345 protein-coding genes and 1 other RNA gene (2 of these 346 cut by a window edge) are annotated in these 461,373 nt (G+C 42.9%); 163 read left to right on the top strand and 183 right to left on the bottom strand.

Annotated features, from left to right (window positions below; all coding sequences use genetic code 11):
• Positions 1–550 carry the 5' portion of a bifunctional YncE family protein/alkaline phosphatase family protein gene (locus SNE26_RS07110; RefSeq protein ID WP_321558668.1) on the bottom strand. Its footprint begins 2,186 nt before the window's first position, so the window shows 550 of its 2,736 coding nt (coding positions 1–550); the start codon lies at positions 548–550; its stop codon lies off the left edge, out of view.
• 158 nt (positions 551–708) lie between these two features.
• On the opposite strand from SNE26_RS07110, the gene SNE26_RS07105 reads away from it, so the two are divergent.
• Positions 709–4,098, top strand: coding sequence for an SNF2-related protein (locus SNE26_RS07105; RefSeq protein ID WP_321558667.1), 3,390 nt, complete (start codon positions 709–711; stop codon positions 4,096–4,098).
• 33 nt (positions 4,099–4,131) lie between these two features.
• On the opposite strand, the gene SNE26_RS07100 is transcribed toward SNE26_RS07105, so the two are convergent.
• Complete coding sequence (locus SNE26_RS07100) at positions 4,132–4,449, bottom strand: hypothetical protein (protein WP_321558666.1); 318 nt, start codon at positions 4,447–4,449, stop codon at positions 4,132–4,134.
• 96 nt (positions 4,450–4,545) lie between these two features.
• Positions 4,546–5,697, bottom strand: coding sequence for a glycoside hydrolase family 130 protein (locus tag SNE26_RS07095; RefSeq protein ID WP_321558665.1), 1,152 nt, complete (start codon positions 5,695–5,697; stop codon positions 4,546–4,548).
• A 187-nt stretch (positions 5,698–5,884) separates the two neighbouring features.
• Between SNE26_RS07095 and treA the strand changes: the two genes are divergently transcribed.
• Positions 5,885–7,477 carry an alpha,alpha-trehalase TreA gene (gene treA, locus SNE26_RS07090; RefSeq protein ID WP_321558664.1) on the top strand — a complete coding sequence of 531 codons (1,593 nt, stop codon included), beginning with the start codon at positions 5,885–5,887 and terminating at the stop codon, positions 7,475–7,477.
• Positions 7,478–7,656: 179 nt separating this feature from the next.
• Here treA and SNE26_RS07085 read toward each other — a convergent pair whose 3' ends face one another.
• A complete protein-coding gene (locus SNE26_RS07085) occupies positions 7,657–9,699 on the bottom strand; it encodes a glycoside hydrolase family 65 protein (protein ID WP_321558663.1) in 2,043 nt (680 codons plus the stop codon).
• Positions 9,700–9,731: 32 nt separating this feature from the next.
• On the bottom strand, positions 9,732–11,060 hold the full coding sequence (locus SNE26_RS07080; protein WP_321558662.1) for a vanadium-dependent haloperoxidase: 1,329 nt from the start codon (positions 11,058–11,060) through the stop codon (positions 9,732–9,734).
• 245 nt (positions 11,061–11,305) lie between these two features.
• Between SNE26_RS07080 and SNE26_RS07075 the strand changes: the two genes are divergently transcribed.
• Complete coding sequence (locus SNE26_RS07075) at positions 11,306–12,235, top strand: hypothetical protein (protein WP_321558661.1); 930 nt, start codon at positions 11,306–11,308, stop codon at positions 12,233–12,235.
• A 7-nt stretch (positions 12,236–12,242) separates the two neighbouring features.
• Here SNE26_RS07075 and SNE26_RS07070 read toward each other — a convergent pair whose 3' ends face one another.
• From SNE26_RS07070 to SNE26_RS07050, 5 genes are all read right to left on the bottom strand, one after another.
• Entirely contained in the window at positions 12,243–15,590 is a 3,348-nt protein-coding gene (locus SNE26_RS07070; RefSeq protein ID WP_321558660.1) for a VCBS repeat-containing protein, read from the bottom strand.
• Positions 15,577–18,879, bottom strand: a complete 3,303-nt coding sequence (locus SNE26_RS07065; RefSeq protein ID WP_321558659.1) for a VCBS repeat-containing protein — start codon at positions 18,877–18,879, stop codon at positions 15,577–15,579. The genes SNE26_RS07070 and SNE26_RS07065 overlap by 14 nt, the downstream gene beginning before the upstream one ends.
• A gap of 70 nt (positions 18,880–18,949) precedes the next feature.
• Positions 18,950–20,488: a RagB/SusD family nutrient uptake outer membrane protein gene (locus tag SNE26_RS07060; RefSeq protein WP_321558658.1), complete on the bottom strand. Its 1,539-nt coding sequence runs from the start codon at positions 20,486–20,488 to the stop codon at positions 18,950–18,952.
• A gap of 10 nt (positions 20,489–20,498) precedes the next feature.
• Positions 20,499–23,540: a SusC/RagA family TonB-linked outer membrane protein gene (locus SNE26_RS07055; RefSeq protein ID WP_321558657.1), complete on the bottom strand. Its 3,042-nt coding sequence runs from the start codon at positions 23,538–23,540 to the stop codon at positions 20,499–20,501.
• A 510-nt stretch (positions 23,541–24,050) separates the two neighbouring features.
• On the bottom strand, positions 24,051–25,661 hold the full coding sequence (locus SNE26_RS07050) for a DUF6377 domain-containing protein (RefSeq protein WP_321558656.1): 1,611 nt from the start codon (positions 25,659–25,661) through the stop codon (positions 24,051–24,053).
• 481 nt (positions 25,662–26,142) lie between these two features.
• Here SNE26_RS07050 and SNE26_RS07045 point away from each other — a divergent pair, with 481 nt between their 5' ends.
• The gene (locus SNE26_RS07045) at positions 26,143–26,739 is read left to right on the top strand and encodes a hypothetical protein (RefSeq protein ID WP_321558655.1); all 597 of its coding nucleotides are present in this window, start codon (positions 26,143–26,145) and stop codon (positions 26,737–26,739) included.
• A 174-nt stretch (positions 26,740–26,913) separates the two neighbouring features.
• Positions 26,914–27,330 (top strand): RNA-binding protein, encoded by a 417-nt coding sequence (locus SNE26_RS07040; protein ID WP_321558654.1) that lies wholly within the window; start codon positions 26,914–26,916, stop codon positions 27,328–27,330.
• Between the two features lie 79 nt (positions 27,331–27,409).
• Here SNE26_RS07040 and SNE26_RS07035 read toward each other — a convergent pair whose 3' ends face one another.
• Entirely contained in the window at positions 27,410–29,146 is a 1,737-nt protein-coding gene (locus SNE26_RS07035; RefSeq protein WP_321558653.1) for a phospho-sugar mutase, read from the bottom strand.
• Positions 29,147–29,785: 639 nt separating this feature from the next.
• Positions 29,786–30,157, bottom strand: a complete 372-nt coding sequence (locus tag SNE26_RS07030) for a hypothetical protein (protein ID WP_321558652.1) — start codon at positions 30,155–30,157, stop codon at positions 29,786–29,788.
• A 157-nt stretch (positions 30,158–30,314) separates the two neighbouring features.
• On the opposite strand from SNE26_RS07030, the gene SNE26_RS07025 reads away from it, so the two are divergent.
• Positions 30,315–30,488 carry a hypothetical protein gene (locus SNE26_RS07025; protein WP_321558651.1) on the top strand — a complete coding sequence of 58 codons (174 nt, stop codon included), beginning with the start codon at positions 30,315–30,317 and terminating at the stop codon, positions 30,486–30,488.
• A gap of 34 nt (positions 30,489–30,522) precedes the next feature.
• Positions 30,523–31,590, top strand: coding sequence for a hypothetical protein (locus tag SNE26_RS07020; protein ID WP_321558650.1), 1,068 nt, complete (start codon positions 30,523–30,525; stop codon positions 31,588–31,590).
• On the opposite strand, the gene SNE26_RS07015 is transcribed toward SNE26_RS07020, so the two are convergent.
• The 3 genes from SNE26_RS07015 to SNE26_RS07005 all read right to left on the bottom strand — a co-directional run bounded on the left by SNE26_RS07015 (position 31,572) and on the right by SNE26_RS07005 (position 33,063).
• Positions 31,572–31,895, bottom strand: a complete 324-nt coding sequence (locus SNE26_RS07015) for an HTH domain-containing protein (RefSeq protein ID WP_321558649.1) — start codon at positions 31,893–31,895, stop codon at positions 31,572–31,574. The two genes, SNE26_RS07020 and SNE26_RS07015, sit on opposite strands and share 19 nt — an antisense overlap.
• A 105-nt stretch (positions 31,896–32,000) precedes the next feature.
• Positions 32,001–32,576 carry a dihydrofolate reductase family protein gene (locus SNE26_RS07010; protein ID WP_321558648.1) on the bottom strand — a complete coding sequence of 192 codons (576 nt, stop codon included), beginning with the start codon at positions 32,574–32,576 and terminating at the stop codon, positions 32,001–32,003.
• A gap of 64 nt (positions 32,577–32,640) precedes the next feature.
• Positions 32,641–33,063 carry a DoxX family protein gene (locus tag SNE26_RS07005; RefSeq protein WP_321558647.1) on the bottom strand — a complete coding sequence of 141 codons (423 nt, stop codon included), beginning with the start codon at positions 33,061–33,063 and terminating at the stop codon, positions 32,641–32,643.
• A gap of 158 nt (positions 33,064–33,221) precedes the next feature.
• Between SNE26_RS07005 and SNE26_RS07000 the strand changes: the two genes are divergently transcribed.
• Both SNE26_RS07000 and SNE26_RS06995 read left to right on the top strand, forming a co-directional pair.
• The gene (locus SNE26_RS07000) at positions 33,222–34,202 is read left to right on the top strand and encodes a helix-turn-helix domain-containing protein (RefSeq protein WP_321558646.1); all 981 of its coding nucleotides are present in this window, start codon (positions 33,222–33,224) and stop codon (positions 34,200–34,202) included.
• Between the two features lie 231 nt (positions 34,203–34,433).
• Positions 34,434–35,828: an arginine decarboxylase gene (locus tag SNE26_RS06995; protein ID WP_090525492.1), complete on the top strand. Its 1,395-nt coding sequence runs from the start codon at positions 34,434–34,436 to the stop codon at positions 35,826–35,828.
• 54 nt (positions 35,829–35,882) lie between these two features.
• Here SNE26_RS06995 and SNE26_RS06990 read toward each other — a convergent pair whose 3' ends face one another.
• From SNE26_RS06990 to SNE26_RS06960, 7 genes are all read right to left on the bottom strand, one after another.
• Entirely contained in the window at positions 35,883–36,116 is a 234-nt protein-coding gene (locus SNE26_RS06990; RefSeq protein WP_321558645.1) for a hypothetical protein, read from the bottom strand.
• Between the two features lie 17 nt (positions 36,117–36,133).
• Positions 36,134–36,535: a hypothetical protein gene (locus SNE26_RS06985; protein WP_321558644.1), complete on the bottom strand. Its 402-nt coding sequence runs from the start codon at positions 36,533–36,535 to the stop codon at positions 36,134–36,136.
• 262 nt (positions 36,536–36,797) lie between these two features.
• Entirely contained in the window at positions 36,798–37,814 is a 1,017-nt protein-coding gene (locus tag SNE26_RS06980; RefSeq protein ID WP_321558643.1) for a type IX secretion system membrane protein PorP/SprF, read from the bottom strand.
• 2 nt (positions 37,815–37,816) lie between these two features.
• Positions 37,817–41,353, bottom strand: coding sequence for a PKD domain-containing protein (locus SNE26_RS06975; RefSeq protein WP_321558642.1), 3,537 nt, complete (start codon positions 41,351–41,353; stop codon positions 37,817–37,819).
• A gap of 421 nt (positions 41,354–41,774) precedes the next feature.
• Positions 41,775–42,479, bottom strand: a complete 705-nt coding sequence (locus SNE26_RS06970; protein ID WP_321558641.1) for an NUDIX domain-containing protein — start codon at positions 42,477–42,479, stop codon at positions 41,775–41,777.
• A gap of 408 nt (positions 42,480–42,887) precedes the next feature.
• Entirely contained in the window at positions 42,888–44,648 is a 1,761-nt protein-coding gene (locus tag SNE26_RS06965; RefSeq protein ID WP_321558640.1) for an ABC transporter ATP-binding protein, read from the bottom strand.
• A 33-nt stretch (positions 44,649–44,681) separates the two neighbouring features.
• A complete protein-coding gene (locus SNE26_RS06960) occupies positions 44,682–46,436 on the bottom strand; it encodes an ABC transporter ATP-binding protein (RefSeq protein ID WP_321558639.1) in 1,755 nt (584 codons plus the stop codon).
• Positions 46,437–46,684: 248 nt separating this feature from the next.
• On the opposite strand from SNE26_RS06960, the gene SNE26_RS06955 reads away from it, so the two are divergent.
• The 6 genes from SNE26_RS06955 to SNE26_RS06930 all read left to right on the top strand — a co-directional run bounded on the left by SNE26_RS06955 (position 46,685) and on the right by SNE26_RS06930 (position 52,009).
• A complete protein-coding gene (locus SNE26_RS06955; protein ID WP_321558638.1) occupies positions 46,685–47,317 on the top strand; it encodes a MarR family winged helix-turn-helix transcriptional regulator in 633 nt (210 codons plus the stop codon).
• A gap of 28 nt (positions 47,318–47,345) precedes the next feature.
• Positions 47,346–47,570: a hypothetical protein gene (locus SNE26_RS06950; protein WP_321558637.1), complete on the top strand. Its 225-nt coding sequence runs from the start codon at positions 47,346–47,348 to the stop codon at positions 47,568–47,570.
• Positions 47,507–47,944, top strand: a complete 438-nt coding sequence (locus SNE26_RS06945) for a GNAT family protein (protein WP_321558636.1) — start codon at positions 47,507–47,509, stop codon at positions 47,942–47,944. The genes SNE26_RS06950 and SNE26_RS06945 overlap by 64 nt, the downstream gene beginning before the upstream one ends.
• A 105-nt stretch (positions 47,945–48,049) precedes the next feature.
• Positions 48,050–48,739, top strand: a complete 690-nt coding sequence (locus SNE26_RS06940; RefSeq protein WP_321558635.1) for an ABC transporter ATP-binding protein — start codon at positions 48,050–48,052, stop codon at positions 48,737–48,739.
• Positions 48,732–51,302, top strand: coding sequence for an FtsX-like permease family protein (locus SNE26_RS06935; protein WP_321558634.1), 2,571 nt, complete (start codon positions 48,732–48,734; stop codon positions 51,300–51,302). The genes SNE26_RS06940 and SNE26_RS06935 overlap by 8 nt, the downstream gene beginning before the upstream one ends.
• A 20-nt stretch (positions 51,303–51,322) precedes the next feature.
• Positions 51,323–52,009 carry an arylesterase gene (locus SNE26_RS06930; protein ID WP_321558633.1) on the top strand — a complete coding sequence of 229 codons (687 nt, stop codon included), beginning with the start codon at positions 51,323–51,325 and terminating at the stop codon, positions 52,007–52,009.
• Between the two features lie 56 nt (positions 52,010–52,065).
• On the opposite strand, the gene SNE26_RS06925 is transcribed toward SNE26_RS06930, so the two are convergent.
• Together SNE26_RS06925 and SNE26_RS06920 are read right to left on the bottom strand one after the other, a co-directional pair.
• Positions 52,066–53,079, bottom strand: a complete 1,014-nt coding sequence (locus tag SNE26_RS06925) for a substrate-binding domain-containing protein (RefSeq protein WP_321558632.1) — start codon at positions 53,077–53,079, stop codon at positions 52,066–52,068.
• Between the two features lie 191 nt (positions 53,080–53,270).
• Positions 53,271–54,083 (bottom strand): hypothetical protein, encoded by an 813-nt coding sequence (locus SNE26_RS06920; RefSeq protein WP_321558631.1) that lies wholly within the window; start codon positions 54,081–54,083, stop codon positions 53,271–53,273.
• 277 nt (positions 54,084–54,360) lie between these two features.
• Between SNE26_RS06920 and SNE26_RS06915 the strand changes: the two genes are divergently transcribed.
• Together SNE26_RS06915 and SNE26_RS06910 are read left to right on the top strand one after the other, a co-directional pair.
• Complete coding sequence (locus SNE26_RS06915; RefSeq protein ID WP_321558630.1) at positions 54,361–55,668, top strand: PQQ-dependent sugar dehydrogenase; 1,308 nt, start codon at positions 54,361–54,363, stop codon at positions 55,666–55,668.
• 2 nt (positions 55,669–55,670) lie between these two features.
• Entirely contained in the window at positions 55,671–56,123 is a 453-nt protein-coding gene (locus tag SNE26_RS06910) for a cytochrome c (RefSeq protein ID WP_321558629.1), read from the top strand.
• A 56-nt stretch (positions 56,124–56,179) separates the two neighbouring features.
• On the opposite strand, the gene SNE26_RS06905 is transcribed toward SNE26_RS06910, so the two are convergent.
• The 11 genes from SNE26_RS06905 to SNE26_RS06855 all read right to left on the bottom strand — a co-directional run bounded on the left by SNE26_RS06905 (position 56,180) and on the right by SNE26_RS06855 (position 76,329).
• Positions 56,180–56,650, bottom strand: coding sequence for a RidA family protein (locus SNE26_RS06905; protein ID WP_321558628.1), 471 nt, complete (start codon positions 56,648–56,650; stop codon positions 56,180–56,182).
• A gap of 45 nt (positions 56,651–56,695) precedes the next feature.
• Positions 56,696–58,429, bottom strand: a complete 1,734-nt coding sequence (locus tag SNE26_RS06900) for a carboxypeptidase-like regulatory domain-containing protein (RefSeq protein ID WP_321558627.1) — start codon at positions 58,427–58,429, stop codon at positions 56,696–56,698.
• The gene (locus tag SNE26_RS06895; RefSeq protein ID WP_321558626.1) at positions 58,429–59,391 is read right to left on the bottom strand and encodes a FecR domain-containing protein; all 963 of its coding nucleotides are present in this window, start codon (positions 59,389–59,391) and stop codon (positions 58,429–58,431) included. Before SNE26_RS06895 ends, SNE26_RS06900 begins: the two co-directional genes overlap by 1 nt.
• A 1-nt stretch (position 59,392) precedes the next feature.
• A complete protein-coding gene (locus SNE26_RS06890; RefSeq protein WP_321558625.1) occupies positions 59,393–59,998 on the bottom strand; it encodes an RNA polymerase sigma-70 factor in 606 nt (201 codons plus the stop codon).
• 4 nt (positions 59,999–60,002) lie between these two features.
• Positions 60,003–60,137 carry a hypothetical protein gene (locus tag SNE26_RS06885; RefSeq protein WP_321558624.1) on the bottom strand — a complete coding sequence of 45 codons (135 nt, stop codon included), beginning with the start codon at positions 60,135–60,137 and terminating at the stop codon, positions 60,003–60,005.
• 102 nt (positions 60,138–60,239) lie between these two features.
• Entirely contained in the window at positions 60,240–62,609 is a 2,370-nt protein-coding gene (locus tag SNE26_RS06880) for an ATP-binding protein (protein WP_321558623.1), read from the bottom strand.
• 328 nt (positions 62,610–62,937) lie between these two features.
• A complete protein-coding gene (locus SNE26_RS06875; RefSeq protein WP_321558622.1) occupies positions 62,938–65,355 on the bottom strand; it encodes a glycoside hydrolase family 2 TIM barrel-domain containing protein in 2,418 nt (805 codons plus the stop codon).
• Positions 65,356–65,377: 22 nt separating this feature from the next.
• On the bottom strand, positions 65,378–67,534 hold the full coding sequence (locus SNE26_RS06870) for a glycoside hydrolase family 3 C-terminal domain-containing protein (protein ID WP_321558621.1): 2,157 nt from the start codon (positions 67,532–67,534) through the stop codon (positions 65,378–65,380).
• 32 nt (positions 67,535–67,566) lie between these two features.
• On the bottom strand, positions 67,567–70,437 hold the full coding sequence (gene galA, locus SNE26_RS06865; RefSeq protein WP_321558620.1) for a beta-galactosidase GalA: 2,871 nt from the start codon (positions 70,435–70,437) through the stop codon (positions 67,567–67,569).
• A gap of 81 nt (positions 70,438–70,518) precedes the next feature.
• Entirely contained in the window at positions 70,519–71,721 is a 1,203-nt protein-coding gene (locus SNE26_RS06860; protein WP_321558619.1) for a glycoside hydrolase family 5 protein, read from the bottom strand.
• A 456-nt stretch (positions 71,722–72,177) separates the two neighbouring features.
• Complete coding sequence (locus tag SNE26_RS06855; RefSeq protein WP_321558618.1) at positions 72,178–76,329, bottom strand: two-component regulator propeller domain-containing protein; 4,152 nt, start codon at positions 76,327–76,329, stop codon at positions 72,178–72,180.
• Positions 76,330–76,650: 321 nt separating this feature from the next.
• Between SNE26_RS06855 and SNE26_RS06850 the strand changes: the two genes are divergently transcribed.
• From SNE26_RS06850 to SNE26_RS06820, 7 genes are all read left to right on the top strand, one after another.
• Entirely contained in the window at positions 76,651–77,538 is an 888-nt protein-coding gene (locus tag SNE26_RS06850) for an AraC family transcriptional regulator (RefSeq protein WP_321558617.1), read from the top strand.
• Between the two features lie 492 nt (positions 77,539–78,030).
• Entirely contained in the window at positions 78,031–79,677 is a 1,647-nt protein-coding gene (locus SNE26_RS06845; protein WP_321558616.1) for an alpha-L-fucosidase, read from the top strand.
• An 8-nt stretch (positions 79,678–79,685) separates the two neighbouring features.
• Entirely contained in the window at positions 79,686–81,638 is a 1,953-nt protein-coding gene (locus tag SNE26_RS06840) for a glycoside hydrolase family 97 protein (protein WP_321558615.1), read from the top strand.
• 49 nt (positions 81,639–81,687) lie between these two features.
• Positions 81,688–82,956 (top strand): L-fucose:H+ symporter permease, encoded by a 1,269-nt coding sequence (gene fucP / locus SNE26_RS06835; protein ID WP_321558614.1) that lies wholly within the window; start codon positions 81,688–81,690, stop codon positions 82,954–82,956.
• A gap of 18 nt (positions 82,957–82,974) precedes the next feature.
• Positions 82,975–83,991: an aldo/keto reductase gene (locus SNE26_RS06830; RefSeq protein ID WP_321558613.1), complete on the top strand. Its 1,017-nt coding sequence runs from the start codon at positions 82,975–82,977 to the stop codon at positions 83,989–83,991.
• A gap of 13 nt (positions 83,992–84,004) precedes the next feature.
• Entirely contained in the window at positions 84,005–84,340 is a 336-nt protein-coding gene (locus SNE26_RS06825; RefSeq protein WP_321558612.1) for an L-rhamnose mutarotase, read from the top strand.
• A complete protein-coding gene (locus SNE26_RS06820; RefSeq protein WP_321558611.1) occupies positions 84,307–85,365 on the top strand; it encodes a zinc-binding alcohol dehydrogenase family protein in 1,059 nt (352 codons plus the stop codon). The genes SNE26_RS06825 and SNE26_RS06820 overlap by 34 nt, the downstream gene beginning before the upstream one ends.
• Positions 85,366–85,628: 263 nt before the next feature.
• Here the strand turns inward: SNE26_RS06820 and SNE26_RS06815 are convergent, their stop codons facing one another.
• The 5 genes from SNE26_RS06815 to SNE26_RS06795 form a co-directional block, all read right to left on the bottom strand.
• Positions 85,629–88,067 (bottom strand): TonB-dependent receptor domain-containing protein, encoded by a 2,439-nt coding sequence (locus SNE26_RS06815; protein WP_321558610.1) that lies wholly within the window; start codon positions 88,065–88,067, stop codon positions 85,629–85,631.
• 463 nt (positions 88,068–88,530) lie between these two features.
• Positions 88,531–90,897, bottom strand: a complete 2,367-nt coding sequence (locus tag SNE26_RS06810; RefSeq protein WP_321558609.1) for an ABC transporter permease — start codon at positions 90,895–90,897, stop codon at positions 88,531–88,533.
• 232 nt (positions 90,898–91,129) lie between these two features.
• On the bottom strand, positions 91,130–91,567 hold the full coding sequence (locus SNE26_RS06805) for a hypothetical protein (RefSeq protein ID WP_321558608.1): 438 nt from the start codon (positions 91,565–91,567) through the stop codon (positions 91,130–91,132).
• Between the two features lie 84 nt (positions 91,568–91,651).
• Entirely contained in the window at positions 91,652–92,002 is a 351-nt protein-coding gene (locus SNE26_RS06800) for a DUF2200 domain-containing protein (RefSeq protein WP_321558607.1), read from the bottom strand.
• Positions 92,003–92,179: 177 nt separating this feature from the next.
• The gene (locus tag SNE26_RS06795) at positions 92,180–93,712 is read right to left on the bottom strand and encodes a sulfatase (protein WP_321558606.1); all 1,533 of its coding nucleotides are present in this window, start codon (positions 93,710–93,712) and stop codon (positions 92,180–92,182) included.
• Positions 93,713–94,008: 296 nt separating this feature from the next.
• Between SNE26_RS06795 and SNE26_RS06790 the strand changes: the two genes are divergently transcribed.
• Positions 94,009–94,425, top strand: a complete 417-nt coding sequence (locus SNE26_RS06790; protein WP_321558605.1) for a hypothetical protein — start codon at positions 94,009–94,011, stop codon at positions 94,423–94,425.
• A gap of 215 nt (positions 94,426–94,640) precedes the next feature.
• Positions 94,641–94,790: a hypothetical protein gene (locus tag SNE26_RS06785; protein WP_321558604.1), complete on the top strand. Its 150-nt coding sequence runs from the start codon at positions 94,641–94,643 to the stop codon at positions 94,788–94,790.
• Here SNE26_RS06785 and SNE26_RS06780 read toward each other — a convergent pair.
• From SNE26_RS06780 to SNE26_RS06750, 7 genes are all read right to left on the bottom strand, one after another.
• Entirely contained in the window at positions 94,777–95,157 is a 381-nt protein-coding gene (locus SNE26_RS06780; RefSeq protein WP_321558603.1) for a hypothetical protein, read from the bottom strand. The two genes, SNE26_RS06785 and SNE26_RS06780, sit on opposite strands and share 14 nt — an antisense overlap.
• Positions 95,154–95,621, bottom strand: a complete 468-nt coding sequence (locus SNE26_RS06775) for a hypothetical protein (protein WP_321558602.1) — start codon at positions 95,619–95,621, stop codon at positions 95,154–95,156. Before SNE26_RS06775 ends, SNE26_RS06780 begins: the two co-directional genes overlap by 4 nt.
• Before the next feature lie 4 nt (positions 95,622–95,625).
• The gene (locus SNE26_RS06770; RefSeq protein WP_321558601.1) at positions 95,626–96,042 is read right to left on the bottom strand and encodes a DUF4267 domain-containing protein; all 417 of its coding nucleotides are present in this window, start codon (positions 96,040–96,042) and stop codon (positions 95,626–95,628) included.
• Positions 96,043–96,105: 63 nt separating this feature from the next.
• Positions 96,106–96,678, bottom strand: coding sequence for a Crp/Fnr family transcriptional regulator (locus SNE26_RS06765; protein WP_321558600.1), 573 nt, complete (start codon positions 96,676–96,678; stop codon positions 96,106–96,108).
• Between the two features lie 576 nt (positions 96,679–97,254).
• A complete protein-coding gene (locus tag SNE26_RS06760) occupies positions 97,255–98,775 on the bottom strand; it encodes a RagB/SusD family nutrient uptake outer membrane protein (RefSeq protein ID WP_321558599.1) in 1,521 nt (506 codons plus the stop codon).
• Between the two features lie 9 nt (positions 98,776–98,784).
• Positions 98,785–102,207: a TonB-dependent receptor gene (locus tag SNE26_RS06755; RefSeq protein ID WP_321558598.1), complete on the bottom strand. Its 3,423-nt coding sequence runs from the start codon at positions 102,205–102,207 to the stop codon at positions 98,785–98,787.
• 136 nt (positions 102,208–102,343) lie between these two features.
• On the bottom strand, positions 102,344–103,513 hold the full coding sequence (locus SNE26_RS06750; protein ID WP_321558597.1) for a FecR domain-containing protein: 1,170 nt from the start codon (positions 103,511–103,513) through the stop codon (positions 102,344–102,346).
• Positions 103,514–103,652: 139 nt separating this feature from the next.
• On the opposite strand from SNE26_RS06750, the gene SNE26_RS06745 reads away from it, so the two are divergent.
• The 4 genes from SNE26_RS06745 to SNE26_RS06730 all read left to right on the top strand — a co-directional run bounded on the left by SNE26_RS06745 (position 103,653) and on the right by SNE26_RS06730 (position 107,398).
• Complete coding sequence (locus SNE26_RS06745; RefSeq protein WP_321558596.1) at positions 103,653–104,237, top strand: RNA polymerase sigma-70 factor; 585 nt, start codon at positions 103,653–103,655, stop codon at positions 104,235–104,237.
• Positions 104,238–104,599: 362 nt separating this feature from the next.
• Entirely contained in the window at positions 104,600–105,601 is a 1,002-nt protein-coding gene (locus SNE26_RS06740) for a type I glyceraldehyde-3-phosphate dehydrogenase (protein ID WP_321558595.1), read from the top strand.
• A 364-nt stretch (positions 105,602–105,965) separates the two neighbouring features.
• A complete protein-coding gene (locus SNE26_RS06735) occupies positions 105,966–106,376 on the top strand; it encodes a DUF1348 family protein (protein ID WP_321558594.1) in 411 nt (136 codons plus the stop codon).
• Positions 106,377–106,531: 155 nt separating this feature from the next.
• Positions 106,532–107,398, top strand: coding sequence for a helix-turn-helix domain-containing protein (locus SNE26_RS06730; RefSeq protein WP_321558593.1), 867 nt, complete (start codon positions 106,532–106,534; stop codon positions 107,396–107,398).
• A gap of 142 nt (positions 107,399–107,540) precedes the next feature.
• Here the strand turns inward: SNE26_RS06730 and SNE26_RS06725 are convergent, their stop codons facing one another.
• The gene (locus tag SNE26_RS06725; RefSeq protein WP_321558592.1) at positions 107,541–111,227 is read right to left on the bottom strand and encodes an ABC transporter permease; all 3,687 of its coding nucleotides are present in this window, start codon (positions 111,225–111,227) and stop codon (positions 107,541–107,543) included.
• Positions 111,228–112,146: 919 nt separating this feature from the next.
• On the opposite strand from SNE26_RS06725, the gene SNE26_RS06720 reads away from it, so the two are divergent.
• From SNE26_RS06720 to SNE26_RS06705, 4 genes are all read left to right on the top strand, one after another.
• Positions 112,147–113,409 (top strand): hypothetical protein, encoded by a 1,263-nt coding sequence (locus tag SNE26_RS06720; protein ID WP_321558591.1) that lies wholly within the window; start codon positions 112,147–112,149, stop codon positions 113,407–113,409.
• Positions 113,406–116,390: a glycosyltransferase family 2 protein gene (locus tag SNE26_RS06715; protein ID WP_321558590.1), complete on the top strand. Its 2,985-nt coding sequence runs from the start codon at positions 113,406–113,408 to the stop codon at positions 116,388–116,390. Before SNE26_RS06720 ends, SNE26_RS06715 begins: the two co-directional genes overlap by 4 nt.
• A 6-nt stretch (positions 116,391–116,396) precedes the next feature.
• Positions 116,397–118,091: a hypothetical protein gene (locus SNE26_RS06710; protein ID WP_321558589.1), complete on the top strand. Its 1,695-nt coding sequence runs from the start codon at positions 116,397–116,399 to the stop codon at positions 118,089–118,091.
• A 113-nt stretch (positions 118,092–118,204) separates the two neighbouring features.
• Positions 118,205–119,164, top strand: a complete 960-nt coding sequence (locus SNE26_RS06705; protein WP_321558588.1) for a manganese catalase family protein — start codon at positions 118,205–118,207, stop codon at positions 119,162–119,164.
• Between the two features lie 123 nt (positions 119,165–119,287).
• Here the strand turns inward: SNE26_RS06705 and SNE26_RS06700 are convergent, their stop codons facing one another.
• A complete protein-coding gene (locus tag SNE26_RS06700; RefSeq protein ID WP_321558587.1) occupies positions 119,288–119,749 on the bottom strand; it encodes a hypothetical protein in 462 nt (153 codons plus the stop codon).
• A 277-nt stretch (positions 119,750–120,026) separates the two neighbouring features.
• On the opposite strand from SNE26_RS06700, the gene SNE26_RS06695 reads away from it, so the two are divergent.
• From SNE26_RS06695 to SNE26_RS06680, 4 genes are all read left to right on the top strand, one after another.
• Positions 120,027–120,881: an SDR family oxidoreductase gene (locus SNE26_RS06695; RefSeq protein ID WP_321558586.1), complete on the top strand. Its 855-nt coding sequence runs from the start codon at positions 120,027–120,029 to the stop codon at positions 120,879–120,881.
• Between the two features lie 126 nt (positions 120,882–121,007).
• Positions 121,008–121,259: a hypothetical protein gene (locus SNE26_RS06690; RefSeq protein WP_321558585.1), complete on the top strand. Its 252-nt coding sequence runs from the start codon at positions 121,008–121,010 to the stop codon at positions 121,257–121,259.
• 181 nt (positions 121,260–121,440) lie between these two features.
• Complete coding sequence (locus tag SNE26_RS06685; RefSeq protein WP_321558584.1) at positions 121,441–123,336, top strand: PAS domain S-box protein; 1,896 nt, start codon at positions 121,441–121,443, stop codon at positions 123,334–123,336.
• Positions 123,337–123,625: 289 nt separating this feature from the next.
• Positions 123,626–123,964: a hypothetical protein gene (locus SNE26_RS06680; RefSeq protein WP_321558583.1), complete on the top strand. Its 339-nt coding sequence runs from the start codon at positions 123,626–123,628 to the stop codon at positions 123,962–123,964.
• Positions 123,965–124,199: 235 nt separating this feature from the next.
• Here the strand turns inward: SNE26_RS06680 and SNE26_RS06675 are convergent, their stop codons facing one another.
• From SNE26_RS06675 to SNE26_RS06610, 14 genes are all read right to left on the bottom strand, one after another.
• On the bottom strand, positions 124,200–125,807 hold the full coding sequence (locus SNE26_RS06675) for an arylsulfatase (protein WP_321558582.1): 1,608 nt from the start codon (positions 125,805–125,807) through the stop codon (positions 124,200–124,202).
• A gap of 19 nt (positions 125,808–125,826) precedes the next feature.
• A complete protein-coding gene (locus SNE26_RS06670) occupies positions 125,827–128,298 on the bottom strand; it encodes a TIM-barrel domain-containing protein (RefSeq protein ID WP_321558581.1) in 2,472 nt (823 codons plus the stop codon).
• On the bottom strand, positions 128,298–129,443 hold the full coding sequence (locus SNE26_RS06665; RefSeq protein ID WP_321558580.1) for a glycoside hydrolase family 88 protein: 1,146 nt from the start codon (positions 129,441–129,443) through the stop codon (positions 128,298–128,300). The genes SNE26_RS06670 and SNE26_RS06665 overlap by 1 nt, the downstream gene beginning before the upstream one ends.
• A 43-nt stretch (positions 129,444–129,486) precedes the next feature.
• A complete protein-coding gene (locus tag SNE26_RS06660) occupies positions 129,487–131,628 on the bottom strand; it encodes a hypothetical protein (RefSeq protein ID WP_321558579.1) in 2,142 nt (713 codons plus the stop codon).
• 10 nt (positions 131,629–131,638) lie between these two features.
• A complete protein-coding gene (locus SNE26_RS06655) occupies positions 131,639–132,709 on the bottom strand; it encodes a glycoside hydrolase family protein (RefSeq protein ID WP_321558578.1) in 1,071 nt (356 codons plus the stop codon).
• Positions 132,710–132,738: 29 nt separating this feature from the next.
• Positions 132,739–133,545 carry a rhamnogalacturonan acetylesterase gene (locus tag SNE26_RS06650; RefSeq protein ID WP_321558577.1) on the bottom strand — a complete coding sequence of 269 codons (807 nt, stop codon included), beginning with the start codon at positions 133,543–133,545 and terminating at the stop codon, positions 132,739–132,741.
• 12 nt (positions 133,546–133,557) lie between these two features.
• Entirely contained in the window at positions 133,558–134,325 is a 768-nt protein-coding gene (locus tag SNE26_RS06645) for a rhamnogalacturonan acetylesterase (protein WP_321558576.1), read from the bottom strand.
• A gap of 1 nt (position 134,326) precedes the next feature.
• A complete protein-coding gene (locus SNE26_RS06640; RefSeq protein WP_321558575.1) occupies positions 134,327–137,260 on the bottom strand; it encodes a sugar-binding domain-containing protein in 2,934 nt (977 codons plus the stop codon).
• Entirely contained in the window at positions 137,241–138,650 is a 1,410-nt protein-coding gene (locus SNE26_RS06635) for a glycosyl hydrolase family 28 protein (protein ID WP_321558574.1), read from the bottom strand. Before SNE26_RS06635 ends, SNE26_RS06640 begins: the two co-directional genes overlap by 20 nt.
• Positions 138,651–138,746: 96 nt before the next feature.
• On the bottom strand, positions 138,747–140,270 hold the full coding sequence (locus SNE26_RS06630; protein ID WP_321558573.1) for a RagB/SusD family nutrient uptake outer membrane protein: 1,524 nt from the start codon (positions 140,268–140,270) through the stop codon (positions 138,747–138,749).
• A 19-nt stretch (positions 140,271–140,289) separates the two neighbouring features.
• Positions 140,290–143,505: a TonB-dependent receptor gene (locus tag SNE26_RS06625; RefSeq protein WP_321558572.1), complete on the bottom strand. Its 3,216-nt coding sequence runs from the start codon at positions 143,503–143,505 to the stop codon at positions 140,290–140,292.
• A gap of 171 nt (positions 143,506–143,676) precedes the next feature.
• Positions 143,677–146,535 (bottom strand): glycosyl hydrolase, encoded by a 2,859-nt coding sequence (locus SNE26_RS06620; RefSeq protein ID WP_321558571.1) that lies wholly within the window; start codon positions 146,533–146,535, stop codon positions 143,677–143,679.
• A 13-nt stretch (positions 146,536–146,548) separates the two neighbouring features.
• A complete protein-coding gene (locus SNE26_RS06615; protein WP_321558570.1) occupies positions 146,549–147,775 on the bottom strand; it encodes an oligogalacturonate lyase family protein in 1,227 nt (408 codons plus the stop codon).
• A gap of 39 nt (positions 147,776–147,814) precedes the next feature.
• On the bottom strand, positions 147,815–149,158 hold the full coding sequence (locus tag SNE26_RS06610; protein ID WP_321558569.1) for a rhamnogalacturonan acetylesterase: 1,344 nt from the start codon (positions 149,156–149,158) through the stop codon (positions 147,815–147,817).
• A 252-nt stretch (positions 149,159–149,410) separates the two neighbouring features.
• Here SNE26_RS06610 and SNE26_RS06605 point away from each other — a divergent pair, with 252 nt between their 5' ends.
• Positions 149,411–150,442 (top strand): GntR family transcriptional regulator, encoded by a 1,032-nt coding sequence (locus tag SNE26_RS06605; protein WP_321558568.1) that lies wholly within the window; start codon positions 149,411–149,413, stop codon positions 150,440–150,442.
• Here SNE26_RS06605 and SNE26_RS06600 read toward each other — a convergent pair.
• The 5 genes from SNE26_RS06600 to SNE26_RS06580 all read right to left on the bottom strand — a co-directional run bounded on the left by SNE26_RS06600 (position 150,437) and on the right by SNE26_RS06580 (position 155,418).
• Positions 150,437–151,444, bottom strand: a complete 1,008-nt coding sequence (locus SNE26_RS06600) for a hypothetical protein (protein WP_321558567.1) — start codon at positions 151,442–151,444, stop codon at positions 150,437–150,439. The genes SNE26_RS06605 and SNE26_RS06600 overlap by 6 nt on opposite strands.
• A gap of 230 nt (positions 151,445–151,674) precedes the next feature.
• Positions 151,675–153,678, bottom strand: coding sequence for an FAD-dependent oxidoreductase (locus SNE26_RS06595; RefSeq protein ID WP_321558566.1), 2,004 nt, complete (start codon positions 153,676–153,678; stop codon positions 151,675–151,677).
• Positions 153,679–154,085: 407 nt separating this feature from the next.
• A complete protein-coding gene (locus SNE26_RS06590) occupies positions 154,086–154,814 on the bottom strand; it encodes a DUF72 domain-containing protein (RefSeq protein WP_321558565.1) in 729 nt (242 codons plus the stop codon).
• Complete coding sequence (locus tag SNE26_RS06585) at positions 154,811–155,038, bottom strand: hypothetical protein (RefSeq protein WP_321558564.1); 228 nt, start codon at positions 155,036–155,038, stop codon at positions 154,811–154,813. Before SNE26_RS06585 ends, SNE26_RS06590 begins: the two co-directional genes overlap by 4 nt.
• Positions 155,035–155,418: a TraR/DksA C4-type zinc finger protein gene (locus SNE26_RS06580; RefSeq protein ID WP_321558563.1), complete on the bottom strand. Its 384-nt coding sequence runs from the start codon at positions 155,416–155,418 to the stop codon at positions 155,035–155,037. Before SNE26_RS06580 ends, SNE26_RS06585 begins: the two co-directional genes overlap by 4 nt.
• 349 nt (positions 155,419–155,767) lie before the next feature.
• On the opposite strand from SNE26_RS06580, the gene SNE26_RS06575 reads away from it, so the two are divergent.
• From SNE26_RS06575 to SNE26_RS06555, 5 genes are all read left to right on the top strand, one after another.
• Positions 155,768–157,291 carry an FAD-dependent oxidoreductase gene (locus tag SNE26_RS06575; protein WP_321558562.1) on the top strand — a complete coding sequence of 508 codons (1,524 nt, stop codon included), beginning with the start codon at positions 155,768–155,770 and terminating at the stop codon, positions 157,289–157,291.
• A complete protein-coding gene (locus SNE26_RS06570) occupies positions 157,278–157,745 on the top strand; it encodes a hypothetical protein (protein ID WP_321558561.1) in 468 nt (155 codons plus the stop codon). The genes SNE26_RS06575 and SNE26_RS06570 overlap by 14 nt, the downstream gene beginning before the upstream one ends.
• On the top strand, positions 157,729–158,100 hold the full coding sequence (locus SNE26_RS06565) for an STAS/SEC14 domain-containing protein (RefSeq protein WP_321558560.1): 372 nt from the start codon (positions 157,729–157,731) through the stop codon (positions 158,098–158,100). Before SNE26_RS06570 ends, SNE26_RS06565 begins: the two co-directional genes overlap by 17 nt.
• Complete coding sequence (locus tag SNE26_RS06560) at positions 158,097–159,149, top strand: glycoside hydrolase family 130 protein (RefSeq protein ID WP_321558559.1); 1,053 nt, start codon at positions 158,097–158,099, stop codon at positions 159,147–159,149. The genes SNE26_RS06565 and SNE26_RS06560 overlap by 4 nt, the downstream gene beginning before the upstream one ends.
• 83 nt (positions 159,150–159,232) lie before the next feature.
• Positions 159,233–160,291: a DUF892 family protein gene (locus SNE26_RS06555; protein WP_321558558.1), complete on the top strand. Its 1,059-nt coding sequence runs from the start codon at positions 159,233–159,235 to the stop codon at positions 160,289–160,291.
• Positions 160,292–160,344: 53 nt separating this feature from the next.
• Here SNE26_RS06555 and SNE26_RS06550 read toward each other — a convergent pair whose 3' ends face one another.
• The 4 genes from SNE26_RS06550 to SNE26_RS06535 all read right to left on the bottom strand — a co-directional run bounded on the left by SNE26_RS06550 (position 160,345) and on the right by SNE26_RS06535 (position 164,408).
• Positions 160,345–161,070, bottom strand: a complete 726-nt coding sequence (locus tag SNE26_RS06550; RefSeq protein ID WP_321558557.1) for a DUF72 domain-containing protein — start codon at positions 161,068–161,070, stop codon at positions 160,345–160,347.
• A 5-nt stretch (positions 161,071–161,075) separates the two neighbouring features.
• Entirely contained in the window at positions 161,076–161,564 is a 489-nt protein-coding gene (locus SNE26_RS06545; RefSeq protein ID WP_321558556.1) for a YetF domain-containing protein, read from the bottom strand.
• A 175-nt stretch (positions 161,565–161,739) separates the two neighbouring features.
• Positions 161,740–162,207, bottom strand: coding sequence for a low affinity iron permease family protein (locus SNE26_RS06540; RefSeq protein ID WP_321558555.1), 468 nt, complete (start codon positions 162,205–162,207; stop codon positions 161,740–161,742).
• A gap of 2 nt (positions 162,208–162,209) precedes the next feature.
• A complete protein-coding gene (locus SNE26_RS06535) occupies positions 162,210–164,408 on the bottom strand; it encodes a hypothetical protein (protein ID WP_321558554.1) in 2,199 nt (732 codons plus the stop codon).
• A 108-nt stretch (positions 164,409–164,516) separates the two neighbouring features.
• Between SNE26_RS06535 and SNE26_RS06530 the strand changes: the two genes are divergently transcribed.
• Positions 164,517–164,687, top strand: a complete 171-nt coding sequence (locus tag SNE26_RS06530) for a hypothetical protein (RefSeq protein ID WP_321558553.1) — start codon at positions 164,517–164,519, stop codon at positions 164,685–164,687.
• Between the two features lie 298 nt (positions 164,688–164,985).
• On the opposite strand, the gene SNE26_RS06525 is transcribed toward SNE26_RS06530, so the two are convergent.
• The 3 genes from SNE26_RS06525 to SNE26_RS06515 form a co-directional block, all read right to left on the bottom strand.
• Entirely contained in the window at positions 164,986–165,360 is a 375-nt protein-coding gene (locus tag SNE26_RS06525) for a response regulator (RefSeq protein ID WP_321558552.1), read from the bottom strand.
• A 118-nt stretch (positions 165,361–165,478) separates the two neighbouring features.
• On the bottom strand, positions 165,479–167,461 hold the full coding sequence (locus SNE26_RS06520; protein WP_321558551.1) for a tetratricopeptide repeat-containing sensor histidine kinase: 1,983 nt from the start codon (positions 167,459–167,461) through the stop codon (positions 165,479–165,481).
• Between the two features lie 304 nt (positions 167,462–167,765).
• The gene (locus SNE26_RS06515; protein WP_321558550.1) at positions 167,766–173,747 is read right to left on the bottom strand and encodes a DUF2341 domain-containing protein; all 5,982 of its coding nucleotides are present in this window, start codon (positions 173,745–173,747) and stop codon (positions 167,766–167,768) included.
• A 514-nt stretch (positions 173,748–174,261) separates the two neighbouring features.
• On the opposite strand from SNE26_RS06515, the gene SNE26_RS06510 reads away from it, so the two are divergent.
• Entirely contained in the window at positions 174,262–175,539 is a 1,278-nt protein-coding gene (locus SNE26_RS06510; RefSeq protein ID WP_321558549.1) for an alginate lyase family protein, read from the top strand.
• 390 nt (positions 175,540–175,929) lie between these two features.
• On the opposite strand, the gene SNE26_RS06505 is transcribed toward SNE26_RS06510, so the two are convergent.
• Complete coding sequence (locus SNE26_RS06505; RefSeq protein ID WP_321558548.1) at positions 175,930–178,245, bottom strand: PAS domain S-box protein; 2,316 nt, start codon at positions 178,243–178,245, stop codon at positions 175,930–175,932.
• 243 nt (positions 178,246–178,488) lie between these two features.
• Here SNE26_RS06505 and SNE26_RS06500 point away from each other — a divergent pair, with 243 nt between their 5' ends.
• Both SNE26_RS06500 and SNE26_RS06490 read left to right on the top strand, forming a co-directional pair.
• The gene (locus tag SNE26_RS06500; RefSeq protein WP_321558547.1) at positions 178,489–180,837 is read left to right on the top strand and encodes a PAS domain S-box protein; all 2,349 of its coding nucleotides are present in this window, start codon (positions 178,489–178,491) and stop codon (positions 180,835–180,837) included.
• 750 nt (positions 180,838–181,587) lie between these two features.
• On the top strand, positions 181,588–183,705 hold the full coding sequence (locus tag SNE26_RS06490) for a histidine kinase dimerization/phosphoacceptor domain -containing protein (protein ID WP_321558545.1): 2,118 nt from the start codon (positions 181,588–181,590) through the stop codon (positions 183,703–183,705).
• 65 nt (positions 183,706–183,770) lie between these two features.
• Here the strand turns inward: SNE26_RS06490 and SNE26_RS06485 are convergent, their stop codons facing one another.
• The gene (locus tag SNE26_RS06485; RefSeq protein ID WP_321558544.1) at positions 183,771–184,259 is read right to left on the bottom strand and encodes a cupin domain-containing protein; all 489 of its coding nucleotides are present in this window, start codon (positions 184,257–184,259) and stop codon (positions 183,771–183,773) included.
• 96 nt (positions 184,260–184,355) lie between these two features.
• On the opposite strand from SNE26_RS06485, the gene SNE26_RS06480 reads away from it, so the two are divergent.
• From SNE26_RS06480 to rpiA, 5 genes are all read left to right on the top strand, one after another.
• Positions 184,356–186,101: a tetratricopeptide repeat protein gene (locus tag SNE26_RS06480; RefSeq protein ID WP_321558543.1), complete on the top strand. Its 1,746-nt coding sequence runs from the start codon at positions 184,356–184,358 to the stop codon at positions 186,099–186,101.
• A 617-nt stretch (positions 186,102–186,718) separates the two neighbouring features.
• Positions 186,719–187,453, top strand: coding sequence for an Error-prone repair protein ImuA (locus SNE26_RS06475; RefSeq protein ID WP_321558542.1), 735 nt, complete (start codon positions 186,719–186,721; stop codon positions 187,451–187,453).
• 6 nt (positions 187,454–187,459) lie between these two features.
• A complete protein-coding gene (locus SNE26_RS06470) occupies positions 187,460–188,968 on the top strand; it encodes a DNA polymerase Y family protein (protein ID WP_321558541.1) in 1,509 nt (502 codons plus the stop codon).
• 6 nt (positions 188,969–188,974) lie between these two features.
• Positions 188,975–192,196, top strand: a complete 3,222-nt coding sequence (locus tag SNE26_RS06465) for an error-prone DNA polymerase (RefSeq protein WP_321558540.1) — start codon at positions 188,975–188,977, stop codon at positions 192,194–192,196.
• A 223-nt stretch (positions 192,197–192,419) separates the two neighbouring features.
• Positions 192,420–193,109: a ribose 5-phosphate isomerase A gene (rpiA, locus tag SNE26_RS06460; protein ID WP_321558539.1), complete on the top strand. Its 690-nt coding sequence runs from the start codon at positions 192,420–192,422 to the stop codon at positions 193,107–193,109.
• A 4-nt stretch (positions 193,110–193,113) separates the two neighbouring features.
• On the opposite strand, the gene SNE26_RS06455 is transcribed toward rpiA, so the two are convergent.
• The 9 genes from SNE26_RS06455 to SNE26_RS06415 form a co-directional block, all read right to left on the bottom strand.
• Positions 193,114–193,710, bottom strand: a complete 597-nt coding sequence (locus tag SNE26_RS06455; RefSeq protein WP_321558538.1) for a TetR/AcrR family transcriptional regulator — start codon at positions 193,708–193,710, stop codon at positions 193,114–193,116.
• 4 nt (positions 193,711–193,714) lie between these two features.
• Positions 193,715–194,314 (bottom strand): TetR/AcrR family transcriptional regulator, encoded by a 600-nt coding sequence (locus SNE26_RS06450; protein WP_321558537.1) that lies wholly within the window; start codon positions 194,312–194,314, stop codon positions 193,715–193,717.
• A 247-nt stretch (positions 194,315–194,561) separates the two neighbouring features.
• Complete coding sequence (locus SNE26_RS06445; protein WP_321558536.1) at positions 194,562–195,971, bottom strand: efflux transporter outer membrane subunit; 1,410 nt, start codon at positions 195,969–195,971, stop codon at positions 194,562–194,564.
• Between the two features lie 36 nt (positions 195,972–196,007).
• Positions 196,008–199,163, bottom strand: coding sequence for an efflux RND transporter permease subunit (locus SNE26_RS06440; RefSeq protein WP_321558535.1), 3,156 nt, complete (start codon positions 199,161–199,163; stop codon positions 196,008–196,010).
• 51 nt (positions 199,164–199,214) lie between these two features.
• Positions 199,215–200,387 (bottom strand): efflux RND transporter periplasmic adaptor subunit, encoded by a 1,173-nt coding sequence (locus SNE26_RS06435; protein WP_321558534.1) that lies wholly within the window; start codon positions 200,385–200,387, stop codon positions 199,215–199,217.
• Between the two features lie 102 nt (positions 200,388–200,489).
• On the bottom strand, positions 200,490–201,077 hold the full coding sequence (locus SNE26_RS06430; RefSeq protein WP_321558533.1) for a TetR/AcrR family transcriptional regulator: 588 nt from the start codon (positions 201,075–201,077) through the stop codon (positions 200,490–200,492).
• Between the two features lie 284 nt (positions 201,078–201,361).
• Positions 201,362–202,261: a helix-turn-helix domain-containing protein gene (locus SNE26_RS06425; RefSeq protein ID WP_321558532.1), complete on the bottom strand. Its 900-nt coding sequence runs from the start codon at positions 202,259–202,261 to the stop codon at positions 201,362–201,364.
• 166 nt (positions 202,262–202,427) lie between these two features.
• Positions 202,428–203,771, bottom strand: a complete 1,344-nt coding sequence (locus tag SNE26_RS06420) for a deoxyguanosinetriphosphate triphosphohydrolase (protein WP_321558531.1) — start codon at positions 203,769–203,771, stop codon at positions 202,428–202,430.
• Positions 203,772–203,849: 78 nt separating this feature from the next.
• A complete protein-coding gene (locus SNE26_RS06415; RefSeq protein ID WP_321558530.1) occupies positions 203,850–205,460 on the bottom strand; it encodes a Na+/H+ antiporter in 1,611 nt (536 codons plus the stop codon).
• Between the two features lie 251 nt (positions 205,461–205,711).
• On the opposite strand from SNE26_RS06415, the gene SNE26_RS06410 reads away from it, so the two are divergent.
• The 10 genes from SNE26_RS06410 (at position 205,712) to SNE26_RS06365 (ending at position 223,733) form a co-directional block, all read left to right on the top strand.
• Positions 205,712–206,113 (top strand): hypothetical protein, encoded by a 402-nt coding sequence (locus SNE26_RS06410; RefSeq protein WP_321558529.1) that lies wholly within the window; start codon positions 205,712–205,714, stop codon positions 206,111–206,113.
• 116 nt (positions 206,114–206,229) lie between these two features.
• A complete protein-coding gene (locus SNE26_RS06405; protein WP_321558528.1) occupies positions 206,230–207,372 on the top strand; it encodes an efflux RND transporter periplasmic adaptor subunit in 1,143 nt (380 codons plus the stop codon).
• A gap of 75 nt (positions 207,373–207,447) precedes the next feature.
• The gene (locus SNE26_RS06400) at positions 207,448–210,612 is read left to right on the top strand and encodes an efflux RND transporter permease subunit (RefSeq protein ID WP_321558527.1); all 3,165 of its coding nucleotides are present in this window, start codon (positions 207,448–207,450) and stop codon (positions 210,610–210,612) included.
• Positions 210,613–210,624: 12 nt separating this feature from the next.
• On the top strand, positions 210,625–212,070 hold the full coding sequence (locus SNE26_RS06395; protein ID WP_321558526.1) for a TolC family protein: 1,446 nt from the start codon (positions 210,625–210,627) through the stop codon (positions 212,068–212,070).
• A gap of 627 nt (positions 212,071–212,697) precedes the next feature.
• Positions 212,698–215,556, top strand: a complete 2,859-nt coding sequence (locus SNE26_RS06390; protein ID WP_321558525.1) for a pitrilysin family protein — start codon at positions 212,698–212,700, stop codon at positions 215,554–215,556.
• Positions 215,557–215,829: 273 nt separating this feature from the next.
• Complete coding sequence (locus SNE26_RS06385) at positions 215,830–216,423, top strand: RNA polymerase sigma-70 factor (protein ID WP_321558524.1); 594 nt, start codon at positions 215,830–215,832, stop codon at positions 216,421–216,423.
• A 266-nt stretch (positions 216,424–216,689) separates the two neighbouring features.
• The gene (locus SNE26_RS06380) at positions 216,690–217,880 is read left to right on the top strand and encodes a FecR domain-containing protein (protein WP_321558523.1); all 1,191 of its coding nucleotides are present in this window, start codon (positions 216,690–216,692) and stop codon (positions 217,878–217,880) included.
• A 159-nt stretch (positions 217,881–218,039) separates the two neighbouring features.
• The gene (locus SNE26_RS06375; protein ID WP_321558522.1) at positions 218,040–220,994 is read left to right on the top strand and encodes a TonB-dependent receptor; all 2,955 of its coding nucleotides are present in this window, start codon (positions 218,040–218,042) and stop codon (positions 220,992–220,994) included.
• 11 nt (positions 220,995–221,005) lie between these two features.
• Positions 221,006–222,151: a hypothetical protein gene (locus SNE26_RS06370; protein WP_321558521.1), complete on the top strand. Its 1,146-nt coding sequence runs from the start codon at positions 221,006–221,008 to the stop codon at positions 222,149–222,151.
• Between the two features lie 139 nt (positions 222,152–222,290).
• Complete coding sequence (locus SNE26_RS06365; RefSeq protein ID WP_321558520.1) at positions 222,291–223,733, top strand: DNA/RNA non-specific endonuclease; 1,443 nt, start codon at positions 222,291–222,293, stop codon at positions 223,731–223,733.
• A gap of 305 nt (positions 223,734–224,038) precedes the next feature.
• On the opposite strand, the gene SNE26_RS06360 is transcribed toward SNE26_RS06365, so the two are convergent.
• Positions 224,039–224,932, bottom strand: coding sequence for an SMP-30/gluconolactonase/LRE family protein (locus SNE26_RS06360; RefSeq protein WP_321558519.1), 894 nt, complete (start codon positions 224,930–224,932; stop codon positions 224,039–224,041).
• Between the two features lie 203 nt (positions 224,933–225,135).
• Here SNE26_RS06360 and lysS point away from each other — a divergent pair, with 203 nt between their 5' ends.
• The 4 genes from lysS to SNE26_RS06340 all read left to right on the top strand — a co-directional run bounded on the left by lysS (position 225,136) and on the right by SNE26_RS06340 (position 228,766).
• Positions 225,136–226,869 carry a lysine--tRNA ligase gene (lysS, locus tag SNE26_RS06355; RefSeq protein WP_321558518.1) on the top strand — a complete coding sequence of 578 codons (1,734 nt, stop codon included), beginning with the start codon at positions 225,136–225,138 and terminating at the stop codon, positions 226,867–226,869.
• Between the two features lie 105 nt (positions 226,870–226,974).
• Complete coding sequence (locus tag SNE26_RS06350; RefSeq protein WP_321558517.1) at positions 226,975–227,910, top strand: hypothetical protein; 936 nt, start codon at positions 226,975–226,977, stop codon at positions 227,908–227,910.
• Positions 227,911–227,912: 2 nt separating this feature from the next.
• Positions 227,913–228,437, top strand: coding sequence for a metalloprotease family protein (locus SNE26_RS06345; RefSeq protein ID WP_321558516.1), 525 nt, complete (start codon positions 227,913–227,915; stop codon positions 228,435–228,437).
• A gap of 110 nt (positions 228,438–228,547) precedes the next feature.
• Entirely contained in the window at positions 228,548–228,766 is a 219-nt protein-coding gene (locus tag SNE26_RS06340) for a hypothetical protein (protein ID WP_090527160.1), read from the top strand.
• A gap of 56 nt (positions 228,767–228,822) precedes the next feature.
• Here the strand turns inward: SNE26_RS06340 and SNE26_RS06335 are convergent, their stop codons facing one another.
• Entirely contained in the window at positions 228,823–229,371 is a 549-nt protein-coding gene (locus SNE26_RS06335; protein ID WP_091162705.1) for a hypothetical protein, read from the bottom strand.
• A 71-nt stretch (positions 229,372–229,442) separates the two neighbouring features.
• On the opposite strand from SNE26_RS06335, the gene ung reads away from it, so the two are divergent.
• Positions 229,443–230,120, top strand: coding sequence for a uracil-DNA glycosylase (gene ung / locus SNE26_RS06330; protein WP_321558515.1), 678 nt, complete (start codon positions 229,443–229,445; stop codon positions 230,118–230,120).
• Positions 230,121–230,382: 262 nt separating this feature from the next.
• On the opposite strand, the gene SNE26_RS06325 is transcribed toward ung, so the two are convergent.
• Entirely contained in the window at positions 230,383–230,853 is a 471-nt protein-coding gene (locus SNE26_RS06325; protein ID WP_022832833.1) for an Lrp/AsnC family transcriptional regulator, read from the bottom strand.
• Between the two features lie 130 nt (positions 230,854–230,983).
• Here SNE26_RS06325 and SNE26_RS06320 point away from each other — a divergent pair, with 130 nt between their 5' ends.
• From SNE26_RS06320 to smpB, 3 genes are read left to right on the top strand one after another with little or no spacing between them, the layout of a single operon-like run.
• Complete coding sequence (locus tag SNE26_RS06320) at positions 230,984–231,634, top strand: metal-dependent transcriptional regulator (protein ID WP_321558514.1); 651 nt, start codon at positions 230,984–230,986, stop codon at positions 231,632–231,634.
• Positions 231,631–233,532, top strand: a complete 1,902-nt coding sequence (locus tag SNE26_RS06315) for an Nramp family divalent metal transporter (RefSeq protein ID WP_321558513.1) — start codon at positions 231,631–231,633, stop codon at positions 233,530–233,532. The genes SNE26_RS06320 and SNE26_RS06315 overlap by 4 nt, the downstream gene beginning before the upstream one ends.
• A gap of 26 nt (positions 233,533–233,558) precedes the next feature.
• Positions 233,559–234,011 carry an SsrA-binding protein SmpB gene (gene smpB / locus SNE26_RS06310; RefSeq protein ID WP_274988131.1) on the top strand — a complete coding sequence of 151 codons (453 nt, stop codon included), beginning with the start codon at positions 233,559–233,561 and terminating at the stop codon, positions 234,009–234,011.
• A 137-nt stretch (positions 234,012–234,148) separates the two neighbouring features.
• Here smpB and SNE26_RS06305 read toward each other — a convergent pair whose 3' ends face one another.
• The 4 genes from SNE26_RS06305 to SNE26_RS06290 form a co-directional block, all read right to left on the bottom strand.
• Complete coding sequence (locus SNE26_RS06305) at positions 234,149–234,808, bottom strand: protein-L-isoaspartate(D-aspartate) O-methyltransferase (protein WP_321558512.1); 660 nt, start codon at positions 234,806–234,808, stop codon at positions 234,149–234,151.
• A 202-nt stretch (positions 234,809–235,010) separates the two neighbouring features.
• On the bottom strand, positions 235,011–236,558 hold the full coding sequence (locus SNE26_RS06300; protein WP_321558511.1) for a dihydrolipoamide acetyltransferase family protein: 1,548 nt from the start codon (positions 236,556–236,558) through the stop codon (positions 235,011–235,013).
• A 42-nt stretch (positions 236,559–236,600) separates the two neighbouring features.
• On the bottom strand, positions 236,601–237,848 hold the full coding sequence (locus SNE26_RS06295) for a competence/damage-inducible protein A (RefSeq protein WP_321558510.1): 1,248 nt from the start codon (positions 237,846–237,848) through the stop codon (positions 236,601–236,603).
• A 7-nt stretch (positions 237,849–237,855) separates the two neighbouring features.
• Positions 237,856–240,597: a putative LPS assembly protein LptD gene (locus SNE26_RS06290; RefSeq protein ID WP_321558509.1), complete on the bottom strand. Its 2,742-nt coding sequence runs from the start codon at positions 240,595–240,597 to the stop codon at positions 237,856–237,858.
• Between the two features lie 52 nt (positions 240,598–240,649).
• Here SNE26_RS06290 and SNE26_RS06285 point away from each other — a divergent pair, with 52 nt between their 5' ends.
• Together SNE26_RS06285 and SNE26_RS06280 are read left to right on the top strand one after the other, a co-directional pair.
• Positions 240,650–241,582: an N-acetylmuramoyl-L-alanine amidase gene (locus SNE26_RS06285; protein ID WP_321558508.1), complete on the top strand. Its 933-nt coding sequence runs from the start codon at positions 240,650–240,652 to the stop codon at positions 241,580–241,582.
• A gap of 111 nt (positions 241,583–241,693) precedes the next feature.
• Positions 241,694–242,638, top strand: coding sequence for an MlaD family protein (locus SNE26_RS06280; RefSeq protein WP_176627425.1), 945 nt, complete (start codon positions 241,694–241,696; stop codon positions 242,636–242,638).
• A 57-nt stretch (positions 242,639–242,695) separates the two neighbouring features.
• Here SNE26_RS06280 and SNE26_RS06275 read toward each other — a convergent pair whose 3' ends face one another.
• The 4 genes from SNE26_RS06275 to SNE26_RS06260 all read right to left on the bottom strand — a co-directional run bounded on the left by SNE26_RS06275 (position 242,696) and on the right by SNE26_RS06260 (position 246,055).
• The gene (locus SNE26_RS06275; protein ID WP_321558507.1) at positions 242,696–243,610 is read right to left on the bottom strand and encodes a ribonuclease Z; all 915 of its coding nucleotides are present in this window, start codon (positions 243,608–243,610) and stop codon (positions 242,696–242,698) included.
• 22 nt (positions 243,611–243,632) lie between these two features.
• Positions 243,633–244,010 (bottom strand): STAS domain-containing protein, encoded by a 378-nt coding sequence (locus SNE26_RS06270; RefSeq protein WP_110583425.1) that lies wholly within the window; start codon positions 244,008–244,010, stop codon positions 243,633–243,635.
• Positions 244,011–244,060: 50 nt separating this feature from the next.
• Positions 244,061–245,005, bottom strand: coding sequence for a phosphoribosylaminoimidazolesuccinocarboxamide synthase (locus tag SNE26_RS06265; RefSeq protein ID WP_321558506.1), 945 nt, complete (start codon positions 245,003–245,005; stop codon positions 244,061–244,063).
• A gap of 84 nt (positions 245,006–245,089) precedes the next feature.
• Entirely contained in the window at positions 245,090–246,055 is a 966-nt protein-coding gene (locus SNE26_RS06260) for a PhoH family protein (RefSeq protein ID WP_321558505.1), read from the bottom strand.
• A 102-nt stretch (positions 246,056–246,157) separates the two neighbouring features.
• Here SNE26_RS06260 and SNE26_RS06255 point away from each other — a divergent pair, with 102 nt between their 5' ends.
• The 4 genes from SNE26_RS06255 to SNE26_RS06240 all read left to right on the top strand — a co-directional run bounded on the left by SNE26_RS06255 (position 246,158) and on the right by SNE26_RS06240 (position 250,908).
• Positions 246,158–246,934: an SAM-dependent chlorinase/fluorinase gene (locus SNE26_RS06255; RefSeq protein ID WP_321558504.1), complete on the top strand. Its 777-nt coding sequence runs from the start codon at positions 246,158–246,160 to the stop codon at positions 246,932–246,934.
• Between the two features lie 13 nt (positions 246,935–246,947).
• A complete protein-coding gene (locus SNE26_RS06250) occupies positions 246,948–247,475 on the top strand; it encodes a hypothetical protein (protein ID WP_321558503.1) in 528 nt (175 codons plus the stop codon).
• 30 nt (positions 247,476–247,505) lie between these two features.
• Positions 247,506–249,338 carry an ABC transporter transmembrane domain-containing protein gene (locus SNE26_RS06245; protein WP_321558502.1) on the top strand — a complete coding sequence of 611 codons (1,833 nt, stop codon included), beginning with the start codon at positions 247,506–247,508 and terminating at the stop codon, positions 249,336–249,338.
• 169 nt (positions 249,339–249,507) lie between these two features.
• The gene (locus SNE26_RS06240; RefSeq protein ID WP_321558501.1) at positions 249,508–250,908 is read left to right on the top strand and encodes an MBL fold metallo-hydrolase; all 1,401 of its coding nucleotides are present in this window, start codon (positions 249,508–249,510) and stop codon (positions 250,906–250,908) included.
• 132 nt (positions 250,909–251,040) lie between these two features.
• On the opposite strand, the gene SNE26_RS06235 is transcribed toward SNE26_RS06240, so the two are convergent.
• From SNE26_RS06235 to dinB, 8 genes are all read right to left on the bottom strand, one after another.
• Positions 251,041–251,994 carry a D-2-hydroxyacid dehydrogenase gene (locus SNE26_RS06235; protein ID WP_321558500.1) on the bottom strand — a complete coding sequence of 318 codons (954 nt, stop codon included), beginning with the start codon at positions 251,992–251,994 and terminating at the stop codon, positions 251,041–251,043.
• Between the two features lie 110 nt (positions 251,995–252,104).
• Positions 252,105–253,172 (bottom strand): 3-phosphoserine/phosphohydroxythreonine transaminase, encoded by a 1,068-nt coding sequence (gene serC, locus SNE26_RS06230; protein ID WP_321558499.1) that lies wholly within the window; start codon positions 253,170–253,172, stop codon positions 252,105–252,107.
• Between the two features lie 202 nt (positions 253,173–253,374).
• A complete protein-coding gene (gene rpe, locus SNE26_RS06225; protein ID WP_321558498.1) occupies positions 253,375–254,025 on the bottom strand; it encodes a ribulose-phosphate 3-epimerase in 651 nt (216 codons plus the stop codon).
• Between the two features lie 471 nt (positions 254,026–254,496).
• The gene (locus tag SNE26_RS06220; RefSeq protein WP_321558497.1) at positions 254,497–257,103 is read right to left on the bottom strand and encodes a hypothetical protein; all 2,607 of its coding nucleotides are present in this window, start codon (positions 257,101–257,103) and stop codon (positions 254,497–254,499) included.
• 240 nt (positions 257,104–257,343) lie between these two features.
• Positions 257,344–258,042, bottom strand: a complete 699-nt coding sequence (locus SNE26_RS06215) for a LytTR family DNA-binding domain-containing protein (RefSeq protein ID WP_321558496.1) — start codon at positions 258,040–258,042, stop codon at positions 257,344–257,346.
• A gap of 3 nt (positions 258,043–258,045) precedes the next feature.
• A complete protein-coding gene (locus SNE26_RS06210) occupies positions 258,046–259,089 on the bottom strand; it encodes a histidine kinase (protein ID WP_321558495.1) in 1,044 nt (347 codons plus the stop codon).
• A gap of 18 nt (positions 259,090–259,107) precedes the next feature.
• Positions 259,108–260,322 (bottom strand): acyltransferase family protein, encoded by a 1,215-nt coding sequence (locus SNE26_RS06205; protein ID WP_321558494.1) that lies wholly within the window; start codon positions 260,320–260,322, stop codon positions 259,108–259,110.
• A gap of 322 nt (positions 260,323–260,644) precedes the next feature.
• Positions 260,645–261,829: a DNA polymerase IV gene (gene dinB / locus SNE26_RS06200; RefSeq protein WP_321558493.1), complete on the bottom strand. Its 1,185-nt coding sequence runs from the start codon at positions 261,827–261,829 to the stop codon at positions 260,645–260,647.
• 76 nt (positions 261,830–261,905) lie between these two features.
• On the opposite strand from dinB, the gene SNE26_RS06195 reads away from it, so the two are divergent.
• The 11 genes from SNE26_RS06195 to SNE26_RS06145 all read left to right on the top strand — a co-directional run bounded on the left by SNE26_RS06195 (position 261,906) and on the right by SNE26_RS06145 (position 271,202).
• Positions 261,906–262,526 carry a 2'-5' RNA ligase family protein gene (locus SNE26_RS06195; RefSeq protein WP_321558492.1) on the top strand — a complete coding sequence of 207 codons (621 nt, stop codon included), beginning with the start codon at positions 261,906–261,908 and terminating at the stop codon, positions 262,524–262,526.
• 10 nt (positions 262,527–262,536) lie between these two features.
• On the top strand, positions 262,537–263,166 hold the full coding sequence (locus SNE26_RS06190) for a hypothetical protein (RefSeq protein WP_321558491.1): 630 nt from the start codon (positions 262,537–262,539) through the stop codon (positions 263,164–263,166).
• Between the two features lie 44 nt (positions 263,167–263,210).
• An RNA gene (ffs, locus tag SNE26_RS06185) (signal recognition particle sRNA small type) lies at positions 263,211–263,309 on the top strand.
• An 86-nt stretch (positions 263,310–263,395) separates the two neighbouring features.
• Entirely contained in the window at positions 263,396–264,352 is a 957-nt protein-coding gene (locus SNE26_RS06180; RefSeq protein ID WP_321558490.1) for a YpdA family putative bacillithiol disulfide reductase, read from the top strand.
• Positions 264,353–264,786: 434 nt separating this feature from the next.
• A complete protein-coding gene (locus SNE26_RS06175; protein WP_321558489.1) occupies positions 264,787–265,434 on the top strand; it encodes a GNAT family N-acetyltransferase in 648 nt (215 codons plus the stop codon).
• Positions 265,435–265,528: 94 nt separating this feature from the next.
• Positions 265,529–266,752: an argininosuccinate synthase gene (gene argG, locus SNE26_RS06170; RefSeq protein ID WP_321558488.1), complete on the top strand. Its 1,224-nt coding sequence runs from the start codon at positions 265,529–265,531 to the stop codon at positions 266,750–266,752.
• Positions 266,742–267,167 (top strand): cupin domain-containing protein, encoded by a 426-nt coding sequence (locus SNE26_RS06165; protein WP_321558487.1) that lies wholly within the window; start codon positions 266,742–266,744, stop codon positions 267,165–267,167. The genes argG and SNE26_RS06165 overlap by 11 nt, the downstream gene beginning before the upstream one ends.
• 138 nt (positions 267,168–267,305) lie before the next feature.
• On the top strand, positions 267,306–268,235 hold the full coding sequence (gene argC / locus SNE26_RS06160) for an N-acetyl-gamma-glutamyl-phosphate reductase (protein WP_373695598.1): 930 nt from the start codon (positions 267,306–267,308) through the stop codon (positions 268,233–268,235).
• 75 nt (positions 268,236–268,310) lie between these two features.
• Positions 268,311–269,438 carry an aminotransferase class III-fold pyridoxal phosphate-dependent enzyme gene (locus SNE26_RS06155; RefSeq protein ID WP_321558485.1) on the top strand — a complete coding sequence of 376 codons (1,128 nt, stop codon included), beginning with the start codon at positions 268,311–268,313 and terminating at the stop codon, positions 269,436–269,438.
• A 126-nt stretch (positions 269,439–269,564) separates the two neighbouring features.
• Positions 269,565–270,512 (top strand): N-acetylornithine carbamoyltransferase, encoded by a 948-nt coding sequence (locus SNE26_RS06150; protein ID WP_243487096.1) that lies wholly within the window; start codon positions 269,565–269,567, stop codon positions 270,510–270,512.
• 81 nt (positions 270,513–270,593) lie between these two features.
• Positions 270,594–271,202, top strand: a complete 609-nt coding sequence (locus tag SNE26_RS06145) for an FMN-binding negative transcriptional regulator (protein ID WP_321558484.1) — start codon at positions 270,594–270,596, stop codon at positions 271,200–271,202.
• A 156-nt stretch (positions 271,203–271,358) separates the two neighbouring features.
• Here the strand turns inward: SNE26_RS06145 and SNE26_RS06140 are convergent, their stop codons facing one another.
• Positions 271,359–272,606 carry a sodium:proton antiporter gene (locus tag SNE26_RS06140; protein ID WP_321558483.1) on the bottom strand — a complete coding sequence of 416 codons (1,248 nt, stop codon included), beginning with the start codon at positions 272,604–272,606 and terminating at the stop codon, positions 271,359–271,361.
• A gap of 42 nt (positions 272,607–272,648) precedes the next feature.
• The gene (locus tag SNE26_RS06135) at positions 272,649–273,947 is read right to left on the bottom strand and encodes an NAD(P)/FAD-dependent oxidoreductase (protein ID WP_321558482.1); all 1,299 of its coding nucleotides are present in this window, start codon (positions 273,945–273,947) and stop codon (positions 272,649–272,651) included.
• 204 nt (positions 273,948–274,151) lie between these two features.
• On the opposite strand from SNE26_RS06135, the gene argB reads away from it, so the two are divergent.
• The 3 genes from argB (at position 274,152) to SNE26_RS06120 (ending at position 277,407) form a co-directional block, all read left to right on the top strand.
• Positions 274,152–274,997: an acetylglutamate kinase gene (argB, locus tag SNE26_RS06130; RefSeq protein ID WP_321558481.1), complete on the top strand. Its 846-nt coding sequence runs from the start codon at positions 274,152–274,154 to the stop codon at positions 274,995–274,997.
• Positions 274,994–275,812: a pyrroline-5-carboxylate reductase gene (gene proC, locus SNE26_RS06125; protein WP_321558480.1), complete on the top strand. Its 819-nt coding sequence runs from the start codon at positions 274,994–274,996 to the stop codon at positions 275,810–275,812. The genes argB and proC overlap by 4 nt, the downstream gene beginning before the upstream one ends.
• A 218-nt stretch (positions 275,813–276,030) precedes the next feature.
• Complete coding sequence (locus SNE26_RS06120; RefSeq protein WP_321558479.1) at positions 276,031–277,407, top strand: aspartate kinase; 1,377 nt, start codon at positions 276,031–276,033, stop codon at positions 277,405–277,407.
• A 36-nt stretch (positions 277,408–277,443) separates the two neighbouring features.
• Here the strand turns inward: SNE26_RS06120 and SNE26_RS06115 are convergent, their stop codons facing one another.
• Positions 277,444–277,671, bottom strand: coding sequence for a hypothetical protein (locus SNE26_RS06115; RefSeq protein ID WP_321558478.1), 228 nt, complete (start codon positions 277,669–277,671; stop codon positions 277,444–277,446).
• Positions 277,672–277,680: 9 nt separating this feature from the next.
• Between SNE26_RS06115 and SNE26_RS06110 the strand changes: the two genes are divergently transcribed.
• Positions 277,681–280,491, top strand: a complete 2,811-nt coding sequence (locus tag SNE26_RS06110; protein WP_321558477.1) for a prolyl oligopeptidase family serine peptidase — start codon at positions 277,681–277,683, stop codon at positions 280,489–280,491.
• Positions 280,492–280,540: 49 nt separating this feature from the next.
• On the opposite strand, the gene SNE26_RS06105 is transcribed toward SNE26_RS06110, so the two are convergent.
• Positions 280,541–281,257 carry a ZIP family metal transporter gene (locus SNE26_RS06105; RefSeq protein ID WP_321558476.1) on the bottom strand — a complete coding sequence of 239 codons (717 nt, stop codon included), beginning with the start codon at positions 281,255–281,257 and terminating at the stop codon, positions 280,541–280,543.
• The gene (locus tag SNE26_RS06100) at positions 281,257–281,820 is read right to left on the bottom strand and encodes a phosphatase PAP2 family protein (protein WP_321558475.1); all 564 of its coding nucleotides are present in this window, start codon (positions 281,818–281,820) and stop codon (positions 281,257–281,259) included. The genes SNE26_RS06105 and SNE26_RS06100 overlap by 1 nt, the downstream gene beginning before the upstream one ends.
• Before the next feature lie 266 nt (positions 281,821–282,086).
• Here SNE26_RS06100 and glmM point away from each other — a divergent pair, with 266 nt between their 5' ends.
• From glmM to SNE26_RS06080, 4 genes are all read left to right on the top strand, one after another.
• Entirely contained in the window at positions 282,087–283,478 is a 1,392-nt protein-coding gene (gene glmM / locus SNE26_RS06095; protein WP_321558474.1) for a phosphoglucosamine mutase, read from the top strand.
• Between the two features lie 118 nt (positions 283,479–283,596).
• Complete coding sequence (locus SNE26_RS06090) at positions 283,597–284,733, top strand: cysteine desulfurase family protein (protein ID WP_321558473.1); 1,137 nt, start codon at positions 283,597–283,599, stop codon at positions 284,731–284,733.
• Positions 284,734–284,990: 257 nt separating this feature from the next.
• Positions 284,991–285,380 (top strand): transposase, encoded by a 390-nt coding sequence (locus SNE26_RS06085; protein WP_321555493.1) that lies wholly within the window; start codon positions 284,991–284,993, stop codon positions 285,378–285,380.
• Entirely contained in the window at positions 285,275–286,189 is a 915-nt protein-coding gene (locus tag SNE26_RS06080) for an IS3 family transposase (RefSeq protein WP_321555494.1), read from the top strand. The genes SNE26_RS06085 and SNE26_RS06080 overlap by 106 nt, the downstream gene beginning before the upstream one ends.
• 174 nt (positions 286,190–286,363) lie before the next feature.
• Here the strand turns inward: SNE26_RS06080 and rpoN are convergent, their stop codons facing one another.
• A complete protein-coding gene (gene rpoN / locus SNE26_RS06075; RefSeq protein ID WP_321558472.1) occupies positions 286,364–287,839 on the bottom strand; it encodes an RNA polymerase factor sigma-54 in 1,476 nt (491 codons plus the stop codon).
• A gap of 176 nt (positions 287,840–288,015) precedes the next feature.
• On the opposite strand from rpoN, the gene mscL reads away from it, so the two are divergent.
• Positions 288,016–288,420 (top strand): large-conductance mechanosensitive channel protein MscL, encoded by a 405-nt coding sequence (mscL, locus tag SNE26_RS06070; protein ID WP_321558471.1) that lies wholly within the window; start codon positions 288,016–288,018, stop codon positions 288,418–288,420.
• 67 nt (positions 288,421–288,487) lie between these two features.
• Here mscL and SNE26_RS06065 read toward each other — a convergent pair whose 3' ends face one another.
• Positions 288,488–289,366: a ChaN family lipoprotein gene (locus SNE26_RS06065; RefSeq protein ID WP_321558470.1), complete on the bottom strand. Its 879-nt coding sequence runs from the start codon at positions 289,364–289,366 to the stop codon at positions 288,488–288,490.
• Between the two features lie 438 nt (positions 289,367–289,804).
• Between SNE26_RS06065 and rpmH the strand changes: the two genes are divergently transcribed.
• The 4 genes from rpmH (at position 289,805) to tsaB (ending at position 291,402) form a co-directional block, all read left to right on the top strand.
• Positions 289,805–289,963, top strand: a complete 159-nt coding sequence (gene rpmH / locus SNE26_RS06060) for a 50S ribosomal protein L34 (protein WP_110583460.1) — start codon at positions 289,805–289,807, stop codon at positions 289,961–289,963.
• 77 nt (positions 289,964–290,040) lie between these two features.
• Positions 290,041–290,445, top strand: coding sequence for a ribonuclease P protein component (locus SNE26_RS06055; RefSeq protein ID WP_321558469.1), 405 nt, complete (start codon positions 290,041–290,043; stop codon positions 290,443–290,445).
• Positions 290,446–290,457: 12 nt separating this feature from the next.
• The gene (gene yidD, locus SNE26_RS06050) at positions 290,458–290,700 is read left to right on the top strand and encodes a membrane protein insertion efficiency factor YidD (RefSeq protein WP_321558468.1); all 243 of its coding nucleotides are present in this window, start codon (positions 290,458–290,460) and stop codon (positions 290,698–290,700) included.
• A 9-nt stretch (positions 290,701–290,709) separates the two neighbouring features.
• Positions 290,710–291,402 carry a tRNA (adenosine(37)-N6)-threonylcarbamoyltransferase complex dimerization subunit type 1 TsaB gene (gene tsaB, locus SNE26_RS06045; RefSeq protein WP_321558467.1) on the top strand — a complete coding sequence of 231 codons (693 nt, stop codon included), beginning with the start codon at positions 290,710–290,712 and terminating at the stop codon, positions 291,400–291,402.
• Here tsaB and SNE26_RS06040 read toward each other — a convergent pair whose 3' ends face one another.
• Both SNE26_RS06040 and SNE26_RS06035 read right to left on the bottom strand, forming a co-directional pair.
• Positions 291,403–292,857: a DUF5723 family protein gene (locus SNE26_RS06040; protein ID WP_321558466.1), complete on the bottom strand. Its 1,455-nt coding sequence runs from the start codon at positions 292,855–292,857 to the stop codon at positions 291,403–291,405.
• Between the two features lie 135 nt (positions 292,858–292,992).
• Entirely contained in the window at positions 292,993–294,582 is a 1,590-nt protein-coding gene (locus SNE26_RS06035; protein ID WP_321558465.1) for a hypothetical protein, read from the bottom strand.
• An 86-nt stretch (positions 294,583–294,668) separates the two neighbouring features.
• On the opposite strand from SNE26_RS06035, the gene SNE26_RS06030 reads away from it, so the two are divergent.
• From SNE26_RS06030 to ctlX, 6 genes are all read left to right on the top strand, one after another.
• A complete protein-coding gene (locus tag SNE26_RS06030) occupies positions 294,669–295,058 on the top strand; it encodes a DUF423 domain-containing protein (RefSeq protein WP_321558464.1) in 390 nt (129 codons plus the stop codon).
• Between the two features lie 6 nt (positions 295,059–295,064).
• Positions 295,065–297,554: a primosomal protein N' gene (gene priA / locus SNE26_RS06025; protein ID WP_321558463.1), complete on the top strand. Its 2,490-nt coding sequence runs from the start codon at positions 295,065–295,067 to the stop codon at positions 297,552–297,554.
• An 88-nt stretch (positions 297,555–297,642) separates the two neighbouring features.
• Positions 297,643–298,416: a helix-turn-helix transcriptional regulator gene (locus SNE26_RS06020; protein ID WP_321558462.1), complete on the top strand. Its 774-nt coding sequence runs from the start codon at positions 297,643–297,645 to the stop codon at positions 298,414–298,416.
• A gap of 67 nt (positions 298,417–298,483) precedes the next feature.
• Positions 298,484–298,798 (top strand): hypothetical protein, encoded by a 315-nt coding sequence (locus SNE26_RS06015; protein ID WP_321558461.1) that lies wholly within the window; start codon positions 298,484–298,486, stop codon positions 298,796–298,798.
• A 141-nt stretch (positions 298,799–298,939) separates the two neighbouring features.
• Positions 298,940–300,394, top strand: coding sequence for an arginine deiminase family protein (locus tag SNE26_RS06010; RefSeq protein ID WP_321558460.1), 1,455 nt, complete (start codon positions 298,940–298,942; stop codon positions 300,392–300,394).
• A gap of 126 nt (positions 300,395–300,520) precedes the next feature.
• Positions 300,521–301,438, top strand: coding sequence for a citrulline utilization hydrolase CtlX (gene ctlX / locus SNE26_RS06005; RefSeq protein ID WP_321558459.1), 918 nt, complete (start codon positions 300,521–300,523; stop codon positions 301,436–301,438).
• A 326-nt stretch (positions 301,439–301,764) separates the two neighbouring features.
• On the opposite strand, the gene SNE26_RS06000 is transcribed toward ctlX, so the two are convergent.
• From SNE26_RS06000 to SNE26_RS05975, 6 genes are all read right to left on the bottom strand, one after another.
• The gene (locus tag SNE26_RS06000; RefSeq protein WP_321558458.1) at positions 301,765–302,286 is read right to left on the bottom strand and encodes a hypothetical protein; all 522 of its coding nucleotides are present in this window, start codon (positions 302,284–302,286) and stop codon (positions 301,765–301,767) included.
• A 343-nt stretch (positions 302,287–302,629) separates the two neighbouring features.
• Complete coding sequence (locus SNE26_RS05995; protein WP_321558457.1) at positions 302,630–302,875, bottom strand: hypothetical protein; 246 nt, start codon at positions 302,873–302,875, stop codon at positions 302,630–302,632.
• A gap of 34 nt (positions 302,876–302,909) precedes the next feature.
• Positions 302,910–303,659, bottom strand: coding sequence for an ATP-binding cassette domain-containing protein (locus SNE26_RS05990; protein ID WP_321558456.1), 750 nt, complete (start codon positions 303,657–303,659; stop codon positions 302,910–302,912).
• Complete coding sequence (locus tag SNE26_RS05985; RefSeq protein WP_321558455.1) at positions 303,656–304,525, bottom strand: ABC transporter permease; 870 nt, start codon at positions 304,523–304,525, stop codon at positions 303,656–303,658. Before SNE26_RS05985 ends, SNE26_RS05990 begins: the two co-directional genes overlap by 4 nt.
• Positions 304,526–305,500, bottom strand: a complete 975-nt coding sequence (locus SNE26_RS05980) for an ABC transporter substrate-binding protein (protein ID WP_321558454.1) — start codon at positions 305,498–305,500, stop codon at positions 304,526–304,528. It lies immediately after the preceding gene.
• 158 nt (positions 305,501–305,658) lie between these two features.
• The gene (locus SNE26_RS05975; protein WP_321558453.1) at positions 305,659–306,303 is read right to left on the bottom strand and encodes an HAD family hydrolase; all 645 of its coding nucleotides are present in this window, start codon (positions 306,301–306,303) and stop codon (positions 305,659–305,661) included.
• Positions 306,304–306,382: 79 nt separating this feature from the next.
• On the opposite strand from SNE26_RS05975, the gene SNE26_RS05970 reads away from it, so the two are divergent.
• Both SNE26_RS05970 and SNE26_RS05965 read left to right on the top strand, forming a co-directional pair.
• The gene (locus tag SNE26_RS05970) at positions 306,383–306,883 is read left to right on the top strand and encodes a hypothetical protein (protein ID WP_321558452.1); all 501 of its coding nucleotides are present in this window, start codon (positions 306,383–306,385) and stop codon (positions 306,881–306,883) included.
• Between the two features lie 258 nt (positions 306,884–307,141).
• The gene (locus tag SNE26_RS05965; RefSeq protein WP_321558451.1) at positions 307,142–307,444 is read left to right on the top strand and encodes a hypothetical protein; all 303 of its coding nucleotides are present in this window, start codon (positions 307,142–307,144) and stop codon (positions 307,442–307,444) included.
• A gap of 78 nt (positions 307,445–307,522) precedes the next feature.
• Here SNE26_RS05965 and SNE26_RS05960 read toward each other — a convergent pair whose 3' ends face one another.
• From SNE26_RS05960 to SNE26_RS05940, 5 genes are all read right to left on the bottom strand, one after another.
• Entirely contained in the window at positions 307,523–307,675 is a 153-nt protein-coding gene (locus SNE26_RS05960; protein ID WP_167516102.1) for a hypothetical protein, read from the bottom strand.
• A gap of 165 nt (positions 307,676–307,840) precedes the next feature.
• Positions 307,841–308,248 (bottom strand): DUF983 domain-containing protein, encoded by a 408-nt coding sequence (locus SNE26_RS05955; protein WP_321558450.1) that lies wholly within the window; start codon positions 308,246–308,248, stop codon positions 307,841–307,843.
• Between the two features lie 4 nt (positions 308,249–308,252).
• Positions 308,253–309,137, bottom strand: a complete 885-nt coding sequence (locus tag SNE26_RS05950; RefSeq protein ID WP_321558449.1) for a helix-turn-helix transcriptional regulator — start codon at positions 309,135–309,137, stop codon at positions 308,253–308,255.
• 90 nt (positions 309,138–309,227) lie between these two features.
• Complete coding sequence (locus SNE26_RS05945) at positions 309,228–310,985, bottom strand: ATP-binding protein (RefSeq protein ID WP_321558448.1); 1,758 nt, start codon at positions 310,983–310,985, stop codon at positions 309,228–309,230.
• Positions 310,986–311,259: 274 nt separating this feature from the next.
• Entirely contained in the window at positions 311,260–312,210 is a 951-nt protein-coding gene (locus tag SNE26_RS05940; protein ID WP_321558447.1) for an aldo/keto reductase, read from the bottom strand.
• A gap of 183 nt (positions 312,211–312,393) precedes the next feature.
• On the opposite strand from SNE26_RS05940, the gene hscA reads away from it, so the two are divergent.
• From hscA to SNE26_RS05925, 3 genes are read left to right on the top strand one after another with little or no spacing between them, the layout of a single operon-like run.
• Entirely contained in the window at positions 312,394–314,250 is a 1,857-nt protein-coding gene (gene hscA, locus SNE26_RS05935; RefSeq protein ID WP_321558446.1) for a Fe-S protein assembly chaperone HscA, read from the top strand.
• Positions 314,251–314,288: 38 nt separating this feature from the next.
• The gene (locus SNE26_RS05930; protein ID WP_321558445.1) at positions 314,289–315,281 is read left to right on the top strand and encodes a hypothetical protein; all 993 of its coding nucleotides are present in this window, start codon (positions 314,289–314,291) and stop codon (positions 315,279–315,281) included.
• A 29-nt stretch (positions 315,282–315,310) separates the two neighbouring features.
• Positions 315,311–315,442, top strand: a complete 132-nt coding sequence (locus SNE26_RS05925; protein ID WP_321558444.1) for a hypothetical protein — start codon at positions 315,311–315,313, stop codon at positions 315,440–315,442.
• 59 nt (positions 315,443–315,501) lie between these two features.
• Here the strand turns inward: SNE26_RS05925 and SNE26_RS05920 are convergent, their stop codons facing one another.
• Positions 315,502–315,789 (bottom strand): hypothetical protein, encoded by a 288-nt coding sequence (locus SNE26_RS05920; protein WP_321558443.1) that lies wholly within the window; start codon positions 315,787–315,789, stop codon positions 315,502–315,504.
• Between the two features lie 111 nt (positions 315,790–315,900).
• Here SNE26_RS05920 and SNE26_RS05915 point away from each other — a divergent pair, with 111 nt between their 5' ends.
• Complete coding sequence (locus SNE26_RS05915; protein ID WP_321558442.1) at positions 315,901–317,043, top strand: hypothetical protein; 1,143 nt, start codon at positions 315,901–315,903, stop codon at positions 317,041–317,043.
• On the opposite strand, the gene SNE26_RS05910 is transcribed toward SNE26_RS05915, so the two are convergent.
• Both SNE26_RS05910 and SNE26_RS05905 read right to left on the bottom strand, forming a co-directional pair.
• Positions 317,040–317,624 (bottom strand): riboflavin synthase, encoded by a 585-nt coding sequence (locus SNE26_RS05910; RefSeq protein WP_321558441.1) that lies wholly within the window; start codon positions 317,622–317,624, stop codon positions 317,040–317,042. The two genes, SNE26_RS05915 and SNE26_RS05910, sit on opposite strands and share 4 nt — an antisense overlap.
• 85 nt (positions 317,625–317,709) lie before the next feature.
• Complete coding sequence (locus tag SNE26_RS05905; protein WP_321558440.1) at positions 317,710–318,207, bottom strand: SRPBCC domain-containing protein; 498 nt, start codon at positions 318,205–318,207, stop codon at positions 317,710–317,712.
• A gap of 86 nt (positions 318,208–318,293) precedes the next feature.
• On the opposite strand from SNE26_RS05905, the gene SNE26_RS05900 reads away from it, so the two are divergent.
• Positions 318,294–318,755, top strand: coding sequence for an NUDIX domain-containing protein (locus tag SNE26_RS05900; protein WP_321558439.1), 462 nt, complete (start codon positions 318,294–318,296; stop codon positions 318,753–318,755).
• Here SNE26_RS05900 and accC read toward each other — a convergent pair.
• From accC to SNE26_RS05860, 8 genes are all read right to left on the bottom strand, one after another.
• On the bottom strand, positions 318,752–320,236 hold the full coding sequence (gene accC / locus SNE26_RS05895; RefSeq protein WP_321558438.1) for an acetyl-CoA carboxylase biotin carboxylase subunit: 1,485 nt from the start codon (positions 320,234–320,236) through the stop codon (positions 318,752–318,754). The genes SNE26_RS05900 and accC overlap by 4 nt on opposite strands.
• A 664-nt stretch (positions 320,237–320,900) precedes the next feature.
• A complete protein-coding gene (locus tag SNE26_RS05890; RefSeq protein ID WP_321558437.1) occupies positions 320,901–321,413 on the bottom strand; it encodes a c-type cytochrome in 513 nt (170 codons plus the stop codon).
• A gap of 115 nt (positions 321,414–321,528) precedes the next feature.
• The gene (locus tag SNE26_RS05885) at positions 321,529–322,371 is read right to left on the bottom strand and encodes an SDR family oxidoreductase (RefSeq protein ID WP_321558436.1); all 843 of its coding nucleotides are present in this window, start codon (positions 322,369–322,371) and stop codon (positions 321,529–321,531) included.
• A 185-nt stretch (positions 322,372–322,556) separates the two neighbouring features.
• Complete coding sequence (locus SNE26_RS05880; protein WP_321558435.1) at positions 322,557–323,549, bottom strand: Hint domain-containing protein; 993 nt, start codon at positions 323,547–323,549, stop codon at positions 322,557–322,559.
• 186 nt (positions 323,550–323,735) lie between these two features.
• Positions 323,736–324,650: an IS3 family transposase gene (locus SNE26_RS05875; RefSeq protein ID WP_321558239.1), complete on the bottom strand. Its 915-nt coding sequence runs from the start codon at positions 324,648–324,650 to the stop codon at positions 323,736–323,738.
• Positions 324,545–324,934, bottom strand: a complete 390-nt coding sequence (locus SNE26_RS05870) for a transposase (protein WP_321558238.1) — start codon at positions 324,932–324,934, stop codon at positions 324,545–324,547. Before SNE26_RS05870 ends, SNE26_RS05875 begins: the two co-directional genes overlap by 106 nt.
• A 125-nt stretch (positions 324,935–325,059) precedes the next feature.
• The gene (locus tag SNE26_RS05865; protein WP_321558434.1) at positions 325,060–326,229 is read right to left on the bottom strand and encodes a histidinol-phosphate transaminase; all 1,170 of its coding nucleotides are present in this window, start codon (positions 326,227–326,229) and stop codon (positions 325,060–325,062) included.
• Positions 326,230–326,261: 32 nt separating this feature from the next.
• Positions 326,262–327,845, bottom strand: a complete 1,584-nt coding sequence (locus tag SNE26_RS05860) for an FAD-dependent oxidoreductase (RefSeq protein WP_321558433.1) — start codon at positions 327,843–327,845, stop codon at positions 326,262–326,264.
• Between the two features lie 587 nt (positions 327,846–328,432).
• Here SNE26_RS05860 and SNE26_RS05855 point away from each other — a divergent pair.
• Together SNE26_RS05855 and SNE26_RS05850 are read left to right on the top strand one after the other, a co-directional pair.
• On the top strand, positions 328,433–328,789 hold the full coding sequence (locus SNE26_RS05855) for a BlaI/MecI/CopY family transcriptional regulator (protein ID WP_321558432.1): 357 nt from the start codon (positions 328,433–328,435) through the stop codon (positions 328,787–328,789).
• An 11-nt stretch (positions 328,790–328,800) separates the two neighbouring features.
• Positions 328,801–330,663: a M56 family metallopeptidase gene (locus SNE26_RS05850; protein ID WP_321558431.1), complete on the top strand. Its 1,863-nt coding sequence runs from the start codon at positions 328,801–328,803 to the stop codon at positions 330,661–330,663.
• Positions 330,664–330,759: 96 nt separating this feature from the next.
• Here the strand turns inward: SNE26_RS05850 and SNE26_RS05845 are convergent, their stop codons facing one another.
• The 6 genes from SNE26_RS05845 to SNE26_RS05820 form a co-directional block, all read right to left on the bottom strand.
• Positions 330,760–331,845 carry a DNA topoisomerase IB gene (locus SNE26_RS05845; protein ID WP_321558430.1) on the bottom strand — a complete coding sequence of 362 codons (1,086 nt, stop codon included), beginning with the start codon at positions 331,843–331,845 and terminating at the stop codon, positions 330,760–330,762.
• A gap of 481 nt (positions 331,846–332,326) precedes the next feature.
• Complete coding sequence (locus tag SNE26_RS05840; protein ID WP_321558429.1) at positions 332,327–334,603, bottom strand: GH92 family glycosyl hydrolase; 2,277 nt, start codon at positions 334,601–334,603, stop codon at positions 332,327–332,329.
• 69 nt (positions 334,604–334,672) lie between these two features.
• Positions 334,673–336,790, bottom strand: a complete 2,118-nt coding sequence (locus SNE26_RS05835; protein ID WP_321558428.1) for an alpha-L-fucosidase — start codon at positions 336,788–336,790, stop codon at positions 334,673–334,675.
• A gap of 15 nt (positions 336,791–336,805) precedes the next feature.
• Positions 336,806–339,100, bottom strand: a complete 2,295-nt coding sequence (locus SNE26_RS05830) for a family 20 glycosylhydrolase (protein ID WP_321558427.1) — start codon at positions 339,098–339,100, stop codon at positions 336,806–336,808.
• Positions 339,101–339,113: 13 nt separating this feature from the next.
• Positions 339,114–341,786 carry a glycoside hydrolase family 2 TIM barrel-domain containing protein gene (locus SNE26_RS05825; protein ID WP_321558426.1) on the bottom strand — a complete coding sequence of 891 codons (2,673 nt, stop codon included), beginning with the start codon at positions 341,784–341,786 and terminating at the stop codon, positions 339,114–339,116.
• 287 nt (positions 341,787–342,073) lie between these two features.
• Positions 342,074–343,513, bottom strand: coding sequence for an alpha-L-fucosidase (locus tag SNE26_RS05820; RefSeq protein WP_321558425.1), 1,440 nt, complete (start codon positions 343,511–343,513; stop codon positions 342,074–342,076).
• A gap of 181 nt (positions 343,514–343,694) precedes the next feature.
• Here SNE26_RS05820 and SNE26_RS05815 point away from each other — a divergent pair, with 181 nt between their 5' ends.
• From SNE26_RS05815 to SNE26_RS05800, 4 genes are all read left to right on the top strand, one after another.
• Entirely contained in the window at positions 343,695–344,294 is a 600-nt protein-coding gene (locus SNE26_RS05815; protein ID WP_321558424.1) for an RNA polymerase sigma-70 factor, read from the top strand.
• A gap of 94 nt (positions 344,295–344,388) precedes the next feature.
• Entirely contained in the window at positions 344,389–345,486 is a 1,098-nt protein-coding gene (locus SNE26_RS05810) for a FecR family protein (RefSeq protein ID WP_321558423.1), read from the top strand.
• 189 nt (positions 345,487–345,675) lie between these two features.
• Complete coding sequence (locus SNE26_RS05805; RefSeq protein ID WP_321558422.1) at positions 345,676–348,996, top strand: SusC/RagA family TonB-linked outer membrane protein; 3,321 nt, start codon at positions 345,676–345,678, stop codon at positions 348,994–348,996.
• 11 nt (positions 348,997–349,007) lie between these two features.
• Positions 349,008–351,185, top strand: coding sequence for a glycoside hydrolase family 3 N-terminal domain-containing protein (locus tag SNE26_RS05800; RefSeq protein ID WP_321558421.1), 2,178 nt, complete (start codon positions 349,008–349,010; stop codon positions 351,183–351,185).
• 138 nt (positions 351,186–351,323) lie between these two features.
• Here SNE26_RS05800 and SNE26_RS05795 read toward each other — a convergent pair whose 3' ends face one another.
• Together SNE26_RS05795 and SNE26_RS05790 are read right to left on the bottom strand one after the other, a co-directional pair.
• Positions 351,324–352,547, bottom strand: coding sequence for a sigma-70 family RNA polymerase sigma factor (locus SNE26_RS05795; protein ID WP_321558420.1), 1,224 nt, complete (start codon positions 352,545–352,547; stop codon positions 351,324–351,326).
• A gap of 39 nt (positions 352,548–352,586) precedes the next feature.
• Positions 352,587–352,937 (bottom strand): YciI family protein, encoded by a 351-nt coding sequence (locus SNE26_RS05790; protein WP_321558419.1) that lies wholly within the window; start codon positions 352,935–352,937, stop codon positions 352,587–352,589.
• Between the two features lie 193 nt (positions 352,938–353,130).
• Between SNE26_RS05790 and SNE26_RS05785 the strand changes: the two genes are divergently transcribed.
• A complete protein-coding gene (locus SNE26_RS05785) occupies positions 353,131–354,117 on the top strand; it encodes an aldo/keto reductase (RefSeq protein ID WP_321558418.1) in 987 nt (328 codons plus the stop codon).
• Positions 354,118–354,197: 80 nt separating this feature from the next.
• Positions 354,198–354,551 carry a TfoX/Sxy family protein gene (locus SNE26_RS05780; protein WP_321558417.1) on the top strand — a complete coding sequence of 118 codons (354 nt, stop codon included), beginning with the start codon at positions 354,198–354,200 and terminating at the stop codon, positions 354,549–354,551.
• 213 nt (positions 354,552–354,764) lie between these two features.
• Here the strand turns inward: SNE26_RS05780 and SNE26_RS05775 are convergent, their stop codons facing one another.
• The 3 genes from SNE26_RS05775 to fbaA form a co-directional block, all read right to left on the bottom strand.
• Positions 354,765–355,190 carry a GNAT family N-acetyltransferase gene (locus SNE26_RS05775; RefSeq protein WP_321558416.1) on the bottom strand — a complete coding sequence of 142 codons (426 nt, stop codon included), beginning with the start codon at positions 355,188–355,190 and terminating at the stop codon, positions 354,765–354,767.
• Positions 355,147–355,665, bottom strand: a complete 519-nt coding sequence (locus tag SNE26_RS05770) for a low affinity iron permease family protein (protein ID WP_321558415.1) — start codon at positions 355,663–355,665, stop codon at positions 355,147–355,149. The genes SNE26_RS05775 and SNE26_RS05770 overlap by 44 nt, the downstream gene beginning before the upstream one ends.
• Before the next feature lie 102 nt (positions 355,666–355,767).
• On the bottom strand, positions 355,768–356,847 hold the full coding sequence (gene fbaA / locus SNE26_RS05765; RefSeq protein WP_321558414.1) for a class II fructose-bisphosphate aldolase: 1,080 nt from the start codon (positions 356,845–356,847) through the stop codon (positions 355,768–355,770).
• Between the two features lie 268 nt (positions 356,848–357,115).
• Between fbaA and accD the strand changes: the two genes are divergently transcribed.
• The 3 genes from accD to SNE26_RS05750 all read left to right on the top strand — a co-directional run bounded on the left by accD (position 357,116) and on the right by SNE26_RS05750 (position 360,967).
• Positions 357,116–357,961 carry an acetyl-CoA carboxylase, carboxyltransferase subunit beta gene (gene accD / locus SNE26_RS05760; protein ID WP_321560023.1) on the top strand — a complete coding sequence of 282 codons (846 nt, stop codon included), beginning with the start codon at positions 357,116–357,118 and terminating at the stop codon, positions 357,959–357,961.
• Between the two features lie 371 nt (positions 357,962–358,332).
• Complete coding sequence (htpG, locus tag SNE26_RS05755; protein WP_321558413.1) at positions 358,333–360,216, top strand: molecular chaperone HtpG; 1,884 nt, start codon at positions 358,333–358,335, stop codon at positions 360,214–360,216.
• 229 nt (positions 360,217–360,445) lie between these two features.
• The gene (locus SNE26_RS05750) at positions 360,446–360,967 is read left to right on the top strand and encodes a DUF4251 domain-containing protein (protein WP_321558412.1); all 522 of its coding nucleotides are present in this window, start codon (positions 360,446–360,448) and stop codon (positions 360,965–360,967) included.
• 177 nt (positions 360,968–361,144) lie between these two features.
• On the opposite strand, the gene eutC is transcribed toward SNE26_RS05750, so the two are convergent.
• From eutC to SNE26_RS05685, 13 genes are all read right to left on the bottom strand, one after another.
• Positions 361,145–361,900 (bottom strand): ethanolamine ammonia-lyase subunit EutC, encoded by a 756-nt coding sequence (gene eutC / locus SNE26_RS05745; protein WP_321558411.1) that lies wholly within the window; start codon positions 361,898–361,900, stop codon positions 361,145–361,147.
• Between the two features lie 185 nt (positions 361,901–362,085).
• On the bottom strand, positions 362,086–363,456 hold the full coding sequence (locus SNE26_RS05740) for an ethanolamine ammonia-lyase subunit EutB (protein ID WP_321558410.1): 1,371 nt from the start codon (positions 363,454–363,456) through the stop codon (positions 362,086–362,088).
• Positions 363,457–363,567: 111 nt separating this feature from the next.
• Positions 363,568–364,917, bottom strand: coding sequence for an ethanolamine permease (eat, locus tag SNE26_RS05735; protein WP_321558409.1), 1,350 nt, complete (start codon positions 364,915–364,917; stop codon positions 363,568–363,570).
• A gap of 234 nt (positions 364,918–365,151) precedes the next feature.
• Entirely contained in the window at positions 365,152–366,081 is a 930-nt protein-coding gene (locus tag SNE26_RS05730) for a sugar phosphate isomerase/epimerase (RefSeq protein WP_321558408.1), read from the bottom strand.
• Between the two features lie 238 nt (positions 366,082–366,319).
• Positions 366,320–368,920, bottom strand: coding sequence for a glucosidase (locus tag SNE26_RS05725; protein WP_321558407.1), 2,601 nt, complete (start codon positions 368,918–368,920; stop codon positions 366,320–366,322).
• 416 nt (positions 368,921–369,336) lie between these two features.
• Entirely contained in the window at positions 369,337–370,407 is a 1,071-nt protein-coding gene (locus tag SNE26_RS05720; RefSeq protein ID WP_321558406.1) for a membrane dipeptidase, read from the bottom strand.
• Positions 370,408–370,419: 12 nt separating this feature from the next.
• A complete protein-coding gene (locus tag SNE26_RS05715) occupies positions 370,420–371,532 on the bottom strand; it encodes a D-TA family PLP-dependent enzyme (RefSeq protein ID WP_321558405.1) in 1,113 nt (370 codons plus the stop codon).
• Positions 371,533–371,625: 93 nt separating this feature from the next.
• Complete coding sequence (locus SNE26_RS05710; protein WP_321558404.1) at positions 371,626–372,090, bottom strand: RidA family protein; 465 nt, start codon at positions 372,088–372,090, stop codon at positions 371,626–371,628.
• 165 nt (positions 372,091–372,255) lie between these two features.
• The gene (locus tag SNE26_RS05705; protein ID WP_321558403.1) at positions 372,256–373,332 is read right to left on the bottom strand and encodes a hypothetical protein; all 1,077 of its coding nucleotides are present in this window, start codon (positions 373,330–373,332) and stop codon (positions 372,256–372,258) included.
• A 94-nt stretch (positions 373,333–373,426) separates the two neighbouring features.
• Positions 373,427–374,533 (bottom strand): hypothetical protein, encoded by a 1,107-nt coding sequence (locus tag SNE26_RS05700; protein ID WP_321558402.1) that lies wholly within the window; start codon positions 374,531–374,533, stop codon positions 373,427–373,429.
• A 107-nt stretch (positions 374,534–374,640) separates the two neighbouring features.
• On the bottom strand, positions 374,641–375,456 hold the full coding sequence (locus SNE26_RS05695; RefSeq protein ID WP_321558401.1) for a hypothetical protein: 816 nt from the start codon (positions 375,454–375,456) through the stop codon (positions 374,641–374,643).
• Positions 375,457–375,485: 29 nt separating this feature from the next.
• Positions 375,486–377,042, bottom strand: a complete 1,557-nt coding sequence (locus SNE26_RS05690) for a phosphatase PAP2 family protein (protein WP_321558400.1) — start codon at positions 377,040–377,042, stop codon at positions 375,486–375,488.
• Between the two features lie 30 nt (positions 377,043–377,072).
• Positions 377,073–377,996, bottom strand: coding sequence for a transporter (locus tag SNE26_RS05685; RefSeq protein WP_321558399.1), 924 nt, complete (start codon positions 377,994–377,996; stop codon positions 377,073–377,075).
• A 91-nt stretch (positions 377,997–378,087) separates the two neighbouring features.
• Between SNE26_RS05685 and SNE26_RS05680 the strand changes: the two genes are divergently transcribed.
• The gene (locus SNE26_RS05680) at positions 378,088–378,213 is read left to right on the top strand and encodes a hypothetical protein (RefSeq protein WP_321558398.1); all 126 of its coding nucleotides are present in this window, start codon (positions 378,088–378,090) and stop codon (positions 378,211–378,213) included.
• 46 nt (positions 378,214–378,259) lie between these two features.
• Here SNE26_RS05680 and SNE26_RS05675 read toward each other — a convergent pair whose 3' ends face one another.
• The gene (locus SNE26_RS05675; protein ID WP_321558397.1) at positions 378,260–378,811 is read right to left on the bottom strand and encodes a hypothetical protein; all 552 of its coding nucleotides are present in this window, start codon (positions 378,809–378,811) and stop codon (positions 378,260–378,262) included.
• Positions 378,812–378,972: 161 nt separating this feature from the next.
• Here SNE26_RS05675 and SNE26_RS05670 point away from each other — a divergent pair, with 161 nt between their 5' ends.
• The 4 genes from SNE26_RS05670 to SNE26_RS05655 all read left to right on the top strand — a co-directional run bounded on the left by SNE26_RS05670 (position 378,973) and on the right by SNE26_RS05655 (position 382,357).
• Positions 378,973–379,533 carry a YeeE/YedE thiosulfate transporter family protein gene (locus tag SNE26_RS05670; RefSeq protein ID WP_321558396.1) on the top strand — a complete coding sequence of 187 codons (561 nt, stop codon included), beginning with the start codon at positions 378,973–378,975 and terminating at the stop codon, positions 379,531–379,533.
• Position 379,534: 1 nt separating this feature from the next.
• A complete protein-coding gene (locus SNE26_RS05665) occupies positions 379,535–379,945 on the top strand; it encodes a DUF6691 family protein (RefSeq protein WP_321558395.1) in 411 nt (136 codons plus the stop codon).
• Between the two features lie 80 nt (positions 379,946–380,025).
• Complete coding sequence (locus SNE26_RS05660; protein WP_321558394.1) at positions 380,026–380,613, top strand: TlpA disulfide reductase family protein; 588 nt, start codon at positions 380,026–380,028, stop codon at positions 380,611–380,613.
• Between the two features lie 193 nt (positions 380,614–380,806).
• Positions 380,807–382,357, top strand: a complete 1,551-nt coding sequence (locus tag SNE26_RS05655) for an alpha-L-arabinofuranosidase C-terminal domain-containing protein (RefSeq protein WP_321558393.1) — start codon at positions 380,807–380,809, stop codon at positions 382,355–382,357.
• Positions 382,358–382,667: 310 nt separating this feature from the next.
• On the opposite strand, the gene SNE26_RS05650 is transcribed toward SNE26_RS05655, so the two are convergent.
• A complete protein-coding gene (locus SNE26_RS05650) occupies positions 382,668–385,244 on the bottom strand; it encodes a phosphoenolpyruvate carboxylase (RefSeq protein WP_321558392.1) in 2,577 nt (858 codons plus the stop codon).
• A 274-nt stretch (positions 385,245–385,518) separates the two neighbouring features.
• Here SNE26_RS05650 and SNE26_RS05645 point away from each other — a divergent pair, with 274 nt between their 5' ends.
• The 8 genes from SNE26_RS05645 (at position 385,519) to SNE26_RS05610 (ending at position 399,767) form a co-directional block, all read left to right on the top strand.
• Positions 385,519–387,669, top strand: coding sequence for an FUSC family membrane protein (locus tag SNE26_RS05645; RefSeq protein ID WP_321558391.1), 2,151 nt, complete (start codon positions 385,519–385,521; stop codon positions 387,667–387,669).
• A 445-nt stretch (positions 387,670–388,114) separates the two neighbouring features.
• Positions 388,115–389,260: a methionine aminotransferase gene (locus SNE26_RS05640; RefSeq protein ID WP_321558390.1), complete on the top strand. Its 1,146-nt coding sequence runs from the start codon at positions 388,115–388,117 to the stop codon at positions 389,258–389,260.
• 179 nt (positions 389,261–389,439) lie between these two features.
• Positions 389,440–390,225 carry an amidohydrolase gene (locus SNE26_RS05635; RefSeq protein ID WP_321558389.1) on the top strand — a complete coding sequence of 262 codons (786 nt, stop codon included), beginning with the start codon at positions 389,440–389,442 and terminating at the stop codon, positions 390,223–390,225.
• Between the two features lie 188 nt (positions 390,226–390,413).
• Positions 390,414–391,688, top strand: coding sequence for a TolC family protein (locus tag SNE26_RS05630; protein WP_321558388.1), 1,275 nt, complete (start codon positions 390,414–390,416; stop codon positions 391,686–391,688).
• A gap of 20 nt (positions 391,689–391,708) precedes the next feature.
• Positions 391,709–392,809 (top strand): efflux RND transporter periplasmic adaptor subunit, encoded by a 1,101-nt coding sequence (locus SNE26_RS05625; protein ID WP_321558387.1) that lies wholly within the window; start codon positions 391,709–391,711, stop codon positions 392,807–392,809.
• A gap of 76 nt (positions 392,810–392,885) precedes the next feature.
• Positions 392,886–396,023: a CusA/CzcA family heavy metal efflux RND transporter gene (locus tag SNE26_RS05620; RefSeq protein ID WP_321558386.1), complete on the top strand. Its 3,138-nt coding sequence runs from the start codon at positions 392,886–392,888 to the stop codon at positions 396,021–396,023.
• Between the two features lie 204 nt (positions 396,024–396,227).
• Positions 396,228–399,275, top strand: coding sequence for a GH92 family glycosyl hydrolase (locus SNE26_RS05615; protein WP_321558385.1), 3,048 nt, complete (start codon positions 396,228–396,230; stop codon positions 399,273–399,275).
• A gap of 123 nt (positions 399,276–399,398) precedes the next feature.
• On the top strand, positions 399,399–399,767 hold the full coding sequence (locus tag SNE26_RS05610) for a hypothetical protein (protein ID WP_321558384.1): 369 nt from the start codon (positions 399,399–399,401) through the stop codon (positions 399,765–399,767).
• A gap of 64 nt (positions 399,768–399,831) precedes the next feature.
• Here the strand turns inward: SNE26_RS05610 and SNE26_RS05605 are convergent, their stop codons facing one another.
• Positions 399,832–400,710 carry a polyphosphate kinase 2 family protein gene (locus SNE26_RS05605; protein WP_321558383.1) on the bottom strand — a complete coding sequence of 293 codons (879 nt, stop codon included), beginning with the start codon at positions 400,708–400,710 and terminating at the stop codon, positions 399,832–399,834.
• Between the two features lie 253 nt (positions 400,711–400,963).
• On the opposite strand from SNE26_RS05605, the gene SNE26_RS05600 reads away from it, so the two are divergent.
• Both SNE26_RS05600 and SNE26_RS05595 read left to right on the top strand, forming a co-directional pair.
• Positions 400,964–403,291 carry a transglycosylase domain-containing protein gene (locus SNE26_RS05600; RefSeq protein ID WP_321558382.1) on the top strand — a complete coding sequence of 776 codons (2,328 nt, stop codon included), beginning with the start codon at positions 400,964–400,966 and terminating at the stop codon, positions 403,289–403,291.
• A 112-nt stretch (positions 403,292–403,403) separates the two neighbouring features.
• Entirely contained in the window at positions 403,404–406,619 is a 3,216-nt protein-coding gene (locus SNE26_RS05595; RefSeq protein ID WP_321558381.1) for a DPP IV N-terminal domain-containing protein, read from the top strand.
• A gap of 77 nt (positions 406,620–406,696) precedes the next feature.
• Here SNE26_RS05595 and SNE26_RS05590 read toward each other — a convergent pair whose 3' ends face one another.
• Positions 406,697–407,698 (bottom strand): phosphotransferase, encoded by a 1,002-nt coding sequence (locus tag SNE26_RS05590; protein ID WP_321558380.1) that lies wholly within the window; start codon positions 407,696–407,698, stop codon positions 406,697–406,699.
• A 133-nt stretch (positions 407,699–407,831) separates the two neighbouring features.
• Here SNE26_RS05590 and SNE26_RS05585 point away from each other — a divergent pair, with 133 nt between their 5' ends.
• Positions 407,832–408,398, top strand: a complete 567-nt coding sequence (locus SNE26_RS05585; protein WP_321558379.1) for a fasciclin domain-containing protein — start codon at positions 407,832–407,834, stop codon at positions 408,396–408,398.
• 117 nt (positions 408,399–408,515) lie between these two features.
• Positions 408,516–408,995, top strand: coding sequence for a peptide-methionine (R)-S-oxide reductase MsrB (gene msrB, locus SNE26_RS05580; RefSeq protein ID WP_321558378.1), 480 nt, complete (start codon positions 408,516–408,518; stop codon positions 408,993–408,995).
• Here the strand turns inward: msrB and SNE26_RS05575 are convergent.
• A complete protein-coding gene (locus tag SNE26_RS05575; RefSeq protein ID WP_321558377.1) occupies positions 408,982–409,338 on the bottom strand; it encodes a GIY-YIG nuclease family protein in 357 nt (118 codons plus the stop codon). The two genes, msrB and SNE26_RS05575, sit on opposite strands and share 14 nt — an antisense overlap.
• A gap of 86 nt (positions 409,339–409,424) precedes the next feature.
• On the opposite strand from SNE26_RS05575, the gene SNE26_RS05570 reads away from it, so the two are divergent.
• From SNE26_RS05570 to SNE26_RS05545, 6 genes are all read left to right on the top strand, one after another.
• Positions 409,425–410,201, top strand: a complete 777-nt coding sequence (locus tag SNE26_RS05570; RefSeq protein ID WP_321558376.1) for a helix-turn-helix domain-containing protein — start codon at positions 409,425–409,427, stop codon at positions 410,199–410,201.
• A 74-nt stretch (positions 410,202–410,275) separates the two neighbouring features.
• Complete coding sequence (locus tag SNE26_RS05565; protein ID WP_321558375.1) at positions 410,276–410,635, top strand: hypothetical protein; 360 nt, start codon at positions 410,276–410,278, stop codon at positions 410,633–410,635.
• Positions 410,636–410,700: 65 nt separating this feature from the next.
• On the top strand, positions 410,701–411,834 hold the full coding sequence (locus tag SNE26_RS05560) for a pyridoxal phosphate-dependent aminotransferase family protein (RefSeq protein ID WP_321558374.1): 1,134 nt from the start codon (positions 410,701–410,703) through the stop codon (positions 411,832–411,834).
• A complete protein-coding gene (gene bioD / locus SNE26_RS05555; protein WP_321558373.1) occupies positions 411,827–412,444 on the top strand; it encodes a dethiobiotin synthase in 618 nt (205 codons plus the stop codon). Before SNE26_RS05560 ends, bioD begins: the two co-directional genes overlap by 8 nt.
• Before the next feature lie 49 nt (positions 412,445–412,493).
• Complete coding sequence (locus tag SNE26_RS05550) at positions 412,494–413,384, top strand: 3-hydroxybutyryl-CoA dehydrogenase (protein ID WP_321558372.1); 891 nt, start codon at positions 412,494–412,496, stop codon at positions 413,382–413,384.
• A 69-nt stretch (positions 413,385–413,453) separates the two neighbouring features.
• Positions 413,454–413,744: a hypothetical protein gene (locus SNE26_RS05545; RefSeq protein ID WP_321558371.1), complete on the top strand. Its 291-nt coding sequence runs from the start codon at positions 413,454–413,456 to the stop codon at positions 413,742–413,744.
• A 117-nt stretch (positions 413,745–413,861) separates the two neighbouring features.
• On the opposite strand, the gene argS is transcribed toward SNE26_RS05545, so the two are convergent.
• The 3 genes from argS to SNE26_RS05530 all read right to left on the bottom strand — a co-directional run bounded on the left by argS (position 413,862) and on the right by SNE26_RS05530 (position 417,121).
• Positions 413,862–415,790 carry an arginine--tRNA ligase gene (gene argS / locus SNE26_RS05540; RefSeq protein WP_321558370.1) on the bottom strand — a complete coding sequence of 643 codons (1,929 nt, stop codon included), beginning with the start codon at positions 415,788–415,790 and terminating at the stop codon, positions 413,862–413,864.
• A 194-nt stretch (positions 415,791–415,984) separates the two neighbouring features.
• Positions 415,985–416,680 (bottom strand): ankyrin repeat domain-containing protein, encoded by a 696-nt coding sequence (locus tag SNE26_RS05535; protein ID WP_321558369.1) that lies wholly within the window; start codon positions 416,678–416,680, stop codon positions 415,985–415,987.
• A 12-nt stretch (positions 416,681–416,692) separates the two neighbouring features.
• Complete coding sequence (locus SNE26_RS05530; protein WP_321558368.1) at positions 416,693–417,121, bottom strand: DUF1801 domain-containing protein; 429 nt, start codon at positions 417,119–417,121, stop codon at positions 416,693–416,695.
• 141 nt (positions 417,122–417,262) lie between these two features.
• Here SNE26_RS05530 and SNE26_RS05525 point away from each other — a divergent pair, with 141 nt between their 5' ends.
• The gene (locus SNE26_RS05525; protein ID WP_321558367.1) at positions 417,263–417,673 is read left to right on the top strand and encodes a nuclear transport factor 2 family protein; all 411 of its coding nucleotides are present in this window, start codon (positions 417,263–417,265) and stop codon (positions 417,671–417,673) included.
• A 313-nt stretch (positions 417,674–417,986) separates the two neighbouring features.
• On the top strand, positions 417,987–418,652 hold the full coding sequence (locus SNE26_RS05520) for a response regulator transcription factor (protein ID WP_321558366.1): 666 nt from the start codon (positions 417,987–417,989) through the stop codon (positions 418,650–418,652).
• 25 nt (positions 418,653–418,677) lie between these two features.
• Here SNE26_RS05520 and SNE26_RS05515 read toward each other — a convergent pair whose 3' ends face one another.
• Complete coding sequence (locus SNE26_RS05515) at positions 418,678–419,082, bottom strand: hypothetical protein (protein ID WP_321558365.1); 405 nt, start codon at positions 419,080–419,082, stop codon at positions 418,678–418,680.
• A 259-nt stretch (positions 419,083–419,341) separates the two neighbouring features.
• Between SNE26_RS05515 and SNE26_RS05510 the strand changes: the two genes are divergently transcribed.
• Complete coding sequence (locus SNE26_RS05510) at positions 419,342–419,848, top strand: hypothetical protein (protein ID WP_321558364.1); 507 nt, start codon at positions 419,342–419,344, stop codon at positions 419,846–419,848.
• Between the two features lie 193 nt (positions 419,849–420,041).
• Positions 420,042–421,538: an NAD(P)/FAD-dependent oxidoreductase gene (locus SNE26_RS05505; RefSeq protein WP_321558363.1), complete on the top strand. Its 1,497-nt coding sequence runs from the start codon at positions 420,042–420,044 to the stop codon at positions 421,536–421,538.
• 44 nt (positions 421,539–421,582) lie between these two features.
• Here the strand turns inward: SNE26_RS05505 and SNE26_RS05500 are convergent, their stop codons facing one another.
• The 7 genes from SNE26_RS05500 to SNE26_RS05470 form a co-directional block, all read right to left on the bottom strand.
• Positions 421,583–422,059, bottom strand: a complete 477-nt coding sequence (locus tag SNE26_RS05500) for a hypothetical protein (RefSeq protein ID WP_321558362.1) — start codon at positions 422,057–422,059, stop codon at positions 421,583–421,585.
• Positions 422,060–422,170: 111 nt separating this feature from the next.
• Positions 422,171–422,869 carry a head GIN domain-containing protein gene (locus SNE26_RS05495; protein WP_321558361.1) on the bottom strand — a complete coding sequence of 233 codons (699 nt, stop codon included), beginning with the start codon at positions 422,867–422,869 and terminating at the stop codon, positions 422,171–422,173.
• A 73-nt stretch (positions 422,870–422,942) separates the two neighbouring features.
• A complete protein-coding gene (locus SNE26_RS05490) occupies positions 422,943–428,183 on the bottom strand; it encodes a PKD-like domain-containing protein (protein ID WP_321558360.1) in 5,241 nt (1,746 codons plus the stop codon).
• 514 nt (positions 428,184–428,697) lie between these two features.
• Complete coding sequence (locus tag SNE26_RS05485; protein WP_321558359.1) at positions 428,698–429,513, bottom strand: tyrosine-protein phosphatase; 816 nt, start codon at positions 429,511–429,513, stop codon at positions 428,698–428,700.
• Between the two features lie 79 nt (positions 429,514–429,592).
• Positions 429,593–431,161, bottom strand: coding sequence for a SusD/RagB family nutrient-binding outer membrane lipoprotein (locus tag SNE26_RS05480; RefSeq protein ID WP_321558358.1), 1,569 nt, complete (start codon positions 431,159–431,161; stop codon positions 429,593–429,595).
• Between the two features lie 28 nt (positions 431,162–431,189).
• Positions 431,190–434,564, bottom strand: a complete 3,375-nt coding sequence (locus SNE26_RS05475) for a SusC/RagA family TonB-linked outer membrane protein (RefSeq protein WP_321558357.1) — start codon at positions 434,562–434,564, stop codon at positions 431,190–431,192.
• Between the two features lie 279 nt (positions 434,565–434,843).
• The gene (locus SNE26_RS05470; protein WP_321558356.1) at positions 434,844–437,417 is read right to left on the bottom strand and encodes a BamA/TamA family outer membrane protein; all 2,574 of its coding nucleotides are present in this window, start codon (positions 437,415–437,417) and stop codon (positions 434,844–434,846) included.
• Positions 437,418–437,773: 356 nt separating this feature from the next.
• On the opposite strand from SNE26_RS05470, the gene SNE26_RS05465 reads away from it, so the two are divergent.
• The 10 genes from SNE26_RS05465 (at position 437,774) to SNE26_RS05420 (ending at position 447,063) form a co-directional block, all read left to right on the top strand.
• The gene (locus tag SNE26_RS05465; protein ID WP_321558355.1) at positions 437,774–438,073 is read left to right on the top strand and encodes a hypothetical protein; all 300 of its coding nucleotides are present in this window, start codon (positions 437,774–437,776) and stop codon (positions 438,071–438,073) included.
• A 293-nt stretch (positions 438,074–438,366) separates the two neighbouring features.
• Entirely contained in the window at positions 438,367–439,431 is a 1,065-nt protein-coding gene (locus tag SNE26_RS05460; protein WP_321558354.1) for a hypothetical protein, read from the top strand.
• 9 nt (positions 439,432–439,440) lie between these two features.
• Positions 439,441–440,268 carry a glycosyltransferase family protein gene (locus SNE26_RS05455; protein ID WP_321558353.1) on the top strand — a complete coding sequence of 276 codons (828 nt, stop codon included), beginning with the start codon at positions 439,441–439,443 and terminating at the stop codon, positions 440,266–440,268.
• A gap of 7 nt (positions 440,269–440,275) precedes the next feature.
• Complete coding sequence (locus tag SNE26_RS05450; protein ID WP_321558352.1) at positions 440,276–441,142, top strand: 1-deoxy-D-xylulose-5-phosphate synthase N-terminal domain-containing protein; 867 nt, start codon at positions 440,276–440,278, stop codon at positions 441,140–441,142.
• Position 441,143: 1 nt separating this feature from the next.
• On the top strand, positions 441,144–442,082 hold the full coding sequence (locus SNE26_RS05445) for a transketolase C-terminal domain-containing protein (RefSeq protein WP_321558351.1): 939 nt from the start codon (positions 441,144–441,146) through the stop codon (positions 442,080–442,082).
• A gap of 11 nt (positions 442,083–442,093) precedes the next feature.
• Positions 442,094–443,434: an aminotransferase class III-fold pyridoxal phosphate-dependent enzyme gene (locus SNE26_RS05440; protein WP_321558350.1), complete on the top strand. Its 1,341-nt coding sequence runs from the start codon at positions 442,094–442,096 to the stop codon at positions 443,432–443,434.
• An 11-nt stretch (positions 443,435–443,445) separates the two neighbouring features.
• Complete coding sequence (locus SNE26_RS05435; RefSeq protein ID WP_321558349.1) at positions 443,446–444,243, top strand: SDR family oxidoreductase; 798 nt, start codon at positions 443,446–443,448, stop codon at positions 444,241–444,243.
• Between the two features lie 15 nt (positions 444,244–444,258).
• Positions 444,259–445,698, top strand: coding sequence for an N-acetylneuraminate synthase family protein (locus tag SNE26_RS05430; RefSeq protein ID WP_321558348.1), 1,440 nt, complete (start codon positions 444,259–444,261; stop codon positions 445,696–445,698).
• Between the two features lie 2 nt (positions 445,699–445,700).
• Positions 445,701–446,681, top strand: coding sequence for a sterol desaturase family protein (locus tag SNE26_RS05425; RefSeq protein WP_321558347.1), 981 nt, complete (start codon positions 445,701–445,703; stop codon positions 446,679–446,681).
• A gap of 4 nt (positions 446,682–446,685) precedes the next feature.
• Entirely contained in the window at positions 446,686–447,063 is a 378-nt protein-coding gene (locus SNE26_RS05420; protein WP_321558346.1) for an SMR family transporter, read from the top strand.
• Positions 447,064–447,071: 8 nt separating this feature from the next.
• Here the strand turns inward: SNE26_RS05420 and SNE26_RS05415 are convergent, their stop codons facing one another.
• On the bottom strand, positions 447,072–447,995 hold the full coding sequence (locus tag SNE26_RS05415) for a hypothetical protein (RefSeq protein ID WP_321558345.1): 924 nt from the start codon (positions 447,993–447,995) through the stop codon (positions 447,072–447,074).
• 393 nt (positions 447,996–448,388) lie between these two features.
• Here SNE26_RS05415 and SNE26_RS05410 point away from each other — a divergent pair, with 393 nt between their 5' ends.
• Entirely contained in the window at positions 448,389–451,037 is a 2,649-nt protein-coding gene (locus SNE26_RS05410) for a DUF5686 family protein (RefSeq protein WP_321558344.1), read from the top strand.
• A 404-nt stretch (positions 451,038–451,441) separates the two neighbouring features.
• Here SNE26_RS05410 and SNE26_RS05405 read toward each other — a convergent pair whose 3' ends face one another.
• From SNE26_RS05405 to SNE26_RS05380, 6 genes are all read right to left on the bottom strand, one after another.
• Positions 451,442–452,869 (bottom strand): hypothetical protein, encoded by a 1,428-nt coding sequence (locus SNE26_RS05405; protein WP_321558343.1) that lies wholly within the window; start codon positions 452,867–452,869, stop codon positions 451,442–451,444.
• A gap of 11 nt (positions 452,870–452,880) precedes the next feature.
• Entirely contained in the window at positions 452,881–455,709 is a 2,829-nt protein-coding gene (locus tag SNE26_RS05400; protein WP_321558342.1) for a TonB-dependent receptor domain-containing protein, read from the bottom strand.
• A 271-nt stretch (positions 455,710–455,980) separates the two neighbouring features.
• Positions 455,981–457,012, bottom strand: a complete 1,032-nt coding sequence (locus SNE26_RS05395; protein ID WP_321558341.1) for a metallophosphoesterase — start codon at positions 457,010–457,012, stop codon at positions 455,981–455,983.
• Positions 457,013–457,019: 7 nt separating this feature from the next.
• Positions 457,020–458,021, bottom strand: coding sequence for a YncE family protein (locus tag SNE26_RS05390; RefSeq protein WP_321558340.1), 1,002 nt, complete (start codon positions 458,019–458,021; stop codon positions 457,020–457,022).
• A 36-nt stretch (positions 458,022–458,057) separates the two neighbouring features.
• Positions 458,058–459,266 carry a right-handed parallel beta-helix repeat-containing protein gene (locus SNE26_RS05385; RefSeq protein WP_321558339.1) on the bottom strand — a complete coding sequence of 403 codons (1,209 nt, stop codon included), beginning with the start codon at positions 459,264–459,266 and terminating at the stop codon, positions 458,058–458,060.
• 12 nt (positions 459,267–459,278) lie between these two features.
• Positions 459,279–461,373 carry the 3' portion of a TonB-dependent receptor domain-containing protein gene (locus SNE26_RS05380; protein ID WP_321558338.1) on the bottom strand. Its footprint extends 632 nt past the window's final position, so only the last 2,095 of its 2,727 coding nucleotides appear in the window; its start codon lies beyond the right edge, outside the window — the gene reads right to left on this strand; the stop codon is at positions 459,279–459,281.

Here is a 461,373-nt window from a genome sequence, read left to right as displayed (position 1 = left end):
ATTCGCCTTCAGCTTTAAAATTGAAAGTATTTTGTATGCTGATGTTTTCATCTTTCCAAACAGCCTGGAAAACGTATGATTTGGAATCCTTCCCCTTGCCCGCTGCAGCACTCCAGTAGATTTGAGTTTGACCGTCAATGTTTACAACTTTTAAACCGGAGTAGGTACTGGTAAGCCCGCGGTAGCGGGGATCTTGTTTATAGGTCCAGCGGGTAGTTACTTTTTTTGCGGCTGTATCAATTATGGTAAGCCCATACCGGTCTTCGACAGCGATAAATTTAGTACCGGGGATCAGCCTTACATCCATACTATGATTTTCGTCAGAAGCATCACCAAATGAAATCACTGTTCCTGCCGGGTCAATAATGCGGTTATAAGGCATTAAAACTGGTAGTATATGACGGTTAAGCGTACTGTCGTCATAAGCACTATGCATATTAACCTGTTCATTATCGGAGGTTTGCTTATTACCCGAAACGGTGTGACATGCATAAAGGCAAAAAGAAAGCGCCGATATGGATAGATGCGATAGTAATTTGGAATACTTCATAGTACTGAACTAAGTGGCTAAATTAAGGCAGATACGTTTACTAAAGGTAAATATTTGATAAAGAATATAATTTTTACATAGTTCACGAAAATGCGTTGGTGATTGTCTTCTTTTCTATAATTGTTATGATATTTACCGGGTAACACATCAAAGCAAGAGTGATCAGGATAATCAGCTACCAGGAAGGCGAAAGCAACCATAATGTCATCATCAAAGGCGCAACCATAACCGACCTTAGCGAAAGTGTTATTGCCGTTCACGCTGCTGTCAGCATTTATTTTGATAAGCAAAGCTACAGGCAAATACTGGCTAAACACCTTGAAACTAATCATGGGGCTTTTACCAACCAATCGGGCACGGTAGCTTTTCCTGAGGTGATTGTTACCAGCCATGAAGGGCAGCTGGCGCTTTCATGCGGATGCCATGCTACAGGTAATAAACTGTGCGAACACCAGGCCCAGGTGCTATCGGCCATAACACAGCGCGATGAATTACGGATATTTTTTGATGACGAACTAAGACATAAACAATTAAAAAAAACAGCAGCCGATTATGGCCTTGAAGAAGAGCCTGATCTCGACAAGTTTTTCGAGGTAAGATCACTGTCTAAAAATTTCGAGATAGTCCCCCGCTCCGCTGCGTTAACAGCCATTACTAAAGAGAGCCTTGCCAATTTGCAAAATATCATTGTCAATGACAACGCCGAACCAATTGAGCAGCCCGGAGATATAGCCGATAAAACAACCTGTATTGTACTAAAACAACACAAATATTATAAGTATTTATTTGTTGAACTATATACAGCACAAAGCACCAAAGATGGAAAAATCAAGAACCCTTTGCTGCCCATAGCTCCCTTAGACCTGATATGGGGAACCAATGACGCACAACAGCTCAAGTTTTTTACCGGGGTACACAAGTTTCAAAACCATATTAACACGCAAAGGACTACCGCCGATGTTGCAGCGCTAAAAGCTATTGTTAAAAACCCGTTATCATACAATTTTTATGCTCATGACAATAGTATTTCGGAGAAGGTAACAGCCGGCTCGATAAGCCCGGTATTGGTTAAGAGTTTAAAAAGCGATCTTGAACTGAAAGTAAATACATGGGATGAGTTTTATGAAATAAGCGGCATTTTTAATATAGATGGTTTGCTGTACGATGTAAAAGACCTGGATATCAGGTACGCCTATTTTATTAGCACCGGCAATGTATTGTATCTTGTTGAAAGTTTGCAGGTATTGAATGTTATTGATCTGCTAAAAAAGAAACAAGGCAGCCTGCAGGTGCATAAAAGTAAGTTCGGCGAGTTAAAATCGCACCTGCTTAATAAGCTGGAAAACAAGCTCCACATCGACTACACCTACATTAAGCCTGCGACACAAGAACAAATAAAGAAAGAGGGTTTTGACCGGCCTGCCGAAAAAATCATTTACCTGTCAGATTTTGGTGCTCATGTCATGATCATTCCGGTGATGCGCTATGGAGAGGCCGAGATCCCTGTGCGCACGCAAAGGCAGATTTACGGCACCGATGAAAAAGGTAATCAGTTTTTAGTTAAACGCCGCGATAATGAGGAAGTAGCCTTTACAGCCCTGCTTGTAAAACAACACCCCTATTTTGACGAGCAACTGGATAACGATCTTGATTATTTCTACCTGCATAAAAGGCACTTTTTGGATGAAGAGTGGTTTTTAAATGTGTTTGATGAATGGCTTAGCCATAACATTGAGATACTTGGTTTTAACGAACTGGAAGGCAACAAGTTAAATCCACATAAAGTAAAGATCACCATCAATGTAGTGAGCGGTATTAACTGGTTCAATACGGTTATCGATTTAAAATTCGGCAAAAAAAGGGCCTCATTAAAACAGGTACACCAGGCAGTAAAAAACAAAAACAAGTACATACGGCTTGATGACGGAACCCAGGGAATTTTACCTGCCGAATGGATTGAAAAGTTCACTCATTATTTTAATTCGGGCGAGATCTCTGATGATGATACACTGCATACCTCAAAAAGCAATTATACAGCTATACAGCAATACTATGACGAGGAAATGCTTGACGAGGATGTGCGAAATGAACTCATAGTATACAATAAAAAGCTCTCCGGCACCGGGATCATTAATGAAGTACCGGTACCTGCGGGGTTAAACGGAACACTCCGGGCCTATCAGCGCCAGGGCTTAAACTGGCTAAACTTTTTGGATAATCTTAACTTTGGCGGCTGCCTTGCCGATGATATGGGTTTGGGTAAAAGTATCCAGGTTATTGCCTTCATCCTTTTACAGCGTAGCAAAACCGAAAACAATACTAACCTCATTGTAGTACCAACCTCGCTCCTGTTTAACTGGCAGCAGGAAGTACAAAAATTTGCACCATCTATCAGCATACATACTATTTACGGTGCAGAACGGCATAAGCATACCAAACACCTGCACCAGTACGAAATTGTGCTTACCTCCTACGGTACTTTGCTCTCGGATATTAATTTTTTAAAGGATTTCAATTTCAACTACGTTTTCCTTGATGAATCACAGAATATAAAAAATCCAGAATCGCAGCGTTACAAGGCTGTTCGGTTGCTAAAATCGCGTAATAAAATCACTATCACAGGTACCCCTATCGAAAATAATACGTTTGATTTGTACGGGCAGCTTTCATTTGCCTGCCCCGGCTTGTTGGGGAGCAAGCAATACTTCAAGGATATTTATGCTGTTCCTATCGATAAATTCAAGGGCAGCAAACGCGCGGCCGAGCTACAGGAAAAAGTGAAACCATTCATTCTTCGGCGTACCAAACAACAGGTAGCTGCCGAACTTCCCGAAAAAACTGAAATGGTGTTGTATTGCGAAATGAAGCAGGAACAGCGCCACATTTACGATTCATACGAAAAAGAATTCAGGGAATACATTTCCGCAACAACAAACGAGGAACTGAAAAAAAGCTCCATGAACGTATTGAAAGGGCTGAATAAACTAAGGCAGATTTGTGATTCGCCGATGTTAATTAAAGGCGAAAAAATGCCGGGCGATGCATCGGCCAAGCTGGAGATGCTGATTGAGGAAATAGAAAGCAAGAAGCATCAGCATAAGATCCTGATATTTTCGCAGTTTGTATCTATGCTGGATCTCATCCGCAAGGAATTGACATCCCGCGAGATCCGCTTTTCATACCTCACTGGTCAAACCCGCAAACGAGAGCAGGTTGTTAATGAGTTTCAAAACGATCCCGGTATCAGGGTGTTCCTCATTAGCCTAAAAGCTGGCGGCACCGGTCTTAATTTAACAGAAGCCGACTACGTATATCTTGTTGACCCGTGGTGGAACCCGGCTGTCGAAAACCAGGCTATAGACCGTTGCCACCGCATAGGTCAGGACAAAAAAATTGTAGCAGTAAGGCTTATTTGTCCCGGTACTATTGAGGAGAAGATTATGGTGATGCAGCAATCAAAAAAGGATATCGCCAATACCCTGATCAAGCCCGACAGCGCTGTTACAAGTTCATTGTCAAAAGATGACCTGCTTGATTTATTGAATTAGTTAATTACCGTTGAGCCTTCAAACTACCCATCATTATTGCGTTTTAGATTTTCTTAATAACGGGAGGACTAAAAAAGTAACAATAGCATGGGCAACTAATGACAGGCCAAAAGTAAACAGCAGGATATATGATTTCCTCATCCAGGTATCAAAATAATCAAGAAAGCCCGACTGGTTTGTACCGCTATACAGGGCAGCTAAAGCAAACACAGATAAGCCGGTGAGCCAAAGCGTTAGATGTGAGTAAAAATAGCGTGATGAAATAACACTGGCATTTGAAAACGAAGTGAATAACAAAAAGACATGGGCAATAAAAAGAATAATTGCCACTGAGATTAAAATATAAAGCATGATCAAAATTTTAACTATAAAGATAAAATTTCAGCTGTCACAACCAAACGTTTTAAGTTATATTATTTCTTTTTAACAGTAAACAAATGTCAAATACTATTCAACAGGGTCAGGAGGTGCCGGTTTGGATGGATCATATACAGCTACAGCTACCCGCGAATCGGCACAGCCATAGTAAAGGAACCACTTCTTTTTAAAATAAACCATTCCTTCAATAAACACTGTTCCGTTAATATATTGACCGCTTTTCTCGAAAGGTTCCATCGGTCTTAAGAAAGGAATATCAAGGCGCGTTTTGAATTTAGAAGGATCTTTTGCATCAAACAAGGCTTGCCCTGCACAGTATGAATTGGCGTTAAACCTGGTGTCCCTGCCTTCCGCGGGTTTGTTTTTACCGTTATAAAACAAGATTACACCATCTTTGGTCATCAATGCAGGCGGGCCGCATTCGGTTAAGTCGCTGTCAAAATAACCATCACGCGGTGACATAAGCTCTTTCAGCTCTCCTTTATTATCAACCAACGGGGTCCAATCCACCAGGTTTGTCGATGTTGCCGCATATACATGATGTTCGCCCCAGTACAGCCAATATTTTCCATTTGTTTTAATAATCACTTGTTTACCGTTAATCACCCGGGTTAATATAGAAGCCGATTTACTGGCGATATTGAAAAACTTGCCATCATAGGCAGTTTTAAATATCGGCCCGCGCTTTTTCCAGTGGATGAGGTCTTTTGATGTGGCCACACCTAATCTTGGCAGATCGCGGTTCCATTCAGTGTAAAAAACAACATAGGTCCCCCCGGCAGTAACAGCTACACGGGGGTCTTCACAGCCTCCGGGCCATTCGTACTTTTTGGCAACATCATTATCGGGATAAAGAACCGGGGCTTTCCTTCTGCTAAACTGAATTCCATCAGTACTTTCGGCATACCCAACACGTGAAGTACGGAAGCCAATGCCTATGCCGTAAAGGTCCTCAGCCCGGTATAGTACTATTATTTTATTGTTTTTTATGGTTGCAGCAGGATTAAAAGTATCATTAGCTTCCCATTGCACCTGCTTTTTACTCATCGGATCAAGAAAGCGGGAAACCGTATCCGGCGAGATAATCGGGTTGATGTTTGCCGGCCGGGCAAAGCCGCCAAAGGCCCAGGAAGGCAGGGTATTAACCCGCGACTGCCCATAGCATGGCTGGGCAAGCAATAATGAAAATATAATACTTCCCTTCCGTAAAAATTTGATCATGATGAATGGCTTATGTATTTTGTTTATAATTGGCCTATACCTTGATATCTAATATTCCCCTGCTATAATATCGAACAAAAAACCTTGAAAACAAAGCAGATATCAGTTATATTCTTTTCAAAAATAGTAAATTTAAATCCTGTTATAAACCAATTACCTATCCTGCAACAGGGTATAATTTTAGGCTATGAGAAAACTTTTTTTACTCGCATTTTTATTCTTTGTACTTAACGCAAAATCACAAACGCCTACACCCCGGCAACAATTCCCGGGATTGTTTGAGGCAGTTCAAACTTCAACCATTTTCCCGGATAACAAAACTTTTGTTGACGCTGTACCCAAACAGGATCCGGTGCTGATCATGAAGGCTTATAACGAACAGAAAAATCAGCCCGGGTTTAACCTGCAGGCATTTGTATTGGCCAATTTCAACGTGCCTGTATCGCACAACAATTTTCAAACTGATATATCGGCCGGCATCCGCAAACATATTGATACCTTGTGGCAGGTTTTACAACGCCGCCCGGATGAAACAAAACCTTTCTCATCAACCCTGGCGCTGCCCAACCCTTATATTGTGCCAGGCGGCAGGTTCAGGGAAATTTACTACTGGGACTCGTATTTTACGATGTTGGGTTTACAGGAAAGCCACCAGGTTAAAGTGATCCGCAACATGGTCGAAAACTTCGCTTATCTCATCGATAAATATGGCTTTATCCCCAACGGCAACCGCAGTTATTACCTTACCCGTTCGCAGCCACCATTTTTTGCTATGATGGTAAACCTGTTGGCAAAAATTGAGGGAGAGAAAGTATTGGTACATTTCAGACCGCAATTGATCAAAGAATACGAATATTGGATGCATGGATGGGAAGCTGTAAAGGCTAACCAGGCTGCACACCGGGTTGTACGGATGCCGGATGGGCAGGTAATGAACCGTTATTGGGACGAAAGTGATGCCCCCCGCGAAGAGTCATACATAAAAGATGTTGATGCGGCAAAAGAAAGCAAACAACCGGCAGCACAATTTTACCGCAACGTGCGGGCAGCTGCAGCTTCAGGTTGGGATTTCAGTACGCGCTGGTTTGATGCTTCGGGAAAATTGCCAACTATACAAACCACCGATATTATACCTGTTGATTTGAATTGCCTGTTGTATAATTTAGAAATGACTATTGCACGCAGTTTGAACCAGATCCAAAATGCCAAACTTGCTAAAATGTACCTAAAAAGGGCCCGTGATCGCAAAAGCACTATCCTGAAATATTGCTGGAACCAGAAAACAGGCTGGTTTGACGATTACAACTGGCAGCTGAAAAAGCAATCCGAAGTAGAAACACTTGCCGGCGAATTTCCGCTGGAGTTTAAAATTGCCAGCGATGAGCAAGCCCGTTTAGTGGCCGATGGCCTTAAAAACAACTTTCTGAAACCCGGGGGATTGGTTACTACCCAAAACTTTTCCGGTCAGCAATGGGACGCTCCCAACGGTTGGGCCCCGCTGCAATATATGGCAATAGATGGCCTTGAAAAATACAATTACAATACACTGGCTAAAGAAATTGCCACCCGCTGGCTAAAGCTTAACATCAGGGTGTTTAAACAAACCGGCAAGTTGCTTGAAAAGTACAACGTAGTTGATACCCAATTAACAGCAGGCGGCGGTGAATACCCTTTGCAGGATGGTTTTGGCTGGACGAACGGGGTGCTGCTACATTTGGTTAACAGGTATCATATCGATACCCAGCAATTGGAAAAGGCACCAGCGGAAGTTCAGAACTGATTGCGTTGTTATTTATATGATATTGCCGTATCGTGTTGAGTGATTTAAATCTTGGGCCTCTGAAGGCAAAATGACACCCCCACCGTCATGCTGAACTTGTTTCAGCACCCCACATGTTGAGTTTATGCTTTGCATATTGACCTTGCGTGTAGGATCCCGAAATAAATTCGGGATGACGTTCACTTATTTATCGTATAAGTTGCCTTATCCATCCCAACGCCGGTAATTTTAAGTGATTTCCAGTTAGCAGGCAACGTGCTTTTAACTTGTACTATGCCGGTTGGTGTAATATCCAAACCACCAAAACCCATCAGCAAACTTTGAATAATACCACCAGCACCTGTAGCAAAGTAAGGGTTTGTCCCGCCTTTTGTTTCGGCAATTACCCGGAACGGCGGATTGAGGTTGGGTTCATAAGCATCCTTAAAAAAGTGAAATGCCTTATCTCCATTACCCAACCGCGAGTATAGCAAAGCAAAAACAGCCTGTGTCATGGCGGGAGTGCCTTCGTTAGGTACCCGGGTTTCGTAGTATTCAAGATCTTTTTTTATTTGTGCCGGATCGGTTATTGTTTTAAGGGGATAAGCTAACAAGTTAACATCAGCCTGCTTAATCCCTTCACCCTTATATGTTGCGTGTTCGCGGGTAACGCCATTATCCAGCTTCAGGATCGGGATGTTTTGGGCAACATTTGCCCAATCGGCATCGGCCTTTTCTCCCAAAATTTTGGCAGCGGCGGTGGCATTTAACAAGTTAGCTTTTGCTGCGGCATTGGTGAAAGCATTATTGTCAATGTTTTCGGCCCATTCATCTGCAGCAACTACGTTTTTAATATCGTAATGACCGGGTCCATTGCGTTCAACTCTGCTTGCCCAAAAATCGGCAGTGGCTGAAAGTATCGGCCAGCCTTTTTCTTTTAACCATTGCTTATCCTGAGTTACGCAGTAATAATTCCATGCGGCCAATGCTACACACGCCGTAATATGGTGTTCAAACGGACCACTCAATGCCCATACCGGTGTTTCCTCTACCCCACTGTCAGCACTTTCCCAGGGAAACATCGCTCCTTTATAACCATGCGAAAACGCATTTTTACGCGCGGCATCCAATCGTTCAAACCGGTATTCAACCATTGATTTGGCAATCTCGGGATGTAAAACCAGCATGGCAGGATACATCCAAACATCACAATCCCAAAACACATGGCCATTATAGCCCAACCCCGAAAGCCCCATTGGTGACGGTGAGTATGCTGCGCCTGCCCTTGAGAACGAGTATAAATGGTATAACATGCTGTGAATATCCTGTTGTGACTGGTCATCACCCTCAATTTGGATATCGCTTGTCCACAGCTCGTCCCAGGCCTTGTTATGGAATTTGATCAATCTATTGCGACCTTCCAGTTTGGCAAAAATGGTGAGGCGCTCGGCTTCATTCAGCGGGTCGGCATGGTGGGCCGAGGTTATGGATGAGCCAGTTACCGCGTAATTGTAAGTTTGCCCGGCAGCTATCGCCTTGCTAAACTTCATGAGGTGCATGTTATTATCCCACATCTCATGAATAATGCGCGGTTCCTGCCCATGCGGCTCGCCGAATAAAAATGAAGTGGATGCGCAAAGCTGCATTTTGCCTGTCGGGCTTTTTGCCGTTGAAGTAAGCAGGCTAATGGTTACATGCGGGCGGTCAATTTCGTTATAATAATTCTGAACCTCTTTAAGTGCGTCAGGCGCTTCCATTACACTGGCTGATGTGATGTTGATAGCCTGTTTTGCCGTTACCGAAACATCCATCAACACCGTAAATGGCAACTGACGAAGGGAATAGTAAGTGTATTTTATGGTTGCTTTATCGGCATAATCAAACGTGGTGGTGAACGCGGCGTGCTGCATATCCAGTTCCTGCTTAAAATTGCTGATGTTTTTGGCATCTATGCGCTTACCTTCAATTTCAAGATACATATTAAGCAAGTTAAAACTGTTCAGGAAATTGCTTACCCGCCCGCGGCCATACAGGTCATACGCTCCAGCCAGCACCACATTTTTAACCTTGAAAGGCTCTGGTGCTGATACTATCCCGATCATCCCATTAGCTACCGTGATTCCGTAATAATTAGCGGGATCAATTTTGTCGGCTTTAATTTTCCAGAGGTCAATACTTTGTGCTTCCGATAACGAAGGAACCAACAAAATAAAAAGCAAATATAAATTCAATATCTTATTCAAAATCAATATTTTAAAATACAATAACTAAAATATCACTTAACCTTTAATTGCAATTTTTTTACAACAAGTTGCCCAATTTCAGCGCCTTGTTTAGTACCTATTATGCAGGCGTTTTTAAAGTGGATCCCTCCCATTACCCTTGACATAGCTGCTGATTTAGCGGCTTCACGGAATGATTTAAAAGATAGCGGATCGATCCCAAATTCCATTTCCGACGAATCTGTATAGGCAAAATCATCGCCTATTCTGTCAGTAAGCACTTCAGCGGCAGCTGATGAAATAACCGCGTGACCGCTGCTATACTCAGGGAACGGCGGCGTTTGGATATAAGGACGCCAATCGGCGTCAATGTATTTGGTAATTATAGTCTCGGGGCGAACGTAGTTTGAGCGATATTTAAGGTACCAGCAATTGATAAACCCATCAAACAAAGCAATTGAAGCTTCGGTATAAACGCTTACCGTAGTACCAAAATCAAACTTTTTGCTACGGGTACCTATTGCAGTTATATTCATCCAGTGCCCCCCGGGCGAAAACTTTTTGGTTGCAAACGATGCATGGCCAACTACATTAAGTTTAAAGGCATTATCATCCCAGAAATCAGCCTGGTGTCTCTCTTCTTTGGTTAAGCTGTCTACCATTTGTTTTACCTCAAGCGCCTGCTTATAAAACGGGCTGTTATGGTCTTTAACATTGAAGGCTGGTGGATCTGGCGGAATAAATTGGGCCGTAGAGTCCAGCACCATCGGCCTGATCTCGCCCCAATGCGCTTCCAGTGCCTGGGCATACATAGGCGGCGTGGGGATCCAGCGGCCATCCTGCTGCTTTACCGTATATTTACTTGCAGAGCGGGTTTGTGCATAATGGTCACCCTTGCTCCACTTCAATATAAATTTGGCTACTTTATTGGCATAGTTTACAGAACCCTCAAACAAAACCGATGGCATGCCTGCATCTTTGGCTTTCTTTTTAAGCTCATCAACATACTGATCCATACTACCTTCGGGAAACGTTACCGCGTTGCCAACTGTGCAAAAGGCAAGCAATGAAGCAAACTGGTAATCAACAGCAGTATCTTTTGATGCTTTTGGCACGGCCGGCAGGTGTTTGATTTGGCCGGATAACGACTTAAAATGCTTAGGGTCGCCGGAGGCTATGACTTCGTATGCAGCAATATTGGCATATACATAATTACGGGAGGCAGTTACCGGCGGAAAGTTATTTTCCAGTACAATATCATTAAGTTTTTTAACGGTTACCCGATAAAGTTCGGGATCGTGGAGTACTTTTTCATAGTAGGGCTTTTTACAGGATGCAAATAAAAATAATACACCGGCAAGGCAAAATAAAAAGGATCTCATAAGTTATAAAATAGGTTAAAAACCGGGCAGATGTACAGGGAAAAATCCGCTCGTTTTTCGATTGATCAACAGCCAATATAGGCTTTTTTTAGTATGCTACAGCATATTTCCATTAGTTTTTTAGCCTGGTCGGGCATTTTTTTTATTTAATCAAAAGGCAAGATATTTTGTAACAATATACACCTGTTAATCCGTCTGATATTATTAAATTTATCACCCCGGGTATCCGTTTTTTTATAAACTAAATGAAGAAGATCTTTTTTATTGTACTTACCATTATCGTAGTTATTGTAACGGCTTATATTTTACTCCCCGAAAAACCTGCTATAGCCCTGGAACTCTCTATTGATACTTCCGATGTTATTGCTGCAAAATTCCTGACCACCGAAAGCGGGTGGGATAAATGGTGGCCTGGCACCAAAACCGGCGACAGGCAATATAATTTTAAAGGTACAAAGATCAGCATCGATAAAATGACCAATAGCAGTACCTATCTTAAATTAAAAAAAGATAACCTGACCTTTAGTGGCGAAATAAGTTATTTTGCCGATGCCGAAGGCTCTTTCAAATTTAAATGGGATGCTGTTGATAAGAATAATACCCGATTTTTATCACGGATAACAAATTATTTCAAAACCAGAGACGCTGAAAACCAGGTTGCGGAAATTTTACTAAACCTTAAACGCTTCCTTGAGGATGAAAGAAACGCATATGGCTATAGAATCTACCTAAACCATGCTAAAGACACAGTTTTGCTCGTTTCAGCTAATACCTATCCAGAATATCCTTCATTGCAAGCCACTTATGGTATCATTAAAATGCTGCAACAACAGGCTGCCGGACAGGATGCCAAACAAACAAACTTCCCCATGCTTAACGTTATCCAAACAGATGAACACGAATACCAGGTTAACGTTGCGCTTCCAATCAACAAAAAGATCACTCCTTTTCAACAAACAAGCATAAACAACATACCTAAGGGAGGTAATTTATTGGTGGCTGATGTACGCGGAGGACAAAATACCGTTAACAACGCCCTGGCACAAATAAAGATATACATGAAAGACCACAGGCTCGTGTCCCCGGCCATGCCATTTCAATCACTTGTTACAGATAGGCTGGCACAAAAGGACACCTCAAAATGGATCACTAAAATATATTATCCGATATTGTGATGTTACACTACTTACTTAATAACATTAACCGGCCATCATAGGTAACCACGAGATAGGTATTCAAATTGGTTGCTGTTTTCACAGGCGCCAGATAAGTGATTTCCTGTGGATTGATAGCCCCGTTTATTAAATAAGCTGGTGCATCAAATTGCTTATGCTGTTTGTCGTAGTGTAAGCCAGCCAGGCCGAGCGCGTCATACTTCCCTTCATAAGGTACAACGCCCCAAAAGTTTCCATTCAGCAATATATCGCCATTGCCATATTTTAGCATCGACTTAATGGGGGCCTGCTGATAAAGGTATGGCAACGCGGTAACCGAAGCAGCGTGCAATACATCACTCACAAAAATACTATTGAACTGATTTACACTTAAACGATCATTATCATCCAGTTTGTCCTTAAATACCTCGGCGGTAGTTTTATCGGCCATTTTTTGATAGCTGAGCCATTCTTTTTTTAAATATGGCAGTTCCTGTTCCAAATCATTTTTAGGGCGAAACGGGTAATACAGGTCTTTATAAAAATATGATAATATCAAATCGTTTTTGCCATCCTTATCCAAATCAGTATTATAGGCATAAAGCGGCTGGTCGGCAGTAACATTATATTTATTGTTCAAACCCCAATTGCCGGCAATAAGATCAGCCTTGCCGTCGCCATCTATATCGCTTATCATAGCCGACTGCCACCAGCCTTTTTCCTTATCTAAAACCGGTGATGAAAAACGATTTAATTTTTTTCCATCATTCAGGAAGATATAAACCGGCTGCCACTCGGCTGTTATAAGCAAGTCGGGCTTGCCATTGTGATCGATATCAGCAGTTGTTATACTGGTGACATATTGCAGGTTCGTGATTTGATCATATCGCTTGTCGCCACTTATTTCAAACTTTCCGTTGCCTTTATTAATTAATATTGAAGAAGGGATAGTAGCTGTATAATCCTTAAACGAAACGGCGCTGGTAAATAAAATATCGTTCAGTCCATCTCCGTTAAAATCAAATAGCGTAATTTTTGATGCCTGATAATTGAGCTTTGGTAAAGACTGATATTCAAACTGAAAATTGCCTTTGTTGAGATATAGTCGGGGCTGTACCAATTTCTCCGTTTCAAGGAAAGGATGGTTAGCGCTAATCACGATCAAGTCGGGTTTGCCATCATTATTTACATCGACCCATGTGGCCTGCTCATCTGCAGTATTTTTATATTGATCAAATAATGGCACGCTTACTTTGGTAAATCCCCCTGATTTATCACCTGCCAGTATGTATTTTTCTTCGTCGGCAATGCCTCCTATATAAATATCATCAATGCCGTCATTATTGGCGTCGGCTATGGCAATTGCTGGGGTGTGCTGCAAATAAGTATGTGGTAAGAGTGAATAGTAATTAAAATCGGGGGTATCGAAAGTTTTAACGTTAGCTAAAAGCTTTGCCTGTATTGGTTTGCTGTCAAACTGCTTCTTATCGCTGATGAAAGCTTCAATAACCTCAGCTACTGGTTTACGATCGTTAACTATTTGAGGGTTATATCTTAAAATGGTTTTCTGACCGGGCTTGAAGTCTTTCACCACTTCATAACTATTATCAGGCCATACCACCAACAACGATTCCGGTTTATCGCCGGGGGCAAATGTGAAAAGCAGCTCGTTATTCAAATTACTTTCGTACGCATTACTGGTTTGTATTTCCTGGTGATCGATATGATCTTTTGATTTAAGGAAAAATTTGGTGCCAATGCCGTCACGGTTCAAAAGGTTGTATTTTACAGCGTATTTAAGATAGCTTGGCTTGTTTTCTTTGCGGCCCTCTATCGTGGCATTATTATAAATATATGCCGGCTCATCCATGTTATTGGTAACTATATCAAGATCACCGTCATTATCTAAATCAACTGCCACAGAACCTGCCGATATAGATGCTTGCTGCATATCGTTGCCTGTAGATACATCAGTAAATTTCAATCTATCTTCACCATGATAAAGGTAATTATGCACACCGCCTTCGGGCATTTTATTGATCTTGTCTTTATCAAAAACGCGATTTTCTTTGTATGCCTGCATAACCATGGGGTCACCAAGATATTTCAGATAATCCATATCATTAAGGCGGCGTTTGATACCATTGGAGAAGAACATGTCTTTCTTTCCATCCATATCAAAATCCTGCACCAGCGGCGACCATGTCCAATCTGTAGCCGAAACCCCGCTGTACAAACTCAGGTCGACAAACTTATTACCATTGCCCACGTTCAACTGCAGGCAATTTTTTGAGTATTGGTAGTAATACCCGGCATTAACTTCCTGGTTATAAATATCCAGCGGTTCATCATTGATGGTTGATCGTAACACCTTCATTTCTTCGGGAAGCATATCGGTGCTAAGTACATCCAAATGGCCATCCTGGTTAATATCACTGATAGTATTCCCCATCGAAAACAGGCTTGTATGGCCGAAAGCGCTTTTCAATTGCTCTTTAAAAGTGCCGTTATGCTGATTGATGTAGTAATAGTCCTGCTCAAAAAAATCATTACTTACATAAAGATCGTCCCAGCCATCGTTATTCAAATCACCTACACTTACACCCAAGCCGTAACCAATTGGTGCTGAATAAATACCTGAACCTGCCGTTACATCTGTAAAATGCCCATTGTCATTCCTGAAAAGGTGATCGCCGGCATCATGACTATATTTGAACCGTTGGGTAGAATCGCCATAAGTATCATTACTGTGTACCGATGAAGTAAGGAGGAACATATCCAAGTCGCCATCCTTATCATAATCAAAAAACGAAGCCTGGGTAGAAAGGCCGGCAAAATCAAGCCCGTATTTAGCTGCACTTTCGGTAAAAGTTAAATTACCGTTATTTATGTAAAGCTGATTTTTACCTTTAAAGGTTTTATACCCCGATACCACACTTACATAGATATCCTTAAATCCATCACCATTGATATCAACTACAGTTACACCGGTCTTCCAGTTACCGGCACCGGCAACACCTGCCCTATCAGTAATATCCTCAAACTTCATCCCGCCTTTGTTAAGGTAAAGTTTGTTCGGGCCCTGGTTTGATACAAAATAAAGATCGGGCAGGCCATCGTTATTAAAATCGGCAGTTGCCACACCCGCACCGTTGTAGAAATACAAATAATCTAAAATATTAACAGAATCGGATACTATGTTCTTGTTTATAAAGGTAACCCCTGTTTCATTAGCTGGGAGTAATTTAAATATACCTTCACCTGCCTTTTTAGGCTTACAGGAAAACAAGCCCATCACACCAATACAAAAAAGTATAAAGAAATATCTAAGAATATATTTGGTAAACAGCATTAAATTGGTGTTAGCGTAATTCATAAGCTTTAAGCGGTTCATCATTAATACCAAACAGGTAATAATTTTTACCGGCTGTATTTTTAATAGCCACCGATGAGCGTACCTGTCCGTTTAAATTCAGGCCCGTTTTGGCAGCTGGAAAATAAGTAAACCCATTTTTTGTGTATTGATAAACAAGGCCGCGATTAGCATCAAGCCGGCCAACTTCAGGTTTAAAGCCGTAAAAGTTGCCTCCTAATACGATCTTCTTAACGCCTGTATTATCAAGATCGGCACACAAAATAGTACTTATCATAGAGAGCTGGGCATCCGTAGGCAAAGGTTTACACACAAACTTTCCGTTTTTATTTAAAAACACCGCCGATGCCAGGAAGTTCATTTGATGGGTTTCGGCGCCCTCAAGCATATCGGCAGTAAATACCTCGTCAAATGGTTTGCCCGCATAGTCGATATAGCGCAGAAAACGTTTTTTGAGGATTGGCATCTGACCCACTAAATCCGGCTTCATATGAAAAACATAGTTTACGCCATCGCTTTTATACATAGAGGTTACACACTCTTTGGTACCGTTATTATCAAAATCCTTTATATGAATTTCCATAGGCTGCTCAAACGAAGCCCTAAATTTTGAGTTAAGGCCGATGTTACCGCCAATGATATCAAGGGTACCGTCGCCATCTACATCAGCAATTTCAAGGCAGCTCCACCAGCCTTTGTAGTTGGCCAGTTGTTTATCTTCGGTAAATTTTCCTTTGTTATTTTTGAAGATCTTAATCCCCATCCAGTTGCCGGCAACTACCAGATCGGGCGAGCCATTGTTATCAATATCGGCCCATTGGGCTGCCGTTACCATGCCCAGCTTTGTATCGGTACCCAATACTAATTTTGATACATCGGTAAAATGCCCGTTTCCATCGTTATGAAAAACAAATGATTGCGGCGAACATCCGTAAAGTCCGGGCACACTTCTACCTCCAACAAAAAGGTCGGGCTTGCCATCGCCGTCATAATCCGCCGGGACAATTACCGAGGCATTAACAGCGGCGTGCAATGTTCTTTCGGGATCGCGGTGAAAATTACCTTTACCATCGTTCACAAAAAAGCGCGGATTGTAAACCGGAGTTTCGGCCTCATCAGCATTGCCCCCTACTCCTACTATCAGGTCCTGGTCGCCATCGCCATCAAAATCACCAAAAACAGCCCCGGCATTTTCCAGGTATTCCTGCTTTTTAAAATCTTCGGGAATGGTTTGTTTAAACCTGCCATCCTTTTGTTGGATATAGATGCTCGCAAAGCTATTTTTTGAGCTCCCGAAATAAAAGTCAGTCAACCCGTCGCCGTTAACATCGCCGGTTGCCATGTACGGATTCTCTGTCGATAACATCTGGAGCATCAGGCGCTCGTTATCGAAATCGATAAAATCATCCTCCTTATGCTTAGGGATACTATCAAATATTGATTTGGTAACATCGGCGAACATTGTTTTAACAGGAGGTTTTGTCCAGTTATATTTCAGATTGGCATCGGTTTGCTTAACTACGTAAACTTTATCCGCGTTTACGTTTTTTAGCAACTGGTAAGTATTGCCGGGCCAAATTACCTGTACCGAATCAATTGATTTGTATTTGCCTATACCTATTGTAAGTAAATTGGGCGATGTGCAACTTTGGAAACCACGTGTAGGCTGATTATAATAAATCAGCGAACTGCCCTTCATAAATACTTTTACCGTAGTACCTATTCCAAAAGTATTCAGGCCCGTTCCTTTTAATTTTATCTGGATATGGTGGTTTCCATTTCTTTCGGCATTATTTTTAAAAATAGATACCGGAGCGTTTTCATTATTTACGATGAGGTCATTATCCCCATCATTGTCGAGATCTGCATAGGATGATCCATTGCTAAACCCCGGCTTATCCAAACCAAAATCAGTCGATTTATTGGTGAAAGTAAGGTTGTGATTATTAAGATAGGCATAATTAGATAAGGGTGATGAAGCCATTTTATCAGTAAAATCCTTATAATCAAATTTCTTCCGGCCTTCGGCTATTTTGGCCATGTTATCGCGATTGCCTAAAAATTCGATATAATCCTGATCGGTTAGGTCTTTATAGATCCCGTTTGATACAAAAATGTCCTTCCATCCGTCATTATCCATATCAAACATCAGCGCGCCCCAGCTCCAGTCGGTTGCAGCTACGCCCGAATAAAAGGCGGTTTCAGAGAATGTTCCATCGTTGTTACGCACCTGCAGGCAGTTTTGCATATACTGGTTATAGTAACCATCGCGCTGCTTGGCTTTGATCACATCATACGATTCAAACGAGGTCATTTTTTTCAACCGCAGATCGCCTTCGGGCAGCATTTCTGTAGTGAAAATATCATACTGCCCATCGTTATTTATATCGGCAATATCCGATCCCATTGAAGCCAGGCTCAGGTGCCCCGTTTCATTTTGAATATCCTCTTTAAAAGTTCCATTTCTTTGATTGATATAAAGATAATCACGCTCAAAAAAATCATTGGAGACATAGATGTCAGGGTATCCATCCTGATTGATATCAGCCACAGAAACACCCAAACCAAAGCCTATATCGCTTGAATATATGCCTGCTTCTTTGGTTACGTTAGTAAAATGGCCGCCATCATTACGGTACAAGCGCGCGCCACCCAATTCGTCAACAACAGCTCGTAAGTTTTTACTAAAATCAAATGATTCTATTGGTCGGAAAGAATTATTTAGTACAAAGCAATCAAGATCGCCGTCATTATCATAGTCGAAAAAAATGGCCTGGGTGGATAATCCATTATCTACCAGGCCATACTTTTGGGCTTCTTCCTTAAACGTACCATCATGCTGATTAATAAATAGTTCATTACCCTTTTCGCTGCCGCGGGCATTACCGCTGTGGCAAACGTAAATATCAAGCCAGCCATCGCCATTGATATCAACCATAGTAGCGCCTGTGCTCCAGTATTTAGTACTCTTAACCCCTGCCTTATCGGTTATGTTTTCAAACTTCCAGTTCCCTTTATTGATATAAAGTTGGTTACCGCCCATGTTTGATGTTAAATAAACATCATTTAAGCCATCATTGTTGACATCGCCAATGGCAACCCCGCCCCCATTATAATAATTACGAAAAGTAAATACATTGGTACGGTCCTGGTCATTGAGCTGATTAGCGAAATTGATGCCGATAGCTTCGTTATTTTGCCGGGTAAACAGGGTTTGTTTATCACCACCATTACAGGCGCAAAGAATAGTAAGGATTAAGATAAGCAGAAACAGGGGTATTTTTGGTTGCATATACTTTGCGAAAAAACAAACGTAGCGGAAATTTCCGCTACGTTCCTTTCAATCAAATAAATCTCAAATATTAATAACCTGCGTTTTGTTTAAGGTTGGGGTTGGTATCAACCGCGCGTTGAGGAATTGGATAAATAGTTTTGCTTTTATCTGTTTTTGCCGGGCGCTGGTCAACCGGATCATTAAATTTCTCAAAGCGGATCAAGTCGTTCCTTCTCCAGCCTTCCCAATACAGCTCACGGCCCCTCTCGGCAAGCATGGCAGTTAAATCAACTGTTGCCATGGCAGTAGCACCACGCGGAACGCGAACAGAGTTAACAAGCTGTAACGCTGTTTGGCCCAGTGGGTCGGTCCCCCCACGCAGAATGGCTTCGGCTTTTTCAAGCACCACATCGGCATAGCGTAGTATCACGTAGTCATTATCTTCTCCAGAATCGGTCACAGTTCCATCTGCATTTGGATGAGGGAAATATTTGAACACCCTGATACCTTGAGCTTCCGTTGAATAATTAAGGTTAACATTTTCGGTAAACACTAGCGGCTGGCCGCCCCTTTGTTTCAAAGCAACGTGACCCGGACCGTATTGCTGACCAATTGCAAAACCGGCACGTAAGCCAACTTTATCAGTTAAACCAGGATAATCTACGCCCCGGCGTTCATCTGTAGCCTCAAATGATTTATAGAAATCGGCCAAAGTGGTAAAGCCGTTCCATCCATCAGGCGTCTGATTATAATGCAAACCCATTTTCCAGCGGTTTTTTGATGATGCCGGGACATTCGTAGGTGTATTGTAGATACCAAAAATATTTTCATGCGATTTTTCAGTATTATCCCAGGCAAAATCCTGGAAATACTTACCTGCAGGTTCCAATGTATATCCAGCCGATGTAACTTTATTGGCATATTCAATTACCTTATCCATATCGGCTTTGGCAAAAGTAAAGGGGCCTCCTACAGTTGTCGCGGTATAAACAGCTTTATTAAGGTATATTTTAGCAAGCAGCGCGTCAACCGCGGCCTTACTGGCTACACCGATATTTGGAGAAGTAGTAAGATTGGCTTCAGCAAATTCAAGATCTTTGATAATGAATGCAGTAGCGTCGGCACGATTGTATACAATTGGAGTAGTTGAGTTTGGTGCATTAGGGTCACGATATGGAGCCTGACCATATAAGTCAACTACCTGAAACATAAAGTAGGCCCTTAAAAAGCTTGCTTCTGCTTTGATCTTGTTATCAGTAGCCCTTGAAATAACCTGGCTTGCCCGGTATACTCCAATATTCAATTGGTCCCAGGTATCGCTAACCTGATTGTGCGACGGTGTCCAGGTATGGGTATGGAGTTTACGCCATGTGCCAAAATCGCCCCAGTCGGTACCACGGGTTGGACCCATCATTTCGTCAGTTGAGTGTTCCTGCAACGCGTATGTATTTGCCTGATCAGTTTGACCAAATAATTGCGAGTATACTCCATTAAGATCGGATGGAGTTGCGGCACCACCTTGATCCAGATATACGGATCCATAAGGTGTTTCCTTTAATTTTGCACAGCCTGCAGCGGTTAATAGAATAATCCCACTTATTGCAGCTATTAATGCTCTTCTTTTCATGTTAATATTTTTAAAAACCTGCATTTAAACCTAATGTAAATGTGCGTGAGCTTGGATAAGGCGTATAATCGATACCACGTGAAGGTACGCCATTCCTTTCCTTATTTGTGTTTACCTCTGGGTCAAGACCACTGTACCCTGTAATCAGGAACAGATTTTGTCCGGTTAATGATACACGTAAAGTTTTAATGGCTTTACCTTTTAAAGGTACTGTATAGCCAAACGTAGCGTTGCTTAAGCGCATAAAATCACCTTTTTCAAGAAAGCGGGTAGATACCTCACCTGAGTTGAGCGGATTTTCATTGGTCGCAGCTACATCTTTAGTTACGTTACGACCGCTAACAAGGTTGCCCTTATAGAAAAATGCATTAGCTGTGTTGTTGTATATGTAGAAACCTGTTGCACCATTTAATAAAAAGCTCAAAGTGAAGTTTTTATAAGAAAAAGTATTGGTTAAGCTTGCTACAAATTTAGGCAGCGGGCTGCCTTGTGGTGAAGCAACGTCGATACCCTGAGGATAGATACCAAAACCATTGGCATCAAGTCCTGAATAATTAGGTACGTTAAATGAGTAAAGCGGGTACCCATCTGCAATGAACTGGGCATAAGCGCCTGATAAACCCTGCCCATCAATATTACCGGTAATGATATTGCGCTTGCCGAAATTCTGTACCTGGTTTTTAATTGTAGTCATGTTATATGATACGTCCCAGCTAAAACTCTTATGATCAATAGCGGCAAAGTTTAAACCTAACTCTATACCTTTATTTACAACCTCGCCAGGTAAGTTAATCCAGATCCTCGGGAAAGCAGCAGGCTGGGCTATGTCTTGAAAAAACAATATGTCTGTTTGAGATTTATTATAATAATCAATTGTACCGGTTAAGCGGCCTTTAAATAGTGAGAAATCAATACCTGCACCATATGCAGTCTGCGTTTCCCATTTCAAATCGGGATTATAGGCATTTAATGCAGAATTGGCAGTACCCGCGTAGTTAGTTTGCCTAAGTTGTTTGGAAGCATAAGATGGGAAATCCTGGTTACCTGTTTTACCCCAGTTTAAACGTAAGCTTAAATCATCAAATATACCTTTAGGGCCAAAGCTTTCCTGGCTTATACGCCATTTAAACGCTGCAGCCGGAAAGTTTGCATAATGATTGTTATCACCAAAGCGGGATGAACCATCGCGCCTGATAGTACCGGTTAAAATATATCTGTCTTTATATGTGTACTGTACACGCGCGAAATAAGATTGCAAAGTATAACTGCTGCTATCCAAACCATTACGATTACTAAAATCATGAGGCATGTGATTTTTAAACTGGTTAAAATCATGCAGAAATTGGCCTGCGGTTGGTGTTCCCCAGGCAAGATTACCCCTGTTGAAGTTTTTAAAGGTTTGATATGAATAACCTACCAATGCTGTTAATGCACTATTGTTAGTCCACTTTTTATCATAATTTAGGGTATGCTCTGTGGTTAAATTGGTGAGCTTGTTGTGGATCAGGATACCGCGACCGTTACCAGTTGCAGAAGGCACTTTAAAATCGCCAATATTAGCTTCGTCGGTGTAGCCCACAATTTTCGAGTCATAATAAGTTTCCCTTTGTCCCCTTGATATATCTGCGCCGAAGTTGCCTTTGTATGATAAACCTTCAACTAACTTTAAGGTCATAGTTAAGTTATTCAGATACCGGTTGATATTATCAGTGTCATCTATCTGATTAAGCATTGAAACCGGGTTTCTGAAACTGTTGCCTTTCGGGAAACCATTTTCATAACCATTGATATCATAATATCTGCCCTCTGAATCAAATACAGGGATGGTAGGATTGGTTTGGATCATTGCACCTATCAAACTACCGTTAAAACCTGCGTTATTGGTAATAGGCGCAAACCTGTCTTTTACATTTGAAAACAATGATTGCAGATCAAATTTTAGACGTTGATTGAAAAACGATTGTGAAGCGTTAATACGAGCTGTAAGACGTTTCAAGTTACTTCTTTTTACGATACCTTGCTGATCGTCATACGCAACTGTAGCCCGGTAGCTTCCTGTACTGTTTCCTCCGCCAAAACCTAAGTTATAGTTTTGTGATACAGCGGTACGGAAAACTTCTTTTTGCCAATCGGTATTACCACCATAATCAATCCCTCCATCGGCAAGTGGTCCTGCATTTGAACCGACGCTGGCGACTCCTTTTAAAAACGCAGCCTTATCGAGCAAGTCATATCTTTTGGCAGCATTTGCTATACTGGTACTTGCTCCAAATTGTATACCTTGCCCTTTTCTGCCTTTTTTAGTAGTGATCAAGATTACACCATTAGCACCACGTGAACCATAAATAGCTGAAGCTGAAGCGTCTTTTAAAACCGAAATATTTTCTATATCGGCAGGGTTAATAAACGCCAGCGGGTTACGGGCCGATGAACTACCTGCACCACTGTCAAAACCGCCCGAAGTACCGCCATTGTCAAGAGGAACACCATCCACAACATATAGCGGACTGGTACCCGACCTGATTGAACTTGCACCGCGAATGTTAATGGTAGCCCCTGCACCTGGCTCACCGCTTGAAGGAGTTACCTGAACACCGGCTATACGTCCTTGCAGTAATTGCTCAGGTGTAGCGATAACACCTTTGTTAAAGTCTTTAGCACCTAAAGTAGCTACCGAACCGGTTGCGTCCTTAACTTTTTGAGTACCGTAACCGATTACCACAACTTCGTTCAAGGCCCTGTTGGCCTCTGTCATCTGCACATCAATTGATGTACGGCCATTCACTGGCATTGTTACATTTAAATAGCCCACATAGGTGAACGTAAGGCTTGTTACATTTGCAGGAATGGAGATTTTGTAAGAACCATCTGTTGAAGTAATGGTCCCCCCCTGTGCACCTACAGCAGTTACTACCGATACTCCTATTAAAGGGGAGCCATCCTTTTTGTCGGTTACTTTACCTGTTATCACCTTATTCTGGGCCATAGCGGGCTCCATCAAAAAGAGAAAAACAGCAAAGAAACATACGTTGAGTAAATGTTTAATTTGCATAAAACTTGAGATTTAGTTGAAATTGGTTGTTGTTAGGGTTTAGTTTTTAATCCGTACAAAGAGAGCCCCAAGATTTTATACGAAATCATGCTCATATGGTTTCAGGTTATCATAATAAATAATACCCAAAGCATACGCATAAATGCTACGAAAACATTGCCCGTACCACCGGATTAGCAAGTTAGTACAGGGAAAAGGTTAACAATAACTGATCGTTTAAAAATGTAATGGTTTACAATTATTACAGGTTAAATTCTAATGCAATTTAATTATAAATAAACTCAGAAAAAGAGTTAGAGCGGGCAGCAAAGGTGAAAATGGCTTATTTTAATATTTTTATAAATTTTTTCGACGTTTTTAAAAGTTAAATGTTTAAAAAAGAGATAGTTATATAAAAATCCGCTACAAAAAATATAATGTTTTTTTAATCATTTATAATACTTTTTTGCTAAAAACCCCGTAAGATTTGGTAACCTTACAGGGTTTTTCAGGATGTATTTTCTTAAAAAATCAATCGTAGTCAAAAGCCCTGATATCCATAATCCGTTGTTCAAACTGATCCGGATGCAGCGATTTTGCCTTGATCCTCATTTTGTAAACGTAGATTGTATTAACAGAATACTCCAATATTTTGGCAATGGTTTCATTATCGGCAATACCCATCCTTATAAGTGCGAATATCCGGAGATCAGTATTTAATACTTCATCCTCATCGGGCCAAATCTGATCTTTCTCCGCAAACAGGCTGTTAAATACCGTAATAAAATCAGGGAAGATCTTCAAAAAAATATGATCAAAGCTGTAGTATAGGTTCTCTCTTTCCTTTTTAATATCAATATTATTTACAAAAGTATGAATGGCATCATACTTCTTCATCGAGAGCTTGGCATCAATGGAAATCTTCAAATTTTCGAGCTTAACTATGTATCCCGAAATAGCTTTAAAAAACTGCCCGATATATTCCTCCTTAATTTTTGCATCTTCAATCAGTTTCCCGTTTATGTGGTTTAACTGCACATTTTTTCCTTCAATTATGGCTTCTTTGATTTTCAGTTTTTTTAATTGCTTAACGATCATCACCAGGAAAAAGACTACCAGTAACGCAAGCGCGGTAATAATTAACAGGAATACCAGGAAACGATTTTTTTGATGCTCAGTGTTATTTAGCTCGGCCGCAGCTATTAATGGTAAAATTGCCCCTATTTGTATTTTACGCTGGCGGGCACCGTAAAAGTCGGCATCAGCTTTAGCCAATTGAATGAAACTGTAAGCATCTTTGATGTTACCCTGTTTATATAACAATTCGGCCAGCGTATAAAGCGCAACCGTTTCACGGGTTGATGATTTAATATCGGCTATTGCAGCCCTCATCATTAAATTAAGGCCTTCTTGCCGTTCATTATCTTCAAGACAGATAGCTCCCAATGAGCATGACACCATTGCCCGCAGGTGCATGGAAATTGGCATGTCCTTTTCCAGTAGTTTTTTAAACCTTATCCGCCCTTCCTTGTAATCCTTTTCCTGATAATCCTGCAAGCCAAGCAAATAAGTATGCATTATATGGTCGTTGCCGCAAAACGAAACTGCCGAATCAATATATTTATTACCGGCCTTAATATAATCAGGACTAAAATATTTGTCATTACTGTAGTTTGCCAGGTCATAATTGCATCTGGCTAAAAAAAAATAGTAATCAACCTTATCGGCATTGCTTAGGGCTTTCACATTTACTTTACGCAAATAATCAAATGTTTCGTTAAACATTCCTGACGAAAGGAGAATAAAAGCCATTCTCACATAACTATAATATTCCTTTGGCTTATTCCCTGTTACCTTGCTCAGCGATATCATTTTATCGACATAAACATAGGCCGAATCAAACTGATATGATTTATATTCGTTGTAAAGCTTGTCCCAGGTATCAAACCGCGCATCATAATTGGTTTGCGAAAGTTTTAACTGGTATGCCTTCAATTTTTGGATCCTTACCTCTTTACTGTTATCATATATATTTTTCTTTGCTATTTCATTCTTTAATTCTTCGAGTAAGGTATTAGTATCAGTTAGTGCATTTGCTGAAAGATTAATTAATGAAAAAAGCAAACAGAAGATGTATTTCATTTTTGTTATTAAGGTTTTAAAAATAGCGTACCTAACCCAATGATATCTAATCAAACACACAATTTCGGCAGGATCAAAATACTTATAAATTAATTAAACGGTAACTAACAAGGCTATCATTTTGGGACAATTGCGAACCTATCCCCGGTTTATCCTTCTCAAATATATGGATTTGCAGTATTGCTAATGCGTTTTAGTTTGTTTTTTAGTCATTAAGGATTACGCTGCATCAACCTGAAAAAGATTTGGATCATGAGGATTCGAACGGCAAGGCTTGCTTTTAACTTTTAATTAACAAAACCAGACAGTTTCATCAGTCTCTGCATCCTTTTCTATACAAGTAATATACAATCAATTAAAACAATTGCAATGATTTTAATTATATAAACTCATTATTTCAAAATTTAAATAAAAATTAATATAAATAAATTTTAAGGCAGGTATGGCATCGGGCTTGTTTTGGTATTGTAAACCCTGACTTATGAAAACATATCATGAAGCACTAAAAACAGGCGTCAAAACATTATTGATTGCAATAGCCTGCCTTTTACCATCGCTGGTTTTCTCTCAGTCTAAAACACCAGGATCGGTTGAATATTTAAAATTTTGCAACGGCATTAGCGGGCTGACACTCGGTGAGGATATCAGCCAGATTCCGGCCTATAAGCTTGCCTATTTAGATAATGATGATAAACCCGATGCAGACAGTTGTATACGTTATCAATATAAAGACAGCAGTTTATTAGTGCAGGGGGATAGTTTATTATTGGATGCAATAGGTTTTCGCACCTATAAAAACAAAATTGTAAATATTTATCTCTTTTTCAAGATGACTGACGCATATAAAATCCTCGGCGATTTCTTAAAAGCATATGGGCCGTTTACGGGGCGCCCGAATAATTATGCCGACATTTACAATTGGGATACAAGTGCGCTGAACCTGTCACTAAGATACCAGGTAAAAACCGAAATGGGAGTAGCTATATTTAGCAGTAAACACCTCGAAAGCGAAATTGCAGCAAACAAACCGGCAGTGATCCTCAAAGATGCATACCAGTCGTTCTCGGTTTTATATTGAGTCATTTACATTTATCAATGGGCACAAAACGCCCCTTTTATATCATTTGCAGCTTACAAAGACCGAATTATTAAAATAAACTTTGGTTTTAACCCGAAAACATCCTTTATTTAAAAAAAATCAAACGAAATTTGTATACGGTGGTTATCTATCATCTTTAATCTCAATTTATAAATGGTCAAATTATTTGTAGGCGGCTTTCCTCTGGAAATGACAGAGCTGGAACTTGTTAAAATGATAGGTCCGCATGGCGATGTGGAAACGATTAAAATTGTGCGTGACAAAAAAACAAGAATATGCAAGGGATATGCATTTCTTGAAATGAAGGATCGCACCGGTGCCGAGAACGCGGTGATAGCCTTAGACGGTACGCCTATTGCCGATCGGGTATTGAGTGTAAAAATAAACGACGACTTTGTTAAGAAAACCCCTCCGCCGCGCAAGTCATTTGGATACGGCAATAACAATAACAGGGGCAGCGGTGACAGGGCTAACAATACCCGAGGCTACAACAGCCAAAGCAATTACCGGAGCAATAATGATCAGTCACCTGCAGGTGACAGGCCAAGGCGCCCCAGAAAAACAATGTAATAAACACCCGCTAAATCACCCATAAAAAAATCCCGGCCGATTGAGATCTGGCCGGGATTTTTTTTATCATTATCAGTACCTAAACACCAAGGTCCTGCATAATTGAGGCAATCTTGGCATCAAGCTGTTTATCTGTTTCATTATAAACTTCTTTACTATCAAGTTTACCGTTCACACTGCAATAAAACTTAATTTTGGGCTCGGTACCTGACGGGCGGGCCGAAATGATACTTCCATCTTCGGTAATGAACTGTAAAACATCAGATGCCGGCAATTCAATTGGTTTGCTTGTATTGGTAGCCAAATCTGTTTCAATGCGCTTTTCATAATCCTTAAGTGTACTTACTTTTGAGCCGCCTAAAGTGGCCGGAGGATTGGTACGGAATTTCTCCATCATTTCCTTAATTTCTCCGGCACCGGTTTTACCTTTTTTAGTCAGGGAGATCAGCTTTTCCTTATAAAAACCATATTGTACATAAGTATCAATCAATGCTTCAAATAAGCTACTGCCTTTATCTTTGTAATAGGCGGTCATTTCGGCAATAAATGCGCTTGAAACTACAGCATCCTTATCCCTTACCAGTTCGCCTATCAGGTAACCGTAGCTTTCTTCGCCGCCGCCTATAAAGGTTTGTTTACCCTCAAAATGGGTCATTAGCTCACCGATATATTTAAAGCCTGTAAGCGTGTTATAGTAAGTAACATTTTTTGCCTCGGCTATACGCTCAATAAGGTTTGTGGTAACAATGGTTTTAACAATATACTCCTTACCTGTAAGCTTGCCTTTTTCTTCCCATGCACTCAGCAGATAATTGATCAGCATAGCGCCGGTTTGGTTACCATTAAGCAGGATAAACTCACCATCGGTATTTTTTACGGCGATACCTACACGGTCGGCGTCAGGGTCAGTAGCCAAAACCAGGTCGGCATCAGTTTCCTGTGCTTTTTTAAGGGCAAGGGTCAATGCTTCCTTTTCCTCGGGGTTTGGGTAAACCACTGTTGGGAAATTGCCATCGGGTGTAATTTGCTCCTCAACCAGGATCACATTTTCAAAACCAAAGCTTTTCAGGGCCTGCGGAACTAAAGTAATACCCGTACCGTGAATTGGAGAGTAAACTATTTTAAGATCTTTTTGACGGGCAATAGCATCGGGCGAAACAGAAAGTTCGGTGATCTTGCTCAGGTAAAGCTCGTCAATATCCTCTCCTATTTCTTCGATATTAGCATCAACGCGGTTAAATTTGATATCATCAATGCTGCTGATGGCGGCAACCTCGTCCATTACAGCTTTATCGTGCGGAGAAACAAACTGACCGCCGTCAGCTCCGTAGGCTTTGTAGCCGTTGTACTCTTTAGGATTGTGCGATGCGGTAAGCATTACACCGCTTTTGCAACCTAAATGGCGTACGGCAAACGAAAGCTCCGGTGTAGGGCGTAATGCCTTAAAAAAGTAAACGTAAATATCATTGGCCGAAAAAACCTCTGCGGTAATGGTCGAAAAGAAATCGGCGTTGTTACGACTGTCATGAGCAATAGCTACTTTGATTTTTTCGCCAGGATAGGTTTTCTTCAGGTAATTAGCTAATCCCTGTGTGGCGGCACCTATAGTATACTTGTTGATTCGATTTGAACCCGGCCCCATAATGCCGCGAAGGCCTCCTGTACCAAATTCCAGATCGCGATAAAATGAATCTGTTAGTTCAGTATAAGCCTTATCGTCAATTAACTTTTGAATTTCCTGCTTTACATCAGCATCATAATTTCCTTGAAGCCATGAGTTTGCTTTTTGAAGAATGGTGGGGTCTAATTCCTGCATAAGTGGTTGTATATTTTCAAATTATCTGGTTCGGTTTTGTTTCAAATATGGCAATAAACAGCCAAAACGGAACGCCTTAAAGTTAAATCATCTTTTTAAATATGCCAGCCCAATATGCAATAAGTTTTAAACTAAAATATACAACAAGAGCAGTGCCCGGCGAACGTTATGTGAACAAGATATAGATGTAAAAGTTTTATAAATTTTACAGCAGTACATAAACCCGATTTCTGATGATTAGCCTGATTTATTATGGCTATAACTGTAGGAAGTAAAATAAGGATGAAATAAGTAATATCTGTTAACCGACCTGCACAAAGCAAGCCGGCATTAACAGATGGATATATAAGAGTTGGTAATTGTATGCACAATTCAGCCTGTCAATAAACCCCTTATTTTTACTGTGGCTACCCTATCTATCCAGTTCGAGTATTACCTTTTTGGCATTATCATTCGCAGTATCGGGCTGTAGTGGCTTTTTAAATTCAATAGCGCCAACGGTTTATTACCCTCCTTATATAGGCTTCGCCAAGGCGGTCAAACACATTGCCCGGTTTTGGGAACAATTTGGTATTATATTCAAAAAGATAACGAGACTACAACCAACGTATTCATGTTACCTACCATAGGATATTAATTTTAGCCCTCCCGGTCATAGATAACCGCAAGTATAAAGGCGCATGACGCAAGCCCGGTATCTTTCAGGGCATTGGTTATTTTGCCAGCATCAAAATGACTGTTGATGAGTAACGGGATATGTATAGTTAAAATAAACACCCATATCATACACCCTAATAAAAAACATCCCAATTGGGCATATAGATTAACATAGATACTAACAGCAGCGGCCATAAGCGCAACTGCCGTAAGATATACCCAAAACAGGTGGAACGGGATCCAGCCGGGCACAAGCGTGGCCACAAAATCGGCATACATAAAATGCTGGATACCGAATATGAACATTACTGTGGCATAAATGTATGCGCTGATCCTGCTTAGTATTTGTTTCATTGTTGGTTAGGTTATGGTATATTTAGGTTTAATTTTCGAATTGCTCATAAAATTAGTTTGCCCGCAAGGCTATTGCAATTCACAGTTTGTACAAGTTGGTACAAGCCTGTACAAATAATATTTGAACTGATTTACCGGCTATTTTTGACCAATGGATATGCCTGCACAAGAGTTGCTTATTACCGAACTGATAAAACAATACGAAGCCTTCACCGGCTGGGGCGACAGCGGTAGCTGGAAGAACCAGGATTTTATAAACTTGAGCGAAAAGATAAGGGAGAAAACCGGTGCGTCCATAAGCCACGTTACGCTGAAGCGCATCTGGGGGTAAGGTTAAATATGATAGTCTGCCCAATACCTATACCATGGATACGCTGGTGCAGTTTTTGGGTTATGAAAACTTCAGGGTATTCAGTATGCAGTTTGTTCCTGCTGACAAACCGGTCACTCCCCCTCAACCGAAACCGCGGCCCGTAAAAAAACATTTCAGATCGATGCCTTATGCTTTGGGCGTTTTAACGCTGATGGGTATTTTATTGATTGTGATAATCGCCTCACGTACCGAGCATCCGAAACCACCCATAATACCCAAAGATTATACTTTTAGCAGTAAAAAGGTGATCACATCAGGACTGCCTAATTCGGTTGTATTTGATTTTGACGCAAGTAAATCTCCATATGATTCGGTAACTATTCAGCAATCATGGGACAGGCACCTGCGGGTTAACGTTTCCAAAAACGACCGTCAGCATACGTCCATTTATTACTTCCCCGATTTTTATTACGCTAAGCTCATTGTCGGCGGAAAAATTGTAAAACAGCATGAATTGTTTGTTAAATCAAACGGATGGCTGCCAATAGTTGAAAAGCAGCCCGTACCGGTTTATTATGAAAAAAAGGATGCCCTGACAGATGGCAAGCTTTCCCTATCGCCCGAAAAGATCAAAGAGCGGAATATTGCCATGCAGCCCACCCCGCCTTTTGTGGTTTATACCAACGTTACCGATTACGGCGAGATTTACAGCGATGATTTCACGTTTGAAACAGCCGTAAAAAACAGCTATCACGAGGGTGCAGCCGCTTGTCGTTTAAGCACCGTTTATATACTGTGTAAAGGCACAGCCATCTGGATTCCCCTAAGTGCCAAAGGCTGTGTATCTGATCTCGACATGTTTTTTGCGGGTTACGAGATATCGGGTAAAAAACATGATCTCTCAGCCTTTGGGGTAGACTTTGAAAAATACATACCGCTTAAAATTGAATCACACAATGGAAGGGCACAAATTTTTATTGATGATAAACCTGTTTACACAGTGAATAAAGGAATCAGCCGGGCTAAAATAATCGGGATTGTTTTCCGGTTCCAGGGTACGGGATCGGTAGATTATGTGCGGCTGAAAAATGGAAAGATAAACTATGACGATGAGTTTTGAGGATCATTATTTACCGCCCGCGGGATAATTGTTAACACCTCATTTTTTATGGCCGGCGGAATAACCAGCATCGGCTGAGAAACGATCTCACTTTTATTCCCCGGAGAAGGGCAGCTTGCAACTAAAACAAAACAGCCTTTTTCAGCTTCAAATGTTACCGTTATTTTTAGTTGCTTTAGGCCCTCAATATCCTGGTAGGCTGTACGGGTACTGATACGGAAATACGATTTCAGCAGGTCGATAGAAACCACATCCCTGGTTTGCAGAAGCACCAATACCCTGAGCAACCTGTCGGCTCTGTTCATAACGGATCACATTTTTACATACAAAGGTGTAACACCTTATTGACAACAGTATGTCAGCAATAAAAATGCGTTTTTAAACCGGTCGGTTTGATTCTGTTGCCTAAGTTAAATATGTGATTGATAAACCATCAAAATAACACCCGATGAAAAAACTTTCTTTAAAACCAGTTTTAAAGGCAAGTTACTTTTCAACCCCTTGAAAAGTGATTTACCACTGCCTAAAATCACCGGGTGGATCCAAAGCTGGTACTCATCAACCAAATTCACAGCCACCAGCTTTTTAACCACACTGATGCTTCCGTATGTAAGGATATCACGGCCATGTTGCTTTTTTAAATGCTCAACAGCCCTCTTTATATTTCCTTTGAGCAATAGCGAATTATTCCACCGTACGGAGGTCATTGTTGAGGATAGAACCACTTTTTGATAGTTGTTCATCATATCTGCATAGGCAATGTCCGTACGGGGAAAGTTCATGCACTTAGCCTGAAAGGGCCAGTAGGCGGCCATAGCCTGATATGTATTTTTACCCAATAGAATAGTATCGGCCCTGCAAAGGAGTTCTGTTGTCGTCTCGGCTATTTCATCCGTCCAGTATTGATAGTGCCAATCCAGGCCCTCATCCTCTGCCGCTACAAAACCATCCAGCGTAATATTTAAGGATACGATTAGTTTGCGCATGGTAATAAACAAAGCAAACCGGGTTTATTGATAAACCCGGTATTTAATAATTAAACTTATAACATTAAGCCAGCTCGGTATTTGCGGCAAGTTTGGTGTTGGTTAAGCCCAGTTCTTTTACCTGTTCATACTTTTTCCATAAATAGTAGGTAAAGAACATAACAAGCAGCATAACTACAGGCGGAATGAGCATGGCAACACCAGCCCCCACTGCTACCCATGATAAAAATGCACCGATAAAACTGATAGTAAAGCCAGAATAAGCCCATTCTTTAATAACCTGGTACCTGGTTTGTGCTATGGCCAGTACACCTGCTATTTTTGCCGATCCCATAATAACCATGAGGTAAAAGGGGTAACCAAGTTTAGCTAATGAATCTTTGCCAGCCTGCTGCATAGTGATCCCTCCGTAAGCATCGCCAAGCATAGCTAATAAAAAAAGTACAGTAAAGATCCAGTACAGGGTTTTAATTGTTTTTGGTTTCATGATGATATTGTTTTTGAGTGGTTACATATTTGTTAACGATACAAAGTTATCCCCGGGAATAAAACCGGGTAGCACGTAAAAAGGACTTGTTAAGGGGTTGTTTGCGACTTTAGTGTTCACTATCTTTATCCCAGATAACCAGTTATACGAATAATAAAATGAAACATGTTGCCATCCTGATACCCAATGAAGCTGTTTTAGCCAGTATAGTTGATGCCCGAACCATTTTTACAGGCGCCAACGATTTTTTACAATCGATGGGGAAGCAACCTGTTTTTGATGTACAGATGGTTGGACTTTCTAAAGAAGTTAAAGTGCATGGCGGCATGTTTTCGGTTCATACGGATATTTTATTAAACGAGCTGCCAAAAAGCGATATGGTGATCATCCCTGCCATAAGCGGTGATCTTCAAAACGCGGTAAACGTAAACCGGGATTTTGTACCGTGGATCATTAACCAGTACAACAACGGCGCTGAAATAGCAAGTCTATGCATCGGCTCATTTATATTGGCATCAACCGGGTTGTTAAACGGTAAAGAATGTTCCAGTCATTGGATTACAGCTGACGCGTTCAGAAATATGTTCCCGGAAGTGAAGCTGGTTGACGGACGTATTGTTACCGAGCAGCAGGGCTTATATTCAAGCGGAGGGGCCACCTCGTACTGGAGCTTGTTACTGTTGCTGATTGAAAAGTATGCCGGCCGGGATATAGCTATCATGGCTGCCAAGATCTATGCCCTGGAGATCGACCGGAAAAGTCAGTCGCCTTTTGCTATGTTCACGGGGCAAAAAAAGCACGAGGACAACCCTATTAAGCAAGCCCAGGAATACATAGAAAATAATGTTACTGAAAAAATTTCGGTTGAAGACCTGTCATCAATGTATGCCATTGGCCGCAGGCATTTTGAACGCCGGTTTAAAAAAGCCACCAACAATACCCCGGTTGAATATATACAACGCGTAAAAATCGAAGCAGCAAAAAAACAATTGGAAAGTACCCCAAAAAACATCAACGAGGTAATGTACGATGTTGGTTATACCGATGCCAAGGCATTCCGTACAGTCTTTAAAAAAATCACCGGGCTCTCGCCAATTGATTACCGTAATAAATATAACAAGGAGGCAGCGGTAGCGTAATTATGCGAGCTGAATCTTGCGCATCTATCAACACTCCGGATCACCTATATTACAGCTTCATTATTATCGAAAATATCTATTGATTACCAACCATTACCTGCTGTATTACAGCAGGTAATGGTTAATCGGCCTTTCATTGCAAAAACATTACATTCTGTCAATAAAATTAATCCTAACAAATAGCCAAATATTCCGTTTAAAAATTACATTTTTGCCCCAAAATTTTTAAGGATGCAGAGTTACCAGGAATTTCTTGACTTAAGTGTAGGCTTTCCACAGGATGGTTTTGAGATCATCGATGATGAACTATACTTTCAGGACCTAAATTTGATGGAGATGATTGAAACGTACGGAACTCCCCTACGCTTTACTTATCTGCCTATGATATCCAAGAAGATTCAGCAGGCCAAACTGCTGTTTCAACAGGCTATTATCAAAAACAATTATCGTGGCAGCTATAAATACTGCTATTGCACCAAGAGCTCGCATTTCAAGCATATTGTTGAAGAGGCCCTGAAAAACGAGATCCACCTGGAAACATCATCGGCATTTGACATGCCTATGATTGATGCGCTGGAGAAAAAAGGTACCGTAACAAAGGATATAACAGTAATATGTAACGGCTTTAAAACCTTTCAGTACAAAACGTATATTATTGATATGCTGCATGATGGTTTTAAAAACATCATCCCGGTATTAGATAATAAAGAAGAATTTAACCTTTACGACGACGAAATTGAGATGGACACCCCTTGTAACCTGGGTATCCGGATAGCAGCTGAAGAGCAGCCTGATTCTCAGTTTTACACTTCACGTTTAGGTGTGCGTATGGAAGATGTTATTGACTTTTATCATAACAAAATTGAGGATAACCCTAACTTCCAGGTTAAGTTATTGCATTTCTTCATCAACTCCGGTATCTCTGATACACCGTATTACTGGAACGAGCTTGAAAAATATGTAACCCTTTACTGCAAATTCAAAAAAGTAAACCCACACCTGGATACACTTGATATTGGCGGCGGTATGCCATTTAAAGACTCGCTGGTTTTCGATTTTGATTATGAATACATGATCAACGAAATTGTAAGCCGCATCAAAGAGATCTGTGCTGAGCATGACACCATGGAACCGGATATCATTACCGAATTCGGCAAGTATACTGTAGCCGAAGCTTCGGGTATCCTGTACAAGGTATTAGGCCGTAAACAACAAAACGACCGCGAACGCTGGCTGATGCTTGATGGCTCATTTATTACCAATCTGCCTGATGTGTGGGCACTGAATCAAAAATACATCTTGTTGCCGGTTAACAACTGGGATTCGGAATACGAACGTGTAAACCTTGGCGGTATCACCTGCGACGGGCAGGACTATTACAACCAGGAAGCGCATATGAACAGTGTATTTATGCCTAAAACCCGTAAGGTGCAATATTTGGGATTCTTTAATACCGGTGCTTACCAGGAGGTATTAAGCGGTTATGGCGGCATCCACCACTGCCTGTTGCCATCGCCCAAACATGTGATCATTCGCCGTAACAGGGACGAAACGTTTAACTTTGAGGTATTTGGAGAAGAACAAAACAGTAAGCAGGTATTAAAAATCCTGGGCTATACTACATAGTATATCTAATCATAACAGCATAAAAAAGGTGGCCATTTTGGTCACCTTTTTTGCTTAACGGCCTATTGTGCCATCTCCTACCCCCGCTCCTTCAACATTTGGATCCGGAAGATCGGCCAGGCTGCCATCCTCATGTAAAACTTTGAAGTGTTTTCTTTGAGGACCTCGTGTTTCAAGACAGGGATTGTTTCGGGCAGCATAGTTATAGCTGCCTGTCATGTTACTTTCCCTTGTCTCCTTAATATTATCCCGCCGGGAAGCAGGATAGTCATTTTTATAATCAATCATGATTATACCTCCTTTTATTAAATCCCTTCAGTTCCGGGTTCATGACCAACCATCCTTCCGGTGGTGCGTCCTTGCGGACGGCTCTCGAAATCGGTTTTAGCCGGGCCTACCGATGGAAATTCTTTTTTATTCGGCGGCGTTACGTCTGTTTGCTCACTGAATGATGTATCAGCACTTCTGTTGGGCTGATCAACCTCCGATTGACTATGGCTACCCACCTGTTCTTCTTCGGTTTTTTCTACCTCAGGGTTTTCATCATAGTCAACTATATCGTCTACTTCATCCAGATCATCATCGTCGCTTTCAAGATCACGGTTTGGATAGGCTTCACCACCATTTACAGAAAATGAATTGGTGTTGTTTTCAAAATTATCACGGTCATTATCCTGGTTTCCCCAGTTTTCATTATTGGTATTCATAGGTTTTAATTTTAGTTGTTATTAAATAAACCCATGAAACAATTGTATTGTTTTATTTTTTATCCTTTTAAGAAACTAAATATCGTAAATTAAAACTGCTACAGCTACAGTTGATTAGGAAATTATCAAAATGGTTTATAAGTGTTTACGCACAGCAGCATAATTGCATCTCCATAGGCCAAACCGAATTACAGAGCTTAATCCGGAATAATTTCGAACGGTACGACAATTTGTGCCAGTATACTAGAAACGCTTTTAAGAATTAAAAAGTATGCTGAGGACAAGTTACTTTATATCGATTATTAAGCAGGATGCCTAACACAATTTCATGTGAGCCATGGCTCACCGTGTTTAAGGCAGATGTTGTAAAATCATATGAATACCCGACATTAATAAGCGAGTTCAGGTTAAACCCTACTAACGCGGCGTATGAATCATTACGACGGTATGAACCCCCTATCCAGAATTTGTCTCTAAACGACATTTTCATGTTCACATCAAAAGTTACCGGAACAGGAGCTATAAATTTTAATAAGGCAGAAGGCATCAGCGTAATATCATCAGATACGAAAAGCTTAACGCCACCGGTCACAAAATAATGCGGCACGGTTTTATTTTGTACAGCTGTTGTAGATGTAGTCACATATAAATTTTGCGGCAGGATTTGTTGTACTGATGCACCAAAGAAATAATTTGACGAATATGCCCATACACCTACACCTAAGTCGGGTTTCCACTGTGAACCCGCGATGCCATTAATGGTCGGGTCGTTTTGATCAACATAGGTAAGTTTACTTTTATCTATAATATTATGACTTACCCCGGCAGATACCCCAACAGCTAAGTTTAAAGTTTCGGTAAGCCCAAGGTGGTAGGCATAAGTTGCATCAATATTGGTTTGTGTTATCGGGCCGGTTTTATCAGATACCACCATTAAACCCACCCCGTGGTGCGGTTCTGCAGCCATATAATTTTGTGTATATGACCTGCTTGACGGGTTTAGCCCTCCTCCTGCCGGAAACGCGGTAGCATCGCCCTGTAAAAACCTGTTACCTATAGGCGCGTTTACTGAAAAATAGGATGTTACAGGTGCTCCTTCAAGCCCTGTCCATTGGCTCCGGTAGCCCAGTTTTACATCGGTATAGTTTTCAATACCGCTTAACGCAGGGTTTAAAAGGTAATTATTAAATACGTATTGAGTGTACTGCGGTCGTTGCTGTGCTTTTGCCAGTTGAGTTGTTACAGCAATAATAAGTAGAGTATGTAAAATTCGCTTCATTTTTATCTGATAATGGTCACATTACCTGCAATAACCTCCCGGCCATTTTTGGGGTCAATAATATAATAATAAGTTCCGGGAGGCAAATATAAGCCTTTGTATTTCCCATCCCACGGTACACTATAACCAATTGACGAATATACCTTTTCTCCGAATCGGTTGTATACATCAACCTTATTATTTGGATAACTTTCTAAATATTTAACACTCCAAATGTCATTTATCCCATCTCCATTAGGCGTAAACACATTGGGAACTACTAAAAACTTTAAAACCTTTACCGATACAGTAGCCATAGCCTGGCATCCATGTGCCGATGTAACCACTACCTGGTAGGTTATATCCTGTGCCGGGCTTGCCACAGGATTAGCTACATCGTCATGATCAAGGCCTGTTGCCGGTGTCCATTTATAATTTAAGTTATTATCGTTCACTGTGGGTTTTAAAATGTGCTTTGTGCCTTCAAGCATGGTAAAATCCGGCCCTAATGAAACAAGAGGCGATGCATCTACCTTAACCTGTTGTATAACTGTATCAGCACAGGCATCCGCAGTTGTGTAGATGTACCTGATATCAAATATGCCTGCGCCGGAAACAGCCGGGTTAAACATACCATCCGCATTAATCCCTGTTCCTGAAAATACGCCTGAACCGGCAGGGCCATCAAGTTTTGGCAACATTTTTTTTGGTTCCGATTCGATGCAAAAAACAGGCGCCTGATCAAAGGTCACCATAGGCGATGCTTTTAAATTAACCGGGATTTCTGTAACATCAGAACATGATGTGCCTGAATACGCTACTGCCCGCAAGGTAACCAGGCGCGATCCCGTGGTAAACAAGGGATATTTATGTCGCAGTTGTTGTCCTGGTATCGGATGATCATAAACCACCATAGTTGATGGATCGTTGCTGTCATAAGTAACCTCAAGCCGGGTAATCTCCCCGAAATTAACCGATGACCGGTTTTCAAAAAACACTTCCTGAGCGCTGCATAAGCCTGCCAGATCCTTAATAATTACTGTAGCCTTTGGCTTACTGCCGTTAATTGTTAATGACTTTGAAGCCGATGTAAAAGAGCATCCGTTTTTTGAAGTAACCTTAAGTGTAACCTGGTAATTACCGGCCAAAAACTTGTGCCTGGGGTTTTTCTCGTGGGAAATATTCGGGTTAGCTGGTGTTGCTGCAGGATCGCCAAAATTCCACTCGTAGGTAAAATCTGCTTCTGTGGCATCAGCAATTGTGCTTTGATCAGTAAACAGAGCAAAGTCATCTTCACAAGCATCGGGCAATAAAAAATCAACTACTGGCACAGGATAAATGTTAACATGCAACGGGGCTATATTACTTGCGCAACCATTATCATTTGTGACGGTTAGTTTAACCAAATAATCTCCCGGTTTATTAAACGTGTGGTTAAACGGATTTTTGCTTGTAAGGGTTTCAACCGGTGTACCATCGCCAAAGTCCCATTGCCAGCTTGTGATACTTCCTCCGGCAGATGTTGAATTATCGGTAAAGGTAACGTCCTGCCCTGTACAGCCAGGTGTTGAGTAGCTAAAGGACGCAACAGGAGGCTTTGATATATGGATTTTTATTGGATCAGATGCAGCCCCGCATCCATTTTCATTGGTAACAAACAGGGTAACCGGGTAATCGCCGGGTTGGGCATATTTATGTACAGGGTTTTGCACTATATCAGCTAAGCCATCACCAAAGTCCCATCGCCATGTTTTAATTTGCCGTGTACCTGAGGTTGACTGATCGGTGAACTGAACATCGCCGCCAAAACAGGTATTTGAAAAATTGAACTTTACAACCGGCGGCACCGAGATATTAAAATCAAACTGCACGTCCTCATTTGATCCGCATTCATCCGCAATAGGGTTAAATACAGTTGCCACCACACTATAATCGCCATCGATATAGGTTTTATCTACCGGACATTCATAAGTATAAAGCACCTTCGAATCCTTTATGATTGAACCGGTTGGTATTGGGTTGTCTACAACAACAGCAGCACTGCCATCCTTAAAGTCCCAGCTTATTTTATTGGTTTGAAATGGCAACGTAAGCTGCAGTTTGTAATGTGTATCGGCGCAGCCATTGGCCTGTACCGACTTATCCAAAGGGTTTAATAATGCAATAAACTCATTCAGGTTTTTAAGGTTGGTGCCTGCAGCATAACCGTAGGATTCAGTTTTGCCAAACCCATAAGCAATTGCGTTGAACCCATCCGATGCTTTGATATTATGTACGCCTGCATTTACACTGATTTGTGCGTAGGAATAAATGCTGTTCGGCACCGGAGAAAACTGGGTATAAGATTCTCCGTCGAGCGAAAACGTTGGCACCGCAGCTGTTTTAATAATAACATTAATAAAATTATTCAGGATCCGATAGTTTCCGGTTGAGTTTAGTGTAACGTGATCAAGTGTTTGTTCAATCGGGGTTAGATATATCATTTCAGGATCGCCCGTATCACCTTGAATAAGCTGGCAGTTTAAACCTTCGCCCTGGGTTACTGCATATTGCGCTACCTGAATTGGTTTATCGGCAGCGATAACATTAGTTGCAGTTGATGTAAACTCGTAATACAAACCATTGTTCAGCCCTCCCTGTGGCGCTACGCCATTTACGGTAACCTTTGTATCGGGCGAGCTAAGTACTATTCTTAAAATATCGTAATTGCGCCCTTTTAATGGCGCAGTTATATAATTTTTACCCCACACTGCTAAAGGATAAACCTGCTGAAAGAGGTTATCTGATGAGCCTTTATCGCCCTGGCACCCAATGCTTATTTTTGAGCTACCCGAAAAAACAGCTATTTTTTTACAGGCCCCGGCAGTACTCACAATTGAACGGATACGGGTACCTGTAAGATCAGTAGCCGATAATCCCTGGTATACTTCGCCTTTTTTTAAATTTACGGTAAAGGGTTGGTTTGCAGGAATCCCGTTTAACAATGGTTGTGCGGGTGTTATTTCAACCGTGGTATTATCTTCTGTAGCTATTACTGCAAAGGTTGAATATGATGGCACGCCTTCAGTATTTTTTGTACCGTTGTTTGAGTTTGATATTTGTAGATAGTTAATGGAGAGGTAATCTTTACCGAGCGTGTTAACCGGCAGCAGAAGCGTTGCACCGGATACGTTCTCTGCAAAAATATGCGCGTAAACTGCGATAGGTTTCAACGATGTGATATGGATCCCCTTTAAAAACTGCCCCTGGCTCCCGATAAAAGCTCCGGGAGGGATATCTACCGTTAATATGTCCTTTGCCTTAACCTGGTAGGTGCTTGAAAAGCTACCATCTGCAACCTCAACAGTTACAGCAGTATTTACGTCGGCAGTTATGTAAAGCTCCATCTGGCTACCCCTGCCCAGCGCAGTAGGACTGCCGGCCGCGCCATCAATATGGTCGGTATATGCAGTATAAAATTCTGTACCCTGGTTTGATGAACCCTGCGCAGAAGCATAAACAGCAAAGCATAAGAAAGTAAACGTGAGGCTTAGCGACCGCAAAAAATTTATACTGCTCAAAAGTGTTTAGTTGAATTGGTTTTGATAGTATTAAACTAACACTTTAAAAGTACAAAAACCTTTAATTGATACGGTATGGTAATTATATAAAATTAACCATGCTGTTTAATTACCCGGTCAATTTCATAATTAGCTATGTTTAATTTACAGGTAAGGGCAAGGTCGTTTTCCCGCTGATCATAAACTTCAGGGGCATTTGGATGGTATATTTCAGATAGTTTTGTTGCTACGGTTTGGCAATGGTTTTGTGAACTATCCCCCTTAACAGCGTCAGCAACAATATCGCTATCTAAAAACCCGATCAGCAGGATCTTGATGTAAAAAAATTAACCCACAGGCTAAACATGGCAAACGCATCTGAATGGGGGTTAACACGACTTAACATCGTCACTAAAATATTAAAATGCATTTGCCCTGCATGCTAAAAAAACTTATCCGGGTTAGGCACCAGGTTCAGGAACGATTCAAAGTTTTCTTCGTAATGTGATTGATCAAGCTTGTAGTAAAACGCCCCTTTTTTTGATGACAGCTTATCCTTTTCAGGAAGCTTTACAAGCAAACCTGTTGAAAGCAGCTTACGGCTAAAGTTCCTGTCATCAAATTTGGTTTGATAAACACCTTCATAAAGTGCCTGCAATTGCGGAATCGTAAACTTTTCAGGGAGTAACTGGAATAATATCGGGTGAAGCGCGGCCTTGTAACGCAGCTGCCTTTTAGCCAGGCGCACCATTTCATTGTGGTCAAATATCAGGTCGGGCATTTCATCCAGCAAAAACCATTCGGGATGGTACTCTTCACTTAGCTGTGCCTCATACTTGTGGATATCGATAAGCGCGAAATAAGCAACGGAAAGCGTTCTTTCTACCGGGTCACGCTCTGGCTTACCAAATACCTGGAACTGCTCCATGTACACATTTTTAAGCCCGGTACGCAATTCAAGAACACGGTTTGCAGCATCTTCCGGTGATTCGGTTGGCTTTATAAAACCGCCTATCAGGCTCCACTTGTGTTTTTCGGGCTCAAGGCCACGCTGAACAAGCAATAACTTAATATTTGCCCCGTCGAATCCGAATATGATACAATCTGTTGCAACTAAAATGCGCGTTTCGCCGCTGTACTTATGCATAACTTAGGTTAAGTTTATATGCAATGGTAAAAATAATTTAGCAATTATTTAGTGTTGATCGGACAACTATTTTATAAGTTGGTGATTTATCAGCCCCAATTAAAAGGATTTATCAAATTGTGATAAAAAAACAGGCATTTTCTGACAGGCGAAGTGATCAAAAATCCGGTGGCCTCTGAATATGTGATGACAAAAAGCAGGCCTGTCCGTCTGAATAAATAAAACCCGAAGCCTCTGAAGGTATAATGACATTGCGTGGAGAGCTTGTTACCCCGATGCTGTCGAAGGGCCGCGCGTAAAAGCCCACCATGCTACGACAAGGCTACCCATAACAACTTAAAAAAAGCGTCAGGCCCCGGATTTTGCCTACTCAGCATGACATTCATTTTTTATCATGTTATGGGTAAATTAACTCACCCTTTTCCCCTGCAACAATAAATCCATAGCATCATCAAATGATCCTGCCCTGATCACCTCTCCTGAGTTTACGAAGAAAATCTCATCGGCATTTTCAATGGTATTTAGACGGTGCGCTATGATTACCCTTGTAGTAGTTTTAGGGAGGTTATCCAAAATATCGCTCAACAATTTTTCAGTAATGGTATCAATGTTGGCCGTAGCTTCATCCAATATCAAAATTTCGGGATTACGCAAAACAGCCCGCATAAAGGCAATCAATTGCTTTTGGCCTAAACTAATACTATCTCCACCTGACAGAACTTTGGTATCCAGTCCCTCTTCAAAAATTGCCAGCAGGCTGCCCAGGTTAACATCCCTGATCACCTGTTCCATTTCTTCGTTAGTATGATCTTCAAATAGCTCGTTGCCATAAAGGATATTATCCCTCACCGTGCCTGTAAAAAGGAACGGCTCCTGCAAAATAAAGCCTATTTTTCGGCTGCGTTCCTCCGCTGTGAAGCTCCTGATATCTTTCCCGCCAAGTAACACCAGGCCTTTAGTAGGGTCATACAAACGTGCTATTAGTGAAGCAGTTGTTGTTTTGCCGCCACCTGTGGGGCCAACTAAGGCATAGGTTTTGCCGCGTTCTAACTTAAAGCAGATATTATGGAGGATCTCCCGGCTTTCATCATAACTGAAATGCACATGCCTGAACTCTAATAAAGCAGCATCAGGTTCGCTAATGCCTGCCTGCAGTACCGGCAAATCTGTTTCAAGGGATAAGATCTGCGAGATCCTGTCCCAACCTGCCATTGCCAATTGAAAGTTTGTCCATAAGGCAGCTAATTGCCTTAACGGATTATAAAAGTTGGTAGCATATGACAGGTAACTAACCAGCAACCCGATAGAGAACATACCTTTACTGATCAGGTAGATACCAAAGCACAGCACGGTAAGCTGGGCCATGCTGGCAAATAAACCATATACCGGCACAAAAACGTTATTAGCCAAGCCCGATCCAATAGCAGTTTTATAGTTTTGATTGTTGGCGATATCGAAACGTTTCCTGAAATAATCGCGCCGGTTAAAAGCGATGATCACTTTAAAATTATTAATGCTCTCCTGGATCTCACCGCTCAATGCACCGGTACTTTTCAAATTCGCGGCATTTTTCCTTTTTATCCATGGTGATAATACCAGCGTTAAAAACAGGATGACCAACGCGGGAGATAAAGCAGCGGCCCCCAGTTCAATATTGATAGCCAGCAAAAAAATACCGGCGCCAATCATAATAGAGATATTGCCGATAAACTGCATCAGCGATTGGGAGAAGAATTGATTAAGCTTATCGGTATCGTTATTAACTCTCGATATCAGATCGCCGGCTTTGTTCTGATTAAAAAAGGCCACCGGCAACTGCTGTAACTTATTAAAGATAGAATTACGCAGGGTAAACAACATCCTTTGCCCCACCCCGCCCATTAGCGTGGTTTGCTTATAGCTGGTAAATAAAGCTACCAGGTACATACAAAATAAAATAGCTGCATTATGTAAAACCCCGCTAAAATCTTTGTGCTGCACATACTTGTCAATGGTATGGCCAATAATAAGCGGCCCAAGCAGGTTAAGTGTGGAGTTAACAAGGATGGCAAAAAAAGCAATAATGAGCGTACGCTTTTCGTGGGCTATAAGCTGGAACAGCTTTTTTAACCCGGCCAGCGTCGAGGTTTTCTGCTGATTTTTACCTAATTGGTTAAGATCGTAGTTCATTGTAATCAATATTTTTTAAGGTATCAATGTAATTTAGTGATTAACACCCTGTTCGTAATTGCTGGTACTTTGCTGTGAATTAAAGATCTGTACATAATCCGGGCTCGTTTTCATCAACTCATCATGCACACCGCTGGCTACTATTTCGCCCTGCATCAGCAAAATGATCTGGTCGTAATGTTCAACAGAAGCAATCTTTTGGGTTACCGATATCAGCGTTAAACCCGGATAGTTCTTTTGAATATTTGCCAGGATCTTTCTTTCTGTATTGTTATCAACCCTTGCAGTAAAATCATCAAGCAGCAAAACCTTTGGATTAACTGCAAGCGCCCGGGCCAGCATTATACGTTGTTTTTGTCCGCCCGAAAGGCTTGATCCCCGTTCAGATACTACGGTACTCAATTTATTGGGCAGGCCGTCTATAAACGTGCTTAACTCGGCCGTTTCAATAGCCTTTTGAAGCGATTCATCAGTTACCGTATCGCTGAAGGCTATATTTTCACGGATGCTCATGTTAAAGATGATACTGTCCTGGAAAACAAAGCCAACCTGCCTGTGAAAGGTCTCACTGTCGTATTCGGTAAGCGGTTTGCTATCAAACAGCACTTCGCCTGTAGTTGCACTAATCAAACCCGTAAGCAAGTACAATAACTGTGTTTTACCTGCGGATGTCGGCCCGATAATAGCGATCTTTGAACCCGCCTTAACTTTAAATGAGATGTTTTTTAGTGCCGATTTTTGCCCATAGGTTATGGTAACGTCCTTAAGTTCAACATCGCCGTGCAAAGTATCTTTCAGCGGACCGCCGTCGGTAACGTCAGGCGCGTTCAAAACCAGGCTGATCCTTGTAAACGAAGCCGTGGCCTGCGCTATCAGGTTGCTCATGAAACCTAAAATGAATATCGGGAATATCAATAACGACAGGTAGCTGTTAAAAGCCGCGAAACTGCCCAGGGTCATGCTGCCGCTGATCACGAAATGCCCGCCCATTACCAAAATGGTAAATGCAGCCATGTTAGCCGTAAACGTTACAATGGGAATGAGCCCGGCAAAAAAGCCAAGGATCTTTAAGCCGTAATCCTTCGCTTCAGTATTGGCAGCAAGGAATTTATTGTACTCCAGTTGCTGCGAGTTGATCACCCTGATAAGTGCCGCGCCAAGTATGCTCTCGTTAATTACCTTGTTAAGCTGATCGATAACGCCGCGGCTTTTCATAAACAAGGCACGCACGTTTTTCAAAACATAAAAAAACGTACCACCTATAATGGGAATAATGGTGATCACAACCAGCGCAAGTTTCCAGTTAATGGTAAGCAGCATCACACTGCAGCCAATAATGATAAACAAGGATGATACAATGGAGACCAAAGCTTGTGATACGAATAGTTTGATCGAATCGATATCCGAAGTAAGGTTGGTTAACAGTTTTGAAGGATTTGCCTGTTCGATAAAAGCATGGGTTTGGCGGGATATTTTGTCAGCCAGCTGCTGCCTGAGATCGCGCGCTACTTTTTCAGACGCATATATTTGAACAATTGCCTGTAAGCCTGCAAACAAAAATACTACAATCGTTGCTGTCAGGAATTTGACCATAACTTCGTTTATCACAAAATGGTGATTGGAGTAGGCATCGATACCATTAGCTATAATTTTAGGCAGCCAAAGGTTCATGGCATTGCCCAGTAAGGCAAATAACAACAAAAGTGCCACAAGCCCTTTATATGGTTTCAGCAAACTAAATACACCGGGAGGTTTACTGTTTGTTTTTTTTGTAGGATCAGGTTGCATAGTGATCTTTGATTTATAATTCTCATTTCGCGAATGTAAATCGCACCTTTATTAGGGTTGACGATTGAGGCCGAAAAACATTTTTATTTCAATCTAAAATTATTGAAATAAATCAGAACGGAACGTTAAGCCATTTTTATTTTCTATATATTTCAATTTCGACATAGTTTTACAAATATATTCCTATTCGGTAATAATTAAAACATTTTAGAAATAAGTTTATAATTTTACGTCCAAACCGGAATAAAATGAAACCGATAGTGCAATTAGTTGACGAGTGGGCTGCTTTTGAAGCAGTAAGTGAACAACCTACTGTAGAAGCATTTTGCAGATATTATCTGCAAAAACAACGCCCAAAGCCTAAACACCCCGACAAAAAAGGCGAGCGTATCATGAACGGCGCCTATTTACTTAAAATCCTCGGCCGTATTTTAAGTGCTTATTCGCTTTATTTCCGATCGGCAGTTAACCACATCGGCGTCCCTCCTGCCGAAAGTTTTTATTACCTGAATGGATTGCTTCATCTTGGTGAAGTAAGAAAAAGCGACCTGATCAATTATATGTTCGCCGAAACAACTACCGGCATGGACGTCATTAACCGGCTCATTCGTGAAAGTAAGATAGATGAACGCACCTCGCCCGATGACAAACGGGCTAAACTGATCAAGATAACAGAAAAAGGTATTGCGGCACTTGACGATTATTATAAGATCTCGGGCAAAGTGGTGGAAATGACTTTTAAAGGAGTTGATGACGATATTTTAACCGATTGTTATGAGATGCTTAAATATTGTGAGCAGCGGAACTCCACTGTTGCCATCGAACTAAAAAATAAACCTTTTGACCAGATGTATGAGCTTGCAATGGCCGATAAAGCTTAACTTTCATACCAGGCAATAACAATTAACGATGAGCACTGCATTTAATCCCGAAGCAACCTATGTTTTAGAAGATGACAGGGTACTATTACGCCCTTTACAGAAAATTGACCTTGACTACCTGCTCCCTTTTGCCATCAACGACCCGATACCTGGAATTATTCGCTCACAAGCGCTGCCGGCGAGGATGGAATGCGGGCTTACATCAAGGCAGCTGCTAATGGCCGTGCTACAGGTAAGGAATATCCTTTTATAATTTTTGATAAAGAGTGCGGCGAGTATGCAGGCAGTACCCGTTTCTATGATATTCAGCCTGCCTATCAAACCCTGCAGTTAGGGTATACCTGGTTTGGCGAAAAATTCAGAGGAAGCGGGCTCAACAAACATTGTAAGTTTTTGCTGCTGCAATTTGCCTTTGATACACTTGGAATGGAACGCGTGGAATTCAGGGCAGATGCCCGCAATCAGCGAAGTATAGCTGCCATGAAAAGCATCGGCTGTACAGTTGAAGGCGTTTTGCGAAATCATACGCCTCTTGCCGATGGCAGCCGCCGCGACTCGATTGTGCTGAGTATTTTAAAAGACGAATGGGAAAATAAGATACGGGACGATTTGAAAAGCCGTCTTTAAACTCAATGTCAGTTAAAAGTAAAGATGGCATAATACTTGGACATTCAATGACCGGGCGTGGTAACAACCCCGGCTTTTTTGTATCTATACCATAAAAAAACATCTGTGGACAATATCCTCAATATCTCTGATTTAAGTAAAACATACCAAAGTGCCGGTCGTACGCTCAACGTGCTCGATCAAATAAATTTCTCAGTAGCAGTAGGTTCAACCAATGCCATTGTTGGGCCTTCAGGCAGCGGAAAAACCACCTTGCTTGGCCTTTGCGCCGGGCTTGACCGTTCAACTTCAGGCACTGTTGAGCTCAATGGGATCAACCTCAACAAGCTTACAGAAGACCAGCGTGCACAAGTACGTAATCAGCACGTAGGATTCATATTTCAGAATTTCCAGCTATTACCTACACTAACTGCCCTCGAAAACGTGATGGTACCGCTCGAGCTCAGAGGCGAAAAAAATATCAAGGTACGGGCTTTGGACCTATTGGATAAAGTAGGCTTATCAGAGCGCGGCCATCATTACCCGCTCCAGCTTTCGGGCGGCGAGCAGCAGCGTGTTTCACTTGCCCGTGCCTTTTCAAATGCTCCCCGGATCTTATTTGCAGATGAACCAACAGGTAACCTCGATGCAGAGACCAGCGATAAGGTGATCAAACTTATTTTCGATCTGAATAAGGAGGCCGGCACTACCCTCGTAGTGGTAACGCATGACCTTGAGCTGGCAGCCAAAACGCAGCGCATTATCAGGATAAAAGGCGGCAAATTGATTGCCGACGAAAAAACCATCAATGGATAAGCTAATGGATAGTACCGCTGTTGATTTTAAAAGAAAGATAAATATCCCCTGGCTGTTCAGTATGGCCTGGCGCGATAGCAGGCGCAACCGCTCCAGGTTGTTCCTTTTTATATCGGCCATTGTATTTGGCATAGCTGCATTGGTGGCTATTTATTCGTTCAAATACAATGTACAAAATGATGTGAACGATCAGGCAGCAACCCTCATCGGCGCCGATCTGGCCATATCAGGCAACAAACCGGTTGACGATAAATTGAAGCATCTGCTCGATTCATTGGGTGATGAGCGCTCACAGGAACGGAGCTTTGCATCGATGCTTTATTTCCCGCGCACAAAAGGCACACGGTTAGTGCAGATCAGGGCTTTACAGGGAGGTTTTCCCTACTATGGTACTTTAGAAACCACACCCGAAGCTGCCGGGCTTAATTTCAGGCAGGGCAAAATGGCCCTGGTTGATAAAACCCTGATGCTGCAGTTCAATGCCAAAGTAGGTGATTCGGTTAAAGTGGGTAACCTCAATTTCCTGATTGCCGGCATCCTGAATAAAGCACCCGGGCAAAGCGGTGTAATGGCAGGTATAGCACCGGTGGTTTATATCCCCATGCAGTACCTGGAGCAAACCGGGCTTGTAAAAATTGGCAGCCGGGTTAATTACAGCTTTTACTATAAGTTCAATTCATCTGTAAATGTAGATAAGCTCAGCAAAAAAATTGACCCGATACTTGACAGAGCAGGAATGCGCTTTGAAACCATCGAAACAAAAAAAGACAATACAGGTCGGGCATTTGGCGACCTGAGTCGCTTTTTATCGCTGGTTGGCTTTGTAGCCTTGTTACTGGGTTGCGTTGGTGTAGCCAGTGCTATTCATATTTATGTAAAAGAGAAAATTGCATCAATAGCTATTATGCGCTGTTTGGGCGTTAAATCGTCCGAAGCATTTTTAATTTACCTGATACAAATTATTGGAATAGGCATCATTGGTTCTGTTACCGGGGCTACATTGGGTACGGCTGTTCAACATTTACTGCCGCTGGTATTTAAGGATTTTCTGCCTTTTACCATCTCCGTACAAATATCGTGGATGGCTATAGGACAGGGCATTTTGCTGGGTGTGATTATTTCTATCCTTTTTGCATTACTGCCATTAATCTCTGTACGAAATATCTCGCCGCTCAATACACTCCGAATTTCGTTTGATGAAAGCGGGAACAGGCGGGATCCTTTGCGTTGGCTGGTTTACCTGCTGATACTAATCTTTATAATAGCCTTTACTTATTTGCAGTTAGACAGCTTGATAGGTAGTATCCTGTTTACACTTGGAATCTTAATTGCGTTCATGATCCTTACAGCGACAGCATGGTTACTGATGCGTGTTACTAAAGCCATTATTAAAGGCTCCTGGAGCTATTTGTGGCGGCAGGGATTTGCCAATTTATATCGTCCCAACAATCAAACAATTATCCTCATTGTATCTATCGGCTTAAGCACAATGTTTATCTGCACACTTTATTTTGTGCAAACGTTACTGGTGCAGCAGGTTAATCTTTCAACCAGCGGCAATCAATCAAACATGATCCTGTTTGATATCCAGAACAGCCAGGAAAAAGGTGTTGTTCAGTTGACAAAGCAACAGGGGTTGCCGGTACTGCAGCAGGTACCTATTGTGACCATGCGGATTGAACAGGTCAACGGTAAAACCGCAGCTGATCTTACAAAGGACAGTACCATCAAAATACAGCATGGCGTATTTGCCTGGGAGTACCGGGTAACCTTTAGAGATTCGCTAACCTCGTCAGAAAAATTACTGGACGGCAAATGGATCGGCAAAGCTGATCCCTCTAAAGAAATCCCGGTATCTGTGGAAGAAAACCTATCCAAACGGGGTAGCTTAAAAATTAGCGATAAAATAGTATTTAATGTACAGGGCGTACAAATGCCTGCATATGTAGCCAGTATCCGTAAGGTTAACTGGGGTAAGGTACAAACCAATTTCCAGGTGGTTTTCCCTAAAGGTGTACTGGAAGATGCTCCACAGTTTCATGTATTGATGACGCATGTGCCCTCAAACAAAGTATCGGCAGCTTTTCAGCAGTTGGTAGTACGCACATATCCCAATGTTTCTATTATCGATCTTGGCCTAATTTTGAGTGTGGTTGATGAGTTGTTAAGCAAAATAAGTTACGTTATCCGTTTCATGAGCGCGTTCAGTATTATCACAGGTATTGTGGTGCTGATAGCATCGGTGCGGATCAGTAAATATCAGCGGATCCAGGAAAGTGTGTTGCTACGCACCCTTGGAGCCAGCCGCAAACAAATTTTTACTATAACCGCGTTGGAGTATTGGTTTTTGGGTAGCCTATCTGCCCTAACCGGAATCCTGATAGCTTTTGCAGGCACTTATTTCCTGGCAAAATATAGTTTCGAAATACCATACAGTGTGAATATATTGCCGGCACTTGTACTATTTTTGATAGTAAGTTTGCTGACTGTTATTATTGGTTTACTGAATAGCCGCGGGGTACTTAACAAGCCACCGCTTGAGATTTTAAGAACAAACGCCTGAACGCATTGTATTTATTTTATATGAACAAAGTTACATTAAGCGGTATCTTGCTTGCGGCCCTCACTATGGCAGGTTGCGGCGATGGTGCTAAATCACCAAACAATGATCAGCCGCAAGCTGCTACAGAAACTGCAAAAACTGATTCGGCATCAAAAAAAATAGTTTTATTTTTTGGCGATAGCCTCACTGCCGGGTATGGTCTTGATGATCCGGCCGATGCATTTCCGGGTGTGATCAGTCGCCGGGTTGACTCATTAAAATTACCGTATAAAGTAATAAATGCCGGATTAAGCGGCGAAACTACCGCCGGCGGCAATGCCCGGATAGACTGGCTGTTAAAGCAAAAAATAGATGTTTTTGTACTGGAGCTTGGTGCTAACGACGGCCTTCGCGGGATCCCGGTAAACGAAACCGCCAAAAATCTGCAATCAATAGTTAATAAGGTAAAAGCTAAATATCCCGATGCCAAACTTGTTTTGCTGGGCATGCAGGTACCGCCAAACATGGGCGCCGATTACACCGGTAAGTTCAAAAACATTTTCCCCAATCTGGCTAAAAAAAACAATATGGCCCTTGTTCCCTTTTTATTACAAGGCGTTGGCGGTATACCATCACTTAACCAGGGCGATGGCATCCACCCTACCGCTCGGGGTGCAAAGATTGTAGCCAACAACGTATGGGCAGTTTTGCAAGATGAATTGAAATGATCAATCGTTCAGGACTTGTACACCATCACCCTGAACTTATCCTGCAAAACATTTCATTAGTTTGATGAATCCCTGATAATTAATTCTGTGGCTAATGTTATGTGTTGATTTTTTTCTTCGGGGGTTGCAGCGTTAAGCCTTTCCATCAGCAGCTTGATCACATTGTCGGCTATTTCATCAATTGGCTGAGCTATAGCGGTAACAGCCGGGGTATATAATTCAAAAAGCTCGTAATCATCAAACGCGATCAAAGCAATATCACCCGGTATATTTTTACCTGCCTTACGGATGGCCTTCAAGCCGCATTTGCCCAAATGATTATTGGCGAACAGGATGGCATCGACATCTTTATTTTTTTCCAGGAAGTTTGTCATTAATTTAAGCAGTTCCTGATCGGAAGTGTGAAAATCAACTTCGGTTATATTGGATTTCAATTTACTTTGGTGCATGGCTTTTTCATAACCTTCCAGCCTCTCTATCATTTGGGTTTGGATAGAACTGTAAGTTATAAAAGCGATGTTTTTATGTCCTTTATCAATAAGGTACTGTGTGGCGTTAAAAGTGCTGAACAGGTTATCAACCACTACATAATCGGTGGCTACTTTAGGCAGGTAGCGGTCAAAAAGCACCACCGGGAAACCATCTTTAATCAAATCGCTGATATCCTCTTCAATATTATCGGGCGGGGTAATAATGTAACCGTCAACATGCCTGTCGCGAAACATAGCTATTAGTTCGCGGGTTTTTTGGGTATCATTATCAGTACTGCTATAAATGATCTTATAACCGTTTTGGTAAGCAAGATCCTCTATACGACGGGCTATTGTGGCAAAAAAATGATTGGAAATATCCTGTACCAGCAAGCCAATGATATTTGATTTGCCGGTCCGTAAACTTTTGGCCAACGAATTGGGTTTATAACCAACCTCTTTTACATACTGTAGTACGCGCTTCACCAGCTCATCGCTGATGCGTTTTTCCTGTGCGCGGCCGTTCAGGATAAAAGATACCGTAGTTTTAGATATATTGAGGCTATTGGCAATGTCAACTATAGATAATTTCTTCTTCAAGGATTTAGTATTTTTAAAACCAAATATATAATATAAATGGTAATGCTAAACAGGTTTAGTAGATAATAAATGGTTTATATTGCTCATTAATTAACGCTTATTAGATATCTGAAAATCACCGTAACCATTAAAATAAAAAAAGATCGCCCGTAACAGGCGACCTTTCAGTTAATATATAGGGAGTTAGAATATTAAAACCTACGCATGCCGCGACCGGAGTTCCCATTTTGAGAGAAACGTTCACCGCCATTGCCCCTGTCATGCCCGCCACCGTTTGATGGCCGGCCACCCCAGTTGCCACGATTGTCATGGCCGCCATGGTTATCATTGTTGCCATGGTTAGGCTGCTGTCCGTTACCCCATCCGCCATGATTGCCATGGTTGTCATTGTTAGATTGATTTCCATTACCCCAATTACCACGGTCGTGATTACCATTGCCCCAGTTATGATTATCCCTGCCACTTCCCCAGTTACCACGGTTATCATATGGGTTAGGCCTTCTGCCCCAGTTTCCACGGTCAGCACCCCAGCCTGGGCGATAAGCATAACCACCTGCTGGCCTTCTGTCAAAACGGTGGCCCCAGTTACCACGGTCTCCCATGTAACCGCCCCACCTTTGCCTGTAATAGTCATGGCGCATGAACGGACGCGATGCCCTTACTTCGTAACGTACAGCGGTACGCCAGTTGTAGTCTCTGTATGCGCCGGGCAGGTAAGCACAACTTACCCAACGGCTACCATCATTATAATAATAGCAACCTGCACCCACATTATAATAAGCCTCAACCTCGGGCAGATAATAGTAATCATCGTCGTCGCTAACATTTACATTATCGTTATCATCGTAAACGGGCTGTTCTTCAACCACGGGTGGAGGAGGAGCAGGTACATAAACACGGTGAGCCGGGATATTGATACCAAATTGTATAGATACCTGGGCGTTGGCTTTGCTGATAAATAAGCTTCCGGCTGCTATTGCTGATAATATGACTAAGTGCTTCATAATTGTAAATTTTATATAGTTAGGACGTGATCTATCAGCAATGGTTTAATCAAACACAGCATTATATGTCATGACATTAGTTAGTTGATACTATGTTTTATCAACAGGGTATTTAACCAAATTTTATTTCAAACAATTGCGCCTGCACTCTATTGTCGCCAAATTTTATTAATGGATCATGCTTCGATAAAAAAACAACAGTGTCACCTGATTACTACAAAACAGATTTTAGGATTATCGGTATATTTACTTAATTTGATAACCATTAATCTTTACCATGAAAAACCGCAAATTATTACGTTCCATACTGCCTGTAGTTGCTATGGGAGGTATCATGTTTATTACAGCCTGCAAAAGTAATAACGACTCAAAGAAAACTGCCGACAGCACTTCTACCCCTGCTCCATCAACAGAAAACGCGGGTCTTAAAACTCCAGAAGGCTTTAGCGCCAGCATTATTGCCGAAAAGCTTGGTGGTACCCGTCATATTGCCATCACTCCACAAGGCGACATCTACGTAAAACTCACCAATGTCAAAAACAATAAGGGGATATTAATGCTCCACGAAGATGGCAGCAAGGCTACCGTAAAGAACAGCTTTGGCGCTTATAGCGGCACAGGCATGTCGATTAAAAATGGGTACCTGTATGCCTCATCAGACGAAGAGGTTTTTCGTTATAAAATGAACGATAAGGGCGAGGTGATGAATCCTGAGCAGCCCGAAAAAATAGTGACCGGTCTTATTAGCCGTCATGAGCATGAAGCTAAAGCCATAACGCTTGATAACGATGGCAACATTTACGTAAACATTGGCGCTTACTCAAATGCCTGCCAGGTGGAAGACCGAAAAAAAGGTTCCCCGGGCCAAAAGGGCTGCCCTATTTTAGATTCGGCCGGCGGCATCTGGCAATTTAAAGCTGATAAATTGAACCAGCATTATGGCGATGGCGTACGTTATGCCACCGGTCTGCGGAATGTTGTAGGTATTACCTGGAACCAGCAAAACAACCAGCTTTTTGTAATGCAGCATGGCCGCGACCAGCTTTTTGAATTCTATCCACAATATTTCACTGCTAAGCAATCTGCCATATTACCTGCCGAGTGTATGTACGCGCTTAAAAAGGGTGATAACGCGGGCTGGCCTTACATGTACTACGATCAGGAACAACATAAAAAAATGCTGATGCCTGAATATGGAGGCGACGGTAAGATTGAAGGCGGAAAAGATGCTATCGATCCTGCAGCTGCTTATCCGGGTCACCTTGCCCCTAATGGGCTGTTATTTTACACCGGCGATCAGTTCCCGGCGAAGTATAAAAATGGTGCGTTCATAGCTTTTCATGGCTCATGGAACCGCGCACCTGAACCGCAGGCTGGCTACTTCGTGGTATTTCAGCCGTTTAAAGATGGCAAGCCCGATGGCCAGTGGGAAGTTTTTGCCGATGGATTTTCTGGCTCCGCTGCCAATACTGCTTCGGGCGCTGCGGCCCACCGTCCATGCGGCTTAGCGCAGGGCCCGGACGGCTCACTTTATGTTACCGACGATGTGGCTGGAAATATTTACAAAATCACCTATAAAAAATAATAATGGACTTTAAAAAAGCCCTCATTTTATTATTCATAACCTTATTTACAAGTATTGCCTCACAGGCACAAACAAGGCATAAAAAACCGGCGGCAAGGAAAGCTGCCGCCGGTTTTAAAAAATCAATGGCCAATGGCCAGGCCCTTTTTACTCAATATTGTGTGGCCTGCCACCAGGCAGATGGTTTGGGTGTACCGCACATGAACCCGCCGCTGGTTAACACAACTTATGTTTTAGGCGATAAAAGCAAGCTCATTAAAGTAATACTTAACGGTTTTGATGAGGATGTGGAAATAAACGGCGAAACCTATTCAAACACCATGGCGGCACATGATTTTATGAAGGATCGGGAAATTGCAGATGTATTAACCTACGTGCGCAACAGCTTTGGTAATAAAGCCAGCGCTGTTACTATTGCACAGGTAAAAGCTACAAGGGCTACTAATAAAAAGTAGTTGGGCTCATAATAATACTTACGAAGTTTTGGAAACTTCGTAAGTATTAATATATGTCACTTCTTTTTGATAACAGCTGTCGCTTTTATCTCAATTAAAATATCATCCCTGAAAAGCTTACTTACCTGCACCAGTGTACTTGCCGGTGGCTGCTTAGTATTCACATATTTATCCCTGATACTACGAACCACCTGCACCTGCGATGCATCCATCAGGTAATAATTCAACTCAACCAGGTCATTCATAGTCCCGCCTGCGGCCTCAACAATGTTTTTGATATTAGTAAAAACCTGTCCCGTTTGGCTGGCCAGATCACCATTGCCGGCAAGCTTACCAGCCTGATCTAAACCAACCTGACCCGACATGATCACCATTTTATTTTTACCCAGATCAACAATTACAGCGTGCGAATAGCCAAAAGGCTTCCCAACGGCAGACGGGTTTAAGAAAGCCACATCTTTATTCGCTTCCTGGGCAAAACAAGCCGACGATGCGCAGAGCAAAATGAGATAAAGGAGTTTTTTCATCAGGTGATTATTGGTTGACGCAAATTTGGGCATATTAAAGCAAACTTACAATATCGTGATACCGGCCGACCAGCCGATCCAGCCTTTTGTACGGTTGCCCCAATCAATCAAACCGGGTTTGTTTTTTATGATCTGCTGAATATCGCTGTCACCGGGATGATCGCCGTAGTTGGTGTAAACGTTAAATGACGGCCCCGCAAAAAAACTAACTTTTGAACCTGCCTTGAAATTTATCAACGCACTTACGCGGTTTACTTGATTTTGATTTTTCCATCCTTTAGCCAACAATAAATGCGTTGAGCCCTCAACCGACAGTGATATATTATTATTGAAGATAAAATCGTGGCCCAAACCAAAACCTGTGCTGTAATAAACATGCTTATCCGTAAAATTAACGCCGCCTGATATGATGGAATACAATTTAGCATTCCCCGATTTAAAGGCAATGTTTGTCGTAGTGATCTCGTTACTATATGCCTCAATTTTAGCATATCCATTACGCGAAATATTTAGTAAGCCTATGCCATAACCATCAAGCGTATCGGCAATATTTACGATAGCAAATGACACGCCTTTTATAACCCGGGCTTTATTAAAGATTCCTGCTATCTGCATTCCGCTTGCTTCGTTACCCGTAACGTTAGCTATCCCCGCAATACTAAAACCTATGTTGTTTTTCCGGGTGTAATTGTAAATACCTGCCGCTTGAATGCCTTTACTATTGCTCACGTGGTTAAAGATCCCGGCAAGCTGAACGCCCTTGAGGCTATCTTTTACCATATTGTATATGCCTGCCGCCTGGATGCCTTCCATGTTTTTCTGATCGTTATTATTAATCCCGGCAAGTTGAACGCCTTTGCTGTTACCCCCAACAATATTAAAGAGCCCGGCCGCCTGTACATATTTAACTTCCTGTTTGTTGATATTAAACAGCCCCCCAAGTTCAACGCCATTAACGCCACCGTTATATCCCCCTAAAATATTGAGCGAAAAGTTATTGACTATTTGCCCGCTCATCATACCATGGCTTCCCAAACTTGGTAAAAGCGAGGTTTGTACCGGAACAGTAGAAAGATACCCGCCTAAATTAAGGTTCTGTATTTTCTGGCCTGATGACAGGAACATTCTTCCCAGCCAGCTCCTGTCTGATTTTGAATTTGCGGCATCGGCGCTGTAATAATATTCGCGTGGTTTTATAGATACGTTTACATTATTTAAAAAATTGATGCTGGTATCACGATATAGCTCCTTACTCACATTAAGCGTGATCATACCGTTAGCTTTTATCTTGAGCTGGAAGTAACCGTTCTGATCGGTAAGGGTTGATTCCAAAGAATTTTTTTCATACACACTGGCGTTGTAAAGTTTTTTGCCGGTGATATCGTCATACACATAACCGCTGATGTAATAAACATTACCAGGGCCGGCCAGGGTATCAGGTACGAGGGTTAACCTGTACGGCGTAGGCCGGAGTATAATATACCCCGGCGATTCCTTATAATCAACCTTACCATGAAACAGCTCATCAAGCAGGTTTTTGATCGTTTGCCCGAATGATACCATGCTCACTACGCTATCGGTTTTGATGACATCGTTGCTGTATGAAAAATAAAATTTGCCTTTTTCGCCAATAATGGAAAGGATCTCGGCTATCTTTTTTTGTTTAACATTGAGCGCTACAGTACGGTTCAGGTTATCCTGCGCCAGCGCATTGGTAATGAGCAGGCAGCCCGCCAGTACGAGCATTATATAAAATAATATGTTTAGTTTCTTTTCCATCAGTTTTTGATTATGATGAGATGAGGTTTTTTGATCACTTTAACGTCGCCAAGGGTTTTGCTTATGACCTCTAATATCCCGTCGAGTGAATCTGCTTTAAATGTGGTTGTAATAGTCCTGTTAGCCAGTTTTTTATTATCTATCACAATATTTGCATGATAGGCTTCATTAAGCACATCAACCAGGCGCCATAGCGGAGTTTTATTAGCCACAAACTTTTGGGTGCGATAATAATTATATAGCTCATCCTGGCTGCTGCCTTTTTGCAGGCGACCGCCCTGTACTGATGCTTTCTCTTTCGGCTTTAGCTTTACAATGATCTCCTGCTGAATTACCTGCACTACGCCGGTTTCAACAATAACCTCAGTATTAGGGCCGGTAGCTTTGATATTGAACGATGTGCCAACCACCTTTACAACCACATCATTCACGTGGATCATAAATGGTTTTGATTTATCATGAGCTACATCAAAAAAGGCTTCCCCTTTTAGGGAGATCTCCCTGGTATCGCCGGTAAACCTGTCCGGGTAATTTAATACCGAGTTTTTATTCATGGTGATCAATGATCCATCAGATAAGGTAACCTTGCATACTATATTGCCGCTTTGCAGTGTAAGTATATTGACTTTAACCGGCTTGAACAGGGTGTACAAGCCCGCCGCGCTCCCTAATATCACCAGCCACATAGCAGCCATTTTAAGCCAGCGGTTTGTCGGGTTCAAAGATCTTATTTTAGCCGATGCCTCTCCCCTGTTTTGTGCCAGCTGTTTAAATTCGGCCCATGAGGCATCGGGATCAAGCTTACTTTCTATCTTAAGTTCGCGGCTGGTATCCCAGATCAGTTTAAAATGATCAAAATACTTTCGGTTATCGTCATTTTCGCCAAGCCAGCGGTTGATGGTTTCATTCTCAACCGGCGTGGTCTCGTTCAGCATGTATTTGGTTAATAAATCGTCCATCATGTTAAATAATATTAAAAGACCGGCTGATAAGCCAAATGATCAACGGCAGATAATCAACTAATTTGAGCCGTAATGTTTTCAGGGCTTTGCCCATCTGATTTTCTACTGTTTTTATGGAGATGCCTAATTCGTCGGCAATTTCCTGGTATTTTAAATCCTCAAACCTGCTCAGCTGAAACACCGTGCGGCATTTTTCGGGCAGGTCATTCAATGCCTGTTGTAATTTTTCTTTGAGGTCAAGCAGTTCCATACCGGCGCCTCCATCAACTTTATCCTTCGTCATATACAGTACATGCTGCTGGTGATTAACCTTTACTTTCTGGTGCCTGAGGTTATTAAGGCATTCGTTATAAACCGCGCCATACAAGTAGGCCTTTATCGAGCCGGTGAAATTCAGCCGCTCCCTACGCTCCCAGAGCCGCATAAAAACATTTTGTACCATCCCCTTCGCGGTATCTTCATCTCTTAAAATAGAGATAGCATACACATGCAATGGCCTGATGAAGTGCTTATATACCTTTTCAAAGGTTGCTTCATCGCCCGAGAGCAGCAGCGGGATCAATTGTTCGCTATTTATATCCAAAATATGATCAGTTTGGGTTAACATTCAATTAAATCTTAATGCGGTAATTAATGGCTGTAAGGATGTTTATCCATTTATTTTCTTCAATTATCCGCCTGCCCCGGTTATTCCCGGGAGAGTAAATAAAAGCAATAAGAAGTAATAAGGAAGCTATTCTGTTCATTTTAGTAAAATTTATCCTGAAACACGCCAGGATCATTTTACCCCTATGAGCAAATGAAATTTTTATTTAGAAAATGAACAGAAAGTTTGATTCAGGAAGGTCTTATACATGCTCCTGCTTAAAAACGTGATGTAATACTTTACTATGCAGCTCATCGGGTAAAAAAGGTTTCATCACAATGTCGTCAAAACCTGTTTTATAAGCTTCGTCTTCCACATCTTTGGGGAGATTGGCGGTAAGCGCTATAATGGGGATATTTACGCCGTTCATTCTCATTTTCTTTGTGGATTCATACCCATCCATCACAGGCATTTGCAAATCCATCAACACGAGGCGATGTTTTGATGTATCCAGCTTGTCAAGTGCTTCCTGTCCGTTGGTTGCCACATCGGTAGTAGCACCCCAGCGTTTTAAATAAGTTTGCGCTACCAGCACATTCATCGGGTTATCATCAACCAGCAAAATAGAGATCCCATTCAGGAGCTTATCGGTTGCATCGGGTTTAACGTTAACACTAACCGCCTCTGTTATTTTATCAGCTTTTTCAAAGGTTTTAATAAAATAAAATACCGACCCCACTCCTTCCTCACTAATCAATTGTAAGGACGACCCCTGTAATTCCAATATTTTTTTACTGATTGCAAGACCTAAACCTGTTCCACCAAAACTGCGTGATATGGACGAGTCGGCCTGGGTAAAACGCTCAAATATAAGTTTCTGTTTGCCGCGGGGGATGCCGATACCTGTATCTTTAACAAACACCATTAATGTAGCCGTAGTTTCGGTTTGTTCTTTCACCTCAATCCCTAAAACTACCTCGCCGCTTGGGGTAAACTTTATGGCATTATGAACAAGGTTAGTAATTACCTGCGATAAGCGGGTAGGGTCGCCAAGCAGTTTATGCTGCAATCTCTTATCAAAATCAAGTTTCAGGGTTATATCTTTATCATGTGCTACTGTTTGCAAACCACCTACTACATTGCGGGCAATTGCAGCCAGGTCCATCTCAATACTTTCAAAAGTTATTTTCCCGGCTTCTATCTTGTTATAATCCAATACATCATTCACTATAGCCAAAAGGTTATTAGCCGAAAAAAGCATGACGTCGAGATGTTCGATCTGATCCTTTCGTGGCTCGTTCTTAAGCAGCAAATGGCTCATACCTATTACCGAATTAAGCGGTGTCCGGATCTCGTGGCTCATCGTGCTCAAAAATTCACTTTTAACCTTTAAACCCTGTTCGGCTTCGGCCCTTGCCTTTTTCAATACAAACGACACCCGGTGCGCCAACACAAGCGACTGCAAAAAGAAAAAAGCGATATATCCTAAAAAACTAACCAGCTGCAGCGGAGGTATAAGTGCCCAGTAATGAAAAAGCGATATCGCAAATACCGACATTAAAGCAAACGCGCTCATTAAAGCATAAACAGATCCGGGCCTGTTATTGCGCCAGGCTTTTGAGTATACATAAGGGATATAAACGAGGCAAAAAAGCATTACTGCTAAAAAGGGGTTCACCAGCTGGGTAAAAATCCAGGGAGGACTAAATAATGTCATTAAAGTGAACGAAAAGCAAATGCCATTAATAATATTTACAACCCGGCGATTTACATCTGCCGGATACAAGTATAATGTGTAAAGGCCAAACAAGCCTATTCCTAAAAATAAGCTCATATATTCCAGCCGGGCCGTTATGTACCAGTTAATATCGGGCAATAAGGTGTGCAGCACATAATTATCTGTACCTATGATCCGGTAACTATAAACTATTGAGAACAGGGCAAAAAGTAAAATGGCTTTATCACGGCTGCCCAGCAGGTATAAGCCAAGGAAAAATAATCCACCCATCAATAAACAGCCTGTCAGCATCAAATCGATACCTTCGGCACGGTGCCTGGCCAGGTCAATTCTTTCTGCCGGACCTATAAATATGGGTTTACTGATGCCTCCTTTACTGTGTATAAAATTGGAAATTTGTAATGTAATATAGATGGTATCACTGTTGGGCAAATCAATGGCATGATACTCCCAGTGCGCTTCAAATCCCTTCCCGGAAGTGGTTACCTTCCCGTTTGATGATACTAACTTTTTGTTAATATAAAGCCTGTACGCACTGTAAACATCGGGCATAGTTAGCTTTAATTCGCCATGCTTTTGGGGAAGTAAAACTTTAAGCCGGTAAGTACCATAGCCAAATGCAGGCAGCCTTTTGCCCCGCCAGGTATATCCGTTCCATTTAAACGGAAACTCAACCAAAAGCCTGTCTTTAATAGCGGCAGTATCATTTGGGTTTATCAATTGGTTCCAGTAAAACAGCCAGTTTCCTGTCAGTTCAATTTTATCGTTAACAGGCTGGTTGCGAAGATCAAGTACACCGTGTACCGCAGCTACATAGTTATTTTGTGCAGATCCCCTTGCCAGGAATCCAAATAATAAAATAAATGTAACATATATAACCTTGCTAACCTTCATTGGTTTTACGGTACTTATTAAACATCAAAGCTCATAAACTGATTCTTTTCCGGGATGTGGCAAAAGCTATTTTACCATAAATAAGTTCGCGGATATCTATAATTAAATGTGAAGATAACAACCGATATGAATATTTTGAATTATTTATTATGGCCTATTGGTTGATATAAACAATAGGTTAAATTGCCACAAGGTTTAAATAGTAATAGTTAATATTAAAACCCAACCCTGCTGAATAACAGCCATAAAAAAGACGAGGCTGTATCACAAATGATCAGCCTCATTTTTTCCATGACGATATCAATAGTTTAAAATATCAGGCAAACATTTACCTTGGTCTATTCCCGGCTGTTTTGATGGCTATAATTGCATCAGATAACCTCGCCGAACTGACAGTGAGCTTAATATCGCCGGTATTATGGGTGCTCCTGATTACCACCATGGCCCGGCCGTGCCAGGCTTTGCGTGAATTGCCTGCATATGGGTCAGTGTCTTTGATGTCAGCATTATCCACTCCGGCTATTACACCAGGTCCTTCGAGCTTAAATTGAAGGCGATCTGATGCGTTTGGTTGTAATACATCATCCTTATCAGTAATTTCAATTGCAACGTAGGACAGATCCTGCCCATTCGCCAATAGCTGATAACGGTCGGCAACGAGCCTGATCTTAGCAGCGGACCCTGAAGTTTGAAGGGTAGTTGATTCAATTTCTTTATCATTTTCAACGCCTACAGCTCTGAGGGTTCCTGGTGTATAGGGCACTGAGAAAATAGCTTTAAACTCCTGATTTACGGTGGTAGACTTTTCGCCAAGAAGTTTGTCATTGAGGTAAAGCCTTACTTTGGGATATTTGGAATATACCTCTACGTCCAATTTTCTGCCCTCAAAGCCCGGCCATGTCCAGCTTTTCCAGGTTGGCCATACCGACCACCAGGTTTCTTTAATTTCCAATGGTTCAGGGTTGGGTTCGCGGACAGCCATGTACAACTTTTCCTTATTATTGTACAACATACTGCGGTAATGTGATATAGGTTTTCTCCATCCGGTTAAGTCTATATCACCGCAATAAGCGCCGTGCCATGGAAAAAGATTATTTTCCCAGTGTTCTCCGGGCACTTCGCCCGAATAATACCAGCGGCCTATCCCCGCCTCACCTAAATAATCTATCGCTGTCCATACAAAATCTCCAATAATATAATTATTATTCTGTACCAACTTCCAATTGGCAAAAGCATCCCGCGGGTATGATTCTGTCTGAAAAATAACACGTGAAGGAACCCTTTTATGATCAGCAGGCGCACCTTGCAGTTGGTAATTATAGCCGCAAACGTCATGAGCTGCCATAAGCGGATCTAAAGATTCCCAGTCGTTGCCCCACTTTACAATTGCCGATGTTACCGGCCGTGTGCTATCTATACCTTTAACAATGCCTGCAAGCATTTTAGCAGTTACAACAGCTTCAGGTTTATTCCTTTCAACAACCTCATTACCAATACTCCACATAAAGATTGAGGGATGGTTCCTGTCGCGCAGCACCATTGTTTCCAGGTCACGTTTCGAGCATTGATCAAAATATACAGAATAATCGTACTTATTTTTACCAACTTTCCAGCCATCAAAAGCCTCATCAACAACCAATAAACCTAATCTGTCGCAAGCATCCAAAAAAGCCTCAGAAGGCGGATTATGAGAAGTTCGCACAGCGTTGAAACCTGCGGCTTTTAATAACTCAACCTTACGCTCCTCGGCCCGGTCAAAAGCCGCGGCGCCCAGGCAGCCATTATCGTGATGAACACATCCGCCGCTTATCTTGATAGTTTTACCGTTAAGCTGGAAACCATGCTCAACTGTAAACTTTAAAGAGCGGATACCAAATGTGTTTTTTGTCTCATCTACAAGATCATTGCCCTTTAATACCTGGATCTGAGCCCGGTATAAGTTGGGGTTTTCAGGTGTCCATAGCAAGGGCTTTGATACTTTTATAGTTTGTGTAACCTCTTTTTCGCTGTGGGCCGGTAACGCTAACTTTGTGGTGTTATTTCCCGCATCTTTAAAACTTCCGGATAGCAACCGGGTGTTGACAGCGATGCGCTGCGGAAAGTCGGTTTCATTTTTTATCATAGCCTTAACCTGTACCGAAGCCTGTTTTGAAGAGACTTCGGGTGTTGTAATGGCTACTCCCCAATTGGCTACGTGTAAAGGATTGGTCACATCTATCCAAACATGGCGGTAGATCCCGGAACCACTATACCATCTGCTGTTTATTTGCTGTGAATTATCTACACGTACGGCTATCACATTCTCTTTGTTAAAATCCAGGTAGGGCGAAAGATCATACCTAAATGAAGAATAACCATATGGCCGGATACCAAGGGATTTGCCATTAATAAACACCTCCGAATTCATGTAAACGCCTTCAAAATAAATGGAAACACTTTTTCCCTTCCATTCAGGAGCGGCCCTGAATGTTTTCCTGTACCAGCCAATGCCTGCCGGGAAATAACCACCGGCACCTCCTGTCGGGTTTTTGAGGCGTACGCTTCCCTCAATGCTCCAATCATGCGGCAAGTCAAGGTTACGCCAGGCATTATCATTAAAATCCCGTAACCTTGCCAACGAATCATCACCCAGATTAAATTTCCAATTATAATCAAACAACTGTTTTCGCCCGGAGCCACCCGGAGACTGGGCAAAACTTACAACATTGTAAGCCAAAAGCAAGATGGCTATTGCTATTCTTTTCATAAAAGTGGTATGCTTAACACAGTTATTTAACTGTAATTTTCGTTTTAAGAATTATATTACGGGATGAATTACCTAACTCAACAACGTATTTGCCGGCTTCCGTGTTCCAGCCTTTTTTTGCTTCATCATAAAATGCCAGATCTGCAACTTTTACCTGCATTTCTATGGTCTTAGTTTCACCAGCTTTTAAAAATATCTTTTTAAAAGCTTTGAGCTCTTTTTCAGGGCGCTGTACCGAACAAACCGGGTCATTCACATACAGCTGCACAACTTCGGCACCATTTCTTCCTCCTGTATTTTTGATCGTAAACGTCGCATTGATCGTTTCGTCTTTTTTATAACTTGACTTATCTGTAGAAAGCTTGCTAATTGAAAAATCAGTATAGGAAAGTCCATAACCAAAGGGAAACAGCGGCTCTATTTTTTTTGTGTCATACCAGCGATAACCAACCAATATTCCCTCTTTATATTCGGCTGTAAGATTGTTACCCGGATAGGTATTTAAATTAAACGCTGGTGAATCATTTAATGAAGCAGGAAAGGTAAATGGCAGTTTGCCGGATGGGTTTATAGTACCCTTTAATACATCGGCCAACGCGTTACCAGCTTCTGAGCCGTTAAACCATGACCAAACAATGGTGTGATTTAATTTCTTGATTTCGTTCAGGTCAAATGGAGCACCAGCCGTTACAACAATAACGGTATTGGGATTAACGGCACTTACTGCATTAACCAAAGCCTGCTCTCCAAAAGGCAGTTCCAGGCTTTTACGATCATGTGCTTCACTTTCGTATTCACGGTTTGAACCGATGCATAAAATGGCAACATCACTGCTCTTAGCAAGTGCTACGGCTTCATTAATCAGGTCCTGATCGGGTTTATTGTAGTGGCCATTTTGTTCAGCAGTTTTATTTGCCTGGTAATTTGCCCTGTAACCCTGAGCAAAACTGATATCAGCAGTTTTACCGAACCTTGATTTTATCCCCTCTAATGCTGTAACCTCCCGTTTTGCCTTTACACCCGCGCCATATCCTCCCAAAGCGAATGTACGTACGGCATTATCCCCTATTACAGTGATGCGTTTGATCCCATTTGTTTTTAAAGGCAATAATTGTTTATCGTTTTTTAGCAGAACGATAGATTCTGAAGCGATGTCATACGCGGCTTTAGCATGCTCCGGGGTTGCTATAGATCCTTTTGGATGGTTGGCACTCATGGATGTATGGTACATGAGCCATAAAATCCTGCCCACTTTATCATCAATAGTTTTTACTGAAACCTGGCCCGCTTTAACAGCGGCAAGCAAGGGCTTAGCCAAATACCATTGATCATACGGCCCGCTTGATCCCATTTCAATATCAAGGCCATTGTTTGCAGCAGCAACAGTATGATGCGTACCGGCCCAATCGGACATAACCACGCCTTTAAATCCCCAATCACCTTTTAAAATTTTGTTTAATAAATACCCATTTTCAGAGCACCAATAACCATTTAACTTATTATACGCCGACATAACGGTATAAGCATTCCCCTGCTGAACTGCGGCTTTAAAAGCAGGGAAATAGATTTCCTGTAAGGCCCTTTCATCAACTATCGTGTTTACACTATCGCGGTTAAGCTCCTGGTTATTGGCGGCAAAATGTTTAATACAGGCGGCTACATGCTGACTTTGAATCCCCTTTACAGATTGAATGGCCAATTGGCTGTTTAAAAAAGGATCTTCGGAATAATATTCATATGTACGGCCGCAAAGGGGCATCCTGCAGATATTAAAAGCCGGCGCAAGCATCACATTTTTTTTACGGGCATTCGCTTCCTCTCCTATTACCACGCCATATTTATTGGCCATTATAGGGTTCCAGGTGGCAGCTATTGCAGAACCATTGGGTAAAAACGTGGCCGAATCGGTTGTCCAGTTAGCCGACGCCCAATCAAAACGTTTAATTTCTTCGCGCAGGCCTAATGGCCCGTCATCACATGTCAATTCAGGAATACCTAAACGGGGCACACCTGCCGAAGAAAATAAAGCGTTGCCATGCAGCATTTCTATTTTCTCCTCAAGTGTCATCTTTTTGATGGTGCGGTTGATCTTTAATTTAATGGCCGCCTCATTTTTGTTTTGTGCAGATACACCGCCGAACAAAAAAAGCGTAATAACACAGGTAATTATATATTTCATAAACATTATTTCTTCAAATCTTTTGTTTAACATTATTTATCAGCAGCTGTAATTTCAATAACCGACTGCTTTAACTCCGGCGAGGTTGCTTTTAAAACTATGGTGCCCGGCTGCCCGGTTGACTGGACAATAACCTGGGCGTAGCCGCTAAAGAGTTTTCGCTTATATTGCGCTGCAGGGTAAACCAACTGGATCAGGCCGGGATCAGTATTAACGCCTGCCCAGATGTTGGCTTTAAGTAATGGGGTAGCTACAATAACTATCGTATTATTGCCGGGGTGTAGTAATGAGGCATCCAGCTTAAACTCAGTGTTTCCATCGCCCGCTTTGATTTCATGCCCTACCTCCCTACCATTGATGTAGATATTTTGAACTTTGCCAATGTTTTTACTAAATAAGGTGACCATTGCGGTTGCCACATCAGCAGGTACAGTAAAACCAGCCCTGTAGACTACGGCTTTTACCTTTCGGCCAAATGCATCGTCGCGTGTGTCTTTGAAAGCATTTTGCCAGTTGCTATCGTCATAATCCGCCGCAACTTCAGCTTTTACATTTAAATCGTCAACAAACTTCTCCTTAAATTTCCCTATATGAACAAGGTCTATCCGTTCCAGGTATTGATCAGCTTCCAGTGAAGTTGGGTCTCCGTTGCCCACACCTATAATTTTACCAGGACCAGTAAGTGAAAAACTAACCTCGTTTTGGGCAGTCGGCACACGCAGGTTGTTTTTGTCATCGGCCTGCACGGTAATTATGGCAATATCTTTTTTATTGGCCGTAATCGCTTTACGCTCGGCCGTTAATTTAACCTGATATGGCGTAAGCGTGGTTTTAACAACGTCATTGCCGACTTTAATGCCTTTTTTATAACCTACAGCTTCAAGCGTGCCGGGCTCATATTTTACCTGCCATTCCAGGTGCCCGTTTAGTTCCATAGTTTTTTTGCCGAGGCTTTTTTTGTTTAGAAAAAGTTCTACCTCGTCACAATTGCTATACGCGCATACCCTTATTTCCTGTCCTTCCTTGCCATGCCAGTTCCAATGCGGCAGCAGATGCACTACGGTTTGGTTAGTCCACCATGACTTTAGATAGTAGTAATCGTCCTTTGGAAAACCACAGGCATCAACCATTCCAAAATATGATCCTACTGAGGGCCACCCAAACGGTGTTGGTTCTCCCCGGTAATCAAAACCGGTCCAAATGAACATACCGGCCAGGTACGGACGTGCCGCATAGTGTTTCCAACCTTGTTCCAGGCTGTAAAAAAAATCGTTTTGTTTTCTGTCATAGGCTACAAGCTGTTGCTTGCTCATATCATCCTCATAAATTCCCCTTGAGGCAACCGTCGAACCCTCCTCGGTACCCCAGCTAAATTGATTCGGGTATTTTTTATGTTGCTCATCGGTGTTTTTGGTAGCAACGTAGTTGTAGCCTAACACATCTATCACCGTTGAGATCCCGGAGCCAATACCGCCGCTTATAGCGGCAGTAATATAACGCGTAGAATCGACCGACTTGGCAAAGGCTTGCATAGTAGCGGCTATCCGTGCGCCGGTAATATTGCCTTCAATGCCCCATTCTTCATTCCCTATCGACCAACTGATGATGCTGGGGTGGTTACGGTCACGCAGGATCATCCTTTTCAAATCATTTAATTGGGTAGGTGCCACACCCATTAAGCGGTTTTCATCGATAACCAGCATACCTAACCTGTCGCACGCGTCAAGTAATTCGGGCGTTGGCGGATTGTGTGAACAACGGTAGGCATTACAGCCCATGCCTTTTAAAGTCCTGATCCTGAATTCCTGTAAAGCATCGGGCATAGCAGCGCCTACGCCGGCATGGTCCTGGTGATTATTGGTACCCTGTATTTTAACGTGCTTTCCATTCAGAAAGAAGCCTTCATTAGCATCAAACCTGATGGTACGGATCCCAAAAGTGGTTATATAGCTGTCAATTACTGCTCCATTATCTTCAACCGTGGTAATCAGTTTGTGTAAGTTGGGCGCTTCTAACGACCAAAGTTTTGGGTTGCTAACCGTCAATGTATTTTTAATATCCTGCGATGCAAAAGGCTTTAAAGTAATCCCGGTGGTTGTTTTTGTCGCAAGGGCTTTTCCATTATCGTCAATAATAGTTTGAGTTACATTATAGTTCCTTGATTTTTTATCGTCATTGGTGATGGTGGATGTTACCGCAACATCGGCAACATTGTTTTTCATCATGGTTGTAACAAAAGTTCCGTCGGGAACAATATGCAACTGGTTTGTTTTGTTAAGCCACACATGGCGATAGATGCCCGCGCCTTCATAAAACCAGCCTTCTTCCATGGTTACATCGGCCCGTACAGCTATGACATTATTACCACCATAGTTTAAGTATTCGGAAATATTATACTCAAAGCCATTATATCCGCTGGGTTCGGTGCCTAAATAGTGCCCGTTTACCCAAACTATACTATTTCGGAAAACGCCATCAAACGCTATGGATATGTGTTTACCAAGGTCGGAAGCCGGTACTGCAAAGGTTTTACGGTACCAACCCACACTTGCCTCGGGGAAGTTACGGCCAATGGCTTTCGATCCGTGACTGAAACTGCCTTTCGGGCTAAAAGGTTGTTCAACTGCCCAATCATGCGGAAGGTCGATCTTACGCCATCCCCTGTCATCAAATTCTGCCGATGCGGCGCCATCGCCATACCCTGTTTTGGCCAAATAGGAGAACCCGCCGGTTCCGTTATAAAAATCTTTCGTAACATCGTATGCATGGCCCAAAGCAAAGCGCCAGTCATTATCAATAGACAAATGCTCCCGTTTTGAAGCTATGTCAGGGGATTGGGCTATAGTTTTCCCTGTAGTAGCGAATACTAAAATCAAAAAATACAAAAAGTAGGTTGGTTTCATTTTTTTAAACAAGGTTTGGTATGAGACACTAAAAATGGAGACACATGATAATCAGTGGATTTATCATCATTGCAGAAATTTTTAATTGGCACCCCCTACCAGGGCATTAATTGTGCATTGATCAAGTACTTTATTATTTCGCCTGTCCAGGGCAATGCCTATATCCCAAAAAAATGGCTTGAGGCCGTTGGCTATAGCTTGTTGGGTTGTAAACTTTATCCAATAATCTACAGCATCATTATGTACCGCCAGATCTTTTGGGGCAGTACGCCTGTAGGCGCCATATTCTCCCATCACAACAGGGATTCCTTTATCAACAAATTTTGCTTTCATGAGTTGGAAGGTACTCTTAACTTCAGCCTCTTCTCCATAGGTAGGGTTTCTTGAAGTATCCAACAACGAGTGGTGCCCGCTCCCCCAATAATAAAACATGTGGCCCCATGGTTCATCTTTTTCCATAAGACAAAAGTTGAAAGGTGAATAATAATGTACCTCGACCATTAGCCGGTTCGCTATCTGATCAGTTGGTAGGGATGTCATGAAATCACTTGTTTTTTCCATGTTAGTAGATGGACCCTGCAGTACCAATACACGGTAGGCATTTTTGCCCCCGGTTGATCTAACCGCGTTAATAAAAGTTTGATGATAGGTAGAAAGTATTGCTGTTGCCGCGGCATTATCTGCAGCCGGCTCATTGGCACTGGCAAACATCAAATGTTCGTCAAAATCGCGCATGGCTGTTGCAATTTGTTCCCAAAACGCCTTTTGTTTAGCGTTAACCGAATCTTGTTTTGCCTGGGTAACATTATTTTCAAGCCAGCCGCCATCCCAGTGAATATTGAGCAACACATACATATCATTTTTTACACAATATCGCACTACCTGTTTTACGCGGTTTAACCAGGCATCCTGTATTTTGGCAGTTTTTTTATCTGAATATTGATTCCAGGCACAAGGGATACGAATGGCGTTAAAACCGCTCCGCTTAACCAGTTTGATATAATCTTCAGTGATTAAAGGGTTGCCCCAGCCGGTTTCGGCGCCGGGTGCTTCCATTGTGTTACCGATGTTCCAGCCCAATTTGATGTTTGCTGCCTGTTGCACGGCAGTGTTATCCATTCCCGTTTTATCAGGAGCTTTGGGCGATATATTGTATGACGGATAAATTGTCCTGACAACGGCTGTATCCTTTATTGCCTTTTGAGGATTATTGCAATAAACAGCCTTGAGCGGCGAAGCAATCGAAAAAATAGTAGCAGTACACCAAAGTATACGTTTTAACATCGTAGTAAATTAAACAGGTTTGAAAATTGGCTTAAGCAATGCCAAACTTTGATTGCGTTTTACAATAAAGAAACATTGAATTAAGCTGCTAATCTAAATGCCGGGGTGCAATCGATTGTTCACAAATGGGGACACAAATGTTAAAACCACATACTGCGCTTATTTACAATATGTTAAAGCGAATTCACACCTAATAATCGGTCATAACTGAAACAGATGTTGTACTAAATTTAACAAAAAGGGCCAAAAAGCATTCAATTAAACCAATAGCAAAATCAGATAAATCGTTTTAAAAAAACAATAAATGCGATTTCGCGCGCAGACTAATGCTCCGTGCCCAAAGGAGAGGGAGCACTTTTTCTTAAAGTCCTTGTCCTTTGGAAAAGGTTTAGGTAGGCCATAAGCGATAAATTTTAAAAGCGATTGCGGTAAAACCGGCTGAAGGCTTATAAAAAGCTATTTATTCCTCTTACTGACATATGCAGACGGCAGGCAATTAAATTCGGCCTTGAAGCATCGTACAAAATATTTTTGGCTTTTAAAGCCAACCTTATAGGAAATCTGTGATATGGTTAACTGTGAATTCTCAAGCAACTGTGCGGCCCGTTTGAGGCGGATGGTACGGATCAGATCTACCGGGGACTTTCCTGTTAAAGCGAGTGCTCTTTTGTATAGGGTTACACGGCTTACACATAATTCGCTGCTCAATTCCTCTACCGAGAATTCAGCGTTGTCAATGTTTTTTTCGATCAGTTGTACCGCTTTTTTAATAAATGCTTCATCAAGTGATTCGGCTTCTACTTCCGTTGGCTTAACATCAAGCTGCTTTTGATAAGTTTTGCGCATATCTTGCTGCATAGCCAATATGTTTTTCAATTTGGAGGTCAGGATCTCGAAATTAAAAGGCTTGGTCAGGTAATCATTAGCGCCGGTTTCAAGCCCCTGCAATTGCTGTTCTTCATCTGTAACTGCGGTAAGCAGTACAACTGGTATATGCGATGTTCGTTTATCGTTACGTATTTTCCTGCAAAGATCTATGCCATTCATTTCAGGCATGCTGATATCGCTAACTACCAGGTTAGGATGAAGGGCCAGGGTTTTTTGCCATCCTTCTTTGCCATTAACAGCCTCGATGATATTAAAAGTATCATTTAAATTGTCTTTCAAATAAAAACGAAAATCCTCATTATCCTCAACCAGTAAAACGGAAAGCTTCTTAATTATATTACCGCCTCCCGCCTGTACCCAGTCCGCGCTTTCGGCTATTGCAGTAATCGGTAATTCAGGTTCATTAGTGGATACCTTTTCCTCTGTAGCTAAATCAACCGGTAAAAGTATCGTAAAATAGCTGCCCTGCCCAGGTTCGCTCTCTACTGATATTTCCCCGTTATGCAGCTTTACAAACTCCTTGGTTATTGACAAACCTATGCCGCTGCCCTGGTTAACCATAGAGCCCGGTACGTCGTTCTGAAAAAAACGTTCAAAAATTCTGTCCTGTTTATCTAACGGAATTCCAATACCTGTATCAATAACCTTTATCTCAAGCTGCCGCCCTCCGGTTGCCTTTTCAAGTATCGCCAGTAAAACGCTTATATGCCCGCCATCGGGAGTAAATTTAAATGCATTGGAAAGCAGGTTGAAGATGATGCGTTCAATTTTATCATGATCAAAGTTGATGATCATGTTTTGAATTTCCGAATCGAATACCAGCCTGATGTGTTTTTTTTCAGCTACATCCGAAAATGAATACACCATTTCCTTAATAAAATTGATAATATCCCCGCTCCGTGCATGCAGCCTGAGTTCCTGCACCTCCATTTTCCTGAAATCGAGCAACTGGTTTACCATATTTAGTAAACGTTTGGCATTGCGGTTAATTAATTGCAACTGGTTCCTCTGCTCTTCGGCCTCAGTTTGCTTTAAAATCTTATCAACAGGTGCCATGATCAATGATAATGGGGTCCTGAATTCATGGCTTATATTGGTAAAAAACTTAATTTTCATCATATCAAGCTCATGCATCCGCCTGGCCTCCTGCCGCTCATTTTCAATTAACAATTTAGCCTCGCGTTTCTCCTTTTCGATTTCAAACTGCCTCCTTATTTTTTGAATCCCCCGCCGGCGCATCAAAAAGAGAATTGCTGCTAATAGCAATATGTAAACAAAATAGGCAACCGTCGATTTCCAGAAAGGGGGCAGTACTTTGATCTTTAATGCTATATAATCCGGCTCCCATCTTCCTTCCTGGCTAATCGCCCGTACTTTAAAAGTATAATCGCCGCCGTCAAGGTTAGTGTAGGTGGCTTTTCGCGTAGCATTATCCGCGTCAAGCCAATCCTTATCAAACCCCTCCATCATATACTGATGTTTTACTTTATTGGGGTTAAAAAAATTAAGCGCGGCAAACTCAATGGTAAATACGTTTTCACTGTGTGTCAGCGTCAGCTCATGGGTTGCCGAAATAGCTTTTGACAATACAACATGCCCGTTAACTTCTTCATTGGCCCGGATACTTTTGTTATACAGCAAAAAATCAGTAAAAGTTAATTTAGGTTTATTGATATTGGCATGTATTGCCAGGGGGTCAAAAATGTTAAACCCATGCCCCCCGCCAAATATCAATTCGCCCCTGGTGGTTTTGAGTCCCGAATGCGTGTTGAATTCCCGGCCTTGCAGGCCATCCGTTTCGTCAAAATTTTCAAACCTGAAACCATAACCGGCCTTTTCGGGGATAAGTGTTACCCTGCTTAAGCCATTTGCAGTACTTAACCAAACTCTTCCCCTGCTATCCTCCAGTATATCCAATATTGAATTATCTGGCAAGCCGTTTTGTTTTGTTAACGATTTGAAGTTGTTAGTTTCGGGATTGAGTATGCTCAACCCATCGCGTGTCGCTATCCAGATCAGGCCGCGCCTATCCTGATTAATGCAGTTGATCGTATTACTGATCAAACTATTAGCATTATCTTTATTTATGCTGTAATGCACAAACCTGCCTGTATTTTTCAAAATCACATCGATACCAAAGTACCCTCCTACCCATATATTGCCCTTGCGGTCTTCAAACAGCGCTGATACATAAGGGCACCTGATATCAGTTTGTTTAAAGGGAGGGGAAAATTTCTTTTTTTCCCTGTCAAATATCTGGAGCCCGGCTGCAAATGTGCCGATCCACAACCTGTGCGAAGAATCTTCAAGAATACTCCACACCCGGTTATCAGCAATACTGCCGGCTATCTTATCATCATGTTTATAATGGGTGAATTTTTTTCCGTCAAAACAATCCAGGCCGCCAAAATATGTACCTATCCATAATTTTTGGTCATGGTCAATGCATAAACTCACAATAATATCATTGCTGAGGCTGTTTGCATTTCCAGCCTCATACTTATTCTGCTTAAAACTGCCGGTTTTACGGTTAAGGTAAATCAATCCACCTCCGTTTGTGCCAATCCACAGGTTGCCGTCTTTATCTTCAACAAACTTGTTAGCATCTTCGAAGGCTAAACTTTTGGGGTCCGACGCGAAGTGTCTGTACAATGGAAACCGGATGATGTTTTTATGATAATAGCTTACTCCTTCTTTAAACGTACCAGCCCACATAATACCCGAATCATCTTTATAAAGGATAACACTGTTTTGGCTTAGCGATTTGGCATCGTCCTCCCTGTTCAATAAATAGTTAACTGTAAAAGTTTTTTTATCCAGCACGTTTATCCCGCCATGATCGGTGCCTATCCATACCAACCCGTCATCAGCCTGAATAATGTTGCTGATGATGTTGGACTTTAATTTCGGCCCGGCAGATTCTTTACCGATGAGCCTCAATGCGCCGGTTGAAGGACTATAATAATATGCATTGGCGTAGAAATTAGGTGTATAAAACCATAAATCGTTATCCTTATCGACAGTAATGGCATAGTATCCATCTTTATTACTAACAGCTTTATTAAAAATATCAGTACGATAAGTAATTTTATTTTGTTTGACATCAAACTTTTCAACCATGCCGTTACGGTAAACTAACCAAATATTACCGGTAGCATCCTTTGTTATATCTGAGATGAAGTTTGAATATAATGACGCGCCTGAACGGTGATGATAATACCGGCGGGTTGTTTTGTATATTTCATTATGCCTGTACAAACCAGAATCCGGGCACAAAAGCCAAAACTCGCCTTTACCACTTCGGATTATTTTAGAAACGTTAGGATATCCCGGAAGTTTTAACGAGCGTGTCATTAATGACATATCACTGTCAAACTGTTCTGTCTGGGGATCATAAAAACAATATCCGCCGCGTGTTGATACCCATAATTTTTTGCCGGGTCCTTCAAAGATACCGGTTACAAAATCATCATTAAGCGACTTTTTATTATTAGCATCGTGTTTAAATATTTTAAAAGTATAGCCATCGTAACGATTAAGGCCCGATGCAGTGCCGAACCACATAAAACCTTCGGAATCCTTAAAAATACAGTTAACCTGGTTGTGGGACAAGCCATTGCTTCTGTTTAGCTGTGAAAATTGGTATTTGCCATTTTGTGCAAAAACAACACGAAGCATCAACAATAAAGTAAGTACGCTTAGGGATAATTTATATCTCATAGCTTAAAGATCGGGGTATTTATAAATACAATCAATAGATTAGGCTAATTGCAACAAATGGAAGATTTTCCGGATATGGCTTTCGTAAATATCGAATTTTGAACATATAAATCCAAGGGAGCTAAAATTATATGGATGATAAACCATAAAAAAGCTAAACATGCTATAATCGGTCATATTGGTTCATTCAAACCTACGGTAAACCATATTTCAAAATTTGATTGAAATAGACTTTTTTTTGTAAAAAACCGACTTTATTGAATTTAAAGTATTCATATACACTATAGTATATCAAAGCATTTTGCATATTTGTGATCCAAAATGATTAAAAGAAATTTAAAACACACTTTCTCGCTCCTTAACGTTGACTATGTAAAACTTAACGCGAAATGGAATTACAGGAATGTGATTAGTCCTTACTACCGAATTTATTATATCGATGATGGAGAAGGTGAGATATCGGATGCAGCCAGCATACTAAAGCTCGAACCAGGCTATTTGTACATCATTCCAAGTTTCACTCTATGTAATTTAGGCTGCAGGGATTACCTCGGACAGTATTTTGTACAATTCTTTGAGGATTCGACAGATGGCAGCTCACTTTTTGCCAATAACAGGGCTGTGTTAAAAACAAAGGCCACCGAAATGGATATTTACCTGTTTAACCGATTGCTTCAAATTAACCCGGGAAGGGGAATTAACCGGTCGGACAACCCCAAGGTGTATGAAAAGGATATTTACTATAAAGAATACCAGGAACTTAACAATCAGCAAAACACTTCAATGTACATGGAAACTCAGGGTATCCTGATGATGCTAACCGCCAAATTCCTCACTCCCCAGTTATTCAAACATCCGGAACATAAACTTATCCCGGTAAAAATTGCAGAAACCTTAAATTATATCCTTGTTAATTTACACATGGATCTTTCAGTGCACCTGCTTGCTTCCCGCGCAAACCAAAATGTCGATTACTTTTCAAGACAGTTTAAGCAATATACCGGAACCAGGCCGTTGAATTATATAAATGAAAAGCGTGTTGAGCGTGCACAATACCTGATGGCGACGAGCAGGATGTCTTATTCGGAGATTTGTACTCAAACCGGCTTTGATAACCTTTCTTATTTTTCCAAAACCTTCAAAAAGCTGACCGGCATGTCGCCCAGCGAATATAAAAAACAGATGTACCAGGTTGGCTTTAATCATTAGCCCAATACGGCGATGATAACGCATTTTGATCATCAATTATGATGCAGCTTTGAAATCAGCATAGTCTGAAATAAGCACCGGTAACATTTTAAATTCCCATTCAAACGCTGTAAATCAAATGGGCAACCTGTAATGGTACAAATACAAAACCCGGATCAACACAAGCAACAACTTACATTAAATGAGCTATTTATAACCACGCCTTCTTTTACGCGTTACACTTTATATCTTCGATTTCTTTTACCAATTCACATTTCCGTTACTATAGCATCACCCAAAAAGTCGGTTTTGTATAAAAAAAAGTCCCATTAGGTCAACTATTTGAATATTATTTCAAGGAAATTTGATTGATGATCAATTGCTGACAGACGTAACGTGAATTGCTGATCAACCAATTATAGATAATGACATATTGAAACTTACTTAAAGCCCCGGCTACCCGTTTACATAGCTGATCCGCGTAGGTACTTTTCAAAATCTCCAAACACAATTATGAAAAGAAGAACATTAATAAAAGGCATGGCCACGGGGCTCTCATCCCTGTACCTGTCGAGGGTTTTTGGCAGCAGTTTGCTGCGTACAAATTCAAACGCTGAAATTAATTCCGGCCCTTTTAAGCCTGATTGGAATTCATTAGCTCAATACCAGGTACCTGATTGGTTTCGTGATGCCAAATTCGGAATGTGGGCACACTGGGGCCCGCAATGCCAGCCGGAACGCGGCGACTGGTATGCACGAGGCATGTACCAGGAAGGCAGCGACCAGTATAAATACCACGTTCAAAAATATGGTCATCCTTCCAAATTTGGCTTTAAAGATGTTATTAACGAATGGAAAGCCGAGAACTGGAACCCCGATGAATTGGTTGGCCTGTACAAGCAGGCTGGCGCCAAATATTTTATGGCACTGGCCAACCACCATGATAATTTTGACCTTTACGACAGCAAATACCAAAGCTGGAACTCTACCAAACTCGGCCCCAAAAAAGACCTGATAGGCGGCTGGGCCAAAGCAGCTAAAGAACATGGGCTCCCTTTTGGCGTAACAGTGCATGCCTCCCACCCCTGGACCTGGTACGAGGTTGCCCAACGCGCGGATAAAACCGGGCCGTATGCCGGCGTACCTTATGATGGCAAGATGACCAAAGCTGATGGTGCCGGTAAATGGTGGAATGGCTATGACCCACAGGAATTATATGCACAAAACCATCCTTTAAGTAAGGACAGCCTTGATAACAACAGTATGGGCAGCCATTGGGACTGGGGCAATGGTGCAAGCGTACCCAGCAAAGCTTATTGTGATAAGTTTTTAAACCGCACTATTGAGCTGATAGATAAATACGGCCCCGAACTGATTTATTTTGACGATACTGCCTTGCCCCTATGGCCGGTAAGCGACGCCGGTTTAAAAATAGCGGCGCATATGTACAATACCAGCATTAAAAAGCACGGCAAACTACAGGCTGCGCTGTTTGGTAAAGTATTGAATGAGCAGCAGCGTAAATGCATGATATGGGATATAGAACGCGGACAGAGTAACCAGATAGAACCTTTACCATGGCAAACCGATACCTGTATTGGCGGCTGGCATTATGATAGGCGCATATTTGATAATAAAGGCTACAAAAGTGCCAAAACAGTGGTACATACCCTGGTTGATATTGTAAGTAAAAACGGCAACCTGCTTCTAAATATCCCATTACGGGGAGACGGAAGTATCGACAGCGAAGAACGTGCAGTAGTTGAAGGTATAGGCGCCTGGATGCAGGTAAACAGCGAGGCAATTTATGGCACCCGCCCCTGGAAGGTGTTTGGAGAAGGTCCCGCAACAGATTCAGCGGCTCCAATTAGCGCGCAGGGCTTTAATGAAGGCAAAGGCAAACCATTCGGAGCTGAGGATATCCGGTTTACTGCAAAGGGTAAAACCCTTTATGCTACTATGCTGGGTTGGCCAACCGGGAATGAAGCCATTGTTAAAAAATTAGCAAAAGGCAATGAAGCAGGTAATATAAGCAGTGTGAGCCTGCTCGGAAACGACAAGTTGAGTTTTGAGCAAACCGAGGCCGGCCTCAAAGTAAAATTGCCCGAACAAGCCCCTGGTAAAAATGCATTTGTTTTAAAAATTGAAGGAGCTATTTAACCTGTATCATGAACCTGAAAATTTGTTATGTCTTTATTACTGCCGTTTCATTGGCAGTTCCTTCCGTTGCGCAAACTTTTAAGCTTGTATCGCCAGATAAAAATACTGTTGTCGAAATAAACAACACCGGTAGCTTACAATACACTGTTTCCAGCAATGGTTTAACCATCATCCATCCTTCATCACTCGGTTTCGAATTTAAAGATGAACCGGCTATCGGCATGGGCATGACCGTAACCGGCCATGTGGAGCATTCTGTTAACCAAACGTGGACACCGATAGTAAAAGCTAAGCACAGCATTGTAACTGATCATTACAATGAACTGGAACTATCACTCGTAGAAAAATCGGCGCCAATGCGCCGCATGAACATATGGTTCAGGGCTTATGACGATGGTGTAGCTTTTCGTTACCAATTATTCGGGGCTGATAAAATCGGCGACCGGCAGATCGTACGGGAACTTACCGGTTTCAGCTTGCCGGCAAAAGCAAAGACCTGGGTGGCAGACTATGGCAGTTATACCTCCTCCCAGGAAACCGAATTCAAACCGAAAAATCTAAACCATATCACAGAAAAAACAATTGCCGGTTTGCCGCTGCTGATAGAATTAGACCAACGTCATTACGCGGCCATCACAGAAGCTAACATTGACAATTATCCGGGGTTTTATATCGGTTCGCTGAAAACAGACACCGGTGCTACTGATAAAATCAGCTTGATCACGAAGCTATCACCCTTACCTGGAGAAAGTGAAAATGGTGTTAAAGCCCGCTTCACTAACAACCTGCTTACCCCATGGCGCGTAGTGATGCTGGCTGGCACACCGGGTAAACTGATTGAATCGGAGTTGATACAAAACCTGAACCCGCCTAACGTATTGAAAGATCCCAGCTGGATCAAACCTGGCATGAGCGCCTGGGATAACTGGTGGAGCGGAGACGTAAAGGTAGACATGCCAACGATCAAAAAGTATATAGACCTGGCATCGGCACAACATTGGCCTTATATGCTTATTGACTGGCAATGGTATGGGCCATTTAACAAGCCGGAAGCAGATATTACCAAAGTGGCCCCGCAATTAAATATGCCGGAGATCCTGGCCTATGCTAAAGCAAAAAAAGTTAAATGTTGGCTTTGGTTATATAGTTCTGATGTTAACCGCAATGATAATTTTGAAAAGGCTTTTCCAATTTACGAGCAATGGGGTATTGCAGGGATTAAAATTGATTTTATGGACCGCGACGATCAGCAAATGGTTAACTGGTACCGCCGTATCATTCAAACAGCTGCAAAATATCATTTGATGGTTGATTTTCATGGTGCTTTTAAACCCGATGGCATCGAGCGGACCTATCCCAACATGATCACCCGTGAAGGTGTTTTAGGTGAAGAATATTCCAAATTTTCGACCAGGATAACAGCCGGGCACAATACCACCCTCCCATTCACCCGTATGCTGGCCGGGCCGATGGATTATACTCCGGGCGGATTTTTAAATGTAAAAAAAGATGAGTTCAGAAAAGGTAGCCCCACCCAGGTGATGAACAGCCGGTGCGCCGAGCTGGCCAAATTTGTGATCTATGAAAGTCCGTTTATGGTTTATTGCGATGCGCCTGAAAACATTTTGGGTAAGCCCGGAGCCGATTTTTTAAACAATATACCAACTGTTTGGGATGATACGAAAGTACTCGGCGGTTACCCGGGCCAATATGTCATCATCGCCAAAAGAAGCGGAAAAGACTGGTATATCGGCGCGATGACCAACGACTCTGAAAGAACGGTGCAGTTGAAAATGGATTTTTTACCCATGGGTAACTATACATTATCCTCATGGGCAGATGTGTTATCATCTCCTCAAAACCTAACCCGGTCAGAAAAAAAGGTATCGGCTAATTCGATAATCAATGTCCGTATGGATACTGCAGGCGGGTGGGTAGCTAAAATTACTCCCAATAATTAATTGTGAACCTTTAATCCGCCAAACAAAAATTTAATACAATGATCCGATCATGACAAAGAATAAAACTCTTTTTCCATTTATATTAATAACCAGCTTATTCTTTCTATGGGGCTTCGCGCATAACCTTGACCCGATATTGATACCGCATTTAAAAAAGTCGTTTACACTAACAACGGTGCAGGCTACGCTGGTGGATTCTGCGGTATTTATTGCCTATTTTTTGATGGCCTTACCGGCAGGTTTTATTATGAAAAAATATGGCTACAAAACAGGTATTATAACCGGCTTGCTTGTTTTCGCGTTTGGCTCTTATCTATTTATACCGGCCGCCAATACACAGCAGTACACGTTTTTCCTGGTAGCATTATTTATCATCGCCTGCGGATTGACCATTTTAGAAACAGCCGCCAATCCGTATGCCTCCTCATTGGGTGATCCGGCAACCTCAATTCAAAGGCTTAACTTTGCACAATCATTTAACGGGCTGGCAGCCACGCTGGCCCCGATAATTGGCGCACGTATTATACTTACCAAAGGTTATACGCCGGCACAATTGAGTGCGATGACAGAGGAAGGACGAAAACTGGCGCTCGCCGCCGAAGCATCATCCGTAAAAATGCCTTATTTTATATTGGGCAGTGTGCTGATATTTATTGCTATCCTTTTTGCTTTTACACGTCTGCCCCGGATTCAGCAACATGAAGGACACACGGCCAGTAAAAACATTTTCCATGCTCTCAAGCATTCTCATTTAGCCTGGGGTGTTGCCGCGCAGTTTTTTTATGTAGGTGCGCAGGTTTGTGTATTCAGTTTATTTATCCTGTATGCAACAAAATCTGCCGGTATTACCGAAGTAAAGGCGGCAGATTATTTAGGCTTATGCGGTTTTGCATTTCTTATTGGCCGGTTTATAGGCACATTTTTGATGCGTTATTTTAGTTCGGCAAGTTTACTTGCTGCCTACGGGGGCATCAACGTCCTGCTTTGCATAATCGCCGTTTTAAGCCATGGAATGATCACCGTTTACACAGTCATCGGTATATGTTTCTTTATGTCGATTATGTTCCCAACCATTTTTGCACTGGGTATAAAAGATTTAAAGGGCGATACAGAATTCGGCAGCAGTTTGATCATTATGTCCATTGTTGGCGGTGCTGTTCTGCCGAGGATGTTCGGTTACATCAGTGATATAACCGGTAATATTCAATACGGATATGTAGTACCGCTGGTTTGTTTTGCGGTAGTCGCATTTTTTGGCCTAAAAGGCCATCGGATAAAAGTCAAGCCGGAAAGCTTACCGGTTTCAGCTATCCTTTAACTATAACTCTTTTTCAATATGCAAGAAATCAATCTGCCTAAAGTTATTTTTGGAACCAGCGGATTAGGGAATTTATATGTAGCTCTTTCTGAAGAGGTTAAACGTGCCATTGTTGCTGAAAGCATCAAACATTCTCCTAAACCGGCTGTATTTGACTCCGCCGGTAAATATGGCGCCGGGCTGGCACTCGAATCGCTGGGAAAGGCTTTGGCACAATTAAATGTAAATCCTTCAAACGTGCTGATCAGCAATAAACTGGGCTGGCTGCGTACGGCCTTAAAAACTCCCGAACCTACTTTTGAACCGGGTGTTTGGCGTGATCTGAAATATGACGCCGTTCAACGGATAAGTTATGAGGGAATCCTGGAATGCTATGAGCAGGGTAACGAGCTGCTGGGCAATTACGATGCAGGGCTGGTATCGGTACATGATCCTGATGAATATCTCACTGCAGCAAAAGATGAGCAGGAACAAACACAACGGTACCAGGATATATTGGAAGCTTACCGTGCGCTATATGAACTGAAGCGGGATGGTAAAGTAAAAGGCGTCGGAGTAGGTTCGAAGGATTGGAGGATCATCAAAAAAATAGCTCATGATGTAAAACTGGATTGGGTAATGATTGCCAATAGTATGACGGTCCACAGCCACCCTCCGGAATTGATAGAATTTATGCAGGAGCTTGAAAAACAGGGAACCTTGATTATTAATTCAGCTGTTTTTAACGGAGGCTTTTTAACCGGATCGGATTATTATAATTACCGGTTGACCGATCCGGTAAAAGACAAGCATTTATATCATTGGCGCGAGTTGTTTCGTAAATTGTGTACAGATCATCAAATAAAACCAGCGGATGCATGCGTGGCTTTTGGACTAAACGGACCTGGTGTTAAAAGTATCGCCCTCAATACCACCAATCCCGACAGGGTATCACAAAATGTTGCTTTAGCCCATTTAAAAATCCCGGCGCAATTCTGGAAAGAAATGAAAGAATACGGTTTAATTGAAAAATCTTATGCCTCGTATTACCTATAAAACTAAATAAACTATGAAAAGATACTGTCTCGCCCTTGATTTAAAGGACGACCCGCAATTGATAGCAGAATATGAGCATTGGCATAAGGCAGAAAATAGCTGGCCGGAAATACGCAAAAGCATACTGGATGCAGAAATCCTTGATATGCAGATTTATCGTACGGGAAACCGGTTGTTTATGATCATGGAAACAAGCGATCATTTTGAGGCAAAGAAAAAAGCGGCAATGGATGCATCTAATCCAAAAGTACAAGAGTGGGAACAGCTCATGTGGCTATTTCAACAACCGCTACCCTGGGCCGAAGAGGGAGAAAAATGGGTGATAATGAAACGGATTTTTCAGCTTTAACAACAGACAGCATGCAGGTAATAGTTTGCGAAGAACCAGGTAAATTAATATTTAAAGAACAGGAAAAGCCTAAAATCAAAGAAGGCTATGCTCAGATCAGGATCAGGAGAATAGGTATTTGCGGAACTGATTTGCATGCTTTTGAGGGCACCCAGCCATATTTCAGTTATCCCCGTGTTTTGGGGCACGAACTATCCGGCGAGTTGGTTGAAACCGGCGGTGCAAAGGGATTTCAAAAAACGGATATTGTTACATTTATCCCCTATTTCAACTGCGGCTCTTGTGTAGCCTGCAGATCAGGCAAGCCAAATTGCTGTGCAAATATTAATGTTTGTGGCGTGCATATTGACGGGGGCATGGCCGAATACCTGAATGTACCGGCATCCTCACTGGTACATGGCGATGGTTTGGGCTATGACGAGCTGGCTTTAGTGGAACCACTGGCAATAGGCGCACATGGCGTTAAACGTGCAGATGTTAAACCGGGTGAATATGTCCTGGTTATAGGTGCAGGGCCAATAGGCTTGGGGATTATGGAATTTGCCCGCATTGCCGGGGGCAGGGTTATTGCAATGGATTTAAATACCAGGCGGCTTAAATTTTGCAATGAAAAATTAAAGGTTGAACATACCATTAATGTATCGACCGAAAACGCATCGGAGCGATTAGCTTCAATAACCAAAGGCGATATGCCTACTGTGGTTATAGATGCTACAGGCAGCTTAAATGCAATTAACAATGGATTTAATTATATAGCACACGGAGGCAGATATGTCCTGGTTGGCTTGCAAAAAGGTGAGATCAAAGTCAGCCATCCGGAGTTTCATAAACGCGAGGCGACGTTGATGAGCAGCCGCAATGCTACCAGGGAGGATTTTGAACATGTAATTACAGCAATGAAACAAGGTTTAGTGCAACCTGCTGATTATATTACACATCGGGTGCGTTTTAACAAAGTAAAGGACGAATTTGAAAGCTGGCTTGATCCAGATAACGGAGTGATTAAGGCGATGATAGAGGTGTAAAAAGAATCATTAATAAAGTCATAATGTTTAAACCAGGCTGCTGATACCTTAAATTGTGAAAAGAAAAACAAACCCGGAACTTTCTTAAAAAAATAAAACTCATCAGATGGTAATTAATACACTTCACCCATAATTGAAATATTGATTTTAATACGCCGGCAGTGAAAACTTGTATTGAAATTCATAATCCCGCAACACAAGTATTTGGGCTTTTCAGCAATGGGCAATAGCAATAACCAACTAATCCAAATTGTTAAGTGCTTTTAGTTTCCCGAAGGCGCTCCCTGAACATCGTCGTTACTGATACCCCGTTTGTTTTTCTTAACTGATTCTTTCAGCTTGCCGAAGCGGTAATTCAGGCTGGCGGTAAAGCCCCTGAAGTAGGCGCGGTTGATATTTGTTTGGGTAAAATCGGGCCCGAATGAGCTCCTGATATTATTCCTGTATTTGCTGAGGGGGTTATTTGCCGTGGCCGAGAGCGAAAGTTTATCCTTCACTACATCTTTATTAACCGTAAAGGATACACTGGCATAAGGATTTGAAGTACCCTGGATAGAAAGGTTAGGGCCATTCAGGAACACGTTGGTGCTAACACGCCAGCCCTTCTCTAAATTATAGCCGCTGTTTAACGATGCACCATACATAAAGCCCTGATTTTTGACCAACTGACCATTCACGATACCCTGCACACGGCCATGCGCAATCCTGCCGTTGAATGATGAGCTCCATTTTTTGGTGATGGGGTAATTGATATTGCCGTTGAAGGTAAACAGGCGGGCCTTGCCGGTGTTATCAAAACTGCTGCGGGTAATATTCGTAGCCGGATCAAAAATTACAACGGGCATGATCAGGTCGTTAAAATAATTATAGCCAAGCATCAGGTTTAAGGATGCTTTTTTCGTTCTGCTATAACCCAATTGAATACTATTCGAAACCGCAGGCCTGAGGTTGGGGTTTCCCGACGATTCGAAGTTTGGGTTCGAGCGGTCTACAAAGGGGTTTAGCTGGTATATACCCGGGCGCTGTATCCTTTGCGAAAACCCGAAGTTCAGCGTACTGGAGTTTTTAAACCGCTTATTAATACTTACCGAAGGCACTATATTAAAGAAATTTTTGTTTAGCTGCGATGAGGTGGAAATAAAATCAGCATCAATCAGCGTCTCCTCTACCCTGGCGCCCGCCTTAAAGCTCCAGTTTTGCAGGGTGTAGCTATAGCTGTTATATGCACCCAGCACGTTTTGGTTATTTTCGAATTTATTGCTTCGCGATGGGTCGGCCTCGAAATTACCAGTTGCTGCATTATATCCGAGATATTGAAAGTCACTCTTGTTATCACGTATAATTGCTTTCACCCCCATTTCGATATTCAACTTTTTTACAGGCTGAACGTAATCTACCTGGAAGGTTTGTTCGGAAGATTCGCCTTCATTGTGTTGCAGGTAATCGGGCGTTGTATAGTCCACACGGTTTGAGGCCGTCAGCGCCGCATTCTGCCTGTTGTTGAATGTATAATACTGGTACGAAAAGGTGAGCAGCCTTTGCTTGCTGCTTTTGAAACCCAGTTGGTAATTTAAACCCATATTCAGGCCCCTGCCGCCTGCAGTATTATTATTGTACAGGTCGTACTGCTGAACCACGTTGCCTGCTTCGTTCAAAACAGAATTTTGTGTATTGATGCCGTCCTGGTTATTTCCATTAATATTGAATTGCCCCGAAATAAGGTTAAGGCTGTCAATTTCGTAGCTGACCCCAACTTCCGCATAGCCATTTTTGCCGTCCCATTTCGCCGTGTTATTCTGGTTAAGGCTTGTAGGGTTGCTCCCGGTAGTAAGCCTCGAAATGGAACTAAGCACTTCGGGCGAATTGGAGATATTGCCGCCAAAATAGCCCGATAGCTCCAGCTTGCCCTGTTTAGACGAAAACGACCCGCCTAATCTTGGGCCGCCTACCGGAAATACATGGCTAAGATTTAGCGTGCCATTGTACCCGTTACTCATTTTTTTATTGGTCACAATATTGATGATCCCCGCCATTCCCTCGGCATCATACTTCGACGAAGGGTTGGTAATTACCTCGATGCTTTGAATGGTTGATGCAGGCATGCTTTTGAGGATATTCTTCGGATCGCGCTCCATCATACTTGATGGTTTGCCGTTAACAAATATCCGGTAGCCGCTATTTCCCTTCAAAAGTATATTATCGTCACCGTCTACTGTTAACAAAGGCACTTTACGCATCATCTCCAGTACGCTGCTGCTTTTGCTGTCAGGGTCGGCTTTTAAGTCGTAGGTGAGTTTATCAACCTCCTGTTTAATGATAGGTCTATCGGCCGTAATAGCCACCGTTTTAAGCTGCGTAGTTTGTGTGCCCAGGGCAATGCTCTCCAGATTTATGGAGGGTTTCTTATTATCTGTAAAATCAACAGGAAGTGTTTTTGTCTTAAAACCGATATTGATCATCGAAAGAATATATTTTCCTGATGGCAGCTTTTCAAACCGGAACGTCCCGTCGGTTTTAGTCACGGCCGTGCGGACCAACTGCTTTGCTTCGTTGCGCAGGTTTACTGTCACATAGCCGAGCGGTTGCTTCGATAGCGAGTCGGTTGCAATGCCGTTTACTGCGAATAACGTCTGCCCTGCTTGCCCGAAAGCCGGGGCCATAACGATTGAAAATAAGATGAGGAGTAAAAACTTTAGTTTCATGCCGGTGTGATAGTGAAATGTTTGACCATTAATCTTTTTGAGCCATCCTAATTAGTTACAAAATATATAATACCATGCAATACATAGTACTATAAACATATGACTACACCCTGAATGAATTTGTTACACCTATTTGAAATAAAAATTTCAATAATCCTGCCGGCCGAATCCAACTAACATATTAGGCTTAACAGAAGCAATCGTTTCTGTTAAGCCCGATAATTTGAGAAGGTGACCATCAATTGAGATCCCGGAGGGCTTGACCACTCTATTCTGAATTTGAAAAGCAATAGTTGTAAAATAGCTATAATCGTATGATCACTGCGTTTAGCCTGAAAATAACAGGAAAGTTAAATCTAACAACAAAAAAAGGTGCTGTTTCCTTGAAAACAGCACCTTTACCGGGGTAGTTACCCTTGCCTTTAACAATAATGAGAATGCAACAGTTCTGGTTATAAAGGCGCTATTCCCCTTTCAAACTTTTCACCGGATTTGTTAATGCAGCCCTGATTGCCTGGTAACTTACTGTCAAAACAGAGATCAGCAATGTCAACGCAGCAGCGATTACGAATACCCAGATATTAATGGAAATCCGGTAACTGTACCCTTTCAACCATTGGAACATTAAATACCAGGCTATTGGCGCAGCGATGCAAAATGAGATGGCGACCAGCTTCAGAAAATCCCTGGAAAGTAGTGTGGTGACGCTGGCTACCGACGCCCCGAGAACCTTTCTGATGCCAATTTCTTTGATCCGGTTTTGCGCCATGTAAGCTGCCAGGCCAAAGAGGCCAAGACAAGATATGACTATTGTCAATCCGGCAAACAGGCTGGCCAATGTTCCAATCCGCTGCTCGTCGCCAAACTTCTTGGCATACTCCTGGTCGACAAAGCTGTATTCAAACGGATAATCCGGGTTGTATTTTTTAAATACAGCTTCGGCGCGGCGCAGGTTTTCTTTCGTCGAATTGGCATTATTGAGTTTGTAGTGAACTATATTGAACCAGGAACTGGGGCCTTCGATCAGCATATGTTGTACGGGTTCGTAAGGCGAGCTGATAATAAAGTCTTTGATAACTCCAACAATATGCCATGTTTTGATGTCTTTACCCTCGCCCTGGGTAACTAATTTACCAACAGGATCTTTCAGGTTCATGATCTTTACCGAAGCCTCATTTACCAGCATGGCCGTTGAATCCGTCGGGTAATTTATCGGATCGATATCCCTGCCTGCAACAAGCTTAAGCCCCATGGTTTTAATAAGGCTTCCGTCTGAACTGTAAATAATAAAGTCAACCTTGTTCTTGGGCTGCGAACCTGGCCAGTTAAAACCCCAGCTATCGCTGTATCGCTGAGTTATAGGCGAATTTGTTCTGGACACCGAAGTTGCAGCGCCACTGGAAAGCAATTCATTTCTGATGGATTGATAGTGCTTCGCGATCTCGCCGGACATAAATGTGTAAACAAGGTTATCTTTCTTATACCCTGTATCCCTATCCTGGGCATATTGTAATTGTTGGCGAATAATGATGGTACAAATGATGAGCACCACAGCAAAAGTAAACTGAATGACCACCAGCAATTTACGTGGTGTAACCAAAGCATTTGCCGCCTTAAAAGTACCTTTCAGTACAGCTACCGGCTTGAATGAAGACAGGTACAATGCGGGATAACTTCCCGAAATAATACCGGTAACGAGTATAAATCCAATTGCGGTGAGCCAAAAGTAGGGATTGCTATATGGTACATATAATTGCTTTTGGGTAAGCTGGTTGAAACCCGACATACTGATTTGTACGATGACGATGGCAAAAATACCGGCAATAAGTGCAATCAAAACAGATTCACCTAAAAACTGCCAGATTAACGAGCCCCTCAATGCGCCTACAGTTTTACGGATGCCTACTTCCCTTGCGCGCGTCTCGCTCCTGGCCGTACTTAAATTCATGAAATTTATACAAGCGATGACAAGGATCAGTACAGCGATCAGGGAAAATACCCTAACCCGTTCAATTCTCCCGCCTACTATCACCCCATCCTTAAACTGCGAATACAGGTGCCATTTGGCTGCGGGGTGCAAAAACTGCTGAATATCCTTGGTATCGGAATGGTTCCTGGTAAAGTTCAGCACAGCAGCATTAGCATGGGCCTCCGTTACGCCTGGTTTTAAAAGAACAAATGTTTGAATGGAGTTATTGCCCCAGTATTCATCATCCTGCCCTATCTTTTTTAGATACGACCAGGGCATCAGGTATTCAAAATCAAACCGGGTATTATTCGGCAGGTCTTTCATCACGCCGGTCACTTTGAAATAGGCATTGCTGTCTATTTTAACTGTTTTGCCAATCGCATTTTCCTCACCGAAAAGTTTCTTTGAAAATTTTTCAGTGATAACGATATTATGAAGGTCGCTCAAAGCAGTTTTGGGGTCTCCGTTGATTAATGGAAAACTGAACATGGAAAGAAAGTCCGGATCAGTGAAATCACCTGTTGCAGTCAAACGCTTGTCGCCAATGGTAAACAAAAAACTGGCATCTGTAACCCTGGCTACTTTTTCCAGTTGCGGCAACTCTGCTTTCATCACCTTACCCATAATTTTAGGTGTGGTTTCCCAGCTCCATAATTTACCATCAAATTTCGAGCGGTTATAAACAGAGTAAAGGCGTCCCCGCTTTTCATGGAACTGATCAAAGCTTACCTCATTCTGGATCCACAACAAAATGAGCGCTGCGCTTGCCATGCCGATAGTCAATCCCAGGATATTGATCAGGGAGAATGTTTTTTGACGCAAGAGGTTGCGCCAGGTAATTTTTAAGTAGTTTTTTAACATATGATCGGGCTTTGATAACCATAAGACGCCGGCATTATAGTTTTGGTTGCACCGCTTTCCCTTTTTTTTAAAAACAAAAACTTGTGGTGTTTGGCTTTGGCGGATACTTGCTATTACAAGATAACCTGCCTTGATCCGAAAAGGGGTAAATTTATCTGATTAAAGGAAGCCTATAATTCCTCTGTTTTAACTTTTGTATCCCGATCTGCAGCGAATCGAAAACATCACTCATCTAAAGTTTCAAAACACACAACTCCTTGTTATTATCTTTTTTGAAATAGTAAATCTTATAACGATTAGTGTCCTTTAACTCATAAGATACTGTGTCGGAGTTGATCTTCATCAACTTTTGGTTTATCAACCTGAATTCTACCTTCGCCTGTAAATCGTGTTCCTCCAGGAAATCTTTGAGCTTCGAGAATTCGCGCCTTTTAAATTCAAGGAAGCCCTCTGATTTCCAGAACTCCACACTATTAAGCATTCCGTCCGCATCAAATCTCTCGATAGTTTTTACCACATAAACATTACCCCTGTATTTAATGATTTCACCCGTGCCCGGTACCGGAAAGTGGCTCTCGATTTTTCTCGTGGTTAACCGCTCCCTTACTCTAATTCTCTGATGAATACCCAAACACAGGATAATCAATATTGATAATAGTGCTTTTTCCATGGTTTAAGACCCGGTGTAACGGTCCAGTCGTCTGAAACGTTATACGGGGCTCATATTATAATTTCAATTTTAGCTGGTACGTCCTTATTTCCTCAAAATCTTATCCATTGACTTCCCCTTTGCTAATTCATCGATCAACTTATCTAAATAACGGACCTTTTGTAATAATTTATCTTCAATTTCTTCAACACGATAGCCGCAAATTACACCTGTGATTTTTGACACATTGGGATTAAGTTGCGGTGCCCGGGCAAAAAAGGTTTCAAAATCAGTTTTATCGTCGATATGGCTTTGCAATGTTTTTTTTTCATAGCCGGTTAGCCAAAATATAATATCATCCACCTCAGCTTTTGTGCGGCCTTTTTTCTCCGCCTTTCGGATATAATGCGGATAAACACCCGCAAAAGACATTTTATATACTCTTGAATTATCCATTTTATCTATCCCAATTGTTAAAAACAAATGAACATTGCGGTATGGCTATATAATTGATTTGCAATTTATGCTTCGAAATGACTATTAAATATTGAACATCAGTAAGAAAAACAACATAATACCAAATAAGCAGCCATTATTTTCGGCTGTTTTTAATCATAGTTTCCACCAAAACCCTTAGTCATTATTAGGGTGACGGTAATCCCCCCAGGGATGTTTAACCGTACGTTTAAGTGGAATCTGCATCCCTCCTGTTTTCTCCAGCCAGTCATATAAATCATTGGCCATTTTCTTTACCGTTTGTTCATATTCAGGCCTGTCAATAAGGTTAACACTTTCGGCAGGGTCTTTTTCGAGATCGTAAAGCTCATTGGTATCCCATACACCCTGGTTCCTGATGTATTTGAACTTATCTGTCCTTACACCATAAATAACCGGTGTCATTGGAAAATCGTATTCCCAGTAATATTCATAAAAGATTTTGTCGCGCCATTTGGCCGAATCGCCTTTCAATATCGGAATAATAGAGTTACCGGGCATTGCGGCCGGTTTCTGAAGGCCGGCCGCCTGCAGAATCGTGGGCGCTACATCCACATTCTGGATCATTTTGCTGATGGCCTGGCCTCCTTTAAAAAGTTCGGGGCAACGGACCAGGAACGGCACTTTTGCCGATTCTTCATAAAAATGGCGTTTATCGATCAGCCCATGCTCGCCAAAGCTGAAACCATTATCACCCATATAAATGACCAGGGTATTCTGATCAAGGCCCTCCTTTTTAAGGTAATCCATCACTGAGCCAACACTTTCATCAACGGCCAGCAAAGTTTCACAATAATCCTGAACCAATTCTTCGATGGGTTGGTGCGTGTGGTAGAGATAATCCACCCCATGCCAGCTATAACGCTGTTGTTTTACCCATTCGGGCCAGCCCAATTTTTTATAGGCATCGGTTTGGGTTTGATAAAATGTGGACGGTAAAGTATACTTCAGGTTTTTATACAATCCCCGGTGCCTTTTGGCAGGCTGCATAGGTGCATGTACTGCTTTGTGCGACAGGTACAAAAAAAACGGTTTCGATTTGTCCCTTTTTTTAAGCCAGCCAAGCGCGTGTTCGGTAAGCAAGTCCGTAATATAAGTAGAATCACTATAAGTTACGCGCTTGCCATTAATATTCAACGTGGGGTTGTAATATACACCCTGTCCGCGAAAGCTTTCCCACTGGTCAAAACCAGGCCGCGGGTGATCGTCATCATCACCCATATGCCATTTACCAAAAAAACCGGTTTGATAGCCCGCTTTCTGAAGGTATTGAGGAAAATACGTTAAATTAGGTGGCTCCGGTGCATTATTATCTACTATGGCATGTACATGAGAGTAGGCACCCGTCAATATTGAAGCTCGGCTGGGCGAACACAATGACGTGGTCACAAAAGCATTTTTAAACCAGGCGCCTTCGGCATATAACCTGTCAAGACTTGGCGTTTTGAGCCAGGGCACCCGACCGGTAAAACCCATGAAATCATAGCGGTGGTCATCTGTCAGGATAAAGATTACATTTCTTGGTTTTTCGCCTTTTATTTTAGGCAAGGCCTGTACCTGCTTTTTTACCTGTGCTACTGCGTCCCAGCCTATCGCTATAAGTACGAACACCAACATCAATGTACTGAACATCGTCAGTGCGCTTTTTGCTTTTGGATTTATTATATGCATGTTAGTCCTTTTATAAAAACTTCAAGCCGGACAGGCAGCTCCTCATTACCCGAATCTAAAGTACTCAGAAAGAATTTAATTATACTTGCCTGCCTGCTATTTTTTATAGGGACTTTATGTACGCTAAATGCCTGTTATCTTCAGGCAAGCATTCAGCAACATTTTTAAAAAAATCACCTGTAAAATAAACAATGAATTTTCGATTGAAATAAATCTTTATTATCATGAATACAAACATCGTCCGGGATACTGTAGCGTTTAAACCTCGCTGATCGTAATGTATTAAAAACATTGTCATGACCAGAAAGATCTCGTTTATATTGTTGATGGTTTCATTAGGCGCCTGCACCAAAAAAGCAAATAAGCCGGCCTGTTCAATCAGCGAATGTACACAGGAGTTTCGTTCTGTGGGCATCCGTTTTACAGACAAGGCGGGCGCAGGAGTAGATGTACAAAATTTCAGCGTTAAAAACCTTCGTTCCGATTCGATTATCGCCGGCCAGGGCGTTATCGATCCTGGTTTTTCGCCGGCGTATCGAACCATCGCTACCGATGGCAATAAAGCGCAATTATCTGCAGAGGGCGATAATCTTGAGATTTCCGCCACTCATCCGGTCACGCACCAGGTTAAAACGGCAATCGTAAAAATTGCAGGGGGCTGCGCATGCCATATTTCTAAAATTTCGGGGCCAGATACGGTGGCGTTTGATTAACGTGTTATTGTTCAACAGGTCTGTCATCTTGAATAAAATGGTTAGGGATTCCGGAACCTCCTATTTAACTGATATTTCTATACCAGTCCTTTATCATTAAAGCTAAAAGGACCTGCATGCTAACGACGCTACCATCCATAGGCAGCTCAGCAACGATTTAACGCCCTATTGTTTGCCGGCGCAAAACATTGCCGCCTGCAGTATGTTAATGATTAATGATCAGGAAATTAAAATCAGGCCAATACCGGATCTACTCCAAAAAAGTCGATCCGGAAACCCACAAACGTAAAAACCTTGGCACTTTCGATTCTAAAGAAGCCGCGAAGAAACACGAAAAAGATATACAGTATTTTAAACATCATTAAGCTGTAATTGCTTTTCCAGATAGCGATTGTCGTTAAAGGCGATCTCGAGTGCCTCTTCATTATTGTAAAAAAAGATGGTGATCAGTTCGTTCCCCTGGCCGGATGAATTGCGCTTGATCACCAGGTCCTCCCGTAATGTATAACGGTGCAGGGTAATCTTAAAATCAGGCCCGAAGGCCAGTTTACGGATATAACCTTCGCCCAATGCCGCGGGTATCGGCAGCACATTTTCTGCTACCGATGCCCCAATATGGCGGGCAAAATGTGTCAAAAAGTCAAAATCAGGCGTGGCGGAAAAACTGAAGATCATCCGGTTGATATTTTTACTGTGGTTACCATCGAAGATAAAATTAAAAGATATGATCAACAACAGGTGATCATAATCAATCCCGTGATCGCTATGAACAACAATGCTGCCCGCAGGCCTATCACCCTATCCCAACGCTGTTGTAATTCCCTGATGTTATTGACCATGCGCCCGAATTTTACACCTTCGGTCATCACATTATTAATCGGCCTGGCCACCCTAAGGTATACGGTGAGGTGCGCCAGCAATGCCATCAACGAAAAGGCAGCCAATTGCCCCTGGATGTTAGCAAAACCGAAAATAATTACCTGCAACAAGGTGCTGAATGTTGCGGTTGCACCAATAACCGGCATCCGGGCATCCGCTACTTCATGCAAATGGCCCATCACATCAGCAATCGAAGCGTCCTTACTTTTAGCGGCAGCTTTTTTGCCTACCAGCGCAAAAAAGACGTCGGTTCCGAACACAACGGCGGTAGCGACTATCGCTGTGCCGTTTAAGATATGCATAATTAAAGTGATCATGGTTTTAGCGGTTAGCTTTTGCTTTAAATAAAAAGGCTGTGACAACCATCATGTACACTGCTGTGATGCCATGGATGAGTATGTGGGTTAGGTCTTCAGGACCGTTGACCGCCAGTACGCTGAGACAATCAGATATGGGAATGATGGCCGCTGCTCCGAACGTGATAGCCGTAGCGCGGGATTGGCGGGAGATGAGGAAGATGAGCACCACGACACCCGAAAAGATATCCCGGATGCCTTTGATCCAGCCATAAGCCACTGCCGCTTTGACAGGCGCCAGCGGAATACCGAATCCTTTGGCACCAGCTTCCGGATCAAGCATGAAGCGTGCTCCCAGAAAAATAATTCCCACAGCTACCAGGGTGGTAAGCCAGTATGAGACCGAACGCGGACCCCAGAGATTGATCGGTTGTGTTTTCATTTGCTTTTACTTTTTTGTTGAAGCAAATGTCGCCCTGCCCGATTTTTTATTCATTCACCCAGGTTAATAAATGCTGCTGGTGGCTCTTTTTCGTATCCGGGATAAAGATTGTGGTTTAATACCTACATAAGACGCGATATAGTACTGCGGCACCCGCTGACTGATATTAGCGAATGTTTTGAGAAAACGCCGATAACGTATTTCGGGTGAGTCTTTGTAAAACGAGGATAGTTGCTGTAAAACACTGACGAATACCTGTTCAATACCGAGCCGGCCCAGGCGTTCACCTGCTTTTACTTCCCGGTAAATTTTTTGCAAAGCATCATAGCTGATGACGTAAAGCAAGGTATCTTCCAGCGCCTGGATGTTTTTATCGGATGGCAGCTGCGGAAGAAAGCTTTCATAGTCACATACAAAATCACCCTCGCTGCCAAAATAATAGGTGCCTTCGTTACCGTCCTCGTTCACATAATACCTCACCAGGCCGGTACCGATCAACGCAACCGAACGGCAAACCTGTCCCTCCTGCAATAAATACTCCCCCTTTTGGAGCTTCTTTTCGGTGAAAAGCTGTTTGATCAACAGCGCCTCCTCATCCGATATACTGATAATTTGTTTGATCCTGTCGATAAGCATTGCAAAAAACAGCGGTGGCCTTACCAATACTAAAAGTTTATTACTCCACGCTAATCCGAAGTTACTAATAAAGAATACGATTCGACGCCAATCAGGCCGGTTTTAATCGCAGATTTTTATAAAAGACGTCACGCCGGCGAAGGACTGCACATCCATGATATATGCCCACCCGCCTGTATTGTGCTCAGAAAGCAAACAGGAATAGAGATTGAAAATTGTTTCGGGGACTTTAAACATAATATGGGTTTCAAAAGGTTCCATCTCCGCTGAATCAAAAAGGTCGAAACGGAAATCTCGATGGTAGCGATGGCACATAACCTGAGAAAGCTACACTTAAAAGGGATGAAAAAGGTTGCATAAGTACCTTTTTCATCCCTTTTTTTGACTGTTTTGACAACAAACAAAGCCGCTTAAATATTAACCTGGCAAACCTTGACCGTTTCTTGTTTATTTAGGAAAATCTTATTCAGCCTTTTTAGTCAGCCCCATCACGGTGAATAATTAATATCTGACCTTTGTCCGGGTTTTGGCGTTCACTTTATTGATAGACAGCCTTTGGTTTTTAAGTTCCAATTGCTATTTGTAATCCGGATTTTGTATAAGCACGCCTCCGCTCTTATCAATTTCTGTTTGAGGCAGCGGCCAATGATAAAACTTATCTTCAAAATGATAATTGATGAGGCTGGTTTTTACCGCGTTAAGCACCGGACCGGCAATGTGCCATCTTAACAGATCGTAGTGACGCAAGCCTTCAAAAGCAAGCTCAACACGGCGTTCATGCCTGATGCGTTCACGCATCTGATCTTTGGTATACCCGGCGGGGAAAGCGGGCATATTTACCCGTGCACGCAAATCGGCCATAGCTTTATAAACTGTTGCATCAGGGCCGGCAATTTCATTTTGAGCTTCAGCGTACATCAGCATTACCTCGCCTAAACGCAGTATAACCGCATCCTGCTGGCTAAGAGTTGAAAAACCATAGGGTATATTATTCGGTTCCAGGAACTTTATAGTTCCATAACCTGTAGGCCTGAGGTTTGAAGGATGGTGAACTTTGCCCGGGCCAAAATAAACAGAATCCGCGTACACGGTTTTGGCCAGCCTTGGGTCGCGGTTTTTGAACTGATTTTTGGTATCAGTTAACGGCGAAGTGCCATATGGCTGCCCATCTGTGCATTCAAAGGCATCTACCATATTTTGCAGCGGTGCGCAAGCATCCCAATCGCCATAATACATATCCCATGGAGCTGTATTGTTTGGCGCGAGGAAGTTAACTGAGAAGATGATCTCGGTGTTGTTTTTCTGGGTAGCATCCCTGAAAATATCTTCAAAACTGGTACTGAGTTTATATTGCCCCATAAGGCTAAGACAAAGGTCCCTTACCTGGGTGAGCATAGCGGCGTCCGGCGTACCGGTGCTGCCAAATGCTGCAAATAATAAAACCCTTGCCTTTAGCGCCTTTGCAGATGATGCCGCAGCATGGCCGCCGTTGGCGTAATAAGCTGCTGCATTCAGATTGGCAATGCCAAAATCCAGGTCGGCAGTGATCTGAGCGAGTACTTGTGCGGCAGGCACCTTAGGTTGCTTCTGATTGCTCAGATCAAGAGGCTGTACCACCAGCGGCACATCACCATAAATGCTGTATAACTGAAAATAGAGAAAAGCACGGATAAACCTTACTTCGCCTTCATATGCTTTACGCTGGCTATCAGAAATATCCGAGCCTTTATAATTGCCTAAATTTTGTAAAAACAGGTTTACCCTGGCAATACCGCTATAACTATGATTATAAATATCGGTTTCGTAACCGCCGGTTGTAGGGTTAAAATTGCCCTGCACAAAATCTTTAGCAGCACCCGAATTGAACTGGTTATAGCCGTTGTCGGTAAATCCATCCCTGAAGCCCATGCCATAAGAAAACTCTTCTTGTTGCAGGGAAGCATACACAGCTGCCAAAGCGGCATCAAAATCCGCCTTCGTTTTATAGAAAGTTGAAGTGGCGATCTGATCCGCAGGGTTAAGATCAAGTGCCTTTTTACACGCGCCTAAAAACAACGATGTAATTAATATGATGGTTGTTATAATTCGATTTTTCATGTGGGCTAATTAAAAAGAAACGTTCAAACCAAAAGAGTAGATTTTATTTTGCGGGTACTGCACCTGGTCTCCACTGCCATAGCGTTCAGGGTCAAGGCCTTTAAATTTGGTTATGGTTAACAGGTTATCACCGGCAAAATAAATCCGCAACCGGTTAACACCTATTTTTTTGGTGAGCTGTGCCGGAATGGTATAACCAAATACCAGGTTTTTAAGCCTTAAATAAGATGCATCCTGCAGAAAGAAAGTAGACCTGCGACCGATCTTATCCGGTGCGCTTTGCCCGAAATAAATGCGCGGCATTGTGGTTGAAGGATGCTCGGGCGTCCAGGCGTCTAACCAATCGGTGGTTGGCGATGATCCTTGCACAAAAGGTATAGTGCCCCATCCCGAAACGTATGATTTCACCCCATAAACCCCCTGCATCATGGCCGAAAGGTCAAAGCCTTTAAAGCTGGCCGACAAGTTAAATGAGTAATTTAATTTTGGATAAACACCGCCGATAATGGCACGATCATTCTGATCAATTTTACCATCGCCATTTACGTCCTTATATTTTAGGTCGCCGGGTAAGGTAGAGTCTGAAAACTGTTTAGGGGAATTAGCTACCTCTTGTGCCGACTGGAATATGCCGATAACCTGAAGCATATAGAATGAATTCCATGGCTGCCCGTTTTGATTGATCTTATAATCATTGATTTCAGTTTGACCAAATTTTACCAGTTTATTCCGATTATGATCAACATTTGCCCCTACATTAAAGGCTAAGCCTCTTAAAGCGCCATCGGTTATTACGTTATTATATGATATACCAAGCTCAATACCCCTGTTGTTCACCGAGCCATCATTGATAGTAGGCGCACTTAAGCCCACAGCTGCGGTAACCTGGGCCTGCCTTAAAATATCGGATGTTGTTTTGTTATACCAATCGGCGGTTAAATTAAAATTTTTGAAAATGGTAACATCCAAACCGATATCGGTCATAGTGGTGGTTTCCCACTTAATAGCCGGATTGTTCAGGTTTTGCTGAGCTACACCTGTTATCAGTGTCGAATTATCAAAAGAATAGTTGCCGGTGAAATTTAACAATGCCTGATATGGATAATTGGCTCCATATCCGTTAATTACTATATTCTGATTCCCCAACTGCCCCCATGAACCTCTTAGCTTGAAATTATCCAGCCAGGTTAAGTTCATGGCCTTTACAAAAGGCTCTTCGGTAACCCGCCATCCTGCCGAAAAGGACGGAAATATGCCCCATTTGTTCTTGCCCGAAAATTTTGAACTTCCGTCATCACGCACATTAGCTTCTAACAGGTAACGACCCTTATAATCATAATTTAAACGACCGAAGTAAGACATTAAGGCCCATTGATTGCTGCTGCCGTAAGCGTTTTGTATATCCGAACCGCCTGCATTCAACTCTTGTAAATCCAGGTCGGGGAAGTTTTTGCGATAGCCTTGTAAGTATTGATATTTACTTTGCTCAATGCTGTAACCAAATTGCGCCTTAATGTTATGCCCATGAAAATTATGTGCATAGTTTAAGTAGCTAAATAGATTGGTGTATACAGTTTGTTCGTCCTGGTCGGTTAAACCTTTACCAAGATCAAGCGATGTTGCCAGTTGATTTGTTTTAAAATTATACTCATCAAGGGTGGCTTTAAAATCCTTGTATTTATTCATGTTAAAGTTCACCGCGCCTTTGGTGTACCATGAAAAATCTTTATTAAACTGAACTTCAACCCAACCCTGCGCGTTTACGGCGTAATCATTAGTGATCCTCCTGAAGTTTTGATCCAGTACGGCTATAGGGTTTTTGTTGTTGTACTCAAAGTCGTAAGCTTTGTAGGTGTAATGTCCGCTGCCATCAGTTAAATAGGGGCCGTAAGTAGGCGCTTGCGACATGGCCGAAAGGAAAAGGTCCATCGAAGAGCCATCCCATTGGCTGGGTGATGAAGGATTGCCGGCCACAGCACCCCTTGTGCCTGATTTTAATAATACATTGGTACCAAATTTTATATGATCGTTAATTTTTGAAGTTAGATTGATACGTGCACTATATCGTTTATAATCAAAGCCCCTTTCAATACCATCCTGATCAACATACCCTAACGACACATTGTACGTGGTTTTTTCATTACCGCCGCTAAAGGTTAGGTTATGGTTTTGGGTAGGTGCAGTTCTGAATATCAAACCCAGCCAATCGGTATTTGGATAGTGTAGTTTATCTGTACTGGTACGATATAGATCAATCTGATCCTGCGGATAAAGAGAATTAGGGTCCGTTGTTCCGCTGTTAATGCGCGCCTGATTAAACATCTCCATATATTGGGCGGAGTTAGTTACCAGTTTAAACATTTTAGTAGGGCTATAGTAGCCTAAATTACCATCATAAGTTACAGACATTTGTCCGGCTTTACCTTGTTTGGTTGTTACCAATACCACACCATTGGCAGCCCTTGAGCCGTATATAGATGCAGAAGCAGCGTCTTTCAATACCGATACATTGTCGATATCGGTTGGGTTAAGGTCGCTAAAGTTACCGGGAACACCATCTATCAATACCAGTGGATCTGAACCTGCGCCGCTGAATGTGCTGTTACCACGGATGCGGATAGATACGCTCTCATTTCCCGGCTCGCCCGAACCTGTATTAACCTGCACACCCGGGGCCAGGCCTTCCAGCATTGAAGCTGTATTAACAACAGGGCGTTTATTCAGCGTTTCACCGGTAACCGATGATACAGCACCTGTAAGGTTCACTTTCTTTTGTGTACCGTAACCAACCACAACAATTTCGTTAAGTGCCGATGTTTGTTCCTTTAGTACAATATCAATTTTGGTTTGATTACCAACGGATACTTCCTGGTTAACGAAACCTATAAAGGAGAAAACCAACACGGCACTGTTGTCATTTACTGCGATGGTATAATTACCATCTAAGTTGGTTTGTGCACCTGTATTGGTTCCTTTTACCTTTATAGTTACACCCGGCAAAGGCAGTCCTTTCTGATCTTTTACCGAACCTGTAACTGTGATAAGCTGTACCGGTTTATTTTCGGCCGGCTTGGGTGTAACCACAATGGTGGTATTGTTGACTACGTAACTAAAGGGCTGATCGCGGAAACATTGCTTCAGCGCTTCATCTAAAGCGGCATCTTTAAGGTCGACATTTACAGGAAGAGCTTTTTTTAGCATTTTGGAATTGTAGAGCACGCTATATCCGCTTTGCCTGTGAATGTCTTTAAGCGTTTCAACAAGCGAGGCGTTATTTTTACTAAGGCTTATCCTTTGTGCAAATGTTGTTGAGGCACTTACCTGAAGTATGGAAACCAAACACAAAAAGAACGACAATTTCATGATCAGAAATATTTTTGATAGAGCACGGGGTACCTGCCCGCGCTTTAATGCAGTAGAATTTTTGTACATTTGAATGTTAGGTTAAATAATTGGTTGTGAGAAAAATGATCGTTAACTGACCTGATTGCTATCCGTAGCATTGTGCCAGGGGCGGTACGAACGCTCCTGGTTATTTCATTAAGGATAGCATTATGTAAGTATGAGGTTACTTCATAATGATAACCCTCCTTCCTTCAATTTTGTAGTGGATACTGCCGGTAAGCTTAATATTATCAAGCAACTCCTTAATATCCTTGTATTTTGATATTGTACCGCCAAATTCATTTTCCCGAACCTGGCTATCCTGATACTCAACATCCACGTCATACCACCGGCTCACCTGCTTCATGATGTTCACTATGCTTTGATCATGAAAAATAAAAAAGCCGTTTATCCAGGCCATATTAGCTTCAACATCGGCCTGGCTCACTGTTATTAATGAACCATTTTGGTTTACTGTTCCCTGTTGTCCCGGCAAAAGCATCACGGCAGCTTCACCTTTGCTCATTTTAACCGAGCCCTCCAGCAATGTGGTGGTGATATCACTGTTATCGCTATAGGCGTTAATATTAAAGTGAGTGCCCAATACCTGCACCCGTGTACCATTGGCTTTAACTATAAATGGATGGGCCTTGTCTTTTGCTACCTCGAAATAAGCTTCGCCGTTCAATTCTATTTCACGGCTGGCCCCGGTAAAAAACTCAGGGAATCTGATATACGACGCTGCATTGAGCTGTACTTTGGTACCATCTTCCAATATAACCTGGTATTGGCCGCCGCGGGGGGTTGTAATCGTATTGATCTCCGGAACATCCTGATACCTTTGTTCATCAAGCTTTTTGTCAAATTTGTAAACAACCACGCCGTTGGCCGCTTTACTCACTTTTACGCCGGCCCCCGCCATCAGCTGGCCATCCTTGGCGTCATCAAGCACTATTTTATCGCCATTTGCCAAAGTGAGATATGCCTTGTTGCTTCCGGGTAGTATGGTTGTTTTAGTATTCTTAGCTACGATACCTGTGGCATTATCCTTTTTAACAGGCATAAACAGCAAACCCGCCAATACAGCTATGGCAACTAATGAAGCAGCAGCCCATATCCATTTGTAGCTGGTTTGTTTAAGAGGTATTATGACAACAGGGTTCTGCCTGCTTTCACTTAATTTTTGCCAAATCCGTGCATGTACATCGGTTTCACTAACCTCTTCATCATCCCAAACCTCGTCGGCTAACTGCATTTCATCGCGGTATGTATCCAATAGCTGTTTTTCAGCATCGGTACATTGGCCGCGCATGTATTTTTCATACAGCACAAGGAACTCGTTTTTAGTTATCATCAGGTTGCAATTGCAGGTTTATATTGTGTTAGTGTAAATTTTATGCCGGCACACACATACGTTTTTATTTTTTTTCCCACCCAGACTTAAATGTTGAATAATTTTGATCGGCTTTTCCTAATTTTATCCAACCAATTGTATGTACAATTCTCATATTAGTGATCAGGAGCTGTGGCTTGCCGTACGTAATGACGATGAGCACGCATTCGCCGTACTTTTTGACCGGTACTGGGTAAGATTGTATAAAACTGCCCTCCGTTATCTGAAAGACCGTGAAAATAGTGAAGAAACAGTACATGATGTTTTCCTGAATATCTGGGATCGCCGGCATCAACTGGAAATAGAATCTGTCCCCAATTTTTTACTCTCGGCCATCCGATACCAGGTTTATAATCGCATGCGTGCGGCGAAGCCCCCGGTTATCCTGGAATTGGATAATCTGGAAGCAGGCAATTGCCCCGACTACAACCAGGGCGACTTCCGTATCAAAAACCAGGAATTGTTACAGGAACTCAGTTATTACCTTGAAAAATTGCCTAAGCGCTGCCAGGAAATATTTTACATGAGCCGCATGGATAATTTGAGCAACCAGGAAATTGCCGTCCGCTTGGGAATATCCAAGCGAACGGTTGAAAACCAGATAACCGTGGCATTGAAACATCTCAGGGGCTGTTTCAAGCAGGTTTCAACGATGCTTTGCCTGTATTATGTGTTGTTTAGATAGCGCGAGCTTTTCGGCAATTTCTTCATAGCTCCCCCCTTCCCTGCCTAACCCGAAAACCAATTGCTGTGTGCAGGCAGACTACTAAAAAACCGTTTCTGCAAACTCGATCAGGTTGTTTACTTCAACCGCTTCTCCTGAAATACATAATCTTGTTATGATGTTTTCTGTAGTAAGTCTTAAATAGATTATATCCCTCTGATTAAAAAAATTGTCGTTGGGTGGTGCATTTCATTAATTCTTTTCATATACCGGGCATAGCATGTCAGACATTTGACATTTCTTGGTAATTATTCCAATTCGGGACAACATTATAGGATCAATTGGATTTAATTTTAAATAGCGAACAATCTAAAATATTAACTATGAAAAAAATTGCAGTTTATGGTTTCGGACGCATTGGCCGTCAATTGTTACGGATCGGCTTAGACCGGGAGCTTTTTGTTCCGACCGCGGTAGCGGACGTAAAAGACCTGAAAACGCTTACCGCGCTTTTCAGTGTAGATACCAACTACGGCCACTGGAAAGGTAAAGCGGCATCAAATGACAAAGGGTTTGTCCTCAATGATCATGAAATCGCTTATGTTGACTCAGCGGGCGGTGTTCCCAACTGGGGCGATTTAGGTGTAGACCTGGTGGTAGACTGCTCCGGCCGGGGAACTAAACGGGAAGGCGCACAAGTGCACCTGGACCGTGGCGCCAAATATGTATTAGTCAGTGCGCCGAGCAAATCCCTCACGGATTGCGACGCAGTTCTGTTAAAGGGCATTAACCTGGAGCACTTTGATCCTGCAAAACACCATATCGTTAGCATGGGGAGCTGTACAACGAACGCGCTGGCAGCGCCGATCAAAGTGATCAGGGAACAGTTCGGCATCGAATACGGGCTTTTTTCTACCGTGCATTCCTATACCAACTCGCAGTCGCTTACCGACCAGCCAATGAAGGACCGCCGCGACTCCTGGGCAGCAGCAGAAAATATTATCCCCTCCTCCTCCGGAGCTGCCAAAGCCCTGCAGTTTATCTGGAATGATTTGAAGGTTACAGGTAAAGCTTACCGGGTACCAACCCGGACCGGCAGTATCGCCGAATTGAACCTCATTACCACAAAGCCGTGTACCGTAGATGAAGTTAATGACGCCTTCCGCAAGGCGGCAGCAGCAGGCGAACTGCAGGGCGTAATGGATGTACTGGAGGAAGAATGGTCATCGGCGAGGATAGTTGGTGATTCACATTCAGCGTTAATGGACCTTCCTTTAACCTTCAAACAGGGTGATCTGCTTTCAATTGCATCATGGTATGATAATGAATGGGGCTTCAGCAACAGGCTGGCCGAGGTAACTCAATTTATTGCATCAAAAATATAAGCTCAATACATCAAAAGGAGCAGCCGACCGCAGACCGGTTGCTCCTTTTTTTCATGGTTAAAATCATTATTAAATTTACATTCGGGGTGTTTATAATGACAGTCATAGCCGTACGATAGACGTTCCGGCAACGCTGGTCATGCTCCATGCACTTATATCACATATGAGCAAATCTTAAAGCAGATACGGCAGTTATTCATATGATTTTGCCTTTTCATTATCATTTATAGCAGAACATTAGTTTAACAAAAGCTCAGAACCCGGCATTTTGCAAAACCAAAACAATTTAGTCCATGCGTTTATCAGGTCTGTCCATGTTACGGCCCGGGTTTTAGAGGGAACTTTGTCTTAAATCAGAAATAAGATGAAAAACGAAGAATTAATACCACCTTTCAGTAAGGAAACAGCCACCGAAAAACTACAGTTTAATGAAGATCAATGGAACACGTGTGATGCCGGGAAAGTGTCCCTTTTGTATTCCACAGATGTTGAATGGTCAGACCGTACTACCTTCCTTAGCGGCAGAAACGCCGTGAAAGATTATCTTGCCGAAAAATTCGGTACACAGCAAAATTACATCATCAAAAAGGAGCTTTGGGGAGCTAAGGCTAATCGCAACGCCGTACGGTTCCAGGAAGAATGGCAGGACGGCAACGGTCAATGGTTTCATAGCTATGGGAATGAACAGCTTGAATTTAACGAAGCGGGTTTAATCACCAGGCGGTTTGGCTGTATAAGCGATAAAACAATTGAACCTTCCGAAAAGTCGCTTTAATAACCGATAACGATCAAAAGCCCGGCGCTTTTGGTCGTTATCCAAGGTTTTTAATATTGGGCCATTGTCTTTTTTTGAACTTAACTTTGCTTTTTATATATAATTACCGGCCCCTATTCCGAATGCCTGGTAATTTTTACTTTTTAAGGAAAGATATGGACGACACCAGATTGGAGCTTACTGATCAAAATAGGCAGTTATTGTTTAGCATCAGCCCTTTTAGTAACAACACGTTTCCTGATTTTAACAGGTTTAATACTTTTTCGGTGATGTTGGTCATGGAGGGGGAAGGTACCGTTGTTGCCGATTTTTCCGAATATAATTTTAACAAAAGTTGTTTAATTTGTTTCTCGCTTTACCAGGCCTTTTGTATTAAAAGCAAAGGAAACCTGAAAGGCGTAATGATTAATTTTCATCCGGATTTTTTTTGCCTTCATCAGCACCGGCACGAAGTTTCCTGCAACGGAATCCTCTTTAATAATATTTATGAATCGCCGGTTACAGACTTATCTCCCTCTAACAGGAAATCGATCTTAACATGTATCGATGGCATGCGATCTGAAATGCAACAACCCGGCATTGCGCAGTCTGAAGTACTGCTATCCTATTTAAAGATTTTGCTGATAAATGCATCGGGAATAAAAATTGAAGGACGGAAAGCTGACCAGGCAACAATCATAAAAGAACCACAGCACATATATACCCTAAAAGAAGCGATTGAAAAAAACTTCAGATCTTATCACCGCCCCGGGGATTATGCCCGCCTGTTAAACACCTCAATTACAGTGCTCAATAATATCAGCAAGCGTCATTTTTATAAGAATTTATCAGATCTGATCACAGAGCGGGTCATAACAGAAACCAAACGGGAGCTTTATCTTACAGCTAAACCCGTCAAATTGATTGCACATGAAATGGGCTTCACTGATGAGTTTTATTTTAGCCGTTACTTTAAAAAACATGCAGGCGTTTCTCCTTTACATTTCAGGGATGCCGTAGGCTTTAACAAAGGAAACTCCTGACTTTCAGGCTTAAAATATTTCTCCGGGCCAACTTCTGTGTATCGAACGACCTTATGTCCGACTATTTCGTTTTTATAGATGTTGCAAGGTAACCATATAATAAATGGTTGCCCTTTGATTATTAGTCAGGTCTCCTGTTAATTTATTCACTCCTTAAACTTTTCACAGGATTAGCCAGTGCCGCTTTTACAGCTTTATAGCCTACGCTTGTCCAGGCAATGGCCACTGATGCTAATATCGCCACAATAAAAATATCCGGGCCGATATTGATCCTATAAGTGTAATCCTGCAGCCATTTATGCATAAAATAGTAGCCGATAGGTGCAGATATGGTAAACGCGATGACAATAAGCACCGTAAATTCTTTGGAGAACAAATACACAATATGCCCTACGGTGGCTCCTAACGTTTTACGTATCCCCACTTCTTTAGTGCGTTGTAAAGCCATAAACGATACCAGGCCATACAAGCCAAGGCACGAAATAAATATGGCTATGCCAGCAAATATTTTATAAAGTGTAGATAATTCGTCCTCGTTCCTATAAAAATCAGCGATTGTTTTGTCGAGGAACTGATATTCATATACGCCTTCCGGGAAAGTTTTGTTCCATAGGCTTTCAATACCGTCAAGGGTTTGCCTTACGTTTTGGGGTTGGATTTTGATATTTAACTTTGAGTATTGCCTCTTCCAAGGGCCCATCAATACAGGTGGGATAGCATTACGCAGTGAGGCTACATTATAATCTTTAACCACACCAGTAATCTGCGCATTTAATTTTTTATCATCCCATAGCATAATATATTTGCCTATGGCTTGCTTTGGGTCGGTAATACCCAGTTTATGTATCAAAGTTTCATTAACAACATAGCCTGATATGGTATCTGTTTTTTTGTATGGACTACCGGCTAAAAATTGAATATCATATAGCCTGAAATAGTCAGCGTCGGCCCATTTCAGGCAGGCGGCAAAATCGACCTGTTTTGTCGAATTATTGAATTTAAAGTCGCTAAACCAACCACTATTATCGGACGGGCCGTATAGGCTAACACTCACATCTTTTATGCCCGATTGTTGTAAAAGCTGATTTTTTAGCGCACTCACCCTTGCCCTGCTGATGCTATCTCCCGGAAAGGGGACAGTAATTACAGCATCTTTATTAAACCCGAGCGATTTGTTTCTAAAATAATTCATTTGATAAATCATCACAAGGGTTCCGATCACCAGAAACTGTGCTATACAAAACTGCGCCACCACCAAAACCCTGCGTAATGAGATGCCGCTCGCACGGCCGGCGTTGATCTTATTTCTCAATGCCGCTATCGGGTTAAATCCTGATAACACAAGCGCCGGATAGAACCCGGCTAAAAAAGTAACCCCGATAACCACACCTGCTAAAAACAAGATCACCATAGGATCCGCCAGGAAACTCCCGCCCAGCTGGATCTCAAGCAGGTTGTTCAACATCGGTAATGCCACAAGTGAGATTATCGCAGCCAGTATAACCGCAAATAAAGTGATGATCAGGGTCTCGCTAATAAATTGCAGAACCAATTGATATCGGTTACTACCCAATACCTTACGTATACCAACCTCTTTTGAGCGGTTTACAGCCTGGGCGGTAGCCAGGTTGATAAAGTTAACGCAGGCAATGATGAGCAGGAATAAACCAATCAAACTGATAACACTGATCAATTGCTTACTGAATGGGTGGCCGCTGTATACCCCTACATTGGTATCATAATGCATGTCTTTCAATGCCTGTAGTTGAAAGATCTCATTTTTATTATAAGGTGCCGGCACGTGCTTTTTTGCGAATGCTGCAAGGTCGGTATTAAACCGTTTTTCGTTCATGCCGGGAGGCAAAATGATATAGCAATTCCTGTCGCCGAAGGTACTAATCCAATCCTGTGCATTGCCGCCAAGGTCCCCTCCTTTTTCGATAAGTGTTACCCAGGAAACGGCAAGCTTCATCGGGAAATCAGTATTGACCGGGGTGTTCTCAAAGATCCCGGTCACTTTAAGATCGCGTTTATTTTCGTATCTTATTGTTTTCCCCATCGCCTTATGCCAGTCGCCGAAAAATTTATCAGCTTCATCACGGGATAGTGCAATGGTTTTAGGCTCGGCTAAAGCGGTGTTTTTATCTCCTGCCAGCCACTTGAAATCAAAAATCTGAAAAAACCCCGGATCGGCATAATAAGCCAGATCTTCTTTAAACTTTTTCAATGGATTTCCATTACGCCCATCACCTACAGTATAATGCGATCCATCGTTCTTCATAATGTTAGCCAACTGCTTTATTTGTGGAAAATCAAGCTTCAACCCTTCAATTAGCGGCAATGGCGTCCCTTGGCCGGCATGTGTTCCATCAGGGCCACTGCTCACCGTCACAATACGATAGATCCGGTCTTTATTGGCATGAAAACTATCGAAACTTGTTTCATACTGAACAATTAGGAATATGAGCAGGCAGGCTGCTATCCCAATTGCCAAGCCGGTAATATTAATAGTAGCATAGCTTTTATTGCGTATCAGGTTACGCCAGGCTATTTTGAAGTAATTTTTAAACATAACGTATCGATTTGGTTTATTAACGGTCCAGCCCGGAGCTGTTTCCTGGTTTAAAATTACTGCCGTAAAATGGGGCTGGCGTTCCAAATTATAATATGGTCGCTCTTTTTTTAGTTCAAGTTTATATTCGGCCGGACTTTTACCGGTCATTTGTCTAAAAGTGCGGTTAAAGGTGGTTTTCGAATTAAATCCTGATTCGAAGGCTATACCGAGCAGCGTTAGATGATCATAAGCAGGATCCTGCATTTTCCGGGCCACACCGGCAACGCGATACTCATTAATGAAATCATTAAAACTTTTTTTGAGCACCGTGTTAATGATCCGGGATAATTCATTTGGATGCAAATCGAGCCTTTCGGCCAGCGAACGTAAATTAAGTTCCGGATCCTGGTAATACAGGTTGGCTTTCATGACTTTCTTCAGCCAGGTACCCTTTTGCTTTGACTCTCCGGGTAACGCCACTTTAAAAACCCGCGAAGCACCTGGTGATAAGCCAGCCTCCGGCCTCAAAAAAGCGATAGCCGCCATCCGGATAGTAAGTATCACTAAAAAGAGATACAGGGGGTAATAAACCTGCATTCCTAATTGATGATGGTAATAAAAGTAATCTGTGGCCGCAAGGAGCATCCAGCATAGCCACAAAATGCCGAAACCAGTTAGCAAACGATGCAGCCATCCCATTTCGTACCGATACCTGTCACCCCTATTAAATTTAATACCCCGGTAAAAGTTTTCTATCAGTTTATGGGAGGCATACAGATAAATAATGACCGAAATAAATCCAAGCAATTGAAATGCAGGGTTCAACCGGTGAAAGGTCAGTGTATCATACGCAGCTTTGCCTGTTTTAATACTATCATTGATCTCCAGTAGCTGAGCGCAAAGTTCGAGCAATAACGGGATGAAATGCAGCAAATCTCTAAATCTGAATTTATATTCCGGCCGGATTATTTTAAGTACATAAAAGAAAATCAGGGGGCCAAATGCCAGCGAAAATTGCAGCGGCAGTCGGCTCCAATAAGGAATATAGGTTGCGAGCTGAATGTCAATGGCTAATATGCGGGTTATGTACAAAACAACTGTAACTAATACCAGGGCAAAAAACCGGTTTGCTGTTTCGTTTAGCCTTTTGCTGAACCACAAAAGCACGGCGGAGGCCAGTCCGAGGAAAATAGCCCCAAAAAATACCAGGTCGTAGGCGTTAATATGGAATGTATAGGTTTTCAATTCGTACAAATGGCTCAATCCTTGTTCCAAATTTACAATCTATTTATATACAGATAATTATATAAATTTAATACATAAACTGTAACACAACCGAACACATAGCTGTTCGCTTTCGGATGGCCGAAACGATTAACTTTCCCCGTAACATTGAAATTGAGATTAATTGAAGATCATCATTGGGATGGCAGTGATCAGCACCATCGAATTACGTAGGAAAAGTTTTTTTGAATCGACTTTGATAGCACCTGCAGTAGCAATGGCTGCAATATGGCCGCCACAAGGTCATTTGGCCCCGAACCTGTTATTGTATCATAATCACGTTTTCCGGTTTCACAGGTATCTGTATTTTGGTATTTGCCCGCAATAAAATTTGCTGTCAGTAAACGTATTCTGACGGCTCAGGCGATCAAGCACAATATACACATCATTTTCTTGTCGTCTTTACCTGTTTATTAAGTATGTTTTTCGATCAATTTTATAACATGGGCAGTTGCCTGCGGCCCGGGCGTTTATGCTACCCGGGGCCTTACCAGAGGGCGATATCCGCTCCCATCCAACGCAACCCCGTGTACCATTGCTAAAATATATTTTAAACGTCATTACGATTTTTTCCGGGCGTTGCCCTGGTGTTTCCGTGCAATGACGCTTTTATTTGTTTTTAAACAACTTAAGTTATATCTGCTAAACCTGCAGCCGCTCTTCTTCATTCCTGGCCTACATATAAACTATTAATTATACTTTCCGTATACAGCCAATATTTACATGATTTTTTGAATATTCGCAATATGAACCGGAACCTGCAGTTGGAATTTCTTTTTATTCAAAGACGAAGAGATTTATATATAACTACCAAAGTATCATTTGCTTTTTTAAATGAACCGAACTACCATTTATGAGATGTCCTCTTTTACGATTAATTATTAGCTGCCTGATACTTTGTTTTTCCTCTATGTCTTGTAACCGGTCACAACCTGGCAATGCTGTTAAAAATGGGGTTTACATCAAAAAGGAAAATGGCAAATATTCACTGTATCGTAATGGTGAGCCATTTTTCATAAAAGGGGCTTCCGGCTTTACAAACTTAAAACGGCTGAAAGAGGCCGGGGGCAATACGATAAGAGTTTGGGACACCTCAAATTTAGGGAGTGTTTTAGATTCGGCGCAGGCCAATCATTTAGCTGTAATAGCAGGTTTGCCAATGCCTCCAAGCGAAAGTATAGATGACTTTTACAAAACCCCGAAGGCCATTGCCCATGTGAAGACGATTGCCGGTATTGTAAATAGGTTTAAGCATCACCCCGCGCTTTTGAGCTGGTGCGTGGGCAATGAGCTCGCATTCCCTTACAAACCGAAATACAATCAGTTTTATACCGTATTTAATGATGTGGTTGACATGATCCACCTGGACGACCCACAGCATCCGGTTACCACAACCATTATGTCCTTTCAAAAGAAAAACATCATCAATATTAAGCTACGCACGAAGATTGACTTCATCTCGTTCAATGTTTTTGGGTCGATACAAACATTAAACGAAGACCTTCAGAAATTCAAGTGGTTTTGGGATGGCCCGTTCTTAATAACAGAATGGGGAATTGAAGGCCCCTGGATTGCGGACAATCAAAACGCCTGGGGGGCTTATATTGAAAATACCAGTACAAAAAAGGCGGAGCAATATCTTGACACCTATGAAAAGTATATGCCGGTTAATAACTCCAGGTTTCTGGGGTCGATGGTATTTTATTGGGGTCAAAAACAGGAACTAACGCCAACCTGGTTCAGTCTTTTTGACGAAAATGGCGCTGAAACTGAGGCCGTTCAGGTGATGCATTATATCTGGACCGGCCAAAAGGCACCAAAAAAGGCCCCTGTATTAAAATACATGCTGGTAGATGGAAAAGGTGCTAAGGACAATATCATATTTAAATCAAACATAACCGTAAACAGCAAGGTGTATCTTGAAAATCCTGATACCACCGGCTTAACATTTAAATGGAAAATATTTGCGGAAGACTGGTTCAAACCCAATGGCGCTTTTAACCAAAACAAACCAAAGGAAATTAAAAATTTAATTATCGGGCACAGCGGGCCGGACTTGACGTTTAAAGTACCTGATCAAGAAGGCCCTTATCGCTTATTGGTTTATGTATATAATCAAAAGGGCTCTTTTGCTACATCAAACACCCCTTTTTATGTATTAAAAAATCCATGAACAATATTATAAAACCACCTTCCAAACTACAATTATTTTATTTAAGGCTGATGATTATCATCGGTTTGCTTTGTATGTTTTTTTTAATACACAGCCTGCTCAGAAAATCAGTTATTGGTTATCAGCCGCTGTATTGGCTATTAATATCAACCTTTGTTTATACCTTTTTCAAAATAATATATGAGTGGTACCACTATTGGTCAATAACCGTTCCGCCCGCTCCGCCTATAACAAAACAGTATACGGTAGACATATTTACCACGTTTTGCGCCGGCGAACCATATGAAATGATTGTTGAAACACTTACTGCCATTCAGGCTATACGTTATCCCCATGAAACCTTTTTGTGCGACGAGGCCGATGACCCTTACCTGAAATCGGTTTGCAAAGAACTGGGGGTTCACCATATAACAAGAACTAAGAAGATAAACGCCAAAGCAGGCAATATCAATAATGCCTTAGCCCAGTCATCGGGCGAACTATGTTTGATTCTTGATCCTGACCACATACCTGTACCCGAATTTCTGGATCCTATAGTCGCTCATTTTGATAACCCGGAAATTGGTTATGTACAAATTGTACAGGCCTATTACAATCATGACATCGGATGGATAGCTAAAGGCGCGGCACAACAAACCTATCAGTTTTACGGCCCGATGATGATGTGCATGAACAGCTATGGAACTGTTCAGGCCATAGGTGCCAATTGTACTTTCAGACGAACAGCGCTGGAATCCATTGGCGGACATGCTGCCGGATTAGCTGAAGATATGCATACGGCAATGCAGCTCCATGCGCGCAATTGGAAATCCATTTATGTTCCGGCTGTATTAACCCGGGGCCTGGTTCCTGCTACTTTATCAGCTTACTATAAGCAACAGTTGAAATGGTCGCGGGGGGTTTTTGAGCTCCTTGTGACTTCCTATGTTAAGCTTTTTAGAAAATTCAACTGGCGGCAAAAACTTCATTACGGCCTGTTACCTCTATTTTACTTATCAGGTTTTGTTTTTCTTATTAATTTTTCAATCCCGGTCATATCCCTGTTCACGGATGCTTTTCCGTTAAGAATGGACTTTTCTGAATTTTTAATTATCAGTGTTCCTTTTATAACTTCAGTTGTTCTGATCAGGCATTTTGTTCAGCAATGGGTAATGGAGGATAATGAGCGGGGATTTCATGTAGTGGGCGGCTTACTGCTTATAGGTACATGGTGGGTTTTTATATTGGGCTTTATTTATACTATTATCAGGAAGAATGTTCCGTACATAGCCACCCCCAAGGATATCAAAGATGAAAAAAATTTAAAAAACAACTTACCCAATATTGTAGTGTTGGTTGTATCCATTGCCGCTATTGTTTACGGCCTTTACAACGACTGGAACCCCTTTACACTTTTCATGTCCGGCATTGTCGGCCTGAATTGTATGTTCATGATATTTATGCTTATCGCGAGTTCAGAACTCAAGTTTCAGGCCTATCTGGATAAACATGCAACGCTATTTACCCTCGTTTCAAAAATACACCGCGTTAAAATATTTTTTTGGCTGTTAAGAAGAAAGATCTATTTCGGTTTAAGGAAGGTTAGTCTGATTCTTAGCATAGTAGTGGTTTGCATATGCATATATGCCTCTCAGGAGTCGGATGAAGATGCAGGCTTTAATTTTACGCGTGGTTTCGATGCAAAAAATGAAGTCAGCAAAAAGTCTTTTGCCGACTTCAGCTCCTCATCAGATACCGCCGGGTTATCCCAATTGATCAGGCAATCGCGACTTTACAATAGCATTTCGAAACCATCATCAGATACTTCGATAAATATTATTGAACAAGATCCAATCACCGGCCAAAAACATTTATTAATAAACCCTCCATTTTTTTCTTCAGTAAAAGGCGTAATCTACTCTAAGGGAAACTACTGGTATAAAAATATAGCCCCGCTCACAAAAAAAATTATAGTTAATGATTTCGAAGACATAAGGAAAGCGGGAATAAATACCATAAAAATATATGGACCGAATATTTACGACCACTCAATTTTTGATGCAGCGGCACAACAAGGCTTAAAAATTAATTATAGTTTTTGGATGCCCGCTCCATCGAGCTTCGTCAATGATACCACCTATCTGCACGAACAATTCAATATCATCCTTAACACCATAAATAAAAATAAATCAAACCCTAACATCAGTGCCTGGAACTTAGGCAATAGTACCTACCAGCAGCTATCCCAATTTTATCATGAGCCACAGTTGTACCGGGCTCAACAGCATTATATCAATTTGTTAAAACGTTTGGTAAACGAAATTAAACTTGCAGACCCAACGAGGCCATTAACCATTGACCTTTTATCCGCCCCCACACTTAGTCCTGCTATGCAAATACTAAAAGGGCAAATACCTGCAATCGATGCCTTTGGACTAATCGTTAATAACAAACAGTCATTAAAATATATTAGCCGGGATTTTAAAACGCCTTATTTTTTCAGTTGCACTGATCCCCGCGCACTCCAGGATATACAGCACTCCGGCGGGATTTTTTACGCTAACTGGCAGGATCAGCAAAGCGGAACTGCTGTTACGTTTGACGGTTTGAAAGACGTATGGGGTAGGAACAAACGGTATCTTTACAAAATAAGCAAGAACTGGAATGGCAATATAGCTATCTATAACTTGCCTGTTGTTAAAATATTAAAACCTGCATTAACAACTACTCCGGGGACATCCCTGCGTTATAATGCACTGGTATTTTCTTACGGTCACTGGAACATTGCCGCATATTTAAAAACCGGATTGAAATTTGAATGGTATCTTGTCAAAACAGACAATTTGGGTAATGCTACCGGCATGAAAAAGGTAGGAAACAGCCCGGACGTATACGTTACAATCCCCCAAAATGATAACAGGTACAGGCTGTACCTTGTTGCAACCGATGGCGATAATGTAACTGTTGACTACGCAACATTAAATACCCCTCTTCAAAATTAATCGTCAATGAAAAAAAAGTCCGTAAAGATTTATTTAGCGATCATTTTAGGTATAGTCTTCATTATATCCTTTTGGGGCATTAAATTTTTGCATAATGATTATTTTACAAATGACTACTACCGCAGCAACGAGCAGGTCGTGGGCATATTTGATGGCAGCAATTTAAGTAATAGCTTACCGGCCAAGCCCATTATTTGTTATACTGCAGTGTTTAAAAATACGGCTATATGGTCAAGCCGGAGCAATGTGGAAACAGCTTTAGCTAATGATGATGTATTAATCACCGTAGAAACCTGGCTTAAAGGCGTAGATTATAAAAACAACGTTTTAACTGAAGTGCTCAATGGTCGTTTTGATAAGCAGATCCATGAACTGGCTATTTTAGCGGCAAAAAGCCGGCATCAGGTCTTTATCCGCTGGAATCCCGATATGGAAGTACCGGCCAATGTATTTCCGTGGCAATTTAAATCACCAAAAGACTATATTATTTCATTTAATTATTTTTCAAAAAAAATTAAAATGATTGCCCCAAAGGCACAAATCATCTGGGGCCCCTCAGGTTATCCCGGTGATACGGAATACTGGCCCGGAAATAAGACCGTTGATTATGTAAGTATAACGCTCGGAAGCACGTCTGAAAATACCACCAACTTTTATCCGAAAGATAGTACAGTTTCTTATATGTTAAAACATAAGCTCCATCGCTTAAGGTTTATTAACAAACCGGTATTGATCATAGATAATGATACACAAAAAACACCTTTTAAATATAGCTGGTTAAGCGAACAGAAAAACTACTTTAACAAATACCGGCACACCGCCTACAGTCCCAATAATTATGTGGATAGTGCTGATACAAAGCCTGTCAGGTCCTCGTTAAAGATTGGGGTATTTGATCCAAATAAAAAACTACTCAATCAACCGGAAATTGGCGTAGAACATCTTTTTACAGATTGGGGCGAAGTTGAAAGAGGCGATTTTGAAAAAAAATTCTCGGAGGTCATTAACCGCCGCCATGAAGTGATTGTAACCATGGAACCCTGGCGGGATATTAGCGGAAAGCCGGACACTGCTGTTTTGGAAAGTATCTTAAATGGCCGTTATGACAAACAGATCAAAAAATTATTTAGTATAATTTCTGCCACAAAGAACATTGTTTATCTCAGATGGATGCATGAAATGGAAATCCCGATCCACCGGTACAATTGGCAAAGCCAGGATCCGGTTACCTATATCAATGCCTTCAGGTATTTTATGCAGTTTGACGGAGGGCCGGGCAAAAATATCAGAAAGGTTTGGGGACCTGCCGGTGACCGTGGCTCTGCAGATTTTTGGCCGGGAAGCGACGTAGTAGATTACATCAGTATAGCCATTTATGGTTTGCCCGATAAAAACATTACCGACCAGGACAAGCAGGAAGCCTTCAGCACCATATTTAACCGAAAATATTTTAGGATGAGGTTTCTTGATAAGCCTTTATTCATAACCGAGTTCGGTGTAAAGGGGTCAGAAAGCTTCCAGAACAAATGGCTTACCGATGCCGCCGAAACAATAAATGCGAACCCTCATATTTTTGGTGTTTGCTACTTTAACTTATATGACAACCCCAAGGCCTGGGGTGATATTAAAGCCCCCGACTGGAGTATCACTCCTCAGTCTATGCTCAAATTTTGCAGTTTGTTGAAAAAGTACCCGCATTAACAATTTGTAAAATAGATTGCTTCTATTTTCATATTAAATAAATTTATTAAATTATAAAACATTAAACCTTACCCACGGTTGTATCATAACACTATCTACCAAAATCAAATGTTATGTTTCACCATGTAAAAGAACTACAATTTAATGCGCGCGTATCGCGCCCCGATCCCCGGTTTGCCAATTTATTACTGGAACAGTTTGGCGGAGAGAACGGCGAACTGGCCGCAGCCATGCAATACTTCACGCAGGCCTTTGGCGCCAAGGTGCCATACCCCGACAAATATGATATGCTGATGGATATCGCCACCGAGGAATTCAGTCACCTGGAAATTGTGGGCGCTACTATCCAAATGCTCCTCAAAGGCGTGAACGGCGAGCTCAAGAACGCTGCCGACAGTTCCGAGATCATGCAGGTTTTGAACGGTAAGGCTGCCAAAGAAGATATAATTCACCAGGCTGTATTCGCCAATCCACAGTTTGGAGTTATTACAGGCGGTGGTGTTACCCCCCGCAACAGCCAGGGTATACCATGGTGCGCCAGTTACATCCATTCAAACGGCGACCTGACCGTTGATCTCCGCAGTAACCTTGCTTCAGAATCACGCGCCAAACTGGTTTATGAACACCTCATGAAGTTCACCAATGACCCTTACATCCACGAAACACTATCTTTCCTGATGACCCGCGAAGTAGCGCATTACAAGATGTTCGAAGCGGCTTTAAACGATATCCAACCAAACTTTCCGCCGGGCGTACTGGCTGCCGATCCACGCTTTACACAGCAGTATTTCAATATGTCTAATGGTGCTGATGTTCACGGCCCGTGGAATGAAGGCGAAATGCCCGATTTAGGAAAAGAGTTCGTTTACATAGCCGACCCGGTTAACCACGTCAGGGAAACGCAGGGCCTTACCCTACTTGAAGACGATAAGGGAAGGGAACTTAAACAGGCAGAAAAACTGAACAAACAAATGAGCCAGGAAAAAAGCACCGAAGTGAAAGACTCTGAGCCCGAAGGCGTGGCGCAATGGAGCACCTATCCTGATCACAATAACGGAGCCCGAAATCAGTAGCCCCTCAATAATATCACCTGCCGTCATCCTATTGATGACGGCTTGTACGGAGCAGCTGCCCGAGCGTTTCGATATTTGGAATGGGGGCTGTAAGTTATTCACACGTATTTATTGCAATGTTCCCTATTTCTCAAGTTTATATTTTACGGAAATAGCGGGTGAGGCGCCCGTGTTTCGTAAAATCAGTGAAGTATCCTTGCCTAATGTGACTTGCCCTTTCAGATCAGCTCTCGAGTTACCGTTCTTATCCAGGAAATAAACCGTATCTGACAATAATTTTAATGCAAAGACTGAATCTTTTTGAATTGCATAAACAAAATCAGTTTTGATATTTGCCCGTTTATTATAGATAGCAAAATTACTTTTTTGAACTTTGCCATCCTGGGACAGCCATGAAAACAAATTACCCTTTGCAACCTTTGTCCACGCGCTGTTATCTACCTTTATCGAATCTTCCATCCAATTGAATTTGGCCGCATAAGTGTATGGATCTATGACTACTTTACTCTCCGTACTCTCTTTTTTACAGGATTGGAATAATACCAAAGCCATAATTGGGCACAAAAACTTTAAAAACGTTTTCATAGGTAAATGATTTATCTGTTCGTGAGGCACCCGCGCAAGCTGGCGGTTCAGCGATTCCTCTGTCCAATTAATACGCATCAAATTAACCGTCCGCTACAATACTTAATAACTATTTAAGTTGCGTTTTTAGGTCTCCGTTTTTATAAATTTTCTAATTTTTTAAATATCATAAACATTTAAGAAAAAAAATCATTATTTAATTAAACACTTTTTAATACGCGCCGGCTTTGCCGGTTTCATCTTGTCAACTCAACGATAACATTTTTTAAAAGGATTTATGATAACAAAAGAAGAAACACCGCAAAAACAGGATAGGCAGCCGGGCATTGAAGCAAAGATGAATCCCGCTCCGGAATATATTAAGGGCAGCTATAAAGCGGCCGGCAAATTGCAGGGAAAAATTGCCCTGATCACCGGGGGCGACAGCGGGATTGGCCGCGCTGTAAGCGTACATTTTGCTCAGGAGGGCGCTAATGTGGCCATCGTTTACCTGGATGAGGACGAGGATGCCGAAATCACAAAAGACCTGGTTGAGTTAACAGGCCAGCGGTGCCTGCTTATTAAAGGAGATGTAAAAGAACCGGCCTTTTGCAAACACGCTGTAGAACAAACCATAAAAGAGTTTGGCAAGCTGAATATCCTGGTTAATAATGCCGGGATGCAATTCCCGCAAAAAGACGTTAGGGCAATTGATCCCGATCAGTTGGATACCACTTTCCGCACCAATATATTTGCCTATTTTTATTTTGCAGAAGCTGCATTAGATCACATGCATGCAGGCGATTGTATTATTAATACCACGTCGGTAACTGCCTACCGCTCTTCGCCTTCGCTTATTGATTACTCATCAACCAAAGGGGCTATCACCACTTTTACGCGTTCACTGGCTACCAACCTGACAGAAAAAGGCATCCGGGTTAATGCCGTAGCACCCGGCCCTGTCTGGACACCGCTCATTGTATCCACTTTCGATGAAGAAAAGATTAAAAAATTCGGCAGTGAAACGGCTATGAAACGTGCCGGACAGCCTTCTGAGCTTGGACCAGCCTATGTTTTTCTGGCTTCAGACGATTCATCCTTTATTACAGGCCAGGTAATCCATGTTAACGGCGGCGAAGTAGTAAACGGATAAACCGCAGCTGGTTAAAACCAAATACATGTATCTATATCCTCCTAAGAGGATTTCCGGACCCGGGGCGTTTATCTGCAGCCAGAAGGGCTTGACCGGAAAAGACTAAAATATTATAACAACATTGCCATGAAAACAACAAATCTAATTATTCCAGTCGCCCTGCTGCTCTACCTCACTACCGGCTGTAATCCTACCGATCGAAACAGAAAAATAGGCGGCTCTACCGATAGCAGCAGCGTAAACAGAGGTGGAGGGCCATCTATCTCCGATACAAACACCATAAATAGGGCAAGGAAACAAGGCTTGCAGGATTCCTTAAACGGAGATACTACTTCGAAAGGGAATGTACCGCCGAGCGGCCAGGTGCCTAAAAAGTAAGATATTATCGGTACAAAGCTCCCGCCTCAGTTAAGAAGCTTCAAACTATTTGCCTCCCATTTTTATAACCTGTAAATTAAATATTTCAATTTCTTTAATTTATATTTAACTTACATTCATCCAAAAGAAACCACCCATTATCCATATGCAAATCGCCGGCGAGGGAGATTTATATTCGATCATGCTTCACGCACCTGTGGGCATTTGTATACTTCATGCGGAAAGTATGACCATTGAAACAGTGAATGTTCATTTACTGAAACTGATCAATAAACCGGGTGAAGACCTGTCAGGAAAGTCTTACCGGGAAATCTTTGCCGTTGCAAAACCTGATGATGAGTCGGCTCTGAAAATAGCAGGAAAAGGCACGCAGCACCAGGATGATAAAGGAGCGATCATACAAACGCTTAACGGGAAGAAACAGATTGTACCCGTTACCTTTGTTTATAAACCCGTAAAGAACGACAAAGGCAAAGTTACTCACATAGCTATATGGGTATTGGAAAACACCAAAGAGGCACTGGACGAGGAACTGGCGGCCATCAATGAAGAACTGGCCGCTACAAATGAAGAGTATGCTGCGGCCAACGAAGAGCTGGCAGCTGCCAACGAAGAATTGGCCACAACCAATGAAGAGCTGCTGGAAACCCAGGAAAATCTCCGGCGAAGCGAAAAACTTTTCCGCTCCATTGCCCTGAACATTCCCGGTTCACTGATCCTTGTCGTCGACCGGAACCATAGGTATATAGCCATTGAAGGCGATATTATGGAAAAGATGGGTTATAACCGGCGCGATTATGAAGGCAAGCACCCATCAGAGATTTCGCCCGAACGCTACGAAGCGTCCAGGCATTTATATGAAAGGGTTTTATCCGGCGAAAAGTTTTCTATAGAGCGAAAAGCCGAAACAGGAGAATTTTATCTTATCCATTTTGTGCCGCTCAAAAATGACGATAACATTGTAGAATCCGGACTTATCATAACCCTGGACATTACCGAGATCAAACAAGCTGAGGAAAAAAGTGCGAAGCTTGCGGCGATTGTTGAAACGTCGGACGACGCCATTGTCAGCAAAACGCTGGAAAGTGTGGTCACCAGCTGGAATGCTGCGGCCGAACGAATGTTTGGCTATACGGAAAAGGAGATGATCGGGCAAACAATCTACAAGATCATTCCCGAAGACCGGCAGGACGAGGAACCACGCATCCTTTCCAGGTTAAGTACAGGTGAGCGGGTTGATCATTTTGAAACCAGGAGACTGACCAAAGACGGGCGATTACTGGATGTTTCCCTGACCATTTCTCCCGTTATGGATAAACAAGGGAAAATTATCGGCCTGTCCAAGATCGCGCGCGATATCACTGATAAAAAACAGGAAGAACAACGCAAAAACGACTTTATCGGTATGGTAAGCCATGAACTAAAAACGCCGCTGACTTCATTAGCCGCGATTATCCAGGTAGCTCAAAAGAAATTGATGCAAAGTGAGGATCAATTCCTTTCCGACGCGATGGAGAAAGCAAATCAGCAAGCCAGGCGGATGGCTGCTATGATCAACAGTTTCCTTAACATTTCGCGCCTCGAAGCCGGTAAATTGTTAATTGAGAAAAGACCGTTTGATCTGGGGCAATTACTGCAGGAAATATTGGAAGAAACCCGGTTAACGGTGACGAGCCATGTCTTCAGCCTTAAAGAATGCAACAACCTCAGGGTTAACGCCGACCGGGATAAGATCGTTTCTGTTATTTCCAACCTCATTAGTAATGCTGTAAAATATTCACCTAAAGGCCGTTTGATCGATATCAGTTGTAAACTCAATGGCGACATGATGGTGGTAGTAAGCGTAAAAGATGAAGGAATGGGCATAAAGCCCGAGGACCTAATCTACATTTTTGACCGGTACTATCGCGTTGAAACCAGTCACACACGCCATATTTCCGGTTTCGGTATCGGCCTTTACCTCAGTGCTGAAATTATTAAACGACATGGCGGTGAGATCTGGGCAGAAAGTGAACTGGATAAGGGGTCTACTTTTTATTTTTCACTTCCCCAGACAGAATCATCAGATAATTTGTAAGTTCTACAACCTATCCAGCCTATCCCCCATTCCACCAGTGTATTAATATCTGAATTATTCGTCAAACAGTTTAATGCGGCGATAAATTTTTCATATTGGATTATCTTCCGGCAAACGCCCCTTTTAACAAACACTAAGGATCAAGTGAGATTGTTGCATTTAAACGGCAATTCAATTCGGTTAGCAGGGGTCAATTCACAATAGATTATTCTAAAAAATAAAGCTTGCATAAATAAAACTTTAAATTTAACTTTGAATAACAAAGTACTTTTAATCTACAATATAAGCCATGACAGAAATAAGACAATTTACAACAAGACCTTTTTTTACCGACGCTTTGGGAAAGCGTATGTTAATAGGCGCGGGTATCGGTTTACTGATGATCAGCTTTTTTGTGATCAGTGCCGGTAAGGGCAGCCCTGCCTGGAATGAATATTGGCGGGTAAAGCCCTTGCTGTTAACCCCTTTTTTAGGTGCGTTGATTGGCGCCTGCTATGATATGACTGAACCGCTTCGCCGCCTTGATGGCTGGTTGGGAAGACTATTCCTGGTATTGAGCTTTGTGGGTTATTTCATCGGCTTGTGGATGGCCCTCGTGCTGGGCCTTGCCGGTACGATGTGGAACTGACCTGTAACCATGAGCTGAAACATTGGATTGATAAAAACTGAAAGCAGAATGCACAAAGCTTAAAGCTGATTTCTGCCCCAGTTATTTGGAAGTATTCACATGACATCGGTTTTCCGGGGTATCTGTGGTGCCGGATAATAGAATTTTGCTACACGGATCCCGTTGTTTATCGAATCTGTCCTATATGTCGTTACCGTGTAGATAAACGGCTATCTATATGGTTAATACTATTGAATTATTCGCCTTTTGCTTTTGCTAATTTATCAAACTCCACCACACCTGCCCGGGTTGCCCATGCCTTATACATTGCTTCAAGCTCAGCTACTTTTTGTGGGTATTGGGCACTCAGGTCATTTAATTCAGAGCGATCGTTTTTGATATTATAAAGTTCCCATTTGTTTTCGGGCCGTTGGGATACCAGTTTCCAGTCGCCTTGCCTTACAGCGCGGTTACCTTCGTGCTCAAAAAACAATCCCTCATGCCCTTTCCAGTTTTGCCCTTTAAATACAGGAACAAGGCTTATACCTTCTGTCGGGGTAATGCTATTACCATGATAAACTTTAGGATAGGTTGCCCCTGCCAAATCAAGGCAGGTTGCCATCAGATCAATGATATGGGCAGGCTTATTAACTATAGAGCCCGGCTTAATCATATCGGGGTAATAAGCTATAAAAGGCGTAGCTGTGCCGCCCTCATATTCCCAGTGTTTAAATAACCGAAAGGGAGTGTCACTTACATTAGCCCCTAATGATCCGTATGATGTAAAAGATGTTGGATCACTTGCAGGCTTACTGTTCGCGGCTAATACTTCAGGCGTAAAACCAGGGCCAGAGATAGTTTCATTGCTGGCTCCATTATCTGACAGGAACATAATCACCGTATTTTTATCCTCCCCCAATTCTTTAAGCTTTTTCCTGATCCGGCCTATATTTTGATCCATCCTATCGACCATAGCTGCATATACGGCCATTTTGGTATCAAACTGTTCTTTTTCTTCCGGGCTTAGGCTATCCCATTCGGGTACGCTCTTATCCCTTGGCGAAAGCTTTTCATCTTTGCTGATGATGCCCGACTGCTTTTGACGTTCAAGCCGTTCCTGCCTGAGCTTATCCCAACCCTTCAGGTACTTACCTTTATATTTGGCAATATCCCCGGGCAGCGCCTGAATTGGCCAGTGCGGACTGGTAAAAGCCATATACAAAAAGAATGGTTTGCCGGTACTTTTATTATCATCAATAAATTTAACGGCATAATCAGCATAGGCATTTGTTGAATACCAGTTTGGCCCGGGTGTAAATTCCTTATCATCTAAAGCGATGGTAAGCTTTTGATTAGGGCGATAAGGCATAGTTGGATTAAAATAGCTGCTTGCCCCATCTATCAAACCAAAATAATGATCAAATCCGCGTTTAACCGGCCAGCGCGACGGGTCTGTACCCACATGCCATTTGCCCGCCATTAACGTATTATAGCCGCCTTGTTTAAGCGCCTCGGCTATGGTTACGCAGTTCTGGTTCAGGTAGCCCTGGTACGCCGGCACATCCCGATGGTTCACCATATCACCAACACCCGCCTGGTGCTGGTAAAGCCCGGTAAGTAATGATGCGCGGGTTGGGCAGCAGCGCGATGCATTGTAAAATTGAGTCATACGCAAACCGCTTTTGGCCATTGCATCGAGATTGGATGTTTGGGTTTCGGAGCCAAAACAACCAATATCCGAGTACCCCATGTCATCTGCCAGGATAATAATAATATTCGGCCGTTTGTCTGCTGCCTTATGCTGAGCAAATATTGGATTACTTGCTACTGCAAAAAGCAAGATGGTTTGAAGGAACTTTTTCATAGGAGATGATTATCGTTATCTATTTAAAGTTAAGGGTAATATCATCACTATTGCCATGCGATGTTTTTATCCAAAGCAAATGAGTTGTTTTATCATAATACCAGCCTGCTGTTTTAGCTAATGCATCAGCGCTCTCAGCCACTTTTAATGTTTGATTATTTTCCGCGATTAAAGATGGTTCCTGATTATGAGGCCAGTGTATTTTTGCCAAATAGGAATGCGGTGCCGGAATAAAGCTACCTACAGGCTTTTTGATCTGCAACTCCCGTCCACCGGCAACATTTGCCATCAAAATTTGAGTGATCGCCTTCTCGCCCTTTTGGTATTTTAGGCTGATACCATCATCTTCATACAATTTAAACTCGGATGCCTGCCCCGGAAATACATCCAGCGTGATCACATCTACCGGTTTTTCATCCATATATTTCATGGCCGGCTGCATCGGGATGATACTGCCTGCTTTTACAAAAATGGGCAAATGATCGGTCGGGGTTAGGATATGTACGTACTGCTTCCCGGTATATTTTTCACCTGTCCAGTAATCAAACCAAACTCCCTTTGGTAAATATATCGTACGTGTTTGCGCACCTTTTACAGTCACCGGACAAACCATCATGTTATCGCCAAACAGGTATTGATCGGCTATATTGTAGGTATTGGGATCATCCTGGTATTCCAATACTAAAGCACGCATGAGCGGCATACCGGTTTGATATTGTGTGTAGGCGTTGCTATAAATGTAGGGTATCAGCCTGTAACGCAGATCATCGTATTTTTTGAAGTTGGCTAACGCCTCGGCCCCGTAGTTCCAGGGCTCTTTATAACCCGGGTGATCCATGCCAAATACCATAGCCACCGGGCTGAACATCCCAAATTGTACCCAGCGCATATATAATTCAGGATCGGCGGCATGTTCAAAGCCACCCATACAATGTGCCCAATAGCCAACACCCGATAAACCAATATTTAACCCGGCCTTGATAACGGGCGCAAAATATTGCCACTCGCTTGGCCAGTCGCCTGCAAAAATGAACGGATATCGCTGGATGCCGGAATACCCCTCGCGGGTTTGGTTTAAGCCACGGATGCCGTTATACTCCTGGAATTTCAAATATGGCGCTTTAGCATACGCAATAGGGAATACGTTATGCAGCTGGGTTATTTCCTTACCTGTAGGCCCAACTTTTTCACTTTCATTGGCTAATGAACCAAATGCGCTGCCCTCATCCGTTTTCAGGAATTTAGCACCGATGGAGGCCACTTTCATAACGCCATTATCCCACCACCAGTTTGCAGCCTGCTGATCAAAAAAGTTCACAAACTCGCCCGGTTTTCCGTTTTCCGGATAGGTAAATCCCTTGGCCTGTGCCAGGTCAAGCAGGTTCAGGTTTTTGGCGTTGTCAAACCGTGGACGAATATGCAGCCCCACCATTTTAAAGTTCATGGCATACAGGCTATCAAACATGGCTTTGCGGTCCTTAAATGTTTCGCGCCATTCAAAGGTGGTAGCACCTTTGCCTCCATTTTTACCAAACAGCCGCCAGGTAGAATCAAGGAAGAGAATATCGACCGGGATCCCCATTTCACGCATTCTACGGGCAAGTTCAATCACATACCTATCTGAAGTCATTTCCTCATGCCCCCACGTACCGCCGCTATAAGTACCCATGTGCAAACCGAAAGCAAACCGAGGCAGCAATGGCGATTTGCCCGTAATGGTTAAATAACTGTTTAAAATAGCCGGAAATGTTGGACCATAAATAAAGTAGTAATCCAATTCGCCATCATTTGCTTTAAAATTGTACTCGTTATCAGTTTTGCTGCCCATATCCCATTCGGTAGCCGATGAATTATGCAGGTATATGCCATACCCCTTAGTGCTCATAAAAAATGGTACAGGGCTATAATTGGCCTCGTTGATGTTATAGGCACCAAGTAAATTATTTTTGCTTTTCCCCCTGCCTACATTGAGTTTTACCAGCTTATTACGCTGATCTGTAAAGTCCATACGCTCGCCAAAGCCAAAGAAATGCTCATCGGGCAAGAGATTTTTAGTGCACATTACCGTATCGCCCATATGATGCAAGCCGCCGTTCTGCTTGCTGTTCGGTACATATTCTGATGATAACATCACACCCTTACTATCAGCCACGTTGATAATAAAAGGCGATTTAAGAACCGTAATGATCAATGCAGAGGTTTGAATAACATATGCCGACTGTCCGTCAGTTACCTTATAATCAACTGCAGGCCATTTATAGTTTTCCTGCATTAGATGTTCATCCGGGGCAAATTTGCGGCTCCAACTGGCCCTTACGCGGAACATGGAAGGCGAGCAAAATTCAATCTTAACATCGCCATTGGCATTATTAAAATACAATGTATTGCCTTGCTTTTTATAGCCGGATTTATTGCTTCCAATACCCGTTTGGGCGAAGGCATCCACCACAACTAATAAAACAAAGGCCAAAAACAGGGATAGTTTCTTCATTACTTACTTAGTTTATAAACTTCGCTGCCTGCCAGCAGGAAACAGCCCAAACCATAATCTTCAAAATCCGGGACATTGTTATAACCAACAGGCTGGCCATCTTTAGGCTCCTTGCCGGTTCCCTGTACAAAGCCAAGCATACCATCAGGGTGCAGGCATTCCTTTGACATGGCGTTCCAGGCTTTAATAATGATTGGTAAATAGGTTTTCTTTTTCAGGATGCCATGATTAATACCCCAGGCCATGCCATAAGTAAACAGGGCCGTACCCGACAGTTCCTTCCCGCCGAAATTGGTCGAATCTTTTAAGCTCACGTTCCAGTAACCATCAGCACGCTGCAGCGGCACCAGAGCTTCAATCATTTCTTTATATACCGATAAGTACTCATTGCGGTGAGGCGCGTTTTTAGGCATAACTTCCAATACACGCAGCATAGCGGCCACTACCCAACCATTACCGCGCGACCAGTAACAATCCGCACCGTTTGGTTCTTTATATGGTGGTACAAAATCTTTATCGCGCCACCAAAGATGATCTGCTGTATTGTACAGTCCTTTGCCGCCGTGCACGGTTTTAGTATAATTATAGACATCGAACATCTTTTCATAATACTTATCGTCATTGTATATTTCGCCGAGCCTTGCATATACCGGCATAGCCATTTGCAGCGCGTCTATCCAGTTCCAGTCGTCTTTTTTTTCGCTGTTCACCATCAGGTCGATACTTTGATTTATTTTTTCAATGCGCTCGGGCTTTTTATCTATGAGGTAAAGATCGATATAGGTTTGTCCGCAGCATTGATTATCCGCATTGCGGGTATCAACAGCGCCACGGGGGCTCCATTGGTGCTTCTCGCCCCAGTCAACCGCGTAATCATAGTACTTTTTTTGAGGATCGATCTTGTACATCGCCATCAGCCCTTCGTAATAAACTGCCCTTGTCCATAAATTACTGGTGCGGGTTGTGCCCTTTACAGTAACAGAAGCTCCCGGATCAGGCCATTTTTGCATAAAATAATTGTTGGCCAAGGCCATATCAGCCAATACTTTGCTTTTTACAGGTTGTTGTGCATATGTGTTGCTGGCCATTACCATGACGGCACCGGCGCACACTACCGTTTTTATCCTTATAAATAATTTATTCATATTGTAGATTTTATTAGATCAGGTTCATAAAACATACTTTCCCTTATGGCATTTTTTTAAGTCCCTCCCACCTTACTTTCCATTTTCCATTTTTAGGGAAACCCGGATTAACAGTGGTTGAGCCATCCCAGCCGGCACACATCATGGCTACGGTTGCCAGTAAGCCGCCATTGCCCGGCAGGTACATCCGCAATCGCCCGTCCTGGTAATTGTGGCCATTGGCCAAGTAAGTGTTGGTTTTTATGGGCATAAATAAAGCATCAACAGCATTTTCGGGCATATTTAAACGGGCCGCGGTCATGGCGGTCATCGGGAAATCCCAGCCCCAGGTATCCTTCCAATCCCATACATCCCAAATCAGGTTAAAGGTTTTTTTCATCACCGCGGTATCCAGTTGAGCATTATAGGGCAGCATACCATAAGCAGCTAACACCGCCGGGTGATCCGTTTTTAATTTAGGATTGGTATACGCATCGGGCGAGCTTTCCGCAGCGAGGTAAACGCCGTCTTTTTGAGGTAAAGCTGCCAGTTTTTTCAGGATGAGTGCATACTTTTTATCCGGCTGTAAGCCCAGTCGTTTGCGCCATTGCTGGGCAGTATTTAAAGCCCACCGCCAGTATTGCAGTTCGTAAGTTGGGTTATATGTTTCTTCGGGTTTATAACGTTCCTGTGCCAGGATAATTCCCTTGCCTAAATTATACCGGTCATGCTCTTTATCATAAGTTGGGAACGAGGCCATAAAATCCGCGTCGGCCAGTACAAGGTCTTTATACTTATCCAGGGTTTGCTTGTTTGGATGGGCACGATAATCCAGCTCGGCAAAATAAATAAAGTGCGGTTGCTGCCAGATCAGGAATGCCCCTACCGACGATGGACTTTCGTTACCATCCGGATCGGTCATTTTTTGCCAGCGGATACCATCATATCCCTGCCTTTTAGCAATGGCCCTTGCATTGGATTTTACATGTTGGTACCAGCTTAAACTGTTTTCGAGCAGTTGCTCCCGGCCCCAGAGCGCAAAATGAATCCCATGCCACCAGTGCATTTCAAGGTGCGGCTTACCGTACCAGCTATTATAAGTTAAACCCGTTTCCTGTGGAGGCTGATGGCCTGAGCATTGTATTTTGGTAAGGTATTGGGACAGCACCACCCTGCGTTCCAGTTCCTTTGCGCGGGGATCAGTGCTACCGCTGAAATCAACCGCGCCGCCGCTTTGCCAAAAGGCTTTCCATTGCTGTACGCTATTTGTTTGCGTTTGCACAACGCCGGGCAAAGGCGCTGTGGTTTTCTGTGGAGCAAACAAACAGGTAAATGTCAGTTCAGCGGTTTTACCTTGAGGCGATAACACAAACTGATGAGCAACTGTATTCTTAACCGACGCAGCACCATCCCAGGCGAGGTGTACAAAATATTGATTGGTATCTAAACGATGAATGATAGTAGCCTGACGAACATCAGAGGCAACAATAGCCGAATAATGCTTCTGCGGATCTTTCCAATTGTCGCCATAATCGGCAAATTGATTAGTCGGAAAAGGGAAACGCAATCGTACTTTAAGTCTGCCCTGGGCTAACAACGGCGACTGTACTTTCACCGCTATCAGGTCCTTACCCTGGTGCGCATAGGTTTGAACTTTTACCGGCTCGCCATCAAAAGTGAAAGAGCTGTTAATAGCGCCCGTCCACATATCAAGTTCCTGTCGGATATTTTGGATGTCACTTATTTGAGCCTCGCTCCCATCTTTGTGCAACAACAGGAAACCAAGATTGCCCAATTGCAGGCGATGTACATTTTCCCGGAACCAATTGGCAGCATTCCTGTTACGCCCGGGCTGGTTCCATTGTACCGAATAGCTTACATCGCGGCCATTAAGCCTATAAGTTTTTAATGTTTCATCAAATTGATAGCCTGCTGTATCTTTAAAGCTGTGCCAGCCCCATTCAGACTGCGTACCCAGCGGAATGCCTTTATCATAATGCTCAGGAAAGGTTTGCAGGCCCGTAGCGTCAACCGTAAAAGCAAAACGGCCATTACCAACAGATAGGGAAGACAGCGTGTCTGTGCCGTTATTAATTACATTGTGCCTTTGCACCAAAGCCTTACGGTCTATTTTATTTTGCGCCCTTAGTACAACCGGCCAAACAACAGTAAAAAATGCAAAATATACAGGCAGTATTTTTTTCATGTCGAGGGCGTTATGATTCTATTTTAAATATAAATGGCGATGCCGTCATGTACTTACCACCCTGCGAGGTAGTGAACATGTAGGTTGCTTTCCCATTTTGAAATAAGAGCTGGGGCCTTTCAAACCGGCCGTATTTGTTCAGGTATTTTGGGGGCGGCGGTTGATCAATATGATAATATTCGGCATTAAAATAACCGATCTCCGGTTCGCTCCATTTTTTACCGGTTTTTGATTCCATGTACAAACCATACTGGTGATTAAAAACTCCCATATCCCGGGCCAGCATTTTAAAGCGGCCCTTGTCCAACCAAACAAATGCATCTTCCAGTTGTGCGTTGTTTCCCCGCCCTGAAAAATCTATCACCGGGTTGCCGTCATATTTGATATAAGGCCCCTCCAGTTTATCGGAAATGGCTAAACCGTATTTACGGTTACCCTTTACCAGCGGGTCGGTTGAGGTTTCATATTCTTTGGTGTTCCATGATTTATAAAACAGCCAGTATTGCCCGTTGGGATGTTTAATAAATGCGGGGTTGGTGGTGCAATGATCATCCCATGCCCCTTCGGGGCCCGGTAAAAGCAGCGGTTCATCCGGGCGTGTCCAGGGGCCATCCAAAGAATCGGCGGTAGCCAGCCCTATCCGTTTGGTATTGGTTTTACCGTTAGAATTGCCCATAAAGAACAGGCAGTATTTACCATCTACCTTTTTTATAGATGGATTATGGCAGGTGGTTGCATCCCAATAACCTGGACCGCGTGGGGCAAGGATTGTTCCTAAAAACTTAAACTCGCTTTCCGGCGTATCGGCTACGGCGTGACATATTTCGGAGCCATTGATCCATCCGCCCATTTTTTTTGAAGCAACCCACCTTGAAAAAAACACATGGATCCGGCCATCCGGCCCTTCAATTGGACTGTTACACCAAACATAATACCCTTCCATTTCCAGCGCACGGCCAACAGGCTTTAGTTTTTTGGCAAAAGCAGAAACGTGATCTTTTGATTTACCGAAAGCCAAACCAGGCAATAATGCCATTGCCGAAGCCATACTTAACTGTTCAATAAAATCTCTTCTTTTCATTATCCAAACACAATCATTTACAGAACCTATTACTTTAGATATTTATTGAGCGCCAACTGATTGAATGACCGGATCCCCTGGATAACAAATTTGGCATTTAGCTGTGCACCCGGCTCAAGCGTATGCGTGGCATCAGTGCCGAAGTAGGTTGATTTAACTTTTGCTTCGCCCTCCTGGTCATAATCGTCGGCAATCAGTTTGTTTAAGTCGATGAAAAAGGCTCCGGTTTGCTCGCTGATCTCACGCGCCCATTGCCCATAGCTGTTTTCATTGTTGCGCCCTGCGGATTTGCCATCTTTCCAAACATTACGTGGTATCGGGGAGCAGATGATTGGAGTTGCGCCTTTCGCCTTAATATCAGCAACAAACTTGCGCACATACCAGCCGTAGGTATGTACCACCTCTTTTATTTTCCGTATCGGGTTATATATTTCCTGCTGCTCATCGCCAATACCTTTGATTGTTCCGCGGGCACGGGCCGTATCATCCAGCGCGCCGACATCGTTATGCCCAAACTGCATAATCACAAAATCGCCGGGTTTGATTTTAACCAACACCTTATCCCACAAACCCATAGTTTGGAAGGTGCGGCTGCTGGTACCGCCAAGCGCGTCATTTTCAACCGCAATTTTTGTGGTATCAAAATATGGGGCTATATAATTTCCCCATCCCCATAAACCGCCGTCGCCTTTACCTTTGCCATTTTTTACAGTTGAATCGCCTATCAGGTAAAAAGTTGGCTTATCGGCCGGTTTCATCAGCATAAAAGAAGATAACAGTATAACCAGCATTAACAATAAGCCTAAACCTGCATGTGCACGCATCATTTTTTTCATAACACCTAAAAATTAGTTTTTAAGATATTTATTCAGAGGATTTGCAGGATCAGCTTTAATGCCGTCAACTACCGATTCGGCATTTATGGTTGCCCCCATTTTATTGGTATGGGTATGATCTCCGGGGAAGAACTTTTTAACCGAATCAGCTCCCCATTGGTCATATTTATCGGCTGTTATACGGTTCATATCGATAAAGATGACACCTTCTTGCTGCGCCACGTCCTTTGCCCATTTACCATAATCATTATCAGCGCGGATAACTTTACCATCACGAAATTCATTGCGGGGGATCATGGATAGTACGACTGGCGTTGCTCCCTTTGCTTTGGTGTCCCTTATAAATTTGTGAAAGTACCAGCCATAAGTATGCACTGTTTCTTGAGTACCGTTAGGCCAGGTAAGTTCAACAGTTTCGTTACCGGTGCCTTTTAATACACCGCGATAACCTGCTTTGGTGGTATCAGGTTTGCTGCCTTCATTATGTCCGAATACCATTATCACATAGTCGCCAGGTTTTAAAAGCGAATCAACCTTGTTCCACCGGCCTTCCTTGATAAATGTGCGTGTACTGCGACCGGCCATGGCATGATTTTCAATATTGATCTTTGAGAGATCAAAATAGTATGGAATGATGCTTCCCCAGCCCCATGTTTCCTTATCGCTATTATGTGTTGTTGAATCACCTATCAAATAAATGGTTGGCTTTTGCTGATTGATAAAGGCCAGGCCAGCAAAGGCTATAATCAATAAAACTAAAACCGGTTTCAATGCTTTCATATTATTTTTTAATGTTTTTGGGCTTCAGTTCATCCGGCGCACCATTGGTATATGATACAAACACCTCCTTTGAAGCCGTTTTAAAAAGACCTTCAATAGTCTCCATTGCTATCACATCAGCAGGTTTAAACTGCGGTGAAGACATATATTTTAAAATACTGTAATACAATTGCTTCGCCGCCGGCCTGTCATCGCCGGTTGTTGGCGAAAGATCGGCGCTGCTCACCATCAGGCTCCCCTTACCTACCTTTGCTTCAAATAATAACGCCAAACGCCGGTTCATGAACCAGGTATCAATAGGCTGAATGATGGGCCTGAAGGCCGCCGGAAAATCTTCCAGGTGCATTACCTGGGCGTTCGACAGGATATCCCACCATTGTATTTCGCTGTATGATGATGTTGGGAAATCGTTAAATGCAGGATGCTTAGGATCGCATACAAAACCCAACGTATGCGGAGGGCGCATTTTAAACCAGGAAGTGTTCCAGAAAACCGGCGTGAAAGACTGAATAATTTCCTTACCCTTTATTACCTTACCCGAGGCGTTCAGAAATACTTTGCCGCCATTATTGAGTACCTCTTTGGCCTTATCATCCAGCGCAGTAGTATAATACACATCGGTTTTTACCGCAGGCAATGTTGCCGGGTATACCCAAAAATCCCAGTCGTTTACATACTGGGTATTAGGCTCAGCAATTTCCAGGTTCAGTTTTTCGGGTGATTTTATTTTTGACAGCGGCACACTGATATTACCTGCCTGCTGACAGTTACCCATTACATAGCTCTTCTTATCAAGCACACCCGCGCTAACTATTTTATGCTGTGCATCGGTTAATTTCCAGCTCAATGCAGTGGTTATAGGTTTGCTGTAGTTAAACAGCTCAACCTGCGCTTTTAACGTTTCACTGTTTTGATATACAAACTTTTCGGTGCGGATAAGTGGTACGGTGGCATTACAAAACCGTGCAAACTGCTTTGCAGTTATATAACCCTTGCTATCCCAAAAGGCATTAAGTACCCCTACAAGTGCAGTTCCCTGGCCCGGATAGTCATTGAGCGATAGCAATTGAAAGCCCGAATACCCTGGCGTACGCATGGCTTTTTCAATTTCATGTTTATAGCATAAGGCCTGTAATTTCCCGGAGGCTACCAGGAATTTTTCGGCTTCATCGGCCATGCCGTGATCTTTAAGATCTTCCTGAAAAAGTTCAAAATTTTTGGCTTTGTAGATCCCGGTATACTTTTTAATTTCCTTAAAATCGGGGAAGGCGCAATACTGTCCCATTTCGTGTGCTACAAATGGCACATTAAACTGGGCTATCTGTTTGCTGTAATCTGAGTAACTTTCGGGCCGTTGGTTCCAGGCCAGGCCTCTTGCCCCTGCGCGGGCCATATACTCGTTATTGGGGATCACAGGCCAGCTCCCGCCTACCGCAGCCCCGGTATACAACCTGCGCGGGTCTTTAGACTTCCAATAGTCAACAAATTTGGTAAGGTATTCTATTTGTTTACCGCTGGGTTCATTGCCATAAGCCATCATACAAAATGAAGGATGATTTCCGTACCATTTAACCATGCGGTTGGTTTCGTCATAAATATATTGATCAATCGGTCGCCCCAAGCCCAAACCGCTACCGTGGTTTGCCCATGAAGGCCCTTCTACATGCAAATAGAAACCGGCTTTATCAGCTGCATCGAAAGCAGCCCCGGGCGGGCACCAGGAGTGAAACCGCATATGGTTAAGCCCATGCTCACGGCAAATCTTAAAGATCCTGCCCCATTCTGCTTCGGTAGTGGGCGGGTAACCTGTAAGCGGAAACTCGCAGTTATTTACCGTACCACGCAGGAAAACGGGTTTACCGTTTATGGTAAATGTTTTTCCATCGGCCTTAAACTCATGCATGCCGAAGCTTACCTGCCTGGTATTTAATGCTCCATTGGCAGTGCGTAAAGTGGCAGTAAGCTGATATAACACAGGATTAAACTCATCCCATGTTTGCATCTTAGCCCCCATTGGCAACTCAATAGCTAACTCGGCCACACTATCTTTAACGGTAACAGGCCTGCTGACAGTAGGTATAACCTGTGAAATTGTGGTATTAAATGCTTTGGCCGAAAGTGTAATAGTGCCGACAACAGACGCCCGTTCTGTTTTTACCCGTATTTTGATGTGGGCTATTTTTTGTTTCAGATCAGGATAAACCTGGATCTCATCCAGCCATGTCTGACTTTCAGCTATCAGCTCCATTTTACCGATCACCCCATTCCAGTTGCCTTGTGTATGATCGGTAATACTATGAGAATCTGGACCTACGTTGATGGCTTTAACGCGATTATCAATGCACAGTGTAATTTCATGTTTTCCGGGTGAGAGTTTGTCTCCCAGATCAAACTGATGCGGGGCTACCAGGCTGTTTTGCATCCCGATTTCAGTGCCATCTATCCATAACCTGGTTTCGGTATGAGCTCTTTCGAGGAAAAGTACAAGGTGTTTATTTTTCCAATCCGCAGGAATAATTACTTCCTTTTTATACCAGGCCGCGCCTGTATAATGCTTGGGTGGTGTAAGCCAGAAAGGTATTTTGAGATTGTCAGGCACCCGGTACTTTGCCATATGCGGGTTGTAAAACCACGAACTATCGTAAATGCTACCAGTCCATTTGGTTTTAAGGGTTATATCATCACCTTTTAAGTTTTGGGTCATTGAACCCGGCAAATGAATAGTATCGGCCAGTGATTTTAAGAACCACTTCTCTTCAATCCCCTTATCAGCAGGATCCATTTGAAACTGCCATTGCCCCGCCAGTGAAATAACATTCCTGCTCTTCTGAACCTGAGGAACTGACCAGGCGCAAAAAAGCATTCCTAAACCTGCAGCTACGCAAACCAGTACCTTTTTTAAAAGCTTATATTTATTATTTACCAGACTGGGCATCAGTTAAATTAAGTTTGGTATTATCCTGAGTTATGATCTGTGAGTTTTTCCACTCCCATGCCTGTGCAAACTGCACATCGCCTGCCGTGCCCGACTCAATATTAACCTTATCAAAATGAAAATTTTGCATAGTTGATTCTTTAAGTCCGATGGCATTAACGGCTTTTTTTGCACCTGTCACTTTAATGTTTGAAATATAAACATCTTTAAAATGAGGGATCCCTTTTTCGGCAGGCTCTACTTTGTGCAGGATCTTTTTCCAATGATCGGGCAGCGTTGCTTCATTATATCCATCGGGTAATTTTGAATAGCTATAACTCGGGTTCCAGTTCATGGTGATTTGAAAAGCAGTCCCCACGCCATTCATGGTTATATTGGTAAAGTGGATATCCTCCACCGTTCCGCCCCTCGTTATGGCCGATTTAATATTTAACCCGTTGCTGGTTCCGTTACCTATGAGGTCTGTAGCAAGTACATGCCTGATCCCTCCCGAGGTTTCGCTTCCACAGGTAAGCAATCCCGCGCCTGCCCTTGAGATGCATTTGCGGATCACCACATATTCAGTGGGTTTATTTACCCTCAATCCGTCCCAATCGCGACCGGCTTTAAGGCAAAAATCATCATCGTTGCAATCAATATCGCAGTTTTGTACCAGGATCCAGCTTGATGAATCTATATCTATCCCATCTGTTGAGGGCCCATGCCCATCAACATTATTGCGGATGATAATGCCATCAACCGTAATATGATCTGAGTAAAGCAGCTGCACAGTCCAGAACCCAGCCTGCTGCAGCGTAATATTTTTGATGGTAACATCTGCCGAGTTGGAAACCAGCAGCGTACGTGGACGTTTGGCATCATAATCAACTATCCAGCGTAACCCTTTAGGATCATATTCCGAACGCATTTTGCGGTAAATATCCCAAAATAGCTTACCCTGCGCATTTACCAATCCTTTTCCGGTAATTGCCACATTGGTTTGCCCGGCTATGTTGATCAACGCAGCTGGCCATTTCATTTCAATACCGGCAACACGGGTATCAATTTCGGGGTAATCTTTTAGATCCTGGCTGCCCAATAGTTCCACCCCCTGATCAATATTCAGGCAAACATTATTCTTTAAAAAAATGGAGCCGGTTAAATATATACCGGGTTTAAAAGTAACTATGCCGCCGCCTTTTGCCGAGCATTGATCAATAGTTTTTTGTATGGCAGTTGTGTTTATGGTGTTGCCATCGTTAGCTGCGCCATTATCATTTACATACCATACCGTTGTTTTTTGCGGAGCACGCCTGGCCCCAACCTTTTTTGCCCAATCCAGGTTAGTTTGCCCGTTTACGGCATTTGCGGTAATAACTATCAGAAAAACACAATAACGTAATAATTTCATAGGTAAGTTTATTCTTTAAAAGGCCTACCACTCAGAAACACCGAGGGGCAAGCCTTTTTATGATGACCAAGATAATTCTTTCATCATTCCCCAGGATCAATACCCCGGGTTTTGTGTATATAACCCTGGTGCAGCATCCAGTTGTGTTTGCGGTACAGGGTAAATAACATAATTAGCTATAACCGGTTTGATAGCTTTCTGAGCATCTTCCTTAGCAATCCAGCTGTTCATAATAGTTAAAAGGTTACCGCTCCTTTGCAGATCAAACCAGCGTGAGCCTTCATCTGCAAACTCCCTGCGGCGTTCATCAAACAACTGTGCAAGCGTTACGCCTGATACAGATGGCAGCCCCGCCCGTGTACGAACCTGGTTAACAATAGCGTCAACATCAGCCTGCGAACCACCTGTTGCGCCATTCAATATACACTCCGCTTTCAGCATTAATACATCGGTATACCTGATGGCGATGAAGTTAATTCCCCAGTCAAAGCGGCTGGCAGTTGGAATTTTAGTTATATCGAGCCATTTTTTAAAGAACGGGCGATTTTCTGTACTGCCCGCGTTGGTATAACCTGCGGTATAAATACTAAAAGCCTTACGTACGTCGGCAGCGTCATAACTGTTTGCCAGATCGTTTGATACAGGGATAATCTCCAGGCTTCCATTTGATTTGTTGTCCTTAAAAGGTAAAAAGTAGCCGCTGGGCGCAAGCGCCCATGGAAATGAAGCGCCGTAAAGATCGCTTGTACCGCTTATGCCACTGGTATACATTACATCAAAAACAGCCTCTTTGTTAACCGCAGGACTTTGATTGGTATATGAAAACACATTGCTGTAAGTAGGTTCAAAAGCAAACTTGCCACTGCTGATAATATCCTGCAATAATGGTAAAGCTAAATTCCATTCATTTGAGCCCGTCCCAGGGCCTTCGATACCGTAATTTGGTGCCGATTTAGCCATGTAAACCTGTGCCAGCAGGGCTTCTGCCGCGTATTTGGTAGCACGGCCTACATCTACACCGGTATACGTGGTGGGTAGGTTAGCTACCGCCGATTGCAGATCGGCTATGATCAGTTTGTAAACATCGGCAACAGCACTACGGCCTATTGCATTAGCTTCGGGCGCTGTAACCGGATGGTCAATTACAGGGACTTTACCGAAATACCTAACCAGGTCGAAATAATAAAATGCCCGCAGAAACTTAGCTTCGGCCTGCAACCTGGTAGCTAATGATGCAGAGCCGATATAGCTGCCATTTTTTGCAACCTGGTCAAGCAGGGTATTAGCCCTGAAAATACCATTAAAATCGGTACCCCAGGCTTCGGTAACATAAGCGTTTGCAGCTAATGAGGGAGAGAAATCGTTCACCGGGTCCCAGTCACGCACGGTAACCGACACACCATAAATATTATCCGAACGGATTTCAGACATATTGGCTAATCGTACCGGGTAATTGTGCAGATCGGCATAGATAGCGTTTGTAGCCTGCAAAAAATCACTTGGCGATTTGTAAAAAGTTGCTGTTGTTGAAGCGGATATAGGCACCTGGTTTAAATCTTTGTTACAGGAGGCCATTAAAAATACAGCCGATATGGTTGATAGAAAAAATATCTTTTTCATTTTGATAATGTTGAAATAATTAAAAAGTAACATTTAGCCCGAAGATCAATGATTTAGCTAATGGCAAGCCGCCGTAATCACCAGCTTCCGGATAGTTACTGTCAGAGCTGATAGCTGTATTTTGCGCCTCCGGGTTGAAACCTCCATAATATTTATCATGTCCGAAGAAGTTTTCGGCGGTAACATACAGTCGTGCTGCCCCTAAAACCCTGGTTTTAAATATATTTTTAAGATCGTAACCTAAGGTGATATTCCTAACCCTCACATAATCTGAAGAATACAGCCAATCGGTATTAGCTACGAAACCGAATGTAGAATAAGCTTTGCTAACCCGGCCGGCTCCCTGATTTTCAGGTGATCTCCAGCGATTGTCATAAAATGCAGGGGCATTATCTGTAAAGCCCTGGCCTGTACGGGTTATGGCCCTGCCCAGTAAGGAATAAATTGAGCCGCCATTTTGACCCTGAACTAAAACAGTAAGGTCGAAACCTTTCCAGCGTACAGTATTGGTGATACCCCAGGTATAAGTAGGATTTGGATGACCAACAATTTGTTTATCGGCTTCGGTTATTACACCATCACCGTTCAGGTCCTGGTATTTTGGATCGCCAACTGTTTCGCCGGTACCATAGGTTGCCACATGGTTATCAAGATCTGCCTGTGTAAGGAAACCTATTTGTTTTACAACATAAATACTGTTTATCGGCTGGCCTACACGCAAAATGGCATCAGAAACATCAAATGAATTTGGAATAATAATTTGTTTCTGGTTGCCGTAAAGACTTACGATTTTATTTTTATAATGACTGACATTAATTGATGTGCTCCATTGAACCTTGCCTACTAAATTACGGCTGGTTAATTCCAGCTCCTGACCAATGTTGCGTACCGAACCTGCATTACGCAGCTGGCTGCTGAAACCGGTAGATTGAAGGATCGGTACATTCAGCAATAAGTCGGTATTTAACTTGTTGTAGTAGTCAAATGAACCTGTTAAACGGTTGCTGAATAAGCCGAAATCAAGTCCCACATCATAAGTTTGTGATTTTTCCCATTTGATATCCGGGTTTGGTAAGTTGCTTGGGGCCTGCCCGATAGCCAATGCCTGCGGCGAACCCAAAACATATCCGTATGAACCTATTTGTGAAATGCTTCCGTAATCGGCGATGCTATTATTACCATTTACGCCATAACTAAAGCGCAGTTTCAAATCGCTCATTACAGGCAGCCTTTTCATAAAATCTTCCTGTATGATGCGCCAGCCTACGGATGCTGATGGAAAAACACCATATTTGGTATTGCCGCCAAATCTTGACGAGCCATCCTCCCGTAAACTTGCGGATAAAAGGTACTTATTTTTATATGCGTATTGCGCTCGGCTAAAGTATGATACCAACACACTTTTGGTTCCGGTTGTGTTACCGGTTACAGTGGCAGCCGCGTTTAAGGTTTGAATAACGCTGCTGGTATACCCCCCAACCGATGATAGCGTAGATTGATCTAAGCGATCCGTATTGTAAGACTGGCCTAATAATAAACTCAAGCTATGGTTTGCGTGAATGGTGGTATTATAGGTAAGCGTGTTTTCATTAACAAAGGTTTGTCTTTTAAATGTGCTGTATGATCCTGAAGTATTAGCTGTTAAATTAGGATTTTTCGCAGCATCAAAGGTTCTGGTAGCCAAATTCCCGGCAATGGTGTACGGTGTATAACTATTAGATGCATTATCAACATTATCAAGGTTCAGTGAGCTTCTCAATGTTAATCCCTTTATAATTTCGTATTCTGCATATATGCTGCCCAGTGTGCGGTATTTTTTGGTTTGCCCTACTTTGTTCTCCAATTTAGCAATAGGGCTGTTTGCTGAGTTGCCCCAGGTATATTGTCCGTTTTTAAATGCATTGGGATATAAGCCTACCGTATCTTCCTGTATAGGGCTATAGCTTATGGCCTGGTGAAAAATATTATCTTTTCCTTCAACACCAGGGTCCTGCGAAATGGAATAGGTAGGTGCCAGGTTTAAACCTAATTTTAGATTTTTTGCAGCATGCACCTCCACATTAGCCCTGGCCGAGTAAGCTTTATAACCCAAGCCTTTCACAAAACCATCCTGATTAGCATAGTTTCCTGAAATAAAATAATTTACAAACTCATTGCCGCCGCTTGCGCTTAATGCCTGGTTTTGCATGGCTCCTTTTTGCTCAATAGCTTTTTCCCAGTTTACATACTGTAACCCCGGATGACCCGGCATAGCCCATCTTGGGTCAAGCATATAGGCAGCGCTAAATGCACCGCCATTTAGTGCCTGGCGTGTTGCATTATCATCACTTGCTGTTGCTCCCTGTGCCCCAAATTTAAGTACGTAAGCCGCATTGATCATTTCTGTAGCCCGGTCAATCCATTGATCGCCATTAAGCATGGGCAAATACTTGGCCGCAGCATTATAACCATAATAAGCACTGTAACTAATTTTTGCCTTACCCGATTTGCCTTTTTTAGTGGTGATCAAAACAACACCGTTTGATGCCCTTGAACCATAGATAGCCGCTGCCGCCGCATCTTTTAAAACCTGGATATCTTCAATATCATTTGGATTGATATTATCAAGCGGGTTTCCTGAGCCAAAACTACCGCCGCTGCCTATTGCTGACACAGACAAAGGAAAGCCATCTATTACATATAATGGCTCATTACCTGCACTTATAGAACCACTGCCACGCACGTTAACGCTAAAAGCTTTACCGGGTACGCCTGTTGTTTGTTTAACGGTTACACCTGCCATCTGGCCTACAAGTGCCTGGTCAACACGCGTTATAGCCCTCTCGTTTAAATTATCTGCTTTAAATGTGGCTTGCGATCCGGTAACATTAGCCCGCTTTTGTGCACCGTAGCCAATAACTACTACTTCGTTCAATTGCGATTCGGCCTCAGTTAGGGTAACATTGATGGTGTTACTTGTGCCTACGGTAACTTCTTTAGCGTCAAAACCGATGGATTTAAATACTAATACCTGTCCTTCGGAAGCCTTAATGGCATATTTTCCGTCAAGATCGGATGTGGTACCCGATTTTGTGCCTTTTATTTGCACGGATGCAGCCGAAACCGGTTGATGCTTACTATCTGTAATGGTACCCGTAATGCTAAGCCTTTGTGCAAATACACTATCTGCCCCTGCCACATTAAATAGCAGTAATAGCAATAGCATTTTACAAGAATGAATAAAAATTCTTTTCATAAAATCAAATTAAGGGGTTTACTGTTTGGTACAGTTTGGGTTATAATTGTATATACGAACATAAAAGTTAATTTCAATAACACCATCCTGTAGTGTCCTGCTATCAGCAGGATAGACACAAAAAAAGGCGGCCCGGAACGACCACCTTTTCGAAATAAAACCCTTAAATAATTACTTAATAAGCAGCTGTTTAACCGGCTCAAGTGTTACCGGCCCAATCAAGCCTGACGACTTAGGCTCCCAGTTTATAGCTGTAAAAAGGCCGTCAGGACCTTTAGAACCTGCACTGTGAGACTGGAAATTAGTATTATAGAAGATCCGGTAAGGGATATGCTTTTTATCCATATCGATAATCCTGTTGGCCATCAGGTTGGCTACCCGGATTTGTAGTTGATTAACTGTCCTTAACTGTGCTGAAGGTATGGTAACCACATACTGCGGACCGATGAGTGTTGCCAGCTTTTTACCGTTCAGATACACCTCCGCACTTTCATTAACTTTTCCCAAATCAAGCTTCCAGGCAAATGCATTTTGAACCGGCTTTTTAAAGCTGATAGTATAACTACCGGTTCCGGAAAATGCCTTGAGGTCATCGCCGCCTAAATCCGTCCATGATTTAAGCTCTGCGGTTTTTATTGGATGCGGCAACGTTGGGCCGCCTTCGGTAAAACTAAGCGTCCATGTACCGCTTACAGGTATTGATTTACCCGCGGCCTGGTAATAGGTATAGGCAGCTGTTTTGGCTTTTACAGGCAAGGTTTGTAAAATACAGCTCTCGCCGGGTAGTAATTGCAGATATACACTGGTTTTGCCATTGGCTTGCTTCCGGGTTTTTGCCAGCCCATAATTTTTTGTCATAGGATCAAACACGACTACAGATGAAGCACTAACAGACAGATGCACCCAGCCATCAACCTGCTTGCCGCCGTTATTTGTTATAAAATAACTGTTACCATCTTTGTAGGTACAGCGTACAAATTGCAAGCCGTTATCGGTCATTTGTTCCCGGTTTATACCCGCTGCATCCAGTAAAGAGGCAATATCATCAGCAATTAAAAAACGGCCTTTGCCAACTGCGGCAATTTTAACACCATTGTTTTTAGCGGTAAAGCTAAGTTCGGCAAGCATGTCTTTAAACGTTTTTTCACGCTCCTCCAACCTGGAGTATCCCGGTACATCCGATGGCAGATTTTTGTACACAACTACCGTTGCCCCTGCCCTTGCCAGAACCATTATCTTATTAAAGGTTTCGAGCGGGATATATTTATTGCCTGGCAAAAGGATGGTTTTATAATTAAGACCTCCGGTAAGCAGGTGGCTACCTGCGGCTTGCAGACCTATTATTTGCTTATCTGATATAAAATCAAATGTATAGCCTTTTTTAAGCATTTCTTCGGCTGATGACTCAAACCCTGTCCCCTTGAAATCGGGCTTCATCGCATCATAATGCTTGAGCAAGCCCCTGTCACCCGGTTCAGAAAAGCTGTCGAATAATGGATAATAAACCAATACATCATTATCGGGCTTTCCTTGTTGCAGAAAAGACTGGCAATTGGTTATGTATTGATTTAAGGTCGAAAAATCATTCCAGAACGGGTTGGTTTGGTTAAAATGGACTGCAGCATAAAATAACCAACCCGGCCATTGAGCATTTTGAGGCGAATAACTGATACCGTGATAAAAGATATGGTTTACACCACCTACAAAATATTTATCAATGGCCTGTTTAACATCTCCCAGAGACGACAAAAAATGATCATTAAGCCATGTTGCCGACTCGGATGATGCAAGAGGTTTACCCATCACATGTGCTGCCGAGGTAGCAAATTTAAATCGCAGTACATCGTCTCCTTCGGTTTCAGGAATATCAATAGCGGCGTACAGATCCAGTATGTTTGATGGCGAACCATGTGATTGATTGCGGATTAATGCGCCTTTGGTTTTGGCCCAGTTATGCCATGGTTTGGTAAAATCATCAAGCAGCAGGTCGGATATGGTTTCGCGGTAGTCACACAGGATACGGTTATTTTTATCCTTAGCATCGTTACTAAATAAAGCCGGCAAATGATCACGCAGATCGTAACCACGGCGTTTAATAAATTCGTCAAAAAACAGCGGGGTAAAGTTTGATTGTCCGCGGGCATCATCCACCTCGTACGAATCATTAAAATATGCCCTGACCCCGCTTAAATCCTGACCTTTAAACGCCTGGTCAAATCGGGCAAGATAATGATCAAGGGCAGGCTTTGAAAAATGGTCAATAACATAACCTTCACCACCCGGAGCTGCGCGCTCAACCATTTTACCGTGCCAACCCTGGAAAAGCGCGTATAGCTTCCATTCGCCCGCAGGCGCTGTCCAGTTAAGGTTTCCGGCCGCATCAACTTTACCGGTAAGGTTCAGCGCCTGTCCCTTGCCATCATAAGCCATTAAAACGGTTAAGGGAATCCGTTTCTCAAACCGTACCTGGTCAAGGGCCATCAGCTGCAGGTTTTTATTGCTGCTAATGGGTTCAACAAGGTCGGTGATCTTTGGGGCCTGTCCATCGGCCCTTACCAAAGGCTGTTGCACAAATACAACTGGCTCGCTTAGTTTTTCACCTCCTTTAACATCATAGTTTTTCCAAAACAGTTCTTTACTGGCATCTTCGTTGCTAACCCAGGGGCCACCGAATGGCCAACCTGTAGCATTGGCCAAATCAATGCCCATATTCAGCCGTTTTGCCTCCTTTAGCGTATATTTCAGCATATCCACCCATTGGGGCGACAGGTATTGTATAAATTCATTTTCGTGTCCTTTTACGCCATAAATAGGTGTAATTTCCAAACCACCCAAACCGGCTTTATGGTAGCTCTCCATGTTCCAGGTAAGGTCTTTTTCATTTACGGCGCTTCCCTCCCACCACCAACGTGCCCAGGGTTTGGTCTGTTTAGTAGTTGCAGGCCAGCCAATTTGCGCAGATGCTGTTTGCGAACCTATTGCCAGAGCGAATGCAACAGCTATTTTTAAATTATTTTTGATTAATGACATCTGGTTGAAATTATTAATGTTTGGCAATTTCTACAGCGTAAACGCCCTCACGGCCTTCAAAGTTGGCCCTGAAGATAACCCATTTTTCATCGGGCGAGAAATGCACGTTAGGTTCCAGGTGATAATTATGGTGTTTCATATTTACCAGTTTCTCTGATTTGAAACGATCGCCATTGGGCTTAAATAAATAGATCCACATGCCATCAGGTGCTTTGGCTACCTGCCCGGAATTACCTCCGTCGCCGGCAAATGTTTGCTCATCTTTAGTTACATTAAAATGGATCGACCACTCGTTCCTGTCCATTTGGTAAACACGGTCTTCTTTTCCTGTTTTCATATTGATACCTGCCAGGAAAAAGGTTTGCCCTTTAGGTTTCTGCAAATCAAACCACTCGGTATTACCCAGCGGCGAAAAAAACTCATGACCGGCTATTTCATTTACCATGGTACGTTTATGTAATAGCCTGTTTTCGCCGGTTTTTATATTGATGTTCCAGATCCGGTCGACCTTTTCCCAGGGGCCCTCATGACAATACGAAAGGTTATCAGGATCTGTCGGTGAAAAAAGCAGGTGATTAGTCCATTCGTTTTCCTGGTGTATTTGTTTTAATGTTTTGTGCTTAACTTCAAGCACGTATAAAGTATGCTGGATATGCGCATCATAGATCCGGTTAAAGAAATCATGCTTTTCCGGATATTTTGCAAGTATTTCACGTTCCTGTTCGCCGGTAGCCTTAACACAGGCCATATAAGTCCCATCGGCATTTACTGTACCTACCCTTCCTTTAAAATCGGGTGCAAAAGCGTAAATAAATCTTGTTTTATGGGTGTTAACATTTACAGCGAATATGCTGTCGCCACTTTGATAAAACGCTTCGCGGGTTTTGGCACAAACCATTTCGCCGGATACTTTCGCCCGGTTTGTTAACTGCTCTGTTTTCTGCGTTTTTAAATTAACAGTAAATAATTGTTCTCCCTTATCCGTTTTGCCATAAAATACCATCAAATCTCCTTCATTCTTTATTTGAGGAACAAAGGGCGTATTATTGAAATAAAAGCTGCCGTTATCATTTTCGCGGTTCACGAGGCGGACCACCTTATGACCGGTTTCACTATCGATCCACTGTGCGGGCATCGGTTTTGTGCCTCCTGTTTCCATTACTTCCTGGGCTTTTACGGTGATTAGACCGGTTTGTAGAATACCAAGTGCAAGTAATAACATTTTTTTATTCATCATCATTTTACTAAAATTTATATGCTTCGGCATCCATACCGCCGGTCAATTTCCATCAGGTTTTACAGTGCTGTTTTTAGGGCTGGCAGGTTGGCTAAATGTTTCTGCCGGATCAGGATGGGCAGGGTCAAAAGGCGGTGCACCAATAATATACCGATCAATGCCCAAATGATTGCTTTTGATCCCTTCTATAACACATTTTGCAAGTTCATAGGCACCATAACTGTTGAAATGGGTATTGTCGGCCAAATCTTTTGGTTGGTTTGGGAATGAGTTTGCCGGATACCACACAAAAGCTTTTTTTGAGCCCTCGTTACCCAATGCCTCATAAAACCTGGCAGACATGGCATTAAGATCAATCAGGGGAACATTCAGCTCTATGGCAACTTTCCTGGCAGCATCGGGATAATCGCCCAGGGTATTTACTACTTTATTGCTGTCATTAAAAGCCCGGCGACTGGTAGAGGTTACAATTACCGGGATAGCTTTTTTCTCCCGCGTTTTGTTGATAAACAACTTAAAGCGTTCGGTGTATGACTTATAAGCGCCGTCATCCGGCCCTTTCTCTTTCTGATCATTATGCCCGAACTCTATAAAAAGATAATCGCCAGGCTTAATTACACTTAAAACTTTATCTAAACGGTGACTATTTAAAAAACTACCCAGGCTAAGACCGGATTCGGCATGATTGGCAATGGCCACACCGGGTTTGAAAAAACGGGGGATCATTTGGCCCCATGAGCACCAGGGCTCGTCATCCTGGTCAACCACGGTCGAATTTCCTGCCAGGTAAACGGTTATTTGGTCATCTACTTTTTCTATTTCCAATGCATCAACACAGGGTTTTGCACCATTAAACTCAAGGCTAAGCTTATCATCCCAGTCGTACTTTCCAAACTCCCGCGGCTTAAGCGCTACTTTGCCGCCGGTGCTGATTTCCGGCTTACGGATATTTACGATGAAGCTTAACTTCTTAGCCGAGTTATTAGTCTTTACCTTTTCCAGCATTAACCTCCGCGATTCGGCACGTACCGTAATATCACCGCTGCCTTTGATATCGCCAACCGTTAAGGTAACCTTATAATTACCCTCAGGCACATTTACCGAAAAATAAAAGGGCTGATCATTGGTTACATAACCGCCGGTAAGTTTTCTTCCGCCATCGCGTGTTACGGCTATTATTTTAGAGCCAAAATCAAAGCCATAACCTTTAGCGCCATCAAAAACTTCATCCGGACCCACCTTTTGATACCCAGGTGCTGCTTTTCCATTGCCGAAATCAAACTTAAAGCTGGTTTTCACCACCTGAGCGAAAAGCTGCCCGGGTAAAATGAGCCGCAACGAAACGCAAACAGAACACAGCAAGATCTTGTAAGGCAGCTTGATCATTATGGTATAATTTATCTGGTTACTGGCCGGCTTATATGGGCCCAGGTTTATAATCGATAAAGTTAGAGCATGTTTATACCAACAGCGTCCTGCACCATCCTGATTGAAGGCGATCTTCTTGTAACAAATTCATCACTTTATTTATTTTAGCTGCTTATTAAGCTTCCCTGGCTTACCCGCGCCAAAAGGGGAAACCTTATCAAACCTAATTTGATTACCTTTAAGTTTTTGCCAGCAGCCAATTCAATAGTTATGAAGTCTTCACGATTTTTAGAGTACATCTATATTGATTATTATTCATCTACCCCGAAATACATCCAGTTAGCCAACTCCATCATCAAAAGTGTACGTGAAGGAAAATTGGTGATTAACGAAACGCTCCCCTCCATTAATGAGTTAAACTGCAATTTTGAAATATCGCGTGATACTGCCGAAAAGGCTTATAAACACCTGAAATCAATCGGTTTGCTTGGCTCCGTACCGGGTAAAGGGTATTACATTAAAAACACAGAAGCGGGCCAACAATTTAAAGTGTTTTTAATATTTAATAAGTTAAGCACCCATAAAAAGCTGGTTTATGACGCCATAGTTGATGGCCTTGGTCATGAAGCAGCCATCGACTTCTATATATACAATAACGACTTTGAGTTTTTCAAGAAACTACTTCAAAACAACAGCAACGATTATACCCATTATGTGATCCTGCCCCACTTTATGCACGGCGGAGAAAATGTTCACGACATTATCAATACACTGCCCAAAGAGAAGCTTATTATACTTGATAAATTGGTGCCGGGAATAAAAGGCGATTTTGCTGCCGTCTACGAAAATTTTGAAAAAGACATTTTCCAGGCCCTGGAAGAAGCTCTGCCGCAACTAAGAAACTACCATACCTTAAAGATCATATTTCCCGAATACACTTATTTCCCGGGTGAAATATTAAAAGGCTTTTTCAGTTTCTGTATCCAATATGCATTTACTTATAAAGTAGTTCATGACATACAAGGAGAGCCTATAAATGAAGGCGATGTGTTCATCAACCTGATGGAAAACGACCTGGTGGTTTTGATTGAAAGGATCCTGGCCACGGAGTTAAAAATAGGGAAAGATGTTGGCGTGATATCTTACAATGAAACCCCGTTAAAAAAAATCATCCTGAATGGTTTAACCACCATATCAACAGATTTTGAGCAAATGGGAAAAATGACCGCAGACATTATTAAAAATGGTTCAACAGGGCGTTACGAAGTACCTTTTTACTTAACACTCAGAGCCTCCTTATAGCGATTTTCTGATAATTATTTTAAAGGCATTTTTAATAACAGCTGCTTTGTTTTGCAGCATCAACTCAGCTGTCTTTCTGCCCATTTCTTCAAAATCGGTTGTAATAACGGTTATATCCAACAATTCTTTAAATACGGTTTCATTAAAAGATATGATTCCTATATCCTTCCCTAATTCGTAACCGCTTATCCTTGCTCCTTTGATCAAATCGGCCAGGTCATTTTCGGTCAATACAATATAAAGAGTGCCTTTTTTGAGATCGTCTGTTTTAAATGCGTCTATTACTTCAAACTTTTTGTTGTTCTCTTCACAAAACTGCATTATTCCGTCCTTAATTTCGGGCGGATGGTGGCGGTCTAACGGATATATGATAATTAGTCTTCCATATTTGGCAATCAGGTCTGTAACCACGTTCAATGCGCCGTAAATATCGTTACGAAAATCCTGGAACACTGCTGATTGCTTAGGTAATTTAGGCAAATCTTTATCCAGCAATATCAACTGATCAACCGGGATCTTCTTTAAAATGGTTAAATATTCCTGCTCGTTACTATAATCAAAAAAATGTGGCATTACCACATAGTAATGGTAATTGCCCAGGTTAGCATCTATACTTTCCTCAAGCAAAGCAGGGTTATAATGATGAATATGAAGATCAACCCTGGCCTTATCGCCTAAAGTGCGAACCATAGTATCATAAACGGTTTTCTTATAGGAGCTTAATTTATTAAACAGCAAAAGCACCTTGATCCTTACATCCGGCTTACCAACCACAAAATAGCCTTTGCCGGAAACCGAGCGGATATAACCATTATTTTTAAGTATCAGGTAGGCTTTTTCAATGGTATCCCTTGCTACACCGTGCTGCTTGCTGTAGGTATTTATTGACAGCAGCTTTTCATTTTTCCGGTAAACACCCTTGTCAATATTCTTACTGATAGATCCGACAATTTGCTGTACAAGGGATTTCACCCCGTAATTAGCTCTTTGTTTTGTTTGCATTATTGCTTGTTTATAATTGTTTTACAACGGCGATTATAAACATAGCTTAAATTTATCAAAGCCGTTATAGGCAATGAAAATATAAAATATGTTATTAAATTGAATTATTGGGATTATGAAACAGTGCCGGTATTTTCTTTTTTATCAGATACTTAAGGGTATCGCCCCGGTAAATTTATGTTAAATAAGGCCATTTTAATAAAGCAAATGCCGCGCCTGAATGATTAAAACTATCGAACAGGTACAAAAAGCACTGCATCAGCCACAATCACGCCATCGGCGCTTTTATTGGAAATTTCTACATATCCCTTCTTTTCTTCTGAAAAGTTATATAACCCCAGAGGAAGCCACTCACCTGAAGTTTGGCCCTCTACCTGCAAGTCAGACTGATTGATTATCTTTTCTGTGGCCTTCTCACCATCGTAAATCGTGATGTAAGTTTTTGTTGCCGGATTCATAACCTTAGGAAAATAGGTATAGACATGGTAAGCGCCTTTTTTTAAATTTTCAGGAATAAACAGTACGGATTTCGCAGTTTCCGCTTTGGAACCATCAGTGAGATAGGTGGGGCCATATCCGCCGGATTTTTCCGTTTTCCAATCGCCTGTTATGTGACTGTCCTCATTATCAACCAGTACTTCGGGAGTGCTTCCATCTGCAAGAGGGTCTCTCCTGAGCAAGCTTTGTACCTCTTTTACATCAACCTCCTGTATTGCCATTTTTTTATCAATAGCCTGGCATGCCGCCACGGCCGAGGATTGGCCTAATACCATAAATACCGGCTCCATCCTGATTGACCCGTAAGCTATATGACTTGCAGACAAGCATACCGGGACAAACAAATTAGCAGCTTCCTTTTGCTTAGGAATTATAGCCCTGTATGAAACAGCATATGGCGCAAAACCATGTACCTGAACATCTCCCTCATTTTTCACCATGCCATTCACTACCAGCCTTTCACAATTATGCGAGTCCATGCCATATGCGGCCATTCCTACACCATCATCAACCACTTCCCGTCCCTGGCAGTGATGCTGGGTCATGACCAGTTCACCAATCATTCTGCGGGCCTCCCTGATATAAAGCTGGGTTGTCCAGTTCCCGTTATCCGTATATTCATCCTTAGGATAGCCCCATTGTTTCATTTCGTCCCTGATGTTTCCGGGTATGCGGGTGTCATTGCCGATAAAATAGAGGAAGCCTTTGGTATAATCTTCATGCTCCTTCCATATTTTGGCCCTTGTATTATAATCGGCCTCCGGATATTCCCGGTTCATCCCGATCATATCCGTAGAGAAACCTCCATTATTGTTGATATCCGTTTTGCCGTTAGGCATTTTACTTATAATAAAAACATCAAAAATTGATTTCCAGGGTTGTTTCTCTTTTAAACGCAGCAGCAATTCATACTTTTTGGGGTCATAATTTTCGGGTTTTGAAATTGGGATCCGGTTTCCTGGCACATTGGTTAGCGTAATACGAAAATTATAGGCCTGTACTTTTTTATCCCCTGCACCATTTGCTTGTAATACTTCCTTACTTATACCCCACAATAAACCGCTTTTAGGATCGCCCGGCACTTTATAAGGGTCAACATTATCCGGGAACTGGTGTTTATCCAACAACTCCACTCCGTTTATAGTTTCATCATACTGGCTGTTAGCTTCTCTCCCAACAGTATAAGAAACACCTGAACGGGCCATCAGGTCCCCTTCGTAAGTACAATCAATAAATATTTTAGCGCGAATAGTTTTATTGGTAGCAGCCGATGGTTTATAGCTGTCCTCCACTGCAATTTCCCTTAGCTGATTTCCTTTCTTTGTTACTTTTATAAGCCTGTTCCCGAATAAAACAGGGAAACCTGCCCGTTTTACATAATCATTAAAAATGCCCTCTGCTACCTTTGGCTCAAATATCCATTGTTCAAATTTCCCGTAATGCGTACCTACACGGCGGTAAAAATCCCGCGCTAAACCTGTCACCACATATTTGTTCCCAATATCAGTATAACCAAGGCCTCCTGAACTCATGCCCCCCAAATGTTTTCCCGGTTCAATCAAGATCACCGTTTTCCCCATCTTTTTTGCCGTATAAGCGGCAATTACCCCTGCGGATGTTCCGCCATATACACAAATATCAGCAGTGATTAATTTGCTGCTTTGCGCATTAGCCGGAGCCCCGGCAAAAAAACCGGTTATTATGATTGCAAGGATGATCGCTTTAATATTTTTCATAACTGCTTATTAAACATTTCAATTTCCGGAAAAGATATGCCACCAAATCTTAAAGCATGGGGAGTTAAGATCTGTAAATTTTAATTATTTAATTTTAAACTTAATAATTGACAATTTTCAAAAAATATATGAATGTTTTTCAGGTAGCAGCGGGTGTAACCCCGAATTGCCACCGAAAGCTATTGCCCTGAACCTTCTTAATTTTGCAGGAGAGTTGCTGAGGCTTCATCTATTTATTTAGCGGCGGCATTTTTTTTAAAACACGCGGTTATTTCGCCTTCCGCGGTTGCCTATGAATAATAGGGCTGACAGTAAGCTTCACTCCCTGTCTTACTTTAGATCTGGCTCGGCTTCAGGTTTAAAAGTTGCATTTGCAGGGATTTCAAATTGCTACCGGTCGCCTTTGTTTAAATGAGAAGGCGTTTCAATAACTGAAGATTTTCCAGCGCTGCACCGGCTGTATTGTTGAAGTACACATAAACTGTTTTGCCTTCCTGCTGCCATTCATTGATATAAGACGCATATTCAGAAAGGAAACTTTCGCTGTAACTTCCTTTATAATTGCCTGATGGGCCATGAAAACGCAGGTAAACCAGTTCATCGGCGGTGAATTCCATGGGCGTAGCTGATTTGGGCATATCCTGCAACACCGTTGCTGCCTGGTGCCGGTTCAAAAGTTCAAAAACTTCGTCCCTGTACCAGGACGGATGACGAAATTCGACGGCCATAGGCCATGTATAAAGTTTAAGAGCTTCCAGTAATTTCGTTAATTGAGGAAGGGCCCCCACCTGCAGGCCGGGCGGAAACTGAACGAGCAGGCAACCACGTTCAGTTTCCGGCAAATGGATAGCCTGCATAAAACGGATAACATCTTCCTCATTGAAAAACAAACTTTTTTGGTGCGTGATCCCCTGCCACAGTTTGAAAGTAAAACGAAATCCTTCGGTTACTTCAGCGGCCCAGCGGGCTATGGTTTTTGCCTGCGGAATTTTATAGAAAGAGCTGTTAACCTCGATGCTGTTTTCCTGCAAAGGGTAATAACCCAGCCGCGACAAATGACTGTATTCAGGCGGGAAATCCCGCCGGGGCCTGTCGATCTGTAAGCCGCTGGTCCCTCCAAAAAACGTTCCTGTCATAGGTCAAGGATGATATACCAGTGATTGTCATCACCCAGTGCATAAGCCAGGCCGTCGCTCATTTCATAAACATCACGACCGTGTTTTTGACTAAAGTAGATTTTTTCATCACGGATAATAGTGCCGTTATTTTCCACACGCAGAAAAAAAAGCAGTGCGCCGATATTCGGTGCAACATCTTTAAGATGCCTGGCCTCCCCCTCTTTTACAAACGCCGAACTCATGCCTGTTTGAGTTTGGCTTCCATGCTTTGGGTAGTGTGCGGAACAGCAAGCAGCCGCTCTCTTGGTATGAGTTTACCGGTAGAACGGCAAATGCCATAAGTTCTGTTTTCGATACGCATCAGCGCAGCTTCAAGCTGCTCGATGAATTTTTTCTGGCGGGCGGCCAGTTGGTTGATCTGTTCCTTTTCAAAGGTCGCCGAACCATCTTCCAGCGTCTTGCCGGCAATCGCGGCATCATCTCCATTGGTGTTTGAGGCGCTAAGCGTACCCGCCAGTTCCTGCAGCTCTTCGCGTGCCACGCCAATTTTTTCTTTGATCAATGTTCTGAATTCATTTAATTCGGCATCACTGTACCGTGTTTTAGTAGTTTCCTGTTGCATGATTGGCTTAACAAATATCTGTATAAATGGTTGGCATAAATATAATAAACAAACAATCGGTTCAAACGGCACTTCGAAATTGAACAGGTTACCGCGAATAGTTTTTCATTTTCGCTTTTCAGAACCTCGCCGTTTTCATAACATTTGCAAAAACTTCGTAAATCTATATTCTACAGCCCCTCCCCAAACGTTTCGAAATAAGACCCTAACTGCACATCCGTACGGAAAAGCCGGTTATTCCAGCCGACATTTCCTTTAATTTAATTAAATAATTAAAAATATTCCTAAAAAGAAACCATTGCTCATTTGCGCTGTATTAATGATAATAAAAATCTATACAATGACGCTAATGAACATTAAAAGGGACGGTGCCAGGAACAGCCCCTGGCAGTCTCTCAGCAATCCGGAAGCCAGCGCCGGATCCGAAGATAGAATATATGACTGCCTCATTGTTGGCGCCGGGATCACCGGCCTGACAGCGGCGTTGTTATTACAAAAAGCAGGAAAGGTTACTGTTATTGCAGAAGCGCGTAATCCCGGTTTTGGCACAACCAGCGGCACCAGTGCGCATATTAATACCTTTGCCGATACTACTTACAACGAAGCTGCAAGCGCTTTTGGCGAAGAAGGCGCACAGTTTTTTGCAGATGCGATCAATGAAGGGTTCGGGCTGATTAAAACCAATATCGATACCTATGGCATCAAGTGCGATTATGAACCGAAAACCGGTTACCTGTATGCCGAAAATGAAGATGAAGTCAAAATGCTGGATGACATATACCAGGGCGCGATTAAAGTTGGCGTTCCTGTAAAATATACAGACGAAGTACCCACACCGGTTCCTTTTCAAAAAGCTTTGGCTTTTGATGGCCAGGCACAATTTCACCCCATAAAATATTTAAAAGGATTACAAAAAGCTTATTTGGAAGCCGGCGGCACGTTATTAGAAAACACGCTTATTGAAAAAACAGTCACTGACGATGAAATACATATCGCGCAAGCTGGTGAAAATAAGATCCGGGCAAAAAGCGTAATCTATGCCACTCATATGCCGCCGAATATCAATGTATTCAATTTTGAGTGTGCACCTTACCGGAGTTACGTACTGGCCGTCAAACTCCATAGCGAAAAATATCCTGACGGACTTATTTATGACTGCCAGGAACCTTATCATTATGTGCGGACACACGTAATAGACGGGCAGGAATTATTATTGATTGGCGGGCTGGATCACAAGACAGGGCATGAGGACCCGGAGAAGGCTTTTGCCAACCTTGAAAAATATGCACATAAGTATTATCGCGTATCATCGGTTAAATACCGCTGGTCAAGTCAGTATTATGTGCCCGTGGATGGCCTGCCCTATATCGGCCGGATGCCTATGGCTGCTAATGGTATTTATTGCGCAACCGGTTATAACGGCAACGGCATGATGTTCGGAAGCGTTGCCGCCAGGATTCTTGCCGACCTGGTAAGCGGCAAGGGCAGCAAGTACGAAAAATTGTTTAATCCGGGTAGAATAAAGCCGATAGACGGGTTTAGCGAATTTGTAAAAGAAAATGCCGATGTAGCCTATCATTTTGTAGCTGATCGCCTGAATATTAAAAGCACCGACTCGCTTAACAGGTTAAAGCCGGGCACCGGCAAAGTAGTTGAAGTTGATGGAAAAAAAATCGCCGCTTACCGTGATGACGACGGCACCATACATGCCCTAAGCCCGGTTTGCACCCATGCCGCCTGCATTGTTAGTTGGAACAGTGAAGAAAAGAGCTGGGACTGCCCTTGCCACGGTGCGCGCTACGATATTAATGGCAAAGTATTAACCGGGCCTGCAACCAGGGGCCTTACCAGGATAAGCAATGATGAAAACTAAAGAAATTTTGATTTCGGGACTCACCGGTACTACCTTCATGACGCTGTTCAGCTACCTTGTATCGCTGGCCGACGGCGAAAACTTCAGCGAACCCGAGCGCCTGGGCCAGCTAACCGGTCGCCTGATCCCTAAATTAGATAAGCAGCAAAGCCAGGCTTTGGGCTGGTTGGGGCATTATGGTGTAGGCTTACTGTTTACACTCGTTTATGTAGAACTATGGCACCGCGGTAAATTAAAACCTGATCTCAAAACAAACCTTTGGCTGGGTGGGCTAAGCGGGCTATTAGCCGTGGCTGTCTGGAAAACAACCTTTAAAATGCACCCGCTGCCCCCATCACTCAATTTTAAAAAATATTATCTGCAACTGGTGCCCGCTCATATTGTGTTTGCGGTTTTCGCCGGCATAGGTTATCACATTTTACAAAAAACAACAAATTATGCTACAAATAATTAATAATCTTCCGGAGCATGTGGTAGGGATCTATGCCAGCGGTGAAGTAACCCGCAACGATATGGAGACTGTACTGATACCCAAGATACAGGAACTCAAAAACCGCCAGGGCGAAATCAATTATTTGCTGGTATTGGGAACCGGTGTGCAGAATTTTACACTGGCCGCCTGGTGGGACGACCTCAAACTTGGGCTGACGAACTTTACAAACTGGCACCGCATTGCGGTAGTAACCGATCAAAAAGGCGTAGAATGGTTTACAGATATCTTCCAATTCATGATACCGGGCAAGTCGCGCGGCTTTTCACCTGATCAGTTGGAAGAGGCTAAAGCCTGGGTTAGCGGGGAAGAAATATGAAAGACCTGGCACAACGCTTTTCGGAAAACCCATTGCTGCTGCCAAAAGATCTTGCTCCCAGCCGCGAGGGCTTACAAATTATCAGCCTGCTTAATCCCGGCGTTTTTAGCTATGGAGGTAAAACCTGGCTCGTTGTAAGAGTAGCCGAAGGGGTTATGCAGGAGGAAGGCGTTTTGTTTTTCCCGGCCCTGGATGCCACGGGCAATACCGAGATCATTAAGGTGCCGCTTAACGATCCTGACCTTATCGCTACCGATGCCCGGGTCATTAGCTATAAAGGGTTGGATTATCTCACCACAGTTTCACATTTACGCTTACTGGCCAGTGACGACGGGATCCGTTTTACCGAGCAGGAAGGTTATCCCCCATTATTCGGAAAGGGGTACCTGGAACGTTTTGGTATAGAGGATTGCCGGGTTACGCAGATAGATAATACTTATTACCTGACCTATACCGCCGTATCAGACAGCGGCGTAGGTGTAGGCCTGCTAACCACCACCAACTGGCAGCACTTTGAAAGCGGCGGGATGATCCTGCCTCCGCATAATAAAGATTGTGCAATTTTCGAGGAAAAGATCGCCGGTAAATATTACTGCCTCCACCGGCCAAGCAGCAAAGAGATTGGCGGCAACTATATCTGGCTGGCAGAGTCAACAGACAGCCGGCAATGGGGCAATCACCAGTGCCTGATAAAAACCCGGCCCGGAATGTGGGACAGCGGCCGCGTTGGTGCCGGCGCGGCGCCTATCCGCACTAAACGCGGCTGGCTGGAGATATATCATGGCGCAAATGCGGAACACCGTTATTGCCTTGGCGCTTTTTTAATGGACATTAACAATCCGTCAAGGATCATTGCCCGCAGTGGCAACCCGATCATGGTGCCAACCGAGCCTTATGAGCTTAGCGGCTTTTTCGGTTATGTTGTTTTCACTAATGGCCATATTGTAGATGGCGACCGTTTAACCATCTATTATGGCGCGGCCGACGAGTTTGTTTGCGGTGCGCATTTTTTCATCAGTGATATTCTCGAAACTTTAATTTATTATTAAAATAATCAATTACAACAAAACAAAACTGTATTTCGGGTGGTTTTTATAGAGCTTGTAAACCGGCGGACCGGGGTCAATAAATCATGGCAGAAAATAAGATTGGAGAATGCAGTAAACTGATAGCTCAACAGGGGATGACAATTGCCTTTGCCGAAAGTGCTACGGCCGGCTGGCTTTGTTCGGAGTTTGCACTAACTGAAGAATCCGGTCAGGTGCTTAAGGGAGGGATCGCCTGCTATGACGCCGATCTCAAGGTTTCCCTGTTAGGAGTACCGAAAGGATTGATTGATCAGTTTACGCCAGAGTCGATGGAGGTGACGAGGGAAATGGCGTACCGCCTGGCCCATCTTATCCCATCCGACATCCAGGTAACCGTTACCGGGCTGACTACACCCGGTGGCAGCGAAACCCCGGAAAAGCCGGTCGGAACTATGTTTGTATTTGCACTGATCCACGACAAGCACCTCAGTTTTCGAAAAGTATTTCGGGGATCATGCGAAGAAATTATTCAGCAAACCATCCAGGCTACCGCGGAGATGCTGATCAGGGGTTTAACTCAATTTAATTATCATCAACATATATCTACTATGGCAACAAAAAACAACAAAAAGACCGCAGCAGCGGCCAGCCGCAGCCCGGAAGCCGAGAGCGCGCTGAAAGAATTATTCATTGACGAGATTAAGGACCTTTATTGGGCCGAGAAGCATTTGGCCACCGCCCTGCCAAAATTGATCAAGGGGGCTACCTCAGAAGATCTGAAGCAAACCATCACCGCTCACCTGGAAGAAACCAAAAACCACGTTACCCGCCTGGAAAGCGTATTCGAGTCCATTGGTGAGAAAGCTTCGGCTAAAAAATGCCTGGCAATGGAAGGTTTGCTGAATGAGGCAACAGAATTGCTGTCAGATACCGATAAAGGCACAGAAGTACGTGACGTAGCTATTATCTCGGCGGCACAAAAAGTGGAACATTATGAAATCGCATCATACGGCACTTTGCGTACGCTGGCCGGTACATTAGGCTACAGCGAAGCGCAGAGCCTGTTGGAGGAAACCCTGACCGAGGAGAAAAATGCCGATGCCCTGTTAACCCAGGTAGCCGAAAACTATGTAAATGAAGCGGCAGCAGCGGAAACAGAATAAAACAAACCGACTGATAGGGCGGCTTTCGCCGCCCTATTTGTTAACATTTTACATTAGTGCTTAACCGAAAATTGCAGCAGGGACTTTGCATTGGGAATAGCTGCTACTGCCGCGTCGTTGTTAAAATAACACCAAGCTTCCCTGACTTCCGATTTTGAATTAATCTCATCAGCAAACTTCCGTAATTGAGCATCACCATAAGATGAGCGATATAAGTCCGGAACACCGTGAAAGCGATAATATACCACCGGGCCGGTTACAACAGGTTCATCCGGCAGTTCGGGATGGCTCATGCCGCAAAAAGAAACACCATGCCCCCTAAGTTGTGTATAAACATCTTCCCGCCACCAGCCCGGATGCCTGAACTCCAATACATTACTAAAACCCGGATCCAGTTGCGCCAGTACGCGTGTCAAACGTTCTTCATCATAATGAAAACGCGGCGGAAACTGGAACAATACAGGTCCTAACTTTTCCTGTAAACCATTGCGGATGGTATCATAAAAGCTCGTAATCATATCCACAGTACCGTGAAACTGCTTAAAATGGGTAATAGCCTTGGGGGCTTTTACCGCGAAGCGAAACTCTGCCGGCGCCTTTTCATACCAGGTACGCAGCATGGGTAATTGCGGGAAACGATAAAAGGTCACATTCAATTCCAGGGTGCGGAATTGCCCGGCATAAAACTCAAACCAGCGCTTTTGCGCCAGCCCCTCCGGGTAAAAAGTATTTTTCCAGTGACGATAGTAAAAGCCTGAACATCCTATATGCCATTCCATAGGTATCATTTTTTAATGGCGCTGATATCACCATTCCTTTCCATATACACCTTGTCTATCTTTTCTAAATCTTCGGTAAGTGCAGATTTGCGAACACCCTGCATCACATCTTCCCGGCAAACCAGTGCCCGTTTCATCCGGTCTTCATCAAAACGGCCGCCACGAAAAAGCGGGATCTTCTCCCCTTCTACCCAATTAACTAAAGGGCTGTTACGGGCAATAAGCCAGCCCAGCAGCCGGTGCAACAGAACAATCACAAAGCAGCATACAATCACCGGCAAAAAAGCCGAGGCGCCAACCACCGCCCTGCTCATAACAGCCCCAAGCGAAATACTGACGATATTATCCAGCGGGGTACGCAACCCAAAAGACCGGCGTCCTGAAATGCGGATCAGTATAAGTGCGATAAAAAAGATAACAACGCCGCGGCTGCTCATTTGCAGCGCATTCAGGTCCTTCCCCTCTCCAAAAACAGTGATCAATAATTTTTCCATAACTCAATTTTTTAAAGGCCCGCTGCAGAGAACCGCGGGTTTGACGTTTTGGGCCGAATGATGCCTTACTGCCAGCCAAATGCCCGCTGCAACAAACCCGATGATGATCAAAAATCTTATTTTGCTTATCATAATCTCAATAACTGACGCGCCGCCGGCGCTTCCAGGCATTCAGTTACTCTGAATTCTTATTACTCCTGGTATAACGTTTTGATTTATTTTGCTGATTTGCCCTCGCTGCATCAATAGAATGTGTTTTAGTAATATCACTTTCTTTTTGCGCCAGTTCGGACAAACGGATATAAAATTTGTACAGGTGATCCAGCTCTTCTTCAGTCAAATCCTCAATATTAACCATCCTGTTACTGGTACCTTCATGAGAGGCCAGCAATTCATTCAGTTTTAAATGGACAGCTTTCGAATCTTTATTCTGCGCCTTCTGGATAAGAAAGACCATTAAAAAAGTAATGATGGTTGTGCCGGTGTTTATAATAAGCTGCCAGGTTTCCGAATAATGAAATACCGGCCCGGTAACAGCCCATACCACTATGGTTGATGCAGCGATAATAAAAGCCGCCGAACTGCCGGTTGCCGCGGTGGCCCAATTGGAGAACCGCTCAAAGTAATTTATTTTCTTTTTCATTTTCATTTCCAGTTGATGGTGATTTCCGCATTGCCAGGCACCAGATATTCAAGGTGGCCGCTTTTGACTTTTTTACCGTCGATAGGTTTCTGATTAATACACACTTCTACCCCGGGCAATTTATCACGGCCGGTCTTGACCACCATCAGGCGACCGCCAAGACGGGCATCACCCTCCATCCGGAGATGGAGATAACCTTGCTTCCGGGTGGAAAACCGGTAGACAGGGTAATCTGTAAAAATCATAAAAGGCTGATCAGGTATACGGATATAGTGACGCGGCAGGATCCCGAAAGCATTGCCTGCCCCATATACTTCCTGGCCCACCTGACCTGATTTTTCCCAGCCATCGTGTAAGTCCTCAAGTGCAATCCACAGGTTCGGATCAACCTCACCTATCTTAGGCTCGTCCTGGAGCATTTCTTTCGGAAGCATTGTCGGGTAGTAATAAGCGGCACGGTCTACAAGGTAACGGACATACTCGGTTATCAGCAGGCGTACAGAAGGTAAAATTTCAATATCCCCGGCATAACGGAGGTAGTCATGCAGTGCGCAGAATACTTCCTGTTCTTCGTATACTGCCGTATAAGGGGCATCATTCAGCGGAAACAGCGCAAAAAATGTCGGAAAGTTTTTTCCATAGCCATAGTTACAATCCCAGAGCTTCACATTTTTAAACACACCTGCCAGGCACAGATAGCTTAGCTCGCGGTATATTTCTTTTTTGGTGATTTTATATAAGCGCAGCATTGCACCGGAAGAAAAGGCGGTATTGTTGGCCTGGTAAAACAAATCGAAGCCCTGGCCGCGCAAATGCATGGCTGCTTTTTCTGCTTCGGTTAAATAGCGTTTTTTGCCTGTAAGTTCCCAGGCCTGCAGCATAACATGGGCATATAAGCCCGGCACATCCTTTTCGCCTCCTTTGCCCGGCTGCGTTTCGGCTTTCACTACTTCAAGCGTATCCACTTTATAAAAAACCGGCCATTTATAATCAAAATGATGTGCTACCCGTATCGAAAATTCCAGCGAATCCAAAAATAACTTTTCGGCTACCATGTCTCCCTTCAGCGCAAGGCGGGACAGGTTTAACAAAGGATGGTGCAGGTACCAGGAATCCATCACCAGCGGTTGTTTTTGTTCTTCCTCACCTTCCAGTGTATCGGCTGCTTTTGGGTGCCAGCGCATTACAGTGCCGTATTTTTCACTAAAGAACGACGGCAGGCCGTCTTTAACCTTTTTCATTACTTCCAGTTCCGCGCCGCTCCATTCCACATAATCAAGTAAAGGCAGCAGTACCGCCAGTTGAACCATGATCTCGGGAGGGGTCACATAATCTGATACATACGCGTTGAAATACTGATGGCCGTCAAGTTGTACCCAGCAGCCGGGATTATCTATCAGGTCTTTTAACCCTTTACCAAGTATGTCGGGCCAATGGATATAATTCGTTGCCGGCCTGGGTAAAGCCAGGTAAACTTCTGCCAGCAGGTTAAGGTATTGCCGGACCATAGCCGCCTCATCTGCAGGTACCTCTTCCGAAAAAACAATAAAAGCATCGCTCAATGTATAGCTTGTCCCAGCTTCCAGCGGCTTGTTTTTAATTGTTGGCGGCAGGGCAAAGCCAATTTCGGGCCATTCACCGCCGACACAGTCCCCCGCAGAGGTTTCGGTTTGCTGGTTGTAATCGGCCAGTGCGGTTAGGTTTTGCAGGTATAAAACCGAGCCTGCTTTTGGCCGGTTCAGGCTAAAGTAAAGCTGCCCCGAACGTGTACCCACCTGGCTGACATGGATTTCTCCTTCGGCCATGTTTTCACTGCCTTCAGGGCCAAGCGGTACAATATCACGCGGCCAATAAGGGAACAACAAGGTAGAGGCCGGCGTTAGCCTGGTGGTGTGATGAAGTACAGGCCTATCTTCTGTGGGGAGCGTCAGGATAACCTCATAGTCGCCCAGCAGCGAGCCGATATTCAACCGCACGTCGTTTTTTCTTTCTTTTACTGTGATCTGTAACCGGTCGTTAGGTGAGTAAGCCAGCCGGAAAGCGATCTGACTGCCATTAGGCCAACCGGCCACCAGCCAGCAGCTGTCGCCAAGCTCATATATTTTAAAATCGTAACTGCCTGCTGTGGTTTTATACACGGGAATATGGTCAGACAAATGCAGGGCGGCTTTGGTGTTCCTGAGCCAGGGAGATGCGTTCATAGGTTTGAATCGGGTTAACAATTAAAAAAATCTCTAAAAAAATAGCTTTTGAATGATAATTAAAACATCGCTTACTGTTTTAAGTTTTAATTATAAAAGTATCAATATATGAAAAAGTTAATCATACCCGTATTCCTAAGCTTTTGCCTGTTGTTAAGTAGTTGCGATGCCATTGTCGGTATTTTCAAAGCCGGTGCTGCAGTCGGTATTTTCGCGGTCATCGTTGTTATCGCGGTCCTCATCTGGATCATCTCATTGTTTCGCGGCCGCAGCAATTAACAGGTAAATCATGGAAAAAGAACTGCAGAATTTCAAGAATGCACGTTTTGTGCTCAACTCCGGCTATGGTTAAATTGGAGAGGTTTCCATCGAACACAAAAGCGTTGCTTGTCTGACACAACCGGGCCACTAATCCGTGCCGGCAACAAACCGGCATCTAAAAATCATGGAAGATTGCGGGCTATGGGAGAATAAGGTAAGTATAATTGCTGCTCATCGAAAGCTTGCCCGATGATTGGACACCATTGGGCATCCATATAGCTGCCGGGACATGGCACACCTGAAAGTTTGGAGCAGGTCAGGCGGCAAAATGGCGTACATGATTAATGAGGTCATTCACATCAAAAGGCTTGGACAGGTAATCATCGGCGCCGCATTGCTTCCCGTGTATTGTATGCAGCCCGTGACTTGCAGAAACAATGATTATAGGTATATCCTGCATCCCCGGGTCATTCTTCAAATATTTACAAATATCACGGCCATCCATATCGCCCAGCATAACATCCAGCAGCACAACATCCGGTCGTAAAGCCTGTATAGCTTCAAGGACGCCATGACCATTATCCAGTTCGGTCACCGCATATCCCTCCATCTCCAGGATCAGGTGCATTAATTCACGAATGTCCTTATCATCATCAACAACCAGGACTCTCTTCTGATAAGAGGCAATCATTATAGTTCTAAAAGCTACGTTTTAACATAGCTCTTTTCACACAAACATCATGCCCTGATATCGGAGGATTATTGAAGAATAAGTAGACATCCCATCTTCTGACCTGTTTAAAACAGCTTTAAACAGCAACCAACTCTTCGTTTTCTATTGGCACAGTAAAATAGAACGAGCTTCCGATGCCAGCCTTACTTTCAAACCATATGGTGCCATTATTCCTTTCCACAAGCTCTTTACATAATAAAAGTCCAAGCCCGCTCCCTTTTTCACTGGCAGTGCCAAAAGTGGTATAGGAAGTATATTTGTTAAATATCTTTGATTGCGCCTCTTCGGGAATCCCCTTGCCGTTGTCCTGGATCTTCAATATCGCAAAGGCCTCGCTTTTTTCGGCGGTTACGGTAACATAGTCACCCGCTTTTGAAAATTTCACGGCATTCTCCAATAAGTTCCTGATCACAATATCAATCATGGTTTCGTCTCCGAATACCATCACAGGCTCAGCCATCTCCGCACCTGTTACTATCACTTTCTTTTCGGCGGCCCGTTGTTTAAGCAGCATAACATTTTGGTCAATTAACTTTCGCAGGTCAAAGCCGGCAGGGTTAGGCTGGATTCCGTCTAACTGGCTTTTTGCCCAGTATAGCAGGTTTTCAACTAAGCTGGAGGTTATAATCAGGGTCTCATCTATCTTTTCAATCCAGTAATCGCTTTCTTCTTCCGACAGGCTTTTTTCCTTTACTATATCCATCATATGGCTGATGGTATGGATCGGGCCTCTTAAGTCGTGCCCGATAATTGAAAACAGGCGGTCTTTTACGTGTACAAGCTCTTCCAGGTGAAGGTTTTGCTCTGATATGCTTTTATTTTGCAAAGCCAGCTGCTCACTGAGCTTCCTTTTTTGCATATAATTTCTGAGCAGGATAAAAGCGAGCAACAATAAAAGGATGGTCCCCGCGGTTAAAATATCCCGCTTCAGGCTCACCTTTTCCAGTTCTTTCTGACCTATAATTTTATTTTTATTTAGCAGATCAATTTGCCGTTCCTTTTTTTCCAGCTCATAAACAGACTGCATATTCCTGATAGTTTTCAGTCTTTGTTCGGTTTTCAAACTATCGTTCAAAGCAACTTCAAGGTTGCGATAATATAGTGCCTGTTTATAATTACCTGTTTTTTGATGGGTTAAGTATAATACATTATAGGCAGTTTGAATAAGCTCAACAATGCCGGATCTCTTGCTTTCTTCAAGGGCTTTTTGCGCATAAAGCATACTGGAGTTGTATTTACCTGTAAAATAAGATGTAAGTGCCAGCCCACTATGACAGTATGCAACATCTTCATCATCACCTGCTTTTTGCGCAATATCAAGCGCCTTGTATAAATATTCTTCGGCCAGCCGGTAATTTTTCTTAGTAATATAATTTTCGGCGATATTATACATTGTGGCCGCCATGTAGATGGGATTTTTTACTCGTTGTGCTATGGCTAATGCCTTTGAATTATAGGCAATAGCCGAATCAGGCTTTCCTTTTTTCTTAAATATTTCGCCAATATTTACCAACGGGCTAAAAGTACCTTCATGTGCAGGGTCATTTTGTTTCAGCGCTATGTTATAAGCCTGTTGGTTATAATACAATGCTTTGGGATAATCCTCCATAGAGGTGTATAAGCCGGCTATATTATTGTATTCGTTTCCGCTTAATCCTTCCATTCCCAGTTTTTCACTTATACGCAGGCACTGTAAATGACTGTTAAGAGCTTCGGGCCATCTTCCTTTGTATCCAAGGGCCACCCCTTCTGCAAGATATGCCAGGGCAATGCCTTTTTCAAAATGAATCCTTTTTGCAAGCTCGAGGGATTTTTGCGCCATTAACAATGCACTGTCTGCATTTTTACTCCAATACAACCTTGAAATAGAGTAATAGATATTTACCCTGTCGGTGTCGTGCTTTGCTTTATCGAGGTTTTTAATTTGCGTATTTATGCTGTTAACCTGAGCCTGGCAGTGGACTGCACCAATTATAATTCCAAAGCAAGCCAGGATACCATGCATAATAATACACAGCGTATATAAACGAAGTTTGCGAATCGTTGCAAAGCCGAACATTTGATATGTTTTCTAAATGTTATATGATGTCTTTATTCCCTGGCGCTTTATCAACTGCTCAATACCTCCGGGTGTTAACGACCGGAGACCATTTGCTTTTTGTGCAGGTGGATAGCTGTAAGAATAAGCGCTAATATGAATATATAAATAATCCACGTATCCAGCGGACAATTATTATCCAGCGGGTCGCTGTCATCACACGGTGCGCCCGGATCATCAGCAAAAAGCAACATGGGGCTTATTACCAGATAAAAGGTCAATAATATCCTACCGACCCGATAGATTGTTTTGCAGAGGTAAAATTTCATCTTTTGTTAAATTTTTTAATTCCAATCAGCCTTTTGGTCGCCTTATCCGAAATCTCAACAATGTAGTTTCCGGGCAGGAGACTGCTTACGTTCTGTTGTATATTATTGCCATCTGTTTCCTGGTAAAGCATCACCTGGCCGGTTATGCCGGTTACCTTAAGTAGCACCCTGTCTGGTGCATTTCTATTGATCTTAATATAAAACTCACTGTTAACGGGATTAGGATAAAGTGTCATTAACTCATTAATGATGCCAGGGGCATTAAAGTTTACCGCTACTATTTTGCTATAGCTGATAATATTAAAAGGATCATTTTGCTGTAAGCGATAGTAATTGGTACCTGTTAACGGAAACCTGTCTATATAGGTATAAGACCCGCTGCCATTGCTTAACATCGATGTTAAAGAAATAAATTCTTTAGAGCCGTCCTGCCTTTCCAGTGTAAAGCCGGACAGGCTTCCTTCATTCTTTGTTTTCCAGGTTAACTGAACCCCACCCTTAACCGGGCTTGCCTCAAAACTCAGCAGCCGGTAGTTTAATGAACTTTTTTTATGAAATACTATTTCAAACCTGTTTGCCCCGTAGCTGGTGGTGTCAGCTTTGTCGATATTGAATGGATAACGTTTATGCTGGCTGAAAAGCAAAGAATCTTTTTTATAATGATCAAGCAGATAGATTTCATATCGTGAATCAAGCGATTCAAATCCAGAGCCGGAAATTGTATCTGTGGTTGCCGAATTATTAACATTCACAAATAACTTTACCCGGGTAGTGGAATCTATAACATCCATCCTGTTAATGGCCAGCATGTTTTGGCTTTTGTATCCGTAGCTGGCCAGTGTCGAAACATTCCCGATGCCGTTTAACCGGTCTGAATCGTAAAAAGGCTCATATTCATTTTTGGATCCGGGATCGAATAATACCATGATCTCGTCCGTATTAACCGAATCCGTTGCAAGCCTGATCCGCATTAACTGGGGTTTGGCTATCGCCTGGCTTTTTTTGCTCATCAGCATATACAGGGTACTCCCCAGGGAGCTGGGCTGTACAGTTGTTTTAGCTACTTCATTAAAAGTCAATGACGCCGAAGTTGTGGTAGCCTGCACAAAAAAACCCTGCCCGCTTGCTATGTAACGGGTTGCATTATTGGTGCCAATGCCTCCCGGGATCAAAGCAGTATAAGCGCCGTAGTTTTTATTAGTATAATTGAAAACATATATGGTAGCAGATACACCGGGGCCGTAAATACCATTTGTTGAACCGCTTTGCGAAAAGGTGTCCCAATCAATAGAAGAGGCATATGGATTGCCTACCAGGTTATAACCGGTTTGTGCTTTGCTTAAAGTGGAGCTGCTGCTGTTCCACCATAGTTTTACCGGGATGCTGCCCTGGTTAAGTGTACCAACGGCTACCATCGTTGAAGCATCCGGGTCAATATAGCTTCCGCCAAATCGATACTGTTTATTCAGTGCCGTTGTGGAGGTAACATTGTTAACATTATTTCCGGCATAATATAACATGTAGCCATTACCTACCGGAAGCGTTGTTGTTGCAGTTGTGCTGCCGGTGCCGGTATAATAAGATATCGTATTACCCGAAATATCTGTTAAGCCCTTAAAATTCCCTGAGTTAAATGTGGTACTGCTTGCCGGCAGGTTCTCTTTGTATAAATAAACCGTAGACGCGGCGTTCGTGACAGTAAATCCGCCCGCTGTACCTGTTGGGCCTGCAACAAAAACCCCGGAGAAATTGCCTGAATTGGCATTCAGGTAACTGAGATTGTAGGCACCTGTAGTCGTATTAACCGGGGAAGACAGAAGCCGGTAATTGCGGGTATTGGCAGTAATAGTCCCTGCCTTGAAATAGCGTTCTGCATAAACCGTTCCGGTGATGCTGTACCCGGTCGGGATTGGATCGACAGAGGCCGTTTGAGATACACTGCTTTTGAGCACCATAATACCCCCGGGGGCAACCGCCAGGTTTCCCTTGGTAATTTTGAGTTCGCTGTAAATATCAAGTGTATCACTATTAACTGTTACTGTTCCGCCCACGGAATTATTCACTTCCATAGTGCCCACATGAGCATATCCTGTTGAGGTAGCGCCATTGTAGCTTTGGGCAGCGCCGGTTCCGTTCCAGGTTATCTTTGATGTATTTAAATTGTTCCAATCTATTTTTCCCGTACCCTGGTTATATATATTGCAGCCAACGCTCAAATTCGCACTCAGGCTTATTGAAGCTGTGCCGTTTAGGGTAAGCCCGTATACCGAGGCATTAGTATTAATTGTAATACTTTTTCCCGTTGGAATAATTAGGGTGGCCGTGCCGTCAAAGGCAGGAGCCTGGTTGGTAGTGCCGGCGGTGGTATTATCCCAGTTGCTGGCGTCGGTATAAGTTCCTGTAACGCCTTTATAGGTATAGGTTAAAGCGCCCGGTATGGCTGCGGCGTTAGTAGTATTAACAGCGGTAGTGCCAACAGTAGTAAATGTTACCGGGTTATTTTGATTTACATATTCAGCCTTAAGCCAGTCGGCCGTTTTTGCAACATTTGAAACGCGCGGTTCATCAATTACCCCGTTAAAATAAAATCCGGTCCCGCCTTCCCCTACTCCTATGTAAAAGTTTGAATTAGCCGAGGGATTAATGATAGACGGTAATATCTTATACTGCGTTCCATCAACATAAGTACTTAAACTTAATCCGGTATAAACACTTTGTATATAATGCCACGCACCGCTGGCAAAAGCGGTTGGATTAGGTATACTGAGCCTGTTTGAAGCAATACCTGACTCCGACTCAGGAATGTTATTAGTATAGATCCCCATTTTATAACCACCGCTGAACCCGCCGGTAGCATCCTGGTTTGTCATCACTTTTTGATCCAGGCCCGTAGCCCCCAATTTCACCCAGGCCGATATGGTAAAGGCACCGGTAACAGATACGGCATTGGTTGTAATTTTTTTACTCGATCCGTTAAAGCTGTAAGCTGTGCCGATTTTACCGGTAACAAGATCTGCCGAAGTCATCCCGCTGGCGGTGCCCGTATGCCCGCCTGCAGTACCATCGGCAACCGAACCCGTGTAGCTTGCCTCATTAAAATGAAACACAGCCAGGTAGTTACTTGCCCATGTATTTGCAAAAAAAGCGGCATTGTGTGTAACCGTAGGCGATTTTGAACCATAATAAAACGTTATAACATTGTTGGCTGCGTAAGTTAAAGTGGGTATTTGTACCCAAACCAGCAGGGTACCGGTAGTTTGGTTATAGCTTTCTACCTGGTAATACAACTCACTGCCCCCGCTTACAAAGGCAAAATCATAATTTGGCCCGTTGGGGTTCTGCACCTTATCGGCACAGGTATTTGAAATAATCAAATTATTATCCTGTATACTGAGCAATGCCGGGAAATTGGTAAGATTTGAGGTAATACCAAGAGAGGTTGTATTTAATGTAACGGTTTCTCCAAAGGCATAATTACCGTAGGTGGCCAGGTTCACAGTTACATTTTGCGTTGATGATGAGGAGCAACCGGCAGCATTGGTGACAGTTAATGTAATGGTTTTTGTGCCTTGTGTTGCCCACTGCACCGAAAACGGCCCCTGCCCGGTGCCGGTTGACGGTGTGCCCCCATTAAAATCCCAGCTATAGGTTGAGGTTGAAGGATCTGTTCCTGTATAGGTAATGGTAGCATTTGAGTTAACGTTTACCGAAGATGTTGCGGTAAATGTTGTTGAAGGTAAAGCATTTACTGTTGCGGTTACATTTAATTGCGAAGTACAGCCGTTTGAACCGGTTACGGTCAGCACATAAGTACCGGCGTTGACTGTTGTTGCATTACTGATAGCAGGGTTTTGTGAGGTAGATGTAAAACCGCCCGGTCCCGACCAGGAGTAGGTTGCGCCGCTTACCGTATTGGCCTGAAAAGTAAGCGTACTCCCTGAACAAACCGGCGTACTACCCGCACCATACAATGCATACACTTGAGAAGCGGTTAATTCTGTTTTATAAACAGCTATATCATCCAGCGATCCGTTAAAATAGTAGCTGCTTGGTGCATTTGTCCAGCTTAGCAGATTATCATAACCGATACGCCAGTAACCGGCATAAGATTGCGAAGCAGTCATAGTGGCATCTGTAGCCTGCAGTGCCCCATCAACATACAGGTTGGCCCCATTGGTTGTTGATTCAGTGGCCACTACATGGTGCCAGTTACCATCCGCGTAAGTTGTCGTAGTATTTATGGTTTTAAGAGTTCCCGGGAAAAGGCCAAAATAAAGTTGCCCGCTGTTACTCATATAAATATGTCGGTCATCGGAAATACTTAGCCCGGTTTGCGATGAGCCAAAACCTACCAGTTTCCCCCCTGCCGAACTGGTTTTGAACCATACGCTAATGGAGAAGTTTTGGGGGCCGGGAAACGCTACAGCAGTAGTGGTAGAAACATACTGACTTGAACCATTAAAGCTATAGGCGCTGTTTGCGGCCCAATAACGATCCGCCACAAGCGTGGGGGCGTTTTGGAGCGTTCCATTATTTGAATTGCCTGAAACATCGTTGGCATTACCGGTAAACGGATAGGAAAGATATAAACTGCCGGTTGGACTTGTGGGGGCAGTAGCAATAGCCGGACCGGCATTTACAGTTGCAGTTACGGCGATGCGCGGCGTGCTTGTTGCTCCGTTTTGGGTATAGCTGACATAATAAGTGGTAGTTGCCGTTAGGGTTGGTGTAGTAAATGTTGAACCCGTTCCCAAAGATGAACCGCCTGTAAGGGCAGCATACCAGTTATATACCCCGCCCGACGGTGAGCTTCCTGAAGCTGAAAGTGTTGCTGTTCCCGAAGCACATGTTGAGCCGCCGGTACCCGTAGGGGCGGTAGGATTAACTGTAATAGTAACCGTGTTACTACCTGAACCAGTGGAATTATAGGCCGTAACAGTATAGGTGGTCGTTGCCATCGCTGCTGTCGGGGTGCCACTGATGCTGCCTGTTGAACTGTTAAAGCTTAAGCCGGCAGGTAAGGACCCGCTTAGGAAAAAGCCACCCGTTGGGGTGGATTTGTTCATCTGGTTGCTAAAATAGGCCGATGTAAATATGACGCCCTTACTGTCGACAGCTATCCCCTGGGGGTCGTTAATGGGTTTACTGGTAAGCAAGGTGCCACTTTGATTGTAAACATAAACCGTATTGGTAGCTGCATTATCGCTTACGTAAAAATTTCCGGCACCATCAATGGTTATGGCTTGCGCAGAGGTATATCCGCTAAGAAAAGTAGATTGAAATGTTCCGGCCGAATTATATTTTGTTACGTTCCCTGTGCCGTTGTTTAATACGTAAATGTTACCCGATGCATCCACAGCTACCCCAAGGGGAGTGCTTAAATTAGTAGTAGGCAACGAAAGCAAGAGTGTACCGCTGGTATTGTATTTTTTTACTGTAACAGCGCCCTGGTCGGCGATGTAAATATTATCTGATTGATCAATGGTAATTCCCAAAGCATAATTTAGGCCGCTAAGTACGGTAGACTGGTATACACCGCTCGAATTATATTTATACAGGCTGCCTGTGCCTGGGGTAGCACCAAGGTTTAATACGTAAGCATTACCCGATGAATCAAAAACCAGGTCTTTAGGAAGCGACATGGTAGCGCCGGTGCCAAAAGTGCCGAGGTAAGTACCGCTTGAATTATATTTACTGATGGTATTGTTACCCGTATTGGCTACATAAATATTGCCGGCTGCGTCGATAGCCACGCCGCGGGGATTGTTTAAAGTGGCGCCCGTAAGCGCTGTAGACGCGCTATAGCCTATCGCGCTAACTCCGCCTCCACCAACTGTAGGTGTAAGGGTTGTAATTGCTGTGCCTACGGTATAAACATTGGGTGAAGTATAGCTAATGGTGGGAGGAACAGCAAAGAGGTTGTTCCCCAACAATATTAAAGCAACCGATAGTAAAAAGTAAGCATGACGCCCTTTCATATTCACAGGTAAAAAATTTTATCAAATAATATTTTTAATAATATCTCGCTTTTATACGAACGGACAGCTCAATTGGTTTAGTTATTTACAGAAAATCAATTATTTGAACCAACTATTACAAGTACACGAAAAACACGTAAACATCGGCTTTAATAATATGGAAGCTAATCATTTCAATAGACGCGCAGGAAAATAAGCAGCGGAAACGCTTCCGCTTTACTACCTGATGAGGAGGGCAGCTATAGCCGTAATTGCGCTTCCTGGCAAGTCTATACCCGGGATAAAATAGAATTGCCCGATAAAAGAAGATCAAATATCAGGTCCTAATTACATGCAGCCGTCAAAACTGATGCGTTTTTAATTACCAGGATTGATTATTAAATCCTCATTATACAGGCAAACGATAACCGTTTCAACAGTAAAAGTCATTAAGCCAGAGTATCAACCAATTTTTTTGTTGTCTATAGATATTACTGTCTCTATTCAGTATTTATAAACCTATAATTTACTTAAAATGAAAACAATACTTTACGCAGCCCCTGTGGCTCTGCTTCTATGCGCCCTATTTTCGTGTAAGAAAGGCGGCGTTAACGCTAACCAGTCACAATCCCAGGCTAACACGGAGAATGCCGGTAAGGTGCATCTTGCTACCCAGGCTACTACCTTCGCTCACCCCGGCCTGTTGCATAACGCTGCCGATTTCACCAGGATGATCAGTAAGGTTAATTCAAATACACAACCCCAAAAATCTGGCTGGGACACACTTGTGGCCAATTCCCATTCTTCATCAACCTATGCAATGAAAGGTCCTGTGGCCATTGTTTACAGGGGCAGCGGATCACCCGAAAACTATTCAAAACTTTATAATGATATCGCTGCTGCTTATCAGAATGCGCTGCGCTGGAAAATAGCCGGCACAACCGCAAATGCAGATAAGGCCATCCAGATCATGAATGCATGGTCATCCACGCTAACCTCCATCCAGGGTTCGGCAGATCGTTTTCTTGCGGCGGGTATTTACGGCTATGAATTTGCAAATGCGGCCGAAATAATGCGTTCATACAGCGGATGGGCAGCTGCAGATTTCACACAGTTTAAGAATATGATGCTGAACGTATTCTACCCTGTGAACCATGATTTCCTTACCAATCACAACGGCGCCTGTATTACAAATTACTGGGCCAACTGGGACGCCTGTAATATGGCCAGTATTCTCGCAATTGGCGTATTATGTGACGATACTGCCAAGTTTAACGAAGCAATTGCCTATTTTAAAAGCGGGGCCGGAAACGGTGCTTACGGGCACGCGGCGCCATTTGCTTATGCAGACCAGGGCGGCATTGCCCAATGCCAGGAAAGCGGCCGCGATCAGGGTCACAGTTGCCTGGATGTTTCTCTTTATGGTGCATTTTGCCAAATGGCCTTTAACCAGGGGCAGGATCTTTTTGCCTATAATCCCTGGAATGACACACGCCCGCGTATACAGGGCATGTGTGAGTATATAGCCTCATACAACCTGAATAATACAGTACCGTTTACTACCTATAACTGGGGCAATGGGACAAATTGTACAGCACAGTCGCAAACGGTTATTTCAGCTTCAGGCCGCGGCGACCGCAGGCCAAGCTGGGAACTGCTTTATGCACACTACGTACAATTAAGAGGACTAAGTTCGCCCAATATTGCCGCGTACGCTGCCAGCATGCGCCCTGAAGGCGGCGGGGGCAACTATGGCACTACCAGCGGCGGCTATGATCAGTTGGGTTTTGGCACACTAACCTATACCAGATAACATTAAAACACTGGCAGAGACAGTATAGCCGCATAAGGCCATCCAAAATGTGCTTTATGCGGTTAATTGTTACTAATACAAAAAGCTATTACAGAATTACTCACAAGTCTGTATAGCTTTTTCCGGACGGGTCATTTATCGTCACCGGTTTTACTGCGCTTGTCATCACACTGCTTACGGTGAGTATCCAAACGATAAAAGCAGCGTTAACAAGCCCGGTAAAGAGCCTGAAAAGCGAGTAGCCGGGATTAAATTCCGGCTACGATATATTGGGGTAACGCTAAAAAGACTGTTGTTAATTTTATTTAGGCAGGTTTTCGCTACAGCGATAAATAACGTGGTAATGTTAAGTTTTTACTATGTCTTTATGCTAACCATTAAATTACCGGTCTACAGGTCACGTGCAATTTGCAGGACTTTTTCGGTTTCGATGCGGCGGTGGATCTCATGTACCATGCTGTCCATTTCCCGGGCGCATTCACGGAGTTTTGAAAAGATCTCTTTTCGCTCATTCTCATCTTCGGCCAGATCCAGCAGGTTTACCAATCCGAGCATAGTTGCCACAGGACGCCTGATCTCATGCGAGCTCATCCACGCCACTTCACGGAGTAATCGGTTCTGCCTGTTTATCTCCTCTTCTTTTTCCTTGCGGTAAGTTATATCCTGGCAAACGATGATGTAACCCTGAAAAGCGTTATCTTCATCATATGCAGGGGTTAACTGGGCTGATACCCAAACCGGCGTTCCGTTTTTGGTATAAATGATCGTGTCTATACCAAAAGCTTCCCTGGCCTGCTGCTTCCGGATAAGCGTTTGGATGACGGGATCGTCTGGATCTGTCAAAAAATCACCCGGCATCTTATTTCTTACCTCTTCCATCGGGTAGCCGGTAAGCTCCACAAAGGCATTGTTCACCCATTGCACCCTGCGCAGATCGTCGGTAATAAGCACCATGTTATTTACCTGTTTAATGATCCGTGCCAGCCGCTTATTTTCCTGGGTGCTCCGTTTAAGGGCATCGATATCTCTTACAGCCCCTATCAGCCTTACAGGTTGCTTTTGGTCGTTATATATGAAATACCCCTGGTCCATCACGTATTTGTATTCACCTTTGCCGCAATTGAGCCGGTATTCACATTCCCAGTTAGTTAAACCGGCGCGGCTGATCCTCTCCTGGCTGCTCACTACTTCTTCCATATCATCAGGATGGATCAGCGACCTCCACCATTCCAGCTCATAACTGATCTCTTCGTGCGGGATGTGTACCAAATGGGTAAGGCTGGTGTTATAGATCAGTTTGTTTTCAACAATATCAAGATCATAAACAACATCCCTCGTTGCCTGGGCCACCAGTTCGTAACGTTCAACGGCTTCTTTTAACCGTTCATCTTTAAGCCTGTCTTCGGTAATGTCGGCGAAGTATACTGCAACGCCTTCATCAGTAGGATAAGCAGCCATCCTCAGCCAGCGCTGCAGGATAACCGAGTAATCTTCATGCCTTACAATAACGCGTTCTTCAAGTGCTTTCTGGTAAACCTGGTAAAACTTATTTTCGCTTTTAGGAAAAAACTCAAAAATACTTGTGCCTATAATCTGGCTTCTGTCGGTTTTAACCATCTCCCGGAAAATGTCGTTTATCCGGGTTATCTTCATTTGTCTGTCCAGCTCAAAAAAGCAATCGGTGATACTGTTCAGGGTATGCTCAAAGCTATACAGGTACCGGTTACGCTCCAGTTCCAATTGCTTGAGTTCTGTGATATCCTGTAATGAACCAGATATCTTCAATTCCTGCTCTCCGCTGCTTTCCAGGCGTGCAAGCTGGCGGATATAACGGGTAGTACCATCCAGGGCAGTGATCCGGTGCGTTACATCGAGCTGTTTACCGGTACTGATCAGCTCATGCAGGGCATTGATCATCAGCGGCCGGTCTTCCGGATAAATGTGCTGTACATAAATATCGAAAGCTTCCCGGTCATCATCCGGGTTCAAACCGGCAATGCGATAAACTTCATCTGACCATATCAGCTTGTTTTCCCGCGGATAGAATTCCCATCCGGCTACCCGCGACAACAGCTGCGTTTCACTGAGCTTATGTTTTTCTTCCACAAGCTCCCGGTTTACTTTCTCAAGGGCTTGCTCAAATTCTACCCGTTCGGTCATATCACGCACCATAACCATGATATGGGGCTTTTTATTAAACCGGATCTTATGCGAGGTAATATTTACGTAAATCAGTTGTCCGTCCTTTTTAATGTGGCGCCAGGTACCGCTGTGGTTAAGCTTACTGTCCAGTCGTTCTGATGAAGAAACCACATTTTCCCGGTCTTCGGCAGGCCTGATGTCCAGGATCGTCCGTTGCCGGAACTCTTCTGCACTGTAGCCATAAACTGCAATGGCAGCATCGTTTACCGAAATAAACCGAAGGGTCCCCGGCTCGTAAATCCACATGGGGTTTGGATTGGATTCATACATGCTCCGGTACTGCTTCTCGCTCTGCTTCAACTTCCGGTCTTCTGACCTGATCAGGGCGTAAAGCGCAATTGCGGTAACCATCACAAACAGGGCACCCTTCCCTAAACTCAGCCACAGGTACTGGCTTGGGCTAAGTATCCCTTCAAAATAAAATAGCAGCCGGTCACTGAACATGATCCATAGCAGGCTAATCAGCAAATAGGCAAAGGCAATTCCAAACGCCCCTTTTCTCATATATAGTTAGTAAAATCAATCAAGCTCTTAAACGTCATTGTCAATTAGTAAGTTACCAATTAAAAAAATTAAGCCCCGGAGTTAAAATTAAACTGTTGCACAAATAACAGGCACAACGGCTATTGTAACATCTATGTTACCCGGAACATTTATTAGCCGCAACGCCCAACTATCACTGTAGTTTTTTTCGTAAAACCATAACTTTATTGCGTACCCCTTAAACCATTGATACCAGGTATCTCTATGCGACTAAACTTTATCCGCAATTTACAGCTCGGCTACGGGTTTTCAATATTGATCCTGCTGCTCGTCGGAATTTTTTCTTATAATACAATTAATAACTTACTGAACAGTAATAAAGCTGTTGGCCATAGCACATTGGTGATTCAGAAACTTGAGCAGGCTATTTCGTCGATGAAAGATGCAGAAACCGGGCAGCGTGGCTTTCTGCTCACGGGCAAGGCAGCCTTCCTGGGCCCCTATAAGGGCGCCTATCTCAAAACACAGAGCCTGATTGAAGAGGTAAGTACCCTAACCCTTGATAACCCCGGGCAACAAGCCAACCTGGCAGACATTCGTGCAATACTAACCCGGCGAATGGCCATCCTTGAGGAACTTGTTTCAAAAAAACAACATCAACAGGTTGTTTCCACAGCCGACCTGGAAGAAGGAAAATCTGCCATGGACGCGTTGCGCCTTGCCGTTGACCATGCAGAAGACACCGAACGCAAACTATTGGATGAGCGCATGGCAGTTTTAGAACGTTATACCTTCGTGGCCCCGGCAGCCATAGTCACTGCCCTGATACTCGCCGTTGCGATCGCTTCGCTATCTTATTTCAGTGCAATTCGTGATGTGAAGATAAAAGACCGCCTGCAGCGGGACCTCCAGCTCAAAGAACAAGAGACTGCGGCTTTTAACGAGGAGCTCACCGCGGCTAATGAGGAGATTAGCACCGCAAATGAAGAACTCGTTTCGATAAATGGAGAGCTTTTGGAGGCACAACAGGCACTTTCACTGATGAATGGATCACTGGAGGAACTGGTAGCTGCCCGCACCAAATCCCTTGCAGAAAGCGAAGAGGAAACACAGGCCCTTAATGAAGAACTTACAGCGATTAATGAAGAACTTGCAGCATCAAACGAAGAAATGCTGGCAAGTAACGAAGAGTTGCAACGAAGCAGGGAGGAAATACAAAAGAAGGAACAGTTATTCCGTTCAATAGCAGTCAATATCCCCCGCTCCCTGATCCTTGTTGTGGACAGGAAGCACAACCTGGTAACGATGGAAGGCGACCTGATGCAAAAATTAGGTTACCACGCGGAGAACTACGCAGGTTTACATATGGCCGAAGTTAACTCTCCCGAGCGCTATGCCGCAACGAAGGAGTACTATGACCGAATGTTGAGCGGTGAGCAGATCAGGACCGAATTTAAAAGTACCGGCGGGGATGACCTGCAGGTGGATTTTGTGCCATTAACAGACGAGCGGGGAATGGTTTATGCCGGATTGGTGATTGCACTGGACATATCCGACCAGAGAAAAGCAGAAGAACGCAGTGCCAAACTGGCCGCCATCGTAGAATCATCGGATGACGCGATAATCGGTAAATCACTGGAGGGGACAATCACCAGCTGGAACAAATCGGCAGAAAGGATTTTTGGTTATCCGGCCTCCGAAATGATAGGACAATCCATTCTTAAGCTGGTGCCGGAAGACAGGCATGATGAGGAACCGCAGATTATAGACCGCTTGAAAAACGGCGAACGCATGGAACATTTTGAGACAAAAAGATTGGCAAACGGCGGTCGTGTCCTGGACGTATCCCTGACCATTTCGCCTATACGTGACAAACAGGGAAAAATCACCGGGGTTTCCAAGATCGCCAGGGATATTTCGGAACAGAAACAGGATGAGCTGCGAAAAAATGATTTTATAGGTATGGTGAGCCATGAGCTTAAAACGCCGTTAACCTCGCTGATGGCGCTGATCCAGGTAGCTAACCTCAAGTTGAAAAATAACCCTGACAATTTTCTCGCAGGGGCTATGGAAAAAGCGGATATACAGGCTAAGAGGATGAGCAGCATGATCAATGGTTTCCTGAATATTTCCCGCCTGGAATCGGGTAAGATCGCTATCGACAAAGAATTATTCGATCTTGACCTGCTGATCAGGGAGGTGGTTGAGGAATACGGGCTCACTGTTTCCACTCATACTATCCACATCAATATTGGTGATCATGTGCAGGTTAATGCCGACAAGGAAAAGATCGGCTCCGTGATTTCCAACCTGATTAGCAACGCCGTTAAATATTCGCCTAAACGCAGGGAAATTGAAGTAAAATGCGCCCTGGTCAATGGCTTTGCCGAGGTTAGCGTAAAAGATGAGGGAATGGGGGTTAATTCCCAGGACCTGCCCAGGATCTTTGACCGTTATTACCGGGTTGAAAGCAACCATACCCGTCATATTTCGGGTTTCGGTATCGGGCTTTATTTAAGTGCCGAGATCATCCGCCGGCACGAAGGCCAGATCTGGGCGGAAAGCGAAAGCGGTACCGGATCTGTTTTTCATTTCAGTTTACCATTGGCTTAAAACTAAGCAATCAATAGGCATTGCGGGTTAACCGCGAATTTTTCACTAATTTACCTTATCGCACCCGTTAAGGCTTAAAGCAGTAGACAATGCCCGAAAAGAACACTATTCTGTTTACATTACATTACCTGGGCAATAGTGAATGCATACATACGTTTCCCGGGCAGTATCACAGTTTAATGTCACTCATATGTGATAACCTGGCAATTCCGGGCTTTGGGTTGTGCTGCGGAATGGGGAGCTGCGGCACCTGTTTGGTACAAATTACCGGCCATCAGTCAACAATCAAAAGAAATGTGCTGAGCTGCAGCATCCTGATAAATGATGATTTATCAAATACGGATATATTTATACCGGATAAAATATACTAAAAGGATTGCTAAATAAAGATTTTTTTAGCGCTGATATAGCCTTGTTAATGTTTTTTAATATTATTTCTTTTTCGATGCCCCTAATCATTTCTTTTAAAACAAAATTCAAAAACAGCTGACTACTAATAAATTACATCAGGCAGTATCGCTTTAAGATTAGCAGATGTACTTGAATATACCTAAATTTAGAAAAAGATTGATGCATACAGGCTCCCAACCGAAGATGAAACGGGCTGATACGATACGGAAATGCAAACTGATTATCCTTTGTTTTCTTGTCGTTATTTCAGCAAACGCGCAGGAAATTACCAGGCGCCATGTTGATTCTTTGCTTTTACAAAAGAGCTTCCCGGGCCCTGCTGTCAACCGTATTAACTCAGTGCTGCAACTCGCAGAGTTTTTCACCCACCTGCGCCACCCTTCCCCGGCACAATTGGATAGTGCTTCTAACTTTATTAACCAGGCCAAACAACTTAATCAACGCTCTCCGCAAGCCGAAGTCAATTTTCGCATTGCATTGATCCGTTCGGCATTTTACAAATCAAAAGGCGAACCCAAAAGCGGCCGGGCGTTGCTTGAACAAACCATACAGGAAATTAAGCAGGCACATAACGGGCCGTTGCTTGGTAAAGCCTACTTTGAGCTATCTGAATATTACAGCCAGGATCTTTTGCATGAAACCATGGTTTCCCGGATTTATTATCTGAACCTGGCCGTCAGCGCTTTTGAACATACAAACCAACTGGTTGAACTTGCACGGTGCTACCGCTTACTGGCCGACCTGCATCAAATGATGAATAATTATACCCTTGCTTTTGCCGAAGCAAAAAAGGCGTTAGCCTATTATGGCCAGGCTCACTACACCGAAACGCAAGGGCTTTACGCCTTATTGGGAAGGCTATATTATACCCAGGGCGACTATAAAACAGCCATCAGCTATGAACTAATGGCCCTGAAAATTGCCACTGCAAGCCATGCGGATAATGTGAGGTTAATATGCCAGATCAATAATAACCTGGGCTATGATTTTATAAAGCTTGGCGATAACCAAAAGGCTATCAGTTATTTTTCACGCGCTTTGGAAATTGCCAAATCAGAGAAAGATAATGCAACCATATACCTGCTGGCAGGCAATATAGTTGATGTTTACCTCCGGATGCATCAGCCCCAAAAAGCCAAAGCCTTTTTAACGCAGGTGACCCAAAAATTTGTACAACCATCCGGAAAACTATATGAAGGAGGCGATGAGGTAAGTCAAACCTATCTTAAAATTTACCTGGCATTAAAACAGTATGATACAGCTAAACTTTACTGCGACAAACTGATACAGCAAACCAACAATCCTAACCTCAATTTATATGCCCGGAGCAGCTATTATGAACTGATCATTAAGTTTTACACCGCTACTGCCAGGTTTGCCGAAGCATTAAAATATCTCAAAATGAACCAGGACTTATTGAAGAAGATTGGTAATGACAATGACCTTGGCACCAACGAAACTCTTTGGTTTGGCCTGGATACCAGCCGGCGGCAGTATCAGTTGGCTATTCATCATCTTATTTCAGCCAATACCATTAAAGACTCCATATTTAGTACCACCAAAAGCAAACAAATTGAGCAGCTGCAAATTGAATATGAAACCCGGCAAAAAGAAGCACAAATTACACTTTTAAGCCAAAAGAGCAAGCTTGAGCAGGCCAATTTACAGCAGGCCAACCTGGTTAAAAACCTCACTATCGGCGCCATATTTTTATTGCTGGTGATAGCAGGTTTATTATTCCGGCAAAATGTACATAAACAAAAAAGCAACGAAGTGATCACTTCCAAAAACGTTTTGCTGGAAGATTTGCTGCTGCAAAAAGAATGGTTGTTAAAAGAAGTACATCACCGCGTAAAAAACAACCTGCAAATTGTAATGAGCATTTTGAACACGCAATCGGCTTATTTACAAAACGATATCGCACTTGAAGCAATTCGCGGCAGCCAGCACCGGGTAAACGCTATTGCGCTTTTACACCAGAAACTATACAGCAGTACAACTACTGCCCTGGTATCTATGCCCGCTTATATTGGTGAATTGATCGATTACCTGAGCGATTCATTCGATACAGGGTTCAGGCAGATTAAGATAAAGCAGATGTTAAATCCGCTGAACCTTGATCCGGCCCTGGCAGTACCTATTGGTTTAATATTAAACGAAGCGATTACCAATGCCATAAAATATGCTTTTGATCATAGCGGCGGGGAAATCCTGGTGAGCCTGTCAACATCAGACGGTGAAAATGCGATTTTAAAGGTATCTGATACCGGGCGCGGCCTCCCTCCCGACTTTGACTTTAGTGAAGCTAACTCCCTTGGCATGGAAATGATGAAAGCACTTGGCAAGCAGTTAAAAGGGAAATTTGCAATTGAAAACGCCCGGGGCGTTACGTTAATGATAACCTTCCCTATTGAACAAAACCGGGAGGAAGTTTTTGAAGAAAAGGATTATTTGTAGCTGATCCTAAAAGAGACACAAGTGATGTGTCTCTACGCAGAACACTTACACCCTTTTTACACAGATTACAGATAATCAGGCGGATATAGTTTTTGACCATATTTTTCCGCAGCAGCTTTCAACCTGGCCAGATCTTCTCCATTTAAAACAGCCGGAGATAAAAATGTGCCCGCAGCAACCGGGGTACCTATCTCCTCAAAAAACTCATCCAGGCCGGAGGGAATAACCGTACATAACATATGGGCTATTGTATTGCTCACATTCCTGAAACAATGCACCTCGCCGCCTTTTGGAATATTTACAAAGGAGCCCTTTTTGGCTATATATATTCCACCTTCTGTTTTAAATTCAACCTCGCCCTCAATAACATAAAATGACTCCTGGATATCTGCATGGGCATGTGGCCCCGGACCACCACCCGGCGGCACAAGCATATCAATAACGGCATAAGCCCCACTGGTTTGCTTTCCCGAAACAATGACCCGGTAGGTATCACCAACTACAGAAAGCGTTTGCCCCTCGTTTTCGTTTACAGTTATTATATTATGCGCCATTTTAGAAGCCTTTTAAAGTGTATACCCATCTAACCAATATTAGCTGCATTAGTTTGATAAAAAGCTTAAATTGCATATACCTAATCAATGTACACAATGAAAAACAAACTCCTTTTAATCAAAAGCTTTTTTGGATTGATCGTTGTTTTTTTCACGGCGCAGTCCTTTTACTACCGTTATCAAAAAAACACCGCGACATCAACGGCTGTCTTTTACAAAGGTACCGTTAAACGGGCAGTGGTATGTGGTTTTGTGTATAACGGCGCAGATAGCATCCCGGAGATCCCGGCATTAAAAGGCTGGGGGAATTATCAATGGAAAATCACCGCATCATCAGATAGTGCACAATTTTATTTTAACCAGGGCATAAGCATGTATTATGCTTTTCATTCTATTGAAGCAATAGCATCTTTTATCAAAGCTACCCGTTTTGATCCCGACTGTGCGATGGCCTGGTATGGTAAATCATTGGCTATGGGCCCAACCATTAATTATCCTAACGGTTATGCCCCGCCGGCTGATGCCTATGAAGCATCAGAAAAAAGCAAGAAACTGAGCACCAATTGCACCCCGCTCGAAAAAGAGCTTATTGCCGCTATGCAGCATCGCTACAGTAAAGACAGCGGCCTTACTGTAAAACAGTTAAGAACCAATTATGCCGGTGCCATGCAGGCAGTATATTCAAAGTATCCTAAAAATGCCGAGGTATTGACACTATATGCTGATGCTTTACTGTTGCTCCACCCCTGGGACCTGTATGCCCATGACTTTACGCCCAAACCATGGACGCCGCAAATCCGCTCGCTGTTAGAACAAGCCTTAGTCATTTCCCCCAAACATCCCGGGGCCAATCATTTTTACATCCACACTATGGAGGCTTCGGCAACACCGCAAATGGCATTAAAGAGCGCCCATTTGTTGGATACCCTGATGCCGCAGGTATCGCATATAACACATATGCCTTCACATATTTACATCCGTACCGGCAATTATGAGCAGGGCATTACAAATAACACAGCCGCTGTTGCAGGTTTTAATACTTACCTGGAACAATACAGCCCCGTAGCAAACGGAGATATCTTATATAAGATCCATAACATCCATTTAAAAGTAAATTGTGCGCAAATGGCCGGCAATTATCAAATGGCCCTTGCCGCCGCTAATGATGCCAGGGCAGCATTGCCCTCCTATTATTTAGCTGCAAAGGGTGCCGATGGTAATTTTTTCCAGTATGTTTATATGCAGCCGGTATTAACGGCAGTTCGTTTTGGTAAATGGGCAGATATTTTAAATATCAAACCTGTTGATTCACTTGTTTACGCATCGGCATTACTGCATTTTTCAAAAGGGCTGGCATGGTGTAACAAGGGCAATATTATCAATGCCAGGGATGAGCTAAAAATGCTGGAAACCAAAATGCAGGATCCATCATTAAAGGCGCCGATTGATAACTTCAGCAGTGCTTATGAATCTGCAGGCATTGCCAGCCTTATGTTACAGGGTACTATTGCCGCCGCCGAAAAAAAATACAGCGAAGCCATTAATATCTTACAAAAGGCCGTTACCACCGAAGATCACCTGATCTATAACGAACCGCGCGACTGGCCCCTGCCTGCGAGGCAATACCTTGGTAATGCTTTGTTAAAAGCAGGCAGGTACAATGAAGCCATAGCTGTATTCAATAAAGATCTTGTAATTAACCCCAACAATGGCTGGGCATTAACCGGGCTTCAGCTGGCCTATCAAAATACAAGTAATGCCACAGCTTTAAATAAAATAAAACAACAATTAAAAACTGCCTGGAAAATAAAGGATATGGAAATTGATAAGCCCGTATTTTAAGCAAAAACCGTTAACTGAAGCAATTAAACGAATAAAGGATTTTAAAATCCCCTTTTGAGAGGAGAAATGAGCGGTAGCAGGGGTGTGTTTCTGCGGTAAGCTTATCAAAGCAGAAACACACCCCTCTCAAGAGTAATAGCCTTTCGTTAGACATAATGACTAAAATCATCGCGCATATCGACTCACCCCGACATCGCTGCGCTCGTCACCCCTCTCTACGCAAGCGTAAAGAGGGGATTTTAATTTGTTTTTTCTTACCCTCTTTATCCGAAGGATAGAGGGGTGATCCAGCGTAGCGTAGACCGGGTGAGTCAACTATACGGCCTTACATTTTCCATTGCTATCTAATAATGGGCTGTTACTCTCTCAAGAGGGGAGCCGCACATTCTCCCCGCTTTTTATCCTTAAGTTGACGACTATAGTATTTTAGCTAACAACATGTATCAATCAAGCCCAACACACCATCATTCAATTAAAAATCAATTAATTACAAAATTTACCCACTAATTAACAAATACTAATATTTTTAGCATTATATTTGTCATTCAAATTCATCAGCAGTATTTTTGATACGGTATTTAGTATAAAAGCTGTGATTTTAATTAAATGACAACGTAATGCCGGGAGCTCAAAAAGATATCATCAGCCGTTTGCAAAAAGATATTTTGCTTTGGCAGGGCTTTACTCCGCCTTTGGCGTGTCAAGTTAAAGGTATTGGCTTGGGCCCGCTTGAGTCTGCTTTTCCAAATGGTGTTTTTCCTACCGGTACAATACATGAAATGATATGCCCCACTCCCGAGCATGCTGCAGCTACCGGGGGACTGATAGCAGGTTTGCTTACCCGGCTTATGAAGCAAGGCGGTGTGTGCTTGTGGGTAAGTATGCACCGTCAGCTATTTCCGGCGGCTTTAGCAAATTATGATGTAGAACCCCACCGGATAATTTTTATTGATGTTCAACGCGAAAAAGACCTGCTTTGGGCCATGGAAGAAGCCTTAAAATGTGAAGGCCTCGCCGCGGTAATAGCCGAAGTACAGGAGATCAGTTTTGCACAATCACGGCGTTTACAGCTTGCAGTTGAAAACAGTAAAGTAACCGGATTTTTGCTGCGTAACGATCCGCGTAAACTTGGTTCAACAACCTGTGTAGCCCGCTGGCAAATAACGCCCCTGCCAAGTGAGCCCCATGATGATTTACCAGGTATTGGTTTCCCCCGATGGCAGATTGACCTGTTACGGGTACGCAATGGCAACCCCGGCACCTGGAAACTGGAATGGACCGATGGCCATTTTATACCTGTAGAAGAAGAAAAAGCTGCACAAATAAATTTACACGAAAGGATAGCCGGTTAGTGAGATATGATGAACAGGCGTTTTATTTCTTTATGGTTTCGTCATTTACTGACAGACTGGCTCACACTTCGCCGGCCCGAGCTTAAAACAGTTCCTTTTGTTTTTGCCTCACCTGTTCGTGGCCGTATTATCATTACGGCTGCCAACGCACTGGCCGAAGCGCAGGGTGTAACCACCGGCATGACGGCTGCCGATGCAAAAGCCATTATAGTTAACCTTCAGGTTATTGATGATATACCCGGTCAGGCTGATAAGCTGCTTCGTGCTTTGGGCGAGTGGTGTATCCGTTATTCGCCGCTGATAGCTGTTGATTTGCCCGATGGGTTACTGCTTGATATTTCAGGCTGCGCTCATTTATGGGGTGGCGAAAGGGATTATTTAAAAGAAATTGTTACCCGTTTAAGAAGCAAGGGCTATGACGTTCGTGGGGCCATGGCCGATACACCGGGTGCAGCATGGGCAGTAGCCCGTTTTGGTAAAATAAAACCAATTATCCCATCCGGTGAACAAGCCGATGCATTGCTCCCGTTGCCTCCTGCCGCCCTGCGCCTTGAACCACTGGTTATTGAAAGGCTGCAAAAACTTGGGTTTTATACTATCAAAACCTTCATAAACATGGGCCGCTCGGTATTGCGCCGTCGTTTTGGGCAGGAATTATTGTTAAGGCTTGACCAGGCCTTGGGCAATGTGGACGAACCTTTGCAATTATTACATCCTGTTGAGCCCTATTCAGAAAGATTACCCTGCCTGGAACCTATCCGCACAGCTACCGGGATAGAAATTGCCATTAAAACCCTGCTCGAAAAACTTTGCACCCGTTTACAAGGTGAAGGTAAAGGCTTGCGGACGGCTATTTTAAAATGTTACCGGGTGGATGGACAGGTGATCAGTGCTGATATCGGTACTAATCGCGCATCGCATCATATTGGTCACTTGTTCAAGTTATTTGAACTCAAAATCCCTACACTGGAACCTGCATTAGGCATTGAACTTTTTACACTCGAAGCACCAAAAATTGACGATGCAGAGCCCGAACAGGAAGTATTATGGCAATCAGAAAGCTGCGGCCTTGACGATACCGGCCTGGCAGAGCTATTAGACAGGTTAGCCAATAAAATTGGAGCAGGAAGTATCCACCGTTATCTCCCCCTGGAACGTTACTGGCCCGAAAGGAGCATCAAACCGGCAATCTCCATTAATGAAAAACCGCAGACCAACTGGCGAAAAGACCGCCCCCGTCCGTCTATTTTACTCCCCCGCCCACAGCCGATAGAGGTAACCTCTCCTATTCCCGATTATCCGCCAATGCTGTTCATCTACAAAAATGAAACACACCATATTAAAAGATCTGACGGCCCTGAGCGTATAGAACGCGAGTGGTGGCTTGACGAGGGTGAGCACCGCGATTATTACCAGGTTGAAGATCAGGATGGCAGACGTTATTGGTTATTCAGATCGGGACATTATACGGGCAGCCAGGCAGGGCAATGGTTTATTCACGGATTTTTTGCATAGCGTATTATGAGTTACTCAGAATTACAGGTAACCACCAATTTCAGTTTTTTACGGGGAGGATCGCACCCCGAGGAACTGGTAACCCAGGCAGCGGCGCTCGGGCACACTAAAATTGCCATTACCGACCGTAACAGTGTAGCCGGTGTAGTACGGGCGCACTTAGCTGCCAGGCCAGACAATGTCGATATTAAAATTATCCCGGCTTGCCGCCTTGACCTGCTTGATGGAGCCAGCCTGCTTGCTTACCCAACAGATATGGATGCCTGGTCGCGCCTTTCAGGGCTGCTTACAAAGGGAAACCTTCGGGCAGAAAAGGGTCAGTGCCACTTGTATAAACAGGATGTGTATGAATATGCTAAAGGCATTAAATTTATAGCGGTTCCACCCGAAGCGCTCAACAGCCGTTTTGATTTTGACGAAACTTTTAAAGCTGATTTAAAAGAGTACCAGGAAGCATTGGGCCATGAACTTTATCTTGCTGCTTCACGTGCCTATAATATTGATGATGGCAAACGGCTTCACAGGCTGGCACAATCAGGCATCCCCATTGTGGCTACCAACGATGTACATTACCACGAACCTGCCCGCAGGCAACTTCAGGATATTGTTACCTGCGTACGGGAAAAGTGCACTATTCATAATGCCGGTTTTAAGCTTAATGCCAATGCCGAACGGTATTTAAAAAGCACCGAAGAGATGGAACGCCTTTTTCGCCAGTACCCTGATGCCATAGCCCGCACTGTCGAAATAGCCGAAGCCTGCCAGTTTTCATTAGATACCCTTAAATACATTGAGCCCGAAGAACCCAGCACCGACGGACTTACCCCACAACAGCGCCTAACCCAGTTTACCTGGCAGGGTGCCCGCCAGCGGTACAACAACAATGTACCTGACAAAATTAAACAACAGATAGAATTTGAGCTTGCCTTTATTGGGAGGAAACAACTTGCCCCCTATTTTTTAAGGGTTTACAAGTATACCCGCAAAGCGGCAGAATTGGGCATACTTTACCAGGGGCGCGGTTCGGCGGCTAACTCTACAGTATGTTATTGTTTAGCCATTACCGCTGTCGATCCTACAGAAACCCAATTACTTTTTTCCCGTTTTATGTCGGATGCGCGTGATGAATGGCCCGATATTGATGTCGATTTTGAGCATGAGCGCAGGGAAGAGATCATCCAATGGATCTACAGTGAATATGGCCGCGACCGCTCGGCCATTGTAGCTACTGTTACACAGGAACGGCATAAGGGTGCCATCCGTGATGTTGGCAAAGCCATGGGCCTATCTGTAGATACCATTAACCGCCTGTCGGGCGCCATATGGGATTTTTCGGAAGAAGCCTTTGACCGTCAACGGATCATTGATCAGGGATTAAATCCTGATGACCCGGCATTGCATAAAGTGTTAGTGCTTACCGAACAGTTAATGGGTTTTCCGCGTCAGTTAGGCCAGCATACCGGTGGTTTTGTTATTACCCAGGGCAAACTATCAGATATATGCCCGGTAATGAATGCCCGTATGGAAGAGCGCACACAACTGGAATGGAACAAGGACGATCTGGAAGCGCTTGGTATCCTTAAAGTAGATGTACTTGGCCTTGGAATGCTTACCTGTATTCGCAAAAGCTTCGACCTCATTAAGCAGCATTATGGCATTGCATACGATTTAAAGAACGTTCCGCGGGAAGACCCTAAGGTTTACGATATGATATGCGATGCCGATACATTGGGCGTTTTCCAGATAGAAAGCCGTGCCCAAATGTCGATGCTGCCAAGACTTAAACCACGGGAATTTTATGATCTGGTGATTGAAGTTGCCATCGTACGCCCCGGCCCTATCCAGGGCGATATGGTTCATCCTTACCTGAGGCGCCGCGACGGGTTAGAAGAAGAAAGCTATCCTAAAGAAGAACTTCGGAGAATATTAGGCCGAACTAAAGGCGTACCGCTGTTTCAGGAGCAGGCTATGGAAATAGCAATGGTAGCGGCAGAGTTTACCGCTGCCGAGGCCGATCAGCTACGCCGGAGCATGGCCACTTTTAAGGCTAAGGGATTAGTGAGCCAGTTTCGCCAAAAACTGGTAGATGGCATGACAAGGAGAGGTTACGAAGAAGATTTTGCCCATCGCATTTTTAAACAGCTGGAAGGCTTTGGTAGTTATGGCTTCCCTGAAAGCCATGCAGCATCGTTCGCGCATTTGGTTTATATTTCCTCCTGGCTTAAATATTATTATCCCGATGTATTTGCGGCTACCTTGTTAAACAGCCAGCCCATGGGTTTTTATCAGCCGGCTCAAATTGTTATTGATGCGGAAAGACACGGTGTAATAGTACGGCCTGTAGATATTAACCACTCGTTTTGGGATAACACCCTTGAAGAGCAGGATGGCGATTACCGGGCATTGCGCTTAGGTTTCAGGCAGGTTAAAGGGCTTAACGAAAACGATATGCAAGCCCTCGTAGCCCGTCGTGATACGGGGTATACCAGTATCAGCCACTTAAGCGACTCCGGCGTGCCTCAAACCCAAATTGAAAAACTTACCGATGCCGACGCATTCAGGTCGCTTAACCTTGACCGCCGTGCTGCACTCTGGGAAGTGCCGGCACTTAGTGATAAACCAATTGGCTTGTTTGCCGGACAACCATCAGAAAGCACTAAAGAAACCCAGATTAGTTTGCCGTTTATGACAGATGCCGAACATGTGGTACAGGATTACGCCGCTACCGGTTTATCCGTAAAAGCACATCCGGTGAGTTTTTTACGACAGCAGCTTAATATGCTGCAGGTGACCCCAACCGCTCAATTATCTAATCTTAAAAACGGGGATAAAATAAAAGTGGCCGGCCTGGTAACTGTGCGGCAAAGACCGGGTACAGCAAAAGGGATCCTGTTTATCACTATTGAAGATGAAACCGGCTTTGCCAATTTGGTAGCCTGGGAAAAGATTTTTGATAAGTACCGTAAGGATATTGTTCAATCTCGTTTACTCATGGTTGAGGGCGTTTTACAAATTGAGGGCAAGGTGATCCACGTTATCATACGGCGTTGTTTCAATTTATCAAAACTGTTAAGCACACTCACAACTGTTGGCAACGATGATCAGCCGGTAATGACATTATCCCGAAGCGATGAAACAACTGCACCTCATCCGGCAGGTTCAAACAAAGGGCAGGTTCAGCAAAGCAAACAAAAAGAGGTATTTCACAAGGGGCGAAATTTTAAATAAAAATTTTAAAATGTTTTTGTTGCTGATTCGTCTGCATTAATATAAGATGAACTAAGCAATTGCAGCGATCTTTTAAAAATAACAGAAGTATAAAATATAACGATTAACATAACATGAAAACGCATATAATATCAACAGTACAAAGTCACTTGTGGGAGGGCATAGACGACTAAAAGAGTAAATTGACCAAGGTTATTAGCGGCAGGTGCTGTATCTTAGCGCCATGTCGGATTATAAACTGGAAGCAGCTAAAGCCGCTTTAACCTTGATTACCCCCAATCAGATTATTGGTTTGGGCGCCGGGAGCACCATAGCTCATTTGGTTAATATGTTAGCCCAAAATCCTGAGCTTGCAGCTTCGTTAACATTTACCTCGTCATCATTCAAAACAACTCAGTTGTTAAGTAAACACGGGCTACGGATCCAATCGCCCGCCCTGCTTCATAAACTTGACATCTACTTTGATGGCTGTGACCAGTTTGACAGCGAGCTTAACGCCCTGAAAAGCGGCGGCGGCATCCATACTACCGAAAAAGTATTGGCTTCAATGGCAAAGGAATTTATTTTGCTGGGCGATGAAGGAAAATTCTCAGCCCAACTTAACGCTACATATCCGCTGGTTATAGAGATCCTGCCACAGGCCTTACAAATTGTACTGGCAAAACTGGTAGCCTTATTTCCTCAAGCTACGCTTACCCAGCGCATGAGCACACAAAAAGACGGCGCTTTAATATCAGACAATGGCAATATGCTGGTCGACATACAATTTACAGAACTGCCCGAACCGGCCACATTAAATACCCTGGTTAAAATGATACCGGGTGTTGTTGAGCATTCCCTATTTTATCAGATAGCAGCTAAAGCAATTATAGCAGGAGAAAATGGCATCCGGACCATAATGCCTCAACGGTAACTGATTAGTCGGGATTATTTAAAACGGCGATACCCTTTAGCGTACACACGCCGTAGTTAAAATGATTTAAAAGCTGCAGCTGAACATCCCATAAATTAAATTCGGCATGGGGATATACAGAGGCGTTAAAACCAAGCTCAATCTGGTTAACCCGCATAATGGCTATGATCCTGGCATCAATTTCGGGACGGACATAGCCCTGATCAATACCCTTTTTTAAAAGCTTCCCGATAATATTTACCAGGAAACCCGTTTTAAATTGCAGGTACAGCTCCCAGCCTTCGTGATGGTGTTTTTGCAGGTCATGCAATACAACAGGATGCACCCTTGAAAAGATCTCTCCTGTGCACCTGGTTAACTCAACCATTTCATCCATCATATTGCCAGCATCACTGATGATAGCGCAAAGATTTGCCTCATCACCGGCAAGCCTCTTTTTTACAAGGGCGGTAACAAGCTCATTTTTATCTTTAAAATGCTGATAAATTGTTTTTTTGGAGATCCCTAAATGCCGGGCAATATCATCCATGGTAATGCTTTTTATTCCCGCTTCAAGAAAAAGCCCTTCACTGCCGCTTAAAATCCGCTCCTTATCAATCATAGCTTTAGGTAGTTATCAACGCTGTGATCCCTCTTATAGCGCCAATCAGGATCTCCTGGTTCATTTTTTCATCCCGGGTGAGCTGGATCATGTTAATGGCTATCAACCCATGAATTACCGCCCAATAAGTGTAATATTTTTTTTGAACCTCTTCATCACTTACTTCGCGGGGTGCGTATAGCGTGCGGATCACTTCAGAAACCGCCTCCGGAAAAACCAGTGCTTCTGCTATCCGGTTTTCTATCGGGCTGCAACCCGTACCAACAGCAAACATCAATTGGTAAAGCTCTTTATAGGCAATTGCAAAGCTCCAGTAGGCCAGCCACATAGCCTCCATCTGTTCAATGGCGTCTGTAGATGCTTCTTTTGCCAGTTTTACCATGGCGGCCAGCTTCAGGTGCCCCTTGCGGGCAAGCTCGGTGTACAAAGCTTCCTTGCTTTCAAAATACTCGTAAATAGCGGGAGCCGTGTACTCGATATGCTCAGCAAGTTTCCGCATACTTAACGCATCACAGCCCTCACATTTGATCATATCCAACGCAGCATCAAGTATCTTTCGGCGGGTATCATCCTTTTGCCTTAATATCCGTTCTTTACTTCCCATGTTTTAACCTCTCAATCACAATCAGAATTCACTTTAATTTACTCATTAATAAATAATTAACCATAATTAAATTATCAATTTGGTTTAGATGATTGTATTATAACAGGTTTTACAAAAATCAATTAGTTGGCATAGATAATAAATGTTTAAACAACTTCAAAATATGTCAAAATCACCACTGGTAATAAATAAGCCCGGCAGCTCAATTGCAAACCGGGCTTCACGATTAACAGGGGATTAATGCCTTCTATTTCCAGCCGCCGCCCAAAGCGCGGTAAAGGTTAACTATAGCCTGCAGTTCCTGCAAATGATCGTTAACGCCGCTTAACTGGGCAGCAAGTAAGTTTTGTTCTGAAGTTAAAACGTCGGTATAATTTGTAGCCGAACTATACCGCAGCAACTCTTTGGTATAATCAACCGATTTTTCGAGCGCCTGTAACTGTTTAACCCTTGAGCCTTGTTTTTCAATGGCATTTTGGTAGGAGAACAACGCATTGGTTACCTCCTGCCCTGCCGTGAGCAACGATTTTTGATAAGCATAATATGCTTCCTGTTGCTGGGCTTGTGCCGTTCTTAAACGTGCCCGGTTTTGACCTTTGTTAAAAATGGGCTGGGTAATGCCGCCAACAAAATTGTAAAAGATGGAATGATCAAAAAAGTTCTTCAGCTGCAGGGTTGATAAGCCCGCCTGCCCGGTAATGGTAAGCTGCGGATAAAAATAGGTACGCGCCAGGTTGGTATTTTCAAACGCGCTCCTGAACGCAAACTCGGCCTCCTGTACATCCGGGCGGTTTTTCAACAGCTGGGATGGGATGCCCGTCTTTAGGTCTGCTAGCGGTTTCTGATCGCCCAGTGTTGTGCGTTTGATAGTACCGGGGGCCCTTGCCAATAAAATGCTTAATGCGTTCTCGGCTTCACGGATGCTTTGTTTAAGATCGGGTATGGTAACTTCGGCGGCATAGCGGTTAGCTTCGCTTTGTACCACAGCCGCGCCGTTTACAACAGCGCCTTCCTTCAGGGCTTTTACGGTCTCTACATCTTTTACCCTTATGGTAAGCGTTTGCTGAGTGATAGCCAATTGCTCATCAAGCGCCAGCAGGTTATAATAAGCGTTTGCTATATCAGCTATCAACTGGGTTTGAACCGCTCTTTTAGCCGCATCACTTTGCAGCAGTGATGCCAATGCCGCTCTTTTCGAACTACTTAATTTGCCCCAGATATCAGCTTCCCAACTGGTGCTCAAGGCTGCCTGGTAAGTAGTTGTTTTAAGATTGAACGAGTTTGCAAACTCAGGCGGAAAATTTAAGCTTGCTGCTGATGTTTTTGCCCTTGTAACGGTTCCGCTTCCTTCAAGGCTTGGCAGATATGCCGCCTTGCTTTGGTTAAATGTTGCCTGCGCCTCGTTAATGCGCTGTACAGCAGTTTTCAAATCGAGGTTTTCACGCAGGCCTTCCTTAATCAGGTTTACCAGTACCATATCAGAAAACAGCTGGTTTACCGGCATGCCGGCCATTGATGTGGTATCGCTGATGGTGGTATCACGGTACAGCTTATCGGTATTTACCACCGGCTGCTGGTATTTTTTTGTAACACATGAGGCAAATACCGCCGTTGCTGCCAGCGTGGCCAATATTTGCCGTTTATATGAATGGATCATTTTTTTGCTTGTTTATTGTTCTTAAAAGTTTTGCTCTCAGGCTACCGTTTCGGTTTCAATTTCTATTTCTTTATCCGCAGGTTTACCGCTTATCCGTTCCTGAAGTGACTGGAAGATGATGAACAGCACCGGGATCACAAACACACCGAATATGGTACCGATCAGCATCCCGCCTACAGCACCTGTACCTATAGATCGGTTACCTTCGGCACCTGCTCCTGATGCAATCATTAGCGGGACTAACCCCAGTATAAATGCGAAGGATGTCATTAAAATTGGCCTTAAACGGGCAACCGAACCATCAATAGCGGCCTGCACAATGCTTTCGCCGTTTCGCCTGCGGGCTACCGCAAATTCAACTATCAGGATAGCATTTTTGGCTAACAGGCCGATGAGCATAATGAGGGTGATCTGCAAATAAATATTGTTTTGAATACCGAAGATCTTAGCGAATATGAATGCACCGGCCAAACCTATGGGCAGTGACAGTAATACTGCAAATGGCAGAATATAGCTCTCGTACTGTGCACTCAACAAGAAGTACACAAACACCAGGCACAGCAGGAAAATAAAAATGGTTTGGCTGCCACTGGCAATCTCCTCGCGGGTAAGGCCCGAAAACTCAAACCCATAACCGGCAGGCAATGTTTTTGCACCTACTTCCTGTATGGCTTTAATGGCATCGCCCGTACTGAAGCCCGGTTTCGGAGCGCCGTTTACCGAAATAGAAGTAAACAGGTTAAAACGGTTAATTGATTCAGGGCCATATACTTTTTTCAGCGTAACAAACTCAGATATAGGGGCCATCGTATTATTGGCATTACGTACATACATGTTGTTCAGGCTGCCTGTGGTACCCCTGTAAGCTGCATCTGCCTGGATCATTACACGGTATTGCTTGCCAAACTCATTAAAATTAGAGGCATAAACACCACCAAAATATCCCTGTAAAGCGCTTAACACCGAGTTTACGGTTATACCGGCATCCTTACATTTGGCTACGTTAACATCAACCAAAAACTGTGGGAAGTTGGTGTTAAAAAACGTCGACGCGTATTGAATTTCCGGACGCTGGTTTAATGCGCCCAGGAACTTGCCGTTTATTTCGGCAAATTTCACAATATCGCCTCCTGTTTTATCCTGCACCTGGAACTCGAAACCGCTGCTGTTACCAAAGCCCTGTAAGGTTGGCGGAGCAAAAAACAGGACGGTAGCACCTTTAATCCCGGCGGTCATGCCAAATAGCTTACCGATAACGCTATTTACGTCTGATCCTTTGGCTGTACGTTTGTCCCAGGGTTTAAGCTTAACCATGATTAAGCCGTATGAACCGCCTGCGCCGCTCAGTATACCCTGGCCGGCAACCCTGATAGTCGATTCCACTTCGGGCAAAGACCTTACCATGCCTGATACCTTATCGATAACTTCGGTTGTACGCTCCAATGATGCAGCAGGCGGTAATGAGATATCGCCAATAATAAAACCCTGATCTTCATTAGGCACAAAGCCTGATGGTGTTGTTTTTAGCAGGAACCAGAATATCAACCCAAAAACTGCAATGCCGGCAATGGCGAGCCATTTTTTGGCCGCAAGAAAGCTTACAGATTTTTTGTACTTGCGGGTAATTGTATCAAAGCTGGTATTAAAGGCTGTATAAAATCTTTGTAAAAGGCCTGTTTTATGATGCTCGCCTTCGGGATGCGGTTTCAATAACAGCGCGCACAATGCAGGGCTTAATGTTAAAGCGTTTACTGCTGATATAAATATCGCGACAGCAAGCGTTAAACCAAACTGTTTATAAAACACCCCGGTTGAACCGGTAATGAACGTAACCGGGATAAACACAGCAGCCATTACCAAAGTGATGGATACGATAGCCCCGCTGATATCATTCATGGCGCTGATTGTAGCCGCTTTTGCCGATTTAGCCCCATGATCGAGCTTGGCGTGCACGGCCTCAACCACCACAATAGCATCATCCACCACTATACCAATGGCCAGCACCATAGCAAACAGGGTGAGCAGGTTAATGGTAAAGCCAAATAGTTGCAGAAAGAAAAAAGTACCTACAATAGCCACAGGTACCGCAATAGCCGGGATCAGCGTAGAACGGAAATCCTGAAGGAATACAAACACTACGATAAACACCAGTACAAAGGCTTCGATCAGGGTGTGTACAACTTTTTCTATCGAGGTATCTAAAAAGTCATTAACACTAAAAAGGGATGTATAGCTAATACCCGCAGGGAACGTTTTTGAAGCGGCCTCAATAGTCTGCTCGCAGTTTTTAATTAACTCGTGCGCGTTTGAACCTGCGGTTTGATAAATGGCTATAGCTACTGCAGGTTTGCCATTCATGGTAGTAGCATTGGCGTAACTTTGCGCGCCAAGCTCAACCCTCGCTATATCTTTCAGGCGCAACAGCTGCCCCTTGGTTGATGAGCGGATCACAATATTTTCAAACTCGGGCACACTGGTAAGCCTGCCTTTGTACTTTAATACATACTGGAACGACTGGTTATCGTTCTCTCCTACTTTACCCGGCGCAGCCTCAATATTTTGCTCGGCCAGGGCGCTGTTCACGTCATCGGGCACAAGGCCGTACGTAGCCATTACATCGGGCTTTAACCAAATACGCATGGAGTAATCCTGTATGCCAAATGAGGAGGCATCACCTACACCACTGATACGCTTGATCTGCGGCAGCACGTTAATATTGGCATAGTTTTGCAAAAATTTCTCGTCGTAGCTTTTATTATCGCTCGACAGGGAAAATACCATCACCATGCTGCTTTGACGTTTACTGGTGGTAACACCCGCCCTGGTAACCTCGGCAGGAAGCAGACTGGTGGCTTTTGATACCCTGTTCTGCACGTTTACTGCCGCCAGGTCGGGATCGGTGCCTTGTTTAAAATAAACAGTGATAACAGCGCTGCCGTCATTACTTGCAGTAGAGGTCATGTAAGTCATGTTCTCCACACCGTTAATTTGCTCTTCGAGCGGTACGATAACACTTTTCATTACCACTTCGGCGTTTGCGCCCTGGTATGATGCGGATACCTGCACTGTAGGCGGTGCTATATCGGGGTATTCTGATATGGGCAAGGTTGTAAGGCCCAGGATACCCAGTATGACTATAATTACCGATATTACGGTAGATAATACTGGTCTTTCAATGAATGTACGTAACATATTGTTTATGTTGGTGCCGGATGAAAAGGAATCCGGCCGGTGTTGTGAAAATTATTTTAGATCTTTATATACCGCGGCACTCTCCTGTACTTCCGGTTTGATAACCATGCCGTCTTTTAAACTGCCGGCTCCATCGATAACAATGGCATCACCGGCTTTAAGGCCATCAGTCACTACATAATATTGGCCTGTGGTGAGGTCCATAACGCTCACTTCGGTATTTTTAACTGCTCCTTTGCCGTCAACCACATAAACAAAATGTTTTCCCTGCAACTCATAAGCGGCCTTTTGAGGGATCAGCACGGCATCTTTTACGGCTTGGGGGATCTGTATAGTAGCGCTTCCGCCGCTGCGGATCAGGCCAACAGGGTTAGGGAATGCTGCCCGGTAACTTGCCGATCCGGTTTCGGTATTTATTAAACCGCTGATGGTTTCCACCTTGCCTTTTTCGGCATAAGTGCTGCCATCCGGTAGTACCAGTGAAACAGGGGGCGTGTTGGCCAGCTTTTCATTCATGGTTTTTCCCTTTACCGTTCTTGAAAAATCAAGCAGCTGCTTTTCATTCAGTGCAAAGTAGGCATACACCTTACCGATATTGGATACCGTTGTTAAAGGCTGTGCAGTTGAGCCGGTGATGAGGCTACCTAATTTATAAGGGATAGTCCCTACCACGCCATCAACCGGGCTGGTTATTACGGTATAACCTAAATTGGTTTTGGCGTTGGCCAAACTGGCTTTTGCCTGGGCAAGGGTGGCTTTGCGGGCTTTTAGCGTATACTCGGCCGATTCAAGCTCATAATGGCTGATGATATCTTTTTCAACCAACGGCCTGGTCTTGTTAACCTGCAGCTGGGCAGCGCTTACATCAGCTTCGGCACTGGCGATAGCCGCCGTCGCGGTGTTTACGTCCTGGGCATATTGGGGTGCGCTGAGCTTAAAAAGCAGCTGGCCCTTTTTTACAACGCTGCCCTCGTCAATATAAATCTTATCTACATAACCATCAACTTTAGGACGGATCTCGATATTTTGCTGCCCCTGGAGTGTAGCAGGGTATTCGCTGTTCAGCGTGGCGTCATGTAAACTAATCTTAAAAACCGGGTAGCTTTGCGGTGGCTGGGGAGCTCCCGCAGCCATGGCACCGCCCTGGTTTTGGCTACCGCCGCATGACGACAATAAAATTAAGGCGGCCCCAAAGCCGGTTAGCAGTTGAACTGTATTTTTCATAAATATAAACTTGTAGTTATTGGAGTGAATTGATATTAAAGACATTGTGATATGTGTTAAATTATTTTGTTTGACAATTGCGTTAATCACCGGATAAATTTTTTACTGGAAAATCATTTTACAGATCATCTTCTTTCGCTCGTTAATGAGGCAGGTATAATTTTCATTGCTCAGGTTAAAAGCCTTTTTATATATGGGCCCCATGATAAGCGGGTATGACATCAGCGAAAACAGGTTCAGCACAAAATGCATGGGGTTCATCTGTTCAATATTGCCTGCTTCCATTTCGGCGCTGATCTGCTCCATGAACTTATTGATATGATGCGGCCCGGCCTCATTGGTGTACTTACAAATGTTTGAATTGATCTCGGTGATCAGGAAGGTTTCCTGGTAGGGATAATTATTGGCCTCAGTTAAAAACAATTCTATAAAGTTTTCAATCTTGCTTTTAAATGGCATATCGGATGCCATAACGGCGTCGAGGCGGGTAGTTAAAGCAAGCATAGCTTCTTTAAACACCTGTTCAATTAAAACATCCTTGGTGCGGAAATAGTAATTTAACAAGGTGCGGCTTACACCAGCCGCGTCGGCAATATCCTGGGTATTGGCATGGAGCCGGCCCTCGGCAAAAAAAATATGTTTAGCGGTGTCCTTAATTAATTGTTCGGCACCTGTGTCCCTTATCGGCATAAACAAACCTGGCGTTTAACCGGGCACACTATTACACCCGGCTGCATCAACAATTGATGACAGGGCAAAAGTGGCTCAATTATCGTTTTTGCAGAATGTTTAAAGGATGGCGCAATATGTCAAAAAGTCGTTTTCACTAAAAATATTGTAATAGAATGGTAATAATAATTACAGTGTTGCAACGATACTTTTCATTTGCAATTAAAATTATAACGAATAGAGTAGTAACTAATGAACCAATGAGATCGGGCTGAAAAGAATCCTCCAAGGAGGTTATAAGTTTATTAAGGCATTTGACGGTATTTACTGGGACTGATACCGCATTGTTTTTTGAAAAACTTGCTAAAAAAGAACTGGTCGGCAAAGTTAAGATAGGCTGCTACCTGGGCTACGGTTAACGCCGGATCATTCAAGGCTACTTTAGCCTCCATCATCACTATCTCGTCAATAAACTCGCCTGCGGTTTTGCCGGTTATTTCCTTTACGGTTTGTGAAAGGTATTTAGGGGTGATATTCAACATGGCAGCATAGGCCTGTACGCTTCTTTCCTCTTTAAAATGATGCGGAAGAATTTTCAAAAAACGGAATGTTAATTCTTCTTTACGGGTGCCTTTTACCTCTCCAATTTGTTGTTGTTGTTTGAACAACGCACTGATTTCATATATAAAACCGGTGAACAGGTTTAACAAAACTTCATCCTGAAAAGCCAGATCATTACGAATGTCCATTTTGCTTTCAAGAATATCGAGGATTGACGTAAGCGGGGCCATCGATTTTTCATCAATTACAAGCAATGGGCTAACCTGCGACGACAAGAAATCAAATGCGTCAACATTTTTAGTGTGGATACTGGTAGCAGATAAATATGCCGAGGTAAATATTACCGAGGTAAGCCTGCAGTTTGGCGAAACATCAAGAAACTGACGAACGGTATTAGGCGCTATCATCAGTACATTGTTCTTCTTTACACTATACTCTAAAAGACCTACTTTAATGGAGAAATCGCCCTCGTGAACCAGTGTAAAAGAGAAATGATCTGACCGGAACGGATGCAGAATGGGCACCTCAATATCACCCGGGCTAAATGAGGTTACATACAGCCCCTTATGCTGACTGGTAATACCAAGCGGGGCAAGTAATTGCTCCATGGTATGCATCTGTACGGGCTGGATCTCTTTTGGCATAGGGCAATAATAACTATTATTTGCACGAATTATTACGAATTGAGTCGAATTACGTCCATTGGATAACCTCAGGGTCCTCTGCGAGAGACCCTGAGGGGACAGGAAAAATCGCTAATTCGTGTAATTCGATTCAATTATAAACGCCTCGCCAAGGCATTTGTGTATATCAGCTCATCGACGGAAACGAGATCCCCTTGATTTTTCTGAACAACTCAACCGCATACAGATCTGTCATGCCCGAAACAAAATCAAGAATGGTCTGGATCTTTGAATAATCGTCATCAGCTTTGGTTAAAAATTGCTTAGGAATTAACTCGATTAATTTTTGATGATACTTTGAGCTATTTTTTAAATAGGCAGGAACAAATTCTTCCAGCAAACCACCCATCACTTTATAACCCGCAACTTCTTTCTGTACTACAGAACTATAGTTATAGATTTTTTTGACCGACACATCTTCAATAGCTTTCATGGCAGACCGGAGAGGTTCTTCAATCGCGTCCATCAGCGCAGAATTAAAATCACCATTCATGATCTCTTCCTGTTTGTCATAAAACAGGTTTGAACATTGGGTTACCAAAGTATTTATGGCTATTGCTCTTAAATATCCCACTTTGGCGTCAGTATCGTCAAACTCTTTTAATCGCTCTTCCATTCTGGGAATAGTACACAAAGGCATTAGCAATGCCTTCACTTCTTCATATGAAAGTATTTTAAGACGATGAGCATCTTCCAGATCAACAACGTTGTAACAAATATCATCAGCAGCCTCAACCAGGTAAACTAAAGGGTGTCTTTTGTAAACAAGCTCATCACCTTCTGCCCTGATCAAACCTAAATCGTTGGCAATCTTTTCAAAATCCTGTTGCTCGGAAGCAAAGAAACCATACTTCTTTCGGTATATAACACGCTTGTCGTGCCCCGCTATAGATGAGCATGGATATTTTGCAATAGAAGCTATGGTTGAATAGGTTAATGCCAGGCTACCTTTCCCCTTACCTGCAAACTGGTGTGTTAATAGCCTTAGGGCATTGGCGTTACCCTCAAAACTGATGAGATCCTTCCACTGCTGTGCAGTAACAGTTTCCTTATATTCTTTACCGGCCCCTTCTGCAAAATAGTGTGAAATGGCCGATTCGCCTGAGTGGCCAAAAGCCGGGTTACCCAGATCATGGGCCAGGCAGGCAGCCGCTATCATATTACCGATTTCGCTGATGAGCGGATATTTTTTTTCTACCTCAGGATCTGCTTTAAACATCCGGTTGAAATGCATACGCCCCAGGGAACGCCCCACGCTGGCTACTTCCAAACTATGTGTAAGCCGGTTATGTACAAAAACACTCCCCGGCAATGGAAATACCTGGGTTTTGTTTTGCAACCTTCTGAAGGGCGACGAAAAAATTATCCGGTCGTAATCTTTCTGAAATTCGGATCGTGCATCAACATGATCAGCTATATATTTATCCTCGTATCCCCAGCGTTTTGCCGATAATAGTGTATCCCAGTTCATGATAAGTATCTGTGTATAGAGCGGCAAAAGTAGCTATTATAGCCGAAAGAAATGCCTGCCTGTTTGTTATGCCGGCAATTACTCCACCGCAAAATGCTGCCTGAGCTTTTCCTCTTCCAGGTCAAGCAGATCTAATTGCTGCCTTATAATATCATCGTTTATATTTTCTTTTTTATTGAGGGTTAACAATAATGCCCGCTGTTGCCCCAGTACATCGTTCATGATCATCCTGTAATCATGGTAAAAATCATCGGCACGCTGCTCACTCCCCTCCTTTTCCCAATCTTTAAGTAATTCCATATCGGCGGCAAGCCTTAACTGAAATGCCTTGACCATATCGTTATTGGCCAGGTGCGCTGCATATTTATCTTCCAGTAATTGCAGTGCCAAATGGCATAACTTTTTCCTTACGTGCTGTTTTTGCTGCTCAAATGAAATTGTAAAGTCAGGATCGGGCATTTTCAGCAGCCTTATAAGCGAAGGCAGGGTGAGCCCCTGCAAAACCAGGGTAACCATGATTACGGTGAAGGTGATAAAAAGGATCATATCGCGCTGGGGAAAGGGCGCACCCGAGTGCAAAGCCACCGGGATGCTCAACGCGGCTGCCAGCGATACAACACCGCGCATCCCTGTCCAGCCCAATAATAAAGGCCCTTTCCAACCGGGGTTTGGATCGGCAGTGGTAATATACCTGCTGATGAAAATAGTAAACACCATTGCTCCAAAAGTGCTCAATAACCGTGTTACTATCAAAACGCCGCTTATGATGAGGCTGTATTTAATAGCCGGGGCCAGGCCGCCGGGCCCAAGATCTTTAATCACCACCGGCAACTCAAGACCAATCAATATAAACACAAAACCATTAAGCACAAAAGCCACTACCTCCCAAACATTCACGCCCTGTAAACGGCTTGTATTGCTTAATATCACATGCCTTTGAGACGACAGGAAAAGCCCTCCGCTCACCACCGCCAGCACGCCCGAAAAATGAAACTCCTCGGCTACCATATACATGGTGTATGGTGTAATAAATGTAAGGATGATATCAATATTGGTTGTGGTTGGCAACCACCTGTGGATGGCGTAAAACACAAGCCCCACCGCCAGGCCAACTATTATGCCCATCACAATAACCAGCACAAAACTGAGGGTAGCCTCCCCAAATGCAAATTTACCGGTTAATATAGCCGCGAGCGCAAACCTGAATACCACCAAACTTGATGCATCATTCAGTAAGCTTTCGCCTTCGACAATGGAAATGAACCTTTTGGGCACTTTTATATTTTTCAGGATGCTGCTTGCCGATACCGCATCCGGAGGCGATATAATGCCGCCCAGCAGGAAACCTATAGATAGCGTAAAACCCGGGATAAGGCTATGCGATACAAAAGCGATTACGCATGAAGTTACGATCACGATCAGAAACGCAAAGCTGGTGATCACCCTGCGCCATTTCCAGAGATCTTTCCAGGAGGTAAACCATGCCGCTTCATAAAGCAATGGCGGTAAAAAGATAACGAAAATGAGTTCGGGCTGAATTTCAATACCTTTAAAAAAGGGCACAAAGCCCAGCGGCAGGCCAATAAGTACCAGTAATATGGGGTATGCTATTTTGATTTTCTGCGCCAGCATTACCACAAAAAGGATAACTATCAGCAGGCAGGTACATTGAATAATAAGGTGATGCATATAGCTAAAATACAATTATTCGTTGAGGTAAAGCTAAATGACAATTTCATTTAGTTAACATTAACTAAACATGAACAAATAATCGTTTTAGCGGTTGTAAAAGCATATAGGCCTGTTATTAAAGCATAATGGAGAGATAAAAAGATAAAATCCTAAAGAACAGCGATAAAAAATAAAAATAAAGTCATTTTATATCAAAAAAAATACAAACTCATTTCGATAGCTTCAAATATTTTAGTATTTTCGCAATCATGGCGCCGACGATAAAAAAAATATTCTTTGCATTATTTTTTTTCCAGCTTGCAATAGCTGTAGCCCCTGCTAACGCCGAATCAATTTTAACTCACTACAAAAAATCGGGCCCGGCGGCCGATTTAATTTCCCGTACCCATCATAGGATTATCGGTCAGATTCAGCAGCAGGAGGTTCAGGATGATTCGCCCGATTCGGATACTAACGAAGCCCACCATAACCGTAACATCATACGCTTTTTACCCAGCCGGGTAAATTATTCGTCAGCACTAATGCCTGGTCAGCAGGCCTCACTTGCAGATGTTATATCAATAGTCGAAAAACGACAAAACCAGAATAAATCCATCAAAGGCTTTTTGCCTGCATATTACAATTTCCTTTTCAGGCTCAGCCCGTTCTGATCTTTTTTCCGTTTCAGATGCCCATTGCGGCAAATCCACGTTTTTAAAAATCAAATTTTAACATTGGCTAACAGTACGTGATTAGCACTGCTATGCCATTAATCTATCCGGAAAAAATGAAAAAGATCATCATTTATATACCCCTGCTGGCCATGGCTGCCGGCATATTTGTCACGGGTTGTTCAACAAAAGCCCAAACTAATAATGAAGCCGCTGCTTCTGATACGCTTCAGTTGCCTGTACTTACTTTAAATACACAGGATACTGTTCTTCAAAAATCATACGTTGCCGATATCCAGGCGCAAAAAAACATCGAGATCCGCTCGCGTGTTCGCGGCTTCCTCGAAAAAATATATATTGACGAAGGCAAACAGGTTAAAAAAGGCCAGCTGCTATTTAAACTTAACGACCAGGAATTTAAAGTAAACCTGTCGAAAGCTAAAGCTGCGCTAAGCAACGCTATGGCCGATGCCAAGGCAACAGAACTTGAAGTAACAAGGGTTAAACTACTGGTTGACAAGAAAGTAATATCAAAATCAGAACTGGAAGTTGCCGAATCAAAAATGAATGCCGATAAGGCAACCATTGAAGAAGCCCGCTCCATGGTGCAAAGTGCCGAAGACCAACTGACCTATACTTACATCCGTGCACCGTTTGATGGCATCATTGACAGGATCCCCCTTAAATCGGGTAGTTTAATTGACGAAGGCACATTGCTTACCAGCCTTTCGGACATCAGCTCAATGTATGCCTACTTTAGCTTCCCCGAAAATGAATACCTGCAATATATCCGCAAAAAAGAATCGGCACCGGGCCTAACAAGTGATAAGGTTAAGCTGGTATTAGCCGATGGGCTGGATTTCCCCTACCAGGGCGAAATAGAAACTGTAGAGGCCGAAATTGAGCAGAAAACGGGTTCTATCAACTTCAGGGCAAAGTTCCCTAACCCGAAAAAACTGTTAAGGCATGGTGCTACCGGTAAGCTTTACATCTCAACTAAGGCCGATAGTGTGATTATGGTGCCGCAGCAGTCGGTATTTGACATCCAGGATAAAAGTTACGTATACATAGTTGATAAGAATAATAAACTGCACATGCAGGCCTTTTCGCCGCAAACCCGTTTTTCTACCTATTACATTGTAAAAGACGGCCTGAAGGCAGGCGACAGGATCTTGTACCAGGGGGCGCAGAACGTACGTGACGGCATGATCATTAAACCAAGGAAACTGGCAAAAGACTCGCTGCTGGCAATGAAGTAATTATTGCTGATGTTTCCTTTTTCCGGCCGCGTAAACGCGCGGCGCGGGTTTATTGTACACTTACCCTAACAAACTATGTTCGAAACTTTTATAAAGCGGCCTGTGCTGTCGCTTGTTATCTCATTGATTATTACCATGCTGGGTGTGCTGGCGCTGATCACGCTGCCCGTTACCCAGTTTCCCGATATTGTGCCGCCGTCGGTAACCGTAACCGCCAACTACACGGGCGCCAATGCCGAAGTGTGCGCCAAAGCTGTGGCAACTCCGCTGGAGCGTGCCATTAATGGTGTGCCGGGGATGACCTACATGTCAACCGTTTGCAGTAACGACGGTTTAACGGTGATCCAGATTTACTTTAACGTGGGCATTGACCCCGACCAGGCTGCAGTGAATGTTCAAAACCGCGTAGCCACCATTATAGATGAAATGCCGGAAGAGGTGATCAAAGCCGGCGTTACCACCGAAAAAGAAGTGAACAGCATGCTGATGTACCTCAACATCATGAGCCAGGACACCAGCATGGACGAAAAGTTCATTTATAACTTCACCGATATCAACGTTTTACAGGAGCTTAAACGAATTGATGGTGTAGGCAGGGCCGAAATCATGGGCGCCAAAGAATACTCCATGCGGGTATGGCTTAAGCCCGACAGGATGATGGCCTACAAGGTATCAACCGATGAAGTTATCGATGCCATCCGCGCTCAAAACGTTGAAGCTGCACCGGGTAAAACCGGCCAAAGCTCAGATAAAACCCCGCAGATGCTGCAATATGTATTGCGCTATCCGGGTAAGTTTTTTGAGCCTAAACAATATGAAAACATTGTGATCCGCGCCGAGGAAGATGGCTCGGTATTAAGATTGAAAGAAATTGCTGATGTTGAATTTGGTTCCTTAACCTACAGTATGGTATCCAATACCGATGGTAAGCCTTCGGCATCAATCATGATAAAACAACGTCCCGGCTCAAATGCCCGCGAGGTGATCAACAACATCAAAACCCGCATGGCCGAGCTTAAAGAAAGCTCATTCCCTGCCGGGATGACCTTTAACGTAAACTATGATGTGTCACGTTTTTTGGATGCATCTATACATGAAGTTTTACGTACCCTGGTTGAGGCTTTCATCCTGGTTTTCATTGTAGTATTCATTTTCCTGCAGGATTTCCGGTCGACACTGATCCCGGCTTTGGCGGTCCCGGTGGCACTCATCGGCTCACTGTTTTTTATGCAGATGCTGGGATTCTCCATTAACCTGCTCACACTTTTTGCATTGGTATTAGCCATCGGTATTGTGGTGGACAACGCGATAGTGGTAGTTGAAGCCGTGCACGTAAAGATGACAGAGAACCACATGAGTGCCATGGATGCCACCATAAGCGCTATGCGCGAGATCAGCGGTGCAATTGTGGCTATTACGCTGGTCATGTCGGCGGTGTTTGTGCCCGTGGCCTTTATGTCGGGCCCGGTTGGTGTATTTTACCGGCAGTTTTCGCTTACGCTGGCTATTTCCATTGTGATATCGGGCGTTAACGCCTTAACGCTTACCCCTGCCCTTTGTGCTATCATGCTGAAGCATAACCACGCGCCTAAAAAGAAAAACCTGATGCAACGCTTTTTTGGTGGCTTTAATGATAAATACAACAGGTTACAAGGCAGGTATGCAACCTTCATGACCTGCCTGTCGCCACGAAAGGGCGTTACTTTAATACTGCTGGCAGGCTTCTTTATACTTACCTGGGGAACCAGCGCTATTTTGCCAACAGGCTTTATCCCAACCGAAGACCAGGGTATGCTTTACGTTAACGTTACCACCCCGGCAGGTGCTACAGTTGAACGTACCGAACAGGTTTTGAAGGAGATTGAAGCCAAAACCAAATCGATGAAATCTATCGAATCGGTTTCAACCCTATCGGGATATAGTTTGGTGAATGAGATAGCCGGTGCCTCATACGGCATGGCCATGATCAACCTTAAACCATGGGATGAACGCAGCGAATCATTAGACGATATTATTGCCGGGCTAACCGCAAAAACAAAAAACATCGGCGATGCCTCTATCCAGTTTTTCCCGCCGCCTACGGTGCCGGGTTTCGGCAATGCCAGTGGTTTTGAGATCCGCGTGCTTGACCGCAGCGGGCAGGGCGATTTGCAAAAAGCGGCGGAAGTGACCAAAAACTTTGTGGATGCGCTTAATGCTTCGCCGGAGATTGCAGGGGCATTTACCAGCTTCGACCCTAACTTTCCGCAGTATATGATCTCAGTCGATCAGCAAACGGCGGCTCAAAAAGGCATTACAGTTGATAAAGCCATGTCGACATTGCAAACGCTGATGGGTAGCTTTTATGCTTCCAACTTCATCCGCTTTGGGCAAATGTATAAGGTGATGGTACAAGCCTCGCCTGAATATAGGTCGCGCCCCGAGGATGTTTTAAACCTGCAGGTTAAGAACGATAAAGGTGAAATGGTACCGTTCTCTACCTTCATTAAAATGGAGAAAGTATTTGGCCCAGAGCAGCTTACCCGTTATAACATGTACACATCGGCCATGGTTACCGGCGATGCAGATAAAGGCTTCAGCAGCGGTGATGCCATTAAAGCCATTGAACGTATTGCTGCCGAAAAATTGCCGAAAGGTTATGCCTTTGAATGGTCGGGCATGACGCGTGAGCAGATCCTATCGGGCAACCAGGCCATTTATATTTTTGTGATCTGTTTAATCTTTGTTTACCTGTTGCTGGCAGCCCAGTACGAAAGTTTCCTGCTGCCGCTTTCGGTGATCCTGTCGCTGCCGACCGGCATTTTCGGTGCGTTTTTCTTTCTGAAAATCACCGGGCTCGAAAACAACATTTATGCCCAGGTGGCATTAGTGATGCTGATAGGCTTGTTGGGTAAAAATGCCATCCTGATAGTGGAGTTTGCCATCCAAAGGCAAAAAGAAGGGTTAAGCATTGTAAAGGCAGCTATTGAAGGTGCAGTATCCCGTTTACGGCCTATTCTCATGACATCGCTGGCGTTCATAGCCGGTTTGATTCCGCTTTGTGTTGCCAGCGGCGCGGGTGCTATGGGCAACCGGTCGATAGGTACAGCCGCCGCCGGAGGTATGCTGCTGGGTACCATTTTCGGTTTGATACTTATTCCGGGTTTGTATGTGATCTTCGCAGGTTTGGCCGAACGCAATAAAAAGCAAAAACCGGCCACAGAAGTAGCTCATCATGAACTGGATATCGTTAATAATTAATCAAGATCTGCAATGCTAAAAAAAGCAATTTTCTATATACTCAATACGGCACTTTTGATGGTGATCATGGCCGGCTGTAAAAGCTATAAACCGGTCACGGGCCAGGAAGTGGCCGCCAATCTGCCACCGTCATTCAATAACAGTACCGATACGGCAACAATTGCAGCCTTACCAATAGGCCAGTTTTTTGCCGACCAAAGGCTCGTTAACCTCATCGACACGGCCATTAAAGCCAACCCTGATCTGTTAAGCGCCCTGCAAAGGGTTGAGGCCGCGCGGGCCAATTTACGGTTCAATGCCTCAAAGCTTTTACCTACCATAGACCTTGCCGCCAATGCCGGGGTTGAAAAATATGGTGATTATACCCAAAACGGCGTGGGTAACTACGACACCAATTTTTCAAACAACATTAACAGCGATCAGCATATCCCTAACCCGGTGCCTAACTATTTCCTGGGCTTTCAAAGCTCGTGGGAGGTTGACCTTTGGGGTAAGCTAAATAACCATAAAAAGGCGGCCTTTGCCCGTTTCCTGGCCAGCCAAAGCGGCTATCGTTTGGTTACAACCGCGCTTACAGCCCAAATTGCAGGGCTTTATTACCAGCTGCTGGCTTACGACACCGAGCTGGGGATCATTAAAAAGAACATCAAGCTACAGGAACACGCGTTGGAGATAGTTAAGATTCAAAAGCTTGGTGGCCGCGCTACGGAATTGGCTGTGCAGCAGTTTGAGGCGCAGTTAGCCCGTACCAAAGGTTTGCAGTTTACCACCCGCCAGCAAATCACCGAAACTGAAAATCAGCTTCGCTTTTTAACCGGGAGCTATTCGGGAAATGTAACACGGGATACTTCTATCATGAAAATTAAACTGCCCGTGGTAGTTGGTACGGGTGTTCCATCGCAAATGCTGTTGAACAGGCCGGATATCCGCAGCGCCGAGCTGGAACTTACCGCCATGAATGCAGACATAAAAGCGGCCAGGGCAAACTTTTTCCCCACTTTAACTTTAACTCCATATGTCGGCTATAACAGTTTCAGGGCTAACCTATTGTTTGATCCTGCTTCGTTTACTTATGGCATTTTAGGGGGGATTACCGCGCCTATATTTAATCGCAAAGCCATCAAAGCCGAGTATGAGCGGACAATAGCTGAGCAGAAAATAGCGGTGTATAATTATCAAAAAAGTATCCTTTCCGGTTTCCAGGAAGTGAAGAATAATTTAAGCGGCATAGAGAATTTTAACCGTGCCTTTGAATTTAAACAGCAGGAATTGCAGTCGCTTAATAATGCGCTATCCGTAGCAAACGATCTATATCTCGTTGGCCGGGCCAATTATTTGGAGATCATTACCGCACAGCGCAGCGTACTTGACGCCGAACTTGAGCTGGCCGGTATTAAGCGGGATATCTTCCTAAGCTCGGTTAATTTATACCAGGCTGTGGGGGGAGGCTGGAGATAGGCAATACACTTAATTTTAATAAAATGGGTACTTGTTTGGGTACCCATTTTTTGTTTCAGATTTTCCATAAAAGAGGGCAATGTGCGGTTCCCTCCCCTGGGAGCTACAGTGTGTACACATCTTTTAAATAAAAGAAAATGTCATTTCGATTGAGCAGGGGCGGGCTAAGAAGTGGGGCGAAAGAGAAATCTTCTACATCAGGCTCTACAATCATACTTATAAAAGCAGGGCGTAGAAGATTTCTCCTCACCCCCTGCGCGCAAATTCTCCCACCAGGTTCGTTCGAAATGACATTTTTTTCAATTATTGATAGAATTTAAAAGATGTGTACACACAGTAGCCCCTGGGAGGGTGTAGGGAGGGGTTTCGTCGCCATACTTATTAGCGGTCAGGGCGTATAAACCCCTCCCTGCCATCGCGCTTGCCCATCGCGACCCTCCCAAGGGAGGGAATTGAAAAACCCCTGCATCTTGGTTACCAACACTTATCAGTCACAAATCCGTTACACAAATCAAATTATATCTTAACAATATTAACCTGTAGTATAAAATTGCTTAATATAGTAGCTTTCGGTGTTTACTGAAGGAAGCGCCGGTTGACTGACTAATACTTAAACAATTAACACAAATGATCAAACTTTTAAAGCATGCATTGATCACTCCATCAATTGCTGTACTGGCGCTTAACGCGGTTGCCCAAACCGTTGCACAACCTAAGCTTATTGAAAAGGTTACCCGCAAAGGAACCGAGCTGGTGATCCCCTATGAAAAATATGTATTGCCCAATGGCCTCACGGTTATTTTGGCCGAAGACCACTCCGATCCGCTGGTTCATGTGGATATCACCTACCACGTGGGTTCGGCCCGCGAGGAGATCGGTAAATCCGGGTTCGCTCACTTTTTTGAGCATATGATGTTCCAGGGATCAGATCACGTAGCCAACGGCGACCATTTTAAGATCATTACCGAAGCCGGTGGTACCTTAAACGGCTCAACCAACCGCGACCGTACCAACTATTATGAAACTGTACCCGCCAATCAACTGGAGAAAATGCTTTGGCTGGAGTCGGACAGGATGGGTTTCCTGCTTGATGCTGTTACCCAGCAAAAATTTGAGGTTCAGCGTGCAACCGTAAAAAACGAACGCGGTCAAAACTATGATAACCGCCCATATGGTTTAGTGAGCCAATATGCCTCAAAGGCACTTTATCCATACGGCCACCCCTATTCATGGCTTACCATTGGCTATATTGAGGAGCTGAATAAAGTTGGGGTAAACGACCTTAAAAACTTTTTCCTGAGATGGTACGGCCCTAATAATGCCACGCTAACCATTGGCGGCGATCTTAACCCAAAACAAACCTTAGCTTGGGTGAGCAAATATTTTGGCAGTATCCCACGCGGTCCTGCGGTGAAAAACATGTCCTTACCGGCACCGGTGTTGAAGGCCGACAGGTATGTATCCTACACGGATAATTATGCCAAGTTCCCCTTGTTATCGGTAAGCTATCCCGGTGTTAAGATCTATGACAAGGATATGTCGCCGCTTGATGCCTTATCAGCCATCATCGGGCAGGGCCGAAACTCCATCTTTTATAAAAATTTTATAAAAACCCGTAAGGCGGCGCAGGCTACCATGGGGTCATTAAATACAGAACTGGCCGGCGAAATCAGCATGAGGGTTATACCTTTCCCCGGTCAAACTTTAGCCGATGCTAAAAAACTGGTTGACGAGTCCTTAGCCGAATTTGAGAAAAAAGGTGTAAGCGACGATGACCTGGCCCGTTTCAAAGCCACCGCCGAGGCTGATTATATCAATAGCTTATCGAGCGTGAGCGGCAAAGTATCTGAACTGGCACAAGCACAAACCTTTACCGGTAACCCCAACCAGATTGGCCGCGAACTTGCTGCTATCCGTGCGGTAACCAAAGAGGATGTAATGCGGGTTTATAACCAGTACATTAAAGGCAAACCGGCTGTAATACTAAGCGTATTGCCTAAAGGCGGCAACCTGCAGCCTGTGGCACCTGATAATTTTACTGTTGATACCACCGGGTACAAAGCACCCGATTATGGCTACAGTGGTTTAACCTATCACAAGCCTAAAGATAGTTTCGACCGTGCGGTAAAACCGGGTGTTGGCCCTAACCCGGCTATCAAAGTTCCGGTTATCTGGTCAACCAATACGCCTAACGGTATCAATATTATCGGCACGCAAAACAGTGAGATCCCGGCTGTATCAATTTCTATGTCGATAAAAGGCGGCGGTTTATTTGCCATTAATAACCCTGCCAAAGCCGGTTTAGCTGGCATTGTAGGTCGGATGCTGAACGAGGATACTCAAAACTACACCAGCGAACAGTTTAACTCCGAACTGGATAAGCTTGGGAGCAGCGTTAGCATTTTTGCAAGTTTTGACGAGATTTCGGTTGAAGTATCCTCCCTTACAAAAAACCTGACCAAAACCATGTCGCTGCTCGAAGAAAGGCTTTATCACCCTAAATTTACGCAGGACGCGCTCGACAGGATCAAGAAACAAACCCTTGAAGGTTTTAAACAAGCTAAAACCCAGCCTGCCGGTGTGGCAAATACAGTTTATAGCAAAATCCTTTACGGTACCGATAATGTACGCACCTATGCAGCAGGCGGTAATGAAGAAACCGTTGCAGGCATTACTTTACAGGATGTTCAGGATTACTATGATAACAACTTTGCGCCGTCAGTAACTAAAATTGTTGTTGTGGGCGATCTTAGTGAGGCCCAGGCAAAAAGTGCGCTCGCCTTCCTCAACACCTGGAAAGATAAAAAAGTGCCCCTCCCCGCTCCCGTTGAAGGTAAATCATTCGACAAAACCACATTATACCTGGTTGATATCCCGGGCGCGGCACAATCTGAAATCCGTATCGGGTATTTAGACAAACTGAATTATGATGCAACCGGCACTTATTACAAATTAAGCATTGCCAATTACATTTTAGGCGGCGCTTTCAACAGCCACATCAACCTCAACCTGCGTGAGAAAAAGGGCTGGACCTACGGTGCCCGCTCCATATTCAGCTCGGGCAAATATGGGGGCGACTTCACAGCATCAGCCGGTGTATTGGCTACTGCAACCGATAGCTCGGTGGTTGAGTTTATGAAGGAGATCACCAATTATCAAAAAACGGGGATCACACCCGAGGAATTGAAGTTCACTCAAACGTCAATAGGCCAAAGTGATGCCCGTCGTTATGAAACCAATGCACAAAAAGCGGCGTTTTTATCGCGTATCCAGGAGTATAGCCTTAAACCTACTTTTGTCGATGAGCAAAGCAAGATCTTATCTACCATCACCCCTGCCGAGATCAATGACCTGGCTTCAAAATACCTCAATCCCAACAACATGGTCATTCTGGTTGTTGGCGATAAGGCAAGGATCTATCCGGGCTTACAAAAACTGGGGTACCCTATTGTTGAACTTGATGCTGATGGCAAGCCAAAGCAATAAATTAACATAACAACAAATAATTAAAAGCCTTTATGCCTTAACCGGCATAAGGGCTTTTAATTTTGAAAATCAATCGTTTACAATCAATCTCCGGCCCTGAAAGTGTTGTTTACGCCGCCGCTCTGCAACTGAAAAGTTACCATTTAAAACTTATTTATTAACACAGATTTAACCTAAATTGAACACATAAAGTTCAATTTTGAATTGAGTTTTTATCGGCACAAAGGGGTGCTGCTTTGTTGGGTTCAGGTTTTATTTCTGCCAGAAAAATAAATGAGCATTGTAAAGGGAATTTTTGGGCAAAAGAATAACGCTACCGCATCAGCAGAAAATGTTGATCTGGATGTTCTCTTCAAAGAATATTACGACCGGCTGGTATACTTTTCTCTCCAGCTTATTAAAGATAAAGATCAGGCCGAAGATATTGTACAGGACGCTTTCATCAAATACTGGAACCAGCGCGAAAGCGTAATGCAGGATAAGATCGCCATCAAAAATTTCCTGTACAGCACCGTCCGCAACGCAAGCCTGAATATCATCAGGCACAACAAAGTTGTCGAAGCTTATATGGGGTACCTGGGCAACGCCGAGCCCGAAGAACCACCGGTAATTGAAGCCATTATTACCGCCGAAGCCGTAGCCGAAATTCACGCTGCATTACATTCCCTGCCCGAAAGCCACCGTACCATATCTATCATGGGGTATTTTGATGGTAAAAAGAACCAGGAAATTGCCGACGAACTCGATATGTCTGTAAATACCGTTAAAAAACAAAAGCAGCGCGCCCTTGAGCTGATGCGGGTAAAACTTTCGCCCGAAATGTTTACTGCGTTTATCATGTTTGGGATTGGCTTTTTTAAGCGGTAAGCTTCTTCAATAACTACCTCTTCTATTTAAGATTTAACAAAAAAAACAAGTAAGAAAAAAGCGTCATTGCGAGGAACGAAGCAATCCCAAACTATACAGAGCGACTCTGCTAATCGGGGATTGCTTCGTTCCTCGCAATGACGCATCTTATTCTACAACACCTCTTTGTGAATCTAATTTTCAAACGCTCAAAAAAAATTAAAAAAATCTACACCCACCTTTATCCACTTTTAAAATGAAGGTGTCTTTATGTACGAAAAGGAAAAATGAATAATTACAACTCATACTTTGACCTGGGCCAGCTGATCGCAAAATACATGCGAAACGAGCTGAGCGACCAGGAAAAACTCCAGCTTGATCAATGGATCCAGGCTGATATACGCAACCAGGAATTATTCAAAAAACTCACCGACGAACAATTGCTTAACAAGGAGCTGGAAACCTTTTCGGCAACGGATAAGGCGCTGGCCTGGCAAAAGATCCGTAAAGGCACGGGCTTTAAAAGCAAAACCAGCAAACCACGCTGGATAGCTTATGCTGCTGCCATCCTTTTATTGGCTTCATTAACCATTACCCTGAATAAACGCCGCACCGCCGAGCAGCCTCAAAACCTGGCAAATCAGCGTAAGGACATCCCGCCGGGAACAAACAAAGCTACGCTAACACTTGCCGATGGCTCAACTATAGTTTTAGACAGTACCAAACACGGCCAAATTGCCAGCCAGCAAAATGCAGTGATTAAAGAGGATGAAAATGGCAAGGTTGTTTATGAAGCTACTGATGCAGCTCAAAACCCGGCTGGCTCCCTTCCTACCGAAACCATAGCCATGAATGTGCTGGCTACCCCTCGCGGCGGCCAATACCAGGTTATTTTGCCCGATGGTACAAAGGTTTGGCTGAATGCAGCATCGTCATTGAAATATCCAACCGCTTTTACCGGCAATGAGCGCCGTGTTGAGCTTACCGGCGAGGCTTATTTTGAGGTGAGTAAAGATCCCTCAAAACCTTTCCATGTAAAAACCGCCAGCCAAACAGTTACTGTTTTGGGCACTCATTTTAATATAAACAGCTACACCGATGAGGGTGCAACAAAAACTACCCTGCTGGAGGGCAGCGTAAGGGTTACCGGCAATAATGGCCAGTCGGTTAAAATAACACCGGGCCAGCAGGCTGTCACTACTTTAAACAGCATCAATATAAATGAGAATGCCAATATCGATGAGGCGGTAGCCTGGAAAAACGGAAAATTCCTTTTCAGCAATACCGACCTGCAAACCATTATGCGCCAGCTCTCGCGCTGGTATGATGTGGATGTGGAGTACCAGGGCAAAACAGCATCAAAACATTACATGGGGCGTATCTCACGCAATGTACCTGTATCACAAATATTTGAGATCCTTAAAACAAGCGGCTTAAACTTCACAATTAACGGGAGGAAGATTATAGTAAAATCATAAAACTCAACACCAGGTAAACGGCAAGGCCGGTTTACTAAAAGTTGACCTCATAAAAAAACCGAAAGTGTTGCAACCACTTCCGGCTAATTTTTTCGGGTTAACAATATCAAAATCATATCTACTAAATACTTTTTAAACTAATCAACCCACAACAAAAATATGGATTTTTCTACATTTCCTGTGCCTTTTAATGAAGGTGGCCGGGTAAATAAATTCAAGAGCATTACCAATTGTTTTTCCCGGATCAACCCGGATACAAAAAGGAAATTTATTATGCGGATAAAGCTTATCGCCGTCCTGTTATTTGCAGTTTGCATGCATCTCAGCGCTAAAAGTTTCAGCCAAAACATCACTTTAGCCGAAAAGAACAGCAGCCTCCAAACCGTATTGAACAAAATTGAGCAGCAAAGCGGCTATGACATTTTTATGCAAACCGAACTGCTTGCAGGCAGCAACAAGGTATCGTTAAATGTAAAAAACGAAGCTTTAACCAAAGTGCTCGACAGGGTTTTTAAGGGCCAGCCTGTTACCTATGCCATAGTAGGGCACACCATTGTTATAAAAGAAAAAAACATCAAAACGGCCGAAAGCAATACCAGTGCACCCGCCCCCGTATACACCGGTAAAGTTGTTGATGCCGATACTAAAGAGCCTTTAATAGGTGCCTCAATAGGGCTTAAAGGCACAACTAAAGCCACTACCACCAGCTTAAACGGTACCTTTAAACTTAATACCGGCTCAGATCAGGGTACTGTGCTTGTGATATCATACATCGGCTATGTTACCAAAGAGGTAACGCTTTCAGGTGTCAGCGACCTTGGTGTAATTGCGATGCAGTCAAGCGCCAACTCCATGAAGGAAGTAGTAATAACCGGCGATGTGGCCATCGACCGTAAAACACCTATTGCCGCGTCGACCATTAACCAGCAGTTTATTGAAGAAAAAATGGGCACAAGGGATATCCCTCAGCTGTTGCAGGGTACTCCGGGCGTAATGGCTACTGCCCAGGGCGGCGGTTATGGCGATTCACGTATCAGCATCAGGGGTTTCTCAAGCGGCTCGAAAAAAGGTAATGTCGCCTTAACCATCAACGGGATCCCGGTTAACGATATGGAGAACGGTTCAATCTTCTGGTCGAACTGGTCGGGGCTTACCGATGTAACTACTTCCGTGCAAATTCAACGTGGCTTAGGAGCATCAAAAATTATTGTTCCATCATTTGGCGGTACCATTAATATCACAACCCGTAATACCGACATGGAAAAAGGCGGTTATATAGCCCAATCATATGGTAGCAACAACCTGCAGAAAACTGCTGTGCTGGTATCTACCGGTTTGAATGATAAAGGCTGGGCCATGACTTTTCAGGGAAGCCGTAATAAAGGCGACGGTTTTGCCGATGGCCTTAATTATTTAGGATACAATTACTTCTTCAATTTGTCAAAAGTATTAAGCCCGAGCCAAACTTTGTCGTTCTCAGTAATGGGTGCTACGCAAACTCACGGTCAAAGGCCGCAACGTTCAATTGCCGAGTATCAAAACGCACCACAGGGAATTGAATGGAATTACTACCTGGGGGTTAAAGATGGCAAACAGATCAATCCGTACAACAACAAATTCAGCAAACCTGTATTTTCATTAAACCACGAGTGGACCATTAATGAAAAGTCAAGTTTATCAACCGTTTTATATGCAACTTATGGCACGGGCGGCGGCGGTTCGATAGGTGGAAACACCAACCCGGTAAGGGTAAGCAATTTTTACTCGCCGTTTGATTTTACCGCGGTTGAAAAAAGCAATGCTGCAAACCCCGACGGCTCTGCCAGCACCTATTTTTACTCGGCACATAATGACCATACCTGGTATGGTGTACGAAGCACTTACCGCACCCGTTTTGGTAACGATATCGATTTTTCGGGAGGTATTGATTTAAGGTCATACAAAGGTACGCACTATGAAGAAGTAACCGATTTATTAGGTGCCGATTATGTGTATGCCCCATACACCGGCAATACAGCCACAGGAAGCGCTTCGGGCGATATTAATGATCCTCAGAAAAGAGCGGTAGTTGGCGATAAATTCGGCTATTACAATAAGGATTATGTACAATCGGGCGGTGCATTTATGCAGGCGGAATATTTGAAAAATAATTTCTCTGCTTTTGTTACCCTTTCGGGTTCGGGCACTGCCGATAAACGCGTTGACTTGTTTAACTACCTGAACAGCGATCCAAACCAAAAAAGCCCTTACGTTAGCTTTTTCACCTACCAGGCCAAAGCCGGCGCAAATTACAACCTAAACGATCAGATGAACATATTTGCCAACGTAGGTTATATTACCAAACCGCCGTACTTTGATAACGTGTTCCAGAAGTTCACGAACAACATTAACCACAGCACGGTAAGCGAAAAGCTGTTTAGCTATGAATTGGGTTATGGTTATAAGATCTCAAACTTCAGCGCCAAATTAAACCTGTACAGGTCAAACTACAGCGATGAGTCTTTCTCAAACTCATATGGCGATACCAAAACCAACCAGTTGTATAGCGTAAACATCTCTGGCGTAAACGAATTGCACCAGGGTGCCGAGCTGGAGCTTACCTATAAGCCGGTTAAAGCTGTAACTGTTGGCGGTATGTTTTCATACGGCGACTGGCATTATACCTCAGATGCAGGCCCTGCTACGGTATATAACAGCCAGCAGCAAGTTGTGGCTACAGTTGGCAAAGTTTACCTGAAAGGACTAAAAGTTGGCGATGCCGGACAAACCACCGCAGGTTTCCATTTGGATATCGACGTATTGCCGGCCTTGAGATTAGGGACAAACTATAACTACATAGCCAATTACTATTCAAACTTTCTTTTTTCAAACATCACCAAACCTGATTTAACTCCTTATAAACTGCCAAACTATTCGGTTTGGGACGTAAACGGTGTTTTTAAATTCAAAATAGCCGGGCTTGACTCATACCTGATCGGTAACGTAAATAACTTACTGAACACCAAATTCATCTCTGATTCTTTTGATACAAATGCTACCGGTTTGCCAGCCAATGTTAACGTTTATTACGGCTTAGGCAGAACATTTACATCAACCATAAAAGTTAAATTTTAATACCGACAAAAATGAAAAAGATATATTATTCATTAACGTTATTGGCGCTGGCATTTACGGCTTGTCAAAAGCAACCGGTTATTCCTAATGCACAACCGGTACACAAAGCCAGTTTAACCCAAACGTTGGCCTCTGCCGATTATGGAAAGCTTGATACCTCTACTTATGGTTATAAAAATCATGCGTTTAAATCAGACGATGATGGCAAGCAAAGCATCCCCGCCATACTTGCAGCCGAATACCCGCGCGTTGACGATGGCTCGACCGCCAGTATAACGTTTAATGTAGGGACCCCGGTAGTAAAAGTGGCCGATAGCCTTTACAGTAAGGTAGCCTATACGCTTACCAATGCCGATTATTTACTGTTACCAGGCAACAAATACACCGACTTCAGCGCAGCGCAAATACTTTCGTGGTTACCTTACGGGCCAAACACCTCATCGCCAAAAGCAAATCAGCTTGCTGTGCTTACTTTTAACTATTATGCGGGGAGCGTATCGGTACAAACCTTTGGTTACCTTTACCTGAATAGCGCGTGGCAACAAATTTACCTGCTATCACCGGCTCAATATCTTTCTATAGGTCGTTCAAATCATAATGAGTTTGTTGCCGCAGACAAGGATAATATCAATACTTATATCAATGCCCTTTTAAAGGCCGATTTAACAGTTTCGGCAACAGCTAAAGTTGGTGATATCTTATATGTAAGCTATAACTATTATGATGGCACCGATTATCAAAAAGTTACCGCTTACGCCTTTGATGGCAGTAACTGGGTTGCCGGCGCAACGCCAAGAACGTTATCGTTTGAACGTGTAGCAGGCAAATGGGTTGCAAGCAGCACCGTAAACTACACGCTTGCTGCTGCCGATTATGTTTACATCGGCACACAAACCACGGTAGGAACACAAGCCGCAAGGGATAACGTAGCTAAATACCCTGATTTTAACATCAGCGCTGCTACTGATGCTACTTATTGGAGCCCTGACGACTTAAACGCGGCATTAATTGCTGTATTGACAGAGAAATTTAAGGCTACCGCCCTTCCTAATCAAAAATTTGTGGTTACCTATACAACTTATTTTAAAGGTACTACTTCAAACACAAGCAAAACTTTTGTTTTCGACGGAACAAACTTCACCGTTCCTAAAGTGTAAGATCTTATAAAAACAGGCCCTGCGAAATTGCAGGTCCTGTTTCCTTTCATTTTCCCTAAATCTTTCCGGTTTAAAAAATTTGCACAGCGTAAACGTATTGGCTGTGCTTTGTATTTATCTATCATAAAAAACAACACTTATGAAAATTAACAACCTGCTTATCGGCCTGGGTTTAGCCTTAACCTTCGCCGGATGTTCCAAAGACCTTAAAAACTCGCCTACGCCGCCTAAAACAGGCGATACTACAGTAACTCCCCCAGTCCCGGTTCCTTATACTATTACCGAGGATTTTGAGCAGGGCAGTAAAACTGCCTATGCAGCCGCCGATGTAACCCTGAGCACAGGAAGCTGGAATTTTACCGACGCGCTGATAGGCAACCTGGCTGCCGATTTGAAAGATGGCAGTAAATCGGTAAGGCTCCGTACCGGGGATATCGCGATGAATTTCGACATCAAAGGCCTTACCACTTTGTATATTAAACACGGTAAATATGGAACCGATGCCACATCAACCTGGCAGTTGTTGATGTCGACCGATGGCGGGGCGAATTACACGCAGGTAGGTACCGATATTACCGAAACCAATACCACACTGGTAACCGACTCATTTAAAGTAAGCGTTACGGGTAAAGTTAGGTTTGAGATCAAGAAAGCAGGTACAACCCGTATCAATATAGATGACATTACCTTTAAAGGCACCGGCGATCCTGGTATAACCATTGGTACTCCTGATACCGGCGGCAGCGATACTACCGGCACGTCAAACTCATCAACACCAAGGGACGTTACCGCCGGCGCCGATGCACCGCCAACAAGCGGCGATAACAGCAACCTGCTTTTCGGCAACCCGTCAAACGCGCTTTCAACGCTGGCCTCAATGGATAACTACCTGGTTGATCAGAAGTATTATGTAGAATCATACAACGCCACCAAGGGCGAACCCAACTGGGTAAGCTGGCACCTTGACGCAACCAATACCACAAATGCTACAAGCCGCCTTGATAATTTTGCAGGCTGGAGCGGCTTGCCTGCTGGCTGGTACCAGGTAGAGAGCAACAGCTATTCGGGCAGCGGGTTTGACAGGGGCCATAACTGTCCGTCGGCAGATCGTACCAGCTCAACCGCCGCAAATTCGGCAACCTTCCTGATGACCAATATGATACCACAGGCTCCGCAAAATAATCAGCAAACCTGGGCCAATCTTGAAAATTACCTGCGCGAGCAAGTAGCTGCCGGCAACGAAGTTTATATCATTATGGGCAGTTATGGTACAGGGGGCACCGGTTCAAATGGTACAGCTAATACCATCAATAACGGCCACGTAAACGTACCAAGCAACGTTTGGAAAGTTGCCCTGATCATACCTAAAGGTGATGGCGACGTTGCGAGGGTTACTGCTTCAACAAGGGTTATTGCGGTAAACACGCCTAACATCAACACCATCAACTCCGACTGGACTAAGTATATAACCACTGTTAAGGATATCGAAACAGCAACAGGTTATACCTTGTTGTCAAGCCTGCCTGCTTCGGTTAGGGCAGCACTTGAAGTTAAAGTTGATACCGGTGCTTCAGGGTCGTAAAAGCTAATAATCTGAAAAAAAAAGCCGGAGGTACTGCATACCTTCGGCTTTTTTGTTGGCGTTTTTTGGGGTGTTCAATTTTTGAAAAACAGGTGTTCAACTTTTGAAACCCAAATATCACAACTCATTGATTATCAACATAAAAATGTTCAAATTAGTCTATTGGGCATTTTTGAATATTTGTAAACAATTGATTATCAAGTAGTAAAATTCAGACAAAAACAACAAGTGTTCACACTTTTAAAAATTGAACACCTGCTATTTTGCGTTTATTTTGCTAAGCCTGATGCCATCGGGAAACAGGATCAATTCACTCCCTTTACGTTCATCTTTAAAACGTAAACCGCTTTGGAGGCTGTCATAAATAGGATATCCTTATTCTTACCGCCAAAACAGATATTGGCCGTCCATGGTTCATCAATATCTATATGGCCTATCTTTTCGCCCTGGGGATTAACTATGGTTACGCCTTTTCCACACATATAAATATTGCCATGCTCATCTATCGTCATGCCATCACATCCCATAGCTATGAACAGACTACGGTTAGATAATGTACCATCTTTATTGATGTCATAGCGATAGGTTTTATTATCCCCGATATCGGCTACGTACAACGTTTTGCCGTCGGGAGTGCCGATTATGCCATTGGGGCGTACAAATTTATCATCAACCATAACAGCAGGTGCCTTGCCTTTAGCCAGGAAGTATAATTTTTGTCCATCGAGGTCAGGCTGCTTGCGGGTCCAGTAGTCTCGTTGGTAATAAGGGTCGGTGATATAGATCCCCCCATCAGGGCGCACCCAAACATCATTAGGGCCGTTAAATTTATGCCCCTGGTAATCCTTCAGTAAAACTGTAACCTTGCCTTTCGGGCTGATAGACCAAAGCTGATCATCAGCATCGGCACAACTAATCAGGTTGCCTTTTTTATCAAAATACATCCCGTTTGAGCGGCCTGCACTATCCAGGAAAACAGAGAGCTTGCCATCGGTATCATATTTCCAGATCTTGTTGTTGGGCTGGTCGGTAAAAAACACATTGCCTTTTTTGTCGACAGCCGGCCCCTCGGTAAATGAAAATTGTTTGGCGATTAGTTGGGGTTTGGTATTAGGGTCATATAAACCGGCATCGGTTTGGGCGAACACTTTAATAGAGAGTGCAGATACCAATAAAATGAGAGCAGGTAGTTTTTTCATGGTTACGGAGTGTTACAATGGTTTTGCTAAAGTAATATGTTTTTGATAGTGATTATTTTAAAGGGGTAAAATATTTGATACAAGTGGTGGATTTTATGGTTGAAAAATTGGATCAACCTTCATTTATCACTATTCAAAATCTATTTAAAAAGAACTCATTAAAAACGCTATTTTTGCACCTTTATTAAAATACCGTACATCACATGAGTATTGCATTATCCGAACAGGAGATCATTCGCCGCAAATCTTTACAAGAGCTACGTGCACTGGGTATTGACCCTTACCCTGCCGAAGCCTTTAATGTTAACGCCTGGGCACAGGATATAGCCGATAATTTTAAGGATAAACCCGAGGCCTACCAGGACGTTGTAATTGCCGGCCGCATCATGACCCGCCGCATTATGGGAAGTGCATCATTTGCCGAATTACAGGATTCAACCGGGCGAGTGCAGATCTACCTGAAACGCGATGATATTTGCCCTGATGAGGATAAGACCTTATATAATACCGTATTTAAAAAATTACTGGACATTGGCGACTACGTTGGCGTAAAGGGCTATGTGTTCCTAACCCAAACAGGCGAGATCTCAGTTCACGTACGCGAGCTGGTAGTACTTTCAAAATCATTGAAACCGCTACCGGTTGTTAAACGCGAAGAAGACGGAACCATCCACGATGGTTTCACCGATCCCGAATTACGTTATCGCCAGCGCTATGTTGACTTAACCGTTAATCCTGATTATAAACAGATTTTCATCAACCGTTCAAAAGTGATCAGCGCTATGCGCAGTTACTTTAATACCCAGGGATGGATGGAGGTTGAAACCCCTATCCTGCAGCCGGTGCATGGTGGTGCAGCGGCCCGTCCGTTTGCCACGCACCATAACACGCTGGATATGCCCTTGTTTTTACGTATTGCCAACGAGCTTTACTTAAAAAGGCTTATCGTAGCCGGTTTTGACGGTGTTTATGAGTTTGGTAAAATGTTCCGCAATGAGGGCATGGACCGCACCCACAACCCTGAGTTTACCGCTATGGAAATCTATGTAGCCTATAAAGACTATATATGGATGATGGCCATGGTTGAGGAATGCCTGGAAACTGTTGCCAAAGCGGTTCACGGAATCCCGGTTGTGCAGGTTGGCAGTAATGAGATCAACTTTGCAGGCCCGTACGAAAAACTATCGATGTATGATTCGATCCTGAAATACACCGGCATCGATGTATCAGCCATGGATGAAGCAGGCTTGCGCGAAGTTTGTAACGAACTGAAAATAGAGATAAACCCAAGCATGGGCAAAGGCAAACTGATCGATGAGATCTTCAGCGCCAAAGTTGAGCATCACCTGATCCAGCCTACTTATATTACCGACTACCCTATTGAAATGACACCGCTTGCCAAAAAACACCGTACCAAAGAGGGCTTGGTTGAGCGTTTCGAATTATTTGTGAATGGTAAAGAGATAGCAAATGCTTACTCAGAGCTAAATGATCCTATCGACCAGCGTGAGCGCCTGGAAGAACAACTTATCCTGGCCGGTCGCGGTGATGATGAGGCCATGGCAATGGACGACGACTTTTTACGCGCGCTTGAATACGGTATGCCGCCAACATCAGGCTTAGGCATAGGTATTGACAGGCTGGTGATGCTGATGACCAATCAAAGCACCATCCAGGAAGTGTTATTCTTCCCGCAAATGCGCCCTGAGAAAAAAGCTAAAGTTGCCAGTGCAGATGATTTTGTAAATATTGGCGTACCTGCCGAATGGGTACCTGTGCTCAATAAAATGGGCTTTAACACCGTTGAAGAACTAAAAGCAGGCAACCCTAACAAGGTTTTCAATGACCTTGGCGGGATGCGTAAAAAATTAAAACTGGATATTACCATGCCAACTAAAGAAGTAGTAATGGCATGGTTTGCAAATGATATACTATAATGGTAACTTCCTTTTTTAATTCTGCATTTTGTGATATATTTGAGATAGGATTTACCCAGTGATAAAAATCATTGGGTAAATCCACCTTGATCATATCACATTTTAATGAAATTAAACCTGCGCGTTCTCAGTTTTAAAAGAGGACATTTTCCCCAAAAGGCCATAATGCGGCCAACCTCTAATTTTACCGGATATTTTTCGGGCGAAGGAGAACTTCCGGAAACCAATGAAAATAGTGTGCCGGCTCAAGATGCCAAAACTCCTGAAGAAATAGCAAATCCTGATACTGTATGCGCATTCTGCAAAACGGATTATGGTACACCACTTAACAAACTTTCGGTTTACCCTATTTGCGACAACTGCAGCGTTGATCTCAAAAAAAAGATCTTCCCGCAGTGGGTTAAGCTATTTTTTGGCGGTGTAATATTGCTGGTTGTATTTTCCATATTCTGGAACTGGCGCTTTTATGCGGCGTACAACAATTTAAATAAAGCCAATGAGGCTTTTTCAAAATCAGATGTTTCAAATGCGGCGCAATTGATGACCAAAGCGGCCGAAGAGGTACCCGAAACCCGTGATCTTGTACAAATGGCCGCCTATTTCCGTGGTATTGAATTTTTGTCAAAAGATAAATCAGCTTTTGCTTTAGCCGAATTTAACAAATGTACAGACCTGGGCGCTGACTTTCACATTAACCAATGGATACTCAACTCCGAAATTGGCGTTGCTTATGACAAAAAAGATTACCCGATGTTTTTAAAAACATCAAGAGCCGTTTTAGAGCTTGATTCTACAGTAGCCCAATCATGGGCAGGAGTAGCTTCGGCTTACGCCTGTTTATATGCACAAAACGGACAGGATTCGCTAAAACAGCTTTCGCTACAATACCTTCACAAGGCCAGAAAAATGGATGATACCAGCGCTATATCAAAAGATTATACCGGCCGGATCCTATACAGGATTGATAGCAAACAAATCATCAGCCGTGATGAGTTTCTGAAAAAATTTCCTAATGGTTACACTTCTGCTTTAAACAAATAAATATGTTCATTCCTGGTATTCTTATCTCTATTGCTACCTTTCCCGGCATTATTGTACATGAGTTTGCACACCTGTTTTTTTGCAGGTTACGCAAAGTGGCCGTTTTTGATGTTTGTTATTTCAGATTTGCCAACCCTGTAGGTTATGTGATCCATGAAAATACAAACAATTTTTATACAACATTTTTGATAAGCATGGGCCCGTTTTTTGTAAATACCTTATTATGCCTGCTTATTTGTATCCCGGCTTATATCCCCATTAGTTATTTCAATGTCGATCACCCATTATCGTACTTTTTAATGTGGCTTGGCGTATCGATAGGAATGCATGCAATACCATCAAACCAGGATGCCAAAAATTTATTTGACCAGGCAAAAGTGAAAGCCAGGAAAAAAAACGTATTAGCCATCATATCTTTTCCTATTATCGGACTGATCTATTTATTTAACCTGCTACGTTTCTTCTGGGCAGATTTTTTCTATGGCATTGGTATCGGCGTTGGCTTACCTTCGCTGCTTTTTAGATAACGCCAACAAACCAAAACCCGTTATAATTTCTTAACAAAAGCTTAAAAAAAATAATACTTTCATTTAAAAAGAGTTAGCTACTATTGTAATAAACATATATTACAAATATCATGACCAACTCAATATTGGAGATCACCGAAAACGAATACCTGATCAAACTTAACAGGAGCAATTTCAACCTGTCGTTCATCAGGAGTTTATTGAAGCTTGTTGAAGTGGCCAACCCGTCTGAAGAATCTGAATATTCATCATACACAGACAGCTACGTTCAGCCTTATCAAAACCATTCAGCTACGCCTGATTATTTCAGCGCCATTGAAGAAAAATAAAAGGGACGCGATTTTCGCGTCCCTTTTATTTTTTATCCCTTTTCTTTTATCCTGTTTTAGAATTGGCGATACCCTCCCCTTACTACTTGCTTATCCATCTGGGCTAATTGACCTTTCATCATTTTAATTTGTTCGGTAAGCAGTTTGTTCTTATCATCCTTCGAAGCTTCCGACAAATACATTTGCGCCTCGCGCTTGTTGCGCTTCGCCATTGAAATACCGGCCAGGCTCAACTTTGCCAAAGCTATATTGTGCGACATTTTCATCCCCAACGACAGGGCCTTTTTGAAGTATTTTTCTGATTTCATTGGCGCCTTGCGTGACTCGATCAAACCGATCAGCAAGTTGTAGTAACCGTGCTGGTTTTTGTGCAGTTGTTTTTCGTAATCGGTAATTTTCAATAACCACACTTCTGACTTTTCAGAATTTTCCTTACGCAAAAAATACTGGGCAATGATCATATTCTCGTTAAAGAAGAAGCTAAGCAGTATAATACCGCCCATTAACAAAACAAAAATCCCCCATCCCCAAAAACCGAATGCACAAAGGGCAACCGCCGCACCCATCACTACACAAGCAATAACTAACCGAACAATATTTGACATAATTTGTGATACTAATATTAGCGCAAATATCTGTTTATTTGTACGCTAAACCAACTTCTATATAAATATTTATGGCGATTGCATTACCACCATCATGGCTCAAGGTTTTACAGCAGGAATTTGATAAACCTTACATGGTAAAACTTAAACAATTTTTAAAGGAAGAGCAGCAATCAGGGCAAGTTGTTTACCCTAAAAACGGCGAGATCTTCAACGCTTTCAATACTACACCTTTTGATGATGTAAAAGTAGTGATATTAGGGCAGGACCCTTATCATGGTGCTCATCAGGCCCACGGCCTTTCATTTTCGGTGCAAAAAGGTATTGCCATTCCCCGCTCACTCATTAATATCTACAAAGAGCTTCAAAACGACATTCCGGGTTTCACCCTTCCTTCACATGGCAACCTCGAAGAATGGGCCAAACAGGGTGTTTTGTTACTGAACGCCACTTTAACCGTAAGGGCGGGCGATGCCGGCTCACACCAAAAAAGAGGCTGGGAAGAATTTACAGATGAGGTGATCAAAACCATTTCCGATAAAAAAGAAGGCATTGTATTTATATTATGGGGCGCCTTTGCCCAATCAAAAGCAGTTTTGATTGATGAAAAGAAACATTTTATTATTCGCTCTCCACACCCCTCACCTTTCTCGGCTGATCGGGGCTTTTTCGGGAGCAAGCCTTTTTCAAAAACTAACGAGATCTTGAAAAAAGAAGGTAAAAAAGAGATTGACTGGCAAATACATTGAGCGAGAGACAAGACGCCAAGAGTCAAGAACCAGAGGAAAGAATCAAGACGCCAGGAGTCAAGAAACAGGGGAAGCATCAAGACGCCAAGAGTCAAGACACAAGATTTAAAAAGCCTGAAAATAAAAAGAGTCAAGAAATGAAAGATATCTAACCCTTCTTCTTGACTCTTGATTCTTATAGTCTTGAATCCCTTCCTGACTCTTGATTCTTATAGTCTTGAATTCCTTCCTGACTCTTGTCTCTTATAGTCTTTACTCTTATCTAATACTCCAGCGGTACTATAGGCTCCTTTTTACTGGTAGACATGATCATCATGGTTTGGAATGTTTTTACCACGGTAATGCGGCTGATCTTTTCCATGATCAGTTGTTCATATGATTTAATGTCGCGTACGTATACCTTCAGCAAAAAATCGCACTGGCCGGTTACGTGATGACATTCGGTAACTTCCTTAATGTTCTTGATCTCATCCAAAAAAGTTTGAATGGTATTTTTCTGATGAAAATCAAGGGAGATCTGGATAAAGGTTTTGATTCCTAATCCTAACTTCTCTTCATCTACCAGGGCATGATAGCTTTTAATGTATTCTGCGTTCTCAAGTTTACGCACTCGCTCAAGGGTAGGTGCTGGCGAAAGCCCTATCTCGTTAGACAACTGGAGGTTGGTTATCCTTCCGTTTTCCTGTAAAATCTTGAGTATTTGTAGGTCTATTTTATCTAATTCGGCGGCCATAGTTGTATGCAAATATAGTATTTTCCTCGCTTCGCAAAATTTAATTTTTCTTTAAAGTACTTCAACGAAAACATATTTCCTAACGTTTATTTTTTTAGATTAGTCTAAATTTTTTATTAGATTTGTTTAAATGAATACTTTAGCCGAGGAAAACTACTTAAAAGCCATCTATCATCTTGCTGTAAATGATGGAAATGCAAGTACAAATCAAATTGCATCCTCGCTAAATACCAAAGCATCTTCGGTTACCGATATGCTAAAAAAACTTGCTGATAAAGCGCTCATCAATTATACCCCTTACCAGGGCGTGAGCCTCACCCCCTCCGGCGAGAAAATAGCAATAGGTATTATCCGTAAACACCGGCTATGGGAATACTTTTTAGTTGAAAAACTTAATTTTAAATGGGACCAGGTACATGACCTTGCCGAAGAGATGGAACATATCTCATCCGAAGAGCTGATTGACCGTCTCGATAAGTTTATGGGCTATCCCAAGCATGACCCGCACGGCGACCCGATACCTGATTGCAACGGCCGCTTTAACACACATGAGTTAAAACCAGTCTCGGCCGTAACAGTTAACCAAATCGGTATAATTTCAGGCGTCCGCGACCATAGTTCATCCTTTTTACAATACCTCGATAAAAAACAACTTACCATCGGCTGCAAAATAATGATCACTGATATTATTGAATATGACCATTCGGTAGTGGTGCAAACCGGCAATAAAGAAGTGCACATTAGCCGCGAAGTAGCCAACAATCTGCTTATAGCCCTATGAACAATAAACACAACGAATCTTTAGGCAACGTACACGGATCTGTAACCACCGAAAATAAAACCGGCTGGCGCAAGCTGGCGGCATTTTTGGGTCCGGCTTACCTGGTGAGCGTAGGCTATATGGATCCAGGAAACTGGGCAACGGATATCGCAGGCGGTAGTGCTTTTGGATATAAGCTTATCTGGGTGTTGTTTGTATCTAACATGATTGCCCTCCTGCTGCAATCACTGGCAGCCCGCTTGGGAATAGTACGCGGGCTCGACCTTGCACAGGCCTCAAAAAACGCTTACCCACGTTTTGCGAATTTTTGCTTGTATATATTAGCACAGATAGCCATTGTAGCATGTGACCTTGCCGAAATTATTGGCATGGCCATTGGTTTAAAACTGCTGTTTCACCTTCCGTTAATCTGGGGCGTATCGCTTACCATCACTGATACCGTACTGATGCTCTACCTCATGAACAAGGGCATGCGCAAACTCGAAGGTTTTATTATTTCGATGATCTTTATAGTGGGGCTCTCTTTTTTGGTCGAAATGTTTATTGTTAAGCCCAATGTAATAGAAGTAGCAAAGGGTTTCATCCCCGGCAACTTGTTTAAAGGCGACAAAATAAGCCAGCAAATGCTTTATATAGCTATAGGCATTATTGGTGCTACGGTAATGCCGCATAATCTATATCTTCATTCATCGCTGGTACAAACCCGTCAAATAACCCGTACCGAAGAAGGCTTCAGGGCCGCTATTAAGTTTAACCTTTTTGATACCGTTATAGCCCTTAATCTTGCTTTTTTTGTGAATGCGGCTATTTTAATATTAGCAGCAAGCGCCTTTTTCAGGAACGGCTATTTTGAAGTAGCGGAGATCCAGGATGCATTCAAGCTACTGGAGCATATTTTCGGTGCAATAGCCCCTACTTTATTTGCTATAGCGCTCATTGCTTCGGGCCAAAGTTCAACCATTACCGGTACACTTGCCGGGCAAATCATTATGGAAGGGCACATTAACCTGCGGATAGAGCCCTGGTTACGCCGCCTGCTTACCCGTGTACTGGCCATCGTGCCGGCTGTGTTTACCATACTTTTTTATGGCGAGGGCGGATTAGGAAAGCTCCTGATCTTAAGCCAGGTTGTATTAAGCCTGCAACTGGGTTTTGCGGTAATTCCGCTTATCCATTTCACGTCCGACAGAAAAAGAATGGGGAAGTTTGCCATCAATTTCCAGACAAGGGCATTGGCATGGGGAAGTGCACTGTTAATTGTTGCATTAAACGCCAAACTGGTATATGAACAAATTGGCGATTGGATAAGTGGAAATCCGTCATCAATATGGATCTATGCTGTAGTAGTTCCTATTGTCATTGGTATAGCACTATTACTGATCTATGTTTTTATACGACCGTTATTATTTAAACATTATGACAGGCCTGCTATTGTACCACATGGGATAGCCAATGCCATTACCGAGCTCGATGCGATAACTTATAGCCACATCGCCATAACTATAGATTTTTCAAAGAATGATACCGATTGTCTGCGGCATGCTATTATGCAGGGAGGCAAAAAGGCCGATTATACATTGATACACGTTGTTGAAACAGCCGGCGCGCGTTACTATGGCGGAGAGGTGCTAGACAATGAAACCCAAATTGATTTTAATAACCTTGACAAATATGTTTGTGCTTTAAAGAACCTTGGCTACAATGCCCAGGGACAAATTGGCTATGGTAACCCGGCCAGCGCCATAGCCGAAATTGTAAAGGACGAAAAGATTGATTTCATTGTCATGGGTTCGCACGGACACAAAGCTTTAAAAGATCTTATATTTGGCACCACCGTAAACTCTGTAAGGCACAAGGTTAATGTGCCGGTACTGGTGGTAAAGCCACAGTCAAACTAATTTTGTAAGTTTGCGGCTGAATAATTATGAGCCAGGATAACATCTATATAAAAAATAAAAAAGCCTACTTTGAGTATCATATCCTTGATAAATACGTTGCAGGCATACAGCTGCTTGGTACCGAGATCAAGTCGATAAGGCAGGGAAAAGCTAACATTAACGACGCTTTTTGTACATTCATTAACAACCAGTTGTATGTACGCAACCTGCATATCTCTGAATACTCGTTTGGCTCGTTCTATAACCATGAAGCCAAACGCGACCGCATCCTGCTGCTAAATAAAAAAGAGCTCAAAAAACTCCAGACCCGCGGCGAAGAACGGGGATTAACCATAGTCCCGCTGGCGTTATTTATTAGCGAGCGGGGATTTGCGAAACTGGAGATAGGTCTTGCGCAGGGTAAAAAAACATTTGATAAACGCGAAACATTAAAAGAACGCGATACGAAGATAGAACTGGACAGGGTGATGAAAAGGTAAGCCCCCCAGCCCCCTAAAGGGGGAGCTTTTGATTTGCATATTAACAACAAGGCCCGGGTTTTTAAATCCGGGCCTTGTTGTTATTTAGATGCTGATCGATCATGCTAAGAAGCTCCTCCTTTAGGGGGCCGGGGGGCTTACCACGCCTTATCGCCTACCAATGGCACAAACCTAAAGGTATCCAGCACAATCTTTTCATAGTCATTATCTCCCACTTTTAGTATTGTAACCATTTTTTGGGTTTCCTCATCGCCAACCGGGATAACCAGGATGCCGCCTATCTTTAATTGCTTTAACAGCACTTCAGGCACGGTCGGCGCTCCGGCGGTAACAATGATCTTATCATAAGGTGCGTGTTCCGCTATTCCAACAGAGCCGTCTCCCAGAAAAAAACGGGCATTGTAACCCATTTCATTAGGCAATACATATTTAGTGCGGTGATAAAGCTTCTCCTGGCGTTCAATAGTGTAAACATTAGCTCCAAGCTCAAGCAGGATACAGGTTTGATACCCCGAACCTGTGCCTATTTCAAGTACTTTATCCCCTTTGCGGATATGCAGCAGTTCGGTTTGATAGGCCACAGTATAGGGCTGCGATATGGTTTGCCCCTCGCCTATCGGGAACGCAATATCCCTGTAAGCCTGGTTCCAGAAAGTTTCATCAAAAAAGCAATGACGTTTTACCTTGCCAATAGCCTCTAAAACGTGTTCGTCGCCAATTCCCTTCTTTCTTAAAACATCAACCAACCTTTTACGGGCGCCCTGTTCGCGGTAATTATCAGTATACTTGTAAGCCATTTTCAAAGGCAAAGTTAATACGAATTTTCACACAATTTACCCAACAAGCATCATTTACGGAGCTTTGCCCTCCTGTAGTTATTTATGTGCTTCATTAGTACAAATTTAAAATTCAGTTTTTACCAATAATGAAGGGTATGGCCTAAAACACGACACGCCGGACAATTTGCCCGGCGTGTCGTGTTTTTATGTGGTTAGGAATCTACACTTCCCTGCTATTGTCCCATTTCTCCAAATAATCGGCAACACGCCTTACAAACGAGCCTCCTAAAGCACCATCTACAACGCGGTGATCATATGATAATGACAGGAACATCATGTGGCGTATAGCGATCATATCGCCCTCTTTTGTTTCAATAACAGCAGGCTTTTTCTTGATAGCGCCAACAGCTAAAATTGCAACCTGAGGCTGGTTGATTATGGGCGTACCCATTACATTACCAAACGAGCCTACGTTGGTAATCGTAAATGTACCTTCTTTTACATCATCGGGCAATAACTTGCCGTTGCGTGCACGGTTTGCCAGGTCATTAACGGCCTTTGTTAAACCAACAAGGTTAAGTTCATCTGCCTTTTTAATTACCGGCACAATCAGGTTACCATTTGGCAAAGCCGTAGCCATACTAATATTGATTGCAGCTTTCTTAATGATCTGGGTACCGTTAACAGATACATTGATCATCGGGAAATCCTTGATGGCTTTCGCTACTGCCTCAATAAATATAGGTGTAAAGGTTATTTTTTCACCCTCACGTTTTTCAAAGCTGTTCTTTACTTTTTCGCGCCATAATACCAGGTTGGTAACATCGGCTTCAACAAATGAGGTAACGTGGGGCGACGTTTGTTTGCTCATCACCATATGGTCGGCAATCAAACGGCGCATCCTGTCCATCTCTATGATCTCATCGGCACCGGATACAGAAGTAACCGAAGCGGGCTGCTGCTCAACAGGCGCAGCTTTTGGAATTTCGGTTTTTGCAGGTTCCTGAGTTGCAGCAATTACCGGTCGCGGCGCCGGTTCAGCAACCGGCTGTGTTTCCTTAGCCAACTCAACGGCTTTTACAGGTTGTTCGACAGGTTGAGCATTAAACGGCTCAACCGGGGCTGAAGACTGGGTATTTTGAACAACAGATGAAGTTTTTGCCTGCAAATAATTCAGCAGGTCATCTTTGGTTAAACGGCCATCCGAACCGGTTCCGGGGATGCTATCTAACACATCAATACTGATGCCTTCCTGTGTGGCAATATTTCTTACAAGGGGCGAATAAAAACGCCCTTCAGATTTAAATACCGGAGCAACAGGCGGGCTTTTTTGCTCAAGCTGATCAATACCCGGAATACCCGATAAATCTGCAGACTGAATTTCGCTTATTTCAGGCTCGGGTGCTTTTTCAGCTTCTTTAAAGGGAACGGCTTCCTGGTATGTTGGTTCTGTTATTTTCGGTTCTTCGGCAGGTTGAGGAGCAGAAGCTTCTTCCGGCTGAACAGTTACCGGTGCAGCTTCAGGTTCTTCAGTTTCAATGATCGCTATAACCGCCCCAACCTGTACCACATCGTTTTCCTGATACAATTGTTCAACTAACTTGCCGGCTACCGGCGAAGGCACATCCGAATCAACTTTATCGGTAGCAATTTCCATTACCGCATCGTCTGCATTAACCTTATCACCCGGTTTTTTTACCCATTTGATAACGGTTGCTTCAGCAACACTCTCCCCCATTTTTGGCAATAACAGCTGGTATTTGGCCATACGTTGAATATAGTTTGACCCCAAAATTATGTATTTAAATCTTTACTTTTTAATTTCAGTAAGTAAAGTATTCAACATTGACAGGGCCATTACTGCACTCCGTTCAATGTTTTGGCGGCGCTTACTGCCAAATGTGTATTTCTTCAGGTATGTTTTTTGCTTTCCGGCAACTGCAATCCACACAGTACCAACGGGTTTATCTTCTGTTCCGCCCCCCGGGCCGGCAACGCCTGTTATAGCTACGGCAAGATCCGATTTGAAATTCAGCAGCGCCCCCTCTACCATTTCTTTTACAGTTTCTTCACTAACGGCTCCGTGTTGCCATAAAGTTTCGTTCTTTACCCCTAAAATGCTCTCCTTTAACTCGTACGAATAGGAAACCGCGCCGCCTAAAAACACCTGCGACGAGCCCGGATGCTGGGTAAACAAATGTGAAAGGTAACCACCTGTACAGCTTTCGGCTACTGATAAAGTAAGGCCGTTGCTTTCCATCAAATCAAGGATGGCTTTTTCAAGCGGTATATCCTGGTCAATCACAAACGGTGCACCTATGCGCTCAATAAACCGGGTGGCAAATGCTTCAACTTCTTTTTGCAAAGCAGTTTCATCTTCGCCAAAAGCACTTAACCGTAATCGAACCTGGCCTAACTTGGGCAGGTAGGCCAGTTTAATATGCGATGGCAGATCATTTTCGATATCCGCAATCCGTTCGGCCAAAAATGATTCACCCTCGCCAACGGTTAGCAGCGTTTTATGAATGATCACCGGTAGCTTTAAGGTAGCCTTAATTTTAGGTAATACCTGCCCTTCCATCATATACATCATCTCAAACGGCACACCCGGCATCGACACATAGATAACCCCATCGTGATTAAACCACATACCCGGGGCAGTGCCGTTTTCATTAAGCACAACTTCGCAATTGGCAGGAACAAGCGCCTGTTGTTTGTTGATCTCCAGCAGCGGGCGGTTATATTTGGCAAAAATGCGTTCTACATTGGCAAATGCATCCTTGTTTTCAACAAGTTCAACACCAAAGTATTCGGCTAATGTTTTTTTGGTGATATCATCTTTTGTTGGGCCAAGGCCACCGGTAATAAAAATGATACTGGCCCGGTTTGCAGCTTCGGCTAATGCCTTCAGGATATGTTCTTTGTCATCGCTTATTGATGAGATCTGTTTTACCCTTATCCCTATCTTGTTAAGTTCGGTAGCCATCCAGGCCGAATTGGTATCAACAATTTGTCCGATAAGTATTTCGTCGCCGATGGTAATTATTTCTGCCAGCATTATTATATCAATAAAAAGATGATTGTGGATTGTAATCGCTTTTCTTGCTTAGTTTCAAATCCTGCAAAATAGAAGCCTTCACCTTTAAAGTTACGTTATACATTTTGTATACACCGAAAGGGATCCACTGAAAGGCCAGGTCCCAGCAATGCAGATCGCGGTATATTGAAAACGAGGTAGCGCTTGCAAATTTAGCCGCCTTGATATCATATGTGGTAGAGTATTGGATCTTCCACTTTTGCGTAAGGTTCACATCGCCCGAGATCTGGAGCGTATTACTGGTTGTTTTGGTGTTTAAATAGTTTTGATAGCTAAAACTGTAGTTAAGCGAGATATTCCACGGCACGTTAAAGTCAACATATGCATTCGGATCGCTGTTTACCAGGGCCAGCCTCTGGGCCTGGGTGGTGTTCATGGTTGCAATAGTGTTCAGGGCCGCGTTACCCGGTGTTGCCTTGGTTGAATTTAAACTTCCGCCCATGGAGATGTTTAAGCCTGTTAAAGTTGGAAACTTGCCATCCTGCCAAGCATACCTGTTTATGTAACGGCTTGTTTTTACAATCTGATTATTGGCGATTGAATCGCTTACCTTGGTCACATACGGGCTAAACACTCCCGAAAAACTGATACTTAATTTTTGATTGAAAATGGCGGTATGTCCCGAAAATGAGATATCCGAAAGCTTCATTGAGTCGGCCGCAAAATTATAAAAGGTAGAGAACGACAAGCCCTGCAAAATCGTGATCTTTCTGTCGGTGCCGGATGTATCCGTACTTTTAGCTTTCACCTTCGCCTCTATCGTGTTATCTACCGAGAAGTTTAAACCCGCCTGCTTACCCGCCGAGGGCCCGCCGTAAACCCCGTTCTGAAAAATAGAATATTTTTGATAAGTATACGGATAAGGCACCGTAGCTGTACTTACAGCTGTTTTATAATAACCGAAGCTTGGGTCACTGAAGTCGGGACGATAGCTGAAACTTATGGAGGGTGTAGCTACGTGCCTGATTGCTTTCAGGTTACCATGTTTAAAGTTTATCGTACCGTACAATTTGGTTGATATACCGGTGCTGATGCTATACTCCCCGGCACGTTTAAACCCAGGTATGGTATCAATAATTAACTGATTTGAACCGGCAATACTTCCCCTTTCAAATCTTTCATTAATGCTTTGAAAATACCAGCGTTCGGTATAGTTTATACTGTTATTAAACTGAAAGTACTTTAGCACATTTAAGCCCAAACTAACCGGGATGGTATGCTGAAACCCGTTTTGTAACCGCTTTGATAAAGTTTCGCTCTTAAATAATTGGGACTCGGGTATATCGTTAAGCTTGTTGGTACCTACTAAATTGTAGCTCACCGTAATTTTTTGATACCATTTTTGTTCGCCAACCCTGTTTTTAGAGTCGAATGGGTTTATTGACGACATACCAAAAGCAATGGTGGGCAACTCGATGTTCACCGTTTTACGGGCTATATCCTGGCTATGCGAAATACCTACACTTAAGTTAAAGGGCGTACCGGCCCAGGTTTTACCGTAAGCGATACTTGAGCGCAAACTACTTTGAGCAATTGAATTAACATTATAGTTACTTGCCGATGGCGTATTCCTGAAGAAACCGGAGGTACCCGCATCAACCGAAGCGCTGAAAGTTGAACCGGGGTTAGCGTTGGCATCCTGCACATGCGACCAGTAAATATGCGCATCTTTAGTGGCTGGGTCTCCCTCCAAACCATAGTTATGCGAGCCAAAGCTGAGCGTAACGTTACCTGTATATTTATAACGTTTCAGGTAACGGGCTGTACTGCTCAGTTCATACGAGCCTTTTGAATAGATGGATCCCGTGGTAGTTAAATCAACATAATCACTTATACCGATATAGTATCCCAAGCCTTTCAGATAGAAACCGAGTGTATTATCCTCGCCAAAAGTTGGCAAAATAACACCTGATGTCCTGGTATCCGGCTTAGGGAAAAAGCCGAAAGGTATGGCAAGCGGTAAAGGGACCCCTTCAATTTCGAGGTAAGCAGGCCCGGATATAATACGTTTCTTTTCGCCGATACCACGGGTAATCACTATACCAAAGTGCGTATCAGGATAAGGCAAATCGCAGGTACTGAAAATTACGTTACGGTATGCAACCTCATCATCATTGAGTTTTTTTGCCTGCCCGCCCGAAATAAAGTTACCCTCCTGCTCAGATGCCGGGTTATAGATCTTTACCTTTTTTGTTTGATAATTAAAAATCAGGGAGTCGGATGCTACCGGCTTATCCGTTTTTTGCTTCATGATAGGCCTGCGGACATATTGGTGTGTACGCGGGTCAATGCTTCCCCGTGCAAATATGAGGTGGTTTTTATCATCTACCCTGATATAGTCTGCATCAAGCTCAAAATCTTCATAGGTTACACGGGCCTTGCCGTAAAAATAGGTAACCTGGTGCTCCCGGTCTGAGTGGGTCGAATCCTCGGCAGTTGCCTTTACTTCCGATTGCAGGCCGCCTTTATTCTTTTTGGTGGTATCATTTGCGGGTAAAGAATTTACCGGTTTACCATTTCTTAGTGGCGTAATTGAGCCGGATTTTTTACCTTTAAGAAGTTTCTTATCACGAAGCGAATCAAGTTTGATAATAGTATCAGTTAAAGGCCTCCTGCCATGGCTGTTATTTAAAACAGTGCCAGCATTAGCAGCAAGTCCGTTTACTATTAATATAATTGCAAGCAGAAAAAAAAAGGTTATGAATTTCAAAATTGATTATGAATAGTATTTTTGCAGATATAGTTAACAGCGTTCAAAAATAATGAAAAATAAGGCATTGAAAAGATTGATTTATAGTTTGTGGGTGTTGCTGGTTCTCCTTTCATTTTTTCCTTTTAAATCATACAGTTCTATTTTAACCAATAGTCTTCCTCATCAAACGGATACTGTCATCAACAGTACCGGTTTTAAGATCAAAACCATTATTATCGACCCTGGGCATGGCGGCAAACCATCAGCTTCTACAGGTCATTATTCACACGGTGCATCGGGTTCTTATTCGTCAGAAAGGAATGTAACGCTGGCTATTGGCTTTAAATTGCAAGCCGCTATAGAAAAAGAATTAAGCGGCGTAAAAGCTGTAATGACCCGTACTACCGAAGACGATGTTTCGTTTGAACGCAGGGCCGAAATAGCCAATGAAAACAAAGGGCAGCTTTTCATATCCCTTCACTGCAACTCACTATCTGACAGAACAATTCGTGAAAGAGTTGGCACCAAACGTCATAAAGCAGTATACCATACAGTTCGGGTTCCGGACAGGTCGGGAAAAGGCGTACTTATTTTGGTTTACGGTTTACACCGTACCCGCGAAGAAGAAAACGCCATTCAGAAAAACCAGGTTGGCGAAGAGACAGAACTTGACGGCGGCGCATTGGATCCGAACGATCCCATGACCATCATTTTAACAAACGAGTATAAAAGAAAGTTCAGGCAGCAAAGTATCAAGCTGGCTACTTTAATTAACGGTGAGTTTGTTGATACCGATGGAAGGCGCAGTGAAGGGATCAGGGAACAGGGCATTTACGTACTTTGTCACAGTGCAATGCCATCAGTGCTGGTTGAAACCGGCTATATCAATAACCCCGACGATGAAAAGTACCTTAATTCGGAAGAGGGACAAAACGAGATCGTAGCTTCCATTATCCGTGCATTAACAACCTATAAAAAGGAGATGGAACAGATTTCGCAATAATTATAAAGCCAAACTGTTACCTTCTGAGCAAATAAAACGTACATCATAAAACATATAAGCCTGGTTACAGGTTTATAGCCTTAAACACAATTAACGCATAAACTCTACTTAATGAAAATCTCTAACGAAACCAAAATTGGCGCACTTACGGCAATAGCAATTACCATACTCATATTAGGTTACAGTTATTTACGCGGTAATGATGTTTTTTCAGGATCAAATAAATACTACGCTATTTATAACAGTGTTGAAGGTTTAACCGTTTCAAAACCTGTATTGGTAAACGGTTACCAGATAGGCCGCATCTCTAAAATGAAGCTTCAGCCGGACGGGCGTACCGTGGTTGAATTTAAAATTGAACCGGATGTTGTTGTACCTAAAAATACCCTTGCCAAGCTTGAAAGTACCGATCTGCTGGGCAGCAAAGCCATTGTTTTTGAGTTAGGCAACAGCAATGTGCCTGCCGAAGACCAGGATACACTTAAAGCCGATATCCAGGGCAGCCTTGCAGAAAGCCTGCAGCCGATACAAAAAAAGGCAGAAATGTTGATGTCTAAGCTCGATTCGTCACTGAGCGCTGTTAACAAGATCCTGAACCCCAACTTTCAGAAAAACATCGACCGCAGCTTCATGAGCATCGCCAACTCCCTGCAAACACTTGAAGGCACTACTAAAAAGATAGATCACCTGGTAGGTTCACAAACCGGCCATATCGACGCCATACTTACCAATGCCGAGGAGGTATCAGGCAGCTTAAAGACCAGCACAGCCCACCTAAACGGGATGACAGCTAATTTTGAAAAAGTAAGTAATGACGTTGCTGCTGCTAACCTGAAACAAACACTTGATAATGCAAATAAGGCTATGGCCGATTTGCAGGCTACTATTGCCAAGATCAACGCCGGTCAGGGTTCTTTGGGCTTATTGCTTAACGATGATAAAATGTACAAAAACCTCACCGATGCATCAAACAACCTCAATAACCTGTTTATTGATTTGAAAGCGCATCCAAAACGTTACGTAAGCTTCTCGGTCTTCGGCGGTAAAAAGGATTAATAAGCAGAAAGCCTAAAGCTAATAAGCTTTTTGCCTTAGGCTTTCAGCTCTAAATAACTATTCTATAAAAAAGGTTTTCCCCTCAATTGCAAGTTCAGTTGAGGGGAAATTTATTTTAGCCTCATCCAGTAACTCGTTCAGGGTTTTATAACGGGCCGAAAAATGGCCTATGAGCAGTTTTTTCGCGTTGGTTTTCAGGGCTATCTCCCCTGCTTGTAATGCTGTGGTATGATGGGTTATAACCGCCCGGTCAAGCATATCATTTAAGAAAGTAGCCTCGTGATAAAGCAATGTGGCGTTGGCAATTTGGGCGAAATAGTTTTCATTATACATCGTATCGGAGCAATAAGCGTAGGTTTTTGGCTCCGCCGAATCGATAGTCAGCCCTTCGTTTTTATAAACGGTGCCATTTTCATCTGTATAATCTCCCCCTTTTTTTAATACCGAATAATAAGCAACAGGGATATCAAGACTTTCTATTTTCTCCTTAATGAGCTTGCGTAGCCGTTTCTTTTCCTTAAACAAAAAGCCGGTACAGGCAATGCGATGGTCAAGCGGTATAGTTTCAACAACAACATCATTATTACTGATCACCACTTCGCTTTGCCGGGCATTAGTAAATATATATTCAACAGGGAACTGCAGTTCGGTATCTGAATATTTTAATTGCAGATCGATTATTTCTTTCAACTGCACAGGGCATACCAGTTTAAGCGCCTTTTTACGCCCGTTTAGGTGCATGGATGATAATAAACCAACCAAACCTAAATAATGATCGCCGTGAAGATGACTGATAAAAATATGATCGATGCGGCTGGCTTTGATATCAAAGCGGAGCATTTGTTGCTGCGTGCCTTCGCCGCAGTCTATTAAATACAGGCGCTCATTGATATTGAGCACCTGTGAAGTGGGATTTCTGTTAAAGATGGGGGTCGCGGAACTGCTGCCAAGTATTGTTACCTCAAATTTCATAATAGGTAAACAAATAAATGGTTTATCTTGCTTCCTTTTTTAACTCTTTTTCAATCTCTTCCATAAAAATAAGATCGACACCTTCTTCGGCAGTTGGAACAATAGTTAACACATTGTCCAATTGTGATATAGTTACCAAACGTGCAACTGCATCATTTAAACCCGCCAAAATAAATGAACCTGTAGCATTTTTACACAAGCGGTGACCAACCAGCAAGCTGCTTAAGCCCGATGAATCGGCATATTTCACCTGCGACAAGTCGAGAATGATGTTACGCTGGCCCTCTGTATTGATCAAAATCAGTTCTGATTTTAACTGAGGAGTTACTATTGAATTTAATTTTGACTCATTAAGTTTCAATAATATATATTTCTCATGTTTATCTACAGTAAATTTCATTCTTATTAAATTTAATAAGCTAAGATAAATATTTTATGGATATTTTAAAATTACATAACACTCAACGCGTTATTAATTGCTGTTTCAACGCGGGCTAATACACTGCCTTCGGCAGGCTTAACAAATGCCTCACCAATAATCTGTTCGTAAAGCTCAATATAACGTTCGGATATCGAATTAACAATCTCTTCGGTCATAACCGGTACTACCTGCCCCTCTTTACCCTGGAAACCATTTTCGATAAGCCATTTGCGTACAAACTCTTTCGAAAGCTGTTTCTGTGGCTCGCCTTTTTGCTGGCGTTCCTCATATCCTTCTTTATAAAAATACCTCGATGAATCGGGCGTGTGGATCTCGTCTATGAGATAGATTTGGCCGTCAACCTTACCAAATTCATATTTGGTATCTACCAGGATCAAGCCCTGTTTGGCTGCAATTTCGGTACCGCGTTTAAACAGCGCATGGGTATAGGCTTCAAGCTTAACGTAATCTTCTTCAGATACGATGCCCCTTGCCAGGATCTCTTCGCGTGAAATATCTTCATCATGCCCTACCGATGCTTTGGTAGTTGGGGTAATGATAGGTTGAGGCAGGATATCATTTTCCTTTAAACCTTCGGGCAAAGCTACACCGCATACATGGCGCCGGCCGGCACTGTATTCACGAGCGGCATGACCGGCCAGGTAACCACGGATCACCATTTCCACCTTAAACGGTTCACAAATGCGGCCAATGGTAACGCTCGGGTCCGGAACTGAAATAACCCAGTTTGGAACAATATCTGCTGTGGCTTCTAAAAAGCGGGCAGCAATCTGGTTAAGCACCTGTCCTTTAAAAGGAATTGCTTCCGGTAGTACAACATCAAAGGCCGAAATACGGTCGGTAACAACCATGGCCAGGTATTTATTATCTATCGTATAAACATCGCGTACTTTCCCCTTGTAAAAAGCCGTTTGCCCCGGAAAGTTGAAATGTGTTTCTTTTATTGAGTTCATGTTGAGAATAAAGAATATAGAGTCAAGAAACAAGACAGAAACACAATTTCCTGCATCTTGATTCTTGACTCTTGTATCTGTTTTTTACTGTATATCCCCGTAAGCTTCCAATATCTTACGTACTAATTTGTGCCTTACAACGTCTTCGCCGCTCAGGTACACTATTTCGATACCTTTAATATCGGTCAGGATCCTTAAAGCGGTGTGCAGGCCCGATTGTTGTTTTTTAGGTAAATCGATCTGTGTTACGTCGCCGGTTACAATGAATTTAGCTGATGGCCCCATACGGGTCAGGAACATTTTGAGCTGCATATCGGTAGCGTTCTGGGCCTCGTCCAAAATAACAAAACAATTATCAAGGGTACGGCCGCGCATAAAGGCCAGCGGTGCAATCTCAATGGTGCGGTTCTCCAGGTAAACCTTCAGTTTTTCGGCCGGGATCATGTCATCAAGCGCATCATACAAAGGTCTCAGGTACGGGTCGATCTTTTCTTTAAGGTCGCCCGGTAAAAAACCAAGGTTCTCCCCTGCCTCAACAGCCGGTCGGGTTAATATGATACGTTTAATTTCTTTGTTTTTGAGCGCCCTTACCGCTAAAGCCACCGCGGTATATGTTTTACCGGTACCGGCAGGGCCAATGGCAAACAGGATATCGCTTTTGTTGATACTATCAACCATGCGGCGCTGGTTAGTAGTACGGGCCCTAACCATAATACCATTAGGACCAAATACAATTACTTCGCCGCTTGCAAATTTATCAACAGCGGTTGGGTCTGCAACTGGTGTAGCATTGCTGGCTCTTGAGCCAAGAATCCGTTCGAGGTCGGTTATGTTAAGATTTTCAAATTTCTCAACATGATTTATCAGGTGGGTAAACTTCTCCTGGAAAATATTGATCTCATTTTCATCGCCCAAAATCTTCACTTCACTGCCGCGGGCAACTATTTTAAGCTTGGGGTATTGTTTCTTAATGATCTCAAAATGATCATTATTAGGACCCCACAGTACTGCAGGGTTTACGTTTTCAATTGATAGCTTAAGTTCGTTCAATACTAATTTGATTTTTTAGTTACAGATTTTTATGAATTAAAAATTGAATATTTGTAGCTTCAAATGCTACTACAAGATTAGCAATAAATATTTATAAAATTAATGGCAATTATAACATTAACTACTGATTTAGGCGATAAAGATATTTACCAGGCTGCGTTAAAAGGCAGTATCTACAAATTGTTGCCTACAGTAAATATTGTTGATATTACCAACAGTGTTGCGGCCTTTAACGTACAGCAGGCTGCCTTTATACTTAAAAACAGCTTTCATTATTTCCCGGAGGATACCGTACATCTTATCGGTATTGATACCGTTTATAATGACCATACCAAATACCTCGCTATCCGCTACAAAAAGCACTATTTTGTGGGGGCCGATAATGGCATTTTTTCGCTGATGTTTGACCAGGAGCCTGAAGAGATCGTGGAGATCAACATTATGCAGGACCTTAAATTCCTGCACTTTCCGCTTGCCGATATCTTTGTAAAAACGGCTTGTCATCTGGCCAAAGGCGGTAAACTGGATGAAATAGGTTTGCCGGTAAGCGATATCGAAAACAAAATGAATTTGCAGCCTGTTATTGAAAAAAACCTGATCAAAGGCGTGGTGATCTATATCGATTCATTTCAGAATGTGATAACCAACATTACCAAGGAGTTTTTTAACAGCGTGCAGCAAGGCAGGCGTTTTGTGCTCAACTTTAAGCGCAACGAAACCATAAACCACTTAAGCTGGCATTATAACGAAGTGCCTGTTGGCGAAAAGCTTTGCCTGTTTGGCATTAGCGACCATTTGGAGATTGCCATAAACAAAGGTAATGCAAGCGGCCTGCTGGGGCTGAACCTGAATGATAAGGTGATCATTGAATTTCAATAAGGTAATTGTATAAATGAAAAAAATAGCACTGCTTTTTTTATTTTGTTTGATAACAACTGTTTGGGCATCGGCCCAAAGCCCTGTTAACTCTGATTCTGTAGCTTACCAGCTTCAGCGTAAAAAAATAAATAATATGCTGGCGGCCCGTAAACAAAAATTTGGGCAATATGAACAAAGCCTCGGTCAGCATACCGGTATTTTCGGTTTTCAAACCAAAGGTGATGTCCGACGTTCGGCCGGCATCCTGATGGATATCGCTAAAACAGATGATGCTATTTTTAAAGAGCTTAAGATCCTGCTTGAATATCGTGATTTTCAGCAAAGGCAGATTCAGAGCCATAGCAAAGAGGCAGAAACTACGGCCGCCGGCTACATGCAGGTAATTACCAGGTTAAGACAACAAAATGCCAGCCTTAAACAGCAGTTAAACACTTCAGAACAGCACCTTAGGACCCGGCAAAACATATTTGTAGTGGCGATACTTTTCACGATTGCGTCAATTTTGTTTCTGCTTGTTAAAAAGAACCGTGTTAAAGCGTAAATTCGCGGCTTATAACATTCAAACGCATACATGGCAAGAGGACGACTGAACAGTGGCAGCAAGGCCGAAGCAGAATTACCTAAAGCAAAAATAAACCGGAGCAGCCTGCGCAACGTAGCGAAACTGCTCACTTACTTAAAACCTTACCGGGTTAAATTCATAGCCGGATTAGTTTTCCTGTTTCTGTCAAGCCTTGTAGGTTTGGCATTCCCAGCCATTCTGGGTGCATTGATTGATGCAGCACAAGGCATTTATAAATACAAATATCTGCCGCACGGCTTAAATGCCATAGCCATCATGGGCTTCATTATCTTATTTGCCCAGGCTTTTGTGTCGTTTTTCAGGGTGGTTTGGTTTGTGCAGGTGGCCGAAAAATCTTTGGCCGATATCAGGCGTGATACCTATTTTAAGCTTATTACCCTGCCCATGAACTTTTTTGCCAACCGCCGGGTTGGTGAATTGAACAGCCGCATCTCTGCCGATCTTTCTCAGATCCAGGATACATTGACCACAACTTTTGCAGAAATGATCCGTCAACTGGTGATCATGGTGGGGAGTACCACCCTGCTGGCCATTGTATCCATAAAACTTACCCTTGCACTGTTAGCTATATTGCCTTTTCTTGTTGCATTCGCGGTATTCTTTGGGCGTTTTATCCGCAAATTATCACGCGAAGCGCAAGATAAACTGGCCGAATCAAACACCATAGTTGAAGAAACATTGCAAGGCATTGCCAACGTAAAGGCTTTTGTTAACGAAGCTTATGAGGCTAATCGTTACGACAAGATCCTGCGCAAAGTGGTGGACATCGCCGTTCGGGGTGCAAAATTCAGGGGTACGTTTGCTTCGTTCATTGTATTTTGTTTGTTCGGCACTTTTGTGGGCGTTATCTGGTATGGATCGGTATTGGTGGCTAATCATGAGATCTATGTCGGCGATCTTACCACGTTCATTATGTATTCGATATTTGTAGGGGCAGCCATGGGCAGTTTCCCTGATCTTTACGCTAATCTGCAAAAAGCCGTAGGCGCAAGTGAGCGTGTATTGGAGATCCTCGCCGAGCAGGGCGAAGAGATTTCCATAGTTGAAAGCGATAATAATATCAAACAGGCTATCAAGGGTGATCTTGCTTTTGATAATGTAGTGTTTGCCTACCCTTCCCGCCAGGAGATCACCGTATTAAAAGGCATTTCATTTAATGCCGATGCCGGGCAGCGCGTGGCTATTGTTGGGCCAAGTGGTTCAGGTAAATCAACCATGGCTTCCCTGATATTACAATTCTATCATCCGCAAAGCGGCAGTATTTTATTTGATGGCAAACCTGCCGATAATTATTCTCTTACCGATATCCGTAACCAGGTGGCTATTGTTCCGCAGGATGTATTACTTTTTGGCGGCACCATTATGGAAAATATCTCCTATGGCAGGCTCGGTGCATCCAATGAAGATATCATACAGGCAGCCAAACGCGCCAATGCTCACCAGTTCATATCTTCCTTTCCCGAAGGTTATGAAACTATTGTGGGCGAACGTGGTGTTAAATTATCGGGCGGACAAAGGCAGCGGATTGCCATTGCAAGAGCCCTGCTTAAAAACCCCGCTATCCTGATCCTCGATGAAGCCACCTCTTCATTAGATTCAGAATCGGAACGCCTGGTACAGGAAGCCCTTGAGGAATTAATGAAAGACCGTACCTCTATCATCATTGCGCACCGCCTGTCAACCATTCGCGAGGCAGATAAAATAGTAGTGATAGAAAAAGGCAATATTGTTGAAAGCGGCAGCCACCTCGAACTCATCAATAATGAACAGGGCCTTTACCGTTATCTGAGCCAGCTTCAGTTTGAAAGCAGCCAGGCTTAGCAAACGCTCCTTAAAACTTATTGGTTTATTACTAAACTTATAAAGTAAAGCATTAATCCGTTTACACTCGCGAAAAACGAGTGTAAACTGTTATATTCACAATTTAAAGATTACTTACAACGTAATATAATACTGGTACAGGCCGCATGCCGTGTATCGCGTACATAAAATGAAACTAACTATACACGGGGCGGCCCGACAAGTAACCGGGAGCATGCATTTGCTCGAGGTTGGACAATATAAAATTTTAGTGGATTGCGGGCTTGATTATGAAAAGGACCACAGCATCATATCTAACGAAAACTTCCCATTTCGCCCCGAAGACATTGACGTGGTAGTACTTACTCATGCGCATATCGATCACTCGGGCAACCTGCCTACCTTAATCCGCTTAGGTTTTGAGGGGCAGATACTTTGCACCCCTCCGACAGCCGATTTGACAGAGTTACTCTTACTCGATTCTGTAAATATTTTCATGCGTAAAGCAGCAAGTAAAGGTGGTCATCATAAACGCGGCAGGGGCAAATTCAACACTCACGCGCAGCCGCTGTACATGCAAAAACATGTTATGGATACAGTGGAACGCTTTGTCACCATAGGTTTTAACAAACCGTTTCGCATTACAGGTGATATCGAACTGACGTTTGTACCTGTTGGCCACTTGTTGGGTGCAGCAGCAGCAGTATTTAAAATAAACGATAAAGGCGAAGAAAAAACTATAGCTTTTACCGGCGATATCGGCAGGAAGAATTACCCGGTTTTAAATGATCCGCAGCCCCTCCCTCCGGTTGATTACCTGGTTTCGGAAGCTACCTACGGCGGGCGTTATCACAGTAAAGACAAAACCGTTGAACAAACCCTGATAGAAGTTATTGAGAAGGCTTGTATTAAAGAGCAAGGCCGTTTAATTATCCCGGCGTTCAGTATCGGGCGTACGCAATCATTGGTTTATACTTTAAACAAGATCTTCAGCACCGGCCTGCTGCCGCCTGTTAAGGTTTTTGTTGACAGCCCGATGGCCACCCAGGCTACCGAGGTATTCCGAAAGTACCATAATCACGTTAACCAGGAAGCGCAGGAGTTTTATCAAAAACGCGGCGATGAATTTGAGTTTGACAACCTTACTTACGTTGAAACGCTGAAAGATAGCCGGCAAATCTCCAATTACTGGGAGCCCTGCATTATCATATCATCGGCAGGAATGCTTGAAGGGGGCCGCATCCAGGACCACCTGTTTTATAATATCCAAAACTACTATGCCACTATCCTTTTCATTGGCTATTGCGCCAAGGGGACATTGGGGCATCGTTTGCTACGGGGCGATTCCATTGTTCATATCAAAGACCGTGAACTGTCTGTTTACGCTACTATTAAACAAACCGACGTACTCAGTGCCCATGGCGATCATGACGACCTGATGGGTAATATTAAAGCTATTGGCCCTGATAAGCTAAAGCAGGTATTCCTGGTACATGGTGAAGGCGAAAGCATGCAATTGTTAGCCAACGACCTGGAGAAGGAAGGCTATGGTGTTACGATGCCGGAGAAGGGTATTTCGTATATTATATAACACGAATATTCCCGAATTGAATCAAATTGCACGAATTCGCTTATATACAAGAAAGACACTAACCGGTAAGATTAGTGCCTTTTGTAATATGAAAGCATTCGTGTAATTCGCTCTAATCAGAACTAATTCGTGTTATGCTTTTTTGAAATGATCGATGATCAGGCTTGCAAGCTCAACACCAATCCTTTCCTGGGCCTCGTTGGTAGCTGCACCAATATGAGGGGTTAGGGAAATTTTTGGATGAGTTAAGATCTCAGCACGAGGGGTTGGCTCATTATCGAACACGTCAAGTGCTGCAAATGAAACCTGGCCGCTGTTTAAAGCATCAACCAAAGCAAGCTCGTCGATCAAACCGCCGCGTGAAATATTTACCAGGCCAACACCTTTTTTAGTTTTAGCCAATTCTTCGGCACCCAAAAGAGCTTTGTCGATAAATGGAGTATGCAACGTAATGAAATCAGCAGTAGTGATAATTTCATCAAGTGTAGATTTTTTAACAGATGCTTTAACAGCAATACCACCGCCTAAAACAAGATCCAGCTCAGGGTTGAAATCAAAAAGGTCATAAGCTAAAACATCCATACCAACACCGATAGCTATTTTAGCTACTTCCCTGCCGATACGGCCAAAACCTACGATACCTAAAGTTTTACCGCGAAGCTCAACACCTTTGGCATAAGCTTTTTTCAGATCGTTGAATTTAGTGCCGCCATCAACCGGCATTTTGCGATTGCTGTCTGGTAAAAAACGTACAGAACCAAATAGGCTGGCAAATACCAGTTCAGCTACTGATAAAGAAGATGATGCCGGAGTATTGTAAACACCGATGCCTTTTTCTTTGGCATAATCAACGTCAATATTATCAACACCTACACCACCGCGACCGATCAGTTTCAGGTTAGGCGTAGCGTCGATTAATGCTTTGCGTACTTTAGTAGCACTACGTACGGTAATAGCGTCATAGTTTTTCAATTTTTCAGGAAGCTCGTCCTGTGGGATATTGTTGGTATCAACAAAAAAGCCGGCATCTTCCAGCATTTTTTTACCTATCGGGTCGATACCGTCATTAGCTAATATTTTGATCATGTCTAAAGTTTTGCCCCCCGGCCCCCTAAAGGGGGAGTGATTATTCCTCATCTTCAAGGGCCGGGGGTAATTATTTTAAATTATTGTTCCCCCTTTAGGGGGTTAGGGGGCTACTTATTCTTTTCAGCAAATTCCTGCATTACGTCAATCAGCGCGTAGATGCTGCTTATTGGCAATGCGTTGTAAATTGAAGCGCGGAAACCGCCTACACTTCTATGGCCTTTAATGCCTACTATACCGCGTTCTTCGGCAAGTTTCAGGAATGGTTTCTCCAACTCAGCATTTTCCATCACGAAGCAAACGTTCATTTTTGAGCGGTCTTCAACGGCAGCTACTGCTTTAAACAATGGGTTACGGTCAATTTCCTCATAAAGTACACGTGCTTTGGTGATGTTTTCCTGCTCAATTGCCGGTACGCCACCTTTTGCTTTTAACCATTTAAGGGTAAGCATTGAAACGTAGATAGCAAATACCGGAGGGGTATTGTACATTGAACCACCTTCAATTTGAGTTTGGTAGTTGAACATTGCAGGGATCTTACGACCGGTTTTATCCAGCAGGTCATTCTTAACAATAACCAATGTAACACCGGCAGGGCCCATATTTTTCTGAGCACCGGCATAAATCAAACCAAAATCGGCAACATTAACCACGCGGCTGAAAATATCTGACGACATATCGCAAACCACCGGGATTGGCGATTTAAAGAACTCCTGTAACTGGGTACCGTAAATGGTATTGTTAGAAGTAATGTGGATATAAGCAGCATCAGCCGGGATTTCAAAATCCTTAGGGATGTAAGTAAAGTTGGCCTCTTTTGAGGTAGCTACAACCTGTACTTCGCCAAAATACTTAGCTTCTTTTAAAGCTTTATTGGCCCAAACACCGGTTTCAACATAAGCTGCTTTGCCGCCTTCAGGTAACAGGTTGTAAGGGGCCAAAGCAAACTGGGTGCTGGCACCGCCTTGCAAAAACAATACCGAGTAACCTTCAGGAACGTTGAATAATTCTTTTACCAGGCTTACAGCTTCGTCTAAAACGGCTTCAAACTCTTTCGATCGGTGTGAAATTTCAAGCAAAGAGAGTCCAGTACCATTAAAATCAATAACTGCTTCTGAAGCTTGCTTTAAAACTTCGTGTGGTAGAATGCCGGGTCCGGCACCAAAATTATGTTTCATATAATTAACGAATTGTAGGTTCTAAATACACTATTAGGAAGTTTGTATTTTGTTGGGCCGAAGTTAATTAATTTGACAAAATATATAGACATTATTTACATTTTTTGAAAAAATATACAATTAATCAACAAACGGGCCTTTGATTGCAAATAATTAAACTAACCCCACAGGGCTGGTTTAATTATTATCATTATAATAACTTTTAGGCATGTTTGAGTTTTGATATCGCGGCCACCTGGTTGGCCGACGAGAACACTGAAGTGCCCGCAACAAACACATTTGCTCCGGCTTCTATCAGTTTTGCTATATTGTTAGCATCCACCCCACCGTCAATTTCAATTAACAGTCCGGGATTTTTTTCGGCACTTAGTGTCCTGAGTTCTTTAATCTTTTTATAAGTGTTATCGATAAAAGACTGGGCCCCAAAACCGGGGTTAACAGACATGATCAAAACCATATCCAAATCGGCAACAATATCTTCCAGCATAAATACCGGGGTGGCCGGGTTAATAGCAACAGCTGCTTTACAGCCTAATTGCTTAATGGCCTGAACCGTGCGGTGCAAATGCGGACAAGCTTCCTGGTGCACAGTGATACTATCGGCCCCGGCATCTTTAAAAGCTTTCAGGTAACGATCCGGGTCAACTATCATCAGGTGAACATCAAGTGGTTTGGCAGCGTGTTTTTTTACTGCGCTTACAACCGGGAAACCAAAAGAGATATTGGGTACAAACATACCATCCATAATATCAACGTGGATCCAGTCGGCTTCGCTGTTATTGATCATTTCAATATCGCGTTGCAGGTTGGCAAAATCGGCTGCTAAGATAGATGGTGCTATGAGGTGATTCATATGCAAATATATAAAAGCAGGTAATCTATGGGACTGATAGTGTAATTATTTTTATGGGAGAAGTGTAAAAATATGCCTGTCCCAAAATCGCCGTTCTCCATAAAAAAATGAAATCATACCGACGCCGTTTTTCAACTGTTCCATTTTTTAAGTGTAAAAACACGAAACACCTTAAAAATAAAACACACTGATAATCAACAGCTTAAAATTTAACCTGAAACACAATTAATAGCTGATAGTCAACTAATAAAACATTTAAGAGTAAAAAACAATCGTTTCAAAAAGCAATTTATTTACCCTTGTTTTTTGGTGATTTTTTGGTTGTTTTCTTGAATTTTTCGCTCAAACTTAAAATTGACCGGAAGGTACTGACAGAACTGAGCCACCAAAAAATGCGGTTAATTTAGTTAAGCTGAAAGCTTTAACCATGCTTACCACGGGTTATGCTGCGCTAAACCCGCGGCAGTTATTTTAAAACCTAAACCCAATGGATATATAAGGCAGTGATCCTTCTTTTGAGAAACCCATTACCGCTTCTATCAGCACCAATTGAGCCGGAATAATGTAGAGGCCGCCCCCGTAGCCGTCATGCCAGCGGTCAGATGATTCGCCGGGAACCCATACCCTGCCAACGTCATTAAAGCCAATTAAACCGAATGAACCAGGCAACAGGTACGAGGTAAAATCAAGCACTTTTAACCGCAGTTCAAGATTGTTATAAGCAATTGTACGACCGGTAAACCTGTTGGTATGAAAGCCCCTGAAGTTTTGCGCACCCCCGAGCTTCATCTGCTGGAAATATGCGGCATTGCCTACCGTAGTTCCCAGGCCTGTACGATTAGCTATTACCAGTACCGAGTCTTTATCCGGATTGAGATAGAAACTAAACTCTGATAATATCTGCCCGTAAGTATTGTGGCTTCCCGAACCGCCACCACTAAAGCCACTTACTGTGGTTGTCCATAAAATGCCTTGTGTCGGAATGATCAGTTTATTCCTGGTATCCACCGTTGCGTTGGCTGTTAAACCGCCGTAAACTTTGGTGCCAAATACTTTCTCATCCGGAAAAGCCGCATTATAACCACTCAAAAATCTTTCGGTATTATTTGATGATTTGCTGTTATAAAACTGACCTGCAACCCCGGCGCTTACATGCAGGTTTCCAAAATCGCGGTGGAGGGAAACATCACCGGTAACATAGTCATAACGGTTACGATAGTAGGAGATCTTCCTGTCATCCTTATTTTCAAAAACGGTATTATTCCCTATCCCAAAAAAGTTGCTCAGGTTGCTCGGCCCGCGCGAAAGCAGGTTGATCCGCAGATCATTTTCGCCGATGGCTTTTTTCCAGTCGGCCATATAAGTAAACAGAAATGATTTGCGTTGCAACGAATAATTGGTTAGAAACTCTTCGCGGAAAGCATACGGCTCTTTGCGAAAGCCGTGCCGTTCATATGAGAAACCTCCTATCAACAAAACACCGATATCATTGCTGTAATTGGCTAAAATGATGGGTTCAAACCTGTCGAACTTAAAGGCGGTTTTATCATAGTTATTTACAGCGGTATCCGTCGAGGTTCGGTTTTTGGCAATGGATGATGAAGGCAGTACATTCTTCTGATCCGAACGGTCATAAATATAAGTTTTGCCTTTATTGTTCAAACTGCTGTCAACCGCAAATGTATCCATACCCTCCCCGCCTATCATCCGTACGATTATTGGCGATGGCGTTGAGCCGGTTACATTAAAAACATCATCACCATCAAAACCATACATCCTGATTTCTTTGGTAACATCAGGTTTAAAAGTACGCTGGTACGTAACCTTATCAACGCTGCCGTCTTTTTTTATTTTGTTTACAGTAAGGGTGATATCGCCATTACTTTCATGGGCGATGGTGAACTTATCCGTTTTATCACTCGCCGGAACATCTACATATATCGAGATAAATTTATAATACTCAAGCGCCTGTTTTTGCAGAATATTACGCCGCGCTATCATTTTGCCGATGATCTCCGGACCCGAAAGTTTGTAAATAGTATCGGGCATTAAATGCACCGCTTTTTTGATCAGGTCATCGGTCAATTTGCTTTGCACGTAGGCTATCTGCTCTTTCCAGTCCTCTTCGCTCAATTGGTTCAGGAAATAGCGGTCGAAATAGCGGGCATTGAAATTCCATCCATTGATATCCCTGATCTCATCGCTATAACCCTGAAACTTTGATTTAAGCCATTGGTGCGCTACGATCCAGGGCAATACGCCCGATGTTTTATAATATACCTGGTCACGATCACGCGGAACAGGTTCGTAAACGGTTTCATGTTTTCCGTCGATCTTCTCCCAGCGCCATTGATCTTCATGCCTGTCCCAATCGCCCAAAAGCATATCCAGCAGGCGGGCGCGGAGCACTATCTTTTGATCGACCCGGTTATCATTATCATTTTGTAGTTTGCGTTGTACCTTTTCGGTATTATCTGTTTTTTCGGCATCGAGCGGCTCACGCTCTTCAAATAAAAACACCTGGTTGGCAAAATCCTTTTGATACTCACCAAAAGCAGGATCATCAGGAACATAAACAATTTTAGGGTTTGAATGCGGAACGCCCAACGCCTCAGCCAGCGGTGGCACGGTGAGTGCCGAGAATGGATGTGCAGCCGACACCTGGTCTTGCAAAATATCTTTAGCTACCGTTTGCCGCAGATCAACAGGCAAGCCTTTTTCGGGATATTTTTGAATGGTGCGCAGTACCCATTGCTGCCCGGTAGGATCCTGCAGGCGTAATGATTTGGTTTGCTTGCCTCCGCCCCTTTGCAGTATCTTGAGACCGCCTTTTTCGCCGTTAAGATGAAATATAGGAAGAGTAACAGGCGCAGCCCAAAGTTTGCGGTAATTATCCCCCAGGAAAAACTGGTGGGTACCGCTTACATTATTATAAGACGGCTCGATAGCAAGTTTAACGCTATCGGCACGGGTTTGAGCATATGAAATATTGGCGGCTAAGCATAGGCCTGCCGTTAAAAAAAAGGATAAAGCTTTGAACAGGTTTTTACCGCCCATGAGGTTTTGTAAGTAATGCAACAGTAGAATAATGCATATTACAAAATAGTTTTAATTATATACAGGGAAATCACTTTAAAAAATATATGCTGAAAAGAAGCGAACAAATAAGAAATTTCCATACTAATTTTTCCGAATTAATCTAATTACACGAATTTTAAATTTACATCATTAAAAAATTCGTGTAATTCGATTAATTGTAGCAAACGTCAAAAGCAATTCGTGTAAAAATTTCTGATTCTGATTATTTAAAACCTGATGCTACCTTGATTGATTAATAAGGGTATGCATTACCTGGTCTTTAAGCTGCCTGCTGATCGGGACCTCAAACGTGCCAATATTCAGCATATTCCCCTCTATCGATGTAATTTTATTATTGGCAACAATGTATGATTTATGCGTTTGCATGAATTTACGCGAAGGCAGTTTTTCGGCAAAGGCCCGCAGAGTACTGTGGGTTATGATCTTACGCGCAGGGGTATAAACCTCTACATAATTTTCCATGCCTTTGATGAACAGCACATCGTCAAAAATTATCTTTTCGAGCTTACCATTACTTTTAACAAACAGGTAGTCAGCAACTTCTGCGTTGTTTCTTAAATCAAAGTAATCCTTAGCTTTAAAGGCAGCCTTCATAAAGCGCTCAAACGGAATGGGTTTAAGCAGGTAGTCGAGCACATCCAGATCAAAACCATCGGTAGCATATTCTTTAAATGCCGTCGTGAAGATCACTTTGGGCGGATTGGGCAGCGAACGAATAAATTCAACGCCGGTTAAGTGCGGCATCTGGATATCAAGGAACAGCAGGTCTACCTGTTGCCGGGCCAGCAAGGCCCCCAATTCCATTGCGTCTTCACATTGTGCTTTCAGGTCAAAAAAACCGGCTTTTGAAACATAGCCTTCCAAACCCTTACGGGCAAAGGGCTCATCGTCGGTAATAATGCAGCTAATTAATGCCATCTTTTATATATTCAATTCAAGTATCGCTGTGTAATGATCGTCTTCGCGACCTGCAGTTAGCTTATGTTTACCCGGGTAAAGTAGCTGTAACCTACGGCCTAAATTTTCTAAACCAATGCCGCTGTAGCTATCAGGGGCCTTCATATTAACCGGCACATCGTTATAAACTTTAAAAACAAATTTATCGTCAATAATGCATCCTTCAATAGCTATTTTATATTCACCTCCTATATATTTAAAGGCGTTTTCAACCAGTGGCAGCAAGAGCAGCGGATAAATCAGCTGATCGGTTAAACATCCTTCAAAATTAACACTAAGCTGCATTTTGCTGCTCGCCCTGATCTGCTGCAGGCGGATATAATTTTCAAGATACTCCAGTTCCTGCTTAATGGGCACTTGCTGGTGTTGGTCATAAAGCTGATAGCGCAAAAGGCTCGATAATAACTCGGTACTCTTTTTGGCACCGGGCACATCATCATCCATCTGGAAATAAATAGTGTTCAGCGCATTAAATAAAAAATGCGGATGGTACTGGGCTTTCAAAAACTTCAACTCCGTTTCCAGTTGGTCATTGGTTAACTTTTCCAGTTGCATCTTATTATTTACATAAGCCTTTAGCCAGGTGCTGCTACGTGCAATGCCATAATAAACAATAGCGTACAAGGTGGGGATCATATTAATATCGGCCACATCTGCCCATGGCAATAACTCATCTATGCCCTGGGTTACGTGCAGGGCCATTACCATCGGAACAAATACTACGTTCACCAATATCAAATTTGCTCCCCCCAATATGGCCAACTCCCGCACTACGGCCCTGTAGGATAGCTGTACGGTCCGGCGCCTGTCATAGTACGTAAAAAGCCTTTCAAAAATGTAGATTGCCAAATAGCCCACCAATATTGAACAGGCCATTTCAATGCCATTAACATAAAAATCCCTTTCCCAAAAATGCTGGCCAATGTCAGTATCATGCAATAGCCGTATGGTAAAATATACCAATAAGCCATACAATGCCGGAAAAATGTACTTCCTGAAAAATTTCATACTGTTAAATTAAAAATTTCATGTAGAAAGCGCTTCAACAGGCTTTATTTCTTCTAAAGGTAATTCGATAATTGATTTACGTTTATCCCTGGGTTTCATACCGAATAAAAACCGGGTTAACGCGTACGGGCGAACCAGTAAATGATAGATAAGCACCGTTACAAAAAAGGTAATGCCCACGGTATAAACGTATTTTGAAAGGATGCTTTCATTTTGCGTTTGCACAATATAATAGGCCAATAACACAATAACGGTTTGGTGCAATATGTAAAACGGATATACCGCCTGGTTTAAATAATTAAGTACCCTGTGGGTACGGTTAAGATAATGCTTGCCATAGCCAACCAGCGCCAGCACCCATCCCCAGGCAATTATTGGCCGCAAAGCCGTAAAGGCATACGAAAACGCGATATTTTGAAAAGGCCAGAGGGGATGCAATGGTTCGATGCCGTTCCAGCGCATTACTTCCCATGTCATCAGGCTTAAAAAACCGATGGTTAAGGCGAAACGGCGGTTCCGCTCAAGACTGTCCATCAGTTTAGGCTGAAGGATACAGATAAAGCCAGCCAGCAGAAAAAACAGCCAGTAAACAAAGTAACTACCGTCATGGATCAGGTCGTTGGTTTCGGGCAGGTCCCAGCTGGTAAAGGTAAACCACAGGATTCCGGGTAGCATTAGTAGGTATACAAATTTCCCTTTAGCCAAAATGGTAAGTCTTTGTTTAAAGGTATTGCTTTGGGGCGAGATCATCCAGGCAAATAAAGGCGCAAATATCAGATCATAAAGAAACAGGTAGGCGATAAACCAAAGGTGGTGCCAGCTGAAATTACCTTTAGGATAAGGCTGAAAGCTAAATGTACTTGGATAAAAATCCAGGAACGACCCTTTGTAGCCATTGGCCAAACGTTCCATGTAGATTTGCGGCGGCACAATGATGAACATGCCCACCAAAAGCGGAATAAAAAGCCGGCGGAAACGCAAACCTATGAAACTGAGTGTAGAACGCCGCTGCATCATGTAGTAACTCACGGTACCTGAAATAAAAAAGAGCAGCGGCATGCGAAAAAGGTGCAAAAAATGATTTGATTCCATCATCAGGTTGCTGGTTTCGTGATTTTTGATGTGCCAGCCATCCTCGGCAACAAAAGGCATTGCCGAATGAAAAAATAACACCCCCAATATGGATAAGATCCTCAACCAATCGAGGTAAGTTTGACGTTGTGTGGTTTCCATAATTTCTTCTTTTTGATCAAAAGAAGTCACAACCCATCGCTCCATAAAATTACTTTGACCAACGGTAAAAAACCTTTGACCATTGGTAGAATATTTGCGGCGCGGTGATAACACCGGCCACAGGCTTTTCTAAATTCCCTCCCTTGGGAGGGGTGTGGTTGGAATGTGTTATGGCAGGGAGGGGTTTCTACATCATTAAAGCGAATAAGTTTGGCGATGAAACCCCTCCCTACACCCTCCCAAGGGAGGGAATCACACGATCCCCTGCTTTTTTTTACTAAACAAACATCAGCGAAATCAACGCAATCAAAAAAATCAACGCTCAGCCCCGCATAAATGGATTAAAATTCCTTGTCCCGATCTCCATCCCCGCAGCCCGGCAAACGGTTTTATCGCCAAACTTAAAGTTGATCTGATCCATAGCCTGGTAAAGTTTGATGCGTTCTTCATTGTCCTCAAACAGGTTGATCTGATAGCTGCCGGTACAAAGATCGCTCAGCCTTACACCTATCAGCCTGATGGGACGATGCTGGTCCCAGGCCATTTTAAGCAGGTTTTTCACACCAGGAATCAGGATATGTTCGGCCGCTGTAAGTGCTATTTTTTGCTGCTGGGTATGTGTTTCAAAATTGCCATAACGCAGTTTGATAGCCAGGCATGATGAAAGTTTGTTCTCTCGCCTGAGTTTTGAGGACAGCTCCTCGGTCATGGACACTAAAGTAGTTTCAAGGGTACGATGGTCGGACACGTTGGTATGAAAAGTATGCTCTGTGCTGATGGATTTCCTGTCGGAGTTAGCAACGATTTCACCATGGTCTATCCCATTAGCTTTTTCCCAAAGTGAATGCCCGTATTTCCCGAAAATGGTTTCAAGGAAGCGGATATTGGTACGCTGCAAATCGCCTATCTTTTCAATGCCATATTGATATAACTTATTGCAGGTGCTCTCTCCCAAGCCTGGGATCTTACCGATATTTAGCGGGGCCAGAAATTTCAACTCATCACCATGTTTTACAAACATTTGTCCGTTGGGCTTGGCCTGGTTGGTGGCCATTTTAGCTATCGTTTTGCCGGATGCCATGCCAAATGAAATAGGCAGACCGGTTTCCTTTGTGATCTTCTGCCTTAGCTTACTTGCTTCGTGGTAGCAATCATAAAAACGATCCATGCCGGTATAATCTATATAAAACTCATCAACCGATGTTTTTTGGTACAAAGGCACCGTATCGTGAATGATCTGTGTAACCTCCCGCGAGGCCTCCCCATACCGCCCGTGCGATCCGCGGATAAGGATTGCATGCGGGCAAAGCTTAAGTGCCTGCTTGGTAGGCATTGCCGAATGCACACCAAATGCCCTCGCCTCATAACTGCATGAAGCTACCACTCCCCTTTCGGGCGAACCACCGATGATCACAGGCTTACCGATCAGCTCGGGATGAAACTTTCGTTCCACCGAAACGAAAAACGAGTCGAGGTCGATATGTACAATATGCCGCTTAGCTTCCACACAACAAATATGAAAATTAATTTGGTATTTTACTAATTTTTTTAGCAAATTTGAAATAACAAAAATGATACGCCCAATGAGTATATATGAAGATTATCTGATGTTATTATCCCCTCCCGAAATGGTGAAGCATGAGATTGCGCGTTACAAAAAAGCATCGGCAAAGCTCATTGGCAATTATAAAAGTATGGATTCGCCTGCTCATATCTCTGTACAGCATCTTGAAAGGCAAAAGCCTTTTATGGCCGATAAAAACCTGGACTTGATGGAACAGGGACTGAATACTATGCCCCCGGTATTATTGCACATGGATGGATTTTATCATTTCACCCACCTGCATAACCGCATGACCATTTATGCCAATATCCGCGCAACGCCCGCTACCGACGAATGGTTTAACACTTTAAAAAAGACGCTGCGTATCAAAAAGAATATCGTCCCGCACATAACTGTTGTGCGCGATATCCACGAAAAAGATTTTGATACTCTTTGGCCGCATTTCAGGCATAAAAAGTTGCTGGAGCCATTTTGGGTTAAAGAACTTACCATTTTAAAACGGGATACACTTGATGCCTTTGCCAAATGGAATAAGTTTAAAGTTTTTGAATTTAAAAATATGACCGGCCCCGGCTATACCCGCGATGAGCTGGAAATGCTTAAAGCCGGTGATCCCGATCAGATCAATTTATTCATTTAAAATAATAATCATGGACTACGCATTTTATCATTTTATCCTCCCGATACCTGATCATGTAGATGTTATGATCCGGAAACTAAAAAACGAAGCAAAGCGCGTTATAGGCAATTACCCCAGCATGCATGCCCGGGCGCATATTACTATAAATAATTATCCGCGTAAACCGCTTGATGTAGACGTTCAGGGTTTCTCGTTCCTGAGCAGGAAACTTAGTTTGCTGCCTCCGGCTATTTTTGAAATAGATGGGTTTGATTGTTTTAATGAAGGTAATAACTACAATAAAACCATTTTTGCAAAGCTTAAACTTACCGGGCAAAACCAATACTGGCTTAAATTACTAAAAGATATAGTTGGCGATAGTAGTACTATACCTCATATTACCGTAGCAAGGGCCATAACACCCGAACAATTTAACCTGCTTTGGCCACATTTTCAAAAGAGGGAAATGAAGGTAAAATTTGTTGTTAACCGGCTTACTATTTTGAAAAATTTGTTGCTGGATCTCGACCAGCATGCCAAAACTTATCGGGAATTTGAATTTCGGGGAGATGAAAACGTGTTAACGATGTACGATAATCTGGCTATAGCAGAGCAAATTAAAAATTATCCATCTATAAATCAACAGATAAGCCTTTTTTAACATTTTCTTAACCATAAACGCTACCTTTTTCTATATTTGCGCCGGGGTAAGTCTTTTACGGCCAGCTCCTCTTGAACTCCCCCAGGGTGGGAACACAGCAAGGGTAGAGAGTTGAGCGGCGCGATAAAAGTAGCTTACCCTTTTTTATTTTCTTATTTTTGCCGCACCGGCAAACATGCCCCGACCCCGCACCGGTTCATGATTTCTTTAATTTCTTAACTGTATATAAATGCTCGATATATTCATTATTGGTGGTGGCCCGATAGGTTTAACTTGCGGACTTGCTGCTCAAAAAGCCGGTTTAAGCTTTGTAATTGTCGAAAAAGGCACGCTTGTAAATTCATTGTACAACTATCCTGCTACCATGACATTTTTCTCAACTTCCGAGAAACTGGAGATTGGCGGCGTTCCATTTGTTACCGTACATAACAAACCTACCCGTAACGATGCATTGGAGTATTACCGCCGTGTAGCACTGTCAAATAACCTGCCTATTCATCTTTTTGAAGAAGTTACCGAAGTAAAACCCGAAGATGGCTTTTATACTATTATTACAAAAAAGGCAACCTACCAGGCTAAAAAAGTGATTCTGTCAACCGGCTTTTATGATATTGCGGTAAACCTTGATATTCCCGGCGAAAACCTCCCCAAAGTAAAGCACTATTACCAGGACCCTCATTATTATACCCTGCAAAAAGTGGTGGTAGTTGGCTCAAGCAATTCGGCTATTGATGTGGCGCTTGAAACCTACCGTAAAGGTGCCGAAGTAACATTGGTGATCCGCGGCAGCGAAGTGAGCAACCGGGTTAAATACTGGGTACGGCCCGATATTATTAACCGCATTAAAGAAGGCAGCATTAAAGCCTATTTCAGTTCAAATCTCGAAGCTATTAGGGAAAACGAAGTCGACATTAAAACCCCGGAAGGATTAATTACCATCCCCAACGATTTTGTAATGGCGATGACAGGCTATAAACCTAATTTTGAGTTCCTTAAAAAGCTTGGTATCATCCTTTCTGAAGATAAATTTATCCCCCAATACAATCCCGAAACCATGGAAACAAACATGCCCGGTTTATACCTTGCGGGCGTGGTTTGCGGCGGCCTGGATACCCACCTTTGGTTTATCGAAAATTCAAGGGTACATGCTGATATGATTATCGCCGATATTGTGGAAAAAAGGTGAATGGTTGATTAGGTTGATTGGGTGAGTAGTTACGCTTGCAGGCCAGAAAGTTACGATAAAAATAAAACCATTCACCCAATCAACCTAATCAACCACTCACCAAACAACAAATAATCACATTTTTTTCTTGTATAAATAAAATTTTATAGCCTATTTTGCAGCGAAATTAAAAACACAGTAATTCAATAAAAAAAATGAATACACCAAGCTTAAATAAGCCCGCAACAAGAGCAACATTTGCTCCGGCTGCCGCTGCCTTGGGTTCAACTGTTTTTTTAAACTGCCCTCCCCGACGAAGGACCTACATGCCCCGGGTTTGAATTAATTTTTCTCCTGCCCACACAAAAAGAGTTTTTTAAACTTCTTTTTAAAAAAACCATCTAATTATTTAAGGCTGATAAAGCCAATTAATTTCACGGTAATTATCTATTTAAATGACAATACAAGATTTTGATATTCAGGTTGCTACTGCACAGCATGTAGATTATGCCACTATGATTTGCGATGAGATGGCCGAATCGGCCAAGGCACGCGGAACTGGTATAGCCACACGTTCACCCGAATATGTTGCCAATAAAATGTTGGAAGGCAAAGCGGTTATAGCCTTGCATAAAGACGGCACCTGGGCCGGTTTTTGCTACATTGAAACATGGAGCCACGGCGACTTTGTTGCCAACTCGGGCCTTATTGTTAATCCGCAGTTCCGTAAGGCGGGATTGGCAAAGGCCATCAAGCACCGCATTTTCCAGTTATCGCGCACCAAATATCCCGATGCCAAAATATTCGGATTAACAACCGGTTTAGCTGTAATGAAGATCAACTCGGAGCTTGGCTACGAGCCGGTTACCTACTCCGAACTTACCCAGGATGAAAACTTTTGGGCAGGCTGCAAAAGCTGCGTAAACTTTGATATTTTAACCAGCAAAGGTCGCAAAAACTGCATGTGCACTGCTATGCTTTTTGATCCCGCCGAAAAACAAAAAGAATACGAAGAAAAGATGCAGCGCATAACCCACAAGGCGACACTTTTAGAGCGCATTGAAAACGCCATCAAAAAACGTATAGGGCACGTGGAAAGTTAAGCTGAAGGCTTAATGACAATTAACAAAACAGATCACCATAATTGATAAGTAAAGCTTTAAGCCTTATGCTTTTAGCTTTAAGCTCACCAAAAACATGAAGAAAAAAGTAGTATTAGCTTATAGCGGGGGTTTGGATACCTCATTTTGCTGTATTTATTTAACAAAGGACCTTGGTTATGAGGTTCATTCGGTTATTGTAAATACCGGCGGTTTTAGCGAGGAAGAGTTAAAAGGCGTTGAAGAACGCGCTTATAAAATGGGCGTAACTTCACACCATGTGGTTGATGAAACCGAAAACTTTTACAATACCTGCGTACGCTTTTTAATTTACGGTAACGTATTAAAAAACAACACCTATCCGCTATCTGTAAGTGCCGAACGCGTAAGCCAGGCAACTGCTATTGCTAATTACGCTAAAGAAATTGGTGCCGAATTTGTTGCCCATGGCAGTACCGGTGCCGGTAACGACCAGGTGCGTTTTGATATGATCTTTAACATCCTTGTTCCGGAAGTAAAGATCATCACCCCTATCCGCGACCTGAAACTGAGCCGCGAAGAAGAGATCGAATACCTGAAAAAACATGGTGTTGATATGAACTTCGAGAAAGCTAAATACTCTATCAACAAAGGGATTTGGGGCACATCAGTTGGTGGTAAAGAAACACTTACTTCAAACCTGGGCTTGCCTGAAGAAGCATGGCCTACACAGGTAACTGCATCTGAAGTAAAAGACCTTGTGCTTACTTTTGAAAAAGGTGAATTAGTAGCCATTGGTGATGAAAAATATGATCATCCAACCAAGGCTATCCAGGCTTTGCAGGCTATCGCTCAGCCTTATGGCATTGGCAGGGATATTCACGTTGGTGATACTATTATCGGCATTAAAGGTCGAGTTGGCTTTGAAGCCGCCGCCCCTATGGTTATCATCAAAGCTCACCATACTTTAGAGAAACACGTGTTAACCAAATGGCAGCTTTCATGGAAAGATCAGTTATCATCTTTCTACGGCAACTGGCTGCATGAAGGCCAGTTTCATGATCCTATCATGCGCAATGTCGAAGCGTTCCTCAACGACACCCAGAAAAATGTTACCGGTAAAGTATTTGTTCAATTGCATCCATATCGCTTCCAGGTAATAGGTATCGAATCACCGTACGACCTGATGTCGAACAAGTTTGGCAGCTATGGCGAAATGAACAATGCATGGAGCGGCGAAGACGTTAAAGGTTTCTCCAAAATATTTGGCAACCAGGTAATGATCTATCATAAGGTTAACGCCGCCCCCCAGCCCCCTGAAGGGGGAGCAAATGCTCAATAAAGAAAAAATGGCCGATCCAACAAATCAATCACACGTTCAAGTCTCTCCTTCAGGGGGCGGAGGGGGCATCGTTTTTTCAAAAGGCGAATGCTTAAAACATTATAACTGGGGCGACGATTGCCATGGATGGACTTTCATTGATACTGACGTTTTATCCGTTAAGCAGGAGCTAATGCCGCCAGATACTGCTGAGCAATTGCATTATCATGAAAAAGCCACACAAGTATTTTTTATTTTAAAAGGACGGGCTACGTTTTCGATAGACGGCGAGGTTACAGTATTGAAGCCCGAACAGGGCATTGAGATCCATCCCGGTCAAAAGCATTTCATCAGCAATAACGACCGGAGCGACCTCGAGTTTATTTTATATTCATATCCATCTACAAATAATGATCGGATAAATTTAGCCCCCTAACCCCTAAAGGGGAAACAATAGTTTGAAATTATGACAGAATTTAAAGATAAGAAAGCCACCAATCAGGCATCCCCTTTAGGGGGCGGGGGGGGCGTCCGTGCAGGTATAGTTGGTGGTGCAGGGTACACCGGGGGCGAAATGCTTCGGATCCTGATCAACCACCCTAACGTGGAGATAGTTTTTGTGCATAGCAACAGCAATGCCGGTAACTATGTTTACGAAGTGCATACCGACCTGTTTGGCGATACCGATCTTAAATTTGCATCTGAGCTATCCACAGATATTGATGTACTTTTCCTTTGTGTTGGTCATGGCGATGCTAAAAAGTTTTTGGAAGCGAATGCTATTCCCGATTCAGTTAAGATCATTGACTTGAGCCAGGATTTCAGGCTTAATCAAACCTCAACTTTAAACGGTAAAAGCTTTGTTTACGGATTACCTGAATTAAATCGCGAAGCCATTAAAACGGCTGCTAACATTGCCAATCCGGGTTGCTTTGCTACCTGTTTGCAATTGGGGCTGCTTCCGCTGGCATCAAAGGGTTTGCTGAATAATGAGGTTCATGTTACAGCAACAACAGGCTCAACCGGTGCAGGCCAAAGCTTGTCGCCTACTTCGCATTTTACCTGGCGTAACGATAACCTTTCTGTTTACAAGGCTTTCAGTCACCAGCATTTGAATGAGATTGGTCAGTCGTTAAGGCAATTACAGGCGGGTTTTGATAAGGCCATCAACTTTATTCCCTATCGGGGTGACTTTACCCGCGGCATTATTGCTTCAATTTACACTGAAAGCGATTTGAGTGAGGAAGAAGCTTTAGCTCTTTACCAAAACTATTACGATGGCCATCCATTTACGCATGTAACCAACCGTAATATCGATTTAAAGCAAATTGTGAACACCAACAAATGCTTTATCCAGGTAAAAAAACACGATAACAAAATATTCATTATCAGCATAATGGATAACTTACTTAAAGGCGCTTCCGGCCAGGCAGTACAGAACATGAACTTATTGTTCGGGCTGGACGAGCGCGCAGGCTTACGACTTAAAGGAATAGCTTTTTAGCCCCCCTGCCCCCGCCAACTGGCGGGGGAGTAATAGTTTAATATTAATTTTAATTGCCTTTTAGGCTTCAACAATATGAATCTGTTCGACGTTTATCCTATAAATCCCATCAACATAGTAAGAGGACAAGGCAGCTTGGTTTATGATGCTCAGGATACTGAATACCTGGATATGTATGGCGGTCACGCTGTAATCTCTATCGGTCATACCCACCCGCATTATGTGAAGCGTTTGGAAGACCAGCTTCATAAGCTTGGCTTTTACTCTAATTCTATCGAGATCCCAATTCAAAAAGAATTGGCTCAAAAATTAGGCAAAGTTTCGGGTAAGGAAGATTATCAATTATTCCTGTGTAACTCAGGTGCCGAGGCTAATGAGAATGCATTGAAACTGGCTTCTTTTTACAACGGTAAAAAGAAAGTTATCGCTTTCAGTAAATCATTCCATGGCCGTACCTCATTGGCGGTTGCTGTAACCGACAATCCAAAGATCGTTGCCCCTATCAATGAAACTGATAACGTGATCTTTTTGCCATGGGCTGATGAAGCTGCGCTGGAAGAAGCATTCAAAAACAATGAAATTTCTTCGGTAATTATTGAAGGCATCCAGGGTGTTGGTGGTATCCAGGTTGCTCCTGAAACCTTCCTGCAAAAGATCCGTTCATTGTGCGACGAATATAATGCCGTTTTCATTGCTGATTCCGTACAGTGCGGTTACGGTCGTACAGGTAAATTCTTCTCGCATGATTTTGCCGGTGTAGATGCCGATATTTACAGTATGGCTAAAGGGATGGGTAATGGTTTCCCTGTTGGAGGCATCATTATTTCGCCAAAAATACAGCCGGCATATGGCATGTTAGGTACAACTTTTGGTGGCAATCACTTAGCTTGCGCCGCAGGTTTAGCTGTTCTTGAAACTATGGAACAGGATAACCTGCTGCAAAATGCTGCCGAGGTTGGCGGCTACTTAATAAAAGAGCTTAACAAGCTGGAGCAGGTTAAAGAAGTTCGCGGTCGTGGTTTGATGATCGGTATCGAATTACCTGAAGAATTAGCCCATGCACGTAAAGAATTGCTGAACAAGCACCATATATTTACCGGCGAAGCTAAACCAAACGTGATCAGGCTGTTACCTGCCTTGAATTTGACTAAGGCCCACGCCGATAGGTTCCTGGAAGCTTTTGTAAATGTATTGAATCAATAAGAAGCCCCCTCTAAACGGCGTAGCCCTCATGAGCGCTAAAAAATAATAATTGCGAATAATCTCCCCCTGAAGGGGGAGACTTAAAAAATAAATAGCAGAACAACTCACCCAATAATTGTAAAGTTCATGAAACTATTCTCTTCTGTTAATGATGTTGCCGATGTTAACGCACTTGTAAAAGAGGCATTGGCACTTAAGCAGGATCCCTTTGCACACCAGCAACTTGGTAAAAATAAAACACTGGCCCTGGTGTTTTTAAACCCAAGTCTGCGTACCCGTATGAGCACACAAAAAGCAGCCCTTAACCTGGGCATGAATGTGATGGTGCTTAATATCGATAAAGAAGGCTGGGCACTTGAACTCCGCGATGGCGTGATCATGGACGGTACTACCGTTGAGCATATCCGCGAAGCAGCAGGCGTTATGGGGCAATATGCTGATATTATTGGCGTACGTTCGTTCCCCGGCTTAAGGAACCGTGAGGAAGATTATAGCGAGATGATTTTTAACAAGTTTGTTGAGTTTTGCAAAGTACCGGTTGTGAGCCTGGAATCGGCCACACGTCACCCGCTGCAAAGTTTGGCCGACTTGATCACTATTGAAGAGCTGAAAACAACAGCGCGTCCTAAAGTGGTTTTAACCTGGGCGCCGCATATCAAACCTTTGCCGCAGGCCGTACCTAACTCATTCTCTGAGTGGATGTGCAAGGCCGATGTCGACTTTACAATTGTACAACCTAAGGGCTATGAGCTTTGTACCGATTTTACACAGGGTGCAAACATCACTTACAACCAGGATGAAGCTTTGGCAGGCGCAGACTTTATCTACGTAAAAAACTGGTCGGCTTATGAGCCTTATGGCAATATATTAGGCAAACATGAAGAGTGGATGCTTACCAATAAAAAGCTGGAGTTAACCAACAATGCTAAAGTAATGCATTGTTTACCGGTACGCCGCAACTTAGAGTTATCGGACGAAATACTTGACGGACCAAATTCTATTGTGGTGCATGAAGCAGGTAACCGTGTTTGGGCCGCGCAGGCTGTACTTAAACAGATGTTGGAGAGCTTATAATTAATAGCTATTCATTTAAAGGCAAGAGTCAAGTTGTACTGGTCTTGGCTCTTGCTTCTTCCCTTCTTAAATCTTTCCTCAATGTATACTCCCAAACATTTCCAGTTAACGGATGAGCAGGAAGCGATCAGCTTTATGCAACGTTATAGCTTTGCAACAATTGTTACCGCTACTGACAATGTTCCGTTTGCTACCCACATCCCATTCCTGGTAAGTAAACGCGATGATAAAATTGTTCTTTCATCACATTTCGCCAGGGCTAATCCGCAGGCTGCCGAAATTATAGGCAAGGACATCCTGGTGATCTTTACCGAGCCCCACGCCTATATCTCGCCCAAACATTACGAAAAGGAAACCAACGTACCTACCTGGAATTATATCGCGATACATGCCTATGGTAAAGCTACAATACTACCCGAAGGTGAACAAACTGCTGGTCTGTTGGTGCAAATGATAAGTAATTATGAGGCCGATTATCTTATCCAATGGAATAGCCTGCCTGATGAATACAAGCAACGAATGATGAAAGGGATTGTAGCTTTTGAGATCATTGTTGATGACCTTCAGGGTAAACAAAAGCTTAGTCAAAACCGCACCGAAACCGAACGGGAAAATATCATCACAGCGTTAGGTAATAGTGAAGATACCGTTGAAGCTGAGATTGGCAAATACATGTCGCGCCTAAAATAATTGACTGCCGGGGGTAACTACCGCGGGTTTAGCGATAGCGTAACCTGTGGGGCATATCAGTTAAGTTTTCAACTTAACTACTGAAGTTAAAAACTTCAACCATGGCTAACCACGGGTTACGCTATCGCTAAACCCGCGGCAGAATTATAGAATGTTTTACTCTTCTATCTTTTTGGAAGCACTGTTGATCATTTTGTTTAAGGTTAGCCCTTGCACAATCACTGAAAATATCACGATAAAATAGCTTCCCGACAAAATCAGGTGCCGGTATGGCGTATTGGGTAATGACAACGCAAGGGCTATAGATATGGCTCCCCGTAAGCCTGCCCAGGTCATGATGTTGATATTGCCATAATTTACTTTAAGTGTATGCCTTAAAAACGTGAGCGGCAGCATGATACTCATCCAGCGGGCTATTAAAACAGTAACAATAGAGATGCTTCCCGTTACCCAGTAATTATTTACAAAAGGCAGGTTAACCAGTTGCAGGCCAATCATCACAAATAAAATGGTGTTGAGGATCTCATCAACCAGCTTCCAGAATTTTTCCAAAGCCTCGTGCGACCGTTCTTTATTATCCTGATTGATGGATTGGCCTCCGGCAAATAATCCGGCTATAACAACTGACAGTGGAAGTGAGAAACCAAGTAATACCGCCAGCACCGATAAACCCATTACTAAAGCAAGCGAGATCAATACGATAGTCTGAAAATCTTTAACCGAGTGCATCAGCCGATGAGCAACATAACCTAAAATGCCACCGGCTACCATCCCTCCTATAATTTCTTTTACGATAAGCATCGTTACTTTAGCTAACTCAATTTTCTCTTCTCCCACACGGGCTATCTCCAGGATAATCACAAACAGGATCAGCCCTATCCCATCATTAAAAAGGGATTCGCCCGAAATAATGGTTTCAAGATTGGCAGGTAATTTTGAATTACGGATAATGGCCGCAACCGCCACAGGATCAGTTGGTGAGATCAAAGCGCCGAACAACAGGCAATAGATCAGCGGCATATGGATATGAAAAACCGGGGCTACGTAGAACAACAAGAACCCAAATACCGCGGTTGAAATAATAACCCCCAATGTACTCAATACAAATACCGGGCGCATCTCTTTCTTCAGCTTCCGGCCATCCAAATTAAATGAACTTGAAAAAAGCAGGAAACCAAGCAGCACATTCAATACTGCTTTTGAAAAATTGATATTTTTGGCGAGTGTCCCCAGGTAATCGGCTATCGATGAATCAATTTTATCAACGATAAGTATGGTGATAGAAGTAATGGTTGCCAGTAACACAATGCCAATGGTACCCGGCAGCTTGATAAAGCGGGCGTTAAGGTACGAGAAAATCGCGCTGACAATAACCAGTAAAGCAATTACAACAAACAGATCCATAAATACTTACATTTAAGGATTTAAAAGGCCTATTGTTTTGTTTTATCTCGATTCAGGATCGGTCATCCGGGTTTCGGTATCAAAATAGCGTACGATGAGTCGGTTGTCGCTGTTTTTGGTGAAATAGTTGATGGCCCAGCTAAAAAATATAATACCCTTATTGGTAAAGCCGGCCAAAGACATGATGTGTACAAATCCCCACACCAGCCAGGCAAAAAATCCCTGAAAATGGATCTTCCCCAAATCCGCCACCGCTTTATTACGTCCTATGGTTGCAAGCGAGCCTTTATCCCTGTATTTGAAGGGCACCAGCGGCTTACGCTCAAACATACGGTAAACGTTTTCGCCAAGGTTTTGCCCCTGCTGGATGGCCACGGGCGCTACTCCGGGATGCCCGTTTGGATATTCGTCGGTGATCATGGCGGCTACATCGCCTATGGCATAAATATTTTCGTAACCTTTTACCTTATTAAATTCATCAACCAGGATGCGGTTACCGCGGGCTATATTATCGGCAGAAATGCCTTCAGGGAATTCGCCCTTTACCCCTGCCGCCCAAAGTACGTTGCGGGTTAACAGTGATGTACCGTTATCTATCTTAAGCTCGTATCCATTATAGCTTTCCACGTGTACGCTGTTATAAATGGTCACGTCCATATCCTGCAAAAACTTCTTGGCCTTGGCCCTCGCCCCGGGCGAAAACGCGGCCAGCAGCTCCGCTTTACCTTCAACAAGGTAAACACTCATGCTATGTTTACGCAAACCATGGTAATCCTTCATTAATATCAGCTCGCGCATTTCGGCAAGGGCGCCGGATAACTCCACACCGGTTGGGCCACCGCCTACAACCACAAAGGTCATTAACGCCGCTTTTTCTTCCGGGTCTTTAGATACGAGCGACATCTCGAGATTTTGCAGGATCAGGCTCCTTAAGTTTAATGCCTCCGGGATATTCTTCATCGGCATGGCAAAATGCTCTATCTCTTTATTGCCGAAAAAATTGGTATTGGAGCCGGTTGCTATCGCGAGGTAATCATAATAAATGGTGCCGATATCGGTATCAAGCGTATTAGTTTCGGCATTGATCTTCTTCACCTCTGCAAGCGCGAAGCGAAAATTCTTTTGCCTCGTGAAGATCCGTCGCAACGGAAAACCAATTGAATCGGCTGCTATGGCGCCTCCTGCAACCTGGTACAACAAGGGCTGAAAGGTGTGATAATTGTGCTTATCAATCATCAGCACATCAACAGGTGCATCTTTTAGTTTTTTAGCTAAATGTATCCCGCCAAATCCACCCCCAATAATTGCCACCCGTGGCCTGGTATTCTTTTTTTGCTCCATAGATAGATATAAGCAAGGATAATGCCTTAAAGTTTTTCAATATTACTAATTCTTTCATAATCAAATTGTAAACTTAAACTGCAAATTCAATTATCCATTTTTAAATCAATATTTGAAAAAACACACTATATTTTCGTAATTTTAACAGTTTTCCGCTTAAAAAAGTGGAAATTTGACACTAAAAGAGTTATATTAACAGCTGGAATGAATAAAATTGATACAGATCATATCAAAACGGGTAAATTACCATCAAATAAGAGCCTTTATATAATCAAAATAGGTGGAAACGTTATTGATAACTCTGAAAACCTATATCATTTTTTAAAGGACTTTGAAGCGCTTGACGGCCTCAAGATCCTGGTACACGGAGGTGGCAAAGTGGCCACTCAAATGGCCGAAGATTTAGGTATCGAATCAAAAATGGTTGATGGGAGGCGCATTACCGATATTGAAACGCTGAGGGTGGTTACCATGGTTTATGGCGGCCTAATCAACAAAAATATAGTAGCGCAGCTGCAACGTTTTGGCAACAACGCCATTGGCCTGACCGGTGCCGATGGCAACTTTATTAAAGCGGTTAAACGGCCGGTAAAAACTATTGACTATGGTTTTGTAGGCGATATTGTTAAAGACTCTATCAACCCTGAAAATATAAGCCGGTTGATGGAAGCAGGCTTCACTCCCGTTTTCTGTGCTATAACGCACGACGGCGAAGGTCAGTTGCTAAATACCAATGCCGATACCATTGCTTCGGCGCTGGCGGTATCGTTATCGGGATTATATGAAACCACCCTCATATACTGTTTTGAGAAAAAAGGTGTGTTAAAAGATATCAATGACGAAGAATCGCTGATAAGGGAAATTAACCCGCAGCACTACGAAGAATTAAAAGTGGAAAGGATAATACATAGTGGTATGCTGCCGAAGCTTGACAACGCTTTTACCGCAATTGCCTGCGGTGTAAAAGCAGTAATTATTGGCAAGTCAGATGATCTTGGTCAATTGAAAGATAACAAACCATTTGGAACACGTTTAACTAAAAACGCATGAACGCACAACAGCACATTTCAATATTAGGCTCCGGTAACATAGGCCTGTCATTAGCCAAAGGTTTAGTTAAATCGGGGATTTGCAAACCCCAGCAAATATCGTTAACCCGCCGCAACGTAGCCGCGCTGGCCCAATATGCAGAGCAGGGGTATCATGTATCGGATAATAACCTGCGTGCCGTACGCAAAGCCGATATCGTTGTGCTGGCCGTACTGCCACAACAACTCAATAAACTGTTAGACGAAATTAAACCTTCGTTAAAGCCGGATAAGCAATTATTAATATCTGTTATTTCCGGCGTTAGCTGTGCAGATATCCGCCAGCATCTTGAGCTCAATGTACAGGTGATCAGGGCAATGCCGAACACCGCGATAGCCATAGGCCATTCCATGACCTGTATTGCCACCGATAACGGCACCAATAAAAATATCAACATGACCAAATCACTGTTTGATACGGTTGGTGTAACTATCCAGATCAATGAAGAATTAATGACCTCGGCTACTGCTTTGTGTGCCTGCGGTATCGCTTTCTTCCTGAGATCTATCCGTGCGGCTTCGCAAGGTGGTACCGAAATTGGGTTCCATGCACATGATGCCCTTAAAATGGCAGCCCAAACTGCCAAGGGAGCGGCCGACCTGCTGCTGCAACTGGCATCGCACCCTGAACAGGAAATTGATAAAGTAACTTCGCCAAGCGGCTGTACCATTGCCGGTTTAAATGAAATGGAGCACCATGGTTTTAGCTCGGCTATGATCAAGGGGATCCGTCTGTCGGCAGAAAAAGCAGGCGATTTGTATAAAAAAGACAATTAAAGCTAAAAGCCAAATGCTTAAAGCGGAAAGCATTAGTTAATTAAGCTTAAAGCGGAGAGCAAATAATCATTATATTTCGATCGTTTTGATAGGTTATATCAAAATGAGTTATTTTTAAAAAAGCAGTTTGGATACAAACTATTTGCATTCAATCAATTACCAATAGTTATAACCATTGGTACAGTTATGGTATCTGGCTGCCGATCTTTCAATATAAAATGTTAACAGTAGAAAAAATTGGCGGTACATCCATGACCGCTTTGGGTGATGTGATCAAAAACATTATCCTGTTTGAACGCAGCGGGGAACAACTTTATAACCGCATATTTGTAGTATCGGCATTTTCGGGGGTAACCAACCTCCTGCTCGAAAACAAAAAGACAGGCGCACCGGGCGTATACCACAAGCTTGCCAACTACAAGGATTTTCATACACCGCTAAAACAACTCATCACCCGTTTAAAGCAGATCAATAAAACGTATGAAGGGCTTGGTTTGAACATAGCCGAAGCTGATAAATACATTGAAACAAGGATAAAAGATGCACAAACCTATCTGGAGAACCTGGCTAATATCCTGGCTTCGGGTTACGTAGGTAAAGAAGGTATTTTACAGGCCGCACGCGAGATCCTGGCTTCGATAGGTGAAAGCCATTCGGCTTTTAACTTTACCAATATCCTGCAAAATATGGGGATCAATGCTACGTTGGTCGACCTGAGCGGCTTTCATGACCACCGCGCATTAACCATTGATCAGCGTATCAAAAAAGACCTTGCCCATATTGATTTTTCAAAAACCATCACCATTGTTACCGGCTACGCCAAAGGTACTGAAGGTATTATGCGCGAGTTTGATCGTGGCTACTCTGAAGTTACCTTCAGCAAAATTGCCGTTGCTGTACAACCGCAGGAAGCCATCATCCACAAAGAATATCACCTTTGTACTGCCGATCCTCAATTAGTTGGCGTTGAAAACTGTTTCCCGGTAGGTAATACCAACTATGACGTTGCCGATCAACTGGCCGACGTGGGCATGGAAGCTATCCACCCTAAAGCATCAAAACCGCTGGAAATAAATGATATCGACCTGCGGATCAAAAACACCTTCCAACCGGAGCACCCCGGTACGTTAATAACCCGCGAATATATTTGTGATAAGAAGCGTGTTGAGGTTATCACCGGTACCGATAAAGTGATCATGATCGATATTTACGATCCCTCAATGGTTGGCAACGTTGGTACCGATTTTCATATCATGCAGTTGTTTTACAAGTTTGGCGTTAGCTATAGTTTTAAGGCTACCAGCGCTAACAGTATTTCGATAGTGATATGGGAGAAAGATTACAATAAAAAACTGATCGGCGAACTGGAAGACAATTACGAAAAGGTTGCTGTTGAAAAAATGGCAATGGTTTGCCTGATAGGTTCCAACATGGATCAGCCGGGCTTACTGGCCAAATCGGCAACAGCATTGGCCCAAAAAGGGATCAATATCAAAAGCTGCGGCTTTGCATTAAGAATGGTCAACATCCAGTTTTTGATAGCCCGCGAAGATTTTGATGAGGCAATCCGCGCTTTGAACAAGGCGATGTGCTAATTTTTGAGGTGAAAGGCGAAAGGTTGTTTTATATCTCTATTTAACATAATGCCTTTCGCCTTTCGCCTTTCGCCTTTCGCCTTTCGCCTTTCGCCTTTCGCCTTTCGCCTTTCGCCTTTCGCCTTTCGCCTTTCGCCTTTCGCCTTTCGCCTTTCGCCTTTCGCCTTTCGCCTTTCGCCTTTCGCCTTTCGCCTTATAAAATGTAACTTTCACGTTGTTTATTTCATTAAGCCGTAAGTTTTCAGCATATTTAGGTTTTGACATCTTTCCTGTATGCGTAAACTTTTACTCTCAACCAGCCTGCTGTTGGCTACCGGTTTTCACGTATTTGCTCAAAGCCCGGGTAAAAAACCATTAGATCATACTGTGTTTGACGGATGGCAAAGTATAACCGGCCAGCGCATCAGCAACGATGGTAAATGGATAGGTTATGTCATAAAGCCGCAGCAGGGCGATGCTGAGCTGATTATAAAAGACTCAAAAAACATCACCTCAATTAAAATCCCACGTGCAGATACGCTTAAAATAACCGGGGATTCAAAGTTCGCTATATGCCTTATCCGTCCGTTTTATAAGGATACCAGGCAGGCTAAAATAAAGAAGAAAAAACAATCAGATTTCCCTAAAGACACATTGGGGATAATTACTTTAGGTTCATCGTCCGTTGTTAAAGTCCCGGCTATCCGCTCATTTAAAATAGCGGAGGATGCAGCTGTTATTGCTTACCTGGCAACGGCCGACACGCTTAAAAAACCAGCACCAAGCGATACCTCAAAAAAAGCCATAGCTGCAACGGTTGCCCCGCCTACGCATGAAGGCGCAGACTTAACAGTTAGAAAATTAAAAACCGGCATAGCGCAAACTTTTAATTATGTTACCGAATACCAGGTAAGCAAAAACGGGAAATGGCTGACGTTTGCCGTTACGGCCCCAATAAAACAAAAAGGGACTGTATCCGGTCTGTATTTATTTGATCTGGAAAAGAACACCCTCAAACGGTTAAGCACCGGCAGGGGTAATTACCATAACATCAGCATTGATGATGCCGGGCGCCAGGTAGCTTTTACTGCCGAGAAAAATCCGGAAAAAGCACTGATAAAACCCTTTAAACTTTATTATTACAGCGCTGCAAAAGATAGCGCAGAAGTTATCGCAGCTGCCGGATCTGCTGGTATACCCAACAATTGGGCAGTAAGCGGAGATGGCAAGGTAAGCTTCAGCAAAGGCGGCAATAATCTGTACTTTGGCACTGCCCCTATCCCCAAACCTGTTGATACTACCCTTGTTGATTTTGAGGCAGCCAAACTGGATATCTGGAACTACAAAGACGATTACCTGCAGCCCCAACAGCTTAAAAACCTGCAAGCCGAATTAAAGCGAAGCTATCTTGCCGTCATAAAACCCGAAGAAACGAGCAGCAAAGTTGTGCAGTTGGGCGGCAAAGCTATTCCTGAAATATTAACTGCCGAAAATAAAGATGCCCGCTATGTTTTAGGGCTTACAGATACCGGCGCCCGCGTATCGGCCCAGTGGGAAGGCGGCACCAAACAGCAGGCTATTTTAATTGATACCCGGAGCGGTAACCACCGGTTTATTAATGCCTCTCTGGGGCGTTATTACATCTCTCCGCATGGCAATTATGTGCTGTGGTTTGATCTCAAAGATCAGGCATGGTATTGCTATACCATTGCAACGGGGCAAAAGATAAACCTGAGCAAAGCAACCGGCACTAAAATGGGCGATGAACTGAACGATGTACCAGGGTACGCTTCGGCCTATGGTGTGGCCGGCTGGACGGCGGGTGACAAGGCCGTATTTATTTACGACAGGTATGATATCTGGCGTTTTGACCCGGCAACGGGCGACGCGTTTAACTTCACTAAAGGTATCGGACGCAAAAACAAGCTGATCATGAGGTATGATCAAACCGACCCGGAGCAAAAATTCATCCCGCTAAAAGAGCCGATGTGCCTTTTAACTCAAAACGAGGAAAATAAGCAATGGGGATATTTCCGGAAGTTCCCTGAAGTAAACAACCAACCCGAAAAAGTGGTCATGGCCCCAATGAGTTATGACAATCTGCTGAAAGCTAAAAATGCTGATGCCTATATTTATACCAAAGCAAACTATCAGCATTCGCCTGATTTATATCTTTCATCCGATCTGAAAAAGGAGGTCAAACTAAGTAATATCAACCCGCAGCAAAATGAATATAACTGGGGCACTGCCGAGCTTGTGAGGTGGACAACACCTAAAGGCTACCAATCGCAAGGGATTCTGTATAAGCCTGAAGACTTTGACCCGGCCAAAAAGTACCCGATGATCGTTTATTTTTATGAGAAACTTTCGGACGGCCTTTTTAACTATATAGCACCTGCTCCTACTCCTTCCCGGCTACCTATATCATTTTTTGTGAGCAACGGTTATCTTGTTTTCGCACCCGATATCAGCTATCAAACCGGTCATCCGGGGGCTTCGGCGGTTGAGTTTGTAAATTCAGGCGTTGAAGCTTTAAAGAAAAACACATGGGTTGATGCAGCGCATATTGGCCTGCAGGGCCAAAGCTGGGGTGGTTACCAGGTGGCTTACCTCATTACCCAAACCAATATGTACGCCGCGGCCTGGGCCGGCGCGCCGGTTGCCAACATGACATCGGCTTATGGAGGCATCCGTTGGGAATCGGGCCTGAACAGGCAATTCCAGTACGAAAAATCACAAAGCCGCATTGGCGCAACGCTTTGGGAAAAGCCTGAACTGTATATCGAAAATTCGCCCTTGTTCCAGTTGCCCAAGGTAAAAACACCGGTAATGATCATGAGCAATGACGCCGATGGTGCCGTGCCGTGGTACCAGGGGATTGAAATGTTTACAGCCTTGCGTCGCTTAGGTAAACCGGTTTGGCTGCTGCAATATAATGGAGAGGCTCATAACCTGGTACTACGCCAAAACCGCAAAGACATTACTATACGTGAGCAACAATTCTTCGATCACTTTTTAAAAGGCGCGCCAATGCCGGTTTGGATGGATAAGGGAGTTCCTGCAGTTGATAAAGGGAAAGACTGGGGCCTGGAACTGGAAAAATAGAAACTCTTATGCGGAAATTAATTTCACATAAAGTAATAGCATTAATAATCTACAACTCTTTCAAAAACCCCAGCAGGGCGATGGCTACACCGGCCAATACCGCCATCATTTTACGCATATTGAAACGGTGATCGGCACTCGATTCAAAGAGTATGGTAGTGGAGATATGCAGGAAGATGCCGATAACAACGCCCATGATCCTGTTAAAATAATGTTGCAGGTTACCGATGTTTCCGCTGCTTAACGCGTCGCTGAAAAAATAACCTGCCGGTGCCATTACCGCGAATACTGCCACAAAAAGTATGGTTTTGTTTTTACCCTGTTTGTTGGTTAGCAATACTGTTGCCAGTGCAAATGCGGCCGGGATATGGTGCAATGCAATGCCATAAACCAACTGGTCCTGGTTGCCTTGTGCAAGCGGCATACCCTCCAAAAAAGCATGCAGGCAAAGGCTTGCCATAATACCTATTGGGAAAACTGCCAGGTCATGCGGGTGTTTGTGCATGTGGCCATGCTCAATCCCGTCCGAAAATTGTTCAAGCACAATCTGGAACAGGAAGCCTATCAATATGAATACGCCAACATAGTTATCATTACCGTGGTAGGCATCAGGAATCAAGTGTAAAACGGTAATGCCAAACAGGTAAGCCCCGCTGAACGACAGCACCAGCTTCAGCGTTTTATGGTTATCGCCCTTAAATAAAAATACAGAAGTGCCGCCAAAAAAGGCAGCAAAAAAAAGCAGCAGAATTTTCCAATATCCCATTAAAAGGCAGGTTGTAATTTTTTAAACAATAATGAAAACAGCCATCCAACAAAGGCCCCATATAAAGCGCCGCATAGTACATCTATCGGGAAATGTACCCCTACGTATACCTGTGCAAAGCAAACGCTGCCTGCCCAAAGTATCGTCCAAAGCCATATCCATCTCCATTTTCTAAAAAACACAAAGCCAAGAAATATCGCCATGGCAAAATGGTCGGTGGCATGGGTTGATGGAAAACTATATCCGCTACCACAGGGTACACGGCTGATATCGGTTGCAGATACAACCGGATCACGGCAGGGACGAAGGCGCTGGATATTATGTTTGATAATAACGCCGCTGGTGAAATCAGCAACACCTGCCGATGCCGCCAGCAGCACTATAATGATAGCGCCGGTCTTCTTATATCGCCATAAACAAAAAATGATGATGAAAATATACAGCGGGATCCAGAATTTGGGGTTACGCAACAAGGGCATGATCCAGTCGAAAAATGAATTGGACAGGTCATGATTAATGAAATAAAATAAATGCCGGTCGAGGTTTAAAAGATAATCGGGCATTGTTTTTTACTATAGGTGTTTTGTTTGCTGTAATTTCCAAAGTTATCAAATAGCTTAAAAAATCCTTTAAATTTTAATACTTAGCAGCAGCATTATCCCGTTAAGCATAAAATAATGCGCAGGGATGACAATTGAAACCACCCTGCACCGTATTAAAAAACAATAAATTAACCGTAACCTTATATGCAAGCGTTTGCGTAAATCCTTAAAACAATATCATTTGTAGCTTATATTTTTTACTTTTACCACACCAAAAACTTCGCATTTTGACATTAATAAAATCTATTTCAGGAATACGCGGCACCATAGGCGGTGCCGTTGGCGATGGTTTAACACCGCTTGATATTGTAAAATTTACTTCGGCCTACGGATCATGGGCTGTGAAAAAATCAGGGATTAAAAAGATTGTAGTAGGCCGTGATGCCCGTTTATCGGGTGCTATGGTGAATAATCTTGTTATTGGCACACTGCAGGGTTTGGGTATTGATGTTATTGATCTTGGTTTATCAACTACACCGACTGTTGAGGTTGCCGTTACCGGTGAGCAGGCGGCGGGTGGCATCATCCTTACTGCAAGCCATAACCCAAAACAATGGAACGCTCTTAAACTGCTCAATGCCGATGGCGAGTTCATCAGCGATGCCGATGGCAAAGAAGTGCTAACAATTGCCGAATACAGCGACTTTAAATATGCAGATGTAAACGATCTGGGTAAAGTTACCCCTGATGATACCTGGCTGCAAAAACACATCGACCTTGTGTTGGCTTTGCCATTGATTGATGTTGAGGCTATAAAGAAAGCCAACTTTAAAGTGGTAATAGATTGCGTTAACTCAACAGGTGGTATTTTTGTACCGGCTTTACTGAAAGCTTTAGGCGTTGAAACTGTTCACGAATTGTATTGTGAGCCGGATGGTAATTTCCCGCATAACCCCGAGCCGCTTCCGGAAAACCTGATTGCACTATCAAAAGAAGTAGTTAGCAAGCGTGCCGATTTGGGTATAGCAGTCGATCCGGATGTTGACCGCCTTTGCTTTGTGTGTGAAGATGGCAATATGTTTGGCGAAGAATATACACTGGTTGCCGTAGCCGATTATGTTTTGAAAAACAATGTGGGCAATACGGTATCTAACCTGTCATCAACCCGTGCGCTGCGTGACGTTACTGAAAAAGCAGGCGGCGAATACCATGCAGCTGCAGTTGGAGAGGTTAACGTTGTTAACAAAATGAAAGAAGTTAACGCGGTTATAGGCGGCGAAGGTAATGGCGGGGTTATTTACCCTGAGTTACATTACGGTCGTGACGCTTTAGTTGGCATAGCGTTGTTTTTAACCCATTTAGCTAAGTATGGCAAGTCGGTTTCAAGTTTACGTTCGTCATATCCGGGTTATTTTATTTCGAAAAACAAGATCACTTTAACGCCCGAGATGGATATTGATGGGCTATTGAGCAAAGTGGAAGAGAAATACATCAAACAGCCCCACTCAACAATTGATGGCCTGAAAATAGAATTTGATAAAGAATGGGTACATTTGCGGAGATCAAATACCGAGCCTATTATCAGAATCTACTCTGAAGGAAATTCTGAAACCGTGGCAAACGGTTTGGCTAATAAGATCATCACTGATATTAAGGAGATCTTACAACTGAAAGGTTAATTTACTGGTATTAAAAATAGCAGGCAACCAGCGGTAAATACCGTTGGCTGCTTGCCTATATATAATACCGGGCATGTGTTTTGAAGTTACTGATCCATTAATTTATAAATTTAAAAGAATGCGCGTTTATTTTGATAATGCCGCCACTACACCGCTTGACCCTGATGTAATGAAGGAGATGTATAAGGTGATGGAAAACCAGTTTGGTAATCCGTCGTCAATACATGCCCATGGCAGGGAAGCACGTACTTTAATTGAGCGTTCGCGAAAAACGATTGCCGGTTTACTGCACACCTCGCCCGCCGAGATCTTCTTTACCTCAAGCGGCACCGAAGCCGACAATACGGCCATCAGGTGCGGGATCATTGATCATAACATTACCCACGCCATCACCAGCCATACCGAGCATCACGCAGTGCTCCATACGCTGGAAGCGATGGAGAAATCGGGCTTAATTAAATTGAGTTTTGTAAATATTGATAGCAAAGGCACCGTTGATTATGATCATCTTGAAACCTTGCTTAAAGACAATGAACGCAGTTTTGTATCGCTGATGCACGCTAATAATGAAATAGGTACACTATCGGATATGGAACGCGTGGGCGACCTCTGCGAAGCATACAACGCCATTTACCATTGCGACACCGTGCAAACTATGGGCCATTACCAGCATGATCTGAGCAAACTTAAAGCCCACTTCCTGGTATGTGCCGGTCATAAATTGCATGGGCCTAAGGGTGTAGGTTTCCTGCATATCAATCATAAAATAAAGATAAAACCATTTATTTATGGCGGCGCGCAGGAACGCAACATGCGCGGCGGTACCGAAAATATTTACGGCATAGTAGGTTTGGCCAAGGCGCTTGAACTGGCTTATGCCGAAATGGAGCAGCACCAAAATCATATTCAGGGCTTAAAATCATACATGATGGAGCAACTGATTACTAACGTACCGGGTGTAAGCTTTAACGGCGAAACAGATCCCGCAAAAAGCTTGTATACAGTGCTTAACGTAGCTTTCCCCGAAATGGAAATGAGCGATATGCTGCTGTTTAATCTCGATATTGCCGGTATCTCGGCTTCAGGCGGTAGTGCATGCAGTTCGGGCAGCGATATTGGCTCACATGTGCTAACCGCTATCGGGGCCAGTTCATCAAGGCCATCGGTACGTTTCTCCTTCTCGAAATATAACACCAAAGAAGAGGTTGATTTTGTAGTAGCCAAAGTTCGTGAGCTTTGCGCTGTAAATGTGTAAGCTTGAAAATACGCTAAAGTAAAACGCCTTAAGGACTCGGTTCTTAAGGCGTTTTACTTTGGTAGGGTTATGCTGAACTTGTTTCAGCACCTCATACGCTAAGCACACTGCCAGGCAAATCGCCCACCCGTCCAGTGGGGTGCTGAAACAAGTTCAGCATGACGGTATGGAGGATTTTTCATTAAGGATCGTAATTTGTAACTATGTCCTGTCCTGAAATAGGTTGACAAAAAAAGGTTAACAAAAAGGCAGGAAACATGACAAGAAGTAGCGTAAGAGTAGTTCGGTACAGTATTAGCTTTAAACAAAAAGTAGTCAGGGAGATAGAAGAAGAAGGTCTGAGCCTGACAGAAGCAAGCCGTCGCTACGGGATCGGTGGAGCAGAGACAGTAAGCAGATGGCTTGGTGCATTAGGTAAACAATATTTACAAAACAAGGTAATCAGAGTGGAAACGAAAGCAGAGAAGGGTCGGTTATTAGAATTAGAACAGGAAGTTAAAAAGTTAAAGCTGGCTTTGGCAGATGCTTACCTGGCGCGGGATTGCGCAGAAGAGGTAGTCAAGCAGGCAGGCAAACTATACGGGGAGGATTTAAAAAAAAAGTTTGGCGGTCAAGTATCGGAGCGCTCCGGTCAAAATACAGATTAAATGAGTTATGCCGCTATTTTGAAGTAAGCCGGAGTGGTTACTATAAAGCGGTATCTGCTGCAGACAGAAAAGCATTAAATGAGACAGTTATCTTATCATTGGTACATGAGGTTCGCAGGAACCATCCGCGTCTGGGAGGCAAGAAGTTATACTTTCTGCTAAAGAAAGATATAACTAAAGCAGGAATACGGATGGGTAGGGATATGTTCTTTGAGTTGTTGGGCCGGCATAAGCTATTGGTAAAAAGACGCCGTAAATATGTTTCTACGACAGATTCTTATCATCGCTTCAGGGTCTACAGGAACCTAATGAAGGATAGACAGCTTACCAGTGCTCATCAGTGTTGGGTATCTGATATTACCTATATTCGTACATCAAAAGACTTTGTATACCTGTTTTTGATCACAGACGCGTTTTCGCGAAAAGTGGTAGGCTGGCATTTGTCAGATAGTCTTAGAATTGCGGGGGCTATCCGTAGCCTTCAAATGGCTATCCGGCAACGACAGTTTACGGATAGCCTGATCCATCATTCAGACCGGGGAATCCAGTATTGCAGCAATGATTATACAAAACTGTTAAAAAAGGCTAAAATCGGTATCAGCATGACAGAAGAGAACCATTGCTACGAAAATGCCATGGCGGAACGGGTGAATGGAATCTTAAAACAAGAATATGGTCTTGATAGTACATTCACTTCCGAAAAGGATGCACTTAGGGCAGTAAAAGAGGCTATAAACTCATATAATATGAACAGGCCGCATTGGTCCTTAAACCTGGCAACACCGCAGCAGATACACATGGCTGCATAAGTTATTAACAAAAGAAACGCATCTTTTAAAAGAAAAAAAGAAGCAAAAAAAGAAAAGCTGTTAATAAGTCGGAAACTCGAAGAGTTTTCGACTTATTAACAGCTCAAATAAACAACAATAATGTCTACTTTTTTCAGGACATGACACTAATCTCCGACCTCTAATCTCTAAAAGCTACAATTCCTTCCTCAACCTTGCCACCGGAATGTTCATTTGCTCGCGGTATTTGGCTACGGTACGGCGGGCTATGTTGTAGCCGGCGTCTTTGAGTATTTCGGTCAATTTTTCATCAGCAAGCGGGTGACGTTTATCTTCTTTGCCGATATGCTCTTCAAGAATCTTTTTAACCTCTTTGTTGGATACTTCCTCACCACTTTCGGTTTGAATTGCTTCAGAGAAGAAGGATTTCAGCAGAAAGGTACCGAACTCTGTTTGTACATATTTGGAGTTGGCAACGCGCGATACTGTTGAAATATCCATGCCAATCCTGTCGGCTATGTCTTTCAGGATCATTGGCTTCAGGTTTTTATCATCACCGGTAAGGAAAAACTCATACTGGTACTGCATAATGGCATTCATGGTTTTAAGCAGCGTTTGCTGGCGCTGTTTAATGGCATCAATGAACCACTTGGCCGAATCGAGCTTTTGCTTTACAAATTGTACAGCTTCCTTCAGTTTTTTATCCTTTTGGGAAGCTTTGTCATAATGCTGGAACATTTCCTGGTATGAGCGGCTTACCCTAAGTTCGGGTGCGTTTTTGGAGTTGAGGGTAAGGATGAGCACACCATCGTTATTAGTGATATGAAAATCAGGGATCACCTGCATTTGCTTGGTGTTGATCTCGTTTGAGTCGCCGGGTTTAGGATTGAGTTTTAAGATCTCATTAACCACTGCGCGCAACTCCACCGAGTTCATATTTAATGATTTTTCAAGTTTATCGTAATGTTTACGGGTAAACTCGTCCAAATAATGTTCAACAACCTGTATCGCCTTTTTGATAATCGGGTCGTTCACATCTTTTTTACGAAGCTGGATCAGCAGGCATTCCTGTAAGCTGCGTGCACCAACGCCGGGAGGGTCAAAGCCCTGTATCACCTTGAGCATCTCTTCTACTTCGTCATCTTCAGCCAATACATTTTGTGAAAATGCAAGGTCGTCGGTTAGCGACATGATGGGGCGGCGCAGATAGCCGTCGTCATCAAGGCTGCCTATGATCTGCTTGCCAATCATGAAATCTTTATCACTCAGGGGAAGCAGGTCTAACTGAACTTGCAAGCTTTCAAAAAATGAGCTTTGCACAGCAATAGGAATCTCTTTACGCTCATCCTCGTCATCACCATTTTGATCATAGCGTGATCCGTAATCGTTTACGTTATCTTCCTGCAGGTAATCATCAATATTAAATTCATCCATCTCGCCCTTTTCCTCGTCATTGTTATAATTATCTTCGTCGGGGTCGCGGTCGGGATATTGTTCTTCGGGCTCGTTTAGGTTGGTAAGGCTCAGATCTTCAAGTGCGGGGTTTTCTTCCAGTTCTTCTTTTATCCGGGTATCAAGCGAAACAGTAGGCACCTGCAGCAATTTTATAAATTGTATTTGCTGGGGCGAAAGTTTTTGTAAAAGTTTTTGTTGAAGGTTCTGTTTAAGCATAATTAAGATGTAGCCAAAAATACATCAAATTAATATTAACTAAAAATTACTTGAGGTATCTGCTTTAAAGTTGTTAAATGATTCAGGCATGCCAATTGTTTTAGGGCAAACAAAAAAACTATATAAATAGATAGTTTGAGTAATATTATTAACTTTAAGTAACCAAACTTTAATTTATGGCAATAGTAAAAGAGTTCAAAGAATTTGCAATGCGCGGAAACGTGGTTGATCTTGCGGTTGGTGTTATCATCGGTGCCGCTTTTGGTAAAATTGTCACCTCGCTGGTTGCAGATATTATTATGCCGCCTATTGGCATGGCAACCGGGGGCATAGATTTTAAAGATCTAAAGTATGTACTTAAGCCTGCCGTTGATAAAACACCCGAAACTGCAATTAATTACGGTTTATTTATCAATAATGTAATTGATTTTTTAATCGTTGCTTTTTGTATCTTTTTAATTGTTAAGGCTATCAACTCGTTGAAGAAAAAAGAAGAAGTAGCTCCGGCCGCAGCGCCCGAACCAACTAAAGAAGAACTGTTACTTACCGAAATCCGCGATTTGCTGGCTAAGAAAGCTTAAGTAATTTAGTTCAAGGCTGATAGTTCAAGGCTCATACCTGATATGGCTGTGAACCATGAACTATCAGCTAAAAGCTTTTCGGCAGCTTGGGGTCTGTTAAAATAATATAGTCGGCCATGCCGGCTAATTTGTTCCAGTCGGGGTTGTCAAAACTATCATCCATATACGTTGCTATGTTAAGCACGCGTAACTTGGGAGCGTATTTTTTAAGCTGGGCTACTGCTCCCAGTTTTTCTTCACTGTGAAAGCCGCCGTTTACCTGCAATACTTTAAAGCCGGAATGACTTTTCAGGAATTTCGCTATCGACCAGCCCATCGTGGCATCCCAGAGATTTTGCGATTGGTAGATCTGCATGCCCGGCATTGAGGCATGGCCTCCCATTATTTTAGCAAATTTATCGTAATAAACCCCTGTAGCGGTATCAATAGGTAGTGGTGCCAGATAGCTTTTGGCCTGGGCATCAAGCTGCTTTAAAACATCAAGGCCGCCGCGTGTAACCATGTTGGTATAACGTGTTGGGGCATTTGCTGCTATTACCGGCAGGTGATTGGTTTTGGCCAGTTCAATCATCGGTTTGTAATCCTTATAATTTGGCCAGGTGTGTGCATCGGTGACCAGGTTTTTTTCGCGGATGAGCCCGGCAAGGTATTCATTTAAAACAAGCTGGCAGTCAGTTTGAAACATCTCCATGGAAAGCGCTGTTTTCTGCGGATATTTTTCCGAGAGCTTTTTAAATAAGCTAAACTCCAGATAATGCGCCGTTGAATCATTATGCTCTTCGCCAAAGAAAAGCACATCAGCATTGGCCATATCACTAATAATGTCGTCGGGCGTGATGATCTTTTGTGCCGATGTACTGTAAATTTTATAATGTGTTGCAGGTAGCTCCTGAGCTATGGCAACAGCTGACAAGAATATTAGTAGTATAGTGGGAAGTAATTTCATGCTAAAATCAAAGATAAACAAAATAAAACCGCTGTTTATTATGTTCAGGATGCCGGCAAATTTGAAATTGTATCATTGCTGAACAATACTTATCCTGTTACCGCCAGCCTGAAAAATAGCGGATCGTACGCTATCCCTTTTCAATAAATATGCTTCGACGAGTTGTAGAATCCAGACTTATGCCGGATTTAAACATTCCGCATGCCCCATTAGGGTAGACGCAATTATTAATTAACAAAGGATAGTTAGCCAGGATTTGTTAACCGATCAAAAATATAGAAGCTCAATTAGTTATTGTCAATAAAAGCTGCTAATTTGCTGCTGTTGAGCAGGTACGGCGATGTTGTTATAAATACAAAAAATAGTATTTGAATTATTAAATAAAATAACTACATTTGCGCTCTTGTTTTAAAAAGACGAATAGAATAAAATATAGCCATGAAAAGAACGTTTCAGCCTTCTCAAAGAAAAAGAAGAAATAAACACGGTTTCCGTGAACGCATGTCAACTGCTAACGGTAGGAGAATATTAGCAGCCAGAAGAGCTAAAGGCAGAAAAAGGTTAACTGTTTCTGACGAAGGCAGGCACAAAGCATAATTGAGGTTGCCCTGCCCTTATTTATAAGGGGTTGGAACCGCTTATCTGCTTTATCCTTCGGTTCAAAAATGGCAACTATGTATACTTTTAAAAAAGAAGAACGGTTATGTAACAAGAGGCTTATTGACAAGCTTTTTCATAACGGTTCTTCTTTTTTATGTTATCCCTTCCGGGTATCCTGGCTTGTTAACCCCGAGCCACAGCCTTATCCTGCGCAAATTCTTTTTTCCGTTCCTAAAAAGCGTTATAAGCACGCTGTTGACCGTAATTTGGTAAAGCGACTCATGCGCGAAGCGTACAGGCTGCACAAACAACAGCATCTTTATAATATTCTGCAGCAGACCGATAAAAGGATAATTGTTTCGGTGGGATATGTGGGCAAAGAAATTGAACCATACCTTTTCATCGAAAAAAAAATGCTGAAGATGCTTGCGCAGCTTGCCGGTGAGTTAACTGCTGCAATACCGCTCACAGCTAATTAACATGAAGAGCTTATGGATACAATTGCCAGGTTTTTAAAAGCAATAGTGGGAGGAATTTTCATCATCCTGATAAAGTTTTACCAATATTTTATATCTCCGCTTTCGGCTGCATCATGCCGGTATACACCCACCTGCTCACAATACGGTGTTGAAGCCATCAGGAAATACGGCGCTTTCAAAGGCGGTTGGTTAACCATTAAACGCATTGCCAGTTGTAATCCATGGGGTGGTCATGGGCATGATCCGGTACCATAAATTTGTAATATGAGCCTTATACTTCAAATAGAAACAGCAACAACATCCTGCTCGGTAGCACTTGCCCGCGATGGCAAAGTTTTGGATTTTAAGCAAATAAACGCGCGTAACATCCATGCTGAAGTTATTACTATATATATAGATGAGTTGCTGAATAACACGGGGGTAAGTTATAACAACCTTGATGCTATTGCCGTAAGCAGCGGCCCGGGGTCATACACCGGGTTACGGATAGGGGTATCTACCGCCAAAGGATTATGTTTCGCTCTTGATAAGCCTCTCATAGCTATTGAAACACTTGAGGCTATGGCTTATGGTGTTATTAACAGCCCGGGGTTTGTTGCTGATGGTAATATGCTTTTATGCCCGATGATTGATGCCCGCCGAATGGAAGTTTATACCGCATTATTTGATGCAGCCGGCAGCAGGGTGCGTGAAACGGCCGCTGATATTATCGACGAAAACAGCTTTGTTAACTATTTGAAAGATCATCAGATCCTGTTTTTTGGTGACGGTGCCGAAAAATGCAAAGGCGTTTTAAGTAAAAACCCTAATGCTTTGTTTTTAGATGATTTTGTAAACTCGGCAACGTACCTCACCCAGAAAGCAGCTCAAAAATTTGCTGACGGCGCTTTTGAGGACGTAGCTTATTATGAGCCTTACTATCTTAAAGATTTTATAGCCGGAAAAAAGGCTCCTTAATTATTTATTGGTTTTAAAAATACGGCCAAATAAGCGGCCCAAAAATCCTTTTTCGCCCATTGGGATATAGCTGGAGTTCATGGGGTGTTCAATTACCCGTCCAAATTTTAGTGAAAAACCCAGGAAAATATCCGCTCCGGTATAGTTGCCTACCCGGTTTATTTGATTGGTATTATTTAAAGCTGCTAAGGTAAGACGGCCTGTATTTATTAAGCGTTCGGAGCCGATAAAAAACTCCACATTGGGGGATTTTAGCATAATTTGCCCACCGAGATTAAACAATTTATAATCGTCATAAGTGCCCGTTAAGGAAACTATCAGGTTGTTTTTTTGTACCGAGTTAACCATTGCACCTGTAAAACCGGAAAAGAACATTTCTTTTTGGGCTACAACTGTCGGGAAATATCTGAATGTTTTTCCCTCATCAAGCCAGTAGCTTTTGGATACGCTCAATTCGGCTTTGGCATTGGTTTTTGTATTAAATGAAGTAACAGCTCCGTTGCCTCTGAACAAATCATATACAGCATTATAAATATTCTCATCGCGGTGCTCAGATGTAATATCTGTTATATTGGTTGTGCTATTAAAATCAGTAATGGTTGAGCGCTTGTTCCAGTGTATAAAGCCAAGGTCTTTTATATTACCTTGTATCAGGATCCCATCCTCCGTTCGGTAAGTTGCACCCATTGATATCGATGCTCCGGGGTTGCGAAAGGTTGGTAAAAAGTCACGCCCGTCCAGTCTGCCGGGCACATAGCTCCTGTAATACCGTCCCTTCATATAAACGTCGGCATTGTCATTGTCAGGATTTGCCGGGTCCCGGTTAATCTGCAGACTCGACTCGTCTACATCTATTTTATTATATTGAATACCGGAAAGGTAGCTCAGCTTAAAGCCTAACGATAGTTGTTTATTAACCTGCTCCCTGTAGGTATAACTTAACTGGTCGTACATCTGCACTTTATAATGGTTGTTGAATATATTATCATAATTGTCACGCGCAAAATTTGACGGACCATCAAGAAAAGCAACAGATTCATCGGTGACTGTACCTTTACTTTCTACCTTAGTTTGTGCCGAAAAGCCCATCTCAACATTGCCGTTCAGGCTGGTGAAAAGTTTAACCATTACCGCATAAGCGTTGCCGTTAATATTGAAATGATTTGAAGCATTTTGACCGATGTGCAGCGATGAGGTATTATAATACGAAGGCTTTGCAAATGCGCGGCTTTTTAGTGGCCTTTGTATATGGCCGGTTATATAAAAATTAGTATTAAAATTAGGGATTAAAAAATTGAATGCTATTTCCCGGCTCGAATCAGGAATAAAGGCCCTCTGTGAAGGGTTTTCAAATGAGTCATAAAGGGTGCCGGTGTTATATTGCGAAAACTGTTGAGCCGATACGGATAAAGAATAAAAGATAAAGAAGAGAATAGTAAAGAAGATCTTATTCATATAATGGCTCACATATCTTGCCCCGAATTTTCTTAAAGATAACTCAAAGCTGATTGTCGGTAAATTTTTTTACAAATTTCAATTTGTAATGTTCTACGAAATTGGGCGGGTATTGTTGTGTAAACGCTGATAAATTTATTTTTTTACTGTGCTTGTATCCGGCATATTTAGGCGCATGCAAAAATTGGTATAAAAATTTTTATCCGATGCGGTGAGCTGGAAGGCCGCACCATAATAATTTTTCCAACCGGGGTCGCTGTTTTCAAAAGCATCGTAAAAATGCTTTTTTAAATCGCGCTTTAATACAGGTTGCATGTTTTTAAAGTTAACGAAGAAGGCTACATTGCTCCTTTCGGCCAGCAAATTATCAAACTGGGTATACTGATCAGTTTTGCCGATGAATTTGCGGTTGAAGTAGGTGTCATTATAACTCTCCAACTCGGATACCGATGTGGCAAGTATGAGGTAATTATCAATGATCATAAAGTAAGGTTTTCTGAAAACGCTGAATGCATCGCCCAATAAAAAGAAAGGCAGTTTTTCGTAATTAAACTGGCCTACTTTATCGGTAACCATATTGCTGATATTCATCATCAGCGGAAAAAGCTTTGATCCATCCTTAACAGAAATGATGGCAAATTTTTCAAAGTAGCGCGTTGTAACTATCGCGAACTCATTACCGAGCAGCTTTTCAAACTCCGGCTTTATAAACAGGCCTGCTTCTGATTTTACTTTGTTTAAGAGCTCATTTTTTTCTTTGCTTACGCCTGCCCTATCATGCCATTGCGAAAGGTCGGCTTCAAACTTTTTAGGATCTGAAACGGCGAAGCTTGTGCTGTAGGCTGTTGTAGCCGGGAAAATATCCTTTAAATGATTTTCCACCGGCTGCTGGGCCGAAAAAATATTTAAATAACTTGTGGCATTATTTTGCTTAGTGGTGAACCCGTTAAACATCAAAGCATCGCTTTTATAATTTAAGTTCAATGCGGCATAGGCCGGCAGCATTCTGAAGCTTTTAAAAAGATCAGTAGTTTTATTAAGGAACAACTGATCAAAAAGTGGGTTAAGCTCGTTGTAATTAATATAAAGGTTGGCAAGTGAATTGGCGTTTTGCTGTTCGGGCAGCGGAACAAAGCCATTGTGGCCTTTATCCTGCTGGTAGATGGCGCTATGATCAACCAAATCCTTTGAAAAACTGCCCGAAAATATATTGTCGCCCGTTTTTATGAGGTAAAAGTGTTTGTTGAGCGATTTGATAAATATATTATAACCCGGACTTGCGGCTATTTGCATTGGCGCTATTTGTAAAGCGTTTTTAGCACTGCCTGTTAAATGATTAAACATGGCCGCCGAAAAAGCTTTTGATGCCGAGGTAGTCACAAGTAAGTTTATTTCATCATTATTTGTTGGATGAAGGGAAATGAAAATAGTTTGGCCGGTAAAAAACTGATCAAGCTGCGGAGAGGCAATGAGCAGCTTGCGTAATGTATCAAGTTCATGTAATTTGTCGGGACCAACAAAGGTGCTCAGGAGCTGGTTGCCGGCAAAAATCTCATAAAAGCCCTTTTCATTAGTGAACTCAAATACCGCCACGGCATTATCCGGAATAGCGCGCATAACCTGCCCGGTACGCACTCCCGGCGGACTCAAATTTTTAAAATATAACACCGTTACAAGCACGGTAGCTATAATCAAAAATATAGTGGTTACTATCAGTCGTTTCATAGCAGGGGCGTGCAGCAAATATAGAATTTTACCCCACGGCGTTAAAGTAATACTTTCAATTGGTTAACTTAGCTTTTTATATCTGCATGAACAAACAAATAATTATTACCGCTTCGTTTTTAGGGATGCTGGCCGTTATAACCGGCGCTTTTGGCGCCCACGGTTTAAAAGCAGTGCTTGCCCCAGCCCAGCTTGAAGTTTGGCACACTGCTGTACAATACAACTTTTATCATGTATTTGCTTTATTGTTTCTTGCTGTTTTTGCGCGGGAGAAAAGCGGGGGCTTAATATCGACAGCTTACTACCTGTTCACTTTTGGCATTATATTCTTTTCGGGGTCGTTGTACCTGTTATCATGCCGCGAGCTGCTTGGCTGGAACTGGCTTATAGCTATGGGGCCGATTACACCTATTGGCGGTTTATTGTTCATTTTAGGCTGGTTGATGCTGGCATTAGCTGCTATCCGCAACAAATAATAAAGCATGTTAGAATTTGCCGAAATTGAACATACCGACCGTGAAACACTTTTTGCCGAAGTGATTTTGCCATTGGCCATTTCAAAAAACTACACCTACCGGGTTCCTTATGATCAAAACGATGCTATTGCCATTGGCAAAAGAGTGGTGGTGCAGTTCGGCAAAAGCAAGCTTTATACGGCAATTGTTAAAGAGATAGGTAAACTGGCCCCCGAAAAATACGAGGCCAAATATATCATCGAGATATTGGATGACCGCCCGGTTGTAACCCTTAAGCAGCTTGAATTTTGGCAATGGCTGGCAGATTACTATATGTGCAACATAGGCGAAGTTATGAACGCGGCGCTGCCATCGGCACTAAAACTGGCCAGCGAAACCCGCATTATGCTTAACCGGGAGTATGAGATAGATAAAACCACGCTTCACGATAAAGAGTTTTTAATTGTTGAAGCCCTCGAAATTCAGCCGGAGCTTACCATAAGTGATATTACCAAGCTTTTGGGGCAGAAAACTGTAATGCCGATATTGAAGCTGATGTTTGAGAAAAACATCATCAATATATCTGAAGAGGTGAACGAACGTTATAAGCCTCGTAAACGCACTTTTATTACGCTCAACCCGGTTTATAATAACCAGGATAACTTGCGGGAGCTGTTCCCGATATTGGAAAAGCGTGCGCCTAAACAGGCTGATGCTTTATTAGCTTATATCAAGCTTTCCCGTCATCAAAAAAACATCACCAAAAACGAGCTTATTGAAGAGAGCGGGGCCGGAGAATCGAGCATTAAATCGCTGATAGAAAAAGAGATCTTTTTTTCGGAGGACAGGAGCGTTAGCCGTCTGCATTTTGAAGAAGAGGGAGAAGAAGGAAATAACTTTGAGTTGAGCGAACAGCAAACGGATGTACTTCAAAGTATCCGCCGTCAGTTTAAAGAAAAAGACGTAACCCTGTTGCATGGCGTAACTTCATCGGGCAAAACGCAGTTGTACGTAAGGCTGATAGAAGAGATAGTGCGCAGCGGGAGGCAGGTACTTTACCTGCTGCCTGAAATCGCCCTCACAACCCATATCATCGAACGGTTACGGATGTATTTTGGAGCCGATATCGGTGTTTACCATTCCCGCTTTAATGATAATGAGCGGGTGGAGGTTTGGCAGAAAGTTTTAAGCGGAGAGTATAAGATTGTGCTCGGCGCGCGTTCATCCGTGTTTTTACCTTTTGCCGATCTGGGATTGATCATTGTTGATGAGGAACACGAAACATCATACAAGCAATTTGATCCGGCGCCGCGTTACAACGCACGCGACGCGTCAATTTTTTTAGCTAACATGCACCAGGGTAAAGTACTTTTGGGTTCGGCCACGCCATCGTTTGAAAGTTACTATAACGCCCGCACACATAAATATGGTTTTGCAGAGCTCACCGAACGCTTTGGAGGTGTTGAGCTGCCCGATGTGCAGGTGGTGAGCATCGCTCATGAAACCAAACAAAAAACTATCCAGTCGCACTTTACCAGTGTGTTGATGGAGGGTATCAAACAGGCGCTTGAAAATAAAGAGCAGGTGATTTTATTTCAGAACCGGCGCGGATATGCGCCTATCCTGATGTGCAAGGTTTGTGCCTATACACCAAAATGTATCAATTGCGATGTAAGCCTTACCTATCATAAAAGCAGCGGCAAGCTGCATTGCCACTACTGCGGTTACAAGGAAGATACACCATCCATTTGCCCAGCCTGCGGATCTACCCATTTAGAATATAAAGGCTTCGGTACCGAAAAAATTGAAGATGAACTGAGCGTTTTATTGCCCGAAGCCCGGATTGCCCGTATGGACCTGGACACTACGCGGTCACGAAACTCCCTGCAAACTATCCTTAATGATCTCGAAGAAAAAAGAATAGATATCCTGGTTGGCACCCAGATGGTGGCCAAGGGGCTCGATTTTTCGGACGTAACGCTGATCGGTATTATTAATGCTGATAGCTTGCTGAAATTTCCTGATTACAGGGCCAATGAACGGAGCTACCAGTTATTGGCGCAGGTTAGCGGCAGGGCCGGCCGGCGGGGCAAACAGGGCAAAGTAGTGGTGCAAACCTATGATATTTATCACCGGGTGTTAAAGCAGGTGATTGATAACAATTACGCCGATCTTTATTTTACCGAGATGGAAGAGCGGAAAAGCTTTAAATATCCGCCGTTCTATCGCATCATCAACCTTGATATCAAGCATAAAAATCCCGATGTGCTCCATAACCAGGCCGAATATCTTGGCGCGCGCCTCCGGGAGCATTTCGGCGAACGGGTGATTGGCCCGGAGCAGCCACTCATTAGCAGGATCCGCAATTATTACATCAAAAGCATTATGCTCAAATTTGAGAAGGACGGGATCTCTATCATAAAAGCAAAAACTGTTTTAAGGGATGTGATCACTCAGTATTATACAACCAAACTTAGTACGGGCAGTATTGTACAGCCCGATGTTGATCCGTATTAAATGTACCACGCAAACATCTTAAGCCGCGCCAATAAGTTGGCAGGCTAAGCAATAATCTCCTGCTTAACAAATTCTGTATCTTAGTTAAATGCATATTGAACGCTTTACGCCCGGCGAAATACTGAAGCCTTTTATCCGGCAATACGTTTTTATCCAGGCTACAAATGATCTGGTCAATCGTATTTTGCCCGATACATCGCTGGTAATGGCGTTCAGGTACGGCGGCAATATCAGTGATGTTACCCAGGCACATAGCAGTAAGCTTCCCTCCTCTTTGATCACCGGCTTAAAAAAATCGCCCAGGCTAATTAATTATGAACCCGGCACGGGCAATATGCTGGTTTTATTTAAAGCAGCCGGAGCGGCAGCGTTTTTCAAAAATCCGCTTCATGAATTGTTTGAAGCAACTGTACCGCTTGATAATTTTATTGCGCAGGATGAATTAGCTTTAATTGAAGAACAACTGGCAGAAGCTGCCAATAATCAACAACGGGTAATCATCACCGAACAATTTCTGCTTAAACATATTGAAAACCACAAACAGGACCAGTTGATTATATCTGCCCTGCAAAAGATCCGTTTATCAAAAGGCATGATCAAAATTAAAGACCTTGCCGATACTCATTATATAAGCCGGGATGCGTTCGAAAAACGCTTCAGGCGGGTGGTTGGTACTTCGCCAAAGCAGTTTTCCAATATCATTAAAATCAGGTCGATAGTTGATAGCAAACCTCAAAATACTCCGCTCGGTCAAATAGCTTTGGAAGCCGGGTACTTTGACCAGCCGCATTTCAATAAAGAATTTAAGCTATTTACAGGATTAAACCCTACCGATTTCTTTAAAATACCGCAAGCCTGGTAAATCAATGATTTTTTACAAGTATTGAGTTTCAATTACCCCGATTTTTGAAGAAAAAACGAGGATTATCATGAAACAGATATTTATAGATCAATTTATTGTTCCCGCAACTGCTCAACAGGAATTTAAAGAACGGATGAAGATCAACAGGGACTTTATTAAAAAACTCGACGGCTTTATTGAAGACAGGGCTTTTGAACGTTATGACGAACAAGGCAACCTCATTTGCATTACAACTGCCATTTGGCAAAACGAAGATGTTTTACAAAAGGCTAAGGAAGCAGTGCAGCAGGAGTATCAGCAACAGGGCTTTGATATGAAGGCGATGCTGCAAAGATTAAACATCAGGATGGAAAGGAACACTTACCGGGAGATCATTGATTGAGAGACCCATCTAATATAATCAACATATTCACGTTCTGAATTAACAATAGAAACAGGCAAATATTACTCAACCTTAATTTTGCCGGGTAAGCCCGTTTTGTAATTTAATTTCTGATAGATTTGTGTACGATTATAGTACTATATGACATTAACCAACTCCGATTTTAAAATAGATGTAACCTCCGAAATTGGCACACTACGTTCACTGCTTATTCATAGTCCGGATAGTGGCCTGGGCAAAGTTGTGCCTTCAAAGGCGCAGGACTGGCTTTTTGAGGATATAATCCACCTGGATACTGTGCGCAGGAATGAATACGATTATTATGTAAAGCTGTTACTCTATTTTCTTGACCCGGATAAAATAAAAGGAAAGCTGCAGCAAATTGATGATGAAAGTACGCGCCGTTCATTTTTTAAACCTGATAATGCAGGCTTCCATTCCTCAGATAAAGTTATCGAGATCCAAACGCTGCTGGCTGATATTTTACAACAGCCGGATATCCGTAAAAAACTGGTAGCCTCTGTATGCGCCGTTGAAAGCTGTAATTACCGTTTACAACAGCAGCTTACCGATACCGACCCGGTTGAGCTGGCCAAGATCTTTATTTCGGGTTCATTAACAACCGAAGAAATGATCTTTGCCCCTATCCCCAATCTTATTTTTTCGAGGGATTTGGGCATAGCGGTAAATAATCATATGCTGCTCAACAAACCGGCAAAAAAGGCCCGTTTCCGCGAAACGTTGCTGATGCGGTATATTTTTTTCAACCATCCGCTGTTTGAAGCTTATCGCGATAACATTTTGGAGATTCCCGAAACTGCCCAGCATTTTTTACGCCCCGGCGAAGATGCAGAAGGCCGTACAACTTTAGAAGGCGGCGATGTGATGATGGTAAGTCCCGATCATTTAGTGATCGGCTGCAGCGAGCGGACCTCTGTCAGCGGCGCTAACGAAGCTATCAGGCTATTGTTTGAACACGATGTAGTAAAGAAGGTAACCATCGTAAAAATCCCGAACAAGCGTGATTATATGCATATCGATACTGTTTTTACGCAGGTAAAACGCGATACCTGGGTGCTGCTCCGTTCACTTGCTAAAGCCGAGGCCCCTATTGAGGAACGAGAGCCGATATCATGGTTTGCTGATAAAAAACAGAAAGAACGGGCAGAAATTGTTCAGTTTGAAAAAGATGAAAAGCCAAGGCTGTTCGGTTGTATTGAAGACCTGTTGGCAGATATCAGCGAGAACGACCTTAAAAGCGGCGTAAAAACAAAGTTCATTTACTCGGGCAACAACACCTTCCCCTTTGATGCCCGCGAACAGTGGACAGACTCCTGCAACCTGCTTGCGCTAAAAGAAGGCGTAGTTGTTGGATATGATCGTAATGATAAAACCGTAGAGGCGTTTAAAGAAGGCGGTTTTAATGTGATCAGGGTGGCCGAGTTGCTTCAAAAATTTGAGAATAATGAACTCGATCCGCAAAGCTTAACCGATACGTTAATATTAATGCCTTCGGCAGAACTTTCCCGTGCCCGCGGTGGTTTTCATTGCATGAGCATGCCGGTATTCAGGGATAATATTCTGAACCTGGATTAAACAGATTCGTTTGATTTATGGGATTCGATTAGCAAATCAATACCCAAAATCACAACAATCTAAAAATCAAAAAACAAACAAAAATCCTGAGAATCCATTAATCCCATAAATCAAGGTTCAGACATTATGAGTCAATCAACATCACATATACTAATGATCTGCCCGGTTAATTTTGGGTTTAATGAGGAAACTGCTGCAAGCAATGCTTTCCAAAACCCTGATGCCGAAAAAAATGGTGTACAGGAAAAAGCGTTGAATGAGTTTAATGGCATGGTTGCTGCTTTGCGCGATAACGGCGTGGAAGTTACAGTTATAGATGACACGCCACAACCCTACACACCCGATTCGATATTTCCTAACAACTGGGTTTCTTTTCACAACGATGGCGGCGTTTTTCTTTACCCCATGCAGGCCGAAAACCGCCGGCTTGAACGCAGGGAAGATATCATAACTAACCTGGAGGATAAATTTAAAGTAGCTCATGTAATTGACCTGAGCCGTTTTGAGCTTGAACACCGCTTTTTGGAAGGCACCGGCAGTATGGTGCTTGACAGGGACAATGAAATAGCATACGCTTGCCTCTCGCCCCGAACAGATAAAGATGTGCTTAACTATTTCTGTGAGCAATCAGGGTATCAACCCATCAGCTTTGAAGCCGTTGATGAAAAAGGCAAGCCTATTTATCATACCAATGTGCTGATGTGCATCGGCAGCCGGTTCGCGGTGATTTGTTTGAATAGTATCCCTAATCCGCATGAAAAAATAACGGTTATCGAATCATTAAAATCATCGCACAAGGAAATTATTGAAATCAACTTTGAGCAGATGAACCAGTTTGCAGGCAATATGCTCGAGGTGAAAAATAAAGCCGGCGATATATTGATCGTCATGTCGCAAAACGCTTTCAACGCTTTGACCGAAGTACAGCGTTCGGCTTTACAACAGTATGGAAAGTTGGTTTATGCTGATATTAATACCATCGAAATCAATGGCGGCGGCAGCGCAAGGTGTATGATGGCAGAAGTGCATTTGCCTGTTGTTTAACTTACCGGTTGATCGCGTAAAGTGCTACCAGATATCTCAAGAGGAGAACAATTATAACTATAGCAACAAGTAATAACGCTTGCTTTACTAAATATTTAGGCATGGCTAATCATGATCAATATATAAAGACGATAATTTAATTATTACAATGCAATGTACAGCCTCCGCACATTTTTCACACAAATTGTACCTCAATTGTATAACCGCAGCTTACACTAATAACTTATCTTTAAACAGACGTTATTAATTAGGATTTTTTTACTAACGAATAAGCCCCTTCATTAGGGGCCTATTCGTTAAGTATCCAATTAAACAGCTATTCAAGTTTACTCTGTAATAAAATACAGGTAAGCCTGTTTTTGCTTCATTTTTGAGCGTACGCGTTTAAAGCTATCTTCAATGTCTTTACGCTCGTCTTTTTCAGTTACTTCCATAAAAGCTTCCTGGTAATAACCTAAGGATTTATTCCAGTCCTTTTGCTTTTCATAAAACAAACCAAGCAGCTCAAAGGTGCGGGCCTTGTTCACTCCTGGTGTGGTTAAAGCCTGGGCCGAAATGGTTGAAACCAGCTTATCCATCCCCAGGAAAACTACCAGGTCAAGATAATGGGTATAATTATCCGGGAACGATGGTTCCAGTTCCATACAGGTTTTAAAATGATAACCTGCGGTTTGGTAATCCTGGATCTTGTAATAGTAGATCATCCCTAACTGGTAATGCGCCCTTGCAAAAAATGGCTCATCCGCAATGATCTGGTTTAATATATTTAAGCCTTTAGGTGTTTCTCCGAACGATAGTTCATCAACAGCCTGGAGGTATTTTTCTTCTATTGAATAATAATTGTCCATATAAAATTTCAAATTCAGTTAAGCTTACGTTTAAGTAATGCTTAATGTTATACTAATGTGGTAAATGCAGGATCGGTTCGGGTGCTTCGAAAGCACTACACCGGAGTAGAGAAGAGAATTATCGACACAAAACCCTTCTGCTGTGACACCATGGGCCACATTACTGTTGAGCAGATTGATTTATTAAACAGCATCGGTTTGTACTTTGTTAATGCAAACGTACAATTATTGAACGAGAAAAGCAAGAGATGAAGTGCTCATGCACGAGCTCAATACCTTGTGCATGAGGTTTATTGCCTTTATATGACTTGAAAAGGCAATGTAAAAAATAGCAGCTTGTTTATTAAGCTGCTATTGCATTTTGTTTAACCGCCTCAATCAGGAAGTTATTTTTTAGTTCTTTTTCAGAGATCATTACGCTGAAATCATCAAACTTTACGCCATGTTCAAGCGGATAAAGCACATAGCCGCGTTTAAGGGCATCGTATGCTCCAAGCTCAAATATTTCGTCGTGTTTTTTGCCTTTTATTTTCGCGCCGCTTACTAACTGGTAAGCGTCGGATATGGTTACAAAATTATTGTTTTTCATAGTACAGGTAGCAATACAATTACTCTGCCAATTTTTATGCGAACCAGTCGAACACGTCGTTTTGTTTTAAAGAAGCTTTGTCCGTACCCGATAAGTCATTAATAATCAACCCTTCTCCCATTTGTATTATTCGTGTACCATAATTAAAAGCATCCTTTAAATTATGCGTAATGAATACGGCCGTCAAATTAAAATCGCGGATCAGTGTATCAGCAGTCCGCATCACCACATCGGCCGAGCGAGGGTCGAGGGCCGCGGTAGGTTCATCCAGCAGTAAAACCTTACAAGTGTCCATCACACTCATCAGCAGGGTAAGCGCCTGCCGCTGCCCGCCTGATAAAGTACCCATTGGCTGATCTATCTTATCCTGCAAACCCATGCCAAGGCCGGCCACTTTTTCTTGTACCTGTTTTTTAAAAGAATCATTTACCCCAACCGATAAACCCTTTGTTTTGGTGCGGAGCGATGCAAGGCGGAAATTATCCAAAATGCTCAAATCGGGCGCAGTGCCACTCAAGGGGTTTTGAAATACCCTTGCAATCCACCGGCTGCGTTTATAATCGGGGAGTTTCGTCACATCGGTATTATCAATACCTATTGTACCCCTATCAGCTAATACGCTGCCGGCAATTAAATTAAGCATGGTAGTTTTGCCTGAGCCATTCGAACCAACTATCACCAAAAACTCTCCATCTTTGATCTCCAGTGTAATGCCATTAACCGCGTTTATCTGGTTGGCTTTACCTTTATTGAATATTTTATGTACGTCGGTTATCGTTATCATGATGATCTTAATAAGGATAAACGCGGCAGGCTTACAATTACCAGCACAAAACCGGCAGTAACTATTTTAAGTAATTTAGGGTCGACACCTACTGAGAGGGTAAACGCCAAAACCAGTTGAAATATCACCGCCCCTGCTAACACCAATACCAGGCTTAACCATACCGAGGTAAGCTTAAACCAGTTAATCAATGTTTCGGCAATGATCACCGACCCTAACCCTACTATCACAATCCCAATCCCCATGCTGATATCTGCAAAACCCTGGAACTGCGCCACCAGATAACCGCTCAATGCGGTGAGCGCATTTGCCAGCGCCAGCCCGGTGATCTTCATCCTGTCGGTATTTACACCTAACGAACGGATCATGGATTCGCTGTTACCTGTAGCCCGCATGGCTATACCAAAATCGGTTTTGAGTAAGTAGCCGATCAAAACGGTGATCACGATAACAAAAATGGCGAGGATCCAGAATGTATTCTGATTAGGGTCGCCCACTACATTTACAATAGTAAATAGCGAAGGCAAATTGATGAGCGGCAAATTTGAGCGGCCTAAAATAGTAAGGTTAACCGAGTAAAGTGCCGTCATGACCAGGATGCCGGCCAGCAAGGCATTGATCTTCAATTTAGTGTGGATAATACCTGTAAGCGCCCCCGCTGTTGCCCCTGCCAAAATCACAGCAGGTAAAATAACATAAGCAGGCTGATGATTTGTAAGCAATACTGCCGTAACCACACCACCCAGTGTATAACTGCCATCGGTTGTGATATCAGGAATATTAAAGATCTTCATGGATATATAGATCCCCAGCGCTATGGCCGAAAAGCACAGGCCTTGCAGTAAAGCGGTAAGGTAAAAATCCATTTATTTTACAGGCTCAAAATTTGGCGGAATGGTGATGTTATATTTTTTAGCAGCGGCCGGGTTATATACCCTTTTCCTGATCTTTACCATTTCGGGCTGCAGGCCATCGGTTTTATGGGTTTTAAGAAATTGGGCGGCCTGTTCGCCTGCCTGGTATCCCCATTGGTAAATATCGGCTCCAAAAGCAGCCACAGCACCGCGCTGAACCAAGCCTGCTTCGCTGGTAAAAATGGGAACATTTTTTTGATTACAGTTTTTAAGGATGGTTTCAAAAGACGCAAAAACGGTATTATCCGGATTAGCAAAAAAGGCGTCTATGTTTTTGCCTAACAGCGACTGGGTAACCAACTGCGCATCGGCTGAGGTATTTAGCGGAAGTGCTACAATATCAACATTTAGCCCTGCAGCCAATGATTTAATGCGGTTTAAGGCATCGGCCGATTGCGGCTCCGATTGATTATAGATCATCCCGATTACAAGCTTCGGCCCCTTTGGCTTAAGCAGTTTGGGAATAATGCTAAACGAAGTATCAATATAGTTTAGCTCTTCTACCGCGCCAAAAAGATTAGTGGGTGCTTTGCCGCTTGCGTCAACTACCTTCATGCGTTCGGCAGTTGGGGATACCATGGCAAAAACCGGGATATGTTTTGTTTTTTGAAGCGCTGTTACTGTCGATAATGTTGTACAAGTTGCCAGCAGGTTAACGCTATCGGTAACAAAGTGGTTAACTATCTGTGTAAGCGTTGGGATATCGCCCTGGGCATTACTGTACTCAATCTGCACGGTCTTTTTTTCTTCGCTGAAACCATTTTTGTTCAGGGCATCTGTAAAACCTTTACGGGCCTGGGATATGGTAGCATCTTCAAAAGCATCAACAAAACCAACCACAGGTACCTGCATTGATTTGGTTTTGGGTTTACAGGACACAAAAAAAACAAGCAATATGGCTACCGGCAGATATTTGATAAACTTCATTTTACTAAATTAACTTTTTAGCTGTAAAGCTGAAAGTACAATGGCAAAAGCCGAAAATTGTTTTACAATAGGATTATAACATTCGGCAAGCTACAGCCCCTTTCAGGATAGCGGACTTAGCCCCTATCCTGAAAGGATGCGATAAAAAAACAATAAGTTTAAAACAGCTCTTTAAGTTCGGCAAAATTACTGATAGTTGCTACCATGCCATCAGGCACAACGCCAAAACCATAATTTGCAAAAATGAAAGGTACGCCGGCTTGTTTGGCGGCATTATAATCGCCCATGGTATCACCTACGTAAACCGGAGCTTTCAATTGGTGATCGCTAACCACATCTTTGATATTATCGGCCTTAGGGTTTCCTTTTGTGCCGAAACACTGGTGCCCAAGAAAATGGCCATGCAATTGGTTCAGATCCAAAAACAGTTCAATATAACCGTTTTGGCAATTACTTACTATATAAAGCTTATAATTTGCAGCGAGATATTTAAGCGTTTCAACCAGTTGCGGATAAAGCTCTCCTCCTTTGGTGTGCAGTATTTCCAATTCGCTAACGGCGCAAAGCGATTGCACTTCTTTACGCTGCTCATTATTGAGGCTTGGGAATAATTTATCAAAAATGGCGTCATAGGTCATGCCGGTGATAGAGCGCACACGTTCCTGTGTCATTTCTTCCTGAATATAATCTACCTTGCTTAAAGCCGCTTGCCATGCAAGGGCAACATTAGCGGTACTATCCCAAAGGGTGCCATCCAGGTCAAAAATTATGCTGTCGTATTTGTTTTTAAGCGAATCATTCATATCGCCGGCAAAAGTAAAGGTTTATTAGCCGCCTTGCACAATGATGTTAATTTATTTACTACTTTAACGGAATAAAACCATGATCACAATTAAAACGGTTTCTTTAAGCCCGGATGAAAAGGCTGAATTGGAAAAGGCTTTACGCAAATTCGCGGCAAAACGCGAGACCAATTTCGATTTTATATCATCAGAAGTATCTATGGGAACAGATAAAATCCTGTTAGGTTATGAGGGCAGTCGCAACATACATTTTACCCGCCCACGCACGTTTATAGATCGCTACCTCCCAAAGCTGATCATCAACCTGCCCCGTAACACAACTGATTTATTTTATAGGTTAAGGCTGAGTAACGTGAGCACCGCAGTGTTAGTATTGTTGGTGATTGGTGTTGCAGCCGGTATTATTTCCGTATCCGTTGGCGAGGGTACGACCGAAGCTTTGATTTATCCGCCTGGTTTTCTTTGCATATTTGCTTTGGGTACCTTACTGGAGTATAAACTTTCTGCTTTGAAAATAAAAAGGGCACTATCAAAATATCGGCTGTTAAAACACCAGCCTGCTGAAAAGGCAACCTGGTAAGTATCTTCCATATCGCAAATAGCGCCCGGGCCTACTCTTGCTAACAACCGGGCATAAATTCTTTTAAAGAATTTGCAACATAATGGAATTTTTATTTGTACATTTAACTATTCGCCGCCATCTCATTTAAAAATGCGTAAAACTACGTACGCAAAACGGTGAAATCCCTGATTATTTTTTATAAAGCGTTGGTTACTTTTGGAGCATAATGTGCTTCTGAACATCCGGAAGCATCTTTTAAAAACTTATACCTTGCTTATGAAATTATTCTACCATTTTCTTGTTTTGGTTGCAGCATCCCTCGTTTTAGTAGCTTGTGCCAATATGTTTGCCTCAACACCTGAAAAAAGGCCCGACAAACCAGCACAACGCAGCGGTATTTATTTAGGCAAAGATTCATTGTATAATTCAGGAATAAACACCCTGCTGATATTCTCAGATCCCCATTATTATGATGTTTTAAACCGGTATGCAAGCGGCAGCCACCAGGCCTGGCACAAGATCAATAATAATTTATTTGTCGCCGCAAATTACCTGGGCCTTAACCCCATCGAAAAGTAATATCGTTTAATAGTTAGTTAATTAGTTAGGAACAGTTGTAAACAGTCGTCGCAGAATGCTCCGGCTGTTTTTTTATGATCAGAATTTGGGGAATGAGCCCAGGCCAAAAAATATAGCGAATAAAGGGATAGCCAACAAAAAATATGCTTTTGCCAATTGTCTGTCATCGGCATTACCAACTACAAATACATTATACAGATCGGCTTTTAGTGATTTAAGTTTTGCTTTCATGATAATAGATTTTAAGTAATCATAAACAGCTTAATTTCAAATACTTATTTAATTTATATAAATCAAGCTTGTTATTATTATGACTGCAGCCGCGGGTTTTGGTTTAAATGAAAATGCCCTTAATTTTTCAATGAAGGGCATCGCTGTGTATTTCAGTCAATTAAATTATTTTGCTTTATCCTCGCTCATCTCCGGATGATAGTGTAAGCCCGGTGTGAGCCAGTGCAAAAGCATCACTCTTGAATACCTGTAATTAAATGGCGCTAAAACTACGGCTACCCCTAAAATAATAGTTACATACAACCAGGGGTTACTGCTGCCGGTTAAAACACTGATAGCAACCGCCAGTGTAACCATCTCGGCAACATTAAGTGCATAACTGGCAAACATGGCTACATAAAAATAACCGGGCTCACGCTCATACACCAGGCCGCAGTGTGAACATGTTTTATGCATCTCCTGTCCTTTAAATTCATACATGCCGGTAGCAAACAGATCGCCGCGCCTGCAACGCGGACATTTGGCGTTTACAAAGGCAGACCAGGCGGATAATTTATATTTAGGGGCTTCCATATTATTATGATTTATTGTTTAAGGTTTTCTTTCTGAACTCTTCGGGAGTGATACCCTCAATTTTTTTAAAGAACTTGGTAAAATAGGAGTTATCGCTAAAATTAAGGTTAAAGGCAATCTCGCTGATACTAAGCCTTGGGTTGGTCAGTAGCCTTTTTGCTTCAAGCAAAGTACGGTTACGGATCACCTCACCTGCCGACAGGCCAAGCACATCTTTACATACCGCGTTTAAATGATTAGGGGTGATATAAAGCAGTTCGGCATAATCTTTAGGGAGCTTTACATCGATATAATGCTGTTCAATCAGTTTTTGAAAATTTCGGATCAGGGTTTGATTATAGCCTTGTTTTCCGAAGTTATCGCCCTTTCCACCGCAACGGCTTATGAGGATAAAAATCTGCAGCATAAGCAGTTTTACCATATCGCTGCCCAGAGTGGCCGGTTTTTCAACCTCGGCTATTATTTTTTCAAAAAGAGAAATTATCAGCGGCAATTGATCTGCAGGTAAATCAATTACCTCATCCTTCGGGTTACCGTTCAAAAAGTAAAAGTTGTCAAAATAACCCGACCGCAATAAAAACGACTGAATAAACGAACTTGAAAAATTAATGATATAACCATCGGTAAAACCTTTAAAATCCCATGAATGTACCTGGCCCGGAATCATAAAGTAAACCTGCCCCGGCTTTACATCAAAGCTTTCAAAATCTATGGTATGCCAACCTCCTCCATCGGTAAACAATACCAGGTGATAAAAAGAGTGGCGGTGCGGAAAGAAAAGGTTTTTGTGGGCATCCAGGTAAGGCGCAAACCTGCTGATCAGGATCTCATCCTGCTTTATATCGTCAGCTAATGTGCAAATATCAATTGTTGGGATGCTTTGTAACATGTCACAAAACTACACACAAAAGCATCGCCCTTAATGGTACTATTTTTATTTTGTATGGTACTAATCAACGATTGACAAATTTTTGATAAATCATGTCCATTTTTGGATGATATCTTCCAGGCGCTCAAAAGTAAAAGGCTTACTTACAAAATCTTTCATACCGGCCTGAGTGCATTCACGTTCATTTTCGCTAAGCACGTTGGCAGTCATGGCAATAATAGGCGGAGCACCTTTACCGTGCCTGGTTAATATATGGCGGGTAGCCTGTAAACCATCCATTTCGGGCATTTGAATATCCATAAATATCAGGTCATAGTTACATTGCTCAACCATATTTACAGCGGCCAATCCATTTTCGGCAATATCAATATTATAACCAACCTTTTTAAAAATCTTGCTGGCTATCAACTGGTTCATTTTATTATCCTCGGCTAATAAAATGCGTAAGGGGCGGTATTGAAACGCTTCCTTTTCATCTTGCTGCATCTCCGGTTCGGTAATGCCATACGTAACATGTAAAGGCAAGGTAAAGCTAAACAATGAGCCCCGGGCCTCCTTACTCTCTACCCAAATCCCGCCCTGCATCATCTCTACAAGTTTTTTGCAGATGGATAAGCCCAGCCCGGTACCGCCGTATTTGCGCAAAGCAGTAGTATTTACCTGGGTAAATGGTTTAAATAATTGCGCTAATGCCTCCTCGCTTATTCCAATCCCGTCATCTTTGATACTGAAAGTAATTTCCTGTACGTTGTTCCTTATCTCAGATGCGGTTACCCGTAAACTTACCGAGCCTTCGTCGGTAAACTTAATGGCATTTCCTATCAAATTAACCAGGATTTGCTGAAGCCTGCCCTCATCTGCAATTACATAATTTGCTACATTATCATCAACATGATAGGTTAAGCTTAGGGGTTTGTGAAGGGTAGTAATGGCCGGTTCGGTAATTTCAATAACTGTTTTTATGCAATTGCGCAAATGCGTTGAAACCGGATGAAGGATCAGTTTATCGGCTTCGATCTTTGAAATGTCAAGAATATCACTGATGATATTGATCAGCAAATTACTGCTCGATTGTAAGGTTTGAAGGAGTTCCATCTGCTCGGGCTGTAAATTGGCGCGTGATAATAGCTGGGCCGTACCAATGATACCATTAAGCGGCGTACGAATTTCATGGCTCATATTGGCCAGAAAGTTCGATTTGGCAAATGTAGCCGCCTCGGCCTGGTCACGTGAAGACGAAAGCTCAATTTGTGACGCTTGCAGCTCTTCACTTTTAAGGATCAGGTCGCGCTTATCGGTTTCATGGCTTTTTTTAATAAAACCTACCAGCAGCCCAACGGTCAATATATTTACTACAGCCGATGTGATCAGGTCAGATTCTTTTGATGCCGTACTATCGTAAGGTTGTACTAAACCAGGAAAACGTTTTTCAATGAAGTAGCATCCTAAAAATATAGCTACCAGCGCGCCAATAAAGATATAATGGTATCGCTTTTTTACAAGCAGTGTTATTAGTACAATAAAAAAAACTCCCGAAAGGGTTGTTGATCCGTTGATACCGCCATTGTAAAACCAGCCCGGAATAATTGCAGCCAACCCTAAGCAAATGTAAATGAGGGTAGCATCTTCCTTATATTTAACAAACCGGCTCCTGTAAAAAGCCCAGCCCGACATCAGGATCACAAAAAGCTCAACAAGCTCAAGTTTATAACTTAAGCCTAAAAACAAATTACAGATCAGAGAAAAAATGCTGCTGGCACAAATGAATAATGAGAGCGCATTAAACAGCTTGTTCTCCAGCGACAAATCAGGCATCCCGTAGCCAATAATCCGCTTCAGCTTTTCCATTTAAAATAAAAAATTAATTAGAGAAAACTCTTTATACTCAAAAACAGAGAGTTCGGTTTAGTAAATAAACTATTTTTCAGGAAATATTTAAAACTTTAGTGTTTAAAAAGGCAAAAAACAGGATATTATTGTTTAATAATTAAATTAAAAAATCAATGTAATTATTAAGTAATCCAAAGTAAGTGATTAGAATGTTAATCAGGCAACTAAAAACAAACAGCCCACCTTCATTTGAAAAGTGCGCTGTTATATATAGTTAAATATAAATGAATATTTAATAAGCGCTGGCGATATTCAGCACTTCTATAGCTTCATTACTCAATTTCAATGTAGCTGATTCAACAAGATCATTAAGCTGCTCCAAACTGGTGGCACTAACAATGGGTGCTGTAATGCCCGGCCTTGCAATTAACCAGGCCAGTGCAATTGCCGACTGACTGGTTTTATACTGCCCGGCAAGGTCATCCAGGGCTTTTAATATCCTGTAGCCCCTTTCGTTAAGATATTTTTTAACCATCCCGGCGCGGCTGCTTCCCTTCAAATCGTCCTCCGAACGGTATTTGCCGCTTAAAAAGCCGCTTGCCAACGAAAAATAACTGATCACCCCAAGGTTTTGCTCTTTAATAAAAGGCTCGTAAGTGGTTTCATATTTTTCCCTGTCGAACAGGTTATATTCGGGCTGAAGCGTTTGATAAGCTATCAGGCCTTTTTCAACACTTGTTTTGAGCGACTCATGCAAACGCTCCACAGACATATTTGAAGTTCCTATCGCCCTCACTTTACCATCCTGCACCAGCTGGTCATAAGCACGCAAGGTTTCTTCAACCGGGGTTGAGGGATCGTCGTAATGGGTTTGATACAGATCGATATAATGAGTTTGCAAACGCTTTAATGAAGCTTCGGCCGCTTTAATAATGTAATCTTTTTTAAGGCCCTTACTGCCCGAATCCATTTCGGAGCCTACTTTAGTGGCTATTACCACTTTATCGCGTTTGCCGCTTTGCTTAAGCCAGTTACCAATTTCGGTTTCTGATTCGCCGCCTTTATTGCCTTCAACCCAGCGCGAGTAAACATCGGCAGTATCGATAGTGTTAAAACCGGCATCTACAAATGCATCCAGTAAAAGGGCCGTATCTTTACCTTTAACAGTCCACCCAAACACATTGCCGCCAAAAACCAATGGCGCTGTTGATATGCCGGATGCTCCTAATTCACGATTTTCCATAATAATTTATTTAGGGTGTTACTGGGATAAAGCGGTGTTAAGCTTATTTGTTTGTCAGCCTAATGAAATAAAGGTTTAACCCATAATGATATTACAAAACGTACAAAACTTAACAAATTAGAGATTGAGAAGACATATCCTCAATCAAAACTAAGTACATTTGCCCTTTGTTAACTTAATATAATGGCTAAAGTTTCTATCAACCTGGCAACAGGCTCATTACAAAAAGAAGAGATCATTGTAGGCATCGACCTGGGTACCACCAACTCGCTGGTAGCATTCATCAACCCTGATAAAAATCCGCAGGTAATTAATGATGCCGGTAAAGGTGTACTGGTTCCCTCCGTAGTTCATTTTGGAGATGCAGGCGATGTTTTGGTTGGTAATGAAGCAAAAGAGTTTCTGATAACCGATCCGCAAAACACCATATTTTCGGTTAAACGTTTGCTGGGCCGCAGTTACCACGATATTGAAAACTACAAAGACTTTTTTAGCTATAAAGTAATTGACGATGATACTGAAAGCCTGGTAAAGATCAAAGTAGGCGATAAATTCTACACGCCGATCGAGCTATCTGCCCAGATATTGAAAGAACTTAAGGCCCGTGCCGAACATGCCCTTAAAACCCCGGTTAACCGTGCTGTGATCACTGTTCCGGCATACTTTAATGATTCACAACGCCAGGCTACCCGCGATGCGGGCAAACTTGCAGGGCTTGACGTGTTACGGATAGTTAACGAACCCACTGCCGCAAGTTTAGCTTATGGCATTGGCCTTAACCCCGAAGAAACCAAAACCATAGCTGTTTATGACCTTGGCGGCGGTACGTTTGATGTATCGATACTGCAAATCCAGAACGGCATTTTTGAAGTGCTGGCCACCAACGGCGATACTTTTTTAGGCGGCGATGATTTTGACCGCATTATTGTTGATTACTGGATTGAGAAAAACCAACTTAACAAAGCCGAAGTGCTTGCCAATACCGAACTGGCTCAGCAATTACGCCTAAAAGCCGAAGAAGCTAAAAAAGCTTTTGCCCACCAAAGCCTGGTTAATGATAAAATAGGCGAGATCTGGTGCACCCTTGACCGTACCACTTTCGAGGAGCTGATATTACCCAAAGTACAGCAAACCATTACCAGCTGCCAAAACGCGCTTAAAGATGCCAAATTAACTATCGATCAGATTGATGAAGTGGTTATGGTAGGCGGCTCAACACGTACTGCTTTGGTTAAACGTATGGTTGCCGAATTTTTCGGTCGCCCGGTGCATGATGATGTAAACCCGGATGAAGTTGTGGCCTTAGGTGCCGCTATACAGGCCGATATTTTGGCCGGGAACCGTAAAGATATTTTATTGCTTGATGTTACCCCCCTATCCCTGGGTATTGAAACCATGGGCGGGCTGATGGATGTGATCATCCCCCGCAACTCCAAAGTGCCAACCAAGGGCGGCAGGCAATATACTACATCGATAGACGGACAGGTAAACATGAAAATTGCCGTTTACCAGGGAGAGCGCGACCTGATCAAAGAAAACCGTAAACTGGCCGAATTTGATTTAAAAGGCATCCCTTCCATGCCTGCAGGTTTCCCTAAGGTTGATATTAACTTTTTATTGAATGCCGATGGGATCCTTACCATACAGGCTATTGAGCTTCGTTCGGGCGTAAAACAGGAAGTTGAAGTAAAACCAACCTACGGTATTACCGATGAACAGGTAGAACAAATGCTGATGGACAGCATTACCCATGCCAAGGATGACGTAAGCCAGCGGATGCTTATTGAAGCACGTACCGAAGGCGAGCAAATGGTTTATACTGTTGAACGCTTCCTGCAAAAAAACGCCGATTACGTTTCGGTTGCGGAAATTGCAGATACTACAAAACTTGTTCAGAAATTAAAAGAGGCGCTAACCAGCGGCGATAAAGACCTGATTTTAAAAACAATTGATGAGCTTAACGAGTTTACCCGCCCGTTTGCTGAACGGTTAATGGATCAGGCTATAAGCACAGCCATGAGGGGTAAGAGTATAGAATAGGCACAGATATTGCTGATCAACCCAAAAAATCTTAAAATTTGAAAAGGACAATCTCTGCTTTAGCCCTGTTTATTTTTATTGCCGTAACCAATACGGCCTGTGCTGTAACCCATAAGCACTTTCGCGACACCACAGCAAAATCATCATTGCTGGATACTTTAAAGTACGATTCCTTGATGAAAAAATTGGCCAATGGAGATAAAAGCGGACGCTGGCCGGTGAAAACGAAAGAGTATCCCCTGCCCGGTGCTATTTTACCATTTAACCGTATTGTAGCTTTTTACGGCAATATTTATTCAAAAAACATGGGCGTACTTGGCCAATACCCACGTAAAACCATGCTCAATAAATTAAAGGAGGAAGTAAAAAATTGGGAAAAGGCCGATACCGCTACCAATGTGGTGCCCGCCCTTCATTATATCTGCGTAACTGCCCAGGCTGATGCCGGGCGTAAGGGTTTACATAACCTGCGGATGCCTTTTAGCCAAATAGATACCATACTAAACTGGGCAAAAAGCATCAACGCCCTTGTATTTTTAGATATACAGGTTGGCTTCAGTACGGTACAAACCGAGTTGCCTTTATTGGAAAAATATATGAAGATGCCAAACGTTCATTTAGGCATCGACCCGGAATTTTCTATGAAAGAAGGCAGCGTACCCGGCAAACGCATTGGCACTTTTGATGCTGATGATATTAATTATGTAACCGGGTATCTGGCCAAACTGGTAAAAAAGAACGACCTGCCACCCAAAATATTTGTGGTACACCGTTTCACCAGGCCTATGGTAACCAACTATAAAAACATTAAACTAAGGCCCGAAGTACAGGTTGTGATGGACATGGACGGCTGGGGCGGCCCGGAATTAAAAAAAGGGACTTATAAATATTTTATTTCAGAAGAGCCTGTTCAATTTACGGGATTTAAACTCTTTTACAAAAACGACATTAAGAACGTGCCTCACAGGATGCTTACGCCTAAGGAAGTTTTGAGTTTAAAGCCGGCACCTGTTTATATTCAATACCAGTAGTGATGAATTCTATTTGTTATATTGGTATTATGAAAGATGAAGTAGAAGAAATAGATTATGACGATCAAATAAACTTTGCCGACCAAGAAATTGAAAGCGGGAATTTTGTTAATCACGAAGATGTTGAAAATCTATTCCAAAGAAGAAGAGAAAATCTTTGATTTAAATGTCGATTCGGTAAAGAAAATCCCCGGAGAAACCGAGGATTTTCCTTTTTAACTTATTTTCCTAACGCTTCCTGCTCTTTCAGGGCGGCTATATTGTTGCTGTCACTATAGCTTGCAGTTTGATTGGCAAAGTCTTCAAGGATGGCTGCTATGGTATCCAGGTTTTCTGATACGCGTTGGTGCATATCGGGCAGGTCCTTCTCAAGGCGTTTATCGCCAAGGTCAATATTATCAACTTCTATCTTTGTCAGCTTAGTGATGATAGCCTGCTGGCTATTTTTCAGGTCTTCCAGTTCATGGACAATTTTTTCCATCAGTCCAAACTTCTTTAGCTTATCCATAATATGCGGTTTTAATTATTAATTATAAATCTAACCCCTTTAATAAAAAATTGTTTCAGATTTGGATTTGTCTACAATAACTAATACTTTAGTTCAACTAAATGCTTAGTTATGAAAAACCTATTTATAAGCCTGCTCCTTACCTTATCTGTATTGCAATTACACGCTCAGCAAGCCGCCAATGACTCGTTGCTGCTTGAACATTACCAAAACCAGCGTTTTGCAGATGCAGCCGATTATCTCAAAAAAACTTATCCCGAGCCGGTTACCGATATCAAAGTGTTGGCCAAGCTGGCATATACTTCAAAAATGGCTTCCCGCCTACCCGAGGCAGAGGGTTATTATCAACGCATCTATGCTACAGATACTACCAACCTTACTAACCTGTATAACATGAGTGAGATCATTAAAAGACGGGGTAATAATAAAAAAGCATTAATCTATGCAAAGAAGATCCTCCTAAAGGATACTACTAACTTTGATGTGTATAAACAACTGGCAGACCTATCACAAAATGTAGGCGATATAGAGGGAAGCATCGTGTACCTGCAAAAAGCCAACAAAATTAATCCTCTTAATGCTGATGTGGCATATGATCTGTCATCCTTTTATATCAATCTTAAACTATATGGCAATGCCGAAAATGTCATTGACAAAGCACTTGTTGCTGATACAGCCAACCTGCTGTTACTGAAAGGGAAGGCACAAGCATCATACGCGTTAAAAAGATATCCGGTAACTATAGCCATTACTAAAAAGCTGACGGATGCAGGTGAACAGGCCGGCAGCATTGTATCTATGCTGGCCACTTCCTATTACATGACCGCCAACTACCCGGATTGTATCAAAACTTTTAAAACATTGGAAGACAGCAATACCGGCACCGAAGCTTCATATTATTACACAGCCATGAGCTACAAAGCCCTGCACAATAACTCAAAAGCAATAACCTACCTGGATAAGGCCATTGAAGAGGCTATATCTACAGGGGTAAGCTCCTATTACAGTGAAAAAGGTGATTCGTACGATCGGCTGCACCAGCTTAAAAACGCGGTTGAAGCATACCAGAAAAGCTTGTTTTATAAACCGGACCCTCTCACCTATTATGCCCTCGCCACTTTGTATGATACTGAGCTGAAGAACAAAGTAACAGCGTTGAAATATTATAAAAAATACCTGGCCAGTAAACCCAAAGATTCACAAAAAGCTTATATCGCTTACTCCAAACAGCGCATTAAATCATTAGGGATTTAGCGCTGCATCAAGCGGGCAACATACTTGCCGATAATATCAAACTCAAGGTTTACCTGGCTGCCAACCTTCACATTGTGCAGGTTGGTATGCTCAAAAGTATACGGAATAATGGCTACAGAAAAACCATTGGCATGTGAATTAACCACGGTTAGGCTGATACCGTTTACACAGATAGAACCTTTTTCGACCGTCACGTTACCACTTGCTGCATCATATTCAAAAGTGTATTCCCAGCTACCGTCAAGTTCTTTAAAGGCGGTACAAACAGCCACCTGGTCAACATGGCCCTGAACAATGTGGCCATCAAGCCGGGCATTCATTTGCATGCAGCGTTCCAGGTTCACCGGGTCGCCAACTTTAAGTTGGGCAAGGTTTGTTTTATTTAAGGTTTCTTCAATAGCGGTTACCACATGCAGGCCATCAGCAAGGGCTACCACAGTAAGGCAAACACCATTATGTGCCACAGATTGATCGATCTTTAGCTCATGCGATATTGCTGATTCGACAGTAATATTAAGGTTGCCTTTTTCCTGTTGCAGATCCGTGATCTTACCTAAAGTTTCTATAATTCCTGTAAACATATGCCTCCCGGCCCGTTGAAAGGGCTATTTTGATTGGCTCAAAGCTAAAATATTTTACACTACGGTTTGTCAGTAGTAAATGAAATTATTTAAAACTCGAGAAAAGGTCTTTACGCTTATTACGAAGGTCTTTGCCGCCCTCCAATACCGATTTCAGATTAGCCAGATAAAATGTCCAGCCAAGTTGGCATTGCACATAAAGATTTTTTTCGGGGTCGGCTTCTTCGGGGATATTTTCCTGCACCAGTTCAACAATAACAACACCCAGTTTACAAGTGATAGATACACTCACTATACTACCGCCTGTAAAAGTAAATTTTATAAAATCGGCGCCGTTGGCTTCCAGCACCTGCCCGTTTTCGACAATGCTATCATCAAACCCATGCCAATGCCAGGTATAAGTGTCCTCTTTTTTTATAAACTCCTGCGGTTCGCGTTGACGACCGGCTATGGCAAAAAAATCAGCCTTGCGTAAAAACCAGGTTTCAAGGCCCTCGGGGGTAGCCCAGGCTTCATACATACTGCGTACGTCAGTGTCAACATCAGCTGTCACTTTAAATTTGCTCCATCTGTCGTCTGCCATAATAATTGTATCTCGGTTTGGGGTGTTTGTATCAAAAATAACAATTATAATTAAGGCTTTCATTAACTTGCCTTTAAATCTTAAACATGCCAAAGCAAAGCGCCGGAATCTTATTATACCGCAAAGCACCCCATGGTTTACAGGTATTTCTTGTACATCCGGGCGGACCTTTCTTTAAAAACAAGGATGAAGGCTCATGGTCGGTACCCAAAGGTGAATATCTTCCCGATGAAGATCCTCTCGCGGCAGCAAAGCGTGAATTTCAGGAAGAAACCGGACATGAAATAGCCGGAAATTTTATAGCGTTGAGCCCTATCAAACAAAAAGGTGGTAAAACAGTACTGGCCTGGGCTGTTGAGGGCAGTATTGATCAGGAAAATATCAAAAGCAATACATTTGAAATAGAATGGCCACCGCGTTCGGGCAAAAAACAAACTTTTGATGAAATTGATCGTGCTGAATGGTTTGATATAGCAACAGCAAAAATAAAGATCAACCCTGCTCAGGCAGCTTTGATAGATGAATTAGCCGCGATTAACAATCATTAAATCTGCTTCCTGTTCTTGATCCAGTTACTTGAATTATCTGCCTCAGCCGGGGCTGCAATTGAAACCTTTTTTTTACTCAAGAGTTGTTCCATCACGATTGCCGCTACCTTAGCTTCATCCCCGCAACTTTCCTGCAGTACCTCGGGCGTAAAATATTTTTTCACAAAATGGGTATCAAAATTGCCCGAGGTAAAGGCTTCGTGCTGCATTACAAAACGCCCGAAGCCGAGCGTAGTAGTAATACCGGTGATTTGATATTCATCTATAGCCCGTATCATGCGCGCAATAGCTTCAGCACGGGTATCCGCATAGGTTATCAGCTTGGCTATCATCGGGTCGTAATAAATGGGGATCTCCATGCCCTGCTCAAACCCATCGTCAACCCGCACGCCAGGCCCTTTGGGCGTTATATAAGTTTGCAGTATACCAATATCAGGCAGGAAATTATTAGCCGGATCTTCGGCGTAAACGCGTAGCTCAACAGCGTGACCATGAATCTCCAGATCTTCCTGTTTAAAACTGATAGCCTCTCCCCTTGCTATTTTGATTTGTTCCTTCACCAGGTCAATGCCGGTTATCAGTTCCGTAACAGGGTGCTCAACCTGTAAACGGGTGTTCATCTCCAGGAAATAAAAATTCAGCCCCTCATCCATGATAAACTCAACCGTACCCGCACCTGTATAATTTACAGACCGGGCTACATCAACCGCACAACGCCCCATCTTTTCCCTGATCCCGGGTGTTAGTATTGCGGATGGTGCCTCTTCAATTACTTTTTGATGGCGCCGCTGTACAGAGCAGTCGCGCTCAAACAGGTGCACAATATTACCATGCATATCACCAAGTATTTGGATCTCGATGTGCTTGGGGGATGATACATAGCGCTCGATGAAAACAGAGCCGTCGCCAAAAGCTGAGGTAGCTTCAGATACAGCTAACTGCATTTGCTCTTCAAAGTCAGCCGCGTTTTCAACAATCCGCATCCCTTTGCCTCCCCCGCCTGCAGCTGCTTTTATCAATATCGGAAAGCCTACCTCAATAGCCCGTTTTTTAGCTTCATTAACATCAGTAATGGCTTCCTCTGTTCCGGGCACCATCGGGATGTTATATTTGAGTGCCGCGGCTTTGGCCGATAGCTTATTACCCATTACTTCCATAGCTTCGGGAGAGGGGCCAATAAGGATAAGTCCTGAATCCCTAACCAGCCTCGCAAAAACGGCATTTTCGCTTAAAAACCCATATCCCGGGTGAATGCCTTCGGCCCCGGTTTGTTTGCAGGCAGCTATGATCTTTTCCCCAACAAGATAGGATTGACTGGATGGAGCTTCTCCAATATTTACCGCCTCATCAGCATAGCGCACGTGCAGGGCATCCCGGTCTGCGTGTGAATAAACCGCAACGGTTTTAATACCCATTTCGCGCGCCGAGCGCATAATTCGTAAAGCTATTTCACCGCGGTTGGCAACCAGTATTTTCTGCATAAAACAAATGTAATTGATTTACTTAAAAAGATACTATATGCCCAATGCTTATAAAAAGTATTGCAGTATTATTTAGGGGCCCACCTGTAGGATTTACGGGAGCACTTATAACAGATATATTTTTTAAAGGGTAAACCCAACAGTAAAAATTTGGCCAGGCTGCTCCGTTTGATACGGCTCAACCTCTTTTTGCAGCTCCGGCAAATTAATTCGCTGGCATTTGTTGAGGTGTTAGTTTGCTCCTCTGGCTTGATCCGAAACTCTGCAGTCATTTATTAATTATGATAATTTATTAAAGGTTATAACAATTAGTCCCCGGCTTCATAAATCAACATCGCATATTTGATGATAAACCAACCAGCAATTTTTTCAATAAAACCAACGAATTATTATTACGCATAAAAATAGTGTTCAAGCATGAATTTTTCATGAACACGGTTTAAAGCTATTTACCAAAAAGAATACATATTCAACAGTTAAATACACAACTCATAACCTAATTTTTACTTGCAGGTAAAACTATAACTGATAATAAACCATTATAAAAACAAAAATGCCCCTGGGTTACCAGAGGCGTTTTATATAGAAGTTATTTAATTACGTTATAAGCTTTATGCATTTCTGCTTTCAGCTTTTGTATAACTCATTGCAATACGCTTATTAATTATGGCTTGGTTGGCGCAGGGCTGCCCGGTGCAGGGCCAGCAGGCGGCGGACCCGGTTGGCCACCAGGGCCTGGCCCCATTCCCGGACCACCCGGACCTTTTCCGTCCGGTACCATAACCTCAGGATGAGCTGTACCACGGTGACAGGTATTGCAGTTAACACCACTTTGCATAATCATACCTAAAGAGTCCTTTTTGGCATGAAAATACTTCTGGTTAATTTTGTTCATCATTTTATACATATCGCGCGCCATTGCTTTTTCAGGCTTGGCATCGCTTGCCCAATCCATCTTTTTAGTTTCTTCATTACGGGCATGGCAAAAGTTGCAATGTACTCCTAATGAATGCTCCCAATCCTCCATAACCTTATGCAGGTTCTCGCCCGAAATGTTTTTAGGCAACACTTTAAGGTTTTTAAAGCCTTCGTCCTGTGGTTTACTTGTGGTCATAGCGCCAAACACTACTATGGATAGCAGGCCAAGCGTAACTAATAATTTTTTGTTAACAGGCATAATTGTCATGTTTAAGTCATCTAAATTAAACCATTGGTTTTAATGTTGCAACATTTTTAAGCAAATGATTGAATTATTCACGGTAACTTCATCATTACAAAAGCATATCTGAAGTTTAAATAACTGATTTACTGATCAATTTTTCACTTATCAGCCAGAGTTTTTCCTGTGCAGCAGCATCTTGTGCTATAACAGCAGTTTTAGCAACCTTCTTCTTTTTAAAATAACAGCCATTAAATTTATCAAGCCGGGGTGCTGTTGCAAGATATATGGATGTTTCGGCGCCTTGCTGAGTTGTGATCATAAACGGCCGGGCCAGTTTCATCAATGTTTTATCAAAGCCCTTTAGTTTATCAGCAAAGCTGCTGTTTACCGCACCGGGGTGGAGGGAAAATGCCAGGATCCCCTTGTCGCCAAACTTTTGGGCAAGCGACCGGGCAAAGTAAATATTAAACAGCTTAGCCATGCCATAGGCTTTAAATGAAGAGTAGTTTTGTGCCGATTGCAGGTCGTCAAAATTGGGTTTACCCAATTTATGCCCTTCAGAGCTTACATTGATAATGCGTGCTTGTCCGCGTTCAAGTAATGGCATCAGGCCGGTAGTCAATAAAAAATGCCCCAGATGGTTAATAGCGAAAGTCATTTCAAAACCATCCCTGCTCACCTGTCTTTCACTAAAACCAGCCCCGGCATTATTAATAAGAATATTGATCGCCATCAGCTTTTGCGAAAGCTCAGCCACGGCATCACGAACGCTTTGCAGATCGGCCAGGTCACATTGGATTATGCAGACATGTTTATTGCCTGTTTGGGTGATAATCTCCTGTTTAACTGCCTCGTCTTTAATGACATTACGAACCAGCAGGTAAACCGCATGATCTTGTGCTGCAAGCGCCATAGCGGTTGCTTTCCCTATGCCGGAGGTGGCCCCGGTGATAACTGTTGTTTTTATTGGCATAGCCCTGTAATAGTGGTTGATGCAGAAGGGCAAGATACCTGTTTCTGCTATCTACACACCCGGGTAATGGAGTTTTTACTTTGGACTTATCATCTTCCCAAACTTACGAAGTTTTTGAAACTTCGTAAGTTTTTTGCCATTGTTGTTGTCACCAACAACTACCAGGCTAAACATCATAAAACAGGTTACTTCTGCATCACCATTACACCATTCATGAGCAGGGTGCTGCCGCCATCGGCAACAATGTTATATACTCTTTGTACCCCGCCGGCATGTTCTGTTTTTTGCAGTACGGTGAAAGTTTCATATTTGCCAGTTTGCTCGTTCAGGCAAAGTACTTCCTGTCCGGTTGCCACCTCCCCTATTTTAATGTTACCTTGCTTGGTTAACATAGGGTGATTTGGCGTTGCCTGTAACACCTTACTGTTCAGTTTTACCTGCCTGCCTTCGGCCGTATTTTTTGTTTGGGCAGATACCAGCACCAGTTGGGTTAAAGCATAGTTTTTGGCTTCATGTATGGTAAGCTCCTTTACTTTTACAGCAGTACTTTTTTTAGTTAGAGGGTCGACCGTTATTACTGCATCACCGCTTTTTACGGCTTTCAGCATCTTTTTATCGCCATTGGCCATGGTAACCAGTTCTTCACCCGGGAAACAGATGTCATTGCCATAGGTTGCGGCTTCTTCCTTCAGGTCCTTGCCGGCGTTAAGTACCTTATATTGTTGAAAGCTAACTTCCTTTGAGAGTACGTACGACAGCTTCAGGATAAAGTTTTGCTCTGCTTTGTTGATATTATCAATATCCTGGAAATACTGCTCCCAAACCTTGGCATCGGCAGTAAAATCGGGCACAAGGGCTTTGTAAAGCTTGCCTTTTTCGTTGGTATAAAATACCATCAGGCCTATTTCCTGCATGCCTTCTTTAGCAACCAGTTTATACAGATCGATACGTTTTTTCAACCCGTCGGCCCCGGTTATAAAATAAGGTTTACGACTTTCATAACGGTCAAGCACATAAGTATTGTCAAATTTAACGTAGGTGTCATTATCCAAATTAGCAATCGTGAATGATTGCGCCTTTTTATACTCATCCATAGTAAGCGGACGCGGGTTTACGATTTGCCCCTTGGCAAAATAAAGTGATGAGCTAAGTAGTAGTGTTAGTGTGAGTTTTCTCATTTTAGAGATTGGAGGTTAGAGATTAGAGGTTGGTTGTTTTTGTCATGTCCTGAAAAAAGTAGACATTATTGTTGTTTATTTGAGCTGTTAATAAGTCGGAAACTCGAAGAGTTTTCGACTTATTAACAGCTTTTCTTTTTTTGCTTCTTTTTTTCTTTTAAAAGATGCGTTTCTTTTGTTAATAACTTATGCAGCCATGTGTATCTGCTGCGGTGTTGCCAGGTTTAAGGACCAATGCGGCCTGCTCATATTATATGAGTTTATAGCCTCTTTTACTGCCCTAAGTGCATCCTTTTCGGAAGTGAATGTACTATCAAGACCATATTCTTGTTTTAAGATTCCATTCACCCGTTCCGCCATGGCATTTTCGTAGCAATGGTTCTCTTCTGTCATGCTGATACCGATTTTAGCCTTTTTTAACAGTTTTGTATAATCATTGCTGCAATACTGGATTCCCCGGTCTGAATGATGGATCAGGCTATCCGTAAACTGTCGTTGCCGGATAGCCATTTGAAGGCTACGGATAGCCCCCGCAATTCTAAGACTATCTGACAAATGCCAGCCTACCACTTTTCGCGAAAACGCGTCTGTGATCAAAAACAGGTATACAAAGTCTTTTGATGTACGAATATAGGTAATATCAGATACCCAACACTGATGAGCACTGGTAAGCTGTCTATCCTTCATTAGGTTCCTGTAGACCCTGAAGCGATGATAAGAATCTGTCGTAGAAACATATTTACGGCGTCTTTTTACCAATAGCTTATGCCGGCCCAACAACTCAAAGAACATATCCCTACCCATCCGTATTCCTGCTTTAGTTATATCTTTCTTTAGCAGAAAGTATAACTTCTTGCCTCCCAGACGCGGATGGTTCCTGCGAACCTCATGTACCAATGATAAGATAACTGTCTCATTTAATGCTTTTCTGTCTGCAGCAGATACCGCTTTATAGTAACCACTCCGGCTTACTTCAAAATAGCGGCATAACTCATTTAATCTGTATTTTGACCGGAGCGCTCCGATACTTGACCGCCAAACTTTTTTTTTAAATCCTCCCCGTATAGTTTGCCTGCCTGCTTGACTACCTCTTCTGCGCAATCCCGCGCCAGGTAAGCATCTGCCAAAGCCAGCTTTAACTTTTTAACTTCCTGTTCTAATTCTAATAACCGATCCTTCTCTGCTTTCGTTTCCACTCTGATTACCTTGTTTTGTAAATATTGTTTACCTAATGCACCAAGCCATCTGCTTACTGTCTCTGCTCCACCGATCCCGTAGCGACGGCTTGCTTCTGTCACGCTCAGACCTTCTTCTTCTATCTCCCTGACTACTTTTTGTTTAAAGCTAATACTGTACCGAACTACTCTTACGCTACTTCTTGTCATGTTTCCTGCCTTTTTTGTTAACCTTTTTTTGTCAACCTATTTCAGGACAGGACATTTAGCGATTGGAGATCAGAGATTGGATTGCTTTTTTCCCTAACCTCTAATCTCCAACCTCTAATCACCACTTAAGACAATTGTTTAAACGCATCGGCAAAGGCTTCCATTTCGTCCATGCGGCCAATACTTACGCGGCACCAGTCTTTGCCGTTAAATTGCCAGTTACGAATACCTACGCCGCGCTTCATCATTTCGCCGACAAATTTTTTGCCGTCCATTTTAAGCGGGAACATGACAAAGTTCGCCGATGAAGGAATGTATTCATATCCTTCTTTTTTAAGCACCGAGTACAGATATTCCTTAGAAGCATTTGTTTTTTCCAGGGTTTCTTTCAAAAATGCTTCTTCGCGGTAACCTGCTATGGCAGCGGCGAGTGTAGTTGCGCTGATACTCCAGGCCTGGGTAGTGTATTTTTCAAATGTTTTGATGGTATCCGACTGTGATATAATATATCCAAGCCTTAAGCCTGCAAAGCCATAAAGTTTTGAAAAGGTACGTGCAACTATCACATTATTACCCGATTTGACAGAACTGATCATACTTGCAGCCTTCGGATCAGGCAGGTAATCTATATAAGCTTCGTCAACAAAAACGGTCGTTTTTTTTGATACCCGCTCACAAAAGGCCTTTAACTTTTCGGTATCAACAACAGTAGCAGTTGGGTTGTTGGGATTGCATATATAAACCAAGCCGGTATTGTCATCAACCTTTGCTTCCATGGCATCCAGATCGAGTTTATAATCGGCGGTCAGGGGCACTTTTACCCATTTCCCTTCAAGTTGCTGTGCCCTGCCTGGCAGGTCATCATATGAAGGGTCGCCGGTGATTACACTTTTACCACCCTTAGTAAAATGCATGGCAGCCGCAAGTAAAAGCGGGGTTGAACCCGCATCCATCAGTATATTATTTGAGTTTACACCTTCATACGCAGCAATTTTCCCATAAATCAGAGACAGCTGCATAAAAGGATACTGATAACTTTTATCAATAGCATCCTGAATGGCTTTTTTAACCGTAGCCGATGGGCCAAACGGATTTTCGTTGGCCAGCAGCCTTGCTTTTAATTCAAAGCCCGCATTAGTAACAGCTTCCTGGTCCGTTAGGCCGCGGGGTAAGGGTTTAAATACACGGGCCGGCATGGCTGCCAGCTTACCAATTGTTCCTGAAAAAAAGGCCAGTCCCCCGGCCATAAATGCGCTGGATTTAATCCAGTTTCTGCGGTTAATTGTACTTGACATGATGGTGGTATTTAATGTTTTTTAACGTCGTTTTATTTTTGAGCCGGATATTGGGTAAGCTGACCTGTAACCCTTGCATGTACAGCAGCAACCGTGCTCCTGGCCGATTCAAAGGCCCCGGCCATCCAGGCATTGAGGTATGTTAAATGCTCACCAGCAAAATATACCTGCTTATCGGGTTTTAACAGTACCGGGTATTGTGTTTTGCGGGTTTCGGTAGTATACACCGCCCAGCCTCCTAAATTATATTTGGTTTTATGCCAGCTTACCGAAAACGAGTTTTCAAACTCTTTGTCATATTGCGGGTGGATGAGCCTGCCTTTTTCCAGTGCGAACTTCTCCCTTTCGGCGTAGCCTAAAGCGCCGATCTTCTGCGCTTTTTCGTTAAAGTTGTAATATCCAATCAAGATACCCTTTTTTCCTAAATAATCATAGGATGGATAAAAAATCTGCGTTAAATCGTTGTTAGTGTGCGTTATACCGCCATAAATATGTTCATCCTCCTCCCAAAACCTGCGTTTAAACTGTAGGCCAATTTTGCCGGTTTGGTTATAGCTGATATAGTCAATAGCCCTGCTAACATCACCGTTAAAATTATTGCTGATATTACTCAAAACCGGCAATGGGATGGTGCAGATACACAGGTCGCCATTTAACACATGCTCGCCCGTAGCATCTTTGTAGGTTATTTTAACCCCATCAGTCACATTATTAATAGCAGTAACCTCCGCTCCCGTTTTTATTGACGGGGCTACTTTCTTTTCTAAAGCTTTGGCTATCTGATCCATCCCGCCCACGGCCTGGAACATGGTCATCTGCAGCTCGTAGGTATATTCGGCCACGTTATAAAAATCGGGGTCCATTAAGCCGGAGTGCAGCAGATCAGCCAGTTTATGCGGATCGCCTACTTTACCTGCCTTGTCACCTGCGCCGGGCGATTCCGTATAACCACGCCGGGCCGACGCTTTGTACAATTTATCAATATCCAATCCACCTTCAGCCTGCAAATATTCGATGATTTTTTCGCCATCCTCTTTGGTAAAGCTGCTGTCGAGACTGCCATGATCAATGCTTTTAGCCAACATTTCGGTCATATAACCACGGATATCGTTATGAACCTCTCTAACCTTTATCTTTTTGTTTGATAAAGGCCCTTTACCTTCAGCAAAGTAATATGCCCCCTCGTTTACGTTATTATAAACCTGGATAGGCACACCCAACTCTTTACAGTAATGCAGTGTAAGTTCATGATTGTGCGGAATGCGCGAAGGGCCGGCATTAAAATACTGCCCTGCATCAAAACGGGCTGTAGCGGTTGGTTTATCAATTTCGGTATTGGTACTCCCATTGCGGATACTAAAGCAACGCCCCCCGGTACGCTGGCGTGCTTCCAGGATGGTGCATTGATAGCCGAGCTTACCAAGCTCATAGGCACAGGTCATGCCGGCCAAACCGCCACCTAAAATAATAATATGTTTTCCTTTGCCGCTGCCTTCAAGGTTAAAGGCATGTGCGGGCGACGGTTTTAATAAGCCAAGTGCAAGCATGGCGGGATATGCCCCACCAGCCAGCATGGCACCTTTACTTAAAAAGTCCCTGCGGGTAATAGTTTTCAATAAGCGCGTATTTATGTTTTACAATCAACTCAGGCCTAAATATAACTTTTTCTTTGTTTGGTATATTAAGGCAAAATCAACTTTTATTGGTGTTTATATAAAATTAACAAGATTTTTTAAGCGGTTGATGGATTTATGTTAAGATATGGTTGGGGAGGAGCAGTGATTAGAGGTTGGGCTGTTTGGCGCGCTAAGACGCAGAAGCACTAAGAAGAAAGCGTTGCGGCTTAGCGCCTTTACGTAACTTAACATCCGTTATTTGTCTGAACCTGGATTTGGGGGATTTTTAGGAGGACAGGATTTTTCTTTGATTTGATTCAGACATCGTGCCAATCCCTTAATCCTAAAAATCATGGTTCAGATTATGGGCGTTCCCGTTAGCTAACGGGCCGGGCTATCCGCCCAGGTTGGAGATTAGTGATCAGAGATTAGTTGGCTTTTAAAACCTCTAATAATTCTTCTTAACCTCTAACCTCTCCAACTAAACATCTAATCTCTAATAACTATTGTTAAATTCTGTTAAAAACTGAAAATAAATTTGCATTACTACGAACAATTCGTAGATTTACGAAACAATCGTAATTACAATGGAAAAACTATCGCAACAAGAGGAAGAAGCTATGCAGGCGGTGTGGCAATCGGGGCCCGGATTTATCAAGGATTTTTTAGATCAGTTAACCGAACCAAAGCCCCCTTACACCACCCTCGCCTCTACCATAAAAAACCTGGAACGTAAAGGATTTTTGAAAAGTGAAAAACTGGGCAACTCCTTTCGTTACCTGCCTATGATACAGGAAGAGGAATATAAAAAGCGCTTTATGAGCGGTTTTGTAAGCGACTATTTTCAAAACTCATATAAAGACCTGGTAACGTTTTTCGCCAACGAAAAAAAGATCAGCGCTACCGACCTGAAAGAGATCATTAAACTCATTGAAAAACAATAAACCCTACGATCATGCCGGCTACATTTGTTTTTTTATTAAAAGTTAACATAGCCCTGTTGTTGTTTTGTGCGGGCTATTACCTGGTGCTGAGGCCCCTTACCTTTTATACGCTTAACCGGATCTATTTGCTTGCAGCCATCCTGTTTGCAAGCATCTACCCGCAAATCAATTTTTCGGCCTTTGTGCAACGGCACGAAGAACTGGCAAAACCTATGGAACAGATCGCTATTAACTGGCAGTCGCAGGTACAACTGGTAAACCAGCCGGTTCAGGCAATTGATTACTGGTACTGGCTGAGCGTTATATTCTGGACAGGCGCAGGTTTGTTGCTCATCCGCCTGGTGTTGCAGCTTTTATCCTTGTTACGGTTATATAAAAACTCCAAACCTCAATACATAGGCGAACATCTGGTTAGGGTTATGGACAAAGATGCCGCGCCGTTTTCATTTTGGCGGAGTATTTATGTGAACCCCGCCAAACATGAACCTGCCGATTTGAAATCAATCCTGCTGCATGAGCAGGTACATGTAAACCAATGGCATACCGCCGATATTTTGTTAGCCGAACTGAGCAGTATTTTTTACTGGTTCAACCCAGGCATCTGGCTTATAAAAAGGGCGGTAAGAGAAAATATCGAGTTTATTACCGACCGCAAGATCCTTAAAAATGGCATCGACAGTAAAACTTATCAATATAGTTTGGTAAACGTAAGCTTTAATAACCCCCAACCCGGCATTGTAAACCATTTCAATATTTCAACCATAAAAAAACGGATAATCATGATGAACGCGAAAAGATCGTCGAAACTTAACCTCACCCGCTACGCTTTTGTAGTGCCGGCCGTTATGGCCCTGTTGCTGGTATTCAGTATTTCAAAAGCTGATTTTGCCAAACCTGTGAGGATCACCATTGCCAACGCTGTACAGCCTTTGGCCAGGATCATTAATATTAACCCCGACGAGGTTGTAAAACAGGACGCTAAACCCGTCAAAGCTCCCAAACCAACATCAAAAGCAAAGGCCCCTAAAGCTGCAATTGCTGCTGCTCCGGCGGCACTTCCTAAAGTTGTATTAAGTCCACTTGCGGCTGCCACTCCATTAATCGCCCCAAATGATACTATCAAAAAGATCAGAATAATAAGCGACATTAAAAGAGATTCGCTGGTATTTGTGGTAAACGGCGTAGTTTCTACGGGCAAAAGCCTCGACCCTACCAAAATCGAGAACATGTATATACTTACAGGTGACAACGCTCGGAAGTTTGTAAAAACAGAAGACGACAAACCGGTTAAAGTAGCTTATATAATTACCAAAGACGCTCCTAATAAGGACGAGCTCGAAAAAAACGTACCAAGTATTACCTTAAAAAAGGTCAGCACTAACCTAAGCGGCTATACTGTGCTAAATGATAATGACAATATTAACGTAGTGACTGTTGGTCCGGTTAGTAAAAGTGTTGATGTAAAACATGTTAAAAGCCTTGTTGTAGTGAAAGGCGTAAGCAGTTCGGCAACTGGCAGCAGCAACAGTACAATAACTATTAATGGTGTAAAAGCCAAACCGACAGCTCTTTCATACAGCATCAAATCTGACGATGATGCCATAGTAGCTCAAGGCGGTGATGTTATTGTTACCGGGTACGGTAAAAAAGCAAACGTTAAGGCAATAAAGGTGAACGGGGTGAGTGTTATGGCTAATGGAGATAAAGAACCCTTTATAGTTATAGATGGTAAACGCAGTGATATGGATGCCTTCAAAAAAATTGATGTCAAATTAATAGAAAGCATTTCGATATTACAAGGCGACGATGCTACCAAAAAATACGGCGATAAAGCTAAAGATGGTGTAGTATTGGTTACTACCCGCAAAAAATAAATGGTTGATTTGGGCCTGGGTTTTACAGAGATCAGTTAATAGTTAAAACGTTCTTTATACCACTCTAAAATCAACCCGGTAAACATACTCAACCATCTAACTGGCTTCGGCCAGTTTTTCCGTTTCCAGCAGGTTGAGTAAGGCTTTCTCAGCAATATTAAGTTCGGCAGCTCTTACGTCTTCGCGTTCATCAAGCTGGCTGATATACTTAAAAATAGTTCCTTCTTCATAACTTTTAATAACCGATGGGTGCACGTAATACTTTTTACAAACTGTACGCGTGTTCCCAAGGTTTATCGCCACTTCATCCAAAACACCCACAATCTTCTTTTTACATTCTGTTATACTGTTAAACTCCCCGGCTTCTTTAAAGGCATACAGCGCGCTCACGCTGCCTGCCCAGGTACGGAAATCCTTGGCAGTAAAGTCCTCGCCGGTTATTTCATGTAAATAGCTGTTGATATCGCCAGACCCTACACTACACCTTGTTCCATCCTCGTTATAGTATTGAAAAAGTTCTTTCCCCGGGATCTCCCGACATTGTTTTACCAGCCTTGCCAGCTTACGGCTTTGCAGCGATACCTTATGAAACACACCCTTTTTACCCTTAAACTCAAACCGGAGGTTAGAACCTTCAACTTTTACATGCCTGTTTTGCAAAGTTGTTAAACCGAAAGACCCATAAAGTTTTTTGTAGGATTCGTTACCTACCCTGATACTCGTCAATTCCATCAACCTCACTACCAATGCTACTACTTTTTCGTGGTCGAGGTTGCGCCTTGCCAGGTCTTTATCCACCTGCTCCCGGATGGCAGGCAAATGCGCTGCGAAAGTTTGCATGCGGTGATATTTGGATTGATTACGGATCTGATTCCAGTACATATGATAGCGGTATTGCTTACGTCCGGCGGCATCAACTCCCGTAAATTGCAGGTGACCGTTTTCATACGGCGAGATCCAAACGTTGGTATAAGCCGGCGGAATCACCAGTTTATTGAAACGGGCAATCAACTCCTTGTCTTTTACAAGCGAGCCGTCGGCATCATAATAACTCCAACCCTTGCCCGATTTTTTGCGGGTATATCCCGGTGAGGAATCGGATACGTAACGCAGGCCAACTGCTTTTGCAGTGATCTTAGGATCGCGGCCAATTTTTTCGAGCTTTTTGAGGAGACGGTTCATGGGGAGATAACATGTGGAATGGAAATTAAGTTTTAATTAGGGATTTATCTTATGGAGATATTTTCTACAAGTTCAAGCCTAACAACACCAGCCACAAGCTGAATATTTTGGAAATCTTTCGTGTAACCCCCTCTGTTTTCCAAGTATCTGATTATCAATTATATAAACCACTCTATTCAAAATTGTGTTAACCCTGTTAACCCTGTCGTTCCCGTACGTGGCCGGTGTTATCACGATACCGCATGATTTGATAAATGTTGACTGATTGGAAGGTAGCGACCGAGTGATCCGTTGATGACACCAACTTTGGCAAGTTCAAGCGTCCACGCTTGAATTATTCAAAAAGTAAGCGTCCACGCTTACTGCCACGTTAGAGCATAAAGCAGCCATTAACAAAATACCCGGGAGCGTGGACGCTCCCGGGTATTTTGTATTCAAGCGTGGACGCTTGAACATGCTGTAGAGATATCGAAACGACGAATTACTTCAACACAGAAACCGCTCTATTGGCTTCACCAACGCCCCAAACTGTACCAGGCTTATCTCCCATGGTAATCACCAGTTCACCGCCTTGCATAACATCAGTGTGCTTGATATAAGTTTTGGTGTAATTAGCTCCGTTAAGCGTCATGGCCTGGATATACTTATTTTTAGGGCCATTTTTTTTAACCACTACGTGGAATTTTTTATTACCCTGCAATTGCAGCGTAGCCTCATTAACTACCGGACTGCCGAATACATACAAACCGTTGGCCGGGTTAACAGGATAAAAACCAACAGCAGATAACACATACCAGGCCGACATTTGCCCTACGTCTTCATTACCAATAATACCATCCGGTTTATCGGTATAAAAATCATCCAGAATAAACCTTACTTTTTCGGCTGTTTTCCATGGTTTGCCTGAGTAAGCGTAATAGTAGCTCATCGGGTGGCTCGGCTCATTGCCATGTGCATACTGACCGATCAAGCCTGATACATCCGGCGATTTAAATTTACCCATATCGCCCTGCGCAATAAACAACGAATCTAATTTTATGTTAAACTTATCAACGCCGCCCAGCATATCAATTAAACCTTCCACGTCCTGCGGAACAAGAAAGGTATACTGCCAGCCATTGCCTTCGGTGAAATCGCCGGTTTCATGGATAGAAATGAATGGGCTGTAAGGTGTACGCCAGGCATCCTGCGATAAACGGCCACGCATAAACCCCGCCTTCGCATCATAATAGTTTTTGTAGTAGGCACCACGTTTGCTGAAGTAAGCATAATCTTCCGTTTTGCCTAATTTTTTGGCTACCTGCGCCAGGCTCCAGTCGTCAATGGCATATTCAAGACCCATTGAAACTGATTCGCGGCTGCTATCTGCCGGGATATAACCATATTTTTTAACGTATTTAATACCACGGTCATCGCCCATGGCGGTGGTTTTCATGGCCTCGTATGCTAAGTTGGCATCAAAGCCTTTGTAACCTTTTAACAAAGCATCGGCAACAACCGGCACCGCGCTGTAACCCACCATGCAATTGGTTTCGTTAGCCATTAAATGCCAAACCGGTAAGCTGCCCTGCTGCTGATAAATAGCCAGCATGGAGTTGATCATATCGTTCACATGCTCCGGGTGGATAATGGTTGACAGCGGGTTGTTTGACCTGTAGGTATCCCATAACGAAAATGTGGTTACATTATTAAAACCTTCGTTTTTGTGGACTTTTTTATCGGTTCCCCAGTACTCGCCATTCACATCGTTAAAAATAGAGGGCGCTATCATGGTGTGATAAAAAGCGGTATAAAACTTCTTCATTTGTGATAATGAATCTGCCTTGATCGTGATCTTTTGCAATTGCTTGTTCCAGGCTGCATCTGCATCAGCAACTACTTTATTAAAATCCCAGCCCGGTATTTCGCCTTTGATGTTAAGCATGGCATTCTCAGCGCTTACCGGCGAGATCCCTACTTTAGCATAAACAACCTCACCTTTGGTGGTAGCAAAGCTGATTACACCTTTTACTTTTACACCTTTAAGCTCGGTGCCTTTTATATTAGCGGTGCTATCGTAAACGGCAAACGTCTTAATAGGCTTTGAAAATACAGCGGTAAAATAAATACGCTGATCATCTGCCCATCCTTTGGAAAAACGATAACCGCAAATGGTATTCTTATCCACCTGTTTAATGTAAGTATCCACTGGCCTGTCCCAGCCAATGCCTTCCTGCAAATCGATGAGGATATGTGCATCTTTTGAAGCCGGGAAAGTGTATTTATGCATCCCGACGCGGGTACTGGCGGTAAGCTCAACGCCGATATCGTATTTCTTAAGTTTTACTTTATAGTAACCCGGTTTTACAACCTCATCCTTATGGCTAAATAACGATACATATCCGCTTTTTAGGTTTTTATTGCTGCCTTTATATACATTGATAGCTCCGGTTGTAGGCATAAAGGAAATATCGCCCAAATCGCCAATGCCGGTACCACTTAGGTGGGTATGCTGGAAGCCGATGATGGTAGAATCAGAAATGTGATAGCCAGAGCACCAATCCCAGCCTTCAGAAATATTAGTTGGGCCTAACTGCACCGCGCCAAACGGCACACTGGCACCCACAAAAACATGACCGTGGAAACCGGTACCGATGTATGGGTCGACGTATTGGGTTAAACCGGCTGCTTTCTTCATAGGCTGCGACCTGTGCCTTTGTGCCTGGGAGCTTAAATTAGCCAGGGCCAGTAAACCGGCCAAAACGAGTTGTTTTTTCATTCTTTATTTTCGATGATGGTATGGAGGTTTATATCGCTCACAAAATAAACCTCAATACTTAATAGATTATTAATAAACGCTTAATTCGGCCACGGTGATACCATTACCGGCAATTACATGTGCCGCTTCAAATTTAAAATAACGGGCCCTTACCTCTTGCTTTAAAACAACAGGCTGCTCAATAGGGTTCGATTTGATATTGGCAAACTCGCCCGAAGCTATCTTTTCCCAGGCTTTGCCATCATTGCTGATGTAAAACACATAGCTATCTACAATACCCCCGGCTTGCTTGTCCTGCCTTGGCAGGTAGCCGAATGCTTTTATCTTTTGCTCCCGGCCCAAATCAACGCTGATCTGCTGCGGGAATTGTGCATCTTCCTTTTTCAGGGTACTGTAAAGGCTGCGTGTGTTTTCGTCGAAAGCATTTTCGGCCTTGTTCCACTCATCACCGGCAGCGTTAGCGTCAAATACATTCCAATCGGTTTTAGCATAGCCAAAAGAAACATAAGTACTTTCACTTTGCTGACCCTTACCTTCAAAGCTGCGGGCCTTTACCACTCCACCGTCATTAAGCGTAAATGGTTTGCTGTAAACCGGCGAACTCAGCGTTGGCTCATGGCCATCAAGCGTATAGTGAATAGCGCTTACCGGCGCTTCGGTTGTGATGCTGATTTCGCCTTTTTTATTGCGGGCTACTTTTGGTGCTGTTAAGTGAACAGGTTCTTTATAGATCCCGAAATCGCTCAAAGCTATAGCCACCGGCGATGCAGTAACTCTTAACCTTAATTTACTTGCCGTTATATTTTGTGTTAAACGGATCAGCCTGTTACCGCCGATGCTGGTAGCCGAGCCAATCTGCCCCCATTTGCCGTTCAGGTAAGCATCTACTTCAACAGCCTCAATACGCTGCCCGAGTTTGATATTTTCGCGCAGGCGGATCACGTTAAATGTTTTTGGCGAATGCAGATCGATAGTTAATTCGGGAGTAGTTACTTTATCATCGGTAGCCCAATAACTGTAGCGGTTATCATCCAATAAAAACTGCGGACCAAATTTGGCTTTGTTACCGCCTCGTACATTACTTGCCGTTAGCGTGGCGCCTTTTGCCAAATTAACAGCAAAGGTTTGCTTAAGCAAATTGCCGAACTCGGTTAATGATTTAACGTCAATCTCATTAATAATACCACGCGGATCAGGTGATAAACCCAGGTCAAGCGCCGCGCCACGACCTACACTTTTATAATACAGATCAAGCAAGGTATAAGGAGATTTTACGCCTTCATCCTGTGTTTTATGATAAAACCATCCCGGACGTAACGATACGTCACACTCGGCCGGCATCCAGTATTTACCGTTGCGGGTACCTTCTGTGCCTTCATAATCTTTTACGTAACCGTTGGCCGGAATTTTTCCTTCATCAGGTGCATGCGGCGTATAGGTTGCCCAGCAGGTTTCACCTGCATGGCCTTCCTCGTTGCCTACCCAGCGCACATCCGGACCAACATCCCCAAACAGTACAGCATTAGGCTGCAGTTTACGGGTAATGGCCCAGGTAGTATCCCATCCGTAATAAGTTGAGCGGTCAATTTTCCTTACTTCGCGTTTGCCGCCATAATAGCCATCGCCCCCGTTAGCACCATCGTGCCATGAAATAAACAGCGGGCCATAATTGGTATACAGCTCTTTCAATTGCGCACGATAAATCTTTACATATTCGGCAGTGCCGTAATTAGGATTATTCCTGTCCCAAGGTGAGCAGTAAACACCCAGCTTCATGCCCAGCTTATCGCATGCTTCGCGATACTCTTTCAGCATATCGCCCTTACCGTTTTTATAGGGACTCTTGCTGATGTTGTGCTCTGTAGTTTTAGTTGGCCAAATGCAAAAGCCATCATGGTGTTTGGCGACCACAACAACCCCCTTAAAGCCTCCCGCCTTTGCGGCAGCTACAATCTGTAAGGCGCTGAATTGTGATGGGTTAAAGATCTTTGGGTCTTCGTCGCCAAAACCCCACTCCTTGTCGGTATACGTATCAACGCCATAGTGGATAATGCAATACATACCTGTTTCCTGCCAGTTGAGCTGCCCTTTTGTAGGTAATACGCAATATGGCTTGGGAGTTGTTTGGCTAAAAGAATTTAAACCGACACCCAGTAACAACAAGGCAATGCCTGTAAACTTATTCATAATTGGTTATTAGTTTTAATTTTTAAACCATGATGCTGGCACGTCCGCAGGTGCCGAACCATTAACACTATATTTCAACAACAGCTTAAAGCCGCCGCCGCCTTCAATAAAATCAAGCTTAAACGGATGCGCTCCCGTCTTTAGTGCAACCTGCCCGCTGCGCTCCTGCGCCGAGTGGTTACCATCGTTATCAACAACCGTTTTATCGCCAATATACAGCACGCCGCCGTCATCGCAGGTCAAATAAAAGCTGTAAATACCATCAGTCGGCACATCGATATAACCTTTATAAGTAATGCCAAATGACGGAGCCTTAACAGTAGCAGACACTTCTATCTTATCAGTAGTGAAAGTGCTATCAACTTTCGCATCTTGCATTAAAGCAGTTTTTTTGAAAAAAGCTTTATAATAAGTAGCTGTAAGTCCGGGTTTTGGCTGAGCAATTTTAACCGGACCAAGCATTTGCTGCTGGGTATAGTTCAGGTTGTAAACATCACCACGGGTACCTGCCGGCGTAAATGCCGCAACTCTTACCAGTTCTGACTTTGTGATAGCTAACGGAGATGGCAATACCGGGGATTTAACATCCGGCAATGTGCCATCAGTAGTATAACGGATAGTGAGGCTTGGCAATGGTGAGGTTATACTCAATTTGCCTTCATCGATGAAAACGTATTCGTTAAGCAGGTTTGGCAAATCGGGCAAGCGATAGTTGATCTTCAGCGCGTCCATCCTTTTGTATTGCTCAGTCAAACGTTGCAGGTATGAATCGTATTCAGCTTCCTTGTGCGTCCACAGCATTTCGGACAAAGCGGTTAAACGCAGCATGTACATATAATCGGCACGTTTTTCGGATGGGATCATTTCCGACCAAAGGTTAGCCTGCGCACCGATGATCGATTTTGCTTCTTCCGCGTTCAGCACTTTAGGCACAGGGTTAAAATGATAAACCTTACTGATTGAATATTGATCGGGCTGATTATCAAAATAAAGAGGCTCGCCCGGGGTCATGATCACTGTATTGCCATTCTTGACGGCTTTTACAGGCGCATCGGGCACCCAGGTTCGCCAGTACATAATAATAGCCGTTGGGCTGATGCCACCTTCAATCACCTCGTCCCAGCCAATCAGCTTCCGGCCTTTAGAATTGAAAAACTTCTCCATGCGGTTAATGAAATAGCTATGCAGGCCGGCCAGGTCTTTGATACCTTCTTTGGCCATTAAGGCTTTACAGGCGTCTGATTTACCCCAATTGGTGCGGTCAACTTCATCGCCACCGATATGGATATATTTTGACGGGAAGATCTGCATGATCTCGGTAAATACATTCTCGGCAAACTCAAAAGTAGTTTCGTTACACGGACAGATAGGCTTGGTGAACAGCTCGCCCCATTTATTTTCTCCATCGCAGGTTAAAAACGGATACGAATTAATGGCGGCCATCATGTGGCCCGGCATATCAATTTCCGGAACAATGTCGATGTGACGTGCTGCCGCATAAGCTACTACACTTTTCATTTCGTCCTGGGTGTAAAAACCACCGTACATGGTTTTACCATCTTTTTGGATGATATGCTCTTTATCGATCACAAAATCAGGATTATCCTTAGCTTTTTTCATACAGGCCGAATCCTGGTTATTGAATGTGCGCCACGCACCAGCTTCTGTTAGCAAGGGATATTTTTTTATCTCGATACGCCAGCCCTGATCGTCAGTTAAATGAAGGTGCAGCTTGTTCATCTTGTACAAAGCCATCCTGTCGATAAACTTTTTCAAGTAGCTTACCGAAAAGAAGTGCCTCGATACATCCAGATGCATACCTCGCCACTCATAAACAGGCGCGTCCTCAATAGTTACAACCGGCAGCGTGAGTTGCTTTTGCACAACACCGGCTTCGATGCCTACAGGTAATAATTGACGAATGGTTTCCACCGCATGAAATACACCCGCGGGATCTTTTGCACGGATAACTACCTGTTCCTTAGTAACGCTCATACGGTACGCTTCGGGAGTAGTTATGCTTGCGTCATAAACAAGGTTAATAGCATGAGCTTTCTTTACCTCGCTAACTTCAACAGGCTTACCCAAACCTTTACGCAGCAGGTCTTTCAAGGCATAAGCCTCGGTATTAAAAGCATTAGAAGTTACTATGCCGGTTTTAGATGTAATAGTAAACGAACCTTCACCCGCAGTTAACTGAGTTGGGTAAGGGATCAAAGGAAATTTTGCCGCGGTTTCCTGTGCGTTAACACCAGCAACACAGGTTAGCATTAACGCTGCTGCCGACAAATATTTTGAAATGACCTTCATTTTCTCCTGTTTGTTATTTGTCGATAGATATGGTTCTTTCTGTTACGTTCCAGCCGCCGATGGATACTGCAAGGTTTTTATCGGCGCCAGGGCTATGGTCTATAACAACTTTTTTAGTTTGACCTGGTAGTACAGTTACATAGTTATCGCTGTAAAACGCCGGAAGGATCCGCTGTTTGGTATCAGCATTAACCAAAGACAAACGGTTAAAGAATGCCAGCGCGCCACTACCTTCATTAGTCAACGTCACTTCTACTTTGCCATTTTTTAAATATTTAGCAGTAGCACTCAAATTACCGGCAGGCATTTTCTGTAATCCGGAGAAATCGCCATTGGCATCAGGTAACCAGTAAATATTTTCACTGATCACCTCTTTATCTGATTTGAGCAACTGCAGGCAAAGGAAAATGCCTTTGTCTTTTGCCTCTTTCTCAATTTCCTTTTTCAGCGATAAATAGCGTTTGGTAGTAGTCGGCGTTACATCGGCAAAAACCTGGGTTAACACTTTCTCTTTGCCATCCATGTCATAAGTTTTGGCTACCAAAAGCATGTTGCTATGCGTTTTAAAAGTATTGTTGGCTACCATTACCATACCATCGGTTTGATTATACATGATGTGCAGAGGTTCGCTGCCGTTATGCAAACCGTAAAGACAAGCGTTAGGATCAAGGTAATAGTCATACATCTGGCCGCGCATGGCTGTCCATGGGTTTTGGGTTTTCCAGATGATAGTGCCTGTATACCAATCCCACATATGTGAACTAAAACCTTCCATCAGGGCACGATACTGGTCATAGTTTACCAACTGTGCTTTAGTGGCAAAGTCTTCAACGTTTTTCGCTTTACCATATTTATCAATAAAACCGTCATAGCCAATATATTTATGATACTCCCAAACCGGGTCGGTTTTAGTTTTACCGGTAGAGGCATCAAACTCAGGTACAACCATATTTTCGGCAGGGATAAAACGCTTTAACGATTCATAATCACTAACGCCAACTGAACCGACTTCCGAATTGAACGGATATGTTTGGTGGTCCCAAAAAGTTGAAAGGCTTTGGATACCGTAAGGACCGTCGCCATTCCCGCCCTGTACATTGCGCGACATCTCTTCGGAATTCGAATACGGGATAAACCAGCGGGTGTTATCCAGTTTTGGCATAATGGTATCGCGCAGGGCCGCGAAGATATCCTCGGGCGGGGTAATTTCGTTACCACCACACCAGATTGCCAGCGACGGGAAGTTACGCACCAGCTTAACCTGATCAGCAACCGATTTTAAATATAAGTCATGATCATCCGGGTATTTGCGGCGTGTCCATTGATCGTCAAGCTTCATCGGATCAGTCCAGCGGCCGTTACAATCGCCTGATCCCCACATATCCTGGAAAACCAGCATACCGTATTTATCGCAGGCCTCGTAAAACTCAGGGCGTTCAATCAACGCACCACCCCAAACCCGGATCAGGTTCAGGTTCATATCGCGGTGAAAACGAACTTCGGCATCATAACGGGCATCGCTAAAACGCAGCATTTGATCGGAGATGATCCAGTTGCCGCCTTTAATAAAGATCTTTTGGCCGTTCACGTTAACCTGGCGGCTTTCGGTTTTATTGTTCCATTCGGTAGTGATCTGGCGTACGCCAACTTCTATACTTTTTTGGTCGGATACTTTGCTACCGGCCACAAATTGCAAATTGAGCTTGTACAGGTTTTGCGGACCGTAGCCGCTCGGCCACCAAAGCTTAGGGTTTTTAAGGCTGTAATCGGCCAGTTTAACCTCCTGTTTTGAGTTGGCTTTAAGGGTAACCTGCTGTGATACCAGCTTACCATCTAAATTATATTGTAAAGTACCGCTAATTGTGGCACCTGTAGCATTTTCAACTTCGGCAGATACCTGTATAATTGCAGGTTGCTGTCCCCCCTCAGGCATACGAACACCCGGTACCAGGGTAACCACATGCGGATCTTTAATAATCACGGCACCGGTATGCTCAATGGTTACCTTATCCCAGATACCGGTATTACGGTCGCGGATGGGCTGGATCCAGTCCCAGCCTGCGGTATACTGGATGCCTACTCCACGGGCAATAGTACCGTCACCACCCTGGCCGCCGTTAGGGTTGCCAACAACATCCGGAGGGTATACCACAACGGCTAAACGGTTATTGCCGTTTTTATTGAGCAATTTAGTAATGTTATAGCTTTGGCGTAAAAACATACCCTTGTGCAGCTTACTGTTAAGTTTATGGCCGTTCAGGAAAACATCACAGCTGTAGTTTACACCGCGCAAGTTAAGATAGGTTTGGTTGCTGCCCGTTGGTGCGGCTTCTCTAAAATCTTTGGCAAACCAATAGGTATAGTAATCGCGGCCTACCTTATATATATCAGGGATCTTTTCATTGTTCATTCCATAAAATGGATCAGGTACCTGTTTATTAGCAAGCTGGGTGGTTAATACCGTACCGGGAACAACTGCTGGGTTCCATGCAGCCAGATCATAATTAGTTTGAGAAATAATTGCGCCGTTATCCTTAACACTATTGATGGTGGTACATTTCCAGCCGCTGTTGAGCTCATAGCTGGTTTGTGCCTCTGCATTTTGGTAAACACCTGAAGCAAGAACGGATAACACTAATGAAAATTTAAACAATGCAGATCTGCCTGCCGAACGGGTTGTTGTCATTTATTTGGATTGGATGAATAATCAAAATTAAAAACTGCCAAATCAATTTAGCTGTAAAAACTTGGCTATATTATGTGGTATTTTGTCTGGGTATAATGTTAAACCACTTGTCATTTCGATGAGCATGAGAATGGAATGCGCGGTAGCCGCGAAGAGGGATCTTATACAAGCGGTATGAAGATTCATTTCCATAGTGAACATCGCTTGTATAGGAGATTTCTCCTCCCCCAATGCTTTACCCTAACCTGTTCGTCGAAATGACACGGTGATTATTTTTTATTTATAATTTAGTAAACTATTTTAAAACCAGCCGCTTCATTCAGTCCACTTACCTTTTGCAGCTTTGCAGGGATGCTGATGTCAATACCATCGGCTACCTGTTTCCATTTAAGGCTTTGTGTGCTGCCAAGCAACGTAACTTTCTTTACCTTTTTAATATCTTTTAATTTTACAGATACAGTTGCAGGTAAAACAACCTTTTCCTGGTCGCTCAAAGCAAATGCGTAAATGGTATTACTGTTTTTGGCTTTGGTATAATATATATTACCTGTTGAGTACGGTGCTACCGACTGGCTGGCATAGATCCCTTCGCCGTTAATCTTCATCCACTGGCTGATACCTTGCAAGCGCTCATAAGCTACCGGGTCCCAATCGCCATCAGGACCGGGGCCTATATTCATAAGCAGGTTGCCACCGCGTGATACGATCTTCACCAACAATTGTACAATTTGCTGTACCGATTTATAATGATCGCCCGGAACATAGCTCCAGGAATTACCCATGGTTATGCAGCTCTCCCAGGGATGATCAAGCGGTACTTCGGGTACTTCCTGCTCCGGAGTAGTGTAGTTTTCATATTTACCGGCTACAGTACGGTCAACCACTATTAACCCTGGTTGTTTTTGCCTGCCCATCGCGGCTATCTTAGGCATATCGATATCCTGATCAAATTTGATTCCGCGCTGCCATTCTACAGTAGTATCAACGCTGCTTTTGGGGCGTACCCATCCTCCGTCGAGCCATAAAATATCAACTTTACCATAATCGCTCATCAACTCGCTGATCTGATTATAAGTAAAATCTTTGAATTTCTGCCAGCGTTCAGGATATTTTTGGGGATCATAGTTTACATTGCGGTCTTTAGGCGGAAAGTATGGCCACCAGTAATTTTCTGTATGCCAGTCGGGCTTTGAGAAATAAGCCCCTATCATAAAGTTATCCTTCCGGAAAGCGTTGAAAATTTCCCTGGTTACGTTGCTTCTTGGATTGGTTGAAAAAGGGGTTTTGCTGCTGGTGATCTTATAATCAGTTTCTTTGGTATCAAACATGCAAAAGCCGTCATGATGCTTGGTGGTGAAGATCACATATTTCATACCTGCGTCCTTAGCTGCCTTTACCCATTTTTCGGGATTGAATTTGGTTGGGTTAAAAGTGGTTTGCAAATTTTCGTAAGCCGCTTTATATCCATTATAAGTAGCACCATACGGGCCGCGGCGTTGCGTCCAGCCCTCATCTTCGGGACAAATGCTCCAGCTTTCAACTACACCCCACTGGCTGTAAGTACCCCAGTGCATAAACAAGCCAAACTTGAGATCCTGCCAGTTTGCAATTTTTTGCTCAACTGCCGGGTCACCGGCAGGAACATATTGCTTTGACATATTATGCTGTTGCCCAAATACTTCAAAGCCCCCGAAAACCAAAAGAAATACTGTAAATAAACGTCTCATCAAGCTATTATTTTATAAATTACTGACAATTTTATATGGTGTATTGCTTACACACTTTTTAAAATTTTTTAAAAAACATTGCAACTTACATCAATTAATTTCATTTTTCGATTTTAATATGTTATTATTGTTACACCATTATTAAGTTTAAATTTAGTTGATTAATTAAAAATTCTTCGGTTTGAGAGATAGAAAAGTTGATACGCTAAAATTATGGAAACTCATTTGCAACAATGACGATGAGAACGCCTTTGAGTTGTTTTTCCATATCCTCAACAACTCGCTCATTAAATTTTGTGTGCTGTATGTACATCAACGGGAGATTGCCGAAGAAATAGTTTCGGATGTGTTTGTAAAATGCTGGCTTAACCGTAAAAACCTCACCGAAGTTCAAAACCCTGAAACCTATTTATTTGTAGCGGTAAAAAACCAGTCGCTAAACCATATCAAAAAATACTCAACCATTCACCTTGTACAAATTGAAGAAACCAGTTCGGTTGAATTTGTAAACACCTATAACCCTCAAAAGGAAATAGAAAATAAAGAGCTGATTTTTAGGATGGATCAGGCAATAGCCGGTTTACCGCAGCAATGCCGCATTGTTTTCAGGCTGATAAAAGAAGATGGCATGAAGTATAAGGAAGTGGCCGAAATTCTTAATATTTCGCCCCGTACAGTACAAACCCAGCTTTTCAGGGCAATTAAGAAACTTAGTGTTGTTTTGACGCAATATAATAAACATCACGAAGTACTCTTAAAACCAATACAATCAACATTTTAGGAGCTACAATTGTAATTTTCAATTATTTTTTTTAACCTTGTAGGTAATTAACCTAAATAAGTTGTCCTATCATAAATAAGGATGCAATTATACGATGGGCAATGATAAATTTATAGAGCTGGCGGGCAAAAAACTGTCGAATGAAATCAGCTCTGATGAAAATAATGAATTTCAGCGTTGCTTAGCTAATGATGCTTCCCTTCGTGAACAATACGAGGCCCTTTCTGCTTACTGGAAACATAGCGATACCCAATATGCCGACAATGCTCTCTCCTTTCAAAAAATAAAGTCAAAAATTAAAGCGCAGGAAGTTACTGAACCTGCAATGGCCATTACCCCCATTAAAAAAAGCGCAATACATTATCTTTGGCGCGCTGCCGCCGCTATTGTTTTAATAGCAGGTTGCTCGTACCTTTTTTATTCAAAAAAGGTTTCTTCTGGTAAAGAAATTGCAAGTACAACATCCGGCGCCTGGCAAAATAAAAACACTTCTGCCCGTGATAAATCAACCATCGTATTAACTGACGGCACACGTATTACCCTTAACTCACAAAGTTCGTTACGGTACCCAACAAAGTTCACAGGCAAAACCCGCGAAGTTTATTTAAGCGGAGAGGCCTTTTTTGATGTACATAAAGACCATGAACATCCTTTCATTATCCATACCGAAAAAATGAACATCAAGGTGCTGGGTACCGCTTTTAATGTTAAATCATATCCTAATGATCCATCAAGTGAAACAACCCTCATCAGGGGGGCCATTGAAGTTACTCTTGACGACCGCCCATCGGACAGGATCATTTTAAAACCAACCGAAAAACTGATCGTTAAAAAGGGATCGTTTACTACTATACGTAAAAACCCGGCTAAGCTTTCACCAGCTATGGACAGCAGTGCGGGTACACAGTATGTTTTAACCAGCTTTACCCGCCTTCACCAGGACGACAGTGCCGTTTTAGAAACTTCATGGACAGAGAATAAACTCATTTTCAGAGATGAAAACTTCGCCGATCTTGCAGCCCGTATGGAGCGCTGGTATGGTGTTGAGATCAAATTTAAAAATGATGAAATGAAGAAGTACCGTTTTACCGGCACTTATGAAAAAGAAACTATTACGCAAGCACTTGATGCGTTACGCATTACCGAAGATTTTCATTATAAAATTAAAAACTCCATCATCTATATTTATTAATCAAAGTGTAAAGCAACACGCCAAAACGTACCGCCTTTCTTCAATCTCTCCCTGGTATTGCTTACAATATTTATAATTGTTACACACCAATCCGTTCATTTTGCACTATTACCCGCGCTAATTATAAAATTTATGTAAATTTAGGCATCCCCAATGGATGTTGGCGACAGGTTTAGGTTATCAGTATAAATGAAAATACGGTTTACGTTAATATTATTCTTCAATTTACTGGCTATATTAACTGTATATTCACAAACCCGCGTCACTATCAATTTAAAATCGGCCGATTTTAAAAAGGTGATATCAGCCATCGAACATCAAAGCATTTATCATTTTGTTTATAGCGAAAGGAAGATTCCCGCGTTAAATAAAGTTGACATAAATGTTGATAATGAAGACGTTAAGATTGTTTTAGATAAAGTGCTGGCCAATTCGGGTTTCGCTTACACCGAGCTTGCCAATCACCTGATAGTAATTGCCCCGGTTGATGAAATAGTTAACGTAATTAAAGTAACAGGCATTGTTATTGATGAAAATGGCGCACCGCTTGCCGGCGCTACAGTCAGGGTAAGGGGTTCAACATCGGGCTCGCCCACCGATGCGAATGGGTCTTTTTCACTCGAAGTACCAGCCCGGTCAACGTTAGTAGTGAGTTTTGTAGGTTACGTTACAAAAGATGTAAAACTTAACGGTGCTGCACCATTAACTATTCCGCTTACAGTAAGTAACGTGCTAAACGAGGTGGTTGTAACGGCACTTGGCATTAACAAGGAACAAAAAAGGGTGGGCTATTCGGTAACTACTATTAGCGGTGAAGCGCTTGATAAAGCCAAAGAGTCAAATGTAGCATACTCGTTAGAGGGACGCGTGTCCGGCTTAAGTATCAATGGCATAAACGGCGGACCAGGATCTTCCGCACGAATCTTACTTAGAGGCGTTACGAGTTTTGGCGCAAGCGCGCCACTGTTTATTATTAATGGTGTGCCCATGGATAATACCCAAAGGGGGTCAGCTAATGAATGGGGCGGGGCCGACTTTGGCGATGGTATAAGCAATATCAATCCTGATGATGTTGAAAGCATGACTGTACTCAAGGGCCAGGCTGCATCAGCCCTATACGGAGCAAGGGCGGCTAATGGCGTAATTTTGATCACTACTAAAACCAGTAAAAAAAATTCGGGGTTTGGCATTGAGCTGAACACTAATTACCAAACAGACAAAGCTATTAACACTTTTGATTACCAAACAATTTATGGGCAGGGCTTGTATGGCATAAGGCCGGCAACCGTGAATAACGCCGTAACATCAGGCAATTTTGGCTGGGGCGAAAAGCTGGATGGTAAACCAACCATACAGTTTGACGGTAAATATTACCCCTACTCGGCAGTTACAGATAATATTAACAAATTTTACCGACGCGGTTATACCTACACCAACACCGTGGCTTTTAATGGCGGCAATGAAACTGGTGCTTTCCGCCTGTCAGTTTCCGACCTCAGGAACGGCTCCGTTATTCGCAACAGCGGCCTCAACCGTAAAACGGTAAACTTAACCGCAACCCAGGGAATTACCGACAAATTCAATGTAAATGTTATTGCAAATTATATAGATGAGTCATCAAGCCTGAAGCCCAATTTGAGCGATGGCCCACTTAACCCCAATAACATTCAATACCTTGCTGCTAACGAAAACCAGGCAGCCCTGGCACCGGGGTATGATTCAAGCGGCAACGAACTGCGATGGACCGGCGATACATTTGTCACCAATCCTTATTTTGCTGTTAATAAATTCATCAACAATATAAGCCGGAACCGTTTGATATCTGCTATAACTGCCCGTTACAATATTCAAAGCTGGCTGTATGCTCAGGCCCGCCTGGGTGATGATGTGTTATACGATAAACGGTTAACTATTACCCCTACCGGCACAGCATATTCTCCCGGAGGTGCCGGCTCAATGGATGAACAATCATCTACAGAACGCTCTGAACTAAATGCCGATGTTTTGATAGGCGCTAAACATGATATTATAAAAAATCTGCTCAGCTTTGACTTATCAGCCGGGGCCAATCTTCGTAAAAACAGCTATGAGTATACCCGGCTTTATGGCGGACCGTTTATTATACCTAATTTTTACAGCTATAGTAACCTGGCCGCCAAAAGCAGCAGCTATGATTTTAAAAGCTCTGAAACTCATTCAACTTACTATTCTGTTGACTTTTCGTTTAAGGACTTTCTTACATTAACCACTACAGGCCGTTACGATACCTACTCAACCCTACCCGTTGATAACCGCAGTATTTTCACCCCGTCGGTATCAGCCAGTATCCTGTTTTCGGACCTTGTACATATACCGGGGCTTGACTTTGGTAAACTCCGTTTATCATATGCCCAAACCAGTGGTGAACCTACTGATGTATATATTACATCCCAGTATTACACCATTAATAACCCTGTAAATGGTATACCCACAGGTGGTTTCAGCGATAGCTTACCTAACCTTTTTTTAAAGCCTTACACGCTTACAGAAACGGAGATTGGTACCGATCTGAAATTTTTAAACGGGCGACTGGGGCTTGATGTGGCCTATTTTCATCGAAAAACAAGGAACGAGATCATTAAGGGAGATCTTGACCTGGCAACCGGTTTTGCCCGGCGGTTTATCCCAACAGGCTCAACCCAAAACAACGGCATTGAAGTTTCGTTAAGCGGTACACCTTTTAAAACCGTTAATTTTAACTGGTCACCATCGTTCAATTTCACCTACGTACAAAATAAGATCCTTCAAACAGACGGTACGCCCGAATCGGCCAACATCAGTTTTGGTACTTATCGTCCGCTTAATGCTGCCACCGCATTGGTTAAAGGCTTGCCAGGTCCCCAAATTATGGCCAATGATTACCTCCAGAACGATAAAGGACAGATCATTTTTGATGGCAATGGATTACCACAGGCCGGGCCGCGGGTACCAATGGGCAGCGCGGTGCCTAACATTTATGGCGGGTTCAATAATAATTTTACCTATAGAAAGTTTAGCTTATCGTTTTTAATCGATTATCGGTTTGGTAATAAAATACTTTCAGCAACAAATTACAACAGCATTTACAGGGGCTTCAACAAGCTTACCCTGCCAGGTCGGGAAACCGGCGTCGTAGGTGACGGCGTAAATGCCAATGGCGATAAAAATACGGTTGTTGTACCCGCGCAAACCTATTACCAGGCGCTTGCTCAAAGTGTTTCGGCATTGAATGTTTTAGATGGCAGGTTTATTAAATTGCGGCAGGTTACTTTTGGCTATACCTTTTCAAAGGGCTTTCTTAATAAAACACCGTTTGAAGGCATAACCTTTTCACTGGTAGGCCGAAACCTGTGGACGATTATGAAACGGTCAGCCAATATCGACCCCGAATCGGGCTTTTCGCCGGATATAAAATATGCCGGAATTGAAGGAGCAAGCCTTCCGCCAACCCATACTTACGGAATAAATATTAACTTTAAACTCAAAAAATAAATCATCTAAAAATGGCTTCCACCATAAAACACAAACTCCTATGCTGTTTGGTAATGCTTGCGGCATTACTAAAGTTTTCGACCGCAAATGCGCAGGTCCCTTTTTACAAAGACGCTTCGCAATCGATTGATTTACGTGTAAAAGATCTCGTATCCAAACTAACACTCGAAGAAAAGATCTCCTTATTGGGCTACCGCAGCCAGGCTGTACCCCGTTTAGGCATCCCAGCCTATAACTGGTGGAACGAGGCCTTACACGGTGTAGCCCGTGCCGGTGAAGCAACCATATTTCCGCAGGCTATCGGTATGTCGGCTACATTTAATGAAGATCTGTTAAAGCAGGTATCAACGGCCATATCAACCGAAGCCCGTGCAAAATATAACCTGGCCATAGCACAAGACAGGCACCTGCAATACATGGGCCTCACCTTTTGGACACCCAACATCAATATTTTCCGCGATCCGCGCTGGGGACGCGGGCAGGAAACTTATGGCGAAGACCCTTTCCTGACCGGTCGCATGGGTTCTGCCTTTGTTAAAGGTTTGCAGGGCGATGACCCTAAATACCTGAAAGCATCTGCCACGGCCAAACACTTTGCAGTGCATAGCGGCCCGGAAGCTACCCGCGATAAATTTGATGCTAAGGTTGATGAAAAAGACCTCCGCGAAACTTACTTATATGCTTTTCACCAGTTGGTTAAAAACCACGTTGAATCGGTAATGAGTGCATATAACCGGGTTAACGGTGTACCAAACTCTATCAATAAAATGCTGCTTACCGATATATTGCGGAAAGAATGGGGCTTTAGCGGCCACGTAGTAACCGACTGTGGTGCCCTGGATGATGTATACCTTACCCACAAAACGCTACCAACCGCTGTTGAAGTGGCAGCGGCTGCCATTAAGGCCGGTGTTGACCTTGATTGCTCATCCATTTTGCAGAACGACGGTGTAAAAGCCATTAAACAAGGTTTACTTACCGAAAAAGATGTTGACCAGGCCCTGGGCGCTATCTTACGCACCGAATTTAAACTGGGCTTTTATGATGATCCGGCCGCTAATCCTTATCATAGTTACGGTGCCGATAGTGTCCACAATGAACAGCATTTGGCTTTGGCCCGTAAAGTGGCCCAGCAAAGTATGGTATTGTTAAAGAATAATAACAATGTTTTGCCATTCAAAAAAAGCAGCTACTCCAGCATTATGGTGGTTGGGCCAAACGCCGCCTCACTTGATGCCATGATTGCCAACTACCATGGCACCAGCAGCAAAGTGATCAACTTTGTTGAAGGTATTACCGGCGCAGTTGATAAAGCTACCCGCGTTGAATATGACCTGGGTTGTGATTATAAAGATACCACGCACTTTGGCGGAACCTGGGCTGCGGGTAATGCTGATGCTACCATTGCAGTGATAGGGCTCTCCCCTGTTTTGGAAGGCGAGGCTGGCGATGCCTTCCTGTCCGAAAGCGGCGGCGATAAAAAGACACTAAGTCTTCCTGCCAGCGAAATTGCTTTTATGAAAGAGTTGCGTAAAAGTGTAAAAAACAAACCCCTTATTGCTGTAATTACCGCAGGCAGCGATGTTGATGTATCGGCCATTGAGCCTTATGCCGATGCTATCATATTTGCCTGGTATCCCGGCGAACAAGGCGGTAATGCATTGGCTGATATTATTTTTGGCGATGTTTCGCCATCAGGCCACCTGCCGCTTACTTTTTATAAAGACATGAGCGATTTGCCCGACTACAGCGATTACAACATGAAAAACCGCACCTACCGCTATTATACAGGCCCGGTGCAATATCCTTTTGGTTTTGGTTTAAGCTATACATCGTTTAGCTACACCATGGGCAGCAAATTAAAAGCTACTTACAAAAAGGCCGATACCGTTGTAGTAACAGTAAACGTTAAAAACACCGGTAAATTTAATGGCGATGAAGTAGTGCAGGCATATATTAAATATCCTAACATCAACAGGATGCCGGTTAAAGAATTGAAAAGTTTTAAACGCATCAGCCTGGAGCAGGATAAAGAAGGTTCGGTTACATTGAAGATCCCTGTTCAGGATTTGCAGAAATGGGACCTTGCCACACACAAATGGAAGCTTTATCCCGGCAGCTATAAGCTGGTATTGGGCAGCAGCTCGGCAGATGAAAAATTGACGGCAGATTTTAAAATAGCTAATTAAGAAGCTGTTCAAAGAAATAAGTTGTATAAAAGCGTCATTGCACGAAGCAATCCCCTATTAGCAGGTACGCCCTGTATAGTTTGGGATTGCTTCGTACCTCCAATGACGCTTTTTTGAAAGATGGTATTGTCATTTATTTCATAATAAGGCCTTTAAATCCTTAGCAATCCTGCTCCTATCCCCCGGGGTCTTAGCCAATTTTAAGGCAGTTCGTAAATGTGATGCCGCCTTTTCATTATCTACCGATGTGTAAAGAAACCCCAACAGTACATGGTACAAATGATTAGTATCCAATTTTAATTTCTCGGCCTCAATAATAGCTTTCTCCTTTCCTTTTACCTTTGCCAGGGCATAAGCCCTGTTCAATGCAGCGGCCGGCGAATATGCAGCGATAAGTAACCTGTTATATAACATCAGTATATTTTCCCATTTTTCGGCAGTATCTATTTTAACGGTATGCCAATAGGCTATGGCTGCCTCAATATGATATTTGCCTGCTTCATTCCCTTTAGATGCAAGATTGAGATAGTGTCTTCCTTTCGCTATCAGCTCATCGCTCCAAAGCATTCTGTCCTGATCATCATAGCGGATCATCTCGCCGTTTTTATCTATCCGGGCATCAAATCGAGAGGCATGAAAACACATCAGTGCTAATAAAGCATTCACCTCGGGCAGATTGGTTTGTTTATTTTCGATAAGTAGATAGTTAAGCCGCATGGCTTCCAAACACAAGTCTTTTTGTAATGTAGCACTCTGACAACTGGAGTAATAGCCCTCATTAAACAACAGGTATAAAGTTTTCAGCACAATGCCAAGCCGGCTAACAATATCATCAGGTTCTGGGAAAATGATCTTCACTTTCTGTTCCCGCAGCTTTTCCTTAGCCCTGAACAATCGTTTATTAATGGTTTCTTTATTTGATAAAAAAGCCTCGGCAATTTCATCAATCCCGAAACCGCAAAGGATGCGTAATGCCAGACCAATCTGAGCCTCGGCAGGTAACACCGGATTACAAATTGCAAACATCATTTGCAACTGGCTATCGCTAATGTTTTGGTCAGAAAGATCGATCTCTACCTCGTAATTATCCGCTGTCGAAACCCCTTCGGCTATTTTTTGCTTAAACCGGGAGCCACGCCTTACATAATCGGTTGCTTTATTGCGGGCCACGGTATATAACCACGCTTTAGGGTTGCCTGGTAATCCCTTGATCCCCCATGTTTCGGCTGCCGTAAGAAAAGTATCACTGGCGATATCTTCGGCGGCTTCTATATGTTCAAAGCCGAAATAATGGCATAATACCGCGATTATCTTTTGATATTCGGAGCGGAACAAATGTGGTAGAAGCTGATCTTGTTGCATAAAAAAGCAGCCTCCCGCATATGGGAGGCTGCAAATTACTTATACTTCCATTGGGATAATAGGGCGAACCTCAACACTGCCCCCTACCGATAATATCGGGCAGCCTTTTGATAACTCCGTGGCTTCTTCCAGCGATGATGCTTTGATAATGCTGTATCCGCCTATGGCTTCCTTAACTTCAACATAAGGGCCGTCTGTTACTACATTGTCGGGTTTTACTACGCTGCCGACGGTATCCAACCTGTTACCTACAGCAACCAGTTTGTTTTGTGCGGCAATCCCGCCAATCCATTCGCGCCAGTAATTCATCATGGTTTGCATTTGCTCGGGTGACCGTTTTGCTGCAGTAGCTTCTGCATCTCTTCTGAAGATCAATAAGAACTCGTTCATGTTTTTTGAATTTAATGGTTAAAAACCCAAAGACGATCAGTTTTGGTTGAATTGGACAAACACTTGATTTTTTTTTCAAATTAACCAGAAAAACTTAATCTGCAATGTATAACCTTACATAATACTTATAAATTGAGGTTGATGTGCTTTTGTTATTTCACGTACTTTGATAGTATAACAATACTACCAAATCATGAAATACAGAAAATTAGGAAACACCGGCGTTGAGCTTTCGGCCATTGGGCTGGGTTGTATGGGCATGAACCATGCTTATGGCCAGCCGGATGATGATGAATCGATAGCAACGCTTGAAAAATCAATAGAAATAGGCATTAACTTTTGGGATACCGCCGATGTTTATGCCAATGGCCGTAATGAAGAACTGGTATCAAAGGTATTGGTACCCAATCGTGATAAGATCTTCATTGCAACCAAATTTGGTTTCAGGGCAGGTGCCGATGGCAGGCTGACCGAGTTTGACGGCTCACCTGCTTATATTAAAACGGCAGTTGAACAAAGTCTAAAACGCCTAAAAACAGACGTGATCGATCTTTATTATGCACACCGCATAGATCCGAATGTTCCAGTTGAAGATATGGTTGGTGCCATGGCCGACCTGGTAAAAGAAGGAAAAGTAAAATATCTTGGCTTGTCTGAAGCTTCAGCAAACTCTGTTCGTCGTGCTCATGCTGTACATCCCATCAGTGCCTTGCAAAGTGAATATTCGTTATTAACCCGCGATGTTGAGACTGAGATACTGCCTGTTTGCAAAGAACTCGGAATTTCATTTGTGCCGTTTAGTCCGCTGGTGCGCGGTTTGGTGACCAACGCCCTGGATGTAACCAAACTGGCCGATAACGATTTCAGGAAAAGCCTTCCCCGTTATCAGGATGCCAATGCCGAAAATAATATGGGGCTGGCGCATGAGTTTGCACAACTTGCCGCTCAAAAACAATGCACACCAGCTCAGTTGGCGCTTGCATGGGTATTAGCGCAAGGCGATAACATTATCCCCATCCCCGGAACAAAAAGACGAAAATATCTGCTGGATAATGCGGGCTCGGTTGATGTGGAATTAACAGCTACTGATCTGCAGGATATAGAGGATGTTTTAGCCAAATACCCAAACACCGGCGACAGGTACAATGAGGCTAATTATAAATTCGTTGATAAAAACTAACAACAAACATTTCACGCAAAGACGCCGTAGTCTGTTAAATTTTGCGGCTTAGTGCCTTTGCGTGAAATAATATAATCCTTATGGCTTACAACGAAAAAATGGCCGATCGCATCCGTGAAGCATTAGTGGATCTGCCCGTAGTAGAAGAAAAGAAAATGTTTCAGGGAGTTTGTTTTATGGTTGATGACAAACTTTGCGTTTGCGTACGCGATAATAGCATCTTATGCCGCATTGGTGAACAACAAGCATCTATTGAACTTGAGAAAGGGAACTGCAATCAAATGGTGAGCGGAGACAGGGTGATGAAAGGCTATGTATATGTTGAAGATTTCAACCTGCAAACCATCGGCCAACTGAATTATTGGATTAATTTGTGCCTCGAATTTAATCCATTGGCCGAGGCTTCTAAAAAGAGGAAAAGTAAAAAGCGGTAATGTTCATCTATTCCTTCCTGCCGGTCGAAGTTTAGCGGTGCCATAACTTCGTCCCAAAACAGGTTAAGCTTTCAGCTTAACTCAACAAATGATTACTCCTTCTTACAATCTTTATACGGGAAGCACAATGCTTCCATTATTTTAGGACGAAGTTACGCTATCGCTAAACTTCGACCAGAGGTATTTTTAAACAGCCGCCGACAAAATGACTTCTTACTTCTTCACCATCTTATAATGCTTAATCCCGGCTTCTTCAAACTCCGGTCCCGATGCTTCAAAACCAAGTTTTTTATAAAAGGGCACCGCATGAGTTTGTGAGTTAAGGTAAATATAGTCAGCATCAGCCGGCAAATCAGCCAACACAGCTTTCACCATTTCTGCCCCCAAACCAAACCCTCTGAATGCCTTCAATACAGCAAACCTTTCAAGCTTATAGCCATTTTCGGATTTACGCCAGCGGCAGGCGGCGGCCGGTTCTCCATCAACAGTAGCTAAAAAATGATGTGATACATCTTCATGTTCCCATTCCAGCTCGGGCGGGCAATTTTGTTCAACAACAAATACTTCACGCCTTATGGCATGTACTATATCAAGATCAGCTTGTTCCGTTACTTTTTTTACTGTGATTTTTGCGGGCATTGATGTAATGCGGTTTTGTTTTGAAATGATTGAGTTTTGTGGTGTGATTTTCCCTTGCAGCATCAATAGAGTGCGTACAGGTGATATCATCTTCCTCTTCGGCAAGTCCGGCCAGTTCTACATAGAACTTGTGCAATTGATCAAGTTCCTTTTCGGTAATATCCTCAATATCAACCATCCGGTTACTTGCCCCCTGGTGCGATGCAAGCAGCTCATTCAGTTTCAAATGTATAGCTTTCGAATCTTTATTCTGTGATTTCTGGATCAAAAAAACCATCAGAAAAGTAACTACAGTAGTACCGGTATTGATAACCAGCTGCCATGTATCTGAATAATGGAATAATGGCCCGGTTATTCCCCAAACAATGATGATACCAAAAGCCGTGATAAATGCGCCCGAACTACCAGTAGCTATAGTAGCCCAGTTGGCAAAACGCTCAAATAAATTCTTTTTCCTGTTGTGAATTTTAACCATATAGCAGACTTTATCTTTTTTGAGTGAAATCGCCCGCTGCCTTTAAACAACAAAGCGCCTGTACAACAAATGTACAAGCGCTTTGTTAATTTCTGATGAATATTATAATTTGCTGTATACGTCGATACAGTTAAGGTCTTCAAATGCTGCGGCAAGTCTTTTTACAAAGTTTTCTTCGCCTTTACGTAACCAAACACGTGGGTCGTAGTATTTTTTGTTTGGAGAATCCTCACCATCAGGGCTGCCGATCTGGCTTTGCAGATATCCTTCTTTTGATTTGTAGTAATCTTTAATGCCTTCCCAGTAAGCCCATTGCATATCGGTATCAATGTTCATTTTGATAGCGCCATATGAAATAGCTTCGCGGATCTCTTCCTGGCTTGAACCAGAACCACCGTGGAATACGAAGTTGATAGGTTTTTCGGCAGTTAAACCAAATTTTTGTTTAACATACTCTTGTGAGTTATGCAAAATAACCGGTTGTAACTTAACATTGCCTGGTTTGTAAACACCATGCACGTTACCAAAAGCAGCAGCTACTGTAAAACGAGGGCTTACTTTTAAAAGGTGCTCATATGAATAAGAAACTTCTTCTGGTTGAGTATATAAACGTGAGCTGTCAACATCAGAGTTGTCAACGCCATCTTCTTCACCACCGGTTACGCCTAACTCAATTTCAAGGGTCATGCCCATTTTAGCCATACGCTCAAGGTATTTGGCCGAAATTTCGATATTCTCTTCAATAGGCTCTTCCGAAAGGTCAAGCATGTGAGATGAGAACAAAGGTTTGCCTGTTTCGGCAAAAAATTTCTCGCCATGATCCAGCAAGCCGTCAATCCATGGTAATAATTTCTTGGCAGCATGGTCGGTATGCAGGATAACTGCTACACCATAATGCTCAGCCAACAGGTGAACATGCTTTGCAGCAGATACACCACCTAAAATACAGGCCTGAAGCTTTGAATTATCCAATGATTTGCCGGCGTAAAACTGTGCACCGCCATTTGACAGCTGAATAATAACCGGTGAGTTAACAGCTTTAGCTGTTTCCATAACTGCATTGATAGTGTTAGTACCAATAACATTTACTGCCGGTAAAGCAAACTGATGCTTTTTTGCTGCTTCAAATAGTTCCTGCACCTGATCGCCGTGCAGAACACCTCTATAATTTTTTAAATCCATTAGCGTTTATTTGGGGCTCGAAGTTATAAAATTTATTGAAATAGGCTAAGCAATCTTAAAAGTATATTAAAACGATAGTAAAAATAGGGTTAATTTGAAAATATGATATAATTAATCAATAATCCATTCCTTTTATTACGAAAATAACATTAAAAAAGTATTTCAAATTTCGACAAACAATTTACCCCGCCATAACTTTTTATATCCGGCACCACATGTTTAATATTTTTTGTTTCTTTGTACCCAATTGAAAGAGTTAGACACAGATATGGCATGGTTTAAACGAGAGTTGAAAGGGATAATTACGACTACTGAGGAAAAGAAGGAAGCCCCCGATGGCATCTGGAATAAATGCCCTAATTGTAAAAAACCTTTACACTATTCAGAACAGGTAGAAAATCAATATGTGTGCCATTACTGTGGCTTCCACCTGCGCATAGGTTCAAAAGAATATTTTTCGGTACTATTTGATAATAACGAGTTTACAGAACTTTTTCCTGATCTTACCTCGGGTGATCCCCTTCACTTCGAGGATACTAAAAAATACACCGACAGGCTTAAGGAAACTCAACACAAAACAGGTTTAAAAGATGCAATAAGGGCAGCCGCCGGTAAAATTGACGGTCAGGACCTGGTTATTGCCTGTATGGACTTTAACTTCATTGGCGGATCAATGGGATCGGTAGTTGGTGAAAAGATAGCACGCTCTATCGATTACTGTATCCAGCATAAAGTTCCGTTCCTGATGATCTCAAAATCGGGCGGTGCGCGTATGATGGAAGCCGCGTTTTCATTAATGCAGATGGCTAAAACATCGGCCAAACTGGCGTTGCTTGCACAAGCAAAAATCCCTTATATCTCATTACTTACCGACCCTACAACAGGTGGTGTAACAGCATCATACGCTATGTTAGGTGATATTAATATTGCCGAGCCGGGCGCACTGATAGGTTTTGCCGGACCACGGGTAATTAAAGAAACCATCAAAAAAGATCTTCCAAAAGGCTTCCAGACTGCCGAATTTGTGCAGGAGCACGGTTTCCTTGATTTTATTGTTGACAGAAGAGAAATGAAAGAAAAATTAGCCTCATTCATTAAGATGATGGGCAACTAAGAGATATCATCAACATTGATGTGGTAAGGGATAAGCTTAAATGTTTATCCCTTATTTTTTTTGCGCTTTTAAATAAAAAAAATGTCCTTTCGATTGAGCGGGCGATGGTCACGGGCTCTGGGGCGAAAGAGAAATCCTGTACGCCATGTAAACCCGCTTTCAATGGCGTAGAAGATTTCTCCTTACCGCCGGCGTGCATTCCTTCCCTGGTTCGCTCAAAATGACACATTCTATTTATTTATATAGGATTTAGCAGAAACGCCCTTCCTATCCATCACCCGCCTGCCATTTTGACAATACATTAACAATTGGAACACACATTGATGATGCAATTCCGACAAACATTAAATCAACCATATTAAAATATAGTTATGCAAGAAAAAGGCAGCATTTCGATCCACACCGAGAACATTTTCCCGATCATTAAGAAGTTCTTATACTCTGATAACGAGATATTTTTGCGAGAGCTGGTATCAAACGCGGTAGATGCTACCCAAAAAATTAAACGTTTAGCTTCATTAGGCCAATACACCGGCGAACTTGGCGACCTGCGCGTTGAGGTAGCTTTTGATGCAGACAAAAAGACCATCACTATTAGCGATAACGGCCTTGGTATGACCGCCGAGGAGATCAAGAAATACATCAACCAGATCGCTTTTTCGGGTGCTACCGAGTTCATGGAGAAATTCAAGGAGGCTAAGGATGCCAACGAGATCATTGGCCGTTTTGGTTTAGGCTTTTACTCAGCATTCATGGTGGCTGATAAGGTGGAAATCCAAACGCTATCGTACCAGGAAGGTGCTGAGCCTGCTTTTTGGGTTTGCGATGGCAGCACCGAATTTGAAATTGGCGAAGGCGTTTTAGAAGAGCGCGGCACCGAGATCACGCTGTTTATCAACGATGAATCGGCTGAGTTTTTAAGCGAGCATAGGCTTCAGGAGATCCTTGATAAATATTGCAAGTTTTTACCGGTTCCAATCAAATTCGGAACTAAGACCGAATCTGTTGAAGATGGCGTTGACGAAGAAGGCAAACCAAAGTATACTTCTGTTGAAGTTGATAATATCATCAACACCACCAACCCTATCTGGACAAAAGCACCGTCTGAATTAAAAGACGAGGATTACCTCGACTTTTACAAACAGCTTTATCCTTTCAGCGAAGATCCATTGTTCTGGATCCACCTTAATGTTGATTATCCTTTCAACCTTACCGGTGTGCTGTACTTCCCTAAGCTGAAAAACGATTTCGAGTTCCAGAAAAATAAGATCAAATTATTTAGCCGCCAGGTATTTATTACCGACGAGGTGAAAGATATCGTTCCTGAATTTTTGATGCTGTTACATGGCGTTATTGATTCACCGGATATTCCGCTTAACGTATCACGTAGCTTTTTACAGGCCGATAGCAACGTTAAAAAGATCAACAGCTATATCACTAAAAAAGTAGCTGATAAATTGTCAGACCTTTTCAAAGCCAACCGTAAAGCTTACGAAGAAAAATGGACAGACATTGGCCTGTTTGTAAAATACGGTATGGTAAGCGAAGACAAGTTTTACGACAAAGCCAAAGATTTTGTTTTGGTTACCAATACCGAAAAACAAAACTTTACCCTCCCCGAATACAAGGATAAAGTAGAAGCTAACCAAACCGATAAAGACGGTCAGCTGGTTTACATTTATACCAATGACCCGGCTAAACAGGATTCGTTTATCCAGTCGGCCAATAAAAAGGGTTATGATGTGTTGGTGATGAACTCACCTATCGACAATCACTTCATCAGCCAATTGGAGCAAAAGCTGGAGAAAACATCATTAAAACGTGTTGACGCCGATGTGGCCGATAAACTGATTAAAAAAGATGATGCGCCCGAAACCGTACTTACCGAAGAGCAAAGCACCCAGGTAAAAAGTATTTTTGACAAAGCCATCAACAAACCGGCTTACAACGTTCAAATTGAAAGCCTTAACCCGGATGGGTTACCTGTTACTGTAACTATGGACGAGTTTATGCGCCGTATGAAAGATATGGCAGCTATGGGCGGTGGCATGAGTTTTTATGGCAACATGCCTGATAACTACAAAGTTATTGTAAATGGTAACCACAAACTGGTAAGCCGCATTTTACAGGAAGAAGACGAAACTGTACAGGCACAGCTTTCAAAACAAGCCTTTGATCTGGCCTTGCTATCACAAGGTTTATTAACCGGCGCTGAGTTAACTGAATTTGTTAAACGCAGTGTTAGTTTGATATAATTTTTCCAAACGTCATGCCGAATTTATTTCGGCACCCCCACATGCAAGGTCATCCGATTGTCTTTGTAACGTTAATATCTGGTGGGATCCTGAAACAAGTTCAGGATGACTAAATCACCTTAAAAAGCCATCCAAAACGGATGGCTTTTTTGTTTAAAAGATTGCTTAAATTTGAGTGTAATTAAACCTAAATAACCTACTATCGTCTAACCACTTAAACATTTATATCATGAAAATATTAAATAAAATAGCCCTCCTGGCTACATTCATATTTATTGGGACAAACGTAACCGTTGCTCAAATCAAACAAACCAAAACCGAAAAAAAAGCAGCTAAGCAGGCTGAAATAAAACAAATGGTGGAGGATCAAAATTTTGTGTTTAAAGCTAACTATGCCTTGCCAATGCGGGGCGGCAGCAGATCGCTTACTTCTGATTATGATCTTACAATAAGTAAAGATACTATAGTATCATTCCTGCCCTATTTTGGCCGCGCGTATGTAGCCCCGCCTCCCGGAACAACTGATGGCGGTATTAAGGTAAATACTACAAAATTCACTTACTCGTCGGTAAAGAAAGGAAGTGGCTGGAATATCACTATCAAACCCAAAGAAAAAAACATAGCCGACTGGCGCGATGTACAAACATTTAACCTAAGTATCTCGCAGGATGGTTATGGCTCACTACAGGTAACCAGCACCAACCGCGACCCAATATCATTTAACGGATATATTGAGGCGAGAAGGAAATAAGTCTCAAGTACGAAGTCTTAAGTATAAAATCAGAAAGTATTATAAAGAATCGTCATTGCGAGGTACGAAGCAATCCCAAACAAAGCAGGGAGACCTGCATAGCGGCTCTGCCAATCGGGGATTGCTTCGTGCCTCGCAATGACGCCTTCTTTATTATTAAGCAAGTACCTATGGTACTTAAGACTCTATCAACCCCGCGTTATCCTTCAACTCCACGCCTGATAACTTCCGTTTGAAGGCTTCGTTAATTAGATAGAAAATCTTTTTTGCGGCTTTCTTATAGGTTAGCCCCTTATGCCGAATATTGGAAACGCAGTTCCTTGATTCATCGGTTAAGCCGGGTTTAGGATTATAGGTGAGATAAGCCCCTAAACTATCGGCCGAGCTGAGGCCAGGGCGCTCGCCGATAAGGATCAGCGAGAGTTTAGCATTCAGTCCGTGACCAATATCATCACCAATGGCTACCCTGCCCTGCTCAACCAGGCTTATAGGTGCCAGCTTTAAACCATTAGCAACCAACAAGGGAATAAGTGCATCCAGCAACCCCACGGCATTTTCATTTACTGCTGTTGCCGAAAGTCCATCAACTATCATGATAGCGACATCGCTTTCAGCACTATAACCATTTAGTTCGTTCAATGAAGGCTCGTTAAGCTTACGCCCAAGGTCGGGCCGTTGCAGGTATTGTCGTCTGTGTGTTACCCTGCTATGCAGCTGTAAAACCGGAACGTCGAAAGGTTTAAGCGCATTGGTTAGCTTACCCAGATCCAATTCAGAGTATACGGCATCCCGTGCATGTGCATGCGCCAGCTTAAACTCAAGCGACTGCTTTAACGGGATACTTGTCCCCACGCGGCCAATAGCTATCCTTGCCGAAGTAAACTCCTGCAAAGCCTTCAATGGCCCAATTTCATGTGGGATGTTTCGTTTCATTAATTTGCAGTCTGTTATCGTCTTCGGTCATGCCGAACTTGTTTCCGCACCCCACATCCTATGTCTACCGCTGCATAGCGCCGACTTGTCTCGTGAGTTCCTGAACCAAGTTCAGGATGACATCGTATTTTTTATTTTCTGCCAGTTCAAAAAACCTTTCACCTTTCGCCTTTACCCTTTCACTTTCAATTAAATCCTCTCAACAATCCATGCTCGTTAACCGGCAGCATATTCCCCCTATTATCAACTATGCCTTGTTTTATCAGCCATTGTTCAAACTCCGGTGCGGGTTTCAATCCTAACACTTTACGCAGGTATAACGCGTCATGAAAGGAGGTTGACTGATAATTCAACATAATATCATCTGATCCGGGAATACCCATCACAAAGTTGCAGCCCGCCACGCCCAGCAGGGTAAGCAGATTGTCCATATCGTCCTGATCGGCTTCAGCATGGTTGGTGTAGCAAACATCTACGCCCATGGGCAAGCCCAAAAGTTTTCCGCAAAAATGATCCTCGAGCGCAGCACGAATGATCTGCTTACCATCATACAAATACTCCGGACCAATAAAGCCTACCACTGTATTTACCAGCAAAGGGTTAAACTTTCGCGCAACAGCATATGCCCTCACTTCGCAGGTTTGCTGATCTACCCCAAAATTGGCATTGGCCGATAGCGCGCTGCCCTGCCCGGTTTCAAAGTACATCACGTTATTACCTGCCGTACCTCGCTTTAATGATAATGTAGCCTGATAAGCTTCCTCAATTAAGCTTAAATTAACCCCAAAACTGGCGTTAGCCTTTTCGGTCCCAGCTATTGATTGAAAGCAAAGATCAACAGGCGCACCCTCATTAACCAGCTGTAGTGTAGTAGTAATATGGCTCAAAACACAGGTTTGCGTTGGGATCTCAAACCTGTGCCGCAACTCATCCATTAACGTAAGTAAGCTGCTCACCGCCGCCGGACTATCCGTTGCAGGGTTAATGCCGATAACTGCATCCCCGCTGCCAAATAATAAGCCGTCGATGATGCTGGCCGCTACCCCCCGCGGGTCATCTGTTGGATGATTGGGCTGCAAACGGGTACTGAAATGCCCCTTTAACCCAATGGTATTGCGAAAGCATGTAACCACCTGGCATTTATTGGCCATCGCGATCAAATCCTGGTTACGCATCAGTTTAGAAACCGCAGCCACCATTTCGGGCGTTAAGCCGGAAGCTATAGTTGTTAAAGTAGCACAGTCGGTTTCGTCACTTAGCAGCCAGTCGCGCAATTCACCAACCGTTAAATGGCTGATATGGCTAAAAGCCGCCTCATCATGATCGTCAATGATAAGGCGGGTAATTTCATCATCCTCATAGGGGACCACCACCTCGTTCAAAAAGTTTTTGAGCGGCACATCGGCCAGGGTAATTTGCGCGGCCACCCGTTCCTCATACCCACCAGCACAAAGCCCTGCCAGTTCATCGCCCGAGCGATAAGGCGAAGCCTTCCCCAGCAATATTTTCAGGTTGGGAAACTTATAAACCCGGTGATGTATATTGTGGCGGTACATTTGTTTATATCATTATTTCATTGATCATTAAGTCATTATTACTTAGCAGACTGGCAAATGCCCCTACTTTATATCATTTGTCATTATTCACAAAGCGAACAAGCAAATGACTTAATGATTAATGACCTCATCAATTGGGGCACTCATCATATCTTCGGTTAAAGCAACTTTATGTTTTCCCATCGCTATAAAAACCAGCAGCACAATTGCCAATCCTCCTGCAAAAATGAGGCTCATATCAGGATTAAAATATATTGTCGCTATTAAACATACTAAGCAAATTATTAAAGCTATGGCCGGAAAAACCGGGTATACCGGGGCTAAAAACGGTCGGCTTAAGCGTGGTTCTTTTTTACGCAGTATAAACAGGCTCGCCATGCTCATGATGTACATAACTACGGCACCGAGCACCGATAGCATGATGATCTGATCTGTTTTAAATTTATAAATGAAGATGGAGCTTACCACGCCGCTAACCACAAGCGCCCAGTGCGGTGTTTTAAATTTGTGATTAATATCCGACAGCACCCGCGGTAAATAACCACTCCGTGCCATGGCAAACACCTGCCGCGATGATGCAAGGATAATACCATGCAGGGATGCTATCAATCCAAACAAGCCTATACTGGCAAATATTTTGGTTAAGCCGTTACCCTTACCCAATACTATTCCGATGGCTTCTGGTAAGGGATAATCCAGATGACTTAGCTTGCGCCAATCGGTAAGCCCGCCGGTAATGACCATTACACCCAGCGCCAGTACTACCAGGGTTATTATAGCCGAAATATAGCCGCGTGGAATGTTCTTTTTAGGGTTTTCCACTTCTTCGGCTACCATAGCAACGCCTTCAATGGCCAGGTAAAACCAAACCGCAAAAGGCAGGGCTGCAAACACACCTGCCCAGCCAAACGGCATTGGATTGTTAAGGTAGTTTACTATTTTAAAATGCGGTGAAACAATACCCAGATAAAGTAGCAACTCAATTATGGCAAGTATGGTAATGAATACTGAAAAAGTTGCCGATTCCTTTACGCCCAGCATATTCAAAAGAATAAAGAGGATATTAAAGCCCATTGCTGCCTCTGTTATAGGAATGGCAGGATACAAAAAATGCAGGTAACTCCCTAAAGATACAGCCACAGCAGGTGTAGCTACCAGGAAGTCAACAAGGGTAGCATAACCGGCAATTAATCCGCCAAACGGGCCCATAGCCCGGTATGCGTATGCAAACGCGCCACCGGCATGAGGTATGGATGCGGTAAGCTCGGTGTAGCTAAAAATAAAGGTGATGTACATTAAGGTGATAACCAGGGTAGCTATCAGCAAACCTATTGTGCCCGATACGGCCCATCCCAAATTCCACCCAAAATATTCGCCCGAAATAACCAGCCCTACGGCTATAGCCCATAAATGGATAGGTTTTAAAACCCGTTTTAAATGTTCTGTAGATGTTTCCGCCATAAGCCTCCGTTAAGGAAAGTGTTTCGCCCCTTAAATTACTTAAACACGGGGTTAAATCAAAATTGGCAAATGTTATGGAATTGTTAACGTGGGATAAGGCTTGAAAAAATAATATGTTCATAACGTCATTGCGAGGTACGAAGCAATCTCCAATGAGCAGAGTAGCTATGCATATTCGCCCTGTAAAGTGGGGGATTGCTTCGTACCTCGCAATGACGATTTGTATAAAGATATTTACACCATCAATTTATCCTTCAAATAGCTCATGCTTGAAGTTATACTGGCAAAGGCATCTTTAGGCATATCATGCTCTACAAAAAAGTGTTGCATACCGGCTGATTTTGCCGCGGCGAAAATTGGTTTAAAATCAATAGTTCCACCTCCTACAGGTTGTATATTCTGCCTGCCGGCGTCCAAATCTTTCACGTGCCAAAGCGGGAAACGACCAGGATGTTCCTTAAACATTTCCACCGGATTTTTACCGGCCTTAACAGCCCAGGCCAGATCAAGCTCCATTTTTACATTACTGGCATCGGTTTCGCTCAAAAGCAGATCATAAGGTACTTTACCATCAACCGCGTGAAACTCCATATCGTGGTTATGATATGCAAACTGGATGCCTGCTTTTTTAGCAGCTTCCCCCGTTTTGTTCAGCACTTCAATCGTACCTTTTATTTCATCAAGCGTGGCCGTAGGTGAGTTGGCGCAAACCAGGTATTGAACACCGCCTTCGGCAACTTCATCAATTACCTGCTGCATATTATCACGCAGGTTCAGCACAGGAGGCAACACCATCGGTTTACCATCTGCACCTGCGGGCATTTTTGCTCCCGGGGGCAGTTTAAACGGAGCGCCAAGAACGTGGTGCGAAGTCCAGCTCATACCCAGGTCATTCACCATGGCCTTAAATTCTTTAGGCTTCATACCATAATAGCCGCCTTTTTTACTAAAGGCCGATTCTAATTCCTTGTATCCTATAGCTGCAATTTTGCTCAGCGTGCCCTTTACATCTTCGTCAATAACGCCGAAAAAAGTAAACAACTGCAGCCCTACAGGATGATGCTCCATGTTACTCAAAAAACTTGCCGCTTTACCCGATAAGGCCATGCCGCCGAGCACCAATGCACCGGTGCCCTTAATAAAATTTCTTCTGCTGTAATTCATGCTTTGATAATGGTTAATAATTAACTGGTTCAGTAAAGCTAATTAATTAATAATGAGCAAAGAAATTTATTGTGTCTTTTTTACACAATAGTTTTATACAAAGCTAAAAGCGTAATACTGAAAGCTTAAAGCCGATAAATAGGTGAAATCAGTATTGGTTAATGTTATCTATAATCCTTGTTAGTTAACTATTACATGGTATTGTTTAGTTAAAAAGCTGATGAGAGGCATATAAGTTTTACTCCAGATACAAACAATTGGCTATCAAGCCTGTCCAGCCGGTTTGATGTGCAGCACCCAGTCCCAGGCCGGTATCACCGTCAAAAAACTCATAAAACAGGATATGATCTTTAAAATGCGGATCGGCTTGCAGCTTTGAATTTCTGCCATACACCGGCCGCTCACCATTTTCGTTTTTCATAAACAGTTTGGAAACCCGGGCATAAAGTTCGTTAGCCACCTCCTTCAGGTTCATGAAATTACCCGAACCGGTTGGGCATTCTATTTTAAACTCATCGCCATAAAACATGTGGAACCTGTGCAAACTATCAATGATCAGGTAATTGATCGGCATCCAGATAGGGCCGCGCCAGTTACTGTTACCGCCAAATAAACCGCTGTCACTCTCGCCGGGCACATAGGTAATGCCAAATTCAACTCCATTTACCGAAACATGATAAGGATGTTTAAGGTGATACTTTGAAAGTGAACGGATCCCATAATCGCTCAAAAACTCATTTTCATCCAACATATATTTGAGCAATGATTTCATCCTGTAACCACGCAGCAAACTAATCAGGTGTTTGCCGTTGCTTCCCTTCTCGTTCCAACGGGAAACCAGCGATGCAAGATCAGGGCGATTTTCAGCAAACCATTTCATGCGGTCTTTAAATACGGGGCTTTCCATAATGTCTTTTTCATCCAGCACTTCGGTAGCAAACAGGGGGATCAGCCCCACTATGCTCCTCACCCGCATTTTTATAGAACCGTCATCGGGAAACCGGATCTGATCGTAGAAAAAGCCATCCTCGTCATCCCAAAGGCCTTCATTATTTTCGCCCAGGTTTGACATGGCCCCTACAATATAAATGAAATGTTCAAAAAACTTAGAAGCAATATCAGCGTAAGCTTTGTCGGTTTCGGTAAGTTCGGTGGCAATGCGCAGCAGGTTAAGCGAATACATGGCCATCCAACTGGTACCATCGGCCTGTTCCAAATGCTGCCCGGAAGGTAAATGCATGTTACGGTCAAAAACACCGATGTTATCCATGCCCAGGAAGCCCCCTTCAAAAATGTTATTCCCCGATTGGTCTTTTCGGTTAACCCACCAGGTAAAATTGAGCATTAGCTTATGAAAAACCCGTTCCAGGAAATAAGTATCCCCTTTGCCGTTATTGTTTTCTTTATCAGTTATATAAACGTTCCATACGGCCATGGCATGTACCGGAGGGTTAACATCCCCAAAATCCCATTCATAGGCAGGCAACTGGCCATTAGGATGCATATACCAATCGCGGGTAAGCAAAATCAGCTGATTTTTGGCAAAGGCCATATCAACTGTTGCCAGCGGCAAACAGTGAAAAGCCAGGTCCCAGGCAGCAAACCAGGGGTATTCCCATTTATCGGGCATCGAAATAATATCGCGGGTATTAAGATGCGTCCACTTACTGTTGCGGGCCTTTTGCCTTTGTGCAGGCGGAGGCGGCATCCCTTTATCACCGCTAAGCCAGTGGCGAACATCTGTATAAAAAAACTGCTTGTTCCAAAGCATACCTGCAAAAGCCTGCCGCTGAATAAGGCGGCGGTCAGGGTTCATGGTAGCTCCGTGGATATCATTATAAAACTGATCGGCCTCTGTTTGGCGAACGTCAAAAACCTGGTCAAAATCTTCGAAGCTATAGTTAGCATCTTCAGACAAGCGCAGGCGTAAGGTTACGCTTCGTTTGGCCGGGATATTCAAATCGTAGTTTATAGCTGCCTTGGTACCCATGTTTTTAGGGTTTACCGTATCGGCACTATGAACAATATAATCGTTTATACCATCCTTATAAAACTTTCGGCCATCGTCATAATTATAAAGCCTGCGCGAGTTGGTTTCATTATCACAGAACAGGAGTTGAGCTTCTCCTTCGGTGTGCAGCCACATCTGCCCAAGGTCTTTATGAAAAACACTGATCACCTTATCCGAAGAAGCACAAAGATCAGGTTTGCGTGAATCATATCCCCAACCCCAGGTATTGCGGAACCATAAAGTAGGCATCACATTAAGCGGCGCATCTTTATCACTGCGATTATGGATAGTTATTTTTATCAGGATATCTTCCTGGGCGCTTTTGGCGTATTCAGTAAAAACATCGAAATATTCGTTATGATCAAAGATCTTCGTGTCCATTAGTTCAAACTCCGGATCCTGGCGACCACGGCGTTTGTTCTCATCAACCAACCGTTTGTACGGAAACTCGTTTTGTGGATATTTATATAACGTTTTCATGTACGAGTGCGTGGGCGTACTATCCAGGTAATAGTACATCTCCTTCACATCCTCGCCATGGTTACCTTCAGGGTTACTGAGGCCGAAGTAACGCTCTTTAATTATAGGGTCTTTCTTATTCCATAATGCAATTGCAAAGCAAAGGTATTGCTGCCTGTCGCAAATGCCGGCTATGCCTTCCTCGCCCCAGCGGTAAGCTTTACTGCGGGCCATGTCATGGGTTATATAGTTCCAGGCATCACCATTGGCGCTGTAATCCTCACGTACGGTACCCCACTGGCGGTCGCTCACGTAAGGCCCCCACTTTTTCCAGCCTGTATCCTTTAACCTTGATTGTTCTGCATTCATAGTATAGATGGCAATTTACACTATCCCCAATTTAAGGTAAGCGTTTTGCAAAGTAGATTTAATTAGGTAAAAATACGTTAACCTAAGGTTTGTTTTACCTAATTATGAAGAATAGGCAGGATTTGACGGTTGTTTATTCGTTTAGTTATGGTGGGTACAAAACATAGCTGCGTTGAGCTATGTTGCATTTTAAAACATTAAGCTCTTATTCGTTGTCGAAGTTGGCGACAGCGTAACTTCGTCACAAAATGAGTTAAGCTTTCAGCTTAACCATGATACCAGAAGACGATTTACATCCGCTAACTTACAACCCTGATACGGAAGCAAGATGCTTCCACGGTTTTAGATCGAAGTTAGGCTGCTGCTAAACTTCGACCAGGACCTGCCCACCGCAAACTAAAAACTGCCAACTGAACTTACGCCCAAGCGTTCCTTAAAAACCGCAGCCAATTACCATGCATCATATTTTGGATATCCTCATCAGTATAACCGCGTTTTTTTAACAGGTCAGGAACTTTTTGCAGATCGGCAATAGTTTCCAGGTCATAAGGACATTGCTCACGACCGAATGCACCATCAAGATCGGTACCCATACCTACATGCAGGGCGTTTCCGGCTATCTGGCAAATGTGGTCGATATGATCAACCATAACTTCCATGTTACAGTTCATACCTTTTGGGTTGGATACGCCCCTCACCCATCCCGGCACCATCATCCAGGCATCAAGGGCGGCTCCTATCACCGCTCCGCGGTCGACAAGGGCTTTGATCATTTCATCGCTGTACTGGCGGTTATGGTTTACCAGCGCACGGCAATTGTTGTGGCTTGCCCAAACATGGCCGTTAAAATGATCGAGTGCTTCCCAAAAGCTATCATCGCAAAGGTGGGTAGCATCTAAAATAATATTCAATCGCTCCATTTCCTTGAGCAGTTCATGCCCTTTCGGTCCCATGTACCCGGTAGCATCTGTACCCTGGGCATACCTGCCGGGGCCATAATGTGCCGGACCAACAGCCCGTAAGCCATAATTATAAGCCCGCTCCAAATGCTGTACGGTCACTATCGAATCGGCACCTTCCAAACTTAAAACATATCCTATAGGCTTTTTATCTGTAGATGCGCCGTCGTTCCAAAGCTCCAAATGCTTTTCGAGCGATGACAAGTCGTTCACCTGTACCATTTCGCCGGCATCCTCCATAGCCTTATACCAGGCTACCTGCCCCTGTGTTTGCGCCCAGGCTTGCTCTGGCGAGTGCCAGCCCGGCAAGGGATTACCAGGTGCTACGTAACGCCCTATCTGGGTGGCTACTACCAGGCCAATATTTCCTTTGCGTAATTCAGGTAAAGTAACAACAGCCTTGGCGCGGTCGGGTTTATCGGTTAACCCTTCTTCACGTTGATTTATCTCAGCCAGCGGACGCGTAAGATCGCGGTTCCACTCCAGGGCGTTCATACTTAAATCTAAGTGGGCATCTATAACAAACATGGTCAGGGGTATTTAAATGGTAATTTTGCGGTCGCGGGCCTTGTTAAGCCATTCGCCGCTGATGTTTTCATTTTCAATAGTATAAACGCGCTCATACAACGCCACCGTAGGGCAAACATGGTGCGGAATGCCGTAAAGCACATCGCCTATATTATATTGATGATTATCACCTGCCTCAACCACCAAATGTTCTTCACTTTGGCTTACAGGGTAAAGCCCGGGCGCATTTAAAAAGTAAATGCGTTTGCTCAGTTCGTTCTCGGCCGATATCGACTTATGCCCTACATCCAAACAAATCTTTGTTGGGCCGGGCAGGGAAATCACCCGGGTAACAACCAATGCGGCAGGTAAAAAGTCCTGCTCAGGCATCCCCATCTGGTAACCTTTATCCCAGTAAACAAACGTACCCGGGCTGCATTCAACATAATTACGTTTGGCATGAATAGGAAAAGTTGGTGAGCCTCCTGCTACGATAACCGGTTCGGGGTAACCTTTACTTTTTATAGTTTGCTGTAATTTAAACACCGGATCAAACGCAAAATTACAGCGTTCGGCCCGTTTCTGCAGATCCACATCATGAATGTGGCCATCATAGGCATGCAAACCCACGGGGTTAATACCCGGCAATACGCCGCAATCCATATAAAGCTGAAGAGCTTCAAAACCCGGGGTTATACCTGTACGGTTCATACCTACGTTCAGATCGAGGTATACATCGATATTAGCATTAAATCTTACTGCTTCATCAGAGATCTCCTTTGCAGACGCGGAGTTATCAACCAAACACGAAAAACGCGTTTGCGGATAAGCATGGATCAGCCTGATGAAACGGTGCAGCTTCGGCCCCTCGGGCTGGTAAGCCAGCAAAACATCGGGAGCTTTGCCCATGGCCAGCAATTCGGCCTCGGCAATGGTAGCGCATTTGAATTTACTGATGCCTGCGTTAAGCAGCAAAGCGGTAACCTCGGCATTTTTATACGTTTTAACATGAGGACGCAAACGGGCAACATCATCAATCATGCCGGTAAGCATGGTTATGTTTGTTTTAACCCTATCGGGATAAACCACCAACGCTGGGGTATCCAGCTTATCAATATCCTGTATATTATACCAGTTAGTGATCATGGTTAAGTCGGGAGTATTAAGTTCTAAGTCGTAGCCAGGCAAGTTTTTCAGAGCTGCATAATTGCGTCTCTACGAAAATGGTATTGAATTATTTTATACTAATTCAAACAGCGCTTCAATTTCAACAGGGATATTATCAGGTAATGAGCCCATTCCTACCGCACTGCGTACGCCTATGCCGTTCTCTTCGCCCCAAATTTTGGCAAAAAGTTCGCTGGCTCCATTGATGATAAAAGGATGTTTCTCAAATTCAGGCGTGCAGTTAACCATACCCAGCACTTTTATAACACGTTTTATCTTATTAAAACTGCCGATGTTGGCTTTAATGGTAGCCAGCATGGTTAAACCAACCTGCTGTGCGGCAAGTTTACCGTCTTCCTGAGTTACTGTTTCACCAATGCGGCCAATAATGAGTGAAGCATCATCCTGTACCGGACCATGGCCCGACAGGTAAAGGTATTTGCCATCAACTAAACATGGTTTATAAACGCCAAGTGGTTTTGGGGCAGGCGGCAGGTTTAAACCCAGCGCTGCAAAGTTTTCATCGGGAGTGTTCATGGGCATAAAACTATTGTTTTTAAATAAAAAAGTATCATAAAAAATAATTTTACACTAATGCTGTCCCGCAGGAGAGAATTTAATTCGGAAAAATTAGTGTTAAATAAAAAAAGCCGAGGATCTCACTCCCGGCTTCACCAAATCAACTAAGTAGCATATATAATCTCAAAATTTAAACGACACTCCAAAATTGATAGCGTAATCGGCAAATGCCGCGTCGCCGATTACGTATTTACCGGTGGCTACCGAGTTTTCTTTATCAGTAACACTTTGTGTACGGTCACGTTTCAGGGCGATAGGCACGCTGGCAAAAATATTTACCCTTTTAAATGCATAGCTCAGAGAAGGCTCGGCAGAGATGATATAACCCGGGCGGCGGAATGCATCGCTTTTACCTATCAGGTCATGAACTGGGATCCCCTCAATACGGCCACCTGCCGATATGGTGAACACATGCGCTATGGTATAGTTAACACCTAAACGGGCCAGGTACTGATCGGGCACACTTGAAATGGCTTCGTTAGCCAGCGTTGCGCTCAGGGTTTCGCGGTAAGTGCGGGTACCATTGGTATTACGCGGATTGCTCATATAGTACAAGTTAGTATACCCGCTAAACCCGCTGCCAAAACCCAGGTAACCGTTTGCTTCGGCAATGATACCCAAACCGCCATCACCTAATTGGATGGACTGATCAACAGGGCGCTCGGATGGAATAACATTGTAAAAGTGCGATTTGTAATTAAAATCGCCGGTAGGTAGCTTGATACCTAAACCAACCTGGATGTTCCCCTTGGTTTTACGGCTATCAAACAACCACCTGTTCACAACGATGCGGGCATCACCAATACCTTGCGAATATGAGTTGCGGCGCTCTTTACCGCCATGCTCATATAATGAAGAACGGGTATTAACAAGGTACGGTACACCAACAGATACAGACCAATACTGGTTAAAATTACGGGTAAGGTTTATATCAACAGTATGCTGATGATTGATCACCTCGTTACCTATTACCAGGCGCTGCTTCTGCTCGTCGCTGCCCTTAAAATGACGAAACGATTTAAAATAACGCCATGAAGCGGTAAGTTCCCAGCCTTTGTATGAAGTATCCTGTGTAGTATGTTCCATGTTACTAAACGGGCCATCGCCTTTAATGGCAACGCAGCCTTGTGCATGTACACTGGTATAGGTAAGCAGCAGGCACATTGCTGTACAAAAAAGAAATTGTAAAATATGTTTCATAATATGTTGTTTAAATGTAATTGCACCTTATCAGCGGCGGTTAAATGAAGCCGGGGCTCTCAATCCCGGCTTTAAAATCAACAAAACCAATTCTCTATTTAATTCTAAAGGTTATCCCAACGTTAATGGCATAATCTGCAAATGCAGCGTCGCCCTGGGTATAGACACCAGTTAAGCCGGTTGAAATTTTATCCGGTACACTTTGCGTGCGGTCGCGTTTTAAGGCTACAGGTACAAATGCATAAATTGAAAATGATTTAACACGATAGGTAATACCAGGCTCGGCAGAAATGATATACCCCGGCCTGCGGAAACCGTTACTGCCACCTACCAGGTCATGCACCGGCAGGCACTCGTAACGCACCCCGGCCGAAAAATCAAACTTGTTGATACCATAACTTGCACCACCGCGGATCATTACCTGGTCTGGCACGCTCATAATATCGCTGCCATTAGCAACCGCCTTGGAACTTGGCACACTACCGCGGGCTGATGACACACCATTTTGTTCCCTTGGGCTGATGAGGTAGTAAAAGCCGCCGTATAATCCAAATCGTTTCGTAAAATTGTAATAGGTGTTAATCTCGGTAGTGATACCTGTACCACCGTCACCCAACTGAATAGACTGATCAACAGGGCCAAGCGTTTTGGCATCATTAGCAGCTGTATGATAAAAATAATCCTGGTAATTATAGTTTCCGGTTGCCAGCTTTATGCCCAAACCAACCTGGATATTTCCGCGACGGGCTTTTGCCGGGTTTAACAACCAGGCATAGGCAGTTAAACGAACATCACCCAAACCAAATGAATGTGTTTGCAGGCGTTCTTTACCACCATGTTCATATAATGATGAACGGCTGTTGTCAACTATAGGCAAATCCACAGCAAACGACCATCGGTTATTAAAAATGCGTGTTAACGTTAAATCCTGCGTATAAGAATGGTTAATAACATTGGTTCCCTGCGCAATACGTTGCTTTTGCTCCTTGGTGCCAACAAAGTGTTTATATGAACGAAAGTAGCGGTTATTGCTGTTTAACAGCCAGCTACCGCTGCTGGTAATACTGTCCGGATGCTCATCCATTGTACATAAACCACCTGTGCTCCTGATAGCTACGCAGCCTTGTGCATTTGCTTTTGCAAAGGTTGCAAACATGAAGATTGTGGTAATGTAAATAAGTTTTAGTAAAAGGTTTTTCATAAAATTAGTTGTATTATTAATATGCATTTGCAATTGTTTAGATAATAGATTCACAAGGCAGACTGAATTTTCGCCCTGGACAATAAGTTTTTTTATGTTTTGATGATTTAGCTTACTCTTAAATGTGATGTATGTTTAAAAGGCCAAAGTATATAGCCAGCCGGTGCTTTTTTAACTGCAAACCATAAGGCCAGCAATACACCATAGCTCCCGCCGCGTTCTATCCACTCAAACATTTCGTATTTTGGATAAAAGAGCTCGCTGGATATTTTCCATATAATAAAAACGAGGATTATATTTTTAAAGGGACGAATAAGCACCGTTAATGCAGCCAGCACTTCAAATAAGCCAACAAACTGCGCCGTTTTTGCCGGATTGGCAAAACCAAGTGCATGGTATTGATTTAATAAACCTTGCTTTTGGATAAGGTTAAGCCAGCCGTGGCCCGTTAACAACATAAATGCAAATACCCTTAGCCAGGTAATAACTTTAGCCAGGGTTTCGGCATTGATACTAAGGTTATCATCCATACGGGCAAACCATTGTTTTTTGCCTGTTGGGAACCCTCCCTGTATCAACAGCAATGCAAACGGTGCACCGTAGTTGCCTGCACGTTCAATGAACTCGGCAAAAGGTTCGCCCGACAATGGGCGCATAGATGCAGTAGCCAATCCCCAAACCACCAGCCATGCGGCTATGGCGCGGGTTGGATAAACCAGCATGGAAATACCCATTAATATATCTACAGTACCAACATAAGGCATGAGGGTGTAGGCCATTTCTTTACCTATACCGAAAACACCAAAGTAATTACACCATATTTGTTTGGTAATAATACCGAAGCAACCGTGCCCTATAAAACACATGGCTACTGCCAGGCGAAGCGTGTGATATATTTTTTGATCGTTTGTTAAGCTGCGCATTGTTTATTCGTCCTCAATTCAACATCCTGTTATTTTGCGTCGGCCCCATCGGCCTTACCCCTGTTAACTGCGTACTGTCCAACTTTATTGCCGGTTACCAAACCAACTTCGCAATCGCTCCGGTAGTGAATAGCCCCGTACAATCTTGACATAGCCGCCGCATGTGCCATATCTGTAAACTTAGTCCCCCTATCAGGCAGCAAATACGTTAATACAGTGGCCGCCGCGCCGCTAAAGTTAGAGTGACCTGATGTATAGGCCGGAAAATTTGGCACACCTGTTAATGTTTTGATATTTGGATTAGCCTGCGACGGACGCTGGTTAAAATAAAAATACTTGGTATCCCAGCATACAATAGCGGCGTCCATTTCGGCCATGTTCAATAGTGCAAAGTTACGGGCCCAGCGTATTTCGCTGTAGTTTTGTTTTACAAATTCATCGGCCGCAATAGCGTTCCAGTGACCTGTAGGTGTATAAGTACCGGCGCCATCGGCCCAGAAAGCAACCAGCTCTTCATGATCGCGGCTATGGTCTTTACTGAATGACAATACCTCTTCTGTTTCTTTTTTAAACTCAGCCGAATTTGTTGCATATGGTGCAGGCGGCCTGATAGCAGCGACGACAGTCGAATCAAACAGAAAGGGAACAACCTTTGAAAACAATGGCAGCATCGGCGGCCTTTTGGGGGTTTCCAGGCTCACCCAAAATTGCTCACCTTTTGCAGCGGTGATAGTTTCAAAATTTTTCCAGATAGCAGGGGAACCACCAGCTTTGCCTGCACCGTCATTACGGGCGCGGGTGGCAAATATGGCAGCTACCTGCCTGCCCAACGATTCGCCGGCAGTAAATTCGCCACGGGTATTAGCTCCTGACGCCATCCTGTATAATCTTTCTTCATCAACCTTTTGTTGTATATAAGCTACATCCGCAGGGAATAATAACTTCATAATCTCAGATGTGGCACCAGATATTACCGCATCCTCGCTTGGGTACGATGGCAGTTCGGATGCCGGGATCAGCGCTTTAATACCCGAATCGTTTTTATACGGTGCGGTACGTTTATAAATGTTTTTGAAGTGCCACGCAGCTACCAGCGCATCATATTGTGCAGCACTTACATAAGCGTAGGCACGTGCAGCATAAGGCGGGTTAGAGAACGGAAACTCAGGGTAGTTAAAAGGATTGGCTGAGTTTGGAGCAGGATAAGTACCATCAGGGTTTTGGTATGGCGGTATGTTATGTTTGGCTACCAGTTCGCGCAAAATCTCGTTCCACCTTAATACAGAGCCAGCACTCCAGTATTGGATCTTTGACTGCTGATCACTGGTCAGGTTTTTTTGTAATCCTTTGATCTCGTTCAGATCGGCCACATAGGCCGGCGATGTAACTGCATCAGGCGCGGACACGCTTAACACACTAAAATCTTTAACCAGCACGGGGTTCCAGGTATCGGCAGTAAGGTCCAGGTTTGATGGCTTAAGCGCCGGGTACAGCGCAGTCCGGTCTAAAATATCTTTCCTGCACGAACTAAACGTTGCCGCAGCCAACACTGTTATTGTGAATATATTAAGTATCGTTTTTTTCATTTCATTGATCATTGATTGTCCAACCGCTAATTACTTCTCCTTTTTGGTGCTAAACACATAGTACACACCTGCAAATCCCGACCGGGTTTGGCCTACATTACGTCCGTTTAAAACATAGTTACCGCCTGCAGTAAACTCAAGTCCGCTGATAGACTGGAAGCTGTATTTCAATATTAAACCAACAGCAGTGCTATTCATGCGGTTACTTGGAAAAGGCATATCGTTTTTACGGATATCAAAGCCGCTTGTGCTCGTAATTTTTGTAAACGTAGCTTCGGCATTAAATTTAAGGCTGCGGTAACCGCTGCTAAACATAAAGTTGGTAGCGTTTGGTAACTGCACCTCGTTGGTGTAATGCATTTCGGTTGTATAATATGAGTTTCTGTCGATAGTAATATTATCACGACGAATGTACTGGCCTGAGCCTGCCACAAAGAACCTGCCTGTTTGATAGTTAAGCAAGGCACGTAAGGCTACGCTTTTGCTATGCAAACCTACAGATAAAGGCAAAAAATCGGCTTGATAATTGGCTAAAGGCAATGAACCCGTAGCTATAGCATGAACGCTAAACAAACCGCTGCCTATCTCCTCTTTTACGGCCATCCATTTAAACGAAACCATAAGGTCCTGAAATGACTTTTCACCACGTAAAGTACCGGCCGAAGCATTGGTGGTTACGTAAGGCACCATGAACAGCAGGTTGATGCGGTTTGAAAGACCATAATTACCACCCAGGCTGTAAACGTTTGTGCTTACAGTGCCCAAATTTGGATTATCCCGTTTAAAAGTACCTTCCCAGTAATGGTCCCAACTCCCATGGGTATATACTGCGGCAGCACAAAAATAATTTTTAGGGATCATCAATGCATCAGCATCGGTTTGGGCTTTGGCACATTGCGCAATAGCCAATAAAAAAGAAACTACTATACAACATCTGTAAAAATACAGCGACATAAATTTCATTACGTTTTAAATAATAAGGGTAATAGCTAATAATAAAGTGGTTTAACAAGCCGGTTTAGCACTATCAAATCGGTTTTAACCGATGATTGACAATGCATCAGCATTAAGGAGCATGATCAAAGCCGTAAAGAAACTGTTGTACCTTAAATCAGCACAGGTGATGTGCAAGTTCAAACAGCAAAATGATAAAAACGGTTTGTATCCTTAAAGTGCAGGCACACAAATCAATTTAACTCATAATTTACAGGCAACAATCAGCAGGCAAAGTTTGGCGGTTTACCGGGCGACTCGATGAAGGGTGAATTTACATGGTAGGCTATAGGGCGTGGTTTTACCTTTAATATCCTTCCGTAAGATAAGAATTGGTAGTGCATAACCTGGAAGCTGTATTCGCCCCCGGCGTTTATCTTTTTTTGCGATGAATCATGTGCCTTTTTACTTAGGGGCACATCGCTTATTTCTTTGGCAATAATGAGGTTTGCATTAACCAAACGGGTTTTAACGCTATTGGCTATACAAATAAATGACATGGTATCCTGTGTAACTTTATACCGCAGATAGTTGTAGTAAACACCTTTTAACTGCAGTTGCCCCTGATCGCGGACATAGCCATTCCAACTGTGGATTTTTGGAAGATGTACAGGGATCTTGATCTCAACAAGTTTGGTAGCGTCAACCTTGTTTTCATAGATCTCCTTAACAATTTGCACTTCGGACTGATGAATAAAATACTCAAATACTAAACTATATCCGCCCAAATTGAACAGATGTACATTTAATAAGAGTATCGCTATAAGCTTCTTCACCAAAAGAAATTTTGTCAGGGTATATAATTGCCAGTAAATATATGTAACAATATTGTTAAAACAAATAAAAAGTAAAATTGTATGAATCACAATTACATGCCAACCTGATTGGCATTTTGCCAATTTACATTAGATATATTTGCGGGTATTAACTTGTAACTATGGATCTGATAACCCAACCCTGGCCATGGTATGTAGCCGGGCCGCTGATAGGCCTTGTTGTACCGGCCCTGCTCATTATCGGTAATAAAACTTTTGGTATCTCATCATCATTAAGGCATATCTGTGCGGCATGTATTCCGGCCAATATCCCCTTTTTTAAATACGATTGGAAGAAAGAAAGCTGGAACTTGTTTTTTGTTGCAGGGATTGTTCTGGGAGGCCTCCTGGCTGCACAATATCTTTCTGCTAATCATCCGGTTAATATCAACCCGCAAACCCGTGCATTGCTGCAACAACAGGGAGTTAAAGATTTTAATGGCTTATTACCGAAGGATATTTTCAGTTTTGATGAGTTGCTTACCTTAAGAGGTTTTATTTTTATAGTGGCAGGCGGCTTTTTGGTAGGCTTTGGGACAAGGTATGCCGGCGGTTGTACATCAGGCCATGCCATCATGGGGATCTCGAGCCTGCAATGGCCATCGCTGATAGCGACCTGTTGTTTTATGGCAGGCGGATTCATTATGAGCTGGTTTATTTTACCTTACCTTTTACATTTATAATATGCTCAACATCAAATATCTGTTTGCCGGCCTGCTTTTTGGCATAGTACTGGTAAAATCGGAGGTGATATCCTGGTTCAGGATCCAGGAAATGTTCAGGCTGCAATCGTTTCATATGTATGGTATCATTGGCAGCGCTATTATTGTAGGGATGATCTCTGTTATGATAATTAAACGTTTTAATATCAAAACCCTTACCGGCGATGCCATCGTTATTCCCGACAAAAAATTTAACTGGGGCAATGTATATGGCGGGTTGATATTTGGTTTAGGCTGGGCAATTACAGGCGCCTGCCCTGGTCCGCTGTTTGCGCAGATTGGAAGTGGCTTTTTGGTTACTTCGGTTACGCTTTTAAGCGCTATTTTGGGGACATGGGTTTATGGAGCAATAAAGGATAAATTGCCTTATTAATTACTTTCACGCAAAGGCGCTAAGACGCAAAGATTTCAACAGTAGACCTGGCATGGGTAAAAGCTCTTAAATATCATTTTATGATCCAACGGAAAAAGATATCGGTCTCAAATATTTTTAGTATCCTCATTATGGTGTTGGCGTTGTTGGTTATTTTTAACCCCAATGCCAAAGGTTATCTAATCAGGGGCCTCATGTCGCTGGGGTTTTTCCAGCCCGATATTGATGAGTATACTAAGCATCACGAAAACTTTGCCAATGTACCTGATATCCAGTTTAAGGATGCAGCGGGCAATACCACATCGTTAAGCGTCTTAAAATCTAAAGTGGTATTTATAAACTACTGGGCTACCTGGTGCCCTCCCTGCATTGCCGAAATGCCTAAAGTGAATACGCTTTATAAAAAATTCAGGAACGATCCAAAAGTAACCTTTCTTTTGATTGATGTAGATAACGACTTGCCTAAAGCCAAAGCTTTTATGCTTAAAAACAAGTACGACCTACCCTTATATATACAAAAGAGCAATGTACCCGGCACTTTATTGGATGGCACTATCCCTACTACCCTCGTGTTTGATAAAGAGGGTAAGCTTATTTATAAACACTCTGGCGCGGCAGATTATAGCAGTGAAAAGTTTGAAGAGTTTATAAGGCAGAACCTTGATTAGCTTGAATAAAGTATTTCCTGACAATGCTGATCTTGCAGGGTAACCTCGGGTTTTCATTTCCAATGATACTTATAATTCAAGGTAATCCATTAATCAAGCTAATCATGGTTCTGATATTTTTATTGTTATTTTAACACTTATTCGCATAATTTTTCTTTTCTTTACTGTACAATTAGTTAAATCCTAAGTTTCAATGAAAAAGAACCCGTTTTTACAACTCGGCGTTATCGCTTTGTCCTTATTGAGCTCGGCATCCTTCGGGCAAACAGGTACACTTAATATCAGTACCGACTCAAAAACAACTATTAGCAAGCACATTTACGGCCAGTTTGCCGAGCATCTCGGTCATGGCATTTATGGCGGTTTCTGGGTTGATAAAACCCTTCCCGTAAAAAAACAGGACCGCATCAGGCTTGATATTGTTGATGCCCTTAAAAAGATAAAGATCCCTAACCTTCGCTGGCCCGGCGGCTGCTTTGCCGACGAGTACCACTGGCGCGATGGCATTGGCCCAGCAGCGGTACGCCCGCGCATGGTAAATACCAACTGGGGCGGCATTACCGAAGATAACAGCTTTGGCACACATGAGTTCCTGGAGCTTTGCGACCTGTTAGGCTGTGAGCCTTACATAGCGGGCAACGTAGGCAGCGGCACAGTTGATGAAATGTCGAAATGGATTGAATACTTAAACTCAAACAGTAGCAGCACAGTAGTACAATTGCGTAAAAAGAATGGTCACCCGGCTCCATATAAGGTAACACTTTGGGGTGTAGGAAACGAAAGCTGGGGCTGCGGCGGCAATATGACACCTGAATATTATGCCGACCTGTTTAAACGCTATGCTTCATTTGCCAAGGATTACCCAGGCGCCAAGCTGAAAAAAATAGCCAGCGGACCAAACTCTGACGATTACCGCTGGACAGAGGTTTGTATGAAAAACATCCCTAACTGGATGATGTCGGGCCTGTCGTTACATTATTACACTGTGCCAACCGGCAACTGGGGTAAAAAAGGTTCGGCAACTGATTTTAGCGAGAAAGAATACTTCGGCACTATGGTTAACTGCCTTAAAATGGAAGAGCTGGTTACTAAACATTCGGCTATTATGGATAAATATGACCCGGATAAAAAAGTAGCCCTTGTTGTTGACGAATGGGGCGTTTGGACTGATCCTGAACCTGGAACAAACCCTGGCTTCCTTTATCAGCAAAACAGCCTGCGCGATGCTTTGATAGCAGGTACAACGCTTAACATATTCAATAACCACAGCGACCGTGTTAAAATGGCTGCACTTGCACAAACCATTAACGTACTGCAGGCATTGATATTAACTGATAAAGAGAAAATGGTGCTCACCCCTACTTACCACGTATTTGATATGTATAAGGTGCACCAGGATGCCAAATACCTGCCTATTAAATTAAGCGTACCTGATTACGAAGTTGACGGCAAAAAAATCGAAGCTGTAAATGCATCTGCTTCGCAGGATGCGGCCGGCAAGGTACACATCTCATTAGTTAACCTTGATCCGCACAATACCATTACCATTACAACCGGCCTTAGCGATGTAAAATGGCAAACCGTTAGCGGCCAGGTATTAACCTCGGCCAATTTAACTGATGTTAATACATTTAAAGATGCCAACAAAATTCATCTGAACGCCTTTGCCGGCGCTAAGAAAGACGGTGACAAACTGGTAGTGAGCCTGCCTGCAAAATCAATAGTAACACTCGAATTGAAATAAAACCCTTTCTCCTAAGGACAAGAGGCCGCATCATTTGTATTTGATGCGGCCTTTTTTATTACATATAAAGCAATTGAACAAACACGTATACCCAACCTGTTAATTTTATGCTTTTACGTATTCTGCTTTTAACTTTATAATGGCTCCCGGTTTTTTCTTAAAGTTTGAGGGCAGAGGCTTTTCAGATCAAATGCCAAAAACCTTTGAAAAGTTTTTGACACAGCCCATCATGATCATATAATTAAATCAAAAAAAATCCACCTGCTATTGCTAACAGGTGGACGGGGATATAAATTAAAACAATAAACTCTTAAGCCAAATTGCGCCCGGCATTTACAATACCGTAAACCGTACGGATCACGAGCTTATTGTAAACATCATTAAGCTCGGTATCCTTTTCATAATTGATACATTGCAGGGCGTAGTGCTGAATGATCACCAGCGGTAACACTATTTTTTCGCGAATGGCGATAGAACGACGTTCAACCGGGTATTCTTCCATCAGTACGGTACTGCCGGTTAGTTCAAGAAGCATTTCGCGGGTAAGGATAAACTCATCGCGAAGCATTTTCCAGAAGGCGCCAAATTTTTCATCCTGCTCCAGGTACGCAGTAACCCTGAAATCTGACTTTGACATCGACATCATACAGTTATCCAGCATGGTTTTAAAGAAACCTGATGTTTGGTAAAGCTCTTTGATCTCGTCCCAGCCGCCGGTTTCTTTAACCTGTTTAAGCGCAGTACCTACACCATAAAAACCGGGGATGCTTTGTTTTAACTGGCTCCATGAAGTTACAAAGCTGATAGCCCTCAAATCTTCCAGTTTCAATTGAGCCCCTGCGTTACGTTTGGTTGGTCGGCTGCTGATATTGATCCTTGACAATAATTTCAGCGGGCTGAATTTTTCGAGGTATTCAACAAACAGCGGATGTGCGCGCAGATCGATAAACAGCTTATAGCTCACATCGGCCATTTGCTGAATGAGTTCTTTATGACGGTTATCCAACAGATCGTTACGGTTAGGGTGCAAAGCTGAGATAATACCTGCGTTGATCAACTGTTCCATATTAAATTGGGCAGTTTCAACCGAACCGTATTGTGAACTAACGGTTTGCCCCTGAATAGTTAACTGGATATGCTCGTTAGCAATCTCTTTACCCATCGACGCATAGAAACGGTGTGTTTTACCGCCGCCACGTGCAGGCGGGCCTCCCCTGCCATCAAAAAACGCCAGTTGAATACCGTATTTACGGGCCATTGCGGTAAGCTCAACTTTAGCTTTATATATCGACCAGTTAGCCATCAGGTAACCGCCATCTTTGGTACTATCCGAAAAGCCAAGCATAATGGTTTGCTGGCTGCCCCTGTTTTTCAGGTGCTCGGCATAAAACGGATGGGTATATAATTGCTCCATGATGCCCGCAGCATGTTCCAGGTCGTTCACAGTTTCAAACAGCGGCATAAAATCAATGCTTAAGCTGTCTTTTTTCCATCCGCTCCATAAAAACAGCGTAATCAGTTGCAGGATATCCGAAGCGCGCTGGCAGTTGCTGATGATAAAACGCTGGCAGGCCCTTTCACCATTACCCTGTTGAATTTGCTTAACTAACCTGATGGTATCCAGTGTATCGTGGATCATAGCATCTTTTTCCTCTTTAGGGCAAACAAAATCGGCCTCTTTAAAGGTGATGCTCTTTATTTTATCATCCTCGCTTAGTTCCGAATAACCTTCCGCTACGCCTGTGTCAATATTTTGGGTTCCGTATTCAAATACCTTACGTAAAATACGGCTGTCCTGCCTGATATCAAGCGTTGCAAAATAGCATCCAAAAAGGCGTACCTTCTGGATCATATCCTCAACAATATTCACGAACAAACCATCGTGATCTCTAAGGATGACTTCTTTTATGGAAAGCAGCAGTTCCAGTAGTTCGCCTTGCAGGTTAACCGGAGTTAACTGTTCATTAGCGTTTTTATAAAACAGCGTCTCCAGTTTAGTCATGGCCTCCTCAACACCGCGGAAAGTGATGCGGCGCTTAAGTACCCTGAAATCGCGGTAGTAACACCTGAACAGGCGCTGCCTTAAAAAACTGGCAACTTCTTTGGTGGTTTGGGTTGTTACATTAGGGTTACCGTCACGGTCGCCGCCCGGCCAAAAACCGAGCTCCAGTATTTGACGGCTTGCAGCATCAATATCAAATTCCTCTTCCAGTTTTGACTGGATCCCCGATACAGCATGATAAAATATATTTTCCAGGAACCAGGAAAGACTGATAGCCTCATCAACAGGTGTTGGTGATGTTTTATTAAAGAATGGTGTTTTACCTAATTGCTGCAGTAATACATCAATGTTATTGATATCGTTGATTTTTACAGCCTCAATTAAATCAGTCATGATGCCAAGCACCGTACCGGGATAAAACTGCGTAGGGTGCGCAGTAAGCACCAGTCGTAACGAAAAATCTTTTAATTTTTCACTGATATCCTGGCGGCTTTCATCACTGATTGCTGCATGCTGCAACAAGCTTTGCAGGGTACCGCTATCATCAAACTTACCTATTTTATTAAAGGACGAATCTTCAATAGCATCAAACAAAACCACCTGGCGTTCAATGTACTGAATAAACCTGAACATGCGGTTGATCTGTTCGCGGTGGTCGATATCCGGTACATACTTTTCAAAAAACGACTCGATAATATCTGTCGGCGAATCATGGGTAATTGCACCCTTTTCGCAATGCGAACTGAAGAATGGTAATAAGATCCCTGTATCCTTTACCTGGTAAAATGGAAGTGTTTGAAACAAACTGTTATATAACTCAAATCGGGTAACAACTTCATTATTGAAAGCTGCTTCTCTTTGGTTGAGTTTTAACGTTGGCGACATAGTAAAAAATTAAATTGAGGTAAAATTGATTGGTTTAGCTTTTGGCCTTTTCCGGGGGGTGAATTTACTGATCTTTAATTTAATTTCATCAAAAAGTAAATATTTATTAACACAAATCTTCAATTAATGCCATTTTTATCAAAAATGGACACTTAAATTAAAATTATGTAAATTTGAAACGTCATTTTGGGCCAATAAATTATATTTAATAAAAACAGGCCGAACAAACAAAATTGCTTATAATAGTTCTGTTATTTACAAAGCTACTGCTACCATGTCTATAAACATCAGGGAAATAAAAAGTTTCTTTTACAGTCAATATTTTTCTGATGGGATCCGTATTTGCATAGGCATTTTACTGCCCTCCCTGCTGCTAATGCAGTTTGATAAGTTTGATCTGGGCCTTACGCTTTCATTGGGCGCATTGTGTATCTGTGTTATAGATACTCCCGGCCCGGTATCGCACAAGCGTAATGCCATGGCAGCCGGCAACCTTTGTTTGTTTTTGGTAGCAGCTATTACCGGTTTTGCGCGGCTCAATGTATTTAGCCTTGGCTTCGAGATCACTTTCTTCGCTTTTTTGTTTTCCATGTTTACGGTTTATGGCAACAGGGCAGCGTCGGTAGGCACTTCATCATTGTTGATCATGATCTTTATGATGGATAAAGCATTGGCAGCTCCCGAGGTATTGGGTTACAGTGCCACCATTTTAGCAGGCGGTGTTTGGTATATGATCTTCAGCCTGTTGTTTTTCGGTATTCGCCCCTATCGCGCGGCACAGCAGGCCCTTGGCGAAAATGTTACCGATATAGCACGTTTTTTACGCATCAAGGCCGATTTTTATCTGTCGGATACCGATATCGACGAAAACTACCGTAAGCTGGTTTCTAAACAGATCCAGGTGAGCCAGCACCAGGATGCTGTACGCGAACTGCTTTTTAAAAGCCGCATCATGGCCCGCGAATCGACAGCACCAAGCAGGATCCTGGTACTTACCTTTGTCGACCTGGTTGATATCTACGAACAGATCATGGCCACGCACTATGATTACAACCACATTCGCGAAAAATTTAAAGATACCGGCGTACTTACCGAAATAGCCCGCATTATCCATAACATGGCCGATGAGCTTGATGACATAGCCTACATTATATTATCAAATACCCGTCGCCGCCACCTTACCGATTTTAATATCGAGCTGGAAAAACTAAAAATAAAGATCGACTCCATCGGCAAAAACAACCAGGAAACCAGCAACCTGGTACTTAAAAAAGTACTGGTGAACCTGCGTTCGCTTAGCGAGGGGATCAACAATATTTATAAATACTACAGTTCAAAAGCAGCCGAATCATTGAACGAGCCCAAAGGCGATGTAGAGTATTCGGCATTTGTTACCCACCAGGATTTTGCACCGCATATTTTCTTCGACAACTTTACGCTGGCGTCCGGCGCATTCAAACATGCCCTGCGCGTAGCATTGGTATGCCTTGTAGGCTTTATCACAGCCAAGCTGGTTTCATTAGGTCACCATAGCTATTGGGTGCTGCTTACCATTATCGTCATACTGAAGCCAGGATTCAGCCTTTCAAAACAGCGTAACTACCAGCGTTTAATAGGTACCATTGGCGGCGGCGTTATTGGCATAGCTATACTTACTTTTATTCCTAACGTCACCGTGCAGTTTATTTTTCTGGTGATTTTTATGATGGGCGCCTACAGCTTTCAACGCCTTAATTATGTAGTGAGTGTAATTTTCATGACCCCGTATGTACTTATCCTGTTCAAGTTTTTAGGCGTGGGGCTGTTAAACGTGGCGCAGGAAAGAATCATAGATACCATCATAGGCTCAACCATTGCCCTGGTAGCCAGCTACCTCATTTTCCCAACCTGGGAGTTTGAACAGATCCAGGAAACCCTTCGCGATGTGATTGTAGCTAATATCAACTATCTCGTAACTATTGCCGAAAGCATTTCGGGCAAAATGATCAGCATTACCACTTATAAACTGGCGCGCAAAGAGGTATATGTAAAATCGGCCAATCTTTCGGCCACATTTGAGCGTATGACATCCGAGCCTAAAAGCAAGCAGCGTAAAATAAAGGAAGTGCATAAATTCGTGGTACTTAACCATATCCTTTCATCATATATTGCCACCATAGCATCGGCACAAAGCAAAAAGGAAATCCCGGTTGCCCACCCTGAAGCCATGAAGCTAATCAAAAAAAGTATAACCGTATTGAACGATACCGGTCAAAAACTGCATGCTCAAAATATTGAATTTAATATAGGTAAAATTCCCCCTGTTAACCCGGAAGCTCAGAAACCTGTAGCCCAGGCCGAAGATGCTTTATTGAAAGAGCAGCTGGGCTTCATCAATAAGATCAGCTATGATATTGCCAGGATTACGGACAGTATATTGGTTTGAACCATGATTTTTAGGATTAAAGGATGTATAGAATTTGATTGGTTGGGTAAAGAGCGGGAAATCGCTGTTAAGAAGTGTTTAACTATCGGCAGAGGGTAGATAAGAAATTTTCACACAAATTTTTCCGAATTAATCGAATTACACGAATTTCAATTCGACATCAATAAAAAATTCGTATAATTCGATTAATTGTGACCGATTTAAAAACCAATTCGTGTAGAAATTTTTCACTCCCATTTATTCACAAGCCTGGTCATTTTAAAACCGATTGTCCGGGGGTAAAGACCTAATCTTTCGAATTCGAAAAATCCTACTAATCTTTTAATCCCAGGAATCACGGTTCAGATAATATGTTTAAACCTATAAATTAAAATATTTTCTAAATACAAAAAATACCCGGTTATGGGGATAGGTTCATAATGATTTTTCCCTACTTTAGCCATTGATGATACCTGTTGTTTCAAAATTACCCCAAACCGGAACCACCATATTCACCACTATGTCGGCCCTGGCCAACGAATTGGGTGCAATAAATCTGTCGCAGGGTTTTCCTGATTACGACTGTTCGCCCGACCTGATTGAGCTTGTAAATAAAGCCATGAAAGAGGGGCATAACCAATATGCGCCCATGGCTGGTGTAATGGCCTTAAGAGAGCGTATTGCCGAAAAAACCGAAAAACTTTACGGCGCAGTTTATAACCCCGAAACAGAGATTACTATCACTGCTGGTGGCACACAGGCCATTTTTACGGCAATAAGCGCTGTAATCCACCCTAACGATGAGGTGATCATATTTGAGCCGGCTTTCGATTGTTATGCCCCCGCCATAAAACTGATGGGCGGCGTTGTAAAATCGCTTGCCCTTGAGCCGCCCAATTACCGCATTGCATGGGACATGGTTAAGCGGCTTATCAACCAAAAAACAAAAATGATCATCCTTAACTCGCCGCATAACCCAACGGCAACCATTTTGCATAAGGAGGATATTGACGAGTTGAGTGCGCTGGTAAAGAATCAGGATATCCTGATCCTAAGTGATGAGGTATATGAACACCTGATATATGACGGCGAAACCCACCACAGCATGGCCCGCTACCCCGACCTGCAACAGCGCAGCTTTATCGTAGCCTCGTTCGGCAAGCCTTTTCATGCCACCGGCTGGAAGGTGGGATATTGTATGGCGCCTGCCTATTTGATGAATGAGTTCAGGAAAATTCACCAGTTTTTGGTGTTCGCGGTAAACACACCTATTCAGTATGCTATTGCCGAGCATTTAAAAAACGAAGAAACTTATCTCGGCCTGGCCGAATTTTTCAGGGAAAAACGCGACTACTTCAGGAAAGGCCTTGAGCAAAGCCGTTTTAAGCTTTTGCCATGCAGTGGTTCATACTTTCAGTCAGTAAGTTACCGCGCTATTACCGACGAAAGAGATGCCGACTTTTCTATCCGTGTGGCGAAGGAATTTGGGGTAGCATCGATACCTGTTTCGGCTTTTTACAGCAAGGGGATTGATCACCATGTGTTAAGATTTTGTTTCGCCAAAAGACAAGAAACTTTAGATAAAGCCGTTGATAGGTTAATTCGAGTTTAATTTTTGGTTAATGGTTCATAGTTAATGGATCATAGCCAGATCATTTAAGTTTGATTTTGGATCATGGTCCATAGTTCATGGATCGTAGTCAAATCGTATAAGTTTTATCCGTATGGATCAACCAATCGTCATGCATTTTTTGCCATGAACCATGATCCATAAACTATGAACCAAATATTATGGAGAATCTTAAAATTACTGTTTTTCAAGGCTACCTTTTTTGGGAAAATACCGATAAAAATCTTCAGAATATTACCCTCAGGCTATCGGGAGGGATCCGCGAAAAAACAGACCTCATTATACTGCCCGAAATGTTCAGCACCGGCTTTACTATGAACGTTGCCGAACTTGCTGAACCCATGAATGGTAAAACCATGCAATGGATGGAAAAAACTGCCCGGCAGTACGATTGCGTGATAACCGGAAGCATCATTATTGAAGAAAGCGGCAAATACTATAACCGCTTAATATGGATGCGCCCTGATGGCACTCATGAACACTATGATAAACGCCATCTGTTTGCACTGGGCAGCGAACACAATACTTACACCGCCGGCACCAAAAAACTTTTTGTTGAGCTTAATGGCTGGAAAATTTGCCCGGTGATCTGTTACGACCTGCGTTTCCCGGTGTGGTTGCGCAATATTGAAGAAAACCCTTATGACCTGCTCATTGTAGTAGCCAACTGGCCCGAGCGCAGGGCAGCCCACTGGCGTACGCTGATACCTGCGCGCGCGGTTGAAAATCAATCTTATGTAATAGCAGTTAACCGGGTAGGCCACGATGGAAACGAAATTTACCATAGTGGCGACTCTACCTGTATCGATCCTAACGGCAAGGTAGTTTACTACAAACGCGATGAAGAAGACCTTTACACTTTCAGTATCATAGGCGATGAGGTTGAAAAAGTGCGCCGTGCACTCCCCTTTTTGAAAGATGCGGATGATTTTGAAATAAATCTCTGAACCAGGATTTGGGGGGACTTTCGGGATTTACAGATTTTTCTTTCAACATGATGAGAAAATCCTACTAATCCTATAAATCCAGGTTCAGACAAAATCAGGGTTCCCTTTCTACCATTAGTTTTTCCTTCACTTCATACAAAATTCATAACCGTTTTGAAGTTTTGTACTGTAGAATTGAAGAAGGAAACATGCGTACTATAAAATCCCTGCTATTTATATCCCCACTGTTTTTTAGTTTATTAACCCAAAAGGCCGAAGCTCAGACAGATACATTAAAGATCAATTTCCAGGATGCTGAAAAGCAATTCATTGAAAATAACCTTAGCCTGCTTGCCCAAAAGTATAACGTTGATGCCTCGAAAGCGCTCATTCAACAAGCTAAATTATGGGATAACCCCACGCTGAGCACCGATCAGAATATCCATGACGGCAGCACTAATAAATTTTTCAACCACTCCAATGGCGGCGGACAGATATTTGTTCAGCTAAGCCAGGTGTTTGCAACCGCAGGAAAGCGCGGCAAGCAAGTTAGAGTAGCCGAAGACGATGCAAAAGTCCAGGAAGCCGCTTTTAACGATCTGATGCGCAACCTGAAATACAACCTTCAGCTTGATTTTAGCCAGCTTGCTACACTTAACGCACAGCAGTTTGTTTATCAAAACGAGGTTAGCTCTGCTACCAGCCTGGTTAATGCCATCCAAAAATCATATGATGCGGGTAACACCTCCATGAAGGACCTCATCCGCCTGAAAGCATTGCTATTTGGCTTGCAGAACGACATGGTTGAGAACAACCGCCAGATCAATGATCTGCAAACAGAGCTTAAAACGTTGCTGCAAACTAAAGAAACGGTATTCATCCAGCCTGTTATCAATGACAAGCCTGCTGAAAATGTCGATCTTGATTTGCAGTCGCTTATTAACCAGGCCCTGGCCAACCGGCCCGATTACCTGTCAAACCAGTATCAGTTAAATTCGGCTACCCATAACCTTGCTTATCAAAAGGCGTTGGCTGTGCCTGATGTAACCATTGGTGTTGCATATGATCAAAACAGTAGTTATGCGCCGCATTACTATGGTTTACAGATTGGTTTGCCCCTGCCATTGTTCAACCGTAACCAGGGCAACATCAAATCGGCACGGTACAATATCAAAAGCCAGGAAAGCACTTTAAAACAAAGTGAGTTCCAGTTAAAAAATGATGTTGTAGCAGCCGTTAATCAGTATAAATTAAATCAGCAGCTGTTTTCAACGCAGCAGGTGGCCTTTAATGAACAATATGATAAATTGTTTAGCAGCATGCTCAAAAGCTTTCAGCAAAGGCAGATAAGCCTGGTTGAGTTTGTTGACTTTTTTGATACCTACAAAGATACCAAGCTTAAGATCCTGCAGCAGCAATATAACCTTCAAAAAGCTATTGCCGATCTCAACTTTGCTACCGGCACTACTATAATTAAATCCTGACAAATTCCTTAAAAATTACTATGATGAAAAGAGAAACGCTGTTTTCCGGCATCTCAGCTTTACTATTGCTTGCTGCCTGCAAAGGCAAAACACCACCTGTAACCGAAAATAAACAGGTTTGTGTCAGCGACTCGATGGCCCGTATGATCACAATCGACACCGCCAAAACCACAACCATAAAAAACGAACTGAGCCTTTCGGGCGAGGTTTCATATGACGACAATGCAGTTATAAAGGTATTCCCGTTTTCGGGCGGGCAGGTTCTTGACGTTAAAGTATCCCTTGGCGATAAAGTTAGCAAAGGGCAAACCCTGGCTATAGTGCGCAGCGCCGATGTAGCGGGTAACTATACCGACCTTGCCTCATCAAAAGCCGACGTATCCATCGCCAAACGTCAGTTGGAACAGGCCGAATACCTGTACAAAAACGGCATCTCGAGTGAGCGCGATTATACGGAGGCTAAAGAGAATTATAACAAGGCCGAAGCTGCCTACAGTAAGGTAAAAGAGCAGATCAGCATTAACGGGGGCGGCAATACAAGCCCGGGCGGCACGCTGGTGATCAAAGCACCCGAAAGCGGCTATATAGTTGAAAAGAACATTACTGCAGGCAGTTTTATCCGCCCGGATAACAATAATGCCATGTTCACCATATCAAACATGAAGGATGTTTGGATCTGGGCCAACGTATTTGAATCGGATATCTCTAAAGTAAAAGCGGGCTATACAGCAAAGATTACCACAGTTGCTTATCCGGATAAAGTTTTTACCGGCAAGGTTGATGCCATAAGTTCTGTTTTAGATCCCGATAACAAAGTAATGAAGATCAAGATTGTATTACCGAACGAAGGCATGCTGCTTAAACCCGAAATGTTTACCAATGTGGTAATCACCAATACGGATAAAGCGCAATCGGTATCAGTACCTGCCAAGGCTGTGGTTTTTGATAACAGCAGAAATTTTGTAGTGATCTACAATGATAAATGCGATCTCAAACTGCGCGAGGTTAGCGTAATTAAAACGGTTGAAGATACCAGCTATATCGCATCGGGTTTAAAACCGGGCGATAAGGTGATATCCAAAAACCAGTTGCTGTTATATGACGCCCTTGCCGGCGATTAATTAGTTAGTGTTATGCAGAAACACAGACACTGCATTAGGCTGACAAATTAACCTGAAACTCAATACTGATCAAACAATGAACAAATTCATTAAAAACATCATATACTTCTCGCTAAGGCACCGCTACTTCGTGTTTTTCATGACAGCAGTTTTGGCCGTGATTGGCGTATGGAGCTATACTAACACTCCTATTGAAACATTTCCGGATGTTACCAATACCCAGATCATCATTATAGCCCAATGGCCGGGCCGCAGTGCCGAAGAAGTTGAAAAAATGATCACCATCCCCATGGAGACCGTTTTAAATTCGGTACAAAAAAAGGCTAATCTTCGTACCACCTCGGCCTTTGGTTTATCGTACGTACGTATCATTTTTGACGATGACGTAGATGACGCCTTTGCCCGGCAGCAGGTATTAAGCCGCCTGGGCAATGCCGACCTGCCCGATGGTGTAAAACCTGAAGTTGAACCACCTTACGGGCCTACAGGCGAAATTTATCGCTATACCTTAAAAAGCCATACCAAATCTATCCATGAGCTTACAGCTATCCAGGATTGGATCCTCGACCGCCAGTTTAAATCAGTACCCGGCGTAGCCGACGTAAACAGCTTTGGCGGAGAAGAAAAAACATACGAGGTTAGTGTTAACCCCTCGTTGTTGCGCAAATATGAGCTTACCTCGCTCGATGTTTACAATGCCATTAACCGCAGTAACATTAACGTAGGCGGCGATGTAATTGAAAAAAACGATCAGGCTTATGTGGTTCGCGGTATTGGTTTGATCAATAATATTGAAGAGATCCAGAATATCATCATTAAAAATGTAAATAACGTGCCTATCCTGGCCCGTGACATTGCAGATGTTAAGGAAAGCGGGCTGCCGCGCCTTGGCCAGGTGAGCCGTGACAGGCAGAAGGATGTTATTGAAGGCATTATTGTAATGCGCAAGGGCGAAAACCCCGCCGAGGTATTGAGCCGCATCCGCGATAAGGTTAAAGACCTCAATGATAACATCCTGCCCAGGGATGTTAAAATTGATACCTTTTATGACCGTACCAACCTGATGGATTTTTGTACCGAAACAGTGATCCATAACCTGTTGGAAGGTATCGTACTGGTAACTGTAATCGTGTTATTGTTCATGGCCGACTGGCGCACTACGCTTACCGTGGTTATCATCATCCCGCTGGCACTGCTGTTTGCCTTTATATGCATGCGCATAAAGGGTATGAGCGCCAACCTGCTATCCATGGGTGCGGTTGACTTTGGTATCATCATAGATGGTGCCGTGGTGATGGTTGAGGGGATCTTTGTAGCGCTTGACCACCGGGCCAAAGAAGTAGGCATGCAAAAATTTAATGGCCTTGCCAAACTGGGCCTGTTTAAAAATGTAGGCGCCGAAATGGGTAAAGCTATCTTCTTCTCCAAACTCATTATCATTACCTGTTTGGTGCCCATCTTCGCTTTCCAAAAAGTGGAAGGTAAAATGTTCTCTCCATTGGCTTATACCCTTGGTTTTGCTTTGCTTGGGGCACTCATTTTTACCTTAACACTTGTACCGGCCCTGTCAAGTATTTTATTAAGCAAAAACGTAAAAGAAAAACACAACCCGGTTGTTTTGTTTTTTGAAAATGGCATCCGTAAAATGTTTGGGTTCACCTATAAAAACCAAAAACTGAGCCTTATTGTTGCTGTGGCCTTTATGACGGTAACATTTTTCTCATTCAGGTTTTTGGGATCGGAATTTTTGCCCGATCTTAATGAAGGAGCGCTTTGGGTTGAGGCCGAACTGCCGATGAGCGTCTCCTTATCTGAAGCTGAAAGCATCAATCAAAAAATGATGCAGATCCTCGAAAAATTCCCCGAGGTAAAACAAACGCTTGCCCAGGTGGGTCGAACTAACGATGGTACGGATCCAAAAGGTTTTTTCAACGTGCAGATCCAGGTAGACTTAAAAAATAAAAAGGAATGGCGCAAAGGATTATCCGAAGATGAACTGATAGCCCAGATGGATGCACAGCTAACCAAAATACCCGGAGCTGTATTTAATTATTCGCAACCCATTCGTGACAACGTTGACGAGGCTGTTGCCGGCGTGAATGCCTCGTTGGCCGTTAAGATCTTCGGCCCCGACTTTGATACTCTTGACCATAAGGCAGACAGCGTACTGAGTATTCTGAAAACCGTTCAGGGTGTTGAGGACTTGGGCGTATTGCGCAACCTCGGCCAGCCGGAGTTCAGGATAGAGCTTGATCAGCGTAAAATGGCCTTGTATGGTGTTTCAACAGCCGATGCCAACTCTGTTATAGAAATGGCTATAGGCGGTAAGGCTGCCACCGAACTTTACGAAGGCGAACGCCATTTTGATGTACGGATCCGTTATCAAAAGCAATTCAGAGATACCCAGGATAAGATCGAAAATCTGATGGTGCCTACCCTTAACGGTGCAAAAATTGCCATTAAAGAGATAGCATCGATCAAAACCACTACAGGACCCGCCTTTATTTATCGCGATAATAATATGCGTTATATCGCTGTGAAGTTTTCCATCCGCGGCCGCGATTTGGGCAGTACCATAGCCGAAGCACAGCAAAAAGTTAACGCCCGCGTAAAACTTGGCCAGGGCTACTCATTTGCCTGGGCCGGCGAATTTGAAAATCAGCAGCGCGCCTCAGCAACCCTTGCACATGTGGTGCCTATTTGCCTGCTGGTGATCTTCCTGATCTTGTTCATCACCTTTGGTAATGTAAAAGATGCATTTTTGGTGATCCTGAATGTACCTTTCGCCCTTATCGGCGGGATTTTGGCCCTGCATATTACCGGTACAAACTTCAGTATCTCGGCCGGCATCGGTTTTATTGCCTTGTTTGGCGTGTGTATCCAGAATGGTGTGATCCTGATCTCGGTATTCAGGAAAAACCTGGAAGAGCATATGCCGCTTGACACAGCCATAATGGAAGGTGTAATTTCACGTGTACGCCCGGTAGTAATGACTGCTTTGATGGCTGCCATCGGTTTGATGCCGGCCGCTGTTTCAACCGGCATCGGTTCTGAAACCCAGAAACCGTTAGCCATCGTTGTTATTGGAGGCTTGGTTACATCAACCATCCTTACCTTATTGATACTACCTGTTATTTACGCCATAGTTTACCGGTTAATTCACCGCCGCGAAAACCGCAAGCTTTTGAAAAAGGTGGGTGTGATAAAAGGATAAAGACACTAATTATTTCGAATTAAATCGAATTAGTAAATAAAAAACGTCATTGCTTAATACCCCGCAATGACGTTTTTGTTTATTATAATATCTTTATTCATCGCCTTCCATTTGAGCAATAAAATAGTGACCGTTACTGTTAACAAATATTCATGGTAATTAGTGTAATTTGTGCTCATTCAAATTGAATCGCCTATAAATAATATGTCAATCGTAAAATACGTATTCCGCTCATCTTTATCTATCGCTTTATTAGCTGGTCTGCCATTCATTTCATCGGCACAAAAGAAAAAAGAAAAGGATAAGGACTATGCCCAACTGGTTGATCCCTTTATCGGTACCGGCGGGCACGGGCACACTTATCCCGGCGCGGTGATGCCTTTTGGCATGGTGCAGCTTAGTCCGGATACAAGGCTTGAAGGCTGGGACGGCTGCTCAGGTTATCATTATACCGATAGTTTGGTTTATGGCTTTTCGCATACACATTTAAGCGGCACAGGTGTACCCGATTATTGCGATGTATTGTTTATGCCTACCACCGGCGATCCTAAATTTAACAACACCGAATACCGCTCGCACTTCAATAAAAAGAATGAGAGTGCAACACCAGGCTATTATAAAACACTGCTCGATAAATATAATATTGGCGTTGAGCTAACTACAACTACACGTGCCGGCGTTCATCGCTACACCTACCCATCAACCGATAAGGCAAACATTATTATCGATCTGCAGCACCGCGATGAGGTTTTGGATTCATGGATAGAAGTAGTAAACGATCATGAAGTGCGTGGTTTCCGTATGTCAAAATCGTGGGCAGATAAACAACAGGTTTATTTTTATGCTAAGTTTTCAAAGCCTTTTAAAACTTACGGTATTGCTTTAAATAACGAGGTACAAAATGGCCAGAGCAAAGTTCAAGGCAAAAACGTAAAGCTGTTTTTGCAGTTTGATAATCCCGGCGAAGTAATCAGCAAGGTGGGTATCTCCTCTGTAAGCACCGAAGGTGCTTTAAAAAACCTGGATGCAGAAGTACCTGATTTCGACTTCAAAAAAATTCAGAAAGAAGCCAAAATAGCCTGGAACCATGAACTTAACAAGATCCAGGTTGAAGGTGGTGCTCCTTCCCCATCCTCGCAAACTCAAGCTGTAGGCGGTACAAGCCCATACAGTTATGCACCTCCCGCTAAAAAAGTAGTACAACCCGATTATGCTAAAATAAAACAAACCATATTTTATACCGCTTTATACCATAGCATGGTGGCCCCTAATATTTACAGTGATGTGGATGGGCAATACCGTGGCATGGATCAGCAGGTTCATACTGCCCAGGGCTTTGATTACTACACGGTTTTCTCCTTATGGGATACCTTCAGGGCCGAGAACCCGCTGCTAACCTTGATAGACCGAAAGCGTACGCTCGATTTTATCAAAAGCTTTATTGCGATGTATGATCAGGGCGGATTGCTACCGATATGGCCGCTTGCGAGCACCGAAACTTATTGCATGATCGGCAATCATGCTATCCCGGTTATTGTGGATGCCTATGCTAAAGGGATTCGTGATTTTGACGCCGAAAAAGCATTCACTGCTATGAAAGCCGCTGTAAACCGTAACCAATTTGGGCTGGATAACTATCGAAAAAACGGAGCTGTTCTATCAGATGAAGAAGATGAGTCCGTGTCTAAAACGTTGGAGTATGCCTATGACGACTGGTGTATAGCGCAGATGGCTAAAATGCTCAACAAAACCGATGATTATAACCAATACATTCAGCGGGCACAATACTGGAAAAATGTTTTCAACAACCAGAATACTTTTATGCAGGCCCGTGCAAATGGCGGCTGGCTTGAACCTCTCGACCCCACAGAGATCAACGGTAATTATACCGAAGGCAATTCCTGGCAATATTCATTTTTAGTACCGCATGATGTTGAAACCCTGATTGATAAAATAGGTGGCAAGCAGGCGTTTGAAAACAAACTCGATGAATTGTTCAGCACCCAATCAAAATTGAGTGGCAGCGACATTCCCGATGTTGCAGGCCTGATAGGCCAATATGCACACGGTAATGAACCAAGCCACCACATGGCGTACTTATATAACTTTACCGAGTCGCCGGATAAAACCCAGTTTTATGTAAGCCGTATTTTGCGCGAAGAATACAGCAACAAACCCGATGGTTTAGCCGGTAATGAGGATTGCGGGCAAATGTCGGCCTGGTATGTGATGAGCTCGTTAGGGATTTACAATATTGCTCCCGGTCAGCAGGATTTCCAGATCGGGATCCCGCAATTTGATAAGGCAGTGATCAACCTTGAAAACGGCAAAAAATTCAGCATTATTAACCCCGGCGCCGGCATTACCCGCAGCAATATCTACCTGCAGGGCATGAACCTTGATAAAAAGGTTTACAGCAAGCTTTTCATCAACTACGATGATATTACCAAAGGCGGCGATTTTGAAGTATTTACCGGCAGGCTGGCAAATAAGATCTTTACCCAGGATTTGGAGAAGCCCGTTTCAAAGATCACCGATAACCTTATCGTACCTAATCCTTACATTATAGCGCCGTCCAGGTCCTTTAAACAGCCTTTCAGCATCCAGATCAAAGACCAGGACGCCGATGCAAAGATCTATTATACCCTTGATGGCTCTGCCCCTACTACAGCTTCAGCCCTTTATACCCAATCTATCAATATCAGCGACAATATTACGGTGAAAGCTATCGCGATAAAGGACGGCAAAAGCAGCTTTATAGACGAAGCAAGTTTCATCAAGCTCCGCAACGATATTAAGCTAACTATACTGAACAAATACCTGCCAAACTACCCGGCTAAGGGCGATGAATCATTAATTGATAGACAGCATGGCACTACTAACTGGCGCTTAGGCAATTGGCAGGGCTACCAGGGAAAGGATTTTATGTGTATCGTTGATATGGGCACTGTTAAACCCATCAAACAAATCAGCATCAATACATTGCAGGATAGCCGCGCATGGATTGTGTTCCCTAAATATGTACAATTCTGGACATCAAACGATGGTAAAACCTATAAGTTGGCTGCCACCGTTAATACCAAAATTGATATTAAAGATACTAACGTACAAACTCAGGAATTTACAGCACCGCTAAATACCAATACCCGGTACATTAAACTGATAGCCAAACAATATGGCCCGCTACCCGACTGGCATGAGAACAAAGGCAGCCAATCTTACATTTTTGCTGATGAAATAACGGTAGAGTAATGATTTGATGTGCAGATTTCAGATGTGCGGATGAATAAAGTCCGTTGTGGGCAATCATTTAAAAATGGATAAAACTATTTCATTTTTAAATGGTTAGCTGTATACAAAAAAACTTTACCACACATGGAAAATTACAAACCAACAACCGACGACGGTAAGACCGCCGGCATCATCAGTTATTTTACGCTTATTGGATGGCTTATTGCCTATTTTGCAATGTATGCCAACAATAAAACGCCGCTGGCAGCCTACCAGTTAAGACAAACCTTATTGTTCCACCTTGCATCAATAGTTGTTTCCTGGGCGGCAGCTCTCATTATTGGTATGGCCTTTGTAACATCAGGCGTATTCATTGGCATGTCTATTATCTGGATAGTACGTTTAGGCTTTTTGATCATATGGATCATCGGTTTAATTGGTGCTGTTAATGGCGAAAGAAAACCGATGCCGCTTATTGGAGAGCCTGCACAAAATATGTTTTCAGGTATTTAAGATTTTCACAGCGCAGTCTCAGACTTACGAAGTTTTGAAAACTTCGTAAGTCTGAATATCACCATTACTGCTTTTCTAATAACTGTTTAGCTTCCTGTAGTTTTTCCATTTCGTCTTTAGGCAAAACAGGGAATTCCAGCTTCAACTCTTTCAGGGTATCCCTGATTATTGTTGATATCGCGATGCGCGTAAACCATTTCTTATCAGCCGGGATAACATACCAGGGGCAATCATCTGTAGCGGTTTCGTTAATGGCTTTTTCATAAGCTTTCATATATTCATCCCAATGCTCCCGCTCCGCAATGTCGCTGGCCTGGAACTTCCAATTTTTTTTGGGGTTATCTATTCGCTTTAAAAACCGCTTCTTTTGCTCCTGTTTTGATACGTTAAGGAAAAATTTGATCACAACAGTGCCGCTGTTACAAATATGCCGTTCAAAACAACGGATGCTCTCATATCGTTGTTCCCAAAACTGCTTGTCAATATCTTTTACTTGTTTTATCGCGGGGTTATTTTCCTTTAAAACAAGTTCGGGATGGACTTTAACGACAAGCACATTTTCATAGTGCGACCTGTTATGGATACCAATACGCCCTCTTTCGGGCAGGGCTTTGTAATGTCGCCATAAAAAGTCGTGATCATAATCTTCTGAACTGGGCTGTTTAAAGCTATACACCTGGCAGCCCTGCGGGTTTATACCCGACATGGTGTGCGCTATAGCGCTGTCTTTCCCGGCAGCATCCATTGCCTGAAAAATAATAAGCAATGAATAACTATTTGAGGCATAAAGTTGTGCTTCCAATTTAGAAGTTTCAGCTATCAGTTCGTTCAAAACAACCCCGGCATCTTCTTTTTCATAACCATCACTAAATGCCGGATCATGATCACTCAGCGAAAATTTGCTATTACCTGGTACTTTAAATTGTTCTGTCAAACTTTTCATATAATAAATAGATATCAATACAAAGTACAAAAACCACATTAAAGTTTTAGCAACTTGATTTCAATTACACGCGGCAACCTTCAACATCTGATTTTTTTTATCCAAACAGCTTTTGATTTATTTATTGTGTACTTTGCACATCATAAATATGTATTATGCCAGTGTTAACCTAAAATTTACCTGTCTATTTTACGTTGTTTATATTTGTTAAACTGCACTATGATATAGTGTCATAATTTTACATCTTTACCCAATGTTCAGACGTATACGCAACCGGTTTCTGAGATATTTTGTCATATTCATTTACTTCGTAATTATTTTCTTTTGTTCTATTGAACTTAACTTCCTTTGGCTCTTCGGATACTCACCTGACATGCAGGATATTAAAAGCCCCGTACTTTCGGTAGGATCGGAGGTTTACACTGCCGATGGCAAACTGATAGGCCAGTATTACAAGGAAAACCGCTCACCAATTGAATTTAAAGAGATCTCCCCCAACCTCGTAAACGCCCTCGTGGCAACTGAGGATGCACGGTTTTACAGTCATGGTGGTGTAGATTTTTATTCCTTTTTTACCAGCGTGCTCTCAACGGCCAAAGGCGACCGGCGCGGTGGCAGTACCATCACCCAGCAGTTAGCCAAAAACCTTTTTGAAACACGTAAAAAGAAATCGCAGGGCGTCATTAAGCATATCCCGGTGCTGCGCACTATTGTTTATAAATGCAAGGAATGGCTTACCGCTTTTAAAATTGAGCATGTTTACAGTAAGCAGCAAATATTGACCTTGTACTTCAATACTGTGCCTTTCGGCAATAATTCATACGGTATTAAAACAGCATCGTTAAAATATTTTAATAAACAGCCCGGCACCTTAAATCCTGCCGAATCAGCCTTACTTATCGGCATGCTGAAAGCTACATCGAGCTACAACCCCATTAAAAATCCGCAGCGTGCTACCGAAAGGCGCAATATTGTGTTGGGACAGATGGAGAAATATAAGTACCTCACTGCCGACCAGTATAAAAGTAACGTCGCGTTGCCACTCGGGCTCGACCTGAGTTATGTTGAAGACGACTCCCACGGCGATTCGTACCTGCGCCGCGCTGTTGAGAAATGGCTGGATAAATGGTGTAAGGAAAATGATTATAACCTTTATGAGGATGGCCTGAAGATTTATACCACCATCGATTCAAAGATGCAGCAATATGCCGAAGAAGCTGTTACCGAAAAAATGAAGATGCTGCAAAAACGCTTCTATAACCTTTGGGGAAACAAAAATCCGTGGCGGGATTCAAAAGGCGTTGAGATCAAAGATTTCATACTCAAAAACGAACAAAGGCTCCCTATTTACAAGCTACTTGAAAAAAAATACGGCGGTGATACGCTAAAGATCCAGGATTACTTTAAAACGAAAAAGCGGATGACTGTGTTTACCTGGCATGGGGAGCAGGACACTACTTTCTCTACTATAGATTCTATAAAATATTACGCTAAAATCCTGAACACCGGCATGATGACACTGGAGCCATCAACCGGTAAAATAAAAGTTTGGATTGGTGGTATTGATCACCGTTTCTTTAATTACGATCACGTAAACCAAAGCCGCAGACAGGCAGGCTCCACCTTCAAGCCATTTGCTTATTTAACCGCGCTTGATAATGGCTTTACCCCTTGCGATAAGTTTACTGACAAACCGGTATCCATCAAGTACAAAGACAACGGCGAGAACAAAGTTTGGGAACCCAATAATGCCGACTTCCATTTCTCCTATCGTGAAATGTCACTGCGCTGGGCTATGGGTAAATCTGTAAATTCCATCACAGCACAGCTAACCGAAAAAGTGGGCTGGGATAAAATTGTGGAATACGCTCACCGCTGCGGCATCGAAAGCCCTTTAAAGTCCGTTCCGTCGGTATCGTTAGGTTCAAATGATGTTTCGGTTTATGAAATGGTTAGGGCTTATAGCACATTTCTTAACAAAGGCGAAAAATTGGATCCCTTGCTGGTTACCAAAATCACCGACCAGCAGGGAAATGTAATACAGGAGTTTAAGCTCAAAACCGAAAAGGTTTTAAGCGAAGAAACCGCCTGGCTGATGCTTTACATGTTCCGCGGGGGGATGGAAGAACCTGGTGGTACCTCGCAGGCACTTTGGGAATACAACGGCCTTTGGAAAAAAGATAACCAGATAGGCGGCAAAACCGGCACATCATCCGACTATGTAGACGGCTGGTATATGGGTATCACCAAAGACCTGGTAACTGGTGTTTGGGTTGGGGCCGACGACCGCTCTGTGCACTTCACTACTTCTGAAACCGGCGAAGGCTCGCACACCGCCTTACCTATTTTCGGCAGCTTTATGGAAAGGGTTTATGCTGATAAATCGTTGGGTTACACTTACGGCCCATTCCCAAAACCATGGACCAAAATCACCAAAACTTACAACTGTCCATCGCCGCATATTGAAGAAGATACAACATCAACAGATAGCTTAAGCAACCCTATTGATACAACGGGCGTAACACCTGTACAGGAAAACAATCCGGAAAACCCGGAAAGTGCACCGCCTAACCAGCGATAAACAGGTAGAGGCGTTATTTTCATAAGTGAAGAGAAAATGAATAAGGTTGTTTTTTGAATTAAGAACAACCTTATTTTATTAAATTAGCCATATCTATTTAGTTAAATAATATATGAATAAAGTTTACTCACTTTTCAATAGAGTTAAAAAACACACCATTATATTCATTTGTTTTGTTGGCTCGTTATTGATAAGCATCAATGCCAGGGCGCAATATTTTGGCCAAAACAAAGTGAGGTACAAAAACCTCAAGTTTAACGTTTATAAAACCCCGCACTTCGAGATTTACTACTACCTGAAAAATGATAGTATGGTGAAACGCTTTGCCCAGGAAAGTGAACTTTGGTATACCCTCCATCAACAGGTTTTCAGGGATACATTTAAGCATGCCAACCCGATAATCTTATACGCTAACCACCCCGATTTTCAGCAAACCACTGCAATTGATGGCGAGATTAGCGTGGGTACAGGCGGTGTTACCGAAGGCCTTAAGAACCGTGTGGTAATGCCGGTGATGGAAACCAATCAAACTACGAGGCACGTTATCGGCCACGAATTGGTGCACGCTTTTCAATACCGGTTACTGATGGGGCATGATTCGTCCGAATATGAAAACATAAACAATATTCCGCTTTGGATGATAGAAGGCATGGCAGAATACCTTTCCTTAGGTAAAAAGGACACTTACACTGCCATGTGGATGCGTGATGCCTACTTGAACCACGATATCCCAACAGTTCGTGACCTTACCGAAAGCAGTAAATACTTTCCATATCGTTATGGTGAGGCATTCTGGTCGTTCATCGGCTCAACTTATGGAGATACGGTAATAGTGCCCTTCTTTAAAAACGCGGCTAAATATGGTTTAGAGTATGGTATCAGGCGTACATTTGGTTATGACGACCGTACCCTTTCGCGCCTCTGGAAAAACTCTATCGAGGCTACCTATAAGCCATTTTTAAAGGATACCACTCAAACACCGAAGGGCATCAAACTGGTCGATAGTAAAAACGGCGGCGACCTTGTTGTTGCGCCTTCTGTCAGTCCCGATGGTAAATATGTTGCCTTTCTATCGGCCAAAAGCTTATTCAGCATTGATCTTTATTTGGCTGATGCTAAAACAGGGCGCATATTACGAAAGCTCACGAGTAAGGTATCCAACACCCATATTGATGAATTTAACTTTATCGAATCGGCAGGTGCCTGGTCGCCGGATGGAACTAAATTTGCATTTAGTGTATTTAGCAAAGGGCGTAACAGGCTTGATGTGGTTGACCTGAAAAGCGGCAATGTAATTGACGATATCTCGATGGAGCAGGTAGGTCAGTTCAGCAACTTGTCATGGTCTCCAAATGGTAAGGACATTGTTTTCCAGGGATTGGTTGAAGGACAGGGCGATTTATACTCTTATAACTTCGATACCAAAAAGATCACACAGCTTACTAACGATAAGTATTCTGATTACCAGCCAAGCTATTCGCCAGATGGTAAAAAGATCATTTTTTCGAGCGACAGGACAACTTACGATCAATCATTGGAACAGGATATCCCTTTCAACCTCGCTGAGCTTGATCTGGAAACAGGAAAAGTAACCGATATAAAAATCTTTAATGGAGCCAACAACCTGAACCCGCAATATTCGGCAGATGGCAAACAGATCTATTTCCTGTCAAACCGCGATGGCTTCCGTAACCTTTACCGTTATACTATCGTGTCGGGTCAAATAGAACAAATGACCAACCTGTTTACGGGCATTTCCGGTATTACCGAGTACTCGCCGGCTTTAAGCATTTCCAATCACGATGATGTGGTTTATTCATACTACCGCGCACAAAAATATTCTATCTACAACGCCAAAGCGTCCGACTTTACACCAATTGTAGTGCAGCCCGGCGATGTTAATTTTGCAGCGGGCACCCTGCCTCCAAACCGTTCGGTAGGTGTCGACCTGATCAACTCCAACCTGAACAACTTTTTGGCCTATCGCAAAATCCCAACTGATTCGGTTAAGGCTATTCCTTTCCGCTCCAAATTTAAGCTTGATTACCTTGCAGGCAGCGGCATTGGTGTTGGTGTAAGTAACTTTTACGGCACAAGCCTTTCAAGCGGGATCCAGGGTGTGTTTAGTGATATCCTTGGTCGTAACCAGATCTTTGCAGCTGCTTCGGTAAACGGGCAGATCTATGACTCAGGTGCTGCTGTAACCTATGTAAATCAAACCGGCCGCTGGAACCTTGGTGTAGGTGTTTCTCACATCCCATACCAGTTCGGCTTCAATACAACCACCTACCCGGTAAGGAATGTGGGCGGTAAAAATCAAACCGTTTATTCTGATAACATTGACATTATCCGCAATTTTGAGGATGCGGGCAGGGTGTTCACTTCCTACCCTATCTCAAAAACCACCCGCTTTGAAGTAAGCGGCGCCGCCTCTCACAATTATTACCGCGTTGACCGCTATAGCGATTACTACCTCATTGATACTGCGGTAGTAAATGGCAAGCAGCAAATCGGCATAGGTAATTATATCACATCCGACAGGAAAAAAATCCCTAACGAAGAAGAGTCTGCAACCCTTAATCAAAACTACGGCTCAACTTATTTCTATAACTTAAAATCATACTCCATTTTAACGCTTTCAACTGCGTTAATTGGCGACAACTCGTTTTTTGGCGTTACAGCACCGTTGAATGGCTTCAGGTACAGGCTGGAAGCAGGTTATAATTTTGGCACATATAAGTTCTTTTCACCAACAATTGATGTAAGGAAGTACGTACGTACAGCACCGGTTACCTTTGCTGCCAGGTTCTTTGCTACCGGGCGTTTTGGTGACGACAAAGGGCTTTATCCATTATTTGTGGGTTATCCTTTTTATATCAGGGGTTATGAAGGGCAAACATTTTATAATAACGGTAAGGCCACAACCAACGGCTTCACCATCGATCAGTTATCAGGCAGCCGTTTAGCTGTGTTTAACTTTGAGGTACGTTTGCCGTTTACCGGCCCCGAAAAATTGGCTGCTATTAAATCCAAATTCCTGTTTACCGATCTTAACTTGTTTTTTGATGCAGGTTTAGCCTGGAACTCAGGTGATCATATCTATTTCCAGAAAGATCCGCCGGTGATTGGTCAGCAGGATTTTATAAATTCTGACGGCACTACTACAACACAAAACATTTACGGCCGGGTACCGGCATTGAGCGCTGGTATTTCTTTACGAATAAACGTTTTTGGCGCTTTTATATTAGAGCCTTACCTGGCTGTTCCTTTTAACCGCAGCGATGTTAAAAAACCTTTGTTTGGCTTAGGTTTTACACCAGGCTGGTAATATTGCTTATTATGATGGATGATATAAGGAAAGCGGCTATGCGGCCGCTTTTCTGTTTTATATTGCCTAACAATAAACTATGGCAATAAAAGATGAGCCGTCTCCATCCATTTCTTAATCAACGCAACCCTGTCTTTTAAAAACCTCGGACCGAAAAAGAGGTTCGACCAGTCATCAAAGTTTTCGTACTGAAACCCCAGGTAAAACACCCAAAAACCGAAACCTAAATATGGGATGGCGTTAATTTCTTCATCTGACAATGGCCTAACCTTACGGTAATTTGCAATGAAGGTTTTGAATGCATCACGTCCCTGCTGTTCTGTAATTTTCCCGTAGGTAACTTCCATAAAATAATGGATAAAAAAGGAGGTAATATCGTAAGCTAATAACCCTTTCCCTGCAAAATCAAAATCGAAAAAGGTGATCTCACCAGCGTCGGTAAAATGAAAGTTTTTAGGAAGAAAATCAAAATGACAGTATCCATAACTGAACCCGACGCCAAATTTGTTGTATTCGGCGATTACATCAACAGCAGTATTTCTCAAGTATTCGTACTCGTTTTCAAGTCCGGCAAATGCAGGTTCAATAACTTTGATGGGATCGATTAGTGCAGTATATATTGAATATTCTTTACGCTGATGGCTAAGTTCAATTGAAGAAGTGAGGTTATGTATCGCAGCCATCTCCTTGCCTACTGCTTCAAGATGCTGCTCACTAAGAGCAGAAACAACACCTCCCTGTGCCCATGAAAACAACACGCCGTAACGAATCCCTTCGGCGGCATTGAAAACCTGCAACATTTCGCCATCTATATCAGGAATTGGCCTTGACACTTTAGCGCCTCTTTCAAACAGGATGGTCAGCAACTCTACCTCGCCTTTGATCTCTTCCAGCTTACGGTGCGCATCGCGGTAAATTTTGAAAATGTATTTTTCAGTCGCGTTTTCTATAACATACGTATCACTCACATTGCGGATCAATAACCGGCAGGTGGTGCTGTTTAAACCGTAGCTTTCCCGGAGCTTTACATTCAGTGCTTTTGAAGATAAGGTTGAGTATTGTGCAGGGAAGATATTCATAGGTTAACAAAGGTAGGTATACAAACCGAAAGTTTCGCCACCTACCGCCCTCAATTAATCTCCAACTCCTGGTTCATCTCTCATTTAAAAAACCTATTTATATTTTGCATGTTTAGCTTATAACCTTCACACTATGAAAAAGTTACTGCTATTTACATTGACTATATTTTACCCGGCAATATTGCTGGCCCAAACCGAAAATAAAAGCAGTAACACCACCGGGGCAACTATGCTCCCAACCAATGATATCGTGAAAAACATATCCTTAGCTCCAAATACGCACACCTTTTACATCTTTATACAAAAAACAGATCTCTCCCGTACTTATACCAGCCGGGGGCCTATCACCATATTTGTGCCGGTTGATGACGGCTACAATAATATGCCTGCAGGCAAGTTTGATTCGCTTGCCAAACCGGCGCACATTTGGGAACTTACCGACTTGGTTACCTACCACGCCATTGCCGGTCAGTTTAAAGCAAAAGACATTCAGAAGCGGATTAACCGGGGTAAAGGAATGGCTATATTCACCACGCTTTCGGGCGGTAAATTATTCGCTAAAATAGATAGCAATAGCAATATTGTTTTGATTGATGGCAGTGGAGGTAAAAGTACGATCAGTCAGTTTGATATTAAACAAAACAACGGCATAGTACACCTGGTAAACAAAGTACTGATACCCAAAAAGAAGCTGATATAAACAGACTGCCAGATGACAATCCTGGTATAATATAATTACGTATTTGAGTTATAGTATTTAAGCGTTCTTTTAATCAAAAAGAGGCTGTTACAATCAATATAACATCAAACATAGGCTATGAAAGTATTTATCTTAGCAACTATAGCTTTAAGCATCCTGGTAGCTTTGGGATGCCAAAATATAAGCGGGCAGGATGCCAAACGCAAACTGAGCAAACCTGCCGATGAATGGAAAAAAACACTCAGTCCCAATCAATATCACATTATGGTTGAAAGCGGTACCGAACCGCCTTATCACAACGAATATTGGAACAATCACGAAAAAGGTGTTTATGTAAGCGCTGCAACAGGCGAAGTGCTGTTCAGCTCTGACGATAAATTTGACAGCGGTACGGGCTGGCCAAGCTTCGTTAAACCGGTTGACCCGAAAAAAGTAGCAATAGTTACTGATAACAGCTACGGCATGAGCCGCGATGAGGTTATCGAAAAAAGTACAGGTTTACACCTCGGCCACGTATTTGACGATGGCCCTGCCGACCGCGGCGGCAAAAGGTACTGCATGAATTCTGGAGCTTTAAAATTTGTTAAAAAGCCATAACCCTGCGGTTTGCATTTAACGACGGTCGCAACTGAGGCCTTACGCGCAAACCATTTTCGTATTTTAAACCAATGGTCAGATCTATCCAATCCGGGTTAACCGCTCTGATCGTTTTTTCTTTTTGCGGGCGTGTATAAGTGCTCACCACTTTAAAACGTTCCATAGCCTGCTCTTCGGTATTGATCTCCTCAAAGTAAACCAAACGATTAAGCTGCTGCGCATTGTCAAAAAACAAGGTTGGCATTTCGCTGTAAAACTGGATGGTTTTCATCAGGTCTGAACATAAGCCTACATGCAGATTTTTACGGTTCCTGTCGGTAATGATATAAACAAAACGTTTCATTTTATGATAAAAAATTTGGTGAACAGATAATTATTACTAACTTTATGAGCATAAAATTACTAATAAATTTAGCAAATCCAAATTTTATGTCAATAATTTCACAAAATATTAAGTTTCTCCGCAAAAAGAAGGGTTTAACGCAGCAGCAATTTGCGGATGAATTAGGTATAAAACGTTCATTAGTAGGCGCATATGAAGAAGACCGGGCCGACCCCAAATACGAACTACTAAAAACATTAGCAACCTATTTTGACGTTACTATTGATGACTTTATCAACGAAACCATCAATGAGAAATGGCAGCCAAAACCAAAAGGCAATCCTGCCAACCTGCGTATCCTGAGTATTTCTGTTGATAAAGAGGAAAATGAAAATATAGAAATGGTGCCTGTAAAGGCCAGCGCCGGCTATCTCAACGGTTATGCCGACCCTGAATATGTGGCGCAATTGCCCAAGTTTTATTTACCCATGTTTAAGCAGGGCACTTTCCGTGCCTTTGAGATTAAAGGTGACTCTATGCTGCCTCTACAATCAGGTACTATTATAATAGGTGAATATGTAGAGAATTGGGGCGATGTTAAAAGCGGCGAAACCTATGTGGTAATATCAAAAAATGATGGCGTGGTTTATAAACGTATTGGTAATAAATTTAAAGAGAACAAAAAATTAAAGCTCATTTCTGACAATCCGGTTTATGAGCCATATGAAATATCGGGCGAAGATGTGCTGGAATTATGGAAAGCTAAAGGGTATATCTCAACACAATTACCATCTCCTTCACCTGAACCAACCATGGAAAGCCTTACAGCAATGATGGCCCAGATGCAGCGTTCCATATCAAATTTACAGCAAGGCAACAATTAAGTTACATCAGCTTTTTTAAACCTTTACGATATATCTTTATCATACCGTTAAAACGTAAATTAAATTAAAAAGCGATGAAAAAATTATTGTTAATGTGCTGTTTCCTGATTGGAATTTCAGCAGCCAGCCACGCACAAGGCGGCATGAGGAAAAGCCCTGAAGAAAGAGCTAAGGATTTGCAAACCCAGCTTAAATTAACAGATGATCAAACTACAAAGATCACTGCAGTTTACAAAGAACAAGCTACCAAAATGGATAGCGTACGAACCGCTGCCAATGGCGACAGGGATGCAATGCGCTCTGCAATGCGTCCAATGATGGAAGCAACTAACACCAAGATCAAAGCTATTTTAACAGCCGAACAAGCTGCAGCTTATGACAAAGCAATGAAAGAAAGAATGGACCGCATGCGACAAGGCGGCGGTGGCCAGTAAACATTATCAGATAGAAAAAAGCGACCAATGGTCGCTTTTTTTATTTTTGCACAAAACAAAGCATATTGAAACCGGTCGAAGATTTTTTAAAGAACAAATTACACGGGCGGCAGCAATCGGGCACCTACCGTGAATTGAAACCCGAAAACAGCCTGGTAGACTTTTGCTCAAACGATTACCTTGGCTTTGCCCGCTCAGCAGTTTTAAAACAAAGCATAGTAAATGAGGTGGACACTCATCCGCTTAGCCTCAATGGTGCCGCCGGATCAAGATTGCTATCAGGAAACATACAATATGCCGAAGATCTGGAAAAGCAAATAGCCACTTATCATGACAGTGAAGCCGGCTTGCTTTTTAATTCGGGCTATGATGCCAATCTTGGCCTGCTTTCGTCCCTTGCCCAGCGCGGCGATACCATTATTTTAGATGAGCTGGTGCACGCTTCTATCATCGACGGAGCACGATTAAGCTACGCGAACCGCTACAGCTTTAAACATAATGACTTCGATAGTCTTGAAAGCAAACTAAAGCTGGCTAAAGGCAATTGTTATGTAGTTATTGAAAGTGTGTATTCTATGGATGGTGATACTCCTCCCCTTGTTGAAATTCTCAGCCTCACTGAAAAATATAATGCAGCCCTGATAGTTGATGAGGCACATGCTTTAGGCCTTTACGCTAAAGGACTGGTTTGCGAACTTGGTTTACAGCGAAGGATTTTTGCCCGTGTGGTAACATTTGGCAAGGCATTGGGCGGGCACGGGGCTATAGTACTTGGAAGCAATAACTTACGGAACTATTTGATCAATTTTGCACGCTCCTTTATTTATACTACTGCAGCACCTTTCCATCAGTTGGCAGCTATAAAAATGGCCTATCAGCTATTGGAAAATTCCCGCGAAGCCATTATCAGCCTGAAAAGAAATATTGAGTTGTTTAAACAGCAAGTAAACACAGGCGAAAATTTCACTTTGTTAAACAGCAATAGCCCTATTCAATGTATTGTGCTCAACAGCAATGAAATGGCCAGGGAAGCGGCTAAACAATTGCAAATGAATAATTTTGATGTGAGGTCCATCTTAAGCCCAACGGTTGCACAGGGTACCGAGCGGATCAGGATTTGCCTGCATAGTTTTAATACTGAAAATGAATTAACTTTGCTGGCTGTAACTCTTAACAAATTTATATTATTACATGCCTGATAAGCAACCGATATTTATTACCGGTATTGATACCGGAATAGGTAAAACCCTGGTTTCGGCTATTTTAACTGAAAAACTAAACGCAGACTACTGGAAGCCCATACAATCGGGTGACCTTGATAACAGCGATACCCTGAAAGTTAAAAACCTTATCTCAAATAAGGTCAGCCATTTTTTTCCTGAGGCTTACGCACTTACACAACCCTTTTCGCCTCATAAATCTGCGGCCCTTGATAAGGTAACTATTGACCTGGAAAACATTATTCTTCCTAAAACAGATAACCAGTTAATCATAGAAGGAGCCGGCGGCCTCATGGTACCGCTGAATGATAACTTTCTGATCATCGATCTCATTAAACAACTTAACGCCCGGGTGATATTGGTAAGCAAACACTATTTGGGCAGTATTAACCATACCCTGCTTTCCTTACATGCATTAAAGAAATACGGCATCCCGGTTATGGGGGTGGTTTTTAACGGTGATAAGGACATCTATTCCAAAAGCTATATCCTCGAATATTCGGAAGTAGCTGATCTTGGACAGATTCCCGAGTTTAAAACTATCAACAAAAAAACTGTTAAAGAGGCCGGTAAGTTTATTACCTTGTAATACCGGCGGCCTTATAACCTATATATTGCCATTTTCGCAAACATATACTATGAAAAACATTACCGTAATTGGTTCAGGCACTATGGGCAACGGCATTGCCCACACATTTGCCCAGCATGGCTTTGAGGTATCACTGGTTGATATCAGCGACGATGCGCTAAGCAAAGCCCTGCAAACTATCAGCAATAACCTGGACAGGCAGGTAAAAAAAGGCACTATTAACGAAGAGGCAAAAACTGAAACCCTAAGCCGCATCCGCGTTTTTACCGATTTAGCCGAAGGCGCTCAACATGCCGACCTTGTAATTGAAGCCGCCACCGAAAACCAGGAAACTAAGCTGAAACTATTTAAACAGCTTAGCGAAATTTGCAAAGATACCGTGATAGTAGCGTCCAACACCTCATCTATTTCTATCACCAAAATTGCTTCAGTTACTAAAAACCCAGGCAATGTGATTGGCATGCATTTCATGAACCCGGTGCCGGTGATGAAACTGGTTGAAGTGATCAGGGGTTATGCCACTACCGATGCTGTTACCGAAACCATCATGGAGCTTTCGCGCACGTTGGGTAAAGACCCGGTGGAGGTAAATGACTATCCCGGCTTTGTAGCCAACCGCATTTTGATGCCCATGATAAACGAGGCTATTTATACCTTGTATGAAGGCGTTGCCGGCGTGCAGGAAATTGATACAGTGATGAAACTGGGTATGGCACACCCGATGGGGCCGCTGCAATTAGCCGATTTTATTGGACTTGATGTTTGCCTTGCCATTTTGAAAGTATTACATGATGGTTTCGGCAATCCTAAATATGCCCCTTGTCCATTATTGGTAAACATGGTTACGGCAGGCCATTTAGGAGCTAAAACAGGAAGTGGATTTTATAAATACACCGCAGGCAGTAAAGATCTGGTTGTAGCTGATAAATTCTGTGCCTAAGCGCGGTTAAACTTTCGATGTTTGAAGTTGTCAATAGTTATTATACTGAACAACTAAAAACATCTTAAAATGAAAACCATTGTTAAATTAGGAATAGTGCTTGCCCTAACAGGCTCATTATTTGCATCATGCGCAGGCCAGGCCTATGTAACCGAGCAACCCGTTGAACCGGTTTACGTACGCCCGGTAGCACCCTACCCTAATGCAGTTTGGGTACCCGGAGAATGGGTATGGCACGGAAACCGTTACGTTTACCGCCAGGGCTTTTACGCAAGGCCAAGATACAATCGCGTATATGTACGAGGTCACTGGCAACCAACTAATCGTGGGTATATTTGGATGAAGGGATATTGGAGATAGCCTCGCCCCCCGACCCCCTAAAGGGGGAGTTATAAAATAGGAAAGCCTTTAGCAATTTTTTATCCGCTAAAGGCTTTTTTAATCGCTATTGTTCCCCCTTTAGGGGGTTAGGGGGCTCTACATCCTCTCCGGCACTTCAATGCCTAAAAGCTTCATCCCTTTGCTGATCACTTTTGCTGACGAGGCAGATAAATGCAATCTGAATTGCTTTGAATCCTCATCCTCGGCCTGTAATATTGATTTTTCGTGGTAAAACTTGTTATAAGTTTTGGCAAGCTCATATACATAGTTGGCAATAACAGCCGGACTATAACCTTTGGCCGCCTCTTTAACTGTTTCTGGGTATTTGTTGAGCAAAACGATCAGATCGCGCTCAACGCCTGCTAATTCAGTTACTACCGGTTTTATTGCCGGTTGATAATCAGCCCTGCTTAATACCGATTTAATCCGGGCGTGGGTATATTGAATAAACGGCCCCGTATGCCCCTGGAAATCTACTGATTCATTGGGATCAAACAGCAAACGTTTTTTTGGATCAACTTTTAACAGGAAGTATTTAAGGGCCCCCATACCAATGGTATGATATAATGCAACCTTATCTTCTTCACTAAAAGCATCAACTTTACCCATGGCTTCGGTTTGTTCTTTAGCTGTAGTCTCCATCTCAGCCATCAGGTCATCGGCATCAACTACTGTTCCCTCACGCGATTTCATTTTGCCCGAAGGCAAATCAACCATGCCATATGAAAGATGGAACAAACCGTCCGAGCCTGTTTTACCTAATTTTTGTAAGATCAGGAACAGCACTTTAAAATGATAATCCTGTTCGTTACCCACTACATAGATTGACTTATCCATGTGATAATCGTTGTACTTCAATTGTGCAGTACCCATGTCCTGGGTAATATAAACGGAAGTACCATCGCCACGAAGCACCAGTTTTTCGTCAAGCCCATCTGAGGTAAGGTCGATCCATACAGAGTTATCGGCTTTTTTAAAGAATACGCCTTTCGCAAGGCCTTCTTCAATAATATCTTTACCTAACAGATAGGTATTCGATTCGTAATAGTATTTATCAAAGTCAACACCCAGTTGCTTGTAAGTTTCAGCAAAACCGGCGTATACCCAACCATTCATGGTTCTCCACAGGTTCATTACCTCTTCATCACCGGCCTCCCATTTCTGGAGCATTTGCTGGGTTTCAACCATGATTGGAGTAGCATTTTTAGCTATCTCCTTAATTTTATCCTCTTCGCCTGCGATTTTCTCATTAAGTTCGCTGATAAGCTTTTGGTTTGCCTCCTCTGTTTGTCCACGTTTTTCCTTTACCTTGGCTATGGTAGCTAACGATTCTTCTATTTTTACTTTCTGATTTTCTTTAAAGGCCGAAAGATCATGCTTCTCGTAAACTTCGTTCAAAACCGGTTTAAGCTGCTCTCTCAGTTCTTTATCAAAAAGCACATAATATTTACCTACCAGGTGATCGCCTTTCATGCCCGAAGATTCAGGCGTTTCGCCATTACCGAATTTTTGCCAGGCCAGCATGGATTTACAAATATGGATGCCACGATCATTAACCAGGTTGGTTTTGACCACGTCATAGCCATCGGCCGCCAAAATTTCGGCAACCGAATAGCCTAAAAGGTTATTACGGATATGGCCAAGGTGCAACGGTTTATTGGTATTGGGCGATGAATACTCCACCATTACCTTTTGCCCGTTAGGTTTTGCTACCGCGAAGTCATCGGCAGTAATCTGGTTATATAAACGACCGATCCAGTATTCGTCGGTTATGGAAAGGTTCAAAAAACCTTTGATCACGTTAAAGGAAGCAACTTCCTTCAATTCACTTTTAAGGTACTCCCCTATTTCGGCACCTGTTTGTTCAGGTCCTTTGCGCGAAAATTTGGTGAACGGAAAGGTTACTATAGTTACTTGTCCTTCAAACTCCTTACGGGTTTCCTGTATGCTAACGGCAGCCGGTTCAATGTCAGTTTGGTATAATTGTTTAACTGCTTTTACGGCTGCTTCTATGATAAAATCCATTCGGCAAAATTAAATAAAATGGGCAGATTGTGAATACTAAAATGGCGATGTTTACACGTAGATTAGGAGGCACCTACGAAGTCGACAGCAATTTATAATGGGCGCTATAAATAAGTTACTACTGCAGGGTACTGCGCTGCAAATATTGTTATGGGCTATCTGTTTAAAAGCATGCCTATAATCATTTCTTACCTTCAAGCGGTAAACAACTTCAAAACCCCGGCCTGATTATTTTGTTCTGCCAATTTCTTAGCTGATATCCCTTGTTTATTGTCTATATTAAAGTCGGCGCCATATTTCAGCAACAATCTTATCTGATCCAGCTTATACTTTCGTTTCACTGCATAAAAAAGTGCAGTATTCCCGTCTTTATCGACAAAGTTTACATCGGCACCATTGCTTAAAAACCATTCGGCCACTTCAAAGCGTTTCCAGTTGAATGCGGCCATGAACGGGCTGTCATTTCCCGCACCTGGGTCTGTTTGTGCTCCATAGCTTTTAAACAGACCGGCGGCTTCTACATCATTATACCAGGTTATGGCATACATGCAATGCTCCGGATTGGCGCCATTAGCCAGCAAATATTCATATAACAGCTTATTTCTTCCGCGGGTATAAGCATACCAAAGTGGGGTGGCCGGAAAAAAGCCGCATTCCTCTTTTATCCGGTGGATTGAATTGATATCCATCCCTTTTGCCAGCAATAATTTAAGCATGGTCAAACTTTCTTCGGCTTTTTCAGGGCGTTTGGCGATTTCAATGCCGCACAGGTAATGAAGTGCGTTTTTACCGCTGTCTTCGGCCCAGGTAAGCCATCTGTGATCTTTTTCAATCAAAGCATTAACAGCTTCAGGACTGAGATCTTTTATGTATTGAATAAATTTGATCATGGCTTTCTCCTTTTATTTATCCAGCAAAGTCAACCAGGTTTTTACAACGTTTCGCAAAGCTTCTTCTTTTGCCTTAACTTCTTCCATATTGTGAAAAAAAGCCAACCGGCGGCCGTCTGCATAATCGCCGGAAAGCAAACCTGATGTATCGTTAATCTTTGCTCCAGTAGGGAATACCAGCCTGATACAATCTTTTTGGTATACGTTTGAAACAATAATATATCTCTTATACTCTTTAGGATCAAAGGGCTTCATTTCTCCGATATATAAAAAGCTCGGTGCATTCCACTTGATGTGCTCGCCAATTTCATCGTCAATAGCCAGGATAATTTTTCTCAGCGCTCCTAATACCTCCTTTAATGGATGATCAAGCTTTCGCATATAACTGTCTACCCCTGCCGAGTCGGCAAGGGCAACTGATTTTGTACTTTTGGCTTTCATGATTAACAGGCAATAAATTGGTTAATATGGCCTATCTAAATTTAAAAAAAGAAAACATAATACCAAGGGAACGTTGAATAGTACCATTAAATGAACCTGCATCGTCTTAACTTTGATATATCAAATTAGATTATTACCATCATGGAACAAAAGCTGCCACTCCCCCCATTTAATTTTGAAACGGCCACCCAAAAAGTGCAATTAGCCGAAGACGCCTGGAACAGCCAGGACCCGGCAAGGGTTTCTTTAGCTTATACCATCAATACCGAATGGCGTAACCGCTCGGAATTTGTGAACGGGCGCGAGCAGGTAGTTGAATTTTTAACCCGTAAATGGCAAAAAGAACTCGATTATAAATTAAAAAAAGAGCTGTGGGCCTTTACAGATAACCGTATTGCCGTACGCTTCGAATATGAATATCATAATGCCGAAGGCCAATGGTTTCGTGCTTATGGTAACGAGAACTGGGAGTTTGACGAAAACGGACTGATGCAAAAGCGCTATGCCAGCATCAATGACCTGCCCATCAAAGAAGAAGACAGGCGGCTGTAAAACGAAATAACCCATTATGAAAGCGAATGGCTTTTATAATGGGCTAAACATCAATATTAAATAATTAAGTAAAAAGGTTTAGGGCTTCCCTAAATTCAGGTTAATATGGTTTGAACTGTAATTTTATCAGGGGTAAAAATTAAAACAGGATATATTTCTTCAACAACCCGAATCTCGCTTAACAATTAAAAATTTAAAAGGGTGGTTTCACCCTATTTTGTTTTAAACCGCATGGTAAAATGAAATATAAGTTCATTATTTTTTTTACTTTGGCAATATGATTAACATCAGTTAACATATACACCTAATATTAATGCACACTTCAACATTTGCCGGGCCTGTACAAATTGCTATAATTGATAATCATACCTTATTCAGACAAGGAATGATCAGTTTGCTGGGCGATTTTAAAGAGATTAACATCCTTTTCGACGCCGAAAATGGAGAGGATATGATCAGCAAGCTCAAAAAATCTCCCTTACCTGATATTGTACTGATGGATATAACCATGCCGGTAATGGATGGGTACAAAGCTACGGCCTGGCTACGGGAAAATCATCCAACGGTAAAAGTGCTGGCATTGAGTATGTCTGACGAAGACAAACCGATTATAAACATGCTTAAGAATGGAGCTGTTGGCTATATGCTTAAGGAATCGAAGATAAGAGACGTAGTTTATGCGATGCAAACTATCCAAAAGCACGGCTATTATCTAAATGAACTGGTAAGCGGCAAATTGCTTTATACCATGCAAAATAAAAATACCCCCGTCGATAAATCCAAAGAGCTTACCTCCAATGAACTTACATTTCTGAAACTAAGCTGCTCTGAGCTTACCTACAGGCAAATTGCCGACGAAATGAACCTGAGCCCGCATACTATTGATAATTATCGCGAATCGCTGTTTCAAAAGTTTGGGCTTAAATCAAGAACGGGCATGGTACTTTTTGCCATCAAAAACCAAATCATAACAGTTTAAGGAATTTTGCTGATACAATCCATTGTTAAAAAAACAGCTTAAACACAAAAGGGACCACTATGATACCCAAACTTATTAAAACGTAATTACGATAAAGTTTACTGTTGCGGCTGGGATAAAGGTTCATTAACTTATTATAACGATTGTTGTAAAATATAAGCAGGTAATTCAATAGCACAAAGGGAATAAAAAAAACAAGCAAACCGGCTATGAAGCCGTTTATGGCTTTATCCCTGGTTAGATCAATTGTAAAAAGGATAGGAATATCAGTAAAAAAACGAAGAATAAACAATAACGTCAGCAGGTTAACACCCTGAATCAAGGACATGGGGATAATTGTAAATGCCTTCCAATGCTTACCATCCTCTCCCTTCTTTGCCCTTTCCTGCGTAATGGCATCAACCCAGATCTTATAATAAATGCTCAACATTTGTTTCAGATTTAGCATGCAACTATTCTGATTAACCTTAACGCTGATTATAAGTTTGTTTTATTATCAAGTAACTGACAATTGCTGTATTCCGTTAGTAATGGCAATTCGTTACGACATTTCGTCATCCAAGAGTCAAGACAAAACACAAACCACTCATTATCAATAATATAAAAAACAGGCATACGTATTGGTTAAGCCCCGTTATTCGAAAGCAAATCACTTTAAAAAATATCGTTAACCTTTAAAAATCACTGTTATGCCAAATCATTTATCAACATTAGGAGTTATTCATACGGCGATAAGCCTTGTGGGAGTTGCCATTGGTTTTATCGCCTTGTTTCAGGACGGGAAAATTGCCCCCAAAACAAAAAACGGCCGGCTTTATGGTATTTTCACCGTGCTGGCCTGTTTATCATCATTCCTGGTTATGAAAACCGGGCACCTGAGCAGTGCCCATAATCTTTCGTTTCTTATTTTAATATTACTGCCTGTTGTTTACTATGCTCCCTCCCTGCGCATTTTTGGCAGCAAGGCAAATTATGTACAAACCTTGGGCATGACAGCTACCTTATTTTTTTCATTAGTACCTGCCGTAGTTGAAACACTCACCAGGCTTCCGGTTGAACAACCATTGGCCGAAGGGCCTGACTCTCCTGTAGTAAAAATGGGGCTTTTGATCATGCTGATATTATTTATTGTAATTATAATATACCAGGCAATTAAACTAAAGAGCCAGCGCAAAGGGTTTACCCCGGCAATGTAAATTGATATCTGCCGGTATGTATTATATTAACTGTTCGGGCCTGCCTGTTTTATATGGGTGGGCTTTTTTGTTTTCGCTACAATGCTTCTACACCTGGTTAAACTGGCATTCAAAATTTATTTAAGGCTTACAGGTACAGTGAAATAATATTACATTTATTGAAAGCTATTCCGCATCAAATCCTTCCTCAGCAATGAAAGATATTAAAAGACGATCATTCATTAAACACACGTTACTGGCAGGCGCCGGTACTGTTCTCGCCCCTAAATTATTAAGCGCTCAACAAGCTGGGTCTCCCCAAATTATAACTGCTGATAATACCCAACCATCCTCCGGCAAAAAGGTAATCGTTGCCGGAGCGGGCATTACAGGGCTTTGCTGCGCATATGAATTAATGAAAGCAGGCCATGATGTAACAGTGCTTGAGGCCGATGGCCGGTATGGCGGTCATGTTTTTACGGGCAGAGATGGTTTATCGGATGGTTTATATGCCGATTACGGGGCCGATCATATTACCAAACCCGGTTACGAAAAGTTTTTTGAATATGCAGATGAATTTAAGCTGACCTCCCTACCTTATCCTCATGCCGAAGGATCAGACGCGGCACCTAACCGCAATGGATTGCGCATGATTGGCGGTAAATTTTATACTGACGAAATGATGAAAGACCCTGCAGTACTAACTAAAATGGGCTTTAATGAGCGGGAAATTAAATTCCTTACCGAAAATCCGTTTTATGCCCTAAGCTCCTTCTACCTAAAAAAATACAGCGGCAAATTCACTGATCCATACCAGCCTTTTGGTGTTGGATATGATGAGTTTGATAAGATTCCCGTTAGCGAATTGTATAAAAAAGAAGGCGCATCTACAGCGGCTCTTGCCTACCTGGGCGGGCAGCGTACTTCGGCACTTTATCACCTCTGGAGGGCATATGTTATGGAATCGCGCGGTATTCCGCTTTCTGAGGGGGATACTTATCATTTAAAAGGCGGCAACGAACAGTTGCCTATTGCCTTTGCCAAACGCCTGGGAAAAAGAATAAAGCTAAACCACCGGATCACGGGCATTAGCCATGCAGCTACCGGTGTAACGGTAAAATACAAACCTTATGGTAAAGCAGAACAGGGAATGAGTGCCGACTTCCTGGTAAACTGTATTACACTGCCAATCTTTAAAACCATCCTCCTGTCGCCGCCCCTATCGCCCGAAAAACAATATGTAGTTAACCGCACAACCTATTCGTCGCACCCGTTTTACGTATTTGAAGCAAGCAGTCGATTTTGGCTCGACGATGGCTTTAAAAGCATCAACATGGACTTTGAGCATCCATTTATATCATCAATATGGGAAGAAACAAACGAAGTGGGCAGTGACAGAGTGATCCTGAAAGCTTATGGCCCTGGCGGGCTTACTCCGCAGCAGGTGCTTGATGCTTTCAGACAGGTTTACCCCGGCAAACATGACACTATTGAGCAAGCCTTAACCAAAGACTGGACACGCGATGCATTTGCCCCGGCTTGCGAAATGGAACCATTTCCTATAGGCCAGATGCATCGTTTTTGGCCGCAGATCATGAAACCCGAAGGGCGGATTTATTTCGCCGGCACTTATGCCGATAATTTAAGCCGGGGTATGGAGTCATGTATCCGCTCGGCGCAACGGGTAGCAGGCGAAATTGATAAAGCATAAAACAGAAAAGCACTCCGGTTAAAAGTGCTTAACAACAAACTAAATCAAATAACTTTATCAGGTAACAGCATCATAAAAGTGTTATTCACAGTAGCTCCGGTGGCATCCGCAAAACTCAAGGTCAATTTATGATCATCAACAGTGAAGGTTGAATTCACATAAAACTTAGCGTCAGAAGGCTCAGTGCTTATGACATCACTATCCTTACTTACTGTTTTTTTAGCAATAACAACTACCAGGTTATTTTCTTTTGTGTGAAATTTCCCGGTATACATAACAGCAGTCGACTTGCCATTTTTATACTCTACATCAGTTAGTAAAAAAGAGCTGTCCGATGCAAAAATCAAATAACGCCCTTTTTCGGTATCTTTAATTGAAGTATACCATTGGCCAAAAAGGGATGTGTTTTTCGCGGTGACGGGTTGCTGAGATTTGTCCTTTTTGCAGGCGCTCAGAAAAAACAAGGCTGCAATTAAGAGACATGCGGCCAATTTTCCCAATATCAATACAGGCTTAATCATAAAGTGAAGGTTTTAATTACCCTTACGATACATACCTTTAATTCGCTACACTAATAACAAAAAAAAGACCGCTCTGAAGCAGTCTCTTTGAGATTTTAGCGTAACAGTTTTTTAATCAATCTTGCTTACCCTGCCCGAACCTGCGTAGCGGGTTTCGCCTGTTGTAGCAGTGCCTGAATATACAACACTTCCCGATCCTGAAATACGGGCTGAAACTGTTTTACTGGCAATCAGGTTAATATTCCCTGAACCTGCAATTGAAGCTTCAACCGTTTCAGTCCTTAATGATTTACCGTTGATCTCCCCCGAGCCTGAAATACGGCAATCGGCCATACCGGTACTGCCCTTCACATCAATTGAGCCCGATCCGCTGATCTTGAGGTCCAAAGTACCTGATTTAACAGCAGTTTTAATATTCCCCGAACCACTTAACGCAATTTTGGTATTTTCGGCAGTCATTGTACCGTCAACAGTTGCATTTCCTGAACCGCTGTTAGCAAGATATCCAAGGCTTTTGGCAGTGATGTAGATGTTGGCACGCTGCATATTGCGATGATTTTTCCAGTGATCTTTAAATTCAACTTTTAATATGCCGTTTTCCACTTCGGTTTTAATATCATCAACTACATTGGCGTCAACATCAAGCTTTAGGCTTTCGGTACCATCAATTTTAATAAATACGTTAAACGGGCCACCACAGGCAATACCATTATAGCCGGATACATTGCGGGTTACAGTTTGCGCGGAAGCATTAAAGGCTATCGAAACCGTTAGGAACGAAGCCATAAGTGAGAAGATTAGTTTTTTCATGATCGCGTGTTTAGGTATATGACGCTTTTCCTAAAAAAACGTTGCAACTTTTCTGATTTTTCTTCCGGCCGGTTTATCTCAGGATAGTTACCGAACCCGACAATGGCGGCTTGCCCATCTTAAGATCGACAATATAAAAATAGGTACCTGCCGGTAACTGCCGCCCGTTAAAATTACCATCCCAGGGCATACCATAACCCATCGAATGATATAGCCGTTCACCATATCTATTGAATACATCTACCGTTGAGTTTTCATAAGCTACTAAGCCTTTAACCTCCCAATAATCATTAAATCCATCGCCGTTGGGTGTAAACGTGTTTGGCACAGTAATATCAGGCGATACTTTAATAATCGTTTGGCTTTGGTTAACACAACCCCGGACGTCTGTAACATAAAGTGTGTAGGCAATATCTGCATCGCCCGTAACCACCGGCTCTTTAATTTTGTTATTACTTAAGCCTGCATCGGGCAACCATAAATACTGAACCTTGTCATCGCTTATAGTTGGTGTTAAGGTAATTGTATGGTTTTTCAACACATATCTTATCCCGCCCGCATTAACGGTTGGCGGCGGTATAAACTTAATCAGCATATCATCGCTGGCTGTATAACATTGCCCCGGCGCGTTTGCAGTAAGCGTAAGCCTTACCGAGCGATTTTTCACATCCTCTTCAGAAGGGATATATACCGCTCCCTGGGCATTTTCTGCGTAGAGCAGTGTACCCGTACCGGAGCTTGTCCACTGGCCGCCGCCCGGTATCAGAATATTTCCATCCAGCTTAATGGGGTCACGCTTTGCGCAAACTTCCAGATCGGTGCCGGCGTTGGTTCCAGATGTTTTACCAAAAGTTATAGTCACTTCGGAAGTGGCAATGCTACAATTGTCCTTACTGGTAGATGACAATACCAACGTCACCGACCCGGCGGCCTTTTCCTCAGCAGTTGGCTCATATCTTGCATTTAGCTCATTATTAGATGGTAAAAACTGACCAGGGTTAGCACCTTTCTTTGACCATACACCAGTCTTTGTGCCTCCGCCTATCTTGCCGGCCAGCTGAACATACTGATCGGTAACACAAGCCAGTATACTTTCACCCGCGTCAGAAGTTGGCAGTTTGTTTACCGCAACTTCTTTAGTAGCTACCGGACTGCTGCAGCCATTAACCGTAACGTACAGGGAATAAGTCCCGGCCATATCCTCGGTAACATTTTTAATTTCGGGATTTTGTAACGATGATTTAAAACCATTAGGACCTGTCCATGTATAAACAGCATTCGGCGTAGCCGGCACATTCAGTTTAATAATGTTGTTTACGCACACGGGTGAGTTTGTTCTCATATCTGGCAGCGGTATTTCGGGTTTAACTTTTACCACATAAGCAAAAGGCGCCCCATCGCACCCAAAAGCGGTTGGTGTAATAATATAGGTTACATTTACTGTTGATGCTCCTTTGTTAATCAACGCCTCGTCAATCTTATTGCCTGTTTTATTCACCACTGCGGCATTACTAATTCCGGCCACAGCAGCCCTGCTCCACGTAAATGTTGCCGAGGGGACATTTGAAGTTATGGCATAACCAAGCGGCTCACCGCTGCAGACTGCATCTGATGCTTTACTGGTAACATTAACTGATGGATTTACGGTAACTACCCATTTGAAAGGTACCGCCGAACAGTTGCTGGTTTTATAATTATATACGTAGGTAACATCAACAGGTGCATTAGTAGTATTAAATAATACTTCGCGGATAATGCTGGCCATTTGTCCTGATACAGACTGATTGCTGACACCCGGAACCGCGCTCCTTGACCAACTGAAACCAGTGCCCGGAACATTGAAAGTGACGGCATAATTACCCGTTGCCTTGTTACATAACGTAGCGGCTGGCACACTTGTAACCTGCGGCGACGGATAAACCGTAACCACATAACTGAATGGAATACCTGAACAACCTTTAGCAGATACGGGTGTTATTAAATAGGCAACATCAACAGGATCGCTTCTGGTGCTAACCAACGTTTCGGTTATTTGGGCAGATGTTTGAGCTGAAACGGCGGCTTTGGTAATCCCCTGCACGGCCGCGCGTGACCATAAAAAGGTAGTACCAGGCAAATCGGCTGTTATTGAATAATTTTGGGCTACACTGCTGCATATATTATCGGCAGAACCACTGGTGATAACCGGCAGAGGGTTAACCATTATATCAACCTTAGTGCGCGTACTTACACACCCATCAACAACAGCCTGCACATAATAGCTGGTATTGGCTATCAAACCCGGCGTTACATAGGTATCATTAATTGAAAGCAAAGTGCCATCGACCGGAGCATCATACCATTGATATGTACCCTTTGAACCGCTGGCAGTTAATGTAGTATGGCTGCCTTCGCAGGCTGGCGCACTTTTAACTACAGGAGCAGGTGGCGGCTCACTAACAGATACCGTAACCGCAGTCATGCTGCTTGTAATACCATTGGCTGTTGTATTTACATAATATGTTGTTGTTTGAGTGAGCGGCGGGGTAATAAAATTAGGCCCGGTTGATAAAAGCGTACCGTTATCGGCCGCGCTATACCAGCGGTATATGCCGCCGGGGCCTGTAGCCGATACAGTAGCTATACTACCCATGCATGTAGCGGTGCCGGAAACTATTGGCGCCTGCAAAGCTGAACCAATATTGATAACAACCCTGTCACTCCCGGGTCCGCAATTGCCTGGCGGGTCATTTGAGGTTAAAGAAAGTATTACCTGTTTTTCGCCGGCAGCCGGGGTATATGTAGTATTCGGATCTGCAGCCTCAGCAAACTTGCCTAACCCGCCCGACCATTTCCCGCCGTTAACACCTCCTATGCTGCCTGCCAACTGAGCGGCTTCGCCAGTTTGTATAGTCTGATTAGGGCCTGCGTCTACCTTTGCACCGGGCACTATTGTTACCTCCGAGCCGACTGCACTGCCCACAGTTCCATCGGGGTTATAAATGGTATTGGTAACTTCATATGTTCCCGGGGTTGTTTTACTCAAATTAATTTCGCCGGTTGCCGTACTCACAAAAGTTAAACCAGAAGGCGATGCCGAAAAAGTACCCGCACTTGCACTTGCCGAAAACGTTGGCTTAGGGTTGGTTCCATACTGGCAAAACGGCCCTCCGTAGGAAAACTTTGAATTGAATATGGAAGCAATTTCAACCCCGGCGCTATAGGTTGGCGAACATGGCCCATTCCCTGTTAAGGTAATGATATATTTACCCGGTGTACTTGCCTTAACATTTATCTCACCTGTATGAACATCAACAAATACCAAACCTGCCGGCGATGCACTGAAAGTACCGCCCGCTGGATTATTGATTACAGGTTTGGGGTTAGGGTTTTGAGGACTATAAGTACCCGACGTATAAACAAATTGCGCCTCTTCAGCAGTATTGATTGAAACCGTTACCGGCACGCGATTGCTTACGCAATCACCAACCCTGCTTTGTATATAATAAGTTGTTTTTTCGGACATAACCGGTGTGTTAAATGTGTTCCCGGTATACAAAGGGCTTCCGGAATCAGAAGTAGCAAACCAAAGGATTTCCCCATTGCCCTTAGCTGTAATCTTAGCTGATGAACCGGAGCATACCGATACATTTTGGGCAGTTGGAGGCGATGGCTGCGGATTTACCTTAACAGTAACTGCAGTACGCGCACTAACACACCCATTTGATGTACTCTCAACATAATAAGTTGCTGCTGCAGTTAAACCGGGGGTAACATATGTTGGGCCCGACGATAAAATTGTACCTCCTGCGACACTATCATACCAGGTAAAACCCGTACCGGTTCCCGTCGCAGTAAGCACAGCCGATCCGTTGTAACAAACAAAGGTAGCAGGCACCCGGGGAGCCGTTACCGGGGGGATAACCGTAACCTGTACGGCTGTCCTGGCACTGGTACATCCGTCAAGAGTAGTTTGCACATAATAAGTTGTATTTGCCGTTAATGCCGGAGTTATATAGCTTGCCTGGGATGATAAAAGGTTGCCACCTGTTGGTGCATCAAACCACTGATAAGTGCCTTTGATTGCAGATATTGCTGTTAATGAAGCAACTGAACCTGAACAGATCATAGCTCCCCCCGCTACAGGGGCTGCTATAAACGGCTTAACAATTACCTTTACCGGTGCACGGTCACTTTTACAGCCGGCCGGTGTAATATTTTCAATATAATATATAGTTGTTTTAGTTAACGCGGGCGTAGTAAATTTTAAGCCCGACATTAATAATCTTCCGCCTGTTGGGGCATCATACCAGGCATATGTACCAGCATGATTTTCAGCAGCCGTCAATGCAGCTGCTGAATTATAACAAATGGCAGTGGTTTGAGCTGCCGGCGCCGCAGGCATCGGGTTAACAGACACAGTAACCGGTACACGCGGGCTAACGCAATCATTAAGTACTGTTTGCACATAATAAGTTTTGTTGCTAATTAATACCGGTGTTGTATAATCGGGACTTGAAATAAGCGGGGTACCTCCTGCCGGCACATCAAACCATTGAAAAAAACCAGCAGACGCATCAGCATGTAAAGTTACCACTGAGCCCGAGCAGGTACTAACATTTGAAGCTACCGGGGTAGCTGGCGGGGCATTAACTTTAGCAACAACAGCTGTGGGCATGCTGATACAGCTATTAATTACCGCAACAACATAATAAGTGGTAGTTTTAGATAATGGCGGAGTAACAAACGATGGCCCGGTCCCCAAAACAGTCCCTCCGGCCGACGATGCATACCAGCTATAACTTTGCCCGCCGCTTGCAAATAACGTGGCAACCCCGCCCGCACACACAGCTGCGCCTGTAACATCAGGCTTGCCGGTTATATATACCGCAACTGCCGTTCGGGGACTTGTACAGCCGGCAACTGTGGTTTGTACATAATAAGTAGTTGACGATGTTACCGGCGGAGTAGTAAAAGTATTTGAGCTTGCCAAAAAATTGCCACCAGCATCAAACCATTGATAAGCACCGCCCGGTCCTGTGGCGGTAAGCGTTGCCGAGCTATTTTGACAAACTACTACGCTTTTAGCTGTTGGAGCGGCCGGTGTAATAGCATCAGCAATAGTTATACTTTTTGTAACACCCTTACATCCGGCAGTTTTATCAGTAACAGTTACCTTATAAGTACCTGATTTATTTACGCTGATAGCAGGGCTTGTTTCGCCGGTACTCCATAAATAAATATAAGGAGCAGTACCAACGGTAGCGGTGGCTGTTAATACCACCGAACTGCCCGAGCAGATAGTTGTTGATGACGCTGCGATATTAACACTCAAAGTGCAGTTTTGCGCTTTTGCTTTGAATGATAATAACAGAAATAATAATACAAATAAACGGTTATTCATGAACCTTCCACAAAGCCTTACAAATCAAATCCACAAAATGATGAGGTTGTTAAAGCTTCTATTTGCAAAACCATTTATATCCAGGGTAATAAAATAGTTTTGCTACCGCCGTAACAAAAATCAGGTTAGGTTTTATACGGCGTAATTGTTCAAATTGTTCGGTTTAAACAGATTCAAATATTAATTTTTTAGAAATTTTATTTCAAAATAAAATATCACATCAAAAAATAACACGATAATTAATTATAAAGAAATTAAAATAAATAAAATTAATCAATGATTAACATCGATTATCATTGGGTTCCATTACGATATTATGCTGCCCAAGTGAATTTATAAGTCCGTTTTTTACCTGTTAATCTTCAATTGATGGTGAATTAAAAAAGCCGGGATCAGCAAATCTTGCTCGCCCCGGCTTCGTAAAAAAAAGAATTTCCTTTTTAGCTCAATCTAAAAACCTGGCTTTAAGCTCCCTGATATCTTTATCAGTTAAACCTACCTGGGTTTTAAGGTAGTTATCAACAGATCCATATTGTTTTTTGATGGCGGCAAAAGTGGCGTCGAGGTATTCCTTTTTAACAGCAACCACATCTTTGGCAACGCCTTCGTTAATCTGCATGTACTGAACCATTTGTTTGGCCATTTTTTCATTTTCGGCAGCACGATAATAGTTTGATGCCTCGTAATCCTTCATGATAGTTTCATAAGGCACACCTAAACTGTACAGCAATAAAGCAGCACCGATACCTGTGCGGTCTTTACCTGCAGTGCAATGAAATACGAGGCTTTTATCTTCGGGCATAGTGAGCAGTTTACCGAAAAATGGCTTATAACGGTCGGCAAGATAAGTGGTATTACTGTAATACGCTTCCATAACTGAATCACCGCGCGTTTTGCCTTTAAAGCTTTGCATCATGTTGCCTACATTATCACTTCCGGCAGGGCATAAAATATAATCGGTATTTGGATTTAAGCGATCAGGCGCCTTTTTTGATTCCTCTGTGCCACGTAAATCCACATCATATGTAATCTTGCGTTCAGCCAGTACAGCCATGTCCTGGTCTGTAAGCTTACTCATATCAGCGCTGCGGTAAACCTTGCCCCATTTTACATGATGGCCGTCTTTAGTGGCATACCCACCCAGGTCCCTGAAGTTTACAGCGCCCTGTAATTCCACTTTGCGTTTGGCGCTATCGGCAATCTGGGCATTAACGCTGCCGGCAAGGCAAACAGCAACAAATAATAACTGTACTTTTTTCATATTCGTTTTAAATTATAAAACAGGAGCACCTTGAAGCGCCCCTGTTAAATTTTAGTTTAAGTATTATGGTAAGATTAGATTATTTGGTTAACCAGGTATCTTTAAATACATCTTCAGTGCCACCAAACTGACTGGCTATCGCTTTTTGATAATTAGCATTGTTTGAGTTGATCTCATCTAAAGGATACAGCCAACGGCGCGGCAATTTACCACCGGCTGTGCCTAAGCCAGTACCCCCTTCACTTAATGCAGGTAAGTTGGTACGGCGGTGGTTAAAGTATGCTTCCCAGCCCGAGTTCATGAAAAATGCAACATATTTCTGTTGTAAAATTTGGGCAAGAGCAGCTGTAGATGAACCTAAGTTATAGCTTACATTAGCTAAAAATGTTGCATTATCTGTAGTTACGGTGCCAAGGCTTTTGCCTCCTACATCAGATATGGTAACGGTTGAGTTTGAGGTAACACTTAAACCAAAGTTGCTGAAAGAAGCGGCAATACCTTTATCATACCAGGCTTTGGCATCAGCTGCTGAAAGCGTTGATGCCCAGCCACGGTTAATACCTTCGGCTATGTTGAAGGCCATTTCAGGGTAACCGATAAAAATGAAAGGTTCAGCCGTAGCACCTGATGCATTACCTAAATAACGTTGAGCATTAAAGAATGAATATTTACCTGTTGCTGCCTCATTTTGCAAAGTTGCCAGTGAAGTACCCGGATCAGCACCTAAATAGTTCGAAAAATCAGCAACATTGGTAGTAGTAACAGGTGTAGCCATTAAATAGGTACGCGGGTCTTTGGTAGAAGTGGTGATATCCAATACCGGTTTACCCACGTTCATGAAGTTATTGTATGAGTTGCTGCCGGTTGCAAAAATCGGGTATAAATTGGTTGCATTGAATTTATAAACAAGATTGTCGCTGTTACCTGTCATTATCGGATACGTAGCAGCACTACCAACAATAGCAGCAAATTGTTGCTTGACGTTCAAATCTGCATTATCATCGGCCCTTTTACTTAAGCTTATCAATATCCTTAACCTGTAGCTATTGATCACTTTTTGCCACTGGAGGTTGGTTAATCCAAAAATATCTCCGCTATCAAAAACTGTAGTCGGAGAACCTGCAGTAGCTAAGATAGTATTGGCGTCATCCAGCAGCTTCAAAGAGTTTTTGTAAACATCGTGCTGAGTATCAAAAGCCGGGGTAAGAAAATTGATATCACCTGCCTGGGTCATTGGGATATCACCTACCCTTTGCGCCAGCCAGATGGCTGAATATGCCCGGAAGAATTTTGACATCGCATAATACTTATTGGTGGTGTTACCTAACTGTGCTTTTGCCTGTACTTCCAGTTGGATTGCATATTTCAATATTTCGTAGCTATGTGCGCTGTATGACCAGGTATCTTCATTAGTACCCCAATATTTTGCATAGTTAGAAACCTGGAACTGGTTTGATTTGTTTACATCGCCAAATGGCATCTCTTCCGACCTGATCAATATAGCCGTAAGGTGGTTCACTATTAATGAAACCGGGATCACCGAGTTTGCATTAATAGCATTCGGGTTTGAGTTAAGGTTCCCCTTTTGACAACCTGTTATTGACATCGCCAAAACAAACGTCGCTGTGATTAATTTTAAAGCTTTCATCTTTATAAATATGTTTTATAAAATATTTTTAGAATGTTACGTTAAGGTTAAACCCGTATCTGCGGGCTGTTGTGCTTTGCAGCGCACCGTTTGCCGCAGCACCTCCCGTTGTGTTATCGGTTGAGTTATAACCCGAAGCATACTGATCGATATCGAAATCTTTACGTGCTGCGAAATACAACAGGTTTCTGCCGACTAATGATATCGAAGCTGCTTTAATCAAGCTACCCTTTAAAAACTTTGAAGGGAAATTATAACCAATAGTCACCTCACGTAATTTGGCAAATGACCTGCTGATCATGTATTGCTCATCAATAGATTTAACGTTACCATTCAAATAGCTTTGAACCGTAATAGGTGTTGTGTTTGGAGCGAAGGTAAGCTCGCTTAAGTTTGAGATAACACCATTTTGAAATTTAGGTGTACCGCTAACAATTTTAACACCGGCACCGCTTTCGTTACCTAACAACGAAGGGGTAGGCGCTTGTGTACCAACTTTGGTTGAATTCCACTCGGCCAAACGTGCTGCACCAATCACACCCTGAACGGTTGAAAGGTCGGTACCACCCTGCCTGGTTGCATAGAAGTTATAATCGTAAATAACACCACCAATACGGCCGTCAACCTGGAAACTGAATGTGAAATTTTTATATGAAAACCTGTTATTGATACCAAATGTAAAGTCAGGGTTTAAATGGCCTAATGATCCGTATAATTGGCTGTTTGAGCCCGATGCTTTCAGCAACACGCCGCTTGCATCATATACAATATTGCCGTTACCATCTCTTAAATATTTAGTACCATATACTTCATCAACTCTATCGCCAACTGCATAGTTGTGGTTGCCGCTTCCCAAAGCTATGGTGTTGCTTGATCCATAACCAATTTTTGATAATGTTTCTTTAAAGGTAGAGTAGTTAATATTTACATCCCATGAAAATCCGTCTTTGTTGCGGATAGGCGAACCGGTTAATGATAATTCCCAGCCAGCTCTTTTCGTGGTAACCGCATTTTGGTTATAAGTAGAGAAAGTAGTTGAAGGCGCAATCGGGAATTGATAGATCTGCGGACCGTTTTGAGTATCAAAGTAAGTTACATCCAAACCTAAACGATTGTTAAGGAATTTGATGTCCACACCACCCTCATAAGATACCCGGTTGAATGGGTTAAGACTTGAGTTAGCCTTGGTATTTGAATAAGTAACCGAAGCCTGGTTATTATATAAAGTTGAATATGATGCCGCATCCTGGTTGGTGTAGCTTGGGCCATCATATGAGCTGTATAACTCAGTACCGTAATTTAATAACGTACTGGTAGTGATACCGGTAACTTGTTTATAAGCAGTACCAACTGTTGATTGTGTTAAACCGCTTTTAATATCGGCAACCGAAGCCCTTACTTTCAGGAAGCTGATCACTTCTGGCAATTTCACATAATCGGATATAGCTGAAGAGATTGAAGCTGAAGGATAAAAGAAAGGAGGCTTGTTACTTGGAAATGTCGACAATTTATCGAGGCGACCCGTTGTATTAATATTAAAATATTTGTCAAAACCGATATCAAATGAGTAGTAACCGCTATAAACCTGCATTTTTGAGTCCCAGGTATATGAAAGCGGTGCCTGTACTGAGTTTGACAACACATACACGTTAGGTAAAGCCAAAGCACGTGTAGTGCCGTAGAATGAATTATAAGTAAATGAACGTGAGTTAGCACCTACTAAACCGCTTACTGACCATTTACCAAAGGTTTTGTTATAGTTTAATTGTAAGTCGGTATTGTTTTCAAACAACTTACGGTCGTCTTCACGATAGTCACCATACCAGCCAAATTTATACCATGAGGTATAAGCATTTAAGTTAGCTGATGAAGGTACCTGTTCTGTTCTTTGCTGGTTCCAGGTTGATACCTGTGAGCGTAAGCTCAAATTCAAGTCTGACGTAATTTTATAATTTAAACGTAAATAAGCGTAAATGTCAGTTTTGTCATGACCACGCAGCCATTTTTTGGCCATGAACCATGGGTTATTCAAACGGCCATATTCCTGTGCGTATTGTACAAGGTCCTGAACACCCATCGGGCCTTTATAAATATCTTCAAGGTCACGTACATCATAATCTGCCGAGCCGTAAACCTTAAACATATAAATGTAGCTGTTAGGGCCATAGCTAACATCAGGAATGTTTGGAGTATATTGTTTATTGAAGTTGATGCTTCCGTCAATAGTTAGCCTTGGTGTAATATTATAGCTGGCATTAAGGCTGAAGTTATCAGAGTTCAACTTTGTGTTGGGAAACATACCCTTTTGATACATGTGGGTATAGGAAAACCTTGTATTATAATTTGAGCCACTGGCAGCAACTGCTAAGTTATTTGTAGAAATAAGACCAGTTTGCCTGAAGTTATCAAAGTTATTTTTACCGCGGGCTGTCCATGGTGTAGGTGTGCGTACGCCAGTAACCGGGTTGTAAGGACTATCGTACTGACGTAACAGCTGGCCATCAAAACGAGGACCGTATTCGCCTAAACGGTTACCGTTATCGTATAAAGCATCGGCAGCAGGTACGTAAACGTTGCTGTTATCTTTTGCCTGGTACTCATAATGATAAGCGTTACCACGACCGTATTCTGTTTGTGCTTCCGGCGCAGCAATTAAGCCGCCTTCAAACAGTGTGCTGCTGTTGATGTTAACTTCCCAGCCTTTTTTATCATTGGTACCTTTTTTAGTGGTGATGATAATTGCACCATTTATACCTCTTGAACCATACAATGCCGCAGCATTGGGGCCTTTTAATACGGTATAAGTATCGATATCATCAGGGCTGATATTCCAGGTATCCGAGTTGATCGGGCTGCCGTCAACCACAAAAAGTAAATCCTTGCTGCCACGTAAAACAATTTCAGGGCGGCCTAATAATTCGGCGTTTGTACCTACTGTTAAACCTGCAACTTTACCTGCTAATGAGTTAATAGGGTTGGGTTCACGTGCTTTAACCAATTCCGGGCCTTTAACTTCCTGAACGGTGTAACCAAGTCTTCTAACTTCTTTTTTTACACCATAAGCCGTTACAACAACTTCCGATAATGCTTTGGAATCGGATTTTAACTGAACGGAGATGTTAGTTTCAGTGCTAATGGTTACTTCCTGGGGAACATAACCTATAAATTTAAAAGTTAACACCTGGCCTTTAGCGGCAGCGAGTGTAAAGCGGCCTTCGGTACCAGTTACCGCGCCAATGGTAGTGCCTTTAACCTGCACACTTACGCCTGGTAAAGGATGATTGGTTTCGTCTAATACGATACCTCTGATAGTTAAACTTTGCGCGTATGTGCTGCCATAAGTAAGCATGCATACCACAAAAAGAATAAACAATCGTGAAAGTTTAAGTAAATTTTGTTTCATTGCAATACAGTTAGTTTGCAACAAAACTATTACAGAGGCATTAAGAAAAGGTTCTCAGATCAACAACTTAGGAATAAGGAATTATAAAGAAATATATTTTTCAGGCCAATTTTATGACTTAATGTTAAATATTCCTTAATTCTTTTAACATTCATACTATTTGGCATACCACTCATCTAATCTACTCAAAATCAAATAATAACAAAAAAGAGCCAAAGCCCTTCTGATCCGGCCCCGGCTCTTTTCTTCATACTTTATACCAATTTTCGCGAGGGTTAATTACAACCTGAAGTTAAGCGATATATAAGGGTACCAGCCTTCGCTTGAATGACCGGCCAGCAACTGCAATACCGTTAAACTTGCCGGCGCAAAATATAACCCGCCGCCGGTGCCGGTATGCCACTTATCTGAATGCTCATCATCTATCCAAACACGGCCTGCATCATAAAAGCCTACCAAACCTAACTGGCCCGGCAAAATATAACTGGCTATATCGGCAAGTTTAACCCTTGCCTGCAAATTATTGAACACCATATGCTTGCCTGCAAAACGGTTTTGCAAGTACCCCAACAGGTTGCCCTGTCCGCCCAAAAACATTGACTGGTAAAAAGCAGGCTTACCAAAGCTTACACCACCGCCAACGCGGTCAGATAATACGATGGCACCCTCCGGAGTTAGTTTTTGGTAGTAAGTAAACTCAGGCTTTATTTGTACAAATGATTTTGAATAACTGTTAAGGCCTGTATATCCCTGTGCTGTAACAGTAAAATAAAACCCGCTTTTAGGCAGTATATTATTGTCGCGCCGGTTTGTTGTATAATTTATCAAGGCGCCAAGATGAGCTTTATCTTTTCCTACCGATAAACTATCATAGGAGTTAATGAGTGATGTTTGATTAATAAAACGCCCGGCATTGTCAGCAAGATCAAGGTGATAAAACTGGAACGAAGGGCCAACACTGATATCGCTGTTTTTGCCGGTATGCCAGCGTAAAGCCGGGTCAAACTGGTAAATATCATATCGGGTACGGTAAAATCTCCGGTAACCTTCAAATTTGTTCAGTACACTTTCATTACCCAAACCAAAAAAGTTTACCGTATTATCGGGCGATTGAATATTGGCCTGCATAGTAAAATCAGCTTTACCAAAAGCATCTGTCCATTCGCCATTATATTTGATCCTGAATGCATCGGTGGCAAATGAATGGGTTATCATTACCTGCTGCAAGGTTGAATATGGCAGTTTACGGAAGCCATCATGTCCCGTATATTTAAAACCCAGTCCTAATAAAAATCCATCATCTTTATTTAAACCGGCAGTAGCCAGGGGCATCCATACATTATATAAATTAGTAGGCAGGAATTGCGTATTTAATGTATCGTTAGATAAGTGCTTGCTCAGCCTGCCTGTATTGCCGGTAAAAGTTATACTGTCTTTGCGCCCGTAAAACTGCACCTTACGATTGGCCTGTTTAACATCAACAGTTTTATTACCAACACTGTCTACAATTCTTAATTTTATTGGCGAACTACCATTATTGATTACAACCTGATCATCGCCGGCCGAAACATACAGCCTGATCTCCTTTGTAATTTCAGGCTTGTAAACCATATCCATAAAGCGGTTTTTGGTTTCTCCCTCCTTATTTAGCTTATCTATGGTTATCCTTGTAGCCTTATCCGGGGCATCTGAAATAGTGATCAGCTCATTTTTATCAGTGGTGCGGACATCCACTATCCTATTGCTGAACTTATAATACTCGCTCATTGCTGCCGGAATGTTGTCCCGGCGTTTTTTAAGCTTTGCTATCAGGTCATCATGCCTCAATTTATAGCTTTCTGCGGGCAGGCGTTTTAAACTCTCTTCAAGCACTGCATCAGTTTCGGCTTTAACAAACTCATCGGCAATTTGCATCCATCGTTCATAGCTTATTTGCGCATCAGGATACTCCTTCATAAAGCGCGTTTTAAAAAGAGAGTATTTCACCCGCGGAATGTCCGCTGTAAAATCTTCCAGTAAGGGATCTATCCAGGGCAAGGCTGCAATACTTGGAAACACGCCTTGCGTAACGTGAAATACCTGGTCACGGTCACGCGGTACGGCCATATAGGTTTTTCCCTTCCCATTTTTAGTATCAGCCCAACGCCATTGGTCTTCGTGCCTGTCCCAATCGCCCATTAAAAGATCAAGCATACGGGCGCGTAAAAACCCTTCCCCATCCAACCTGTTGTCATAGCTTTTAAGCAGTTGTCCCTGCATTTTAAGGGTATTATCTGACGAGCCTATGGGCTCCCGTTCCTCTATCAAACACACCGTACCTATAAATAATTTGCTGTATTGCCCAAGAGCCGGGTCTTCGGCCACAACACCTATAATTGGGTTGGCATGCGGTACGTGTGCAGCTTCAGCCAGCGGAGGCACTATCAGGGCAGAGTATGGATGCTGACCGCTAAATTCATCGCCAACCCAATCAACTGCGAAAGTGCCCTGCAAATTTGGCGGGAGCAACTTATCAGGTACCTTTTCAACGCTGCGCAATACCCATTCGCGGCCGGTTTTATCTTCCAGCCGTAACGACTTTGATTCCATACCGCCGCCTTGCTTTATAGGGGTCAGTCCACCGTTTATTTGCGATAACCGGATTACCGGCAGCTTAACTTTCATCGCCCAGTCTTTCCGATAGTTTTCACCAAACAACCAACGGTGAATTCCGGTTACATCATCATATGAGGCGTGGACACTTACAACGGTGCTATCCGGAAACTTTTGCCAGGCCGATGGTGCAATGGCCTGGGCATTTGCATACACCGCCGAGCCTGCGAGGAATAAAAAAGCGAGTATTTTTTTTGTCATGAGGTAATGTGTTTAGATGTAGGGGCTTAAATAATATAAATAGCAGGCAACATGCGTACCAAACATACAACTATCTGCATTACAGAAATTTAACAAAAAATCAACACAAAAAAAGTGACGATATATCGTTATTAATCTAAATAACCGTAAATAACATGACTGTTATGCTGCAGATCTTAATCGTTTGCTATCGGGATCTTAATATTTCGATAAAAATAATCAATCCGTAATTATTTTACACATCGGGGCAATACTTATGTTATTACTTGGTTGATATTGACCATTAAACATTTTCTCCTTATTAACTTCCGTTGTGACAGATTTTATTAGTTTTATACCTGGTACCTATTGATATTATGTCAAGCAACGATAAATCGCCGAATATCCTTAACGCAGCATCAAATTTACTGGGCTTATGTTTTGTGGTGCTTACCTCATTAAAATTCCTGAAACTTTCCGAACGGACTTATATCGATGAAACAGTAACTATAGCACTGGTTTTCTTTATGCTGAGCTGCATCCTTTCGTTTCTTTCTATCCGGGGCAATATCAAGCCTGGTGGTCATCTTGAAACATCGGCCGATTATTTCTTTCTCGGCGGGATGATCGTTCTGTTTGTCACTGCCATCCTTATTATATTTAAGGTTATGGTTTAAAAACACTATTATATACAAGCAGAATTAAAGCCCTCCAACGAACTTATATTAAACAGGTTAACCCAATCAACACCTGCACTTTATTAACAACATACATTATTTGTTAATAAATAATACACTCCAACATCCGGCTTAATGATTTGATAACGCAGACTTCGCATTATCTAAAAATAGCCCCCCTACATTTATCAAATTATCAGGCTTTGCCCTTTGCTAAGCCTCGTAATTTAAAATTAAAATGATAAAATTATTAATCATTGAATCTAACCGCAATTGCTGATTGAAATAAAAGGATGAAGAAAATACTATTCATTACCGGTTCAATTAACCAAACCACGCAAATGCACCAGATAGCTAATGAGCTGCCTGAATTTGATTGCTGGTTTAGCCAGTTGTTTACTGATAACCCAACACTAAACACTATTATTAATAAAAGTACGCTGCTTAGTGGCACAGTGCTTTCTACCAAATTCAGGCTCATTTCGGAAGACTATCTTCAAAAAAATGCCTTACAGATAGATTTTGGGGCAAAGAAAAACAAATACGACCTTGTTGTATTTTGCACCGACCTGATTGTGCCCCAGCGCATGCTTAACACCAAAACCATTTGGGTGCAGGAAGGTATGATTGACCGTTACACTCCCTGGAGCAGTGTTGTAAAAGGGCTTAAGCTTCCCCCTACGCTATGCGGTAACACCTCTTTAAACGGATCATCGAACATATGCGACGTTTACTGCGCGGCATCAGAAGGATATAAACAATACTTCATGGGCAAAGGCACCGAAGAACGGAAAATTGTAGTTACCGGCATGCCAAACTATGACAACCTTGTACAGCATGTAAATAATGATTTCCCGCATCATAATTATGTGATGGTAGCCACAACCGATATGCGCGAAACCTTCCGCATTGAAAACCGGATAGCTTTCATTAAAAAAGCCGTAAAAATTGCCAACGGCAGGCCATTGCTGTTCAAACTTCACCCAAATGAAAATTTTGACAGGGCCGAAAGGGAGATCCGCTCCAATACCCCGGCGGGCACATTGGTATACCGGCAGGGCAATACCAACCATATGATAGCCAATTGCTGCGAGCTCATCACCCAATATTCAACTGTGGTTTATACGGGCATTGCTTTAGGTAAAAAAGTGCACTCCCTGTTTGATGTCGATGAATTAAAACGCCTTGCCCCCGTACAGAACAATGGCGTATCGGCAAAAAACATTGCAGCCATTTGCCGCGGCTATTTAAACCATCATGGTAATAAAGAAAGCTTTGATCCGCAGGCAGCTATGAATAAGTACCAGGCTGGTAAACCGGAGGCTCAATTAACCGAAGAACTAATAGCTAACTGGTAATAATTTACCGTGAAAGAAAAGATCTTAATAGTAGTACAGGCCCGCATGGCGTCGAGCCGGTTACCGGGCAAGGTAATGCTGCCCATACTGGGCAAAAGCCTGCTTGCCCGAATGATTGAGCGGCTTAAAATGATCCGTCATAAAGCCGAAGTGATCATTGCCACATCTGAAACACCGGATGATGATATTATTATAAACGAAGCTGTCAATATAGGTATCCCCTATTACCGCGGCAGCCTGAACAACTTGCTCGACAGGCATTACCAGGCCGCAAAAGTTCATAACGCCGATATCATATTAAAAATCCCGTCTGATTGCCCCTTGATTGACCCGCGTATTGTTGATCATGTATTAGATTATTTTTTTGCCAATCAGGGTGCTTTCGATTTTGTAACTAACCTGCACCCGGCTACCTATCCCGATGGCAACGACGTGGAAATAATGACCATGAACTGCCTCACCAGGGCGTGGGAAAACGCAGGGCGTGAACTGGAGCTGGAGCATACCACCCCTTATATATGGGAAAACCCGCAATTGTTCAGGATCGGCAACGTGAGCTGGCCTGCCGGCTTGGATTATTCCATGTCGCACCGGTTTACGATTGATTATGCGGAAGATTATTACTTTATAGAGCGCGTATTCAGGGAATTATATCAAGCCGATAGTCACTTCTCTTGTGAGGATATCCTCAACCTGCTCCATCAAAAACCCGAGATCTACAATATTAATGCGCAATACGCCGGTGTAAACTGGTACAGGCATCATATAGATGAACTAAAAACAGTTTTACCTAATCAAACCAAACAGGCGCCCACAAAAAACTTACAGGAATTATAACAAGCGAATGATAACAGTGGAGAACAACAATTACCAGGATTTAACAGACATTTCTCTGAAGGTGAGAGAGCATATCATCCGCATGTCTACCGACGGCGGATGTTTTACAGGGGCATCATTATCGGCTGTCGACCTGATCGTTTATTTATATAGCAGTTTTTTAAACATCAATAAAGATAATCTTACTGACCCCGGCCGTGATTATCTTTTTCTGTCGAAAGGCCATGACGTGCCTGCCCTGTACGGCACGTTTGCCGAGCTGGGTTTACTGGAAAAAGAACGCCTTAAAAATCACCTTTTACTTAATGACCATATTTACTGGCATCCAAACACCAAAATTCCGGGTATCGAATTTCACTCGGGCTCGTTAGGCCATTTGCCTTCGGTTGCTATCGGTGTTGCCATGGACCTGAAGATTAGCGGAAGCACCAACAAAGTGGTTTGCATTTTAGGCGACGGTGAATTAAACGAAGGTACCTGCTGGGAAGCCATGCTGGTGGCTAATGCTTATCAATTGGATAACCTGCTTTTCGTGGTTGACCGTAACCATTTCCAGGCCAATATGCGCACGGAAGATCTGATCCCGCTGGAGCCCCTCGCAGATAAGTTTGAAGCCTTTGGCGCAGCTGTTAAAAGAATAAACGGCCACAGCTTTGCCGAACTTGATGAGGCTTTCGGTGCTTTTCCTTTCCAGGCCGGAAAACTCAATGTAATTATTGCTGATACCGTGCGCGGCAAAGGCCTGCCAAGTATCCAGGAAAGGGCCGACAGGTGGTTTTGCAATTTCAACGCAGACGAGATTGAACAGCTTTTATTAGAGCTGCATGGTCAGCACAATACAACATTAACATCAGAAACTTTAGTTGTGCGATAAGATGAGTTACGAAGAACTTTTAACCCAAACAGCCCTTGCCAACGAGCAGGTGATTGTAATGACCGCCGAAAACCGTGCGCTGGTACGTAACCTGCCCGGCATATTAGGCAAACGTTTTATTGACACCGGTATTACTGAACAAACCATGATTGGTGCAGCTGCCGGTTTGGCACTGCGTGGCCGTACCCCTGTTGTACACGCGCTTGCAGCCTTTTTAACCATGCGCGCCTTTGAATTTGTGCGCACCGATGTTGGCATAGCCAATTTACCGGTTAAGCTTAGCTCGTTTATACCAGGGTTTTTATCGGATGGCAACGGTCCAACCCACCAGGCCATTGAAGATATCTCCATTATGCGCGGCATCCCTAACGTAACCGTGTTTGCCCCTGCCGATGAGGACGATCTGGTAAAAATGCTGCCGCAGATCTGGGAGAGCAAAAGCCCGGCTTATACCCGCATCAATACACGAAAAACAACCTACAGCCATGAGCCTTTTAGCATGGGCAAAGCCGAAGTAATAGCCGCAGGCAGCGATGTAACCATTTTAACTTATGGCTTACTTTTTGAGCAGGCGCTCATCGCAATTGAGATGCTGAAAAGTGAAGGCCTTTCAGTTGGTTTGATCAATATGCGCAGCCTTAAACCTGTTGATGAGCAGGCTATACTGAAAGCATCGGCACAAAGCAAACTGGTGGTTACGCTTGAAGATCATTTTTTAACCGGCGGCCTTTATACCATCGTAGCCGAGGTTTTATTAAAACACCGCACTACGGCTAACGTGCTTCCCATGGCGTTGAATGAAAAATGGTTCAGGCCAACATTGCTTCCTTCGGTATTGGAGCACGAAGGTTTTACAGGCAAGCAAATTGCCGAAAAAATACTGGGCTATCAAACGGCTCACCATCAACCACAAATTTTAACACCTGAATTTTCAGAATAAAAATATTGATCATGGCTAATAAAATAGATCTTAACAACGATTTCCCAAATATCAGCGAATCTGATAAATTATATGAACGCGCTTTAAAAGTTCAAAAGCCGGTTACCCAAACGCTTGCTAAAGGTCCGGGGCAATTTACCATAGGTGCAGCGCCCAAATACCTTGTAAAAGGTAAAGGATCACATGTATGGGATGCTGACGGCAATGAATATATCGACCTTAACTCGGCCATCGGGCCAATTTCATTGGGTTATGCTTACCCGGCCGTAGATGAGGCTATCCGTGAGCAGCTTAATGATGGCATCACTTTTTCATTGATGCACCCGCTGGAGGTTGAGTTATCTGAACTGGTACAACAGGTTGTGCCTAATGCCGAAGCAGTAAAGATCTCTAAAACAGGCGCTGATGTTTGTTCGGCGGCTATCCGCGTAGCAAGGGCTTTTACCGGCCGCGATAAAGTATTTTGCTGCGGCTACCATGGTTGGCATGACTGGTACATTGGTATCACCAGCCGCAATTCAGGCGTACCGGAAGCTATCCAGGACCTTACCTATACTTTTGAGTACAATGACATTGAATCGGTAAAAGCAGCCCTGGATGAAACCGTTGCCGCTTTAATATTAGAGCCATTCATTTTTGAAGCGCCAAAACCAGGTTACCTGCAGGAATTGGCCGAAGTATGCAAAGCCAACGGCACCCTGCTCATTTTTGACGAAATGTGGACAGGCTTCCGCGTAGCCGTTGGCGGTGCACAGCAATATTTCAATGTTAAAGCTGATTTAGCCGTATTTTCAAAAGCATGCGCCAATGGCATGCCTATAGCATTGCTAACAGGCAGGGCCGATGTAATGGAGCTTTTCAACTCCGAAGTATTCAGTTACACCACCTTTGGCGGCGAGGCTTTGTCATTAGCGGCCTGCATAGCTACCATCAATGAGCTTCGTGATAAAAACGTGCCACAATACCTTGACGAGCACGGCGCACTCTTAAAAGATGGTTATAACAGCCTTGCCATTGAACTGGGTGTTGACAAGTACACACGCTGCGTTGGCTTTAACTGCCGCAGCATGGTAACCTTTACGCCTGATGCCGGCAACGGATTGGAAGTAAAGACTTTCATGCAACAGGAAATGATAAAACGTGGCGTGCTTTGGGCCGGGTTCCACAATATGTGCTACAGCCATACCACCGAAGATATTGATTATACCCTTGCAGCCTACCGCGACGTATTGCCTTTGGTAAAAGAGGCTATTGAAAGTGGTAACATTAAAAACTACTTAAAAGGCGAAGTGCTGGAAGCGGTTTTCCGCAAGGTGAGCAATTACAACATTAAACCTAAAAGCATTGCCTAAGTAGTATGGACATGTTTTCGCTAAAAACAAAAACCGCTGTTGTAACCGGAGCTTTAGGCCTCATTGGCCGGAAACATTGCGAAGCGCTGGCCGCAGCCGGGGCTAATGTAGTTGTTGCAGATATTAACGCCGACGAAACCCAGTCTTTTGCCAAACAACTGGGCGATAACCATCTGGGCATAGGTGTAGATGTTACCAGCAAACAATCATTAATTGACGGTCTTAACGCTGTATTAGATAAATATGACGCGGTTGATATCCTGGTGAACAATGCCGCCATCAATGATAAGTTTGAAGACCCGGCCATGGCCAAAGAGCTTTCGGCATTTGAAAACTACCCGCTTGAGGCTTTTCAGCTATCATTGAATGTAAACATTACCGGCGTCTTTTTATGCTCGCAGGTATTTGGCACACAAATGGCCCTGCACCGTAGCGGCAGCATTATCAACATAGCTTCAACCTATGGTATGGTTGGTCCCGATCAAAGCATTTACCGCGATGCGAGAGGCCGGCAAACCTTTTATAAATCTGCTGCTTACCCGGTAACCAAGGGGGCTATTATCAACTTCACCCGCTTTTTGGCTGCCTATTGGGGGCACACCGGTGTGCGGGTAAATACCCTGTCGCCAGGCGGCGTTGAGAACGGGCAAACGGACGATTTTGTCAGCAACTATTCGGCAAAAACATTACTGGGCCGCATGGCCAAAGCGTCAGACTACCAGGGCGCACTTATATTTCTGGCCAGCGGGGCATCGGCTTATATGACCGGCGCTAACCTGGTTGTTGACGGAGGATGGACAGCTATTTAATTTAAACCAAGTATTATGAACGAGATTTTGAAACAAAAAGCGGCAGGCATTAAATTATTGCTAACCGACAATGATGGGGTTTTAACAGATGCCGGTGTATACTATAACCAGGACGGCGAGCTTTTAAAAAAATTCAGCATGCGCGATGGCATGGGTGTTGAGCGCCTTCGCAAAGTTGCCGGTGTAGATACAGGTATTATCAGCGGCGAGAATTCTCCATCGCTTATAAAAAGGGCTGAAAAACTACACATTACCGAATTGCATTTGGGCGTAAAAGATAAAGTTGCTGCTTTTAAAGAGATCTGCGGCCGCTTAAATATATCTGCCAATGAAGTAGCCTTTATTGGTGATGATTATAACGACCTGGAAGTAATGAAACTGGCCGGGCTCACTGCCTCACCTGCGGACGCTTTGCCGCATGTTAAAAGTCAGGTAGATTTTATAAGTTCATTAAACGGCGGCGACGGTTGTTTCCGCGAGTTTGCCGAGCTGATAATCGAAGCCAAAAGCGATAAATATTTATCAGGCACCAGGAACGGCACTATTACTCTTCAAAACGGCCGCGTGATTGGCAAAGGCCAGCCAAGCTATATCATTGCCGAGATTGGCATCAACCACAACGGTTCACTTGAGATTTGCAAAAAATTAATTGATGAAGCCGTAGCTGCCAAGGCTGATGCAGTTAAGTTCCAAAAACGTACACCTGAAATCTGCGTGCCGCGCGATCAATGGGAAATTATGCGCGATACCCCATGGGGCCGTATTACCTATATCGACTACAAACGCAAAACCGAATTTGGTATAGCCGAATATGCGACAATCGACCAATATTGTAAAAAAGTAGGTATCGATTGGTTTGTATCTGCCTGGGATGCCCCTTCAGTTGATTTCATGGAGCAGTTTGATACCATCCTGTACAAACTGGCATCGGCATCATTAACTGATTTCGCTTTGATACAGCGTATCCTGGAAACCGGTAAGCCCTTAATGCTTTCAACCGGCATGTCTACCATGAAAGAGATCGAAACAACGATGGATTATATCAATGCTTTTGATGAAAACTATCCGTTGTTTATCGCTCACTCTACTTCGGCTTATCCATGCCCCCCGCAGGAGCTTAACCTTAAAATGATCCAAACGCTTGAAAATAAATATCCGGGCATCCCTATCGGTTATTCGGGTCACGAAACGGGTTTGGCAACTACGGTAGGTGCGGTAGCTATGGGCGCAACCTTTGTTGAACGCCATTTTACCCTTGACCGCGCTATGTGGGGATCTGACCATGCGGCATCTGTTGAACCGCAAGGCTTACAACGTTTGGTACGCGATATCAGGGATGTTGAAACAGCAGCCGGTGACGGTGAGAAACGCGTTTACGAATCAGAACTTGCGCCAATGAAACGTTTAAGGGTAAACATCAGCGACGAATACAAAGAGAAACCAAGCGTTAAATAATAATGTCACAGGAAAAAGTACTTACCATAACATCCACTATCCTTTTTTGCTGGATAGCATTCATCATCGCCTGGGAAAGGATCTCGCCTTACAGAAAAGGCCTGAAATTTTTCAGGGAAGGCTTTTGGATTGATTTGGTATGGTATACGCTGATACAAAGCTACTTTTTAAAGATCCTTATTTTCGATTATGTCATTACGCCGTTAAAAGCGCATTTTGATCTGTCGCATCTGCATTTAATAAGCAGCTGGCCGGTAGCATTACAGGTATTATTCTTTCTGTTTACACATGATCTTTATATTTACCTGTTTCACCGCTTTCAGCACTCCAATAAATTTTTCTGGCGCATTCATGAAGCGCACCACTCTGGCAAGGAGGTTGACTTTCTGGCCGGCTCACGCTCGCACATCATGGAGATCGTCATCAATCAAACCATTGAGTTTGCACCTATCATACTGTTAGGTGCAGACCCGGTGGTTGTTCCCATCAAAGCTATGCTGGATGCCATGTTTGGCATGTTTATACACGGCAACATCAAAGTAAACATGGGCAAGCTTAAGTATATTATCAACTCACCCCAGCTCCATTTATGGCACCACGCCAATTACCAGGAAGTTTTTCACGCCAATTTTGCAACCAAGTTTTCATTTTGGGATTACCTTTTCGGCACCGTTTATGATCCTGGTCATACGCCGGGTGATAAACCTGAAAACTGGGGGCTTTATTATGATTACCCCAAAGATTACTTTTTGCAACATGCCTTCAGCGTAAAACGCTTTGATGAAAAAACACTGCTCAAATACCGCTGGTTTAACCGGTATTATCATTTAAGACCAGGCTTTATGAATTGGCTGATCACAATTACTCCGGCAAGGCTAAAAACAATTATTCCTGCTAAAATAAATAAGGCACATCAATTGGAGGCTGAACAGCAACCTATTACCTTAGTAACCGAACAAGAAAACGTACTACAACAAAACTAATATATTGGCCTGGTTATATCTCTTAATAGCAGCCGCATTTGAAGCGGCATGGACATTCACGCTAAAATTCATGAAATTCAGCGATCTGAAAGCGCTCCGCATCAACTCTGTTTTAAGTTTGCAGCATGGCTTGCCTGTTTGGCTGCCCTTTGTGGGTTATATTATTTTCGGCGTCGGCAATATTTATTTCTTTTCGCTGGCTATAAAACTGGTGCCAACTGCCGTAGCCTACGCCGTTTGGACAGCCGTAACCCTCATCCTGATCAAATTGGTTGAGGTTTCATTTCTGAACCAGCGCCTTTCTTACATCGAAATATTTTTTATGTTGCTGATCATGACCGGCGTTTTGGGTTTAAAATTTTATGGCCCCGAGGTAAAATAAACTTACTGTTATTTACCCAAAGCTTCCTTCTTTAATTTAGCCTTCAAAGTATCAAACCTTACCCAATAAAGGTGGCAGTCCTTTTCGCCGGTGCCTTTAGTGTAAAACAGATATTTGCCGTCGGGGGTTACATATTCGCCCCAGCGGTGGGCATCACCATCATTAATCAGCGGGCCAAGGTTTTGCGGTACTGTCCAGCTCTGATCAGGCTTACGGAAGGTAATAGCAAGCTCACATTCAAAATCGGCTTTTTCCTTATAGCTGATGATCATATATGATTCATCAGGCGCAACATAAAAATCGCCGTCAAAGCCAGGGGTATTGATAACCGGGCCTAAGCTTTTAACAATGGTATCTGTTTTAGTAATGGTAAGCGTACAAAAATCATATTTGGTATAATCTTTCATACTTCCCTTACCCACATTGCTGCCTGCATAATAAGTCCCGCTGTTAGTAGGCATGAAATCATATAAGCCATAATCCTTTTTTAAATAAACTGCAGGATTGGTCCAGCCTGCTTTATTGCGGTACGAGATCCAAACGATGGAGTGACGGCCATCGCTTTTACCACCCAGAAAATACATGCTTTTTCCATCAATAGAAAAAGTTGGTGCATAGTAACCGTAATTGAGTACAAAAGGCCCCTGCCATTTGCTGCCATCGTATTTAAAATAACGGATTTTATTACCCTTTGAACTAAACCAATGCATGGCATTGCAATAGTAAAACTCCTTCCCATCTGCCGAAAATGCCGACCTATCCATGGCTATACCGCTATCGGGCACTAACATCGGTTGGGCAAAAATACGCGGGGTATCATTGGGTGTGCGTTGCCCCAGGTAAGCGTTTTTACTATTGAAAAAGTTATTTTGAGCGGTTAAGCTACAGCAAAAGCAGCAGACCAAAAACAAGGAAAGTATAGAGATTTTCATGATTTAGCGGTTAAGTTTATTTTAATGGTATTGTTACCTGCAAACAAAATTAACCGCGGCAAATGCAAATGGCGGTTCAAACCTGTTCAAGTTTAATTCAAATAAAATCAAGCCGGGAATTAAAACAAAACACAGCAAAAGGTTATTTAATCATCATGAAATACAAAAAATTGTTTGAGGCGGAGATAAATAGGAAGGGCCTGTTATCTGATAAAAATGAAACGTTTTCTGAAAGCTGGTTAACCAAAACCATTATATATCTGTTAATCTTAAAATAATACTATCTTCAGAAACAATTCAACTTTAAATTGTACGTTAGGAAAGTTGGAAAACATACCCCCGGAATAATGCCCGGGAGATTAACAGGCTGAATCTTTTTTAATCTACTATAACTTGCTATCTTTTTTTGAGATCTTTTTCAGAATCCCCGGTTTCGCGAAGCGGATATTACTTCAAGTTTTAACGTTGTTATATACCAAAAGGACTGCTTTTTATTTTTTTTTACTGATCCCTTTTTATGTCGGGGCACAGCAAACGGACAGCCTTAAAAAATCAACCTTTCATACCGTAACCAGCATACGCGGGCAAGTAATAGATGATGCTAACGGCCAGCCGCTTCCGGGCATCAATATCAGGTTTACCGGGAGCAAATATGGCACCAATTCGGATCTGGATGGAAAGTTTGAATTAAGTGCCCCGGGTTCTTTTACACACGTTACCTTTTCATATATAGGTTTTCAGCTGGTTACAAGAACAATTAAACCAGGGCAGCCAAATGTGCTTCAAATTCGGCTGCATGGCAGTCAAACCCAATTAAAAGAAGTTACTGTTATTTCAGGCAAAAAACAACGTTATCGAAACAAGGGTAATCCGGCGGTTGAGCTCATTCAGCAGGTTATCGATCATAAAAAGCAAAACCGGATGGAAAGCGCTGATTACCTGCAATACGACCAGTATGAGCGGATCAACTTGTCGTTTATAGACATGCCCGCCAACTTGATGAACAGCCGCTATTTTAAAATGTACAAGTTTATGCTTGATACAGTAAAAAACAACGGGCAAACCCAGGTACTGCTCCCAGCCTATTTCAGCGAAAAACAATACCAAAATTATTACCGTAAAAACCCAGCAAAATCCATCCGGATCCTGAAGGCACAAAAAGAGGCCAACATCCTCAAATTTATTGATACTGCGGGTTTGGATATCTACCTGAACAGGCTCTACGGCAATAACATTGATATTTATGATAACAATGTTTTCATTATAAATAACCAGCTCCTCAGCCCCATCGCCGACCATTCCCCCAACTATTACAAATTTTTCATTACCGATACGATACAATCGGGCAAGGAAAAATTGATTGAATTAAGCTTTACACCGCGCACCAAAGGCGATCTGCTTTTTGAAGGCAAGTTACTGGTAAGCATGACCGGCAACTATGCTGTACGATCATGCGAACTAAATGTAAATAAGCAGATCAATATCAATTTTATGCGGAACCTTAAAGTGACGCTTGATTTTGAGCAACATCCCAATGGCAGGTACTTTTTAAGTAAAAGTGATGTTAAAGCCGACTTAGGTATTTTAAAAAATAAAGGTTTCGGGCTGATGGGTGAAAGAACTGTTTTCCTGTCGAACTATTTAACCGATACGCCGCTTCCGGCAACGTTTTATGAAGGCAGGGAGCTGCAAATAGCGGGTGACGCCAACAAGCCCGACACCTCGTATTGGCTGCATCAGCGGCCGGATACCTTATCTGCCCACCAGGCCAAAGTTTATCCCCGGATTACCCAATTGGAAAAAATGCCGCAATTTAAAAGGGCGACCTGGATTGCAGCCACCTTAACCGGAGGTTATGCCAAGTGGGGCCCTGTATTATTAGGTCCCATTGGCACGTTATACTCCCGTGATAGCCAGGAAGGGTCACGTTTCCAGGTTGGCGGGCGCACCACCCCCGAATTGAATAAATCAATATACTTTGAGGGGTTTGGCGCTTACGGCACCCGGGACAGAACTTACAAATACAATCTTGCTACATTCCTTTCATTCAATAAAACGCCATTTTACCGCTATCCTAACGATTATATTAAGGCAAGCTATTTGTATGATGTTGATGTACCGGGGCAAAATCTTTCAACTATTAACCAGCAGGCTGCACTTTCATCTTTTCAAACCGGAAAAACAAGGTACTGGCTTTATAGCAGGGTTGTCAAAATTGAATATGTAAAAGATTTTGAAAATCATTTTTCGTTCGACCTCGCATTCCGGAACTGGAACCAACGCCCCGCCGCGGCATTGGTATTTCAATACAATGATGCAGCTAATACAGTGGTGCATGATTTAACAACTACCGAATTAAATCTTGCTTTCAGGTATGCACCTCACGAACAGATCCTCCAGGGCACCGTTTATCGCCGTACCATCTACAGCAAATACCCTATTTTAAATCTGCAGATCAATCAGGGCTTTAAAGGCTTGTTTAATGGTTCATATAATTTCACAAGCTTTAATGCAAGCATTTTCAAACGCTTCTATCTTTCTCAGCTTGGCCATACCGATATTACTGTACTGGGGAATTATTTGGCGGGGAAGGTACCCTTTCCGCTCCTCAACATCAGCCCGGCTAATCAGTCACTCGCTTATGACGAAGACGGTTATAATCAAATGACCTACCTGGAGTTTGTAAGTGATCATTATGCAGGTATCAACCTGACACATAGCTTTAACGGCTTTTTGCTTAATAAGGTACCTTTGATAAAACACCTGAAATGGAGAGAGTTTTTATCTGCCAAAGTATTGTTTGGCGGCTTGCGAAACGAAAACAACCCGCTTTACTCAGCAAATTTATATCGTTTCCCAACAGGAACAAGTGACTCAAACGGCACCTACGCCTTAGGGAATACACCTTACGTGGAAGCAGGAGTAGGTATAGGAAACATCTTTAAATTTTTGCGGATAGATGGCATAAGACGATTTAATTATCTTGATCATCCCGGAGCATCTCCTTATGGTATCAAGTTTGGTTTCAGTCCTCATTTTTAAGCAATACTGATATTCGTCATCCGGTTATTTCAGCTTATTTTGTTTATACCTATGTGCAAGAATAGTATAAGTAAGTTTCTTCATTCCAATTGGTTTATAAAAAGAAGAGACTGTATCCTAAATCAAATTGCCCACCCTGGTGTTTTGTTACCTATGAATTGAAATTTAGCCGATAATATCTATACAAAAAGGGGGTTAACATATTTTCCAAGAAAAATACACTCAATTAACTGATTATTAGATATATAAACAAATGTTAACCCTGAATTGTGTTAACCCTGTTAACCCCCTTTTGTTAGCAAGTCAATCCAACCCAAAACTAATTTCTTGAGCAACTGAATAAGAAAAAAATAGGCTGATCATGATTTATGATACAGCCTATTCTTAACGAGTAAGTATTGTTATTAATGCATGTTTCCCGAACCATTTAACTGGTAAGCACCAAGATCGGTACCGGGTAACGTAGCATCTGATAAACCATAGATCTTATCAAGCGGCACTGTTATTAATGGTTTTATAGTTGTGTTCCCTTTGCCAATCAGCGGTGAATTAGCCAGCAAATGGAAGTTGAAGTTCCCGATTGCACTATACTGATATAACGGGTGACCAACCGTAGGAAGCGGAAAGTTCAGGAACATCGGGTTGTTTTTCTGCACAACATCGCTACCGTCATAAATAGAGCCCAAAGTATAGTTTGCAGGCAGGTATTTTGCCGATGTTGTGATTGAAGGAATATCCGTACTCTGCGGCTGAGTGATATAACCTGTTGGATAAAACTGGTTAGCTACGCTTAATGAATCGGCCCATTGATAATTGTTACCGTATGAAAGGTGTGCAACATCAGCAACCGGACTGCCCACAACGCGATAGCCAAACTTGCAGTTGACAGCCACATTGTTGTAATACATACCTGCCGCGCCTTCTTCAAAGTTAATACAACCGCCGCGACCGCTTTGCACCTGGCGATAACCGCCGCTAACGAATGTATTGTTATACATTACGATATTAGTTTGCGGAGCTCCGGTAGCCTGACCTTTATTGGAAGCTTTTTGGCCATTGGTAGCAGTACCGATAAACATATTATAGGCCATGGTACCCACAGTACCTCCCTTAGCATTTAAACAATCGCCGCCACTAACACCATTTTTTTCAAATGTGTTTCTGAAGATGGCAATTTTACCGGCCGAAATGCGGATTGGGTCATCCACACCGCCGTATAACCAGGAGTCTTCCATAATAAAGCTGCCATTATAGTTGGCAAATAAAATGCTGTACTGGTTGCCGGTACCTGAGCCGGCAATAGTTGATGTAGCTTTACCTTCGGTTAATCCGGCATATTCTACGTGTGTCCAGCGCAATACCAGCAAATTACAGGTAGGGCCGCCAATAATGCCTTTCCACTTACCGGCATAAGCAGGATCGGCAGCAGCCGTTAAGCCACCCGGAGCATCATTTTTAACAATACCCGGTATGGTGATCCAATTTGGCTGATCTTTTGAACCGTTACTTACCAGTGTACCAAGGGCTATAAGGCTGCTTCCTACACCCATATTTAGCTTAACACCCGGCTGCATTAGTAATGTATCAGTTGGATTGATCACCAAATCGCAGCCATCTTCAACCGTGTAGGTTTTGCCGCTAAGCATGGTACCTTTTACCGGGATAACGCTTGTGCCGCTTGAGCTGCATGAAAGCGGGGCTTTATCACTTACCGGGTTTGCAGCCGGCGGTGTATAGCTATAAATGTCCATGTGCTCACCTTTCCATTTCTGGCAACCGGAAAAAGTTGCTGCCATCAGGATACAAATAACTGGGATTATATATTTTTTCATCGTTTCGTTTATTATAATTTATACCTGAAACCACCAAGGAATAGTGTTTTGTAATAGTTGCTTTGTACAAGTGTTTGGCCTGCAATGTCCTGTTTCCCTAAAAACTCCTGCTGCTTTGCATCAAGGCTGCCATGGGGGAATTTTAAATAAATTTTGCTGGCCGCGTTGGTGATGTTATTAACCTTACCATAAAAAGAAAGCCTCTTGGCGATAGTTTTTTCGAAAGAAAAATCTAACTGATTGTAGGCGTGCTGGTAAAAATCGAGGTTATAATATGGTGATACCTGTGCCAGGCGCTCGCCGGTATAAACAAAGGCCAGCTGCATATCCAAACCCAATTTGGGGCTCTTAAATAATACTGATGCGTTGCCCACATGATCGGCCTGACCTTGCAGCGGACGTGTTTCATTCACATTGGTTTGCTGTAAACCTAAAGTAGGATCATTTGAATACAATAATTTGGCAGTGGTTATCCTTGAGTGGGTATAAGTATAGTTAACTGAAAAGCCTATCACACCAAAAAATTTAGTAGCCAAAGCTTCAAAACCATAATTGGTAGCATTACCCGGATCATTTTGAGGTTTAATAACCTGATCACTCGGACCACCGTTACGAACAACAAAATACTCAATAGGATTATAAATCTTTTTGTAGAACGAGCCTAAAAATAGCTGATCGGCCCCACCCGGAAAAAATTCGTAGCGTATATCGTAATTATCCGCAGTGATATGTTTTAAGTAAGGATTACCTACCCTATCATAATACTCATCGTTAACTTTATATGGCACCTGTTCGCCAAAACCCGGGCGACTTATCGCCGCAAAGTATGATGCGCGAATATTTTGATTGTCGGTTAGTTGATACCTCAAGTGAATGCTTGGCAATACATCGGTATATTTAATATTACCGCTTCTCTGCGTAACTGTTTCAGGCGACTGAGTTGCATAAGTTAAATCAGTATTTTCAATCCGTACACCGCCCAATACCTGGAGTTTCGGAAACAGATCAAACTTAACCTGTAAATATTCGGCGTTATCGTTTTCCCTTACATGGTAATTATTTTGCAGATCAGGATTGTTGCTGCCGATACCATCCGCTGCCGATTTAAATGCAAAAGGGATAGAATTAAAGTTATTGTTAAACAATGTTGATTTACCGCCGGTTAATGAATAAGTGATGTAATCAGCATCCCTTACTTTGTGGCGATATAAACCTCCGGTTGAAAATTCAACAACCTTGCCGGCAATTGTTGGCGTATAAACCACATTTGCATATCCTGAAAGGTCGCGGTCTTTGTTATTTTCCCAATGATGATCTAACTGGGTGTTGTTATCAACTTCGGCAGTTACAGCTCCTGAGTTATTTAATGTTTTATTGGCATCATAGAAAAATTCCGTTCTATCGGGCTGATGCCTGGTGGCTTCAGAATATACTCCATCCCAGCTAAAACGCCACTCCTTACCAAGCAGGTGATCACCATGCAAAGTTGAGTTATAAATATTTTGCTTGGTTAAAGTGCTTCTGTTTGAAATGGTGATCTGTTTGCTTAAACCTGTTGAGTTTAAACCAAGGCCCAGTGTATCAGAAGTAAAGCGTGATTCAAATTCGCTTTGATGAATGTAAAGGTTATATAACGAGATCTTGTTTCTGTCGTCAAAAGCGTAATCAATTTTATTGTGGATACCTACACGTTCGGTTTGTGTTGAATAAGTGCGGTCATAAGCGTCAGAAAACTGCGGCGAGTTAGGCAATGGAATAGCAGATGGCTGCGCGTTTGGTGTAAGTTGTTTTGAGTTAGAGCCACGGTATATATTCTGGTAGCTTGCCGATACGATAACGCCCAGTTTCTTGTTTAAAAACCTATCGCCAATAGTGATACCAGCAGTTGAGCTAAATGGGGTTGATATATTTTTATCGCTTGTAAGTGCTTTATTACTAAAATCAGCATAAGTAGCAGCATAGCTATTGCCATTAATGGCTGCCGGCGATTTGCTGTTGGGAGATGCGCTAAAACCAACAAACGGGCGGCTTGATGAAAACAGGGTAGAAAAGCCGCCTGATACGTTAGCGCTGAAAGTAAACTGACTTGGCGCGCTTTTCATTACCAGGTTCATTACACCGCCAATAGCATCGCCTTCCATACTTGGTGTAAGGGCCTTGATCACCTCAAGCCTTTCCAGCATTTCTGAAGGGAATATATCCATAGGCACAAAACGGTACTGGGCATCCGGGCTTGGTATTTTAATACCATTTACCAGGGTTGAGTTGTAACGCTGGTCCATCCCCCTGATAATAGCATAACGCCCCTCTCCGCTTGCCGAACGCTGAATGGTTACGCCACTAACACGTTGTAAAGCATTGGCCACTGTAACATCGGGCAATAGTTTAATGGTATTTGCCGAAAGCACGTTGATAACCATCGGGGCATGTTTCTCAATACCACGTACAGCATGGTCGCTTTCCTTATTTGCTTCACCTTTAACCTGTATTTCGGTCATTTGCATACTGGCATCCTGCAGGGCAATGTTTACCGTAATTGCTTCAGCACCGGATGTAACATTACCTTCATTAATTTTAGAGGGACCATAACCAACATAATTCACCTGTATTTTATAAGGGCCGTTCTTTAAATTTTTGAAGCTATAAGAGCCATTGAGGTTAACCGCAACAAATTTGCTAAGCCCATCCTGGGTTAAATGTACAGTTGCACCGGTAAGGGGCTCGCCGGTTTTAGCATCGGTTACCTTTCCCTTTATAGTTTGAGCCGTAGCCGCAAAGGAAAATAGCAGGCATATTGAGAATAATAACAACAGCCTGTTAAGAAAGTAGAAGTGTTTCATGAACAACGGGTTTAATTTTTCACAAAGAAACCCGCCGAAAACTGGAGAAAAATTGAATAAAGGAGTTCATGAATAATACATAACCAAAACTTAACATGCACATAATATTACTGTGGTTAAAAGTGCTTCGAAAGCCTTTCTTATATTAAAAAAATCGCCAATATAATCAGCAGATATTAGTAGTTATGTTTACAGCTTACCTTTTGATAGGCTGTAAACTTGAGTTGAAAAGCCGCGTTACACAAGGAAGCCCCTTGTGTTTATTCGTTTTTTATTTAGTAAGTTCAGTTTGATAGAGTACCTCTCCCTGGTAATTTATCGCCCTTACATTTAATCGTTTCTCATCTATGGCAAAATACATAAACCCATGTTCGGAAGCCTGGAAACGGCTGTAGGAAACACCTGCTGTAACTTTTGTAAGCTCAGAACCTGCACCTGAAATAAACTGATGCGTGAAGCCTTCGGGCTTTAGGTGTTGCAATGAATGCTCGTGGCCTGAAAGGTAAACATCAACTTTATGCTCTTCAAAGGTTTTGGTCAATGCCTTACGTATAGTTAAAGTATCGTAATTTTCAATTCGGGGTCCAACTGTATAATATGGATGATGCCCGATTACAATTTTCCATTTCACATCTGCAGAAGCATTTGATAATGTTTGGCTCAGCCATTGCATTTCCTTTTCAACATACTCAGCCTGTGCTTCATGTAACATCGGGTCGGTATCAATAAATATTAAAAGTGCTTTAGCCTTAGTTGGCTTTTTATTATCCTTTGATTCTTTCTTAACCGCCTCGTCTTCCTTGTTTTTTCCCTTATTCAGACTTATCTCTTTTGAGTAATACCGCGCCGGCATACTCCAGCGGCGGCTTATTTTACTGTACCTGATCTGGGCGTCAACATCCGAGTGGTAATCGTGATTGCCAAAAACCGGATACCAGTCGCATTGCAATGAATGAGCGGTGTAAATATTCTCGAACGAATAATGCCATAACGGGTCAAACTCGCTTACAACACCTTTAGGATAAAAGTTATCGCCAACCGAAATCACAAAATCATTTGGATGTGCAGCCCCCCAAAGGCCCATTTGTTTTCCAACTTCCATCTGGTCATATTCGCCGTTACGGCCCCAATCGCCCAGTGCCATAAAATGCAGGGAGTAATCATCTTTAATTGCCGGCAGCAATGTAAGTTCTTCGCTCGTTAAATGTGTTGCCCCTTTTGCAGCAAAAGTGCTCAAAGGCGCAATAAATGAAGCCCCTATTGCGGATAGTGCGGTATTTTTTACGAAGTCTCTTCTTTTCATCTCAATATTATTGCTGGCGGTAAACAAGTAACTTAAAGGTGCCAGGCAGCATAGTTTTGGTGCCCTTCTCATAATCGGCAACCGGAAAGTAAAGCTTATGTGTATCCAGATCAATAGCCATTGTTTTAGCGCGGTATTGAGTGGTTAAGGTTTGTACAGCGCTATAAGTGCCGGGAGCATTTTGTTTAAATATACTGGCAGTTCCATCACCATTTGAGGCTATAAGCATTTTTTGAGCGGGGTCATATACCACTGCATCGACACCTGCGCCAATCGGCAGGGTTTGGATCACTTTACCTGTAGGGATATCAACTACGCTAAGTCCTTTATTTTCGCGGCAAACGGTAAACAGCTTTTGGTGCTCTTTATCCATAGCTATGCCTGTTGGCCCACCGCAGGGACTTAAAGTATAATTTTTGGTAACCTTTAATGTTTTTGTATTAATTACATTCAGGCTGCTTTTATCTTCCAGGTTATTGTAAATAGTTCCTTTACCATCGGCCACTGCAAATTCTGGAGCCCCGCCCATATCAATTGATGTTACCTGTTTCATTGACATCGGATCAATAACACATGAACTGCTGCTATGCCCGTTAAACGTGAAGATATTTTTCGAATACGGATCAAAAATAATGGCATCGGCACCTTTATGATCTAAGGGGATACGGGTTATTACAGCCAGTGTTTTGATATCAAATACAATAACCTCGTCCGCTTTGCCATCGCTTATAAAACCTTTATTAAGCTCATTATCAACAGCAATTCCGTGTACACCTTTCATATCGATGATAGTACCTTTAACTGTTTCAGTTTTCAGGTCGACCACATTTACCTCGGTGCCGTGCGATGCATATAAAGTATGATTAGGCTGATCAATAAAAACATAATCATAACCGCCATTGCCGGGTAAAGCAATGGTTTTATCTAATACATAATTTTGTGCAAATACCTTTGATGCGCCCGAAAACAGGCCTGCATTTAAAAGAAATAATAACGCTATTTTTTTCATGTTTTGTTTTAATTAGTTATTCTGATTTACTGGTGCTTAATGTTTGTTACCGTTACCATCACTGGTATAAGCGCCCAGGTCAAGATTGTATTGCGTATTACCGGCACTGAATGCAGGCGATGTACTTTGCAGATGGAAATCATTGGTATTAGGGAATCCGTTAGGTGCAGCAACCGTTCCATCAAACTTTATAAACAGCGGGTCCTTATCGCCAATCTTTTTTGAAATCAGGTCGGTAGCTTGTGGTTTCCCTAAACCTGATGCAGGGTAAAACCCATCCCTGATATTGATCTTTAACGTAGGGTCAACTAAGTCGGCATAGGTATCAACCGTGGCATAAAAAAGGTTATTGCCGTAGGTGGTATGTGTGATATCGCCATCGTCAAACAGTTCGATACCATGGTAATCGTTAACAATGATATTATTAAAAATATGACCGATAGCATTTACGCCCACAGAAACAGCCCTACCCGGCTCAGCCGAACCTCTTCGCCAGCCATTTGAAACCAGGGTGTTGTTATACACATTAACCTCGGTTTGCGGAAAAGGCTTGCTCGAACTGGTTTCCAGCTTAACCCCCGAACCTGCCTGGCTAAAAATCACATTATAAGCTACTGTACCGGTAACGCCCGTTTTCAGGTTAATGCCTTCGCCATCGGTACTACCCGATGAGCTGATAGTGTTTCGTAAAATGGTTACTTTGGCACCGTTGCTCAAAGCCATCAGGTCATCCTGCCCGTTGGTAAACCATGAATCCTCAATATCTACATTTATAGCCGCCTTAACCTTTAACGTCCCCCGCGCACTTCCGGAAGCATCGGGCCCGCCGGTATTGTCGACATGTGTCCAGATAATGGTTATTGCCTGCGCCGTATCACATTGAAAACCACCCCAGGTACCGGGTTTGTTGGTATCTGAATTAAAATTTACCGGCTGATCTTTAGTACCTACCAGTTTTAAAACACCCTGGATAGTTATCTGCGCATTGTTTTTAACAATTATGTTTGCACCAGGCTGGGCATAAAGCGTATCGCCTTTTTTTACGGTAACATCGGCAGTAATATTGTAAGTTTCGCCTGTTACCAGGGTGCCTTTAACAAATCCACTGATATTACCTGGCTGTATCGGACTTGAAGTTGGGATCTTGATTTGCGTAAACGTAGTTAACTCTGCTTTTTTACAGCTATTAAAAGTCACAGTTGCCATGAAGCCAACTGCTAACATAATTATATATTTTGCTTTCATGATTTGATGCTTTTATAATGAATACCTGAAACCTGCATTGAAACTCACATTGTACAAATCTTTTGATTGCACCAGGTTGTTAATAAGCACTGTTGTGGGTGTGTTAAGTATATTATTTACTTTAACTGTTAGGATAAGATGCTTTGCTACCTGCTTTTCTCCCGATAGTGCCAGGAACGATTGCGGCTGCTGATAATAGTCATATCCGTAATTTGGATAGATCAGTGAAAGCGTTTTACTGGTGTATGTATAGGCTAATTGAACAAATGCCTTTTGCTTATCATTTTTGTATAATAGTGACAGGTTCAGTACATCGCCGGTTTGTCCCTGTAAAGGACGGCTTTGCAATTTCGGTACTGAAGTAGATACCCCGTTTGCATCAGTAGAAGTATAAATTTTTGTAGTTTTTATATTAGAATAGGTATAGGTGTAGTTACCTGATACCCCGAGATCACCAAAATACTTGCTGTAAACTATTTCCGCACCGGTTACCTTGGCCGTACCAAAGTTTTGCGGCGAAGTATTAAGCTGCCCGTTTTGCGAATCATTTAAAGCAAACTCAATGGGGTTGATGATATTCTTGTAAAACCCGCCAACAAACAATTGCTCTTCTTTTCCAGGAAACAGTTCATAACGGATATCATAGTTATCGGCTTCAGTATGTTTTACAAGCGGATTACCGGTAACATCGGTACTTTCACCAAGGGTTGGGGTTGGTACCAGCTCATACAACGCCGGGCGTGCTATCGATTTAAAATAAGATGCCCGTAAGTTTGAATTTTCAGTAAGCTTATATTTTAACTGAACACTTGGCAAAATGTCGGTGTAGGTCTTCTTTGCATTACTGCGGATGTCCAATACTACCGGATGGGTATCATATCCCTGTTTGGTACCTTCAATACGTACACCACCAATAACGGCCAAATTGTCCAGTACAAGTTTAACTTCGCCGTAACCGGCAGTTATGTCCTCGTAAGCGGTGTAATTGGTTTTATCGCTTTGATCGGTACCAGTTTGATTGTAAACTACAAAATTGGCCGAGTAGATATCGGTAAAGCCGCTTTTGCCGCCGTTGGCAGTAGCTGCCGGCCGCAAAATGTATTCGTTTTGATGGTTATAACGTGTACTGTGCCTGTAAAGGCCACCGGCTTTTAATTCGATAGCACTTTTATCGCCAAGACCTGCCTTATACCCGATATTGACCATAGCGCTCAGGTCTTTATTCCCGCTTTTTTGCCAAATCCTCGATATATTATCAAAATAATCGGGGGTGCTTGTAAAATCGGGATTAATTAAATGGTTGATGGAGATATCAGCCCTGTCGGGAGCATTTTGGGTAGCATTGCTGTAAACACCGGCCCAGTCAAAAAGGAAATGTTTTTTTATAACGTGTTTGCCGCTTAGCTTCAGGTTTTCGACATATTGATTTTGGATATTTGAACGATCATCATTAAACACCGTACCTGTACCCGGTCCTATCCTGCCGCCGTTGCCTCCCAATATGGAAGTGTCTATACTTAAACGCGTTTGTGCAAGGTGAGTGTAAAGAAAAACGTTATCAACACTTATTTTGTTATTGTCATCAAACTTATAATCAAGATGTGCAGAAAGCCCATTATTTAACTGTTGGGTTGAATAACTGCGATTGGCCACATCGGCAATAACCGGCTGGAAATTTTTACCCGCTCTGATATCAGGCTGAGCAACGTTAAACTCCGAATTTGTTCCGTAAAACTGGTTTTGATAACTATCGGCAACTATAAACCCTAATTTATTTTTCAGGAACCTGCGTCCATAAGTAAACCCAAGCAATGAAGTTGGCGGGGCGTTCTTTTTTGTAAAGTCGAGATTTGCTCTTGAAAAATAACCCGGAGGGGCATTATAACCAGCTCCAAATCTTCCGATTGGGCTTTTGCTTTGTACCGCGCCATGGCTGAAATCATCAAATCTGCGGTTAAAGAAAATAGCACTGTAACCTATTGAACCATTTGCTTTAAAATACTCATATTCGGGAGCATCCTTAAAAATAAGGTTTACAGTACCGCCTATTGCATCGCCTTCCATCTCAGGGGTAAGACTTTTGCTTACCTCTATACTCTCTAACAGA

This window comes from Mucilaginibacter sp. cycad4 (assembly GCF_034263275.1).
Classification (GTDB): domain Bacteria; phylum Bacteroidota; class Bacteroidia; order Sphingobacteriales; family Sphingobacteriaceae; genus Mucilaginibacter.
This window is presented reverse-complemented; position numbering and strand designations above follow the sequence as displayed.

Excerpts from the sequence above, each read along its gene's own strand:
- SNE26_RS06585 (WP_321558564.1), bottom strand. The coding sequence starts at position 155,038 with ATGAGTTCGGCGTTTGTAAAAGAGGGGGAGGCCAGGCATCTTAAAGAT.
- SNE26_RS05430 (WP_321558348.1), top strand. The coding sequence starts at position 444,259 with ATGAACGAGATTTTGAAACAAAAAGCGGCAGGCATTAAATTATTGCTA.
- SNE26_RS05390 (WP_321558340.1), bottom strand. The coding sequence starts at position 458,021 with ATGAAAAAAATAGCGTTATTATTTCTTTTAAATGCAGGCCTGTTTTCG.
- SNE26_RS06135 (WP_321558482.1), bottom strand. The coding sequence starts at position 273,947 with ATGGAGCAAAAAAAGAATACCAGGCCACGGGTGGCAATTATTGGGGGT.
- SNE26_RS05525 (WP_321558367.1), top strand. The coding sequence starts at position 417,263 with ATGGAACAAAAGCTGCCACTCCCCCCATTTAATTTTGAAACGGCCACC.
- SNE26_RS05435 (WP_321558349.1), top strand. The coding sequence starts at position 443,446 with ATGTTTTCGCTAAAAACAAAAACCGCTGTTGTAACCGGAGCTTTAGGC.
- SNE26_RS06165 (WP_321558487.1), top strand. The coding sequence starts at position 266,742 with ATGCTCAATAAAGAAAAAATGGCCGATCCAACAAATCAATCACACGTT.
- SNE26_RS06875 (WP_321558622.1), bottom strand. The coding sequence starts at position 65,355 with ATGAAAAGAATAGCAATAGCCATCTTGCTTTTGGCTTACAATGTTGTA.
- SNE26_RS05950 (WP_321558449.1), bottom strand. The coding sequence starts at position 309,137 with ATGTTACAAAGCATCCCAACAATTGATATTTGCACATTAGCTGACGAT.
- SNE26_RS06010 (WP_321558460.1), top strand. The coding sequence starts at position 298,940 with ATGACATTAACCAACTCCGATTTTAAAATAGATGTAACCTCCGAAATT.
- SNE26_RS05620 (WP_321558386.1), top strand. The coding sequence starts at position 392,886 with ATGAACAAATTCATTAAAAACATCATATACTTCTCGCTAAGGCACCGC.
- SNE26_RS05485 (WP_321558359.1), bottom strand. The coding sequence starts at position 429,513 with ATGAAAAAAGTACAGTTATTATTTGTTGCTGTTTGCCTTGCCGGCAGC.
- SNE26_RS05535 (WP_321558369.1), bottom strand. The coding sequence starts at position 416,680 with ATGATCAAATTTATTCAATACATAAAAGATCTCAGTCCTGAAGCTGTT.
- SNE26_RS07000 (WP_321558646.1), top strand. The coding sequence starts at position 33,222 with ATGAAACATGTTGCCATCCTGATACCCAATGAAGCTGTTTTAGCCAGT.
- SNE26_RS06675 (WP_321558582.1), bottom strand. The coding sequence starts at position 125,807 with ATGAAAAAGTTCCTTCAAACCATCTTGCTTTTTGCAGTAGCAAGTAAT.
- SNE26_RS06110 (WP_321558477.1), top strand. The coding sequence starts at position 277,681 with ATGCGTAAACTTTTACTCTCAACCAGCCTGCTGTTGGCTACCGGTTTT.
- SNE26_RS06560 (WP_321558559.1), top strand. The coding sequence starts at position 158,097 with ATGAAAGACCTGGCACAACGCTTTTCGGAAAACCCATTGCTGCTGCCA.
- SNE26_RS06120 (WP_321558479.1), top strand. The coding sequence starts at position 276,031 with ATGTTAACAGTAGAAAAAATTGGCGGTACATCCATGACCGCTTTGGGT.
- SNE26_RS06285 (WP_321558508.1), top strand. The coding sequence starts at position 240,650 with ATGAAAAATAAGGCATTGAAAAGATTGATTTATAGTTTGTGGGTGTTG.
- SNE26_RS05415 (WP_321558345.1), bottom strand. The coding sequence starts at position 447,995 with ATGAAAATCTCTATACTTTCCTTGTTTTTGGTCTGCTGCTTTTGCTGT.
- htpG (WP_321558413.1), top strand. The coding sequence starts at position 358,333 with ATGCAAGAAAAAGGCAGCATTTCGATCCACACCGAGAACATTTTCCCG.
- SNE26_RS05575 (WP_321558377.1), bottom strand. The coding sequence starts at position 409,338 with ATGAAACGTTTTGTTTATATCATTACCGACAGGAACCGTAAAAATCTG.
- accD (WP_321560023.1), top strand. The coding sequence starts at position 357,116 with ATGGCATGGTTTAAACGAGAGTTGAAAGGGATAATTACGACTACTGAG.
- SNE26_RS05945 (WP_321558448.1), bottom strand. The coding sequence starts at position 310,985 with ATGGAAAAGCTGAAGCGGATTATTGGCTACGGGATGCCTGATTTGTCG.
- SNE26_RS06100 (WP_321558475.1), bottom strand. The coding sequence starts at position 281,820 with ATGCCCGATTATCTTTTAAACCTCGACCGGCATTTATTTTATTTCATT.
- SNE26_RS06935 (WP_321558634.1), top strand. The coding sequence starts at position 48,732 with ATGGATAAGCTAATGGATAGTACCGCTGTTGATTTTAAAAGAAAGATA.
- SNE26_RS06665 (WP_321558580.1), bottom strand. The coding sequence starts at position 129,443 with ATGAATAAATTATTTATAAGGATAAAAACGGTAGTGTGCGCCGGTGCC.
- SNE26_RS05710 (WP_321558404.1), bottom strand. The coding sequence starts at position 372,090 with ATGAACACTCCCGATGAAAACTTTGCAGCGCTGGGTTTAAACCTGCCG.
- SNE26_RS05685 (WP_321558399.1), bottom strand. The coding sequence starts at position 377,996 with ATGTCGCTGTATTTTTACAGATGTTGTATAGTAGTTTCTTTTTTATTG.
- argC (WP_373695598.1), top strand. The coding sequence starts at position 267,306 with ATGCTTCGGATCCTGATCAACCACCCTAACGTGGAGATAGTTTTTGTG.
- rpmH (WP_110583460.1), top strand. The coding sequence starts at position 289,805 with ATGAAAAGAACGTTTCAGCCTTCTCAAAGAAAAAGAAGAAATAAACAC.
- rpoN (WP_321558472.1), bottom strand. The coding sequence starts at position 287,839 with ATGCTTAAACAGAACCTTCAACAAAAACTTTTACAAAAACTTTCGCCC.
- SNE26_RS05820 (WP_321558425.1), bottom strand. The coding sequence starts at position 343,513 with ATGAGACGTTTATTTACAGTATTTCTTTTGGTTTTCGGGGGCTTTGAA.
- SNE26_RS05715 (WP_321558405.1), bottom strand. The coding sequence starts at position 371,532 with ATGATCACTAACTGGTATAATATACAGGATATTGATAAGCTGGATACC.
- SNE26_RS06450 (WP_321558537.1), bottom strand. The coding sequence starts at position 194,314 with ATGGGAAGTAAAGAACGGATATTAAGGCAAAAGGATGATACCCGCCGA.
- SNE26_RS06245 (WP_321558502.1), top strand. The coding sequence starts at position 247,506 with ATGGCAAGAGGACGACTGAACAGTGGCAGCAAGGCCGAAGCAGAATTA.
- SNE26_RS06880 (WP_321558623.1), bottom strand. The coding sequence starts at position 62,609 with ATGAAGGTTAGCAAGGTTATATATGTTACATTTATTTTATTATTTGGA.
- SNE26_RS06955 (WP_321558638.1), top strand. The coding sequence starts at position 46,685 with ATGAAACCGATAGTGCAATTAGTTGACGAGTGGGCTGCTTTTGAAGCA.
- SNE26_RS06500 (WP_321558547.1), top strand. The coding sequence starts at position 178,489 with ATGCGACTAAACTTTATCCGCAATTTACAGCTCGGCTACGGGTTTTCA.
- SNE26_RS05500 (WP_321558362.1), bottom strand. The coding sequence starts at position 422,059 with ATGATTAAGCCTGTATTGATATTGGGAAAATTGGCCGCATGTCTCTTA.
- SNE26_RS05515 (WP_321558365.1), bottom strand. The coding sequence starts at position 419,082 with ATGTTGAGCATTTATTATAAGATCTGGGTTGATGCCATTACGCAGGAA.
- SNE26_RS05900 (WP_321558439.1), top strand. The coding sequence starts at position 318,294 with ATGCCAAAGCAAAGCGCCGGAATCTTATTATACCGCAAAGCACCCCAT.
- SNE26_RS06715 (WP_321558590.1), top strand. The coding sequence starts at position 113,406 with ATGAACAATATTATAAAACCACCTTCCAAACTACAATTATTTTATTTA.
- SNE26_RS06235 (WP_321558500.1), bottom strand. The coding sequence starts at position 251,994 with ATGATCAAAATATTAGCTAATGACGGTATCGACCCGATAGGTAAAAAA.
- SNE26_RS06390 (WP_321558525.1), top strand. The coding sequence starts at position 212,698 with ATGATCAAACTTTTAAAGCATGCATTGATCACTCCATCAATTGCTGTA.
- SNE26_RS05615 (WP_321558385.1), top strand. The coding sequence starts at position 396,228 with ATGTCAATCGTAAAATACGTATTCCGCTCATCTTTATCTATCGCTTTA.
- SNE26_RS05585 (WP_321558379.1), top strand. The coding sequence starts at position 407,832 with ATGAAAAAGTTACTGCTATTTACATTGACTATATTTTACCCGGCAATA.
- SNE26_RS06210 (WP_321558495.1), bottom strand. The coding sequence starts at position 259,089 with ATGAAATTTTTCAGGAAGTACATTTTTCCGGCATTGTATGGCTTATTG.
- SNE26_RS06540 (WP_321558555.1), bottom strand. The coding sequence starts at position 162,207 with ATGAAAAAGAAAATAAATTACTTTGAGCGGTTCTCCAATTGGGCCACC.
- SNE26_RS05800 (WP_321558421.1), top strand. The coding sequence starts at position 349,008 with ATGGCTTCCACCATAAAACACAAACTCCTATGCTGTTTGGTAATGCTT.
- SNE26_RS05855 (WP_321558432.1), top strand. The coding sequence starts at position 328,433 with ATGGAAAAACTATCGCAACAAGAGGAAGAAGCTATGCAGGCGGTGTGG.
- SNE26_RS05830 (WP_321558427.1), bottom strand. The coding sequence starts at position 339,100 with ATGAAGGTCATTTCAAAATATTTGTCGGCAGCAGCGTTAATGCTAACC.
- SNE26_RS07055 (WP_321558657.1), bottom strand. The coding sequence starts at position 23,540 with ATGCAAATTAAACATTTACTCAACGTATGTTTCTTTGCTGTTTTTCTC.
- SNE26_RS05790 (WP_321558419.1), bottom strand. The coding sequence starts at position 352,937 with ATGAACGAGTTCTTATTGATCTTCAGAAGAGATGCAGAAGCTACTGCA.
- SNE26_RS06915 (WP_321558630.1), top strand. The coding sequence starts at position 54,361 with ATGAAAAACCGCAAATTATTACGTTCCATACTGCCTGTAGTTGCTATG.
- SNE26_RS05640 (WP_321558390.1), top strand. The coding sequence starts at position 388,115 with ATGATACCTGTTGTTTCAAAATTACCCCAAACCGGAACCACCATATTC.
- SNE26_RS06905 (WP_321558628.1), bottom strand. The coding sequence starts at position 56,650 with ATGAAAAAACTCCTTTATCTCATTTTGCTCTGCGCATCGTCGGCTTGT.
- smpB (WP_274988131.1), top strand. The coding sequence starts at position 233,559 with ATGAGCCAGGATAACATCTATATAAAAAATAAAAAAGCCTACTTTGAG.
- SNE26_RS05925 (WP_321558444.1), top strand. The coding sequence starts at position 315,311 with ATGAAAGATGAAGTAGAAGAAATAGATTATGACGATCAAATAAACTTT.
- SNE26_RS05550 (WP_321558372.1), top strand. The coding sequence starts at position 412,494 with ATGAAAAACATTACCGTAATTGGTTCAGGCACTATGGGCAACGGCATT.
- SNE26_RS06370 (WP_321558521.1), top strand. The coding sequence starts at position 221,006 with ATGAAAAAGATATATTATTCATTAACGTTATTGGCGCTGGCATTTACG.
- SNE26_RS06855 (WP_321558618.1), bottom strand. The coding sequence starts at position 76,329 with ATGAGATATAAATTATCCCTAAGCGTACTTACTTTATTGTTGATGCTT.
- SNE26_RS06295 (WP_321558510.1), bottom strand. The coding sequence starts at position 237,848 with ATGCTGGCAGAAATAATTACCATCGGCGACGAAATACTTATCGGACAA.
- SNE26_RS05510 (WP_321558364.1), top strand. The coding sequence starts at position 419,342 with ATGCCAAATCATTTATCAACATTAGGAGTTATTCATACGGCGATAAGC.
- SNE26_RS05970 (WP_321558452.1), top strand. The coding sequence starts at position 306,383 with ATGATCACAATTAAAACGGTTTCTTTAAGCCCGGATGAAAAGGCTGAA.
- SNE26_RS06475 (WP_321558542.1), top strand. The coding sequence starts at position 186,719 with ATGCCGGGAGCTCAAAAAGATATCATCAGCCGTTTGCAAAAAGATATT.
- SNE26_RS06605 (WP_321558568.1), top strand. The coding sequence starts at position 149,411 with ATGAAGTCTTCACGATTTTTAGAGTACATCTATATTGATTATTATTCA.
- SNE26_RS06710 (WP_321558589.1), top strand. The coding sequence starts at position 116,397 with ATGAAAAAAAAGTCCGTAAAGATTTATTTAGCGATCATTTTAGGTATA.
- SNE26_RS06300 (WP_321558511.1), bottom strand. The coding sequence starts at position 236,558 with ATGGCCAAATACCAGCTGTTATTGCCAAAAATGGGGGAGAGTGTTGCT.
- SNE26_RS07050 (WP_321558656.1), bottom strand. The coding sequence starts at position 25,661 with ATGAAATACATCTTCTGTTTGCTTTTTTCATTAATTAATCTTTCAGCA.
- SNE26_RS06395 (WP_321558526.1), top strand. The coding sequence starts at position 210,625 with ATGCTAAAAAAAGCAATTTTCTATATACTCAATACGGCACTTTTGATG.
- SNE26_RS06505 (WP_321558548.1), bottom strand. The coding sequence starts at position 178,245 with ATGAGAAAAGGGGCGTTTGGAATTGCCTTTGCCTATTTGCTGATTAGC.
- SNE26_RS05565 (WP_321558375.1), top strand. The coding sequence starts at position 410,276 with ATGAAAAAATTATTGTTAATGTGCTGTTTCCTGATTGGAATTTCAGCA.
- SNE26_RS06350 (WP_321558517.1), top strand. The coding sequence starts at position 226,975 with ATGAAATTAAACCTGCGCGTTCTCAGTTTTAAAAGAGGACATTTTCCC.
- SNE26_RS05630 (WP_321558388.1), top strand. The coding sequence starts at position 390,414 with ATGCGTACTATAAAATCCCTGCTATTTATATCCCCACTGTTTTTTAGT.
- SNE26_RS06030 (WP_321558464.1), top strand. The coding sequence starts at position 294,669 with ATGAACAAACAAATAATTATTACCGCTTCGTTTTTAGGGATGCTGGCC.
- SNE26_RS06850 (WP_321558617.1), top strand. The coding sequence starts at position 76,651 with ATGATTAAAAGAAATTTAAAACACACTTTCTCGCTCCTTAACGTTGAC.
- SNE26_RS05920 (WP_321558443.1), bottom strand. The coding sequence starts at position 315,789 with ATGGATAAGCTAAAGAAGTTTGGACTGATGGAAAAAATTGTCCATGAA.
- SNE26_RS06205 (WP_321558494.1), bottom strand. The coding sequence starts at position 260,322 with ATGGAAACCACACAACGTCAAACTTACCTCGATTGGTTGAGGATCTTA.
- SNE26_RS06430 (WP_321558533.1), bottom strand. The coding sequence starts at position 201,077 with ATGCCGATAAGGGACACAGGTGCCGAACAATTAATTAAGGACACCGCT.
- SNE26_RS06345 (WP_321558516.1), top strand. The coding sequence starts at position 227,913 with ATGTTCATTCCTGGTATTCTTATCTCTATTGCTACCTTTCCCGGCATT.
- SNE26_RS06525 (WP_321558552.1), bottom strand. The coding sequence starts at position 165,360 with ATGATTGCCTCTTATCAGAAGAGAGTCCTGGTTGTTGATGATGATAAG.
- SNE26_RS06930 (WP_321558633.1), top strand. The coding sequence starts at position 51,323 with ATGAACAAAGTTACATTAAGCGGTATCTTGCTTGCGGCCCTCACTATG.
- SNE26_RS05625 (WP_321558387.1), top strand. The coding sequence starts at position 391,709 with ATGATGAAAAGAGAAACGCTGTTTTCCGGCATCTCAGCTTTACTATTG.
- SNE26_RS05775 (WP_321558416.1), bottom strand. The coding sequence starts at position 355,190 with ATGCCCGCAAAAATCACAGTAAAAAAAGTAACGGAACAAGCTGATCTT.
- SNE26_RS06620 (WP_321558571.1), bottom strand. The coding sequence starts at position 146,535 with ATGTCATTAATCAAAAATAATTTAAAAATAGCTGTTGCATTCGCTCTG.
- SNE26_RS06870 (WP_321558621.1), bottom strand. The coding sequence starts at position 67,534 with ATGAAATATATAATTACCTGTGTTATTACGCTTTTTTTGTTCGGCGGT.
- SNE26_RS06425 (WP_321558532.1), bottom strand. The coding sequence starts at position 202,261 with ATGCCAAAAGAGATCCAGCCCGTACAGATGCATACCATGGAGCAATTA.
- SNE26_RS06530 (WP_321558553.1), top strand. The coding sequence starts at position 164,517 with ATGAAAAAGTTAATCATACCCGTATTCCTAAGCTTTTGCCTGTTGTTA.
- SNE26_RS05985 (WP_321558455.1), bottom strand. The coding sequence starts at position 304,525 with ATGGATTTTTACCTTACCGCTTTACTGCAAGGCCTGTGCTTTTCGGCC.
- SNE26_RS05395 (WP_321558341.1), bottom strand. The coding sequence starts at position 457,012 with ATGAAAAGAAGAGACTTCGTAAAAAATACCGCACTATCCGCAATAGGG.
- SNE26_RS06970 (WP_321558641.1), bottom strand. The coding sequence starts at position 42,479 with ATGCATAAGTACAGCGGCGAAACGCGCATTTTAGTTGCAACAGATTGT.
- SNE26_RS05405 (WP_321558343.1), bottom strand. The coding sequence starts at position 452,869 with ATGAAAAAATATATAATCCCAGTTATTTGTATCCTGATGGCAGCAACT.
- SNE26_RS05840 (WP_321558429.1), bottom strand. The coding sequence starts at position 334,603 with ATGAAAAAACAACTCGTTTTGGCCGGTTTACTGGCCCTGGCTAATTTA.
- SNE26_RS05705 (WP_321558403.1), bottom strand. The coding sequence starts at position 373,332 with ATGAAACATATTTTACAATTTCTTTTTTGTACAGCAATGTGCCTGCTG.
- SNE26_RS06105 (WP_321558476.1), bottom strand. The coding sequence starts at position 281,257 with ATGGGATATTGGAAAATTCTGCTGCTTTTTTTTGCTGCCTTTTTTGGC.
- SNE26_RS06565 (WP_321558560.1), top strand. The coding sequence starts at position 157,729 with ATGCTACAAATAATTAATAATCTTCCGGAGCATGTGGTAGGGATCTAT.
- SNE26_RS06790 (WP_321558605.1), top strand. The coding sequence starts at position 94,009 with ATGACCAGAAAGATCTCGTTTATATTGTTGATGGTTTCATTAGGCGCC.
- SNE26_RS06770 (WP_321558601.1), bottom strand. The coding sequence starts at position 96,042 with ATGAAAACACAACCGATCAATCTCTGGGGTCCGCGTTCGGTCTCATAC.
- SNE26_RS06305 (WP_321558512.1), bottom strand. The coding sequence starts at position 234,808 with ATGGCTTACAAGTATACTGATAATTACCGCGAACAGGGCGCCCGTAAA.
- SNE26_RS06195 (WP_321558492.1), top strand. The coding sequence starts at position 261,906 with ATGAGTATATATGAAGATTATCTGATGTTATTATCCCCTCCCGAAATG.
- SNE26_RS05650 (WP_321558392.1), bottom strand. The coding sequence starts at position 385,244 with ATGTCGCCAACGTTAAAACTCAACCAAAGAGAAGCAGCTTTCAATAAT.
- SNE26_RS07010 (WP_321558648.1), bottom strand. The coding sequence starts at position 32,576 with ATGCGCAAACTAATCGTATCCTTAAATATTACGCTGGATGGTTTTGTA.
- tsaB (WP_321558467.1), top strand. The coding sequence starts at position 290,710 with ATGAGCCTTATACTTCAAATAGAAACAGCAACAACATCCTGCTCGGTA.
- SNE26_RS06745 (WP_321558596.1), top strand. The coding sequence starts at position 103,653 with ATGTACAATTCTCATATTAGTGATCAGGAGCTGTGGCTTGCCGTACGT.
- SNE26_RS06445 (WP_321558536.1), bottom strand. The coding sequence starts at position 195,971 with ATGATCCATTCATATAAACGGCAAATATTGGCCACGCTGGCAGCAACG.
- SNE26_RS06420 (WP_321558531.1), bottom strand. The coding sequence starts at position 203,771 with ATGAACTGGGATACACTATTATCGGCAAAACGCTGGGGATACGAGGAT.
- SNE26_RS05870 (WP_321558238.1), bottom strand. The coding sequence starts at position 324,934 with ATGACAAGAAGTAGCGTAAGAGTAGTTCGGTACAGTATTAGCTTTAAA.
- SNE26_RS06690 (WP_321558585.1), top strand. The coding sequence starts at position 121,008 with ATGAAAACAACAAATCTAATTATTCCAGTCGCCCTGCTGCTCTACCTC.
- SNE26_RS06635 (WP_321558574.1), bottom strand. The coding sequence starts at position 138,650 with ATGAAATTATTACGTTATTGTGTTTTTCTGATAGTTATTACCGCAAAT.
- SNE26_RS05770 (WP_321558415.1), bottom strand. The coding sequence starts at position 355,665 with ATGGTTAAAATTCACAACAGGAAAAAGAATTTATTTGAGCGTTTTGCC.
- SNE26_RS05960 (WP_167516102.1), bottom strand. The coding sequence starts at position 307,675 with ATGAAAGCAAAACTTAAATCACTAAAAGCCGATCTGTATAATGTATTT.
- SNE26_RS06035 (WP_321558465.1), bottom strand. The coding sequence starts at position 294,582 with ATGAAACGACTGATAGTAACCACTATATTTTTGATTATAGCTACCGTG.
- ctlX (WP_321558459.1), top strand. The coding sequence starts at position 300,521 with ATGAGTCAATCAACATCACATATACTAATGATCTGCCCGGTTAATTTT.
- SNE26_RS05690 (WP_321558400.1), bottom strand. The coding sequence starts at position 377,042 with ATGAAAAAAACGATACTTAATATATTCACAATAACAGTGTTGGCTGCG.
- priA (WP_321558463.1), top strand. The coding sequence starts at position 295,065 with ATGTTAGAATTTGCCGAAATTGAACATACCGACCGTGAAACACTTTTT.
- SNE26_RS05655 (WP_321558393.1), top strand. The coding sequence starts at position 380,807 with ATGAAAAAGAACCCGTTTTTACAACTCGGCGTTATCGCTTTGTCCTTA.
- SNE26_RS06755 (WP_321558598.1), bottom strand. The coding sequence starts at position 102,207 with ATGTACAAAAATTCTACTGCATTAAAGCGCGGGCAGGTACCCCGTGCT.
- SNE26_RS05520 (WP_321558366.1), top strand. The coding sequence starts at position 417,987 with ATGCACACTTCAACATTTGCCGGGCCTGTACAAATTGCTATAATTGAT.
- SNE26_RS06785 (WP_321558604.1), top strand. The coding sequence starts at position 94,641 with ATGATCAGGAAATTAAAATCAGGCCAATACCGGATCTACTCCAAAAAA.
- SNE26_RS05980 (WP_321558454.1), bottom strand. The coding sequence starts at position 305,500 with ATGAAGTTTATCAAATATCTGCCGGTAGCCATATTGCTTGTTTTTTTT.
- SNE26_RS06600 (WP_321558567.1), bottom strand. The coding sequence starts at position 151,444 with ATGCAAACAAAACAAAGAGCTAATTACGGGGTGAAATCCCTTGTACAG.
- SNE26_RS06795 (WP_321558606.1), bottom strand. The coding sequence starts at position 93,712 with ATGCATATAATAAATCCAAAAGCAAAAAGCGCACTGACGATGTTCAGT.
- SNE26_RS06830 (WP_321558613.1), top strand. The coding sequence starts at position 82,975 with ATGCAAGAAATCAATCTGCCTAAAGTTATTTTTGGAACCAGCGGATTA.
- SNE26_RS06270 (WP_110583425.1), bottom strand. The coding sequence starts at position 244,010 with ATGAAATTTACTGTAGATAAACATGAGAAATATATATTATTGAAACTT.
- bioD (WP_321558373.1), top strand. The coding sequence starts at position 411,827 with ATGCCTGATAAGCAACCGATATTTATTACCGGTATTGATACCGGAATA.
- SNE26_RS06155 (WP_321558485.1), top strand. The coding sequence starts at position 268,311 with ATGAATCTGTTCGACGTTTATCCTATAAATCCCATCAACATAGTAAGA.
- SNE26_RS06580 (WP_321558563.1), bottom strand. The coding sequence starts at position 155,418 with ATGCAACAGGAAACTACTAAAACACGGTACAGTGATGCCGAATTAAAT.
- SNE26_RS05530 (WP_321558368.1), bottom strand. The coding sequence starts at position 417,121 with ATGAAAGCCAAAAGTACAAAATCAGTTGCCCTTGCCGACTCGGCAGGG.
- SNE26_RS06615 (WP_321558570.1), bottom strand. The coding sequence starts at position 147,775 with ATGATGATGAATAAAAAAATGTTATTACTTGCACTTGGTATTCTACAA.
- SNE26_RS07040 (WP_321558654.1), top strand. The coding sequence starts at position 26,914 with ATGGTCAAATTATTTGTAGGCGGCTTTCCTCTGGAAATGACAGAGCTG.
- SNE26_RS05460 (WP_321558354.1), top strand. The coding sequence starts at position 438,367 with ATGAAGAAAATACTATTCATTACCGGTTCAATTAACCAAACCACGCAA.
- SNE26_RS06435 (WP_321558534.1), bottom strand. The coding sequence starts at position 200,387 with ATGAAAAATACAGTTCAACTGCTAACCGGCTTTGGGGCCGCCTTAATT.
- SNE26_RS06020 (WP_321558462.1), top strand. The coding sequence starts at position 297,643 with ATGCATATTGAACGCTTTACGCCCGGCGAAATACTGAAGCCTTTTATC.
- SNE26_RS06685 (WP_321558584.1), top strand. The coding sequence starts at position 121,441 with ATGCTTCACGCACCTGTGGGCATTTGTATACTTCATGCGGAAAGTATG.
- fucP (WP_321558614.1), top strand. The coding sequence starts at position 81,688 with ATGACAAAGAATAAAACTCTTTTTCCATTTATATTAATAACCAGCTTA.
- SNE26_RS06380 (WP_321558523.1), top strand. The coding sequence starts at position 216,690 with ATGAATAATTACAACTCATACTTTGACCTGGGCCAGCTGATCGCAAAA.
- SNE26_RS07100 (WP_321558666.1), bottom strand. The coding sequence starts at position 4,449 with ATGCTTTATATTTTAATCTCAGTGGCAATTATTCTTTTTATTGCCCAT.
- SNE26_RS05825 (WP_321558426.1), bottom strand. The coding sequence starts at position 341,786 with ATGACAACAACCCGTTCGGCAGGCAGATCTGCATTGTTTAAATTTTCA.
- SNE26_RS05440 (WP_321558350.1), top strand. The coding sequence starts at position 442,094 with ATGGCTAATAAAATAGATCTTAACAACGATTTCCCAAATATCAGCGAA.
- SNE26_RS07045 (WP_321558655.1), top strand. The coding sequence starts at position 26,143 with ATGAAAACATATCATGAAGCACTAAAAACAGGCGTCAAAACATTATTG.
- argB (WP_321558481.1), top strand. The coding sequence starts at position 274,152 with ATGAATAAAATTGATACAGATCATATCAAAACGGGTAAATTACCATCA.
- SNE26_RS06765 (WP_321558600.1), bottom strand. The coding sequence starts at position 96,678 with ATGCTTATCGACAGGATCAAACAAATTATCAGTATATCGGATGAGGAG.
- SNE26_RS06085 (WP_321555493.1), top strand. The coding sequence starts at position 284,991 with ATGACAAGAAGTAGCGTAAGAGTAGTTCGGTACAGTATTAGCTTTAAA.
- SNE26_RS06360 (WP_321558519.1), bottom strand. The coding sequence starts at position 224,932 with ATGAAAAAACTACCTGCTCTCATTTTATTGGTATCTGCACTCTCTATT.
- SNE26_RS06910 (WP_321558629.1), top strand. The coding sequence starts at position 55,671 with ATGGACTTTAAAAAAGCCCTCATTTTATTATTCATAACCTTATTTACA.
- SNE26_RS05835 (WP_321558428.1), bottom strand. The coding sequence starts at position 336,790 with ATGAATAAGTTTACAGGCATTGCCTTGTTGTTACTGGGTGTCGGTTTA.
- ung (WP_321558515.1), top strand. The coding sequence starts at position 229,443 with ATGGCGATTGCATTACCACCATCATGGCTCAAGGTTTTACAGCAGGAA.
- SNE26_RS06410 (WP_321558529.1), top strand. The coding sequence starts at position 205,712 with ATGGCGCCGACGATAAAAAAAATATTCTTTGCATTATTTTTTTTCCAG.
- SNE26_RS05665 (WP_321558395.1), top strand. The coding sequence starts at position 379,535 with ATGCTCAACATCAAATATCTGTTTGCCGGCCTGCTTTTTGGCATAGTA.
- rpe (WP_321558498.1), bottom strand. The coding sequence starts at position 254,025 with ATGAATCACCTCATAGCACCATCTATCTTAGCAGCCGATTTTGCCAAC.
- SNE26_RS06365 (WP_321558520.1), top strand. The coding sequence starts at position 222,291 with ATGAAAATTAACAACCTGCTTATCGGCCTGGGTTTAGCCTTAACCTTC.
- SNE26_RS07080 (WP_321558662.1), bottom strand. The coding sequence starts at position 11,060 with ATGAGATCCTTTTTATTTTGCCTTGCCGGTGTATTATTTTTATTTGCA.
- SNE26_RS05915 (WP_321558442.1), top strand. The coding sequence starts at position 315,901 with ATGAAAAACCTATTTATAAGCCTGCTCCTTACCTTATCTGTATTGCAA.
- SNE26_RS05635 (WP_321558389.1), top strand. The coding sequence starts at position 389,440 with ATGGAGAATCTTAAAATTACTGTTTTTCAAGGCTACCTTTTTTGGGAA.
- SNE26_RS06890 (WP_321558625.1), bottom strand. The coding sequence starts at position 59,998 with ATGTTAACCCAAACTGATCATATTTTGGATATAAATAGCGAACAATTG.
- SNE26_RS06590 (WP_321558565.1), bottom strand. The coding sequence starts at position 154,814 with ATGACAGGAACGTTTTTTGGAGGGACCAGCGGCTTACAGATCGACAGG.
- treA (WP_321558664.1), top strand. The coding sequence starts at position 5,885 with ATGAGAAAACTTTTTTTACTCGCATTTTTATTCTTTGTACTTAACGCA.
- SNE26_RS07095 (WP_321558665.1), bottom strand. The coding sequence starts at position 5,697 with ATGATCAAATTTTTACGGAAGGGAAGTATTATATTTTCATTATTGCTT.
- SNE26_RS06640 (WP_321558575.1), bottom strand. The coding sequence starts at position 137,260 with ATGCCCAGTCTGGTAAATAATAAATATAAGCTTTTAAAAAAGGTACTG.
- SNE26_RS05865 (WP_321558434.1), bottom strand. The coding sequence starts at position 326,229 with ATGTCAAGTACAATTAACCGCAGAAACTGGATTAAATCCAGCGCATTT.
- SNE26_RS07070 (WP_321558660.1), bottom strand. The coding sequence starts at position 15,590 with ATGAATTACGCTAACACCAATTTAATGCTGTTTACCAAATATATTCTT.
- SNE26_RS05680 (WP_321558398.1), top strand. The coding sequence starts at position 378,088 with ATGATTGACAATGCATCAGCATTAAGGAGCATGATCAAAGCCGTAAAG.
- SNE26_RS05670 (WP_321558396.1), top strand. The coding sequence starts at position 378,973 with ATGGATCTGATAACCCAACCCTGGCCATGGTATGTAGCCGGGCCGCTG.
- SNE26_RS06145 (WP_321558484.1), top strand. The coding sequence starts at position 270,594 with ATGTATACTCCCAAACATTTCCAGTTAACGGATGAGCAGGAAGCGATC.
- SNE26_RS06680 (WP_321558583.1), top strand. The coding sequence starts at position 123,626 with ATGACAGAAATAAGACAATTTACAACAAGACCTTTTTTTACCGACGCT.
- SNE26_RS05910 (WP_321558441.1), bottom strand. The coding sequence starts at position 317,624 with ATGTTTACAGGAATTATAGAAACTTTAGGTAAGATCACGGATCTGCAA.
- SNE26_RS06645 (WP_321558576.1), bottom strand. The coding sequence starts at position 134,325 with ATGAAAGCATTGAAACCGGTTTTAGTTTTATTGATTATAGCCTTTGCT.
- SNE26_RS06325 (WP_022832833.1), bottom strand. The coding sequence starts at position 230,853 with ATGGCCGCCGAATTAGATAAAATAGACCTACAAATACTCAAGATTTTA.
- SNE26_RS05605 (WP_321558383.1), bottom strand. The coding sequence starts at position 400,710 with ATGAAAAGTTTGACAGAACAATTTAAAGTACCAGGTAATAGCAAATTT.
- SNE26_RS07060 (WP_321558658.1), bottom strand. The coding sequence starts at position 20,488 with ATGAAAAGAAGAGCATTAATAGCTGCAATAAGTGGGATTATTCTATTA.
- SNE26_RS06520 (WP_321558551.1), bottom strand. The coding sequence starts at position 167,461 with ATGTTCGGCTTTGCAACGATTCGCAAACTTCGTTTATATACGCTGTGT.
- SNE26_RS05445 (WP_321558351.1), top strand. The coding sequence starts at position 441,144 with ATGAGTTACGAAGAACTTTTAACCCAAACAGCCCTTGCCAACGAGCAG.
- SNE26_RS05600 (WP_321558382.1), top strand. The coding sequence starts at position 400,964 with ATGTTCAGACGTATACGCAACCGGTTTCTGAGATATTTTGTCATATTC.
- SNE26_RS06385 (WP_321558524.1), top strand. The coding sequence starts at position 215,830 with ATGAGCATTGTAAAGGGAATTTTTGGGCAAAAGAATAACGCTACCGCA.
- SNE26_RS05990 (WP_321558456.1), bottom strand. The coding sequence starts at position 303,659 with ATGATAACGATAACCGACGTACATAAAATATTCAATAAAGGTAAAGCC.
- SNE26_RS06950 (WP_321558637.1), top strand. The coding sequence starts at position 47,346 with ATGAGCACTGCATTTAATCCCGAAGCAACCTATGTTTTAGAAGATGAC.
- SNE26_RS06575 (WP_321558562.1), top strand. The coding sequence starts at position 155,768 with ATGAACATTAAAAGGGACGGTGCCAGGAACAGCCCCTGGCAGTCTCTC.
- SNE26_RS05470 (WP_321558356.1), bottom strand. The coding sequence starts at position 437,417 with ATGACAAAAAAAATACTCGCTTTTTTATTCCTCGCAGGCTCGGCGGTG.
- SNE26_RS05660 (WP_321558394.1), top strand. The coding sequence starts at position 380,026 with ATGATCCAACGGAAAAAGATATCGGTCTCAAATATTTTTAGTATCCTC.
- SNE26_RS06465 (WP_321558540.1), top strand. The coding sequence starts at position 188,975 with ATGAGTTACTCAGAATTACAGGTAACCACCAATTTCAGTTTTTTACGG.
- yidD (WP_321558468.1), top strand. The coding sequence starts at position 290,458 with ATGGATACAATTGCCAGGTTTTTAAAAGCAATAGTGGGAGGAATTTTC.
- SNE26_RS05885 (WP_321558436.1), bottom strand. The coding sequence starts at position 322,371 with ATGCCAATAAAAACAACAGTTATCACCGGGGCCACCTCCGGCATAGGG.
- rpiA (WP_321558539.1), top strand. The coding sequence starts at position 192,420 with ATGTCGGATTATAAACTGGAAGCAGCTAAAGCCGCTTTAACCTTGATT.
- SNE26_RS06845 (WP_321558616.1), top strand. The coding sequence starts at position 78,031 with ATGAAAAGAAGAACATTAATAAAAGGCATGGCCACGGGGCTCTCATCC.
- SNE26_RS06825 (WP_321558612.1), top strand. The coding sequence starts at position 84,005 with ATGAAAAGATACTGTCTCGCCCTTGATTTAAAGGACGACCCGCAATTG.
- SNE26_RS06440 (WP_321558535.1), bottom strand. The coding sequence starts at position 199,163 with ATGTTACGTACATTCATTGAAAGACCAGTATTATCTACCGTAATATCG.
- SNE26_RS06215 (WP_321558496.1), bottom strand. The coding sequence starts at position 258,042 with ATGGCATTAATTAGCTGCATTATTACCGACGATGAGCCCTTTGCCCGT.
- SNE26_RS06255 (WP_321558504.1), top strand. The coding sequence starts at position 246,158 with ATGGCAATTATAACATTAACTACTGATTTAGGCGATAAAGATATTTAC.
- SNE26_RS06995 (WP_090525492.1), top strand. The coding sequence starts at position 34,434 with ATGCAGAGTTACCAGGAATTTCTTGACTTAAGTGTAGGCTTTCCACAG.
- SNE26_RS06480 (WP_321558543.1), top strand. The coding sequence starts at position 184,356 with ATGAAAAACAAACTCCTTTTAATCAAAAGCTTTTTTGGATTGATCGTT.
- SNE26_RS06860 (WP_321558619.1), bottom strand. The coding sequence starts at position 71,721 with ATGTTAAAACGTATACTTTGGTGTACTGCTACTATTTTTTCGATTGCT.
- SNE26_RS06335 (WP_091162705.1), bottom strand. The coding sequence starts at position 229,371 with ATGTCAAATATTGTTCGGTTAGTTATTGCTTGTGTAGTGATGGGTGCG.
- SNE26_RS06730 (WP_321558593.1), top strand. The coding sequence starts at position 106,532 with ATGGACGACACCAGATTGGAGCTTACTGATCAAAATAGGCAGTTATTG.
- SNE26_RS05475 (WP_321558357.1), bottom strand. The coding sequence starts at position 434,564 with ATGAAACAAAATTTACTTAAACTTTCACGATTGTTTATTCTTTTTGTG.
- SNE26_RS07015 (WP_321558649.1), bottom strand. The coding sequence starts at position 31,895 with ATGAACAGAGCCGACAGGTTGCTCAGGGTATTGGTGCTTCTGCAAACC.
- SNE26_RS05695 (WP_321558401.1), bottom strand. The coding sequence starts at position 375,456 with ATGCGCAGCTTAACAAACGATCAAAAAATATATCACACGCTTCGCCTG.
- SNE26_RS06065 (WP_321558470.1), bottom strand. The coding sequence starts at position 289,366 with ATGAAATTACTTCCCACTATACTACTAATATTCTTGTCAGCTGTTGCC.
- SNE26_RS05725 (WP_321558407.1), bottom strand. The coding sequence starts at position 368,920 with ATGAATGCAGAACAATCAAGGTTAAAGGATACAGGCTGGAAAAAGTGG.
- SNE26_RS05940 (WP_321558447.1), bottom strand. The coding sequence starts at position 312,210 with ATGGAAAATCGTGAATTAGGAGCATCCGGCATATCAACAGCGCCATTG.
- SNE26_RS06400 (WP_321558527.1), top strand. The coding sequence starts at position 207,448 with ATGTTCGAAACTTTTATAAAGCGGCCTGTGCTGTCGCTTGTTATCTCA.
- SNE26_RS06190 (WP_321558491.1), top strand. The coding sequence starts at position 262,537 with ATGGACTACGCATTTTATCATTTTATCCTCCCGATACCTGATCATGTA.
- SNE26_RS05780 (WP_321558417.1), top strand. The coding sequence starts at position 354,198 with ATGGCTTACAACGAAAAAATGGCCGATCGCATCCGTGAAGCATTAGTG.
- SNE26_RS06820 (WP_321558611.1), top strand. The coding sequence starts at position 84,307 with ATGGGTGATAATGAAACGGATTTTTCAGCTTTAACAACAGACAGCATG.
- SNE26_RS05795 (WP_321558420.1), bottom strand. The coding sequence starts at position 352,547 with ATGCAACAAGATCAGCTTCTACCACATTTGTTCCGCTCCGAATATCAA.
- SNE26_RS06750 (WP_321558597.1), bottom strand. The coding sequence starts at position 103,513 with ATGATAACTAAAAACGAGTTCCTTGTGCTGTATGAAAAATACATGCGC.
- SNE26_RS05880 (WP_321558435.1), bottom strand. The coding sequence starts at position 323,549 with ATGAGAAAACTCACACTAACACTACTACTTAGCTCATCACTTTATTTT.
- SNE26_RS06650 (WP_321558577.1), bottom strand. The coding sequence starts at position 133,545 with ATGAAAAAAATGATGCGTGCACATGCAGGTTTAGGCTTATTGTTAATG.
- SNE26_RS06625 (WP_321558572.1), bottom strand. The coding sequence starts at position 143,505 with ATGAAAAGAATTTTTATTCATTCTTGTAAAATGCTATTGCTATTACTG.
- SNE26_RS05955 (WP_321558450.1), bottom strand. The coding sequence starts at position 308,248 with ATGGAAGCCCCTAAATATAAATTATCCGCCTGGTCTGCCTTTGTAAAC.
- galA (WP_321558620.1), bottom strand. The coding sequence starts at position 70,437 with ATGAAACCAACCTACTTTTTGTATTTTTTGATTTTAGTATTCGCTACT.
- SNE26_RS06040 (WP_321558466.1), bottom strand. The coding sequence starts at position 292,857 with ATGAATAAGATCTTCTTTACTATTCTCTTCTTTATCTTTTATTCTTTA.
- SNE26_RS06470 (WP_321558541.1), top strand. The coding sequence starts at position 187,460 with ATGATGAACAGGCGTTTTATTTCTTTATGGTTTCGTCATTTACTGACA.
- serC (WP_321558499.1), bottom strand. The coding sequence starts at position 253,172 with ATGAAACATAATTTTGGTGCCGGACCCGGCATTCTACCACACGAAGTT.
- SNE26_RS06090 (WP_321558473.1), top strand. The coding sequence starts at position 283,597 with ATGCGCGTTTATTTTGATAATGCCGCCACTACACCGCTTGACCCTGAT.
- SNE26_RS06670 (WP_321558581.1), bottom strand. The coding sequence starts at position 128,298 with ATGAAGAAACTATCCCTGTTTTTGGCCTTTGTTTTATTAGTTGTGGTG.
- lysS (WP_321558518.1), top strand. The coding sequence starts at position 225,136 with ATGAGTATTGCATTATCCGAACAGGAGATCATTCGCCGCAAATCTTTA.
- SNE26_RS06700 (WP_321558587.1), bottom strand. The coding sequence starts at position 119,749 with ATGAAAACGTTTTTAAAGTTTTTGTGCCCAATTATGGCTTTGGTATTA.
- eutC (WP_321558411.1), bottom strand. The coding sequence starts at position 361,900 with ATGAAACGAAACATCCCACATGAAATTGGGCCATTGAAGGCTTTGCAG.
- SNE26_RS06895 (WP_321558626.1), bottom strand. The coding sequence starts at position 59,391 with ATGATGGACGATTTATTAACCAAATACATGCTGAACGAGACCACGCCG.
- SNE26_RS07030 (WP_321558652.1), bottom strand. The coding sequence starts at position 30,157 with ATGAAACAAATACTAAGCAGGATCAGCGCATACATTTATGCCACAGTA.
- SNE26_RS06655 (WP_321558578.1), bottom strand. The coding sequence starts at position 132,709 with ATGAAAAGAAGAGATTTTATTGAACAGTTAAGTATGGCTTCGGCAATG.
- SNE26_RS06375 (WP_321558522.1), top strand. The coding sequence starts at position 218,040 with ATGGATTTTTCTACATTTCCTGTGCCTTTTAATGAAGGTGGCCGGGTA.
- SNE26_RS06965 (WP_321558640.1), bottom strand. The coding sequence starts at position 44,648 with ATGAACTACGATCTTAACCAATTAGGTAAAAATCAGCAGAAAACCTCG.
- msrB (WP_321558378.1), top strand. The coding sequence starts at position 408,516 with ATGAAAGTATTTATCTTAGCAACTATAGCTTTAAGCATCCTGGTAGCT.
- SNE26_RS05570 (WP_321558376.1), top strand. The coding sequence starts at position 409,425 with ATGTCAATAATTTCACAAAATATTAAGTTTCTCCGCAAAAAGAAGGGT.
- SNE26_RS06695 (WP_321558586.1), top strand. The coding sequence starts at position 120,027 with ATGATAACAAAAGAAGAAACACCGCAAAAACAGGATAGGCAGCCGGGC.
- SNE26_RS06485 (WP_321558544.1), bottom strand. The coding sequence starts at position 184,259 with ATGGCGCATAATATAATAACTGTAAACGAAAACGAGGGGCAAACGCTT.
- SNE26_RS06535 (WP_321558554.1), bottom strand. The coding sequence starts at position 164,408 with ATGAACGCATCTCCCTGGCTCAGGAACACCAAAGCCGCCCTGCATTTG.
- SNE26_RS05965 (WP_321558451.1), top strand. The coding sequence starts at position 307,142 with ATGAAATTATTCTACCATTTTCTTGTTTTGGTTGCAGCATCCCTCGTT.
- SNE26_RS06275 (WP_321558507.1), bottom strand. The coding sequence starts at position 243,610 with ATGAAATTTGAGGTAACAATACTTGGCAGCAGTTCCGCGACCCCCATC.
- SNE26_RS05740 (WP_321558410.1), bottom strand. The coding sequence starts at position 363,456 with ATGTACCGCCACAATATACATCACCGGGTTTATAAGTTTCCCAACCTG.
- SNE26_RS06340 (WP_090527160.1), top strand. The coding sequence starts at position 228,548 with ATGACCAACTCAATATTGGAGATCACCGAAAACGAATACCTGATCAAA.
- SNE26_RS06265 (WP_321558506.1), bottom strand. The coding sequence starts at position 245,005 with ATGAACTCAATAAAAGAAACACATTTCAACTTTCCGGGGCAAACGGCT.
- SNE26_RS05385 (WP_321558339.1), bottom strand. The coding sequence starts at position 459,266 with ATGAAAGCAAAATATATAATTATGTTAGCAGTTGGCTTCATGGCAACT.
- argS (WP_321558370.1), bottom strand. The coding sequence starts at position 415,790 with ATGGATTTTATCATAGAAGCAGCCGTAAAAGCAGTTAAACAATTATAC.
- SNE26_RS07020 (WP_321558650.1), top strand. The coding sequence starts at position 30,523 with ATGGATACGCTGGTGCAGTTTTTGGGTTATGAAAACTTCAGGGTATTC.
- SNE26_RS05805 (WP_321558422.1), top strand. The coding sequence starts at position 345,676 with ATGAAAATACGGTTTACGTTAATATTATTCTTCAATTTACTGGCTATA.
- eat (WP_321558409.1), bottom strand. The coding sequence starts at position 364,917 with ATGGCGGAAACATCTACAGAACATTTAAAACGGGTTTTAAAACCTATC.
- SNE26_RS06630 (WP_321558573.1), bottom strand. The coding sequence starts at position 140,270 with ATGAAAAAGATATTTTTTCTATCAACCATATCGGCTGTATTTTTAATG.
- SNE26_RS06015 (WP_321558461.1), top strand. The coding sequence starts at position 298,484 with ATGAAACAGATATTTATAGATCAATTTATTGTTCCCGCAACTGCTCAA.
- SNE26_RS06240 (WP_321558501.1), top strand. The coding sequence starts at position 249,508 with ATGAAACTAACTATACACGGGGCGGCCCGACAAGTAACCGGGAGCATG.
- fbaA (WP_321558414.1), bottom strand. The coding sequence starts at position 356,847 with ATGGATTTAAAAAATTATAGAGGTGTTCTGCACGGCGATCAGGTGCAG.
- SNE26_RS05465 (WP_321558355.1), top strand. The coding sequence starts at position 437,774 with ATGTCAAGCAACGATAAATCGCCGAATATCCTTAACGCAGCATCAAAT.
- SNE26_RS05845 (WP_321558430.1), bottom strand. The coding sequence starts at position 331,845 with ATGAACCGTCTCCTCAAAAAGCTCGAAAAAATTGGCCGCGATCCTAAG.
- SNE26_RS05645 (WP_321558391.1), top strand. The coding sequence starts at position 385,519 with ATGTCTATAAACATCAGGGAAATAAAAAGTTTCTTTTACAGTCAATAT.
- SNE26_RS06840 (WP_321558615.1), top strand. The coding sequence starts at position 79,686 with ATGAACCTGAAAATTTGTTATGTCTTTATTACTGCCGTTTCATTGGCA.
- SNE26_RS06405 (WP_321558528.1), top strand. The coding sequence starts at position 206,230 with ATGAAAAAGATCATCATTTATATACCCCTGCTGGCCATGGCTGCCGGC.
- SNE26_RS06280 (WP_176627425.1), top strand. The coding sequence starts at position 241,694 with ATGAAAATCTCTAACGAAACCAAAATTGGCGCACTTACGGCAATAGCA.
- SNE26_RS06515 (WP_321558550.1), bottom strand. The coding sequence starts at position 173,747 with ATGAAAGGGCGTCATGCTTACTTTTTACTATCGGTTGCTTTAATATTG.
- SNE26_RS05505 (WP_321558363.1), top strand. The coding sequence starts at position 420,042 with ATGAAAGATATTAAAAGACGATCATTCATTAAACACACGTTACTGGCA.
- SNE26_RS07035 (WP_321558653.1), bottom strand. The coding sequence starts at position 29,146 with ATGCAGGAATTAGACCCCACCATTCTTCAAAAAGCAAACTCATGGCTT.
- SNE26_RS07075 (WP_321558661.1), top strand. The coding sequence starts at position 11,306 with ATGAAGAAGATCTTTTTTATTGTACTTACCATTATCGTAGTTATTGTA.
- SNE26_RS05720 (WP_321558406.1), bottom strand. The coding sequence starts at position 370,407 with ATGTTTGTTATAGATGCCCACTTAGATTTAAGTATGAACGCCCTGGAG.
- SNE26_RS05495 (WP_321558361.1), bottom strand. The coding sequence starts at position 422,869 with ATGAAAAAACTAATCTTCTCACTTATGGCTTCGTTCCTAACGGTTTCG.
- SNE26_RS06800 (WP_321558607.1), bottom strand. The coding sequence starts at position 92,002 with ATGGATAATTCAAGAGTATATAAAATGTCTTTTGCGGGTGTTTATCCG.
- SNE26_RS05450 (WP_321558352.1), top strand. The coding sequence starts at position 440,276 with ATGATAACAGTGGAGAACAACAATTACCAGGATTTAACAGACATTTCT.
- SNE26_RS06760 (WP_321558599.1), bottom strand. The coding sequence starts at position 98,775 with ATGAAAAATCGAATTATAACAACCATCATATTAATTACATCGTTGTTT.
- SNE26_RS06555 (WP_321558558.1), top strand. The coding sequence starts at position 159,233 with ATGGCAGAAAATAAGATTGGAGAATGCAGTAAACTGATAGCTCAACAG.
- SNE26_RS06900 (WP_321558627.1), bottom strand. The coding sequence starts at position 58,429 with ATGGAAAAGAAACTAAACATATTATTTTATATAATGCTCGTACTGGCG.
- SNE26_RS06115 (WP_321558478.1), bottom strand. The coding sequence starts at position 277,671 with ATGTCAAAACCTAAATATGCTGAAAACTTACGGCTTAATGAAATAAAC.
- SNE26_RS06250 (WP_321558503.1), top strand. The coding sequence starts at position 246,948 with ATGAAAAAAATAGCACTGCTTTTTTTATTTTGTTTGATAACAACTGTT.
- SNE26_RS06920 (WP_321558631.1), bottom strand. The coding sequence starts at position 54,083 with ATGAAGCACTTAGTCATATTATCAGCAATAGCAGCCGGAAGCTTATTT.
- SNE26_RS06735 (WP_321558594.1), top strand. The coding sequence starts at position 105,966 with ATGAAAAACGAAGAATTAATACCACCTTTCAGTAAGGAAACAGCCACC.
- SNE26_RS06885 (WP_321558624.1), bottom strand. The coding sequence starts at position 60,137 with ATGAACAGAATAGCTTCCTTATTACTTCTTATTGCTTTTATTTACTCT.
- SNE26_RS05905 (WP_321558440.1), bottom strand. The coding sequence starts at position 318,207 with ATGGCAGACGACAGATGGAGCAAATTTAAAGTGACAGCTGATGTTGAC.
- argG (WP_321558488.1), top strand. The coding sequence starts at position 265,529 with ATGAAGAAAAAAGTAGTATTAGCTTATAGCGGGGGTTTGGATACCTCA.
- SNE26_RS05700 (WP_321558402.1), bottom strand. The coding sequence starts at position 374,533 with ATGAAAAACCTTTTACTAAAACTTATTTACATTACCACAATCTTCATG.
- SNE26_RS06815 (WP_321558610.1), bottom strand. The coding sequence starts at position 88,067 with ATGAAACTAAAGTTTTTACTCCTCATCTTATTTTCAATCGTTATGGCC.
- SNE26_RS06810 (WP_321558609.1), bottom strand. The coding sequence starts at position 90,897 with ATGTTAAAAAACTACTTAAAAATTACCTGGCGCAACCTCTTGCGTCAA.
- SNE26_RS06720 (WP_321558591.1), top strand. The coding sequence starts at position 112,147 with ATGTCTTGTAACCGGTCACAACCTGGCAATGCTGTTAAAAATGGGGTT.
- SNE26_RS06980 (WP_321558643.1), bottom strand. The coding sequence starts at position 37,814 with ATGAAGCGAATTTTACATACTCTACTTATTATTGCTGTAACAACTCAA.
- SNE26_RS05400 (WP_321558342.1), bottom strand. The coding sequence starts at position 455,709 with ATGAAACACTTCTACTTTCTTAACAGGCTGTTGTTATTATTCTCAATA.
- SNE26_RS06550 (WP_321558557.1), bottom strand. The coding sequence starts at position 161,070 with ATGGAATGGCATATAGGATGTTCAGGCTTTTACTATCGTCACTGGAAA.
- SNE26_RS06610 (WP_321558569.1), bottom strand. The coding sequence starts at position 149,158 with ATGATCAAGCTGCCTTACAAGATCTTGCTGTGTTCTGTTTGCGTTTCG.
- SNE26_RS06985 (WP_321558644.1), bottom strand. The coding sequence starts at position 36,535 with ATGAATACCAATAATGAAAACTGGGGAAACCAGGATAATGACCGTGAT.
- SNE26_RS05545 (WP_321558371.1), top strand. The coding sequence starts at position 413,454 with ATGAAAACCATTGTTAAATTAGGAATAGTGCTTGCCCTAACAGGCTCA.
- accC (WP_321558438.1), bottom strand. The coding sequence starts at position 320,236 with ATGCAGAAAATACTGGTTGCCAACCGCGGTGAAATAGCTTTACGAATT.
- SNE26_RS06805 (WP_321558608.1), bottom strand. The coding sequence starts at position 91,567 with ATGGAAAAAGCACTATTATCAATATTGATTATCCTGTGTTTGGGTATT.
- SNE26_RS07005 (WP_321558647.1), bottom strand. The coding sequence starts at position 33,063 with ATGAAACCAAAAACAATTAAAACCCTGTACTGGATCTTTACTGTACTT.
- SNE26_RS05730 (WP_321558408.1), bottom strand. The coding sequence starts at position 366,081 with ATGAATTACAGCAGAAGAAATTTTATTAAGGGCACCGGTGCATTGGTG.
- SNE26_RS06740 (WP_321558595.1), top strand. The coding sequence starts at position 104,600 with ATGAAAAAAATTGCAGTTTATGGTTTCGGACGCATTGGCCGTCAATTG.
- SNE26_RS06455 (WP_321558538.1), bottom strand. The coding sequence starts at position 193,710 with ATGATTGATAAGGAGCGGATTTTAAGCGGCAGTGAAGGGCTTTTTCTT.
- SNE26_RS07025 (WP_321558651.1), top strand. The coding sequence starts at position 30,315 with ATGCCTGCACAAGAGTTGCTTATTACCGAACTGATAAAACAATACGAA.
- SNE26_RS06180 (WP_321558490.1), top strand. The coding sequence starts at position 263,396 with ATGCTCGATATATTCATTATTGGTGGTGGCCCGATAGGTTTAACTTGC.
- SNE26_RS06660 (WP_321558579.1), bottom strand. The coding sequence starts at position 131,628 with ATGAAAAAAATACTGCCTGTATATTTTGCATTTTTTACTGTTGTTTGG.
- SNE26_RS06775 (WP_321558602.1), bottom strand. The coding sequence starts at position 95,621 with ATGATCACTTTAATTATGCATATCTTAAACGGCACAGCGATAGTCGCT.
- SNE26_RS05590 (WP_321558380.1), bottom strand. The coding sequence starts at position 407,698 with ATGAATATCTTCCCTGCACAATACTCAACCTTATCTTCAAAAGCACTG.
- SNE26_RS05850 (WP_321558431.1), top strand. The coding sequence starts at position 328,801 with ATGCCGGCTACATTTGTTTTTTTATTAAAAGTTAACATAGCCCTGTTG.
- SNE26_RS05975 (WP_321558453.1), bottom strand. The coding sequence starts at position 306,303 with ATGAATGATTCGCTTAAAAACAAATACGACAGCATAATTTTTGACCTG.
- SNE26_RS06315 (WP_321558513.1), top strand. The coding sequence starts at position 231,631 with ATGAACAATAAACACAACGAATCTTTAGGCAACGTACACGGATCTGTA.
- SNE26_RS06320 (WP_321558514.1), top strand. The coding sequence starts at position 230,984 with ATGAATACTTTAGCCGAGGAAAACTACTTAAAAGCCATCTATCATCTT.
- SNE26_RS05425 (WP_321558347.1), top strand. The coding sequence starts at position 445,701 with ATGTCACAGGAAAAAGTACTTACCATAACATCCACTATCCTTTTTTGC.
- SNE26_RS06055 (WP_321558469.1), top strand. The coding sequence starts at position 290,041 with ATGTATACTTTTAAAAAAGAAGAACGGTTATGTAACAAGAGGCTTATT.
- hscA (WP_321558446.1), top strand. The coding sequence starts at position 312,394 with ATGGCTAAAGTTTCTATCAACCTGGCAACAGGCTCATTACAAAAAGAA.
- SNE26_RS06510 (WP_321558549.1), top strand. The coding sequence starts at position 174,262 with ATGAAAACAATACTTTACGCAGCCCCTGTGGCTCTGCTTCTATGCGCC.
- SNE26_RS06150 (WP_243487096.1), top strand. The coding sequence starts at position 269,565 with ATGAAACTATTCTCTTCTGTTAATGATGTTGCCGATGTTAACGCACTT.
- SNE26_RS06990 (WP_321558645.1), bottom strand. The coding sequence starts at position 36,116 with ATGATTGATTATAAAAATGACTATCCTGCTTCCCGGCGGGATAATATT.
- SNE26_RS05810 (WP_321558423.1), top strand. The coding sequence starts at position 344,389 with ATGGGCAATGATAAATTTATAGAGCTGGCGGGCAAAAAACTGTCGAAT.
- SNE26_RS06140 (WP_321558483.1), bottom strand. The coding sequence starts at position 272,606 with ATGGATCTGTTTGTTGTAATTGCTTTACTGGTTATTGTCAGCGCGATT.
- SNE26_RS05750 (WP_321558412.1), top strand. The coding sequence starts at position 360,446 with ATGAAAATATTAAATAAAATAGCCCTCCTGGCTACATTCATATTTATT.
- proC (WP_321558480.1), top strand. The coding sequence starts at position 274,994 with ATGAACGCACAACAGCACATTTCAATATTAGGCTCCGGTAACATAGGC.
- SNE26_RS05595 (WP_321558381.1), top strand. The coding sequence starts at position 403,404 with ATGAATAAAGTTTACTCACTTTTCAATAGAGTTAAAAAACACACCATT.
- SNE26_RS05995 (WP_321558457.1), bottom strand. The coding sequence starts at position 302,875 with ATGAAAAACAATAATTTTGTAACCATATCCGACGCTTACCAGTTAGTA.
- SNE26_RS07065 (WP_321558659.1), bottom strand. The coding sequence starts at position 18,879 with ATGCAACCAAAAATACCCCTGTTTCTGCTTATCTTAATCCTTACTATT.
- SNE26_RS05480 (WP_321558358.1), bottom strand. The coding sequence starts at position 431,161 with ATGAAAGCTTTAAAATTAATCACAGCGACGTTTGTTTTGGCGATGTCA.
- SNE26_RS06945 (WP_321558636.1), top strand. The coding sequence starts at position 47,507 with ATGCGGGCTTACATCAAGGCAGCTGCTAATGGCCGTGCTACAGGTAAG.
- SNE26_RS06175 (WP_321558489.1), top strand. The coding sequence starts at position 264,787 with ATGACAATACAAGATTTTGATATTCAGGTTGCTACTGCACAGCATGTA.
- SNE26_RS06595 (WP_321558566.1), bottom strand. The coding sequence starts at position 153,678 with ATGAAAAATATTAAAGCGATCATCCTTGCAATCATAATAACCGGTTTT.
- SNE26_RS06570 (WP_321558561.1), top strand. The coding sequence starts at position 157,278 with ATGATGAAAACTAAAGAAATTTTGATTTCGGGACTCACCGGTACTACC.
- SNE26_RS06705 (WP_321558588.1), top strand. The coding sequence starts at position 118,205 with ATGTTTCACCATGTAAAAGAACTACAATTTAATGCGCGCGTATCGCGC.
- SNE26_RS06545 (WP_321558556.1), bottom strand. The coding sequence starts at position 161,564 with ATGGAAAAATTATTGATCACTGTTTTTGGAGAGGGGAAGGACCTGAAT.
- SNE26_RS05785 (WP_321558418.1), top strand. The coding sequence starts at position 353,131 with ATGAAATACAGAAAATTAGGAAACACCGGCGTTGAGCTTTCGGCCATT.
- SNE26_RS06415 (WP_321558530.1), bottom strand. The coding sequence starts at position 205,460 with ATGCATCACCTTATTATTCAATGTACCTGCCTGCTGATAGTTATCCTT.
- SNE26_RS05610 (WP_321558384.1), top strand. The coding sequence starts at position 399,399 with ATGGAAAATTACAAACCAACAACCGACGACGGTAAGACCGCCGGCATC.
- mscL (WP_321558471.1), top strand. The coding sequence starts at position 288,016 with ATGGCAATAGTAAAAGAGTTCAAAGAATTTGCAATGCGCGGAAACGTG.
- SNE26_RS06960 (WP_321558639.1), bottom strand. The coding sequence starts at position 46,436 with ATGCAACCTGATCCTACAAAAAAAACAAACAGTAAACCTCCCGGTGTA.
- SNE26_RS06000 (WP_321558458.1), bottom strand. The coding sequence starts at position 302,286 with ATGGACAATTATTATTCAATAGAAGAAAAATACCTCCAGGCTGTTGAT.
- SNE26_RS05890 (WP_321558437.1), bottom strand. The coding sequence starts at position 321,413 with ATGCCTGTTAACAAAAAATTATTAGTTACGCTTGGCCTGCTATCCATA.